Below are 461,373 nucleotides of genomic sequence, written 5' to 3' on the forward strand. Positions count from 1 at the left end.
GCCTGGCCGATTGGGACGAGGCGGTCGAATACGACCGGCTCGGGCTGGAAGACAAGTACTACACGATCCTGAATACCCCGATCCGGGAGCTGACCGTTCCTGTCCGCCCAGGGCGCGACATGGGCAGCATCCTCGAGATCGCGGCGCGCAACGAGCTTCTGCGCCGTGCGGGGACGAACTCCTCGCGCGAGTTCAAGGATCGCCTGGAGCAACAGCTCGTCACGCGCGCGGCGATCGACGAGCCCGACACGCTGTTGGAAAGCGCCCCCGACGCCTCGAGTCCCAGCTCACCGGAAACCGAGGAGGATACGGCCGAACGCCCCTCGTGGGCCGCGCTGGCCGAACGCGCCGCGGGGTTGAACGAAAGCTCGGCATGGATACCCATCCGCCCGAGCCGCAAGGGGGATGACGAATGAGCGCGGCTTCGCCGACGACCGTGGTCATCGTGACCGGGCTGTCCGGCGCGGGGAAAACCACGGCATTGCACACGCTGGAAGATCTGGGTTTCTTCTGCGTCGACAACCTGCCGACCGCCCTGGCACCGCGTGCGGTGGCCGTGTGCGAGGAAGGCGGCATGACGCGCGTCGCACTGGGGATGGACGTGCGCGTGCGGAGTTTCATCGCGAAAGTCGGCGAGGTTCTCTCCGAACTTCGCGCCGGCGCGCGCGACGTGCACGTGATCTTTCTCGATGCATCGGACGAATCGCTGCTGCATCGGTTCAGCGAATCGCGCAGACCGCACCCACTCACCACGGAAACCGCGCGTGAGGCCGGTCGGGAAGGTGCAATCGCGGTGCTCGATGGCGTGCGGCTCGAACGCGAGAGGCTTTCGCCGATGCGGGCGCAGGCCACGCACGTGTACGACACCACGCACCTGAGCGTTCATGATCTGCGGCGTGCAGTGATCACTCACTTCGGACCGGCGGCGGCGGGCGCTCCGCGCATGCTCACGCGCATCGTGTCCTTCGGCTTCAAATATGGGACGCCAGCGGACGCCGATCTGGTACTCGACGTTCGCTTTTTGGAGAACCCGTACTTCGTGAAGGAGCTCAAACGCCTTCCGGGCACCGATGTAAGGGTTCGCACCTTCGTCCTCGGCTTGTCGGAAGCGCAGGAATTCCTAAAAAAGACAGGGGAGCTTTTGAAGTTCATGCTCCCGAAGTACGAGCGAGAAGGGAAAAGTTATTTGACCATCGGGGTCGGATGTACCGGGGGGCGGCATCGTTCGGTCGTGCTCGCAGAAGCACTGGCGGAGATGCTGCGTCGTGACGGACACTTGTCCGTGGTGCATCGCGACGTGGCACGGGGGGAGACGAAGCAGCCAGCGGTACCTCCCGAGGACCCGGAGGAGGCGGCCATGGAGTCCCAACGCCACTCGAACACGGAGCTCAAAGGCGTCGTTTCCCCGGCGATCATGCCGCAGGGTGTGGGGCGGAGCAACGATGAGTAATCGCGCCAAAGGGAGATTCACCATCGTCAATGCGCTCGGGTTGCATGCGCGCGCGGCGACGAAGCTCGTGCAGCTCGCGTCGAAATATCCATGCGACGTGGAGGTCGCACGCGACGATCAGGCGGCCAACGGAAAAAGCGTCATGGGCGTTCTGCTTCTGTGCGGCTCCCGCGGCACGGTGGTGGAGGTGCGCGCAGCCGGCGACAAGGCCGATGAGTGCGTGCAGGCCATCGGGGAACTCATCGCGAGCAAATTCGGAGAGCCGAACTGATGAGCGATCGACCACCGCCGCGCAAGGATCGACAGAAAGGGCAAACGCCCCCGGGGGGGATCCGATCCGTGCGCACGCCGTCGTCGGGAGGCATTCCCGTCGCACGAGGTTCGTCGCCATCCCCTTCGTATCCGCCACCACCCTCCTCGGGCGATGCATCGCTCGAGACGCATCAGATCAAGGGCATCGCAGGCTCACCGGGCGTCGCCGTCGGGACGGCGCTGGTCATCGGCGAGATGCGTGCAGCTTACACGCGACGGCACATTCACACGGCATCGATGGACGCCGAGCTGGGACGCGTGCGCAACGCCGTCGAGTCGGCGAAGACGAGCTTGCGCGAGGTGAGCCAGCGGCTGCCCACGGACCAAGCGAAAACGCAGGCGCCCATTCTGGATGCCTACCTCCTCATGCTGGACGATCCGCTCTTGCACGAGCGGATCAACCGCAAGATCCGCAGCGAGAAGAAATGCGCCGAGTGGGCCGTCGCCGCGGCCAGCGAAGACATTTTGCGCCTCTTCGACGGCGGCCCCGGCGAGAAAGACGCGTACATCCAGGAGCGGCGGCACGACGTCGAGTTCGTGTGCGATCGCATTTTGCGCGCGCTGATGGGCGAGCCCGGGCACGTCATCCCGCGGCTCGATGCGCCGATGATCGTCGTCGCGCGCGACCTTTCGCCGGCCGACACGGCGGGCATGGTGCGCGAGCCGGCGCTGGCCTTCGTCACCGAGGTGGGAACGCGCACGAGCCACACGAGCATCATGGCGCGCGCGCTGGAGATCCCCGCCGTCGTGGGCGTGGCCGATGCGCTCAATTTGATCCGCACCGGCGACACGATCATCGTCGACGGCCTGCGCGGTGAGGTCACCGTGCATCCGGACGAGCGGCTCGTCGCGGATGCGCACGCGCGTTCGGCGCGGCACCTCGCCTTCGCGCGGGGACTGCTCTCCGCGCGCAACCAGCCGTGCGTCGCGGCCTCCGGTGAGGCGGTGGCCCTCAAGGCCAACGTGGAGCTGCCTGCAGAGGCGATTTTGGCGCTGGATCACGGCGCGCAGGGCATTGGCCTCTATCGGACGGAGTTTCTCTACATCGATCGATCGAGCTTGCCCACGGAAGACGAGCAATACGAGCTTTACCGCGCGGTGGTGGAAGCGGTCTCGCCGCACCCGGTGACGTTGCGCACGTTCGACATCGGTGGCGACAAGTTCGCGAGCACCTTCGCGCTGCCCGCCGAAATGAATCCGGCGTTGGGATTGCGCGCGGTGCGGCTGGCGCTGAGCCGGCCCGACGTCTTCATGACGCAGCTGCGCGCGATGGTGCGGGCCAGCGCGCACGGCGACGTGCGCATCATGGTGCCCATGGTGGCGAGCGTGCACGAGATGCGCGACGTGCGAAAGTTGCTCATGCGCGCGATGGCCGAGGTGAAGTCACGCGGACTGCCGCACGCGGCGCGCATTCCGCTGGGCATGATGATCGAGGTGCCCTCGGCGGCGGTGATGGCCGATGTGTTCGCGCGCGAGGCGGAGTTTTTCAGCATTGGCACGAACGACTTGATTCAATATGCGCTGGCCATCGACCGAACGAGCCGCAGCCTGGCGAGCCTCGCCTCGCCGTTCGATCCTTCGATTTTGCGACTCATCTACAGCGTTGCGCGGGTCGCGGCCGAGCGCCGCGTTCCCGTTTCCCTCTGCGGCGCGATGGCCTCCGACGTGCTCGCGGCGCCTCTTCTTCTCGGCCTCGGGCTGCGGGATCTGAGCATGGAGGCCGCGGCCATCCCCGAAATCAAAGAAGCCATCCGCCGCGTGGAGCTGGCGGAATGTAAAAATGCAGCCGAGGAAGCACTGGCCTGCGACTCCGCGGAGGCGGTGGAGTCTTTGGTGGCCCGTGTCTTCGCCCCGCGCTTCTTCGATTTGCTGGCGGGAAGCGCAGAGGAGCCCCAAGTCGACTGAGGCTGGACTGAAAAGTCGGGAATAAAGCGCGAAGTGCTTTGACGTAGGTGTGGACGAGTATGCTACGGTCCGCGCCGCATGGGCTTCGCGTTGTTTCGTCGTTGCGTTGCCTCCGTATCAGCGGCGGTGGTGGTGCTGTCTGCGTTTGCCGGGGGTACCGGCTGTAGCTCCGAGACCGAAGGGGCCTCGGATTCTCCGTGTCCGCCGGGGCAAACGTGCCAGGCCCGCCTGACGGTCCTGCACACCTCGGACATTCACTCGCGGATCTTTCCGTACGACCAGCTCATCACGCAGGTCGACTCGGATCTGGGGCTCGGCACCCTGGGGAAGATTCAAAACGTCGGCGGCGTCGCGCGCATGTCGTACGTGCTCAAGCGCGAGCGCGCACGCTCCGAGCGGGTCGTGCACCTCGACTCGGGCGACTGCTTCCAGGGCGCGCCCGTCTTCAACTTTTACGCGGGCGAGCCCGAGGTGCGCTCCCTCAGCGCCATGGGCCTCGATGCGGCGGTCATCGGCAACCACGAATTCGACCGCGGTGCCCTCAACGTCACGCAGCAATTCCAGCGCTGGGGCACGTTTTCGTCGCTCGTCGCCAATTACAAATTCGACGATCCGAGCAACCCGGATAGCCCGAAGCTCTCCACGGTTGCCCGGCCGTTCACGGTCATCAACCGCGAAGGCCTCAAAATCGGCGTCATCGGAATGGGCAACCTGTCGAGCCTCACCTCCGTGTTCGACCAGCCGAATCGCCTCGGCGTCACGCCGCTCAACACGGTGGAGACCGCGCAGGGCTACGTCGACCTTTTGCGGCCGTACGTCGACCTCGTGGTCATGGTCACGCACCTCGGGCTCGAAACCGATCAGCGCATGGTGCGCGAGACCACCGGCATCGACCTCGTGCTGGGCGGCCACAATCACGTGGTCATCAACCCGCCGCAGGAAATCCACGATTGCACTGCGGATTTGAGCTCGCCGGGCTTCATTTGGGCGGTCGATCCGGATCTCAAAATCGACCCCGACGCGCCCCCGCCCAACGACGAGAAGCATCCGGATCCCAAGTTCCATCCGTACATGATGAAGCGCTCCTGCAAGCCGCGGAACGTCATCATCACGCACTCGGGGGCTTTTGCGAAGTACGTCGGGCGGCTCGATTTGGTCATGTCCAACGATCCGGCCGAGGCGAGCCCCGATGGGGATCCGACGCACTACGAGCCGATCAACAAGTTCGAAATCGTCTCCAGCAAGTACACCGCCTTTCCCATCGATTCGTCGGTGCCCGAAGATCCCGTGGTGGTGGACATGCTCCAGCCGTACCAGCGGACTTTGGATCGCGTGGCCGATCTCGATCTCTTGATCGGGTATTCGCCGCAGGGCTCCAAGCGCAATGCGCCCAACGGCGGCGATTCACCGCTCGGCAACTTGGTTGCAACCGCCATGTGGCTGCGCTTGGGCATCCAAACGGACTTCTCGCTCACCAACTCGGGCGGAATTCGAACGGATTTGAATCCGGGGCCGGTGACCGTCGAGCAGATGTACAACATCTTTCCCTTCGACAACTCGATCACCAAAATGCAGCTTTCGGGGCTCGAGGTGCAGGATCTGTTCGACTTCGCGGCACGCCGGTCGTCCGCGCGCGGCTGCGTATCGCAGATACAAATTGCGGGGGCGCGCGTTCGTCTGAACTGCGCCGTGTGCACGCGTCCGGAGGCCGGGCCTAGCTGCGTCATCGACGACGATTGCCGCGTGGGCACCACGGGCAAGTGCGAAAAGACGGCGGGCGAGAACATCGGGCGCTGTCACCTCACGAGCTGCGCGGACGAGATCTACATCGGGCACACCAACACGGCGTGCGAGAGCGATCTCGATTGCCCGCGCAAGGACGATGGCACGCCGCACCCGGGTTCGTGCGATCTGCGCGGCATCAAACAGTGCCTCGCGCTGGTGAAGCCGACCAACCTCTACGAGCTCGCCACCAGCAATTACCTTGCGGGCGGCGGCTCCGGATTCCGCGTTCTTCAGCGGAATACGACGCAGTTCGATACCAAAGTTCAGCAGCGCGACGCGCTCATCGACTATCTGCGGCAGCAAAAGCCGTGCGGTTACATCGGCGAGGCCGCCGGCACGGCCGACGGGCTCAAGTCGTGCGGCATCGATGCCGATTGCCGCGACGTGGCCCCGGACGCCGTGTGCGCCTGCCCCGGCCAGGTCGAGGCGCAGACCTCGAGCGGAAACCTGGCGTGCGTGAGCAACGGAAGCTGCAATCCCTCCGTGGGGCGCTGCGTTCTCGGTGGATGCCGCGATTCGGTGGCCGATTTCCACAATCGCCGGTGCGCATCGTCACCGGACAAAGACAATTGCAAAATCGACCTCGATGCATGCTCGCTCGCGGGCGAGGAATGCAAAATTCTATCGTGCGTCGATGCGCGGGCGGGCAATTTTTCGGACGACCGGCAGGAGATGATCGGCCGATGAAATCGAAGTGGTATTTGGCATTCGTGCCCCTCGTACTCGGCATGGGGTGCAGCGATGGATTCGGCGAGCTGAAATCCAACGAGCGGCTCACGGTGACGTTGGTGAACGGTGAGCGCGGGACCAAATTGGCTCGCGTTCCCATCGCACTGGCCGACCCCGCGCGGCTCACCGTGAAGGTCGAGGCGTACCGCGCCGATGGAAGTCCGAATACGGACTTTACGGGTTACGTGCGGCTATCCATCAAACCGGGCACGGTGAAGGATCTCGCGGGTCCCAACGTCGTAGGGCGCAACGTGCGGCTGATCAACGGCGTGGCCGATGACGTGACGCTCGGTGTGGTGGGCTCGTACGGCGATACGCGAATTTGGGCGGAAGACATGGGCTATTTTCCGGTCGATCCGAATGTCGATCCGCCGCCGCAGTGTTCCGACGGCAAGGACAACGACGGCGATGGCGATATCGATTTTCCGGCCGATCCGGGCTGTGCCTTCGCCAACGATGATTCCGAGGACGGCGGGACACTGGCCACGGGTGTGAGCCCGATTCTGTATTTCGCTTACCCGCGGGTTCGCGATGTGCGCGGCGTTTCGCAGGGCGGCTCGGCCACGTCATTTCCGCACGAGCAGGTGCAGATCGACACGGGGTATCGGCCGGAGGACAACAGCTTCGAGTTCAGCCTGGTGGTGACGCGCATCGCCACGGACGGATTCTATGTCACGGATCTGAATCCCAAGGATTTCGGGCAGGGCTTCCATAGCTTGTTCGCGTTCAATTTCAGTGCGCCCGCCCGGCTGGGCGTGTGCGATCGGCTGACGGCGCTCGCGGGAACGGCATCCGACTTTTTCGGCTTCACCGAGCTCGGATTTCCGACGTGGGGCGTCGAAACGTGGGACCAGGACGCGTGGCTCAACAAGCTTCCCGGAGCGCGTCCGTGCATGGTGCCGGAACCCTTCGTCTTCAGTGCGAAGACCGCATCGCCGGATGACACGAATACCAAGTTCCAGCAGATCGCGGCGCTGGTTCGCGCGTGGACGGGCGACGTCCCCGCCCCCGAAGAGTCGACCGAGCCCAAAACGCACGCGCACACGCTGACGGTCGCCTCGCACTTCGGGTCGGGCTTTCCCAAGGCGCCCTCGTATGCGCCGAAGGACGATGCCAGCAATTGCGATTTGAACGGCGACGGCAGCGTCGATTTCAACACCAACCCCGAGAAGGCCTGCGCCGCGGCGTGCGACAAGGACGTGCAGTGCTCGGAGTGGTCGACGTACGCGGCACGCGGTGATTTTCGCCTGGTGCTGCACGACGGCGATACGCGCATTCCCGCGGGAACGACCCGCGACGCGAAGATCCAGGCGAATGCGTCGACGGTGTCGGCGTTCAACGCGGCGGAGATGCGCGGAAAGCCGATCAAATCGTTCACCGGCACCTTGCGCTACTTCTCCGGTGGCTCGCAATTCACCATCGAGGCGCGCTGCCCCGACGACATCGTGGTGGGCCTCGACAAGCGCGCGCTCCGCTCCGACGAGGCATGCCTCGCCCGAACCACTTCCGAAAACCCCGGCAACTGAGAACACGTCCGATGCGTATTACTTTCATCGCTCCTTTCGCGTTTTCCGCGCTGTGCATGCTCGTTACCACCAGCGTGCACGCGCAAACGACAGGGACACCTGACAGCACGCCGCCGCCGTTGCCGCCGGCCAACGGGACCAATGCTCCCAGCGGGACGAGTTCTCCACAACAGCAAACGCAGGCTCCCGCGCCTTCGACGCAGCCTACGCCAGGGCCCACGGCGCCTTCTTCCCCGCCCTCCGCGCCGACGCCGGGGGGAATCGACAACCAGGCGCCGAAGGATCCGCAGACGGATTTGCTGCTCGGAACGGCGGGCGCGCGTGCCGTGGGGTTGGCGCCACCGGGGAGCAATCCCAGTGACTTCATGGATACGCGTCTCACGTGGACGTTCGGCGACGACGACTTCACGCACAAGACGGGCGAGCTTCTGCCGCTCTCGCCGAATTTCTCCATCGGAGACCGCCCGCAATACCGGCTCTTCTTCGATAATTTGAATTCGCGTTATTCGGGCCGAGAGAACCTGACGCACTTGGTGCTGTACAAGAAGATGCCCGGCTTCATCGAGCGGCTGACCACCGAAGCCGCCGTGGTGTTGCGCTTCGACCTGGCCTCGCTCTCCGCGAATACCGGCAATTTGAACTCGGCTTTGTACGATGCGGGCTCGTACCTTCGCATCTTCTACCAGACCGGGAAGCACGAAAAAGAAGGCCTGAGCGCGGTCTTCTTTCCGCTCGACACCGACCGTTTCCGCCTCGGGTACCTTTACGACATAAGCTGGGGCGGTACCAACGCGGGTATCCGCGAATCGATTTTTCCGCGCATCCAAGGTTCGTCGCCGGGACTCAAGCTTCAATACGACCGCGAGAACATGTACGCCTTCGTCGGCTTCAAGACGGCGACCATCGTGCAGCCGCAGCAGGTGCTCAGCCCGGGTGGAGACAACGACGTCGAGACGGTGCGCGTCGGCGAGACGAATTACGGTTTGCTCTTCGGCGCCGGTGTGGATCCGCACAAGAATCTGCGCTTCGACCTGGGTGGCGGCTACTTCCAGCAGGGCAAGTTCGACCTCGACGACGTGCGCGGTCGCTCGATTTACACGTACGGCGGCGCCGGGCGCGTGGTGGTGCACCACAACATGCCCGTTCCGCAGTCGGTCGACTTCCGGCTTTATCGGAACGATCCCTCGGCCCCGCAGATCATGTTTGCGCCGGAGCGCTACAAGGAGGGCGAAGTCTCCTGGAGCGTGAGCGCCGAGGCCGACGTGCTCGGGCAGCATTTGAAGGATTTCGACAAGCCGGGCGCGGTGAAGGACCAGCTGGCCTACGGCACCGCGGTGCAAGCCGTGGTGAAGGCGAGTTACCTGCGCCTCAGCGTCTCGGGCATCATGCGCAATTTGAACTTCGTCGTGCGCAACGTACCGGGATTCATTCCGTTCGAAACGCTCCCGAGCAACGCCAAGGCCGAGCCCGAGATGTTCGGCGCCTTCGCCGCCGACTACTTCATTCAATCGCTGCACCTGACACCCGGCGTCGGCGGCGGTATTCAATTGCCCGCTACGTTCCGCAGCGAGTTCACCGAGGGCGGTGTGCCCGCCTCACGCACGACCGTGGTGCGCCAGAACGGCGATGAGTCGATTCTGCCGTACAACAAGGATCGCACGCCCATCTTCCAAGCGCGCGTGAGCCTGCGGTGGGATCTGTCGAAGATCCTCAGCGCGATGGTGTGGGGTCAATTCGTGCGCGACAACAACGGCACCTTGGTGGTGCGCGACCCCACCGAGGGAACGGCTTCGCTGCGCGTCTTTCAGAGCCCCAACCGCCTCGGCGCGGGCTTGAGTCTGCAAGCACGGTTCTAAAAAAAACCCCGTTTCCGTTGGAACCCCTGGCGACCCTGGCGTCCTGGCGGTTTCCTTCCTCTGCGGTTCTCCCTTCTCGAGCAAACCGGCCGCGTTTGACATGGTGAACGACCGTCATATAATGATGGCGTGCGCTATCCGGCAGGACATCGGGAGCACTCGCGGGAGCGGATCATCGAGGCGGCGGCGGGCCTCTTTCGTTCGCGGGGCATCACCAACACGGGCATCGACGCGGTCATGTCCGCGGTGGGCCTCACCGCGGGCGGGTTTTATGCGCACTTCAAATCGAAGCAGCACCTGATTGGCGAGGTGGTGAAGAAGGCATTTGCCGACGGGCAAGCGCGTCTTCACTGCACCGACGAGGATCGGCGCGCCTGGATGGAGACGGTGCTTCGCCGCTACGTGAGCCGCTCGCACCGCGACCATCCGGACCAAGGTTGTCCGATGGTGACGATGCTCAGCGAGCTACCGCACGCGCACGAAGTGGTGCAGCCGATCATCAAGGAAGAGCTGGAGAAGTACGCCGATCTGTTCGAGAAGCGGCTCGGCGAGGCGCCCGAAGGCGCGCCGACGGCGCGGCAGCGTGCACTCGGAACCATCGCGCTCATGGTGGGCGCGGTATCGGTCGCGCGCATGCTGCGTGGCAGCAAATTGTCCGACGAGGTGCTCACCGCGGCCCGCGCCGTGGGCGCTTCGCTCGTCCAGCCGGAGAAAGGCGAATCATGAGCCAATCGCTCCACCTGGTATCGGCGGGCTCCGGAGAGCCCGTACTTCTTTTGCACAGCGGCGGCATGTCGTCTCGCCAATGGCGAAGGACCATCGACGCGCTGTCGCCTTCGTTTCGGGTGATCGCGCCCGACTTTCTCGGCTGCGGGGAAAACCCGCTTTGGCCAGAGGACGAGCCTTTTCATTTCAAGTACGACATCCAGGCGGTGGAGCGCCTCATCGCCGATCTCGCAGGCCCCGTGCACCTCGTGGGGCACTCGTACGGCGGATTCATCGCGTTGCACGTCGCGCGGCGTACCCCCGCGAGGATTCGCTCCATCGCGGTGTACGATCCGGTGGCGTTCGGGGTTCTCTACGAGCCGGAGGATGCCGAGGCGCTGGAGGGCTTTCGCCGCATCGAGGAGAATCCCGCGTTGAGCGATCCCGCGAAGGGCGGTGGCCCGGAGTGGATGCAGGCGTTCATCGAATTTTGGAACGGCCCCGGGAGCTGGAAGACGCTGCCCGCCGCCACGCAGAATGCGTTCTTGCGGGTCGGCAAAAAGGTCTACGGCGAGGTGTTCACGCAGATGCGAGACCGCACACCGGCCGCGAGCTATTCGACGGTCACGGCGCCGGCGCTGCTGCTCCACGGTGAGATTTCGCCCCTGGCGTCGCGACGGGTGGTGGAGCGAATCGGCGCCGCGATGCCCAAAGCCACCGTGCGCACGGTGGCGGGTGCGGGTCATATGGGACCGATTACGCACAGCGGCGTGGTGAACGATTGGGTATTTCGGCATATCCAGGCTTCCGCGCAATCGTAAAGCGCCGGTGGTCCTTGCCCGGTCCACCGAACGGCCTCCAATGGATCGCAAGCGATCCTTGTCCCAATACAATGATGAATTAGGGTATCTCGTCGATGAGATACCGCTTTGCGTTCGTGGCGATGCTTGGCAGTACATTTCTGCTGGCTTGTGCGAATCGTTCGGACGATGCAACGGGGAGCGACGGCGCCGTGCAGGCCGAGGAGATGACGGCCATTGCCGAAACGGATCCGGAGCCCGACGAAAGCGAAGACGGAATCGATGGCGAGCCGCCGCTCAGCATCGACGAAAACGAAGGGGCGGACGAAGCGAGCGTCGACGATCCGGAGATGGCCAGCGACGGCAGCCAGACGGACGACGACGACACCACGGCGATATCGACCTTGGATCTCGGCGGAAAGCCGACTGGGGCTTCGTACATGGCCGTCGTCGAGCAAAAGACGAATCGCATCATGGTCTTTCCGGAATCCGACCCCACGTGGACGGGTCGAAAACCGAGTTGGTCGTGGGGGGCGAACAATTCGCCGCAAATCCCATCGAGCCAGAGGAGTCGCTTCGACAATCCGAGCGACGTCAAATTGAAGAAGAATGGCACCGTGCTGGTGGCGGCATCGGGCGGCGGCGTTGCCATCATCCGAAAGAGCGATCGCCGCGCGACGTTCGTCGCCTACCCCGGTGGGAATCCGCACGCCATCGAGACCTTACCGGGAGGCCACCTGGTGACCGCATCGAGCGAGGGCTTTCTTTGCGTGTACAGCACCCGAAAGGGAGAATCGCGCACGTGCCATCGCACGAACTTCGCCAAGGCGCACGGCGTCGTTTGGGACAGTGCGCGCAAGCGACTATGGGTCGTCGGCGGGAAGCAGCTCGGTTCCTATTCGCTGAGCGGCAGCACGTTGAAGCTGGACAAGGCCTGGAAGATACCGGGCAATGGACACGATCTGATGCCCGACGGCAAAGATACGCTCTTGTTTTCGTCGACCCACGACGTCTATTCGTTCGATCGCGTGGCGCACACGTATCGGGCCATCGCCAAAATCGACCCGAAGAATTACATCAAAGGCATCGATCGGCATCCGCGCACCAAAGAGTTGGTCATCTCGCGGGATCACGATCTCTCGGACAAGGTGTACGGCGATCCATGGGTGTACCGATACACCGCGTCGGGAGCGCGGACGGTATTCAGCCGCAAGGGGGCCGAGTTTTACAAGGTGCGCTGGTGGGTCGCGCGCTAGCGTTACTCACGCGGTAGGATCGTGCCGTCGGGGAAGCGGCGGTGGATGTCGTCTGTGACGATGCGGCTCGCAAGTTTCGACAGGCGTCGTCGGTCGGTGTCGCTCAAATTCTCGATGAGGACGGCGAGCTCCTGTTCGAGCTGTTTGACGAAGACCTGGGTGACCTCTCGCCCTTTCGGGGTCAGGGTGACGTTCACCGCACGCCGATCCTCCGGTGTCGTGAACCGCTGAACGAATCCGCGCGCCTCTGCGCGGGTCACGAGCCCCGTGATGCTCGACTTGTCGAGGTTGAGGTACGTCGCAAGCTCCTGCATGGCGGGCTTTCGATCGCGCAGGATGCCCAACAACCGCACCTGGGCAAGCGATAGGTCGTGCCGCTCGGCGACGCGCTCGAGCGCGGCATGCACCGTGAACGAGAGCTGCACCAATCCGTCCAACAAGCCCAAATTGCGCCGTCCACGCGCTAGCCCTGTTCCGTCCGCCGTCATATCCGCCCATGGTACTTGACTTTGTTTGCATCGCAAACCATCGTTTGTTTGTGACACAAACAGTACGTGAGACGTACCATTTGGAGGAATCACATGACGAAGGAATCGCGGGTGGACGTCGTAATCGTCGGGGCCGGTGCAGCAGGTTTGACACTGGCCATCGAGCTCGCGCGGCGCGGCGTCTCGTTTCGATTGATCGAAAAGCTCGATGGGCCGTTTCGAGGCGCACGCGGGAAAGGGCTTCAACCTCGCAGCCTCGAGGTATTCGACGACTTGGAAATCCTCGACCGGATCGCCGCGCGAGGCGGGCTGTACCCGCCGCAGCGCTCTTATCGTGACGATGGAAGTTACGTCGACACGGGCATCGGGGATGGTATGACGCCGACCCCTGCGGAGCCCTATCGACTGCCGCTCCTCGTTCCGCAGTTCGCGACGGAAGCGGTGATGCGTGAGCGATTGGCGGAACTGGGGAGCGCGCCCGAGTTCGCTCACGAGCTTCGCGCGCTCCAGCAGGACGCAACGGGTGTGGACGCCGTGGTGTCTCACCCCGGCGGAGAAGAGAAGATTCGATGCCGGTATCTCGTGGGTGCCGACGGTGGACGGAGTTTCGTTCGCCAGGCGCTCGCCATCGGATTCCCTGGGAAGACCCTCGGAATCCGCGCGCTCGTTGCCGATGTCCATCTCGAGGGATTGAGCCGCGACGCATGGCATCGATTCAACGACTCCCGTGTCGAGTCGCAGATTGCGATATGCCCGCTCGCGGGGACGGACATGTTCCAGATTCAGGCGCCCGTGGCCCTCGAGGGAGATGTCGACGTATCCGCAGATGGCCTTACAGCGATGTGCGTGGCACGTACGGGGCGGCAGGACGTCGTGGTCCGCTCGGTGAGTTGGGAATCCGTCTTCACCATGAACGCGCGGCTTGCCGATCGATACCAAGACGGGCGGGTGCTCCTGGTGGGCGACGCGGCGCACGTCCACCCGCCCACCGGAGGTCAAGGTCTCAATACGAGCCTTCAAGATGCATACAACCTCGGCTGGAAGCTGGCCGCGGTGCTCGGAGGTGCACCGGCGAATTTGCTTTCAACCTACGAGGAGGAGCGGCGGCCCATCGCAGCGCAGGTACTGGGGCTCTCGAGCGCACTTCTCGAGGCGGCGAAGCGAGGCTCGACGCATCGCGGCCGCGAGGTGCAACAGCTCGACCTCGGATACCGAGGGTCCTCCTTGGCTCTGGAAGAAGGCGCCCCCCCCGATGGCATCCATGCCGGAGAACGCGCCCCGGATGCTCCGATTCGCAGCGCGCTGGGCATTGGAAGGCGCCTCTTCGATCTTTTCCGAGGCCCCCATTGGACCTTGCTGGCCTACGGCACCGATCGAGAACCCCGCATTTCGCCCCGCCCCGGTCTCCGGATCCACCCCCTCGCCCCTCGCGGCGCCTCGGCCGAATTCATCGACGACGCCGACCACGTTCGCACCGCCTACCGTCTCCCCCCCGAACACTTCATCCTAATCCGCCCCGACGGCTACATCGGCGCCATCCTTCCCCAGCAAAATGTCACCTCCCTCGAAACCTACCTCCACCAATTCAGCCCCCCAAACTCCAAACTCACGTAAAACACAATCGCGATCGTGAAACGTAATCGTGATCGTGAAACGCAATCGTGATCGTGAAACGTAATCGTGATCGTGAAACGCAATCGTGATCGTGATCGTGATCGTGATCGTGATCGTCTTCGTGCACGTGCACGTGCACGTGCACGCGCACGCGCTCGTGCACGTCCTCTAGCCGTCCCCCCGCCGTCCCCCCGTCCCGCCGCCCCCTACTTCCTCAAAATCGCGTCATACCTCCGCTGCATCTCCTCCGGCGTCACCTTTTCAATCTCGTGCCCAATGTTCCATTCATGCCCATACGGATCCCGAACCACGCCGGCTCGCTCTCCGTAGAACTCGTCCTTCGGCTCGCGCAGCACCGTCGCCCCCGCGTCGACGGCTCGCCGTATCCAGGCATCGGCATTGTCGACGTGGAGGTGCACCGCGAAGGACGTCCCACCGATGGTCTGCGGTCCCTGGATTCCGCATTCGGGGTACTCGTCCGAGAGCATCAGCGTGGCGCAGCCAAAATCGAGCTCGGCGTGACCGATGCGTCCACTAGGCTCCGTGAGACGGAACTTTTCCGTCACCCCGAAGGCTCGCTTGTAAAACTCGATGGCCTTGGCGGCATTCTTCACGCGGATGTACGGAAACAGCTCGTGGACTCTCATGGACGGCTCTCCTTTGACAGATAGCGATGCCCCTAGTCTGGGGAGCCCCCTGCCCCGCGTATTGAAGAAAATTGACCTCAGCGCGAGGACGTCCGCGGAATCGGCACGTGCTGGCGCGAAACAGGGGCGAGCTCGCGGTAAATTCCGGGCGAGACGCCCGCGAACTCACGAAAATCCCGGTTGAAGTGCGCTTGGTCGGCGTAGCCGGCGCGCAAGGCAAGATCGGCCCACGAGGCGTTGTGCTCCGAAGCAACCCAGGCCAGTGCGCGCTGAAAACGCTGGATGCGGCAAAAGACCTTGGGCGTGAGGCCCACCGCCTCACGGAAGAGCGCAATGAATCGGCGATGGCTGTAGCCACTGGCATCGACGACGGCGCGCACGTCCGCGGTGTCGCCAAAAAGCTCGAGTGCGCCGGCAACGCAAGGGTGCAGCATTCGCCGCTGCGCGAGACGGGCCGTCAGCAACGACTCCATCAGATCGACCGCAGCCTCGGGTGAGCGCGCTTCGAGCAGGCGCTCGCGGTATTCCCCCGCCCCTCGCCCCCAGAGATCCTCGAGCCGCGTATGACGCTCCATGAGCGCGTCGGCCGGCACCCCGAGGAGGAGCTCGGCGGCGCCCGGCCGAAATTGTGCTCCGACGGAGCGCGTGGGGCGTGACACGTCCTTCACGTAGAACGTGGAACGCGCTCCGCCGATCACCGAATGACCAAGGATGTGCCCCGTGGGATCCTGCGGATCGTCGTACAAGTGCAGCGGCGCGTCGAGGCAGAACACCAGGTGCATCGCGCCCGTGGGGAGCATGTACTCGCGCTCTGCCATGGATTGGCTCTCGCCCGAAGCCCACAGGACTTGCACGAAGGGACGAAGGTGGGGCTTGGGAGCGCGGGCCAGCATGAAAACCGTACCCGCAGTTTACCGCGCGCGCCCCCGAACTGCGCGGGTCAGGGCGGCATTTCCCCCGAACCGCGGACGATGAGCCGGGTTGGAAGCTCGCGCCGCACGACTTCGCGGTGCTTGTTCTCCATGCGGCGGAAGAGCAGCTCCGCGGCGGCGCGCCCGATGCGCGCGGGATCTTGCGCGATGACCGTGACCGCCGGGGATAGCAGATCGGCCACCTCGAAGTCGTCGAAGCCCACCAGCGCCGGGCGGCGGTGCTTGCCGTGCTCGGGCGACTGCTCGGCGAGCTCGCGCAGCACGGCGACCGTAACGCGGCTGTTGCCCGTGAACAGTGCGGTCGCTGGCGTTGGGCCACCGAGCATGCGATCCAGCGCCGCGCGAACGGCCGCGCGGGTTGGTGAAGCCATCGAGATGAGCGATGGATCGACGAGGTGGCCCGCGGCGGTGATCGCCTCACGGTAACCTCGCACGCGCTCACCGGCGGTGAAAATGTCGGGCGCATCGCCGAGGAAACCGATGCGCCGATGCCCGTGCGCGAGCAAATGCTCGATGCCCTTGCGAACACCGCCCACGTTGTCGACGAGCACCGCGTCCGCATCGAGGTTCGCGGCGGGCCGGTCCACGAACACCGCCGCCACACCGGCCGCGATCTCGGGCTGGAGATACAGATGATCTTCGCCCACGGGAACGATGACGACGCCGTCCACGCGGCGTGCGCAGAAGGCGAGGGCCAATTCGCGCTGACGCGACGGGCTCTCGTCGGACGAGCCGGTGAAGACGAGGAAGCCGTGGGTCAGCGCCACCTCTTCGACGGCGCGGGTCAGCGTCGAATAAAACGGGTCGGCCAAGTCGCGCACCACCACGCCGATGCTGGCCGTGTGACCTCGACGAAGCGTGCGCGCGCCATCGTTGCGGCGAAAACCGAGCGCATCGATCGCGGCCTTCACCTTCTCCGCGGTGGCGGGATTCACCCCGGGTTCGTCATTGACGACACGCGATACCGTCTTGAGTGCGACCCCGGCGGCCGCAGCCACATCGTTCATCGTCGGCCGGTTCGTCGCTAATTTCGACATCCCTCTTGCAATAGGCGACGTCGCAACGAAAGACAACGTTGTCAGGCATTCTCGAGTACAATCTTTTGGATCAGGACGGCGAATACCCTGCGGAAGAGGTGGGTGAACCCTCGCAGAATACCCCTAGGATTCTCCATCCACGAGATAAGGTGCACGTCTGCCTCGAATCGACTAACTCCGGTCCCATGCTGTCGCACGGAGCCATGATAGCGCGAATCGTCTCCGGTGCCGTCCTCGGTGCGGTCATTGGATACGAGCGCGATCGGCACGGGCGTCCGGTGGGTTTGCGCACACACCTTCTCGTAGCCCTCACGTCGGCGACATTCATGGTCGTCTCTTCGCAATTTGCATATTACCAACACTTCGCCCAGGGCGAGGGCATCGAGGTCGACGCATCGCGCATTGCCGCGTCGGTGGTTTCGGGAATCGGCTTCTTGGCGGGAGGTGCCATCTTGCGCACCGGCCTCTCCGTGCAAGGCCTCACCACCGCGGCGGGACTCTGGCTCGTGACCGCCATCGGACTTTGCGCCGGCGCGGGCATGTACGTGGAGAGCGTCGCCGCGACGGCGGTGGGCATCACCGCACTCTGGCTATTGCGCCGCCTCGAGGACAAAGACGATCACGTGGCATCCCGCCGGGTGACCGTGGTGTTCGGAGACGAGGCCGAGGGGGATTCGATGGCCCGTATCATGGACGTCGTATCCAAGTTGGGTGCGACGGTGCGCGATGTGGAGTATTCGCGCCGCCTCGATACGAAGAAGCGCACGACGCTCACGTTCGACGTGAAGCTGCCGCTCCGCGTAACGATGGGCGAGTTGGTCGACACCATCGAGCGTCACCCTGGCGTGAAACGCGTAAGCGTGGTTTTTTCCAGGTAGATTGTTGCGGCATTTGTACGACAAATCGATTGTCGTGATCAGAAATTGAAGCCAATGCCAACACCGTATGGCTGTATGGTTTGACTCGAAGTCACTTAACCAGACCACACACCCCCGCAGTTCATCAGGGAGGATGTATGAAAAGAGCACCAAGTGCGCTGTTGCTCGCGCTATTTCTCGCGGGCTGTAACACGGGTAATGCGGATTCGGCGGAAAGTTCGGCAGGGCCCACCGCCGAAGACGTAAAGGATGCAACCAAGGAGATCGCACCCATCTTCGATCGCTCGAAGGTGACGGTCCAGGTCGTACCAGGTGGCACCGGTGGGAGCGCCGACATGAACGGCGGATTCCAAAGCGCCATGCTCGCGCGCATCAATCCCGACGGCACCGTCTCGCAAGCGTGCGTCGAATCCGAATCGCAGGCCGAGGCCTTCTTCTCTGCGAACATCGGAATCAAATTGAATTTGAAGAGGAAGGAGTAGTCATGCGCGCCCTTCCCATGCTCGGCGCCCTGGCGCTGCTTTCCATCGCAGGAACCGCGCAGGCGGTGACCATCACGATCGTCAACAAGGACGCGGCCAACGCGGGGCTCAACGACCCGACGGCGGTCGAACCCGTGGGCGGGAATCCGGCCACCACGGCGGGCGAACAAGCGCTGAACGTCTTCAAGAAGGCGGCGGAGATTTGGGGCGCCTCACTGGCCGGCAACGTCGAGGTGAAGGTCGAGGCTTCGTTCGTACCGCTGCAATGCAGCGAGACCTACGGCACCTTGGGGTCCGCCGGGCCGATGTCGAGCTATTGGGATGCGTCCTTTCCCAATTCGTCGGTGTGGTATCCCATTGCGCTGGCCAATCAATTGGCGGGGCGCGATCTTGCGACCACCAAGGCAGATATCCAAGCACGGTTCAATTCCGAGCTCGGCAAATCGGGTTGCCTTTCCAGCCGCGGCGGCTGGTACATGGGATTCGACGGCAACCACGGGAACCGCATCGATTTGCTCACCGTGATTTTGCACGAGTTCGGCCACGGGCTCGGGTTCCTGACCTTCGTCAACAGCAGCACCGGCGAGGAGATGAGCGGGCGCGCCGACATTTACGAGACGTTTTTGCGCGACCGCACGAAGAACAAGCTCTGGACGGAGCTCACGGACGACGAGCGCAAGGCTTCGGCGTTGAACAGCCGCAATGTGAGTTGGGACGGCGCCGCGGTCAGCGAAGCGGCTTCCTCCGTTCTTTCGACGTCCACACCCACGCCGCTGATGTACACGCCCGCGACCTTGGAGTCGGGATCGTCGGTTTGCCATTGGGACAAATCGCTCTCACCGAATCTCCTGATGGAGCCGGTCATCAACAACGATTTGACCCACGGGCTGGATCTCACGACGGCGCTGATGAAGGATATCGGCTGGACGCTCACCTCGCAGCAGTGAGCGAGCGCGCACGGGGCGGCTCGGCGGCGTTGACGCAGCCGCCGGTGCCGCCGTTGTCGTGGATGATCGAAGTGCCGTCGAAACCTAGAGCCTGAAGACGCGCTAGGAAGGCGTCCGCGCGACATGCCGGCAGCGATGCGTTGTTGATGATCCGCAACTCGGTACCGAGCCGGGTGAGCGAAGAGAAATGGTCGATGGTCGTAAGGCGCGCGTTCCCGTCCAATTGGAGTGACTGGGAGATGTTCTGCAGCGCCTCGAGGCCGCTCAGATTTCCGAGCGAGTTTTCGCCGAGCTCGAGCCATCGTGTCGTCGTCAGGGAATGGAGATCCTCGATGGACGTCAGCGCGTTGCCGGAGATCGAGAGAGCATCGGCGGTCCTGAGGTTACGCACCCCATTGAGCTGCGTCATTCGCCGGTTGTTGCCAATCGTCACCCCACCGCTTGCATCGGTGAGCGCATTCAGGGCACGACATGCTGGAGCGGAGTCAAATCCGCAATGTCGCGCCCCGACACGTGAAGATACCCGGTGATCTCGGCGCACGATGCCAGCGCGGCCAATTCCACGGTGTTGGCCATCGAGAAATCGCCCGCGCAGACCTCGGCGGCCGTCGGAGCAGATACCGTCTGAGTCTCCTCACGTGAAGCTACGTCGAGGCCGTGCAATTCACGACCGCGGCGGAGAAACTAACCCAACGCGATGACCAGCCCCTCGTCGGCGCGCAGGCGAAGGGTTCCCAATTCGCGGCGCTCGTCGTGCGTGTCGGCATGGGTCGACAAGAGCACTGTGCCGATATCCGCGGTCGGCAATGACAAGCTTCGCTCCGCATCGGCAAAGTTCAGCGCGATGAGGTACCGCTGCCCGTCGTCCGATTCACGCAGGTACGCGAAGCAATCGCCATCGCCATCGTGCACGGTGCGGTAGGTGCCGCCTTGCAGCGCGGGAGTCTGCGCCCTCAACGCAAGCAGTGTACGCGTGAGGTGCAGCATGCTGCGTGGATTCTCGCGTTGAGACGCAACATTGCGCTCCATATAGTCGATGCCCACGGGAAGCCAGGGGGTTACCCCTTCCCCGCAGAACCCGCTATTTGCACTCGCATCCCAATGCATCGGCGTGCGCCCCGGGTCTCTTCCAACCCCGATGCCTGGCACACGCAATTCCCATGGATCACGCGTTTGCTCGGGCAGGATCTGGCCATTGAACATCCCCAGCTCCTCCCCGAAGTAAATCGTCGGTGTGCCCCGCAAGGTCAGGAGCATCATCATCGCCACGCGGGCGCGAGCTTCGGTGCCCAGGCGGCTCGCGATGCGGGGTTCGTCGTGATTGCCGAATACGTAATTTGGCCAGGCGCCCTTTGGCAGGCTGCTCTCGATCTCGGTCACCAGCTGCGCGGCGGCGCGGGCGGTCCACGGTATTTTCAGCAGACCGAAGTTGAACGGCATGTGCAGCTCGTCCAAATCGACGCCGTAGTACGTAGCCCACGTCGGCCAATGGAACTCGTGGATTTCGCCGATGGCCACTTTGTCCGGATAAGCATCGAGCACCTTGCGGAAGCCGCGGAAGATCTCGTGGATATCCGGATGCCCCTGGCTGTACAGGGGTACCAAAGTATCGTAGTCGCCGAAGGGCCGGTGGTACGTTGGCTTTCCCGTGTTGGGCGGGTTGTCCCGCATTTGCGGGTCCTTCATCATGGGGAGCGGCGCATCGATGCGGAAGCCACTCACGCCGCGATCGAGCCAGAAACGCAGCACGTCGTGCATGGCCGAGACCACCGCGGGATTGCGCCAATTCAGATCGGGCTGCTCGGGTAAGAAGGTATGCATGTAGTATTGGCCGCTCGGGGCATCCCACTCCCAGGCCCGGCCGCCGAAAATGCTGAGCCAATTGTTGGGCGCGCCCCCGTCGGGCCGCGGATCGGCCCATATGTAGAAATCGCGCTTGGCGGAATTGCGCGAGGAACGGGATTCGATGAACCACGCATGTTCCTTCGACGTGTGGTTCGGGACGAAATCCAGAATGATGCGGATATTGTGCGACGTGGCAACGGCGACCAGCTCGTCGAAAGCGGCCAGATCGCCAAAGATGGGGTCGACGTCCGTATAGTCCCTAACGTCGTAACCGAAGTCGGCCATGGGCGACGGGTAGAACGGGGAGATCCACACCACGTCGATGCCGAGCCAGGCCAGGTAGGGCAAACGCAAGGTGATGCCGCGCAGATCGCCCACGCCGTCGCCATTGGAATCGAGAAAACTTCGCGGATAAATTTGATAGACGACGCCACGCTGCCACCAGCGGGCGCGATCACGAGAGGGGGAAGCTATTGGATCCATGAGCCTCGTTTCTTGGGTTGCCCCCGTCGAACGGGAAGTCTGATATCGTGTACCGCTTAATGAAAAGGTCTTTTGCTTGGCTAACGTTGTGCCTTGCCGCGTGTGGCGGCTCGGGAACTGGCCAGCCGTTCGCCAGCCCCGGAGAAGGTGGGTCGGCTTGGACGGAGGTCGCGAGCCCCCACTTCACCCTGCGGACGGACTTGGACGCCAAGACGGCGCAGGACGTTTCGGCGCAGCTCGAAACCATATTTTCGTCCCTCCTGGAGCTCGGTTTCGATTCGGCCCTCGGTCCTGCAACGGACATGCGAACGCACGTCGATGTCGTCTACTTCCGCAGCCGCGATGAATACCAGCGGGTGGCACCCAAGTTGAGCGCCGGTGAATTCCTTCGAGAGCTTCACGACTTCGAAAGGACCCCCCTCGCTCTCTTTTACGGTGACTTCGTCCAGCGAACCCGGGAGATCGTGCAGCACGAATTGACGCATTTTTTCGTGCATGCCTACTACCCGCAAGCCCCGATTTGGCTCGACGAGGGCCTGGCTGAATATCTCTCCACACTGGAACTCGAAGACGGATCCGCGGTGCTGGGCCGCCCGCCCAAGATGCTGCGCTTCTGGAAGGGTCCGTGGCACAACGAGAACGTCGACGGAGAAATCCGCACCAGCATCCCCATGAGCGAAGCCATCTCCGCGGGGGCGCTGCTTGGAATGGATGTTCAAGCCTTCGAAGGCATGGGCAATGCCGATCCGAATACCGCCCTCGGACAAAAGGCGGCCCAGGCCATGGCCACGAATTACGCGAGCGCGTGGAACCTGGTGCACGTTCTCATGGTGGATCCCAATCTCCGACCGCGGTTCGACGCGTACCGGCGGCGCCTTCTCGAGGGCAGTGCGAGCGACATGGCGTGGGCCGAGACCGTGGGACAAGTCCCTCTCGCGAGCCTGGAAAAGGCGCACGAGGATTCCCTGGTGCGCTTCGAGACGACGATTCAGCGCACGCAATATGCGCCGGCGCGCGTGGCCGCTCCACGGGTGCGAGCCCTTTCGAGCACCGATGTCCACGTGATGTGGGCGCGCCTTCGAAATTGGGAAACACCCGAAGGACGCGCCGCCGCCGAAGCGGACATGAACGAGGCGGCCTCGCGCGAGCCGCGTCATCCGGATCTGGCCGTGCTCCAAGCCTATTGGCGCGCGCAGCAGAACGACCTCGAGGGGGCAGGCAAAGCGCTCGAACCCGCGCTCGCGGCGAATCCGAACGCGGCGCGCCTGCTCAATGCCCTGGGTTGGGTCCAACTCCGTCGCATCGCGAAGAAAGAGCAGCCCCCCACCGTGCTCGATCCCGTGGCGGCAAAGCTCACGCCGGTCGCCACCACCGCGGCGGAACTGGATTTGCTCGCGCACGACCGCGCCGTTCACGACGATCTGAACGCGGCCCTCGCCTACGAGAAGCGGGCCACGGTCACCGATCCGAGTTGCTACACGTGCTTCTTCTACGCCTCGGTCCTACTCGATGCGAAAGGACGCGTTCGCGAAGCTTTGCAGGCGGCGACCCTCGCCGTGCACATGCTGCCCGATGGCGCTCACCCTTCCGAGGGCATGCTCGCGCAAATCGCCCAGTACCGGCGCCGCCTCAACGAGAAAGACGGGAATTCGCCTTCGGCTCCGAAGCCGCCCACACGATGACGGGACGATCCGTGCGCACGCCCGCCATGGCCTGCTCCACCTCGATGGGGAACTCGCTGTTGCGGGTCTCGAAATGCCCGCGCAAAAAGGTGCGCTTGATCGCGGGCGAGTCGGGCCTTTCGGCGGCGATGCGCTCCTCGGCCTCGTGCACGGCGCTCATGTCGAGCGCGCCCATCGTCGCGGCGGGATAGGCCGCGGGGGCGCCTTCGCCGGCCGTATTCCCCATGGAACTGCCAGGCGAACCGCACGCGCCGATGCCAAGAAGTGCCCCGATTGCAAACATGGCAAAGCCGATGCGCGTCTTCATGGGGGAGGAGCGTACCCCTCTCCCGGGGAGTTACAAGACACGGATGGCGTCGCCAACCCGAATGACGCCTTCGTGATCGGGCGTGATGTTCATGCCAAACGTGGCGCCCCCGTTCCACTTGTGGTGGCGGGCAAGGGTACGGAGCGGCTCTTTGCCCTTTGCGAGCGTATTCGGCTCGATGGTCGTCATGACGCAGCGTACGCAGGGTTTCACGACGCGAAACGCCACGTCGCCAATCCGAATGCGCTTCCAGTTGTCCTCGGCGAAGGGCTCGTCCAGGCCGTCGATGACGAGGTTCGGTCGAAACCGCTGCATGATCATGGGCGGCTCCTCGGGCGCGGACTCCGCGATCCACGCGTTCAATTGACGAAGGGACGCAAACGTCGTGATCAAAAGCGGAAAGCCGTCGGCCATGGCAACCCGATCCCCGGGATCGCTGTAGAGCGGATCGACGGGGCGGCGCGTCGCGGGGTCATCCATCCAGACGAGGTGAACATCGTTGCGGCCGAGCAAGGATCCGAACCACGCATCGGCCTGAGGGCCAACCAAGGTGGCCTCGAAGCGATCGCGATGAAGCCGCACCGTGATCCGTTCGTAAGGTGGTGACGGTGGAACGAGGCGGAGCGGCTCGGCATGCGGGCCTCGGACAATCAGGATGCCGTTCGGATCCATTGGCGCGTCGAGCGAATCCGACTCGGGCTCGGCCTTCACCACGAAAAGACGCGGCTCCTGCCGGGCACTGATGAGGACGCCGTCGGCATCGACGAGCATCCAGCGGCGATCACCGAAGGGGCCCCACTTTTCGACTTTGATGGCCGGCGGCGTGAGCCCGCCCGCGGACTTGATGGGATAAACGTGCAGCGAGGAGACGAGCAAAGGAAAGCCTCTTTTCCGTGGGTCCGAGGGTCGTGCCCTGCTTTAGCATGGCGCCCATGAGCAACGTCGAAATCGCTCCGGGCAAAACGCGGATTGGATGGATTGGCACAGGCGTGATGGGCGCCTCGATGGCGGGGCACCTTTTGGCACGCGGCTACGCGGTGACGGTGACGAGCCGCACGCGCAGCAAGGCCGAGTCGCTTCTCGCGAAAGGAGCGAGCTGGGCCGATACCGCCGGCGACGTGTCGAAGGCATCCGATGTGGTGTTCACCATGCTGGGATTCCCCAAGGAAGTTCGCTCCGTCGTGCTGGGAGATGGCGGCTTGGCGGCCACCGCACGCGCGGGCCAGATCTTCGTCGACATGAGCACGAGCGAACCCAGCCTCGCGCGCGAAATCGAAGCTGCATGCCGCGCGCGCGGGGCGCACGCCGTCGATGCACCGGTGTCGGGCGGCGACGTGGGCGCGCGCGAGGCGCGGCTGTCGATCATGATCGGCGGCGAGGCCGCCATCGTGGAGGCGCTCACGCCGCTCTGGGAAACGATGGGCAAGACGTTCGTGCGGCAGGGCGATGCGGGCGCGGGGCAGCACACCAAAATGGTGAATCAGATTCTGATCGCCACCGGCATGATTGGCGTATGCGAAGCGCTCCTGTACGCGCACCGCGCAGGCTTGGACGCCGAGCGCGTGCTGCAATCGGTGGCACCGGGTGCGGCGGGGAGCTGGTCGCTCTCGAACTACGGGCCGCGCATTCTCGCGGGGAATTTCGATCCGGGGTTTTACGTGGAGCACTTCATCAAGGACATGGGCATCGCCCTCGATGAAGCAAAGCGCCTCGGTTTGAGCTTGCCCGGCCTGGCGCTGGCCGAGCAGCTTTATCTGTCGGTGCAGGCCCTGGGCTGGGGAAAGAAAGGCACGCACGCGTTGCAACTGGCGCTGGCGCGACTTTCGGGCATCGACTGGGAGAAACGCTAAAGCGATCCATGCGCGCCACGCTCGACGCGATCGTTCCCGATATCGCCAAGGGGCTGCGTGCGGCCTTGGCGACGGTGGTGCCATTTTACCTGGTGGGCGCGCTGGATCGGCCGGAGCTCACGTGGGTGGCGCTCGGCGGCTGGCTCGGATCGCTCGCCGATCCGGGCGGGGCCCGTGGATCGCGCGCGGCGGGCATTTTCGTCTTCGCCACGGTGGGCGGCGTGCTGGTGGCGCTCGCCCAGGCGGTCTCGCCGTGGCCTTGGGCGGTGACCCTGGTGCTGGCGGCATCGGCGTTTGCAACGTCGATGCTGCGGGCCGTCGGCGGGTGGGGCGGCAGCATCGGGATGATGCTGCTCATCACCATGTGCGTCGCCGTAGCGCGCACCACGGGCACGCCGGTGCGCGATGGCCTCTTCTTCTTTTGCGGCGCAACGTGGGCGATGCTGCTCTCGTCCATCGTGTGGCCGGTGTGGACGCATCGGGCCGTGCGCCGGGCGATCGCGGAAATTTTCGGCGCGCTCGCGGCGTATGCGTCGGGACTTGCCACGAACTTGCGCGAGGTCGAAACGTCGAAGCCGCACCTCGACGAGGATCATTGGGGAACGCTGGCGCGCACGCACCAGCGCACCATCCGCGCGGCCATCGAGGGAGCGCGCGCGGTGTCGCTGGCCTCGCGCACGCGGCGATCGGGCGAGAGCTTGCTCGGGAGCAATTTGCGGCTTCTCATCGGCAATGCCGAAATCGAGTTTTTCGCGCTGATTGCCTTCGGCGAGGAGCTGGAAACGCTGACCAATCCGATGAGCCGCGATGCGGCGGCGCGCACGTTGGATGCCCTCGCGGCGCGCTACGAAGAGATCCGCGCTCGGCTGCAGATGCGCAATGTGCCCCCCGTCGATCTGCAGCAGCGGCCCGATGCGTCGCTCACGCCACAAAGCCCCGTCGCAAGGCTCGCCGAACGGCTGCTCGAGCGAAGCCGGCTAGCGCTCACGGTGGCGCGGGCGCCGGACCAGGTCACCGTGAACAACGACGAGCAAGATGTGCCGCACGCGCATCGCGCGGTGCTGCGCGATTTGCGCGACGAGTGGGAAAACTTCGTCGATGCGTTCTCGTTGAGCTCCTCCGTGTTTCGGCATGCGCTGCGGGTGACGATCATGATGGCGGTGGCGTACGTCATCGCACGCGAAGTGTCGCCGACGCACATCCCGTGGGTCACCATCACCGCGCTCGTGGTGCTGCAGCCCTACCCGGGGGCCGTGGTGCGACGGGCCATCGAGCGCGTGGTGGGCACGGTGCTGGGTAGCGTCGTCGCGGTGGCCATCATGGTGGCCGTCCACGATCCGCTGGCCCTGGCGCTGATCATGTTTCCGCTGTCGGCCGCCTCCGTGGTGACGAAGCCGCGAAGCTATCGGCTTTTCACCTTCTTTCTCACGCCGGTGTTCGTGCTGGTGGCGGCCCATTTCGAATCGAGTTGGTGGACGGCGGCCGCGCGCACGGGCGATGCGCTCATCGGCGGTATGATTGCGTTGGTCTTCGCGCTGGTGCTCTTTCCTTCACGCGAGCAAAAGCGGTTGGCGGACGCTCTGGGCGCCGTGGTCGGATCGCTCGAGCGCTACGCCGATACGATGTTCGACATTCTCGAGAAAGGCGACCGTGGCGAATCGGGCGCCCGCACGACGGAGGTACGTCGAAGCTTGGGCAGGGCGCTCGGTGAGGCGGAGACCTCGCTCGAACGGATGCTCGCCGAGCCGCGCAGCTTCCAATCGGGCGCAGACGACGCCGTGCAACTCGTGACGTACGCGCGCCGTTTCTCGGCCGCGCTGACGGCTCTCGATCTGCAGCTGGCGGCGCACAAAGTGGCCGATTCGCCCGATCGGGCGGAAATTCTCGGGCCTCTGCGCGCCTACGTGGACGGGGTGCTCGAAGCCACCGGGACGTTCGTGCGCGACGGCCAGCGTACACCTCTGCCTGCGGCACCGGCGCTTCCTGCATCGGCCGATGCCGCTCTGCGTCGCGTGCTCCGCCACACGGAACTGGTCGCGAGCGTCGCGTGGGGAAGCTCCCGGGGCTAAGGTGAATACGGGACGGGCGCGCCGACGAGATCGCGAAAGCGCACGGTGTCGAACACGATGACGTTCTCCGCCACGCGTCCTTCGCGCAGGCGAATGCGATCGATGCCGCTCAATGCGAAAGGTCCTTTGGCGCCCGTTCCCAAAGCGCGCCATCGTATGAAGAGCAAATCGTCGTTGGTGGCATGCTCGAGGACCTCGAGTCGCAAATCGGGAACGAGCGCCAACACCTGCGCAATGCGCTCCGCATAAGCGACGACCCCCTGCGCAGGTTCTTCGAGACCCGGCCAATGCCCCACGACGTCCTCCGTCACCGCATGCGGCACGAGCGCAGCGTCGGGCTTGGCCCAAAATCGTGCAAAGCTTTCCACGGTAAAGGCTTGCGTTGTCATGCCTCGAAAGGTTCCACCGCGAAGCCGCCGCGTCGATTACCTGCGAGGTAGCGTCGCCGAAATCTTCGTTTCGATGGCCATCGAAACGATGGCGTGGGGGCGGAGTGTACGATTTGGCCATGATCGAGCAGGACCTAATCTACATTCGTGCCAACTATGTCACCCTGGGCGCGTTGGCGGCGGGGCGGGCGGAGACGGAGGAGGAGCTGCGCGCGCACGTGGCGGCGAAGCGGCTGCCCGGGCCGGCCTACGTGCTGCCCGATGGGACGGAGATGTTTCCGCGCGATTGGCTCGCGTTGGCGGATCAATCGGGCGGCGTCGATCGGGCGCGGTCCGCGTTCGTGCGGCGATTCCTGGCGGCGTCGAAGGAGGCGGGCGAACCTGCGGGTGAGGAGACCGCGGCCGAGGAATGGACGAATTACCTCGGTGGGATGTACGCCGTGTGTCTGCGGGAGGTGACGCCGGAGAATGTGTTTCGCAAGGAGCGGCTCGTGCGACGATTGACCGAGCAACTCGCGTCCCCTGCCCCGAACGACCCGGCGTGGCGAGCGCGCCTTCGCACCGATGTCGACGCGCTCGATCAATTGGAGCGCCCTTTTGCGCCGTATGACCGAATCCGCTTTGGCGGTCCGGTCACACGGGATCGACTCATCACGGCCGCGAAGGCACGGTATCCCGCCTGTTTCGAATGACCCTCACGGTACCAGCAACGTTGGGCCGGTCGAGACCACCATGGCGCGATCGATGACGACGTAGCCGTCGCCTTTGACGCGCACTTTGAGGGTGTGATTGCCCTCGGGCAAGGTGGGGCTCGTCCACACGGCTACGTTGCCGCGACGCGGTCCCTTGAGGGAGACGTCGGTTTCGGCGCCGCCGTCGATCGATACGGCGGCGGTGCCGTGGATCGTATCGTAGACGCCGTAGAGCACGACCCGCTGGCCGCGGAAGGCCAAGGTCACCGTCTCGTTGGCCACGTTGTCCCACGAGTTGTCGCCGCTGAAACAGCCGCCCGCGCATCCCCCGTGGCGCCAGCCCGAGCCCACGTAATTGAACCGATTCGCCGCCGTGCCCTGCGCGGAATCGTTCACGTCGTTGACGAAGCCGAATCCATAGGCGCCGCCCGCAGGAACGATGTCCGCGACGAACGGGGTCGCATTCACGCTGACCGATGCCGCCGTAAGACCCGGCGCACTCGCGGTAAGTCCGATATTCCCGGTCTTGCCGAGCGCCGACTTGAGGTACACCGCCCCGCGCCCCGCCTCCAACGTCAGCGGGCTCTCCCCGATGAGCGCACCGGGGCCGGTCACGGCGAATGTCACCTTGGAGGCATCGTACGGAACGGCCTGGTCATGCGCATCCAGCGCGCGCACCACGACCCGGGTCATGTCCGCACCATCCGCTTGAATCAGTCCATCGTCGATGCTCAGGGCGAGCTTCGTCGCGGCCCCCGGCGTGTACTGCGTGGCCGTCTTGGCGATGCTCCCGCCAATCCAGCAATCGGCACGCAGGCTGCCCGCCGCGTACGTCACATTGTTGAATTGGAAGAAGGGGTGCGGCAGCGACGTGTACGCGTTCGGGCCAATTTTTCCCTTGGACGCGCCGTTGGCAAAAAGCTCCACCTGATCGCAATTGCCGGCCACGTAAACCAAATTGGCGGACGAGGACATCCAGTAATTGTCAATCGACACGTACGGGCCATACTTCGCGGGATCGCGCTGCGAGGAAAACGCCGACGCGGAGAACTTCGGCAGGCGGAAGATATCCGACACGCCGTGGTAGCACGTGGCATCGTGGCACGAGGCGCCCGTGTTGAAGGTCGTGTTGTAATCGAACGCCGCCCAGCCCATGGCCCCGGAGATATTCGCCTTCGCCGCCGCCGTGTTCTGCACGTTGAGGTGCGTCTGCATCGTGCCAATCAACGTGCTCTCGGGATCCCACGCCTGGTGCGGCTTCGTATGCCCGACCGACTCCGTGATGAGCCACGGGAGCACCGCGGGATCCTGCGCCGTGCCGGAGAAGTCGTTGTACGTGTACAGATCCTCCAGGAACTCGCTGTTGCGGAAGTTGCGCACGCCGCAGGTGGGGCGCGAAGGATCGAGGGCACGGGCCTTGGCGTTGGTCGCCACGTAAAAGTCGTGGTCGTCGCCCGATTCGTTGATGCGCACACCCCACGTGACGATGGACGGATGGTGCCGATCGCGCGTGACCATCTCCTCCACGTTTTGAATGGAGATGTTCTTCCAATTGGCATCGCCGATGTGCTGCCAGCCGGGGATCTCCTCCAGAACGAGAAGGCCGATTTCGTCCGTGCGGTCCAAAAACTCCGGATCTTGCGGATAGTGCGACGTTCGAACGATGTTGATGCCCAATTCGTACTTCAGAATATCGGCATCTTTGGCCTGCAACCGATTCGGCGCAGCGCGGCCGATGTACGGGTATTGCTCGTGCCGGTCGAGGCCGCGCAGCTTGAGCCATTGGCCATTGAGGTAAAATTTGCCGTCGCTTCGACGAAACTCGATGGACCGAATGCCCACCCGCACATTGCGCTCGTCCACGAGCGCGGCGCCATCGCCCACCTGGGTGCGTGCAGTATACAAATACGGATTGTCCGGGTGCCAGAGTTTGGGCGAAGAGACGGAGATGTCGTAGCTGAATTCCTTGGCTCCGTGCGGGGGCACGGCCAAGGTCGCCGAGCCGGTGCCCACGACCTGACCGCCGGCATCCACGAGCGACGTGCTCACCGTCGCGGTTTTCGCGGTGTCGCCGTCGTTGCGGACGTTGGTCCGTGCGCGCACCGTCGCACTTCCATTGGCGACGGAGACCGTGCTCACGAACGGCGTGTCGGCGTGGAGCGGATCGGTGACGACGAGGTTCACGTCGCGGACGATGCCGCCCCAGACGTAATAATCGACGGCCCCGCCCTCGGGCGGAATGTCGCCATGCTCCGTCGAGTCCACCTTGACGGCAATCACGTTGTCTTGGCCCCCGAGGTGCACGAGATCGGTGACGTCGAACGTGAACGACGTGTACGAGCCTTTGTGCTGACCGACCCACGTGCCATTCACGTACACGTCGGCGATTTTGGCGACCCCCTGGAATTCGACGGCGATGCGGCGGCCTGCGAACTCGCTCGGCAAGGTGAAATGCCGGCGATACCAGGACACCGGCACCTCGAAATCGATTTTGCCGAATCCCTTGTGGGGATGGAGCCGGAAATACGGCAATGTCACCGGAACGAACGACGCTTCGCTCGATTCTTGGGCGGATACGACCTGTCCATTTTGCCCGGGCACGTCGCCGGCAAAGAGCCAATGCGTATTGAAGTTCAGCGTACGCCGATGTGACTCAGCAGGTGCCGCGGACACCGATATGGAGCTCGAGGTTTCGCCTTGCTGGGGTACTTCGCCATTTCCTGCACACGCCGCCAAGACGGCGGGGCCGACGATCGTGACGAGTCGTTTCATGTCCGAAACCTCCGGACGCGCGACGGTACACGATTCATCATGTTCGGTGAACCGAAGTGGACGGAGTCCGGACAACCGGACGGAGTTCACGACCTGGAAGGACTACACCATTCAACGACACGGTTGAACCGAGTGGACGGAGTCCGGTTGTCTGGACGGAGTCCACGAAGGTCCACGAGCCCGGAGGGCGAGTGAACGAAATGCGGCGGGCGGGCACTCACCTACCGAAGGGACGCAAGACTCGCATGACCCATCGCAACGAATTACGCATCGCAGGATGCGCGGTGCTGGCCTTTGTCATTGGCTTTCTTGGCGCAGGATGCAGTAGCGAAACGTCGGACCAACCCATTATCGGGACACGCATGCAGCGCGATGCCGATGCACTGCGCGAGGCAGGCGCGCCCGGCGTGTTGGCGTTGGCGAACCTCGACGGAGACGTGGTGCGCACGCGAAGTGGTGTGGCGGATGTCAAAACGAATGCGCCCATCGCGGAGAATGCCACCTTCCGAGCGGCCAGCGTGACGAAGACCTTCGTCGCCACGGTCGTGCTTCAATTGGTCGCCGAAAAGAAGCTCGCCCTCGACGATACGTTGGAACGATGGCTCCCGGAGGTCCTCGTCCCGAAGAGTGGAAACGATGGCTCCAAGGTCACCCTGCGCAATCTGCTCCAGCAGACCAGCGGCCTTTACGATTACCGCCGCGCCCTTCCGGCGGACGAGACGGAGGCGAGCTATCTCCTGCACCGTTTCGACACGTACACCAAGTCCGAGCTGATCAAGAAAGCCATGGAGCATGCGCCGGACTTCATTCCCAATCCGGAGCATCCGCGCTGGCAATATTCGAATACCAATTATCTCTTGCTTTCACGCATCCTCGAGAAGGTCACTGGGCAGGATTGGGAGCGGGCCATCGAAGAACGCATTTTCGATCGCCTGCACCTCTCCGGTGCCAAGCTGCCGGGAAACGACGCCCAGCTGCCCTCTCCTTATCTTGCGGGCTACGAGCGATTCGCCTCCCAAGGAGAATGGGTGGACGTGACCGTCCGCAGCGGGAGTGCGGCCGGGGCGGCAGGGTCCCTCGTCGCCACGACGGACGATCTGGATCGATTTTTCCGCGCATTGGCGGATGGAACCCTTTTGCCGGCCGCCGAGTGGGCGGAAATGCAAAAGACCGTCGTGGCGGACGACTATGCGGCCCTCATGCCCGGAATCCGCTATGGGCTGGGCGTATTTTGGTATCCCCTGAGTTGCGGGGGCGGATATTGGAACGGCCTGGGCGACACCCTCGGCTACATGGTTCGTACCGCCGTCACCGCCGACGGGCGCCGCAGCGCAGTCGTCGCCGTGTCGACGGATCAGGGGCACGATACCAAGGATCTCGTGCGGCAGGATGCCCTGGTGCGCACGCTCATCGATCACGCGTTGTGCGCGCCCATGCAGTGGCCGCTTTGAAGTTGACTAACTCAGCTTCGAGCGCAACGCGGAGAGCCTTTTCAGCGCGTCCTCTACGGCCCTGCGCGTGGCATCGGTGAAGTCTTCGGCCTTGCGCTCGATATCCACGAGGCTTGGCTCCAGCTTGTCCCATTCCTCTTTCGCGTCCATGCCGGCGAGGTGCAACCGAACGCGAACTTCATCGCGAAGCGTCTGCATCCGCGAGATGCCCTTCTCGATTTCGGCCTTCAGCGTGTTTTCGCTCATGGATGATTCTCCTTTCTCGACGTTTCGACGCGCTGCGACGCGCCGTGCACGCCTACGCAAAACGCGTTCCGCTCATGCCATGCGCGATCGCGCAGCAAGGAGGTCAACGCTTGTGGCGCATTCCTCCCCGCTGAGGCGTTCTGCCAAGGTCACCGTGTCACCTGCTCGGGGTCATTGGCTCCGAGCGATCGAGGTACAAGAGCGCGCGGAATGCCTTGCCGGGAACGTCCATGTCGTCATTCAGCTCGTATTCCTTGCCGGGTTCGAGAAATCGCGATGACACGCGCTTGAGATCGACCAGCAAGTACGGCTCGCCAAAGGCGTGCAGCTTGCCCTCGACCGAATCGGCCGGGGGCGGCGGGAGCCACTCGGGCTCTTCGCCTGGCCAGCGGATGCCAACGTCGTATCCAACCATGGCGATGGCCGCGTAATCGTGACCGAGGTCCTCTTTGAGCTGGGCCCCCATCGGAATGGCGCCATGCGGATCGTGGCCCTGCGGGCCGTAGGGCGTGTATTGCAGATGGCCATTGTGCGCCCACGCGATGGTCTTCGGTCGTCCATCGATCCGCCATTGGTTCGTGAGGATGTAGGCCATGCCCGTATCCCGCGCTTGGTACGAGCCGAGGCTGCTTGGCTCATACGATCTGCGATGCTGCCATTGCCGAAATGCCACGAGGTCGATGCGCGCGAGCGCCAGCGCGCGGGCCGACGTGCGCTCGACGATATCGCACTCATGCTCCTGCCAATACGCCTCGAGAGCATCGAGCCCTCGATGGCATGCGTCCTGCGCCTCCTTCGGATAAGGGAGGTGGTCGTAATTTTCGTAATAGTCCGTGTTCGATACGGCCTTGATGCCATTGCAGGTCGAAAGCCGCGCGTATAGGGCGTCCGCATCCTCGGGCATGCCGTCGTGAAGGAATGCCTCCAGGGCCATATGCTGAGCCCAGGGCTCCTGCATGTCGAAGCCCGTGAAACGCACACGATCGTACGGGTGCTCTTGGTTCCATTGGCACATCCACGTCACGAGATTGCGCATGTTCGAGCTGCGAAAAACGCCGAACATGCCGAGGAGCACCTCATTGACATCTCCTTGGCACGTGGCCACGTAGTCGTTCACCTTTTCGGCCCGCCAGCGCGGCGTCTCGAGGGTGACGACGCGAAAGCCCATTTCCTGGATCATGAACCTCGCGACGCGTTCGTGGAGCTCGTGGTAGCCGCCCGAGGCGTGCGTCCCCTCGCCGAGACCGACGATCCGAGCCCCACCCACGATGGCGCGCAGCCGCTGCAGATCCGCCGTCGGCAACGAGGGATCGATCCCGTCGAAGCGGTGAATTCCCATGTCCACGGGGGCTTCGAGCGCGACCTGTGAGGAGGCGGCATTCTCCGCCGTGTTGGCGCTATCTGCGCATCCAACGAGCCCCACCGCTGCAACGAGACCGATGACCGAGCGAATGAACATGGATGCCTCCAAAGAATGATTCGAAATTCAGCCCTGTCGGTTTTTGTTCTAGATTGCTGAAACCGTCGCATGTCCTCCAATCGATTCACCCGCCGCGATTTCTCCCGCCTGGCCGCCGCCGTGGTTTTGACCGGTTGCGCAGGCAGCAATGCCAACGCGCAGCCGAGCACCTCGAGTGCGACCACACCCAAAAAGCCGCGCGGGCGCTTCGACGACGCGATCCTCATCGATGCCCTGGGCACGATAGGACGCGATGAATGGTCGCCCAGCAAGGGAGACCCACTCATTGCGCAAGACTTGAACGACGCCGCGCGTTCCGGGATCACGGCCATCAACATCACGGTGGACGATCCCACCGAGGATGCGAACGTCTTCGATGCAACGACGAAGACCATCGCCACGTTCCAGCGCGAAATCGCGGCTCACCCCGAGGTGCTGGCCGCCGTCCGCAATGGCGCGGAGCTCCGCGCGGCCAAGACCTCGCGCAAGCTGGGAATCATCTTCGGCTTTCAAGGCTCCGCGGTACTCGGGCCCAAATTGGAGCACTTCGATACGTTTCGCGGGCTCGGCGTGCGCATCATGCAGCTCACGTACAACGTGCGCACGCTCCTCGGCGATGGCTGTCTCGAGCCGGGCAACGCCGGATTGAGCATCTTGGGGCGGCAGGCCGTGGAGCGCATGAACGCGGCGCGCGTGCTCATCGATTTGAGCCACTGCGGCCAGCGCACCACGGCCGATGCCATCGAAGCGTCGAAGGGGCCCGTGGCCATCACGCACACCGGCTGCGCGGCCCTGGCGAATCGGCCGCGCAACAAGCGCGATGAAGAGATGAAGCGATGCGCCGACAAGGGCGGCTTCGTGGGCATTTATTTCATGCCGTTTTTGCGGATGCAGGGCCAGTCGACCTCGGCCGACGTCATGGCGCACCTCGAGCATGCCATCAAGGTGTGCGGCGAAGACCACGTGGGCATCGGCACCGACGGAACGACGTCGCCCATCGATTTGACGTCGGAGGCGTACCTCCGCGAGCACCGCAGGTGGGTGGAGGAGCGCATCAAGAAGGGCATCGCCGCGCCGGGTGAGGCTGCGGATATCCACTTTCTGTGCCCGGATCTGAATACGCCGCAGCGCTTTCAAACCCTTGGCGAGATGCTTTTGGCGCGCGGACATGGCGAGGCGCGCGTGCGCAAGCTCCTCGGGGGCAACTTCGCACGTATCTTTGGCGAGGTTTGCGGATGACCGTCCGGCGGCGGCTGGTCCGCACGGATACGTTTCGCGCGTTGTGCCGCGCGCGCGAGCTGATCCACGATGCCTACGGCGAGGCACTCACCCTCGGGCAGATGGCCAAGTGCACCGGGTTTTCGCAGTATCACTTTTTGCGCGAGTTCAACTTGGCCTTCGGGATGACGCCGCGGCAATACCTCACGCGGGTCCGCATCGATCGCGCCAAGGAGATGCTGGCGCGTTCGGGCGCGTCCGTCACCGACACGTGCTTCGAAATTGGCTTTTCCAGCGTGGGCTCGTTCAGCGCGCTGTTTTCCAAGCGCACGGGGCGGTCACCCATTCAGTACCACCGTGAAATCGCACCGCTGGTCCAGGTGCCGGCGGGGTTGGCACGCGTCTACATTCCGGGTTGTTTTCTCGCGCACCTCGGGCCGGTGGTTTAGCAATTTCCGAGAAGCGATGAGGGAGGTGGGGGTGGTACCTCAGAGCGCGGAGGGTTCATCATGATTCAACGATTGGGCATTGCGTCGGTCTACGTTCTCGACCAAGAGCGCGCGAAGGCGTTCTACACGGAGAAACTCGGCTTCGAGGTTCGCACCGACGTGACCATGGGCAATTTTCGCTGGATCGAAGTCGGCCCGAAAGGGCAGCCCGATCTGTCCATCACGCTGATGGCGATCGAGGCGGGCATGAAGTGGAGCAAGGAAACGGCGGACACCGTCCGGGAATTGGTGAAGAAAGGGACCTTTGGCTTCGGGGCCTTTCACACCGACGACTGTCGCAAGACGTATGCAGAGCTGAAGGCACGCGGTGTCGTATTCGAGGGAGAGCCGCAAGATCGACCCTACGGCGTCGAATCCGTGTTCCAGGACGACTCCGGCAACTGGTTCGCCCTCGTGCAGCCGCGCTAGGGCTGTGCTCTGCGGGGGCGTTTCGGGTTAGGGGGGTCTGGCGCATTCGCGATTCGCGAATCGCGAATCCATGGAGACCCCCCCACCCGCCGTCGGCGCTTTCCGTGCGCTCCGGGCGGCCCGCCCCTGCGGGCGCGGAATGCCATGCGGCGCGGGGACCTTGCGGTGGCGCGGGGAAGCATGGCATGAGCACCCGCTTTGGGGCGGGCAGCAGCGCGAAATGAGAGAGGGGGAGCACTGGAGAGCGCTGCCGGGTGGGGCAGCTTCTCTTCTTCTAAGGAAATGGAAGCGTGCGGGCGAAGACGGTCACGAGGATGAGCACGACGGGAAAGCATGCGAGGAACATCGCGAAGGTGTAGCCCATGATGTCGCGCGCACGCAGACCGAGAATGGCCAGGGTCGGCAGCATCCAGAACGGCTGGAGCAGGTTGGCGCTGGCCTCGCCCAGATCGTAGACGACGACCATCCAGCCTTGATTTACGTGCAGCTGGTTTGCGGCGTCGATGACGTAGGGCGCTTCGATGAGCCATTTGCTTCCGCCGCTGGGAACGAATATGCCCAATACGCACGAATAAATGGCAATGAGGGGCGGGAAGAACGTCTGATTCGAGGCCGATACGAGCCAGTGGGCAATGGTTTTCGACAATCCGGTGTACGCGATCATGCCGAAGATGCCGCCGTAAAACGGATATTGCAGCAGGACGCCCGAGGCCGCCGATGCCCCATTGCGAATAGCCGTTACCAGCGACAATGGCCGCCAGTGCAGGGCGAGGGCGAGCATCAGAAGAATGAGGTTGATGGTGTTGAAGTCCAGCGCATTCAACGCGCTACCGGTCGCGCGCCCGAAGTGCCGCACCAAGTACCAGAGGCCCAGCAGCGAGAGCAGAATGCCAAAGAGCGGGCTGTGCTCGAGCCAATCGCCGGGGCGCGTGCCCACGACCTTGGCATCCGCGCTTTCTTCGAGCAGCGGCTTGATGGTGATGCCCAGATCTTCCGCGGTTTTGGCCCGCGCAGGCGATGGCGTCAAAAGGAAGGCCATGCCCACGCCAACGAGGAAGATGATGGCGGTCGACGCCATGCCCTGCCACAGGAAGATGGTATCCGAGAGCGGCACCACGCCCGTTCCGCCGCGCGCGGAGGCGATGATCTTCTTCAGCGCGTCGGGTGTGGAGGCTGCGCTGGCCATCTGCAGGGCGGCCGAGCCGGACAATCCTTGTGCCCACACCGTGCCAAGGCCGAGAAAGGCCATGGCCCCGAGGGCGCGGTAATCCACTCCGCGAACCAGCCGCGCGATTTCGCGGGCGAGGATGGCCGTGAAAATCAGGCTGAAGGCCCAATTGAGGTAGCCGGAAATCATGGCCACCGCGGCGGTGAAGGCGATGGCGCCACGCGGTGTCTTGGGCACGCGCGCGAGCTTCGCAATCAAGCGTGCCACCGGCGGCGATACCGCGACGGCGTACCCGCCGAGGATGATCATGGTCATCTGCAAGGTGAAGGTGACCAGCGCCCAAAAGCCTTTGCCCCAAGCGTCGACGAGGCCGAAGCCGGTGGTGGCCGTGGCAACATTCTCGGGCACCTGCGTGACGGGTTCCCCCGTGACGAGGCCGGCGGCGAAAATGACGAACGTGCCCACCAGCACGAAGCCAAAGGCATCTGGCAGGTAGCGTTCGGTCCAGACGGTAAAGCGCTGGGCGAGCCGCGCGATGACGTTGTCTTCGTGCACATCGCGATTCGAAGCTTGGTCGAGGGCCATGGCAGCCCAGCACCATATCATCCCCTTTCGCAATGCGGGGCCCGAGCGTAGGATCGACGTGTGGAACGTCCGCACGATCTTGGAGGGCAGCAGGGGCTCGGGGCGATTGAACGCGAGACCGGCGAACCGGGCTTCCATCACGAATGGGAAGCGCGCGTGTTCGCGCTCAACCGGTTGCTCCTGATGCAGGGCGTCTACAACTTGGACGAGTTCCGCTATGCGGTGGAACGGATGGATCCCGAGCAATATCGTTCGACGGGCTATTACGAGCGGTGGTTTCTGGCCATCGAGCGGTTGCTCGTCGAGAAGAAGGTGCTGCCATGAGCGTCCAGCGCTTCACCGTCGGTCAACCCGTGAAGACGCGCCCCGTACGGGCAAGTGGGCACACACGGCTCCCGCGTTATCTGTCGGAGCGGCGCGGCACGGTCGAGCGTGTGCACGGCATCTATCCTTTGGCCGACGAGCGGGCGGAGGGGCGGACCCCGGCATCGCCGCAGGCGCTTTACACGGTGGTCTTCGAGGCGGGGGAGATTTGGGGCGAGGAGGCCTCCGGCTTCCGCGTCTCGGCGGAACTTTGGGACGCGTATTTGGAGAGTGCGTCATGAGCGAAGATCACGGGCACGGGCACGAGGGTAGCGCGACGATGGCGGAGCGTGTGCGCGGCTTGGTGGAGAAGCTCGAGAACAAGGGGCTCGTGACCGACGCGCAAATCGATCAGACGATCACGGCGTTCCTGGCGAAGGCGGGCCCCTCGAACGGCGCGGCCTTGGTGGCGCGAGCATGGGTCGACCCGGATTTCAAAGCGCGGCTGCTGGACGATGCCAACGCGGCGCTCGACGAGCTGGGGATCGACATGTCGCATTGGGCGCGGGTCACGTTGCGCGCGGCCGAGAACACGGAGCATGTGCACAACGTCATCGTGTGCACCCTGTGTTCGTGTTACCCCATCGCGCTGCTCGGGCCTTCGCCGGCCTGGTACAAGAGCGCGGCCTACCGCGCCCGCGTCGTGCGCGATCCACGCGGCGTCCTCGCCGAGTTCGGGGTTACCTTGGATCCGAACATCGAGATTCGCGTTTGGGACAGCACCGCGGAGCTGCGCTATGTCGTCATCCCACGCCGCCCCGCCGGGACGGAGGCCCTGAGCGAGTCCGAGCTCGCCGCCTTGGTCACGCGCGATGCCTTGATTGGGACTGCGCTGGTCTAAATCACGACTTGCCGGTGGCGATGGACACCATTTGGTCGACGACCATGTCGACGAAGTCGTCGTCCACGACGGACAATTTCTTCTCGAGCAAGCCGTCATTCCAGAGGGAAACGATGCCATGTCCCGCGCCCCAGGCGATGACCGCCCGGCGGTGGACGGTGCCGGGATCGGCCTTGGGGGTCGCGGACTGAATGGCCATGATCAGGCGGGCGAGCGAAGCATCGGCGGCGACGTGCACACCCAGCGCCGGATCGGTGGCTTTGACTTCGGGCAGGAACATGACGCGGTAGTGGGCCTGGCGCTCGCGCGCGAATTCCAGGTACGCGCGCGCAATCGCCGCAATGCGTGCGCGGCCCTTTTGCGGGCCAGACACGGCTTCGATGGCGCGGTCCATGCGCTCGCCGAGGGCAACGAAGCCTTCCTCGGCGACGGCCGCCAACAATTCCACCTTGTCGCGAAAATGATGGTACGGCGCCGCCGGCGTCACCCCCGCGCGCCGCGCCACCTCGCGCAGCGAGAGCGTCCCGAGCTCCCCTTCTTGAATCAGCGCGAGCGCCGCATCCACCAGCGCGCGCCGCAAATCGCCGTGGTGGTAGCTCGACTTGGCCATGCGTCCCAGCGGCGTAGCATAACCATCTGAACACTGTTTGGATTGTTCCTTGACACTGCCTAGGAGGGACCTTATCTGAACATCATTCAGATCGCGGGTACGCGAGACGGGAGAATCGACGATGAAGGCATTCGTGACGGGGGCGACCGGGCTCTTGGGAAACAACCTCGTGCGCGCGCTTCGTGCCGAGGGGCATGACGTGCGGGCGCTGGTGCGCTCGGCGGAGAAGGCTCGAACGTACCTGGGCGACACCGGCGCGGAGATCGTTCAGGGCGACATGGAAGACGTCGGGGCCTTCGTGCACGCGCTCGAAGGGTGCGATGTGGTGTTTCACACGGCCGCCTATTTTCGCGAGTACTACAGCGCCGGCGATCATTGGCCCAAACTCGAGGCCATCAATGTCCATGGCACCATGGCCCTCGCGCAGGCCGCGCGCACCCACGGCGTGCGGCGCTTCGTCGATGTGAGCTCCTCGGGCACCATCGGTTTGAAGCCCGACGGAAGCCCCGGCGACGAGAACACACCGCCTGCACCGCTTGCGCGCGACAACCTGTATCTCAAGAGCAAGGTCGTCGTGATGGAGAAGCTCGTGCCCTTCGCCGCGAGCACCGGCCTCGACGTCGTGCAAGTCCTCCCGGGGTGGATGTTCGGGCCGTGGGATGCCGCACCCACCGCGGCCGGCCAACTCGTGCGCGATTTCCTTTCCGGCGCGCTGCCGGCCATCCCTCCCGGCGGCACCAGCGTCGTCGACGCCCGCGACGTCGCCACGGGCATGATCCGCGCGGCCGAACGCGGCCGCTCGGGCGAGCGCTACATTCTCGCCGGCGGCTTCGCGACCCTGGCCGACATCATCGAGACCTTGGCCCGCACCACGGGAGTGCGCGGCCCGCGCATGCGCATCCCCTACCCCGTGGCGTGGACCTACGCCGCCGTGTCACAAACGTGGGCGAAGATGACCGGCGGCCAAACCTTGGTGACGCTCGCGGGGGTTCGCATGATGCAAGCGCGCTTGGCCGTCGATTCGAGCAAATCCGAGCGCGAACTCGGATTCCACGCGCGCCCCCTCGAAGAGACGCTGCGCGACGAGGTGGCCTGGTACCGCGCGCACACGCCACACGGCGCCGAGCCTCAATCGGCGCTGTTGGAGGCGTCGGCCACGCGCAGAAAGAGCACGTCCCATCCTTGATGAATGCCGTTGGGGATCTCGCGCCCGCCGGGAAACGTCGCATCGAGCAGAGACACGTCGGACATCTTGTCGACTTTGAGCCAACGCCACTCGGGCAATCCGCCCGACGCCGACTGCCCACCGATCTGGTACGCCAAGAGCTGCGCCTCGCCCTTGCGAAGCCCATAATCGTGCGGCTCCACGATGCGCACGAGGCCGTTCAATTTGAGCTGCATGAGCCGGCGCTCCGTGATTGCCTGAAGAATCAGTCCATCGACTTCGCCCGACGTAACCGGCATGTGAGATCCCGTCCTTTCCTCTGCCGCGGGCTATGCTACTTCCGACTTCCCAACGGGTCGAAGGGAAGCGCGGGCGTACTCGAACCGACGGCCGGCGCCGGGAGCTTCGCGGCGGCCGCGCGCGGCTTCGGCTTCATTGGCAGCGAAAGCGGCGGGGGCACCGGCTCGGTGGCGAGCGGGGGTGCCGGCGACGACGGAGCAGCCTGCGCGAGCGGCGCACCGGCATCCTCGGTGGGCTCTTGGTGCATCGCGGCAGCCGGCGCCGGGTCGATGTGCGAGGGATCACGCCTGAACGCTGCCAAAGCAACCAATGCCGCCGCCGCTACCAACGCGGCCAATGCGAGAAGAGCCGCGGCGAGCGCGGCAGGCCGTCGGCGCGCATTCGGCTCGGGGGCGGGCGCCGGGCTCGATGCGCGCTGGCGCGCCGCTCGTCCCTCGAGCTGCATCGTCCTCGCATCGGGCCAGCGGGCGTCTTTTTCGAAGGCCAGCGCGCGATCCAACCATTGCCCCATGGCCCCGGAAAGCGATGGAAGCAAGGTGCGCGCATCGGGCACGGGTTGCGTCATCGCCAGGAGCAACTCTTCGTTCAAACTTCGGCCCTTGTGGAGGCATTCGCCCGATAAAAGCGTGAACAAGGTCGCCCCCACGGCCCACAGATCCGTCTGCGCATCGACCAGATCCCACAGGCCGCGCGCCTGCTCGGGCGCCATGTAGCCGGGGGTTCCCATGAAAGCGCCGGTGAGCGTCACCTTTGGCGCCTGGGCCTCCTCCCGCAGACCAGCGATGCCGAAGTCGAGCACGCGCACCTGCCCATCGCGAAGGATGAAGACGTTGTCCGGCTTCAAATCGCGGTGGACGATGCCCTGGGCGTGTGCCGCTACGAGCACGTCGAGAACGGCGTCGACGATGTCGAGCGCCTCGTCGAGCGGCAGCACGCCGCCTCGGCTCAATCGCAGATCCTCGAGCGAGGTGCCATCGAGCAGCTCCATCACCATGTACACGGCGCCGTCTTCGGATACGTCGTCGTCGAGAACGGAGACGGCGCCCGGATGTCTGACGCGGTTGGCCAAATAGCCCTCGCGTCGAAAGCGCGTCAGTAGTGCCGGCCGATCGCGGAGCTCACCGTGGAGCATCTTGATGGCCGCGCGTTTTCCGTTGCGGTGCGTTGCCGCGTACACGACCGCCATGCCGCCGTACCCCAGGAGGGCATCCAGGTGCCATTTGCCGTTGAGCGTGGTGCCCAATCGAGCGCGAGCGCGCGATTCACCGGCCCACCCGCTGGGCAGGCTCGGTTCGGCCCGAGCTGCTTCGTCCGCGTTGGCTGCCATGGACGCCCCGTTTTTACGCGGCGTTGCGGAAACTTCCCCCCGGCAGGCGGAAAAAGATGCGCCCCGACTTCGCCGCATCGGGTCGCGTGTTCTGCTACATGGAGAGCCATGATGATGCCGCGCTACGTCGATCGCTCCTTCGCCAAAATGGTCGCCTACAAGCGGATCATCACAGGCACGCTGGGCATCATCAGTGGCGGGATCATCACGTTCGTGGGCTTCACGCAGGAGCGCGCCTTCTCGCCGCTGTTCGCGATCGCGATCGTGATCTTCGTCGGCGGGGGTGGGTGGGCGCTACGCGATGGCTTGCGATTGCGGCGCGAGCTTTCCTCGTAGCTCGAGAAAGTTTCACACTACACACAAATGCGCATGAACACACTGCGCACCATTGTGGTGTCGAATAGCGATCTGATACCTCTTTAGGGGAAACCCAACGACCCCGACTACGGAGGTTCAGAAGTATGAGCATTTTGGCCCGATCACGCTGGCCTGCAGCGTGGTTTGCCTGTTGTACGTGCAGTCTGATGGCATGTGGAGGCGATTCGAGCAGCGAGTCCGGATATTTCCCGATGGGAGAAACCGGAGAGCCTGCCAAAATCGAATATTCCGTCAAAGACGGCCTCGCCCTTTACGAGGGCGATATTCTGTTGGGCACTCCTGCAACGCAAGCCACACCGCGCATTGCAGGCTGGCTCGATGCCGACATCGTGCGCTCTCAACCCGCACCGGCAACGAAGTACCGCTGGCCCGACAAAACGGTGCCCTACGTCATCGACGCCGAGTTGTCCGATCGCTCCCGGATCACGCGAGCCATCACGCAATGGGAGACCAAGACACCACTGGTCTTCGTGGCCCGCACGCCGGCCAACGCCGCCGCATATCCCGATTACGTCGTATTTCGTAGTGGGAAAGGTTGCCATTCGAGCGTGGGCCGAATTGGCGGGCCACAATATGTAAGTTTGTCCAGCCACTGTACGACGAACAATACGATTCATGAAATCGGTCACGCCGTCGGGTTGTGGCATTCGCCACACGACGACGCCTCGATCATGCGCGACGGAGGCCAGCGCGAAACGTTGAGCGCGGGCGATATCGAAGTGGTCAAAAGGCTTTATCCCTGAAACGAGTGCTTCCGGCCTGCATGGCGCTGCTCGTGGCCGCAGCCTGCGGCTCATCGGGCGGTGCCGGGCGCCCGCCGGGTGGGGTTGCGCGACCAGACCTGGAGTCCGGCTGGTCGGCCGCCACACCGGCTGGCCAATGCCGACCAAGCCATCCCCGTGGGCGGCGCCCGAGGATATCGCGTCGTGCGTAGTTCCGTTCCCGCCCACGGCTCGACCGATCCCTGGACGATGTTGAGCGAAATCGACGTGCGCTGAACCGGCTAAGACCGAGGAATCGTTGGCAGATGAGGCCTATGAGGGCCGCAAGGCCCGAATGAACCGGCTAAGACCGTGACATCGACGCAGCTCATTCATCCTTTTCATCATTTGCATCGTTGGCGAATGATTCGTCTCCCCGCCCATTGACGCCGACCAAATGGCGAGAGACCCTAGCGCCGTTTTTTAGCTAAGCCGCACTGGGGGACCGTCACGTGGAGCCGAAGAATCGCGCAGCCTTTTCTCAGCGCTACAGCGCCACCGACGGCATCATCTTCGTGAGCTACCCGCCTGGCTTTCACCTCGCCACGCGCCGGGAAATCGCCACGATGTTCGATCAGGTCGTCGAATTCTGGCAATCCAAATGCCGCGGCCGCAAAGTTTACTACGTCGTCGATTATACGAATTACACCACCAACCTCGCGGAAAACGACTTCTACGTCACGCAAGTCAAGCGGGTAATCGATCAATGCGCCATCACCATCGTTCGCTTCGGCGGCGATCCGCTGACGCGCACCGGCTCCCGACTTCGCGGCATGAAGCTCCACGTCCCTACGAATCTCTACTCCACGAAGGACGAAGCCCTCGCCATCGTCCATGCTTTGCGCGAAGGCCGTCTCACGGTCGGGCAAAATACCTGAATCACTCCGGCAGCGGAATGAACTCGCCCTCGTCGCCCGGGACGAGCGGAAACGAGCGCGCGCGCCATTCGCGCTTGGCTCGCTCGATGCGCTCGTGGGAGCTCGATACGAAATTCCACTCGATGTAACGAGGGCCATCGACGCAGTCGCCCCCGAGAAGCATCACCCGGCTCCCCTCCTCGGCGCGCAAGACCGGCTTTTCGCCCGGAGTGAACACCACCATCGACTCGGCCTCCACGCGCACGTCCCCGACGGAAACGGCGCCCGAAACGACATAGGCGGCCGCTTCCTCGTACGCGAAGTCCATGGGAAGCGACGCGCCTTTCTTCAGCGTCGCGTCGCCGTAAAACAGGCGCGAGCGCGTCTTCACCGGCGACGACACGCCATAAAGATCTCCCACCAACACCCGAACCCCATCGACCTCCGCAAATTCCTCCGCGGCGTAGTGCTGAAAATCCGGTTCACACTCTTCGTCCTCGGTTCGCAACGCAATCCACACTTGCAAGCCGTGCAGACGCGCGCCGCCCTTTCGAAACTCCGCGGGCGTTCGCTCCGAATGCACGATGCCTCGGCCCGCCGTCATCCAGTTGATGGCCCCCGGCGTGATGACCTGGTCCGAGCCAATGCTGTCGCGATGGAGAATTTGCCCCTCGAGCAAATACGTCATGGTGGCGAGGCCAATGTGCGGGTGAGGGCGAACGTCCATTCCTCGGCCCGCTGCAAATTCCGCGGGGCCCATGTGATCCACGAAGACGAACGGCCCAATGTGCCGGCGCTGCACGTAGGGCAGGATGCGACGAACGTCGAAGCCACCAATGTCACGCGCCCGCCCGGTGATGATGCGCTCGACTTCCTTCGCCATGGGATCCATATTGCCGCACCGGTGCCATAAACCCGTGTGGATTTTCGCTTACGGATCGCTGATTTTTCGTCCCTCGTTCGATTACCTCGAACAACGTCGCGCATTCGTTGCGGGCTGGACGCGCCGATTTTGGCAAGGCTCGCCGGACCATCGCGGCACGCCCGAAACACCCGGCCGCGTCGTCACACTCGTCGCCGACGAGCACGCATGGTGCGGTGGTGCAGCGTTCCGCATCGATCCGGCGCAGGGCGAAGCCGTGCTCGCCATGCTCGATGCGCGGGAGCAAGCTGGCTTCGAACGCCACCGCCTTCCCCTGTGGGATTCGCCCGACTCCCCCGCTCCCTTTGCCGACGGGCTCACCTACGTCGCGTCCACCGACAATCCCCATTTTCTCGGCCCGCTCGACGAACCGTCGATTGCCGACTGGATCGCGCGTAGCCACGGGCCCAGCGGCCCCAATTCGGACTACGCGCGAAACCTCCACGACGCGCTGCATGCCCTCGGCATCGACGATCCGCACGTGCGAACCATTGCGCAGCTCCTCGGTCGCCTCGCCGCTCCCGGGTTTCCTACTTCCCCACATAGTGGCCCTTCCGGCCTTCCCGACCCCGCGCGCTAGCGATACAGTACGCTCCCATTATTTTCCCCAGGAGTACTTCGTCGATGCGAAACGCCATCTTCCTCGGTGCGGGTGCGGTTGCCGTTCCTCTCGTCATGTCGGCTTCAACCTTCGTATCGGGGTGCGCCTCCGGACCGGCGGACACGCATGTCGCCGCGCAGAACTCGCCGCCGCCGTCCAGCCCTCCGCCGGCCGCTCCCCCCGACGCCAACGCGAGCAATCCGCTGCTGGCCAAGTGGACCGGCCCTTACGGCGGCGTGCCGCCCTTCGACAAGGTGAAGGTCGAGCAGTTCAAGCCCGCGCTCGAGTCTGCGATGGATGAGGACCGCCGCGAGATCGCCGCCATCGTCAACGAGCCGGCGCCGGCAAATTTCGAGAACACCATCGCCGCCATGGAGGATGCCGGCCGCGCCCTCAACCGCGTGCAGTCGATCTTCGGCGTGTGGTCGTCCACCATGAATGGCGCCGAGTTCCAAAAGGTCGAGCTCGAAATGGCGCCCAAGCTGGCCGCGTTCACCGACGAGATCACCCAGAACGAGAAGCTCTGGAAGCGCATCGAGGCCGTTTACAACTCGCCCGACAAGGCCAAGCTCACGCCCGAGCAGCAGCGCCTCGTGTGGCGCACGTACAATAACTTCGCGCGCCAGGGTGCCAAGCTCGATCCGACGGCAAAGAAGCGCCTTTCGGAGATCAACCAGCGCCTCGCCTCGCTCTACACCACGTTCAGCCAGAACGTGCTCGCCGACGAAGAGAGCTACGCGGTCATTCTCGAGAGTGAGGCCGATCTCGCCGGCCTGCCCGATTCGCTCAAATCCGTCGCGGCCAAGGCGGCCGAGGGGCGCGGGCAAAAAGGCAAGTGGGCCATCACCAACACGCGCTCCTCGGTGGAGCCGTTCCTCACCTATTCGACGCGCGACGATCTGCGCGAAAAGGTGTGGAAGAACTTCGTCAACCGCGGCGACAACGGCGACACGCACGACAACAACAAGATCATCTCGGAGATCCTCAAGCTGCGCGCCGAACGGGCCAAGCTCCTCGGCTACGCGACGCACGCCCACTGGCGCGTGGAAGACCAAATGGCCAAAACCCCCGAGCGTGCCATCGCGCTCATGGAGGCCATGTGGACGCCCGCCGTCGCGCGCGTAAAGCAGGAAGTCGCCGATATGCAGGCCATCGCCGACAAGACGACGAAGGGCCCCAAGCGCAAAATCGCGCCCTGGGATTACCGCTTCTACGCCGAAAAGGTCCGCAAGGCGAAGTACGACCTCGACGAGAACGAGGTGAAGCCGTACCTGCAGCTCGAAAAGCTCCGCGAGGGCATGTTCTGGGTCGCCGGCGAGCTTTTCGGCTTCTCCTTCACCCAGGTGACCGACGTGGAGGTCTACCACCCCGACGTGCGCGTCTGGGAGGTGAAGGACAAGAAGAGCGGCAAGCGCGTGGGCCTCTGGTACTTCGATCCTTACGCGCGCGCGGGCAAACACTCCGGCGCATGGATGAACGAATACCGCCCGCAGGAGCGCTTCAAGGGCGAGGTCACCACCATCGTCAGCAACAACGCGAACTTCGTGAAGGGCAAAGACGGCGAGCCGATTCTCATCAGCTGGAGCGACGCGCGCACGCTGTTCCATGAGTTCGGCCATGCGCTGCATGGTCTGAGCTCCAATGTGACGTACCCGTCCCTCGCCGGCACCAACGTCGCGCGCGACTACGTGGAGTTTCCCTCGCAGCTTCTCGAGCACTGGGTCCACACGCCCGAGGTGCTGAACAAATTCGCGCTGCACTACAAGACGGGACAGCCCATCCCGCACGAGCTCGTGGCAAAAATCGAGAAGGCCTCCACGTTCAACCAAGGCTTCACCACGGTCGAGTACCTTTCGGCCGCGCTCATCGACATGAAGCTTCATTTGGCGGGCGCAAACGGCGGCAAAGACATCGACCCCGACGCCTTCGAGCGCGACACGCTGAAGTCCATGGGCATGCCCGAGCAAATCGTGATGCGCCACCGCACCCCGCAATTCAGCCACGTCTTCGCAGGCGACGGCTACTCCGCGGGCTACTACAGCTATCTCTGGTCCGACACGCTGACGGCCGACGCCTACGAAGCCTTCACCGAAGGCAAAGGCCCCTACGATCCCGCCGTCGCCGAGCGGCTGCGCAAAAACGTCTTCTCCGTGGGCGACACCATCGACCCCGCCGACGCCTACCGCGCCTTCCGCGGCCACGACGCCGAAATCGGCCCCCTCATGCGCAAACGCGGCTTCGCCAAACCCGCCGCCCCCGCGCAAAAGAAGAAGCCGAGCTAGCGGGCCGTTTGCACGATGAAGAGCGCTGGTGCGTGGGGAAGACCTTCGCGCCACCAGCGCTTGCGTGTCAGAACTCCGCGGTCAGCTCGCGGAATTACCCATCGAGCACGGGACGGAGGCATAGCAAGTCTCGCCCTATCGCCTTGAACTCGTCGAAAAGGGCATCTATTCCCTTCTCGACCTTTATCGTCCATTCTCGTGGTTCCAAAGGAACTAGCGAGAGAATTCGATTCGGCACACCCGCCAATAACGCATTATTTTTGTTCTCGAACGGCGTGAAGAGATCAGCACGAGCCACGAGAACGTTGCTGTACCCTCGCGAACGCAAGGCACTTGTCTCCTCGAGGAGAAAGGACGAATGGGCATCGAGAAGCCCGGCGATGTCATGATGCACACGGGCGTAGGCAACCATGACCGCGGCCTCGTCATACTTCTCGTCAAAAATACATATGAATTGATGCTCATGGTCCACAGCCTTCCCTACCTCTGCGAGCGAATCTCCGAGCGTGCCATAAAAGTGCATTGTAGAGCCGTCATCGGTCGGCAGAAGGATGTGCGCGACCTTGACCTCACGCGAAAACGACGTGAGCCCCATTTGGCCGTGCGTTCGCGCCTTATAGAGCTGGATATCGCCATTGCTGTCGCTAAACACGTCCAAGTAGAACTTGAGCACTTGACGCTGAAGCTGCGTCAGATCACTCAGCATGTTCGCCCCAAGTGCGGTCGTTCGGCTAGCACATTGGTATATCCAGATAGACGCATTGGGTTCGCTTCATCCCGCAGAAAGGGTGTATGAGCATTAAACATCCGAGCGACGTCACGACGCAAGGATCCCCACCTGCTGAATGCGAAACTCCGCGCGATCCAGGCAAAGCGCGCGCGAAAGGTCACGTCAAAATCGAGAGCGTTTCGCGAAGGATGGTCTCGATGGGAGGGGGAACGCTGGGCCAGCGCTTTTCGATGGTTTCGAGGGCGCGGCGGGCTTGCGGTTCTTTGAAGCCCAAAGCCGTGAGGGCTCGGAGGGCTATGTCGGATTCGTATCGGCGCTGGAGCGGGTGGGGAGTCTTTTCTGCTTTCCTTCGGTCGATGTAGTCGCGGCCGAAGTCGCGTTCGGCGGCCAGGCCATTGTGTGCGCGACAGCGGACTACCAGATTGGGCACCGTGTCGCGGCCGCCGAGGGCGCGAGCCTGAACGTGGTCGAGTTCCAGGAACGCGCGCGACTCGCAGCGTCGGCCGCACTCGTCGATGAAGGTGCATTGTGCACCGTCTCGGGCGAAGACTTCGCGGCGCACTGCCCTGGTGACGTAGCCTGGGCGTGTGCTTTCGCGGGTCGGTCCCGGTGCGGCGGGGCGCTTGGCTTTGCCGAGTCGGCGCTTTTCGAGTTCGTCGATGAGCAGGTCGAGGGCGCGTTCCACGACGACCGAGAGATCTCCGCGGGGGTTTGCGTGGCGCATCAAGTTCGTCGCGTGGTCGAGTTTCTCTTTGAGGTCCTTGGTGGCCGTGAACTGCACCTCGTAACGCTCTGGCGCGATGGGTTCGACGCGATGGGCTGTCGCGTTCGGCAATGGGCGAATCAGCGAGGGCGTGTCAGGCCGTGGGAAGCGTGCCGCCAAGAGCTCTTGAACCTGGGCTTTGGTCTTCCCGGCGGCTGCGCGCAAGAGCTCTTCGTGGTTGTCATCCGTCAGGCGCTCGCGGAGCAGCAGCAACGACGTCAGGTGAAGCTCGCCGCGTTCAATCATTGCGAGCGCAAGTGGATAGCGCCGCACGATGCGCGAAGCCGTTACGCGGCGACACGCCTCGTCGTCGCTCATCGCGAGCCGGCGGACGCAGTAATCGAAGAGCGAGGAGCATGCGGCTTGCAGGTCCAAACGGCGTTCCTCGACCTCGGCGAGATACGCCAGGAGGCGCGCAAGAAGAACACGTCCTTGGCCAACGAGTGCATGCAGCCCCGAAAGCACCTCGTCATTCGAGAGATCGGTGAGGTTCATGAACCACGTCTACCATCGAAAATTTTGCCCTCCGCATTGGCGCCCCATCGCGCGATCGACGGATTCGACGCCACGCTCGTCCTCGAGAACGCAAACGCGCCTCAGGGAGTCATCGGGCCGGCTTGGAGCGCAGTTTTCGGCCTGGGACGGCGGATACACGAAGGCTCGCAGACCAAACACGTCAATTCAAATCGATGCCTAAATCATCATTTGTTCCGCCCGCGGTGAGCGCGACGTGCGGTTCATTCGACTACCACCGTCGCGAGCGGATTCGCTACCATGGCATCAATGACCGCACCCATCTTAATCGATTTACCCGAGGCCATCGAAACCAAACGGCTCTACATTCGGGCGCCCATGCCAGGCGACGGCTCAACGACGTTGGCGTCGGTGCTCGAGACGTGGGATGCGCTGCACGAGACGATGCCTTGGGCGAGGGAGCGACCGACGCTGGAGGGGCAGGAAGCGGCGGCGCGTAGGCTTCATGCGGCCTTCGTTCGGCGGGAGGATTTGCCGATGTTTGCCTTTCTCAAGGATCGCAAAACCCATGTGGCGTGCTCCGGGCTTCATCGCATGGATTGGGATGTACCTCGGTTCGAAATTGGCTATTGGGTGAGGCGGTCGTTCGAAGGACAGGGGTACGTCACGGAAGTCGTGCGCGCGCTGGCGGGGTTCGCATTGGCGAAGCTGGGGGCGCAGCGCGTGGAAATTCGGTGTAGCCACCGCAATGTGCGCAGCCAGCGCGTGGCCGAGCGGTGCGGGTTCACCCTCGAGGCGCGCCTCCGAAATGAGGCGCGGGAGACCAATGGCGAATTGCGCGATACCTTGGTCTATTCGCTCTTGCCGGGCGATTCGGCTGCAGCGTCTCTCTAGCCCCCACGGTCGACCCGACGCCGTCACTCCGCAAGGCCGTCCGTTTGCGCGAATGCCAGGGCCGAAGGCGGCAGGTGCGTTCGTGCCTCTTCGAGCACGCGGCGGTTTACCGAGTTGTTCGTGAGGAAGCGCGTGCGAAGGTTGGTATCCGCCATACGCTCCGCGCGAGTCCGAATTCGTTCGACGGCAACCCCCAAAGCTCGCGTGGCCACCTGGTCGTTCGCGGCGGCATGCGCCTCGAACACCGCCAGCCAGAGCCGCACGTCGAGAAAGCAGGCCCCAACCTTCGCGTACCACGAGAGGGCCGCGTCGATGTGATGGCACGCTTCGACGAATCGGCCGCTGCACTGCAGAATCTTCGTCAGCACCACGTGGGCGTACACGCGATAAAGGGTATACCCATCGGTCATCTTGATGCTCAGTCGAGCGTGTTTTTCCGCCGATGCGAGCTCCCCGCGAATCAGAAAGATCTCCGCGAGAATGGCATTCGACAATCCCTGAAAGCTCCTGTCGCCCTGCTGGTCCAGGTGCACACGAAGGATGCGCTCGGCCTCGTCGATGGATGCGCCATCGCCTTTGTCGACGAGGAGCATGGCCAAGTTGGGCGTTACCACGGATAGGAGCCAGTCTCGGGAGCGGTCCGCCTCGGCAAACGCGGCACGGAGTTTTTGCTCGCCGGCGTCGAGGCTACCCAACGCTACGAGCGAGACGCCTCGATAAATCCGCGCGAACGCAATGAGGCGCGGATTGGCGCTGGCTTCGAACAGCGCCTCCGCCTCCGCGGCCATCGTGCACGCGGCCCAAGGGTCCGCTTGGACGTACCACTCGTACTGCGCGTGCGCGAGCTTCCACATGCCTTTTGCGTGGACGCTCCGAATGGCCGGGATGCGCTCGTCCATCCGCGCCAGATACTGTTCGGCCAGCGAACCTCGCTCCGCGCGAATCGAATAGAAGACGACGTACGACGCAGCTTCCACCTGGATCACGGCGGCATCCGGATCGCAAGGGGCCGCCCAAAACTCGTCCGCCCACCGCGGGAACTCGTCCGAGCGACCCACCAGGCCAACGATCGAGGTGATCATCCCCATGGCGATCCACCACTCGATGCTTCCACGGCGCAGGAGGGGCACCGCCCGAGCAAGGAGCGCATACGCCTTGTCGTGATCGCAATGCTTCAAGGCCTGGGCCCGTGCGCCACCGGCGAGCAACGCGCCCAAAAGCTCGCCCTCGGCACCGCATGCGATTCCACGCTCGGAAAGCTCGATGACCGCAGCGAGATCGCCCTGATTGAAGGCGTTCACCGCTGCCCGCGCGTAGCACACCGTGGCTCGGGTCATCTGTTCGCCGAGCACGAAATGCTCGGCCAGGACGCGCGGATCGCGTTCCCCCATCGACTCCAGAAAAGCCGCCGCCGCGCGATGTCCGGCCACGCGGTCCGCGTCGGTCAACATGCTGTGCGCCCCCTCGCGGACGAGCTCGTGGCGGAACGAGTACTGCACATCGCCGAGAAAGCGGCCGCCGGTGTCGTGCACGACGAGCTCCTGATTGACGAGGACGCCGAGCCACTCGTCCACCCGCGAAGCCGATTCCTGCGCTTCGAGGAGCGCGATGACGCCGCCACGCCAAAACGTCGCGCCGAAAACGCTGGCCGCTCGCAACAGCCGCCGCACGTCCGGCTCGAGGCGTTTGAGCCGCGCTTGCAACATGGCGAGCACCGTGGCGGGCATGCTCGAGTGCTCGAGGGATTCCTCGGCCACGGAACGAATCAATTCTTCCAGGAAGAGCGCATTGCCTGCTGCCTGATCGACGATTCGCTCCACGACCTCCAGTGCGACCTCGTCGCCGAGGATCCCCGTCGCGAGCTGCGTGCTGGCCTTCTTCGTGAGGCCATCGAGCAGGATGTCTTGGCGTTTGCGCCCGGGCCAGAGCCTCGGAAAAATCTCGTTCACCTCGGGGCGGCCAAAGGCCAGAACCATGATCCGTTGGTCGCTGCACTCACGCAACATCGCGTCCACGACCCGCACGGTGAGGGCGTCGCCCCACTGCAGATCTTCGAGGACGAGCAGCACCGGATGCGCGTTGCTTTCCGCGCGGAAGAACGAGACGAAGGCCCTGTTCACCAGACCCGCCATCATGTGCGGCTCGTTCCTCGCATCCCGAAGCTTCGGGCTCGCCTCCGATGGAAACGGAATCCCACAAAGCTCGCCGAGGAATTCGCTGACGAATTGCGCTTCGTTCGAGGGCACGTGACGGCGGACACGCTCGCGAAGTTTGCTTTGTTGCAAAGGCAGCTCTTCGCCGTCGTGCACATCGGCGAGCCTGCGGAGAGCATCCCAGAGAAGCCCGTACGGCGCCCCCGCGCGGGTCGGATCCGAGTGTCCGACCAGAGTTTCGACGGTGGCGTCGTCGCGAGCCACTTGCCGCAGAAACTCGCGGCGCACCCGGGATTTGCCCGTCCCGGGCGGTGCGATGATCAGCGCGAGCCGGGCCACCGATTCGTCGGAACACTCCGAGAGCAGCATTCGAAGCAAGGCAAGCTCCCGCTCGCGGCCGACACACGGCGTCGGTCTGCCGAGCAGCGGGCGTGCTTCGTCGGTGTGGTGCTCGGCCTCCAAAACGCAGTGCCCTGAGCTGGTTCGGCTGACGAGAAAGCGCGCATCGAGGAGCCGCGCGGTGACATCGTCGATCAACACGCCGCTCCGTGTCGACGCCGATTCCGTCTCCGTGAAGGCTTGCATCAACGAGCCCGCGCGATCGATGGCCTCTCCCGACGGATGATTCGCGCCGACGACACCTCGTCCCGTCGTGACCACGACCCGTCGCCAAGGCTGTTCCTGGCGCATGACGAGCGCGCACCGAGCGGCATGTACGGCCTGATCGGTCGCGGTCATCCGCTCCGTTTGGGCGAGGACCGCGACCACCGATCCGTCCACGAGAAGCTCGACCCGAGCCCCGAAACGCCCGCGCAACGCATCGGCGAACGCCGTGCGCGGGGATTCACGCCTGTTCTCACTCACGGACACGATGACGCTGACGAGCTGTTGCTCGTCGAGGAGGGGCACGGCAAGCTGAGGATGCGCGGAGCGCTGCACGCTCGGGGGAGGCTCGGGTGCCGCGGTATCCGGAAGCGATCCGAGCGCGTCGAGCGCCTGGAGGAGCGCGCTCGCATCCTTCGGACGATGCTGCGGGTCCTTTGCAAGCATCCGTGCAACCAGGTCCTCCACGCTTTGCGGCATCGCCGGCCTCCGGGTTCGGAGGCGCGGCGCTTCCTGAAGGAGAATGTTCGCCATGACGAATGCCGGGTGACCTCCCACGAAGGGCGACTCTCCGGTCAGGCACTGGAACATCACGCACCCGAGTGTGAACACGTCCGCGCTCGGACCGACGTCCGGCTCGCCACGCGCTTGTTCCGGTGCCATGTATCGCGGTGTTCCGATCGCGAGGCCGGGCGTCGTCAGGTGCGATGAAACCAGCCGCGCCACACCGAAGTCGACGAGGGACACCGCATCGGGACGTCCGCCGACGAGGAAGATATTTCCCGGCTTGAGGTCCCGATGCACGATTCCGTGACGGTGTGCTGCCGAAAGCGCATCGGCGATCTTTCGGAACAAGGTCAACGTTTCACCGAGGGTGAGACCTTCGCGCTCCAAGCGCGTCTCCAGGTCTTCCCCTTCGAGCCATTCCATGACGAGGTACGACTCGCCTTGGGGCGTGGTCCCATGGTCGACGTACGAGACGATGCCGGGATGATTCAACGTCGAGAGGACCTGGGCCTCGCGCTCGAATCTCTCCTGAAACTGCTGCACGTACGCGGTGGAATGGAGCACCTTGAGCGCCACCCTCGCGCCATCGCGCTGCTGATCGCGGGCGCGGTAGACGACGCCCATGCCACCGCTGCCTGCGGGCTCTTCGATGACGAACCGCCCGGCGACGACCTTGTTTTCCAACGGATCTCGTCTGCTCATGATGCGGCCTGGCCTCCAAGACGTGCAAACGCGAGGACCGAAGGGGGCAGCAGCCTTTCGGCTTCCGCCAGCACGCGTCGATTGGCCGGATTCTTCGTGAGGAAGCGCTCGCGAAGGCGCGCATCGGGGATGCCCTCGGCACGAATGCCGACCTGTTCGACGGCACCTTCCAAAATGCCTGCTGCGGCCGGGTTGGACGCGGCGACGTACGCTTCGAACGCCGCAAGCCGAAGTGGTACCTCGAGAAAGCCACAGCCCCCGATGGACGCGACCAAGGCGAGCGCACCATGCACGTGCTCGCACGCCTCGCCATGACGGCCCGCATGAAGGAGGACCTTCGTCAGCAGCGTGTCGGCCGACGGCCGGAGCACGAGGTGTTCGCCGATCATGTTCAGCGCCGCTCGCGCATGCCGTTCGGCAGGTTCGAGCTCGCCGCGTCCGAGATGAATCTCGCCCAGGATGGCATGCCCAAAGCCTTGCTGCTTGGGATCGGACGGAGTGTCCAAAAATCCGCGAAGGAGGCGCTCGGCTTCGTCGGTGGCGGCGGCGTCCCCCGTCTCGACGAGGGTCAGCGCGAGAAACGGCACCGCCAGCGACAAGGTGAACGGGTCTCGCGTACGCCGCGCAAGTTCGAGGCTGGTTCGCAGCTTCGCCTCCCCCGCGTCGAAATTGCCCAGGTGAACGAGCAGGTAACCCCGGAAGGCCTGCGTCGGCCCAAGAAGGCGCGAGTACTCGGCTTGCTCGAAAAACACTTCCGCGCGGGAGGCCGCCATCAAGGCTCGCCAAGGATCCGGCTGGGACCAGAAGGCAGCAGACATGTGTGCGAAGTCCCGCCAGGCTCGCCCCTCCACATCCTCGAGAGGGGAATCGATCATGCTGTCCAGTTGCGTCAGGAGTGGCGCGCTATGGGCGTGCCGCCCGGACCAAATCAACTTCGCGGCGAAAAGAGACAAGGCCCGTATGCGCATCGTGGCCGCCTGCGGATCGAAAGGCGCCGTTCGCAGCTGTTCCCCCCAGCGCAGAACCTCGTCCCAACGAAGGACGCTCGTCGATATGACGCTCATGGTTCCCGCGGCGTGCCACCAGCGGGCGCTGCCAGGGCGCAGGAGCGACAATGCCTCCTCGATGAGCGTGCGGGCGCTCGCATGATCGTGCTGGAAATAGCTCACGCCCCCTCGCGCGGAGAGGATCTGTCCGAGCACGTCGCCCTGCGCCCCGCATGCGATTCCTCGCTCGGCGAGGGGCGTCACGGCCTCGAGCTCATTGTAATGGACCGCCTCGATGGCCGCCCGCGCGTAATAGGCGGCCGCTCGCTCCTTCTCGCCACCGAGGGCGAAGTGTTCCGCGAGAACGCCTGGATCGCGTTCACCCATCGATTCGAGAAACGCGGCGGCGGCACGATGACCCGCCAAGCGGTCGTCGTCGGTCAGTGTGCCGTGTGCGGCCTCCCGCAGCAGCGCGTGCCGAAATGAATATTGCGTATCTCCGAGAAAGCGGCTCGTGGCATTGCGCACGATCAGTTCTTGATCGATCAGCGACTCGAGCCGCTGGTCGATGCTCCCGGCCGAATCGCCTTCTCCGAGCAGTGCCACGAGGCCGGCGCGCCAAAACGTCGCACCGTAAACACTGGCCGCACGAAGCGTCCGCCGCAATTCCGGCTCGAGGCGCTGAAGCCGCGCTTGCAACATGGCAATGACGGTATCCGGCAGGGCATCGGACGTGTTTTGCGCCACGAAACGAATCAGTTCCTCCAAGAAAAGCGCATTGCCCTCGGCTTGGTCGACGATGCGTTCCACGATCGCGGGCGCGATCTGGTTGCCAAGGACATGGGTCACCAGCTGCGCGCTCGCCTTTTTCGTCAATCCATCGAGGCTGAGATATTCGCGTTTGCGATCGGCCCAGAGATTCGGATGGCGTGTTTCGACCTCGGGCCGCGCGAGCGCGAGAACCATGATGGGCTTGTCGCTGCACCCCCGCAGCATCTCGTCGATCAAACGCACCGTGAGCCCGTCGCTCCAATGAAGGTCCTCGAGGACCAGCAGCACCGGGTGCGCGCTCGTTTCGGCACGTACGAAGGCAAGAAATGCGGCGCTCACCTGATCGGCCATGGTGCGCGCCTCGGAGCGCGCCATCCGGAGCTTCGGGCTGTTCTCCGATGGAAATGGGATCCGACAGAGCTCTCCGAGAAACTCGGTGACGAAGGGCGCCTGGCCCACGGGCACATAACGCCGCACCCTCTGGCGAAGTCGGCTCTGTTGCATCGTGAGCTCCTCGCCATCCTGGACGTCGATGAGCCTGCGCAAGGCATCCCAGAGCAGGCCGTACGACGCGTCCGCGCGCGTCGGATCGGTGCGCCCGAGCCACACGTCGACGGACCTCGACACCTCGCGCTGAACCTGTTGGACGAATTCGCGACGCAGGTGCGATTTGCCGACTCCGGGCGGGGCGACCACCACGGCGAGGCGAGCCACGGAGTTCTCGCAGCACTCCCCCAGCAGCATTTGCAGCTGGGCGAGCTCTCGACGGCGGCCGACGAGGGGGGTCGGTTGGCCGAGCAACCGCCGCGTCTCGTCGATTTGGAGCTCCGCGTGCAAGATGCAGTGGCCCGATTTGGTTCGACTCATTCGAAAGCGCACATCGAGCAGGCGCGACGTCACGTCGTCGATCCACACGCCACCGGACGCCTGCGACGTCTCGAGCAGCTTGCCCGCGCGGTCCATGACCTCTCCACCCGGCAGGTTCGCGCCGACGACGCCCCGTCCGGTTGCGACCACGACCCGTTCTTGGGAGGGCAACTCTTTGCGGACGAGGAGCGCACACCGCGCCGCCTGCACGGCTTGGTCGGTCGCGGTCATGCTCTCGGTCTGGGCGAGGGTCGCGATCATCGAGCCGTCCACGAGCTGTTCGACCCGCGCGCCGAACCGACGGCGCAACATGTCGAACAGCGGCGGGTGATCCGTGCGCTCGTCGCCGGTGCCGTGCGCAATCGACAAAATGACGCTCACGAGTTGTTGCTCGCCCGAGAGGGGGACGGCACGTGTGATCGCCTTGTCGGGGGCGGGTTCATCCGAGAGTGCACCAAGCCGATTCAGACCTTCGAGGAGCGCGCCCGCATCTCGGGGACGCCGCCGTGGATCCTTGTCGAGCATCGACGCGAGCAGCGTCTCCAGCTCCTTTGGCATCGAGGCTCGAACCGAGCGCAAAGACGGGGCCTCTTGCAGCAGGATGCCGGCCATGACGAGCGTCGGGTGCGACGCATCGAAGAGCACCCGTCCCGTCAGGCAGTGGAACATCACGCAACCGAGCGCGAACACGTCTGCGCTCGGTCCAATCGCTTCCCCACGCGCCTGCTCCGGCGCCATGTAGAGCGGCGTTCCGAGCGCGAGGCCGGTCGTCGTAAGGTCGGACGAAATCAGGCGGGCCACGCCAAAGTCGAGCACCGTCGGAGAATCCGGCCGGCCACCCAGAAGGAAGATGTTTTCAGGCTTGAGGTCGCGATGCACGATCCCATGCCGGTGTGCGACGGAAAGCGCCTCGGCCACCCGCCCGAGCAGGGTCACGGTTTCGAGCAGGGACAAGCCTTGCCGGCTCAAACGCTGGCCGAGGCTTTCTCCTTCGAGCCACTCCATGACGAGAAAAGCCTCGCCCTGCGGAGTCACGCCGTGATCGATGTACGACACGATTCCGGGGTGCCGCAGCGTCGACAAGACGAGCGCCTCGCGCGCGAATCGCTCGTGAAGGTGGGCGACCCGTCCGAGACGGCGAAGCACCTTGAGCGCCACGGGGGCGTTGCCACGCTCTTGGTCGCGCGCACGGTAAACGATGGCCATTCCGCCGGTTCCCGCCACGGCCTCCACGAGGAAGCGACCGGCGAAAAGGCTCTTGAGTTCGAGCTCGTCCACGCTCATGGCGGCCCCTCCCCTGATTGGCGCGTACGAACGGGATCCTAAGCGCCAGCGGGCCAAATCGCCAGGATGCCCGCGGCGCTGCGGTCGCTAGGGCGAGCAGGCGCTGGCTTGCAATTCGCAAACGACGCGAACGACGCAAACGACGCGAGCAACGGGATTCCACCGTCGCCCGCGTCGCCGTAAACCCGAATCAGCCGACCAACTTCGCCGACAGCGTGATCGGCGTGGCCGAGAGGGCCTTGGACACGGGGCAGTTCTTCTTTGCCGCGTCGGCCAATTGTTGGAACTTCGCCTGGTCGATGCCCGGGATGTTCGCCTCGAGCTCCAACGCGATGTTCGTGATGGCGAAGCCTTCGCCCACCTTGTTCAGATCCACGTTGGCGGCGACGCGGAGCTCTTTGGGGGCGTGGCCGGCGTCGCTCAATGCAAACGAGAGCGCCATGGCGTAGCAGCCGGCGTGGGCGGCGGCGATGAGCTCCTCTGGGTTGGTGCCGGCCTTGCCGTCTTCGCTTTGGAAGCGCGTTTTGAATGAGTACGGCTGATCGCGGAACACCCCGCTTTGCGTCGTGAGCGCGCCCTCGCCTTGTAGACCGTTGCCCTTCCAGACTGCCGTGCTCTTTCGAATCATGGTCGTCTCCTCTCGTGTGGGTCGATCAAACGCGCTCGAGAATCGTGGCGATGCCCTGCCCGCCGCCGACGCACATCGTAATGAGCGCCGTGGCCTTTCCACTTCGTTCGAGCTCGTCGAGCGCCGTGCCGAAGAGCATAGCGCCGGTCGCGCCCAAAGGATGCCCCAGTGCAATGGCTCCGCCGTTCACATTCACACGGTCGTGCTCGATGCCGAGCGCGCGCGTCACCTGAAGCACGACACCGGCAAAGGCTTCGTTGATCTCCCACAAATCGATGTCGCGTGCGGTCATGCCCGCGCGGCGCAGAGCCTTCTCGCTCGCCGGGGCCGGCGCCGTCAGCATCAACACGGGCTCGCTTCCAATCGTGGCCATCGCCCGGATGCGGGCACGCGGCTTGATGCCGTGCTCGCGCACATACCGCTCGGACGCGAGCGCCACCGCGGCGGCGCCATCGACGATGCCGCTCGAATTGCCTGCAGTATGCACATGATGAATCACCCCAGCCGCCGGGTACGCCGCGAGCGCAATCTGGTCCAACGTCTCGCCGTTCGGTCCCACGACGGCCTCGCCCATACCGACGAACGATGGCTTGAGCGCCGCCAGCCCCTCGGCCGTCGTGTCGGGCCGCGGAAATTCATCGCGCTCCAGCGCCACGGCGCCGGTTGCAGGATCGCGCACGGCCAACAGCGACCGGGCGAAGCGCTTTTCCTCGATGGCCCGTGCCGCATTCCTCTGCGAGCGCAGCGCCACGGCGTCCACCTCCTCGCGCGAGAAGCCCTCCAAGGTCGCGATGAGATCCGCACTGATGCCCTGCGGAACCTGAAAGAGGCGTTTGCGCAGTTCCAGATTGCCCCCGTCCTGCCCGCCTCCATCGGCGCCCATCGGCACGCGCGACATGCTCTCCACCCCGCCGGCGATGGCCAGGTCCATGGCGCCGGACGCGACCGCCATCGCTCCGAAGTGGATCGCTTGCAGGCCCGACGCACAGAACCGATTCAGCGACACCGCCGACACTTCGTTCGGCCAGGCCGCCGCCAACACAGCGTTGCGCGCAACGTTCGCACCTTGGTCGCCCACCTGGGAGACACACCCCGCGATGACGTCGTCCACCTCGCGTGCCTCGAAGGTGCCGCGCCGTTCGAGCTCCTTCAGGACTTGCGCGAGCAGCTCCTGTGGGTGAATCCCCGTGAGCGCTCCCTTGCCCAGTTTGCCTCGCCCGCGCGGGGTTCGGACGGCATCGATGATGTAGCTCGTGCTCATGACGGTCCTTTCGTACAGCAAATATTACAGTGATAATATTATGTCCGCACTTCGTGCCGTCAAGGCTCGCCGGTCTGTGGCATGTTCACGCCCGATGTCCCTTTCCGAAGAAGCATTTTCCGCCTTGGTCGAGGGTGGCTGCGACGCGTGCCCGAGTAAGAAACTGACCATCGAAGCGCTGGTGGCGCAGAAGCTTCCGCTGCTCGGTGGAGAGGTCTACGGCGCGCCCTCGTGGGGCTACAAAGGCGAAGACCTGGTGCGCGGCACCTTTCTCATCGCCTGCGCGGCCTGCAAGAAGGAGCTGTTCTCGGCCACCGCATGCCCGCGCTGCCAGGCCGACGGTGGCGTTGCGCGCGCGCTCGATCAAGAGAACGCGTTTCCTCTTCCCGCGAGCTGCGGCCGCTGCGGCAGCGAAAGGCTCAGCGCATTGGCCTTCGTGCCGGCCACTGTGGTCTACGAAGGCAAGCGCGCCAACAAGGCCCGCACGCACGTCGCTCCCGAGGACGCGGGCTTCCACGCGTACCGCGTCGAATGCCTCGATTGCCGCGCCCTCGAAGAGCGCCGCAATCCGTGCCCTCTCTGCGCGGGGCAGGCATGATCAACGCCAAACGCACCCCCTTCGAGGTGCTCGGAGGGCAAGACGCCGCCATGGCTTTGGCGAAGCGCTTTTACGATCACATGGACGAACACGAGCCGGAGCTCGTCGCCGTGCATCGCCGGGACGAATCGGGCCGCGTGGCTGCGGTGGTGCGCGAGCACTTCACCGCGTTCCTCGTGGAGTGGCTCGGCGGGCCGCCGATGTACTCGCCGGTCCATGGCCACCCGCGACTTCGCATGCGCCACATGCACGTCCCCATCGGTAACCAGCTTCGCGATGCGTGGCTTCGCTGCATGGGCGCCGCCCTCGAGCACCCCAGCGTCGACCCGGAGGTGCGCGAGTACCTCACGCGCCGCTTCGCCGACGTGGCGGACTTTCTTCGCAATCGGCCGGAGAGCTAAATCAAGTATCGCGGGACAACGGCCATGCGACGCCATCGCCGTTTTGCCCGCGGTGGCGAAGAAATGCGTCGGCGAGGACGATGGCCATCATCGCCTCGCCCACCGGCACCGCGCGGATGCCGACGCATGGATCGTGGCGGCCCTTGGTGCGAACTTCGACCTCGTCGTTGTAGCGATCCACAGAGCGTTGCAACGTCAGAATGGAGGACGTGGGCTTCACGGCGAAGCGCGCGACGATGCGTTGCCCGGTGGAGATCCCGCCAAGGATTCCGCCCGCGTGGTTCGAGAGGAATGTCGGAATCCCCTGCCCCGCGCGCATTTCGTCCGCATTGCTTTCACCTTCGAGCGCGGCGGCCGCCATGCCTTCGCCGATCTCCACGCCCTTGACCGCGTTGATGCTCATGAACGCGCTCGCGAGCTCTGCATCGAGCTTGCCGTAAATGGGCGCGCCCCATCCCGCGGGCACGCCATCGGCCGTGACCTCGACGATGGCACCGCACGACGAACCGCGCTTGCGCACGTCGTCGAGGTACGTCTCCCAAGCGATGGCGGCCTTGGGATCGGGGCAGAAAAACGGGTTCTCGTCGATGGCGGCATCGCTCCAGTTCGCGCGATCGATGCCGTTCGGCCCGAGTTGCACCAATGCACCGCGGATGGTCACGCCGGAAAGGACTTTGCGGGCGACGGCGCCGGCGGCCACGCGCATGGCGGTCTCGCGCGCGGACGAGCGACCGCCGCCGCGGTAGTCACGGATGCCGTACTTCGCGTCGTAGGTGAAGTCGGCGTGCCCTGGCCGGTAGCGGTCTTTGATCTCGCCGTAGTCCTTGGAGCGCTGATCGACGTTGTCGATGAGCAGCCCAATGGGCGCCCCGGTGGTCACGCCGTCCATGACGCCGGAGACGATGCGCACGGCGTCGGGCTCGCGCCGCTGCGTCGTGAAGCGGGACTGGCCGGGGCGCCGCTTGTCGAGAAAATGCTGAATCTCGGGCTCGGCAATGGGGATGCGCGGAGGGCATCCATCGACGACGCAGCCGATGGTGGGACCGTGGCTCTCGCCAAACGTGGTAACGCGGAAAAGGTGCCCGAAAGTGTTGTGCGACATCGATCGGGCGAAGCCTACCACGGCGCCAGCCTACGGCGCGGGCTCAGCGTTCGATGCGCGTACCGAACTCCTGCATGCGCTCGACGACGTAGCCCGGGTCGAGCAGCGACTCGGGGTGGTAGAGGCCCGCCGCGACCTCTGGCCCGCCGGCAAGTCCGAGCAGGCGCTCCACCGCGAAGGCCACGCCGCGCGCGCTCGTCTCGGAGTGGCTCACCGCATCGACGAGGGCGTACCGAAAGCGCCCCGTGCTGCCGTCCTTCTTCGTGCCCGCTATCTCCAGGATGCTCTCGTGCGAGAGCCCATCGCCCGCGCGGAGTGCGTAATCGATGCGCACCGATTTCGCGTCGGTCGCCGCGGCGAGGCTCGCCACGTCGAGCAAGGGTAAGGCGCGCCCCTGCCACTCGCGACCATCGGCACCTGTGAATCGGCGGTTCGCATCGTCCTCGCCCGCCCAGAGCCATTGACCATTCTTGAGAATCGGCGGCCGCGAAACGGCGCCGCCGAGGCGGTCCATGTCGACCTTTGCCGCGGGCCCGCCCGAATCGCGCTCATCGGCGACCACGCCGATGTCGATGGACTCGATGGTGCGAAACTCGCGCGCGAAGTGAAGCGTCGCCAAGGTGACGGTGCCGCCGTGGGCGTGGCCCAAGAAGAGAACGGGCGCCCGCTTCGGCGCGTGCACGTAAAGGGCCACCTCGGGGCCAATGTCGAAAAACCAATCCGAGAACGAGACGTAGGGCAGCCCGTTGGCCTGCGCATACTTCATCGTGTTCAGCGTATCGTCCTTCAAAAGCACGACGACGGCGCTATACTTTTTCCCCTCGGGAAGCCCGAGATCGCTCCGCGCCAAATCGACGCGCACCGCCTCGGCGAGATCGGACTCCTCGGCGGCGGCTTTGGCCTTGGCGAGATCGCGCCCGCCGATGGCAATGGGCTGTTTGGGCTGCAGTTTGCGAAATGCTTTGGCGAAATAGCGGCCGACTTTACCCGACCCACCAATGACCAATACGGGATCTTTCATATTCAAATGACTCCTTATTTCGAACTACGAAACTGCATGCCAAATTCCTTCAGGCGACGAACCATGTATTCCGGCTCGATGAGCACCTCGGGCAGGTAAAGGCCGGGGCCGACCGCCGCGCCTGCAAGGCCGATGAGGTGCTCTACGCCCACGGCCACCCCGAGGGCGGTGACCGGTGCTTGCCCCGCGGGGTGCACCAGATCGTGGCGAACGCGCCCCGCCGTACCGTCGGCGAGCTCACCGCTCATTTCGATGACGATCTCCGTGGAAAAAGGCTCCCCCCTGCGACGGCTCGCCGTCTTGCCCACCGCGAGATCGAACCGGATGGAGTGCGCCTGCGTGGCCGCCGCGAGGCTCAATACATCGAAGGGTGAATACGCAGAAGCCTCCAGCTCCACACCGTCCACATCCAAAAGGCGCCGCTTGGCGTTGTCTCCGCCAGCGGATATCCATTTACCTCGAGCGAGAATCAATGCATTCGCGCCCACGGTGGTCATCCGATCGAAATCGGCCGATGCGGCTGGACCGCCCATGTCCTCCTCGTCCAGGTGCGCCGCGAGTTCGATGGTGTCGAGCTTTCGAAACGCGCGGGCAAACAAAAGCGCGGGCAACACGACAGCGCCCACGAGCCATTGGCTGGCCATGAGAATGGGCGCGCGCGCAGGCTTTTGCGCGTAAAGCGCGACCTCGGGTGCCATTTCGAAGGTGCCCGTCGAGATACTCAGGTACGCGGCGCCCTGTTCTTGGGCGTAGCGAAGCGCATGGAACGTCTCGTCTTTGAGGAACATGGCCACCGCGGAGAACCTCTTTTCAGGCGGCAGCCCGAGATCGCGCCGCCCGAGATCGACGGCGACCCCCTCGACGGGCCCGCCGATTTCTCTGGCGAGGGCATCGGCCTTTCGAAGATCGCGCCCGCCGAGGGCGAGCGGCAGCTCCGGATGGAGGCGGCGAAGAATCTTGGCGGTTTGGGAGCCGACGACGCCGGTCCCTCCGAGGATGAGCACGGGGTTTTTCATGGGGCAGTCACCTTTGTTACCATCAGTAAGTTACCTTTAGTAATGTGGTCGGCGCCTGCTACTGTCAAGCGCGATGCAACAGCGACTGCCGAAGGCCCAGCGCCGTGAGCAACTTCTCGAGACCGCGATGACCATCGTCCGCGAGGAAGGGACGGATGCGTTGACCTTGGGCTACCTGGCCGAGCGCGCGGGCATCAGCAAGCCGATCGCATATACCCACTTCACCACGCGGTCGGGCCTGCTGATTGCGCTGGCCAAACAAATCGACGACCGCGCACTCGTCACCTTCCAGGAGGCCTGCCGCGCGCCGAAGAAGCTCAAAGAGCTCGCACGCGTGGCCGCCGCCTCGTACATGCATTGCTACACGACGCTCGGCCCCGAGTGGCACGCGATCTGGGCCGCATTGAAGGGCGATGCCGAAACGGACGGCTTTCAGCAGGAGCTGGTCGATCGCTATGCGAACGTCATTTTCGAGACGTTCGGGCCCTTTTCGGAGCTACCAAAGGACGAACTGCACCTTCGCTCCGTCGGTATCGTCGGTGCCGCCGAGGGCATCTCCCGCGAGATGCTTTCGCACCGCATCAGCGAAGCCACGGCCTCCGCGACCTTGGCATCGCTCTTCGTCAAATGGCTTGGCTAATCGGTGTGCACGCTCCTCGAGCAGAAGAAGAGATTGAACAGGGAGGCGGGGAGGCGGGGAGGCGGGGAGTTTTTTGTTTTCAATCGGCCCATTGAGCCAACTGGCAACCCACAAAACCAGCCTCGGTGCGCGGTGGGATTTGTGCCGTATCCCTCCCCGCCTCCCCCCCTCCCTGTTCAATCCTCTCTTCGGGTGCCGCGAGACTCGCTAGGGCGGATTCTCCGGGGCCTGGCCGGAACCGTTGTCGCCCCAGCAGGTGGCGCGGCCATCGGTGAGCACGCCGCAGGCATGAAGGTCGCCGCCCGCGATGTCGCGGTAGGTGCCGATGCGCGCGTTGGTTTGGCCGGAGCCGTTGTCGCCCCAGCAGCGCATCCCCTCCTGCAACGCGCCGCACGTGTGCGACTTGCCGACGCCGACCCTTGTGAACGTGTCCTCGGGCGCGCTTGCCTTGCCGGAGGCGTTGTCGCCCCAGCAGAGGATTTTCCCGTCCGTGCGCAACGCGCACGTGTGGTTGTACCCGGAGGAAATCTGCCGGAACGTGCCCGGCGGCGGGTTCGCCTGGTTCACGTCGTTGCGCCCCCAGCACATGAGGATGCCGGTGTCGCGGATGCCGCACGTGTGGTACTCGCCCGCGGCAACCTGCTTGAAAAGCTCGTAGGGCGGCGTCGATTGCCCGGCGCCGTCGGAGCCCCAGCATTTCACGTAGCCATCGGCGCGCACGCCGCACGTGTGGATCAAGCCCGAGGAGACTTGTTTGAACACGACGCCATCGGGCGGCGTCGATTGGCCGCTGCCATTGGTGCCCCAGCAGGCCACGGTGCCGTCGGTGCGGACTGCGCACGTGTGGTAACCGAACGCCGATATTTGCTTGTATTTTCCAGGTGCCGGCGTCGATTGCTTGAAGCTGTTGTCCCCCCAACAAACCGCCGTTCCGTCGCTCTTCAGACGGCAGCTGTGCGAGATGCCGGCGGTGATGATCTGCGGCGGCTCTTTGTCCTCGGGTGGCTGTGCGTCGGCATCGCGTTCGTCCCGTGCGTCCTGCACGTCGCCATCGGAGATGGGGCCGCCCTCGCGCGGGTCGCGACCATCGGGGCCCGCGTCCAGCGTGGGGCCTCCGTCCTCGCCGGGCGGAGTGTCTTCGCCGAGCGGGCGATCGGTGTCCACACCGAGGAGCATGCTGCATCCACCAAGGGCCGCCGCGGCCAGCACGAGCAGGAGTCTCACGATGTCAAAACTCCGCCGTGAGGTGCAGCGTAAGGCCCGCGCGGGCAGGCTGCGTCGTTACCAGGACGCGCTTGTCGAAGGGGCGTGCAATGAGGAAATACGTGCCGGCACCAATCCCCGCGAGCGCCGCGCCGAATCCGACGGTGCTCCAGAGGCTTGCCCGATCGAAGGAGCGCTCGGCGTCGTAGCCTTCAGCGTCGCATCGGGTGGCGTTGCAGTGCGAGTCGATGGTGCTCTTCTTGGAGATGGCCTGGAGGCCGAAAATGCTGCCGATCGCGAGGCCCGCGCCGCCAACGCCAAGGGCGATCCAGCCCAAGGTGCGGCTTGGTCCCGAGGCTTCGTGCTGAACGAAAACGGGCGGCGGTGGTGGCGGCGCCTCCACCTTCTTCTTCTCTTCGACGATGGGCGGCGAGTCAACCACGGGCGGAGCGTCGCTGGGCGCGACGGAAAGCTCTTTGGTCTCGCCTTGCGACAATCGAATCGTGTACGTGCGCTCGGCTTTGCCCGGGGCCGTCGCCATCACCGTGTGCTCGCCGGGATCGACGCGAAGCGGCTGACCGACGGCCTGGGGATCCAATTCGATGCCGTCGCGAAAGACGCGGGTCTGCGGCGGCGCGCTCTCCGCCACGCGAAGTGCCAGGCGCGCCATGTGACTTTCGGCTGTGGCCGCGCGTTCCTTCGCGTATGGCACGCGAGGATCACTCGGTCGAAAATGCGTGACGGCAAGCCGGAAATGCTGCGCGGCCAGTCCGAGTCGCCCGAGGTGCTCCTCGCAATCGGCGAGGTTCAACAGCGTGCCCGGCGCGGGCTCGAGTTGCTGACTCTGCTCGAACTTCGCGCACGCGGTTTTGAAGTCTCCGCGCTCCGCCGCCTGCTTGCCAGCCCGAAAAAGAGCTTCCGCCGTGGTGTCGTCCGCACGTGCAGCCGTCGTGATCGTGCACGCCGCGAGCGCAAAGATAAGCAGCCTCCCTGACATTTTCACCGTATACGCGATCGTGCGCAGAACCTCCCCTGGCGTGGAAGGATACACGACGATACCCGACGGCAGTGGACGCTGGTTCAGCTTTGATCCATCCTCCGCAAAAGATGCTTCATGACCCGCGAGTACCGGACCCTGCGGGCGCAGCGCACGTCGAGAGCTTCGCCCCAGGGGACATCGTTGCCGAACGATATCGGCTCGATCGCATCGTGGGTGAAGGCGGAATGGGCATCGTGTGGGCGGCGACGCACCTCATCACGGGCCGCGCGGTGGCCATCAAGGTGCTCAAACGCAACGGTCCCGAGGACGCCGCACGCCTTCTGCGCGAGGCGCGGGTGGCCGCATCGCTTCAACATCGAAACATCGTTCAAGTGTTCGATCTTTGGCAGCTGCCCAACACCGGCGTGCTGTTCATGGTCATGGATCTCTTGCGCGGTGAATCGCTGGCCGAGCGCCTTCATCGTGAGCGGGCGCTCAGCCTCGCGGCGTCGGCGGAGATCCTCTACGAGGTGGCATCGGCCTTGAAGAGTGCCCACGCGCAGGGCTTCGTGCATCGCGATCTGAAGCCGGACAACATCTTCCTCGCGCAGGAAAACGATGGGCTCACGGTGGTAAAGGTTCTCGACTTCGGTCTGGCGCGGCCGATGGATCCCGAGGTGAGCCCCCACGTGACGAGCAGCGGCGCCGTGACGGGTACGCCGCACTACATGGCGCCGGAGCAGGTGTTCGGCGAGAAGCAGCTCGATCGCGCCGTGGACATTTGGGCGCTCGCCATCGTTTGGGTGGAGTGCCTCACGGGGCACATGCTTTTCGACGGGGAGAACTTCGGCCAGATTTTCCGCAAAATCGCGCTCGGCGAGCATGCTCCGCTCGAAACGGTGCTCGAAGGCTTTCCGCCCGAGCTGGTGGCACTGATTGCGCGCATGCTGGCGCGCGAGCCGACGAAGCGCCCCTCGGACGACGAGGTTCTCGGCGGGTTGCGGCACCACCAGGCCGCCGGCTCGCGCGTGCGTTCGCGGAACGAGACGCCGATGGCACCGCGGGCGGTGGCGATGGAGACCGCCGTGGCGCGCTCGTTCTCACCGTCGCCGCTTCCGACGGTGCAGCATACGAACTTGGTCACCTCGGTGGACGCGCGAAAGACGACGTCGTCGAGCAAGCCGATTGCCCTGGCCGCGGCGGGGTTCACGTTGCTGTTGCTGGTGGGCGGCTCGTTGGCCGTTCGTTCGTGGTGGGCGGCGAGGGCGGATGTTGCACGCCCGCCCGCGGCGGTGTCGGCCTCGAGCCGTGCCGAAGCCACCGTGGTTGCGGAGCCACCGCCACCTCTGACGCCGCTCGTGGAGATCCCCACCACGACGCGCGATGCGGTCGATGCCGGTGCGCCGGCGCCGCACCCGGTGAAGGCGCGTCCGCCGAAAGGGGATTCGAAAGACTACCTCGACAAGCGCTTCTAACGCGGAACCCGTGCACGGCGGAGGGTCGCGCGGGCGAGGTTCGCGTAGGTGAAGTCGCTGCCCTCGAAGTTCGCCCCATCGAGGCGTGCCGCGCGCAGGTCCGAGCTGCCCAAGTCGCAGCGGAGCAGGCTCGCGTAGCCGAAGTCCGCGCCTTCGAAGTCGGCGGCCACGAGGCGGACCTCTTCACCGGTGCACCTCGACAAGATGGCGCGACGCGCGTTCGCCCCCATCCAGTTGCCGCGTGAGAGACGTGCGCCCTCGAGCACGGCGCGCTCGAGTTGGGCGCCCATCAAGTTGGCATCTTCGAGGTGGGCGCCGGTCAAATCGGCGCCGGCGAGACGCGCTCCCAGCAACGTGGCACCATTCAGCACGGCGCCTCGCAGGCGGCAGCCTCGAAGATCGGCACCGGTGAAGTCCGCCCCGGCGAGCACGGCGTTCGAGAGATCGCGTCCGCGAAGATCGACGCCGACGAAGGGCGGCTGCGGGATGGTCGCGGCCGGCGCTGGAAGGCCGAGCCTGCGAAGTTGCCCGGCGGCATCGAGCCGGGACGGTGGAAAATGCGACGAAGCCCGCTCGAGGCGTTCTTCGTCGGGGAGATCCTCGATGAGTGCGAGCATGGCGCCGCGAATGGCCGGCGCGACGACGTGCTCGCAAAGTTCGCGCGAGCTGGCGCGCGTTCGCGGGTCGTCGCTTCGGAGACCGCGATGCACGCGGTCGAAGTTCTCGTGCGGGTGCCAGAGGTCGAGCACGCGAAAGAGATGCGAGGTGGCCTCCGTCTCGCGCTCGCGCAAGGTCGTCAGGAGCTGCGCGTGACCGCCGTCGCGTGCATCGCGTGCATCGCGTGCGAGCACCACGCGCGCCTCGAGGCTTGCGAAGGCGTCCCGCAAGGCGCGGTCCGCCGCCAGCGAAAGCGCCACCTCCGGAATGCGCTGCGCGGGATCTTCCGCGTGCAGATGCACCAGCTCGCGCAAGCTTCGATGGCGGACCTCCTCCTCCGGCGCATCGAGCATCAGGTCGATCAGCGCCGGCGCCGCCGCCGAGGACTCGAGCCCGCGGGTCGCCTCCGGATCGAGGTGGCTCTCACGGAGCGTGGCTCGAAAGATATCCAAATAGTGGCGCCGCACGTCGAGGGTCACGGCCACCCACCCAGCGCCCAGCGCCACGACGGCCACGCCCAGAATCGCGCGCGGTGCCCCCAGCGCCGCAACGAGCAAAATCGCTGCCGACGCAACGGCCTGCCCACCCCGCTGCCCCACGAGATCGACGAGGGGCTTCACCCGCGCGCGGTGCTCGTCCGCCATGGGCAAGAAGAGCAGCTCCACGCTGGTGCGGTGAAGCGAATGTCGAAGGCTGCCGTCGGCGCCCTTCATGAGCAACGCCGCGGCCAAGGTGCCTGAAACGGCGAACGCGGAGCCGCCGAGAACGACCAGCACCGGCAAGACGAGCAGCGCACGATGCACGCCGATCACGCGAAGCAGCCAACCCGAGCCAAAGACCTGCACGACGAGGGCGAGCGCGCTCATCACGAACGACGTCGTCGCGAAAAATGCTACGAGCTCCCCTTGGTGAAACTGCGCTTGCGCGGCAGCCTTGAAGAGGTAATCGACCAAGGTCAGTGCGACGGTTCCCAGAAGAACCAGCGCCAGAATGCGCCTCGCATACGGGTCGGCGCGAAGCTCGTAACCCGCCGCCTGGGGCCGTTCACGCACCTTCTCTCGAATGGGGCCGTCGCAGCGCGCCAACGCCCGCGCCGGCCCGAGCGCCGTGATCAAGAAGAGCAACCCCGCCGCCAATACCAGCGCCCGCGCATCGATGACGAAGGCCAGGGCGCGTGCGCAGGCCGCCCCCGCGACGGCACCGAGGACGCTCCCCAGGCCGATGAAGCCGAAAAGGCGTTTGCCATCCGAGATGGTGAACCGCGCTCCGAGCGCGAGCCAAAATCGCAGCACGATCCAAGCCGTGGCCACGCCGGTCCAAAGGTAGAGCGCAATCACGATGCCGGGATGTACCGTGCGATGAAGCGCGATGCCGAAGGCCGTGGTCCCGGCGGCCACGAGAAGCAGCGGCCACGTCGAGAAGTGCTGCGCGCGACCGCGATCGAAGCGCGAGAGCAAAAGGCCGCACGCAGCAATGGAGAGGATCATCCACGCGAGGCGCGATGCCGGAAGCTGCGCGAGGAAAAGCGCATCGCGCGCCGTTTCGAGCAACGTGTGCGCCGCGGTGGTGCCCAGCAACGTGAGGAACGCCAGGAGCGCCGTGTTGCTGTCCCCTTTTCGGAAGTCCAGCAGGGGCCGCATGAAGACTACGGTTTGACGGCGACGATGCGCAGGCGACGGTAGTCGGCGAACCAGCAGCCATCCCGATGCAGTTGCGGCTCGAGACGTTGGCTCACATCCGCGAGAAGCGCGTCGGCGTCGGCATCGGCTACGCCGGCCAGAAAGGCGTGCCCGAACATGCGAACCCAGTTGGCCACGCCGTCGTCTCCTTCGAGCTTCGTCGGCCGATCGAAGAGCGACGCCTGGCGCACCTCGAGCCCTGCGTGTTCGAGCACGGCGGCGTACTGCGCCACCGATGGGAAATACCAGGGCGAAGGCGCCGGCGGCAGGCCGATGTGCGCGCGGGATGCCTGCACCCCCGCCACCAGGATGGCCACGTTGCCGGCGCCGCCGAGCTCCGCGACGAAGCGTCCGCCCGCCTTCAACGCGGCCGCGATGGATTGCGCCGCGGCATCGGCCTCGTGCACCCAGTGCAGGGCCGCATTGCTCACCACCGCGTCGAACTCGCCCTCGAAACCGAGCGAGCGCGCATCGGCGACCCGCAAGTCGGCATCGGTGTATTTTGCACGCGCCCGTGCGATCATGTCCGGGCTGGCGTCGACCCCCACCGCGTCGACGCCGCGCGCACGCAGCTCCGCCACGTGGTCGCCGGTGCCGCACCCGACATCGAGCACGCGCTCACCCGGTTTGGCGGCCAGCACCTCGAACAGATCGGCCCCATACTGCGCGACGAAGGCGTGCTTCGCGTCGTAGAGCTGCGCATTCCACACGAGTCCCATTGGCGCTCATCCTACGCCAATGACCTCCCGCTTCCACTCTTCATACGCGTGGCGGATGCCCGCGGGGACGTTGGGAAACCGCGGATGCCATCCGACGGAGGCGCCGCGCGTTTGCAGGACGGCGACATCGCGCTCGAGAACATCGCACGTGTGCTCGCGAAATTCGGCGGGGGCCCCGCTCGCGATGCCGCGGCAACCGACGGCGCCGGCGATGGCTTCGGCCAGGGCACGTGCCGTGAGGGGCTGGCCGTCGACGCCTTCGAAGATGCCGCGACCTTGGTGCCGCACGATGGCGTGGAAAAGGCTCGCGGCGTCATCGCGATGGATCGCCGACACGCGGGCACGTCCTTCGCCCATGTAAAACGAGGTGCCATGGGCTTCGGCGGCGGCGAAGAGGTCGGGCATCGTTCCTCCGAGCCCGCCGTAGACCATCCCCAGGCGCACCACGGAGGTGGCCAGGCGCTCGTGCCCCGCCGCCACCACCTCGCCCTCGAGGGCAAAACGCCATGGCGAGCGGTTGTAGGCGCTCGAGGCATAGACGAACGCGCGCGGAGCGGCCGCGAGAAGGGCGCGGGTTGCACGCACGTCGGTGTCTTCGCCGCGTGCGTCGTCGAAGGCGGTGTGCACGACGGCGTCCGCACGCCGCACGGTTTCGCCGTGGCGATGCAGTTCTTCCAACGTTCCGACGATGGGCACCATGCCGCGTTCGCGCACCGCGCGCGCTTTGTCTTCCGTGCGCACCAATGCCATCACCTCGACCCGAGCCGCCAAAAGCTCTTTTGCGACGGCCGCGCCCACGTAACCCGTGGCCCCCGTGAGAAATACGTTCATGCTCGCTACGGTGGCTCCGGCGGCGAGCCACCGCTGTCGAAATCTTGCTCGGGTCGGGCAGCGAAGATCAGCAGCCGTTCGCCGCGATGATTTTCTGCGCGATCTGGCGAAACATGGGCGCGGCCGTCTTCGGCCCGCTGTAGCCCGAATCTTCGCGGGCTACGACGCCGGCGAGGATGACGAAGCGCGGCTTCTCGGAGGGAAAGGTGCCGGCGAAGGTCACGTAGCTCCAGCCCTCCACGTCTTCGCCCGAGCCCGTTTTTCCGGCCACATGGCATCCGGGAATGCGCGCGGTCTTCGCATGCGCGTCGTCGCGATCGACCGTGGCTTCGAGGATGCGCATCTCGGCTTCGGCGGTCTCGTGACGAAGGATGCGCTGCGGCTCCGGCTTGCCCTCGTAAACGATGCGGCCCGAATCGTCCTTCACGCGCCGCACGAGCGTGGGCCGTTGGTAGACGCCGTCGTTGACCACGCTCGCAAACCCCATGACCACCTGCAACGGGCTCAATGCGAAGCCATGCCCGGCACCCAACGCCGCCGTTTGATACGGCGTCAGCGAGGAAAACGGCTTCAAATTGCCCGCGCGCGCGCCTTGGAGCTCGACGCGAGGGACGTCGAAGAAGTGAAAGCGCCGGAAGGCCTCACCGAGCCGCTCCTTGCCGAGGCCGAGCGCGATTTTGCCGGCGGCAATGTTCGAGGAGAATACCATCATGTCCGTCGTGGACATCTCCCCGTGGGGGGATCCGTCGGTCAGGATTTGGCCGTCGATGAGGGCTTTGCCGTTGTCCCCTTGGAATTTCTGATCGACACGCACGGAGCCCGCATCCAGTGCGGCCGCCAAGGTGAACGTCTTGGTCACGGAGGCCGGCGTGTACTCGCCCCGCACCGCGAGATCCCACGCGTCGTCCTGCTTCCCGTGCCGCCTTCCGCGGAGCGCGAGGATCTCGCCCGAGCGCGGATCGACGACCACCATGAGCGCCTCGCGCACCTGCGGATCCTCCGCCATGCGCGACACCGCCTCATCGGCCCACGCGGAAATCGTCGGGTCGATCGTGAGCTCGGTGACGTGCGGCCCTTTTACGAGGCCCGATGCTTCGAGGTAGGTATCGACCTGGCCGCGCAGCCCCTGAGGAATGCGCGAGTCTTCGGCCGGGCGCTGCGCGGACGATACGGAAAGCGACGGCGCCGTGCCTGCAGCGGGCGACCCGCCGCATGCTGCAACCGCGGAAAGCAAACAAAGCACGACCCCTTGCGCCAAATGGAATTTGCACATGAGGGCTACTTAGCCACATGCTAAAAATTTAGCAAGACATCGGTGCTATTTTCTTAGCATCACCAACACGGCGTCCACGAGGGCCCCAGAAAGCGGGATTCCCCGCTCCCGCAGCGACTGAGCGTGCAGTTCGGCCTGGGCACGGTGCGCGCGATCCGCGGACAGCTTTTCGTACAGCTCGGCGAGGCTGGTCGATCCATTGATCCAAGACGAAACGAAGCGGTGCACGGAGAAGGCCAGATCATTTTCCTCCGGCTCGATGTACCGCCCACCGCGGAACTCCTGCACGAGCGAGACGATGGCCTCGCGCGTTTCGGTGCGGTGAAACGATGGGGTGAGGCGCCACTCGTACGAGGTCGATGGCTCGATGGTCACGATGCCTGCGGCGTCGAACGTGGCCATCATTTCTGCAAAAGGCAAATCGCCGAACGACACGCGGTATCCCCCCGGAGCGGCGAGCGAAGCCGCCGGGCGTCCGACCACGCGGGCCGTGCCCTGCAACGAGAGCACCCTGCCCCGCTGGGCAAGACCGTCGCCGCTCCCACGGACACCGACTCGGTCCACGCAGAACGACAGATGCGCGCGGCCGCGCAACCAATTGAACACCGCCGCGACCGCAGCGACCACGCCGAAACTGCCCACGACGAGAAGGAGCAGGCCCAGTGCGGCGAACATCGCGAGCGTCCAAATACGCCTCTCGCCCTCGAAATAGGGCCCAATCGTGATGCCGGCGCCCAACCCCGCGATGCCGCCCGAAACGAGAAACCAGAGGATGCCGGCGAGGTTTCCGTCACGTTCGACGGAGAAAACAGTCTCACGCTCGCAGGGCGGCTCTCCACAACACGGACACGTCACGTTGCTGGGCGTGAGCTCTCCACACACGAGGCAATGCTCCAGAGCCTCGGCGGGCAGCTTGCGCGCCATGGGCTGCGCAAACAGCATTCGGACCCCCACCATGAAAAAACCCAACGCGAAACCGAGAGAAAGCAGCACCACCGCAACCTCGGCCACCTTGTTCCCGATGCTTCCCGCCGGGCCGCCATGAAGCATGGCCACGACGGGCGCGCCAAAGAAAACGGAGAAGCAAAGACAACCAAAGACGAAGAGGAATCGGTAGCGGCGATCGAGCACACCGTCCATGTGCTCATTCTATCCGCTTCAACGCGCGCGGGCGGAGAGCATCGGCTTGTAAGCATCGCGGTAAGCCCAAGCCAAAGCGATCTCCAAGGCCACCAGGACCGCTGCGAACGCCACACCCGAGGGTGCGAGAAAGGCGTGGAAGGCGAAGATGTTCACGACGATTGGCGCGAGCAGTGTCAGCGCGAGCGGGACGAAACGATTGGCCAGTAGCAGCGCGCCCACCAGCACTTCCGTTCCTTTGATGAGCTGAAACATGTAGCCCGAGCCGACGAGACCACCCGCGAAAGCGGCCGCTCCTTCCGACATGGGCTCGGTGGGCTGCGGGAAGAAGTGGAAGAAGAAGTCGAGCCCGCAGACGAAGAACACGAGGCCGAGGGACACGCGCCCTGCTGCCACGAGGTAGCGGCGAACGCGATCGCGTTTGACGTTGGTGGCCGTCACGTTGGTGCTGTCGATGACATCGAGGGTGTTCGTAACCGATTGCGTGGTGTTCATGATCATTTCTCCGTGCTGTTGTTGTTCGAGGTTTGAAGGGGAATTCGTCTAGGCGGACGCGGTCACCCGTAACGCCAGCCAAGGGCGGGCATTTCGTAGACGGGCCGTCCGCCGGAGGCCCAACGGTTCGGCAGTTCGTCCAAGTCGTCTTGCCGAATCTCGACAGAGCGCGATCGCGCTCCGGGGTTACGGCTGCTGTTTGCCGACCCCAGGGCAGAGGCCGGCGATTCGTGTTGCCACGACGTCGTCGCTTTCATGACGCGCTCCTCGTTTTCGACAGGGACCTTCGACCACCTCGGCCGAATCTCCATCCCTGCCTCTGTGAACTCGTCGTGCGAGCCGCCCCCGGATCGACACGACCCTCGATCTTTTTTTCGCGACCGCCGCCCCGGCGTTTTCGCGCCCTCTTTGACGCACCGCTCCGGCGCGTCAAATAAAGAGCATCTCAACCGCCAACGCGCCAAGGCCGCCAAGAATGAATTTCTTCAAATCCTTGGCGTCGTGGCGGTTCGCGCCTTCCACGGTCTCAACCGCAAGGCGCCAAGAACTGAATTTCTTTCAAATCCCTGGCGGTCTTGGCGTCCCGTTTCCCTATTGCGCCAATGGCTGAGTCCCTGCAGCAGCTTGCGGCTCAGGTCGCATCCCCGACGCGCTCCGTGGCGAAGGGGGAGCCTTCCGGGGTTCAGCCGCAAGGCGCCGAGAACTGAATTTCTCCTCAAGGCGAGCGATAACGTTTTCTTCGTTTTCGTTCCAGGTCGAGAAGGCTTGGTCGGGGTGCGTTTGGAAGTGGGCATGGACGTGTCCTTTGCGGCCGTGACGCGACGGCCGGTATGGGAATGGGCGCCTGGATGGCGAAGCTGCGAGCTACCTCTCGATTGACTCTTCGCGTTCATCGGACAGCCCTATGGGCTTTGCGAGGCCCGAGACGCAGTATGGGATTCGAAAAGCGGAGCGAGTCGTAATTTGCGGTGCGACGTTGAGCTTCCAACACGTCTCCAAGACGCGCGCGGTCATCGCTTCCAAATGGGGTGCTCTTGGCTGTCGCGCTCAAGGCGCATCGTTGAGGGGGACGTGATGACCTTGCGGGTTACATCGCGCCCTTCCTCGACGTCTTTTTGCGCGGCGTGGACGGTGCGGACGCGGAGAGCGTCTTACCCGCACGTTCGCGGCGCGAATCTTTTGGCTACGCGTGCCATCGCCTCGGCGCGCAGCTCGGCGCTCTGGGCGGCGACTCGCAGTCCTTTCGCGCTCTCACGAGCTCCGTAGGCTGGGTCGTACACTGTTCCGTCTCGCCACATGGCCCAGAGCACTCCAGCAAGCTTTCGCGCCAAGGCGACAGCGGCGATCTTTTTTCCTTTTTTGCTGCTCTTGGCCACGCCCAAGGCCCACCGCCGCAGTGGATCGTCCTTGTCGCCAGCTCATAGGATCTGCCACGCGGACTGCACGAGCATCTTGCGCGCATGCCTGTTGCCGCGTTTGGTGATGCTGCCAAGTCGTCGATTGTCGGGGCCTCCGGTCGTGTGTTTGCTCGGAGTCAGCCCCAAATACGCGCCTACCGCGCTTGCATTTGGAAAACGCTTGGCTTCGTCGATGACCGACACGAACGTGGCGGCGACGATCACTCCAACTCCGGGCGCCGTTGCGCACTGGCGGATGACGGGATCCTTCTCAGCGACGCGCGCGAGTTCGGCGTCCACCAACGCGAGCTGAGTTTCGGCGATTCGAAGCGTTGCGACCAAGGGCGCGATGAGAGTGCGCGTCATCTCATCGAGTTTGGGAGGCTTCGAGCTTTTCCAAAAAATTCTCCGTGCTCGACGACGGAAGCAAAACCCCTTCGGCTCGTGCCAGTCCACGAATGATCACCACCTGCCGTGCGCGCATGTCGACAAGCTCCCCGCGCACGCTCAGCTTGGCCCGCAGTACACGCCGCTCCGGCGAGAGCACGTGTGCGAGAGGAACCCGTCCCGCATCCAAGGCCAACCCGATGGCGTCGGCGTCGAGTGCATCATTCTTGCGGCCGTGCGCACCGACACCGATGCACCTGACGCGGGTGGTGTCGAGCATCACGGGTTCATTGCCCCACTGCTTCATGGTGTCGTGCACATGCCAGCCTTCCCGGCAGGCTTCGAAAGCCACCCGTGCCGGAGGCGTCCCTTCCCCCAGCAATGGCTCCAGCTCCGACAAGCGTCGGACCGACCCCCGCTTCGTGACGCCCCCGCTCGAAACCTCAGAAAAAGCAATATGGCGCGCGCCTAAATCCAAACCTACGATTCGCAAGACTGACCTCCCTTGAGCCCCAAGCCTTCGGGCAACCAATTGTGCCTTCGAGCACGCGGGGGTGTCGCTAGCTTCGGCTACCGACGGAAGGTCAGTCCCTTTCTTCTCCGCCAGGACGGGACGGGCTCTCGCCGGTTCATCCCATCTGCGGTTCGATTTCCCTATTGCGCCAACGGTTGAGTCCCTGTTGCAACGGCAGCTTACGGCTCAGGTCGCATCCCCGACGCGCTCAGTGGGGGAAGGGGCCTTCCAGGGTTCAACCGCAAAGCGCCAAAAGCTGAATTTTTCCAAATCCTTGGCGCTCTTGGCGTCTTGGCGGTTCGATTTCCCTATTGCGCCAACGACTGAGTCCCTGTTGCAACGGCAGCTTACGGCTCAGGTCGCATCCCCGACGCGCTCAGTGGGGGAAGGGGCCTTCCAGGGTTCAACCGCAAAGCGCCAAAAGCTGAATTTTTCCAAATCCTTGGCGCTCTTGGCGTCTTGGCGGTTCGATTTCCCTATTGCGCCAACGACTGAGTCCCTGTTGCAACGGCAGCTTACGGCTCAGGTCGCATCCCCGACGCGCTCAGTCGCCAAGGGGGCCTTCCAGGCATTCGCGATTCGCGATTCGCGAATCGCGAATCGCGAATCCATGAAGACCCCCCGCCCCCGGCGGGGGGTTTCAATGAGATCAAAATGCGGCCCGCCCCTCCCGACGCGGAATGCCATGTGGCGCGACGAGCGGGCGAGAGCCCCCCGACTCCGGCGGCGGGGTTTCAATGAGATCAAATGCGGCCCGCCCCTGCGGGCGCGGAATGCCATGCGGCGCGACGAGCGGGCGAGAGCCCCCGACTCCGGCGGCGGGGTTTCAATGAGATCAAATGCGGCCCGCCCCTGCGGGCGCGGAATGCCATGCGGCGCGACGAGCGAGCTGTAATGCGGGGAAGCATGGCATGAGCACCCGCTTTGGGGCGGGCAGCAGCGCGAAATGGGCTCAGTGAGAGCACGGGAGAGCGCTGCCGGGTGGGGCAGGCTCTCAGGCTCTAAACACCGAGGGCGCGGCGGACTTCGTTGAGATCCTTGAGGGGGCGCACTTCGATTCGGCCGGTGCGTGACCAGGGGAACTGTTTGGCGATCTCGACGGCTTCGTCCATGTTTTCGGCCTCGATGAGGTTGAAGCCGCCCAAGTACTCTTTGGCTTCGCTGAAGGGGCCGTCGACGATGGTCATCTTGTTGTTGCGGACGCGCAGCGACTTGCTGATGGACGGCGCCTCGAGTTGCTGCGAGTCGAGCAACTTGCCGTTCGAGCGCAGTTCGTCGGCGTGCTTGAAACAGCCGCGCATCAGCGTGTCGGCCTCCCCGGCGGGCAGCTCCTGGAGCAGAGAGTCGTCGTTGTAGATCATCACCAGGAATTTCATGGCGCTCCTCACTCTCTTTCACGAAGTTGCGGATACGATCACGCAGCAAGCCAAAGTAGCATGGCCTATAGCTCGGATGCGAGGAGGGTTTCCGCCACTTTTTTGGCGACTTTTGCCGCATCGAGCTCGCCGTTCATCATGGCTGTGACGAGTGAGCCCTCGAGCAGCATCATGATCTGACGCGCGAGCTCCGGCGGGTGCTTGGCCCCCGCCTCCTCGGCGAGGCGTTGTGCGTAATCGCGCACGGCATCTTTGTGTCGCCTCGCCGCGCGGTGCAGCGGGGAGTCGAGCGCACCATACTCGGAGGCCGCCTTGACGAAGATGCAGCCCGCGAAGTCTTTGGAGAGCCACTCGGTGTAGACGTCGAAAAGCGCGAGGAGTCGGCGGCGCGGCGACTTCGCGCGCTTTTCGGTTTCACTGATGATCCATGGCCGGTGCTGCTGGTCGCAATGCTCGATGACCGCGGCAATGAGGTCGTCTTTCGAGCCGAAATGCTTGTAAAGCGTCATCTTCGCCACGCCCGACTCCGCCAGGATTTTGTCGATGCCGGTCGCGTGGAAACCATCCCGTAGGAACAGGCGTATGGCTGTTTCGATGAGTGCCGCTCTTCGTTCGGACGACATGTCGGTCAAAATAAATAGACAGACAGGTCTTGTCTAGAGACAGACCTGTCTGTACATTCATTCTCGACAGCACAAACGTCCAATACGGACCTGAACCGAGGCCCATCAATGGGTGGGTCTGCGAAAGGAACATCGAATCATGAGCATCAAGCCCGTTTCTGCCATTGCTACCGTTCTCATGCTGGGCGCTGCCGCCATCGGGTGTGCGACGACCCCGCCTCCGGCCGCGCAGGCGGAGACCACCTCGCAGCGAACGGTCGATCCGTCGAAGCCCACCGTGGTCCTGGTGCACGGTGCGTTCGCGGATTCGTCGAGCTGGAATGGCGTGGTTTCGCGGCTGCAGCAGCGCGGCTATCCGGTCATTGCGCCGGCGAACCAGTTGCGCGGTGTGGAGACGGACGCGGCGTCGGTCAAGAGCGTACTCAAGAGCGTGACGGGCCCCATCGTGCTGGTCGGGCACTCCTACGGCGGCGTGGTCATCTCGCAGGCCGCGAAGGACGAGCCCTCGGTGAAGGCGCTGGTGTACATCGCGGCGTTCATTCCCGAGGCAGGCGAGAGCGCGGTCGACCTGGCGACGAAGTACCCCGGTGCGAAATTCAGCCCGGCGACGCTTCGCTCGGTGAAGTACACGATGGCGGACGGCAAAGAAGGAAGCGACACGTACATTCGGACCGAGGCCTTCCGCGACGTGTTTGCCGCGGACGTTCCCCAGGACACGGTGGCCTTGATGGCCGCAACGCAACGGCCGGTCGAGATCGCGGCGTTGAATACGAAGTTCACGGGCACCCCGGCGTGGAAGAGCGTTCCCTCGTGGGCGCTGGTGGCCAGCGGCGACAATGCCATTCCGGCCGCCTCCGAGCGATTCATGGCCGAACGGGCCAAGGCGCACATCGTCGAGATCAATGCGTCGCACGCAGTTTCGGTGTCGCAGCCCGAGGCGGTCGCGAACATCATCGACGAAGCTGGCCGCAGCGTGAAGTGAGCCTCAGTGGTGCCGGAGAAAGCGAAATCCGGCGAGGCCGAGCACCGCGAGGGAGAGGATGATCATGACTACGAACGGCAGGTGAGCCCGAAAGGTCGGCTTCGGCTTTGCCGGTTCCAATGCAGGTGCCGGCGCCGGCGCGGGATCCGGCGGGATCCATATTTGGGTCTTCATCTCCGCGGAATACGGCGCAGGCTCGGGCTCTCGTACCGTGGGCGGCGCCGCGCTCATTGCAGCCGACGCGAAGGACGCAAGCCAATGCGCCAACGTGGTCACATCCGCGACGCGACGCGAGAGATCGCGCTCGAGGCAATGCGCGAGCACCGCCTCCAACCCCGCGGGAACGTCGGGTCGCAATTGCCGTACGGGGTGCGGTGTCCTGTGCATCACGGCCATGATCGTGCCGCTCAGGGAGTTGTCGATGAAGGGCGTAACGCCGGTGAGCATTTCGTAGAGAATGACGCCGATGGACCAAATGTCCGTGCGATGGTCGACGCTCTTCGCATGAACCACTTGCTCCGGCGACATGTACTCCGGTGAACCGATCATGGTCTCCGTGGTCGTGAGACCCTCGACGCCGTAGACCTTCGATACGCCGAAATCGAGCACTTTGACCACCTCCGAGCCATCGGCCCGGCGGTGCAAAAAGACGTTCGCCGGCTTGAGATCGCGATGCACGATTCCGTGGCGGTGCGCTTCGGCGACGCCCTGGAGTGCCTGCAGCAGAATGTCGACCGCCTCGCCCACGGGAAGACGCCCGCGACGTTGCAGCAGTTCGGCGAGATCCATTCCCTCGAGCAGCTCGAGGACCATATAGGGGATGCCTTCCGGGGTGTGTCCGGCAGCATAGACGCGCGCCACGTGCTCCCCTTCCACACGGGCGGCGACGCGCCCTTCGTTCACGAAACGCGTCGCCGCCTGCGGTACATTGGCGATTTCCGGAAGAAGGACCTTGATGGCCACTCTTCGCGCGAGATCGATGTCCTTTGCGGCGTACACCGCCCCCATGCCGCCCGCGCCAATCATTCTTTCGATACGGTATTTCCCAAGAAAGAGATCGCCGACGGCCAACATTGCGCCGACTACTTTGCGCCTCGAACCGCGGCCTGACTACCCCTTGCGCAAAACCTCGATGGCGAGGGCGACCGAGAGGATGCGCTCGTCTTCACCGCTCGGAACCGAGAGGAGAAAGCTCGTCGGCAGCCCCGCGGCATCGAGTCCAGTGGGAAGGGCCACGCCCGGCATGTCGAGAAAGCTTCCCACCATGGTGAGTCGCAGCGTGGCGAAATTCGCCTTGAAGAAGAGGTCCATGTCGCGTTCCAACGGAGCCAATTCCGGCGCCACGTGGGCCACAGTCGGAAGGATGACGACGGCGCCGTCGAGTTCCTGGCGTACCCGCTCGATGAGCCGTTCGCGCGCCCACAGGAGCTTCACGTAATCCGACGCCGTGAAATTGCGTGCAACTTCCAGCCTTTTGCGAACCCGTGGATCGAGGCGCTCGACATCGGGCGAGGCCATCAATGCCTCGTGGACGACCAGGGCCTCGGGCGCCGCCAGCCAACCGAGATGCTCGATGAGGCCGAGCACCTCGTGCAGCGACTCCACGCGCCGGAGCTCGATCCGTGCGCCGCGGCGTCGCAGTTCATCGACCGCTGCCTCGAGGTTCGCGCGCACGCCGGGCTCGACGCGCGCATCGTGCAGAATGCCTTCGTCCACGACGAACCGCTGCTGGGCCAGATCCACGGGAGCCAAGGCTGCGGTGCGGCCCGAAAAGATCGCATCCAGCGCGATGCAGTCCTCGACGCTGCGTGCCAGCGGCCCAAGCGAATCGAGCGTGCGCGAAAGCGGAAAGACGCCGTCTTGCGCATACCGGCGGCTCGAGGACTTGAACCCCACGAGACCGTTGAACGCCGCCGGCACGCGGATCGATCCCGCCGTGTCGGTGCCGATGGCCACAGGCGCCGCGCCCGCGGCGACGGCCACCGCGGAACCCGACGACGAGCCTCCCGGCACGCGCGCCACCTTCGCATCGTGCGGATTGCGCGGGGTGCCGAAATGCGGATTGAGCCCGATTCCCGAGTACGCAAACTCGACCAAGTTCGTTTTTCCGAGGCAGACCAACCCCGCTTGGCTTGCCAGGTCGACGAGCTTCGCATCACGCTCCGCGGGTGCATGCGATGCAAACACCGCTGCCCCCGCGGTGGTCACCGTACCGCGAACGTCGAAGAGATCTTTCCACGCCACCGGCACACCATCGAGCGCGCTCCGCGGCGCTCCCTGCCGCCAGCGCTCGGCCGATGCCGCCGCCTCGGCCCGCGCCCGCTCCGCCGTGAGAGCAATGAAAACGTGCTCGGTCGTCTCCGCCTTGGCCAGGTAATGCTCGAGCGCCTCCACCGGGTTCGTCGTCCCCGCTCGGAACGCACGACCCAACTCGGATGCGGTGATCGCGGAATCCATTACCGGCATCCTCGCCCATCGGTGACCTTGGTGAGAAGGCCGTCCGCGCTCTCGATGGCGCGGCTGTAGCAAGTGCCCAGCAAATCGCGCTCGAAGAAGCTTTGCGAGCTCTTCTGCCCTTCCGGCCCGATGGCCTTGCCGGCCGCGTCGAAGAGCAAGGTGTTGGTCGTCGAAACCGCGTTCGTGCGCAAGTGCGGGCGGCGTAGCACGCCGTTTTCCGTCACCATCTCGCCCAGGCTCGATCGCTGATCCACCGTGGTGCGCTGCTCGCTGGTCCCGTCCGCGTGCGTCGTCGACACGTAGTCGAGATCGAGCGGCCACTCGGCGCCCGACCACGTTTGCGTCGCCCCGCTGCGCCCGTGCGTATTCGTGAGCGCGGTGATCTTCGTCTTCTGCACGATGTTCTGCGCATACTTCGACGAGGAAATCTCGAAGCGCTGCGCATTGGAGAAATCCACCGTCTGCACGATCTCCGTGTGGACGCGGCCGTGCGACGTATCGACCCATCCCGCGATGGTGAAGCGGCGCGAGGCATCCACGTTGACCGTCGCGGTGACGGCGCCGTCGGGTGCAGTCTGCACGTTCTTCGTCGTCACCGGCGAAGGATCGGCCGCCAGCGTGTCGACGATGACTTGACCTTTGGTGCGCTTCGAGCCGCGGTCGAGATGGAGGAACAAGGTCCCCGTCGTCGAGAAATAGTCGTTGGCGCCGTAGACGCCGATGGATACCTCGTGCGGCTTCCCATCGCTCAGCACACCGGCAAACGGCGTGAGATCGACCCGATAGGGGGTGAAGTTCAAGGTCTCCACACCGACGATGGGTCGCCACAAATACGGGTCGATGGCGCCGGTGTACAGCCACGGATAGACCGGCGCAACGCCCGCGGGCTTGCCGTCGATGGTGACGAGCGTCTCGCGAAAGGCCCCTCCCCCGCACGATTGCAGCGGACCGGTCACGTCGTCCGGGACGCACGTGTACCAAAATTCATCGTGCGATTGGCTCTGCGCGATGACATCGAGGTACGCGCGTTCGACGTTGGTCGGAAAGGTGAAGGTGCGCGCAAGCCGGCTCGTTCCATTGGCAAGGTTCACCACGCCACCGACAGCGCTGTCGGACAACGGTAGAACGACGTCCGGCGTCTCCGGGGCGCGCTCGCGCGCATCGAGCGGATAAAAGAGAATCCGCGCGCTGCCGGTGATGATTCCCGTATACGTATCATTGACGACATTACCGAGGATGGTCTGCCCGGGTTGCGCCGACGAAAGGAGCGCGCGATAATCCGTGAGATCGCGCTCGACGTGCCAGGTGCGGGCCACGTTGCGCGAAGGCTCCGACGTCGTGCCAAAATAGACATTGGCCCCGCCAATCCACACATTGGCGGTGCGATCGAATTGTCGACCCGCCGTTACTTGCCAATCCGACTCGAAAACGACTTTGGCCCAAGGCCCCGTGCAATCTGCCGGGGGTGCATAGGAAAATGGCTTCGGATCGAAGTTGGTAAAGGCCACATCGTTGAAAAGCGGCACCACGCACGGCTTCGTGCGGGGACGCGTCACCGGCGGATCGGCGGTCGCCGTATCGGCAGACCCGATGGGCGGCAAAGCCCCCGCTTTGGGGGCCGTATCTGCCAGCGCCGGAACGGTCCACAGCGCGAAGAGGCCAGGAACTGCGATGAGAAGCGTCGGCCATCGGCTCATGCTGGTCATGGGCGCGCGAGCCTAGTCGTTCGCGGGGGCTTTGGCGATGCGATCCGTGATCGGCTCGATCATGCTCACCCGATCAGGCCCACCATGATCGGGGTGATCATTCGTGCCGTAAAGGAGCGCGGATTCGCGCATAGACCCGCGGAATGCTCCTTGCGTGGAACGCGACGTTTCGACGACGCCGTGCGGCGTTGCTTTGCGCGTGAGGGGAGACCATGACCAAGATCCGATTGTACTTTTTCGCGCTGATCGTGGCCGTTGCCACACTGGCCGTCGCGAGCCCGGTGCCCGCCAGCGCCGCCAGTACCTTGGTGGCCGGGCTCACCGCGACCTTCACCAAAGGTCAAGATTGGGGGACGGGCTACGAGGGCAAGTACACCATCAACAACAACAGCAGCGGCGCCATCACCGCGTGGACCGTGGAGTTCGACCTTCCGGCTGGACACCGAATCAGCTCCTTGTGGGATGGCTCGTACACCGCGAGTGGCCAGCACATTACGGTGAAGAACACCTGGAATGGCAGCGTCGGGGTGGGCGGAAGTGCCAGCTTCGGATTCAATGTTGCCTATTCGGGTGGGTACACCGCCCCGGCGAACTGCCGCCTCAATGGCGATTCGTGCGACGGCGGCCCCTCGCAACCGGGTGCCCCGGGCACGCCGGGCGCGCCCAGCGTGAGCAGCACGACCAACTCGTCGATCTCGCTTTCATGGGGCGCGTCGAGCGGCACCGTCACGGGTTACCGCGTCTACGAAGGCACCACGGTGAAGGCGACCGTCACGGGCACGTCGGCGACGATTTCCGGGCTCGGCTCGTGTCAAACGCACTCGTACACCGTGGCGGCGTACAACAGCTTGGGCGAGTCCAACAAGAGCAGCACGGCGACCGGCACCACCACCGGATGCACCAACCCCACCGGCGGCCGCGGCGCGCCGTACCTGTACCTCGGCTGGGGCGATCCGCCCTCCGTCAGCACGGTGATGAACGCGACCGGCATCAAGTGGTTCACCATGGCGTTCGTCCTCTCGTCGGGCGGTTGCAATCCGGCGTGGGATGGCTCGCGTCCCCTCACGGGCGGCACCGATGCCAGCGTCATCTCGCAGATCAAGGCCGCGGGCGGGAACGTCGTTCCGTCGTTCGGCGGGTGGAGCGGCAACAAGCTGGGTCCGAATTGCTCGACCCCGCAGGCGCTGGCTGGTGCGTACCAGCAAGTGATCAACGCTTACGGTCTCACGGCCATCGACATCGACATCGAGAACACCGACGAGTTCGAGAACACCACGGTGCAGGATCGCATTCTGGACGCGCTCAAGATCGTCAAGCAGAACAACCCAGGCATCCAGACCATCGTCACCTTCGGCACGAGCACCACGGGTCCGAACTACTACGGCAATCGCCTCATCGAGCAGGCCGCGGCACGTGGTGCGAACATCGACATCTTCACGCTCATGCCGTTCGACTTCGGTAGCTCGAACATCTACAACGACACGGTGGGCGCGTCGGAAGGCCTCAAGAACAAGCTGAAGGCCACCTTCGGTTGGTCCGATGCCACGGCCTACGCGCACATGGGCATCTCCGGCATGAACGGTCTGTCCGATCAGCAGGAGCTCACCACCGTCCAGACGTGGACCCAAATCCGCGACTGGGCCAAGAGCCACGCTCTGGGTCGCCTCGCCTTCTGGTCCGTCAACCGCGATCGCGGCTGCGCAGGCGGCGGCGTCGTCTCCAACTGCAGCGGCATCGCCCAAGCCGACTGGGACTTCACGCGCATCACCGCAGGGTTCTAAGTCGCCAATCGCGAAACGTGCCATGTCCCCGTCGTCACGTACGGCGGGGACATCGCTTTTTGTTCAATCGCGCACTCACGGTGACCACGTTTTCCGCGCCACACGTGCATGCGATGCGCGCCCCTGGACACGCCTCCCGTGTCGATGGTGGCCCCGCCCGCCCTGCACGCCATCGAGCGGACCATGGCTAGGCCGACTCCGACTCGATGCGCTTCAGAATCGCCTCGTCGAGATCGAGCACGGCGCGGAGACGCGTGAGGAAGGACACTTCGTCGCCGGTGACCTTCCCGTCGAGACGCGAAATAGTGCGGGCAGCGCGGTAGATGCCCTCGCGCCAGTCGCTGCGAAGACGTTTCACCTCCGCGAGATCGAGCGACGGCGCCGTGCGAAGCAGTGCCATGGCCTCGCGTCGCCGTGCGGCATCCAACTCGGTGCTTGCCTCGATCAGACGGCGAAGCGCTGCGGCTTCGGCAGGATCCAAGCGACCGTCGGCCCATGCCGCGGCGGCCCAAACGCGTACGATGAGGAGACTATCGAGGCTATCCATCGCGTTTGTCATACCACGGCGCGGCGTTGCAAAAGCTTCACACTGGAAAGGACCTCGCACGTGCCTACACTTGACGTGGTCACGCCAGGTGCGAAATGGAAGTCTTCGTCGGACTCTTGGGCTTCGGGCTTCTCGTCGTGGGTGCGGTGGCCATTGTCGCGTTCTCCATGGCGTCCCGCGCGCAGGCGCAGGTGCGGCAGTTGGAGGCCCTCGTTCAACGGCTCACGGCCTCGGAGCTTCCGCCCACGGAGCCCGCCAACACGGAGAGCGTCGAGCCCGCACGCGATGACCTCGTGCCGGAGAAAAAGAAGAAGGTCGTCGATTGGGAAGGCCTCATCGGCGTGCGTCTCTTTGCGTGGCTCGGCGGGATTGCGCTCTTCGTGGGGCTCGCGTTCTTTCTTCGGTATTCCATTCAGGAGAACCTGATCGCGCCACCGCTTCGCGTGGGCCTCGGCGGGATCGTCGGCGCGGTCGCGCTTTTCGGCGGTGCATACCTGCGCTCCAAGGCCGATCGCGCAGGGCAGGCCATTTCGGGCTCCGGCGTCGCAATTTTGTATGCCTCGCTCTACGCGGCGCGCACCCTTTATGACTTGCTCCCGGTGAGCGTCACCTTCGCCGGTATGGCCTTGGTCACCGTGGCTGCGGGGCTCCTCGCCGTCCGAAAAGATGCACCCATGCTGGCCATTTTGGGCCTGCTGGGCGGCTTCATGACGCCGTTTCTCCTCTCCGCGGGCGACGATCGCCCCGTCGCGTTGTTCGTGTACGTGGCGTTGCTCGATGCCGGCATTCTGGCCGTGGCCATCCGGCGCCAGTGGCCCGGCCTGGCCTTGCTTGGATTGGGCTCGACGACGGCCGTTTACAGCGCATGGGCGTACCAGTTTCTCGACGCCGCACGCGTCCCATATGCCTTGATGGCAGCAGCGATCCTGGCCTCGGTCTTTGCCATTCCTCGATGGCGGGAAACCGAAAAGGGCACGCAGCGCGACCTCGTGCGGGCCACCGCGGTTCTTGCTTCGGCCATTCCGTTCGTCCTCGTCTTGATCCTCAGCGGCACGAACGTCTTGCGCGCCTCGCCGTTTCTGCTCGTGGGCTACCTCGCGGTGCTCGAGGCGGGCGCGTGGTTCACCACGACACGCGCGGCCTTCACGCCGATGCTTCCCATCGCCTCGGGCCTGACCGCCGTCATCCTCGCCGTGCGCGCCTCCGAGGATCTTTTCCCCTCGCAGCGCGGGCTCGTGCTCGCGGCTTTTGCGCTTCTTCCGCTGCTCGAGACCGGTGCGTGGTACCTCCGGCGCGACAAGGCGGATGGTCCGGCCCTCCGGCTTTCGGCGGCCATCGCACTCGCGGGCTCCATCCTCATCGTCGGCCGTGTGCTCTCCGTGGAGGTGCACGCCGGAGGCCCCGCGCCCATCCTCGAGCTGGCGCTCTACGCCTTTGCCCATGCCGCCGGGCTCGCGACCATCGGCGTCGTCCTCGGTTCCGGCGCGGGCTTGCTCGGCGCGCAGGCACTCGCCGTCGCCACGTTGCTCTTGCTCTTTGGCGTCGAATCACGCGAGGTCGCCCGCGGCCACTGGCCGCTCATCGTCGCATCCATGCTCGCGTTCTGGGCGATTCCCTTCACAATCCGCCCCGCCCAACGCGATCGGCTCGCGCGGCTTTCCGGCGGCGTGGCCCTGGTCCTTCACTTCCCCATTTTCTATGGCCTCCTCCACGGCGCATGGGGCGATGGCCCGCTCGGTGCCGCGGCGCTCGTTTGCGCGGGCCTTGCGCTCGCATCGGGAATGCACGGTTTCGCCTTGCTCTTCGTGACCGCCGCCATCCCCATTTGGTTCGACAACGAGTGGCTCACCGCGGTGTGGGCCTTCGAGGCGCTCGCTCTGGCAGGTTGGCATGCGCGGAAGAGTCACGCGGGCCTCCTCGCAGGGTCGGTGCTTTTGGCCGCCACCGTGATGGTTCGGCTTCTCGCCAATCCGGCGGTATGGGAATACCACGCGCGCAACGGCACCCCGATTTTCAATTGGGAGCTCTACACCTTCGGCCTACCGGCATTGGCGCTTCTGCTCGCGCCGCGATGGCTTCGCACGTCCGACGTGGCGCGTTCCCTGAAGCTCCCCGCGGTGTACGCCGGCGCCGGCATCGCGCTTCTCTTCGTCCTACTCAATGTGGAGATTGCCGATTTCCATTCCACTGGCACAACGGTGTCTTTTCACCTTTCTCAAGGCGGCTTTCGCCAGGACATGACCTATTCGCTCGGTTGGGGACTCTTTGCGCTCGGCCTTTTGGCCGTGGGCATCGCGCGCGATTCGCGTGCGTTGCGCATTGGCTCGTTGATTGTCTCGAGCCTCACGGCGGCGAAGGTCACCTTGCACGATCTCTGGGCGCTTGGATCGCTTTACCGCGTGGCCTCCTTCGTGGGCCTGGCGTTTGCCCTCCTCGCGGTGTCGTTCTTCATGCAGCGCTATGTGTTGCGCAGCGCAAAGTAGGAACCTTAACTCTCGTTCGGAAAAAGCTCGGTCGCGCCGCCGGGGTTGAGGCGGAACCTATCAAAGGGGGAGAAATGACCTTCTCCACCCCGAAGCTTGCCATCCTATCGCTCGCACTGGCGAGCGCCGCCTGTGTCGAGACGGCCGCGACACACGAGAATGAGGCGCCTGCCATCGCCGCGGCGTCCCTCACTGCCGCGACGGCGGAAATCCCGTGGTCCTACGACGGAGCCACGGGCCCCGCACATTGGGGCGACCTCGCCCATGATTTCGCGAGCTGCAAAAGCGGAACGCACCAGTCGCCCATCCCGCTCTTTCACAATGAGCATGCGCCGCGGCCGGGCCTCACGGCATTGCAATTCGAAGATCCGCCGTCCGCCATTCATCTGGTGAACGATGGACACACGGTCATTGCGACCCCCTCGCTTGCCGAGGGCCTGACGACGTCCCATGGCCATTACAAGCTGGTGCAATTCCATTTTCACGTGCCCAGCGAGCACACGTTGGATGGAAGGCATTTCGACGCGGAATTGCACCTGGTGCACCAGAACGAGCAGGGCGAACGCGCCGTGGTGGCCTTCTTCTTGTCCATCCATGATCGCAACAACGATGCGCTCGCAAGCTTCTGCGATCATCCGCCCGTCGATCCGAACCAGGAAGCCTCGCCCACGGCGCCCATCGATCTGATGCGCATCGTCAACGGCGACCACACGCCACACGCGCAGTCGTACCTCACGTACGGCGGCTCGCTCACCACACCGCCGTGCAGCGAGAGCATTACCTGGTTCGTCTTCACGTCCCCCCGATTCTTCGGCCGCACGCAATGGGAAAATCTCTACGGAGCCCTGCACGGCCACACGAACCGCCCGCTGCAACCGCGCCACGGCCGCACGGTTTCCCGATTCGACCTTTAGTCGTCGTCCTCGACGGTGCCCTTTTCCTTGAGGAAGCTCACCGCCGAGCGTGAGGCCTCGCCCGAGAGGACGATGCCTTCGACGAGCTTTTTGCTGTCATCCTTGAGGAGGGTCATGCGCGCGACGGAATGGCACTTATCGCAAAATTGGAATTCCAATTTGAGACTGAAATCGTCGGACCGATTTTGGTGCAGCCGATACCAGCTTTGCACGTCGCCGCTGTGCACGGCCTCGAGAACGCGCACCTCGCGGCCTTCGTCGCCCGAGAAGATGACGTGACCGTCCTCCAGGACTTTTCCGCACGCCGAGCATTGGAGAGCCTGAAAGGCTTTCTTGAGTAGGAACGCGCCGGTGGCCAACAAGAGGGCGCCGGCCGCGTACACGAGCCACTCGGGCAATTCGAGTCCGCGCCAGGCGAATCGCGTTCCGGTGGCCGTCGCTACCAGCGCCGCCGTCCCGCTGACGAACGTCGCCAATCCGCCCGCTGCCCCCGCAGGGTCGAATCCTTTCTTGATGGGTGATTGCATGGATGTCGCAGTGTTCATGGATGCGCCAACACTGTAGATGGCGAGCCCCGCGGCATCTTGAACGAAACGAAGATTGTCGGAACGCTTGACGGAACGGCGTGACGTTGTCAGTCTTCTCCCACGTGCGCATAGGGGCGCCGCCGGGTCCGCGGGAAGGGTCGAACCCACCTCAGTCGCTGGTCGTCCACCGACTTCTTGCTGCCCGAATTGCGGACCGCCGGGCCGAAAGGCAAGAGGTTCGACCTATGTCCAGCCCGCGCGAGCTCCCGTCCGAGCCCCATATCGATCATCTGAAGAAGCAAGCCAAAGATCTCCTCGAAGGCCATAAACGAGGCGATCTCGAAGCGATTGCCCGCCTCAAAACGGCGCTCCCGTCGCTGGCCTCGTGCAGCGACGCCGAGGCCGCGCAGGCACCGCTCGCGCTGCACGATGCGCAATCGGCCATCGCGCGCGAGTACGGGTTCAAAAGTTGGAAAGAGCTGAGCGACGAGGTCGAACGGCGCAGGAGCCTGGGGCTCTCCCCGGAGCTCGTGCAATCGCTCGTTTCCGGCCCTTTTCAAGCGCATGCCGGCGTTCCGCTGCCTTCGTCCGTGAGCGACGCCCTGCGGGAAGCTTGGACGAAGGGAGATGTGGCCGACGTGCTCGCGGCAAAAATGCCGGAGGAGCTGCCTTTGCTCGCAGCGCGCAACGCGCTCGTCGTCCCGGGGGCCGTCGTGCCGCTGCACATCGGGCGTCCCGCGTCGGTGGCCGCGATCGTCACGGCCCAGAGGCTCACGCCTCCGACCATCGCGGTCTTCGCCCAGCGCGATGCCGCCACGGAGGACGTGCGCGCCGAATCGCTTCATCCCGTGGGCTGCCAGGCCCTCGTGGTGCGCGTCGACGCGAATGCCGACGGGCGAACCTTCGTCGTTTTGCGCGGCCTGCGGTGGGTCTCGCTCACGTCGCTGGATCCGGCAGGCGACGATGCCACGTATGCCACGGCGCGCGTGGCCCGCGTGGAGGTGCAGGACGACGGCAAGCCCGGCGAGGTGGCCGCGCTGGCGCGCGATCTGCGCGAGCGGGCGCGCAACCTCGCGCGCACGATGACGGGCGGCGATCGCGCCGTGGCCATTCTCGATGCCATCGAGAACCCGGAGCATCTCTCGAACCTCGTCATGGCCAATCTGCCGGCCCCGGTATGCCCACTGGACGATCTCGCGCGCTACGCCGCGGAGCGTTCCCTCCCGGGCAAGCTGCGCATCGCCCTCGCGCTCACCGGCGGATAACGTAACGCCGCGTCGTGGCCGACATGGGGATTTGAACAGGGAGGTCGGGAGATCGGGAGGTTTTTGAGTGCGTCTCGCGCGTCAGAGCATCCCAAATCTCCCGATCTCCCGATCTCCCTGTAACCAATCAAGCGACGACTTGGAGAACGGGGTTCGCCAGCGCCTTCATCGCTTTTTGGCGCCGAAAAGGGCGGCGCGCACGAAGCACCGGAAAGTGCGCGCGGTCTCGGCGCGCGAGATGCCGAGATCGCGCCGCAGCAACTTCCACGCACACACGTCCGTGGCGGCATGCAACGCCGCGAGCACGCGGGCGCGTTCGTCGTCGCGCCGGGGAAGGTACTCGTCGCAGAGGCGCTCGAGCCATTGGCGATGGTTGGCCCTTCCCTCCGCGAGCAGCGACTTGGCCACGGGCAGGCTGCTCTCGAGAGCCAAAAGCCGCACGGTGCCATCGCCCATGTGCTCGTAGTCGTCGAGCAGCACCTCGATGCCGCCTTCGAGATCGCCCGGCTCTGCGCGATCGCGCGCCGAAGTCTTCCGCCGGGCGACCGCCTCGAGCAGCCCCTCCTTCGAGCCAAAATGATTCAGCAGCGTTTGCCGCGAGACCTGCGCCGCCTCGGCCAACGTATGCAACGTGACCTCCTCGTACGGCCGCTTGAGAAACTGCTCCGCACCCACCCGCAAAATACGCTCCCGCGTCTCCTCCGCCGTCTCCGCCCGCGCCGTCTGCTTGTACCCGCGCTTCATTTGACTCATGGTCTAGTCAATCTGGACCATCGGTCAAACGCGACTTTGCCTCCAGGCGCCGCCGAAGAGAGAATTCACATGAAGGCGGGAAGGCGGGAAGGTTTTTTGAGATTTCAATCAGCCCATTGAGCCAATTGAAACCCCAAAGAAAGTCGCCGCATGCGTTCCGCGCCGTCAGTCCTTCCCGCCTTCCCGCCTTCATGTGATCCCTCTCCCTGCGTTCCATGGGTGAAAGGGTTTTCAGCAGAAGGCGCCGAGGGGGTGGCGGGATTTTCTGTGTTGCTATACTTTAGCGATCGTCCCGGTTTACCGTTGAGCTCTGTTGCGGTGTGTCGCGGTTGACCTCGTATGAAGCCGATGGTATCGATGTCATGGGCTCATGGTATCGATACCACCGAACAGAGGTTCCACGGTTCACGAGGTTGCACGGCGCGCGGGTGTCGCGAGCATCACGGTCTCGCGCGTACTCAACGACCATGCGTCGGTGAGCGATGAGACGCGGCGCAGGGTCCAGGAGGCCATGCGTGAGCTCAATTACGTGCCGAACGCCTTGGCCCAAAGCCTCAAAGGCCGCTCCACCCGCACCTTGGGGCTCGTCGTCGGCGACGTCTCCAACCCCTTCTTCACCTTGCTCGCGCGCGGTCTCGAAGATGCCGCCACCGCGGCCGGCTACTCCGTCATCCTCTGCAACAGCGACGACGATCCCAAAAAGGAAAAGGCCTACCTCGAGATCCTCGCCCGCCGCCGCGTCGATGGCCTCGTGCTCACCCCTTCGCAAACGGATCCTCAGCCCGTCCTCGACTGGGCCCGCCAGAGCGGCCCCGTATGCCTCGTCGACCGGCCCGTCGCAGGCCTCGACTTCCACGCAGCCGGCATCGACGTCGTCCGCGGCGAAAGCCTTCTTGCCGCGGAAAAGCTCGTCGAGCACCTCATTTCGCACGGCCACAAACGCATCGCCATCGTCAACGGCCCCCCGACCCTGGCCACCGCCGTCGATCGCTTGAACGGCTACCGCCGCGCACTCACCGCCGCCGGCCTCAAGCCGGACAAGCGCCTCGAGCGCGAAGGCCAATTCTCCGTGGAGAGCGGACGCGAAACCACCTTGGAGCTGCTTTCCAAAAAGCCCGCGCCCACGGCCATCTTCGCCACGAACAACCAGCTCGCGCTCGGCGCCATGCTCGCCGTGCGCGATCGCGGGCTGCGCATTCCCACCGACCTGGCCCTGGTCACCTTCGAGGACATCCCGCACGTGGCGGACGTGTGGCCCTTCATCAGTGTGGCCGCGCAGGCGGCGGCCTCGATGGGGCAGGAGGCAGGGCGCTTCGTCCTCGAGCGCATCCAGCGCAACGGCGCCCACCACGCGCAGCAAAAGGGGGGCACGAAGACCGAGCCGCTGCAGGGGCGCGAGCTCGTTCTCGACACGGAGCTTCGCCTGCGTCGTTCGTGTGGCTGCCCGCCCATCGCGGAGGGAATCTTCGTATGAGCCAGGCTCCGCTGCTCGAGGCCAGGCGCGTCTCGAAATCGTTCGGCCCCAACCCGGTGCTGCGCGATGTCTCGTTCGACGTGCTCCCCGGCGAGGTGCACATCCTCGCGGGCGAAAATGGCGCGGGCAAGAGCACCTTGCTCAACATCCTTTCCGGCATTCACACGCAGTACGAAGGCGAGCTCCAGGTCGGTGGCGTCGTCCAAAAGTTCCAGGCCCCCAAAGACGCCGTGCGCGCGGGCGTGGCCACGGTGCATCAGGAGCTCTCGCTCATCGGGTCGCTCAGCCTGACGGACAACCTGTTCCTCGGCCGCGAGCACATCAACGCCTTCGGCATCATCGATGCGCGTCGCCAAGCGCGCGAGGCGCGGGCCCTTTTGCGCGAGCTCGATTTGGATCTCGGTGACTTGAACGAGGACGATCCCGTCGAGCGCCTGCCCATCTCCACGCAGCAGCTCGTGGAAATCGCCAAAGCCCTCGCCGCCAAGGCCAACGTGCTGCTCTTGGACGAGCCCACCAGCGCCCTGCGCGAGCCGGAAGCCGAGCGCCTCTTCGAGCGCATCGAAGCCCTGAAACGGCAGGGCAAAGGCATCGTCTACGTCTCGCACAAAATGGACGAGATCTACCGCCTCGCCGATCGCATCACCGTCCTGCGCGACGGTGCCTTGGTCGGCACGAAGCCGGCCGCCGAGCTTCCCGCGCACAAGCTCGTCGAGTGGATGATCGGCCGCGATCTTCCCTCCGGCGAGCATGCCAGCGCCTCCACGCACGAGATCGCGCTCAAGGTCGAACACCTCGTCGTCAATGGTATCGATACCAACGCCACCGGTCGGCCCGACGTCGACGACGTCTCGTTCGAGGTGCGCGCCGGCGAGATCCTCGGGCTTGCGGGCTTGCGCGGCTCCGGCGTGAGCGACGTGCTGCACGCCCTCTTCGGCGATCGCGCGGGCCGGGCCATCGGCACCATGCATCTGCGCTCCCGGGATGGACGCACCTCGCGCATCGAGCTCGCCCGGGATCTTCCCTCCCCCGCCGCAGCCATCGCCCGGCGCATCATGCTCCTGACCAACGACCGCAAAGGCAAGGGCCTGGTCCTCGACATGGACTCGAAAGAGAACGCGTCACTGGCCAGCCTGCCGCGCTATTCACCGCAGGGCATCGTACGCGAACGCCGCGAGAGCGCCGCCACCGAGCGCGTTTTCGGCCAGCTCGGCGTGCGCGGTGAGACGGCGGCACCCGTGCGGCTGCTCTCGGGCGGCAACCAGCAGAAGGTCGTTCTCGCGAAATGCCTTCTCACGGAGCCCGAGGTGCTGCTCCTCGACGAGCCCACGCGCGGCGTCGACGTCGGCGCCAAGGCCGAGATTTACGGCCTGCTCGCTGAGTGGGCGCGCCAGGGAATGGCCATCGTCCTGGTCACCTCCGAATTGCCCGAGTTGCTGCGCCTCTCGGACCGCATCGTCGTGCTGCACCGCGGCCAACGCACCGCAGAGTTTTCCCGCTCCGAAGCGACGCAGGAGAAGGTTCTCCACGCCGCCTTCGGCGCCTGAAATCCGTACACCGCCATGAAGTTACCTCGATTCGTTTCTTCCCTCATTTCGTCGCCCGTGGGCCGTGCGGTGCTCGCGCTGGTGGGCATGCTCGTGCTCGGCGCGATCTTCAATGCCGACGGCGCCTTCTTCCATTGGACCACGCACCGCGACATGCTGCGGCAGCTCTCGGTCTACGGAATGCTCGCCTGCGGGATGACCTTGGTCATCATCACCAGCGGCATCGATCTTTCCGTATCGAGCGTGCTTGCAGCCTGCGCCGTCGGCTTCTCGCTGATGACCATCCACATGCAGATGAATCCGTGGGTGGCCATCGTCGCGGTGCTCCTCGGCGGCACGGCGGTGGGCGCAGTCGCAGGTGTGCTCGTGGGGCGCTTCAAGATTCAGCCCTTCGTCGTGACCCTCGCGGCGATGGTGCTGCTCCGCGGCTTGGCCAAGCATCTTTCCGGCGGGCAAAAAATATCCACGTACATCGCCGACGCCGACAAAACCGTCACCCTGCCGCCCATTTTCGAGCAAATCGACGCGCGCGTTCTCGGCGACAACATCGCCATCGTCACATTGATCTTCCTCGCGTGCGTGGCCGTTTCGGCATTTCTGCTGCGCCATGCGCGCCTCGGTCGCTACTTCTACGCAACCGGCGGCAACGCCGAGGCCGCGCGGCTTTCCGGCGTCCCGGTCACGCGCACCTTGGTTCTCGCCTATGCGCTGTCCGGGCTCTTTTCGGCCATTGCCGGGGTATGCCAGGCCGCGCAAGAGCAGCAGGGCGACCCCGAAACGGGCATGGGCTACGAACTCCAGGCCATCGCCATCGTGGTCATCGGCGGCACCAACCTGGCCGGCGGCCGCGGGGGCATGGGCCTTACCTTGGTGGGAGCCCTCACCATTGGATATTTGCAAAAGATTCTCAGCATCAACGCCGTGGGCGAAGCCAGCCGGCTCATGCTCACCGGCGCCATCATCGTATGCGCGGTGCTCCTCCAGCGCCGCAAATAGCCATAGCCATAAAAGAGAGGTCCAAATGAAGATTCACACCCGACTTAACCTGTTTGGATTGGCGATGATGGCCTTTGCGGGGGGCTGTAGCAAAAATGAATCGCCCGCACCCGACAAGACCCAACCCGCCGCCTCGGCATCTTCTCAGACGACCGGCGCCAAGAAGCACAAAGGCACGCCCGACGATCCCTACGTGATCGGCATGAGCCAGTGCAACTTGGGCGAGCCCTGGCGCGCGCAGATGAACGACGATATCCGCAAGGCGGCGGAGAAGCACCCGAACCTCAAGGTCATCTTCAAGGACGCGCAAAACGACTCGCTGGTGCAGCGCTCGCAGCTCGAGGAGTTCGTCAATCAGGGCGTGGACGTGGTCCTCATCAGCCCCAAGGAAGCGGCCCCGCTCACCGAGCCGGTTGCCAAAGCCTTCCACGGCGGTATCCCCGTCATCGTGCTCGATCGCGCGCTTCTCAAGGAGGAGTACACGAGCTTCATCGGCGCCGACAACGTGAAGATCGGGCGCGAAGCCGGCAAATGGGTCGCGGAGACCTTGGGCGGAAAAGGGAATATCGTCGAGCTCAAAGGCCTGATGACCTCCGTGCCCGGGCAAGATCGCCACCGCGGCTTTCTCGAGGGCCTCGATTTGAAGGCGCACCCCGGCATCAAAATCGTCTTCGAGGCCGACATGCAATGGCTCGAGCCGAATGCGCGCAAGGAAATGGAGTCGGCCCTGGCGCGGCAGCCCAAGGTCGACGTCGTCTATGCGCACAACGATCCGGGCGCCCACGGCGCATACCTCGCGGCGAAGCAGGTCGGGCGCGAGAAGCAGATGAAGTTCGTGGGCATCGATGCCCTCCCGCAAGAGGGTGTTCAATACGTTAAGGAGGGCATCCTCAGCGTGACGTTCCAATACCCCACCGGCGGCGCCGAGGCCGTGGACATGGCCCTCAAGGTGCTCGCCGGCGAGACGGTGCCCAAGAAGGTCACCCTGGCGACCAAGGTTTTCACGCACGACAACGCCGCGGCCGGCGGCCAGGCGATTCCGTAGCGCCTAGCGGGTGCGGGCGGCGGTGCGCTTCGCACGGGCAACGGGCCGCGCGATGCTGCCGCCGCCGTTTTGTGCGCCCACGAGCACCATCTCGATGAGCCGTTCGAGCTTCGCGTCGTCGAAGCTCTGGTTCATGAAGAAGATGCTGTTCATCACGGCGCCGGCCATCGCATCGAGGAACATCGCCCCATCCACGCCCCGCGGGAGCTCGCCGCGGGCGATGGCGCGCTCGACGATCTTCCTCGAGTCCGCATCTTTGCGGTCGCCAATCGAATCGATGACCGCGGCCAGATCCGGATGGGCCCTCCCGCCGAACATCAGCCGCATGATGCCTTGCATCTCCGGTGAGAGGCAGAAATCGCGCACGCTGCGAAGGAACCCCATGAGGTCCGCGCGCAAGTTGCCATGATCGGGCACGATGATGCGCACATCGGTGACATCGTCCAGGGTGGCGCGCACCAGGTCGAGCTTCGTCGGCCACCGGCGGTAAAGCGTGCTCTTGTTGACCCCGGCCCGTTCCGCGACCGTCTCCATCGAGAGCGACTCGAAATCGACCCGCGCCAGCTCGGCCAAGGTGGCCTCGAAAATCTTCGAAACGAGCTGTTCTCCGCGGATTTGCTTCGGTCTTTCGCGAGGCGCAGGCATGGAGGCAGTATGCGGGTCCCGGGCCACATTGCAACGAAGTCGTTGCGATGCGCCGAAGGAGTGCTAGAAAGCTAACGCAACGAAGTCGTTGCGATGTGCGCCCCGCCCACGGGGTCTGCGCAGGGAGCTTTTTCCATGTTGCGTACGGTTTTCCTCACGCTTTCCGCGATTTCCTGGCGCTTCATGCTCGCGGCGTGCAGGCGACCGATCTCCACGTCCGTGCTGGTCGTGGGCTTCGTGGTGATCGGGCTCTTGATGGGCGAGCCGGTCCTCTGCCCGGACTACTGAAGGGGCGCTGCATGGTGTTCTTCATCCTGCATCGATGGGGCGCGAGCGAGCGCAGTCGCGATCCTCGGGTGGTGGAGGCCCTTCTATCGGAACTCGATGGGCAGGAGCCCACCGACGAACTCACCAGCGTGTCTCTTTGTTTGCCATCGGGATGGTGCCTGAGCGCTTTTCCGAATGGGCTGATGATCTTCGAGAACGTGGAGGAGACGAGCATCGAACCGCGCTACATGCGCGTTTCGTCCCGCAGCGCGGCGCGCGAGCTCATGGAATTGCTGGCTAGGCAGCAATTCCACGATCTCCACCAACGCGCGTGGCGCGCGTATTTCGATTAGCGGCTCAGGGGCCGGCGTCCTTCAAGGGGATATTCCATTTTTCGCTGAGGTACTTCTGCACGGCATCGTGTTGGGCCGTGGGGAGGCGGTGATCGTAGATGATCACCTCTCCGATGACACCATTGAACCAATTGGTGGGCTCGAGCCCGCCATCGCCAAATGCGGTGTTCGCCCCCAGGAGGGAACCTAGCGCGTTGAACCCCACCTCATGATCCAGAATTGCCCCATCCAACTGCTCGCCATTGTGAAAACGCGGCCACGCTTCGACCGTGGACACCGCACCAAATATCTGGGGTTTCCACACATCGTCGCGAGGGATCTCGCCGGAGAAGGCCTGGCCTGTAGACGCAAAGCCATCGCGAATCACGGGTTTGTTGTTGGGCAAATCGAACTCGGGATGCGACCCATTGTACGATCCGAATTGCCAAAGGCCATAACCGACGTGTTGTCCAGCATCGGTGAAGAGCCCGTTGTCGGCGGTTTGGAACACGATGAAGGCCTCGCCCCCCGAGAGCCCCTTCAACGAAGGGCCCAAGAGAACCTGCTGCGACGTTTGCACGAAGGAGAGCGCGCTCTTGCCGTTCAGTGCCGTAGCCGCAAATGTCGGCGCAGCTTTGCCTGGGGCGGGTGCGAAGTCTCTCGGGGGCACATTCCCTGATTTGTCCGACCACTTCGCCACCACGTTGTTCGCCAGCTGCACGAAGCTTGGATCCTGAGCGTCCAACCAAAGGGCCAGCCCAGCTATCGTTTTCGGCAGCGGCTGGTTACCTCCACCGCCCCCATCGGGCGGGGGAGTCTGCGCGTCCACGTTCCCCGCATCCCCAGCCGGCACCTCCGGCACCTCGGCGGGTTCCTCTCCGGTGCACATGATAGCGCCGAGCGAGGCGCCCGCCGCAGCAAGAAGCAAAAGTACGCGCTTCATTTCGCCTCCGCGGGGATCATGGTGGCGGGACCTTCTCCCACGATTTGCAAGGTGGCCTCCTCGTCTTTGGCGCCGTCGTAGTGAACGCCTTTTGCAAAATGCGTAACGAAACTTCCCGCGGGCATCGGTACCGTGCTTTCGGGCTCGTATTTATTGCCTGTGCCGACCCACCACGTTCCCGAAAGGACCGTGATGAATCGATCATTGGGATGAAAATGCGGACGGCTCATATGATGCGGCGCCCACTTCACCAGCATGATGTACGTGCCCGGCTTCGTCGGGTCGCCGCGCAACACGGCGGTCTTCAGGCCGCCGCCTTCTTCCTTCCAGGTCATTTGATTCGGCTTCTTGTAGACCAGCGCCGAAGGATTCAAATCGGCCTTGGCCGGTTGCAGAAACGCGACCAACGCCACCAACGCACCGACGATCGAGGCCATTCGTTTGGTTGCCATGAGCGTTCTCCGCGTCAGGTACCGCCGTCGTTCAATGCGATTCCCCATTTGGCGGCGAGGTACGCTTGAATCTTGTCGTGGTCGGCTGGAGGGAGCTGCTTCCCGTAGATGATCACCTCTGCGATATAGCCATTGAAAAATTGGTTGGGCTCGAGGGGGCTATCATTGTTGCTCGCGCCGAGCAGCGAGCCATTCGGGTTGAAGCCGGGCTTGTATGGATTGGGACGGTTCAAATTCACGAGTGCACCATTGAAGAAGCAGTCCCAACTGTGCTGCGTCGCAACCACACTGTAGATGTGCGGCGACGAAATGGAACCGTATTGCGCCGCAACGGCTCCGAAGAATGTTTGATCGCTCAGGCTTCCAAAGGAATCTTGGACATGCCCATTGGCATTGGGGTGAGCACTGGCCAATTTGCCGAACTGCCAAAGGCCGTACGCTACTTTGGCGTCAGGTGGGAGGCCAATGGTCCGTTTTGCCGGGTGGAGAACCACGAAGGCCTCGGCCTCGGCGGACGAAATCACTGGTCCTACGAGGTACGTGCCCCCTGCATTGCTGAACACCACGGAGCTCATGGTGTTCCCATTCATCGAGCCGGGCGCGAATTTCGGCGCCTTCTCGGGCGCGCGGGGCGCGTAATCGTTCTTCTTCGCCGATTTATCGACCCATTTGACCACCGTTTCGTCGGTGCCCGGCTTCTTTCGCTGCACACTGTTCGAATCGGCGCCGTCGAGCCACAAGAGCAACCCGTCGACCTCCTGCGGCACGGGAGGGCCCGCGTCGTGATTGTCGGGCGGGACGTACGTGTCGGAGTCCCCACCATCCTTTTGCGGGATGGGCGGGAGGGCGCCCGGTTCGTCGCCGATGCAGGCGGCAAGGACGGTGCTTCCAAACGCGGCGGCGGAGACGGCAATAAGTGCAAGAACACGTTTCATCGGTGGCTCCGTTCTCAGAATTGGAAGCTGGCGCTCGCGCCGGCCGTGTTCGGCGCGAGGATCGGGGTCACGCGCGCGGTGGACGCCGGGCGCTCTTTTCCGGTCACGACGAGGTAGACGCCCACGCCAAGGGCCGCCAGGCCCACACCTCCGGCCACGAGGGCGACGGTCTGGCTCGTCTTCGCTTTGTCGTGATCGTCGACCGCGGCGTCGTGTTGAATGCCGGCGTTCTGGTACTTCTCCTGGAAGTGGTAATCGAGGGCGCTATTCTGCTCGCGATCGGCTTTGTCGCCATACATCTTGGCGCGCACACCGAAGAAGATGCCGGTGCCCAGCGCCAGAATGCCGGCGCCGCCCACGATGTAACCGATATTGCGGCGCGGGTTGGAGTGCTCGGGCGGCGGTGTCGACTCCTCGCCTTTGGCAAATACCGGCGCGGGTTGGGGCGCGGCGTTTGGATCTTCCAGCGGCGGCACCGCAACGCGCGTGTTGCCGGGGCCAGGTTCGAACTTCACCTTTTGCGACCAGGGCTTTCTCTTCGGCGCGGTGACCGAGACCTCGTGCTCACCCGGATCGACGGGAATGGCCGTTCCCAACGCCACGGAGCCCAATGACTCGCCGTCGAGTTGCACCTCGGTGCCGGGCGGCGCCTGCGGGACTTCGACGACCATCTTGCGAAGTTGCTTTTCGAGCGCCACCGCGTGCGAGCGTGCGTAGGCCTCGCGATCTTTCTGGCCCGAGCGCACGGCGCCGGCGATGGCCTCGTTGAATTCGGCCCACGCGCTGGCGGTTTTGCCTTCCTTCTCGTGGCAGCTTGCCAGGTTGAGGAGTGTGCCCGTCGCGGGTTCGAGCTTTTGGCTCTGGCCGAACTTGATGCATGCATCATGCACGTTTCCGCTGGCCATCAGACGCTGGCCCTCTTGGTAGAGGGATTCGGCGGCCGCCGCGGAGCTTTGGGCATTCGCCGGCAGCGAGGTCAACGTGGCGCCGGTGAACACCAGTGTCGTGAGGCCTGCTATCGCAAGTCGCATATTTCCTCGTAATCAGAAACGGGTGGCTTTCGTGGGGTCGAACTCGGGGGCGGCCGTGACGCTGGGGGCCGCCGTGGTGGTGGGGGAGGCGCTTGCTGCAGAGTGGGATCGGCGGGGCGGCTTGGTGCCGGCGTCCGTGGTGGCCGATGCGGACGCCCCGGCTTCGTCGATCGCCCTCGCCGGCTCGGACGTGGGAGCCGGATGTGCGATTTCAGGCAATGGCGTCGGAGCGGGTGGCGGCGTTGGCGCCGGGGATGCGAGAACGGCCGGCGGCGTCTTGGGGCGCGCCACGAGAAAGACGGCCACGATGCTTCCCGCCACGGCGAAGGCCACGGGGATGATCAGCAGGTACGCCAGCATGGACCGGCGCTGGGCGGGCTGCGCGTTTCCCGTCGTGGAGGCGTTCGCCCGACTGTCGGCCCAGGCCTGCGCGGTCTGCCCGTGCGCAGCGTAGGGCGGCGGCGGAATCGAGGGCCCCTCGGCAAGGGGCGCGGTCGCCGCGGCGGGGACGTCGAAGAAGCCGCGAATGTGCTCCAATGAATCGCGCGAGCGCACGGCAAAGGGAGCCAGGGCGCAGGCGAGTTGGTACGCGTCGGGGATGCGGCGCTGCGGATCGCGCTGAAGACACGCCGCCACGGTGGCCTGCAACTCGGGCGGAACATCGGGCCGGTGCTGCCCGAGGGGAACGGGATCCTGCTCGAGAATGGCGGCGAAGAGCTCGCCCATCGACTCGCCGCGGAAGGGCAGAGAGCCCGTGAGCATCTCGTACAGCATGACGCCGAGCGACCAGATGTCCGAGCGACGGTCGACGCTCTTCGCGCTGCGCAGCTGCTCCGGCGACATGTACAGCGGAGAGCCGAGCATGGCCCGCGTCGACGTGAGCGCGTGATCCGCCGGATCCATCAGCGGATCGGTCACTTTGGAGATGCCGAAGTCGAGCACCTTCACGACCTCGGTCCCGTTGCTCCGGCGCGCGAGGAACAAGTTTCCCGGCTTCAGATCCCGGTGCACGATGCCATGGTGGTGGGCTTCCGCCACGGCCTCCAAGGCCTGCAGCAGGTAGTCCACCGCCTGCCCCACCGGCATGCGCGGGTGCTGCCGGAGGTACGAGGCGAGATCCGCCCCCTCGAGCAGCTCGAGTACCATGTACGCGAGGCCATCGGGCGTGCGCCCCGCGGCAAACACACGGGCCACGTGCTCGCCCTCGATGCGCGCGGCCGCCCGGCCCTCGTTGATGAAGCGGGTCACCGCTTGAGGCACGCTTGCCACGTGCGGGAGCAGCAGCTTGACCGCAACGCGACGCGACAAGTCCACATCCACCGCGGCATAGACGGCCCCCATGCCGCCCTTTCCGACGAGGCGCTCGATGCGGTACTTCTCGAGAAAAAGGTCGCCTGGCTGCAAAAATCCCGTCACTTTGCAAAGGGTACGCGATCCGTACCGCGAAGTGGATACCTAGTCTTTCGGCCGTCCGCAGCATCTGTTGCGAGCATCCTGCAGCTTGCTTCACCTTTTCCGCTCGGATGTCGGTCCGCCTCGTTCTCAGCAACGGACGACGCCGCTCTTGACAGAGAGCCCGAGGCCGGAGGCGCGATCGACCAAGCCTGCTAAGCTGCACTGCGCCAAAGATGCCCGACGGAAACGCACTTCCATCCATCCCCGTTCCACGCCACCTACACTCGATCCGCTACGAGATCCGCGGCCCCCTCGCCCGACGCGCTTGGGAGATGGAGCGGCAAGGGCTCGAGATCATCAAGCTGAACATCGGCAACCCGGCCTCGTTCGGCTTTCGCACGCCGGAAGCCATGCGGCGCGCCATCGTCGACAACTTGGGTGACGCCGAGCAGTACGTGCATCAAAAGGGCATTTTCTCCGCGCGCGAGGCCGTCGTGGCCGAGTCGCAATCGAAGGGCGTTCACGGCGTCACCGTGGATGACGTCTTCCTCGGCAACGGCGTCTCGGAGTTGATCCTGATGTGCCTCGAGGCGCTGCTCGAGCCAGGTGACGAGGTGCTGGTCCCCTCGCCCGACTATCCTCTATGGACGGCGGCCGTTTCCCTCACCGGCGCGCGCGCGGTCCATTACCCGTGCCGCTCCGAGCACGAGTTTTGTCCCGATCCCGAGGAAGTGGCCCGCCTCATCACACCGCGCACGAAGGCGCTGGTGCTCATCAACCCGAACAACCCCACCGGTGCGGTGTACCCCGCGCGCGTGGTGGAGGCGCTGGTGCGACTCGCCGAGAGGCACGGCATCGTGCTGTTCTCCGACGAGATTTACGACCGCATCCTGTACGACGGTGCGAAGCACGTGCCCGTGGCCACACTCTGCCGGGACACGCTGTGCGCCACGTTCGGCGGTCTTTCCAAGGTATACCGCGCTTGCGGCTACCGCGTGGGCTGGGCGACCTTCAGCGGGCGCAAGTCGCACGCATCGAGCTACCTGCAAACCGTGGAGCTCCTCGCCTCGCTGCGCCTTTGCAGCAACGTGCCCGGCCAGTGGGCCGTGCAGACCGCCCTCGGCGGGCATCAGAGCATTTACGATTTGACGGCGCCGGAGGGGCGGCTCGGTCGCCAGCGCACCGCCGTACTGGAGGGCGTCAAGCGCTCGAAGTACCTACAGCTGGTGCCGCCGGCGGGCTCGCTGTACGGGTTCATCCGCGTGAATCGCGAGCGGCTGCCCAAGTTCGACGACAACGCCTTTGCCATGGCGTTGCTCGAGGAGAAGAAGGTGCTCGTCGTCCCTGGTTCGAGCTTCAATGTCGACTACACGGATCACTTCCGAACCACGATTCTCCCGCACGAAGATACGTTGAAGGACGTCTTCGCCCGCATCGAGGATCTGCTCGACGGGTGGGCCGCAACCGCACCGTGAAAGAGCACGTCGGGTCGCGCTAAAATGGGCAGCGTCACGAAGAGAAGAAGAAGCCGCCAGGACGCCAAAAGAGAGGCGCCAGGATCGCCAGGTGAACCAACAATAAACTCTCGATTTTTAGGATTTATTGTTGGTTCAGTTGGCGCACTGGCGCTTTCCTCTTCCTGTTCGAGAATCGTGCTCGCCAATTTTAGCGCGGGTCACGCAGGGAAGGTGCCCTTGTTCATGAGAAGCGCGCGGCGCACGTGACGATTCGGGTGTGATGCGAGGCGCTTTGCGACAGCAACGTAGCGTGGATCGGCCGATGACGCGTTCGAAGAACCGGTGCACAGACGGTAGCCGGACAGCGTCAGGATCGCGCCAATCAAGTCTTCGGGGGAATCGGCGCGTGCGAGTACCTGCAAGAGATCCGACTCCGTGCGCACGGAAATGGCTGTCTCGATGAGCGCACGAATCTCCGCCACCGCGGACTCACTCGGGGCCGAGACGATGACGAATCGAGCCCCACAGTGATGATCGGCCACGTCGTTGATGCTCGTTTCGTTGTTCGCTTCCCAAAACCGTTGACGTGGAACGTAGTACCCACGCGGAACGTCCTCGACGTATTTCCAATCATGCCGCGCCGCAAGCTCGTCCAGGGAGTGCCCGCCGTTGATGGGCAACATGAGGGTGATGCTATGGACCGGTGAATCTTCGGTCATGATTCGGCCTCCGCTTCGTCCTCGGCTTCTTCTTCATCTTCGACGTCGTCGTCACCGTCCGGCCAAAACCCATCGTGGAGCTGTCCGTTGTCGCCGACGAACATGGGCTCATCGCCGAAGGTGTCGCGAAAAACGTTGGTCGCATCGGGACCTTGGCCATTTTGTTCGAGGGCGTTATCGATGGCGTGCCGCAATTCGGCAGACTCGTCACTGGACAACGCCACGCGGTGCAATAAAAATGTCATATTGTAATAACGCGCGATGCTGGCCACGGCGCGGCGCACCGTCGATTCGGGGTGGGCGGCATATTCACAGAGCCTCATCGTTTTGGCCAGATCCCCTTCCCAAAGCGCCGCACAGATGCGCAGGCCCGTGGCCAATTGGCCAGGGTGCTCGGGAGCGGTGATATTCTCGATGATGTCCCGCTCACCGTTGAACGGGATCCCGGTGAGCGATCCCAAAACATCGAGTGGAACATCGGCTGGAAGGTTGAAGCCCAGCTCCACATTGCACCGCGCGACGACGGCCTGATGACTCGCGGGTGCAGGGACGTAGGACAATCGCACGCAAACGATGTTCTGCATGTGAATCTCGAAGGAAACATACGAGCGCGAGTGCAGCGTGCGCCACGTCATGGACGGAACGCGTCCGAGACGCTGTTGCTTGTGCATCCCATTTCTACTTGCGGCCGACATGGCCATAGGGCTTACCGGCTTGACGATGGTATCTCGAAGAGGATCGTCCGAATGATGGCTTCCCCACGATTGCTTTTCGACGTAGTGCACCATCGTGTAATATCGGTCGAGGTCGTGCCCATTGAATTCCACCATTTTGCCCGAATAGACGTTGGGCAGAGATACCTCTTCCAGGAACCCCACGAACCCACGCTCGCGCCGCGTGAAATCCACCATGCGGAGGGCCGGTTTGGGGAACGTGCTGCTCAGGACCTCCGCCAGGCCCTCCGGGGTGGGCTCCGCGGCTACCCATAGCCAGGCTGGGTAGAAATCGGCCAAGGCGCACCAAATGCGGTCCGGATCGTGTGCATCGGCGTACCAGTGCACGTCGACTTCGACGCCCAGCGCACGCCACGTCGTCGACGGCCCGCGCGCAACGAGGACCTTTCCGGCGCGACCGGATGCATTCGCCGCAGTCAGATGATCGAACTCGAGTGTTCTCGCGTTGGCTTTGGACGATTCGGCAGGCGTCCACTCCGCCGAGGGCACGGCCACGATTCCAAGCTGCGCCCCGAGCGCGTCCGTTCCCAGGTGCTCGAGCCATGGGGGAGGGGTGGCGCGCAGAGCTTCCACTCCATGGAATGCGTTTTCCGTGCTGGACAAAGGAGGCCTCCTGCGATGCGAAACATGCCACCGCACTTGGCTTCTACGAGCTCGATCGGGATATCTTCCCTCGATGAACGACGCGTCGCATTGGGACCGTCGCTGGCGCGTCCAGCACTAGCCTTTCGATCCGTCGATGCAGTTACTTCGCGAACACGGATGACTCATCACGCGGGGGCGCCGCCGCTGATGAGGAGATGCTGCCCGCTCACGAAGCTCGCGAGATCGCTGGCGAGGTACTCGGCGGCATTGGCGATGTCGTCCATGGTGCCCATTCGCTGAATGGGCCGGAACGATTGGACGAATTGCCGAATTTCTTCTCGGACACCGCCGGTGAAGACGCCCGCGCCCTCGATGGCCGTTGGCAGAATGGAGTTGACCGTCACCCCGCGGGCGCCGATCTCCTTTGCCAAAACCTCGACGAGAAACTGCGCGCCGATTTTGCTGCCGCCATAGAGCGCGCGACCGGGGAGCGGATACGCGGTATTGCTGGTACCGATGTAGATGATGCGTCCCTGGTCCGCGACATGCTTCGCGGCACGCTGAAGGGTGAAAAATGCGCCCTTCGCATTGATGGAGAAGAGTCGGTCGAAGTCGGTTTCGGTGAAGTCGAGCACCGGTTGGCCGACCAATTCGATGCCGGCGCTGGCCACGACGATATCGAGGCGGCCGAAGGTCTCGATCGCGGTGGCGAAGAGTCGATCCAGATCGGCGACTTTGGAGATATCGGCCTGCACGGCCACCGCCTTCGCCCCGCCCCGCTCGATGGCCTCCACGGTCTCGCGCGCTTGGTGCGCGCCGTTCGAATAGTTGACGACGACGTTTGCGCCGAGGGAACCGTAGCGCTCCGCAATGGCGCGCCCGATCCCGCGGCTGGATCCGGTGACGAGAGCCACTTTGCCATGAAGCTTTTTCATCGCTTTCCCACCTCCTGCCCACATCACAGGTGAATCCCTCCCGAGACCTCGATGCGCTGTCCGGTGACGAATCGATTGCCCGACCCGAGCAATGCGACGATCGCACCAGCGATATCATCGGCGACGGCGTGACGGCCGAGCGGGGTCATGGACGCAATATGCTGCTGGACGTGCTCCGTATCGCGCAGTAGGCCGCCGCTGAAGTCCGTGGCGACCGCGCCGGGCGCAATGGCATTGACCGTGATCCCGCGACGTCCGAGATCGTGGGCTAGGTAGCGGGTCATCACCTCGACGGCTCCCTTCACGGCGCCGTAGACGGCACGATCCGGGTTGTAGAAGCGGGTACCGCCGGTGGAAATGTTGACGATGGATGCCATGTCCGAGAGAAGCGGCAACAGCTTCTGCGTGAGGAAGAAAACGCCCTTGAAGTGCACGTCGACGAGGCGATCGAAGGCCTCCTCGGTGACCTCGGTCAACGGCTGCGCAATCTGAAGGCCGGCATTGTTGATCAGAATGTCGAGCGTGGACCTTTTCCACGTGCGCCGGAGAGCATCGTCCAAGGCTTCGACGAAGGCTCCGAACGATGCAACCTTGCCGACGTCGAGTTGGAGAGCCACCGCGGAGCGACCAAGCTCGGTGATCGATCGCACGACGGCGTCGGCCTCCTCGCGATGGGAGTTGTACGTGAGGACGATATCGATGCCGTTGCGTGCGAGCTCGAGGGCAGTCGCGCGTCCGATACCACGGTTGGCGCCAGTGATGAGAGCGATACGAGAGGTCGTGTTCATGCCCGAGAACATGAAGGGCCCCGCGGCAATCATACAGGGACAGGCGATCCCTGGATCGCGCACTCTGGATTACGGGGCGCGCGCAGCGCATACTTCGCGCATGGACCGAGACGGTCTCGCGGAGTTTCTTCGGCGCCGGCGTGAGGCGCTGCAGCCGCGCGACGTCGGACTCGTCGGACTCGAGCAAGGGCGGCGTCGGCGCCGAACACTTGGCCTGCGGCGCGAAGAAGTCGCGGAGCTCGCCAGTATTTCGGCCGACTTCTACAAGCGGTTGGAACAGGGGCGGGGCCCCCGCCCTTCCGAGGAAACGGTCGAGGCCATAGCTCGCGCACTGCTGCTCACCCGCGACGAGCGCGATCACCTCTTCCGACTCGCGGGACGGCAACCGCCGCCTCGCCGTTACCGCAGCGAGCAGGCCAGTCCGGGTTTGCTCAGCGTGCTCGACTGCTGCGACACGCCGGCGCAGATCGTTTCGGACCTCGGGGTCACACTCAAGCAAAACCAGCTCGCCGAAGCGCTGCTCGGCATTCAAACCGGTTACACCGGGTTTGCACGCAGCACTATTTTCCGCTGGTTCACCGATCCCGACGAACGACGGCGCTTCCCCAGCGACGATCACGCGTGGCACTCCCAGAGCTACACGGCCCACCTGCGGGCCGTGCATAACCGCTGCGCCAACGATTTCGAGGCCAAGGACCTCGTCCACGAGCTTCGCCGTCGAAGCACCGAGTTCGCGGAGATCTGGGACCAGCACGACGTGGCGCTTCGCGCGGATACCCGCAAGCGCATCCTGCACCCGACCGTGGGGCTACTCACGTTGGACTGTCACATCCTGACGTCGCAGAACCAAATGGAGAACCTGATCGTCTTCACCGCCGTGCGTGGCTCGGAGGATGCCAAGCGCCTCGCTCTTGTGTTGGAGCACAGGAAAGACGAGGCGCCCGAGCCTTATTTGGAAGCGCACGCCGAGCCATAGCCGGCTCAGTTGCCGATCGATTGGAATCGGCTCGTGTCGTGCTCGTTGGTCAGCAGCACGCGCGGATCGTCCCAGGTCACACCGATGGCTACGTTGGGGCGGCGCGTGCGGCTGTTGATGTGAATGAGCTCGGCCGGATACTTCGCGCAAGGGCTCGCGCGACCTGGATCGCAATGGGTCGCGCCGGAACGGAACGAAGTGCCGGCCAAGCGGATGCCCTCGCCGCCATCCACGATGATCGGAATGGCCTGCGACAGCGTACCGTCGGCGCGGGCAGGAATGGCATCGCCATTGTCGACTTCACCCTTGAATAGCTGAAACGGCGCCGTGGGATTGACCACGAGCAGGCTGCCCTTCCACGCGGCATGATCGGTCACGATATGGTTGTAGAGGGCTTCCACGGTGGCCCCAGCATCGATGAAGATGCTGCCGTAGACGGCGCCTGGAGCATCGATGAAGAGGTCACTGAAGCGCTGGTTGGAACCGCCCGCGATGACCAAGGGAAGCCTCACGCGGCCCGTGTTTACGTGGTGGTACACGTTGCCGTCGCCGTGGGTGACCACGATGCCGGTGCGCGCCGTTCCGCGGCTGAGGATAATCTCGTCGAAGCTCGAGCCCGAGCTATCGCCGGCGAGGGTCACACCGAAGGCCGTCCCGTGCAGCGCCAACGAGGCATATTTGCCCTTGACGGCGTTCATCGCGAAGAGGCCCGCACCGAGATCGATGGAGAGCTCGCGCACCGACACGCCCTCGAGCCGCGGCTCGGTGCAACCATCGGTATCCGTGCCGCGCCGCACGGGGAACCACACCGGTTGAAGGTACGAGGCCACGTAACCGCGGATCGCGTAACCCCGGTTCGTGCCGCGGCTGACGTCGTCGTCGAGTTTGAACGCCGCCAACGTGTCCTCACCGTTCTGCGGCAAGGCCGATGGCGCGGCATAGGCGCCCGGCGCATACAATGCCGTCTTCGACAGACGAACCGCGTCGATGTCGCCCTTGATCCCGGGGGCATGCACCCGCGCGCCGAAGCCGTAGGTCCGCGCGCCCACCGTGACGTCTTCGTGCAATCCCTGCGAAATCGTCCCCGTCGCGGGAGTCGACGCCACCGGCTCGGGATTTCCACCCACGCGGCTCGCGAAGAGACGAACGTCGTGCCCGTCGTATCCGAGCGCCACGTGGTACGAAGTGCCCACGGCCAGCGTGGGCCCTTGGAGCTCGTAGGTCTTGCCGCCCGCCGTCAGCGATCCCGTGAGCACGCGACCGTTGACGCCCAAGGAGAACGCCGACGTGCACCCAGGCAATGCGCCGCCGCTTCCGAGGCAACCGTTGCTCTGCAGAATCCCGGCGTACCCTTGCGAGGGTTCACGCAAGGTGACGATGGCCTCCGCCGTGAGCGCTGCGAGTCCATCGATATCGCCGGCGGGCGAAGCATCGCGCAAATCGACCCACGCCGCCTCGTCGAACCCACGCGATCCCTGGGGCTCGAGCACCAGCGCGGGTCCGCCGCCGGATCTCGTCGCGAGCACGCTTCCCGCGCGCTGGGCACCTTCCAGGTTCAAGCCGTTGCAGGCGACCAGAACGGGCTTGTCCACGACGTACGGCTTGTCGCCGACGGGGAAGAACACCGTGCTCGTCTTCCCGCCGTGCTGCGCCGCGCATGCCGCGTCCACCGCGGCCTGAATGCCGTTGTACGAGTCGGTCACGCCATTGGCGACCGCGCCGAACTTCGTCACGTCGAATACCGTGCCCCGCGGCGCCAAGCCTTTGACCACCGCCGAAGCCGACGGGAAGCGAGGGATCGCGCTCGGATCGGGAACCGAGGTCGGATCCGTGCCGAGGGACACCAGCCCGGGATCGTTCGACCAAGGCACGTCCGAATCTTTGGTCCCGCCGAGAACCACCGCCGGCTTCAACTTGGGATTCCCCGCCACGTCGACCACGTTCACCACCGCAGGCCCCGAGGCCGTCCCCGTAAACGAGGTTCCCTGAATCACCGCAGCGGCCGACCCGCTCGAGTTTTGCAATCGATGCAGGAGAATTGGCGACGTCGGCCGATTGGGATTCGTCATATTCCCAATATGACCGCCCTGAATTTGCAAATTGCTCCACGGGAATACCGAGGCAATGGCCCCGCGCCAGGCGGAGCTGGTACCGCTCGCGTCGACGTTCACGCCGTTCAGCACCGCGCTGTCGTAATAGAGCACCATGCCGTACACCGTCGACGTGCGGTTCGGGGTCACGGTCACGTTGGTCAACATGACTTGCGCGCCGCCAGCGTTCAAAAATGGAATCGTCTGCCCATCGAGTTTGATATCGCGAAATTCGCTCCCGCCGGCGCTGGTGGACACCAGCCCAAACCGTCCGCGGCCTCCGCCCGCCGTGGCCTCGATGTCCTCGAAGGACGATATTCGATTGAGGCCCTGCATCGCGATGCCGTAGTCGCAGCCGAGGCATCGCAGGTGCGAGAACCGCGAGCCGATCACGCGGTAACCGAAGAGTCCCATGCCACCGTCTACGGTGAAATCATGAAGGCGCACGGCGTTCAGCACGAGGTCCGGAACCGTAGTCTCGTTGCGAACGGGCAGCCAGAACGGCTTGCCCCGCGAATGCGCCAAGGTGAGGCTCGTGGGATTGACCAATGCGGGCTTGCCCGCGGGTGCCGGCGGTGGGGCGGGCAGCTCCTCGAAGTTCACCAGGGCCATGGTCGCCGCGTCGTCGGCGAGTTTGACCGTGGGTCTATCGAAATCTTCCGTGTAGCGGGTCGTGTCGGAAAGGCGCACTGAATCGATGTTGCCTTTGATGGCCACCGCCCGGGCGAACATGTCGAACCCTTGCCAGTACGGCCCCACGCTCACGGTCTCGTCGATCTGTTGATCGATCGTACCGCTCGCCGCCTGGCAGGCGACCTTTTTGCCATCGAGAAAGAGCTTCACCATCGCGCCGTCGTAGGTGAGCGCCACGTGGTGCGCTTCGTTCAGCGAGACCGACCACGCCTCGGCGCCGCCCTCGCGCGGGCATTGATTCGACGACGCGCCAGCCGGTCCGCCGACGCTGACCAGGCGCCCGCCCACCATGACCGACGCGGATAGATAAGGCCTCGCCGCCCCCACCGACACCACACCGATGCCGTAGGCGCCACCGTTTTGGTTGCACGGAAAGACGGTGTCCGAGATGCAACCATAGCTCTGCGTGATGAACGACGAGCCGGGGATCTCTCCGGTGAGCTTGACCACCGCCTCCACCGTCAATGCGCTCTTCCCATTCAATTCGACGGCAGGGATCTCGCGCAAATCCAAATGCCAATTCAAGCCGTCCGTCACGGCGGAGCGGCCCGTGCCCACCAACGCCGGCTCCGTGGGAATGGCCTTCCAGTCCGGGGTTACCACCAATGCGGGCCCCTCGAACTTCGGTTGCAGCGTCACGCCGTCACGGCACGCGCCCACCAATTCGAAGCCGTCGCACTTGGCGGTGAGCGGACGCCCGAGCGCGTACCGCCCGGCGGGCAAGTACACCGCCGGCGGCGAGCCCGCGCCCACGGATTTGGCGCACGCCGCATCGATGGCCGACTGAATTCCGGCGAAGGCATCGCTCCCGTCGGGCTTGGCTCCAAAGTCGGCAACGTTGAGCACCCCGCCGGTGCCTTCCGGGGCAACCTGCTTGCAGGTGCCGGCTGGCTCGACCGACGGCCCGCTGTCCTTCTCGTCCACGGCCCCTCGGGAGGTGGCATCGCTCTGGCCGCAGCCGGCGGCAAGAAGACCAGCGGCACAAACTCGCAAAATAAACGCGGATGGCCGATCGCGCATGAACATGGGAGGGCGTCCTTTCTACGGTTCCTGACTTCAATTGGGGGCATCGGTCGTTTTCCGTCACCGTCCTCTTTGTCGTTGTCGGCACGAATATTGCTTTATTTCGTTTACACCGGGGGAGAGCCGAGGCCGACTATCCTCGTGCCGCATGGACGAGGAGATCCTTTTCGACGTGCGTGGCGATGGCATCGCATGGCTCACGTTCAATCGTCCCGCCGCGCGCAATGCGATGACCCTCGGCATGTATGCCCGCGTCGAAGAGCTCTGCAAGGGCGCGGCACGCCATCCGTCGGTCCGCGTTCTGCTCATGCGTGGCGCCGGGGACAAGGCGTTCGTCGCCGGAACCGATATTTCGGAGTTCCGCCATTTCACGAAGGAGGAAGATGGCATTGCCTACGAGGCGAACATGAGCCGTGTGCTCGACGTTCTCGAGGACTTGCCCATCCCCACCATCGCGGTCATCCAGGGTGCATGCACCGGCGGAGGCGCCGCGATTGCGGCCGCGTGCGATCTGCGTATCGGCGACCCTTCGGCACGATTCGGTTTTCCGATTGCGCGCACGCTCGGCAATACGCTTTCCACGCGCAACCTCGCGCGCCTGGCGGCGCTTTTGGGCGTGGCCAAGACGAAGGAATTGCTCTTTCTGGCGCGCCTCATGGACGCCGACGAGATGCGCGCCGTCGGTTTGCTCAGCGAGATCGTCCCGGCCGAGGGACTCCACGCGCGTGCGGAGGCGATGGCCAAGACGCTGCTCGAGCATGCGCCCATCACTTTGCGCACGTGCAAGAGCGAACTCGGACGCGTGCTGCGTGCGGCCGCACCGCCGGAAAGCGAAGCCCACGTCGTCGAGGCGTACACGAGCGACGACTTCAAAGAGGGCGTCGATTCGTTTCTCGTCAAACGCACACCACATTGGCGCGGTCGGTGATCACGCCACCATTGCGTGTGCACGTGTGCCATTCCAACCACGTATCCCGAATGGCACGTGCGGGGCATCTCGGTGCAGATACATGAATTTTTCCCATGGCGCGGGAGTTGCGATGACGTGACGTACAATCATGACTTCACTTACGTCTTTCTCATTTCGATTCTGGATTACCTTACTTGGCTTTAGCACCCTCGTTCCGTGGACCGCCGGCTGCGAATCGAACTCCGACGATCCGCCTCCGCAGACGCGGGCCACCGTGAAGGATGTCACCATGGATCGCCTGTCCGGCGTCGGCTTGCTGGCCGGTGACCAGGTCAGCCTGCAGATGAGCGGCGGCTCCATCCGCGGGACCATCGACCCTCCGCTGAGCGCCGACCAGTGCACCAGCCTGATCGGCATCGCCCTCACCGGCCATGCCAAAGGCCATGTGTCGAATGTTTCGCTGGCCGACCTGGGCACCGCAAGCATCGCGCTCCTCGAGGATGCCGTGGGCACGGTGACGGGGAGCGCGATGAGTCGCCCCTCCGTTTCCGACGCTTGCAGTTCGAGTCATGTCGCCGTGGGAGACCATGCCTCCGCCACCGTGGAGGACAGCGCGCTGGTCAACGAAAGCGGTGCCGGCGTCGCCGTTGGTTCGAGCACGGCCGGACTGACCTTCCGGCGGTCCACCATCAAAAAACCGTCATAGGGGCCATTTCGGCAGGCGGCCGTCTCGACATCGAGGACAGCGCCCTCGAGGGATGCCACGAGTACGGAATCGCGTTCATGAGCGGGGCCAAGGGACGCATTTCCGGTACGACGGTGTCGGCGAAGCGCGCTATCGACAGCCGCGAAGGCTCGACGGTCGCCCTACGCCAAAGCACCGTCACCGGGCAGGTCTACGCCGTGCTCGTGTGGAATGGTCAGGCCGATTTGGGAACGGCAAGCGATCCCGGGGTCAATCGCATCACCGGCAAAACGACGGGGCTCTTCGCCTACAGCACCGACGGGTACCCGACCCTCGTGCGCGCGGCCGGAAATACGTGGCGTCCGAACGTGCAAGGTGCCGATGCGCAGGGCTTCTACGCGCACGAGCGGGTGACGACGCCGCAAGGTGCGGAGGGAGGCAATTTCGTGCTGACCGAGGGTGCGACGATCGAGTTCTGACCGGCGCCTGCCGCATGGCCGGGTGGGGGTGGGGGTGTGCGAAAAAGCACGGTGCCGCTAGGAAATTCTCCTGCGCAAAAAAGCGATAGTCGCATTTGACAGCTCATGGAGGCGTCGTTAATTCGAATTAGAGAATGAGATCTTCGTGTGCGTGCGTATCACCCGTTCGCGACTCGAAAACTCCATGAGCATTGCCAAGAAACACCAGTTCGGTAGCGTTTCGCATTCGCCATCATCACCCACCTCACACGACTCGCACACCATGAGGGTTGGCCGCTCCCCCCAGCGGCCCCCTCTGGAAAGCGGGCCGTTGCCGATCGATCCGCATGACCCGCATGACGAGTGGTCCGAAGCGACGCTCGACATGCTCCCCGGAGAGAACGACGGCGATCGTCACACGCCGCTTCTCTTCGATTCGCTGATTACCCCTATTTTTCCCGAATCGGCCGTCCGCGAGGTGATGGCCCGCGCCGAAGCCGCGGAACGGGCCGCCACGGCCAAGGCCAGCGCGCCTGTCGCGTCGGTCGCGTCGGTCGCACCGGTCGCGTCGGTCGCGCCGGCGCCGGTGGTTTGGCCGAAGGCGGCGCCGGTGGTCGAGAGTTGGAAGGCCGACACACCGATGAATGGTGTGCGGGTGCGGCTGCCCGCGGCCACGCTCGTCCTTCCCGAAGACGATGATGACGTCGACCCGCCGACGGCGCTGCACGTGGTCGCGGCGCGTGGCCATCATATTTCGTGGATGTTCTGGGTCGCGATGGCGCTGTTGCTCGCGCTTTTGACGGCTACCGTGTGCAAAGCGGCAAAAAAGCTGTCGCTGCACGAGGTGAACTCGTCGACGTCCGGGCAGATTTCCGTTTAGATCGAAAGCCTATCCGCAACGGCTAAGTCGGCTAGGATGGGCTGCAATGCCCACGAGAAAAATCGTATCGCTCGGCCTTCTCGCCGCGTCGTTTGGTGCCTTCGACTGTGCGCCGTCGGATACGACGCTGCCGCACAACCAGCGCGAAATCGACGCCGCAGCCCCGAACGGTGACGGTGGTGCGGGCGCAAGCGACGCATTGCCGAGCGTTCGAACTGGCCATCACGATGTTTTCTATTTCGTCCTGCCGGACCGATTTGCCAATGGCAGCACGGCCAACGATACGGGCGGCATCCCTGGTCAGGCGCTCGACCATGGATATCTGCCCAGCGATAAGGGCTATTACCACGGCGGCGATCTCGCCGGCGTCATCTCCAAGCTCGACTACATCAAGGGGCTCGGCACCACCGCGATCTGGATGGGCCCCATCTTCAAGAACCGCGCGGTCCAGGGCAACGGCACCATCGCCGGCTCGTCGTCGGGCTACCACGGCTATTGGACCATCGACTACACGCAGGTCGACCCGCACTTCGGCACCAACGAGGACCTGAAGCGCCTCGTGCAGGGCGCGCGCGAGCGCGGCATCAAGGTCTACTTCGATATCATCGTGAACCACACCGCGGACGTCATCTCGTACCGCGAGAACAAGTACGGATATCGCAGCAAGACCGCCTACCCGTACCGCGATGCCCAGGGTCGCCCGTTCGACGATCGGGACTACGCCGGTGGAAGCACGTTCCCGCAGCTCTCTGCGGACAAGAGCTTTGCCTACGGCCCCGTGTTCGGCAAACCCGCGGATGCCACCGTCAAAGTTCCCGCGTGGCTCAACGACCCGACGATGTACCACAATCGGGGCGATAGTACCTTTACCGGCGAGGATTCGCTCTACGGCGACTTCTTCGGCTTGGACGATCTGTTCACCGAGCGCCCCGAGGTGGTGCGGGGCATGATCGACATTCACAAGAAGTGGATTCACGACGTCGGCATCGACGGCTTCCGCATCGATACGGCGCGGCACGTGAATGATGAGTTCTGGCAGCAGTTCCTGCCGGAAGTCCTGAATTACGCCCGAGCTGAAGGAAAGAAAGACTTCTTCATGTTCGGCGAGGTGAGCGAGCCGAAAACGGCGGAGGCGCTCTCGCACTTCACCAGCGTGGCGAAGTTCCAGGCCGTGCTCGATTTCGCCTTTCAAAAGGCTGCGCGCGAGTTTGCGTCCAACCCGAACGGCACCAGCGATGGCCTGGGCGAGTTCTTCGCGAGCGATGACTACTACATCGATGCGGACTCCAACGCGTACGCGGCGCCCACGTTCCTGGGCAACCACGATATGGGGCGCTTCGGGTACTTCCTGAAGACGGACAACCCCGCGGCGAAGGACGACGAGCTCGTACAGCGCGACAAGCTCGGGCATGCGCTCATGTTCTTCGCCCGCGGAATGCCCATCGTCTATTACGGCGACGAGCAAGGCTTCACCGGTGACGGCGGCGACAAAGATGCCCGCGAGACGATGTTCGCGAGCAAGGTCGCGTCGTACAACGACAACAAGCTGATTGGCACCACGTCGACGACGGCCAAGGACAATTACGAGCCGGCGCATCCGCTTTATCAAGGATTCCACACGCTCGCGGCGCTCCGGAATGCGCACCCTGCCCTTCATCGCGGTGCGCAGATTCACCGGGCGTCGAGCGCCGGGGCAGGGATTTATGCCTTTTCGCGCATCGATCGCACGGAGCAGATCGAATACGTGGTGGCGCTCAACAACGCGAAGGAAGCCAAGAGCGTGAGCTTCCCCGTGTACACGGCCAACGGCTTTTTCCGGAGCATCTACCCCACGGCGCTCGAGAGCGCCGCGTCCAACAAGGACAAGGTGTTGACGGTGAAGGTGCCCGCCTTCGGCGCTGTCGTTCTGCGTGCGGATGCCAAGCTGCCCGCGCGCACGGCGGCACCGGCCATCGTCTTCGTGACGCCGACGGCGGAGTCGAAGATCCGCGGGCGCAAGGAATTCCGCGTCGATTTGGATCAGGACACGTTCGCGGAGGTCACGTTCGCCGTGCGCAAGAGCGACACGGAAGCGTGGACGCCCATCGGCACGGACGATAACGCGCCGTACCGTGTCTTTTACGACACGTCATCATTGGCGGCGGGAACGCGGCTGCGAATCAAGGCGACGGTGCGGGATCACTCCGGGAACGTGGCTTCGACCGAGACGGTGGCGGTCGTCGGCGGATCCTGACGAACTCTGCGGGTAGATGGGCAGTGGATTCGTCTCTACCGATCGGGGTAAAGACATTGTATGTCCGCCTCGACGTCCTCTCCGTACAAGCCCCAACATCACGTCCGGCTGGTGAGTGCTGCATCGCTCTTCGATGGGCACGACGCGGCCATCAACGTGATGCGCCGACTGATGCAGGCCTCCGGGGCCGAGGTCATTCACCTCGGCCACAACCGGTCCGTCGCCGAGATTGTGCACACGGCCATTCAGGAGGACGTGCAGGGCATCGCCATCACGTCGTACCAGGGAGGCCACGTCGAGTACTTCAAGTACATGATCGATCTGCTGCGCCAGGCCGGGGCGAAGATCGAAGTGTTCGGCGGCGGCGGCGGGACCATCCTGCCCACGGAGATCGAGGAGCTGCACGCGTACGGCGTATCCCGGATTTATTCGCCGGACGATGGGCGGGCCATGGGCCTGCAGGGCATGATCAACGACCTTCTCCAGCGGTGTGACTTCGCCAAGCGCTCGCCCGAGTTCGAGCCGCTGCTCGCGCGCCTTCAACAGCGCGAGCCTGCAACGATTGCGGCGCTGATCACCATCGCGGAAAATTTCCCCGAGGCGGGGGACCGCCTGCGCGCGGCGCTGGCCACCGTTCCCAAGCCCGACAAAAAGATCCCCGTGCTGGGCATCACCGGCACGGGTGGCGCGGGCAAGTCGAGCCTCGTCGACGAGTTGGTGCGACGTTTCCTCGCGGACACGCCGGACAAGACGGTGGCCGTGCTCTCGGTGGATCCGTCGAAGCGCAAGTCGGGCGGTGCGCTTTTGGGCGACCGCATCCGCATGAACTCCATCGACGATTCGCGCGTGTACATGCGCTCCTTGGCCACGCGCCAGTCGAATTTGGCGCTCTCGAAGCACGTGGGCGAGTCCATCGAGGTGTGCCGCGCGGCGGGCTTCGACTTGGTCATCGTGGAAACGTCGGGCATCGGGCAGTCGGACACGGAAATCACCGAGCACGCCGACGTGTCACTCTATCTGATGACAGCGGAATACGGCGCGGCGACGCAACTTGAGAAGATCGACATGCTCGACTTCGCGGACATCATCGCCATCAACAAATTCGACAAGCGCGGCTCGCTCGATGCGCTGCGCGACGTGAAGAAGCAGTGGCGCCGCAACCACAACGCCTTCACCATTCCGGACGACGACGTTCCCGTTTACGGAACCATCGCCTCGCAATTCAACGATCCGGGCATGAACCGCCTTTATCGGACCATCATGTCCGTGCTGGCGAAAAAGACGAGCGCGCCGCTCGCGCCGAACGGCTCGCTCACCGAGGGCATGAGCGAAAAGCGCTGGATCATCCCGCCGGAGCGCACCCGCTACCTCGCCGAGATCGTGGAGACCTGCGAAGCGTACGACGCCTTCGTGCGCGCCCAGGCGGCCATCGCGCGAAGGATGTACCAGCTGCACGGCGCCATCGAGACGCTGCGCGCGAACATCGGCAAGAAGAGCCTCGAGATCGTGGAGCCCACCGGCGCCGACGACGTGGTGCAGGTCACGCAACGCACGACCGAGGAGCCGTCGTACCTCGGAGAGCTCGAGGGCCTCTACCGCGATTTGGAATCGCGCCTCGCACCGGAGTGCAAGAAGCTCCTCGACGAGTGGCCCGCCACCAAGCGGCGCTATGCGGCCGCGAAGTACCAATTCCAGGTGCGCAACAAGGTCATCGAGCTCGATCTCATTTCCGAGACGCTGTCGCATTTGCGCATTCCCAAGGTGGCCTTGCCCAAATACGAAGATTGGGGCGACATCCTCACGTGGCTTCTGCGCGAGGCCCCGCCCGGGCAATTCCCCTTCACCGCGGGCGTCTTTCCGCTGAAGCGCGAGAACGAAGACCCGGCGCGCATGTTCGCCGGCGAGGGTGGCCCCGAGCGCACCAACCGGCGCTTCCACTACGTCTCCCGCGGCCTGCCCGCAAAGCGGCTTTCGACGGCGTTCGACTCGGTCACGTTGTACGGCGAAGACCCCGATCCCCGGCCGGACATCTACGGCAAGGTCGGCAACTCGGGCGTGTCCATTGCCAACGTGGACGATGCGAAGAAGCTGTATTCCGGCTTCGATTTGGCCAATCCGGCGACCTCGGTGTCGATGACCATCAACGGGCCTGCGCCGATGCTGCTGGGCTTCTTCTTGAACGCGGCCGTCGACCAGGGTTGCGAGAAGTGGATCAAGAGCCAGGGCAAAGAGGCCGAGATCGAAAAGAAGATCGACGCACTTTACGCGGAACGCGGGCTGCCGCGTCCGCGCTACCAGGGTCCGCTCCCCGAGGGGAACGACGGGCTCGGGCTGATGCTGCTCGGCGTTTCGGGCGACGAGGTTTTGCCGCGTGAGGTCTACGAGAAGATCCGCGCGGCGACGTTGTCGCAGGTGCGCGGCACGGTGCAGGCCGACATTCTGAAAGAGGACCAGGCGCAGAATACCTGCATCTTCTCGACGGAATTCGCCCTGCGGATGATGGGGGACATTCAGCAGTACTTCATCGACAACCGGGTGCAGAATTTCTATTCGGTGTCGATTTCCGGCTACCACATCGCCGAGGCGGGCGCGAATCCCATATCGCAATTGGCCTTCACGTTGGCCAATGGGTTTACCTTCGTCGAATATTATCTATCGCGCGGAATGCACATCGACGATTTCGCGCCGAATCTGTCCTTCTTCTTCTCGAATGGGATGGATCCCGAGTACACCGTCATCGGGCGGGTGGCGCGGCGCATCTGGTCGCGGACCATTCGCGACAAGTACAATGGGAACGAGCGCTCGCAGAAGCTGAAGTACCACATTCAAACTTCGGGGCGGTCGTTGCACGCGCAAGAGATTGCGTTCAATGACATTCGGACGACGTTGCAGGCGCTGTTGGCGCTGATGGACAATTGCAATTCGCTGCATACGAATGCGTACGACGAAGCGATCACCACGCCGACCGAGGAGAGTGTGCGGCGGGCGCTGGCGATTCAGTTGGTCATCACGAAGGAGTTCGGGCTCGCGAAGAACGAGAATCCGACGCAGGGCTCGTTCATCGTCGAGGAGTTGACCGATCTGGTCGAGGCCGCAGTGCTGACGGAGTTTCGGTCGATTTCCGAGCGCGGCGGGGTGCTCGGGGCCATGGAGCGGATGTACCAGCGGTCCAAGATTCAAGAGGAGTCGCTGTATTACGAGACCCTGAAGCACAATGGGGAGCTGCCCATCGTCGGAGTGAATACGTTCCTGGATCCGAAGGGCTCGCCCACGGTGACGCCGCCGGAGGTCATCCGTGCGACCACCGACGAGAAAGAGTACGCCATCGAGGCCCGCAATGCCTTTTGGAAGCGCAACGAGAAGGCGGCGCCCCCGGCCTTGGCCGCCATCGAGCGGGCGGCGCTGGACGGTGGCAACGTCTTTGCAGCGCTGATGGAAGCCTGCAAGGTATGCACCTTGGGGCAGCTATCGGGATCACTGTACCGAGTCGGTGGCCAATACCGCAGAAACATGTGATGGGAAACGAGACATGCCGCTTTCACCTGCGAAGCCCGTGACCATCTCCGACTGGCGAAAACTCGTCGAAAAGGAGCTCGCCGGCAAGCCGTTCGACAAGGTGCTCGTGCACCAGGCCCTGGAAGGCCTTTCCGTTGCTCCGCTCTATACCGAGCGACCGGATCATCGGCTCCCACCCCCGCAAGGAAAACTGTGGGGTGGGGGAGCTTTTCGCATTTGCATGCGGCACCCCGCGGGCGTCGATGTTGCGACATTGGTCGCCGACGTGGCCCAAGGGGCCGATGCCCTGTGGATCGCAGGTGGGAAGATCCCCGACGGAGCGCTCGAGCGTGAAGAACTGAAGAATACGTCCTTCGTACTGGATGAAAACGTCCTCTCCACCTTGGCGTACCACGAGGCCGGCGCCGACGCGGCGGACGAGATAGCCATCGCGCTCTCACTCGCCGTACGGTCGCTCGAGGCCGATGGCACATCGAAGCCGATTGTGCAGATCGCCGTCGGACGCGACACCTTCGTCGAGCTTTGCAAAGTGCGCGCGCTGCGCGTGTGCTGGCAAAAGCTGCTCGCCGCGGCCGGTGTGCGCGAAATGCCGCTGGTCCATGCCGTGTGCTCGTCGCGCACGCTCACGGTGCGCGATCCCTGGGTGAACATGCTGCGCGTGACGACCCAGGTCTTCTCCGCCGTGCTCGGAGGGGCCGATCTCGTTACCCCGATAGCCTTCGATACGGCCTTCGGCGGTGTGCCCTCCGCATTGGGCCACCGCGTTGCGCGCAACACGGGGCTCGTGCTGCGCGAGGAGAGCTTTCTCGGCAAAGTCGCCGACGCGGCGGGCGGTTCGTATTACTTCGAGACGGTCACCGACACGCTCGCGCGCGAAGCGTGGAATCGGTTTCGCGCCATCGAGCGCGAGGGCGGCATCGCCGAGGCCGAGCGCAGCGGCCGGCTCGCGGCCAAGTTCGAGGCGAATTGGAAGGCGCAGCTCAAAGCGATCGCCACGCGCAAGATGCCCATTCTCGGCGTGTCCGAGTTTGCCAACTTGCGGGAGCGGCTCCCCCACCCCACTCCTCCCCCGGGAGACGCCGGAACACATCGGGACGCGGCGGTCTTCGAGGAGCTTCGCGCGCGGGCGGAGGCGGCGGGGCATCCGCCGGAGGCGCTGTTGCTGACGCTGGGTAGCTTCGCGGAGTCGCGTCCGCGCGCGGGCTTTGCGGCGGGGTTCTTCGCCGCCGGTGGCATTTCGTCCCGCGAAAGTGCGCAAGATGAGAAAGCGGCCATCGTCTGCCTCTGCGGCACCGACGACGCGTACGCGGCCGAAGCGGCGGAGCGCGCAAAGAAGCTCAAGGCCGCTGGATGCGCCCGCGTCCTTCTCGCCGGAAGACCCGGCGCCCTCGAAGCATCCCTCCGCGATGCGGGCATCGACGGCTTCATTTACGTCGGGTGCGATGCCGTCGCAATCCTCTCCGCTCTCCTGGACGGTGCATCATGAGGAGCCTTCCCAATTTCGCTGACATCGATTTCGACGCCGTAAAGGTCCCGGTCGCGCCGCCGGCAGCAGGCGACGGATGGGATACCCCCGAGGGTATTCCCCATCGGCGCATCTACACCGAGGCCGATCTCGGCGGCGTCGCCCACCTGGGTACCTTGCCCGGCTTCCCGCCGTTCCTGCGCGGCCCCTACCCCACGATGTACGTGCAGAAGCCCTGGACCGTGCGCCAGTATGCCGGCTTCTCCACCGCCGAAGAGTCCAACGCGTTCTACCGGCGCAACCTCGCCGCCGGCCAGATGGGCCTCTCCATCGCATTCGACCTGGCCACGCACCGCGGGTACGACAGCGATCATCCGCGCGTCTCCGGCGACGTCGGCATGGCCGGCGTGGCCATCGACTCCATTCTGGACATGCGCCTGCTCTTCGATGGCATCCCGCTCGACAAAATGAGCGTGTCGATGACCATGAACGGCGCGGTGTTGCCCATTCTCGCGCTCTACATCGTCGCCGCCGAGGAGCAGGGCGTGGCACCGGCCAAGCTATCCGGCACCATCCAGAACGACATCCTCAAAGAGTTCATGGTGCGGAATACGTACATCTATCCGCCCGCGCCCTCGATGAAGATCATCGCGGACATCTTCGCATTTACCTCGCAGAAGATGCCGAAGTTCAATTCGATATCCATTTCCGGCTACCACATGCAGGAGGCCGGGGCCACGGCCGATCTCGAGCTCGGGTACACGCTCGCCGATGGTATCGAATACGTGCGCACGGGCATCGCGGCCGGCATGGATGTCGACGCGTTCGCGCCGCGGCTGTCGTTCTTCTTCGCCGTCGGGATGAACTTCTTCATGGAGGTGGCCAAGCTGCGCGCCGCGCGTTTGCTCTGGGCCGAGCTCATGTCGCGCTTCTCGCCGAAGAGCCCCAAGAGCCTCGCCCTGCGCACCCACTGCCAGACCTCGGGTTGGTCGCTCACCGCGCAGGACGTCTACAACAACGTCGTCCGCACCGTCATCGAGGCCATGGCGGCCACGCAGGGGCACACGCAGAGCCTGCACACCAACTCGCTGGACGAGGCGTTGGCCCTGCCCACCGACTTTTCCGCGCGCATTGCTCGCAATACGCAGTTGCAATTGCAACTCGAGTCCGGAACGTGCCGGCCCGTCGATGCGTGGGGCGGCAGCTACTACGTCGAGCGCCTCACGCACGATCTGGCGGAGCGGGCGCGGGCCCACATTGCCGAGGTGGAAGGGCTCGGCGGCATGGTCAAGGCCATCGAGGCGGGCGTGCCCAAGCTGCGCATCGAGGAGGCGGCCGCCCGCGCGCAGGCGCGCATCGACTCGGGACGACAGGCCATCATCGGCGTCAATCGATATCGCCCCACCACGGACGAGGCCGTCCCGGTCCTCAAGGTGGACAACGCAGCGGTGCGGCGCACGCAGATCGAGCGGCTGGAGAAGCTGCGACGCGAGCGCGACGGCGCGGAAGTGCAACGCGCGCTCGATGCGCTGCTCGCATGCGCCGAGGGGCGTGGGGGCAATCTGCTCGAGCTCGCAGTGAACGCCGCGCGCGCACGCGCCACGGTGGGCGAGATTTCCATGTCGCTGGAGAAGGCGTGGGGCCGTCACCAGGCGGAGATCAAAGCCATTGCCGGGGTGTATGCTGGAGAGGTGGGAGAAAGCTCGGACGCCGTGAGCTCGGTGCGGACGCGCACGCAGGCCTTCCTCGAGCGCGAAGGCCGCAGGCCGCGCATCCTCGTGGCGAAGATGGGCCAGGACGGGCACGACCGCGGGCAGAAGGTCATCGCGACCGCGTTCGCCGATCTCGGCTTCGACGTGGACATTGGGCCTCTCTTTCAGACGCCCGAAGAGACGGCCCTCGCGGCCGTCGAGAACGACGTGCACGTCATCGGGGCAAGCTCGCTCGCGGCGGGCCATTTGACCTTGGTGCCGGCGTTGCGGGCGGCGCTGGCCAAGCTGGGAAGGCCGGACATCCTCGTCGTCGTGGGCGGTGTCGTTCCGCCGGACGACTACCCTGCGCTGCGCGCGGCCGGGGCCGCGGAGATTTTCGGCCCGGGCACGGTCATCGCCGAGGCCGCGGGCGCGTTGCTCGATCGGCTCGAGCAGGCGCACGGGGAAGACGCCCCGTGACGAGCCGGCGGCGCCTCTCCCTCGACGAGTACGAGCAGGGCGTCCGAGCGCGCGATCGCGCGGTGCTGGCCCGCGCCATCACCTTGGTGGAGAGCCGCGCAGCCTCCGACGTCGCCTTGGCGCAGGAGCTTCTCACGCGCCTCTTGCCGCATGTGGGCGGGGCCGTTCGCGTCGGCATCACCGGTGTGCCCGGCGTCGGAAAGAGCACCCTGGTGGACGAACTCGGGATGCGCCTGCTCGGCCGCGGAAAGACGATCGCGGTGCTCGCCGTCGATCCCTCGAGCAGCGTTTCCGGCGGATCCATCCTGGGCGACAAGACGCGCATGGGCCGCCTTTCGCTCGAGCGCAACGCGTACATTCGACCCACACCGAGCGGCCTCTCCCCCGGGGGCATCGCACGCCGCACGCGCGAGACGATGCTTCTGTGCGAGGCCGCGGGCTTCGACGTGATCCTCGTGGAGACGGTGGGCGTCGGCCAGGGCGAGGTCGCGGTGTCGGACATGGTGGACTTCTTCCTTGTGCTCATGCTGCCCGGCTCGGGCGACGAGCTTCAGGGCATCAAGAAGGGCATTTTGGAACTGGCCGATGCCATCGCCGTCAACAAAGCCGACGGCGACAACGTAGCCCGCGCGCGCATGGCATTGGGCGATCTCAAGGCAGCCCTCCGCTACGTGCCGCGCCGGCGGCCGACGTGGAAGCCCGAGGCATTGTCGATTTCCGGGCAAACCGGGGACGGCTTGGATGCACTCTGGGGCATCGTCGAAGAGCACCGGCGCATTTTGGAGGCCTCGGGAGAGCTTGCCGCCTTGCGTGCCGATCAACAGCGGGCATGGATGCAGTCGTTGATTCTCGAGCGCCTGGAGCGAACCTTCCTGGCGCACCCCGAGGTGAAAAGCCGGCTTCCGCAGCTCGAAGCCGACGTGCGCGCCGGCCGCACGACCCCGCCGCTCGCGGTCGACGCGCTGTTCGCGGCCTATTTGCAGCCGATGTCGGCCCCGGCAAGGTCGTAGTTCTTCACGGTCATCTCGGGGTCGATGATGAACTCCGGATCGCGCGGAGCGACGCGCGTGCGGCTGATGTCCTCGCCGGCATAGGCTTTGATGGCCTCACGCGATTCCCAATAGCTGATGACCGAGAAGTGCGTTTCGGCGCCGACGGTTTCGCGCATCATTTGGTAACCGAGGTTTCCTTTGATGGTGCGAAACTTCTTGATGGCGTCACTCAAGTACGCCGCATATTCATCGGCTTTGGCGTTTGTCGTCTTTCCGCGCCATTGCCGCGCGATCTTGGCCTGACAGATGAGCGGCGCCTGCGCCTGCGCTTGAGCAGCGGGCGGCGAAACGGCGGCCGAGGTCGACGTGGACGAGGACGTCGATGCGGGCGTACAGGCCGTCGCTACGAGTGATACGCCCAAGGCAACCAACGAAACGAGAGATTGCGTGCGGTTCATGAAGGCCTCCCACTGTGAGCCTACATGAAACGGCGCACGCGCAGAATGGCGAGCCACGTTGCCGTCGCCGCAACGACTGCGCCCAGGATGGATAGGACGATGATGACCGCGTACCAGAGGCGCGGGCGGGCAAGAAGGGATGGAAGGTCGAGGCTGTGAAAGCCATGATAGAGCCATCGGTACGTGCGGCTCGTTGCATCGTGGCGACGCAGAATGCGGCCGGTGGTCTCGTCGATGTAATGGACGACGGGCCCCGATTCGACCTTCAGCACGGGGAATGGCAAATCCGGATTGAAGTGCGTTGGGTAATAATAGGCATCGGGCACTTCGAGCTCGGTGACGCGGGTGGCGCCATCGAGGGTGATCGCCGCGATTTCGCGCTCGAGCCATGGGGCTGGGAGCCGCGTGAGCGGCGGATCTTCGCGCGATGCCGAAAGCGCCATGGCTCGGACAGGGCTCTCGCGGCACACGTAAAACGGCTCCCCGGCAATTTGGACGAGCTCGAGGCTGCGAACGACGAGGTGCGGGGAGCATGCATCCGCCGCATCGCGCACGGAGCGTACGAACGCGCGGGGCTCGAAGCGGCCGCCCCGAGCGCGCTCACGGTCCACCGCCCGCGGGGAGCCGTGTGCGTCGAGTGCAAAAGGGTCGAGCGAGAGGGCTCCACTGACGAGCCATGTAAAGACGAGGGCCCCCATGGTGAGACCGGCGCCGTGGTGCCATGCGAATGCGCTTTTGCGAAAAGGCCCGAATCGACCATGGCGAGCCCAATGTCGATATGCGCGCAGGACGCCCAGCGTGATACCGGAAAGGGCGGCGCACGCGCCCAATGTCGATAAGGCGATGACGAGCCATTTCCAAAGGGCCGCGTGACGCCGCAGCGGCACGAAGTACACCCAGTGCGGAATGGCACCGAGCCATGCCAGGAGGCGGGCGCGCGCGGTGCTGTGCTGCACCACGCGCCCTTTCGCGAGCGAGACGTAGACCTCCGAGCCGTCGGGGGCCGCGGCATGAAGCATGGGAAGCCAGCCCTGGGCTTCTGCACGCGGGGTCCATGTGTCGGGTGCGTGCACCATGGCCGCCACTTCGAGCTCGGTTCCGAGCCACTGGCGCGCCAGCGCCCGGGCGTCGGCGTAGGACGGCGCTGGGAGGCGAACCCCGGACGCGGCATCGTACTGCACGAGCCCGCGGGCAGATTCGATTTCCCAGGTGGGCTTTCCCAATCGCGGCACGATGCGGACGGCGCCCGCTACTTCGATATCGGCAGGAAACGCCAGGGCGGCATCGGGAAGAAAGGCCAACGGTCCTCCCCGCTCGAGGCGATCGCGCTCGGTCACCTCGGGGAAGCCGCCGCCGAGGGCCATGACGATTCCCGAGACGAACCACACGAGGACCAGAAGCGCCATGGGAACGCCGAGCCATCGATGCACCCTGGCGAGCCACCGGATCATCTCACGACTTGATCCTCAGGGTGAAGAGCACCGTGCGCGGTGCCCCCGGCGTAATCTGGGTGCCATTGATCGAGGATACGAAGTAGCGCTCCGCACCGAAGACATTGTCGACATTGAGCGCGAACTCGACATGACCAACCGTGTAATACGCGGCGCCGCTCACGAGCGCATACGCGGGCATGGGAACGGTATTTTCCACGTTCGCCCATTGATCGCCGACCACGCGAACGCCAGCCCCTGCCCCGAGCCCCCACGGAAAGCGCCAAGTTCCCCACGCGGTCAGCGAATGATCGGGCACATACGGCGGCGTCTTTCCCGCAAAATCGGCATCCGGCGAGGCATACCGATCGTAGCGGGCCAGCGTGTACGCGTACCCAATGCGGAGCGAGAGCGGCTCGATGGGCTCCGCGGTGACGCTGGCTTCGATACCGCGCGACGTCTGCGAGCCGGCCTGATCGTACACGCCCGCCCGCCGTGCCACGACCACGTTGGTCTTCTGCAGATTGTACGCGGCAAGATCGATGTGCACCCGCCGGTCGAATGCATCCACGCGGGCGCCCAATTCATATTGACGCCCTCGTTCGGGATCCAACGTGCTGCCATCGGCAGGAACGGTCCGCACCGGCGTGAACGCGGTCCCCGCAACGCCGTAAAAGGTGAGCCATGCGCTCGGCTGCAGGACGATCCCAGTCCGGAATGTCGCCGCAAACGCATCGCGATCGACCGACGTTTCCGAGGCGGGGCGTTCGGGTGTGGCGTAGATCCTCGTTTCCGTATCGTAGCCCCATCGATCGAGACGGCCGCTCACGGCGAGCTTCACCCCATCGACGATTTGCATCGTATCGTGGGCGAACACGCCGTGCGTCATTTGATGTTGCGTGCGGCGCCCGATTTTGTTCGTGGCGTAATCGCCTTGAGGGTCGATCGCATCTCCAAATGGGAGCGGCGCGAGGTTAGTATCATCGAGGGCAAAACGAGGATGGTGCGAAAGGGTATATCCAAAGTCGTACCCGACGAGGGCGCGATGCGGGACGAGGATTTTCCCGCGCCAATGCCCCTCGAGCTGGAGCGACACTTGGTTCCACTCGTGCCCGAGCGCGAACCATTGCCGATTCACCGTTCGATCGACACCGACGGAGAGAAATTCCGCCGATTTGTATTCATACGGATTGTGGCTAAACCCGAGACGCGCAACCCATTTGGCGCGATCGATTGGAGCATACGAATATTCGATTTGTGCGTCGTAGAAGGAGCCGTCGAGGTAGTCCCAGGGAGTGTTGAAACGGCGATCGAGTGGGATGCCGTCGGGAACCGATCCTTGCTCGGCCGGAAGTCCGGTATCCGTCGAAAAGTGGACCTTCTGGTAGCTCGCACGGAGAAGGATGCGTTGACGCTCGCTGGGACGCCATTCCAAGGCGCTCATGACGTTGGCATTCGACGAGCGAGCTCGGCGAAAGTTGTCGTCGTCGACGACGCCGGCGTCGGCCCGAAAAGCGAGGGTGTCGCCCAACGGACCGGTCACCCCGATGGTCGCGCGACGCAAGGCCGAGGGGCCGCCGAGCGAAAGCGAGCCTTCGTAACCGAAACGCCTCGAAGGCTGCTTGTGAATGAAGTTGACCAAGCCTCCGATACCGCCGTACCCGTAGAGTGCCGACGCGGGCCCCTTCAGCACCTCGATGCGATCGATGCCCGCCGTATTACCGGTCGGAGCGGAGCCCACGAGTTGGAATCGCGCATCACGAAAGCCGTCGACGAGGGTCGTATAGTCGCCGAACCCCCGGATGGTCATGGATGTGAAACCACCATATTCGAGCTGCGGCTGCACCCCAGGCACCCACGCCAGCGCCCCCACGACGTCGACCGTGCCGCGCTCTTCGATGTCACGATTCGTCACGACATTGACCGTGGCAGGGACATCGCGAAGCGGCTCCCGCATGCGCGAGCCCACCGACGGATTGCGCCGCCCCGTCACTTGCACGTCCGCGGCCTGCTCGGATTGTGTAGAAGATGGCGCGCTGGATTGCGCAAAAACCGGAGACATGGCTCCGATCGTCAAAACCCCACCGGCCACGAAACCGGCGCACGTCCGCCCACGAAGAGTCATCGATCGACCGCGAGTCCGTCGCCGTTGATACCCTTCGACGAACCAAACGTCCATCGGGCTTTTTGTCGCAGTAGCACGATTTTGCCATAACGTGCTCCCGCTCGCTAGCCTCGAATCATACGCCGCGCAGTGGTCCGCACTGGGGCTCGTCCCCGAAGCCGGCGGAAGGCACGCCCATGGCGTTCAGGATGGTGCACCCCACGCGCTGGAAGGTCTGCGCGCCCGCGTCGACCACACGGCCGCCCGTGGTCATGCCGCTCGCGGGGCCGCCTACGAACACGATCGGTACGTTGTTCAGACTATGGTCGCCGCGTCCGAATTCGTTGGCCCATACGATCAACGTATGATCGAGCATCGTGCCCTCTCCCTCGGGAACGGCGTTCAATTTCGCGGCAAGATATGCCACTTGCGAGGCATAATAGCGATTGACCGCAACGACGCGATCCGTGTTCGTCGGGCTGCTCCCGGCGTCGGAGGTGTCGCTGTGGGCGACGCGTCCGTGAAAGTCCCGATTGAGACCTTCCCACGCGTATCGCCATTTGCCTCCGCCGTAGCCGAATTGCATGGTCGCCACGCGCGTCACGTTGCAGGCGAGGGATGCCGCAATCAGATCGAGCATGGTCGTCGCCATCTCGGGAATCGCACTTTCGTCGTTCAGCAGGAGCGACGGCGTTTGGCTGTAGTCCTTCGACTGCGCGGGCCGGAGCGAACACTTGGCACCAGGGGGCGACTGCCCATCGCGCATGGCCTGCAGCCGGGTCTCGAGATCGCGCACCGACGATAGGTTCAAATCCAGCTTCGCCTGCTCCGCCTGACCAAGCTTGTCTCGAACCGTCTGCAATTGGTCATGAACGGCGCCGAGCGCGGCCATGCGAAGGGAAAGCTTGGTCCGCGCCACTGGGTCGTCGATCTTTGGAAAATCGGAGAACAACGAGACGTAGGCGTCGTACGGGTTCACGATCGGCAGCTTGTGCTGGCCCGGCCCGAGGTAACAGAACGAGCGCCGATGATCGAATCCCGGTTTCGGCTTCGGCTCGACGCTCGACGCGAGAATGGCCAGGTTCAACGACTTGACCTGCCAATGGCGGGCGACAATCTGATCGACCGAAGCGGCTCCTCCCCAGGGCTGTCCGCCGACGTTGAGGAGTTTGGCGCCGGTGAACATGCGGGCAAAGCCCATATCGTGCTCGTTGGCACTCGTTCCATTGGCGTCGCGGGGAATGAAGATCCCTTTGACGGCCATGGTCCGCTTGGCAATCGCGGGATCGCGCACCAGCGGCTCGAGGATCGGAGACGTGAAGGCGGAGCCCGCGGGCCAAAACCGAGACTGCTGCGTTCCATTGTTCTGCATGAGCAGAACGAGGCGTTTCACCGGTGCTGCCTGCGTTTGATCGCTCAAGAGGCGCCGCCCGACAGCCGATACGGAGAGGGCGCTGGCGAGTCCGAGCAGCAACGGTCTGCGATGGATGGTGCGTGCCATGGTCTATTCCTCCGCCTTCGTGCGCTCTCGAAACGCGCGGTCTTCGACGATGCGCAACGCGAGCTCCCCAATGGGGGTCTGCGCGGAAAAGCCTCGCGACAAGTTGCTCAGAGAACCCTGGTCGCGCGCATTCTCGCCGCGGCCCATGGCATATCGAAACATTTGCCGCACGAAGCACTTGTCCATCTGTGCACTTTGGGCAATGCGATCTTCGAGTTGCGCCACGCCGAGGAAGGGCCCATCCGCGTCGCCGCTGTCATGGAGAAATCCCGATGTATCCACGGGCACCCCATCTTCCGAGGTGCGAAGTACGCCGAGCCCATCGAATTGCTCGAAACCGAAACCCACGCCGTCGATCCCTTGGTGGCACGTTTGGCAAAAAGGATTGGCCGTGTGCTGCTCGAATCGCTGGCGCGTCGTCTTTGCGCCGTCGGCGGACGGATTGCGAGGAATGTTCGGCGGGGGCGGACGCGGTGGTATGCAGAGAACGGCGTTGCGAACGAAAATACCGCGTTCGATCGGGTTCGAGTAATCGTATCCCGAATTGACGGTGAGGAATCCGGCGCGCGTCATGATGCCGCTGCGCGTGGCAGGGTCGAGGCTTACCTTTTGAAACGCATTGGCATCGGGATTGGGTGCCGGTAGACCATAGAGTCGAGCCAACCGGCCATCCACGAATGAGACGTTCGACGTGAACAAGTCCTGGAGCGTACCGCCGTTCGCCATGACATCGGCGTAGTCGCGATCGAGCTCCTCACGCATCGATTGGAGAAGCTTGGCGTCGAAGGCAGGATATGCGGCGTGGTCCTTGGTCGTGCCCGAGAGGCGCGTCGTGACCAGCCATCCATCGAGAAAGTGTGCAAGCTGCTCGCGTCCGCGCGGCGTCGCCAGAAGACGCGCCCCTTCGCGTCGCAAGTCGGCGGGGGTCGAAAGAGTCCCATCGCGAGCGGCCTGCAGGAGCGTGTCGTCGGGCATCGAGCCCGTGAGGAAAAAGGAGAGCTCGGAGGCCATTTCGTACGGCGTGAGATGGACCGTCGAGCCGGCAGGCGCGCCGCCGAGTTCCTCTCTGTAAAGGAACCCAGGCGATTGCAGGAGTGCGGAAACGGTGGTCTCGAGTGCCGCGGAAAACCCGCCTCCGATGGTGCGGGCCTCGTCGAAAAGCCGTTCCATGCGTGCTCGCTCGTCGGGCTCGAGCGGCCGCCGAAAGGCACGCGTGGCGAAGCCCTCGAAGAAGGCTCGTTTGCAGGCGGCTTCGCCTTGGACCGTCACCACACATGGCCCCAGCACGCGATCCAAATGCTTCTGCACCGCGACGCCTCCGAGCTCGAAGGCCAGCGACTCGTAAACCTGCTCCTCGTCGGAAATGGTAAGGTTCGCCGGTCCGTTGTCGTAACCGGTGTCGAGCGATTCTCCCGTGAAACGTTTGGGATCGATGTCCTCGCCCAGGAGATCGGCCACGACGCGCGTGTATTCTCTCACACTGAGACGCCGCAGCCGCCGATACGTGCCGACCTCCGTGTCCGACGACGATGGTGGGCCATGGTCATCCTCCGCGCACGCGAGCGCGCTTCCCATGACGGCTACGACCAAGATAAGCCCAGCGCTGGACGGGATCTGCACGGTACCGCGCGCGAGCGCATAGGCCGTACCACAGCCAAATTCGGCCACGGCCGTGGTGATGATGCTGCCGCGTCTATGACAACATTGTCGCGGGCAAATGCCCGATACGTCACATGAGTGACCTTAACGCGAAGTCAGAGAAGGCAGTAGGAACTGCCTATTCGCCCTTCTTTTTCCACTGGCGGCGGTTCTCGTTGACGACGACGTGGGGAACGCCCTCGGGGCCGTCGCGGCGGCATTCGGCGCGGGCGGAGTAGGTGGCGACTTCTTGATCGGTCTCGACGCGGCCTTGAACGTCGACGGTGAACAAGAGGGAGCCTAAGCGAATGCGCTTGTCGCGAGGGGGTGCGGGCGCGTCCAGTGATTGGCTCTTTTCGGTTGCGAGTGCGTCGCTCCGGCCGGCCGATCCCGAATCGTGAGTAGCGGCGAGGCCCAGGCGTTGGACCAACCGCACCAGAGGGGCTGCCTTTTTCGTCTCTTCCGCCATGCCCTCAGGATAGCAGGCCGGCGCGACTAGTCCGCTGGGAAGCGCAGAATGGCGAGCACCGTCTGGGTGTACTGTTCCGCGAACTCGGGGCTGCTCGCCGAGCAACCGGAGAGGCGTCGCACCTGCTCGGGCACCAGGAATGGATAGCTCGCAAGCCCCTGCACGGCGTAGAAGAGCAACGGCACGTCCATCTTGGGAAAGGCCCCCGCGGCCATGGCCACCTCGAGCAGCGGGCGCAGGCGATCCGTCAGCGGGATGATGTGCTTCTCCATGATGTAGGTCGCGTGGCGCCCGCGCTTTGCGTTCTCGATGAGCCAGATGCGCGCCAGCTCGGGCCGCCTCGCCGTGAACAACGTGAACCGGCGTACCAGCGCGCTGGGCGCTTCGAGGTGGGCGCCGTCCGGCAACACGGCCGCGCGAAGCTCGCCGAAGAGCGAATCCAACACGGCGCGAAAGAGCTGCTCTTTGCTGCCAAAATGGTGATGCACCAGCGGCTGCGTCGACTTCGCGCGGCGTGCAATGCCCGCGGTGGTTGCCCCTTCGTAGCCCTTCTCCGAGAACTCGCGGATGGCGGCCTCCAACAGGGCAGGCCGTGCTTTGCCCGGGCGCCCGCGAGGGCGGCCAGGCGGCGCAGAGGACGCTTTCGGCACGGGCGGCACGTTACCACCGCGTCATCGGAGCGTCACCTTGCGTTAATTATTTATTGATCTATAAATAATACACGACGCGAAGGAGAGGCCATGAACGACAAGGTCGACGACATCAGCCGCCGCCAACTTCTCGAGGGCGCACTGCACCTTGGCGCGGTCACCATCGGGGCGTCGGCGCTGGTAGCCTGCGACGCATCGGCATCGGCATCGTCGGAGCCGGCCACCGCGGGCCGAACCACCGCCGTCCTCGAGGACGGAGCGCCGTACCGCGTGGACGTGCACTGTCATCACATCCCGGACTTCTATCGCCTCTCTCTCACACGAATTATTCCAAATTGTACTACGACACCGCCCTTTCGCCGGCGCCGTCGGCGATGAAATCCGTGCGTGAAGTCACCGACGTTTCGCACGTCTTGTTCGCCACCGATTGGCCTTTCAGCGCGGCGCTTTTCTCCTCGTCGGGAAATCCCGCGCCGCAGCTCGCCGAAGCCTTCGACCCGCAGGAGCTTCGGATGGTCGAGCGGACCAATGCCCTGGCGCAATTCCCCAACCTCGTCCCGCAGGAAAAACGATGAGCACTTCCCTCCAGCCAACGTCGCGCACCCTGGCCTTCGGCCGGCGCAAGATCCACGTCAGCGAACTTGGCAAAGGCTTTCCCGTGTTGCTGCTCCACGGCGGCGGCCCCGGCGCATCCGGCATGCCGACATACGTGCGCAACATCGAGACACTCGCGCGGCATTTTCGCGTCGTCGTGCCCGATCTGCAGGGCTACGGCCGCTCGACCAAGGGGGTCGATCGCATGGATCCCTTCGGCGACGAGGCCGACGCGATGCTCGGCTTGATGGACGCCCTCGAGATTCGAAAGGCTCATTTCGTGGGCAACTCGCTGGGTGGCGCCTGCGCGCTGCGGATCGCGCTCGACCATCCCTCGCGCACGGCATCGCTCGTGCTCATGGGACCGGGCGGCGTGAACACCACCCGCTCGCTGCCAACCCGCGGATTGAACGCGCTTCTCGATTTTTATTCCGGAGGGCCCCCCACCCTCGAAAAGGTGCGCTACTTCATCCACGAATACCTCGTATTCGACGCCACGCAGGTGCCGGATTCGCTCATCGAGGAACGATATCGTGCGAGCCTCGATCCGGAAATCATCGCATCGCCACCGCTCCGGCGGCCCAATGGCATTCCGCGTTTGCGCGATCTCGACTTCACCCGAGACCCGCGCCTTCAGGCCTGCGACATCCCGACCCTCGTCCTTTGGGGCACCGAAGACAAAGTGAATCGGCCGAGCGGCGGCAAGGCCCTGCAATCGCGGATGAAGCGATGCGATCTCCATCTTTTCGGGCGCGCGGGCCATTGGGTGCAGTGGGAACGCGCCGCCGAGTTCAATGCCATGACCACGGCCTTTTTCCTCGAGCACACGCCCGCAGGGTCCCCATCATGAGCCTCTTTGGAAAAACGAAAATGGGATATGCCGTCGTGGAATCGAGGCACCTCCCACAATGGCGCACGCTTCTCGAAGAAGGCATTGGCCTGCATGTGACCCACGCCGGTGAAGACGACATCGCCTTTCGCCTGGACGAGCATGCCCGGCGCATCATCGTCCGCCGCGGAGATGCGGAAGACGTCGTCGCCACGGGATGGCAACTCGAGGACGAAGCGGCTTTGGAGGCCGTCGTATCACGCTGTCGCGCGCGGGGCATCACGGTCGCATCCGGCTCGGCGGCCGCTGCCAAGGAGCGCGGTGTGGCATCCTTCGTCACCGTCCAAGGCCCCAAGGGCCTCGCCATCGAGCTTTTCACGAACGCCACCCGCGCAGATGCTCCGCTCGAAATGCTCGCGAGCGGCTTCGTCACGGGCCTGGGAGGAATGGGCCATATCGCGCTCACCACGCGGCTTCCGGACGACGTGGAGCGATTCTGGGGGGAGCTCTTCGACGCGCGCCTGAGCGACCGCGTTGCCCAGCGCATCGCCGGCGTCATGGTGGATATCGCCTTTCTGCGCCTCAACGAGCGCCATCATTCGATTGCCATCGCCGCCACCCGCGGCCTGCGCCTCGACCCGCTGCGCACCAAAGTGCAGCACGTTAACCTGGAGGCCGCATCGATGGACGACATCGAGCGCGCCTTCGCGCGTTGCCGGCAACTCGGCTTCGAGATGGCGCACGAAATCGGGCAGCACCCGAACGACCACCAGATTTCGTTTTACGTCCTCACCCCGTCCGGGTTCGAGCTCGAGCTCGGGTGGAATGCGCGAAAGGTCGACGAAGCCTCGTGGCGGACGGCGTCGTACGACGCGATCAGCTCCTGGGGCCACAAACCGGAGCGCTCCGGTGTGGCCCATCGGCTCGCGGAGAACGCGGGCAATTTCGCACGGGGGCTCCACTCGCTCCTGAATCCCGAATTCGCACCGCTCCGCAAGCCATGAATACCGATGTCGTGATATCCGGGCTCGGCCCCACGGGTCTGGCGCTCGCGCACCTCCTCGGACGGCGCGGGCATCGCGTGGTCGTGCTCGAGCGCGAGCCCGAGTTTTACGGGAACGCGCGCGCCGTTTACACCGACGATGAGTGCATGCGCATCTTTCAATCGGCGGACCTCGCGACCGAGCTCCAATCGAACATGCTGCTCGAGACGCCCTGCCAGTGGGTGGGCCCGCGCGGCGAGATCATGGGGCAATATTTCCCGACGAAGCGGCCCTTCGGCTGGCCGGTGTTGAATTTCTTTTACCAGCCTTATTTGGAAACATCGCTGGCGGAACACTTGGCGCGCTACCCGCAAGTCATCGTGCACCGCGGGCGTGAGCTCACCGGGTTCAGCCAAGATGATGAAGGCGTTACGGTCACCCACGAGGGCGCGGGCGGGGACGCGCATACGATTCGCGCGCGCTACCTGATTGGCGCCGACGGCGGCCGCAGCACAGTGCGAACGCTGCTCGGAATATGCATGACGGGAAAGAATTTCCCCGAGCCGTGGTTGGTCGTCGATATCCAATCGAAGGGAACCGGCAGCGAGGATGGACTCCGCCACCTGCCCTATTTCAATTTCCACTGTGATCCGGCCTGCCCGGCGGTGAGCTGTCCCCAGCCCGATGGCCACCATCGTTTCGAGTTCATGCTGAGGCCGGGCCAGACGAAGGAGGAAATGGAGAAGCCCGAAACGGTGCGCCGTTACCTCTCGCGGTTCGTCGATCCGGACCAATTCGAGGTCAAACGCCGCCTCGTGTATACCTTCAATGCGCTGGTCGCGAATCGGTGGCGGCAAGGTCGGGTGTTCCTGGCCGGCGACGCCGCACACATGACACCGCAATTCATGGGCCAGGGTATGAGCTCGGGCTTGCGCGACGCGTACAATCTCGCGTGGAAGCTCGACGCGGTGTTGCGCGGCAAGGCCGCGGACGCACTCTTGGATACGTACGAAGCCGAGCGACGGCATCACGCCAAGGCGATGATCGATATTTCCGTGCGCATGAAGCAAATGGTCTCTGCCTCCACGCCGTGGGGTTCCGCCATTCGCAATGCGGTGGCCGCCATCATTCGCAAAACGCCTCCCCTGCGCGATTGGGTGCGCCAAGGCGGATTCAAGCCGACCCCCACGTATGCACCGGGATACTTCGGTATCGCGCGCACGCGCCGCGGCGGCCCCGAAGGACGCCTCGTCCCGCAGCCCGAGGTCCGTAGGTTGGACGGCCGCCGTGTGCTGCTCGATCACGTGCTTGGCGAAGGCTTCGCGCTCGTAGGCCTCGGCGTCGATCCGCGGGCGGGGCTGTCCGGTGCATCCTGCGCATTCCTCGACGGCTTGGGTGCGTCGTTCGTCACACTCTTTGGATACGGCGAAAGGCCCCAGGGCCATTGCGGCGTGTCGCGCTCGACGCCCGCAGGATTGACCGAGGTGGAAGATCTCGAGGGGGACATGCTCCGCTGGTGCCGCAAGGCCAGCATGGCGCGTGGCGCAATACTCGTGATTCGCCCGGACAAGTTTCTTTTCGGTGTTGGACACGGCAAAAACGTCGATGACGTGATTGGCGAGTTGCGCACCCGTCTCGGCGCGACACCGGTCCCGAATGCCATCCCCGTACGCGCCGGCGAACGATATAGTCCGCAGCATGGGGAAACCGTTCGACAGCACTGACGAAAGAATACAGTCGTTCTTCATCCCGACGGTGGTGGCGTACGTGCGTGCGTTGGGTGGAAATGCCGAGGCGCTCGAACGGAAATTTGGCATTCCCGCAGGCCTTCCGATGCACGAGGGCATCCTCGCGCCATTCCATTTGATTCGCGATGTGAGCGAAGACGCCGCGGAGTTGCTCGGCGATCCATTTCTCGGGCTTCATTTGGCGCTCGCGCACAAACGAGGCAGCTATGGGCCTCCGAGCGCGCCCACGCGTTGTGCTTGGGTCGTCGAATTTGCCGCCCGCAGTGCACCCACGCTGGGTGCGGCCATCTTGCGGTTCGCGCGATACCAGCACCTGGTCAACAACTTGAGGCCGTTCGTCATCGAATCGGGAACCGACGATCTCGTCATTCACCATCGACATGGCATTGGTCGCCAACTGCACGAGTTTACGCTTGCACTCGTATTGAACATGATGCGGGAATTCTCCTCGCAAGACATTCATCCCCACCGCGTGGGCTTCATCCATTCACGCCCCACGGACATATCCGAATTGGTGCAATTCTTCGGGACCGAACGGATCGACTTCGGCCAAGAGGCGAACACGCTCGTCTTTGCCGCTCGTATCGCCGAATTGCCCATTCAGCCGATGGATGAAGACCTTTTGGCCCTTCTCGACAGCTTCGTGCAGCGTGATGCGTCGCCGACGAACGGCAAGGACGATCCCATCGCCCCCGTCCGGCGCTATGTGCACGAGGCGCTTCGGGATGGCACCCCGTCGGTGGAGCGAGCGGCCGCCGTCGTTCGGACGAGTGTGCGCACACTCCAGAGGCGCCTCGACGAAGCGGGAACCACGTTCAACAAGCTCGTCGACGAGGTGCGCCGCGCACTCGCACTTCAATATTTGCAAAACGCGGAATTGAGCGTCAGCGAAGTCGCCTTCCTCATCGGCTATTCCGATGTGCGCCCCTTTGCGCGCGCATTCCGCCGCTGGACAGGCAGCACCCCTGGCGAATATCGCGCTTCGTTCGACGCCACCGCATCGCGCTGAATCACACGGCCGTACATCACTGCGGCGATGTACGGCGTTGCGGGAACATCGTCGCGGACGACGGCCGAAGTCGGCCATCGAATACGCACCTCACGCGCCTTGACGTCCGCGAGAATACTGATTTAGGGTTCTTCGAATTTCAAACTTCACAAAGGGAAATTCGACGAATGCGCAGCCATGAACGGTCCCGCGACCGGGGCCTGGGGACCATCGCACGGCGGTCCTTCGTCCAAGGCGTGACAGCCGCCATCGTGATCGGTTTCGACCCGACGCGACGTACCTGGATTGCCGACGCAGAAGCCGCGCCATCCTCCCTCTCGCGCATACCCCCACTCGATGGCGTGCTGCGGATGGATCCGGCGTCGCTCGCAAAGGCGGCCGACGACTTTGGGCATACGATTCATCGCCAATCCGTGGCGCTGCTCGAGCCAGGATCGGTGGACGACATCGTCAAGATGGTGCGCTACGTGCGCCGCCACGGATTGACCATTGCAAACCGTGGCCGCGGACATGCCACCTACGGTCAGGCGCAAACCCAAGGCGGAATCGTCGTGGATTCGAGCAAACTCGCGGCCATTCATCGCGTGGATTCCGACCGCATGGTGGTCGATGCCGGTGCAAGCTGGCGCAATGTCATGCACGCGGCACTCGCCCGCGGATCGACACCGCCCGTATTCACGGACTATCTCGATCTCTCGGTGGGGGGCACGCTCTCCGGGGGCGGCGTCGGCGGTGCCTCGCATCGCCATGGCTGCCAGATCGACAACGTGCTCGAGCTGGAGGTCGTCACGGGCGAGGGCGAGCGCATCACATGCTCGGCATCGCGTCATGCGTCGCTCTTCAACTCCGTACTCGGTGGACTCGGCCAATTCGCCCTTATCGTGCGCGCCACGTTGCGGTTGGTGCCCGCGTGCGCCTTGGCCCGTGTCTACGAGCTCGAATATGCCGATCTCGCAAGCTTCACGAAGGACGCGACCGCGTTGGCGCTCGACGAGCGCTTCGATCACCTCGAGGGCCAGGCAAGCCCGAAGCCGGACGGCGGATGGACGTGGACGCTCACGGCCGCGAGCTACTTCACGCCCCCGCATCGTCCCAACGATGCCGCACTCCTCGCGGGGCTCTCGCACGACCCATCGTCGTCGTCGGTGCACGATCTCGCCTACCAGGAATTTCTCGAGCGGATCGATCCCCTCATCCAGCGTCAGAAAGACCTGGGCATCTGGGAATATCCCCACCCCTGGTATGACGTTTTCGTTCCGGCGTCAGTGACGAATCGCTACGTCGGAGGCATTCTCGATACGCTCACGGTGGACGATACCGGCAATGGTCCGGTTCTTCTCTATCCGTTGCGACGTAGCAAGCTACGGCGTCCTTTCTTCAGCGTGCCCGCCGAAGAAGTCTTTTTCCTCTTCGACGTCTTACGGACGACATCGCCCGATCCCGTGCGGGTGCGGGCTCACCTGCGGGCCAATCGTCGAATGTACGATGCCGGTCGCGCACTCGGCGCAACACGGTATTGCATTGGCTCACTCGACTTCTCGCAGGCGGATTGGCGGCAGCACTTCGGATTCTGGTGGCCCGCCTTCGCATTCGCCAAAAATGCGTTCGACCCGGATCGGGTGCTCACGCCGGGACAGGGCATTTTTCTCTGATCACGCGCTCATGGCGGCGGGCACGCTCTCGATGCGGGGCGGTTGCTGCACACCGTAAAGCTCGGCGGCGAAATACACCGTCAGGTGCAGTGGCTGTCGTCCCGTACGCAGGGACACGTAGGTGTGGAGCCCTCGGCCGCTGCCAAGTGGTCTTTGCGAAACGGCGGAAAGCGCGCGTTCGTACGCGGTCGTGGGGAGGCCGCGCGCGCGGAAGTATCTCAAAATACGATCGCGGGCGACCTCATCGTCTTGCACATAGGCCGCCATGGGCACCTGAATGGTCACATCCGACGGATTCGGATCCGTACCGGTGAAGGCGAAATAGACGCAGACGGCTCGGTCCACGTACGGGCCCGTGGAGCCGGTCATGGCCCGGCAAAACTCCGTGACCTCGCCCGGAACGTAGGATTTGCGCAGCGACGCAAGGCGCTCGAGATCCCACGCGGTCGCCCCCGCCGGATAGACATACACCTTGGTCCGCGCGCGCGCCGGCTCCACCAGGTCGAGCGAGAAGTAGCGAATTTCATCGCCTGAAAGCTCATGGTCCCAAAACGATGAACGCACGTTGGACCATGCCCCGCGAAGGCCAAGACGCTCCAACGCCGTCTGGACGACAACTTCGGCATGTTCGGGGCCTCGAATCTGCGGATTCAAGTATGCCTTCACGAACATTGGACCCGAGGAAATGGAGGCCGCATGCCATAGCGCAAAAGGTGCGTGGGGAACCTCCGGCAAGAAGAGATCCCGCACCCTTTCGAAGGCATGCCCATCGGCCCCGTACTCCATCGCCGCGCTCTGCACACCGAGGCACGCGTCTCGCACCGCTGGAAATCGGCCTGTCTCCGACTGCGCCTCCACCAAGAGGCGAATCCGTGGCCGTCCCGCAACGAACGATACGGAGAACTCGAAGGGCGCATGGTCCTGGCCAATGTGCGATAACCATTGAGGGCGCTGCGGTACTTCGATGTTCCCCCACGTTCTCATTAAGACATCCACGGGAGCACGAGCGCTGATGGGCAAATCTTCGTCGTTGACCGCGCGCCAAAGCGTGCCTAGTCGTTCCGATACGAGATCCACGAATTTCGGGGAAGTGCTCTGATTCGATACGTTCGCCATGGGTGAATGACTCCAGCCCCCAAAGACACGTTGTCCCCCGCACATTCATCTGCACAAAAATCCGGCATCGCGGAATGCGACCCCTCTTAAGCCAATAAGGTGTCAGCGGAATGCAAAAAGTATTCGAGCACCTCGACCGCCGCATCGATACATACGAAAAGCTTCCTCTTTATACTTACCTCTCGGACTCACGCATTGCGCCGGAGGAGCGGCTGGCATTTGCGCCGGCCATTGCGCATTTCGTCATGAGTTTCTCGGATCTGTACGCATTTGCGCTACGCGAAGAACCAGCGCGGGACCGGTTCCAGGAAATCGTGAATGCGCATACGTACGAGGACGGCGGACACTGGAAGTGGTTCTTGGCCGATCTCGGGCAGCTCGGGCTGGATCCGAGCGTGCGACTCAGCGAGGCCCTCCGATTCGTGTGGGACGACGCGACCATCCAGCAGCGCATGCTCACATATCACATGTTCCGCTTGAGTCTACGTGCGAGCTCCCTGGAGCGACTCATTCTGGTTCATTGCATTGAAGCAACGGGCAAAGTGTCGCTTGGCTCCGCATCGACGGCAGGCCGCGAGCTCGCCCAACGCACGCGACGAAAGCTCGTTTATCTGGGTCCGCACCATGTCGAAACGGAGAGCCAACACACGCTCGAGGAGGATGCGGTACGCCACTCTCTGAATGGAGTGGTCCTCGAGGACGCCGTACGCGCCAAATTGTGCGCGCTCGTCGACGAAACCTTCGATGCCTTTACGGCGTTTGCCGAGGAATTGTTCGCATGGATCCGTGCACGCGGCGCGGATCGAAAGGGGGGGGCCGATGCGGATGCGGATAAGGTCACAATCGACCAATCTGGTTAGCGCCGTCATTGCTAGCCTAAGGCAGTATCGGAGGCCTCCTCGGCGGTGGACTTTGTCCTATCTTCTGCCGGAGTGATCGAGGCCGTCATGGATCTTTCTTACGATCCCGAGGACAACATTCTGTTCGTCTCGCACACCAAGCCGGTGCACCTCGCGTCCGAACAGCAGATCCAAGCGTATTTCGATGAAGTCGTCGCCTTCTGGCGAGCGAAGTGCAAATCGAAAAGGGTCTATTTCGTCATCGAGTACGACGGACTGACCGTCGATGTAAACCTCAAGGAAACGTACGCCAAGCAAGTCGCCCGGGGTGTCCGCGACTGCGCCATCACCATCGTCCGATACGGCGGCGAACCTCTGCAGCGCACGGTTGCCCGACTCGTCGGAATTCAGCTTCACGTGCCCTCGAACGTGTACCGTTCGCGCCACGAAGCCATCGCCGTGGTGCGAGGCCTCCGCGCCAAAGAGTCGCGCTGACCGGCGGTTCCTTGTAGTCTGCGCCAAATGCGCCGCATCATGTACATCGAGAACAAAGAGGGCGGCCTCGATGGCCAAGGGCGCATTGGATGGGTCGAGTTCTCGCGCACGCGACGGACGCTCTACTACGGAGGGCGCCGTCTGACGAAGACGGGAAGCGGTTACAAATACAACTGCATCGACGAAGAAACGCGGGAGCGATTCTGGGTCTCCGGCCCGAGCCAGCATGGGGCGGACAAGCTCCATGGCGGGGTCGTCGAGATCGACGAAGACGCCCGTGTCGAATATTGGACCGCGATTCGCAACGAGCCATCCCGGGTGGCGGACACGGCATATCGCTCGACCCCGTCCACGCGAACCGGCAAGGTCACGCGGCAAACTGGGCGTCGCGAAGCATCGTGATGCATCAACGGATATCGACGAACACGGCGCTCGGAGCGCCCCAATTTCCTTGGGCGTCCTGGCCTTCGACCAGCACGATGTGCCGGCCGCTGGACCATCCGGTGGTGTCGAGGGTCGCTGTTACCTTTTCGAGCTTCGCATTGAATGCACCGTCGGCCGATTTCATCGCGATGGCGATCTCTCCCGACCACGATGGGCCATCCACGGTGAAACGTGCGGCCGCGATTCTCTGCGTGGGCTCTGGGCCCGTGTAGCGTGTGTCGTCCGCCGTGGCGGTCAGCGTTATGGAAGCTCCCGCAACCACCGAGTTGGGTGATGCGGTGACCTGAACGACGTCGGGTCCTGACGGCGTTTGATACGGCCGGCGCGCGACTTTGAAGGCATAGAGAAGCGCTTTCAGATTCCCGGGGGCGACGCTCTGCTCGTATGTCGCGCACTTCTCGAAGAAGTCGCTTCCCATTTCGAACGTGTACGACGCGATTCCAAGTTCTCCATACGACCAATCGTCCGTGCTGCCACTGTCGATGTATAGACAGCCACGGGCACCGGTTTGGCAGGCGCTATAGCCACTCAGGTATCCCAACTTGCGCCCCAAGGTCGCGAGCTGAACAGCGTTGGGCGGTGCCGACGAACTCCAGGCCCAGGGATATAGAATCTTCTGACCAAAGCTATGCAATGTGACGAGCACGCCGTTGGCCGTGCTCGGGGCGGCATCGCCGATCTTGGGGCCCCTTTGATCGGCAAAAATGGACGCGACGTATCGTTGGATGCCGTTCGTCTCCGGCTCCGAGGCTGCACTTGGCCCGCGGTAGAACTCGTCACAAGGATCGGCACTGGAGCCGCTGCCATTGAACTTGAAAGAGCCATTGCGATTCAAGTCGACGCCATACTGATTGTCATCGGCAGGCGGATCGGAACAGCGAACACCATTTCCGTCATTCGCGTTCTTTCGTTGGTAATACCCTTGTTCGGCGATCTTCCGCCCATCCGGGTTCGCCTGCGGCAGCACGTGCAATTCGTGATGATCGAGCAGCCACGTGACGTCGGGATCCACGCCGTAGCCTCTGGCCATCTGTTCGGCAAATCGCATGGCGGTTTCGGCGGTCGTGTACTCGCGCGGGTGAAGACCGCCCATCACGAAGAGCGCGGGTTTCGGCGTGGAAATGGCACGGTTCGTCAGCGTGAGGACCAAAAGGTCATATCCTCCGCGCCCGGCTTTCTTCTCCCAACTCGGACCGATGCTCGTCACCTTTCCAAGGTGCGGATACTCCGATGCGATCCGCTGCAGTGCCGAGTGCGTCTCCTCCACGGTGCGGTAACACGGATAGCCTGCAATGGCCGTCGATTCGGTGTTCGCGCGCAGCTGCATGCGTGCGGTTCGCGTTTCGCGTCGAACGATGTCCACTCGGTGGCCACTCGCTACGAGGGCCTCGTATTTCGAAGGCTCGTCGATGAGCACCGAGACCCATCCTGCTTCGCCGTCCACCTGCTCGAGCGCATCGTAGGATTGCACCAACTGCTGCAAATCGGCCTCGTCCTTGTAATGGACATGGGTGAACAGCTTTTCCCCCGATGCGGGAGGCTCCGCGTCGGAGGATGATACGGCGTCACTCGAACAGCCCGCCGCTCCGCCATACGCCAATAGGACGACCGCCGAGATCGAAACGAGGATTCGCCGGACAGACGGCGAAGTACACCATGCCGATTTCATCGATGCGCCCTCGGTTGCCCGCCTCTACAAGCCGCGTATTCCAGAAGGACGGGGTGAGTTTAGCACGGAGGGCCTATTCATTTGACGAATCCAAATAGCCATTTCGTCATTTCGCCCTGGCGTCGAGCTCAGCGCTCGTTCGACGGCTTGTCATGGCTGACCCGGCGGTGTACGGGGATAGGGATCTTCCGCTTCCCCGGGAGGACGAGGCGAGTGCTCACTGTGCCGTTGGTGTTCAAATCACGACATCGACGCGGTCGAGAAGCACTTGGTCCCAGCGCCGAACGCGATGGTGATATTTATGTGGAGAAAGCGAGGTCCTCGTGGCGACTAACATCGGCTGGTTTGCCGTACGTACTGGTGCAGATCTCGTCCCCGTGCTGAAGAAGTTGCGCCAGCGCGCAGCGAAGGATGACATCCCCGATGGGTTTCGCATTGCCGCGGGCGAGGAACCGGCCAAGCCGACGGGACTCGAAGCCTTCAAAGCGTTTTTCAAGAGGGCGTCGCCCACGCCTGTGTTCACCAGCGCAATGCTCATCGGCTGGACATTTGCCGCCGCACCGCAATGGGCCCAAGCCGTGTCCCAGGAGCTCGGATGCGTAGCCGTATCGTTCTTCGTATTCGAGGGGACTTGGAATTACGCCATCTTCGATTCGGGGGTCGAAGTTGCCGCCATGGAGGTGTACTCGCTGCCGAGGCCCGTCCTATATGGCGATATCGAACGCGCCGCTTCCTTGTTGGGCGTCGATACTGCTCTATTTCGCCGTTATGAAGACGCGCTCCAGTCGGCCGTCGTCGAAGGTGACGCCGACGATGGTGCCGAAGAGCCATCGCCTTTTCCCGGAGACGAGTACCCGCCCCACGACGAGTGGGCCCATGTCGACTTCGCACGACGTCTGGGCGACATTCCATATCCCGGAGAAGGACTCGAGTTTCATTGGGACGAAGGCGCCCCTCCCGTCAACAACGCCTCCTGGGTCGGGCTCCCCGCGCGCCTGCCGACGCCAGTGTGATATGCCTCATATCGAAGTACGCAGCGTCCGGATCGAGCCCGCAGATCCCGTGAGCGCCGCTCTTGCCGTGAGACGCGGGCGAAGGGCATGATGTCGCATGCCGAACCTCAGCGACTTGGTCCTTCTCGCCCGCGAGCACATCCCCCCGAGGCTCCTCGCGGAGGTCGTCGTTATGGGTAGCGCGGCCATCGCTTTGCACGGAGTCGACCTGGGCCGCGCGCCAGGGGATATCGATTTGTTCGTATCCGTATCGACCTTGGATGCCTGGCCCTCGGAGGGCTTCACCCGCGGCACGAAACACGGCATTCCAAGAATCACCGCGGACGCGACCGATCTCCTGGAGATCTTTGCGACATTCCCCGGTGTCGCTTTCGACGCGGTCAACAGCCGCGCCGGCGCAACACCGATCTCGCATGGCTTACGCGTCGCAGCCCTCGACGATTTGCTCACGTGGAAACGCGCCCAGGCTCGACTCCGCGCCGACGCTGCAGGCCGCACGAAAGACGAGAACGACATTCGAGCGATGGAGGCTTACCAAGGTGGAGTCTCGTTCCCGAGGCGCTCCTGACTTACCGTCTGCCAACCACGTCAGGACGGATCTTGGTAACCGCATGCCACGGCCAAAGCCGCGGCCTCGGGTGCATAGCGCGCGGGTCGGCCGCGAGCCCACTCGTAAACGCCACCAATCATGTAGCGCATGTCCTGGACATGCTTCGCCACCGCGGAGGTCTCGGCAGCATCGAGCCTCAGCTTTTCGCACATGGCAGGGATTTGCGATTCGAGCTCCAGGAAGCGCTCACTGGCCTGCCGGACCATCGTTCGGATATGTTCGATGGCTCGGGTCCGTGAGCATGCGTTCGCGCGTTCGAGAACGAGGAGCATATTGTTCACCTCCCCTCGCTGCTCTTCGCGTTCGACCGCGTGGACATCGTTCGGGAGATACATCAGCATTTCCGTTTGCGCGAGCAAGTCGCGAAGGACGGGCACCTGACGCACGCGATTTGGCAACTCGAAGTGCCCCACCCGCTCCCCGAATAGAAGCATCGGCTCGACGAACGCGGTAATTTTGCGCGTTTCCATGTACTGCGCAACACTGGGGACGCCGGCACTCCGGTCGATGCGTCTCAGATATGTCGCGAAAAATTCCCGAACGAGTCGGCGCACGTGTGCCTGCCATGCTTCCGACATATCCTTCGTAAGGCGCGACCATAGCTCGCGCCATGCGCGGCCGTACGAGGTAGCGGATGCAACCCCGCTTCCATCGTAGAAAGAAAGCAAGTCGTGACAGATCTCCGTCGCCGCTGCCGCGCGCGAGCACGCGGGACTATCAATCTGGTCATTGAGAAGCCCCACGATGCCCATAAGGTCCGCCATGGCGTCGAGATCGACACCGATCGCGTTGGGATAGAGTCGCGCCACCAACTCGGGCATGCGCATGGCCCTGAAATAACCGACTTCGGCCTCGGTGCCGAGCAGCCGGTAATGCCGTATCCATCCGAGCATATGAGTTTCGACGCGTTCCAGCGCTACGGGGCTAATCTCACTCACAAATGGTATATAGAAATTGAAATCGAATGGCATGAAGACTCCGTCCAATGCATCGCCAGAATGACGGTCGCAAGGTCACGCTGCGGTCAACGGTCGTACCGCAGCGTCGCTCGAACGAGCGCTTCCACCGCCGGCCCCATGTCGCCACCCACCGCACGCCGGAGAACGGCCACCGCGGTGTCGGTGCGCTCGTCGATGCATTTTTCGACGACTGCAACGGCTCCGGAGGTTCGAAACAGGACACGCAATTCCTCGGCCTCGTTATCGGTTATTTCCGGATTCCCGTACAGATGGCGAATACGTTGAATCTGGTCGGGGCGGGCCAGTCGAAGCGCATACGCAACGAGAACGGTCGGCGTGCCCTGGCGCACATCGTCGAGCATGGCCTTGCCGGTAACGTCCATCTTGCGAAAGATATCCAGAATATCATTTCGAAATTGGAAGGCCTCGCCGATGGCGACTCCGGCCTTGGCGTACGCACCTTGGAGCTCGACAGAAGCATCGGCCATGATGCCGCCAGCACGCAGCGCGGGGCTAAACATGTAGCGGCCGCATTTGTGATGGGCGATGGTGAAGGCTCGGGAAAGATCGTAGTCGCGGGCGGCTTGTGCGATGAGCTCGAGCACCGTGCCGTAGGCAGCGTGTCGGACGATCTCGTCAACGACCGCCCGCAGGGCACGTGCTCGAGCGGCATCGCGCGTGGATCGGTCGATGAGGGTGCCCGTCCAGGACAGACACAGATCAGAAAGAACGAGCGTACCCGAAATGCCAAAATCGTCCGGCGATCCCCCCCAGCATCGCTCGACATGATGCTCCGTGAGTTGACGAGGCATGGCGGCTTGCCCCCGACGCAGAGGTGAGCGATCCACGATATCATCTTGCAGGAGCGCGCACGCTTGCAGCATTTCCAGTCCAGCGGCGGCGGTTACCAGCCCCGGTGGGTGCGGCGCGCCGCTGGCTCCGCGAAAACCCCAGTAGCAGTAGGTCGCGAGTGCACGCTTTCCGCCCTCGAGAATGAACCTCCGAAGCCGTTTCAACAGCCAGGTCAACTCTGGTGTGTCGAACGCAAGGGGCAACTCGTCCAGGAACTTCGCGAGGACCGCGTTGACGGCGGCGAGGAATACGCCCTGGTTCGCGCGCTCGAACTCGTGACGCACCGATCCGTCTTGCGAATACGCGGTCATGTTGCCCTTCTCCTTCCACCACGGAGAAGCCCGCGGAGCCCTCGCAAGTGCTCCGCCAGGCCCAATTCTTCGAAACGCCGTCCGCCTTGGTGAGTCGTTGCTCGATGACTCCCCTCTTTTCGCGTCGAGCACGCTCAGCTTTCGCTCAGCTTCTTCAAGTTCTCCAGCGCACGACCCGTATTTGCTTCGTTGACAGTGAAAACGTTGGCCACGACCGCATTCAACGAATCGGCTACCCCACCGAGAAGCTTTCCCACTGTCCCCAACTTGCTACGAAACGTATCGGTTAGCATTTGGTAATTTGCTTCCACGGAGACGCGCGTACCGTTCCCCTCGGGATGCAGGGTCCAAGAAAGCGTTCCCTTGAAACCACCGTCCGCCGTAAACTTGATGCTTTTCGGTTTCTGCACACTCTCGGTGCGGAGCTTTACCTGGATTGGAAAGTCCGCGATACCGGCAAGCTTGACGGTATACGTCACTTGGTAAGAATCCCCTACGGGTGTCGACTTGCTCGCGCCCGGTATATACTTTTCCAAGTTCGAAAGATCTTCGAGAATCGCGAAGATCTTCTCCGGCGGGGCCTGAATTACCGTCTCTTTTTTGACAATTGACCTATCGGTCCATTCGCTAGTCATGATGCCCCCTTTCTCGTTACTGCGGAGTAACGAGGACTTCTTGTATCGAAATGATCATCGAAGGGTGATGAACACGACGCCCGATGGAATGCGAACGACGCGACGCGCGTGATATGGGTCTCGTCCGCCGCAACTCGGCGACATGTTCAAAGGGTTCGATGTCCTTGATCTCATGAAGGTTCGCGGGCTCTATCGATGATGTCACATGAACATCACGACGACCTTCCGTGTCGCTCGGGTCGGTATAGCAATCCTATATCGTCATCGCTACGATTCGACCGCGCGCCGTCGATTGCCCAAAGCCATGCGATTCCACGTATGCCGGCGCCCGCGAACCGCAACGGAGTACGCATAGAGCAACTCCGGATCGCCCATTCCAGGCAAGAAGCAGTCGCCGATGTGATGCGCATCGACGCCAATCTCCTTCGCATTGAGCGCAAGCTGCGGAACCACCGTGGTATGCGCCCCCTCTTGGCTCGTTCCAATGGCGCCCATCACAATCGCGCCGGCGTTCTGCACGGCCGCGACGGCCTCGGCAGCGAGCTCCTTCGTCACCCCCGGCAATGTCCCGGGCAGCGGAAGGATCACGCCATCGGCGCCCGCTTCCACCAGCCGCGTGAGCCGCTCCGTGGTGACCGGCTCACGGCGTCCCGCATGGTGCATCTTTCCCGCCCATAGCGCGGCATCGTCCCCGAGGCTTCGCCGCAATTCCGCGGTAACCCTTGCGAGCCCTTCATAGCTCCCATCGGTGCTGGGGTTCGCCGTCAGGCAGATCATCGCCGCGCCCGCATCGATAAGCCGTTTCGCGTGCTCCGGCTTCGCGCTGCGGCGCTCCGGCACGTCCCCCGGCTCCAGGTTCACCGCCACCGGCCGACCGATGCACAATGCAAGGTCTCCCAAGCTCGCAAAAGAACCGAGCCCGGGAAACCGGAACTGCGCGCCGTCCCAAACCCGGTCAATCATATTGAGGATGACAATGTCGGCACCAAATGCCGCCATCAGCTCCATATTGTGAACACCGGCCCCATCCGGCGAAAACGACAGCACCGAGCGCTCGGCGAAAACCTCCGCCACCATCGTGCGCCCCTCCCCCGCGGCCACCGCGTTCGTCAACGGCTTGCCCCGCAGTCGCGCCAGCGCATCACGGTCGAGATCGAGAATTCGTGTCACCATCGTGTGTGTCTCCGAGGGGGGAACGACGTTGGAGCGTGCCAGCTCTCGGCGAGAAGTCAACGGTCCCGTCGGGCCTTCATACTTTGGCGTTCTGGATACCCTCGAAACGACATGGCCAACTTGGAGTCGCGTCATTCGACGAAAACAGGGTCACGCCCAAGCTCTCGACCCGTTAACGAATCATGCCCATTCGTTCGAGGCCGCGTGTGGATTATTTAGTTAAATCCGTCACTTCGACCCAAACACTCTGACGTAGAGAGTTTATTTTCGAACGAAAGACGAATTTACGAAACTTTTGTCATCGTAAAATGCCCCATTGCATCCGGCGATGCGGATACCACATTGACGGGGCCGCGTTTCATGATGGGCACGTGATCATGAACATATGTATCGAAGAAACTCCGGCAGCATGTCGCGAGGCAATCTTTGCTTTGAAGGAAAGCCTGAAACATGAATCATCAACAAATTCGGGCAAATGGCTCGCCGTCCCGGTCGTGGCCCAGCCAAACCGTATCCGTCGATGACATTCCCAATCTCGACCCTCATCCAACCTACACGCCCATTTGCGGGCCCACCCCAACATCGCCCGCCCGGATACGACTTCCAAGCGGGCATGAGGTCGTTCATCTGACGCGATACGACGATGTCGTGGCGGTATTGGGCGACTCCTCATTTTCCAGAAGTGTCGCGAATGTCGAAGATGGGCCCAGTTTCTTCCCCATACCGATGCCGCCAGACATGCTGTTCAACCTGGACATGCCGAATCACTCGAGGGTGCGTCGGGTGGTCAATGGCCCCTACGGTTCGGGCGGAGTTCGCAGCCTGGAAAGGGTGCTGGATGAGGTTCTCGACGAGCGTTGCGCAGCATTGCGTGCCCAATCGTCACCGGATCTCTACGAAACGGTGCTCGATGAGGTAACCATCCGCGTCAACAGCACATTCCTCGGCTTGCGACTGAGCGATCGGGAACATTACCGTCGACTCGGCCAGACATTGCTGCGGATGCCGGCGGACGATATCCACGGCTTGCGTGGGGCCATCGGAGCCCTCTACGACTACGTTTTATGGCTGATTCATCATGAACGGGAGCTTGCTCCGGACGGTTTCGTTCATCGATTGGTGGCAGGACGCCATGACAGCGATCCGCCATTGACGGATGACGAGCTCGTGGCGATTCTGCTCCTCTCCGTGGTCGGCGGGGACCAAAACGTCCTCTCGGTGCTTACCAAATCGGTCTACACGCTGTTGGTCGCGCGGCCACTGTGGGAGCGGCTCGTCGCAAATCCGGAGATCGCGCCAGATCTGGTCGAGGAGCTAATCCGTCTTATCCCCGTGGGGCGGATTTCCACGTTCCCACGTGTCTCGACGCGCCCCATCGTCACCTCGCATGGCGAGCTCCCCGCGGGGACGGCGGTTTATGCGGATGCCTTCGCCGCAAATCGCGATCCATTGGCCTTTCCCGCACCGCGGACAATCGATCCAACGCGCCGCGGCGCACGTCACGTGCAATTCGGCTACGGGATGCATCACTGCATGGCTTCCGCCCTTGCGCGCCTCGAGATCACGGCGGTCATCGGCCGACTCGCGCGCGAGTTTCCGAGGCTCGAGCTCACCGTTCCACCCGAGAGTTTGCCCTGGGACACCGGCACTCTGCTGCGCCGCCCAACGACATTGCCCGTGCGCTGGTGAGGGGACCATGTCCAGTGAGCCGTGGCCGCTCTACTCTCCACCCTCGAGTGTGCAAAAGATGGACGCCGTCCGCGCTCTCCAGCAGTGGGTTCGTGAGTACCTTTGTCAGCCGCACGCGCAACTCGGTAGAGCCGGGCCGGTCTGCCCCTATGTGCCATTGGCGTTGAGTCGAGGTCACCTATTTGCCGTGTTGTGGGGGGAACGGCCAATGGACCTCGCCGGCATGATGGGCGGCATGCGCGCGTATCGCCGCTGGTTCGAACATCTCGGACCGGACATGGGCCAACGTGCCTTGATGGTGATTTTCCCCGACATTCACGGCCATGACGTGCATGGGTTGGTGGACAGCGTGCAGCGCCGGCTCAAGTCCGAATTCGTCGACCGTGGCCTGATGATCGGCGAATTTCACAGTGGGCCACCCGCCGCACCTGGACTCCATAATGCGGATTTTCGCCCGCTCCGCAGTCCGTTGCCCATGTTGGCCATACGCGCCATGGTTCCTTCCGACTTGCCGTTCTTGCGCGGCGATACTCGCCATTGTGCAGCCTATCGAGCACGCTTTGGAAAGGAACCAAGGTGACCACGGTGACGCCCCATCTCGTGATCATTGGCGGCGGAATGACAGGAACCGCCGCATTCATCGCCGCCGTTCGTCATCGGTTCGCGAAACGGATCGACATCGTCGATCCGCTGCCCATCATAGGAACCGGAACAGCCTTTTCGGCTTCGAGCCCCGTCCTTCTGTGCAACACGTCCGTGGCCATTACCTCCCTTTTGGCGGACCAACCCGACGATTTCTACGCCTATCTGCACAACACGGGCCGTCCCGTAACCCGCGATGACTTCGTGCCGCGTTCCTGGATGACCGAGTACGCGAGGGACCGTTACCTCGTGTATCGCTCCCTTCATGAGCGAAGGGGTGGAGAGCACCGGCATCTTACGGCCCGCGCCGTGGCCGTGGTTCGTGATGCCAGGCCGCGTGACGAAGGCTCACGCTATCGTGTGGAGCTGGACAATGGCGAGGTCGTCGAAGCTACATGCGTATTCGTCGGTCACGGTCACGGAGAACCACGAGTTCCCGAGGTGCTGCAGCCCCACCTGGGTCAAGAAGGGATCTTCCGCGGTCTCTTTCCGGAAGATCGCTTGCTGCAGGCGCTACCGCCACGAGCCCGCGTCCTCGTCCTTGGAACACGGCTCTCCGGAATCGATGCAGCGCTGCTCCTTTGCGGATCCGGGCACCACGTGACCATGGCCTCGCCGTCGGGTGGGCTTCCTGCGGTCCGTACGCGGACGGGCCGCAAGAAGCCCGGGCTGGTGCGCGCGTCGGACATCGCGGCGCTGGAGACGACGCCTGATGCGACTGGAGCGGCATTCGATGAGAAAGTGAAGACATTGGTTCGCTCCGTGATCGCCAGGATCAGCCCGCGGCCCCTCGAGGAGCAGATCTCGTCCCTCCCCGGCGTGGTCGACCGATTGCGCGCCGAGATTCGCCTCGCAGAACAGGGCCGCACGGACTGGCAAGATGCGTTATGCGCATTCGTAGACGCCGCAAACGACGCCTTGCCCCGGCGCCCCAGTTCCGTCCGCGACGCCGCGATGCGCCTGTGCCAAGGCCCGGTAGCGCGCTACCTCGCAGCATTCCCATTGGCGAACGCCAAGAGATTACTCCGTTATATCGAATCGGGCCGACTCGTGATCCGCTCCGGCGTGCCCTTGGATATCCGCCGCCATCGACACTGGCTCGTCACATGGCAAGACGCCTCGCAGACGCCATTCGACGCCATCGTTACAGCCGCCGGTTATCACATTCCCAAACTGCACGCACAACGCGACCGCATCGACCTGGTCAACGATCCATCCAAGTGCTGCACTCCCCCAACCGTGCATGCCGAGCTCGATATCACCCTCCCCGGCGCATCGACCCGCGAGAACATTTGGCTGCTCGGTATTAGCTCTTCGATCCGCATCCCGTCGATCAATGCCATCTACCCCATGGCCCAACAGGTTCACCGCGTCTGCCGCGAATCCCGCGCGACCACATGGTCATTTTCGACCACCGACGCCATCAAGGGCTGATCTTTTCGCGCAACGTACGCGCCGTTCGGCCGACAAACGGTGTAGGAACGCGCCCGGCAATCGGGGCAACTTTGGTCGGAGAGTGAAATGACGTGTGGCGGTGGGGTCGTTCGCAGATACGGCGCATGGCTTGGGTTGTTCGTGGGACTGTTCGTCGTTATTGGCACCACGGGCTGCAGCGGCAACTCCGCGGAGTATTCGTTCGAGCCGGACGGAGGTGCACCCGATGGGGCGCCCGCGCAGCAGGTGGCCGCGCCGGAGTTCGAGCCTGGGGGCGGATCCTACGCGTCCGCGCAAAAGGTGGTACTGCGCACCGCAACGGCCGGAGCCGTCATTCACTATACGCTGGACGGAACGACTCCGAGTGCCGATTCACCCGCCTATGCCGGGCCGCTGGCCATCGCGAAAACGACGACGGTCAAGGCATTCGCCCGAAAGAGCGGTGCGACCGATTCGGAGGTTCGAACGGCCACGTACACCATCGACGTTCCGCCTGGTACCGTGGAGCCGGTGCAGCTCGAGCCCAATTCGGGCGACTACTCCAATGACGTTGCGGTCCATCTTTCGAGTGGCACGGCAAACGCGACCCTCTGCTATGCACTCGATGGGACTCCGCCTGCATGCGATGCGACAGGTCGCTGCGCCGAGCATGCCACTGCGTACACGGAGCCGGTTGCCATCACTCGAACGGGCCGGCAGATTCGTGCCCTCGCCTGCAAGAAGGGGATGATCGCATCGTCCGAGGCGCAAGCGACGTACACGCTTACGGCCGCAAAGCCCACATTCACCCCGGCATCCGGCAGCAACGAACCTTCGAAGCTGACCATCGCAACCGAGACCCGGGCCGGCGCGATCCATTACACGGTGAACGGCGGAACCCCGGACTGCAAGACCCCGGATTCCTTCATTGACTCCGGGACATTTCCGTCGGTTTTCGCTGACGCCACCACCGTCAAGGCGCTCACGTGCAAAGAGGGGTATGCTCCGAGCGAGGTCGTCACCGCCAACTACTTGGGCGCTGTGTGCAATGGCGATTATTACGTCGGCGAGCGCCCGCAGCTCGAAGCCTTGGCGCACTGCCAGACCATCAATGGATCCCTCACGATTCGACGTCTCGACGCGCCCGACCTGGCACCGCTTGCAAATCTTGCGCAGGTGAACGGGCCGCTGACGATCGAAAGCACCTACACGTTGCGTTCCCTCCATGGATTGGAATCGCTGAGGAGCGCGCGGTTTCTCACGGTGCTCTGGAACCACGGACTGAACTCCTTGGAGGGTTTGCAAGGGCTAACGTCGGTCGAGAATGCTTTCGTTCTCGACTACAACGAGTCGTTGACGACGTTGCATGGCTTGGAGGCGCTTGTTCACGTTGGCGGCAATTTCTCGATAACCGGCAACGCGTCGCTGACGAACCTGGAGGGAATCGCCTCACTGCAGACGGTTGACGGCGCGCTCATCGTCGGATTCAACGCGCTCCCCGAATGGATAGGGCCAGCCTCGCTCGTGAAAGTCGGCGGACTTTACATATCCAACGAGCCCAAGTTGCTTCGTGTTGGCGGCTTCCCGGCGCTCGCCGAAGTTGGTGGACAGCTCCAGGTCGTGGCCAATGACGCGCTGACGACTTTCGCGGAGATGCCCGCCCTGACCGCGATTCGTGATGGCGCAATGTTCTCCCTGAATCCGAAGTTGCATGCGGTGTCCGGCTTCCCCAAGCTGCGCGATTTGGGTGGCCTTTCCCTTGTACTGAACGACAGCCTGACGCGTTTCGCGGCCTTTCCCGAGCTCACGGCCATTCATGGTGATGTGGTCATCGCCCGCAATCCCGTCCTGATGGTGCTTGATATCCAGAGCGTGCAAACCATCGGCGGCATCCTCAATTTGAGGGATCTGCCGGGACTGTCGTCCCTTCGCGGGCTTGGCGGGTTGACGGAGGTCCAGGGTTGGTTCATGGCGTTTTCGGGCGAGCTTGGATTCGTCGACCTGCACGGACTCGAACGATTGAAGTCGGTTCAAGGCCTCCTCCAGATCGGGCCCTCGACCGGACTCTCGGATCTTCAAGGGTTGAACGGACTGACGGCAGTCGGCTATCTCGACGTAGTCGAGAACAAGCATCTACAGACCCTACGCGGCCTCGAGAAACTGGAGAGCGTGCCCGGGACACCCGGCCAGTCGATTCGCATCTACGCCAACGAGGCCTTGACCGAGATCGGCGCGCTCAATTCCATCGTAAGCCTTCAACAGCCGCTGGAAATCAATGGCAATCGCAGCCTCACGCACTTCAATGGCCTGCACGGGCTGAAGTCGGCCGATTTCATTTACGTGACCATCAACCAAGCCATGTCGAAGCTCGACGGTCTCGATGCCCTCACGCATACCTCGAGAGATCTTCGAATCGTAGCCAACGGCCTCACCTCGCTCGACGACCTTCATTCGCTCACCGAAGTAGGGGGCTCGCTCATAATCTCCGAAGAGGCCCTTGCCAGCATGCGCGGCCTGGGGTCGCTCACGTCCATTGGCGGCGAGCTATCCATCTCGAGTTGCAAGACGCTTCCCACCTTGACTGGCCTGGGGTCGCTGCGCTCGATTGGCGGATTGCTCAGTATTGCCTACAACGACGCGCTGACGAGCATAGACGACCTCGGCCAGCTCACACAGCTCGGTGGGCCTTTCACCGTCTGGGACAACCGCGCCTTGCCGCCATGTCAACCGGAGAGCCTCGCCGCCAAGCTGCAGGCCCTTGGCTACACCGGGACGATCACCATCCAGAACAACGGCGGCACCGGCACCTGCGGCGTGGCTGGCTTACGCCCCAGATTACGGCCCCCTCCCCGACTCCAAGATGCTTTTTAGGTCACGCAATATTATTTGCAAGACCTCCTTGAGCGCATTCTCATACTCATCATCAGCCAACCAATCAACACTCGTTGCATTCATGATTTGCGCAGTAAAATCCGGCCGCCATGACGACATGGCTTCCTCGAGCTCCGACACGAGTGGCGCGAGCGACGGATTCTTTCGAAGATACCGACGTGCCAGATCGGTTGCGGCAACGTTTGCGGTAGCGAACAGCTCCGCCTTATTGTTCATATCGACTGAGTCCAGATTGAACCAGCTCGTAAGAACTGCGCAGAATGCCGGAGATAGCGATTTGGATGACACGAGGTCGGGATCCGGGTTGGCGTAGGATAATATCTCAAGGCGAGCCGTCGTGGAGAATGCCAGTCCGCGCGAGACGTTCCACGGACGGCGATGCAAAGCGAGCTTGCTTTTCTCTATGATGCGCGTGGGGGACAAAGCCTCCGTATCGCCTTACCGCGACTCCGCAACCGATACCCTAGAGGTGTCCGGGCGGACCGATGGCGCGCTAAGATCAACATGCCCCGTCACCCAAGTCTCTGTGTCAACAGCAGCTTTGCTTGTTCTCGCATCGAGCCGTTGGAGAAACTGCGATGAATCGTGGGAAACTTCCGTCATTCGTACAAATCGTTTTGGCGGCGCCATTGTCACGCTCGAAGCATCGCTGCTCTATCCAGATAACGTCGACCATTGCCGTTCAGCGAGCACTAATGTATCCAAGGCTTCCGAAATATGAACTCCTATTAGCTTCACGCAACCAAGGCCCGCGCCATAGATCTTCCCATCATCGCCGCACAACAAAATAACCTGTCGCCCAACCTCACCAATTGGAAATAACTTTACACAATAGTCCTGTTCCCACTGTTTGATTCGATCGACTTCACTGGACGCAGCATAGTACGGATCAAAATGGAATTCGGTTGGGTTAAAAAGATTCGTAGGCGACGTAGGTGGCGTGATTTTGAGTCCTCCAAGATTTTCCAATATCGTGCGTGCATCTGGCGACAGAAAGAAGCCCTTCTTGACGAAGTAGTCAGACCATTTGGAGATTGTAACAAACCGATCCGGCGACCAGCCTGCATGTTGAAGTACGAGTATAACCTTCGGCTGAACAGATAACATTGTTCTCACCCATTTCACGGCGCTTCCGTCCGCGCAGAATAAGACGGACGGCACTCAGATTTCTACTCGGAAAGATCTAGTCGCTGTATTAGTTTTAGCTTTATCTCGTCGCGAATGCTCTCGTTGGCAAAGCTTCCGTAAACGGAAGCAGACTGCCCCCAGGTTCTAGCCAGTAGCGCCGACCCAGCGTCGCTTTCCATACATGACTGAAAGTCGTCACTAAACCAATAAGGTCGAAAGCCCATCTCCATCGCAACGCGGCGAACTTCGGAGACGATTGTTCCGTCATTTTTCTGCAACAGCAACGCAGTACCGAGCTTAAGACGGCCGTTCGCAAAAGCTTTTCGATATATATAATTACGAAAGTCACGGGCGAGCGTGTAATCTACATCGCCCCACCAACTCACTACCACGCGAGCCTCATCAAGTCTCTTTTGACCCATCTGAATACAAAAATGCGCGCTCGCCAGAGCTCCCGTTGACGCCAAACACTACCCCGTTGTCGGGAACTTCCGACTCCTCGCTGTCGGCCTGCTCTAGATAGAACTCGACCAATGCGGAGGGCTTCGGGCTAGCGTCGTCCGCTGGCTTCAATACACCATCTCGCTCACCAAATTCGCGCAGAGATCCGAGATACATTTCTGGTAACGGAAACCCCACGAGCTGTACCAGCCGTTCGATATCCTTCGGGTCGGCGCCCATTCGATCGCTGGCGACATCTCGACCGACGATCTGCTCAAAGAACGCGATGAAGTCGCTAATATCGTCACTTCGCTCTGTTGCAATCATACAAACACCTCGAACGAGAAGAAGGAGTGCGGCGGTGAGGTACTTTCGCCCGCGGCTTTCGCTGCAGCCGGTTCAGAGCATTGACCTTTCTCGGACGCGCCGTCCTTTCACCAGGAGGCTTATGCTGCTTCTTCTGCTGATTGAGATGATATTCGACTTGCGTGGCTTGTTTCGTACGATCTGGATCTTTGCCGAGAAACCAAAAGATACCCTGCCCTGGGCGTGCTCAATTACGGTCACGTTTCGCTTTCGCTGTATTGCGGGTTGAACTTCGGCGATCGCTAGCATCGGCATCTTGTTGTCGGTCGCGGCCACGAAAACAATACGTATCACTTTGCCGGGAGAGCGCAGCTGGAACGATCGGTCAAGGTGGAGTATCCAAGTAATTGATGGCAAGCATAAGATTGGTTACTCCGTCAACCCAAGCCTCTGCATCAACAGCACCTTTGCTTGATCTCGTAGCGCGCCATCGGGAAAGCTGCCATATCTCCGGCGATAAAGCATATCAAGGCCACGGGAGATCATTCATCTACTGCGAGAGCCGCGGTCCGCTGGTGTAATTAGGCCGAGTTCGGCGCCAAACTTCGCAGCGATGGGCTCGAGTTCGTTCAGGTTGTTCCCATACAGACGAATCCCTATCGGGGCATCATCCGTTTGGAGTATTTGCACGGCGCCGACTTTATGCTCGCCGCAAAATGCAACTGAATCCGAAAAACGCTCGCGCTGAAAGCCGAGTCTTTCGGCAAGCTCGCTCGCGGATGCGAGTAGCCTTCTGCGTCCGAGGTCCTTCTCCGGCCCGATGTTCAACTCGTGAGAAAATTGCCGACCCCGAAATTTTTGGAACGCGGTACGGAACAACAGTTTCTCGAGAGAATCTGCCCACGGCTGATAGAGATGATCCTCCGTGAAGTACACCCGGGGCTCGTCGTCACCGACACAGTGCAAGCTGACGTCCATTACCTGAGAATAGGCGCCAATGACGATGCAGTTCGGCGGAATGGTTCGTTCTCCGGGAACGATATAATTTCGATAATAATCAATTATACCATCAACAGCCATGGTAGCGTCTTCGGCGGCGGAAAGGCCTACATCATCCTGCCCCATACGACTCAGAAATTCCTTGTAGTACGCAGGCAATGGCCGGCCAACCAAACGTTCGAGCTCCGCGAGCTGAAGTGGGGTAGCCCCCCGAATACTAGCAGCGAACACGGGATTGTAAGCGGATGCGTATGCGATAAATTCTTCGATCATCGGATTCTTCCGGCGGCTTTGGCAACTCGCGAACGGGAGATCTGTCCGTTCTGCTGCATTTCGTCGAGAAGGCTGGATGTCGCGTTCGGGCATGGTGCTGCCCAAGACAGGAAATCAACGGACACCCATGTTACCGAACAATTTCGTCGAAGTGCTTGCGAAACTTCGTTTCAAGCAATTCCAACTCGGCCCGATCTGTCCCATCGATGCGAATTCCAAGGCCGGGCTCCTGCTCATACTCCACCATACTGATGGCGGCGTTCGTCGTTTCGCCGCAGAACCTCACGGAATCCGAGAACCATTGGCGCTGAAATCCCATACGTTCGGCAAATTCGCCTGCGGGTTTCAGTAGCTTGGGAATGTCCTCTCCCATAGGAGCACCAAGTGAAACCGTGTGTGGGTACAATGGCATGCGGTATTTTCGAAAGGCGTACTGAAACAGCAGCTTTTCCAAGCTTTCTGCATACAGTTGATAGAGAGTATCCGCCTCCGTGTGATAGACGGTTGGTTCGCTCCCACCACCGCAGTAAAGACACACGTCGAACACGACTGGATTTGCAATAATGATGCAGTCGGGTGGCACTACAAGAGGGTCACTCGAGCTGGCGGAGTCCGTGTAATACCTGATCAGATTTTCAATCTTTATGGCCCCATCATCTACGGGTTTCAGGCCCGCATCGTCATGGCCCATGCGTATCAGATATCTCCGGTAGTATTCTGGCAAAGGACGGCCGACGAGAGTCTCCGCATGTTGAATCTCGGCAGGAGAAGCGCCCCTGATCGAATGCTCGAACGTAGGATTGTATGATGATGCGTACGCGATGAATTTTTCGATCATAACCAGACTCCTCACAATATTGGCTTATCTTGGCCCATAATTACCCGTCCGCGGTCGCCGCAGCTCTCACACGGGCACATCGCCTGCTGCGAGGGATCGCGCGAATCGGCGTACTCGGGCTTGAATTTCTTCTCGCCTGGTCGTGGAACAGAGACCGTACCCATCGATTCAGGGGGGGAATCAGGATGTCGCATTGCAGCGTCACCCGCCCGCGGCTCGGCGCAGCTAGGACGCGCGAGATCGCCGTTGTCGGCCCTCTTGCCAAGATCTGTTCGGAACTGCTCTTTTCCGATTCTCGCCCCCGTTATCGTCCCGTCTCGTTTCATATTTGCAAGCTCAGGCTCGATTGCGGCTCGAGCAGCTCGTTGGCCTGCTACGCTTCCGGACATTCCCACGCTGACGCTTCCATCCTTATGGCGTATGACGCAAACAGCACCGGGCGGGTGCGTTAGGTTGGCGTTTCGGAGCGCACCGGCGAGGCGGGACGCCATCGCGACCGTCGCGGGATCGTACGGTGGGTAGCCATCTAACTCTTGCCGCCTCGGACGCTTTGGCGCCTTTGCATCCGGAGCATTCTCCGTTTGGGAGCTCTCCTTAACGGGGGGCGTCTGCTGCTGATTTGGATCCTTTGGATCGGGACACGGATTGCTGCTTAGCCCCTGCACGTCGACGTGGCGGAGCGGGTTGCCCGATGCATAGGCGTGGAGGTTGAAGCCGCCGCGGATGCCCTGTGGGTCGGACTCGAGAAAGAGGCCGAGCTCGGGGCTGTAATAACGGAAACGGACGTAATGGAGCCCTGTAGGGGCGTCGAAGTAGTGGCCGGGCCAACGCAGGGGCTGGTGAAAGTCTTGGCCGATTTCGATGTGGGCGGTGCCGTAAGCTTCGTAGCGAGCGCGCCAGACGACGTTGCCGGTGTCGTCTTGGATGACCTCGGGGGTCCCCAGGTGATTGGCGAATATGAAGTAACGGGTGCCGCTCTTGGGGTCGGCGTCGACGCTTGCGTAGTCGACGAACATCATCGGGACCAAGGCCAGGTCGTCGATGTAGATGTAAATGCGTAGACGCTTGTCAGGCAGGATTTCGGCGGCGAGGCGGTCGGAGTCCCAATAGAAGCTCGTGGATTTGCCGTTGAATGTGCTCTCGATACGGCGACCGAGCATGTCGTATCGAGCGGACCATTGCCCAAAACCTGGTCCGGTCATGGAAACGAGCTGATCGCGCGCGTCGTGCGTCAGTCGAAATGTGCCGGAAGGAGTGTGACGGGCGCAAAGCGCGTCGCGATGATCGTATTCCAGGCGGCTGCCGTTGGCGTCGTAGAGCTTTTGGCCACTCACGGTGGCGCCGCGGAGGGTCGGCGATTCGAGGAGCGTGCCGCCGTGCGAGTACTTGAAAGCGTGCGTTTCGCCGCTTGGAAGGGTTTCACCGACGAGTCGATGCGCCGCATCGTATGAGAAACGATGGATGCCGCGGGCGCTATCGTGGATAGCGTGGACGTCCCCTTCGGAGGAGCGTTCGTAGAAGCGCGACCAGCGTTGCTCTTGCTGAGTATAAGCGATCTTGGCGAGACAGTAGCCATTGGGATGATACTGACTCACCTCCGTCATGCCGTTCGACATTCTGCGACGGAGGACACCACCGTGGCATGTTTGCACGGTATGCTGCGCGCCGGTGGGGTCGATGACCTGTACGGTGTTGCGCTGATTTCGTGAATAACGGGTTAGGAACTTTCCGAGTACCCGAATTTCTGCGAGCTGATCCGAGACGAAGCGTCGCTCGACGCCGACAGCGTTGCGGTGGTCGCGCGTGCGACGACCCCAAATGTCGTAGTCGAAACCGTAGGTATCTTTCTTCCCGTCCGGGCTCTCGGCAGTGCCCCGCGACAGACGGCGCGCGGTGTCGTAGACCAGCTCGTGCCGCTCGCCGGTCGCCGTCTGGAGCTTGACGAGCCGTCCCTCATCTTCACGTTGGAAGCGAAGGAGCCACTTTCCACGGCCGTCGACCTTCTCCACTAGTTCGTTGCTGGCGTCGTATGCGTAAGTTTCACGAACGACACCATTTCGACGGACACCCGTGAGCCGATTTTTCAGATCATACGCGTACTCGCTCGTCATGCCGCTCGGGTCGGCGACGCGGGAGATCAAGAGACGGGGTGAATGGGTCAACTCGGTCGTGATACCGAGTGGATTCGTTATCTGATGAATGCGATTCCAGGAGGTAAAAGTCCAACGCCATGACGAACCGTCGGCATCGGTGAATCGCGTTCGATTCGCGGACTCATCGTATGACCAAGAGCGACGTGTACCGTCGAGTCGTTCGGTCCTTAGTGGCAGTCCTTGCAAATCCTGGACGGGGGTTTCCTTCCATCGCTCTGCGAAGTCCACGGACATTTGTCCGGTTGGTGGGGGCGTCAACGCATTAACAACGTGCGCCGGAAGCCGATCGACTTCGAGGTAACGTCGAATTGGTAATCCGTGCTCCTCAGGCAGAAGGGCGCCATATTCCCACTCACGAGCATTGACCGCGATGTACGCGTCCGGCTCGCTGGGGGATTCTCCCATCGCCCAGATGTGCCCAACAGAATCGCGGCGGCCGACGCCCTTGCCGGTGTGATCGCGCACAATCTCGAAACGGCGGCCCGCTTCGTCGGTTTCGGCGCAAAGTTGGCCGGCGTCGTCGAGTTCGCGGCGGTGTTCGCCGCCGTAGGGGTCGATGATTCGGGAGAGATAGCCGTCGTGGTGCTCGTAGACCCATTCGCCGCCGTCGGCGAGGGTGACGATGGTGGCGCCTTCGAGGTATTCGAGTTTGACTTCTTCGACGCCGTCTTCGGCGGTGGAGTGGACGCAGCGGCCGCGGCTGTCGTAGGAATAATGGAAGGAGTAGCCGCGGCGGTCGACCAATTTGGTCATTCGCGAGTGTTGGTCGTAGGCGAATGAGAAGGTGTTTCGGTATCGGTCGGTGCCGCCTAGTAAATGGCCGTGGGCGTCGTAGTGGTAGGAGAGGAGGAATTCCTCGTTGGGGGTCGACGGCGACGGTAATAAGGTGAATTGGGCGATGTGCGGGCGGGGGCGGCCCGTTCGGGGGTCGGGGATGGAGACCCAGTCGATTCGGGTGGTGCGGCCTAGGGAATCGACGACCGAGGTGAGGAGGCCGGTGGTGCCGTCGTAGAAAAGGCGGGTGGTGCCCTTTTCGTGGGAGATGGCGGCGAGGCGGGCGGGCCAGTCGGGGCGCCATAGTTCGAATTCGAGGATGCCCTGGTCTTCGTCGGGAAGGTGGACTCGGTACCAGTTCGATTGGACGCGCTCGAGTTGGTAGCCGTAGCGCGCAACGCGGGTGCCGTCGCGCTCCAACATTGGGAAGGAGATGCGGCGGCCGTCGGCGGAGACGTAACCGACGGTGTTGTTGTACGTGAATCGGAGTTCGTGGTCGAAGTCGTGGCGGTGGCCCCAGCCGAGGCCGCGGTTTTCGTCGTGATTTGCGCTGCTGTAGTGGCGGACGAATTCGAATGCGAATGGCGCTTCGAGGCGGAAGTCGAATGTCGAGTCGGTGAGGGCTCCGGTGATGACGTCGACGGGGTCGCCGACGAAGCGCGCTGCGTCTTCACGCCGAGTACGATTCGCGCAGCCCATGTTTCGCCCCTCGCCTGCCGCGTAATGGTGTTACGTGCCCGCGCAGCCGTTGTGGCTGCGCGGGCGACGATTGCGCTATTGCGCCTGCAGGATCACCGCCGCTCGGGCGATGCCATCGGGGCCGTCGTTGCCGTCTTCGCCGGGTTTGCCGTTCGAGACGGCGTCGCCTTTCGTGCCCTTTACTCCGTGATTGTTGTTCGGGGCCGTGGTGGTCCAGCCGGGCTGGCTCGCGATTTCGGCCGTTACAGCCTTGCCGTCGATCTCGGGAGCAGCGCTTGGGTCGCCACCATACGCGAGTCCGATCGATGATCCACCGGCTCCGCCGTTGCCTCCGGCGCCGCCACCTCCGTGGCCACCAGGCCCACCGCCGCATCCGCCCCCGAGGGGACGACTGCCTCCACCACCCTCTTGCCCTTTTTGGCCTTTGCCTCCGTGACCGCCTTTTCCGGGCGCAGCTGCGGCCAATTTCGACTGAAACAAATGAACCTTCGTTTTGTAGACCAGCAACGCGATGGAGGAGCCGCCGGCCTGCGCCCCTGCTCCGCCTTGTCCACCGCACCCACCGGCGCCACCACCACCACCGCCCGACGTCCCGACCTGGCCGCCACCACCGCCGCCGCCTTGCGCGGTCTGACCGTCGCCGCCCTTGAGACCGTCCACCCCGTGGTAGCCGTCTTGCGCAACGGTGCCGAGAGGACCAGTGACGGGGGTCTTGGCCCCACCGACACCAAGCGATCCGTTGCGAGCGCCGGGAACGCTCGTGCAAACGTCGCCAGAGGCTAGACCTTGTCCCCCAACGCCATTGAAGTTGTCATTCGGATTCGGGGGTTGGATCTGTGGCAGACCAATCCCACCATCCCCACCGCGCGCAGCACCGGTCTCGCCTTTATCTCCACCAGGAGCACCGACACTCCGATTGTTCCCCGCCTTGAGCGCAGAACAATCATTCGGCTGCTCCCCGCCCGGCGCTCCGGCATCGGCGTCGATTCCGTCCTTTGCCGGCGCAGGATCCGTAATCTTCGGCTCATCCTTCGGATCGCCATCTTTGCCTGCGCCCGCGGTGAACGTGACCCGTTTGAATGTCACGTCCGAGGACTGTGTCACCCAGCCGGCGATGCTATTTCCGCCCGCGGCTGTCGCGTCTTTCGACGTGAACGACATATCCATCAGGGTGATCGCTTCCGATACGGCTTGTATGGTGAGTGCGGGGGTGCCCACGGCCGAGGGGGCGATGTTCGTTGCCAAGGGGGCGTTCTTGGGAACTGTCCAGTTGCCGCCGCTGCAATCGAATCCGCCGAAGATGCTCACGCGGTGGTTGATGGTGACGGCTTCTTCGTAATTGCCACCGCATACGTAGATGCGAGGACGGACACCCACTTTGTCCAAGGCGGCCCTGAGCGTGGAGATGGGGCTCGTTTTCGTGCCGGCGCCGCCTTCGCTGCCGCCTTTGTCTTTCGGGGCGACGAAGAGGGCTACGCTTTCGTCGACGCAGGGCAAGCTATCGCCCGGATCGGCCGCCGGAATGCAGCCGGCGGGCCACTGTTGAGGATTGCTGTCGAACCCCGCGTCCCGCCCGCCCCCGCAGCCATTCGCGCTGAAGGTGCAATCTTCCGAGGTGTCGCAGGCGATGAAGGAAGCAGCGGCGATGCCAGCGACTGCGATCAACGATGAAGCAACGTACCAAGCTCTCATGACTACCCTCTTGCAACGAAAAGCAAATTTGGAATTCCCGCTCGCGGTGGCCCCGCGTTCGCGCGTGGGGCCATTCCCATTAGAAGCGCCCGGTGAGGCCCATTCCCGCTGTGTTGGGAGAGATCAGCGGGGTGATGCGAGCCGATGGCTCTTTGTTCGACTTCGACGGCCAGACGAAGAAGAGAACGCCGGCTCCGACGAGCGACGCCGCACCAACGCCCAGCGAGATGCGCGATAGGGTGAGGCGGCTCGAATGGTCGTCCTTCAATGTCTGCAACCGGCCATTGCAATCGCCCAGGCCCGTGGTGCAGGAGCCGTTCGACCCGTGAAGGTCGTCGGCGTCTTTCTTCGCGCTGTCGGCGCTCGAATTGAAGATGACCGCGCCCACGCCGCCGGCGATGCCGATGGCAGCCAGTCCGATGGTGGTCGCGAGGCAGGCGCCCGATTTCGGGCAGGCAAGACCACCGGATTTTTCCGGGGGCGGCTCCGGCGGCGGCGGCGCGACAGGGGCGATGACCGGCGGGGGCGCTGCGACCGGTTCGGGGGCGCTTTCGGCGAAGGTGACGCGGGTGACCTCACCGACTTTGACGTTCACCGCGCGCTCTTTGCGCTGGGCGGCCGTCTCCATGGCCACGGTGTGGCCGCCTCCGTCCAATTCGACGACGTCGTCCACCGCATATGCGGTCGGGAACGGCTTGCCATCGATGAAAAGACGCGCACCTTGGGGCGCCTCGATTTTCACGGAGCCGAGCTTTTTGCGTGCATCTTCGAGCTTTTGCCGCGCCGCATCCTTCTTCTGCGCCGTCGCCGCAGGATCCGTGGAGACGAGGTAGACATGAATGTTGCGCGCAGCCTCGAGATTCCGGCCCAATTCCAACTCGGTCAGAATGAGATTCCAGAGGATCTTCGGGCTGGGATAAATGGCATATGCTTGCGTAAACGCGCTCAGGGCGCCGTTCATATCGCCGGCGTTGTAGCGCTTGATGCCCTCTTCCTGCCGGACCTGCGCATCGGCGCGCGGATCGGCGGCATGGGAGCTGGGAGCGTAACCAAGGAGTGCACAAGCCAGGGAGGCAGCGGTGAGCGAGTACCTGAATCGTTGCATGGGCGGCTAAGCGGCGAAGGGTGGCGTTGACGTTGGTTAGGTGGCGGGCACGAAGCCTGTCGTGTGGGCCGCAGACTAGCGCATTTCCGCCGCCTCGGGCGATGGGAAGAGGCGCCGCCCCGGAGCACCGCGAACCACGGAAACCCGCGGGAAAACCTGCGCAAGAGTGGCGTCCGGACATCCGGGTCCCGGGTGCCCCGCCTGCGCGAACGCCGCGACGCAGCCGATGTGCCGCATTGTGGCCACGGGCGGGCTCAAGCGCGGCGGGGGTTTGGGCGGGAGCCCGCCGGACGTCCTTTGCCGACGCATCGAAGAGACTCGGCACGCGGCGGATCCGAGAAGCCATACCGAGTCTCGGTCAGCTCTCATTATGTACCGTGAGCCCTCGCCGTAACAACGTCGCTCGCTGGCGCAATCAATTTACCTTCGGAAGACTTTCGTAGTGTTCGACTCTCCAACCGACATGACGATTTCGCCAGCAGGACCATGGATGCATTCCAAGGACGGCGTTCACCGCGTCAGAAGCAACAGTGCCTCGCGCAAGACGCCCTCGATCGAGGGTGGCCGCCCGTGTGGGCGTTTCTCGATGATGCCAAGTGCGTGGCGCACCTGGTGCACTTTGAATCCCATGCCGATCAGTGCGCGGAGCGCTATGTCGGATTCGTGAACGCGCTGGCGCGGGTGCTCAGCTTTTCTCTTGTCGATGAAGTTGCGACCGAAGTCGCGTTCGGCCGACCACCCGTTGTGACGTTTGCAACGAACTCGAATGTTGCTCGCCTCGTCGGAGCCGCCGCGGGCGCGGGGTTTTCGGTGGTCGAGCTCGAGGAATGTCCGCGATTCGCAACGTTGGCCGGTTTCGTCGACGAAGGTGCATTGCATGCCGTCGCGCTCGAATACCTTGCGGCGAACGGCTCTCCTTACGTAGCCTGGTCGCGTACTCTGACCAGGAGGTGCGGTAACGGGACGCTCCGTTTTACCGAGTCGTGACTTCTCGAGAGTGGCAATGAGCAAATCGAGCGCTCGTTCCACGAGGACCGAGAGTTCGCCGCTTGGGTTCGCGTGGCGCATCAGGTTCGTGGTATGTTCGATTTTCTCTTTCAGTTCGGCGGTGGCGGTGAATTGAACCTCGTACCGGTCCTGGGACAAAGGCCGGACCCGCGAAGGCGCGTCGGGCTTTGGAAAACGCGTGGCGAGGAGCTGCTGGACCTGGGCCTTGGTCTTCGTGGATATCGCATGCAAAAGCTCTTCGTGATTCTCGTCCGTCAGGTGCTCACGCAGAAGAAGAAGCGCGGTCAGGTGGACCTCGCCGCGTTCGAGCATGCCCAATATTCGCGGGAATCGTCGTACGAGACGTGAGGCGGTGACGCGGCGCCATGCTTCGTCTTCGCTCATGGCGAGTTTGCGAACGCAATAGTCGAATAGCGAGGAGTACGCTGCCTCTAGATCCAGGCGTCGCTCTTCGACCTCGCCGAGATAGGCCAGTAATCGCGCGAGCAGAACGCGTCCTTGACCGACCAATGCATGAAGACCCGATAGCACCTCGGCATTCGAGAGATCTGCGAGTTTCATGCTCCGTGTCTACCATGGCCATTTCGCTCTCTTTCGTAGCCGCGCTGCCGCGCGATCGTCTCCAGGAACACCTTCGCGGTCGTCCCGTCCGAGATCGCGCGTAGGCGCGGCGATGGCTGGCCCCGCCGGCCATTTCAAGTTGAAGACGGCCATCGGCTAGTTTTTGCTCACGAAATGACGTCAAGGCAAATCGACGCACGACTCGCGCGTATGCTATGGATACTTCCTCGCTTTGCCATGATGTACGCCGCCCGCAACACCGAGCAGATCCTGCAAACGCTGCGCTGTGGCGGCGAGGTCGAAGACGAGGACTTCGACGCCTATTTGCCGCCGGGGCCGCGCCTGGCGTCGCGGCAGTATTGGACGCCGGTGGCGGTGGCCAGCTTGGCGGCGCAGTGGCTCTCTCGAGCGGGCGCGCGGCACGTGCTCGATGTGGGGTCCGGCTGCGGGAAGCTTTGTGTCGTCGGGGCGATCGTGAGCGAGCTCGCGTTCGTGGGGCTCGAGCATCGGCTGAACTTGGTGCGCATTGCACGCAAGTTGGCGCATCGCTTTGGCGTCGATGACCGGGCGACGTTTCGGCATGGGGCGCTGGTGGATGTGCCCTTCGAAGAGTTCGACGCCCTTTATTTCTACAATCCATTTGGCGAGAACGTCTTTGCCGAGGCGGAGCATCTCGATACCAATGTGGCGCTGACGCCGGAGCGGTTTCAAGACGATATTCGGCTGATGGAAGCGGTGCTCGAAAGGATGCCCGTGGGTTCGCGCATCGTCAGCTACCACGGTTTTGGCGGGCGCATTCCCGATGCCTACGAGCTCACGTGCAGTGAGCGGGCTCGGACGGGAACGTTGCGGCTCTGGACCAAGATGCGGCGGCAGGCGCAAGGCTGCTATTGGGTCGAGCGAGAGAACACGGCCGCGTTCCGAGATGCGCAGGATCAAGAGGCGCTTTCGGCCGCGAGGCGACCAGTCGATGCCATCAAGGACAACGTCGGGGTGCTTGCGGAGAAGTACGTCTATCCATCGCAGTAACTCATAACTAGGCGCGGCTACTTTCCACCGTAATCGTCGACCGGTGTGGCCTTGTCTGCGTCGGCCAGCGGCTGGTGCCAAGTGGCATTGATGCGCGTGACCACGGGGTCCATTTCCCTTTTTCGCGTGGCGGGATAGTCGATTTGGACGATGTAGAGATTACCATCTTCGCCCATCTTTTCCTTGCGCCAGAAGATGCGGTCTTTGTCCCGGCCCGATTGCCAGCACCAGGTGTCGTATCGCTTGTAGACGGTGACGCCGCGGCCTTTGACGCACCAGCCTTTGTCAATCGGTTCGAAGTACGGATGGACGGCGACGAAAAGCTCGACGCCGGCGCCGCCGAAGAAGCGGAAGCCTCCTTCGTTCTGGTCTTCGTCGCTGCGTCGCAAGAACGTGGGGACGTCGAGGCCGAAGCCGCAGGTGTCGTCCTTTGGATCGTACCCCGCGGGGCCGCTTCCGCAACGCTTGCTCACGTAGGGCGCGAATGCGATGTTCTTCCAGTCGAAATCCGCGGGCGTCTCGTTCACCCAGGCGCGACGTCTCGTTTCGTAGGATTCGTTGGCGGCGATTCGTTCGGCGACGGGCGACGGCTCCTTCGCCTCACGCGGCACCGGCGCGGGTGCTCCCGCGTCCAACACTTCGGACGATGGCGAAGGAGAGCGCCGGCACGCGAGGAGTGTCGACAGCACGAGAACCGAGAGAATGACGGATTTGCCCATGTCCTTGTCTGCAGATCGGCCAGGGCGATGGCGAGGTTGCTCGAAACGTCACCACGCGGCTTCGAGGGCGCCGTTCGCTCCAGCTCGAAAAGGCACCCAGCCCAGAGCAATGCGCTCGACGGTGATATCGGCTTTGCGCGGGGTGATGCGAAGTTCCGCGGTGGCGCGGGCGGCCGCATCGACCTCGCGCTGGACCTTCTGAAACTCGCCCTCGGCCTCCGTTTGCAGGGCGGTGCGCTTTTCGTAGAGCACGCGCAATGCTTCCTCGACGCGGGCGACATCATCTTTCTCGCGTGAAGCACGCTGCGCTTGCCGGGCGACCGCCCCGGCGCGGTTCACGTTGGCAGCGGTCGCGACACCGCGACCTAGGAGCATGCCGAAAAAGCTCGAGCCGAGGGTGACGGCGGTGTTGGTTCTTTGGGCCGCCACGTCGGCCTGCTCCTTTTGCAGCTTGCCCTCGGCCGTGCGGATCTTCTCCTCCAACGCGGCCAGCTTGGGCCCGTACTTCTTCTCCAGCGCTGCCACGCGCTCGTCGCGCAGCTCGCGGATGCCGTGCGCCACGCGCGCGTGGAACTCGGCCGGGGCCTCGCCCGGACGCGAGAGAACGGACGCTTCGGCGCTCTCGAGAAGAACCAGAGGCCGCGCCTGATACGCATGCGCGACCAGTGACTTTTGCCAGGTCTTCGCTTTGGCCACCGTGATCGCCGGCGGCAGCTCGAAGCGCGCGTCTGCCGCGGGCTCGCGCCGGCACGTCGTGGCGAAGGTCGCGGTCATCGTCGTGGCATTCGGCCAATCGACATCGGCGCTCGCCGCCAAGAACGGCGCCATCAGCGCCAGCGATTCCCAATGATCGAGCTGCTTTTTCGCCTGCACGTAATGCAACTTCACCATGGCGAATACGCCGGGCCGGTAGACGATCCCCGGCCCCTCCACGCGGGCGGGAAAGAAGACCTCCTCGACATCCCCGTGCACCGCCGGCCTCGAATTCCCATTCGCATTCACGTTCCCATTCGAATTCGCGGTCGGTACCGGCTTTACCCCGGCACTCGGCTCGTCTTTGGACGGTTTCAACGCGGCAATCTGCTCACGTGTCAGCGGTCCCCGCAAATACGATAGCGTGTGCCGCGATTGAAACAACACCGGCCCGCCGGCGTGCACATTGTTGCACAAGAAAACCCGGTTTCCCAAACCCGATAACCACGTATCCATCGTGGCCCGATCGAATCCATGGCCCGCGGCGACATTGGCGCCCTCGAGGCCATCGAGCACGCGCATCTTGTCGCGCTCGGCCTGCAGCCGCCCGAGGAACCACGTACCGCAATTGGCCAATCCTTTGTAATCGAGATCGACCGGATTCTGCGTCGCCAGCACGATGCCCAATCCAAATGCGCGCGCTTGTTTCAACAATGTCAGCATGGGCCGCTTCGACGGCGGCGCAGCCGTGGGCGGGAAATACCCGAATATCTCGTCCATCATGAGCAGCGCCCGCAGACTCGACGTGCCCGATTGGCGCCGCATCCATGCGATGACGGCATCCAACAACCGCGTCGTGAAGAACATGCGCTGCGCATCGGACAAGTGCGCAATCGACAAAATGGCCACCCGCGGTTTGCCATTTGGCGCGCGCAGCAGCTTGGCCACATCGAGCGACTCGCCCCGCGCCCAGGCCGCGGCCGACGGCGATGCCAACAGCGCATTGACGGCCAAGGCCAGTGCCCCGCGATCCTTCGCCGGAAAGAACGTCTCCAGGTCGAGCGCGCCCACGCGATCGAATCCCGGCTTTTGAATGCTCTGCACCAAGGTCGCCAAGTCCAGGGCGCGCCCCTCACTCCACGCCGCAGCGAAAATCTGCGACAGAAGTACGTGCTCGCGCGAGCGCGGCTCCGCCTCGACACCGGCCAGTGCGAGCACGCCCGAAACGGCGCCCTCGATCATGCCGCCAAATGTCTCGGCGTCCTCGATCACGGTGCTGCCCGGCGCCTCGAAGGAACCTAGCAGCGAAAGCCCCACCCCCGCGCTGCTGCCCGGCGTGTACACCGTCACCTCGCAGGCATCGCGCAGCCGCTGAATGCGCGCACCATCTTGCCCCGACGCCGCAAGCCCATCGCGCCAGAACGTCGCGACGTCCGCGGCCAGGGCGTCCGGTGTTTTGCCCTTTTGCGCGGCCTCGTCGGCATCGATGAAGGGGCGAAATGCTTCGGGCGCCAGCGATGGAAAGGTGAGCAACAGGTTGGCCAGATCGCCCTTGGGATCGAGCACGATGGCCGGGATTCCATCGATGGCGGCCTCCTCGAGTAGGCCGATCAGAAGGCCCGTCTTGCCGCTGCCGGTCATGCCCACGCACAAGGCGTGGGTCAGCAGATGCTTCGACTCGTAGAGAAAGAGCGGCTCGGTGGGCGTGCGCGCTTCGAGGTCGTAACCGCGGCCGAGGTAGAAGATGCCGAGTTTCTCGAAATCGTCAGGGCGGGGAACGGGCAGGCTCATGCCCGACCATGTCTAAATCAAAGCTGCGCGCAAAGGTAGGCCGTGCGCACGCTCGTGCACGTTCATTCGATGAAGCCGAACTTGGCCAGCAGCTTGCGTAGGTACGTGCGATCCAGGCCGGAGATGCGGGCGGCTTCGCTCTGGTTGTTCTTCGCCGCGAGCATCAGGCGCTGCAGGTAGACGCGCGTGAAGCGCTCGAAAAGCGCGTCCTTCTGGTCCGCATAGGTCTGCGCGATGTCAGCGAACTCGGAGAGCGCCAGATCCAGTGCGTCGCCGCCCCAACGGGCGCGGTCGGGCGGAAGGCTGCCGAGCGCGGCGTAATATTGAATGGCATTGCGCAGCTCGCGCACGTTGCCCGGCCAGCTTCGCAACTGCAGCTGCGCAACCAGGCTATCGGGTACGCCGCCCAAGGCTGCGTCCGCCGCGAATTTTCGCGCGAGCAGCGGGATGTCCGGCAGGCGATCGCGCAAGGTGGGCACGAGCAGGCGCACCACCGCGAGGCGATAGAAGAGGTCCTCGCGGAAGCGGCCGGCCTTGATCTCGGAGAGCAAATCGCGGTTTGCGGCGGCGAGGATGCGCACGCGCACGCGCTTGGGTGCATCCGACGAGCCGACGGCGCGGATCTCCCCCGTTTCGAGGGCGCGCAGCAGGACGGGCTGCACGGCCATGGGCAGCTCCGACACGTCGTCGAGGAACAGCGTGCCGCCGTCGGCGGCTTCGAAGGCGCCGCGCTTCGATTCGCTCCCGTAGCCGAAAAGTTCGCTGGCCACGAGCTCGTGGACGATGGCTCCGCAATTGACGGTGACGAAGGGCCCCTTCGCCACGGCGGAATTGTCGTGCAGCGCACGGGCGATGAGCTCCTTGCCCACGCCCGATTCGCCTTCCACGAGCACGGGAACGAGCGAGCCCTCGAGCCGCGCAAGCATGGCGAAGAGCTGCTGCATGGGCAGGGTCTCGCCGAGAATGCCGGAGTAGCCTTCGCCGCCGTAGCTCAATCCTTGCCGCAGCGATTCGGTATCGGCCTCGATGGCCAAGGTGACGCGCCCCAAGGTGAGCTGGCCGCCGAGGCCCACGGTCATCTTTTCGACGCGCTGGCCGAGGTAGAAGGTGCCGTTGCGGCTTCCCAAATCGCGCACGCTGACGCCTTCGGCCGTCAAATCGAGCTCGACATGGTTGCGTGAGACGGTGGGGTCGTCGATGACGAGATCGCACGCGGACGACGAGCCGATGGAGCACGCTCCGATGGACAGCTTGTAGGCGGCGGGCGTGGCGCGCGCATTGAGGACGCGAAGCACGGCGCCGATGGGTTCGCGGCCACCCTCGGTTTGGCCGAGGTGGAGGGTCTCGGTTTTCACTTCGCGATCGCGGGGCACGCATGGAAGCGTAGCGCGAGATCCGCCGTTCAGTAAGGATTGCCGCGCGGACGGGGGACGTCGGAGCCCGCGGAAGGAGCCACGACCTTTCGCGGTTTCGGCTTCTCGGGCTTGACCGTGTTCGCGGCCGGCGCGGACGGCGCCGGCGCACTTTGCACCGGCGGCGGCGATGGTGGCAATCGTGCAGGCGGCGGCTCGGCAGATACCGCGGGCGGCTCCGAGGGAACCTCGGTCGGAGGCGGCGTCGAACTCGTTCGCGTGGCCACCAGCGCGATGGTGCCGAGCACCGCCACGACGAACGCCACGGCGGCCAGCGCAATGCGCGCAGCATGGCGCGACAACCGCGAGGAGACCACCGCCGATTCCTGACTTGCGGCAGGCTCGACGACCTGCACCACCTGCGTCGATGGCCCCGAGGCGGCCGACGATGACGAAGAGCGCAGCCCCTCTTTGATGCGCTGCTTTCGCTCGGCGAGGCGTTCGCCGACCTGCGCGCGAACGAAGCGACCGACCTCCTCGTGCGAGGCGCCAAAAGACGAATCGGCCAACACCGCATCCAGCGCCGCGCCGAGATCGCTCGCACGCGCGAACCGCTCCGCGGGATTGCGCGCCAGCGCGCGTGCAACCACCGCATCGAAGGCGTACCCCAACTCGGGCGCGAGCGCCGACACGGGAGGAATGGGCTCGTAGAGGACCTTGCGCACGATGTCGACCTGAGCGTCGCCGTCGAAGAGCCTCCGCTGCGCCAAAAGCTCCCAGAGCATCACGCCCACGGCGAAGATGTCCGCGCGCTGATCGAACCCGTCGCCCGACATGTACTCGGGCGCCATGTACGAGAATTTGCCCTTGAGCGTGCCCTCGCGCGTGGAAATGTCGTGCGCGTAGAGGCATTTGGCGATGCCGAAATCCGCAAGGCGCGCGACACCGTCCAAGCCCACCAAGACGTTCTGCGGCGAGACATCACGGTGCACGGCACCGAGTGGGCGGTCCTCGTCGTCGGTCAAATCGTGCACGGCTTGAAGGCCCGCGCAAAGGTCCCGAATCACGCGCAGCCCGGCGCGGATGGTCATCATGGGATTGCTCCCGCGCGCAGAACGCAGCAGCTCGTAGAAGGACGCGCCCTCCACGTAGTCCATCACGAGAAGAATGGAGTCGTCCTCGATCTCGACATCGCGAACGCCGACGGCGTTGGCGTGGCGAATGCGCGAGGCCAGGTGCGCCTCGGCCAGCAGCGAGCGGCGCAGATCGGGCTGTTGCATGAGGTGCGCGTGCGGGCGCTTGATGGCCACGAGCTGCTCGAAGCCCAACGCGCCGCGAAGGCGGCCCACGTAAACGGTGGCCATGCCGCCCGACGCGATCTTCACGAGTCGCTCGTAGCGCGACTCGCGCCGTTCGGAAGCGGCCGCGCCCCCTGCCATCAGAAGCTCCCGCTCACCACCGCGCGGGCACCGCCCGGCTCCACCGAGAACGAGGTCCGAACCGGAGCATCCGCGCGCGGCTTCCAATCGACCAAAAAGAGGCCGATGACCGCGGTGGCGACGGCGGACGCGGAGGCCACTCCGATGAGGACGTTCGTGCGCGTCACCGCGGCTTTGCCATCGTCGGCACGCGCCACACAGTCGTCGCTGCCGTGTTGCCCGCATTGGCGATCGACGAAGTCTTGGTGCGTCTTCGAAGCATCGACCCACGATAGAGCGGCGCCGCCGGCAACGAGCGCGGTGACGCCGGCGCCAACCCAGAACCACGTGGGGGCGAGGCCATGCCGTGAGGGCTCCTCCACGCGCGGTTGCGGCTCCGTCGTTTCGAGCTTCTTCTCGTTCTGGGCCGCGACGGGCGCGGGTGGTGGTGGCGCCTGGAAGGTCACCAGCGTGATCTCGGCGGGCACGACATTCACGCGGTGCTCGTCGCGGTAACCCGCATGCTCGGCTGTAGTCAAAACAAGGACGTGCGGGCCGGTTGCCAGCCATCCTTCGGCGGCGGGATCGAGCGCTTTTCCGTCGACCTCGGCATCGCACGCCGCCGGACAGCGAACATCGATACGCCCCGCACGCCCGCGGAATTTTTCTCTGGCCTTGTTCGCCGCGCGTTCCAGGACCGCGCTTCGTGGCCTTCGTGTGACACGCGCCACGAGCATGGATCCAAACGCCGCATCGTCGGCGGCCACGCTTTCATCGATGGCGTCGGCCAGCACCGAATCGCTGGGCACGAGTCGATCGGCCAAGGCGAATTGCCTGGCGGCGGCGGCGAATTCCTTGTGGTCGTGAAAGGCCACGCCTCGGTTGTACGCTTCTCGCGCAGCCGCTTGTTGGCTTTGCGCCAGGCCGGCCGACGTGAACGCCGCGGTGAACGCGACGACCGTTCCGAGAAGAAGACTTTGCCGCATGAGGCTCTTCGAGGGTAGCACAATGCCGCTCCAGAGATGAGTCGATGCCTCGAAGCATCGAGGTTTGACGTCTGCAGACAACAGCGATTCCATGGCCGAATTCGTGCTGGATCGAGCGTATGATACCGTTCGACATGAGGCCATTGCGATGCGCTGCCGCGGGTTACTTTGCAACGACCGCGCTCTGTTGCGCGCTGGCGTGCTCGCTCGATTATTCGGTGGGGCCGTTCGACGGTGGCGACTCGGGCAATCCCAGCCCCGACGGTGGTAAGCCCTCCGACGGCGGTGGCTCCGACGGCCCGGCGACGGCCGTACCTCCGAGCTGCGCAACGGCGCAAACGTGCACGGGCGGAAAGAGCTGTTGTGCATCCGACCTCGTCACCGGCGGCCCCTTCCATCGCGACAACGATGGAAATTACGCGGCGACCATCAGCGACTTCCAACTCGACGTGTTCGAGGTCACGGTGGGCCGCTTCCGCGCATTCGTGAACGCCGGCAAGGGCACGAGGAACAGCGCGCCGGCTGCAGGCGCAGGCGCACACCCGAAGGTGGCCAACAGCGGATGGGACCCGAGTTGGAATGGAAATCTCGCGGCCAGCACCGACGCATTGAAGACGGCCCTCGCGTGCGATCCGAGCATGGAGACGTGGACGGCTTCGCCGAGCGCGCAAGAGACGCGCCCTATCAACTGCGTCACCTGGTACGACGCCTTTGCATTCTGCATCTGGGACGGTGGACGGATCCCCACGACGTCGGAATGGAATTATGCCGCGGCCGGTGGCAGCAAGCAGCTCGCATATCCATGGGGAAACGCCTTCGAGTCCTCGCGCGTCACCTACGGGTGCGGCGGCTCGTGCAGCAAGGACAATTTGTTGCCCGTTGGATCGAAATCGCCGCAAGGCGACGGAACTTGGAATCAGGCCGACCTTGCGGGAAGCCTTTGGGAATGGACGCTCGACTCGTCACGCACCCTGCTGCCCCCGCCTTGCGCGGATTGCTCGAACTACTCGCCATCGGCCACGCCCCGGGTGCGGCGAGGCGGCAACGTCAGCAGCGAAAACACCGACGAACTGCGCACCGACTACTCGAGCGAGCGCCCCGGCACAGAGCGCCACTGGAGCAATGGCTTCCGCTGCGCTCGGCCGGCCAAGTAGCACAAGCATCAGCTATCACGCGATCACCAGACTAGGCGCGCCTCGCGTTTTCGGTAAGATCGGCGAATCCCGATTTGTACGAAACCTCATTACCGACGAGGTCCACCATGTACGGATATTGGATTAAGGCGGCGGTGGCATCCATACTCGCTTGCGTGGGCGTGTCATCGTTGGTGTTGAACGCCTGTTCGTCCGATGACGATACGCCCGCGCGCTACAAGGCGCACGCCGATATCCGCCCCACGAGCGAAGCGACGCAGCTGCAAGGAACGGCGACGTTCACCGAAGAAAATGGGGAGACCACGGTGGTGGTGAACATCGAACGCGCCCTTCCGCCCGGCAGCGCCGGCCCGCGTGGTTTGCATATCCATCAAAATGACAATTGCAATGCAAGCACGGGCGATGCGGGCGCCGTTCCTGCGGGTGGGGCCGGCGGCCATTGGAATCCCACGGATTCGGCGCACGGCTACCCGACGAGCACGGGCCACCACGTGGGGGATCTTGGCAACATCGAGATCAAGGCCGATGGCACGGGAACCCTGACCTACAAGAGCAAAGAGTTCCGCGTGAAAGAAGGCGGCATGTCCGTGGTGGGGCACGCCATCGTCTTTCATCAGCAGACGGACGACGGCGTCTCCCAACCCGTCGGAAACGCCGGCGCCCGCCCCGGCTGCGGTGTCATTGTAAAGGATTAGGCGCCGGCTGAAACCATAAGAAGGGAACCGCCAAAACGCCAAGGACGCCAAGATTGATTGAGGTGCCGAAGCACTGGCGAGGCCCCTTCTAACCCTTGGCGTTCTTGGCGCCTTGGCGGTTTTCCTCTCCCTTCCGCACTCCTGATCTACGGAATTTTGCCCTGCGTTACGCACGCGGTGGTGGCGTTCGGGGTGAGGGTGCCCGAAATGGTGGCCTTGCCCGATTTCGTATTGATGCGGATTCGTCCTGCCCCGCCCCCGCCGCCGGCCGCGACGGATTCGCCTTTGCCCACGCCGTCGGTGCCGTTGATCACGGCGGCGGCGCTGCCGTTGCCGCCGTTGTTGCCGGAGGAGGCTTTGCCGCCCGCCGCGACGTGCTCGTCGTGGGTGCCGTCGCCGCCGCTCTCCTGCGTGCTGCCGCTGCCACCGCCGCCACCGTTGGCCGCGAGTGTGCCGGAGATGGTCACCTCGGGGGACTCGATCAAAATGGAACCGCCGCTGCCGCCGCCGCTGCCGTTTTGGTGCGTGCCACCCGCGCCGCCGAAGCCGCCGCCGCCCCCGCCGACGTTCACGTAGCCACCGGATGCCACGGTGATCGACTTGGCGGCGACGAGCTGGATCGCACCACCTCCCGCGCCGTAGCCGCCGCCGGGGTATCCGGTGCCGCCCGACGAGCCGCCGATCAGCGGCACCAACGTGGGATTTCCATTCGCAGGGCCACCCGCGGCGCCGGCGCCCTTCTCGCCCTCGGCCGGGCCTTTTCCTCCGGGGCCGCAGTAGCCGCCTCCCCCGCCGCCATTGCTTTCGCTGCCCGCGCTACCACCGCCCGGGCCGACGCCCTTGGAGTTCGTCTCCTTTTGCACCAACCCGCCCGCACCGCCGGGCGTGGCCACGAGACCACCTTGGATGTCGATCTTGTCGAGCGCCACCAATGCAATGGGGTAATTGCCATGCACCGTGACCACGGCGTGCGGTCCGATGTGAATCGATTTGGCGACGTAGACGCCAATCTTCGAACCATCGCTCTGCGTCACCACGCCGTAGGCGGTATCGATCGAGCACGGGTTCTCGTCGGAGTCGCTCTTGATATTGCAGTTACGCTCCGCCTCGAGATCTCCCACTTTGTGAACGTCGATGCCCGCGAGCGAAATGTTCGACGGAGTGAATCCGAGGTTCGCGGCGACGGCTGCGCCACCAGAACCATTGCCACCGCCACCGCGTGATTCGCTTCCCGAGCCGCCAGAGCTGCTAGAGTTGCCGGATTCGGTCGTACTCGAGTTTTTCTTGCATCCCTGCGCCACGAGCGCGAGCGCAACGGAAGACACGAGCAGAACCGCACGAGACGATTTTTTCATGGCGCGAATGCTCACCCGACCGGGCGTGCAAACACAAGAGAGGATGTTCGGAGGCAGATATGCGGCGATTCGTGGGTACCCTTCTTCGTGGAGTGCGAGCGGGCGAGAAACATCTCGCCTACAACGATCCGGCCGCATCGAATGCGCCGCTCTCGCTTGTGCTCTCGAGCTCCTCGTTCGAATTCGGGGGGACGATTCCTCGCAAGCACGCCGGTCCCGGTGAGGGTGAAAATATATCGCCGGAGCTGTCTTGGTTGGGCGTGCCACCGGAGACGGCGGAGCTGGTGCTCATCGTCGAGGATCCGGACGCGCCCCTGCCCCGCCCCTTCGTCCACGCGATCGCCACCGGTATCCAGCCCACCGCGACGACCATTGCCGAAGGGCGCCTTTCCGACACGGCGGCGCCAGGCGATGGGCTCGCGATGGGGAAGAACACCTTCGGCAAGACGACGTATGGCGGGCCGCGGCCGGTGCCCGGTCATGGTCCGCACACGTACGTCTTTCAGCTTTTCGCGGTGGACAAACGCCTCACGTTCGAGGGCGTCCCGTCACGGGCGGACGTTCTGCGCCAGATGGAGGGCGCCGTGATTGCGCGCGGACGGATCGAGGGGACGTACGAGCGCTAAGCCTCGGTGTCGAGCAGGCGCTCGATCTCGCGAAGGGTCTCCACGTCGTCGCCGACCATCTCCTTCATCGATTGAAGGCGGCGCGCCACGATGCGGGCGATGCGATCCTCGATGGTGCCGTCGGCGTAGGCCCAGTAGACCTGGGCGAAGCGCCCATCGCGGTGGCAGCGGCCTTCGATTTGCGCCATTTGAATGCCGGACCATCGCAGATCGTGAATGACCTCCGAGCGCGCGATGTCGGCGTACTCGCCTTGATGAAGCGAGATGCCCTCCTCCACCGTGAAGAGAACCACCGGGGCCTTGCCGCGCTGAAAGCGCAGGCGCTCTTCCTCACGCTCGGCCGCGGGCATGCGGCCGTGGATGGCCGCGCACCCGATTTTCTCGGACTCGAGCGCCTCGCGGATGGACGTGAGGGTCTCCATGAAGGCCACCGAGATGGCCACTTGGTGGCCGTTGTCGAGCAGCTCGCGCACGAGTTCGACCGTGCCGGATGCGCGGATGAGCGAGCTCTTTTGGCGCAGGCGCAAGGTGGCCGCGAGGGCCGACTTGGGATCGCGACCGCGCGGGGCGAGATCCATCTCGCGGCGGAAGGCGCTCCAGGCTTGCGTGTACAGCTCGCGCGCTTGGCCATCGAGCTCGATGGGCGTGAGGATGCGGTTGATCTCCGGCCAGCCGGCGATGTCTTCCGGGCGGCGGCGGATGCCCGCCGAGGGCGAGCCTTTGCGAGCATCGAAGAGGAGCGCGCGAACTTTCGCGCAGTCCGAAACGTCCCCGCGCCATTCCCAGCGGCCGTACGCTCCGCGGGTGAGGCCGAGGCCTTGCTCCTGGCACCAGCCTTCGAAGTCTTTCAGATCGGCGGCGCGGCTTCCGGTGACGCTGGCGAGGAGCGGCGCGAGGTACGAGAGCTCGAGGGGATTCTGGCCCGCGGTGGCGGAGAGCCAGAGGCAGAAGCCCGCGCTGGCCACCAGCTTCGCGGCCAACTTGGAGCGGGCGGCTGCCGGGTTTTTGCAGCGATGGCTTTCGTCCCAGACGATGACGTCGAAGTCGATGGCGCTGCCCGAACGCGCGAGTCCTTTTTTGGAGCGGACCTTTTTGCGCGCCTCCGCGGAGAGCTCGAACAATTTGCCGAGGCGCTCGTAATTCAGGAGGACGATGTCCTTGCCGGCGTCGCCCATGGCCTCGATGGTGCGGCGCCAGTGCGCAATGACCGCGAGGGGGCACACGATGAGAACCGAGCGGGAGGCCTCCATGCGGCGGATGGCCTCCCAGGCGGTGATGGTCTTGCCGAGGCCGACGTCGTCGGCGAGGAGAAAGCCAGGGCGGCGTGCGGTGTGCGAGGCGAGGATCGCTCGCACGGCGTCGGTTTGATGCGGGCGCAGGGTGATGTCCGCGGTGGGCTTCGAGGGGCGGCGTGCGACGCCGTCGTCGGCGTCGAGTTCGCGTTGAACGCGGGCCTCCCAGGAATACGGCGCGGGAAGGAAGGGAGCGAGCGATGGCGGAAGGGACTCGCCGCGGTAGAGGAAGACGTTGCGCTCGGCGTCCCAGCGTGCGCCGCCGGCGGTGGCCACACCGCGCATGGCGAAGGGGACGTCGAGAACGTGGGCGCGCTCGACGGCTCCCGGTCGCTCGCCCTTCGCAAGCCCTCCCTTCGAAGATTTCCCTCCCTCCAACTTGGATGGAGAGAAAGGTTTCGAGATGGTGCGCTTCGCGCGCATCGTGGTCATGGCCGACGGATGTAGCATGGTAAGGTCCGCGCGATGCCTGAATCGCTCACGCTCGCCCCGACCTCCGATCCACGCGTTTTCGTCGCGCCCGATGGCACCCGATGCAGCCCGCCCGCAGGCTGGGCGTGCCTTCCGCCGGGCGATGCAGGCCTGACGCGAAGGGTGAAGCAAGCGGGCCCTTCGTGGGCGGTCATCGAGAAGCGTGGACGCAAGGCCTTCTCCAAAGGGCTGTGGGCACCGAGCGAGAACATCGAGGCCGCGCGCTCCGCGCTCGATGCCGAGCGATCCACCGAGGGGTACGCGAAAAAGCGCGCCGCCGCCACCGCCCGGCGCGAGCACGCGCAAGCGGTGTACGTCGTCTCGTTCGAGGAAGAGGTCCTCGGCTTTCTGCGGTTCGCCCCGCGATGGGAGGAGCTCGCACGCTCCGTGGCACGCAAGGTCACGGCGCACGCCACACCCGTGGGAAGCGGCACCGTCGCACGCACGCAGCGCATCTCCATCGACGAGCGCGCCGAGTCCGCGGTCATCGCGTGGATGCGCCACCAGACGACGGCCTACGACTCCATGGTGATCCCGCGCATCGCAGGAAAACGACGCGAGGTGCGACGCGAACTCGCCACGATCTCCCGCGCCGTGCTCGATTTGCACCGGCGGGACGCTCCCCACGCCCCGACATCCTGCCCGCTCTGCAAAGCGGTTTCGACGTGACGAAGGATTACGTCACCGATGTCCCCTACCAGCGGAGTTTCGTCGACCTCAGTCCGTCCCAACTGAGCTTGGTCGCGGCCCTCAATGGATTTCCGACGCCCATAACCGACGGAGACTTCGACTACTGCGAAATGGGCTCTGCCCAGGGCGACAGCATCGCCCCGCTCGCAGCAGCCAATCCAAATGGCAGGTTCGTGGGCGTGGACGTGAATCACGCGCACATCGAAGCAGCTCGGCGATTCGCAAGCGAAGGAAAGCTCGAAAACCTCCGCTTCGTCGAGCGGGACTTCGAGCACCTGGACGAGGACGCCACCCCGCCATTCGATTTCATGGCGGCCCATGGAGTTCTGAGTTGGGTCGGGCCGTCCAAACGCAAGGCCCTTCTCGACTTTGCGGCGGCCAAACTGAAGCCGGGCGGCCTCCTCCATGTCAGCTACAATGCGCTCCCGGGTTGGGCCGCCGTCGAGCCGCTGCGCCAATTGCTCCTCACCGGGGCGGCAGGTGCAAATCAAGACGATACGCGCGAGCGCGCGCGTTTGGGCTTTGCCTTGGCGAAACACATGCACGATGCCGGTGCACTGTACTTCGCGGGGAATTCGTCCGCAGGGGTGATGCTCCGGACGATGGAGGAGCTCGGGATCCCTTACATCGCCCACGAGTACCTCAATGCCCATTGGGTACCCATGTATTTTGCACAGGTTGCCCGCGAGATGGCCGAGCGAGATCTACATTTCGTCGGCCAGCTGCCGCTGTATATGAATTACCGCGATTTGGCATTACCTCCGAACATGTCGAAGCTTCTGGAAGGGGTCCACGATCGCGGCGCATTCGAGACGTTGAAAGACTTTGCCCTGAACGAGTTCTTTCGGCGTGACGTATTCATCAAAGGGAGTGTGGGGCGCGCGGCCGCGACCACGCAGGCCTATTTCGATGTTACGGCGTTCGGGTTGCAACGTACGCCGCCGATAACGGAGGTACGGCTTCCCCAGGGTACCGTGACCTTCGAGGGGCCTCTGTTCGAGGCGCTCTTCGATGCCTTGACGAAAGGTGCTGCCACGGGCACGGCCTTACTCGGGCGCCCCGAGCTCGCGACCTTTGGTGCGGAAAATATCCGTGCTGCGCTGTTGCGGGCCGTGGTCACCGGCTGCGTCCTTCCGGTGCAGCCAGCTCCACGTGCGTCCGCGCGGCGCGCTGGGAATGCGCCGCGCATTCCGTTGGAATACAATCGCATGGTGCTCCGGCATGCGTTGCGAAACGAGATGCCCTTGGCACTCGCCGCGCCGCGCATGGGGGCAGGAATGGCGATTTCAGCGCACGAGGCGTTGGTTCTCCGATTGCTGACGGAGGTCCCTAGTGCGAAATGGCAAACGCCCAAACAATGGACGCACGACCTCTTGGTCAAAGACTCGTACTCGCTCAAGGTGGCTGGCCGTCCCGTGAACGACGTGGAGGAAGCGACCCGTATTCTTCTCGCAGAAGTGGATAAATTTCGACAAAACCGCCTCCCTCGATTCCTCGAATGGGGCATCCTCGAATGAATGCTGCGCCCTAGCATCATGGGGTGATGCGCGAGATCATGGATGGATCTCATGCGCTCCGAACACGAGCATTCGCGCAGCCGCCGGACCGAGAAATGAACGCGTTTCCAGCGAGGCACGGCTCCTGCTCGATGCGCGGCCGACGGCTCGCCATGTCGGCGGCCCACTTCACGAAAAGAGAAGAGGCGCATCGATGAATACGATTCACGGAAAACTCATGGCACTCGCACTCGTGGCCCTTGCAGGAACGACCATCGACAGCATGGCGCTCGCGTCGGAGGAGTCCGCGCCCTCGGAACAATCGGACCAGAACGACGAGGGCGCGGAGGCATCCGATCAAGATGACGAGGGCATGGCCGTTCAAGCCGTGCGGGCCACCTGTCCGCGCACCGTCAACCTTTGCCGATCGGGCACGGTGAGCTTTCCCGGCGGTACGATGAGCATCGATGCGGACGTGAACGGAGGCGGAACGGGCTCCTGGATCATCTTCCACAATGGCGGCCCCACCAACTGCCGGGCCAATTTCCCCGCGGTCGATCCGCCGCGTTCATGGGTATGCCAGCTCCCGAAGGGCACGTATAGCCTCGGGGTTTACGCGGGCCAGAGCGGCCAATGGGCCCAAGGGGCCATTCGCTGGTAGCCGATTAGCCGATTAGGATGGCTTCGCCTCGAGCGAGACGGAGTCCTCTTTCAACGAGGTACCGGCGGCGTCGAGGATGCGAACGGAGATCGATTTCGCGCCCCCCACGGGGCGCGAACCCCACGTGCGCCAATGCGGGGCGTGCCCGACGTCGAGCGATTGGCGCTGCACCTCTTTGCCATCCACCGTCCACACGAGCGTGATCTGCGCGGGGTCGCCGGTGTTGGCGGCATCGATCCAATAGACGACCTTGCGCGCGCCGGCGACGGACTTGGCATCGCCCACGGGCTTTCCGCCCTCCACGCGATCGGTGAACTGCGAGCTCACGATGGAGACGCCTCCGTCCGCGTGGGCGGCGGCGGGAATCAAGGAAGGAACGAGGGCAGCGGCGGCAACGAGAACGACGTGCGAAAGCTTCATGGAAAGAACCTCGGGTTGTAAGTCGATCGCCTCTGCGGCGACCGTCGTACATCCCCGAGTGCAGCGCGTGTACCAATGTGGGACGCGGGCATTTCGCCCGCGTTTTTACCGTCGACGCGTTCAGGCAGACACAACGCCGTCGTTGCCGTCCCACACGGCGAACCCAGCTACGCAGCGATGCTCATTGCGGGGTGCCGCAGCGGATCCATTTGAGGATCGTGAGGCGCTCTTCCTTGGTGATCGGGACGCCCGCGTCCAGCGGTGGCATGGAGCAGCCGAGGATCTCGCCGCGGATGGTGTCGGACCAATCGACGACGTGTTCGTAGTCGCGCAGCGACCAGGGGCCACCCGGCATGCCGGAGTGGCAGGAAATGCATCGCCCTTCCAAGATGGGCTTCACCTCGGCATAGGTGGTCGCCGGGCTCGCGCACTCGGTGGGGGCTGCGAGCTCTTTGCACGACTCGGGAAGAGCTCCATCCGAGAGCGGATCGGATTTGCCGCCGGGGGAAGCCTCGTTGCTGCTGCAGGCAGCAGCCACGACCAGCGACGCCACGAACAACGCACCCGCCAAGGAACCCACGATCGTACGAAAAGCCATCGAACCACAACGCTACCACGTGAATTCCCATCGGCCGCGTGCTGCGACGAAATGCCGCATCGCTCGAGACCGCTCCCAGCGATACAGAGCATGCTCGGGAGAAAAACGAGGAACCCATGTCCAAAACGTCGAGCGCGGTCGTTGTCGGAGTGTTCACCCTTGTCACGCCGGCGCTGGCCGCCGCGCACATCTCGTTGGGGGCCGCACCAGCCTTCGCCGATACGACGCAGGAGATCACCTTCGGTGTCGGTCACGGTTGCGACAACCTGTGGGACACCTTCTCCGTGCAGGTGGACATTCCGGCATCCGTAACGACGGTGCGGGCCATCCCCAGCGACTTCGGCAAAGTGACCGTGATTCGCAATACCGCCAACATCATCACCGGCGTCAAGTGGGAGAAACTGAGCAACGCGGATCTCCAGGACGGAGATACGAATTACTACAAATTGGGATTGCGCATCAAAGTGCCCAATCAACCCTTTACGCGGCTGCTCTTCCCGACGCACCAAGTGTGCCGCTCCGCAGACGGCAAGGTCGAAAAGCCAGTCGACTGGGTGGCGGAGACCGATTCGCACGATGAGAACGGGCCGAAACCCGCCCCCTCGCTGAACATCCTTCCTCCGCGTGAGAAGGGCTGGAACAAGTACACGGTGCCGGTCGCCATCACGGATTTGAAGCAGTACTTCGGCGATGCGCTCATCGTGTGGAAGGGCAATGCCGCCTACAGCCCGGGCGCGAATACCGTGGGCCAAATCAAGTCCACGGCGGACGTGACCGAGCTCACCTCGCTCGCCGCCAACGACGTCGTTTGGGTGAAGTACTGATGCTGCGCACGACGCTCGCGATCGTCCTCGTCGCGTTGGGCCTCGTCGCCTGCAAGGACGACGACAGCGCAACACCGCTGAAACCATGCCTCGAGCGACCGACGGATCCTGCGAAGCCGCCGTCGAGCGCGCTACCGTGCGATCTTTTGCCGCCAGACTTCGGAAAGAAGTGATCGACTCGTGAGAGACTGGCCGTCATGTCGCATATCGAACTGACGGCCATCATCGTCGACGAGTACGATCCGGCCATTGCCTTTTTCGTCAATGTCTTGGGCTTCGAGTTGGTCGAAGACTCCCCGGCGGTAAGCTCGCACGATGGACACGCCAAGCGCTGGGTCGTCGTTCGCCCGCCGGGCGCGCAGACCGGCATCTTGCTGGCGCGTGCGGATGGAGAACGTCAACGCGCCGCGGTGGGCGATCAATTCGCCGGACGCGTGGGCATGTTCCTGCGGGTGGACGATTTCGAAGCCGCGTACGCCCGCCTCCGCGCGGCTGGGGTCACGTTCGTCCGCGAACCGCGCCACGAACCCTACGGAAGCGTCGTCGTCTTTCTGGATATCGCTGGCAACCGCTGGGATCTGCTGGGCCCGCGCCCGGCGTGACAAGGGTTACCGCAGCGATTTCATGGTGTTAGGCTCCTCCTGAAAAAAAGTGCTCATGGCATGTCGAGAACTCCTTTCGGGCTCCGACTCACCCATGAAAGGAGTCAACGACCATGAAATTCATTCTGATGATGCACGCACCGCGAGGCACTGGCGATTGGGGCGTTACGAACTGGAGCCAGGATGACCTGAAAGGGCACATCCAGTTCATGATGGACTTCAACGCCGAGCTTCGCAAAGCCGGGGAGCTCGTGGGCGCGGAAGGTCTGGCCCCGCCGGGACAGGCGCGCCTCGTGCGCGCGGGAAAAGCCGGAGCGCCCGAGGTAACGGACGGGCCGTTCGCCGAGTCGAAGGAATTCCTCGCAGGGTACTGGATCGTCGATGTGGAACGCCCCGAGCAGGCCTACGCGATCGCCGCCCGCGCCTCCGCCGCCCCCGGCCCCGGAGGCAAGCCCCTCAACATGGCCATCGAAGTGCGTGAGGTGATGTCCGCACCGCCCGTCGAAGTCTGAGCGAAAGGGAACGCACCATGAAATTCATTCTGATGATGCATGCACCGCGTGGCACCGGCGACTGGGACATCATGACGAAGTGGAGCCAGGGCGAGGTCGAAGCGCACATCCAATACTTGAACGACATCAATGCGGACCTTCGTAAAGCCGGCGAGCTGGTGAACATCGAAGGGCTGATGCCGCCGAAGCACGCCCGCATCGTCCGCGCGGGAAAGGGTGGCGCACCCGACGTGACGGATGGCCCCTTCGCGGAGTCGAAGGAGTTTCTCGCGGGATGGTGGATCGTCGACGTCGCGACGCCCGAGCGCGCGTACGCCATTGCGGGCCGCGCCTCGGCCGCTCCTGGCCCCGGCGGTAAGCCGCTCAACATGGCGATCGAGGTGCGCGAGGTGATGTCCGCACCGCCCGTCGAGGTCTGAAAGGGTACAACGTGGATTCGACCGGCACGCACCTGCTGCGCGATCTCGCGCCGCAGGTGCTCGGCGTGGTGGCGCGGCGCTTTGGCGACTTTGCGGCGGCGGAGGACGCCGTGCAAGAAGCGCTGGCCGCCGCCGCCATGCAATGGCCCGAGCGCGGTGTGCCGGACAATCCGCGCGCGTGGCTGGTGCAGGTCGCCATGCGCCGCATGACCGATCATCTGCGCTCCGAGCTGGCGCGGCGGCGGCGCGAGACCGTCCTCGTCGCAGAGGAGGCCGTCGAATACGAAGAGCCGCGCGAGCCGGGTGAGGCCGCGGAGCAAGAGCAGGACGATACGCTCCTCCTGCTCTTCATGTGCTGCCACCCCGCGCTGACGCGTCCCTCGGCGATCGCGCTCACGTTGCGGGCCGTCGGCGGCCTCACCACCGAGCAGATCGCCAACGCGTTCCTCGTGCCCGAGGCCACGATGGCGCAGCGAATCAGCCGGGCCAAGCAGAGCATCAAGAAGTCGGGCGTGCCGTTTCGCATGCCCACGGGTGAAGAACGCGAGGAGCGGCTCGACGCCGTGCTGCACGTGCTCTACCTCGTTTTCAACGAGGGCTACGCCACGAGCACGGGCTCCAGCCTGCAGCGGGCCGATCTTGCAACCGAGGCCATCCGCCTCGCGCGCGCGGTGCATCGGCTTTTGCCCGACGACGGTGAGGTCGCCGGGCTTCTCGCGCTGATGCTGCTCACCGATGCACGGCGCCTCGCGCGCACGGGCCCGAATGGCGAATTGATTCCGCTCGACGAGCAAGACCGCGCACGATGGGATCGCGAAGCCATCACCGAGGGCGTGGCGCTCATCAGCAAGACGCTGTCGCAAGGAGCGATTGGCGCCTACCAACTCCAGGCGGCCATCGCCGCGGTACACGATGAGGCGGCTCGCGCCGCGGACACGGATTGGCCGCAGATTCTCGCGTTGTATGGGCTCTTGAAGCGCATGACCGACAACCCGATGGTCACGTTGAATCACGCCATCGCGTCGGCCATGGTTCATGGCCCCGCCGCGGGGCTCGAGCTTTTGAAACCGCTCGATGCAGATCCGCGCATCGCGGGCCATTACCGACTCGATGCCGTGCGCGGGCACTTTTTCGAGATGGCCGGCGATGCCGAAATGGCACGTTCGCACTACCACGCGGCTGCCAATCGGACATCGAGCATCCCCGAGCGAAATTACCTATTAATCAAAGCTTCCCGGCTCCGAAACGCGGAATAGCCAAGGGTCGCGCACACATGGAGCACAGCTGCGTAGTATATTTCCTACATGCGCATACTTTTCTCTCTTGATTGCGCCAATTTTCCGACTTAAAGAGCGCCCCAGTCGCCCCGGCCCACATGTAGGCCGGAGGGAAATGGATTGCCCTGGCCTACGTCTAGGCCGGAGGGAAATTGGAGATTTTCAGAGATATGAAACTCATTGCGCTATCGCTTTCTGCTGCTCTTCTTGCCGTTCCCGCTTCGCTCATGCTGACTGGATGCGCCGCCGAGACGTCCGCCGACGAAAACGTTGGCGCCTCGCAGGACGCGCTGTCGGGCATCGCCGCGCAGCTCGTGGGAACGTACGAGTGGAACGCCGAGCTCTCGGGGGACTTCACGGACTTTTACTCGCTGACCCTGAAGAAGGACGGCACGTACACGGCCCAAGTCGAGGCCACGTTGGTTGCTCCGGGTGTCCGCTGCTTCACCTTCCCCTGCACCTTGCCGGAGTCGGGCAAGTGGCTCTCACGCAAGGTCCCGGGGGGCATGGGCATCAAGTTCACGCCCAGCAAGGGCGACGTCCGCGACACCAAGGCCGAATTCGAGAACGGCGTGCTCACGCTCACGCGCGCCTCGAAAACGACGAGCCTGTTCACGGCCGCGGCGCTGCAGCAGCAGCAGCAGGACCAGCGCTCGGTTTGCGCCGCGGTCTTCTGCCAGCCGCAGACGAAATGCGTCGAGCTCGTGTCGGGCGAGGCTGCCTGCGTCAAGCAAACCACGTCGGCCTGTGCGGCCGTGCTGTGCGCCGTGGGCACGACGTGCGCCGAGCTCGCGTCGGGCGAAGCATCCTGCCTCACGCTGAAGCACTGAGGCACTCGAAGTATTTTTTTGACGATCCGTTTTCGCCGTAGGGTCGTACTGGATTCGGGAGGCGAGAAGTCCCGATGAAAGCGCAGACCTTCTTTCTTGGCGCAGTTGCAGCCATGGCAGCATTGGCGAGCGGATGCAGCGATGACGATACGAAGCCGAGCGGCTCTACCCCTTCTGCCTACGAACGGCTTGGCGGGCACGCGGGGCTTCTCGCGTTCGTCAAAAATGAAGTCGAAAATAAGGTTCTCAAAGATTCGGATTTGAAGACCTACTTTTTCAATCAGGTCGCAAATCCAATTCCAGCAGGCCACCCAAGCGCAGCTCAGATCGAAGAGTGTTTCACGCGCTTGGTGGCCTCGGTCGTTCAAGCCGAACAATACCCCGGCGCGCCGGTGCGCGATGCCGCCAATACGAATACGCCGGATTTCACCTGCCGCGATATGAAGTCGTCGCACGTGGGCTTGAACATCGGCGACAAGACGTTCGACAAGTTCGTGGGGGTTCTGGCCGGCGATCTGATGGGCCTCGTGGTCGCCGATGGGACGATGCTCACGGCGGGGCACATCAGCCAGAGCGAATACAATGTGCTGGCCAAAGCTCTGACGGACACCAAATCGAGTGTCACGACACCGGGTGCGCCGGCGGGGCCGGGACCGTTCGTTCCGCCCACGCCGTCGGCCTACGAGCGCCTCGGCCGTCACCAAGGGCTTCTTGCTTTGGTGAAAACCGAGGTGGAGCAGAAGATTCTCAAGGATACGAACCTCAAGACGTATTTCTTCAATCAAGTTGCCAATCCCATTCCCGCAGGGCACCCCAGTGCGGCCCAAATCGAGGAATGCTTCACGCGGCTGGTGGGCTTGGTGCTTCAGGCGGAAGCCTATCCGGGCACGGCGGTGAACGATCCGGCCAATACGAACACGCCGAATTTCACCTGCCGCGATATGGCTTCGGCGCACACGGGGCTGAAGATTGGGGACAAGACGTTCGATGCGTTCGTGACCATTCTTGCGACCGATTTGATGCCCTTGGTGGTCGCGGATGGGACGACGCCAAAGAACGGGCAGATCACGCAATCCGAGTTCAATGCGCTGGCCAAGGCGTTGACCGATACGAAGTCGGAGATCGTGGACCCCAACGCGGCACCTGGTCCGGCGCCGTTTCCAGGGTAGCCGCCATGTTGAAATGGCTGGCCGCGGTGGCCGCATTCGCAGCTTTTGCGGTGCTGGCGATTGGCGCGTTGCACATGCCCTTCGCGCGGCCTCTTTTGGCCAAGCTCGGCGTCGGTTGTCCAGTGACCAAGGGAACGCCGCGGGCGGTGGACGATGCCCGCGCAATTCCCGCGGCGATGTACATCGGAAAGCCGGGGGCTCCAGCGCGGCCTGCCGCGGGGTTCGAGCTCGAGAAGACGACGTTGGCGGATCTGGAAGCGTGGGCGAAGCGGCAGGGCATTTCGTGCGCGCCGCTGCGCGGAAACGAGACGCTGCGGGCGTGCCAAGACGTGGATGCGAGGGCCCTCGGCGAGCCGCCTACGTTTCCACCGGCCGAGGAGGTGACCTTCGAATTTCGCGCGAGCGGTACGCTGGCCGTGGTGACGGTGTTGCGCCGAAAGCTGCCGCTGGCAGAGGCCAACGCGATGGTGGCCGAGTCGTCGAAACGGCTGCGCGAGGTGCTGGGCGCCCCCGCCAAGAGCACCGGCGAAAATACGGCGGCCCATTTCGCCAAGGGGCCGCTCCAAGCTTTCCAGGAAGAGTACGAATTCGGCAACTACGCCGCCACGCTGACCGAAACGCGCATCGGCGACCTGGGGATGCTCGTGCGCGAGCAGTATTTCTCGCCGGTTCCGTAAACGAAAGCAACGCGCGAGCGGCACGAAGAGAAGAAGAAACCGCCAGGACGCCAAAAGAGAGGCGCCAGGATCGCCAGGTGAATCAACAATAAAATTTTTAGGGATTTATTGTTGGTTCCGTTAGCGATCCTGCCGTCCTGGCGGTTTCCTTCTTCCTGTTCGAGAATCGTGCTCGCCCGTTAAGCGGGGTAAGCTCGGGGGATGTTCGTCATCGAGCTCACGTACAAGGTGCCGCTGGAGAAGATCGATGCCGTGATGAAGGAGCACATGGCCTTCGTCCGGAAGCACTACGCCTCAGGGCATTTTCTCGTATCGGGGCGGCAGGTGCCGCGCACGGGAGGCATCATCCTCGCCGTGGCCGACGATCGGGCAGAGCTCGAGGCGATCATGCGGCAAGACCCGTTTTGCGTGCACGGGCTTGCCGAGTTTCGCATCATCGAGTTTCTGCCCAATCAGCGGGCGAAAAACATCGAGGAGCTGATTCGGTGATTACGGCTTGATGTTCCCAAGCTGGTGGCGAACTTGGTGGCGTGCGCGCCGGTTGGCGGTGAGATCGCTCACGAAGGGCATCACCGTGATGTAGCCGGCGCGGAAGTTGACCACTTCGCCGTTCTCGTCGCCCGTGACAGGCTCGAACGGAGCCTTGGCGGAGGAGAAGACGCCCGGCGAGGTCTCTTTGTACACGAGGTGGAAGAGGCCCGTCTTGCCCTGGTTGACCATCGTGACACCGGCGATCTTGTCGATCGGCAAGGCGGGGTAGCCGAGTTTGAGCCCCACGCCTTGGGGCAAGAGCGCGCCGTCCTTGCTCTTCGTCTCGAGCCGCTCGATGAGGCGCGCGGTGAACGCGGCCACGCGCTCGACGTGCGCGATGAACGCCGGATCGGTTTTGTCGCGCACGATGGGATCGGCCATCACCGCAATGGAGGGCACCCCGCGAATGAGGCCCGCCGTGGCGGCGCCCATCGTGCCCGAATATGGCGTCGACGGGCCGCCGTCGAATCCAAAGTTCGGACCGGAGACGATGAGATCCGGCTTCTCGCCGCGCGCCTCCAAAACCGCGATGCCAACGAGCACGGACGTCGCCGGCGATCCTTCGACGGCCATGTCGCCATCGGCCTGCGTGGTCGCATTCACGGGCGCGGGGCCGGTCACCGAGACGCTGCTGCCACTGCGATCTTGCGCCGGCGCCACCAGGGTCACCGCATGCCCCGCCGCACGCAACCCGCGCTTCATCGCCTGGATCCCAGGGTCGCTGTAGCCGTCGTCGTTCGACAAAAGGATCTTCAGAGGTCGCGGCGCCGCACTGGGCGTTGTCACGCGTACATCGATATCGAGACGAATGGGCGCGTCGTCATTCGTGTCGCCCAATGCCAAAGACTCCTCACCTTGTCGCACCTGCTCGGGCGCGGCCTTCTCTTCACCGGGCTCCTGACCGGAGCTGCAGCTCACGACGAACAATATTTGGGCGAAAAGTGAGGGCCACAACCAGCGTCGACGCGTCATCGAAGTTGCCTCCTGCGTTGGCGAAAGAGGGCGAGCATACGGGTCAGCTGCGATGAAGGCGAGCCTTCTCCCGTCATTCGTCCCAACTGGAAATATCTTCCCGAGCAACGAATGCCGCCCATTGGCCGACATAGAGTCGACATGAGCTGGCGCACAATCATCCTCGGCCTCCTCGCCGTCGCAGCAACCACGGGCTGCGGCGACAATGCCGCGCATATCGGGATCGGCCAGCCCGATGGTGGTCCCGACTGGGGCCCCGCACCCGAGGTCGCAGCCACTCCGTATTTCGATCCGCCAGAGGGCACGTTCACCACCGCCCCGCGCGTGACCATCCGGACGGACACACCTGGGGCCACGATTCACTATACGATGAACGGCAGCACGCCCGATTCCACGTCGCCGGTCTACACGCTGCCTCTCGCCATCGCCAGAACGACGACGCTCAAGGCCATCGCGCGCCGTCCGGGCTCGCGCGATTCCGATGTACGAACTGCGACGTTCGACATGGATATTCCCCAAGGCAACGCCGCGCCCGTCCAATTCGAACCCAATACGGGGCGCTATTCGAACGACGTGCACGTCACCCTTTCGAGCACCACCGCCGGCGCCACCATTTGCTACACCACCGATGGCACGAAGCCCGCGTGCGCCAAAGGCCCCGCCTGCACCGACGGCTCGATGGCTTACGACGGAGCGGTGCCCATCATCAAAACGCGCAGCGAGCTTCGCGCCGTTGCCTGCAAACATCGGACGTGGAACTCTCCGGAAACAAGTGCAGTCTACACACTTCAAGCGGCCGCGCCCACGACCGACCCGCCGGCGGCACGTTACGATCCACTGCATCCCGTCCCCATCACCGTCTCGTCGACGACGGAAGCGGGCATCATCCATTACACGCTCGACGAGACCACCCCAAGCTGCGACAGCCCCAACACGCTACCCAACGGGGGCACGTTCCCTTCGTTCACGGCCGACACGACCGTCAAGGCCGTCACCTGCAAAGATGGCTACCTAGCCAGCGAAGTATTCACGGCCAAGTACCTCGGTACGAAGTGCATCGGAGACTTCACCGTCAGCACCCAGGCGGAACTCGATGCGCTTGCGCGTTGCCAGGAAATCTCGTCGTCGCTCACCATCCAGGGCGAGATGATCACGGATTTGACTCCCCTGGCCCGCCTGCAGCGGGTGGGGCGCACGCTGACGTTCTCGGCGACTCGTATCGAGGAGTGGATCGGAGCCAGCGCGTTGACGAGTCTCGGAGAGCTCCAGATTACGAACGCTTCGAGCCTACGGCACCTAGGTGGCTTCTCGGGCCTCACCGAAGTCGGGAATGTCTTCGTGAGGTACAATCCAGTGCTCACGGCATTCGATGGCTTGCCGAGGGTGGCGACCATTCCTGGTTCGCTGGAATTCGTATCGAATGAAAAGCTGAGTCGCGTCGAATTACCAAATATGAAAGCGGTACTCCAACTTGTTTTGGGCAACGTACCGGCGTTGGCCTCCCTCGAGGGGCTGCGTGGGATCACCCGACTCGAGTTTCTGACCTTCTCAGGCTTACTCGGGTTCTCGAATGCAAAGGGTTTGGAGCACGTCACATCGCTGGACGAAGGCCTACGCGTCCGGAACACGAAAGGCCTCGTCTCATTCACCGGTTTGGACAATGTACTGACCATCGGCAACGTGGAAATCGGCCGCAATACGGATCTCGAAAGTCTGCGTGGACTCGACAAAGTCGCGACACTCATCGGCGCGGACCCACGGATTCTCATCGAGCAAAACGGCGGGTTGACGGAAATTGGCAGTTTGAATGCGCTGGAATCGGTGGGAACCTTGGTCATTCGGAAGAATCCCAAGCTCCAGCATCTAAACGGCTTCCGCGGTGTCAAGTCAGCCGACTACGTCGCCTTGCTCCAAAACGAAGCGCTGACCAAACTCGATGGTTTCGATGCGCTAGCGCACGTCACTCAGGACGTGGAAATTGGTCGCAACGCCCTCGCTTCCTTGGCCGACCTTCATGCGTTGACCCGGATCGATGGCAACCTCACGATTCTCGAGGAGCCGTCGCTGGCGAGTCTTTCGGGACTGGGCTCGCTCCAGGCCATTGGCCAACGGCTCCAGATCTCCAAGAATCCCGCCCTCGTGCACGTCGACGACTTCGCCCAATTGACGAAACTCGGACGGAGTTTGTACGTCACCGACAATCTCCAGCTTCCGGCGTGCCAGGCGGAGGGTCTCGCCAAGAAGCTGCGGGATCTGGGCTACGCGGGCGAGGTCATCCTTCGCGGAAACAACGGAACGGGTACCTGCAACTGAGAAAAGGTCCTACAAGGAAGTGCCGTGACGTCCCCCACCCTGCGACCCTATCAACGTGAGGCAATCGAAGCCGTGCTCACGGCAAGGCGGGGCGGCGTTCGTCGCATGGTGGTGAACCTTCCCACGGGTGCGGGCAAGACGGTGATTTTCTCGCACCTGGCGCGGCTGGCCAAGCGCCAGGTGCTCGTGCTTGCGCACCGCGAGGAGCTTCTAGGGCAGGCGCGCGACAAGATCGAACGCGCGATGGAAGGGCAAGGCGTGGTGTCCATCGAGCGCGGGGCGGAGAGGGCGTCGGAGGACGCGAAGGTGCTCGTGTGCTCGGTGCGCTCGCTGCACGAGGAGCGGCTCGCACGCGTCATCCGCGGACGCGACGTGGGGCTCGTCATTTACGACGAGTGCCACCACGCGGCGGCGGAGGACAACCTGCGCGTGCTTCGCCAGCTCGGTGTCTTCGATGCGATGTGGACCGGGACGCTGCTCGGATTCACGGCGACGACGGCGCGCGGGGATGGCAAAGGGCTCGAGGAGGTGTTCGAGCAAATCGTCTACTCGCGCACCTTGCCGCAGATGATCGAAGACGGATACTTGTCGCCTCTTCGCGGATTTCGCATCGCCACCACCGCCGACCTTCGCCAGCTGTCGCCCACCGGTCTCGATTTTCGCGAGGAGGAGCTCGCAGAGGCCGTCGATATCGAAGAACGCAATGCCATCGTCGCGCGCTCCATCCAAGAGCTGGCACGCGATCGTCGCACGATTGCCTTTTGCGTTACCGTGGGTCACGCCATGAACTTGGCGCGATCGCTCAATGTGCTCGGGGTGCGCGCCGGTATCGTCCATGGGGCCATGCAGAAAGACGATCGCGCCAGAGCCTTGGCGGACTTTCGCGAGGGCCGGACCCAAGTGCTCACCAACGTCGCCGTTCTGACGGAGGGATTCGACGATCCGGGTGTCTCGTGCATTGCCATGGCCCGTCCCACCCGGTCCGATGGACTTTACGCGCAATGCGTGGGGCGCGGTACGCGGTTGCACCCGGATAAGAAGGATTGCCTCATTCTGGATTTCGTCGATCTGTCGGACTTGAGCCTTACATCGCTGCCCTCACTCTTCGGTGTCCCGCGCGACTTGGATCTGCGCGGCGGCGACGTCAACGAGGCGCGGCGCATCTGGGCGGCGATTCAGTTCGACCGACCCGGTTTCGAACTGGAAGCCGGTGCAGTCACCCTCCCGGAAATTCAAGAGCGCGCGAAAATGTTCGACCCACTCTCGCTGCGCATTCATGAGGATGTACGAGCTATTTCCGCCAATGCGTGGTTCTCACTCGGTAGGCACGGGGTCGGGTTGCACTTCGAGAAGAAGCCGGGCGCCCCCAGCGAGGCGGTGATCCTCAAACGCGGAGAACGCGGCAAAAAGTGGGAAGTAAGCCTCGACGGCAAGGTCGTGGATCGATTTTCGCGTATGGAAGATGCCGTTCAAGCCGTCGATTACGAAGTCGAACGAAGGGGGCGCGCGGCGGCGGCATCGGCCCGCGAAGGCGCAACATGGCGCCGGGCGGCGGCGCCCATGGCAATGCGCGAGGCGCTCAAAGCAAAGAATCCTCCCAGCGAGTGGGCGGAGGTCCTGCAACTGGCTGTCTGGGAGCGTGTCGTCCGACGTTAGTTCGACGCGTAGTTGTCCTTCTCCGGATATGAGCGTAGGCTCGCCGAAGAATCGGATGTACATCGCAAGGTGGGACTGGCAGATCGGAATTGCGGTCTGGTGGTTCGAGGGGATCTCGACCGACGCGGAGTGGGAAGAGACCTTCGGCCATCGACGGGATCTGTGCGTGCATAGTCCATCCATGCCCTTCCGCCCCGCAGTGTTGCTCTATCTGGATTGCGATCGGCCCAATGCCCTGCGCCGCAAGCAACTCGCCGATTTGTCGGATCATCCGAACTACAACCCGTACATCGCCTGCGTGGCCAAAACGGAGGAACTGCGCGGTGCGCAGCTGGCCTTGCGCTGGGCGGGATCGCATCCGAATTACGACAAAGAAATATTCCGCGACGTGGAACCGGCGCTGGCGTGGTTGGAAATGAAGCGAGGCACGCACCTCGCCCCTCTGCGCCTCATGGTGCGCGACGTGCGGCGGCTTGCTCTGCGGGCGAATGTGCCGCGACCGACTCGCGACTAGGCGGATAGCCGAACATGCGTGAATACTCCCGGCTGAATTGCGACGGGCTCGCATATCCGACCTGATAGGCCGCCTCGGACGCGTTGGCTTCACTCGTCACGAGCAAATGGCGCGCACGCAAAAGCCGCAAGTGCTTTTGATACTGCAACGGTGACATCGTCGTCAGCGCTTTGAAATGGACATGAAACGAGGATTCGCTCATGCCGGCCACCGCCGCGAGTCGCTCGATGGGAATCGGCTGGCGAAGCTCCTCGCGGATGACCCGAATGGCCCTGGAGATACGCTCCGCATAGCCATTGCGCGACACCAACTGGCGAAACGGCGCACCGTGCGTGCTGGTGACCAGCCAGTAATACAGCTCGCGCGCCATCGACGGGTAGAGCACCGGGATGGCTTTCGGCGCGTCGAGCAGCCGCACCATCCGCGCGGCACATTCCGCAGCCTCGGGTGGGACGTCGCCCACGAAATAGCCCGCGCCGTCGGGCTCGGGCGGCGCCCCATCGTCGCCAATGGCCTCGATGACCTCGCGCATGATTACCGGATCGATGCCCAAGACCACGGCCAAGTAAGGCTCCTCCTGCGACGCTTCGGTCACGTCGACGGACACCGGCAAGTCGACACCGATGACCGCGAACTTCCCGGCGCGGTACCTGAGAACGTCGGCGCCGAGCACGACCTGCTTGGCGCCCTGCGCGATCAAGCACACCCCCGCCGATGTGTACAGGGTCCGATGCGATTGAGCCACCTCCGTATAACGGGCGAGGAGGAGCGACGGGATCGCAGTGGGGTAGCCCCCCTCGGGACTTTCAGTATGGGTAGCCGTATAGCGTGCGATGGCATCGCGGAGTGAGTCGAAGGGCATAGGCACCGAAGACTCTAATTTGGGCTACTTGGAGGATTAGGCAAGGAAGCTGGAGGATCCGTTATTTCCGAGGAAGGGCTGGGGCCTCTAGATGCTCGGGCATGAAGCTCGACATCAACGGTGCCGTTCGCGAGATCGAGGCACCGCCGGACATGCCGTTGCTCTGGGTGCTGCGCGATCTGGCGGGCCTGACCGGCACGAAGTTCGGCTGTGGCATGGCGCAGTGTGGAGCCTGCACGGTGCACCTGGATGGGCACCCCGTGCGGGCGTGCGTGACGCCGGTTTCGGCGGTCGGCACGCGAAAAATCAGGACCATCGAGGGGTTATCGAGCGATGGTTTGCACCCGGTGCAACGCGCATGGGCGGAGGCGGATGTGGTCCAGTGCGGCTACTGCCAATCGGGCCAGATCATGACCGCGGTGGCGCTGCTGGAGAAGAAGCCCCAGCCGACGGACGCGGACATCGACGCGGCCATGTCGGGCAACGTCTGCCGCTGCGGAACTTACGTGCGCGTGCGCGAGGCCATCCACCTGGCCTCGCGCCTGAATAGAGGTGCGCGGTGAACGTCTCGCGGCGAGGTTTGCTGCAAGCCGCGGGTTCCGTCGCCGCGGGGCTCGTGATTCCCTTTTACGCGGCGCCCGCGCGGATTGCGCGCGCTGCGGCGGCTGCAGCGTCAGGGCCTCCGCCGGTGAACGCGTTCTTGCGCATCGGCACCGACGATACGGTGAGCATCGTGCTTTCGCACGTCGAGATGGGGCAAGGCATCTGGACCGGGATGTCCATGCTCGTCGCCGAGGAGCTCGATTGCGATTGGTCGAAGGTGCGCCCGGAGCATTCCGGGGTGGCGCCCGTGTACAACCACACGCGCTTCGGGATGCAGATCACCGGCGGCTCGTCGAGTACCAACAGCGAATTCGAGCGGTACCGCACCGTCGGCGCCACCGCGAAGGACATGCTCGTGCGCGCCGCCGCCGCGCGCTGGAAGGTTTCGCCGTCGAGCTGCACGGTGTCGAAGGGCGTCATCGCGCACGGCGCGAAGACGCTCACCTTCGGGCAGGTGGCCGAGGACGCGATGAAGCTGAAACCGCCCGCGTCGGTGAGGCTCAAGCCGCCCGAGGAGTGGAAGCTTCTCGGCACCGTGGTGAAGCGGCTCGATACGCCGGAAAAGATCACCGGGAAAGCCGTCTTTGGAATGGATATCTCCTTTCCCGGATTGCGCACCGCCGTGCTGGCCCGCCCGCCGGCGTTCGGCTCGAAGCTGGTGCACTACGATGCCGCGGCGGCATTGGCGATTCCCGGCGTGGAGAAAGTCGTGTCCACGACCCACGGCGTGGCTGTCGTGGCGAAGCATTTTTGGGCGGCCAAGCTGGGGCGCGATGCCTTGTCGCTCACGTGGAGCAAGCCGGAAGGAGGAGGCGTCACCGATGCGACCTTGCTCGCCGACTTCGCCGCCCGAGCGCGAAAGCCGGGCGCCGTTGCGCTCGACACGGGAAAGGTGGAAGCGGCCATGGGCGCGGCGGCCACGCGCTACGACGTGCAGTACGATGTGCCGTACCTCGCCCACGCTCCGATGGAGCCGCTCAATTGCACCGTCAAAATCGAGGGCAATCGATGCGACGTCTGGTCGGGTACCCAAAGCCTGACGCTCGATCGCATGAGCGTGGCCCGCGCTCTGGGCATTCCGCCGGAGAACGTCGAGCTTCACGTGCCGTTCCTGGGCGGTGCATTCGGGCGGCGCGGAGTGCAAACGTCGGACTTCGTCACCGAGGCGGCCCTCGTGGCCAAGGCGGCGGGTGTGCCGGTCAAAGTCGTTTGGACGCGCGAGGACGATATCCGCGGAGGCTATTACCGGTCGGCATTTTTGCACCGCGTGCAGGTGGGCGTCGACAAGAGTGGCATGCCCGTGGCGTGGGACCACGTCGTGGTGGGCCAATCGATCCTGAGCCAAACGCCGATGTTCGAGAAGCTGGTGAAGAACGGCGTCGACGACTCGTCGGTCGAAGGGGTTCACGATTCGCCGTACCTCGAAATGGTGCCGGCCAAACGCGTGTCGTTGCACTCGCCCAAAACGGCGGTGCCCGTGTCCTGGCTGCGTGCCGTCGGACATACGCACACCGCGTTCGCGATGGAGAGCATGCTGGACGAGTTGGCGCATGCGGCGGGAAAGGATCCTCTGGCCTATCGTCTCGCGCTGCTCGAGAAGAGACCGCGGCACGCCGCGGCGCTGAAGCTGGCCGCGGAGAAGGGCGGCTGGGGAAAGCCACTGCCCGCGGGGCGTGCGCACGGGCTTGCCGTGCACGAGGCGTTCGGCAGCATCACGGCCCAATTGGCGGAGGTCTCCGTCGAGCGGGGGAAAATTCGCGTGCACCGCGTGACGTGCGCGGTGGATTGCGGGACCGCGGTCAATCCGCTCGCGCTCGAGGCGCAGATTCAGGGAGCCATCGCGTATGCGCTCACCTCGACGCTTTACGGCAAGCTGACCTTGATCGACGGTCAGGTCCAGGAGAGCAATTTCCACGACTACAAGCCGCTTCGCATGTTCGAGATGCCCGTCGTGGCGGTGCACGTCATTTCGAGCGGCGCACCGATGGGCGGCATCGGCGAACCGGCATGTGCCCCCGTCGCACCGGCGGTGGCCAATGCGGTCTTCGCGTTGACCAAACAGCGGCTGCGCACGCTGCCGCTTCGCCTCGCCTAAGGGAACGACATGATGAAGCGACTTTTTCTCGTGGTGGCCGGCTTGGCGCTCGCTGCGTGCGGCAACGGTTCGAGCCGCGCACCCGCGTCCGGTGGAGAACGCGACACGGGACTCGTGGCCTTCGAGACGGTGCGCTCGGTGCTGCAGCATCCGCGCTGCCAGAATTGTCACCCTGCGGGCGATGCGCCATTGCAAGGCGACGATAGCCATGTGCACCTGCAGAACGTGCAGCGCGGACCGGAGGGACGCGGTGTGGTCGGCGCGGAATGCACGACGTGCCACGGGCCGGCGAATCCGCCGAGCGCGTACGGCGCACACATTCCGCCGGGCAATGTGAAGGGCTGGCACATGCCATCGCCCGACATGAAGCTGGTGTTCGTGGGGGTGCCACCGCGCGCGTTGTGCGAGCAGATCAAGGATCCGGCGCGCAACGGCGGCAAGGACATGGCGGCATTGCGCACGCACCTGGACGATCCGCTGGTGGTGTGGGGCTGGGAGCCCGGCTTCGGCCGCGCGCCCGTTCCCGTGCCGCGCGAGCAATTTCTCAGCGCGTGGGAAACGTGGGCACGCGCTGGAGCACCCTGCCCGAGCGACGGTTAGCCGCCATGCGGGAGACCTATGCCATCGTGGCGGCGGCCGCGCGATTGCGCGAACGCCGCATTCCGTACCTCGTCGCGACCGTGGTGAGCGTACAGGGATCGTCGTACCGGCGACCCGGTGCGCGGTTGCTGATCACGGAAGAAGGACGCGTCGCCGGCAACGTCAGCGGCGGGTGCCTGGAGCGCGATTTGATCCGCACCGGATTTTGGCGCACGCGCTCGGGGCCCGTGGTGATTCGTTACGACTCCACCGACTCCGAGGGAACGCAGGCGGCGCTGGGGTGCGGCGGCATCGTCGAGATCTTGCTCGAAGCCTGGAACGGAGAGGACGACAGCGATCCGCTGGGGCTCGCCGCGGAGGCCGTCGCATCGGGTCGGCGCGCGCTCGTGGCCACCGTGTTTCGCAGCACCGATCCCAACGTGCCCGTGGGCGCCCGTTGGCCGTTGGCGCCCGCGGAAATCGTTCCGGAACACGCGGCATCGCGCGAGATGCATACCGCGGACGGCACCGTCGAGGTGCTGGTGGAGCCCATCGTACCGCCACCGCGGCTCTTCCTGCTCGGCTCGGGGTTCGACGCGGAGCCGGTGGCTGCCGCGGCACGGCAGCTCGGGTGGGGCATCACGGTGTGGGATCCATCGCCGTCGTTCACGAGCCGGGCGCGTTTCGATGACGTCGAGACGGACTTGGAAAAACTGCGCACCCGCATCGATGCGAGCGATCGCGCCCTGGTCGTCATCATGGGCCATCACGTGGAGAACGACCGCGCGGCATTGCGCATGGCTCTCGCTTCGCGTGCAGAATACATTGGCATTTTGGGGCCGCGGCATCGCTCCGAGAAGCTCGGGCCGCTCGAGGACCCGCGCATTCACGCGCCCGTGGGGCTCGATCTCGGCGCGGAGACGCCGGAGGAGATCGCGCTGGCCATTGCCGCGGAGATGCTGGCGAGCCTTCGGCGGCGGAATGCAGGATCGCTCGGGTCAGGTTTTGCGATTACCGGCCCGACGGCGCTACCTCCTCGGCCGGATACCCTACGGTGTGCTGAGCCCAGTCATTCCACTGGTCGAAGGCCTTCATCTGCTCCACCAATTTGGTTTGGACGAGGAGCTTTTCGACCTCGGCGCGATTCTGTTGCTTTGGCAACTTGTCGTTCGTATTGGCGAGCCACCAGATAATCGTGGCGGCGAGCGCGGCGTTGCGCTTGGCTTCCTTCGCGTTCACCCGCTCGACGACGTCGGATTGCGCGTGGTAATCGGGCAGATAGGGCGCAGGATCCTGCATCGCCACGAGGTTGGGCACGCCGCTGAGCAGGAACGCCCAATTGTCGGTCCCGTCGAGCGCGTCGGCGGGGTGCGCGTCGGCGGCGATCTCCGGGAAGATCGACAGCGCTTTGGTCACCGGAGCGCGCAGCTCCTCCCGCCCATTCAGGAAAAAGCCCGTCGTGTGGCCCGAGCCGATATCGAAGACGAGAGCGGCAGTGTGGTTCGGCATCTCGGTCCGGTGGCGTTCGACGTAGCCCGTCGAGCCCCTCATGCCTTGCTCTTCGCCCATGAACAGCGCGAATCGGACGGTGCGCCGGGGTTTGAGCCCGAGCTGATGGAAGGCGCGCGCGACGTCGAGCACCAGGGCGGAGTTGATGCCATTGTCCTCGGCGCCGGTGCCGAGCCCCCAACTATCGAGGTGCGCGCCGAGCAGCACGACTTCGTCGGGTTTCTCCGAACCGCGGATTTCCCCGATCACATTTTGCGATTCGTAGCTCGGGCCGACGCGGTTGATCACTTTGACGCGCAATCGAACGCGCGCACGGCTCGCCAGCCGTCCGAGCCGCTCCGCGTGCTCGCGCGCAATCATGACCGACGTCAGCGCGAGGGGCGTGCGGCCGATGCTCAACGGGTGCTCGTACAGAAGACCGCGCGGTCGCGTCGACTGAAGGACCAGGCCAGCGACGCGAGCCTTGGTGGCCTCGGCGACGATCCCGGGCGAGCGCATGTATTCGGCGAAGAGCGCTTCGAAGGTCTTCGTCTCGTCCGAGTGAATCAGCACGAACGCGCCCTTCGCGCTCGCGCCGAGCTTCGCGAAATCCTCCGCGGTCCCGTGCCCGCCGTCCAGCAGCGGGGCCTCCACCGCCGCCGGCATCGACGCCGTCCCCGGCGAGGCGACGGTCGGAATCGCGAACGACTCGGGCGCCGTCGCCGTGGCCTCCGCCCGATCGGGCAACCAGAGGTACGGCATGCGGAAGCTCTCCGTGCGCACCTCGTCGACACCGATGCTGCGAAACTTTTCGGCTGCCCATTTTACCGCGCGCGCGGCCGCCGGGCTTCCCGTGACACGCCCGCCGATGCCGTCGCATAGCTCGCTCAGATCCGCCATCATCGGCGTCTCTCTCTCGAAATGCCGCTTCAAGACGACACGGGGATCGTTCTCGTCGACGGGGGGAGCCGCGGGCTTCGCGTCCGCTTTGACGCTGGCCGCCAAGCTCTCGGTGGGCGCCGTCTTCGGCGGCGTGGTGGATGCGCAGGCGGCGAGCGCCAGGATGGAGATGATGGCAAGGGTTCGCATGAGACCTTCCGACGAGGGTTGAACGGACGCGCGCTCGGAGACGAAGCCCGACGCCGAATCCAGCCGTAGGATCTTCTGCACGCGACGATAGTTGTAGTGAATCTTCACTCGAAGAACACCGATCGCGTTGCTCGAATCGTCTCGAAATGCGCGTCGTCGCGCTCGGGCTCGCTGGAGGGTGTCCCCGACTCGTCGATAGAGCGTCTCGTTCTCGACCATGCTCGCCACGCTGCGGCGACTAGGTGTCGTCGCTTCCGTTCTCTTCGTCCAAGCGCTCGGCCAGGATCGGTGCGAGCCCCTCCGAGAGTAAGGCGCGCGGGGCGGGAGAGCCATCGACCGGCAACAGTGTTCGCGATTTGACCCACCACTGTCCGGCCCTCTTCACCAGGTGCCAGCGATTCACGACCACGCGATGAATGCGATAGCCCCGAGATGCTCCGTGATTGGGCAATGTTCGCAATTCCCCTTGGTCGTCCAGCTGGAGGATCTGAAGATAGGAGGTGACGAAAGCCTCTTCGGCGCGCAAATCGATCAGCGGTAGACCCGTAAAGTGGGCGAGGCCGCCGCGAATGGCCTCTTCATGCTCCGGTTTGAGCGTGAACGACGCAATCGCGTCCACGCCGCGGGCCCCCTCCAGCGAGGGCCCGCGATCGAAGACACCGTCCTCGGTGTAGACTGCACGCGTGTAATCGGCATATGCAGTATCGGCGCTCGGCGGGTGAGATGCGATGAGCGTGTAAATGGCCAGGCGGTCCTCGATTTCCGCAATACGCGCTTCGAGGTCGTGTTCGATGAATTTCATGATTGCTTTCTTTCTGTGGCTGGCCGGGAGCGTCACGACGAGAAGAAGAAACCGCCAGGATGCCATCGATTCAACGAATCATCATTGATTCTCGTCACGCTCAACCGGGCAAAGCCGCCGTATGCGGACGGACCTTCTTGAAGGTCAGCCAAAGCGCCGACACCAAGAAGTAGAAGGCGCCGAAGGCCGCGTAGGGTGCGATGGCCACAATCGAAGGCGGCGTTGCTGCTGCCGCCATCTTGAAGAACGACGCCCCCGCGAGGGCGGATTGGGCGCCGCTCAGAACCATGGGCCACTGCGCGCCGGCCGACTTCCGGCGGCGGATGCCCGTCGCCAGTTGGAACAGGCCTGAGAGGATCGCCCAGCCTCCGAACACGGTGATGACGGCGTTCATGCTGACGCCGAGCGCCACAGCGACGCAGATGGCGGTGATGACGCTGATCACGAGATTGAGCGTCTGACTAACGTTGGCCCTCAGTCCTCCAGATTTGTGAGCGTCGAGGAAATTGGCAATGGCATCCCAGGCCGGATAGGCCACGAGGAGAATGGCCGAAAGCGTCGGTACGTTCTTTCCGATTGCCAGAGCCGTAGCGATCCAGCCGATCGAAACAGCGGCGCGGATGAAATAGTACGTTTTGAGCCAAGGGCTCGAAGAGGAAGTGGAATCTCGGCGGACAGGAGCATTTTTCATCGCGTTCTCCGGGTAATTGCGCGCAGCGGTCAAGCGAGGTCGATCGAGACCGCGATGTTTCCGTTCGTGGCTTTCGAATAGGGGGAAGCAGCATGCGCTGCGTTGACCAGGGCGCGCGCGGTCTCCAGGTCGATGCCTGGCAACGTCACACGAAGCCGCGCTTGGACGACGAATCCACCCGTTGCGGCACAGAGGTCGACCTCGGCGTCAATGGCGGCGTCCTCGGGGAGCGCGAGATCGCGCAACTTGGCAAAGTGTCCAAGGGCTCCCAGAAAGCAGGCCGACCAACCCGCCCCCAACAGCTGCCAGGGGTTCGTGCCGATGCCGGGTACTTCCGGCGGGGACAGTTGCAGCAGCAGGCGGCCATCGTCGCTGCGTACGTTGCCGTCGGAGCCCCCCGTCGTATGCGTGCGTGCGGTGTAGATGACCTTGTCGATGGTGTTCATTGGCTTGTCCTCTCGGTTCGAGGACCAAGCTGGCCGCCGGCACGGCTCGAGGCACGTTATGCCTCGTTAGACGCTATGAGACGCTGCGAGCGATCTATGTAAGCATTTGATTTCATTCACGAATATCGACCGTCGCGGAGCCGTTCGCCAAGGTCAGCGAGATGATCGGATTCCCGTGCGACGTTCGTCGATTCCCAAGCCACGCGGTGCGTCGCGTTCCGAATCGCGAGCGCGCGGACCAGCTCCGTCATGCGACGGTCGTCCTCGTAGCGGCGCTGCCGCGAGAGGAGCGATTCGCGCACGAGCCAGATGACCAGCGGATACAGGACGAAGTCGACCCCGCGTCCAATGCCCACGAGGTGCGCGAGGCGTCGTGCAATCTCGGGGAACACGATGAGGGTGCCCCCCAGGGCGAAGACGGCGATTTCGACGACGAGAAGCCGCTTATTCTTCCCGCGCGCGGTCGCATCGTGCACGAGCAACGCGGCGAGAAGGAGAAGCAACGCGATGGCGGCGGGCGTCATTTCGGCTTTCATCGGGCCTCCCTCTGGTCTCCAAAGAAGAATGCACGAACGAGATCGGCGAGGATGGCGAGTGCCCCCGTGGCGCGCTGGCCTTTGGCGAGCGACGCTTCCGTGTAACGAATCGAGACGGGCACCTCGACGACGGTGAGCTTCGGCGCGGTGCCCCGGCTCGACAGATGCCGCGCGACCCAATGCGTGATTTCCGTCGCGTGGGCCATGCGATTTTGCCGCAAGCGCATCTGCTCCATGGCGCGCCGGCTGAAACCTCGAAGGCCATTGTGCGCATCGGAGAGGCGAAGTCCGGTGGTCCATCGCTCGAATGCGCGCGCAAGATGGAGCAATAGGCGGCGCGAGGCTGGCGTGTTCGAGGCTCCGCCGAACCGGTCGCCCAAGGCGATATCGGCACCTTGAAAGATGGAGTCCGCGAGCGCGAGCACGTCCGCGGGGGCGTGCTGGCCGTCGGCATCCATGGTGACGAAGGCGTCGAACGACGGGTCGAGCGAAAGGGCGAGCCGGCGGGCCGTTTCCAACGCCGCCCCCTGCCCCAAGTTGAGCACGTGGCGTGCGAACACGAGGTGGACGTCGTGCAACGTTTTCGCTGCAAGCGCGAAGTCGACCGGGGTATCACTCGCATCATCGACCAAGATGACGGTAATGCTGACGGAAATGCCGCATGATTTGGAGACGCCCGCGAGTTCGGCCAGCGTGCGCGTGAGCCGTTCGCCTTCGTCGAATGCGGGCATCAAGATCGCCAATCGCTTCACGGCGGGGCGAAGATAGCACGCCATGGCACTGAAGATCGCACTCGCGGTGCTGGCCATCGCACTTGCCATCGGGCTCGGCTTGGGAGCGGCGCTCGATGTGTCGCAAGCATGGGACGTCTGGGCGTATCACCTGCCCTTCGCGGCACGAATCGTGGGGATCGCCGACCCGACCGCGTATACCTTCAGCGCGGAAAACGCGGCGCGCTTCGCGGGATTTCCGCTGGCGGCGGAGGCGCTTCAAGGGCTGTTTTGGCGGCTGACCGGCCGGCCCGAGTCGTCGAACTTCGTGGCGCTGTTTTCGTTGTTTGCACTGCTGACGTACCTGTTTCGCATGCACCGGGTGCCCCTGGCGGTGGCGCTTTTGGCTTTTTTGGGCATTCCACTCGTGCAGACGCACGCGACGGGGTGTTACATCGACCTGCCGTCCAATGTTTGTGCGACGCTGCTGTTGCTAACGGTGTATCGGGGCGTGGTCCGGCGGGAACGGGTCGCGCTGCAGGCGGTGGTGCTGGCAGCGTTGGCGGCGAATATGAAGTTTCAATTGCTGCCCATCGTGGTGGTGGCATTGGGGGTGTTGTTCGTATTTACGCCGAAACGATGGCTGATTGTGCTGGCCATCCCGGTGGTATTGGCAACGCCGGTCAAGAATTTGGCCATGCATGGCAATCCGGTTTGGCCGGTGGAGGTGCATGCGCTCGGGATCCATTTTCCATTTGCGGAAACGGCATATGCCTCGAGCCCGGTGTACTTGGAAAAGGCGTCGCGGCCGCGGCGGTTCGTGTGGTCGGTGTTCGAGGTGGGGCTCGCGCCGATTGCGAGCCAGCGACGATGGTCGGTGGATCAATACACGCCGCCCAGTGAACCGGGGTATCGCATGGGAGGCTTCTTTGGCGCGTACGTCGCGGTGAATGGGATCGCGTTGATCGCCTATGCGTGGTGGAGACGATCGCGTGAATCATGGATGGCGCTCGCCTTCGTCGCCGGCGCCACGGCGGTTACCTGCATGCTGCCGCAGTCGCACGAGCTTCGTTATTATCTCTATTGGATGCTGCTCCTCGTCAGCATGAACCTCGTGCTATGGGCGCCCGCATTTCCACGCGCCACGGGCCTGGTGGCCGCCGGCGCGTGCGCGGTCGTTCTCTGGGGCACGGCCGCGCGCTACGTGTATCCATCGGGCGATTCGTTCGCCAAGCTGGTGCACGACAAAGTGGACCGCGCCATTCTGGATCGCGCCGGCCCTGAGCAGCGCCTCTGCGTCGCCCGCGAACCGTGGACCTTTCTGTACGCGCCGATGTTCCACCCCGAGCACCCGGGCTACACCGTGCAAGAGGCTACGACCGAGTCGGACTGCACGCGCTGATCATGCGTGGGCGCCGCTACTCGGTTTTGTCGCCGAGGGATTCGAGCATGGTGCGGAGGGTGTCGGCGAGGGCGGTGCGCTGGGACTTGGTGAGGCCCACGAGCAGCCGATTTTCGGTTTCGATGTGGTGGGGCAAGGTTTCGTCGATGAGCGCGCGCCCCTTTTCGGTCAGGGTCACGTAGACGCCGCGGCCGTCGGATTCGTTGGGGGTGCGCTTCACCAAGCGGCGCTCCTCGAGACGATCGAGGCGCTGGGTGACGGCCCCCGAGGTCACCATCGAGGCACGCATCAACTCGGCCGGCGTGAGTCGAAAGGGCGCTCCGCTGCGGCGCAACGTCGCCAGCACGTCGAACGAGGAACGGTCGAGCCCGTGCGCCTCGAAGGTGCGGCGCAGCTCGGTATCGACCCGCAACGCCAACCGCGTGAGGCGGCCGATGATGGCCATGGGGGACGCGTCGAGGTCCGGGCGCTCCTTTTTCCACTGCTTCAGAATGAAATCGACATGGTCGGCCATGCACCACCCCTAGCAAATGTCTTAGCGGTGAGATAGATTACCTTAGTGCTAAGCAATCGCCTCGGAACGGTGCTGGTCACCGCCCTCGCCCCGATGATCTGGGGCACCACGTATTTCGTCACCACGCAGCTTCTGCCGCCGGGCCGGCCGCTCTTGGCCGGGGTCCTTCGCGCCCTTCCTGCCGGCATCCTTCTCGTCGCGCTCACGCGCCGCCTGCCCCAGGGATCGTGGTGGTGGCGCGCCTTCGTTCTCGGCGCGCTGAACATTGGCGTCTTCTTCGCCCTCCTCTTCGTCGCGGCGTATCGCCTGCCCGGCGGCGTCGCAGCCACACTGGGTTCGCTGCAGCCGCTCGTGGTCATGGGGCTTTCGGCCGCGTGGCTCGGTGAGCGCATGTCGCTGCGCAAAGTCGGGGCGGCCGCCGCGGGTGTGGTCGGCGTGGCGTTGCTCGTCCTTCGCGCGAATGCGCAGCTCGATGCCATCGGCATCGCGGCCGCCCTCGGAGGCACCATCGTCATGGGCACCGGCGTCGTCTTGAGCAAGCGATGGACCTCGCCGGCCCCGTTGCTCGCCACCACCGGCTGGCAACTCATCGCGGGCGGTCTGCTGCTGCTGCCCGTGGCGCTCCTCGTCGAAGGGCTTCCGTCGAAGGCGCTGACTGCCTCCAACGTCGCGGGCTACGCGTACCTTTCCACCGTGGGCGCGGCCCTTGCGTATGCCCTTTGGTTCCGCGGCATCCGCGCCCTCTCGCCCACGCAGGTCACCTTCCTCGGGTTGCTCAGCCCGACGGTCGCCACCGCCGTGGGCTGGCTGGCCCTCGGCCAAAGCCTCACGGCGGCGCAAGTGCTGGGCGCTGTGATCGTCCTCGCCTCCCTCGTGGTCGCGCAGTTACGGCAGCGCGAACGCGACGAGGTAGTCGCCCGGCGGACGGTCGAGGAAGATGCTTCCCCCCGCCGCGATGAGCACGAATTGCTTTCCGCTCGGTGAGCGGTACGTCATGGGCGTGGCCTGTCCGCCCGCGGGAAGCGGTGCGCGCCATAGCTCGCGCCCCGTGCTGCTGTCGAACGCGCGCACGGCATCGTCCGACGACGCGCCCACGAACACCAGTCCGCCGTCCGTCACGATGGGACCGCCCATGGTGCGCGAGCCCCATCGCTCCGATCCCGGAATGGACTCCAAACCGGGCATTCGCCCGAGGGGTGACTCCCAGCGGATCCCCCCCGTCTTCAAGTCCACCGCCACCAATTTGCCCCACGGCGGCTTGGTGCAGGGCAGCCCCATATCGGGCCCGGTGAGCAGCCGCCGGCCCATGCGGTAGGGCGTACCCGGTTGCTCGCCGATTTCCTCACCCGGGAACGGTGTGTACGGCTCGTCGTGCGGCAGCAGGCGAACGACCTGCGGGAAGCGATTGATGGCCGTGACCAAGACGCCGCGGTTCTCGTCGACGGCAACGCCGCCCCAGTTGGTGCCGCCGAAGGCGCTCGGGAAGTGAATCGACCCTCGCTTGCTCGGCGGCGTGAAAACGCCTTCGGAGCGCAGTCCGGCAATTGCCTTGACGCAAAAGGCATAATCGCGCGGCGTAAGCCCCCAGGCATCCGCCACCGTCACCTGGGTGTCGCCGACCAAATTCGGCGTCGCCACCGGGAACGGCTGCGTGGGCCACGCCTCCTCGCCGGGAATGTCGCTGGGCGGCACCGGCCGCTCCTCGACGGGGAAAATCGGTTTCCCCGTCTCGCGATCCAAAAAGAAGACGTGCGCCTGTTTCGTGGCCACGGCCACCGCGTCCACCGACCTACCGTGACGACGAATTGTGGTCAGTGCTGGGGGTGCGGCAATGTCGTAATCCCAAATATCGTGATGGCTCGTCTGAAATGCCCAGACGAACTTACCGGTCGAAGCTCGCAATGCGACCATCGAATTGGCGTGCGGATTCGCACCCTTGCGCAGGCCCCCGTAATAATCCGGTGCGGGGGCGCTGGTGGGCAAAAACACCAAATCGCGTTCGGCGTCGACGGCAATGACGCTCCATACGTTGGCCGCTTGGGTGCGCGCGGCATCTTCGGGGGACCATGCGTCATAACCCGGATCGGATGCATTTCGCGGAATGGGGTCCCATGCCCAGCGGCGCTCACCGGTGCGTACGTCGTAGGCGCGGACCATGCCGCTCGGCACGTCGACCCGAGAATCGTCGGCCACGAGCGAGCCCACCACGACGACCCCATTCACGATCGACGGAAGCGAGGTGACGCCGTAATGGCCGGGTGTAATGTTGGAAATCCCCTCGGCAAGGTTCACCGTGCCGCCTTGTCCGAAATCCGTACATAGTGTCCCGTTTTCCGCATCAATCGATAGGAGCCGCGCGTCGAGCGTGGCGAGGAAGATGCGCTTTTGGCAGGGGCTGCCCTCCACCGCCTCGGGATCCGCCCATGCGGCCACGCCGCGGGACGTCAGACCGATGAAATACTTCGTATCGAGGTTCAATTTCGGATCGAAGGTCCATCTGACCTCACCGTTCTCCGGATTCAACGCGAACACGCGATTGTATCCGGTGCTCACGTAAATCGTATTGAAGACGTAGAGAGGCGTGGATTGAAACGTACTTTTGCTCGGATGCTGCGAGCCATCCGACAAATCACCGGTTCGCAATGTCCACGCTTGCTTGAGTCGTGAAACATTGCGCCGCGTAATCTGCGTCAGCGGCGAATGACGCGCGCCACCGGGATCGCGCCCGTACGCGGGCCATTCTCCGTCGGCTGCGCTGTCTATTCTGCTTTCGGCGAAGTCGTGCTCGTCGTCGTCATCACGAGACGAGCTATCGCAGTTCCATCCGCCGACCGATAGCCAAACCAATGTAAGCGCGTATGCGGTATTTCGTCGAACGTTCACGACTTCCCCTTTGGATTAGGAGCAGCCCTGCCGAATCTGCCGAGCCAGTCAAACCTGTCACACTTGTCAAAGCTGGCAGGTAAGCGGTGGCACCTGTCGCGATAAGAACTACACCTTCCGTCGGTCCACGTGCAGGTGCTTCAACGCGTTTCCAAGCATAGCACCTTTTTTTGATATGCACTTCCGAAATGAAGCTGCTCGATGTGCAATGGCCACCTACGACCGACTTCACTCGCGCAGAGTGAGTTTCCACTCGGTCACTCGCGAGCTTATCGACTATCTTAAGCATGTACGATGCAGCCGAAGGACGAACCGCGGTCGAGCGGAGGGGGTGAACGCCGAATTCTGGTGGTGGACGACAACGTCGCGATTCACGATGTCTTTCGCACGTTGCTTTGCCCAAAACCGACCAATCCGGAGCTCGACGAGCTCGAGGCCACACTTTTCAAGCGGAGCGATGCGGCGCCGGTGTCCACTCCATCACCGCGGGCGCGCTTCCAGGTCGATGCGGTGTCCCAAGGCCGTGATGGCTACGAGGCGGTCGTCCGTGCGCGGCGTCTCGGTAAGCCCTACGCGCTCGCATTCATCGATATGAGGATGCCACCTGGCTGGGACGGCGTCGAGACGGCGGCCCACATGTGGAAGGAGGATCCCGATCTCGAGATCGTGATCTGCAGTGCCTACTCCGATTATTCATGGCACGACGCGATCCGACGCCTACGCCGCCCCGAGTTGCGCCTTCTGATGAAGCCCTTCGAGAGCAAGGACGTGCTCGACCTCGCCTGGACCCTCACCGGCAAATGGCTCCGCCGCCGCTCCATGACTCCATAGCCCCCCAGAAGATTGAACAGGGAGGGGGGGAGGCGGGGAGGGATACGGCACAAATCCCACCGCGTGCCAAGGCTTTTTTTGGTTTTCAGTTGGCTTCGTGAGCCAACTGAAAACCCAAACCAGCCTCGGTGCGCGGTGGGATTTGTGCCGTATCCCTCCCCGCCTCCCCCCCTCCCTGTTCAATCTCTCTGGGAGGAAACGGGGGCGCAGGGGAGTTCGAGGGTGAAGGTGGCGCCCTTGCCCGGGCCGTCACTTTGGACGGAGAGGCTGCCGCCCATTTCTTGGGCGGCGATGGCGCTGCTGTGAAGGCCGAAGCCGTGGCCGCTGATGCGGGTGGTGAATCCGTATTGGAAGATACGGCCCATGTTGTCTTCGGAAATACCGACGCCGTTGTCGGCTACCACGATGCGTACTTTTTCGCTGTCGGGCTGGTCGAGACGAATGGTCACCAATTTGGGAAAGGCCGTCGATTCCGATAGTGCGTATTTGGCGTTGCTCACCAAATTGACCAGAATCTGCAACACCTTGTGGCGCTCCACGGTCACTTTGTGGACCTCGGTGAATTCGCGGACGAGGCGCACCTCGTGGCGCTCGAGCCCTGCGGAATTGATGCGCACCGCATCGTCGATCAATTCGACGAGCGAAACGGCTTCGGCGAGCTTCGTCCCGCGCGCGTAATTCTGCTGCATCGCAATGATGTGCCGAATATGGTCGATATTCTTGTCCAGGGTCGCAAGCCCGCTCTGAATCGAGCTTTGCTCGACGCCGAATTGCGCGGCGAGCTTCTCGATGTACGCGGGCACCAGTTTGCCCCGCTCGTCGTGCGTGAAGAAGGTCGCCAGGTCCCCGGAGTGCGATTGCAGAAGGTCCGATAGCTTCCTCAGCGCCGCAAGCCGCGATGTCTTCACCTGATCGCTCACCGTGGCCGCCGCCACGGTGACGCTGGTGAGCACATTGCCGACGTTGTGGAGCACACTGGTCGCGACCTCGGCCATGCCCGCCTTGTGGGCGGCGTCGATCAAGCGACGCTGGGCCTCGCGAAGCTCGGACGTTCGCTCCTCCACGCGCTCCTCGAGGGTCTCGACCAGCTCTTTGATGTGCGTGGCCATGGCATTGAACATCGTGCCCAATGCGCCGATTTCGTCGGTGGAGGTGACGCTCACCCGCTGATCGAAATGCCCGCCGACGATGCGCTCCGTGGCCAAGGTCATCTCGCGCAGCGGCTTCACCAGGCGATGCGTGAGCAATGCCCCCACGGTGAGGGCCACCGCCAAGAGAAGCGCCGTGGTCATCAAGGTGCGAAACAGCGCACGCCCCGAGGCTCCTTCCACCGCCGAGGCAAGCTGCCCCGACGCACCGGTCACCATGGAGACGCTGACCACACTGCCCATGCGCCAATCGATGCTATCCAGTGGATAGTACGCCAGGTATTTCCGATCGCCCTTCACCGACACGGACCGGACCGACGAACCTCCGAGGGCCATGTGCTGGAGTGCCGCATTGAGCTCGGGATCCCCCGTTTGCGTCAAGGAGATGACGCCGCGCGGCTTGTATTCCACCGGCGAGGCCAGGTCGACCCGCCCGTGCGGGGGCGCGGCCAGCAGATGCTGCTCGCCGTCCATCAAAAAGGAATAACTGCTCGGCACCGGCGGGTGCTGATTGAACTGCGCAATCAAATGCGTCAGCGACACGGACACACCGACGAAGCCCCACGGCTTGCCACCCTTGTAAATGGGCGACATCGCATCCACCGCCAAGTCGTACGTGCTCGACAGCGGACTTGCGTGCACCGGTCCCCAGACCGTCTCACCGGAGCGCTGGTCGAAGAGCGACACTGCGCCGAGCTGCTCACTCACCACGGCAACGGCGCGCATTTTGTCGATGCGCTCTTCGCGGTCGAGCCGAAACCAGATATCGCCGCTGTTGGAGATGACGTAAATCGAGATTCCGCGGCCCACGCCGCGTTGCAGGGTCAAAAGGAAACCCTCGATGAAGGGTGCCTCCATCGGGCCGCGATCGATGTGGTCGCTCAAGAAGGATCCCGCGTAACCCGCCGTCGATTTCACCTGCGACAGATGCTCGTCGAGGGTCTGCACGTTCTGCCGAACCACCGATTCGAGAAACTGCTCGGTGAGGCGCGAGAGGATGGTCTTGCCCTCGTCCTCGACTTGCGACGCCGTGCGATCGAGCGTGCGCCATGTGGTCAGCATGGTGCCGACGGTCAGCGCGATGATCGAGCCGGCCACCAGAATGAGGATTTTGTGCCGCAACAAGAGGCGTATTCTCATGGTGTGGCGTCCGGCGGTGGCGCGAGAGCCTGCGTCCATTGCGTCTGCACCGCATCCAGCGCTTGCCGGGCGGTCATGTGGTGCTCCATCGCTTTGACGAGCTTCTCGCTGAGGGCATCCATCATGGTGCGCGTCTGCGGAAGGCTGGGCCATGCGACCATCGGCTGCGTGAGCGAGATTTGCTCGATGGCGCTCACCTCGGGTGCGAACTTCTTGAACTCGGGCGAGCGCAATACGGAGAGGCGCGCGGGGTCGAGGCCGCCCTGCATCAAGTTCAGCGTGAGCAGCGTATCCGGCCGCGTGATGAACCGCACGAAGGCGCGCGCGATGTCCGGCTCCTTGCTCTTGCTGGATACGGCGACGCTGAAGCCACCGTTGAGGGCGGAGGCGCGGCGCGCTTTCGGACCGCGGCCCTTGGGCATGGGCACCACGCCCCAATCCCCCTGAATCGTGGATTGGCTCGCGTCCTCCGCCATGACGCCGATGTCGGTCCACTGCTCGACCATGGCCACGCGGCCCGAGAGAAACGCCGAGCGCGAAACGTCGAAGTCGGTCTCCAGCGGCGTGGGCAGCGCGTAACGCGCATGCTCCATCATCGCCTCCAAGGCGGCAATGGCCTCGGGGCTGTTCACGGTGGGATGACCATCGCGGTCGAGCAGCTCACCGCCGAAAGCGGCAAGGCGGTTCATGAAGCTCGAGACGATGAGAATGGGCGCCGGGTGGGCCATGATGGCCGCGCCGTAAATACCTTTGGAGCTTTCCCGCTCGGTGATGGTGCGCGCGACATTCAAATAGTCGTCCCACGTGTCCGGCGGATTGAGGCGGTACTTGGTCAGCAGCGATTTTCGATAGAAGAGGACGTGGGTATCGGCGTCGATGGGCAAGGCCCAGCGCCGACCTTTGTACGAGCCGTAAACGTCGTAGAGGCCGGGGATGAAATCCTCGGGCTTGATGATGGCCTTGTTCTGCTCGATGAAATCGGTCAGATCCATGGCCGCGCCCTGCGTCACCAGGGGCACGAGGTCATTGTAGAAGAGGGCGAAGACGTCGATCTGCGGGGCGTTCGACGCGTGGTCCTTTTGAATGGTCGCGCCGACCTCCTCGTAGTTGACGACTTTGACCTGGAAGACGTTGCCCGTTTCCTTTTCGAAGGCTTTGACCGCCGCCTCCGCGGAACGCGCATGCGGCGTGATGGTGAGGAACACGAGGCGCTTTCCAGTCCCCTCGGGCGCGGCACCGGCCCCGGAACGAGCCGCACCGCCCGGATCGCGGTCGGCCTTGTCCTGAGGCTCGCGGAACGCCATGACGACGCCGACGCAGAGCGCGGCAAACGCGACAGCAACGAGTGCTCGGATCCAAAACGACTTTTTTTGCGAATCGCTCACGGACGTCGTCCCTCTCCCTCAGGTCCTGCAAGGCTCTGCAGCCTCCCTGGTTAGGCCAGAGCCCGTGGCGTTTGCCAAGGAAATGCAGCGGGCAAACGCTTTCATGAGGACGGAAAATTGAAACGATTCGGTCCGCCGGCGCCAAGCCGACATCGAGGCGGTCCTTCGCACGCCCGCACATCAATCCATCTTGGCGTTCTTGGTGCGGTTCGATCATGCCGCGTGAATCGAAATGACGATAAGCGAACAAGCGAACCGGTCGTGCGATCGTCCAGATCGCTCGTGGGATCATCCATTGACTTCCGTGCAATAAAACGACAATGATGACGATCATCCGCGTAGTCCGCGTTTCGTCCAGACTTCCTGGGCCCCTGTAGGAGGACACATCGTCATGTCGAGCCAATGGAGATCATCGAAGCGGAGAGCAACGGGTGCCCTTCTGGCTGCGTCGGCTGCCGTATTGGCGGTGGCCTGTAGTGTCGATGAAGGAGCGCGGACAGCCGAAGGGGCGCTGACGGAACAGGCCGAGCAGGAGGCCAAGAAGCCGCCGCAAGTGAACATGACGCAGGCCATCAATGATTTGGCGAAAACGCCTTATCAGGGTTGGAATACGTACTTTGGTTTGAGCTCGCAATTCAACGAGCAAACCATCAAAGAGGCGGCGGATGCCATCGTACGGCGTGGGTTGAAGGACGTTGGATACGAGTACATCTGGATCGATGGCGGCTGGTGGAATGGCGATCGCGACACGGCGGGCAACATCGTCATCAATCCGACCCAATGGCCCAACGGGATGAAGGCGGTGGCGGACTACATCCATTCGCTCGGGCTCAAGGCCGGTATTTATACCGATGTCGGCATCAACGGCTGTGGGGGCAAAAATCAGGGTAGCTACGGACATTACCAGCAGGACTTCGACCAGTTTGCCGCGTGGGGATACGATGCGGTCAAGGTCGACTTCTGCGGCGGCAAGCTGATGGACCTGGATCCGCCGGTGGCGTTCGGACAAGTTCGTGATGCCATATTGAACAACAGCAGCCATCGGCCGATGCTTTTCAATATTTGCAATCCGTTCGTGCCGGAGACCGGTGCAACGCCGGGGCGGGCGGCGTACGACTCGTGGAAATTCGGGCCCACGACGGGCAACTCGTGGCGAACGGACACGGACATTGGCTTTCCGCGTGATGTGAAGTTCAGCGAGCTGCTGCGCAATTTCGATCACAATGCGGCGCATCCGGAGGCGGCCGGGCCGGGGCATTGGAACGATCCCGATTACCTCTGCCCCGAAATCGGGATGAATGCGGCCGAGTCGCAAGCCCAATTCTCCATGTGGGCCGTCGTCGCGGCGCCGCTCATCATCGGCAGCGACATTCGCAACATCTCGGATGCCTCGGTGGAGATGCTGAAAAACCGCGAGGTCATCGCCATCGACCAGGATCCGATGGGCGTGCAGGGCACGGCCATTTCCACGGTGGGCGATGCGCAAGTTTATACCAAGCCTCTGTCCAATGGCGACTACGCGGTGGCGTTGTTCAACCGCGGGCCGAAGGCGCAGGTCATCTCCACCACGGCGCGGCAGGTCGGTCTGCCCAATGCGCGAGGCTATGCGCTGCGCGATGTGTGGAAGCACGCATACACCGAGTCGGCTGGGAAAATCTCGGCCAACGTCCCGGGGCACAGCGCGGTTTTGTTCCGCGTGTCCAAGGCCAGTGGCGCGGAGAATCCCCCGTCGGTGGTGATGTCGCCGCTGGCCATCACGACGCCGTCGCAGGCCGTGCTGCCGTTGGTGGTGCCGGGAAGCACCTTCACGGTGTCGACGTCGTTCACGAACAACGGGCGCCACACGGTGAGCGATGCGAAACTCACCGTGAGCGTGCCCACGGGTTGGAAGGCTTCGCCCGTGGGCTCCACCAGCGCGCGCCGGCTGCGCACAGGCGACACGTTGAACGGCAAGTGGAACATCACCGTTCCCGCGGGCACGGTGCCCGGACCCAACGACGTGAAAACGGCGGCGGCGTACGCATGGGACGCGGACGACTGCGATGACGAGACCGTGACCATTACGGACACGAGCGTCGTGCAGGTTCCCCCCACGCCGCCGGCGAATACGACGGCACTGAGCCATCACCCCTGGCTCGATGGAACGAGCGCATACCTGGTGCCCCGCGTGGATCGCGAGGTGGCGGGAGGCGGGCCGCTGGTCATGCTCGGAACGAGGTACCCCGAGGGCATCGGCACCAATGGCCCGTCGGTGATCGACTTCTACGTCGGCGGCGCGTGCTCGAAGCTCACCGGTGTGGTGGGCATCGACGACTCCGTCAAATTCGATCCGCAGGGAGGCACGTCGATCTTCCAGGTCTTCGGCGATGGCACGAAGCTCTATGACAGCGGCTTGATCACGCGCACCACGCCCAAGCCCATGTCCGTCGATTTGGGCTCGGCCAAGGTTCTCTCCTTGGTGGTGACCGACGGTGGCGACCATAGCTACAACGACCGCGCGAACTGGGCGAACCTGCAGATCACCTGCGCGGGGCCGCAGCCGACGGTGCCGGCCGGGCCCTGGCCGCACTACGTTTCCCTCGCCGATGCATCGGCGACGGCGACCAGCGCGAACGATGGCAATCCCGCCGGCGATGCCATCGACGGCAACGTCAATACGATTTGGCACTCGCGGTGGAGTCCTGCGCAAGATCCGTTGCCGATTTCGTTCACGCTCGATCTGAAGTCGCCTCGCACGATCAGCGGGCTGACGTACCTGCCGCGCGTGGATGGGACCATCAATGGCACCATCACGTCGTACCAGGTCGAGGTGAGCACGGATGGGTCGACGTTCGCGGCGGCAGCGCCCGCGGGGACGTGGGCGCAGGATGCGCTTCTCAAATCGGTACAGATTGCACCGATTTCCGGGCGGTACATTCGGCTCACCGCCAAGGCAGGAGCGTACGGCTTTGCCTCGGCGTCCGAAATCGGCGTGGCGACGATTCCGTAAAACCAGAGGAACTTCCGCGCGGGGGCGGTGTCAGTACGGGATAATGCTCTCGTACGATCGCCCCGCGCTCCCCCTCCCCGGCTCCTCCGAGGGTGCCCTGGTGCATCCGGTCCATCCGGTGCTCGTTCCGGATTTGCTTCACGCCTCGCCGCTCACGCGCATCGATGTCGAGCACACGAAGCTGGCCATCGCACTTGCGTTCGCCAGCGGTGTCTCGGGAGGGCTCTTCAGCGATGCGCTGGATCGAGCCACCATCACCCCCTCGAGTTGGGAGCCCGAGGTGTATGCGGGCGATCTCTTTTTGGAGCAGTTCGTTTCGCTCTGCTTCAAGATTCGCATCGGTGCGCAACAGCCCACGATGGCCACGCGCCACCTGGCCAACGTGCTCGCGCGGCCGCCGGACGACGTGAACACCATCCATTACCGCCGCGCCATCGTGGCCGAGCTCGCGGGCTCCCCGCCCCTGCGCCACGCACTCGAGCAATTGTATTTGGCATTGTGCCAATTTCGGACATTGCTCGAGGGTGCCACGACGGGGCGAAAGTGGGATTCGAACCGGCGCCAGCTCGATGTGCTGACCGCCATCAAGGCCATCTTCGATGCGATGGCCGACGGCTTCGTTTCGGCGCAATCCGGGCTCTCCCGGCTCCGCGCCTTCGGTCAGCGCGTGCGCGCCGGCGAGCCGTACAAGGCCCTTTCCGATTTGCTCGAATACGATGAAAAGCTCGCCTCGGTGAACCTCGAGGTGCGGGTGGGTGCCGACGGCAAGATTCGTGATTTCGAAATAAGATCCGTCCAGGAAAACCGCACCAATCCGTTCAGCAGCCCGGCCTGGCGCCGGTGGCTCGCGAAAATCGAATTGTTCCTGCGCGGGTATCACTTCGGCGAGGGCGAGGTGATGGCGCGGCTGATCGATGCGGTATTCGACGGCGTGCAGGACGAGGTCGTCCACTTCGTGCAGCTGCTCGGCGATATCGAGTTTTACCTGGGCGCACTCGGATTCCAGGATTTGGCGCGCTCCGCAAACCTCCCCGTGTGCCTCCCCACGTTCGTGAAGCCGGACCAGCCGCGCGCCCTCCACGGGCTATTCAATCCGTTGCTCCTCGCGCACGCGGTCACGCCGGTTCCGTGCGATGTGACGACGGACCGGCACACGACGACGGTGTTGGTGACCGGGCCCAACTCGGGCGGGAAAACGCGGCTCCTGCAGTCCGTCGGCCTGGTGCAGCTTTTGGCGCAGTCGGGGGTCTTCGTTCCCGCGCGCTCGGGCACCGTGGCACTGGCGCGCGGGCTCGTGGTGTCGCTCCTTCAGGAGACGCGGGCCGATCAATCCGAGGGACGGCTGGGCATGGAGCTCGTGCGCATCCGCGCGCTGTTCGAGCGGCTGCCCCCGGGTGCCATGGTCCTTTTGGACGAGCTTTGCTCGGGAACGAATCCGTCCGAGGGCGAGGAGATCTTCGAGCTGGTGGTCCGCATGCTGACCCGCCTCGGGCCCTACGCGTTCATCACGACGCACTTTTTGGCCTTCGCTGCCCGCCTGGAGAGGCAAAAGACCATTCCCGATTTGCGCTTCCTGCGCGTCGTGCTCGGGCCCGCGCACGAGCCGACGTACCAGTTCGCGGCCGGTGTGGCGGAAACGTCGCTGGCGGCGCATGCGGCCAAGCGGCTCGGTGTTACGGGCGAGCAATTGGCCGCGCTCATCGAGCAGAACATCCAACGCACGAGGAGCTGATATGGGCACATTCCTGGTGACCGCGAAAATGTCGCCCGAGCTGGCCGCGCGCATCGAGGCCAGTGTGACCGGCCGCGCGAGCACCCCGATGCGAAGGCGGCTCGCATCGATGGCACGTGCCGCGGTGGCGCTGGTGCTCGTATGGGCCATCACCTCGGTGGTGGCGAGCGAGCGGCGCACCAAGCGGGATTTCGAGAATGCGCGCAATGCCCTGCTGAATACCGTGCGCGCCGAAGCCGCCTCGATCACGGACGAGGATCGGCAGGCCCCCGTGCGCATGGAAACGTGGCTGGTGCGCCTCGCCGGGCCGTACGAAGGCGATTTCGTGGCCACCAACGTAACCCGTTCGATCCTCGAACGCCCCGCGGTGTACGTGCGCGGTGTTCGCGAGGCCTTCGGCTCGGGGGAACGCGCGGCCGCGGCGGCGCACGAGTCGGTGAAAGATTCGTTTCTCGTGTGCCTGCTCGATCCACCGAGCGCGCGCACGGAAAAGGAGCTGCTCGCCAAGGGACGCATCGCGCTCGGGGGCGGTGCGCGCGTGGAAGAAGCGACGCCCAACGCGCGCCGCACGGACGATGCGCGCGCCGCCCTGCCCTTTCTCGAGCCGGCGTTTGCCCAGAGCATCGAGACCGCCGTGGATGCCCCGCAGGTGGCTACCTTGCGCACACGCTTCGAAAAAGCGCCCGTGGCCCAGGCGAAGCAGGCCATGCGCGCCGAGTTGCTCATCGCGGTCCTGGACGAAGCGGATTCCAGCACGGGGCCGACGGAAATCGACGGCGAACGCGCCCACGACGTGCGCATCACCATCACGGATCTGCGCACATCGCAGGTGCTCGTTCGCATGAAGCGCCACGTGGATCCGGCGTGGATCTCGGCCGAGCACCGCACGCAATACTCCGCCGTGCTCGATTCGTGCGCCTTGGCCTTCGACGTGCGCGAAGCGCTACGGAAGTGAGAACTTCTGCCGATACCGACTCGGCGAGAGGTGGTGGTGCTTCTTGAAGAAGCGCGAAAAATAGAACGAGTCCTCGAAGCCGCACGCGGCCGCCACCTCCTCGATGCTCAAATTGGTGGTCTTCAAAAGCTCGCACGCGCGCGTCGTCTTCAGTCGCCCGAAAAACTCCATGGGGGCGATGTTCACCTGCCGCTTGAAGGCCATGCTGAAATGCGAAGGCGACCAACCCGTGCGCCGCGCACAATCCTCCAGGAGGAGCGGACGGCCCACGTTCTCGTGCATGTAGCGAATGGCGGCGAGCACGCGTTCCTCCGACTCCCGCCCGCGCGCACCGAGGACGCGCTGATGGTAGCGGCACAAGCCGAACAACCGCGCCAGCGACGTCGAGAGCCCCAGCAGATCGGCGTCGGTGTAGCCGCCGAGCACGTAGCTGTACACCTCCTCGAACGCGGCGGTGATGCGGGGCATGTCGCCGATCCAGAAGCGCGGCTGCTCCCGCGTCACGTTCAGCGCCCGGCAATGCTCGGCGGCACTGCGCCCGCTGAAGTGTATCCAGAGGATGGTCCAGGGATCGGCCTCGTCGGCCTGGTAGCGGTGGTGCACACCGGGGGGCAGCACGATGGCGTGCCCCTCCTCCAGCGTCCACGGGCGCTTTTGAATCCAACAGCGCCCCGCTCCGCCCAAGCACGCGATGAAGATGTAGTCGCGGGTGCCGTGGCTTCGCACGATGAAATGGTGCTTTGCCGCATCGAAGCGGCCAATGCGCGTCGCGTAGAGCGAGCGACACACCGGAAGGTCGGCCGCTTTCTGGACGATGCTCGGGGGCAGAACCACGAGGCGCTGGCCGGGAAATCCTTCTCGAACGCGGGGACCTTCGACCAGCATGCCCGAATCATAAGATAGTCCAGATCGTTCTGTCGATCCTCCATTCCGCGCCCCACGAGGCTCCGCTACCACTTCCAAGTGGAGGAGCATCCCGTGGTCCAAGCCGATATCACCGAAGCCTTTCTTCCTACGTATCCGGTGGGGGCGCCGGAGCGAAACCCGATGTTCTTCGAGCGTCGTGTGTACCAGGGGTCGTCGGGGAAGGTTTACCCCGTTCCCTTCATCGACAAGATTTCCGATCGGTCGCGGCTGCACGCGTTCAAGTACGCGCGCCTGGAGAACGAGTTCGTCCGCATGGAGTTTTTGCCGGAAATCGGCGGACGCATCCACGTAGCCCAGGACAAGACGAAGAACGATTACGATATTTTCTACCGGCAGGACACCATCAAGCCGGCGTTGGTCGGGCTCGCGGGGCCGTGGTGTTCGGGCGGGGTGGAGTTCAATTGGCCGCAGCACCACCGCCCGGGCACCTTCATGCCCACGGACACGTGGGTGGAGCGCGAGCCGTCGGGGGCCTGTACGATTTGGTTCTCGGAGCACGATCCGCTCAACCGGCTCAAGGGTATGCATGGCATTCGCCTGCGGCCGGGCTCGGCGTTGATCGAGCTGCGCGCGCGGGTGTTCAACCGCACGCCGCTCCGGCAGACGTTCCTCTGGTGGGCCAATGCGGCCGTCAAAGTGCACGACCAGTACCAGAGCTTTTTCCCGCCCGACGTGCGCTACGTCGCCGACCATGCGCGGCGTGCCATTTCCACCTTCCCGCTCGCGACCGACGTTTACTACGGCGTCGACTATGGCGCGCGGCCTGGGGCGAACGATCTCACGTGGTACCGGAACATCCCCGTGCCCACGAGCTACATGATCATCGGTAGCAAGTACGACTTTTACGGCGGATACGATCACGCACGCCAAGCGGGCTTCGTGCACGTGGCCGACCGGCGCATCGCCCCGGGCAAAAAGCAATGGACGTGGGGCAATCACGAATTCGGGCGCGCATGGGACCGCGAGCTGGCCGACGACGCGGCGCCGTACATCGAATTGATGACCGGGGTGTACACGGACAATCAACCCGACTTTTCGTATTTGGCACCGTACGAGACGCGAACGTTTTCGCACTATTGGTGGCCCATTCAGGACATTGGCCCGGTGCAAAATGCCAATGAGCGCGCCGCGCTGCGCATGGTCATCGCGGACAATGGCGGTGTGGATCTCGGCGTGGCCGCCCCCGAGGCCCTGGAGCACGCGCGCCTCGAACTGCACCGCGGGGAGACATTGCTCCTGCAGCGCATCCTGAGCGTGGCCCCAGGCCGGTCGTGGCGCGAGGAAGGCGCAGCGGTGCACAGGGGCGATCCCGCGGAGCTCGAGCTGCGTTTGCTCGATGCAAAGGGGCAACCGATCCTCGCGTACCGCCCGGAGTCCGCATCGGCGAAGGTGGAGGCCCCCACATCCGCCGTCGAGCCTCCCGCGCCGGGCGCGGCGGGGTCGGCGGACGAGCTGTTCATGGTGGGCGAGCACCTCGAGCAATATCGGCATCCGACACGCAGCCCCGAGGCCTATTGGCAGGAAGCCATCGCGCGCGATCCCTTCGATGCGCGCTCGCACCTTGCGCTGGCGCAGCGCTTCTTGGCGCGCGCCATGTTCGCGGAGGCGCGTGAACACGCCGAGGCGGCCACGCGGCGTTTGACCCAATGGCATCCCAATCCGTACACGGGCGAGGCGCACTATTGCCTTGGCCTCGCGCAACGCTTTCTGGACCAATTCGATACGGCGTACGATGCCTTTTACCGCGCCACGTGGGATTATGCGTGCCGCGCGGCTGCATTCTACGAGCTGGCACGGCTCGACTGCCGCGCGGGGCGTTGGAATGAAGCGCTGGGCCACCTGGATCGGGCCCTGGAGACGAACAGCGAAAACGGCCAGGCCGTGGTGCTGCGGGCCATGATCCTGCGCAAACTTGGCCGGCAAGACGATGCGCGCATTGCCCTGCAGGTATGGCTCGCACGCGATCCGCTGGATCATTGGGCGCGCCTCGAGCTCGGACGGTGCACCAACGACTATGAACGGTTCCTCGAGCTGTGCCGAAACGACGCGCAGACCATCCTGGACTTGGCCTTCGACTATGCCGACGCGGGCGCCTACGAGGATGCGCTCGTTCTTCTCGAGGTGCATCACCGCGCCCCGACGGCGCCCTGCGCGACACCGAATCCGCTGGCGCGCACCGCCATGACCCATTTCGTGGAGGCCTGGATCGCCCACCGCGGTGGACAGCGCTCGCGCTCACTTCTCGCACTCGCCTACGCCCGCGATGCGGCCCCGTCGTACCTTTTCCCTTCGCGCCCCCACGAGGCCATCGTACTCGGCTGGGCACTGGAACAAGTGGGCTCCGAGCGCAATGCCGCCTACGCCTTGGGGAACCTTTTTTACCATTGGGAGCGCCACGAAGAGGCCATTCGCTGCTGGGAACGCGCGCGGGACGCCGATGATTCGTTTGCCACGGCGTACCGCAACCTCGGAATCGCATATTGGAATACCTGGCGCGACGGCCGGCGTGCCCGCGAGATGTACGAGAAGGCCTTCGCCGCAGATGCGACCGACGCACGCATCCTCTTCGAGTGGGACCAGCTGCGCAAAAAACTGAACGACACGCCGGAAAACCGCCTCGAGCTGCTCCTTGCGCATCCGGACCTCTGCGTCCAGCGCGACGATCTGAACATCGAGCTTGCCGCGCTGTACAACGTCACCGGGCAGGCCGCCAAGGCGCTTTCATTGCTCGAGCAACGACGATTCCACCCTTGGGAGGGCGGTGAAGGTCAAGTCGTGCTGCAGTACAAGGCCGCCCGGCTCGCGCTGGGGATCGCCGCGCTGAAGGTTGGCCAGCCCGCGGAGGCGACGGCGCATTTCGAAAAGGCGCTCACGCCGCCGCAGAACCTGGGGGAGACGTACCATCCGCTCCAGGCCAAAGGCGATATCCACTATTGGCTCGGCCGCGCGCATCGAGCACGGGGTGACGCCGAGCTCGCGCGCCTTTGCTTCGAGCGAAGTGCCTCCGAGCGCGGCGACTTCCAGCAAATGGCGGTGACCGAACATTCGGAGCTCTCCTATTACCGAGGAGCATCGCTGCTCGAATTGGAGCGAGCCGACGAAGCCCGCGCCGTGTTTCTGGAATTGGACGAATTTGCCCGGAAAAAGAAAACGACGCGCGCACAAATCGACTACTTTGCCACGTCGCTGCCGCTCCTGTTGGTCTTCGACGATGATTTGCAATCGCGCAATACGTGGGAGGCGGATTATCTCTCGGCGCTGGCGCAGCTTGGATTGGGGAACCAAGAAGGTGGAGCGGCCCTGCTCGAAAGCGTAATCGGCGCACACCGCGCACATGCCGGGGCTCGTCAGTTCCTATCCGGCCTCGGCCGGTCGTCGTAGGAAAAATACAATCGCATAGCTTCGTGTTCGCGAGGCGAAGAAACGCGGTATCGTTGCCTCCGAGCGCGAGGCGGGGGACGTGACCAACGACACGGGCAAGCGGGTTTCCATACGAACCATCGTCACCATCGCGCTGGTGGCCCTCGTCGCGTTGATCGCGGGAACGCTTTTCGGCTCGCGCCATCCCGATGGAATCGTGGCCCCCGACTCCTCGGCCATGAGCGCGCGGGCTGGGTCCGGGCAGCGGCTCGTGCTTCTGACCCTGACCCCGCACGTGCGCGCGGCGGAGACCGCCGCCAAGCTGTTCGAAAAGGAAACGGGTGCGGTATTCCAGGTAAAGGTGGTCAACTACGAAGCCGTGGGGGACACCATCCTGAAGGACCACGCGTCCAACTCCCCGCAGATCGACGTCTTCGAGATGCACTATGCCGATCTCGCGATGCTCGTGGCCAAGGGCGCGGTGATGGATCTCACCCGCTTCATCGAAGAGAACGCGGACGCCATCCGCCCGGACGACTTCATCCCCGGGCTGTACGATCATTACACGCTGTACCAGGGGAAACGCTGGGCGCTGCCCAACGATGCGGATACGCACGTACTCTTTTATCGAAAATCGTTATTGGCCAAATACGGATTGCGGCCTCCGGAAACGTGGGACGACTACACGCACGTCGCCAAGATCATCACCGAGCGGGAACGCAGCAATGGCATTTACGGCAGCGCCATCATGGCGCGCGACGTTCCCATGATGATTGTGTCGAGCTTCATGAACCGCCTGGCCGCCTATGGCGGGGAGCTCATGGATGAGCAGCGCCACCCCGAGGTGAACAGCCCCGAGGCGGTGACGGCCCTGGAAGCGATGATCGAGCACGCGAAGTATGCGCTGCCCACGCCGCTGGAGACGGATTTCGACGTTTCGCGCTTGGCCTTTCTCTCCGGGCGGGTGGCCATGGTCGAACAATGGACGGACATCGGCGTGATGGCCGAAGACCCGACGCAGTCGACCATCCGCGGTGACTGGGGCGTGGTTCCCATGCCCAAAGGGAAAGGGCCCAAGGCGAAGCACGCGTCGTCGCTCAATGGCGGCTATGCGGTGGCCATCGCCTCGTCGACGAAGGAGCCGGAGATCGCGAAGGCGTACGTTCGCTTCGTGTCACGACGGGATACGATGTTGACCTTGAACCGCGTCAATGGCGGCTTCGATCCGGCGCGTCCGTCGATCCTTTCGTCCCCGGAGTTCGAGCGCTTCGCCCCGCAGGTGAGCGCCATCGAACGGATGGCGTTCTCCAATCCGATGATCGCCTGGCCCAAGGTTCCGCAAACGCCCGCGCTGATGAATGCCCTCACCGACCATCTGGTGCACGCCTTGGAGCATCAAGAGACACCGCGCCAAGCGCTGAACGCGGCCCAAGCCGAGTGGCAAAAGATCCTATCGCACGACGAGTAAGGGTTCCTCGCTCCAGCACATCAATCGATCATGAGGTTCTTGGCGCCTTAGCGGTTCGATCAGTCCGGTTGCCTCGGCCGGACAGCGTTTGTACGCTGAGGAAACGGGGATGGCTAGAGCACGTGTCATAGGATGTGAAGCTCTCGCGGCCAGTACCGTCTTCGCCGATCGCTTTCTGTTGGATGGGGTTGCCGGCAAAGGTGGAATGGGCGTCGTTTACCGCGCCCGCGATCGGAAGCGAGGCAATGCGAAGGTCGCGCTCAAAGTGCTCCACATGTTCGAAGGGCGCCGCTACTTCGAGGAGCGATTCGCACGCGAAGCGTACATGCTCTCGGAGCTCCGCCATCCGGGCATCGTCGCGTACATCGATCACGGAATCAGCGCGGAGGGACAGCCTTTCCTCGTCATGGAGTGGCTCGAGGGGGAGGACCTTGCCCATCACATCCGGCACCACAGCCTCACGCTGAGCGAAACCGTCACACTCTTTTGCGGGGTCGCGGACGCACTTTCGGCGGCGCATCGCCGTGGATTCGTTCATCGCGATCTCAAGCCGGAGAACATCTTCCTGCGTGACGGATGCCCCGAGTCGCCGACGTTGCTCGACTTCGGTGTCGCGCGGCTCGCGACATCCGAGCTGACCGGTGCAGGCATCACCGTCGGCACGCCTCTTTACATGGCGCCCGAGCAAGCCCGCGGCGAACTGAACGTCGGCCCGTGCGTCGACGTGTTCGCCCTCGGATGCGTCATGTACAAATGCTTGACCGGACGGACGCCCGTGGCCAATGGCCATCCCACGGTCGTCCTCGCCAGCATTCTGCTCAACGACTTTCCACGTCTTCGAACGGTCCGTCCAGCCGTGCCGGAAAAGCTGGCCAACTTGGTCGACCGCATGCTCTCCAAAGAGCCATCGCAGCGGCCCCAAAATGCGCAAGCCCTGCTCGAGGAATTGCTCGCACTGGGCTCGCTCTCCGACGAGCCGGCGCTGGGAGACGTGCTGCAGGAGCCGGAACGAATACCTCTTTCCGATGAACTGCAGCTCGTCAGCGTCATCTTGGTGGTCGAAGAACATGATGCGGACCCCGGGAGTGGCGAGGAGCCGTTTCCTTGGTTGGAAGCGGCCGGCCCCTACGCGCCACGGCAGGGCCTCGGAGACACCGTCCGAGGTCTATTCGGCGCCCGCGTCGAAATACTGGGCGATGGATCCATGGTCGTGACGCTCGCCCAGACCGAACACATGACCGCGACCGATCAAGCCGTCCAAGCGGCTCGCTGCGCGCTCTTTCTCCGCGAGCGCCTCGGCGCGTCCTCTTCCCGACTGAGCATCGTCATCACCACCGGCCGAAGCATGCTCGAGGGCGAGCAGGTGCCCAGCGGTGAATTGCTCGACGGCGCCAGCACGATGCTCAATCGGTCAGCGCTACGAACGACCTCGGGCGAGAGTTTTGCCGATATCCGACTCGACGAGATGACCGCGCGCCTCCTCGACGCGCGATTCGAAATGCGAAATACGGATTCCGGGTTTTTCGTTTTGAACTCGGAAGTCACCTCCGACGAGGCGCGCCCTCTGCTCGGCAAGCCGACTCCTTGCGTCGGTCGCGCGCGGGAGCTCGCCCAGCTCCAGATGCTTCTCGAGGAATGTTGCGAAGAGTCGGCGGCGTGCGCGGCCATCGTGATTGCACCGCCGGGCGTCGGCAAGTCGCGCCTTCGTCACGAGTTCATTCGGTGCGCGCGGCGGGACACCATCCAAGCCGACGGCATCTGGCTCGGAAGGACCGACCCAACGCGCGCGGGAACGCCGTACGGCCTGCTCGCCGATGCCCTGCGGCGCCTCATCGATGTGCGCGAAGGCGAAGAGCTGGCGGTGCAGCAAGACAAGCTGCGCGAGCGCGTTCGGCGCCACGTGCCCGCCGACGAAGCGCCATTCGTGACCGAGTTCATGGGCGAGCTTTGTGGCATTCTCTTCCCGTCGGACGACAGCCCGGCGCTCAAGCTCGCGCGAAGCGATCCACGCACCATGGTCGCGCAGGTGACGGCCGCGTTCATCGCCTTTCTCGAGGCGGAGAGCACCGACCATCCCGTGCTCATCGTCCTCGAAGACTTGCACTGGGGCGACGGTCTCACCGCGCGGGTCATCGATTCTGCCCTGCGCGACTGCCGCGACAAGCCCGTGATGGTTCTCGCGCTGGCGAGGCCGGAGGTCGAGGAGCGATATCCGAAATTGTGGGCCCAGCGCAAACGACACGGTCTCTACCTCGACGGGTTGAGCAAGCGAGCGAGCGTGGAGCTCATCACCCGAGTCCTGGGGGCCGACGTTTCACCGCAGCTGCTCGAACGCATCGTCGAACAGGCCGCGGGCAATGCCCTCTTTCTCGAGGAGCTGATTCGATTCGTCGCCGAAAATCGATCCGACGTCATGCCGGACACCGTGCTGGCGATGCTCCACGCTCGACTCCAACGTTTGACACCGGAATTGCGAAGGGTGCTCCGCGCCGCGAGCGTTTACGGTGCGACGTTTTGGCGCGGCGGCGTTCTTGCGCTGCTCGGCGATCCGGCGTCCACGGCCAAGGTCGACGCATGGCTGGAGGATCTGCTCCACCGCGAGCTCATCACCCAGAGCAACACGAGCCGCCTGTTGGGCGATACCGAATATGCCTTTCGCCACGCCTTGGTCCGCGAGGCGGCGCACGCCATGCTGACCAATGAGGACCGCGAGGCAGGACACCGCGGTGCGGCCGCATTTCTCGAATCGATGGGCGAACGCGAACCGCATGTTCTGGCCGAACACTACGCGCTCGCCCACGAGATGGATAAAGCCGCCGAGCTTTACGCAGCCGCCGCGAGGAAGGCCGTCGATTACGTGAATCTCCGGGATAGCATCCAGCTCGCCGAGCGCGGAATCGCGTGCAATCCCCAAGGTGAGCTTTTGGGCGTGCTCCTCGGAACCAAGGCGCGAGCGCTCATGTGGGAGTGCGACCGGATCAACGCCTATGCATGCGTCTCCGAAGCGCTCACCTTGCTCCGCTGCGGCAGCGCCCAATGGTGCTACGCCGTGGGAACCATGATTTCGGCGGCGGGAGCCCCGATCAATCGATACGACGAGATCCTCCGCTGGGGCGACGCATTGCGCGCGATGGCTCCCGAGCCCGACGCCATCGGACCTTATATGGAGTCGTTGCGGCTCGTGGCCTCCATCGTCACCTTGGTCGGGCAAACGGATCGGGCCCAGGCCTATTTGGCCCGAATGGACGAGGTCATCGCCAGCACCGACAACGTCGTCGCGCGAGGAATGCGCGGGTACTCGTGCCTTCTCTACCATTTGTACCTTTCGCGCGATCCCTGGGCGGGGGCCGTCGCAGCCGCGCGCGCCGAGGAATATCTCGAAATCGCGAATTCGCGGAACACGCTCATGCTCACGCAGATCTACCGAGGTACCTTGCTTGCGCATTTGGCGAGTCTGGATCCCCGAGAAGGCGAGTTCCGAGCGGCTCTCAAGAATGCCCAATTGGAAGACGATCGGTGGACGACCGCCATCGCCTCGACGGCATTGGCCATGTCCCTGGTGGACAAAGAAACCGCCGACGCGGCCGAAGAGGCCGAGCAAATGGTTCGAAAAATCGTGGACGACGAGCACCCGGGCGATCAAGACCTGAGGGGATTCGCGCACGCCACCCTTGCGCAAATACTCCTCGATCGCGGGGAGCTCGATGCGGCGGAGGAGCACGTTCTGAACGCGCTTCGCCTGATCACGTACCGCATCGTCATTCGTCCTTACGCCGAGGCCGTGCGGGTGAAGGTCTTGCTGGCCGCCGGCAAGGTGGCCGAGGCCTGCGAGTTTGCCGATGGGGCGCTCGCTCGGTTCGAGGAGCGCGGCGGCGGTGGCTTTCCCGAGGTGCGTCTTCGGTTCGCGGCCTTCGAGGCGCACGATGCCGCGGGCGATCCATCGGCGACGCAGCACCTGGAGCGCACCGTCGAGCAAATCTTGATCCGTGCCAGCGGCATTGCCGATCCCGACGCGCGAGCCCGCTTTCTCACGCGGAACGCGATCAATCGACGCGCCCTCGAGCAAGCGCGCAAACGCCTGCCCTGAATCAGCGAGCGCGATCCTCGAACAGCGTCACGACGAGAAGAAGAAACCGCCAGGACGCCAAAAGAGAGGCGCCAGGATCGCTAGGTGAACCAACAATAAACCCTTCTTTGGGTTTATTGCCGTTTCCGCTGGCGATCCTGGCGACTCTCTTTTGGCGTTCTTGGCGGTTTCCTTCTTCATGGTCGAGAATCGTGCTCGCCCATTAGAGCGGGGCGAAGCTGTTCATCGTGGACTAAGTACGACAGGGACTTCGGCGCCGTCGCGAAGGAAGACAGGAATGTGATCCAACGGGGCGTCCGCGTGAACCTCCGTGCCCCCGAGGTGACGCGCACCTGTCCAGGGATCCACCCATGTTGCGCCGGCCGGAAGGTACACGGAGCGGCTGCGCGCACCGGGGTGGAGGATGGGCGCGACGAGCACGTCGGGGCCGAGCAAAAACGCGTCGTCGACGTCCCATGCCCTCGCATCCGCGGGAAAGTCGATGAACAGGGGCCGCATCGGCGGGATCCCGCGCTCGTGGGCCATGCGCATTTGCTTTAGGATGTACGGGCGCAGACGCTCGCGCATGCGCAGCGAGGCCTCGATATGGACGAGCGCCTCCTCACCGAAGGACCACGCCTCGTTGGGGCCACCCGTCATTTCCGGACCGAAGGGCGCGCAGGGCTGTCGGAAGCCGTGCAGCCGAAACAAGGGGCAAAAGACGCCGTACTGGAACCACCGGACCATGAGCTCGCGGTACTCGGGCGATTCGGGATCGCCGCCGTGGAAACCGCCAATGTCCGTCGTCCACCAGGGTATGCCCGAGATGGCGATGTTCAGCCCCGCGCGCACTTGGGCCTGCAGCGACACCCACGTCGAGGCGATGTCGCCGGACCACACCGCCGCCCCGTAACGCTGGCTCCCGGCCCATGCCGAGCGGCACAGAAGCACCACCTCGCCGTCGCCGTCGGCGTCGGCGTTCATGCCCTCGTGAAACGCCTGCGCATGGGCGAGCGGGTACATGTTGAAGACTTCCGCGCCGGGCCCGGCGAAGAAGCGCAGGTTGTGCGGGTGCCCGGGTTGAATCTCCGGCTCGCACCCATCGAGCCAAAAGACGCGCGCCCCCATGTCGTAGTAATTTCGTTTGACCTTGGACCAAATGAAATGGCGCGCCCGCGGGTTGGTGGGATCGTAGAAGGCCACGGGCATCTCCACGTTGAATCCCTTGTCCCGCCAGGGCGCGTGGTGGGGTACGCCCTGTTCGGTGGCCACGAGCATGCCCTCATCGAGCATGGTTCGGTAATTCTCCGACATTGGATTGACCGATGGCCAAACGGAAATCATGAGCTTGACCCCCATGCGGTCGAGCTCGGCCATCATTCGCGCGGGATCGGGCCACTCCTTCGGATCGAAGCGCCAGTCGCCCAAGTGCGTCCAATGGAAGAAGTCGGTGACGATGACCGAAAGCGGTAGCCCGCGCCGCTGGTATTCACGGGCAACGGCGAGCAGCTCCTCTTGCGAGCGGTAGCGGAGCTTCGACTGCCAGAAGCCGCTGGCCCATTCCGGCAGCATCGGCGCATGGCCGGTCGCATCGGCGTAGTGCGCGAGAATTTCCGTCGGCGTGTCCGCAGCCGTGATCCAGTAGTCCATCTGCCGCGCGCTATCGGCCACCCAGCGCGTGCCGTTTTCTGCGAGCTCCACCCGGCCGACGGCGGGCATGTTCCAGAGGAAACCGTAGCCGCGGTTGGAGAGCAAAAATGGAATCGACACCTCTCCGTTGCGCTGCACCAGATCGAGGACGAGGCCCTTTTGATCGAGCCGGCCATGCGTATGCTGCCCCAGGCCATAGAGCCGCTCGCCGGCGTAGGCGGAAAAACGCTGCTCCAGCCGATAATGGCCATTTCCTTCGGACATGAAGAGGCGCGCGCCCGGCCACCAAAAATGGGCGCGCTGCTCGGCAAGCAGCTCTTTGCCGTCGCGCGTGCGCACGAAGCGCACGCGCACGTCGCCGCCCGTATCGGTGACACTTCGCTCGACGATGGCCGTCAGCGCACCATTGACGATGCTCCCTCCCTGCTCGCCCATGGCGAAGGTGGCGGTGCTCGCCTTCGCGGGCAGGAGCGCGCCGGGGATGCCGTCCACGATGGATTGCCGGCCCACGCGCACGCGAAAGCTGTCGGGCCCCCAAGGCTCGATCCGAAGAAACTCGTGGCGAACGATCGCCTCGAGGGCAAGGCCGTCAGAACGAATGGCAATCATGGAATGAACTCCGGAAGGTCGAGTCAATCTTTGATGGCGCCGCTGGTCATCCCAGCGACGACGTAACGTTGGGCGACGACCAACAAAATGGCCGCCGGAATCGACGCCAAAACGGCCGTGGCCATGATTCCGTTCCAATCGGCGGATTGATTGCCGAGAAACCGGTAAATGCCGACCGTGATCGGCTCGAAGGTCTGGCCCGTGGTGAGCGTGATGGCAAAAAGGAAATCCGCCCAGGCAAACAAGAAAGAGAACAACCCCGCGGTGACCATCGCGTTGCGGCTCACCGGTACGATGATGGAGATGAACGTGCGCCAATGGCTGGCGCCATCGACGAGGGCTGCCTCGGACAGCTCCTTGGGAATCGCCATCATGAAGGAATGAAGGAGAAGAATGGCAAACGGTATCGTGGCCGTCGAATCGGCCAGGATGAGGGCCAAGTAGCTGTCGATGAGCCCGAGATGTCCAAACACCGTGTACAGGGAATTGGCCATCACGATGCCGGGAATCATCTGCACGATGAGCATTGCGAAGAGAACCACGGGACCACCGCGCACCTCGAGCTGCGCCAGTGCATAACTCGCCGGCATGGCCACGGCGAGCGACACGGCCACCGTCCCCAACGACACGATGATGCTGGCAACCAGGTGCCCCTGCTGCGTACCAAGTGCCGCGCGGTAGCCGTCGAGCGTGCCCGCCACCGGAAAAAGATCGGGCGAGGGCTTGAGCAGCGCGCCGCTGGGCTGCAGCGACGCGTTGAACATCCAGTACAGTGGAAAGAGCAGCACGCCGACGATGACGAGGCCGAGCGCGGTGCGTCCATAGGCCCTCATGCGGCGTCCATGGATTGCCGCGCGAGCCGGGCGTAGAGCACGCCGAAGCCCGTGGCGGCGAGGATCAAGATATTGCCCACCGCGGCCCCCTGACCAAAGGCGAAGTCGCGAAACGACAGGCCGTAGGACCAGGTGGTCAAGGTTTGCGTGGCATTGGCCGGGCCACCGCCGGTGACGACCATGATCACGTCGAACACCTTGATGGTGTACACGAGGCCGAGCATCAGCACGATGCCGGTGACCGGTCGCAAAAGCGGCCATGTGACGTGCCGAAATCGCTGCCACGCATTGGCGCCGTCCAGCGCGGCCGCCTCGTACAGCGAATCCGGAATGGCGCGCAAACCACCGTGCAAAATGACGAGGTTGAACGGAATCCCGACCCAAATATTGGTGAGGATGACCGCGGGCATGGACCACGTGGTGCTGGTCAGCCACGGTACGGGCCCGCCTGACGGATGCAACAGGTGCGACAGATGCAGCGCACGAAGCGCGGCGTTCACGATGCCGTGATCTTGATCGAGCATCCACCGCCACACCGCGCCGCTCACCACCAGGGGCAAAAGCCAGGGCAGGAGCAAGAGAGAACGCAATGTGTCGCTGCCCGGGAATCGGTCATTGAAGAACAAGGCCAGCGCCAGGCCGATGGTGAACTGAAACGCGATGGATCCAACGGTGAACGAAACGGTATTCACCACGGCTCGGACGAACATCGGATTGTGGACGACCGCGGCATAATTCGCGAATCCGACGAAGGGCGCATCGCCCGTGTAAAACGACTTCACCGTGTAATCCTGGGCACTCATGACCAGGTTGTTGAACAGCGGGTACCCGAAGAAGACGACGATGTAGAGCAGCGCCGGAAACAGGAAGGCCAAGCCCGCCGCGCGCTGCGACGTCATGAGCCGCCGGCCTGCTGCGCGCGCTGGAGCGCCTGCTCGGCCGATTGCTGGCCCGTGAGCGCGGATTGCACGGCCGTCGCCATTTCCTTGGCGAGCTTCGGATACTTCGCCCCCAGCTCCGCGGAACGCGATTTGGCGCTGGCCACCTCTTCGATGAAGGCTTTCATCGCGGGAACCTGCTCACCGAGTTTGGCGGCGACGTCCGCCTTGGCCGGAACGTAGGCGTGCGACTTGCTCCACTCCAGCATGATGGGCTCGGACAAGATGCACGAAAGCACTTTTGCCGCGGCCTGCTGCGTTTCCTTGTTGCTCAACGGGATGGCACCGACCTCGCCGCCCAGAGCGACGACCGATTTCGCCCCCGTGCGGGGTGCGGGGATGGGGGCAACACCGTAGTGCAGCGCCTTCTCACCATCGAGCCGCGCCAGGTTCCACGAGCCATTGATCATCATGGCGGCATTTCCGGCCACGAACTGATCGGCCACGTCGTTTTGGCTCCAATTCAAAACGGATTTCGATGCGCCGCCGCCGTTCACCAACTCGGTGACGTATTTCAAAGCTTCGATGGCCTGTGGCGAGTCCACCTTGGCCAGATCGGCGCCGTTGCTCCAGAAAAACGGTAGGAATTGCCACGTCCCCTCCTCCGAGGGAATGGCCGAAAAGGCCAAGCCGTATTTTCCATCTTTGCTCAATTTCGCAGCGGCCGACTTCAGCTCGTCCCATGTCGAGGGGACGGGAATGCCGGCGCCGGAAAGGACGTCCTTGTTGTAAATCAAGGCAAGTCCATTGACGCCCGGCGCCAGCCCGTAGACCACGTTCTGGTACGTGCCCGCGCTGACGATGCTCGGGTAATAACCCTCGGTGGAAATTCCGTAGTCCGCGAGCGGCGCGAGTGCACCCGTGCTGGCGATTTGTTGAAGCGTCGGATTGTCCGTAAAGAGCAGATTCGGCAGGCTCTTCGAACTCGCGCCCTGCAGAATCTTGGGCAGCATTTGAGGCGGCGGGACGGTTTGCCGCTGGATGCGCACCCCTGTTTGCTGCGCGCACGTATCCAGGATTTTCTGCCACGCGGCACTGCCCTGCGCGTCGGTGTAATAATCGAGCTCGACGATCGCGCTGGAGCCGCCTCCATCCGAGGGGGTGCTGCGCGAACAGGCCGCGCTTGCTGCGAAGATCGCAAGGGCGACGATGGACGTGCGGGCGCAGTGCGTTTCGACCATGGCCATGGCCTCCTCCTTCTCGTTCAGGGCTTGCGCGGTGCCGTGCTGTGGCGTTGGGTCAACCGCGGGGACAAGAGCCGCGTTTCCGGCGCGGATGGCGTCTTCTGTTTGAGCTGCCGAATGGTCATTTCGACGGCCATTTCACCGAGCTCCGTCGCGGGAATGGCCACCGTCGTCAGGGATACGGGTTGATTGTCGGCCATGGCATCCGGGCACACCGCAATGAGCGAGATGTCCTCCGGCACGCGGCGCCCCCGGCGATGCAATTCCGCGAGAACGGCGGGAAGCACGGCCTCGTTGTGCACGATCAATCCGGTGATCTGCGGATCCTCGGCAAAGAGCTCGTCCAAGCAAGCGCGCGTGGCGTCGTACCCCGGCGCGCACGGGTGGGACGTGGCGCGCACGCCCCGGGCACCCGCGGCATCGGTGAAGCCGCGCAGAAAACGGCCCGCGAAGCTGGTGCCGCGCTTGTAGACCGCCGGTGAGGGGCCCACCAAGGCGATGGATCGATGCCCCAGATCGGCGAGGTGCCCGACGCAGCAAGCGCCCGCCGCGGTGAAGTCCAAATCGACGCAGGTGAGCCCCATCGGCGTGATCGAATCGGGCGCGCCGATGAGCACCACCGGTCGCTCCAAGGCACGCAGAACGGGCACCCTCGGATCCGCCGCCTCCACGTCCATGACGATGAGCGCATCGGCAATGGCCGACGAGGTGACGCGCCGCAGGCCTTGGGGCCCCTCGTCCTTGGTCAACAAGAGCAAGTCGTGATCGTGGGCACGCGCGGCCGTCACCACGGACGATACGAATTGCATCATGACGGCCATGTTGAGGTCTGCCCGGAGCGGCACGACCAAGGCAAGCACTTTGGTGCGGCTGCTGGCCAGGGCGCGGGCGCCGGCATGCGGGTGGTAGCCGAGCTTGCGGACGCTCTGCTCGACTTGCCTGCGCGTCTCCTCCGAGATCGATCTCTTGCCACTGAGCACGTACGAGACGGTGCTGGGCGCGACACCGGCCGCCCTGGCCACGTCCACGATCGTTACCGCCGGCGTATCTCGATTATCGAATCGCATCGACTGAAATGACGATACGGGACGGCCCACGGGAAGACAAGAACAGATCGCGCTGCAAACGTATCGCACCTAATTTCGTGCCGCATAGCGTCGTTAATCAACTTCTACTTGACCCTCCTGCGCGCGCCTCGCATGACTAGGGCCAAATTCATTAATCGAAACGATTCGACTGGAGGCAATCGATGTTTCGAAAGTTGGGCACGCGGTGTTCCGGTGTGATCCTGCTCGCGGCGGTCTTCCTGCCGGTCGCACAAGGCTGTTCCGATGAACCGTTCCGCGATCCGCGCGTTCCGATGGACGCGCGCGTCGAGGACCTGATCAGCCGGTTGACGTTGGACGAGAAGATTTCGCTGCTCCATCAATACCAACCGGCCATTCCACGGTTGGGCATTGCCCTCTTCAAGACGGGCACGGAGGCCCTGCACGGCGTCGCCTGGTCGAACGATTATGCGAACAAGGGTGCCGTCGTGTATGCGAAGGGCACGGTGTTTCCCCAGGCCATCGGCCTGGCAAGTACGTGGGATCTCGATTTGATGAAGCAAGTCGGCCATGCCGTCGGCCGCGAAGCGCGTGGATTCCATGCCATGAATCCGACCGTTTGGGGCCTGAACGTGTGGGCGCCCGTCGTCAACCTGCTACGCGATCCGCGTTGGGGCCGCAACGAAGAAGGGTACTCCGAAGATCCCTACCTCACGGGGCAAATGGCCATTGCGTACGGGCGAGGTATTCAGGGGGACGATCCCAATTATTTGCAGGCCGCCCCCACGCTGAAGCACTACCTTGCCTACAACAACGAGATCGACCGCACGACCAGCAATGCCTCGGTGCGGCCGAGGATCCTGCACGAGTACGATCAGCAGGCCTTCGAGATTCCGCTTCGAGCGGGCGCCGCGAACGCGGTCATGCCTGCCTACAACCTGGTCAATGGCAGGCCGAACACGGTCAGCCCCGAGCTGGAAAAGCTCGTTCGATCATGGTCCCAGCAGGAGATTGCCATCGTCAGCGACGCCGGTGCCCCCACGAACCTGGTGAGCTCCGAGGCGTATTACGCAACGCGGCCGGAGGCCTATGCCGCGGCCATCAAGGCGGGACTCGACAGCTTCACGGACAACGATACGGATGGCTCCATCGTCACCGGCGCGATCGCGTCGGCGCTCGAGCAAAAGCTGCTGAGCGAGGCGGATATCGACAAGGCCGTGCGGCATTTGCTTTCCCTGCGCTTTCGCCTCGGTGAGTTCGACTCGCGAAGCCCGTACGGGAACATCACGCCGGCGGTCATCGATTCGCCCGAACATCGGGCGCTGGCACGCAAAGCGGCGGACGAACAAGTGGTACTCCTGCGCAACGAGGGGAATGCGCTGCCCTTGAACGATGCGCAAAACCAGAAGATGGCCGTCGTTGGGCCGCTGGCCAATGTTCTGTACCAAGATTGGTACGGCGGCACGATGCCCTATGGGATCACGCCGCTCCAGGGCATCACCGAGCGGCTCGGATCCAAAGGCGCGGTGGTCTCGAGCGAGGGCGTCGACCGGATTGCGTTGAAGAACGTGGCCACGGGAAAATACCTCACCGCGGCCACGGATGCAGCCGGAGGAAAGCTGCGCGAGGGTGGCAGCGTCGCCGGTGCGAACGAAGGGCTGGACGTTTTCGATTGGGGTGCGGGCATCTGCACCCTGCGCACGGTGGCCAATGGTCAGTACCTGTCGCTCGGCGATGGGAAGACGCTGGTCAACAATGCGCGGCAGCCGAATGGCTGGTTCGTCCAGCAGCAATTCAAGTTGCAGGCGCAACCCGATGGCAATTACATCCTCGAGTACGCAGGCAACGATGCTCGGCAGTCGTGGTTCGGGCCCAACAAATATGCCGTCGTCGGCGCCGACGGTACGCTGAGCATCGCGTCGCCAACCCCCCAGGGGGCCACCAAGTTCGCGCGGGAGGTCGTTCGCAACGGTGTGGAGGAGGCCGTGGCCGCGGCCACCGGGGCCGACACGGCGGTCGTCGTGGTGGGGAGCATGCCATTCATCAATGGGCGCGAGGACAATGATCGCACCAGCACCGCCCTGGCGCCGGCACAGGCGGCGCTGATCGAGGCCGTGCATGCGGCCAACCCGCACACCATCGTCGTGGTGGAAAACAGCTACCCCACGACGGGATGGAATGCGCAGAAGGCACCAGGCATCGTGTGGACCACGCACGCGGGGCAGGAAACGGGGCACGCGCTTGCTGACGTGTTGTTCGGCGACACGGATCCGAGCGGGCGCCTGACGCAAACGTGGTACGCGTCCGACGCGGAGCTGCCGAGCATTCTCGATTACGACATTTCGAAAACGGGGATGACGTACCAGTATTACAAGGGCACACCGCTCTACGCCTTTGGCTACGGGCGCAGTTATACGAGCTTCGGCTATGGCCGGGCGCGGGTCGATCGCGATGGGGTCCTCGCGAACGACGAGGTGCACGTGACCATCGACGTCACCAACACCGGCGCACGGCCAGGCGTGGACATCGTCCAATTGTACTCGCGTCCGCGTGCATCACGTGTCGCCCAGCCGCAGCAGCGTTTGCGCACCTTCCAGCGCGTGCAGCTCGCACCCGGTGAGACGAAATCGGTGACGCTCTCGCTGTCCGTGCGCGATCTCGCCTTCTGGGACGTGAGCCGGAGCAAGGCCGTCGTCGAGTCGGGGGATTACGATCTGCTCGTGGGCGCGTCGGCCACGGATATCCGCTCCACCGTCTCGATCGCGGTCCAAGGCGAGTCCATCCCGCCCCGCAATTTGGGCGCGCCGACCCTGGCCGAAAACTTCGACGACGAGCGGGCCGTCACCCTGGTCGATTGGAGCAAGGCGAGCGGCACCTCCGTCTCCGCCTCCGCGGGAAGTTGGCTCGCCTACCATCGTGCGCGGCTTTCGCCGGTTGCACACAGCTTTACCGCTTCGGTGGCCAAGCCCACCGCCGGAGATGCGCACATCACGGTGCGGCTCGACGATCCGGTGAGCGGCCGGGTGCTGACCACCGTCACGGTGCCAAGCACTGGGGACAAATACCGCTACACGGACGTCTCGGCCGCGAGCACCAGTGGTGTCGACGGCACCCACGACGTGTACCTGGTCTTCGACGGCGCGGTCCTATTGCATTCGTTCCAATTGAATTGACCGTCGGTCAAAGAGGAGGGAAGCCATGAAAAAGCTGGTTCAATGTACGATCTTGTCGTTGGCCTTTGCGGCGGCGGTGGTGCCCACCGTCACCACCGCGCATGCCGCCAGTTGGTCTTCGTCGGACAAATGGGCAGCCTGGTCCAACGGTGGATACACCGTTCGAAATGACGTATGGGGCAGCGGCGCAGGGCCGCAGACCATATGGGCCAATTCGTACAGCAATTGGGGCGTATGGGCGGATCATCCCAACACGGGCGGGGTGAAGGCCTACCCGCACTCGGCCAAGAACATCGGCAAGAGGCTCAGCGCGATCGGCTCGCTGAGCAGCAGCTTCAACGTGACGGTGCCCGGCGGAGGAGCGTACGCGTCGACGTACGACATTTGGGCCAACAACAACGCATACGAGATCATGCTCTGGATGAATTGGAACGGCGCCGTCGGCCCCATCGGGTCCAAGCAAGCGACGGTGACGGTCGGCGGGCACACGTGGGACGTCTACCGGGGCTCGAACGGCTCCAACGAGGTTTTTTCATTCCTCCGGCACGGCGACGTCAACTCGGGAACGGTGGACGTCGATGCGGTGCTGAATTGGATTCGCAATAGAGGCTGGTTCGGGGACGTGACCGTCGGCGAGGTACAATTCGGTTTCGAAATTACCTCGTCGAGCGGCGGGATGGATTTCCGCTCGAACAGCTACTCCGTCACGTCGTCATGATGTGATGGCGTGCTTCAGCGGCGCGCCGGCGAGGAATCGTGCGACCTCCTCGCCGGCGATGCGGGCCGCCGTATGCGCCGTTTCGCGGCTCGCGCCGGCGATGTGCGGGGTCATGACCAAATTGGGGGCCGCGAGAAGTCGGTCGCCGGGGGCGATCGGCTCGGGGTCGAACACGTCCAATCCGGCGCCGAAGAGGTGGCCGCTTTCCAATGCATCGCAGAGCGCGCCTTGGTCCAGAAGGCTGCCACGCGCGCAATTGATGACGATGGCTCCGCGCGGCATGCGGGCGATGGCGCGCGCGTCGATGATATGGTGCGTTTCGGCGCTGGCACGCGCGTGCAGCGAGATGACGTTCGCGGTCGAGAGCAATTCGTCCAATCCGACCGGCGACACGTGTGCGGGAAGGGTCCGCGGGTCGACGTAGGGATCGAATACGCTGACCTTGGCGCCGAAGCCCGCGACGATGGAGGCGACGCGGCTTCCAATCTGCCCATATCCCACGAGGCCGACGTGGGCGGCGCCGAGCTCGCGGCCGCATTTTCCGAATTCGTAAAGGTCGCCCCGCCAGGTCGCCGTGTGCAATTCGGCATTGGCCTCGGGGATCCGGCGCATCACGGCCATCATCAATGCGACGGCGTGCTCCGCGGTCGCGGCGGCGTTGCGGCCGGGTGCATTGCTGATGACGACACCGGCTTTTCGCGCGGCCGCGAGGTTCGCGTTGGTGACACCACCGCGGGCGATCACGGCGAATTTGAGCGAGGAAGCGCGTATGACGCGCTCGGTGAGCGGGGCATGATTGGCCACCATGATGTCTGCGCCTTCGAGCGCGGCCATCAGCGCTTCCTCGGTTCCCGATCCTTCGGCCACCTCGGCCACGGGACCGAACGGAACCGCCGGCCACGGCGTCCGGTAATGACGAAAACGCAAACCATCGGCATTCGACACCGCCGCGCGAATGCCTTGTTCGAAAATCTCCGGAAGGATGAAATGATCGCCTGCGGCGAGGATCGTCGTCATGGTACCTCAGATGGCTTGATTGAGACTCAGGAGCGCCGTGTCGTTGCCGCGAATGTCGATTTCGCTGATCGCGGCGTTGCGCAGTGCCGGGAAGGTTCGGCGGTAATGGCGAAGGGGCAATCCGAGTAGCTCGCACAACGCCAGGCGAAGCGCCGTGTTGTGCGATACGACCAACGTGGGCCCGGCGGTCGCGGCGGCGATCTCGCGCAGCGCGGCGACCATGCGGTGTGCCACCGCGTGCGGCTCCTCGCCATCTGGCCACGGGCGCGCGGCGGGATCGCGCCGGAAGGCCTCGGCCGCCTCCGGTTGCTCGCGTTCCATTTCCGCCAAGGTCCGGCCCTCGGCGATGCCGAATTGGCATTCGACGAGGCGCGCATCCGTGACCGCGAGCACCCCCGTTGCCCGAGCAACGGAATCCGCGGTGGCCACCGCCCGCGCCAACGGCGAGCAGCGAAGGGCGGAAAGACCGGCCGCCCGCGCCCACGCCGCCAGTCGCTCCGCTTGGGCGCGGCCCGTCTCGTCGAGGGGAATGTCGCTGCTCCCGGCATACCGGTTTTCGGCGTGCCAAATCGTCTGCCCGTGCCGCGCGAGGTAAAGCCGGCTCATTCCGCCCTCCTCCGCGCATGCGCGATCAGTACGGGGCTCACCCAGCCGCGTCGCTCGATGGCGTCGAGGAAGGTGCCGTAGGTGCGGAGCAGCGCGCGATGCCGCTGGGACGCCGGGGAGTTGACCACGCCTTCGTCCACCGCCCGGGATGACGAGCCGGCGGCCAGCATGGCCATGCCGACCGCGGGCTCGGCGTGCCGGGGCCGGTGGACCGGACGGCCCAGGACGTCGGCGCGCAATTGTGTCCAGTAGTCGCTGCGCGCCCCGCCACCGGTGAAGCTGATACGGCCATCGGTGCGAGCCCCAAGCAAGGCGAGATGGTCGAAGCAAAGTCGCTCGACGAAGGCGAGGCCCAGCGCCATCGCCGCATAGGCCTCCACGTCGTCCGCCGGCTCGCCCGTCGAAAACGATTCCGCGTCCGGTGCGACGAACGGAAATCGTTCGCCCCTTCCGGCCAACGGATACGTGAAAAACGTCGGATCCGGCCGCATCGCCGCCGCATTCCCAAGCGCCGCCAAATCGGCATTGGGAAGCCGCGCCGACAAGATGCCCGCACCGCTGCTCGAGGCGCCGCCGGGCAGCCACAATCCATTTGGCCCGCGGTGCGAGTACATGGCACCACCCGGATCGCGAATCAGTGTCTCCGATACACCTTTGAGCGCGAGGGTCGTGCCGAGAACACAATTCCAACTTCCAGGGATCAGCGCGCCGGCTCCGATCTGCGCGGCGCAGCTATCCGTCATGCCGGCCACCACGCGCACGCCGGCGCGCAACCCGAGAAGTGTCGCCACGCGGGCGCCCAATCGTCCGAGCGGCTTTCCCGGTTCCACCAGCGGCGGGAGCATGCGGCTCGGCAGCTCCAAAGTCTCGAGGAGGGGCAGTGGCCATCGAACATTCACCAAGTCGCAACCGGTCTTCAGCGCGGTGCTGCAGTCGGTGGCCACGCGCCCTCCCACGAGGGCTTCGTTGATGAAGTCGGTCTGGTGGAGCAATCGCGCTTGGTCGAAGTCCGCGGCCGGGCCATGGTGTCGTAGCCAAAGCCATTTGGGCAGTGCCCAAGCCGGCTGCATGCGGCCATAGCCATTCGCGAGCCATGCCTCGGCGCCCGCGCGATTGACCACGTCCGCTTCGGCGGTCGCGCGAACGTCGTCGTACATCAGGGCCGGTGTCATGGGCGCGCCGTCGGCGTTGGCCAGTAGGATCGTCCCCGAGGTGCCATCGACGGCCACGGCTTCGATCCGAGAAGCATCGAGGTCTGCGCGCGCCGCATGGACGGCGGCCACCACGGCGGTCCACCATGCCTTGGGATCCTGCTCGTGACGGCCGTCGGTTCGCACACTTTCGAGCGGCGCCGTGCCCTCGCCCACGATGACGCCGTCGTCCGTCAGGACGATGGCCCGTACGCTCTGTGTGCCCAGATCGATTCCCAGAGTGCTCATGCTTCGATACCTGCTGCGCGGCGGAGCTCACGAAAGTGCCGCAGGACATCCGTGTAGAACGTCGTATTTCTCGTGTCGGGTGAAAATCGCATTTCGATGGTTCCCAATCGCGCAGCTTCTTCTCGGAGGCTCCGCCCGTGCAATACGACGTTGGCGGCGACCAGCGCTCCACGCGCGCCAATCTCGCGGGCTTCGGCGCGGAGCACGTCGACGCCGGTCACGTCGGCCACGATTTGGCACCAGGCGTCGCTGCGCGCGCCGCCGCCGCACACCCGTATTTCGTTTGGCATGGCGGGCGCCGCCTCGAAACAGTCGCGCACGACGAAGGCGAGCGCTTCGAGCGTCGCGCGCGCGAGATCGCGACGATCGTGCCGAAAACTCAGGCCGAACAGGCTCCCTCGGGCGCGGGGGTCGAAGAACGGCGCGCGCTCGCCGGCGGGTGACATGTACGGAAGGAACACGAGCCCGTTCGCACCGGGCGGCGCTTCCAGCGCGAGAATATCGAGCTCCGCGGCCGAGGGAATGCCCATGATGCCGCTCATCCAATCCATGACTTCACAGCCCACGAGCGAAGGAAACGCGCGCAGCGTTTTGCCAAAGACGTCGATGTTGATGCCGATCCCCTGCCGTGCCACGTCCGGCCGATCGAGCATGATCTGCGAGCACACCGTGGTGCCGAGGATCGCCGAAGCCTGCCCGTGCGCCACCGCACCTGTGCCCAGGGCCATGCACGCAATGTCGTACGGCGCGAGCACCACCGGCAGCCCGGGGCGAAGCGCGAGGTGCTCCGCGGCTTCGTCGCGCAGCGTTCCCGCGCGATCCGAATCGGCCAAGATGGGCGGCCGCAGGCGATGCGCCGATTCGATGCCGAACAGCGCGAACATGTTCTCGGCGACGGCGCCGGTTCGAATGTCGAGAAAGGGCAGCGAGGCGTCGGAGCGATCCATGCCGAGGCGGCCGGTCATGCGCAGAAAGGCGAAGCCCGTACAGGAAAGCGCGGCATGGGCGCGCTCGAGGCGCTCGGGCTCGTGGGCGGCGAGCCAGGCCAGGATGGCGTTCGGCGCGCCGGCGAAGGTGCGGCTGCCGTTGAGCGCGAAGCCCTCGGCAATGCGTCCCTCGCCCGTCCAGCGCTCGACGATGCTCGCGGCGCGCGCGTCGTTCCAGAGGATGGCATTTCCGACGGGGGTGCCCTGCGCATCGACGAGCCACACGCCGTCGCCCTGCCCGGTGAGCGTGATGGCATCGATGGAGTCCGCAATGCCTGCGCAGGCCTTTCGAACGGCAACGGCGATGGCCTCCCAGAGCGCGGCCATGTTCTGCTCCGAGTGGCCTGGCACGGGGCGCAGGACCGCGCTGGGCTCCCGCGATGTCGCGCGCTCGGTGCCGTCGTCGTCGAACACGACGGCCTTGATGACTGTGGTCCCGATGTCGATGCCGAGTATCGTCATGGTTCGGCCGTGCGCAAGGTCATCGTCAATGCGGCGCTGATGAGATGCAGCGCTGCGAAAACCCATATAACCACTTTGGCACCGAAAGGCCCCATGAACAGGGCCACCACGGCGGGGCCGAGCCAAACGCTGACACCGGCTCCCAAGTTGAGCAGGGACATGGCAGCGCCGCGCCGATCGGGCGCAAGCCACGGCGTGAGCGCGGTAAGAGGAACGTAGCCTGCGAGGGTGGCGCCGTAGAGCCCGGCCACGAGCATGACCGGCCCTGTCTGCGCGGGCCCGGCATGAACCGGCGCATAATACATCAGCAAGGTGGTGATGGCCGTGCCGACGCCGCCGAACCAGGCCACGGTGTTGCGCCAGCCAAAGCGGTCGCCGATGAGCCCGAAGGCGAGGTTGCAAAAGATGTTGCTCGTGAACATGACGGTGACGATGCGCAGCCAAACGGACAATTCGAAGTGCAGCGTTTCGGTGAAGAAGACCGGCATGAAGACGAGAAAGCCCCATTGCGACGCGGTGTTGATGGCGCGCACGATGGCCGCATTGACGACCTTGGGGTGCGAATACGCGAGCGTCAGGCTGGTGAGCAAGGTGGCAATCGGGCTTTCCTCGTGCACGTGCGGGCCCGGGCCTCCCTCCGGCGTACGCGCCAATCCTAGGAGCGCAATGATGCCGCCCAAGAGGACGATGGCGAGGGCAAGCCAGAGCGTGGGCAATTGGCCCATGGCGGGGATGGCGAAGCTCGCGACCATGGCGCCGAGGGTCGGCAAGCCGCCGGTGAAGGCGAACCAAAACCAGCCTGCGGCGCTGCTCAATCGCTCGCGCGGGGCCACGCGGGTGACCCAGACGAGAAAGCCATAGGCGAAGAGCGGATAGCCGAATCCGCGGATGCCGTAAAACAGCATCATGAAGGAGTAATTGTCAGGGTGGACGCCGAGCCCGAGAAATCCAATTTGCGCGAGCACCCAAATGGCCAGGCCATACATGATGACGCGCCGCGGCCCGATGAGATCGGACAGCGCACCGGAAAACCAGGCGGCCACGGAGGCGGTGAGGCCATAGACCGTGAAGAGGAAGGCCACGGATTCCATGCTTCGCCCGCGGCCGACGAGGTACGCGGAGAGGTATCCGGACTCGACACCGTCTCCAATCATGAAGAGCAGGAGTCCGATGTATCCGACGAAGAGCACCCGTGGGATGCCAATGCGATCGAGCCAGGAGGTGGCCTCTTGGCGATCCTCGCCATCCCGAAATGAAATCGGACCATTGTCGGCCTGGAACTGCGTCATGATCCTGCGTCCCTTTCAGGTGCGGCCGCAAGCGGCCTTGGGCTGCCCGGGTGGTCGCCCGAAAAGGCGACGGCGTGGGTACAGTTTGCAATTTTTTTTGTCGATCGAAAGAAATTTCATTCGGTCGATGAAAATAATTTCTTTCATCAAATGAAAATACTTACAGTACCCTGCATGGCGTGAGCAAAGACGATTTCGCCTTGGAAGCGCGCGCGGCGTGGCTCTACTACAAGGGTGGCCTGACGCAGGGGGAGGTCGCGGAGAAGCTGGGCGTGAGCTCCGTGAGGGTGCACCGACTCATTGCACGGGCCGCCACGGCGGGCATCGTGAAGATCACTGTGCAAGGCTCGATCACGGAGTGCGTGGCGCTGGAGGAGGAGATCAAACGCCTCTATGGCGTGCCCGATTGCCGCGTCGTGCCGGAACTTCCCGACGCGGCCGATCCCTTTCGCGCCATTGGCGCCGAGGCCGCGGAGATGCTCTCCACGGCCATCGAAAGCGGGGTGCATGCCATCATCGGGCTGGGGCATGGTCGTTCGATTGCGAGCGCCATCGATCAGCTTCCGCAGCTCACACCGGGCGGGCGTCTTTCCATCGTGTCGCTGCTGGGCGGGGTGCCGCATCAACGCCGCGCGTCCACGTTCGACGTGATTTATCGCCTTGCAGGCAAGACAGGCGCCGAAGCGTGGGTCATGCCCGTGCCACTCTTTGCCGACACGTCCTCGGCGGCCCACACCATCGCCGCGCAGCGCAGCATCGCCGAAACCTTGCGACTGGGCGCCGAGAGCAGCTTGTCACTGGTCGGCATCGGCGAGGTGACCGGCACGGCCTCGCTCATCGCCGCACACGCCATCGAGGAAGACGACGCCCGCACCCTGCGCTCGGCCGGCGCCGTCGGCGAAATCCTGGGCCACTACTACGACGCCGAAGGCCACCCCGTGGAGGGCCCCATCGCCAAACGCGTGATCGCGGTAGCTCCAAAATCGTTGAGCCGAGGCCTCGTCGCCATGGCCAGCGGCGCCCAAAAGGTCGCCGCCATCGCATCGATTCTAGCAACGGGTCATTTGAAGGGATTAATTACCGACGAACCGACGGCAACCGCGTTGGTGGCATTTGCCAATCGGGTAAAGCCGGCCAAACGAAAGAGTGCTTCGACCAGGGGATCGTGACATTCGAAAAAGCGCACCGTGTGCTTGGGGGAACGGAGTGCTCTGTATAATCACCGGTAAAAATCGCAGTGCATCTGAAAATGCCGAGCCGCGGCCTCGTCGCCATGGCACAAAAAGTCGCCGCGATCGCATCGATTCTAGGAGCGATTTTGCTTGACGCGATTCTTATCGCATCTCGGAGGGATACCGCACTTCGATCCTGAAATTCCTCGGCAGGACCGCCTGTGGGCGCACCCGTCCGCGTTCGAGCGCGGCGAGGTGTTCTCGGGGGCGGGCGTCCGTTGGTGCGATGAAGGGCCGATGCGAGAGGCGAAAATTCGGGTGGTAAGGTTGGCACCATGAAGCTCGCGGATTTATCGAATGATGACTTGCTCACGGGGATTCATGCACTCGTCGGACAAGAGTGCATTCTCGAGCATCTGACCGAGGACAATCACGAGGACCTGCTGCGGCAAGCATCGGGCAAGACCAAGTTCCAGGTACTCGAGCTTCTCGCGGCGCACTTTCCACGGAAGGATGCACCTTCGTCGATCCATGAGCTTCCGGAAACCAAGGTGCCACCGCCCTCGACGGACACCATGCCGTCGAAGCCAGCCCCTGTCGAACCACTCGCGCCAGCGCGGTACAAGGTGCAGTTCACCGCCTCCGCGGAGTTGTTCGAGAAGATCGAACTGGTTACGAACTTGATGCGGCATGCGAATCCGAGCGGCGATCTCTCGATCATCGTGGAGCGCGCCATCGACTTGCTCCTTGCCCAACTCGAAAAGCGTAAGCTCGGCAGAACGCCACGGCCGATCGTCCCGCGAAAAATCACGCGTCCGGGATACGTGACGAGGGCCGTGCGCCGCGAAGTGTTCCAGCGCGACGGTTTGCAATGCACATTCATCGACGAAACCGGCAGACGATGCGAAACACGGACGTTTCTCGAGCTGGACCATGGCACGCCACGGGCCCACGGAGGCTCCGATGACGCGAGCAATCTTAGGACCCGATGCCGAAGCCATAACGGGCTCTCGGCGGAGCGCGCCCCAACGCGCCGCGCCCTCGCCACATTGGCGGATCGATGGGGCCCGGCACCGCCCCCGCTGGAAAGTGTGCTTCGCGAGGCGCTCTCGATTTTGACCTAATCGTCGACGAATCTCTCTTCCGAAAACATCGCACGCCAGCCACTAGTTCCGTGCGCTCGAGCATTCGGTGCGGCAGCACATCAATCCACCTTCGCGTCCTTGGTGTCTTGGCGGTTTCCCTCTTCTGTTCGAGGATCGAGCTCGCTGGTTTACGAGTCGGAGAATCAAATCCCCATGGGGCCGGGCTCGTGCTTCAAGGTGACCTCTTCGCCCACGGGTGGCAGTGACAATGGGCGGAGGGCGCCTTCGTGCCAGATGATGAAGGCGAGGGACGGATCGTCCAAGGGGCGATCGAAGGTGACGGAAAAGCGCGTGGGGCGGCCGTCGGTGTCCTCGAGGATAAGCACGGCCCATGGGCCGAGTGGCAGCCTATCGCCTGCGAGCAGGGGATGATCCGGTGGGCGCACCACGAACTCCAAAGCGTTGTCGAGCAAGGTGCCGCCCAAGATGGAGATCTCGAGTGTTCGTGCGTCGATGCGCTTTAGGCGATGATCGCGCGGGGACATGGTCAATAGATGGGTAGTGCGCGGCAGCGGCTTTGGGCGCGCGATGACCAGGTTGGGCAAGAGGTACATGCCCACCAGGGGATCGGCTAGGCCGATGCCCACGACGCTCACGCCCTCGCGTGCCGGGAGCTCGGCGCCCACGGCCGCGGTTCGCGCGGCGTGCGATGAAGTGGCAAGTTGCTGCGCGCCGAACGCGAAGAGCACCGGTGCGAGGACGACGTGCAACAGCCCGAACACCGCCACGCCCGCCCGCGCCGGCAGCCCCGCCCCCGCACGAAGCAGCACGACGGAAAGCACCGAGACGATTCCCAGGTTCGGCAAGAACAAGATGCGATCGCCCGGTATTCCCGCGGCACCAGGAAGCACCGCGAGAACGGCGCCCGTGAGCAGCCAGGCCAGCGTGCGGCGCACCTCGGGCTCGAGGGCTCGCACCGCGCGACGAAGCAAGAGCGCGAGCGCCATCGCGGCAACCGCGCCAAGGAGTGCCAGCACGGGCGTGGCCTGCGGTGCGAGGCCGCTGATCTCCGAAGGGACGCCCACGAGCGCGGCCTCGGCAAATACGGCCAGCCTCGTCGGGAGATGCGTCAGGTATTCCCAGGGGTGCCCTGCTGGATCGAAGTACGCGCCGGAGCCCTTCGCGCCAAAGCCCAAACCTTTGTACAAAGCCACATAGCCCGCGAGGAGCGCGCCCCACGGCGCCAGCGCACGCATCCGGTCCCCAAAGGTCACGCGCCGGCCCATGAACTCGTATGCCGCTACGTACGCAAATGCCCCCAGCGCCGTCTCGCCCGCGGCAAGCCCGAGCGCCGCGCACGCAATCGCAGCCAACGTGCGCCCGCGGAGGTGCAGTGCCACCGCGGCCATGGCCAACACGCCGGAAATCGCCACGTGACGCGCCGATGGCCATGCGGCCAGCATCCAGTGGGCCGGGGCCATCGCAAAAAGGATGGCCGCCAACGCAGCCTCTCGTTCAGGCAGGAGCCGGCGCAGCAGCGTGCCGGCAGCCAACACCGCGACCACGTACCAGGCCATCGAGTGAAGGTGATACGAAAGTGGGTTTCGTCCTGCGATCGCATGATCGAGCGCAAACAGCGCGCTGCTGAGCGGCCGAAAGAACGAAAGCCGCAATCCGTCGAAGGTCCACCAAGGCAGCCCCGCATTTTCGACCAGCAGATGCCGCTGCCCGGCCTCGCCCGTTGCAAACGTGTACAGGTAAAACGGGCCCGGCACGGGCGCCGGGGCGGTGCCGTCGAGGCGCAACACCATGACCTGGTCGTCGCAATAGAAGTCGGCAAAGAGCGCAGGCAACGACAGAACGATCGCCAAGAATGCGGCTATCCAAAGTGCACGCGGAAAGCGAAGCATGCATGACAGATAGAGCCAAATTACCTCACGGGAAAGCGCCTTTTGAACGCAATCTCAGTCCGCCGGCGGCCGATGCCCCTGACGGCGAATCAGCGAAACCCTAGAAACGAATCAATCGCACGTGCCGCGGATCCATCGCCGTGGACGGATTGACACCGAAGAAGTCGGTGAAGGCATGATCGAGATGGGCCAAGTCGTAATAACCGACTTCGTGCGCCACCTCGGTGAGGGAGCGGCCCTGCGTCCACAATGCAACACCACGCCACAAGGCCACCCAGCGCATGAAGTAGCTCAACGTGCTGCCCGTTTGCTCCTTGAACAAATGCCCCAAGCGCGACGTCGACAAATGCAGCCGGCGCGCGACGCTGGCCGGGGTAGCCTCTTCGCGCGGAAGGTCGTTGATCAATTGCATCGCCTTTTCGACGCGCGGATCCAATCCCTGCTCCTCCGGGGCCTTTCCGGAAATGGCCATGACCAGCTCGCGGATGAGCGCCTTTACTTCGGCGCCGCCCAAGTTCCCGGCAAAGCCGCGCGCAAGCGTAGGAACCAGCGGCGCGAACCGCCCGAAGTCGAGCGCCACCACGTCCTCGCCGCCCAGCGCGGGCTGCACGGCGGCGTATTCGCCCGAATGAATGGGGAAGTCGATGGCCACGAGGCCCTCGGCCGCCAGCCGTTTGCGCGCCACCTTCGGTGCAATCAACGCGGCCTGCGTGGAAAGGGCGACCCCTTCCCCCACTTCGAGAAGCATTGGCGCCTTGTAGGCCAGAAGCAACGTGGCGGCCGGACGCCGGTACGGCGCGTGGCTGCGATCCAGAACGAGGCTCTCGGCCAGCAGCACGAAGCGCTGCGCTCCCACATAGACGATGAAACGCAGCGGCGGACTCGGGTCGTACGCTTTCATGGAAGAACAGCGGTCTCGTACAATCGCTTCGCGCAGGAAAAACCTAGATTCAATCGCGGCCACCCAAGCACGATGGAGGGAAATGCCGTGAAGACGACCCAACTCTGTACTGCGCTCATGACCATGCTGCTCGCCTCTCTCACGTCTCTCGCGATGACCGAGCGGCACGCCGCCGCAGCCACGCCCCCCAGCCAAGATGCATTCTACACCGCGCCCGCCGCGATGCCGTCGGTACCGTCAGGGACCATCCTCGCATCGCGGCCGGTCACCCTGGCGCTGCCGCTGGCCGTCAAAGCGTGGCAGTTGAAATATGCCACCACCGATGAACATGACCGTCCAGTCGTCGCCATCGCGACATTGGTCGTCCCCATTTTGCCGTACCTCGGCACGCGCCCGCTCTTGTCGTACAACGTGGCCATCGATTCGCTGTCGATCGATTGCAATCCCTCCTATGTGATGCAGGGCGGCGTCGTCACGCCGTCCACCTCGGCCAATTTCGGCACCGCGTTGGAAATGGCCAATGTGGTCCTGGCGCTGAAAACCGGCTGGGCCGTCGTGGTGCCCGATCACGAGGGCCTGGCCATGAACTTCACCGTCGGTCCCATGAGCGGCCACGCGGTGCTCGATGGCATTCGCGCCGCCCGAAGCTACACGGAGGCCCATCTCCATGACGCGCCTCTGACGATGTGGGGCTATTCGGGCGGTGCGCAAGCCACCATGTGGGCCGCCGAGCTGGCGCCCTCCTATGCGCCCGAGCTGCGCTTCAAAGGCATCGCCGCCGGCGGGGTTCCCGTCGATTTGGTGAGCATTCTCCGTTATGTCGGGGGCACGTACATGTCGGGCATTGCCGCGGGCGGCGTCATGGGCCAGGCCGATGCCTACCCCGAGTACAATGCGCACCGCTTCCTCAATGCTGCGGGCCGGAAGCTGCGCGCCGACGTGCGCAAGCAGTGCATCGGCGATCTGCTTACGAATTACGCGTTCAAGAACCTATCGGACTATTCGATCGTGCCCGATCTGGCCGGCGAGCCCGATGTTCAGGCGATTGCGGCCAACAGCCGCTTGGGCGGGCGAAAGCCTGCGGGGCCGCTCTACATTTACCACGGCTATTGGGACCAAGCGATTCCGTACCGCGACGTGGAGGGACTCGTCGATGGGTATTGCCAGCGAGGTGTACCCGTCACCTTCAACGTCGATCAATTGAATCACGTGACGGATCATTTTGCGTACGCCGCCCTCGGCATTCCCGGTGCGTTCGCCTACCTGCAGGCCGCAGTCGCAGGCTTCGTGGCGCCAAGCACCTGCCGCTAAATACGCCGGAGCCACTCGGCCAGGGTCCTTCCAATCAGGTGGGGATTGTCCTCCTGCAGGTAGTGAATGCCCTGGCCCACGGGCACCACCTCCAAGTTGGGCAGGTTGTCTTTGCACCAAGCCACGAGCGGCGGCTGCATGAGGGCGCCCGGCTCCGCGGTGAAAAGCAGCTTCGGCAGCTTGGACCGACGAAGCGCATCGCGCGAACGGCTCACGATGTCCACGATTTCGGGCGGCTCGCCCGCGATGGGGATCTGGCGCGGCCAGGCCAGGGTGGGCTTGCGCGATGCGCGGTCGGGAAATGGCGCGCGGTAATGATCCATTTCCACCGCGGTGAGTTTTCGCACGATGGCGCCGGGAAGGAGGTGCTCGATGAAGAAATTCTCGTCGAGCACCATGGCCTCGCCCACGCCGGGGGTGCGCATCTTCTGGAAGATATCGCGCACGGCCTCGGGGAATTGCTCCCAGCTCGGAACAGGGGCCAAAATCGGCTCCATGAAGGCAATGCCACGCACGCGCGACTCGTGGCGCATGGCCCAATCGAAGCCAAGCGCCGAACCCCAGTCGTGGATCACCAGGGTGATGCGCTCCAGACCGAGCTTCTCGATGAAGCCCTCCAGGTAGCGCGCATGATCGGCAAATTGGTAGCCGATGTCCGGCTTGTCCGAGCGGCCCATGCCGATGAGATCCGGCGCGATGGCCCGCCCCAGACCGCGGACATGCGGAATGATGTTGCGCCAGAGATACGACGAGGCGGGGTTGCCGTGCAGAAAGAGCACGGGATCCCCCTGCCCTTCATCGACATAGGCCATACGCGAGCCGTGCACGTCGATGTAACGATGTTGAAAGGGGAAGTCGGAAGAAATCGATTCATGGGTCATGAGGGTGGCTCCTTGTATTGGTGAATCATCGTTCGAAGCGTCACGACGAAGTCGCGTTTGCTCATCGGATCGGGATCGCTCCGGTAATAGGCAGTGAGTCGATGCATTTCGGAGAGGGTCGAAAGGTGCGCCTGCAAGCCGGGTAGGTTCCTCCCCTCCTCTGGACGAACCTCGAGGTCGTCGCGCTTGACGCGGCCGAGGGTGATGGCCCGGTCGAGCCGGCGGTGGCACGCGCACGGGGCCTTGGCGTCGAAAACGCCGCACGTCCGCGAGAGAAACTCGACGAGCGCGGTGCGCGCCCGACTGAGTCGCTTGCGAAACGCCGCCGCCTCGATTTCGAGCACCTCGGCGGCCTCGTCCGAGGAAAAACCCAGGATTTCGCCCAGGATGAAGGCGATCCGATGGTCGCCATCGAGGCATTGCAGCATCGCGCGGCTGCACACCACCTTGAGCTGCCGGTGCAGGAGCTCGTCCTCGGGCCGCGGCACGGCCTCATCATCGCGGCCTTGGGCCAGATCGTTGGCGAACGCATCGAAGGTGCGCTGCGCGGCCGCGGTGCGCTCTTCGCGGAAGTCGAGAATGCGCCGCACGGCGATGCGCCACGCCCACGTCGAAAATTTCGCCTCACCGCGGTATTGCGCGAGGCGCGTGATGATACGGATGAGGGCCTCCTGGGTGGCATCCTCCGCGTCCACCCGATCGAGGAGCATCCGCACGGCCACGCCGTAAATGGGCTTTTGCAGCGTGCGAACGATCTTCTCGACCGCGCGCCGATCGCCATCGACGGCGAGGGCGATGAGCTCGCTCGTAATCTCGGAAAACGTGTCGCTCGTGGTCATCGTCGTATTGGACCGCCCCCGACGAGAAGCTGTGACCGAAAATCGTATCCCGCGGATCGACCGAACGGTTTGCGCCAGATCCCCACCGGGTTTGGGCTGGTCTCCAATGGGTGCCTGTGATGCGTCGGATCTCACCGTGAGAATCATTCGATCATGCAGTGCGTGACGTAATTCGCATTACGAAATCTCGATTTTTCCCATTGCCCGAGACGATATTTGGACTATCTCACGGGCATCCAATTCGCGATTCGAACTCGAAAATGATTTCGAGATTTCGCGGAAGGAAAATCGAAGAAGTTCGTACCAGGGGATGCCTGCTCGATGCAGCGAGACCCTCGGTCATCACAAATAAGAATACGGAGCTTGACTCTCTATGAAACTGTCGTTGAAGCACCCGTTGTGCGGTGGAATCATCCTGTCGATCGTGGGCGTATTGGCTGCGGGTTGCGCGGCCGAAGGCGTGAACGGCGAGGAGAACGTGGCGGAGGCTTCCAGCGAGCTTCGCCCCGAGTGGAGCACGACCCCGGTGACGGTTCGACATGACATCGATGCGCCCGACTTCAAGACGTTGAAGGTTGCGAAGCAGTCGGGATTCGATCGCAGCACGTTTCAATTCGACACCGGCATTCCTGGTTACGACGTGCGCTACGTGACCAATCCCGCTCAGTGCGCCAGCGGTGATCCCATCCGGGTCGCAGGTGCGGCCTACATTCAAGTACAGATTCAGCCGGCAAACGCCTACGACCTCGAGACGGAGAAGCCGACGTACTCGCCCGCGTCGATCGTGGACGTGAAGCCGAACCTCGCCTCGGTGAAGCAGCTCAAAATGTCCTGCCCGGGCATCGAGGCCGAGACGTCGTACATCATCGGCGTGGGCGCGAAGAAGAACTTCCGCGTCACCGAGTTGAAGAATCCGCCGCGCATCGTGGTGGACGTGCAGCAGTAAATCGAAGCTGTCTCCTCAGTTGATATTGCAAATACGAGATATGGGGTTCGAATCCATGAAACTGTCTTTGAAGCATCAGTTGTTCGGCGCAGTCGTCCTGTCGGTCGTTGGCGTGTTGGCCGCGGGTTGCGCCGCCGGTGACGTGAACGGCAGCGAGGAAAACGTGTCGGAGACCTCCAGCGAGCTGCGTCCCGAGTGGGCCACCTCGGCGGTGACGGTCCGTCATGACATCGGATCGACGGATTTCAAGACGCTCAAGGTCGCGAAGAACGACGGTTTCGATCGCAGCGTATTCCAGTTCAGCAATGACGGCGTTCCCGGTTACGACGTTCGTTACGTCCCGAACCCGCAGATCTGCGCGGGCGAGGGCGAGGTCGAAGTCCAGGGCACGGCCTTCATTCAAGTGCAGATGATCCCGGCGAACTCCTACGACCCCGAGACGCAGAAGCCGACGTACTCGCCGGCGACGATCGTCGACGTGAAGCCGAACCTCGCCTCGGTGAAGGAGCTCAAGATGACCTGCCCGGGCTTCGAGGCCGAGACGACGTACACCATCGGTCTTTCCAAGAAGAAGAACTTCCGCGTTCTCGAATTGAAGAATCCGCCGCGCCTCGTGGTCGACGTTCAGCAGTAATCGCGAGCCAGAAGTAAACGAGCCGCCAAGACGCCAAGGCCGCCAAGGATTTGGGTTGTTCCAACCCACGGATCTTGGCGTTCTCGGCGTCTTGGCGGTTCATCTTTTCGCCGCGCCTTGACCAGAGTCAAACGATCGTTTAAATCTTACGATTGAAACGATCGACTAACTTCTGCGAGAGGACGCGTCATGGAGACTCATCGATACGTCATCGGGATAGCTTTGTCCTTTTTGGCGGCTGCCGCGGGTTGCTCGTCATCCTCGGATTCCAATTCCAGTGGGGAGCCACTCACGTATTGGCAGAATGTCGCGCCGCTCGTGAATGCCAAGTGCGTTGGGTGCCATCAAACAGGGGGCATTGCACCCTTTGCATTGGACACGTACGACGCGGTGAAAACGCGTGCGGCCAGCATCGATGCGGCCACGCAGGGCGGGCACATGCCGCCCTTTTTGATGACCCACGACGGGAGCTGCGGTGACATCGAGCGCGATGAAGCGCTCACCCCGAGCGAGCTCGAGACGCTCCATCGCTGGGCGACGGGCGACAAGAGCGAGGGCACCCTCGTCGAAATTCCGCGCAATCCCCCGCCCTCGCTCGACCATGCCACGGAATACCGCACACCGAGTTTCGTTCCGCGGGCCGATCCGTCCAATCCCCTGGCCAGCCACGATGAATACCGCTGCTTCGGTTTCCGCGCCGGTGGCGCAGCCACGCGTTATATCACCGGCTACCACGCCATTCCGGGCAACGCGACCATCGTGCACCACGCGGCGCTCTACGTCGTCGACCCGAACGGAGCTTCGTACGTCCCGGGAAAAACGAACGGCCAAGTCGTTCGAGCGCTCGACGATGCCGCCACCGATCGCGATGGATGGCCCTGTTTCGGTGCAGCAGGCGAAGGCGTTCGCTTCGAGTCCAGCCCCGCGGTCTGGGTGCCCGGCCAAGGTGTGGTCGACTACCCGGCAGGGTTTGGCGCCCCGGTTCGACCGGACGATCTTCTCGTGCTTCAAATCCATTACAACCTGCCCACGAGCGGACAATCGCCCCCGCCCGATTCGACCAATCTCCGTTTGCGCTACCAGGACACGGTCGATCGCGAGGTGCTCTTTCGGTCGCCGGATCCCTTGTTGGACACGCTCTTCCGACCGCAAGGGGGGCCCGACACCCTGCCGCCAGGCAAGCGCGAGGTCCCTTACTCGAGCGACATCACGCGCTCGGAGCTGGATTTCACCGACGATCAGCCGCCGGTGGAGATTCTCGGCATCATGCCGCACATGCACGAATTGGGTCGCAAGTTCGAATTGCGGCTGCAACGAGGGGGCAGCGACGAGTGCATTGCCCGCATCGACCAGTGGAATTTCCACTGGCAGCGATTCTACTGGTACAAGACGCGGCCGAAGATCACGGCCGACACCATTGCGAAGCTAACGTGTACCTTCGACACGTCCGGCAAACGCGAGCCCGTATCACCCGGTTGGGGAACCGACAATGAGATGTGCCTGGGCATGCTGATGATCGCCAAACCGTAGCGACGGCGATGAAGTCGTTCTAAACAGCATGGGATGCTCCACCATGCGCTGCCGTTCGGCTTGCTTTTGGTCTCCATGGGCCTTCTCGCGTGCTCCTCCACCGCGAAGCCGGCGGTGGTGTACGCCAGCTCGGGAAAGGTTTTGCGTGTGTACGACCTGGATGCCGCACGCGGGGAGCTCACCCTGAAGCAAACATTGCCCGAGTTGGAGAACGACGTTCACTACGTCGCCGTGCATCCGAGCAGGAAGTACCTTTATGTATCGTGCAGCGAAATCCCGCCGCCGAAGGATCGGCCCTTCGTCAATGCGATTCATGCCTTCGCCATCGACGGAAAGACGGGGACGCTGGCCTCGCTGGGTCCGACGTATGCGTCGCCCCTGTCGCGGGCGATCCACGTGTCCGTCGATCGAAGCGGGCACTATTTGCTCATGGCGCACAATTTCGCGGAGAGCGCCTCGGTGCTGCGGCTGAACGACGACGGCAGCTTGGGCAGCCCGGTGCAGCAGCCGGAGGAGCGGCAACATCTGGGGTTCTTGGCACACCAGATTCGAGTCGACCCGTCGAATCGATGGGCCTTCGTCCCGGTGCGCGGGAACGAGACGAGCCTTGGTCATATGGCCATTTTCGATTTTCGCGACGGTGTGCTGCAAAAGCGCACGCTGCTCGATTATCCGAGCGGGCTGGGCCCGCGGCATTTGGATTTTCACCCGACCAAGCCGTGGGTGTACGTGGCCATGGAAAATGGGAACCGGTTGATCACGTACGAGCACCACGAGGGCGTTCTCACACAGCGCTTCGATACGACGACCCTCGCGAACCCGGATGCCGCATCTCCGGGGCAAGGCGCAGCCGCCATCCATGTGCATCCCAGCGGCCAATGGGTTTACGTGTCGAATCGCGATACGACACCGGCCGACCCCGGTGAAAACAGTGTGGCGGTTTTCGCCATCGACGCGGCGACGGGAGAGCCCAAACTCGTTCAGAGCATCGATTCGCACGGCATCTCGCCGCGGACCATGACCCTCGATCCGAGCGGGCACGTTCTCATCGTGGCCAATCAGTCCAAAGGCCCGGGCGGTATCGAACCGAACTTGTCCGTCTTTCGCATTGGCGCCGACGGAAAACTGACGTACGTCCGCACATACCCACAATCCAGCGGCGACACCTGGTGGATCGGCGCCGTATCCCTCCCCTAAACGGAAGGAAACCGCCAGGACGCTAGGGGCGCCAGGGGCGCCAACTGAACCAACAATAATTCCTCAAAAATGAGAGTTTATTGTTGGTTCACCTGGCGATCCTGGCGCCTCTCTTTTGGCGTCCTGGCGGTTCCTTCTTCTCTTCGTGACGCTGCTCGGTGCCTAGCGGCGGATCAGCGCGCGCAGGTTGCGGAGATCGTGAACTTGCGGCTTCCGCCGTCTTCCGTGCCACTCAACTTGAAGGCGCGATTGTCGCCGGACGAGTCCTCGACCCAGCCACCGAAGTTCACCGACGGACCCTCGATGGCGACGAAATCGCTCGGCCCGCTGACGGTGAGCTTGGTGCCGTCGCGGAGGGTGGCCTTGAGCTGCGGGCCACGGCCGGTGAAGTCGCACACGCTCGCCGTGAAATCGTACTGCTTGGTGCCCACGGTGACGTGGGCTTTGCCGGCGGCCGCGGCGTCGATTTCCTCGACCTCTTGTGCCGAAGCGCTCGCACCGATCACGGTGGAGAGCGAAAGCATGGCGAGGGCGGGAATTGCGTATTTGATTTTCATGATGGTCAATTTCCTATTCGTTGTAAAAATCCAAGCAAGACACTTGGCAATTCGACGTGATTCGTATTCGTCGTCATCGAAACACGCCCGGATCACGAGCTCGCCGAAGCGGCATTTCGTGAATGGCCATCAATTGCCATCTTCGACTTCCAATTTCAACGCGAAATACGATTTAAAATCGTTCGACGCGATTCACGTCATTCTGACGCAAACGTCGTACGGGGGATCGCCGTCGGGTCTTCCCTCTTCGAGGGAGATCGCTTCGCCGAGATCGCTTGATGCGGACGCTACTTCGTTGGCGTCGCGGGCGGGAACCCTGGGAAGGAACGCAGCACAGCTTGCGCGATCTGCGCACGCGTGACCGAGCCCTGTACCTGGAAGGGCACGTCGACGGAGAGCTTCTCGCCACCGACGGCGGCAGTGCCCGTGACCGTGAAGGGAATCGTTTCGGCGCCCGTGACGAGGGCGGTCATCGAGCCGGCGTTCTGCCATTTCATGGCCAGCGGCACGGTGGCCGGGGTGCGCACGCCGGCGGGCAGGCTCACGGGCGTGGTTACGGTGACTTGACCGAGATCGTACTTGCCCTCGAGCTTCACGTTCCCGGTAACGCTCTGAAGGGTCATGGGGAACTTGTTCGGGTTGTACAGCTCCGCGTTGACGGCCACCGTGAGGCCGCCCACGTTCACCTCGGTCACCCGGGCATCCTTCACCGTGATTTCGGGAGGCTGAGGCTTACTGCACGCCAGAGACTGCAGGGCAACGGCAGCGACGACCACGGCGGCGAAGGGACGCATCGCCTTGGCAGCGTAGCCCTTTTCCTCGCGGACGCGAGCAAGTACTGTCCAAGCATGCCCGATGCCGAAATCGATGCCGTAGCGCTCTTCCGTCCGAAGTCGATCGAGAAGCTGAGGCCGTTCCTCGATCTCGACGGCGAGGATGAGGACGAGGAAAGCGAGGGGCTCTACGCCGAGGCCCTCGACGATGGCTCCTTTTTGGTCTTCACCTTCCAGCCGTACGAGGCCTTCGCATCGAACGAAGATGCGGCGCTCGAATGGCTGGAACAATTCGGCATCGAGCTGCCCGAGGTGCACGCGGACAGCCGCGGGCTGCTCTTCTTCCCCGATAGCCTCGAGCCCGAGGGGCGCACGTACGAGGCCGTCGTCGCCGAGGTGGAAGGTCAGGGCATCTGGGTGCCGGTCCTCGCGCCGGCCATGCCCACGTCGTTCGAGATCGGGCAGATGTTCGAGGGCATGCAGCGCGATCTTCTGGATACCATCGCCGCGTACATGGATGACGACGGGAAAAAGCCTACGAAATGACGATGTCCGCCCTCGAAGCTTTCGACCTCATCGTTCACTCGGAACAACTCGAGCAGCGGTTGGCCGCCACCGCGGTCAAGCTGGCGAAGCGCGCGGAGCTGAAAGACGAGACCGCATGGCTCGAGCATGCGCGCCGCCGCATTGGAGCGGCGCGGGGCGACTTGGGCGATCTTCTCACGCGCGTGCTGCGCCTGCCCGAGCTGGAGGCGGTGCGGGGTGAACGCGGGCGCGCCCTGCAGGACGACGCGCTCGATGCCGTCGATCGGCTGGACGCGGCCATTCGCAAGGCGGCGGGTGCGCGTTCGCCGGTGTTGGATGTACTTTACATGAACTTGAAGCTGCTGCCATTGCGCAAGGCGCCGCGCGATGCCTTCGAGGCATTCGTGGTGGAGTTCGAGCGGCGCCTGGCGTCGAGCTATCTGACGCGCATGTTCGCGGACGAGACGTATCTGCCGGCGGGGCCTGCGTTGGCCGAGCTGCACCGCGCATTCGGTACGTGGCGCACCGTTTTTGCGTCCCCCGCCCTTTCCGACGAGGAGACGCAATCGCTCACCGGCGAGCTCACCACCATTGCGCAGCGGCTCGAGCTGCCGTGCCGGCAGGCCTTGCTGCTCGCGGATGCCGCCCTTCTTCCTGCGGAGGATCTGCGGGAGCCGTCCGGGATCTTCGAGAAACCGCGCAAACGCCGCACCTAGCTCACGGCGCGCACACGATGCGCATGCCGGCCCAATCGGCATGATCGGCGAAATTGCCGTCGCCGGCGCTATGGTTGATCAGCTTCAGCTCCTGCACACCACGCAAGTCGATGTCCGCGCTCGAAGGTGCACCGCCCGCGGTGCGCACGCCGCTGTCATGGACGGCGCGCCCGTCGGCGTAAATCCAGAAGCGCGCGGTGCCGACGTGATTGTGCGGGCGCGGCCAGGTGATGCCGAGCACCTCGTCGTCCACCCCCATGATCACATGAAACGAGCGACACTTTCCGCCGAGGTAATAGCTCACTTGGCTCGAGGCATAGGTGCCCAATCCAGTGTCGAACGACTTTCCGGCCAAGGTGAGGGTCCCCCCTTGGCAATTGCCGCAGAAGTCGTCCGGGCCAAAAGAATGATTCTCCTTCATGGGCAAATACCAACCATTGTCCGTTTCCAATCGCGGATGGTTCGATAGCGCGATACGTCCTGCAGGCGCCGCCGGTGGGACCAATACGGTCTGCACCGCATGGCTCTCGCCGGAATCGTCGCGCGCGGACAAGGAGAGCCGAGCGGTACCCGGCGCAGCATTCGCAGGCGCCGTCACCAGGAAACGCGCACTCGCAGGCCAGCCGGGAAGGCTCACGGGAATGGCGGGTCCGAGCGGCCGCACCACCCAGCCCGGCGGAGCATTCACCTCGATGCGAACGCGGTGCAGAAGCCGCTGCTCGGTGCGCAAGGTGGCGATGACCTGTGTCGTCTCACCCGGCGCGAAAAACCGTGCATCGGAGGCCAAGGTCACGAGCGGCGGGGCCGACGTTTCAGCGGCGGAGACGCGATACAACGCGACGCCGTGCGGCTCGACCAGCGCGGAAATACCGCCATTGCTGCGAAAATCGCGTTTGCCCCATACGTCGCGTACCTGGTAGCCCGTGCCCGCGGGGAGCCCGATTTCCTGCGCGTCGGTGCGGATTTCCGTCGCCACCACGCCGCGATTGAAGAGCGCGACGGCAACGTCCCCGCCGGCCAGGTGCCGCGTCCACACCTCCCGATCGCCATCCGTGCGAAGACGATCGCCCGGCCTGCCGAGCGGGTCTTGATCGATGGCGATGACCTCGCGCTCGCCGACGATGCGCAAGGTCTCCGCGTCGATGGCGCGAATGTCATTTCCCAGAAGGAGCGGCGCAGCCAATATGGACCATAGGCTGAAATGCGCGCGGTACTCCGCGGGGCTCATGGCTCCATTGCCCACTTGAAGCATGTCCGGATCGTTCCAACCGATGCCGGCGCCCGCACGTTGGGAGAGGCCAGCCTCCTCTTCGGCATTGCGCAGCATGCTATGCCATTGATCGTCGATGTCCGCCGAAGTGCGCCACAGATCGGCCGGGTGTTCGGCCCAGAGCCACGGAGAACCGTGCCGGGAGACACCGAGGACGATGGCTCGCCCCGTCGCATCCAACGCCGCGCGAAACTGCTTGGTCAATTCGAGAGGAATGCCCTTTGCTCCGCACCAATCCAATTTGACGTAATCCACGTCCCACGCGGCGAAGGTTGCCGCGTCCTCGGCATAGTGGCCGCCACTGCCCGGGCGGCCTTCGCAGGTCTTGTCGCCCGCGGCGGTGTAAATTCCGAATTTCAATCCGCGCGCATGCACATAATCCGCCAAAGCGGCGATGCCGCTGGGGAAGGTATGCGCATTGGCCTGCAGATGCCCATGGGCATCGCGTACCGGTTCCTCCCAGCAATCATCCACATTGACGTAGCGATATCCTGCATCGCGGAGTCCGGTGTGGACGATGGCGTCGGCAATGCCTTTGATGATGCCCTCGTCGATACCACACCGAAAGTGATTCCAATGATTCCACCCCATCGGGGGCGCGCTGGGTTTGGCGGCATGCGCCCTTGGAATGGGTGAGAGCGCGGCCGCTGCGAGGCCAAGAAAGGCAGCAATCGTCGTTCGCGTCGACACGCGAGGAAGCTTACGCCATCAAGGCGGGGGCGTCCGCTCGAAGACGACCATTGGCGCGCCGCGGTACGGGACGCGATGCAGTTCACGATAGCCGCATTTTTCGGCAATGCGCATCGATACCGTGTTGGCCGGGCGGATCATGCAGACTGTGCGCCTCGGGCCGAATTCCCCATCGAACCACCGATGGATGGCCGCCGTTGCTTCCTTCGCGAAACCTTGGCCGTGCGACCACGGTGCGAGACCCCAGCCGGCTTCCGGGGCCTCGCCGAATGGCGGAGCGATGTCGCGTTCGAGGCGGGAGAAGCCGACCTCGCCGGCGAATCGGCCAGTGGCCTTTTCCTCGAGGGCCCAAACGCCAAAGCCGAATACCGCCCAATGGCCGATATGGCGCAAAATGCGAGCCCATACGTCCTCGCGTGGGATGGCCTGGCTTGCCACGTGGCGGATGAATTGGGGATCGGAGAGCATGGCCGAGTAAGCCTCGAGGTCGTCGGGGCGAAAACCGCGCAGGTGCAAGCGCTCCGTGTCGAGGGTGGGGACGATGACGTTGGTGGGCATGGATTGCTCATCCTATCCGTATGACGGCCGCGGTGCCTATGCCACGAAGCTCCACGTCGCCGGGTGCGAGCTGGACGGCATCCCACGGAGCCAGCAGCTGCCCCACGACGGAGAGCGAATCGCGCAAGGCGATGACGAGCGTAACACCACCGCGATGACGCAGGATTGCACCGGGACCGAGGACTTCCACGGCCCCTGCGGGGGAACCCCGGCGCGTCATGACGTTGAGCGCCGTGACGGGGCCGTCGTGAAGCTGGCAGACGAATGCGGTCTCCCCCGGAAAGCCAATGGGCGCGTCGGGCATCGCTTGCAGCGTCTGGCCCGACGTCGCCGTCAACGTCATCCCGCGACCTTCGACCACCGTCAAAATGCGCTCCGCTCCCGGAAAGAGCGAGAACGGTACGTCGCCGTGAATCCCCGCGAGGCTGACCCGCCAATCGAAATCCGCCAGCGACGCCCCCGGTGGGCCACTCGCCACCTCGACGGTGCTCCCCATCCCATTCTTCCACGGCACCGGCATGCGATCTCGAGCGCTCAGGAGCAACATGAATCCTCTGTCTTCGTTCGTGCCATGACGGGCGCATCGGTCCAAGCGCGCACGAATGCCACGACGTACCATCGTGCCGCGCGTGGGGCGGTGCACGGGCCCTCGACCGCGTTTTTACGCCGCATCTCGGACGTGGCCCGCCCGTTGCGAGGGGGATATGCGGAGGTCGGAATCATGAAATATGGCATTGCATGGTTACTCGGAGTTCCCCCCGTGCTCATCGGTCTTTGGTTCTTGCTGAATCATTGTTGATCACCACCGCGGGTGCGCCGGGTCCATGAAGGCAATGGGTGCCGCCAGGCACGCGTCGGGGATTGCGAAGGCATCGACCAGCCCGACGGCGCCCTGTCGAAGTTCGCCGAGCAACGCGGTCGTTTCCTTGCGCAAAGCGCGTTCTTTTTGTGCATCGAAATAGCCTTCCGATAGGAAAAATGCGGCCTCCTCGCGCAAACGCGTCAGCGCGTGCAAGGCCCCGAGTCGATCCAGCCAAGGGACCAACTGGGGGTCGGGGCAGACCGCAACGGCTTCGTCGAACCACTGCAGCGCAAGGCGATCGGCGTGCGCGCGCGCCAGGGCGACCAAGTGCTCCTGAACTTCGAGCATGGCCGCGTGCGCATCGCGCTTGGCCTCGAGCCGCTTGCGCAGTCTGCCGGCGGCGGTCTCCAAGAGCCGCTCCTCGCGGTACTTCAAGGCTGCCAAATGAAAGGCGCGATCGCGCAGATGCTCCGGATCGGTTCGACGCACGGCGAGGAGATTCTTCTCCGCCACCGCAATGCGCGCCTTGCCGAGAAGATGCCGCGCGATGCCGGCCACCCCCGTGCTTTCGAAGCGCTTCTTGAATCCCGTCAAAAGGCTTTTGGCCACGAGCTGCAGCAACACCGTGTTGTCGCCTTCGAAGGTGGTGAACACCTCGACGTCGGCGCACAAATCCGGAAGCCGATTCACCAGAAGGTATCCCTGGCCACCGCAAGCCTGGCGGCACTCACGCAATGTCTCCACGGCATGCCAACTGGCCAATGCTTTCAGCGCCGCCGCGGAAGCCTCCAATTCGCGCGTATCGCCTGCGTCTTCCTCGCGCATGCGTTGCCCAAAACCGCTGCGCAGGCGCGCGACCGCCAAAGAGAGCACGTACGTCGTGGCCAGGCGCGGAAGCAGTCGGCGCTGGTGTGTCGGATAATCGAGAAGCGGCATTTCGACACCGTCTTCCGGCCCGAATTGCCGCCGTGCCGAGGCATAGCGAATGGCAATGGCCAATCCCACTTTGGCGGCGGTCACCGATGCGGTGGCCACGGAAATGCGCCCGCCCACCAAGGTCCCGAGCATCGTGAAGAATCGCTTCTTTGGATTGGCAATGGCGCTCTCGTAATGGCCGTCGGCGTTCATCCAGGCAAATCGCCCGAGCATGGCATGCTCCGGAACGCGCACGTGGTCGAACCAGAGACGCCCATTGTCGACGCCGTTGAGGCCCATTTTGTGCCCCGAATCACCGGCGCGCACGCCCTCGAGCAGGTTTCCCTCGGTATCCCGGATGGGCACGAGAAACGCGTGAATCCCGTGCCCCTCGCCGTCCACCTCCAACTGCGCGAAGACCGTGGCCATGCGGGCATGCTGCGCGGCACCGCCAACCCAGTCTTTGCGCGCCGATTCCGCCGGGGTGTGCAGCACGAAGGTGCGCGAGGCCACGTCCCAGGTGGCCCGCGTTTCGAGGCTCTGCACGTCGGAACCGTGGCCCACCTCGCTCATGGCGAAACAGCCGGGAAGCTCCAGATTGACGACCTGAGGCAGCCATTTGCGCCGCTGCGCTTCGGTGCCGAGAAAAAAGATGCTTCCGCCGAAAAGACCGAATTGCACGCCAAAGCGAACCACCAGCGACAGATCGCCCATCGCCAGCGTCTCGAAGGTCGCGATGAACGCATTCAGATCTTTCTCGTCGGTGGTGATTCCCGGGTACGCACGCTGGCCAAAGCCGCGCGCGGCGAGATCCGCGAGCCAGCTGGCCACTTTGGCGCGGTAGTCCGGCATCGAAAGACCGTACGCGCGGTGCTCGGGATCGGCCAAAAACGCGCGCGCCCGATCCCGAACCGGCTTCACATCGCCATCGAGCCATGCCCCGAGGGCACCCACGTCGAAGGGTGGCGCTTGCTCCTGCGGCTCCGCCTTTTCGGGTCTTTCGCGAGCCGCCTCGGCATGGACGAAAAGCTCCGAGGCCGCGCCGCCACCCAGCGCATCCTCCAACTCCGTGAGGGCGCGGAGGGTGCCTTCATCGGCCAACTCGGCCCCCAACCCGGCCAAGTCGCGCCGGCGCTCGGGCGACAATGTGGCCGACACCTTGTGGATCGTATCGAGCAGCGTGCGCATCTCGCGCTGCGACGGCGGCGCATCGGGCGCGAGCCATGTCTCCAGCGCATGGCGCGCCGCGGGACGAAGCCAAGGCATCGCCTCGACGCGCGATCGAAGCGCCGCCAGATCGTCCTCTTCGAGATCGCCATCGGACCAGGCAACCCAGAGCAGCGGCAAGAACGGACGCAACTCCGGATCATCGAGCAGCTTGGTGCGTTGTGTGGTCATCGTGGACGACATCGTGACAGGTAGGTCGTGCGGCGGCTCGAGAAAAAAAAGTGACGAGCTCTGTCGAATCGACCCGCGCGAGGAGACGGTGGCCTTTCCTCAAGTTGCCATACCAAGCTGTCTATCGATGACTTCGCGAATGGCTGACGTCACATAAAATGATGTGCGACATCATTAATCGGTTCCCCTATCGATGCCCTGGACTTTATACGTGGTTTGGGCCGTGCGCTCGGACGCGGGCGCCCAAAAAAGGGGAATGCTTATGCTCAGTGGCGAACGACTGATTCGATGGACCTGTGTGTGCGCTATCGTGTCTGCGGCGGGTTGCTCGACGGGCCCGGACGCGGTGGAGTCGAACTCCGGCACGGAAAGCGCTGCCCAAACCAATGCGGTTCGGGACGTACTCCTCGTCGGAAACAGCGTGGCCGGCACGGTGAGTTTTCTCGACGGCACCACGTTTCAGAACCTCGGCTCCTTCAGTGTGATTCCAGATCTGCAGCAGCGCCTCGATGCCATGACGCCGGTGGAGAAGATTGCCTACGAAATCGTGCGCGGGCAAACCGGCGGAGATCGCTTCGTGGACGATATTTTCGTGTCGCCAGACGGACGGAAACTTTACGTCTCGCGCGGAAATCTCTGCGATGCAGTCGCCTACGACATTGCGACCAAACAGCAGCTATGGCGTTTCAAGGTGGACGGATTCAAAGCCGACCACGCGGCGCTTTCGCCCGATGGTAAGTACTTCATCGTCTCGGCGACCACCGCCGATGTCGCCCAAGTGCTCGACACGCAGACCGGGAAGCTCGTGAAGAACGTCCCGACGGGGACGTATCCCCATTCGAACGATTATTCACCGAATGGCCAACGCATTTACAATTCGAGCATCGGGAATATCAGTTTGCCGTACGGGATGGACGGGCTGAAAGGCAAAAAGCAGCTCACCGTGTTCGATGCGACGACCTGGCAGGTCATTCGCACGTACACCTTCCCCAAGGGCGTGCGCCCGTCGGTCATTACGGCCGACGAGACGAAGTTGTATGCCCAATTGTCGTACCTCAATGGGTTCATCGAATACGATTTGGTGAACGGCGCGACCACGCGCACCGTCGAAATGCCGTTCAGCGCCCACGGCGCAAGCTTGGCAAAAGACGATTACCCGCGCAATTCGGCCCACCACGGGATGGCCATGAATGGCAGCGGCACCAAGCTTTGCATGGCGGGCACCATCGACGATTACGTGGCCATCGTGAGCCTCCCCGGTCTGACCACCGACGGATTCGTGCACTATGCAACCGACGCGCTTCCCTATTGGGCAACCACCAGCGTGGACGGCAATTTCTGCTTCATCCCCCTGAGCCACGCCAACAGCGTCTCCGTCGTCGATTATCGCACCGCCAAGGAAGTGGCCCGCATCCCCGTAGGCCTCTATCCGCAACGCGAGCGCCTCGGCAAGGTCCCCGAAGACATCCTGGGCACCCTCTCTCCAACGGGCGGTTGACGGAGTCGGAGAACAAGATGGATTGAACCGCCAAGACGCCAAGAGCGCCAATAAAGAAAGACCCAATATATTTTTCTTGGCGTCTTGGCGGTTTTCTTCTTAGGCAATCCTCAATTTTTCGATTCCATCGGACGCGCGCGAAGCGTCCAATACCAAATTGGACGTTTCGCGCCAAAACGAACTACGTCTTTGAGAGACGGCATTCCAAGTGCTACTCACTTTGGAATGAAATCCTTTTCGTATCGTTTCACATTTCCACGCTATGTGGCATTCGCAGCGCTCGTGGGCAGTTTGGGTGCGTGCAGCACATCGACGACGCCCGAGCGGAATGAGCCAGGTTCGAGAAACGATGCGTCATCGAATCCCCCGCCGGCCGACAAACCGGGCCCCGGCAACGAGAACGCGCAGGCAAGCGCGAACTCGCTGGGGCAGCTTTACTTCGATTGGGACGAGGTTTCGCTCATCACGCAACACACCGGTGCGTATGGGTGGGAGGTCATTCAAAGTTACATGCGCGACCACGTGGACATCGCGCAACTGAAGTCGAACAATCCCGATTTGCGCCTGTTCATGTATTGGGAGACGGCAGGCGCTTACGCGGAAACGACGGATGCGAAATGGCCATCCGGGATGCCGTACCAGTGGGTTCGGGCCAATCACCCCGACTGGATCGTCAAGGATGGTTCCGGCCGCGATGTCACCTTTTGGGACGGCGCACTGCATTTGTACGACGTGGGCAATCGCGACTACCAGGACGAGTGGGCGCGGCGGGCCATCGACTACGCACGAAGCGGCGGTTTTTACGGCATTTTTGGCGACGACGTCAACGTGGGCGAAAGCTTTCGCTCCTCGTGGTCGGCGGTGCCGGCGAAGTACTCGACCGATGCCAAGTGGACCCAGGCGGTGGAATCGTTTCTCCAGAACGTTTCACCCAAGTTGAAGGATGCGGGTCTCGCCTTCGTTCCCAATGTGGCCTCGGCGTGGAACTCCGACCGAGCCACGCAGGTGCGCTGGGCCAAGCTCGCCGGCGGATACGGGCGCGAGCATTATCAATCATGGCAGGGCGATGACCAGCTCCTGGGCGGAGCCGATTGGGCGTGGATGTCCGCACTTCATCGCGACGTCGAAGCCGCGGGAATCCCCTTCTTCGCGTACCCGCACGGCGGGGGCTCGCAGGCCACGGACAAGATGCGCTACACACGCGCATCGTTCCTCCTCTGGCACGATCCCGCGCTGGGCGGAAGCTTCGCATATTCGACGGGCGGCGGCCCCGAGACCGGCAAAGATCCGTACAACGCGGCATGGACCTTCGATCTCGGGGCGCCGTCCGGCCCTGCGGTGGAGCAGCCATCGGGGGTGTGGACGCGCACCTTCGCCAAGGGAAAAATCGTGGTGAACTCCAACACGAAGACCGCCACCGTGCAGCAATAAGCCGTCAGGTCGCGCGCGTCGCCTCGATTTCGATACCAATCTCGACTTTTTCGCCCAGGCCCAAGCCTCCGGTGTCGAGCACTTGATTGAAGCTCACGCCGAACTCTTTTCGATTGATGGTCGTCTTGCCCGAAAATCCGATGCGTTCGCCCATCTGCGGGTGTGTGACGCGGCCTCCGAGCTCCACGTCGAGGGTCACCGGACGCGTGACGCCTCGAAGCGTGAGATCACCCGCAACCTTGTACTGACCATTCGAGGCCGGCTCGACGTGCGTGCTCTTGAAGAGAATGCGCGGGTGTTTCTCCACCTCGAAGAAATCTCCCGAGCGCAGGTGGGCATCGCGTTGGGGCTGGCGTGTGTCGACGCTCGCCGCATCGATGCTCACTTCGACTTGGGATTGCGCGGGATTCTGCTCGTCGAATTCGAACGAGCCGGTCCACTGGGTGAACACCCCGTGGACCTTGCTGACCATCAGATGCCGTACCGAAAAGCCGACCGTCGAATGCACGACGTCGATGTTCCATTTCTCGAGTGCCATGCGGGCAACGGTGGGGCCGGTGCCCATTTTGGAACAAGGCAGTTGCCAACGAACCAAACGTTCGCAAATTTGCAACGAATGGATCTGAATCGCGTGGCCATGTTCGTCAAAATCGTCGAGTCCGGCGGGGTGACGGCGGCGGCCGCCAAGCTGAAATTGCCGAAATCCTCGGTGAGCCGGAGCCTCACGCAACTCGAGCAGGAGCTCGGTATGGAGCTGCTCGTGCGCGGGCACCGGCAATTGAATCTGTCGGACGCGGGGCGCTCGTTCTTCGAGGCGGCCTCCAAAGGCCTCGCGGCGGTGGAGGAAGCGAAGGATGGCATTTTGGATCAACACCGCACACCGAGCGGGATGCTTCGCGTGGCGATCCCCAACTATGGGGCGCACCTCTTTGGCGGCATGATCGCGTCGTTCGTCGGCCAATACCCGGCCGTGGAGGTGGAGGTGACCACCACGACGCACCAGGCCGATCCCATTCGCGAGGGCTTCGATTTGGCCATCGTCATGGGAAAGCTCTCCGATTCTTCGCTCATCGTGCGGCCACTGGGGCGGGGCGATTTGGGCATTTTTGCAAGTGCGAAATACCTGAAGAGGCGCGGCGTTCCGCACTCCCCGGCGGACCTCGCGCAGCACGACTGCGTGCTCTATCGAACGACCTCGCGAAAGACCAAATGGGCTCTCGTGCGCGGCAAGGAGACGCAGACGGTGAACGTCTCGGGCTCCCTCCGCGTCGACACGCTCACGCTGCTCGTGGCCATGATGCTCGAAGATGCGGGCCTCGGGCTCTTGCCGGTGCACCTGTCGCGGGATCCGTCGATGCAAGGTTTGACGCGCGTGCTTCCCGATTGCGTGGTGGCGGGCGACCCATTGCAATTGGTGTATCCGGCCTCGCGCCACACGCCCCAGCGTGTGAGGCTCTTCTGCGAGCACATCGTGACGGCGTCGTCGAGCTGCCCGAACGACAAAGCTTAGCGGGCGAACAACGTCGGGCTGCGGGCCACGAGGTGCTCGACCAAGGCGCGAACGCCTGCGGGTAGAACGCGGCTCGAGGGATGAACGAGCCAGACGGGCACGCGGCCGGCATCGATGTTCGGGAGCACGCGAACGAGCTTCCGGCGCGACGCTCCTTCGCCGGCAACGAAGCTCGTAGGCAATTGCACGATGCCGTGGCCGTCGAGCGCGGCGAGGTAGGCCAAGCTCAATTCGCTCACGCTGACCCGTCCACGCACGGAGATGCGCACGGTTTTCTTGCCCTCGGTCAACGACCAGGTCACGCGCTCGTTGCCGCGCTTGGGCACGATGATGCACGCGTGCTCGGCGAGATCCTGCGCGCGGCGCGGCGTGCCCCGGCGCGCGAGGTAGGTGCGGCTTGCGAAGAGGCCGTAGGCGCCCTCGTAGAGTTTGCGCGCGACGAGGGACGAGTCGACCAGAGGACCGGTGCGTATCGCCAGATCGAAGCCGCCCTCGACCAAGTCGACCATGCGATCGTTGGCCTCGACGTCGACGGCCATGTCCGGATAGGTCGCCAGGAACTCCGCCAAGGCTGGCCACACCCGCCGCACGATGCCCAGCGGTGCGGTGATGCGCACGCGGCCCTTGGGGCTGCTGCCCAGATCGTGAACGAGGCGCTGCGCGGTTTCGAGTTCGTCGATCGCGCGGGCTGCGTGCTCGTGGTACATGCGCCCCGCGTCGGTAAGCGAAACGCGGCGCGTGGTGCGGGCAAGCAGCACGACACCGAGGCGCCCTTCGAGCCGGGCGACGTGCCGGCTGACGGTCGACACGGGGAGATTGGCGGCGCGCGCCACGGCGGAGAAGCTTCCGCGCCGGACCACCTCGGTGAAGAAGTGCGCGTCGTTCAGGTCCAAATCCGCAAAGGTCGACTTTTGCATGACGAGCAAAAGTAATTAGCTATCGCGGTGACTAATGCAATCCGAGAATGTGCCCCATCCTTCGCGCATGTCCAACGCGAAACTGATTGCAGTCATCGGAGCAACGGGCGGCCAAGGTGGGGGGCTCGCACGTGCGATTCTCGACGATCCCGAGCAGCGCTTCCGCCTGCGCGCCATCACACGCAATCCCGATTCGGAGGCGGCCCGGGAACTCGCTCGGCGCGGCGCGGAGGTCGTGGCGGCCAACACCGACGATCGCGCAAGCTTGGAACGGGCATTTTCCGGCGCACACGGCGCGTTCTGCGTGACGAACTTCTGGGAGCACGTCTCGCCGGAACGGGAAACGGCGCAGGGTGCCAACATGGCGTTCGCGGCACGCTCTGCGGGCGTCGCGCATGCGATCTGGTCGACCTTGGAGGACGTGCGACGCTGGGTTCCGCTAAGCGATGAGCGCCTGCCTACATTGATGAAGAAGTACAAGGTGCCGCACACCGACGCGAAGGGCGAGGCCGACGCAGCCTTTCGCGAGGCCGGTGTGCCGACGACGTTTCTTTTGACGTCGTTCTATTGGGAGAATTTCCTGCAGCCGGGTCGAGCGCTGCGCCGCGATGCGCGCGGGCTGTCCGTGCAGCTTCCGCTCGGCGAGCAGGTGCTGCCGGGGATCGCGCTCGAAGACATCGGCCGCTCGGCACTCGGTGTGTTCGCCCGGGGCGACGCCCTCGTCGGTAAGACGGTGGGCGTGGCGGGCGAACATACGTCGGGGCACGCCATGGCTGCAGCGCTCACGCGGAGCCTGGGCGAACCTGTTCGCTACGATGCCGTGCCGGATGCCGTGTACCGTCGAGAGACGCGGCCCTTCTGGGCGGACCTCGAGGCAAAAACCGGTTTTCCGGGTGGCGAGGATCTCGCGAGTTCGTTCGCGTTCAGCGCGATGTTCAACGACGAGTTCCGACGCGCACGCGACGTGGAGGTCACACGAGGGCTCAATCCTGCCCTTCAAAGCCTCGACCTATGGCTCGCGCGCCACCGAGACGCGTTTCGCGCGAAGGGGATCAGTGCAGGTGCTTGAAGCCGGCGCCCTGGGCGCGGCGCCCGCGGCCGATGGGCCCGAGCGACATGTACAGGTCCGGCGGGTAGTTCCGGGTTCCGAGCTGGGCGAGCTTGGCGCGAAGCGAGCGCAAGAGCTGAGAAAGGGTGCCCGGATGAGCGTGGAAGGCTTCGGTTAAGCCTGGTTCGATAGCGATTCGGTTCATAACGCGCGTCATCATGCATCGTGACGCGGAAAGTGCAAGCCCGTTTGTTCCGAAACATGCAATAACGCGCATACGCATGGGTCGTGACACGATGCGTCGATATGCGCGTCCGCAAGACCGCGGCCCGTGGATGGGCGGACGCACCACTGCAGCGGAAACGGCGGAATTTCCGCAGGTTTGGGTGCGGCATGTGCGGTGCTCTGCGACTTCGCATGCGCCAGACATTCGCGATGGTTTCTCTCTCCCTGATGGGACTTCTGGGCTGCTCCTCGACGACGGAGAGCTCGTCGGAGCCCTCATCGTTTCCACGCGCCGAGGATGCCAGGGCTTCCGCAAAGCCGTCGCCCGCGGAGCCTCCGAACGCCGCGTTGGAAAGCGACGCCGAGGTCGACCCCATCGATGCACCGTCCCGCGCGGGGCTCGCGCGCGCGACGTACCTCGTTTGGGGTCGCGGCCGCGGAAGTGCCCCGAGGACGTACGCGATCACGACGGACGGCTCGGTGGTGGCGGACGTCCCTGCGACCGTGGTTGCAGCCAATGGGCATTTGCATCGCTGGGCGGTTCGTCGGGTGGAGGTTGCGCGGCGTGCGTGCCGGGTGAAATTCGATGATGCCGATGGCGTCCCCGCCGAGCAGGTGAAGGCTTCGCAAGAAGCCTGGCAGGCGGAGCAAGAGGACATTGCGCGGAATCCGACGCGCACGGTGGATCAAGCGGAGCTCGTGGATTTGTCCTCGGGCACGCGAAAAGTGGTATCGCAATTGCGCCTGGACGACGCCGCCGAGGGCGATCTCGTGGCGGGCGCGAACGATTTCAGCTTCGAGGTGACCCTCACGGGTTCCGTGGATTCGTACCTCTTCGTGCGTGAAAGCACGTGGGTCGATAGCTGCGGTGCCCACGGGCATGCCTTCAGCGCGGCCGGTGTTCTCGATATTGCCAATGATGCCAAGCCGATGGACCTTGGAAGCGTTCCCGTGGCGGCATTACGCAAGGCCCGCGCACGCGCCGAAAAGCAATTCGACGAGCTTCGTAAAGAATGGAACGGCGAGGCCGAGGACGATACCGAGCTCGTGGAGCTTCTGCCGCAATACGACGCCCGCGGCACATTGTCCTTCGCCGGCCGATTTGCGACGTTCGCCCCTTATGCTTTTTCGCGCGGCGACTGGGCCTCGTACACGCTGGCCACCACCACCCCACTCCGCGCCTTCCCCAATCGCCTCCCCCGCCCCGCCGCGCCCCCATCGGCCATCCGCGTGTTCCTCCAATCGAAACCGGATTTCACCATGGGCGGGTTTTCCAAGGTGGAGAGGACTTAACCCACGCTGCAATGTTGGCAACCGCCTCGTCGATGGGCGTCGGCTCGAAGCGAAACGTCGAACGAAAGCGCGAGTCGTCGATTTCGAAGGGGACCTCCCATTGGTAGGTCATCTCGACGAGCTCGCGCACGAACGGGTTCCACGTTCCCATCGCGCGCAGCGCCATTCTTGGAATACCGACCATGTCGGCGTCGAGGCCGAGTGCGCGGCCCATGCGGCGTGTGAGCAGACGCGAGCTTTCCGCAGGATTCGTGGGGATGTGCCAAACCTGGCCCATGGCTTCGTCGTGTTCGCCGAGCAGGACCAGCGCCCGCGCTACGTCGTTCGCATAGGTGTACGAGTGCGGCATCTCGGGATCGCCCATGCACTCGCCCGGGGTGCCGGCCAAGATCCTGTCGAAGAATCGCTCGTTGAATGTCGAATAGGGCAGATTTTCCCCGAAGAAGTCGCTCGCGCGTGCGATGGCCACCCTCACGTCGCCGCGTCCGTGCGCTCCGAGCCGCAGCTCGGACAGCTCGACGCGCAGCGTGCCTTTCTTGCTGCACGGCGCGTAGGGGGAGAGCTCGCTCATGGGCCCCGACGGACGCCCGTACATGTAGAGGCAATCGAGCGCGACCAGCTTCGCACCGGCCTTCGCTGCGCCATGAAGTGCGCCACGCCCCATCGCAACCAGGTGCTCCGGCCACTGGTGATACGGCGGATTCATGCAGTCGTACACGACGGCGGCGCCTCGGGTAGCCCTTTCGGCGAAGTCGAGATCGGCCATATCACCCTCGAGCCATTCGTGGTTCGCCGTCACCGGGGCAGCGTCTCCGCGTCCCCCCTTCCGAACCGTGCGCACACGATGACCACGGGCCAGCAGCAGCCGCGGTAATCGCGACCCAATCTGCCCCGCCCCCAAAACGACATGTAGAGAAGGTCGCTCGTGTTCCATGGCAGGAATCTACATTTTGCTCCGACGCAACGAAGATTGAATTTTCGCAAATCCTGACGGCAAAAAAGCAATACCTCTCGTCTGGGGATGCGCGTATTCGCATAACACCGACTGCGCTCAACGCGCCAAGCGGGAGGCGCGTGACATCCGGTGAACGCTAGGTCGGCGATCCAAGCTGCGCGGCGAGGCGGCCGTGTTACGATGGCATTTTTCGGGCGAGCAGCAGGATGCTTTTGGGCAATCGGACGGCGGCCTTGCGTGCTGGCGATGTGTTCGCCGGGCGATATGCGATTGAGCTCGAGGCAGGGCAAGGTGCGGCGGGGATCGTCTATCGTGCGATCGATCGCAAAGGGGGTCGCTTGGTGGCCCTCAAGGTTTTGCGTGGGGTCGATGCCGATCCGGATGCCGTCCGAAGATTCGTCGCGGAAGCGGGTGCGTTGGAACGGCTCGATCATCCGGCCATCGTGCGCTACGTGGGGCACGGATTTTCCGAGCGGGGCGAGCCCTTCCTGGCCATGGAGTGGATCGAGGGGGAGAGTCTGGGTGCGCGCCTCGTTGGCAATCCACCGGGAATGGATATCCGGGAGGTCGTCGTTCTTGGACATCGTCTCGCCGGTGCACTGACCGCCGTTCACGCCAGCGGCATCGTCCATCGCGATGTGAAGCCAAGCAATATTTTGCTCGCCTTCGGTCGTGCCGGCGAAGCCAAACTCACCGATTTCGGGGTCGCACGCGACGAACGCGCGACCCACTCGACGACGTCGGGAACCATCCTCGGCACGATTGGATATCTCTCGCCGGAGCAGGCAAGCGGAGACCGCAAACTCGATGGTCGTGCGGATCTTTTTTCACTCGGCTGCGTTCTCTTTCGGTGCCTTACGAATCGAGAGCCCTTCGAAGGCGATGACGCGCTGACCGTCATCGCCAAGGTCCTCCTGGGTCGGGCCCCGCGCGTTTCTGAGTTGCGCGCGGACGTGCCGAAGGCGCTCGATGCACTGATTGCGCGCATGCTGGCCAAAGATCCCGACGCGCGCCCCGCATCGGCGCACGAGGTCCAACGCGAACTCGCGCGAATCGGTGCACGCATCGGTCTAGGGCTTTCGACGGGGACGGCGCCGGCCCGATGGCGTCGACCGTTCGCCATCGGGATTGCGCTCGCGGCGGGGCTTGCGATCATCGCTCCCTTTCAGCTTGCCGCGAAACCGCCACGACCACCACCCTCCTCTTTGGAAGCGCCCAATCCTGCATGCACGCTGGAAGCCGCCGAGCTGTACGAACAGGGCGTGCAAGAGGTCCACGATAGCCGTGAGGGGCACGGGCGCCGCCTCTTCGAGCGAGCCACCGAACTGGATCCATCGTGCGCGCCCGCGCACCTTCAACTGGTCGTCACGGGCGAGACGAGCGCCTCTCCGGTGCATCCGCGCGAGCGCCTCCGGCGTACGCTCGCCCTTCGCGACCGCCTCGGCGAGCGCGATCGGCTCGTCCTCGATGCATGGACCGCACTCGTGGGGCCGAGCGCGCCCAATCACGAGGAGGCGCTTCGGATCCTCGACGACGCCGTACGCGGTTATCCGCACGATGCGGAGCTACTCATGCGCGCGGGGCTTCGAAAAAGCTACGCGGCCACGGATCGCGCGGCCTACGAGGCTGCGCTCGAATTGGAGCGCCGCGCGACATTCATCGACCCGACGTTCGCCGCAGCATGGCAGGTCCAAGGGATCATTCTTGGTTATATGGGGCGGACGGAAGAGAAACTTCGTGCGCTCGACCGATGCCTCGAAGCTTCTCCCCAATCCACGGATTGCATCGACGGCCGCATGCTCGTGCTCAAGCGGCTGGGACGATGCGAGGAGTCGGTGGCCGAATCGCGCCGCGAGCTCGGCTTGGGCGTGCAAGAATCGAATCTATATTGGCACTTTGCCACCAATCTCGCCTCCGTCGGGGCAAGTCGCCCGGAGATCGAAGAGGCATTGACCCAGCGATGGAATCGACTCCCCGCCGAGAAGCGCGAATGGATGATCCTATCCGAACGGGTCAGGGTCGCGGCATGGATGGGCGAATTCGAAACCGCGCTGCATGCGGTCGATCAGCTCGCGCATATTGCCGCGACAACCTCCGACATCGATGCCCATTTGCGGCTGGCCGTCGTATCGTCGGGCCTCCTCCTCGAGCTCGGTCGCAGCACCGACGCATCCCTTGCTGCGCGGCGCTTTCTTCAGCGCCGGAATGTATGGGTCAAGGGATTGGGAAGGGTCGTCGGGACGAGCTATTACGACCCATTGCTGATTGCCACGCAGCTCGAGGACGGCTCGCTCACGCCCTCGGGTTGGCACAAAACGATGGACGAATGGGAAGAGGCCAATCGGACCCGATTGAATGATTTCCAACGTTGGGTCATGCGATGGGGCACCGCCATCGGGCCGCGAATCGGAGCCACGGAGGCCATCGCTCGCGAACCCCACGGCGACCCGGCGGTCCGCTCCTCGTCCGAGTTCGCAAGGTTGATTGGCGTGATGGATGGCTATGAAGGGCGTATCCGTCTCCTCGCCGGCGACGCCAGGGCTGCCGCACCACTTCTCGAGTCTTCCGCGCGCTCCTGCAATAGCCTCGATTTTCCATTTCTCAATGTGCAAGCACACCTGTGGCTGGGCATGGCCCGAGAGCAGCTCGGCGAGATCTCCGCCGCATGCGAGGCCTATCGTTTCGTGATCGATCGCTGGGGCAACGGCAAACTTCGCTCCAAGAGCGCGGAGGAAGCCAAACAGCGCCGGCACCGGCTTGGATGCTGATTCTCGGATGGCGATTAAGTCATCTCGACGACGACCTTGCCGACGGCGCGCCCGGATTCGACGTAGGCGAGTGCCTCCTTCGTTTGCGCGAATGGGAAGGTCCGGTCCACGACGGGGCGGATGACACCATCGTCGAGCAAGGCGGCAATCCGCGCGAGCTGTTCGGCGTCGGGGCGCATGAAGAGGTACTCGAACGTAGCCCGCCTCTCTCGGGCGAGACGCGTCACCTTTCGCATCAGGAATCCGAGTGCGAGCACGATCACGGGATTCAGGCCCCACGCCTTCGCGAACTTCGCGTCGGGCTTACCGCCGACGGTGACGACGGCACCGCCTTCTTTCACGATGCGGAAGCTCCGCTCGAGCGTCTCACCGCCTTGCGTGTCGAAGACGACATCGCATGGGGCCACGACCTCCTCGAACCGTTGCGTCTTGTAGTCGACGACCTCGGAAGCGCCGAGCCCCTCGACGAGGGCACGGTTTCTCGAGCTCGCCGTCGTCGCGACGGTGGCCCCGAGATGGCGCGCGAGCTGGATGGCGAACGTGCCGACGCCGCCGGAGCCGGCATGAATCAGCACCCGTTGGCCCTTCTCGAGCTTGGCGATCTCGATGAGCGCTTGATACGCCGTCAGGCCGACCAGCGGGATCGACGCGGCCTCCGCGTGTGTGAGCTTCGCGGGCTTCCTCACCGCGAACGCCTCGTCGACGAGCACGCGCTCGGCGAAGCCGCCAATGCGATCTTTGCGAAGCCGGGCGAAGACTTCGTCGCCAGGCGCAAAGCGCGTAACCCCCGGGCCGACGCGCATTACAACGCCACTCACGTCACTGCCGAGGACGAGAGGAAAGCGATCCTTGACGAGCACTTTGACGCCGCCGCTGCGGATCTTGAAGTCGACCGGGTTCACGCTCGCCGCTCGGATCTCGACGAGGAGGTCCCCCGGGCCGGGCTCCGGCTCCGGCAGATCGCGCAAGGAGAGCATCTCTGGACCGCCGTATCGATCGATCGCGAACGCCTTCATGGCGATCCATCCTACGTGCAGAACACACCGGCCTCAATGCGGCTTCACGTCGTCCGCAGGTAGGTCGAAGAACGCCTTCGTCGTGGCCACCGTAGCGCGCTCGAACTCCGTTTCCGATTCGTTTCGTGCTTTCGCCACGGCCTCGAGAACCCAGCGCAGGAAGCACGGCTCATTTCTCCCCGTGCGCGGTCTTTCCGCACGTGGCATCGAGCGCGGAAGGATGTAGGGTGCATCCGTTTCGATCATGATGCGATCCCGCGGAATGCGGCGGACGAGATCGACCAAGTGGGTGCCGCGTCGCTCGTCGCAGATCCAGCCTGTGATTCCAATGTGCAAATCGAGATCGAGGTATCGCGCCAGCGTCTCGGCCGATCCCGTGAAACAATGAACGACGGCCCGGGTCAAGCGTGGACGAAAGCGCGCAAGGACGGCGCTGAAGTCGTCCTCCGCGGCGCGTTCGTGCAGAAACACCGGCATGCCGAGATCCGCAGCCAACTCGAGTTGGGCCTCGAAGCAACGAAGCTGCGCATCGCGCGGTGAGAAATTGCGATCGAAATCGAGTCCGCATTCACCGATGGCGCGCACCTCGGGGCTGCCTGCCAAGGTGCGCAGCGTATCCAGCGAGCCTCGCGAGAAATCCTTCGCGTGGTGCGGATGTATCCCCGCCGTCGCGAAGACCCGCGGTCCGTCTGCCGACGCCCCATTGTCTCGAGCGATCTCCAACGCAGCACGACTGACAGATTCGCTCGTCCCGGTCGCCACGATCGTCGTGACACCGGCCAGCCGTGCACGACGGAGGACGGCCTCGAGGTCACCGCGAAAAGCTTTGTTGGCGAGATTCGCACCGATGTCGATCATGGGGCCTGCTCAGCCTACATGAATTGGCATCAGCGAGCGCGATCCTCGAACAGCGTCACGAAGAGAAGAAGAAACCGCCAGGACGCCAAAAGAGAGGCGCCAGGATCGCCAGGTGAACCAACAATAGACTCTTATTTGGGGATTTATCGTTGGTTCAGTTGGCGATCCTGGCGTCCTGGCGGTTTCCTTCTTTCTGTGAGGGCCCCCCCTCCCCGCGCGGCGCGTGCTCAGTATTTCAAACCGAAGCCATACGGGAACAGCGGATCGTAGCCGGCGTCGCCGCGGTGGCTCGGCAATTGGCTAGCGGATTTGGGCCATGAGATGGGCAATTTGCCCGAGAAGTTCGCGCGCCCGAAGAGGACGTCGGTGACGCCTTGGCCCTCGGTGCCGGGGAGCCAGGCGGCGACCAAGGCCGCCATTTTCGGGAGGCGATCGGTGACGATCAGCGGGCGGCCGGAAACGACGACGACGACGCACTTCGTGGCGGCGCAGACCGTGTCGACGGCGCTTTGATCCGCGGCGCTCAATGGCAGATCGCGGCGGTCGCCGACGCCCTCGGCGTAGGGGGTCTCGCCGACGACGACGATGCCGACGTCGTAGCCGGCATTGGCCTGTTCGGCCGTGGGAACGGCGGCGTAGTCGACGGTGCTATCGGCATCCACGCTCGCGCGTACGCCCTCGAGGATGGTCGTCCCGATGGTCTTGCGGCCGCTGCCCCCTTGCCAGGTCAGCGTCCATCCACCGGTTTGATTGCCGAGATCGTCGGCGTTGCTGCCCGCCACGAGAATCTTCGTTACCCGGCGCCGCAGCGGCAGTACGCGCTGGTCGTTCTTCAAGAGCACCAGCGACTCACGCACCGCCTTGCGGGCCAGCGCGCGGTGCGCTTTGCCGCCGAAGCTGCGCTCGAAGCGGGTGTCGGAGAAGGGATGCTCGAAAAGCCCGAAACGGAGCTTTTCGCGCAGAACGCGCGACACGGCGTCGTCGATGCGCGATTCCGGAACATTGCCGGCAGTGACTTCGGCCTCCAATGTCGAGATGAATCGTTTGTAATCGAATGGGACCATGACCATGTCCACGCCGGCATTGATGGACGTGCGAACCGCCGTCGGATAGTCCGGCGAGATTTGGTCGATGCCTGCATAATCGGAAATGACGAATCCCTTGAAGCCGAGCTCCTTCTTCAAAACGTCCGTCACCAAGTATTTGTGGCCGTGCAGCTTCACGCCATTCCAGCTCGAAAACGACGTCATCACCGTGGAGACACCGCGCGCGATGGCCGCCTTGAATGGCTCCAAATGAACGGCGCGCAATTCGGCCTCGCTCGAGCGCGTGTCGCCTTGATCCAAGAGATATGTTCCATGGGTGCTGCTGCCGAATGCCGTACCGCCGTCGCCCACGTAATGCTTTGCCGTGGCGAGAATGCTGCCGGGCCATCCGGGGATCGTTTGGTATCCGTCGATGATGCTCGAAAGGGACGTGGCGATCTCCGGCTCCTCGCCAAAGCTTTCGTACGTGCGGCCCCAGCGCTCGTCGCGTGCCACGCAGAGACACGGGCTGAAGGTCCAATGCACGCCGGTGGCGGCCACTTCTTCGGCGGTCGCGCGCCCGATCAGGCGGGCCAACAGCGGATTGCGCGTGGCGCCGAGACCGATGTTGTGCGGAAAGACGGTTGCACCATACAACTTGTTGTGGCCATGCACGGCGTCGATGCCGAAGACCATGGGAATGCCCAAACGCGTGCTCGTGGCGAGCTTCTGGAAGTCGTCGATCATCGTTCGCCAGCCGAGCGGCGTGTTGCTGGCAGGTGTGCTCGAGCCGCCGGCGAAGATGCTGCCCAATCCGTAATCGCGAATATCGGTCACTGCCCCGCCGCGCGATGGCTCGAAGGCCAATCGTTCGGCCTGGGTCATTTGGCCGATTTTTTCCTTTAGCGTCATACGCGCCAAAAGGTCGCGCACGCGCGCGTCCACGTTGCCGACATGAACGCCAATCGAGAGCTTGGCGACCTGATCCTCCAGCGCACTCTCGTCGCCCGAGTCCTCCGCGAGGAGCGCGTCCTCGTTCACGCCAAGGTCGGACGAATCCGATTGGGACGGCGATTCCGAATCACACGATACGAGCGATGCCAGCGTGGCCGCGGCCACGATGATGCTGCGGGTGACATTGCGCATGGGACAATCCTCCGGAGGACGGTTGGGCGATCCCCATTGAATGACACCGGTTACCGTTCCGTGTCAAACGGAATGGATTTGGTAGGGTACCCCCATGCTCCGATCCCTAAGGCCGCTCGCTGCCGCCGCGCTCCTCCTCCCCGCCACATTCGCAACCAATGCCGCCGCGGAATCCGCACAAGCCGATGCCGACGACGAGGCTGCAGGAAGTGCCGCAGCGCAGTGCGAATTCACACCGACACCGGAAAACCCGGCGGCAAAGCCCGTTTCGGTGCCCTCGGCGTCAGCCCGCGCGAAGGGCACCGTCGATATCGGCTTTTGGACCAATTATGGCTGGTTCGTGGTCCGAATGGATCGCTCCAATGCGCCGTGTGGCGTGCACAACTTCGTGCACCTCACGCGCAGCTGGTTCTACAACGACACGCAGTGCTTTCGGCTCACCAACTCGCCGCGGCTCGGGGTGCTGCAGTGCGGGGATATTTATCGACAGGAAGAAGGCGGCCCTGGGTACAAATTTCCCGACGAGGTGACCGGCAAAGAGACTTATCCGCGCGGCACCGTCGCGATGGGCAACCAAGGGCCGGGCACGAATGGGAGTGAATTCTTCATCGTGCATTCCCACGCCAACATCGCGCCAAATTACACCGTGCTCGGTCAAGTCATCATCGGCATGGATACGCTCGACCGGATCGTCGCTGCGGGGATCCAGGATCCGGATTTGGATGGGCCGCCGAAGTACCCCGTGCGCATTCATTTCGTCGCCACGCTCGGACAGCATCCCTAGAGCTGGTTCCCGCCCATTTCCGCATCGGACCGTCGGATAGCCGCTGCCGCGGAAGCCCGGTTCGATGATCCATGGATCAGGGCAATGAACGCGGCGGAAAGCGGTTTCAATAAGCGCGGGATCGGCGCAGAGCACATACACGGCGCCACACGTGAGCCCTTGAAGCGATGGCGTGGGACTGGCTCGATCGCTGCATTGAAGCGTTTGCGTGAGTCCGACAGCGATCCCTGAAGACCCTCTCGAGGTCACCCAGACAACCGCACCCGCCTTTCTCGAGTTGGGCGGAAAGGCGGTTCCCATCGCGAGACCACCCCGGCCGCGGCAGGCTCCGAACTCGGTGCCCGCCGCCGCGCCGACGACGCCGGATTCGCAGGACGGCCGCGGCGATCCCACGTCGTCGGGCAAGATGCTCGTGCAAGGCAAAGGCGTTCCGCCGCTGCCGGCCCGCAAAGGGCTCATGCCCCTTCCGCGTGTTTCGGCGCCGCCAGCCCCACGCACGCCGTCCCCCCTGCCGCCCTCGATTGTCATCGACGATTCGAGCGAGGACCTGCTCGACCCCGGCGACGACGAAAACGCGACCATTCCGCTGCCGATGGAGGCGGTGCGGCAGCAGCTCGGCGAGCGGCCCTCGTGGCCGCCGCTTCCGCCGCTGCCTGCGCTGACGTCGCCGGACATGGCTCGAAACGCCATTCCGCTTCCGCCACCGGCCCCCGGAAGCCCTAGGCCGCCGTCGTTCGGAGGAAGCATCACCTTGGTGGGCCCGCCGCGGCCCGCGCGACGTCCGCCGCCCGCGCAAGCGGGTTATACGACCCCGCTCCCGCACCCGTATCTGCCGCCGCCACCGCCGTCGTCACTGCCCGCGCCTCCGATGGGGCCCGCTTTGCCTCCCCATCCCATGGCGGCGCAGATGCCCATGCCCCCGCCGTTGGTGCATCCCATCGACCTCGAGTCGATGACGGCGCCGGCGCGCTACCGCATGCAAATGCCCACCGTGCGGCGCGAGCCGGGGCCCCTTGGCGCGCGCGCCGGTGCGCCGACGTTGGGGCGCATTTGGCGAGGCATCACCGACGCGCTGTCGCATCCGGTGCTGCGCTCGCGCGGGGCGTGCGCGGCGCTCGGTGTGCTCGCGGGTATTTCGATTGCGGTGCTCTACAGCGAAATGACCCAGCCCGATCTCACGAACCTGCGCCCCGAAGCGCTCCAAGGGTACGTGCAGGCCGCAGCATCACCGCCCCCCGTTCCCAAGGCGGCGCCCAAGCCCGCTCCCATTCCGAAGGTACCGCAACACATCGGCGTGGTGATGCCCGAAGAAGAGGCGCCCGCGGCATCGGCTTCCGGGGCGCCGCGCAACGCTCAATGAATGATGACTTCGCCCTTGGTGGCGCATCCGAATTGAACATCGATGTGTGCGCCCGCGGTGCTCTTCAGTGCGCCGCACGTGGACGGGCATAATTCGATGATCTTGGGATTCGACGTATTGTCGTAGTGCCACCCCTCCCCGCCGTTGCACGTATCGTTGTACGTGAGTGTCTGCGCCCCTGCGTTCGACGTGATGACGACGTTGACGGCCTTCAGGTCGAACGTCTTTCCCGGCGGCGGAGGCGGAATTGCGACGCTGCAGGAGATGCTCTGTCCACGGATTTTCGCGAGAGCCGCTCCGAACGAGCGTTTCGTATTCTCGGGGTTGTCGACGTCGACCATGATGGCCTTTCCAGTACCGCCGCTGTTGGCGATTTGGTTGAGGCTATCCAGGCTGGGAGTGTCGGTGCTTTGCACCCCGATGACGTAGGTCTTGATGCCGGCACGTCGGGCCTCTTGCGCCACGGCCGCGGTATTCTCGACGGTGCTCTGCGGGGTACAGGCATCGGAAGGGATCCCGTCGGTCACCAGCACGATGAGCGTGGTTTCGTTCGCATGCCCCGAATCCGACGCAATAGCTTTGGCTTGCTCGATGGCTCCCAAAAGGGCCGCGTGCGTTGGTGTCGACCCGTCAGGGCTCGTGGCATCGAGTGCGCCCGCAAAATCGGTGGCGTTGGGCAGCTTGCGCAAGGAGACCGCCGGGGTCGAATACGTCTCGGTCGCGCAGCATTCCTCTGCGGAGGCGATAACCTCACCGGTCTGAGGATCCCATATGGTGCCGCAAAGACCGCGGTCGCCGCTTTTTTCGGAAAAGAACGCGAGCGACGCGTTCATGCCGCTCGAGGCCGCGTCACCGAAGAACGATCGGGTGGCGGCGACGACTGGACGCCATTTGATGTCACGAATGTCTCTCTGGGGCTCGGTTTGCGTCCATCCCATGCTTGCGGACCGGTCGAACATGAAAACGAGATTGACGCCGGTGAGCTTGCCCTCGGCGCCGGCGGCGGCGCAGTGAGGATCGGGCTGCCCGCCGCCGCCACCACCGCCACCGTCGCCCGACGTGGGTCCGCCGTGACCGAAGCCGCCACCACTGCTTCCATGTTCCTCGGTACCGCCACCACCACCTCCGTTGCCACCGTTACCACCATTACCGCTACCGTCGCCAAAGCCCGAATCATTGCTGCCGCCACAGCCAGCTGCGATGAGGGCGATGAGGGATGCCGCGGCGCCAAAAGACGCGAGTCGACGTTGGTTCATCCCCGTTCATGTCCGCAGCCTGGCACCTTCGTGGGTCAAACGACCCTGTGGCCGCAGTTTGTATTTTCGTCAGTTAGCGCTGATGAAGTTCTGAATCCAAGGGCTCACCTTGGAGACGACCCCGCTCGTCGACGTGTTGTTGCAGTCGTAGGTGTCCACCGTGGAGTGCACGCCATAGACGTACGTCTTGCCGCCGACGGTAACGAGATCCGGTCCTCCGCTGTCGCCCTCGCACGTACCACCCTGCCTCGAGTCGAAATCCGTCTCGAGGCCGCTCGTTCCAATGCCCTTTACCTTGTAGGTCACGTGGAGACGTTTCAGTGCCAAGTTCGACGAACCGTGCGGTTCGTTTTCGGTGCGGCCGTAGCCGACGGCGTCGAGTGTGTCGCCCACTTTGACGTTGTTCAACTCCGGCGGGAGCGCAGGAATCACCTGCATGTTCCCATCGCCATCGTTGAACGAGACCATGCAAAAGTCGTAAGAACTGCCCGGATTTCCGGTGTATGACGCGTGCGCGAGGTAGCTCTTGACCGTGTAAGCTTTGGCCGCACGGAAATCGGCGCCGATGCGTACTTGCTTTGGCGGAGAGTCCGATTCACAACAATGCGCCGCGGTGAGAACATAACCGGTGGTGCCCTTGGTGGAGACGATTGTCCCGGTGCACAAAGAGCTGCCGGTGTACGTTCCCACGATGGCATCGTGCCCATCGGGCGATCCATTGATGATCGGCGATTGCACATTTTCCGTGGGACCTTCTTCGGGAGCCGTGAGATCCGTCCCACTGCAGCCAAGGGCCAAAAGGCCCATGACACCGATGGACATGGCGCGAACGACCTGACGATATGCGATCATGAGTACCTCGCTTCCGAGCGGGTGATTGAGGAGGAGAAAACCGCCAATCCGCAAGGACGCTCGCAGCTCACTCACATGGTGGCCGCAACCATCGCTCATCCGGATGCGATTCAATTGCCAATAGCACGGCGTGGAAATGCGCTCACGAAGAAAACATATCAATGACACATCTACATTGGCTTTATGGCCCGTAACGTATCGTCGATTGATGAATCGTCGTGTCCGAGCGTTGGCCACGGCCCCACGGCCGGTCGGACCGCGTACATGGCATGACGCATTGGGCAAACGCCTCGCCCAGCAATGTCACCCATTCGTTTCCGAACGCTCGTACAGTCGTCATCGAGTTTCTGCACCGTCCGCGGCCCGGAGGCTCTTCGATGATGCCAATCTTTCGAACGACGGTCGGTCTGTTGACCGGTTCGTTTCTCGTGCTTGCATTTGGGTGCTCGGGCGATGACGGTGCCAATGGTGCATCGGGTGGGAATGGAAACAATGGAAAGGACGGAGCCAATGGCAATGACGCGCCCCAGGCTCCGCCCGCGAACGCGGCGCGTTGGCTTTCTTTCGGCGACGTGGGTTTTCCGCGCACGAACCTCGAGAAAAATCAGGTGCGAGCGTCGGGCAAGGCCAATGTCGATGGGAAGGAAGTCCCGATTGGCTATCAGCCCATTCTGCGTTCGGGCCAAGATCCGTCGCGCCCCGACAAGAAGTGCGACCTCGTAGCGAGCCCTTCGACATGCGCCGGCGCGCAACTCGCCAAGGACGGCACGCTCCTGAAGGACGATGGCGGCGAGCCGATGATCAGCAATCAAAACGACTTTTCTTCGCTTCTGGACGTCGGGGGCAACAAGTTCCTGGTGCACTCCTTCGAGTCCTACCCCGCCGCGCTGTACGTCACCAAGTTGACGCAGGCCGACACGGGCGCCCTGAGTGCGACGGCGACCAAAGCCATCGATCTGTCGTCGATCGATGGGCTCTATCGCTCGTGCGCCGGCTCCATCACGCCGTGGGGCACGCATCTTTCGGGCGAGGAAGCCCAGGTCGATGCGCGGCCGGTGGATGCGGCCGCCACGTGGGAGGCGCTGGGAAAGACCGGGCGCTGGGGCGAAATCAAGCTGATGGGCCGTTACCTGGGCCTCGACTTCACGGACGCCAATGGCGATGGCGCCCCCGATGCGAACGTGAGCGCCTTTCAATCGGCATATTCGGCGTACTTCCACGGATACGCGGTCGAAGTGGCCCTCGATGCGAACGGCACGCCGGCCGTGAAAAAGCATTATGCGATGGGCCGGCTCGGGATGGAGCTTGCCTACGTGATGCCGGACAAGAAAACGGTGTTTCTCACCGACGACGTCACCAATGGCACGTTGCTGATGTTCGTCGCCGACGCGGCGGGCGATCTGGGTGCGGGAAATCTGTATGCGATGCGCGTGTACCAGACGGCGCCGGCCGGCGGCACTTTCCAGGCGGACATCGAATGGGTTCCTTTGGGGCATGCGACGGATGCGGAGATCAGCGCGTTGATTCACCCGGCGGGCGGGCCGCGTATCAAGTTTCAAGATATCTTCGACGCGGCCGACGTCCAAACGGGCAACACGTGCGCCGATGGCTATACGCTGGTACGCGCCAATGGGGACAACGAGAACCTGGAGTGCTTGAAGCTCAAACCCGGTAAAGAGCTGGCGGCTTCACGGCTCGAAACGCGGCGTTACGCCGTGATCAAGGGTGCGACCGCGGAGCTCACCAAGGAAGAAGGGCTCACGTACGATCCGGATACGAATCGCCTCTACATTGGATTGAGCGACATCACGGCATCGATGGGCACGCAGTCGGGCGGTGACAATCATATCAACGTGGCAGCGAACCGCTGCGGCGGGGTGTTCGCCCTCGACGTGGGGCCTTGGGTCGATTCCAACGGAGCCAAGGTAACCGATTATGCGGCGCTGAATTGGTATCCGCTGATTGCGGGCTCGGAAACGGCGTATCCTGCGAGCAGCGCCTACGCGGGCAATACGTGCGCGGTGAGCGGGCTTGCCAGCCCGGACAATGTGACGTACCTGCCCGGCTACAAGGTGCTGATGATTGGCGAGGACACGGGGCGCCATCAGAACGACGCACTCTGGGCCTACCACGTGCCTTCGGGGAAGCTGACCCGCGTGCTCACCACACCGTACGGCTCCGAGGTAACCTCGCCGTATTGGGTGCCGAAACTTGGCAATCACGGATACCTGATTACGTCGGTTCAGCACCCCTATGGTGAAAGCGACTCGTCCCACGCCAAGGACACCGAGGCGACGGGAACGGCAAGCTGGATCGGCGTCGTCGGCCCCTTCCCGGTGCTGCAGTAATCATGGTTCGCACGGCTTGCGCGCTGAGTTTCGCCGTCGTCGTGGGTGCGATCGCGGGTTGCCGCGAGTCGCCACGCGCGCAAGCCGTCGCGGAAACGGCTCCGAATGGTACGCCGTACGTGCCGCCGCAGTGCTACACGAAAACCAAAGACGAAAGCGGGCGCGTTCACAATCCGTGTTTCACCTGCCATGCGGATTCGGCGCCCCCGAATTACGTGGCCGATGGGTCGTTGCAGCTCGCTTACGAGTTCGGCCCCGCGTCGCGGGCGAATCCGTGGACGAATCTCTTCGTCGATCGCACGGCGGCCGTTGCTGCGATATCCGACGAATCGATCACGGATTACGTGCGCGAGAACAACTACCGCAACAAGGTGTACGACCTTGCGTTCCATTTCGACGACGAAGGGTTCGATCGCGCGGCCGACGGTCGATACACGGGTTGGCGCGCCTATGCGTATTACCCATTACCGGGTAGCTTTTGGCCCACGAATGGCTCCTTTGGCGATGCCTTGATCCGGTTGCCCGAGGCATTTCGCCAGAATCGCGAAGGGCGCTTCGATCGAGGAATTTATGCGCTCAATCTCGCGATCTTGGAGGCTTTGATCGCGCGGCGTGACGTGCCTATTTCGCCAGCGGACGAGCGTGTCCTCGAGCGCGATTTGGACGGAGATGGCGTCCTCGGCGAGGCGCGGGTAGTGCGTTATCGCTGGAGGCCGGGTGGCGGAGGAATGAGCTGGGTTGGGCGCGCGGCGGTGTTGCAGGTCGAAGGCAAGGCGCGCCTCGCGGCCGGCTTGTTCCCCGAGGGGACGGAGATAGCGCATTCGCTGCGCTACCTCGATGTCGACAATGGCCGCGTGCGCATGGCTCCGCGCATGAAAGAGCTGCGCTACATGGTGAAACGCCGCTGGGTGACCTACGGCGAATTCGAGCAGCAAGCCGCCGCCGAGGCGGCGGAAAAGACGCAATCACCGAACAAGACGCGCGCGATGGTGGCGGATGGCGAGCACGGAATCGGCAACGGCGCCGGGTGGCGCATGCAAGGCTTCATCGAAGATGCCAGCGGTGCGCTTCGCCCGCAGACCCTCGAGGAACACGCCTTCTGCATCGGCTGCCATTCGGGGCTCGGTGTGACCGACGACAGCGTCATCTCGTTCGGACGCAAACTCCCCGCGTCGAGCTTTCAGGGCGGTTGGTTCCACCCCACGCAGCGCGGACTCGATGGGCTGCCCGAGCCCACGCGCGCCGATGGCCGCGGCGAATACACCACGTACCTGGAGTGGAATGGCGCCGGCGACGAGCTTCGCGCCAACGATGAAGTGCTCTCACGCTTTTTCGACGCCAAGGGCCAGCTCGAACCGACCATGGCCGCGCGGGCGAGCGCCGACGTGAGCGTGCTCCTTCTCCCGAGCCCCGAGCGCGCGCTGCGCCTCGACAAGGCCTACCGCATCATCGTGCGCGAACAGAGCTTCGCCCGCGGACGCGACGCCACCGTCACCCCCGCGATCCACGTGCACCGCGAGCTGCCCGAGGGCGATCCGCCCACGGGCATCGTCGAAGCGCGCCTCGACCGGCGCCGCACCGCCAAGTAATCATCCTCCTCAGACTCGGGTTTCGAGCTTTAGGCATTCTGATTCCGAATCCGAATCTGATTCCGATTCCGATTCCGATTCCGATTCCGATTCCGATTCCGAATCAGAATCCGATTCCGAATCTGATCTCAGATTAAGGGTCCCTCTCCAAAAGCGGAGGTTCCCCACTTCAAAATAGTCACTGCGCAGGAGAAGCTTCCGCCAGGCGCTCCAGGCGGGTGCCCATCGATTCGTACGCGGGGTTCGTTTTTGGCGCCTCGAAGAGCCCCGAGGCCAGCGGCAAGTCCATCCGGATCGGGTCGCACATCATCACGCGGATCTCGCGGCGGCCGCGCCCGGGCATGCCCGCGTGCAACAATTGCAAATTGTCGAAGATGAGGACATCGTCCTTCTTCCACGTAAAAACCGAGGTGTGCCGCCAAATCGCGGCGGCAAGCGTCTCGACGTCCTCCGGCGTGAGGCGCTCGGCAATGCGCCCCGACGAAGGGGCGAGACCGTTCGCGGTCGCTCGCTTGCCGAACATGCGCGAGGCCACCGCGGCCACACCGCCCACGAGCACCTGGAGCGCCAAGCGCCACGAATCGAGCGCCGGCAACAGCGCGGCCACCGCAGGGTAACGCCAGCCGAGCCGAGGCAGCGCCCATTGAAGTCCGCGGTAGCTCGGTGCAATCAACCGGCGAAGCGCCGCGTCGAGGCCTTTGATCTCCGAGGAAAAATTGATCTGCAGGGCCAGCCGCCCGGTGTGCGAATGCTTGTAGACCGCAGGCTTGTGAACGAGCACCGAGTCGCCCGTCATCTCCAGGCCGGCCTCGAGGCAAAACGCTTTCACGGTGTCCACGGGCAATTGATAGCGGCCCGCAATGATCGACAGCGGCAGGGTTCCCGCAAGGACCCTCTCCCCTTCCAGTTTCCTTTTCAGCGCGTCCGGCAGCTCAGCATACATATGTGTACTCTGCACGAGGGCCGTTTCCCCGCCGAGGGAGGGCGGCTCTTTGCACCAAAAGCTCTGAACGGCAGGAACATCGGTCGAATAGAAATTCTCACTATGGAACCCACCGAGGTGGAGCCCGCCCCCGGTCTTGTAAAATGAATTCGTATTGAAGACCGCGCGGGTGCCCGCAATCTTGTCGCGGCCTGCCTCGCTCATGAAGTATCCGCACATCGGCTGTGCGGCATCGAAGCTCGTCACGATGCCCTCGAAATCCTCGTCGCGTTGCACATCGAATCCGCGCAGGAGGATCGCGCCGTGCTCGTACATCGTTTCCTTGAGCGCGCGCGAATGGGTCACGAGGAATTCGCGCAAGGTTCGGACATCCCGAAAGCGCTTGGCCTCGATGACCACCGGCAAGAAAGTCTCGCCGCTGGGGTACGGCCTCTCCCCTGCCTCCACCGCGCGTGTCGTCACGCCTTGCCATTCGGACAAGGTGGAAGAACCTGCATTCATCGTAAGGTCACCTCTTTCGGCCGCAATGCCGATTCGTGCCGGGTCCGGTATTCGAACAATTGCCCGCCATCCGCCTTGAGAACACGATCGGCCAAGTGGAAATAGTGCTCGTCGTGGGTAATGGCAAATACGGTTTTACCCGCAGCTTTGAAGACCGGTAGCAACTCCGTGTAGAAGATGCGCCGGAAAACAGGGTCCTGATCGGCCGCCCACTCGTCCAACACGAGAATGGGGCGATCTTCCATGACGGCCAGCAGCAGCGCGAGGCGTTTGCGCTGCCCGAAGGAAAAGCGCGTATCGGACAGGGCGCCGCGTTCGAGGCTCACTTTGTGGGTCATGTCCAAAGTATCGAGCCACTCGAGAATTTCCGATTCGTCCGCGTTCGCACCGCCCGGCCCGAGCACCTGGCGAAATAGATGAAAGTCGGAAAAGACGCTGGCGAAGAGCCCGCGGAACGAAGGCATTTCGGTATCGCGGATGACCTTCCCGTCGATGCGAATTCGCCCGCTGCGCGGCCGGTACAAGCCGGTGAGAAGGCGCGCGATGGTCGACTTGCCGCTGCCGTTCCCGCCCACGAGAAACACGACTTCGCCCCGCCGCAAGGTCAAGTCGATGGGGCCCACGTGGAAGCCTTCGCCGGCACCCGGGTAGCGGAAGGTGAGCGCCTCCAAAGACAGCGCGGTCCAATCCCGTGGGAGCGCCACACCGGCGGGCTCGAACGCCGGTTGGTACTCGGCGAGCTCCAGGGCATTCACCTTGTCGAGCGAGACGCCGGCATTCACCAGGACGGGAATCGTATGGGCGACATCCGTGAGGGGGCCGCGCAAAAACAGAATGGTGAGCGCATACGTGGCCGCGACACCGGTGCTCGCCCAGGCAAAACCGTGTGCCAAGAAGAACGATAGGCCAATGGCGCCGAGAACCATGGCATTGATCCACGCGTCGTTGAAGCCATTGAGGATGCTCGCGCGCGTGGTTTGCTCGCGGTTGCGCAGGGCATTCGGCTCGAACTCGTGCTCGTAAACGAAGCGGGCGCGCTCCCGGTTCAGGGCGAGCTCCTTGCGGCCCTCGATGACCGCTTGGTAATCGGCATAGAGCCCGTCCTCCGATTCGCGCATGGCCCGCGCGTGCCGGTAGGTGCGGGTCAGGACGGCGACGCTCACCGCCGCCACCAACGCGATCCATGCGGCGGTGGCGAGAAACAGCCGCGGCGAGAGCCAAGCCAAATAGCCGAAACCGCAAATGCTGAGCGTTGCGCCGTACGCGGCCGCGGGAAATGCAATCAGGGCGGTGGTGATATGCCCCGTGTCGCTGCTCAAACTGGCCAATATGCGCGCCGAACCCAGGGCTTCCAGGCGCTCGATGTCGGTGTCGAGCACGCGTTTCACCAGCGTGCGTCGCAGTTCGTACATGGATCGCTGGGCGAGGCGCACCATGGTGGCGTGGGCCGCCACGGTGAAGGCGAACAACGCGAGCAGCAGCCCCGCATAGTGCAAGAGCGCGGGCCCGAGGGAGGGCGGCGTCCTCAGAAGCCGCTCGTTGATGAAAGCGATGGTCAGAACGCTGAGCCCGGAGCTCGCGATGCTGAACGCCAGAACCAACACGATGGTACGGCGGCTTTGGCGAAACATCGAACGGAGCAGGTTCACGGAAGGTCTCCTGGGTGAGTTCAGCGCGGACGAAGGCGCAAATGGCCGATGCTCCCCGCGTCGGCCGACGCGCGCCCCGTGCTCAGCGGCACGTAATCGCCGCGCGACCAGAGGGCGTTGAGATCGCGATAGTGGGATGACAGCGGGTGGCCCGACTGCCCCGTGCTGAGCACGAATACGGATTTCTCGAGGTCGGCCAGATCGTAGACGGCACGGAAGCCCGGCCCGACCCCGCTCGAGAACGGCTGCTCGGTGGCATCCACGGCATAGCCACCGACGTTCACCGTTTCATTGTCCCCCACCCCGGGCACGTCGACGTTGAACCACCGGCCGAGCAGCGGAACCTGCCCGAGCACGATATGGGCGGAGTGCGAAGGATGCGCGGCGCCCCACGTCCAATGCTCGTAGCCTGCACCGAATTCCGTCTTCAAGTAGGCAATGGCCTTGCGATAGGCGGTTTCGACGGCATCCTGGCACGACTCCGGAGAAGGGGTGCGAACGTCGTCGCACCATCGCCCCTGACCGTCGGCATTGGTAAGTACGTGGTCGAGAAAATCGATACGCTCCGCCCAGACCATGGGAAAAAGATCGCCCACCTCGTCCTCGTAGATCGCGCGATCGAGCTCTCGAACCCACGCGGCAAAGACCAAAGGTTCGAACGAGTGGCCGACCATGTCACCGTTCCAGCCGCGCAGGCGCTCGAAAATGGCTTTTTCATCGCCATCGCGTCCCGCCGTGCGTCCGAGCTCGAGCAGGTGCGGGAGCAACGCCACCGCCGCACCGCTGTGAAGATCGAGCTGAATCTTTTCGAAGCTCGCCGGCGCGTGCTTCGGCGTGGCGTCCAGCAATGCGGAAATGCGCTCCGAGCGATACGGCCGGATCCAATCCGTGGAAACGGAATACGGATATCCCGGGGGCGTGATCTTTTGATTGGCCGTGACAATCTTTCCCGATTCGGGATTTCGAACTTGGGGCAATTCCTCCCAAGGAATGAAACCGTTCCAATCGTAGCGGTCCACCCAACCGGGCACGGGAATGCGACCCTTGACGTCGTCCTCGAGGCCACGCCGGGGAACGCGCCCGGCGGCGATGAATGCAATGGCACCGTCGGTGTCGGCGTAGACGATGTTCTGTTGGGGCGAATGAAAGCTTTTCGTGGCCGCGAGGAATTCGTCGGCGTTCTTCGCGTGGGCAGCCCGAAGCGGAAACTCGAGGCTGCGATCGTCGTGCTCCAGGATCACGGAGCGAAGTGCCATCAGGTAGCCCTGCGGCATATCGGGAACGGGCCGCGTCATTCCCTTGAGTTCGGACACGATGGGCCCGTGGCGGGTGGAGCGGACGTGCAGCGTTTCGTCCGGTGCATCCTTGATGCGAATCACCTCGTCGCGAACTTCGAATTGCGCCCGGCCGGAGGGCGTCAGGTACGATCCGGGGTCGTCGGGCGCGGGCTTCTCCACGAAGAAGTCCTGGGTGTCCGAGATGGTGTTGGTGAAGGCCCACGCCACGCGATCGTTTCGCCCCAGAATGACCCCGGGAACGCCCGGAAATGTGGCGCCAATCACGTTCAGGCCGGGCGCGCTCAAATGGGCAAAGTACCAAACGGCGGGCGCCGTCAGCTGGAGGTGCGGGTCGTTGGCCAGCAGCGGTTTGCCCGTCTCGGTTCGGCGTCCGTCCACGACCCAGTTGTTCGACCCCACGGATCCCGCGGCCTTGCGCGGCATTTTGGCCAATACGTCGCGCGCCTGCGTGTCGATTTGGCCGTAAAGCGCGCGCGAGTCGGGCAAGGGCGGCAGGGCATCGTCCGGGGACGGGGCGAAGAGTTCGGTGATCTGTTTCGGTGACAATTTCGCGCGCAATGCGAGGCGCTGCATCTCTTGATCGAGATTGCCAGCGAGGGTCGTGGCCATCACACGGAGCCAGACGAGCGAATCCACCGCCGTCCACGGGCTTGGCTCGGCGCGCAGAAGGAGGAACTCGGGGGGCAGCGGCCGCTTTTCCTCGAGGAGGGCATTCACCCCCGCGACGTAGCCGTCCAGAAGCCCCCGCGCGTCGGCGTCGAGCACACGCAGGTTCTCCTCGGCCACGTGCCGCAGGCCCATGGTCCGAACGGCGCGGTCTTGCTCGACGGCCGCGGCCCCGAGGATCTCGGACAGCGTTCCCGAACCGAGGCGGCGACCGAGCTCCATTTGCCAGAGTCGGTCCTGGGCGTGCGCGTACCCGAGTCCGAAATAGGCGTCGCGCTCGGTGGCGGCGTAAATGTGCGGGACGGCGCTCGCATCGCGCACGATCTCGACGGGCGCCGAAATGCCCGCGAGGGTCACCTCGCCGTCGATGCGCGGGAGCGAGCGCGCCACGTACCAGGTGCCACCCGAGACCGAGAGAACGCCGACGGTCGCAATCCCGGCGAGCGCCTTCAGCCACCACTTCATGGGCGGCCTCCCGCGAGGATCTTCCGCAGTCGCTCGGCCAGCGCGGCAACTTGCGGCTCCTGCACCATGCCCAGGTGATCTCCGGGCATGAGCGCGATGTCGAGCCCACCGCCCGCGACCTCGTGCCAGCCCAGCGAAGCGTCGCCCCCATCGTCCACCTCCGCGTGCGGCACGCGGACGAGGGAGAGAAGCCCTGCATAAGGGCGCATCACGTAGTCGTCCTGGATGGCCAGATGGGCCGAGGCGACCCGCACCAGCCGCCGCACGTACGACTCCGCCACGGCGGCGGGCATGGCCCCCGACGCCACGACGCGATCGACGACGAGCGCGATGCGTTCGTCGGGGGAGAGCCCCACCAGCTCTTCGACGGGGAATGGCAGGTCGTGCTCGAAGACGAAGAGAACGTCGGTGGGATCCTTCTGCGGCGGTCCGCTCGCGTGAGCGGCAGCAAACGACGGGGTCGTCGCATCGAGCAGGCACACGGCCCCCACCTCGTCACCGGCGGCGCGAAGCTGCTGCGCCATCTCGAAGGCCACGAGCCCGCCGAAGGACCAGCCCGCGAGATGGTACGGACCCTTGGGCACCACCGCACGAATGGCCTCGACGTAACGGCGGGCCAGCGCTTCGAGGCTCTCGGCCGGTGCCTCGTCGGAGTCGACCGCGGGCGCGTGCAACCCGTAAACCGGCTGATCGTCGCCGAGGTGCTCGGCCAGGGCACGGTACACGAGCGCGGAGCCACCCAGCGGGTGCACGCAAAAGAGCGGCGGCTTCGAGCCGTAGGTGCGGAACGGAAGAAGCGGTGATGCCCCCGTTGCGCGAGCCCCTGCATCGGCGGCGGCGGTGAGCTTGGCGATGGTCGGATGCTCGAAGAGGAGCTTCAACGTGAGGGCAACCCCGGCCTGGTGGGCACGCGACACCGCCTGAATGGCGAGAATGGAGTCGCCACCCAGCTCGAAAAAGTCGTCGTGAATCCCCACGCGCGGTGCGCGCAGAACCCGCTGCCAGCTTTCCGCGAGAAGATGCTCGGTGGCCGTGCGCGGGGCCTCGTAGGGCGCCTGCTGGTAGGCATGCGCGACGTCCGGCGCGGGCAAGGCCTTGCGGTCCACTTTGCCGTTCGAGGTCAACGGCAACGCGGGAAGTTCGACGAAGGCCGAGGGAACCATGTACGCCGGCAACTTGGTGTGCAGGTGCTCGCGAAGGTCGGCCACGGAAAGCTCGGCACCGTCTTCGCCGACGACGTAGGCCACGAGCCGCTTGTCGTGCGAGGCGGTGACCACGACGTCGCGAACCGCCTCGTGCTGCTCCAGCACCGTCTCGATTTCGCCGAGCTCGATGCGAAAGCCGCGAACCTTCACCTGATGGTCCACGCGTCCGAGGAACTCGAGCTCGCCCGTCGGCCTCCACCGCGCCACGTCGCCGGTTCGGTACAGACGCGTGGGGCCGTTCTCGGTGAACGGATCCGGAAGGAAGGTCTCCGCCGTACGCGTGGCGTCGTTCAGATAGCCTCGCCCGACGCCGACGCCACCCACGTACAACTCGCCGCTCACGCCCACGGGTGCGGGCTGGTGGTTCGCGTCGAGCACGTACAGGCGCGTATTCTGGATGGGGCGCCCGATGGGCGTGTGAACGACCTCCACACCGAAGGGCTCGTCGATCGGGTGATGCGTTACGTCGTCCGAGCACTCCGTGGGGCCGTAGGCATTCATCAGCGGGATGTCGGGGTAGAGCGCCAACCATTTGCGGCATAGTTCGGGCGAGAGCGCTTCGCCCGTCACCAAGAGCCACCGCAAGCTCCCGAGCTTCGGCGCGTCCCCGCGCGCCTCCATGTCGTCCAAGGCCGCCCGCAGGAGCGAGGGAACGATCTCCAGGATGGTGATGCCAGCAGCCGAGACCTCGTCGAAAAGGCGCCGCGGATCCTGGGCGATCTCGTTGGAGAAGACCTGGACGCGCCCGCCGACGACCAGTGCCGACAAGTACTGCCACACGGAGATGTCGAAGCACTGCGATGCGGTCTGGGCGATGACGTCGCCGGGCGTGAGCCGCAGGTCGGCCACCTTGGCGTCCAAGTGATTCAGCATCCCGCGGTGCTCGACCATGGCGCCCTTGGGCACGCCGGTCGAACCCGAGGTGTAGATGACATAGGCCATGTGCCGGGCGCTGGTCGGCCGCACCGCGGGAACGGGCACGGTCACCCCGAGCGCGTCCTCGATGGCCAGGACCTGCACGCGCGCCGACAGCGGCCCCCGCAACAGCGCATCGGCGATCTTCGGTGCCTGGGCGCGCGAGGTCACCACCCAGCGTGCGCCGCTGCGTTCCAGGATTTCCGCCTGACGCTCCCAAGGGTGCTCGGGATCGAGCGGGAGGTACGCGCCGCCCGCCTTCCATGCCGCGAGCATGCCGATGAGGAACTCCACGCCGCGGTCCATCGAGAGCGCCACGACGCCTTCGGCCAGCGAGCTTCGCGCGGCGAGTGCGTGCGCGAGCTCGTCGGCGCGTTCACCCAGTTGCCGGTACGTGAGCTGCTGCTCTCCGCAGACCACCGCCGTCGCATCCGGTGTGCGCGCAACCTGTGCGTCGAACAAGCCGGGGAACGTCTCCTCGGGTCGCTCGTCCGCGTGCGTCGCGTTCCACTCTTCGACGACCTGGCGACGTTCCGCCTCCGACAGCAGCGAAAGCTCGCCGATGCGCCGCCCCGGTGCATGCGCGATCGCCTCGAGCAAGGTCGCCCAATGGCGGGCCAAGCCTTCGGCCGCGCCCCGTTCGAAGCGCGTGGTGTCGTACACGAGCCGCAGACCCAGCTCGTGCCCAGGCGACACGAAGGCGGTGATTCCGTAGTTCGTTTGCTCGACGCCCTGCACATCGCGGATGCTCAGCGCGCTCGCCGGGGCCACGGCTGCATCGATGGGGTAATTTTCGAAGACGACCACCGTATCGAACAGCGATTGCCCGCGCGCATCGCTCGCGGCCTGCACGTCGACCAGCCGCGTGTACTCGTACTGCCTCATCTCGAGAAGCTTCGCCTGCACGTCCTCCAGCCAGGGAAAAATCGAGCTCTCGGCGTCGACGAAAAGGCGCAAGGGCAGCGTGTTGATGAACAGGCCGACCATCGATTCGACGCCCGCGAGCTCGGCGGGCCTTCCCGAGGTGAGCACGCCGAAAACGACGTCGCGCTCACCGCTGTAGCGACTCAGAAGGATGGCCCAGGCGCCCTGCACCAGCGTGTTCAAGGTCAGGCGATGCTTCTTCGCGAGGGTCTCCAGCACGCGCATCGCAGGTGCGGGCAGCTGCGCATGGACTTCGTGCACCTCGTCGTCGCGCTCGACGCGCCGAGGCTCGGGAAGGCGCAGCGAGGTCGGCTCCGAGAAGCCGCGAAGGCGCTCGGACCAGAACGCCCGCGCCTTGGCGACGTCCTGACGGCCCAGCCACGCGATGTAATCGCGGTACGGGTGGCTCGGCCGTCGGGCGACCTCCTGGCCCGAGCGGAGGCCTTGGTACACGGTGAACACGTCCCCGAAGAGCAGCGGCAGGCTCCAGCCATCCATGAGCACGTGGTGGGAGCTGATCACGAACTCGTGCGCCGTGTCGGTTCGCCGCACCAGGAGAAGGCTCATGAGCGGCGCGCGGGTCAGGTCGAATCCGCGGGCGCGCTCGTTGGCGAGGTACGACAGGATCCAGGTGCGCTGCTCCGGCTCGGAGAGGGCACGGAGGTCCTCGTGCACGAAAGGAACGTCGACGCGGCGGCGCACGATCTGCACCGGCTCCTCGAGTCCCTCCCAATGCAGCGACGCGCGCAAGGCCGGATGCCACTCCACGGCGCGGCGCCAGGCGCGCTCGAACGCCGCGATGTCCAGCTCACCGTCGAGCACGCAGCGCACTTGCTCGAGGTAGACGCCGGAGTGCGGATCGCGCAGCGTGTGAAAGAGCATGCCCTGCTGCATCGGCGACAAGCGGTAGACGTCCTCCACATCGCGGCCATCGCCCACGAGTCGGTCGAGCGCCGCTTGCTCGAGGTTGGCCAGGGGGAAGTCGGACGGCGTGTAGCCACCGGCATCGGGCAAGAGGCAATGGGCGATGAGGGCGCGCAGCCTGGTCATGAAGGCCGCGGCCACGGCCTCGATCGTGCTGCGATCGTGGACGGCCGTGCCGTAGATCCAATCGAGGCGCAGGCGCCCCTCGGTGACCATGCCGACCACGTCGACGAGGTAAACGCGGCGTCCCTTTGGATCCAGTTCTGGGCCGCGACCCTCGGGCGCGACACGGAAGGCCGGCGAGTCGGCGAGGGATCCGTCCATCTGTCCGAGGTAATTGAAGCTCACCTCCGCCGCGGGGAGCGCCTCGAGCGACGTGCGCGCATCGCCCAGATAGCGCAGGATGCCGTAGCCGATTCCGCGGTTCGGGATGCGGCGCAGCTGCTCCTTCACCGACTTGAGCGCCTCACCGGGCGCGCGATGCCGGGACGTCTCCAGCACGACGGGGAAGAGCGAGGTGAACCAACCCACGGTGCGCGAGGGGTCGATGCGCTCGTTCTCGTCGTCGAACAGCTCCTCGCGGCCGTGGCCTTCGAGGTCCACGAGGACGGCGTCCCCGCCGGTCCATGCGCCGAGCGCCTCGGACAAAGCCGTGAGCAGCACGTCGTTGATCTGCGTGCGGTACACCTGCGGAACGCGCTTCAACAGCGCCTCGGTCTCGTCGGCGCGCAACGCCACGTGCACCGTGCCGGCTGCGGCATGGGTGTTGTCGCCCGCGAGATCGCGCGGAAGCCCGCGCACGCGGTTCCAGGGTCGGTCTGTCCAATAGGGGAGCTCGGTCGCGAGCGCGGAGGAATCCGCATGCGCGCGAAGGCGCTCGGCCCATCGCTTGAACGACGTGGTCTTCGGCGGAAGGCGAACCTCCTGCCCGGCCGCGATCTGGGTAACCGCTCGATGGATGTCCTCGAGCAGAATCCGCCACGAGACACCGTCGATCACCAGGTGATGCGCGACCAGCAGAAGCCGTCCGGAGCGCCCCGCTCCAAGCTCGAACCACGTGGCGCGAAAAAGGGGCCCTTGCGCCAGATCGAGGCTCGCCTGCACCTGGGCTGCGTGCGCTTCGAGGGTGCGAGGGATCGCCGCATCGGGGACATTCGTGAGATCGACGCGTTCCAAGGAGGCAGGGCCGGCGGCTTCGTGGTGCTGGGACACACCATGTGCATCCTGCACGTAACGAAGGCGCAGGGCATCGTGATGCCGCACGACGGCATCGAGGGCGCGCTGGGCAACGCCTGCGTCGAGCGCCACCTCGAACATCAGCGACTGATTGTAGTGGTGCGGCGACGGCAACCCCGGCGCGTACCGCTCGAAGAACCACCGCTGAATGGGCGTGAGCGGCAGATCGCCGGTGACGTCGCCCTGCTCGGCGGAGGCTGCGAGTCCAGGCTGCGCGACGGCGGCAAGCTCCGCGATGGTGGGATGCTGGAACAGGAGCTTCGGCGATAGCCGCAGTCCCAATTGGTTGGCGCGGGCCACGACCTGGATCGACAGGATCGAGTCGCCGCCGATTTCGAAGAAGTTCTCGTGCACCCCCACGCGTGGCATTCGCAGCACGTCGCTCCAGATGGCCGCAAGCTCGGTCTCGACGGCCGTTCGCGGTGCTTCGTAGGCCGTGCCGCTCTCCATGTGCACCGCTTCGGGCGCGGGCAGCGCCTTTCGGTCCACCTTTCCGTTGGTGCTGAGTGGCAGAGCCTCGAGCTGCACGAATGCCCCCGGCACCATGTACTCGGGCAATTTTGCCCGCAGGTGCTCCCGCAGGGAGGCCAGCGAGAAGGCGGGCGCCGCGACCAGGTAGGCCACGAGCCGCGCGTCGCGTGCGATCACGACGGATGCGCGCACCTCGGGGTGTTCGGCGAGTGCAGCCTCGATTTCGCCGAGCTCGATGCGGTATCCGTGGATCTTCACCTGGTGATCCGCGCGGCCGAGGTACTCGAGCTCCTCCGACGGCAGCCAGCGAACGCGGTCGCCCGTGCGGTACAAGCGTTGGCCCGGCGTCGCGCCAAAGGGATCGGGGATGAATTTCTCCGCCGTGCGTGCCGGCTGCTTCGCGTAGCCCCTCGCGAGCCCCGCGCCGCCGATGCACAGCTCACCGATGGCACCCCGAGGCACGAGCTCCCCGCCCGCGTCCACGACGTAGAGGCGCGTGTTCGCGATCGGCTTACCGATGGGCACCGCCCCGGGCGCCACCGGGCCGGGAGGCACCTCGTAGACGCAGCACCCCACGGTGGTCTCGGTGGGACCGTACTCGTTCACCAGGCGCGTGTCCGGAGCATGCTCGCGGAAGAACGCGATCTGCTCGCCCGAGAGGGCCTCGCCACCGATGACGAAGAGGCGCGTTTGGCCAGCGACCTCGTTCGGCGGGAGCTGCCCGGCGAGAACCTCGAGGTGCGCGGGCGTGAGCTTCACCAGGCTGAAATCCGCACCGCCGCGCAGCGATCTCCCGAGCTCTTCGACGTCTTGCTCGTCGGGCAAAAGGTGCACGGCGCGACCTGCCACCAGCGGGACGAGGAGGCTGCTAATGGTCAGATCGAAACCGAGCGGCGACTGCACGGGCGCACCGCGTCCCTCGGCGGGCCGGTACGCGCGCACCGCCCAATCGAGGTAATTCATCAGCGCATCGTGCGGGATCATGACGCCCTTGGGGGCGCCGGTCGAGCCCGAGGTGTAGATCACGTAGGCCAAGTGCCCCGGCCCAACGCCACTGACGGGGTTGTCGTCGCGGGCATTCGCGCCGAGGTCGAGCGGCGTGTCGAGCAACACGACGCCCGCGGTCGACGCAGGCAAACGGTCGACGAGGCGCGATTGCGTGAGCACCACCGGCGCCCCCACTTCTTCGAGGATGGGCGCAATGCGCGCTGCCGGATGCCTTGGGTCGAGGGGCACGTAGGCGCCGCCCGCTTTGGAGATGGCCAGGATGCCCACGAGCATTTCGAGCGAGCGCTCGACGCAGATGCACACGGCGACGCCGGGCCCCACGCCACGTGAGCGCAGGTGGTGAGCCAGGCGATTGGCGCGTTGGTTCAAGGCGCCAAAGGTGAGTTGCTGATCACCGAAATGCGCCGCCACCGCGTCGGGAGCGTGCTTCGCGTGTGCCTCGATGAGCTGGTGCACGCACGTATCGCGCGGGAAGGCAGCGGCCGTGTCGTTCCAGGCGACGGCGACCGTCTGCTGCTCCGACTCGGTCAGCAGGGGGAGAGCATCGATGCGCTGCTCGGGGGCGTCCACGATGCCGTGCAACAGCACACCGAAGTTCGCGATCATCCGCCCGATGGTCGCGTCGTCGAAGAGGTCCCGGTTGTACTCCACCCCACCGCGCAACTCGCCGTCTTCTTCCGTGAGCGAGAGGGTGATGTCGAACTTGGCGATGTCCACCTCGACGTCGAGCGGCTCGAGCTGCACGCCGCGCAGCGAGAGCCCGCGGGCACCGGTGCTCGAGTGCGCGTTCTGCAGGACGAACATCGCTTGAAAGAGCGGCGTTCGGCTGAGATCGCGCGGGACGTCCAGGGCCTCCACCACTTTTTCGAACGGTGTATCCTGGTGCGCGTAGGCCTCCAGCGCGCGCTCCCGAACGGCGCGGAGCAGGTCCAAGAAACGCGGCTGCCCGGATAGGTCACCGCGGAGGACCAGGGTGTTGACGAAAAAGCCGATGAGCGGCTCGACCTCGTGCCGATTGCGATTCGCCACCGGCGTGCCCACGCTGATGTCGGTCTGGCCGCTGTAGCGCGAAAGGAGCACTTGAAACGCCGCCAGGAGCGTCATGAAGAGCGTCGCGCCCTGCTGGCGGCTCAAATGGCGGAGGGCCTCGGTCAACGGCGCAGGCAGGAGCACGGGTTGGGTGCGCCCGCGGAAGGTCTGCACGGCGGGCCGGGGGCGATCCGTAGGCAATTCCAACGCAGATGCATTCGCAAGCTGCAAGCGCCAGTAATCGAGATGCTTTTGCATCACGGAGCCCGAAAGCCATTGGCGCTGCCACGTTGCGAAGTCGGCGTATTGGATCGTCAGATCGGGCAAAGGAGATGGGGCGCCCTCGAGAAAGGCGGCGTAAAGAGCGGCAATCTCCTGGACGAGCACCCCGGTGGACCATCCATCGGAGGCGATGTGGTGCATCGTCAGGAGCAAGACATGCTCCTCGGGCGCGAGGCGCAGCAGCGTGGTGCGCAGGAGCGGCCCCGTGGCCAGATCGAACGGACGCATGGCCTCGTTCTGGGCACGGCGGCGCACCTCGGCCTCGGCATCGGGCAGGCCGGTGAGATCCCCGACGGGGAGATCCCATGCGTCGGGGGCCGGGTGGACCACCTGCGTGGCCGATCCGGAGTTGGATGCGAAGGTCGTGCGAAGGGCTTCGTGCCTTCGGACCACCTCGCCGAAGACGCGGGCCAAGACCGCCGCGTCGAGATCGCCGCGCAGGCGGAAGGCCGCGGGAACGTTGTACGAGGCGCCGCCCGGCTCCAATTGGTCCAGGAACCAGAGTCGCTGCTGCGCGAAGGACAGCGGGAGCTCCGCCGTCCGCGGCACCGCGCGCAGTGGGATGTCGGCCGGGCCATCCCCGGCGCGAAGCGCGGCCTCGATCCGACCGGCGAGGGCGGCCACCGTGGAGGCCTCGAAAATGTCGCGAAGGGGAAGCTCCACGCGGCATAGCGCGCGAAGCCGCGCGATGACGCGGGTGGCGGTGAGCGAGTGGCCGCCCAGTGCAAAGAAGTCGTCGTGCAGACCGGCCCGCTCCAGCCCGAGCACTTCGGCGACGACCCCCGCCACCAGCGTCTCTACGTCGGTGCGTGGCGCTTCGTAAGCCGCTCCCGCCGCGCGCTCGGGAGCCGGCAGGGCCTTGCGATCGACCTTGCCGTTCGCGTTGAGCGGCCATGCATCGAGCTGCACGAATGCAGCTGGAACCATGTACCCGGGCAATTTTGCACGCAGGTATTCCTGCAGCGCCGCCACCGACAGGGCTTCGTCGGATACCACGTAGGCCACGAGGCGCTTTTCCCCGCTGTCTTCGCGCGCAACCACGACGCTCGAGCGCACCGACCCGTGCGCCTCCAGCACCGTCTCGATCTCCGTCAGCTCGATCCGGAATCCGCGGATCTTCACCTGGTGGTCGACCCGCCCCAGGAACTCGATCCGACCGTCCTCCAGGTGCCGGGCCAAGTCCCCTACCCGATACAGACGGCCCTCGCTATACGGATTCGCGATGAACCGCTCGGCCGTCAGCTCCGGCCGGCCCAGGTAACCACGGGCGAGACCATCACCCGCCGCGTACACTTCGCCTGCGACGCCCGCCGGTACCGGCTCCAGATCTGCGTCCAGCAGGTACACGCGCGTGTTGTCGATCGGGCGGCCGATGGGAACCGAAGCTCCCAGGACCTCTTCGTCGATGGGCCAGCAGCACGTGAACGTCGTATTCTCGGTCGGGCCGTACCCGTTGATGATCTGGCAGCCCGGCAAGGCCGCACGCGCTCGACGCACATGCGCGACCGACAGCGCGTCTCCGCCAGCCAACAGCGCACGCACCCCGCGCAGCCGTTCCACGCCGTCGTCCACCATTTGATGAAACAGCGGCGCCGTCAGCCACATCACCGTCACGCCATGGCGCGACACCGTCGCACCAAGCTCGTCGAGCGACAGCGCACCGGGCGGCGCCATCGCCACCCGTGCACCTTGCAGCAGCGCGCTCCACACCTCGAACGTCGACGCGTCGAACGACACGGGCGCGTACTGCAAGAGCACGTCGCCGGACACAATCTGCACGTAATTGCGCGCCATCGCCAAGCGAGCCACGGCGCGGTGCGGAATCGTCACCCCTTTGGGACGCCCCGTCGAACCCGACGTGAACATCACGTACGCCGCGTTCTCGGCCCCCACCGAGGCCGGCAGATTCGTCTCTGGCTGCCCGGTGAGATCCGCCTTGGGATCCACCATCGCCCCCAGCGGCGCCTCCTCCAGCATCAACCGAATCCGCTCCGCCGGATACTCCGGGTCCAGCGGCACGTACGCGCCACCAGCCTTCAGGATGCCCAGCAACCCGACGATCATCTCCGGCGAGCGCTCCACCGACAGGCCCACCAGAGTCTCCGGCCCCACGCCCTGAGCTCGAAGGTGGTGCGCCAGCCGATTTGCCCGTCGATTCAATTCTCCGAACGTGATCTGCGCATCGTCGAACACGACCGCCACCGCGTCCGGCGTCCGTGCGGCCTGCGCCTCGAACAACCCGTGCACCGTCGCGAGACGCGCATACTCGGTCGTCGTGGCGTTCCACGTCTCGAGCACCTGGCGGCGCTCGGCGACGCGCATCGTGGGAAGCTCTCCGATGCGCACGTCCGGTGTGGCGGCCATGCCCTCGAGCAAGGTGCTCCAGTGCTGGAGCACACGTTCGATGGCGCGGCGCTCGAAGCGCTGACCGTCGTACGAAAGCTTCAACCCGAGCTCGTTCGGCCCCGGCGCAACGACCGCGGTCACACCGTAGTTCGTGCGCTCGAGTCCCTCCACCTCGCGAACACGCAATGCGCTGTCCGTGCCGGTGGCCGCGTCGATGGGGTAGTTCTCGAACACCACCAAGGTGTCGAACAGCGCTTGCCCACGCACCTCGCTCGCAGCCTGCACCTCGATGAGCGGCGTGTGCTCGTACTGCCGCATCTCCGCTTGCAGGGTCTGCAACTCCTCCAGCCACGGCAGGAGCGCGCGATCGGCCTCCACGCGAACGCGCACGGGCAGCGTGTTGATGAACAGGCCCACCATGGATTCGACACCATCGAGATCCGCCGGCCGCCCGGCCACCGTCGCGCCGAAAACCACGTCGGTGCTACCGCTGTATCGGCTGAGAAGAATGGCCCACGCGCCCTGCACCAGCGTGTTCAACGTCACGCGCCGTTGACGCGCCACGGTGTGGAGCGCCCGGGCCGTCTCCTCCGGCAGCCGCACCTCGACCTCGTACGGAGCCCCTGCAACCTCGGTGGGGGAGCTCCCCAAACGCAACGACGTCGGCTCGGAAAAGCCGCGCAGGCGCTCGGCCCAGAACGCGCGCGCCTCGCGCGGATCCTGCCGCTCGAGCCATGCGATGTAGTCGCGGTACGGGCGACCTGGCGCGCGCGGTGAGCCCTGGTAGCTCTCGAAGACGTCCCCGAAGAGCAACGGCAGGCTCCATCCATCCAAGAGCGCGTGGTGCGAGCTGACGACGAGCTCGTACGAGTTATCGCCCGTTCGCGCCAAGAGCACGCGCATCAGCGGCGCCTGGGTCAGCTCGAAGCCGCGCATGCGATCGCGCTCGAGGTATTCGCGCAGCCACGTGCGGCGCTCCGAGTCGGACAGCAGACGAAGGTCCTCGTGCACGAACGGCAGCGCGGCGTGCGCGTGCACGATCTGCACGGGCTCCTCGAGATTTTCCCAATGGAACGAGGTACGCAACACCGGGTTCCGCTCGACCGTCCGCTGCCACGCTCGCTCGAAGGCGGCCGTGTCGAGCGTCCCCTCGAGGGTGCATCGGAGTTGCTCGAAGTACACACCGGATGCCGGCTCACGCAGGGTATGAAAGATCATCCCCTGCTGCATCGGCGAAAGGCGGTACACGTCCTCGATGCCGCGCCCGCTCCCGATCAACCGATCGAGGCCGGCCTGCTCGATCCGCGCGAGGGGGAAATCCGACGGCGTGTAGCCACCCGCCTCGGGTGACAGGCAATGGGCCATCAGCGTGCGCAGATGCCCGACGAACCGCTCCGCCAAATGGGCAACGGTCTTCCGCGCATGGAGGCCCGTGCAGAATGTCCACTCCGCATGAAGGCGCCCGCCATCCACGATGACGCTCACCTCCAGTGCGTGCGTTCGCGCCTGCTCGGGCGCCTGCTCGGGGCCACGCCCCTCGCGCGCGGGCCGAAAGGACGATAGCGCTTCGACGGCCTCGTCGACCTGCCCGAAATAATTGAAGCTCACCTCGGCGGAGGGCATGGCGCGAAGCTTCGCCTGCACCTCGTCGTCGCCGAGGTAGCGCAGCAGCCCGTAGCCGATGCCATGGTTCGGGATCTGGCGCAGTTGCTCTTTGATGGACTTGAGTGCCTCCCCCGGCCCCGTGCCCGCAGGCATGGCGAGGCTGACGGGAAAGAGCGTCGTGAACCAGCCCACCGTGCGCGAGAGGTCGATGCCGTTCCACAGCTCCTCGCGCCCGTGGCCTTCGAGGTCGACCCGAACCGCATCGCCGCCCATCCACTCGAGCAAGGTGTGCGAAAGCGCGGTGAGCAGCACATCGTTGATCTGCGTGCGGTACGCGGAGGGAACGCGCTTCAGGAGCGACTCGGTTTCCTCGGCGCTCAACGAGGCTTGCACGCTGTCCGTGTGGGCGCGCGTGTTTTCGCCACCCGCGAAGTCTCGCGGCAGCGGACGCACGTCGGCAGCGGCCTCCGTCCAATAGCTGGACTCTCGGCCGAGCTCGGGGCTCCGAGCATACTCCGCGAGCCGCCCCGCCCATCGCTTGAACGAGGTGCTCTTCGGCCCCAGGCGAGGCTCCTGCCCCGCCGCGATTGCGTCCACGGCGAGCTGCAGATCGTGAAGGAGGATGCGCCACGAAACGCCGTCGATCACCAAGTGATGGGCCACGAGCAGGAGGCGGCCGGGGCGCCCGTCGCCGAGCTCGAACCACACCGCTCGAAGCAAAGGTCCACGCGAAAGGTCGATGCGCGACTGCTCCTCGACAGAGCGCGATTCGATGGCCGCCGCCTGCTCGTGCTCCGGCACACGGGCGAGATCCACCACCGAGAGGGCGATCTCGGCGTCGCCGTGATGCTGACGGACGGCGCCCGGTGCGAGCTCGTACCGAAAACGCAAGGCATCGTGGTGCACCGTCAAGGCGTGGAGCGCGCGCTCGAGAAGCTCCTTCGGCGAGCCGCCCAAGGGCGTCTTCACCTCGAACATCACGGATTGATTGAAATGGTGTTGCGATTGCAACCCTAATTCGAAAAACCAGCGCTGGATGGGCGTGAGCGGCGCCTCGCCCTCGATCGGCCCCTCCTCTTCCACCGCGGGCTGCGCCCCGGAGGCGATGGCACCGGCCAATTCGGCCACGGTGGGGTGCTGGAACAACAGCCGCGGCGTCACCTGCAAGCCCGCGCGGGTGGCGCGGGCCACGACTTGGATCGTCAGGATCGAATCGCCCCCGGCCTCGAAGAAGTTGTCATGGATGCCCACCCGCGCTTGGCGCAGCACCTTGGCCCAAATATCGGCGAGCGTGGCCTCCGTGGGGTTCCGCGGCGGCTCGTACGCGGCACCCGAGGCAAGGCGCGACGTCTCGTCGGGGGCCGGCAGGGCCTTGCGATCGACCTTGCCCGCCGGGTTGAGCGGCAGCGCGGGAAGCTGCACGAAGATGGCCGGCACCATGTACGCAGGCAGCTTCGCCTGCAGGTACTCGCGAAGCTCGGCCACCGAGAGCTGCTCCTCGGATGCGAGGTACGCCACCAGGCTCCGCTCGCCCGGTCCGTCTTGCCGGGCGAGGACCACGCACGCGGTCACGTTCGGGTACGCGGACAAGGCGGCTTCGATTTCTCCGAGCTCGATGCGGAAACCGCGAATCTTCACCTGGTGGTCCGCACGCCCCAAGAACTCGAGCGTGCCGTCGCCACGCCAGCGCGCGACATCGCCCGTGCGATAGAGGCGCGCGCCGGAGCGCCCGCCGAATGGGTCGGCGAGGAAACGCTCCGCGGTCAACTCGGGGCGGCCGACGTAGCCGCGACCCACCGTGATGCCGCCGATGTACAGCTCCCCGGGCACGCCCACCGGCACCGGCTCCAGCTCGGGACCGAGCACGTAGGTGCGCGTGTTGAGGATCGGCCGCCCAATGGAGGGCGCGCCCACGTTGCTCGTGCGGCACCGGTGCGCCGATGCCCAGATGGTCGTCTCCGTCGGGCCGTACGCGTTGACCAGCGATCGCCCCGCGGCCCACGTGCGAACGATGGACTCCGTGCATCGATCGCCCGCGGTGACGATCAGCCGGAGCGCGGGCAGATGCGCATCGAGCACGGCCAGCATCGAGGGCGGCAAGGTGACCAGGGTGATGGCCTGCTCGCGGAGCGAGGCCGCGAGATCCACGGGCGAGCCCACGGTCGCCGCGTCGGCGAGCACCAAGGTCGCGCCCTGGAGAAGGGCCATGCATATCTCGAAAACGGACGCGTCGAAGCTCATCGACGCGAACTGCAGAACGCGATCGTGCGGCACGACACCGAACGCCGCGGCTTGCGCGCGGTACAAGTTGCTCAACCCACGGTGCGGCAACGCCGTGCCTTTGGGCCGCCCGGTGGAGCCCGAGGTGTAAATCACGTAGGCGACGTTGTCCGGGTGCGCGGGCCTGGTCGGCACGTTCGCCGGGGCTCCGTCGTCCTGGTCCATCGACAAGGTCGGTACGCGATGCTGGGGAAGCCGCACGGCGATTCGCTCACGGGTCAGCAGAACCCGCAACCCGGCGTCCTCCAACATGTACGCAAGGCGCTCCTCGGGGTACGTCGGATCGAGCGGGACGTACGCCGCACCGGCCTTGAGGATGCCCAAAAGCCCCACGACCATCTCGGGCGATCGATCCATGCAGAGGCCGACGAAATCGTCGGGACCCACGCCGAGTGCGGCCAAACGACGAGCAAGTCGATCGGCGCGCTCGTTCAGCGCGCGGTAGGAGAGCTGCGCGTCGCCGAAGACCAAGGCCACCGCGTCCGGAGCCTCCGCCACGCGCGCCTCGAAGAGGTGATGCGCGCACGCATCGTGCGGGTAATCGGCGTCGGTCGCATTCCATGCGCGCACGACCTGGTGGCGCTCTCCCTCCGCAAGCAGCGGAAGCTCGGCAACCCGGGTGGCCGGTGCGGCGGCGATACCTCGGAGCAGCACGCCGAAGTGCTCGATCATCGCGGCGATGCTCTCTGCCTCGAAGAGGTCGCGGTCGTACTCCAATGTTCCGCGCAGCTCACCGTCCTTCGATTCGGCCAAGAGCAAGGTCAGATCGAATTTTGCAACGGGCGCGTCGGCGGCGACGGGAGAGAGCTCCACGCCGGGCAGCGAAAGGGTGCCAACGGGGGCGTTTTGCAGCGCGAACATCGTCTGAAACAGCGGCGTGCGGCTCGCATCCCGCTCCACGTCCAGCGCGTCGACCAGCTTCTCGAAGGGAACATCTTGGTGCGCGTAGGCCCCGAGCGCCGCCTCGCGCACCTGCGCGAGAAGATCCACGAAACGCGGATTCGCGGAGAGATCGCTCCGCATCACCAGGGTGTTCACGAAGAAGCCGATGAGCGGCTCGATCTCCGCGCGATTCCGGTTGGCCAGCGGCGTGCCCACCGCAATGTCGGAGGCGCCGCTGTAGCGCGCAAGGAGCACTTGGAACGCCGCGAGAAGCGTCATGAACAGCGTGGCCCCGTGCTGGCGACCGATACTGCGCAAGGACACGGTGACCGCCTCGGGCACCACGATGTCCAAGCTCGCACCGCGATGGCTACGCAGGGCGGGGCGCGGCCGATCCGTCGGGAGCTCGAGGGGGCGCACGCCGGCGAGCCGCTCCTTCCAGTACGCGAGCTCGGCGGCGAGCACGTCGCCCGAGAGCCGTTGACGCTGCCACGCGGCAAAGTCGGCATATTGAATCCCGAGCTCGGGCAGCGGCGACGGTCTTCCTTCGACGAAGGCGGGGTAGAGCGTCCCCACCTCTCGAACGAGCACGCCCATCGACCAGCCGTCCGAGACGATGTGGTGCATGGTCACGAGCAGCACGTGCTCCTCGGCCCCGAGCCGCAGCAGCGAGGCTCGAAGGAGGGGGCCGCGGGCGAGATCGAACGGGAGGCTCCCCTCGTCCGCCACGTGGCGCTCCATCTCGATGGCGCGCTGGTGCTCGGGCAGCGGCGAAAGATCGATCACCGGGATGGTGTAGCCCTCGGGTGCCGGGTGAATCGTCCGCGCGGCATGGCCATCGCGCGCGGTGAACACGGTTCGCAGCACCTCGTGCCGGCGCACCACCTCGCCGAAGACCTGCGCCAGCGCGGGCACGTCCAGGCGCCCGCGCACACGAAGCGCGATGGGGACGTTGTAGACGGCGCTGCGGCCATCGAGCTGGTCCAAGAACCAAAGGCGCTGCTCGGCGAACGAGAGCGGCAGCTCGCCGTCGCGCGGCACCGGCACGATGGGCGTCTCCTTCCCTGCGTCGTCGGCGCCTTCCGCATTCTGCCGGAGAAAGCGGAGGATCTCTTCCTTGCGTGCCCGCAGCTCGTCGCGAAGCTCGGGACCGAGCGCCCCGCGCGCGGCGCGGTAGCGCAAGGTGTCCCCATCGAGCCACAAGGCCACACCGGCCGCCTCGAGGCGGCGCATCAAATCGAGATCCATTAGAGATCGCCCTCCTCGACATCGTCGATGTCGGCCAGCTCTGCGTATCGAATGCGGGTCCGCGCGGCGAGGAGCCCTTCGATGGCCTCGGCGCACCCGGCGACGGTCGGCCTCTCGAAGAGACTTCGCAACGGCACGTCGACGCCGAAGGTCTCGCGCACCCGCGAGATGACCTGCGTCGCAAGAAGTGAATGCCCGCCGAGGGCGAAGAAGTCGTCGTGCAACCCGACGCGTGACACCTTCAGCACCTCGCCCATCATCGCGGCAACGAGCCGCTCCGTTTCCGTTCGCGGAGGCTCGTACGAGCCTCCGTTCGACGCGTGCGCCTCGAGCGCCGGCAGCGCCGCGCGATCCACCTTGCCGTTCGGGCTCAGGGGCAATGCTTCGAGCTGGACGAACGCGGCTGGCACCATGTAGCCGGGCAGCTTGCCCGCGAGGTGCTCGCGCAGTTCGCTCACCTCCGCCGTCGAGACGACGTACGCCACGAGGCGCTTGTTGCCTCCCTCGTCGCGCACCACCACGACGGCCTGCGACACCGACGCGTGCTCGCCGAGCACGGCCTCGATCTCCGCGAGCTCGATGCGGAAGCCGCGCAGCTTCACCTGCCGGTCGACGCGCCCGAGGAATTCGATGCGGCCATCGGCGAGGTACCGCCCGAGATCGCCGACGCGATAGAGCCGCGCTCCCGGTTCGCCGTGGGGGTCGGCGATGAAGCGCTCCGCCGTCAGATCTGCACGCCCCAGATAACCCCGCGCGAGACCATCACCACCCGTGTAGACCTCGCCGGCGGCGCCCACCGGCACCGGCTCGAGGTTCGCGTCCAGCAGGTACACGCGCGTGTTGTCGATCGGCCGCCCGATCGGAACCGGCGTGCGGTCCTCATCGACGGGCCCGCAGCACGTGAACGTGGTGTTCTCCGTGGGGCCATACCCGTTGATGATCTGGCACCCCGGCAACGCCGCGCGCGCACGGCGCACGTGGTCCGGCGACAGGGCATCACCACCGGCGAGCAGCGCACGCACGCCGCGCAGCCGCTGCACGTCGTCGTCGACCATTTGGTGAAACAGCGGCGCCGTCAGCCAGGCGACCGTCACGCCGTGATGCGCCAAGGTCGCACCGAGCTCCTCGAGCGACAGCGCCCCCGGCGGTGCCACGGCCACCCGAGCCCCTTGCAGCAGCGCACTCCACACCTCGAAGGTCGATGCGTCGAACGACACCGGCGCGTACTGCAGGAGCACGTCCTCCGGCGCGATGCGAACGTAGTTGCGTGCGAGCGCCAGACGAACCACCGCGCGGTGCGGAATGGTCACGCCCTTGGGCCGGCCCGTCGAACCCGACGTGAACATGACGTACGCCGCGTTCTCCGCCCGCACGGTGACGGGCAGATTCGTTTCCGGCAGCCCCGTGAGATCCGCCTTCGGGTCCACCATCGCCCCGAGAGGAGCTTCGTCCAGCATGAGCCGGATGCGCTCGGCCGGGTACTCCGGATCCAGCGGCACGTAGGCACCGCCCGCCTTCAGGATGCCCAAGAGCCCGATGATTGTCCCCGGCGAGCGCTCCACCGAGAGGCCGACCCGCGTCTCCGGCCCCACCCCCTTCGACCGGAGGTGGTGCGCCAGCCGATTCGCGCGCCGATTCAGCTCGCCGTACGTCAGCTGCGCATCGTCGAAGACAACCGCCACCGCGTCCGGCGTTCGCTCAGCCTGCGCTTCGAAGAGCTCGTGCACCGTCGCGTGCCGCGCGTAGTCCGTCGCCGTCGCGTTCCACGTTGCGAGCACGTTTTGGCGCTCGGCCTCCACCATCAGGGGGAGCTGCTCGATGCGCTGCTGCGGCGTTGCGGCGATGCCATCCAGCAGCACGCCGAAGTTCGCCACCATCCGGGCGATGGTTCGAGCATCGAAGAGATCCGCATTGTACTCCAGGGCGCCGCGCACTTCGCCGTTCGCCTCCTCGAGCGACAAGGTCAGGTCGAACTTCGCGACGTCCGCCTCCGGGTCCATCGGGGTGAGCTCGAGCCCGGGCAGCGCCAGGGGCTCGATGGGCGCATTTTGAAGCACGAACATCGCTTGGAAGAGCGGTGTGCGGCTTGGATCGCGTTCCGAGACGAGCGCCTCCACGAGCTTCTCGAAGGGCACGTCCTGGTGGGCATAGGCGCCCAGCGCGTTCTCGCGCACCTGCTTCAAGGCGTCCACGAAGCGCGGATTGCCCGAGAGATCGCTGCGCATCACCAGCGTGTTCACGAAGAAGCCGATGAGCGGCTCCATTTCCACGTGGCTCCGATTGGCCACCGGCGTGCCCACGCTGATGTCGCCCGCGCCGCTGTAGCGCGCCAAGAGCACCTCGAAGGCGAGGAGCAGGGTCATGAACAAGGTCGCGCCATGCTCACGCCCGAGCCGCTGCAACCCTTGCGTGAGCTCCGCGGAGAGCACGACGTCGTGCCGCGCACCGCGGTAGGTTTGAACCGCGGGGCGTGGGCGATCCGTGGGCAACTGCAGCGGCTGCGCGCTGGCGAGCCGCGTCCGCCAATAGGCGAGCTGGGTCGCGAGCACGTCGTCCGCGAGCCAATTGCGCTGCCACGCGGCGATATCGGCATATTGCACCGCGAGCTCCGGAAGCGGCGACACGGCACCCGAGGCGAAGGCGGCATAGAGCGCGGCCACCTCGCGAACGAGCACGCCCATCGACCAGCCGTCCGACACGATGTGGTGCATCGTCACGAGCAGCACGTGGTCATCCGGCCCGAGCCGCAAAAGGGTCGTACGCAGCAGCGGCCCCCGGGCCAAGTCGAAGGGAATGCTCGCCTCGATCTGCGCCCGGCGCTGGCACTCGCCCTCGCGGTCCGCGTGCGAGGAGAGATCGACCCGTGGAATGATCCAGTTCGCAGGCGCAGGGTGAATCGTTCGCGAGGGTGCGCCCTGCTTCGACGGGAACGTGGTGCGCAGCGTTTCGTGCCGTCGTACGAGCTCCGCGAAGGCACGCTCGAGTGCGCCCGTGTCGAGCGCACCGTGCAGCCGCAGCCCCGCCGGCACGTTGTACGAGCTCTCGCCGGGCGCCAATTGATCCAGGAACCAGAGTCGCTGCTCGGCAAACGACAAGGGCATCCCGGGCTCTCGCGCCACCGGCAAAATCGGCGGCGCCGCCGTCCCCGCACGGGATGTCGCGATGCGCTCGGCCAGTGCAGCGACCGTCGGTTCCTCGAAGAGAGCACCCAGCGGCAGCTCCACGTGAAACGCCGCACGAAGGCGCGAGACCACCTGCGTCGCGAGCAATGAATGCCCGCCCAGGGCGAAGAAGTCGTCGCGGATGCCAACGCGGCTGCGTCCGAGCACGCCAGCGACGATGCCCGCGGCGATTTCCTCGATGGCGTTGCGAGGCGCTTCGTAGCTCCCATCGGGGCTCGCGGGAAGCGCGCTCGCGTCGGGCGCCGGCAAGGCCTTGCGATCGACCTTGCCGTTGGTGTTCAGGGGCAACGCATCCAGCTCGACGAAGGCCGACGGCACCATGTACGCGGGCAGCTTCGACTCCAGGTGCGCACGAAGCACCGTCCACGGTGTCGCCCCGGGACGAAGCACCACGTAGGCGACGAGGCGCTTCTGCCCGGGCACGTCCTCCCGCGCGATCACCGTGCATGCGCGCACGGCAGCATGCTCCGCGAGGGCGGCTTCGATCTCGCCGAGCTCGATGCGGAAGCCGCGGATTTTCACCTGGTGGTCTGCGCGATCGAGGAACTCGAGCTTGCCCTGCCCGAGCCATCGCACGACGTCACCCGTTCGATAGAGCCGCGCACCGGGGCCGCCGAACGGATCGGGCACGAACTTCTCCGCAGCGAGCTCCGGCCGCCCTGCGTAGCCTCGCACCACGCCCGCACCGCCGATGAAGAGCTCCCCGGCGACGCCGATGGGCGCGGGCCCGTTCTCCGAGTCCAGCACGTACAGAGTCGTGTTGTCGATGCCGCGCCCGATGGGGACGAGCCCGGAGACGGCTTCGATGTGCTCCACGGCCGACCAAATCGTGGTCTCCGTGGGGCCGTACATGTTCCACAGCGATGCACTGCGCCCGATCAGATCGCCGGCAAGCGCCGCGGGCAGTGCCTCACCCCCGCAGAGAACCTTGAGGCCGGGCGATCCCGTCCACCCCCCATCGCGCAGCATGCGCCAGGTCGCGGGTGTCGCTTGCATGACGGTGGGTGCGGTCTCGCGCATGCGCGTCTCGAGAAGCTCGCCATCGACGACGACCTCGCGCCCGAGAACCTCGACGCACGCCCCCGTGACCAAGGGCAACCAAAGCTCGAGGCCGGCGATGTCGAAGGAGAGCGTGGTCACGGCCAGGAGGCGATCCTGCGCACCGAGGCCGGGACGTTTGGCCATGGCGCCCAGGAAATTCGTGAGCGCGCGGTGCGGAACCTCGACGCCCTTCGGCCGGCCCGTCGAGCCGGACGTGTAGAGCACATAGGCGAGATCTTCGCCCGAGGTTCGCACCCGCGGCGACGAGCCGGGCATGCGCGCGAGCTCCGTGTCCGCATCGAGGCACAACACCGTCTCCGGCGCGTACGACAGGTTCGCCAGCAGCCTTTGCTCGGCCACGAGCACGGACAAGGATGCATCGCGAAGCATGAATTCGGTGCGCGCCGCCGGGTGGCTCGGATCCAAGGGCAGATAGGCCGCGCCCGACTTGGCGATGCCCAAGAGGCCCACCACCATGTCGATCGAGCGCTCCACGAGCAGCCCGACGAGCGAGCCCGGTCCCACTCCGAGCCCGCGAAGGCGATGGGCCATTTGGTTGGACCGACGGTCCAACTCGGAATACGTGAGCTGGGAGTCTTCGAAGATCAGCGCGATGCGGTCCGGCGTTCGCGCGGCCTGGGCCTCGAACAGCTCGTGGACGCGCGCATCGGGGTACGCCACCGCGGTGTCGTTCCACTCGGCCAGCACGCGCGTGCGCTCCGCCTCGGTGAGCAGCGGCAGCTCGGAGATGCGCCGCTCGGGCGTTGCGGCAATGCCCTCGAGCAGCGCGCGGAAGTTCGCGGCCATCCGCGACACGGTCTCGCGGTCGAAGAGATCGCGGTTGTACTCCAGGTCACCGCGGATCTCGCCGTCGGCTTCGTCGAGCCAGAGCGTCAGATCGAACTTGGCAACCTCCGACGGCGTGGGCAGCGGCGAGAGCTCCACCCCCGGCAGGGAGAGCGACGACACCGGCGCATTCTGCAGCGCGATCATCACTTGGAAGAGCGGTGAACGGCTGGCGTCGCGCTCCACGCCGAGGACCTCCACCAGCTTTTCGAAGGGCACGTCCTGGTGCGCGTACGCGCCCAGTGCGTTCTCGCGAACCTGCTTCAACAGGTCGGCGAAGCGCGGGTTCTGCGACAGATCGCTGCGCATGACCAGCGTGTTCACGAAGAAGCCGATGAGCGGCTCGAGCTCGGCGCGACCGCGGTTGGCCACCGGCGTGCCGACGCCGACGTCGGTGGAGCCGCTGTAGCGTCCCAGAAGCACCTGGAAGGCCGCCATCAAGGTCATGAACAAGGTCGCACCGTGGGCGCGACTCACCCGGTGAAGCGCGGTCGTGAGCTCCCTCGGGAGCAGCACCTGCTCCGTTGCCCCGCGGTAGGTCTGAACCGGCGGGCGCGGGTGATCCGTCGGAAGATCGAGCACCGGAAGCCCGGCGAGCCGCTCGCGCCAGTACGCGAGCTGGGCGTCGAGCACGTCGCCGGAAAGCCATTGGCGTTGCCACGATGCGAAGTCGGCGTATTGGACGCCCAGCTCGGGCAACGGGGTCGCGGCATACAGCGCCGCGACCTCTTTGACCAGCACGCCCATCGACCAGCCGTCCGACACGATGTGGTGCATCGTGACGAGCAGCACGTGCTCTTGCGCGCCAAGGCGCAGCAAGGTGGTGCGCAGGAGCGGACCGTTCGCGAGATCGAACGGCTCGTTGGCCTCCTCGCGTGCGCGTTCTTGGACCTCGTCGGGCGCGGCCCCGATCAGGTCGATCACCGGGATCCACCACGGCGCCGGTGGCGCGATGTTCCGTCGCGGCCGCCCATCCTCCGACACGAAGGTCGTGCGCAGCGTTTCGTGCCGCCGGACCACGTCGCCGAAGGCGCGCGCCAGTGCCTTCTCGTCGAGCGCCCCCACGAGCCGCAGCGCCGCGGCAATGTTGTACGCGCTTCCACCCGGCTCGAGTTGGTCCAAGAACCAGAGGCGCTGCTCGGCGAACGAGAGGGCGAGCTCTTGATCGCGCGCCACGGCCTCGATCGGCGGCACGGTCAGGGCCATACCGGCACGCTGCGCCGCCTCGATCCGAGCGGCCATCCCCGCCACGGTGGGAGCCTCGAAGAGCGCGCGAAGCGGGACCTCCACCGCGAAGGTCGCGGCCAGCCGCGCCACGACCTGCGTCGCCAGGAGCGAGTGCCCGCCCAGTGCGAAGAAGTCATCGTGCACGCCAACCTGGGCGACACCCAGCACGTCCGCGACGATGCCGGCCACGAGCGCCTCGATGTCGTTGCGCGGGGCATCGCCCGCGTCGGATGCAGGGGCGGCGTCGGGCTCGGGGAGCGCTTTGCGATCGACTTTGCCGTTCGCCGTGAGCGGCAGCGCCGGTAGCTCCACGAAGGCCGACGGGACCATGTACGGCGGAAGCTTCGCTTGGAGGTACGCGCGGAGATCTGCAGGCTCGCCCTGCAGGACGACGTAGGCCACGAGCCGCTGCTGCCGCGCCACCACGACCACGTCGCGGACGGACTCGTGCTGCTCCAGCGCCGTCTCGATCTCACCGAGCTCGATGCGGTAGCCGCGCACCTTCACTTGGTGGTCGATGCGTCCGAGGAACTCCAGCTCGCCGCTGGGAAGCCAGCGCGCGAGATCGCCCGTCTTGTAGAGACGTGCCCCACCGAAGGGATCGGGGACGAAGCTCTCTGCGGTGCGCGTCGTGTCGTTCAAGTACCCGCGCCCGACGCCGGAGCCTCCCACGTAGAGCTCTCCCATCACCCCCGCCGGCGCAGGCCGATGGTGCGCATCGAGCACGTACAGTTGCGTGTTTCGAATCGGACGGCCGATGGGCGTGTTCACGATGTCCGTGTCCAGCGGCGTCGCGATCACGCGGTGCGTGACGTCGTCCGAGCATTCCGTCGGACCGTACGCGTTCATCAGCGGGATCTCCGGATAGACGCGCAGCCACTTGCGGCACAATTCGGGCGACAGTGCCTCGCCCGTCACCAAGAGCCACCGCAACGCGGCAAGGTTCGGAGCCTCGCCGCGCGCCTCGATGCCGTCCAGCGCCGCGCGGAGCAACGATGGGACCACCTCCAGGATGGTCACCCCGGACGACGCCACCTCGTCGAACAGCCTTCGCGGATCGTGCGCCACTTCGTTGGGGAGCACGTGCACGCTCCCGCCGACCAGCAGCGCCGACAGGTACTGCCATACCGAGATGTCGAAGCATTGCGACGCGGTTTGTGCCACCACGTCGGACGCGGTGAGCGCGAGGTCCTCGACCTTGGCATCGAGGTGGTTCAGCATGCCCCGCTGTTCGACCATGGCGCCCTTCGGCACGCCCGTCGAGCCCGAGGTGTAGATGACGTACGCCATCTGACGATTCCCGGCCACGCTGGAAGAAGGCCGTGCATCACCGGCCGCGAGCTCGATGTTCAGGCCCGCCGTGACCACGCAGCGCGCACCACTTCGGGCGACGACGTCCGCGCGACGCTCGGAAGGATGCTCGGGATCCAGCGGCAGGTACGCCGCGCCGGCCTTCCATGTGCCCAGCATGGCCGTTAGGAATTCCACGTTGCGGTCCATCGAGAGGGCCACCACCGACTCCGGACCAACCCCCGCGGCTCGCAGGTGCTGCGCGAATACGCCGGCGCGACGATTCAGTTCGGCGTAGGTGACTTGCTCGGCCTCGAAGACCACCGCCACGGCGTTCGGCGTCCTCGAAGCCTGCTCGTCGAACGACTCCGCAAAGCTCGCGTGCGGGCGCTCCGTTGCCGCGGTTGTGTTCCAGCCGCGCAGCAGCATTTGCTCCTCGGGAAGCGTCAAGAGCGACAGCTCGCCGATGCACGCCTCGGGGGCCGCAGCCATCTGCTCCAGCAATGTGGACCAGTGGCGGGCGAGGCCCTCCACGGCGCTCTTTTCATAGCGCGCGGTATCGTAAGCGATGCGCAGCGCGAGCTCCTGCTCGGGCACGGCCACCGCCGTCAGACCGAAGTTCGTCTGCTCCAATCCCCGAACGTCGCGAACACGCAACTCGCTTGCAGAAACGCTGGCGCCGTCGATGGGGTAGTTCTCGAACACGACGATGGTGTCGAACATCGGCTGCCCGCGCGGTACGTCGCTCCAGCCGTGCACCTCGACCAGCGGGCTGTATTCGAACTGACGCATCTCGACCAGCCGCTCTTGGAGCTGCTCCAACCACGCCGCCAGCGGTGCGTCGTCGGGCACGGTCACCCGCAGGGGCAGCGTGTTGATGAACAAGCCCACCATCGAGGCGATGCCGTCGATTTCGGCCGGGCGCCCCGATACCGTGGTGCCGAACACCACCTCGCGCTCGCCGCTGTAGCGGCTCACCAAGATGGCCCACGCGCCCTGCACCAAGGTGTTCAAGGTGGTGCGCCGCGCACGGGCCAGGGCGTTGAGCGCGCGCGTCGTCTCCTTCGAGAGGCGCATCGCGATCTCGCGCCCCGGCTCCGCGGCGCGTTCGGCGGGCGGGCTCTCGAGACGCAGCGACGTGGGCTCGGAGAAGCCGCGCAAGTGCTCTCGCCAAAAGGCCTGCGCCTTGCTCAGGTCCTGTCGCTCGAGCCATGCGATGTACTCGCGGTACGGACGACCCGGCTCGCGGTTTGGCTCACGGCCCGAACGCAGTGCCTCGTACGTCTCGAACACGTCCCCGACGAGCAGCGGCAGGCTCCATCCGTCGGCCAAAAGGTGGTGAAAGCTGACGACCACTTCGTACGACGGCTCCGACGTCAGGTGCGCGAGTCGAACGCGAAGCAGCGGTGGCCGCGTCAATTCGAAGCCGCGCGCGCGGTCCTCCTCGAGGTAACGCTCGCAGCGTTCCCGCCGCTCGGCCTCCGGCATGTCGCGCAGATCCTCGCTCGCCACGTCCACGGTCACCTGGCGATGCACCACCTGCACCGGCTCGCCGAGCTCCCAGTGGAACGAGGAACGCAGAATGGCGTGCCGCGCCACGACGTGCTGCCACGCTCTTTCGAAGGCGGCTGCGTCCAGGTGGCCGTCCAGCACGAAGCGGTGCTGCTCGACGTAGACGCCCGAGTGCGGCTCCCGCACCGTGTGGAACAGCATGCCATGCTGCACGGGCGAGAGTCGGTAGACGTCTTCGACGTGGTGGCCGTTGCCCAAGAGCGCATCGAGCTCCGGCTGCGTAAGCTTCGTCAGCGGGAAATCCGAGGGGGTGAAACCGCCCACGTCCGGCTGCGCACAATGGGCGATCAGCGCGCGCACGTGCTCCAAGAAGCGCCCCGCCAGCCGGGCGATGGTCTCGCGCAGGTGCACGTTGGTGCTGAAGGACCAATCGAGGTGCAGCCGCCCTTCGGTGACGATGCCGTTGATCTCGACGAGGTGCGCGCGTTCGTCGCGCGGGTCGCGATCGTGGCCGCGCGATTCGAAGGCCGGGCGGAACGCGGAAGGTGCCCCCACCTGCCCCAGGTAATTGAAGATCACCTCCGCCGCCGGAAGACGCGCCAACGCCGCGGCGGTTTCGCCTCCGCGCACGTAGCGCAGCAGGCCGTAGCCCACACCCCGCTGCGGAATCGCGCGAAGCTGCTCCTTCACCGCTTTGAGCACGCCGCCCGGAGTGCCCCCGCGCCCGATCTCGAGCACCACCGGGTAGAGGGCGGTAAACCAGCCTACGGTGCGCGAGAGGTCGAGGCCCTCGATCAGCTCCTCGCGGCCGTGGCCTTCCAGATCGACGAGCGCGGCCTGGGCGCCGGTCCATTCGGTCAAGGTTCGAGACAACGCGGTCAGCAGCGCATCGTTGATTTGCGTCCGATAGACCTGCGGCACGCGCTTGAGAAGCGCGTTCGTCTCGTCCTCGGTCAAGGCCACGCTCACCGTCTCGACCGAGCCGGCGACATTCTCGCCCCGCGCATGGTCCCGCGGAATGGGGCGGACATCCTGCCACGGGCGCGAGGTCCAGTACGCGAGCTCGGGCTCTTGGGACCGAGCGTACTCGGCGAGCCGCTCGGACCATTGTTTGAACGACGTCGTCTTCGGTGGAAGCGGCGCCCCGCTCGTCAGGTCCTCGAGCAGGATGCGCCAGGAGACGCCGTCGATGACGAGGTGGTGGGCCACGAGCAGGAGGCGCCCCGCATCAGGACCGGCATCGAACCACACCGCGCGCAGAAGCGGACCGTGTGCAAGGTCCATCGCCGCCTGCTCCTCGGCCGCGCGGGTCTCGATGGCGTGCCGGCGCTCTTGGTCCGAAAGGCCCGCGAGATCGACACGCGCCCATGCGACGAGTTCGCCCGACTCGGCGTGACGCTGCGTCCAGACTTCGCCCTCGCGCACGAACCGCAAACGAAGCGCATCGTGATGCTGGGCCACGCGCTTCAGGATCGTCTCGAAGCCCGCGCCGTCGAAACCTGCGGGCACCTCGAGGAGCACCGATTGGTTCCAATGCTGGGGCGCCGCAAGGCGTTGCTCGAAGAACCATTGCTGGATCGCGGTCAGCGGCGCCTCGCCCGTGACCACGCCCTGCTCCGCCACCGTCCGCGCATCGCGAAGGGTCGAAGCCACCCCTGCGAGCTGCGCGATGGTCGGATGCTGGAACAGCAGACGCGGGGAGAGGGAAATGCCCATTTGCTGGGCCCGCGAGACGACTTGAATCGTCAGAATGGAGTCGCCACCAATTTCGAAGAAGTTCTCGTGAATGCCCACCCGCGGCAGGCGGAGTACCTGGCTCCAGATCTCCGCGAGCCCTTCCTCCAGCGTCGTTCGCGGTGCCTCGTAGATGGCATTCGCCTCGCCATACGCAGCATCCGGTTCCGGCAAGGCCTTGCGATCCACCTTTCCATTCGCGGTGAGCGGCAACGCGTCCAACGGGACGAAAACCGACGGAACCATGTACGCCGGCAAGGTCGTGCCCACGTGCTCCCGCAGCGCGCTCGCAGAAAGGGTTACGCCTTCCTCCAGGACGATGTAGGCCACGATGCGCTGCTCGTGGCCCAAGGCCAGGCTGGCGCGCCCCGGGTTTCCTCGGGCAACGACGACGCATGCCCGCACGTCGGCGTGTTCGCGAAGCGCCGCCTCGATTTCACCCAGCTCGATGCGGAAACCGCGGATCTTCACCTGATGGTCGATGCGCCCGAGGAAGTCCAAGTGCCCGTTCGAGAGCCATCGCGCCACGTCGCCGGTGCGGTACAAGCGCGAACCTGCCTCGAAGGGCACGAAGCGCTCCGCGGTGAGCGACGGTCGCGCGAGGTAGCCGCGCGAAAGCCCCACGCCGCCGATGTACAACTCGCCCGGCACACCCATGGGGGCCGCCGTGCCTTCTGCGTCGAGCACGTAGACCTGCGTATTGCCGACCGGCCCGCCGATGCTCGGCTTTCCTTGCGGCGCCACGGCCGCGTAGGTGGAGTACGTCGTGCTCTCGCTCGGACCGTACAGGTTCAAGAGTCGCTCGACGTGGGGCCTCGCCAGAACGCGCGCTGCCAGATCTTCCGAGAGCGGCTCGCCGGCGAGGTTGACGGTCATCACCGACTCGGGCACGCCGCCCATCTCGAGCAGGGCGGCCATCGCCGAGGGCACGGTGTTGATCAAGGTGACCTGCGTCGCATGCGAAAGCTGCGGGAGATGCAGCGCATCGTTCGCCAGGATGACCCGCCCGCCCCAGCACAAGGGAACCACCAGCTCGAACACGGACAAGTCGAAGCAGATGGACGTCGCGCCCAAAACGCCGCGGAGCTCCTCGGGGCCGAAAACCTGTTTCGACCACGTTGCAAACGCAACGGCGCTGCGATGGCTGATCATCACGCCCTTGGGGCGGCCCGTCGATCCCGAGGTGTAGATCACGTAGGCAACGTGATCGGGGCTCGCGCCGGGCTCGAGTCGCCCGGCATCGCCCGCATCCAGGCAGACGAGATTCGCGCCGTGCCCGGACAAGCGCTGCACGAGCGCTGGTTCGGTGACCACCACGGGTGCGCCGGTGTCCTCGAGCATGAACGCGATACGCTCGCTCGGGTACGCCGGGTCGAGCGGCACGTACGCGCCGCCCGCTTTCAAGATGCCGAACAGGCCAATCACGAGCTCGAGCGAGCGTGACATGCACAACCCGACCAAGGTCTCCGGACCGACCCCGAGCTCGCGCAGGCGATGGGCCAGCCGATTGGCGCGGCGATCGAGTTCCCGATACGTGAGCGTTCGGTCTTCGTAGACCACCGCGACTGTGTCGGGGGTGCGCGTCGCTTGCGCCTCGAACATCGCGCCGATGGTGGCATCGGGGTAGCGCACCTCGGTGTCGTTCCACGAGGCCAGCAAGGTGGTTCGCTCCGCGTCCGTCAGGAGCGGCAGCTGGCCGATGCGCTGCTGGGGCGCCTTCGCGATGCCCTCGAGCAGCACGCCGAAGTTGGCGACCATGCGATCGATGGTCTCCGCATCGAACAGATCGCGGTTGTATTCGAGGCCTCCGCGAAGCTCCCCGTTCGACTCACCCAACGACAGGGTCATATCGAACTTCGCAACGTCCGTTTCGATCGCCATCGGCGAGATCCGGAGCGCGATGGGGCGATGGCGCCGATCCTTCCGGAGTGGGTCGTTCGCGGATTCGGGCGGACGGGACACGGGTAGCGCCGCGACCGTGGCCCAAGCCAGCTCACGCGCATCTTTTCCACGCCCGCGCACGAACGTCATGTCGAGCTGGCCGTTGCCTCCATGCCGCGCCACGCTCATGGCCACCGAATACCCCGCCGCCTCGGCCAGGGCCGCCACCGAGTCCGGCTCCAGCGCGCCGGCACTCGCAGACAGGTCGCGCAGAAGAGCGCGCAGTGTCTCCACCGGCTCCCGTGGGTCGGATTCCGCCGACCACGCGAGCGCCGCCTGCGCGCCGACCAAGCGCCGGTTTCGAACCGCCTCGAGCGTCCACGTCTCCGGCCGCTCTCGTTCCAACCTTGCGCGGATCGCCGCCTCGTCGAGCTCCTTGCGCCAGGTCTCGACCGCGCACGGCGAAGCCTTTTTCTGCACGCCATCACCGATCCGCAGCCACACTTGGTAGCGGAATGCGGTCATCTCGTTGCCCGCGTGCCCGATTCGCGGTGCCACGTCCACGCGTGCAATGCTCGGCACCTTTTCCGCGAGCTCGTGGAAGAACGCCGGGTCGAGAACGAGCTCGGACTCCGCGGCCATCACGTCGCGAATCTTGCCTGCGAAGTCGCAGCGCAACGATCCGGGAGACGTCTGATGATAGGCCATCGCCGTCGCGTGGAGTGGAAGCAAAGCAAGGCTTCGCACGTCCCCCACGAACACGGTGCCGCCCGGCCGCGTGAGGGCCGCGGCCCGCTCGATCACTTGCGCGAGGTACTCCGCGCTCGGGAAATACTGGACGACGGAGTTCAGGATGACGGTATCGAACGACCCGGACGGGAGGTCGTCCAACTCGTGCGCCGCGCGCTCCAACAAGCTGACGTGGTCGAGCCCTCTGCCTTCGAGCCGGCCGCGCACACGCTCGAGGGCGGCGTTCGAAAAGTCGGAGGCAACGTACGTCTCGCAGTGCGGCGCGACCTGAAAGAGCACGAGGCCCGCGCCACAACCGATCTCGAGGACACGCCGCGGCTCGTCTCGGAGAATGTCCGCTGCCGTGCCCTCCACCCACTCGCGCATGTCTTCGGGCGGAACGGGCGCGCCGGTGAGGCTCGACTTCCACCCTGCAAGGTCGAAGTCGGATTCCGCAGGGGCGGGCGCCGAGCGGTACGTCTCGTCCCACACGTCGTGCCATTGCGAGCCGCGCCGGGAGCTCAGGGCTGCTTGCTCCTCCTCGTGCGGCTCGAGTGCCTGCACCGGCGTGTTCTGCAATGCGAACATCACTTGGAAGAGCGGCGTTCGGCTGGCATCGCGCGGTACACCCAGCGCCTCCACCAGCTTCTCGAATGGCACGTCCTGGTGCGCGTACGCGCCCAGCGCGCGTTCCCGCACTTGCTTCAGCACGTCGACGAAGCGCGGATTGTCGGACAGATCGCTGCGCATCACCAACGTGTTCACGAAGAAGCCGATGAGCGGTTCGATCTCCGCTCGGTTGCGATTGGCCACGGGCGTTCCCACGCTGACGTCGCGCGTGCCAGCGTAGCGGGAGAGCAGCACCTGGAAGGCTGCCAGCAGCGTCATGAACAACGTGGCCCCGTGCTCGTGACCGAGGCGGCGAATGGCAGCGGTCAGCTCCGCGGGGACGACGACGTCGTGGTGGGCACCGCGGTACGTTTGCACGGCAGGACGCGGACGGTCCGTCGGCAGCGCGAGGGCCGGCGCGCCGGCGAGCCGCTCGCGCCAGTACGCGAGCTGCGCTTCGAGGACGTCCCCCGACAGCCACTCCCGTTGCCACGCCGCGAAATCGGCATATTGAACCGAAAGGTTCGGCAGGGGCGAAGGCGCGCCCTCGGCGAACGCGGTGTACAGCGCCGTGACTTCTTGGACCAGCACGCCCATGGACCAGCCGTCGGAGATCACATGGTGCATCGTCGCGAGGAGCACGTGATGGTCCGCCCCGAGACGGAGCAACGCCGTGCGAAACAGTGGCCCGTGGGCCAAGTCGAAGGGCCGCCCCGCTTCCTCTTGCGCCAGGCGCTGAACTTCGGCATCGCGCGTCGCATCCGGGAGTGACGACACGTCCGTGAGCGGGATGCTCCAGTCCACCGGCGGCGCATGAACGACGCGCCGTGCTGCGCCCTCTTTCGATGCGAACGTGGTGCGCAAGGCCTCGTGCCGGCGCACGATCTCGCCGAACGCACGGGCGAGCGCATCGATATCCAGCGCACCGCGCAGACGGAGGGCGGCAGGCAAATTGTACGAACTGCTCCCTGGCTCGAGGTGGTCCAAGAACCACAGTCGCTGCTCGGCAAACGAAAGGGGCAGCTCGGCATCGCGCGGCACCGGCCGGATCGGAGGCGCCGACACACCGGCCCCCGCGCGCTGCGCCGCCTCGATGCGCACGGCCATCCCGGCCACCGTCGGATCCGCGAACAGCGCGTGCAGCGGCAGCTCCACACCAAAGGTCGCACGAAGACGGGACACCAACTGCGTCGCCAGGAGCGAGTGTCCACCCATGGCGAAGAAGTTGTCGCGTACACCGATGCCTGTTCGCTGCAGCACGTCGCCAACGATGTCGGCCAGCAGGACTTCGACGTCGCTCCGCGGTGCCTCGTACGCGGACCCCGTTGCCAAGGCTCCGGCATCCGGATCGGGCAAGGCTTTGCGGTCCACCTTGCCGTTGGCATTCAGCGGCAAAGCATCGAGCTGCACGAATGCAGCTGGAATCATGTACGCGGGCAATTTTGCATGCAGGTGTTCCCGCAGGTCCCGGACCGAGAGAACCATTTCGCTTTCGGCGACCACGTAGGCGACGAGGCGCTCGTCGCGCGCCACGATGACGCTCGTTCGGACCGCCGGATGCTCTCCGAGCGAAGCTTCGATTTCACCGAGCTCGATGCGGAATCCGCGGATCTTCACCTGGTGGTCCACGCGTCCCAGAAACTCGAGCTTCCCGTCCGCCCGCCAGCGGACCACGTCGCCCGTTCGATACAACCGCCCGCGGCCGAACGGATGGGGGACGAACTTTTCCGCCGCCAGCTCGGGACGGCCGAGGTAACCGCGCGCCAGACCCGCACCGCCGATCAAGAGTTCACCGGCCACGCCAATGGCAGCGGCCTCGTGGTCCGCGTCGAGCACGTACAGCGTCGTGTCATCGATGGGGCGCCCGATCGAAATGGGGGCAAGCACCTCGTCGATTCGCGTGGTGGCCGACCAGATCGTCGTCTCCGTCGGGCCATACATGTTCCACAAGGCTCCGCAACGCGGCACGAGCTCCGTGGCGAGCGCAGGCGGCAAGGCTTCACCACCGCAGAGGATCACGAGCTCTTTCGTGCCCGCCCACCCCGCCTCGAGCAGCATTCGCCAGGTTGCCGGCGTGGCCTGCATGATGGTCGGTGCGCTCTGCTCGATTCGGGCGCGCAGGGCGGCGCCATCGGCCGACACTTCGCGGTCCACGATTTCCACGCACGCGCCGTTCACCAGCGGCAACCAGATCTCGAGCCCCGCGATGTCGAACGACAGCGTCGTCACGGCGAGCAGCCGATCGCGCGCGCTGATTCCGGGCCTCTTCCCCATGGATGCGAGGAAGTTCGTCAGCGCGCGGTGGGGAACGCCGACGCCTTTGGGCCGGCCCGTCGATCCCGACGTGTAAATCACGTACGCGAGATCTTCCCCCAAGGTGCGGCGCGGGTGACCGTCCGCGCTTCGGCCCTCGTGCCAATCCGTGTCGAGGCATACGATCGTGCGGGGTGGGTTCGGAAGCGCTGCGGCAAGCGCTCGCTCCGTCACCAGCACCGACAACGCCGAGTCCGTGAGCATCCATTCCAGCCGCGAGGGCGGCTGGGTCGGATCCAAGGGCACGTACGCCGCCCCGGTCTTCAAGATGCCAAGCAGTCCGACCACCATTTCGGCCGACCGCTCCACCATGAGGCCGACGAGCATCCGAGGGCCGACATCCAGCGATGCGAGATGGTGGGCCAATCGGTTCGCGCGCTCGTTCAGCTCGCGGTAGGTGAGCTGCCGCTCCCCGAAGATGACGGCCACGGTATCCGGGGTCCGCTCGGCCTGCGCCTCGACCCATTCGTGCACGGGCATCCCGGGTTGCGTGACGGTCTCGTGGTCGGGCGGGAGAGCCCACACACCGAGGACCTTCTGCCGCTCGGCGCCGGTGAGGAGCGGAAGCTCGGCGACACGCGCCTCCGGCGACGCGGCAATCCCTTCCAGCAGCACACCGAAGTTCGCCATCATGCGATCCACGGTTTCGGGGTCGAACAGGTCGCTGTTGTACTCCAGCGCGCCGCTCAGATGCCCGTCCACCTCCTCCAGCGCCAACGTGAGGTCGAACTTGGCGATCTCCGACGCCACGGGCATGGGAGAAAGCTCCACGCCCGGCAGCGACAGCGCTCGAACCTGTGCATTTTGCAAGGTGAACATCACCTGGAAGAGCGGCGTGCGGCTCGCATCCCGATCCACGACCAGGGTCTCCACCAGCTTTTCGAACGGCACGTCCTGGTGCGCGTAAGCGCCCAGCGCATGGTCGCGCACCTGCTTCAATGCGTCGGCGAACCGCGGATTTTCGGAGAAGTCGGTCCGCATCACCAGCGTGTTCACGAAGAAGCCAATCAGCGGCTCGGTCTCGCCGCGATTCCGGTTTGCCACCGGCGTGCCGACGCTGATGTCGGTCGAGCCGCTGTAACGCGACAGAAGCACCTGGAACGCCGTCATCAACGTCATGAACAAGGTGGCACTCTGCTCGCGGCTCACCCGGCGCAGTGCGCTGGTGAGCCACTCCGAGAGCTCGATCTCCTTGGTCGCGCCGCGGTAGGTCTGAACGGGCGGGCGCGGACGGTCCGTCGGCAAGTCGAGCACCGTCGAACCCGAGAGCCGCTCGCGCCAGTATCCGAGCTGCGCGTCCAGAACGTCGCCCGAGAGCCACCTTCGCTGCCAGGCCGCGAAGTCGGCGTATTGAATGGCGAGCTCCGGCAGCGGCGATGGCTTTCCCTCGACGAACGCCGCATAGAGCGCGGCAATCTCCTGGACCACCACCCCCATCGACCAGCCGTCCGACACGATGTGGTGCATCGTGACCAGCAGCACGTGTTCGCCTTCTCCCTGCCGTAGAAGCTTCGCCCGCAGCAGCGGACCGGTGGCGAGGTCGAAAGGTCGGCGCGCTTCCTCGTGCGCGCGGCTCGAAACCTCGTCGGCTCGAACCTCCTCGATCGAGAGCCTCCAGGTGGGCAGTGCTTCGGCGATCACGCGCTTGGCACGTCCCTCGTCCGCAGTGAACGTCGTGCGCAGCGACTCGTGTCGCCGCAGCACCTCGAGGAACGCCCGCTCGAGCGCATCGACGTCGAGCGCGCCGCGCAAGTGCAGCGCCACGGGCATGTTGTAGGAATGGCTGCCCGGCTCCAATTGGTCCAAGAACCAAAGCCGCTGCTCTGCGAACGACAGCGAGAGCTCCCCGCGCGCACCCGCCACGATGGGCGGCGCCGCAACGAGTGCATCGCCTGCACGCTGGGCGGCAGCGATACGGGCCGCCATTCCCGACACGGTCGGCGCCTCGAACAAGCTGCGCAGTGGAATGTCCACGCCGAACGCGGCCCGCAGTCGTGAGACGGCCTGCGTCGCCAGGAGGGAATGGCCGCCCATCGCGAAGAAGTCGTCGTGCAGCCCCACGCGCGGTTGCTCCAGGACGCGGGCCACGATCCCGGCCACGAGCTCCTCCACGTCGGTCCGAGGCGCCGCATAGTCGTCGACCTCGGGCTGGAGATCGACCGCGGGCAGCGCTTTGCGGTCGACCTTCCCGTTCGGCGTGAGCGGCAGCGCGGGGAGCGGCACGAAGGCCCACGGCACCATGTATGCGGGAAGCTTCGACTTCAGGTGCTCGCGAAGCTCCGGCACCGAGAGCTCGATCCCCTCCTCCGGCACCACGTACGCCACGAGGCGCTTGTCGCCGTGTCCGTTGGTGCCCTCGTGCCGAGCCGTCACCACCACGTCGCGAACGGCATCGTGCTGCTCGAGGGCCGCCTCGATCTCGCCCAGCTCGATGCGGAAGCCGCGCACCTTCACCTGGTGGTCGACGCGCCCCAGGAATTCCAGGTCGCCGCTCACCAGCCAGCGCGCGACGTCGCCGGTCTTGTACAGACGTGCACCGCCCTGCGCGAAGGGATCGGGCACGAAGCTTTCGGCCGTGCGCCGTGCATCGTTCAAGTACCCGCGGCCGACGCCGGCGCCGCCGACGTAGAGCTCACCGTTGATGCCGATGGGGGCAGGCTGATGATGCCCATCGAGGACGTAGAGGCCCGTGTTCTGAATCGGCCGCCCGATTGGCGTATGCACCACCGCGGTATCCAGCGGCGCCTCGATCGTGTAGTGCGTGACGTCGTCCGAGCACTCCGTGGGCCCGTACGCGTTCATCAAGGGGATCTCGGGATAGACGCGCAGCCACTTGCGGCACAACTCCGGTGACAACGCCTCGCCGGTCACCAGGAGCCATCGAAGCGACGGCAGCGCAGGCACGTCGCCACGCGCTTCGATGTCGTCGAGGGCCGCACGCAACAGCGACGGCACCACCTCCAGAATGGTCACCCCGCAGGCGGAAACCTCTTCGAACAGCTTGCGCGGATCGTGCGCGATCTCGTCCGGCACGACGTGCACGCGGCCGCCCACCACGAGGGCCGACAGGTACTGCCACACGGAAATGTCGAAGCATTGGGAGGCCGTCTGCGCCACCACGTCACCCGGCGTGAGCCGCAGATCGGCCACCTTCGCGTCGAGGTGGTTCAGCATGCCGCGCTGCTCGACCATGGCACCCTTCGGGACACCGGTGGAGCCCGAGGTGTAGATCACGTAGGCCATCTGGCCGGGACCACGCGGACGGATCGCGTGCGCCGGGCCCATCGCCGAGCCGGCCCGCTGCAGCGCCTCGAGGGCAACGACCTTCACCTCGGGCGGGAGCTTCTCCGCGGGAACCGAGTGATCGATGCCCGCGGTTACGATCCACCGGGCTCCGCTTCGTGCCACGACGTCGGCGATGCGCTCGGCGGGGTGCTCGGGATCCAGCGGAAGGTACGCACCGCCCGCCTTCCACACGGCGAGCACCGCGGTCAGAAACTCCGGACCGCGGGCCATGGAAAGGGCCACCACCGATTCGGCGTCGACCCCATCGGCCTGGAGCGCACGCGCCACTTCACTGGCGCGGCCATGGAGCTCGCGGTACGTGAGCTGCTGCTCTCCGAGCACCACGGCCAGGGTGTCCGGCGTCCGGGCGACCTGCTCTTCGAAGGTCTCCACGAAGCTCGCGTGAGGCCGCGGCTCGATGTCCGTTTCGTTCCACTCCCGCACGACCCGTTGGTGTTCCCAATCGGGCATGAGGGAAAGCTCACCGATGGATCGCGCCGGCTGGGCAACGACGGCCTGCAAAAGCACGTCGAAGTGCCCGACCATGCGCGCGACCGTTGCCGAGTCGAATAGGTCGGCGTTGTATTCGAGAATGCCGTGAAGGCCAGCAGGGCCCTCGTTCAAGGCCAGGGTCAAATCGAACTTCGCCACCTCCGACTCCGTCGGCACCGGGGTGAGCTCGAGGCCGGGCAGTTCGAGGGCGCGAACCGGTGTGTTCTGCAACACGAACATCACTTGGAACAGCGGCGTGCGGCTCAGATCGCGCTCCGAGCCCACGGCCTCCACCACGCGCTCGAATGGCACGTCTTGGTGGGCATAGGCCTCGAGCGCGCCATCACGGACCCGCGCGAGCAGCGCCTCGAAGGTCGGATCCCCGGAGAGATCGCCCCGCATCACCAAGGTGTTGACGAAGAATCCAATGAGCGGCTCCACCTCGGCGCGCGTGCGGTTCGCCACCGGCGTTCCGACGCTGATGTCGTTTTGGCCGCTGTAGCGCGCGAGCAGCACCTGGAAGGCCGCCAACAACGTCATGAACAAGGTGGCGCCGTTGTGCCGGCTCAGACGCTCGAGCGATGCGGTCAGCTCCGCAGGAATATTCACCGGGAGCGCGCCGCCTCGGTACGTCTGCTCCGCCGGGCGCGGGCGATCGGTAGGCAATTCCAATGTCGATGCATTCGACATGCGATTGCGCCAGTACTCGAGCTGCATTTCCAACACGCTGCCCGAAAGCCATTGGCGCTGCCAAACGGCGAAGTCGGCGTATTGGAGCTCGAGCTCGGCCAGCGGTGAGGGCTTGCCTTGGATGAACGCTGCGTAGAGCGCGGCAACCTCGTTGACGAGAACGCCCATCGACCAGCCGTCGGAGACGATGTGATGCATCGTCACCAGGAGCACGTGGTCCTCGGCGGAAAGGCGAAGTAGCTTGGCCCGCAGAAGCGGGCCCGCGCCCAGATCGAAGGGGCGACGGGCTTCGTCTCGAACCGCGCTCTCCCAATCCGGCCCGGCGGCGCTCACGTCGATCGGGAAGGTGGGTGCGGCCGGGTGAATTCGCCGCACGGCGTTGCCGTCTTCCGTCTCGAACGTGGTGCGCAACGTTTCGTGGCGTCGCACCAGCTCGGAGAAGACGCGCTCGAGCACCGCGGGATCCAGCTCCCCGCGCAGGCGCAGGGCCGAGGGCAGGTTGTAAGATGCGTTGCCCGGCTCCAGTTGGTCCAAGAACCAAAGGCGCTGCTCGGCGAACGACAGCGGAAGCCGTTCGTCGCGCGAGACGGTGCCCATGGGCGGGGCACTGCTCGTGCCCCGAGCGGCGGCAACGCATTTGGCGAGGGCCGAGACGGTGGGCCCCTCGAACAACGTGCGCAGAGCAACATCGACGCCGAATGCGGCGCGCAGGCGCGTGATCACTTGCGTGGCGAGCAACGAGTGCCCGCCCAGCGCGAAAAAGTCGTCGTGGACACCGACGCGCGGAAGGCGCAGCACCTCGGCCAGGATCCCGGCCACCAGCTCCTCCACATCGGTTCGCGGAGCCTCGTACGCGCTCTGCGATACCGTGTGCTCCGCCTCGGGCGCGGGCAATGCTTTGCGATCGACCTTGCCGTTCGAGTTCAGCGGCAAGGCATCGAGCCGCACGAAGGCCGCGGGCACCATGTACACGGGCAATCGAGACTGCGCGTGCTCGCGCAAGGCGGACGCCGAGAATTCCGCGTCCGCGACCACGTACGCAATGAGCCGTTTGTGGCCCAAGGCCAGGCTACCGCGCTCGCCTGCGTCGTCGCGAACGACGACGACGCTTGTCTGCACGGAGGGGTGCTCGCCGAGCACCGCTTCGATCTCGCCCAGCTCGATCCGGAAGCCGCGAATCTTTACCTGCTGGTCGATGCGACCCAGGTAATCCAGACCGCCGCCTGGCAGCCTGCGTACGAGATCGCCCGTCTTGTACAGACGCGCCCCCGGCCGCGCCCCCGCGCCGAACGGATCGGGGACGAAGCGCTCCACGGTCAGCTCGGGCCGGTGCAAGTAACCGCGCGCGAGGCCGGCGCCGCCGACGTAAAGCTCGCCGGGTACGCCTGCCGGAACGAGCTGCCCATCGCTGGCGAGCACGTACGCTTGCAGGTCGGGAATGGGAATGCCAATCGCGCTCGAGCCCTGCCCGTCCAGATCCGCCCGCGACAACGGCCGATAGGTGACGTGCACCGTGGTCTCGGTGATGCCGTACATGTTGACCAGCTGCGGTTGCTCGTCGCCGTGCCGCTCGAACCAGGGCCGCAAGCCCGGAATGTCCAGGGCTTCCCCGCCGAAAATGACCGAGCGAAGCGCGAAGGTTCCCTCCGTCGCCGCTGTGTCGGCGGCCATGAGCTGCTGAAACGCGGACGGCGTCTGATTGAGCACCGTCACGCGCTCACGGCAGAGGAGGCGGTGGAACGCCTCCGGCGATCGGCTCACGTCGAATGGCACGATCACCAGGCGTCCGCCATAGAGCAGCGCACCCCAGATTTCCCAAACGGAGAAGTCGAACGCGTACGAGTGGAACATGGTCCAAACGTCGCGCGCGTCGAAGTGGAACCACGCATCCGTGGCGCCGAACAAGCGGGTGACGTTGCCATGCGTGACCGGGGAGCCCTTTGGCGTGCCGGTCGAACCCGACGTGTAGATCACGTACGTCAGGCTCTCCGGCGTGGTCCCGCTGGCCGGGTTGACGTCGCTCTCGCCCGCGATGGAAGACCAATCTGCATCGATTCGAAGGATCTGCGCCGTGCCCTCGGGGAGTGAACCACGGTCGGCCTCCCGTGTGACGATCACCGGTGGGCGCGCGTCGCTGGCCATGCGCTCGAGGCGCTCCTTCGGGTACGACGGGTCGAGCGGCACGTAGGCTCCGCCCGCCTTGGAGATGCCCAACAGGCCGACCACCAGCTCCAGCGATCGCTCGATGCTCAAGCCAACGAGGACGTCGGGCCCCACGCCCATCGCGCGAAGGCGGTGTGCGAGCCGGTTGGCGCGTCGATTCAGTTCGCCGTACGTGATTTGCTCGTCGTCGAAGACGGCGGCCACGGCATCGGGGTTCGCGCGAACCTGCGCTTCGAACAGCTCGTGCAGGGACTCGGGTCGGGCATGATCCTCGACCTGGTCCCTCCCCTTCGACAGCGCGTGTCGCTCCGCGGCGGTGAGCATCGACACCTCGCCCACGAGACGCCGCGGCTCGGCGGCGATGCCATCGAGCAAGGTGCTCAGATGATGCAGAAGCCGCTCGATGGCGTCGTGCTCGAACCGCGCTGTGTCGAAGGCGATCTTCAACGAGAGGCAACGCCCGGGGGCGACGACCACGGTCAGCGGATAATTGGTCCGATCGGCACCGCGAACGTCGGTGATGCGCAGGTCCGCGTCGGTGCGGAACGTCTCGTCGAGCGGATAATTTTCGAACACGACGATGGTGTCGAACAGCGACTGCCCGCGCGGCACCTCGCTCCAGCCCTGCACGTCGACGAGCGAGCTGTATTCGTACTGCGACGTCTCGATCTGTGCATCTTGCAATGATCGCAAGAAGTCGAGTAGCGGCGCGCGCTCGGATACCTGGGCTCGCACCGGGAGCGTGTTGATGAAGAGGCCCACCATGGTGGGTGCCCCTTCGAGCTCCGTCGGGCGGCCGGAAAGCGTGGCGCCGAACACGATGTCCTTTTCGCCGCTGTAGCGGCTCACGAGGATGGCCCACGCGCCCTGCACCAGCGTGTTCAACGTGAGTCCGTGCTCGCGTGCGCGGTCGGCGAGGAGCCGGGTCTGCTCCGCGGACACGTTCAGCACGAGCTCGTGGCTCCCGCGCTCGCGCGAGGCCGCCGGTCGCTCGATGCGCAGCGCCGTGGGCGCCGAGAAGCCGCGAAGTCGTTCGCGCCAAAATGCCTCCGCGCGCCGCGCATCCTGACGCGCGAGCCACGCCACGTAGTCCCGATACGGGACGAGGCGCTCCCCGGAGGGCTGCTCGCCCGCGCGGAGACGCGCATAGGCGTCGAAGACGTCCTTGAACACGAGCGGCAGGCTCCAGCCGTCGGCAAGGATGTGATGCAACGTGACGGTGAGCTCGTGACGTGTGTCGGCCGTTTGCACCAAGCGAATACGCAACGCGGGCGCGGCGGTCAGGTCGAAGCCTCGCGACGTTTCGTCCTGTTCGAACGGGATTCGAACCTCGCGATGGACGATCTGCACTGGCTCTTCGAGGCCGTCCCAATGGAACGACGACCGCAGGATGGTATGCTTCTCCACCGCGTGCTGCCAGGCGCGCTCGAAAGCCATGCGATCCAGGCTGCCCTCGATGGTGCAACGGAGTTGCACGAGGTACACGCCGGAATCCGGCTCCCGCAGCGTATGGAAGAGCATTCCTTGCTGCACGGGCGTGAGTCGGTAAATGTCCTCCACGGAGCGCCATCCGCCGGATTGCGCGAGCAGCCGCTCCAGCGCCGCGGGCTCGAGCCGGGCGAGTGGGAAATCCGATGGCGTGAAGCCGCCCGCCTCGGGCGAAAGGCAATGCGCGATGACCGCGCGCAGTCTCTCCGCGAACGCAGCAGCCCGCGCCGCCACGGTTTTACGCGCGTGGGCGCCGGGGCTGAAGGTCCAATCGAAACCGAGCCGCCCCTCCGACACGATGCCGGTGATGTCCAGCAGGTGCGCGCGACGGCCGTTCGGAGCGTGCGCGGGCGCGGCATCGGGCACGAGTCGGAACGATGCGCCTTGGCCACCGTCGACCTGTCCCAGGTAATTGAAGCTCACCTCGGCGGCCGCCAGCCCCGCGAGACGTGCCTCACCGCGCAGATACCGGAGCAAGCCGTACGCAACGCCGCGCTTCGGGATGGCTCGAAGCTGCTCTTTGATGGCCGTGAGGGCCATGCCCGGGTCCAACTTCAAGACCACCGGATAGAGTGCGGTGAACCATCCCACCGTGCGGGAAAGGTCCACGTTCTCGAGCAAATCCTCGCGGCCGTGGCCCTCGAGATCGACCAGCACCGCGGGCGCGGAGGTCCACTCGCCCAGCGTCTGCGCGAGCGCCGTGAGAAGCACATCGTTGATCTGGGTGCGGTAGGCCTGCGGCACGCGCTTGAGCAGCGCCTCGGTCTCCTCGGCGGTCAGCCCCACGTGCACGGTCTCCGCGTGGGCCACCGTGTTCTCGATGCCCGAGCCATCGCGTAGCAAAGGCCGAACCTTTTCCCAGGGTTGGGCGAGCCAATACGCGAGATCGCCTTCCAGCGGGGCGGATTGCGCATAGGCCGAGAGCTGCTCGGCCCAATGCTTGAACGACGTCGTCTTGGGCGGCAAGGTCACGGCCTGGCTGGCAAGGAGCTGCCGCACGGCGGTCTGCAAATCCTCGAGCAGGATGCGCCACGAGACGCCGTCGACCACCAGATGATGCACCACCAGGAGCAACCGCGCGGGCTGCCCATCGAACCACGCGGCCCGCAGCAACGGCCCGTGCTCCAAATCGAGGCTCGCGTGCGCCGAGCGCGGGTCGAGCCGTTCGAGGCTCACCGCGTGCTCCGACTCGGCATGACGCTGCCGCCACTGCCCTTCCTCCCGCGTGAACCGCAGTCGCAAGGCGTCGTGGTGCTGCACGACCGCGCGCAACGCACCCTCCACGGTCACGGGATCGAGGGAGGGGTCGACCTCGAGCATCACCGATTGATTGAAGTGATGCGGCGACGGCAACTCCTGCTCGAAGAACCACCGCTGGATGGGGGTGAGCGGCGCCTCGCCCATGATCCGCCCCTGCTCCGCGCGCACCGAGGTGGTATCGCTGGAGGCCACGGCCGCGAGCCCGGCGATGGTCGGATTTTGGAACAGGAGCTTCGGCGAAAGGTGCAACCCCGCCTGCTTCGCCTTGGCGACGATCTGGATGGTGAGGATCGAGTCGCCGCCCACCTCGAAGAAGTCGTCGTGGATGCCGAGTTTCGATACGCCGAGCACCTGCGCCCAAATCTCGGCGAGGACGGTTTCGGCCTTGGTCCGCGGCGCTTCGAAGACCGCGCCGCTGGTCATCCGTGCCGCATCCGGCACCGGCAACGCCTTGCGGGCGACCTTGCCGTTGGGACTGAGGGGCAATGCCTCGAGCTCGACGAAGACCGCCGGCACCATGTACGACGGCAACCGTGCTTCCAGGTGTTCGCGAAGCGCGCCCACCGAAAGCGATAGCCCCGGCTGCGCGACGACGTAGGCGACGAGCTGCTTTCGCCCCGGGCTATCCTCGCGCGCGATCACCACGCTGGCCTGCAGCGACGGATGCTCGCCGAGCACCGCTTCGATCTCGCCCAACTCGATCCGGAAGCCACGGATCTTCACCTGATGGTCGACGCGCCCGAGGAACTCGATGCGCCCATCGGCCAAGTACCGCGCGAGATCGCCCACGCGGTACAAGCGCGTTCCACCCTTCTCGGTGTGCGGATCGGGCACGAAACGCTCCGCGGTGAGCTCGGGTCGATTCAGGTACCCTCGCGCCAAGCCATCGCCCCCCGCATGGACCTCACCGGCCGCACGGATCGGCACCGGCTCGAGGTTTTCGTCGAGCAGGTACGTCTGCGTATCGTCGATGGGCCGCCCAATCGGCACACGCGGACGTTCCGTGTCGGCGTGGTCCAGATCCGTCGACGTCGTGAACGTCGTGTTTTCCGTCGGGCCGTAGACGTGGAGCAAGCGCACCGAGGGGAGCTTCTCCTTGACCGTCCGCATGGCCCCCGGCGATGCGCTTTCACCGCCGGTGAGCAGCTTGGTGAGCCCGCCCAGATCGGCCGGACGCTGCTCCACGAGCTGATTGAACAGCGCCGTGGTGAGGAACGTCGTCGTCACGCCGTAGCGGCGGAAGACGTCCCCGAGCTCGTCGATCGACAGGAGGCCGGGCGGGGCCACGACGACGCGTGCACCCTGCAAGAGCGCGCTCCAGATCTCGAAGGTCGAGGCGTCGAACGCCAGGGGCGCCGCGTGGAGCAGCACATCCTCGGGCTCGATGCGGACGTAGTTCTGCGCCATCGCCAAGCGCACGATCGCGCGGTGCGGAATGCACACGCCCTTCGGCCGGCCCGTCGAACCCGACGTGAACATGACGTAGGCCGCGTTGTCCGCAACGACGTCGATGGGCAGATTGGTATCGGGCTGCCCCTCGAGATCCGCCTTCGGATCCAGCATGGCCCCGAGCGGCGCTTCCTCGAGCATCAAGCGGATTCGCTCGGCCGGGTACTCGGGATCCAGCGGAACGTACACGCCGCCCGCCTTCAAGATGGCGAGCACGCCGACGACCATGTCGAGCGAGCGCTCCACGGAAAGACCGACCAACGTTTCCGGCCCCACGCCCTGCGCGCGAAGATGGTGCGCCAGGCGATTGGCGCGTCGATTCAGGTCTGCATAACTCAGTTGCGCATCGCCAAACACGACCGCGGTGGCGTCCGGCGTTCGCGCGGCCTGCGCCTCGAACAATTGGTGCACGATGGCATCGCGCGGGTACGCGGTTGCCGTTGCGTTCCAGGTATCGAGCACCGTGGTGCGCTCGGCCGCGGTGAGAAGTGCGAGCTCGGAAACGGGGCGCTCGGGCGAGCGCGCGACGCTTTCCAAGAGCGTGCCGAGGTTGGCCACCATGCGCGCGATGGTTTCGGCATCGAACAGATCGCGGTTGTATTCCAGGCCGCCGCGAAGCTCGCCGCCTTCTTCCGCGAGCATCAAGGTGAGGTCGAACTTGGCCATGTCCGATTCCACGGCCATCGGTGAAAGCTCGAGGCCGGGCAGCGGGAGCTCGCGCATGGGCGCGTTCTGCAGGGCGAACATCACTTGGAAGAGCGGCGTGCGGCTGGGATCGCGCTCCACGCCAAGGGCCTCCACCAGCTTCTCGAAGGGCACGTCCTGGTGGGCATAGGCGGCGAGCGCGGTATCTCGCACGCGCTTCAAAGCGTCGACGAAACGCGGGTCGTCGGAGAGATCGCTCCGCATCACCAGCGTGTTCACGAAGAAGCCGATCAGCGGCTCGATTTCCGAGCGATTCCGATTCGCCACCGGCGTGCCCACGCAAACGTCGCCCGACCCGGCATAGCGCGACAGGAGCACCTGGAAGGCGGCCATCAACGTCATGAACAAGGTCGCACCTTGCTCGCGCGCGACGCGGCGAAGGGATGCGGTCAGCTCCGCGGAGAGCACAATGCGCTGGGTGGCGCCGCGGTATGTCTGCACCGGAGGACGCGGGCGGTCCGTCGGGAGCTCGAGCGGGGTTGCACCGGCGAGCTGGGTGCGCCAGTAGCCGAGCTGCCCTTCGAGGGTGTCGCCCGAGAGCCAGGCCCGTTGCCACGCCGCGAAGTCGGCGTATTGGATCGGGGGCTCCGGGAGCGGCGACGGCCGGCCGTGCGCGAAGGCCGTGTAGAGTGCACCGACTTCGTCGACGAGCACGCCCATCGACCAGCCGTCCGATACGATGTGGTGCATCGTCACGAGGAGGACGTGCTCGCGCGCGCCTTGCTGCAGCAATGTCATGCGCAAGAGCGGACCGGTGGCGAGGTCGAACGGACGGCGTGCCTCGTCGCGAGCCTGTTGCTCCACGTCGTGCGCGGGGATCACCGGGATGGGCCACCGCTCCGCCGGCGGATGCACGGCGCGCGAAGCCTTCCCTTCGAGGGTGACGAAGGTGGTGCGCAAGGTCTCGTGGCGGCGTGCGACCTCGGCCAGGGCGCGCTCCAGCGCGATGTGATCGAGCTCGCCGACGAGGCGCAGCGCCGCTGCGATGTTGTACGCGCTTCCGCCCGGCTCCAGGCTGTCGAGGAACCAGAGTCGCTGCTCGGCAAACGAGAGCGCTCGGCTTTCGGAGCGCGGGACGATTGGCTCCGCGTGCGCGTGTTGCGCGAATGCGATGCGGGCCGCGAGCCCGAGAACGGTCGGCTCCTCGAAGAGGCTTCGAATGGGTAGCTCGACACGGAAGGTCGTGCGAAGCCGCGAAATGATCTGCGTGGCCAAAAGGGAGTGCGCCCCCAAGGCGAAGAAATCGTCGCGCAACCCGACGCGGGGAACCTTGAGCACATCGGCCACGATGGCGGCCACCAGCACCTCGACGTCCGTCCGCGGAGCCTCGTAAGCGGTGGTGATGGCGGGTGCCTCCGGAGCCGGCAGGGCCTTGCGATCGACTTTGCCGTTCGCGTTGAGCGGCCACGCATCGAGCTGCACGAATGCAGCTGGAACCATGTACCCGGGCAATTTTGCACGCAGGTATTCCTGCAGCGCCGCCACCGACAGGGCTTCGTCGGATACCACGTAGGCCACGAGGCGCTTTTCCCCACCGTCTTCGCGCGCAACCACGACGCTCGAGCGCACCGACCCGTGCGCCTCCAGCACCGTCTCGATCTCCGTCAGCTCGATCCGGAATCCGCGGATCTTCACCTGGTGGTCGACTCGCCCCAGGAACTCGATCCGCCCGTCCTCCAGGTGCCGCGCCAGGTCCCCCACCCGATACAGACGGCCCTCGCCGTACGGGTTCGCGATGAACCGCTCCGCCGTCAGCTCCGGCCGGCCCAGGTAACCGCGGGCAAGACCATCGCCCGCCGCGTACACTTCACCTGCGACGCCCGCCGGTACCGGCTCCAAGTTTGCATCGAGCAGGTACACGCGCGTGTTGTCGATGGGCCGCCCGATGGGGACCGAGGCTCCCAGGACGTCTTCGTCGATGGGCCAGCAGCAGGTGAACGTCGTGTTCTCCGTCGGGCCGTACCCGTTGACGATCTGGCAGTCCGGCAGCGCCGCACGCGCTCGGCGCACATGCGCGACCGAAAGCGCGTCTCCGCCAGCCAACAGCGCACGCACCCCGCGCAGCCGTTCCACCCCGTCGTCCACCATTTGATGAAACAGCGGCGCCGTCAGCCACATCACCGTCACGCCGTGGCGCGACACCGTCGCACCAAGCTCGTCGAGCGACAGCGCCCCCGGCGGCGCCATCGCCACCCGTGCACCTTGCAGCAACGCGCTCCACACCTCGAATGTCGACGCGTCGAACGACACCGGCGCGTACTGCAAGAGCACGTCGCCGGACGCAATCTGCACGTAATTGCGCGCCATCGCCAAGCGAGCCACGGCACGGTGCGGAATCGTCACACCTTTGGGACGCCCCGTCGAACCCGACGTAAACATCACGTACGCCGCATTCTCGGCCCCCACCATGGCCGGCGGGTTCGTCTCGGGCTGCCCGGTGAGATCCGCCTTGGGATCCACCATCGCCCCCAGCGGCGCCTCCTCCAACATCAACCGAATCCGCTCCGCCGGATACTCGGGATCCAGCGGCACGTACGCGCCCCCCGCCTTCAGGATACCCAGCAGCCCGACGACCATCTCCGGCGAGCGCTCCACCGAGAGGCCCACCAGAGTCTCCGGGCCCACGCCCTGAGCTCGAAGATGGTGCGCCAGTCGATTCGCCCGTCGATTCAGTTCTCCGAACGTGATCTGCGTGTCCTCGAACACGATCGCCACCGCGTCGGGCGTCCGCGCGGCTTGCGCCTCGAACAGCCCGTGCACCGTCGCGTGACGCGCATACTCGGTCGTCGTGGCGTTCCACGTCTGGAGCACCCGATGCCGCTCCGCATCGTCCAGCAGCGAAAGCTCACCGATGGCCGCGTCGGGCTTCGAGGCCATCTGCTCGAGCAAGTTGCACCAATGGCGTGCGAGCGCTTCGGCGGCGCGACGCTCGTAGCGACCTGCGTCGTAAGCAATGCGCAAGGCCAGGTGCTGGCCAGGGAGGACCACGGCGGTCAGCCCGTAGTTGGTTTGCTCGTATCCGCGGATGTCGCGAATGCGCCGCGGGCTACCGGCGAGCGCTTCCTCGATGGGGTAATTCTCGAACACGAGCAACGTGTCGAACAGCGACTGCCCACGCGGCACGTCGCTCACACGTTGAATCTCCGCCAACGACGCGTACGCGTAGTGCTGCGCCTCCGCCTGACGCGTTTGCAGCTCCTCGAGCCATCCCACGAGCGGGCGCTCGTCGTCGACCCGCAGCCGCGCGGGCAGCGTGTTGATGAAGAGGCCTACCATGGCCGCGGCGTCGTCCAGATCCGCAGGCCGCCCCGCCACGGTGGTCCCGAAGACCACGTCGCCTTCGCCACTGTAATGCCGCAGCAGGATCGCCCACGCGCCCTGCACCAGCGTATTCAGTGTGAGCCGGTGCTTGCGCGCCATCGCATCGAGCGCGACCTTCGTCGCACGCGGCAGCGCAAGCTCGATTTCCGCCGTACCGCGCGCCGCCGTGGCTTGCGCGATGCGGAGCGACGTCGGCTCCGTGAAGCCGTGCAACGCCTCGCGCCAGAACGAGCTCGCGGCTTCCGCATCCTGCCGCGCGAGCCAGTCGATGTAATCGCGGTAAGGACGGCTTGGCTCGCGGTGCGTTTCCCGCCCCTCGCGCAGGGCTTCGTATTCTTCGAAGACATGCTGAACGAGAATGGGCATGCTCCACCCATCCGCCAAAAGGTGGTGGAAGCTCAGCACCACCTCGTGCTCCGCCTCGAAGCGCGCCACGCGCACGCGCAGCAGCGGCGCCTGCGTGAGCACGAACCCGGCCGCCCGATCCTCGGCGAGGTATTGCGCGAGCCGCTCGGCGGCATCGTCGATGCCGCGCAGGTCTTCCGTCACGAAGGGCAGCACCACCTGCCGATGCACCACTTGCAGCGGCTCCTCGAGGCCCTCCCAATGGAACGAAGTGCGCAGCGTCGCATGCTGCGCGAGCACGCGCTGCCAGGCTCGTTCGAAGAGGGAAACCTCCAGCGGCCCGTCCACGAGGAAGCGCAGCTGCTCGAAGTACACACCGGAGTGGGGCTCGCGCAGCGTGTGGTACAGCATGCCCTGCTGCATGGGCGAGAGCCGGTAGACGTCCTCGACGTCGCGGCCCACGCCGAGAAGCTTGTCGAGCGCGTCCTGGCCGATGCGCGCGAGCGGAAAGTCCGACGGCGTGAAGCCGCCCGCATCGGGGAGCAAGCAATGCGCAATCAGCGCGCGCAAATGCTCCATGAAACGCGACGCCAGCGCCTCCACCGATTCGCGCCGGTGCGCATTCGCGCCAAAGCTCCACTCGACGCGGAGCTCCCCGCCGGAGACCATCCCGTCGATCTCCAGGAGGTAAGCACGCGTCCCGCCGGGATCGCGCCCTCCCTGATGCGACTCGGCAGCAAGCCGCCACGAGGCGCCAAACGCCGCGTCCACCTGCCCGAGGTAATTGAAGCTCACCTCGGAGGCGGGCAGCTGCGCCAAGGCCCTGGCGGTCTCGCCGCCGTCTTCACGCAGGTAGCGCAAAAGGCCATAGCCGATTCCACGATTCGGAATCGTGCGAAGCTGCTCTTTGACCGATTTGAGCTCCGCACCGAGATCCGCCGAGCGGCTCGTTTCCAGCACGACGGGATGAAGCGCGGTGAACCATCCGACCGTGCGCGAAAGGTCCACGCCCTCGAAGAGGTCCTCGCGGCCATGGGCCTCCAGATCGATGCGCACGGCGTCGCCGCCGGTCCACTCGGACAATGTCCGCGCCAACGCCGCGAGCAGCACGTCGTTGATCTGCGTGCGGTACGCCTGCGGCACGCGTTGGAGCAGTGCCTCGGTCTCCGAGGCCGAAAGCGCAACCCGCACCACCTCGGCCGACGCGCCCGTGTTCTCGCCTTGCTGGTGGTCCAGCGGAAGCCGCGGCGCCTTCTCCCAAGGCCGGCCGAGCCAATACGCGAGCTCGCCCGCGAGGCCCGGCGACTGCGCCAGGCCGGCGATTTTCTCCGACCATTGCTTGAACGATGTCGATTTCGCGGGCAGCGACTCGCCCGCGAGCGTGCGCTCGATGTCCTCGAGCACGATGCGCCATGAAACGCCGTCGATGACCAGGTGGTGCGCCGCGATGAACAGCCTTCCGGTGTCGCTCCCGCGATCGAACCACACGGCGCGCAGGAGCGGCCCGTGGCCCAGATCCATGGCAGCGTGTTCCTCCGCGATGCGCGCCTCGATGGCTGCAGGCGATGCGCCCTCCACGCGATGAAACGCAACGAGGGCACCGTCTTCCGCATGCCGCTGGGTCCATGCGCCTCCCGGCTCGCGCACGAAACGCAGCCTCAACGCATCGTGGTGCCGCGCGACGATGTCGAGCGCGCGCTCCAGCGCGGCCGCGTCGATCCCGCCGGGGGTCTCCAGGAGCACCGCTTGGTTCCAATGGTGGGGCGCCGGCAATCGCTGCTCGAAGAACCAATGCTGAATCGCGGTGAGCGGCGCATCGCCGGAGACGGTGCCCTGCTCCGCCAGCGTTGCCTCGGCGCGCGCACGCGCCACCTTGGCAAGCTGCGCGATCGTCGGATTCTGGAACAGCGAACGCGGCGAGATGGCCAGCCCTGCACGACTTGCCCGCGAAACGACCTGAATGGTCAGAATCGAATCGCCGCCGGCCTCGAAGAAGTTGTCATGCACGCCCACGCGCGGAAGCCGGAGCACCTGGCTCCATATCTCCGCGAGCTGGGCTTCCACCGCGGTTCGCGGCGCCACGTAGGCGCCCTCCGCGGTGAATCGGCTCGCATCCGGTGCCGGCAAGGCCTTGCGGTCCACCTTCCCGTTCGCGGTCAGCGGCAGCGCATCGAGCTGCACGAAGGCAGACGGCACCATGTACGCGGGCAAGGTCACGCCGATGTGCTCGCGCAGGGCGGCGGGCGAGAAGTCGGCACCGCCCTCGGTCACCACGTAAGCCACCACGCGCTGCTCGTCGGGCGTGTCCTTGCGCGCCACGACCACGCATGCACGCACGGAGGCGTGTTCGCGCAGACGGGACTCGATCTCGCCCAGCTCGATGCGGAAGCCGCGGATCTTGACCTGGTGATCCGCGCGACCGAGAAAGTCGAGCTCTCCACCCGGCAACCATCGAACCACGTCGCCGGTGCGGTACACACGCGCGCCGTGTGAAAACGGAGACGGAACGAAACGCTCCGCCGAGAGCTCGGGACGCGCGAGGTAGCCGCGCGAAAGCCCGACGCCTCCAATGTACAGTTCCCCCGGCACTCCGGCGGGCACCGGTGCACCGTCCGCGTTCAGTACGTAAACCTGCGTATTGCCCACCGGCACACCGATGGTCGGCTTGCCGTACCCCACCGTCGCAAACGTGGAGTACGTGGTGCTCTCGCTGGGTCCGTACAGATTCAAGAGGCGCCGCACGTGCGGCCTGCCGAGAATCTTCGTCGCGAGATCCTCGGAGAGCGGTTCGCCGGCCAAGTTTACCGTGGTCACCGACGCGGGGAGCGCGCCCATCTCGAGCAACGCGGCCATCGCCGAAGGAACCGTGTTCACCAGCGTCACGTCCGCGGCATGCGGAAGCTCGGGCAATGCGAGTGCATCATTGGCCAGGATGACGCGACCGCCCCAGCACAATGGAACGATCAACTCGAACACGGACAGGTCGAAGCAGATCGACGTAGCCCCCAGAACGCCGGCAAATTCGGCGGGGCCAAAAACCTGTCGCGACCAAGATGCAAATGCGACCGCACTGCGATGCGGGATCATGACCCCCTTGGGGCGGCCGGTGGATCCCGACGTGTAGATCACGTACGCCACGTGATCGGGCTTCGCTGCCAGCGCAACGTTCGATTCGAGCGCTTCGTAGGCATCCAGGCAGACGAGCTGGGTTCCGTGCTCCGAAAGCCTCGGCGACAGCGCCGTCTCCGTCACCACGATGGGTGCGCGGGTATCCTGGAGCATGAAGCCGATTCGTTCGGCGGGGTAGTTCGGATCGAGCGGCACGTATGCGCTGCCCGCCTTCAAGATACCGAAAAGGCCGACCATCAGCTCGAGCGAACGCGAAACGCAAAGCCCCACCAACGTCTCAGGCCCAGCGCCAAGTGCGCGCAAGTGGCGGGCAAGCCGATTGGCGCGGACATCGAGCTCACGGTACGTGAGGTGCTGCTCGCCGAAAGTCACCGCAATGGCATCGGGCGTACGCGCGGCCTGTGCGGCGAACAAATCGTGAAGGCACGCGTCGGGCGGGAAATCGAGCGCCGTGCGATTGCGCTCCACGAGCAACTCGTGCGCTTCGGCGTCGGTCAGCAACGGCAAAGCCGAGACCGTGCGCTCGGGATCGGCCACGACGCCGTGGAGCAGGCGCTGGAAACGCGCCGCGAGGCGTTCCATGCTGCCCGCCTCGAACAAGTCGGTGTTGTACTGAAGCGAGGCGCGCAGCACGCCATCCGCCTCCGCCATGGTCAAGGTGACGTCGAACTGCGCGACCCGCTCCGGCAGCGCGACGGAGGTCACCTCCAAGTCACCGAGGCGGGCACGCGCCGGGGTATCCGGCAGGGCGAACGCGGCCAGGCTCTCGGCGCGGTGCGACTTCTGGAACACGAACATCGCCTGAAAGAGCGGGGATCGCGCCGGATCGCGCACCGGCTGAAGGCGAGAGGCCAGAAGCGGAAATGGGTAATCCTGATGATCGAGGGCCCCCAGCACCGCGCGCACCACGCGTTCCAGCGCCTTCGCGAACGATGGATCGTCGGCGAAGTTCGCGCGCACCACCACGGGGTTCACGAAATAACCAACCACCGACTCGAACTCGCCGCGCGTGCGCCCCGCCACCGGGGAGCCCACGAGGATGTCGTCCTGCCCGCTCATGCGGTGGAGCAGCACCTCGAACGCCGTCAAAAGCAGGGCATAGAGCGTCACGCCGCGCGCACGGGCGAGCGCATCGAGCTCCTGGGTCAGCGTTTCGCTCAACGCGAATGCGTGCGACGAACCGCGGAAGGTCTGCACCGCGGGCCGCGGCCGATCCAGGGGAAGATCCAGCGACGGCAGCTCGCCTGCGAGCTCGTCGCGCCAGTACGCCCAGTGCCGGTCTCCCGCCTCGGAGAGCACCTTGGTTTGCCAACCGACGAAATCGGCATAGTCGAACTCGGGTCGCGGAAGCGCGGAAAGCGCGGAAACATCGCCCCGGGCGAGCTTCCCGTACATCGCGCCGAGGTCTTCGGCCAGCAGGACGTACGACGCCAGGTCCACGGCAATGTGGTGCACGACCAAGAGCAGCGTGTGCTGCCCGTCCGGGCGCGAAACGAGAACGGCCCGCGCCACGGGACCGCGCTCCAGGTCGAAGGGGCGGTGCACTTCGTCGGCCAGGCGCGCTGCCAGGGCCGCGTCGTCGAGGGTGCGCCCATCGACGAGCTCCATCGCTGCATCGACCGCCGCATGCACGCGCTGAAAGGGTTCGCCATCGCGCTCGCCATAGGTCGTGCACAGCGCGGCGTGGCGCTCGAGGAGCTTGCGCCATGCCTCGCCCAGCGCGTCGACGTCGAGCGGCGAGACGATGTGCACCGCCGCAGCCACGTTGTAGGCAGTGCTCTCTGGGGCGAGCCGATTCAAGAACCACAACGCGCGCTGCCCGTAGGAAAGCGGCATTTCGGCATTCGCGTTGTCCGCGTTTCGCTCCCGCAGAACGCGCGGTCCAGGCGTGACGCCGGTACGGAGCGACTCCGAAACGTGCTCGCCCAGATCGCGAAGGCTCGTATCCCCGAAAAATTGGCGCAAAGGAAGAGCGACCCCGAGATCGCGCTCCACGCGATTGCGAAGCTCGACGGCCATCAGCGAATCGAGACCGAGCGCGCCAATGTGCTCGTCGATGCGAAGCTCGGAGTTGGGCTCGCGCAAGATCTCGGCGACTTGCCGCAGCAGGTACGACTCGAGATCATGCTCGGCTGCCTCGAAGCGCACGACGCGCGCGGCCGAAAGGCGCTCCTCGAGGAAGGCAGCGCGGCACGCCCGGCGCTGAATCTTGCCGCTCGTGGTCTTGTAAATCGAACCCTGTTGGATGAGCGCCACCGCGAAGGCATCCACCTCGTGGGCCTGGGCTACCTCGCGCCGGACGATGGCCGCCACCTCGTCGAGGTCGGCCCCCTGACGCGTGTCCACCTCTTGGACGATGACCAGGCGCTCCTGCCCTTCCACGGTCACGGAGAACGCCGCGGTGCACCCGGGCCGGAGGGCACGATGGCAACGGCCCACTGTGGCCTCGATGTCCTGCGGATAGTGATTGCGCCCGCGGATGATGATGAGATCCTTCAGCCGCCCCGTGACGAACAATTCCCCGTCGCGCACGAAGCCGAAGTCGCCCGTCCGCAAGAAAGGCCCCGTGCCGTCCGCGAGGTGCGCATCGAAGATCTCCGCGGTGATATCCGGCTTGTTCCAATAGCCGCCGGTCACGCTGGGGCCGCGCGCCCAAATCTCGCCGACCGCGCCCTCCGCGCGCACCGTCTTCGATTCCGGCTCGACGATGAGGAATTCGTGCTCGGGCAGCATTCTGCCGCAGCCCACCAAGGTGCGCGCCCCGGGCGCCTTGGGATCCTTGGAAACGGCTCGATTTTGCTCGAGCTCCGCCGCGTCGACGCCGCACACGATGGGGTCGACCTCGGGGTGGCAGCCGGAGACGATGAGCGTCCCTTCGGCAAGTCCATAGCAGGGGGTGAAGCACTGCCAGCGAAACCCGGCGGGCCCGAACGCCTCGACGAAGCGCTCCAAGGTCTCCGCCCGCACCGGTTCTGCGCCGGAAAAGGCCACGTCCCACCGGCGAAGATCGAGCGATTCCCGCTCCTCCGCCGTGCTCTTGCGCACGCACAGGTCGTACGCGAAGTTCGGCGCGCCGCTCAGGGTAACTTGGTATTCCGAAATAGCCTGCAGCCAGCGCATGGGGCGCTGCAAAAACGCAAATGGCGACATCAGCACCGCGGGATAGCCATCCGCGACGGGGTGCAAAATGCCGCCGATGAGGCCCATATCGTGATACGGCGGCAACCAGATGACGGTGGATGTCTCCGAGCCCGTTTTGAAGGCATGCGAGATCGCGCGGAAATTGTGCAGCAGGTTCTCGTGGCGCACCATGACGCCCTTGGGCTGCCCCGTCGATCCCGACGTGTACTGCAAAAACGCGAGCGAAGGGCCTTCGATGGCCGGCCTGCGCCACGCGTCCTCGGCCCCCGCCTCGAGGGCATCGGTGGCCACCCATCGAAGGCGCTCGAGGCCCGGCGTCTGCGCGAAAAACGCACCCGCCATGTCACGGATCATCGCCGTCGTGAGCACCACGGTGGCGCCCGCGTCCTCGATGATGCCCATGAGTGGCCCCAAGGTTCGCTCGAGGCGTGCCGGATTGGGCGGATACGCGGGAACCGCAATGATTCCCGCGTAGAGCGCCCCGAAGAAACCCGCGATGTAATCGAGTCCTGGCGGGTAGAGCAAAACCGCCCGCTCACCCGCGCGCGCAATGTCCTGCAGGGAGGCCGCAATGCGCCTCGCCTGCGCGTCCAATTGCGCGTACGTCATCGTATGCGCGGCGCCTTCGTCCAAGAATCGGTAAAGGAGCCGATCGGGCCCCTCCGAAGCGCGAAATTCCAGCAAATCGATGAGCGTCACAATCCGCGAGGGAATCGTCATGCGCGAATCTCTTTTATGAGGTAGCAATATCGGGGATGTTATCGAACCGCCAAGACGCCAAGAGCGCCAAGAATTGAAGATTCATGAATCTGGACGTTACTTGGCACTACAGGGCATCAACTCATCTTGGCGTCCTTGGCGTCTTGGCGGTTCTAATCAGCTCATGTCGCAGCCACGAACTCGAGACGCCCCGTACCTTTCAGCGTCTCCAAATCAAGCTCGCCCCAATAGCGAACCTTATTGTAATTGAGCACCAAATCGCCCACTAATTTGATGACACCCTTGCCCGATCCCAAATCGGCGCCATCGAAGTTGCACGCCGCTCGGTCGAGGCGGACGCCCAGGCCCGTGCCGGTGCGTTCGAACTTCATGAACACGTAGCCGCGATCGAGGCCCTCGCGGAGTACTTCCACGGTGCGGGCCGGGCGGAGCTCGGCCTCCACCGGTTGCGACTCCTCCAGACGCGCCACCAGCGGGTCTTTGCCGGACGGATCGCGCGGCTCCTGTTGGACCGGCGGAGGTGCCGGCGGAGGATTCTTGGCCAACTCCTCCATGGCTTTACGAAGGCTCAGTGGACGCATATCCGTCCAGACATCTTTGATGTACGACAGACATTCTTCCTTGAGCCCAGACTTACCGACTTCGCGCCATCCCGATGGGAGTTCCTTGTGCGCCAGCCAGATCGAATATTGCTCTTCGTGGTTCACGACGACTTTGTACGTCCTAGTGTCTTCTTCTTGGTCGCGCATGGCCCCGTCCGTGTCAAAAGAGCACCGCGGTCCTCCACGATGCTCCGATGAATTAAAATCGGTTCTCGCCGATCTTTTACGGATTCTGGCATCCGCGACGATGGCGGCAATGTGCGCTTGGTGCCAAAAGAGATGAGCCCAGAGTGCCACGTGATGGCGTACTTCGCTGGCACACGGAGCGCATGATTTTGGCACTCTCTGCACTTGCTCGCATCGAGCGCGGAGTCAGTTAAATGCGATTATAGATTGGGCCGATTACCACCTGGCACCGATCCTCGCAGTGAACATAGTTGGCCATTCGACGACGGAGCTCTAGGTCATGGTGAACTCGCATATTCTTGATATGGTCGGTCGCACCCCCATGGTTCGTCTCGAGGCGCGCGGCCTCGAACAGGTGGAGCTTTATTCCAAGCTCGAGTTCACCAATCCGACGGGAAGCGTAAAGGATCGCGCCGCCCGATACATGATCGAGCACGGGCTCGCGAGCGGTAAAATCAACGAGAAAACCCTGCTCGTCGAGTCGTCGTCGGGGAACTTCGGCATCGCACTGGCGGCCCTTTCCGCACGGCGCAAATTGCGATTTTGCTGCGTCATCGACCCGCGCATCAACGCCATCAACGAGATGCTGATCCGCTCGCTCGGCGCCGAGGTAGTCTGCGTCACCGAACGCGACCCGACGGGCGGATACCTGCAGACGCGTTTGCGCAAAGTACGGTCGATATTGGCCACCACCCCGAATTCGTATTGGTTGAATCAGTACGCCAATCCCATCAATGCCGAGGCCTACTACAAGACACTGGGCGCGGAGCTATGCGAGGCCCTCCCCCGCCTCGATTACGTCTTCATCGGTGTGAGCTCCGGCGGTACGATTTCGGGAATATCTCGCCGCCTCAAGGAGCACTTTCCCAAGGTGCGGGTCATCGCCGTCGATGTCCTCGGCTCGGTCATCTTCGGCGGCGCGCCCCGACCGCGATGGATCCCGGGCATCGGTGCCAGCATCGTTCCGGATATCTTGAGCACCGCCAAGATCGACGAGGTCGTTCAAGTGGACGAAGCATCGGCCGTTCGTGCTTGCCACGAATTGTTGGAACAACACTCCATCTTCGTGGGCGGCTCCTCGGGTGCAGCATTGGCCGCCATACGAAGCTACTTCCATGGAAAGAGGTTCGACACCGCCCCCGTCGTCGCCACCATCTTCCCCGACCGCGGCGATCGCTATGCGGGAACCATCTACAACCCCGATTGGTGCGATCAGCTTTTCGGCGGCACCATGCAAAGCGGGCATCATCGCGCAGCCGAGGTCGTCGCCGATCTCCAATGAAGATTTGGCACGCCGTGCGAACCTCTTTTGGCACCCCGCACACGTTGCCCCTTCCCACTCCGGGTGCCAGAGGAAGTACCGATGCGCTATCTCAATGAACGCTCACTTCGAGCGCTGGATTCGAACTACCGTCAACTCGTCAGCGTCATTCGCGACGCCTCGGTGTGCCTCGGGCGCAATGAATTTGCGCAACCCATCAAACCGTATTTGCGCTACGGCGACAGGACCAATCGCATCATTGCCATGCCCGCTTACGTAGGAAAGCCCTTCGAGGCGGCGGGCATCAAGTGGATTGCCAGTTTCCCTGGAAATCTCCAGCGCGGCATTCCCCGGGCGCACAGTGTCGTGGTTCTCAACGATGCGGCCACGGGTGTACCCACGGCGATCATCAATACGCCGATGCTGAGCGTCTTGCGAACGGCCGCGGTCAGCGGGCTCGTTCTGGATTCGTACCTCGCCGCGCGCGATCGCCGCGAGATCACGCTGGGCATTACCGGTTGGGGGCCCATCGGGCGCGCCCATTACGAAATGGCCCGTGAACTCTGCGGCGATCGGCTGGTTCGAACGGTGGTGCACGATCTGCGTGCGGAAGCCTTCACCGGCGAGGGCGCGCTCCCGCCCGGCGTCGAGGTCGGCGCGACGTGGCAAGATGCTTACCGCCAGGCCGATGTGTTCATGACGTGCACCGTGTCCAAGGCGCCCTACATCGACGAGCGCCCCAAGAGCGGTTCTCTCCAATTGAACGTCTCGCTTCGCGACTACACGACAGCCGTATTCCCGTTCGTCAAAGATGCCATGATCGTCGATGATTGGGACGAGGTTTGCCGCGAAGCCACGGACATCGAAACATTCCACAAAGAATGCGGGCTGACCCGGGAGGGCACCATCTCGCTGGCGGAGTTGGTCGAGTCCAACGCGATCGCCAAGTATGCGCCCGACACACCGGTGATGTTCAATCCGATGGGCATGGCCGTTTTCGACGTCGCGCTGGCCAGCTTTTTCGCCGATCGCGCCCGCGCAACCGACCAAGGTCAGGAACTGGAGTGAAAGGGATTAGGGGTTAGGGATTGGGGGCAGAAAAGCCTCTCGAACCTAACCCCCAACCCCTACCCCCTCTTCGGGGGATGCCACCGGGGGGACCGAGCGCAGTCGAAATTGGCGAGGTGATGTTTGCGTCCAGCGCCGGAACGCCCGAAAAAAGGAGCCGATATCCACGAACCCGAGACGGACGGCGATCTCTCGAAAGGGTCGGTCCGGTTCGAGCACGTATTGGCAAGCCAGCTCTCGGCGAGCCGCATCGACCTCCTGACTGAAGGTGGTCCCCGCTTGGTTCAGGCGACGTTGCAAGGTGCGGCTGCCAATCCCCATTTGGCGGGCCGCCGCTCTCATTTCTGGCGTCCCACTTTGAAATGCGCCGCGCAGGTACTGCCGGAGCAGCTTGGTGAGATCATAAGGTGGTTCGGAGGAATTCGGTCCCACGCTGCTTGGCGGCCCCTGCCGGGAGAGCGGCTCGCTGTCCGGAGAGCACTCCTTCACGCCATCGTCGGTGGCCAGCGCGATGGGCCACCAATGCTCCAAGATTCTTCCGTCACGAAAACGCAATATGTGGACTTGCTCCACCTCCAGCCGACGTGCCGACGGAGCGACGCCGAAAAAGATGCCGTCGACCTTCCCGCGGTGGATGCAACGGACGGCCGCTCGATCTCCGTCGTGAATTTCGTCCCCGACCTGGACATGCAGCGCCGAGGAGTCGGCGTGCAGCAACGCGACGATCCGCTTCAACCCGGCGATCCCTTTCGGGTGTCCGGCCATGGCGGGAATGTGGTTTACGTAGTCAGGATGCAACAGGTCGTCGAGTACTGCGACGCGGCCTTGGTTCCAGACCTCTTCGAAGTATCGACCGATGAGACCGCTATGAAGCTCTCGCGACAATGGCACCTCCGGTGGAGTGGCGCCGCTCCGAATCGGCGCACGCACTTCAAGGCATCCCCCCAACGAAGCTTGATGGGTAGTTTCTTAAATTGTATTTAGTTTGACGTTAAAGTGGCGAGTTTGTCTCGTAGCGACTTCATCGCCTCGCTTCGGTGCCTCGACTCAAGCCCGGACACGAGCTCCTGAGACGAGCCTCTGACACAAGCCCGTCATGCGACGCTCGCGAGACATACTGCGAAATACATGCCTCGGCGAATTTTGGATGGCGCTCCGTGCCCCGGCGCACACGAAGTGTACCGAAGCGCCTGTGGATATTGGCAAAAAGACTTGGATTTTCGAAATGTGAGCATTGCTGCTTCTCACATAATTGATCCACCAATGAACCCGTTGGCGTGCACGGATTACATGGCACCTTCTCTTACCATGGCGGCAGGCACCTCGCCGCGTCGATGGTGGGACGCACATCGCATGGTCGGACTCGGAGACGGCCATACTCCCGATTCGGCCATGTTCGGCCGACGTCATGCAAATGTCACAATTCATTGCCATTGCGATGTCGAATTCGAACAAATCCAATTGAGGTCCCATCGCCATCGATACCGTACGTCAGCCGGTCTCCAAATCTTCGAAACGGACGTGATTTCGACATACCGCCTTTGATTCGAACATGCATGCCTCCTCGGCGGCCAATCCGCGAGTCTTGCCGAGCGCGACGCAAAGTTGTCTTTTGAACAACAGCTACACACGCCAGTGAACGACGAGATTCGTAGCAGTGTAAATCCAAACTGAGTAGTGTGATTTCGAACTTCACGTGCCGCATCTCCGTACAAGACGCACTTCGAGATTGGTTGTTGCGCAAAGATATTCGTTGCGAACGAATTTCTTCGCGAGCCGGCTTCACCAAAGGGTTTCTTCACGAAGTATTTCTTCACGAAGATCCCTTCACCAAGGACGTTCGCAATAGCGATGCCATTCCGCAGACACGGATTCATCGCGACTGCTTGAACTTCGCGGTACACATGCGTGTCAACGTGACGTTGATCCGTGCCAGAACCGGACAACGACTCGGATCCGATAGTTCCCGGACTTCGCTCGGTCCGGACGGGTTATCGCGAATATCGAACACCTTGCACATGCATGAACCGAACGGCTGCACTCGCTACGCCAGGCTTTCTCGGTAACGAGGCGCGCCCGCTCATTCGAACATGGCGTGCGCTGGTGCGATTTCCGCAATCGTACTCGGGAGTCGGACCAGCGCGGGCTCGCGGGTTCCGGCGCGACTTGCAAAACGGTGTCGAACGGCGTCGAACGACGTCGAATGTGCAACACACATCTCGACGCCATGCGCCTTTTCCGATTAGGCTCGCGTCATACTCGGCTGTTTCTCGCTCATTGCACGACATCGACGCCCATGACCATCAAGCCACGGTTCGCCGCAGCGAAGCACGCACTTTGGATTTGCGCCTTCTCGACGGGCTTTGCGCCCATCGGCTGCGCGCCCACCGCACCGGCCGGCCCCGCAGCGCCAACGGGTGCACCGCCGGAACTCGCAAATCGAAGTACGGATTTCGGGACGGGATGGAAGTTCGCCCTCGTCAACGCGTCGGACGTTCGGGATACGACGGGCGCCTATCAACGCGCGCAGGAACCCGATTACGACAGCCGCTCGTGGCGAAACGTCGACGTGCCCCACGATTGGAGCATCGAGCTCGATCCCTCGGCGGGCCCGGGAACGGACAGCGGCACTGGGTTTTTACAAGGTGGATTGGGCTGGTACCGCAAGTCGTTTACGCTGCCGCGATCGCTGGCCGGAAAGAAGATCTCCGTCGAATTCGACGGCGTCTACATGGAGGCCAGCGTCTACGTCAATGGCCGGCTCGCTGCGAGCCACCCGTACGGATACACCGGGTTTCGCGTGGACTTGAGCCCGATGGTTCATACCGACGGCGTGACGCCCAACGTTCTCGCGGTCAAAGTCCAGAACCGACTGCCGAGCAGCCGCTGGTACTCGGGCAGCGGAATCTATCGCCGCGTGCACCTGGTGGTGACGGATCCCATCCACGTAGCCCGCCACGGCGTCTTCGTGACCACGCCCGATCTCGAGCGCAATCTCGCATCGGGCTTCGCCACGGTGCACGTTCGAACGAGTGCGGTGAACGAGCGCGGCAGCAACGAGCCGGTGAGCATCGTCTCGACGGTGGAAGACGCTGCGGGCAAGGCCATCGCCTCGCATCGCTCGGAGCCCGCGGCGCTCGGCGCGGAAGGTCGAACGGACAGCGTCGATTTGAAGCTCGAACGGCCGACGCTGTGGTCGCTCGAGAAGCCATATCTTTATACGCTGCGCACGCAGCTCGTCGTCGGGGGCAAGGTCGTCGACACGGAGGTGACGCGCTTCGGGGTTCGCTGGGCTACGTTCTCCCCGACCGCGGGCTTCTCGCTCAACGGTGTGTACACCAAGCTACGGGGCGTCAACTTGCACCACGACCTCGGCGCCCTCGGCGCGGCGGTGCACCGGGACGCCATCGTTCGGCAAATGCGCATCATGAAGAGCATGGGCGTCAATGCCTTGCGCACCTCGCACAACCCACCGTCCCCGGAGATGCTTTCGGTCTGCGAGGAGATGGGCATCGTCATGATGGTCGAGGCCTTCGATACGTGGCGCACGCCCAAGGTGGACTATGACTATGGACGTTTTTTCGACGCCCACAGCGATGCGGATATCGCCGAAATGGTCCACGCGGCGAAGAATTCGCCGGCCGTCGTGTTGTGGTCCATTGGAAACGAAATACCGGATTCGAACTCGAACGAGATTGGCGTCCCCATCGCAAAGCGCTTGATCGCGGACGTCAAAGCCATCGACACGAGCCGGCCAGTGGTCATCGGCTCGGACAAATACCATCGCGTGCCCGAGCCAGGGTCGGGCGCCGACCACATTGCCCTCCTGCTCGACGGCGTGGGAGTGAACTACGACACCGCCGCGGCCGTCGACGGCCTGCACGCGCGGTATCCGAATACGTTCTTCTTCGAGTCGGAATCCTCGTCGGAGACCTCGACCCGGGGCGTTTACGAAAGCCCCGACGAGCTCAATACCGGTGAGAATTACACGCCAGGAAAGCGGGGAACGTCGTCGTACGACAACAATTTGGCACGCTGGACGATGAGCGCCGAGTACGGCTTGAAGAAAGACCGCGATCGCAAGTTCTTCGGCGGGCAATTCCTTTGGTCCGGGATCGATTACATCGGGGAGCCGACGCCGTACGATGTATTTCCGGTGAAGGCCTCGTTCTTCGGCGCCGTCGACACGGCCGGTTTTCCGAAGGATGCCTATTACATATTCAAAAGCCAATGGACGCGCGAGCCCATGGTGCATATCGTGCCCATGAATTGGACGGATCACCAGCCTGGCGAGCGGGTCCAGGTATGGGCGTATTCCAACGTCGACACGGTGGAGCTCTTTCTGAATGACGAATCTCTGGGCGTGCGAAAATTCGACCGCAAAACGACGCTGGACGGAAGACCCTATTTGGAAACGACGGAGCCCACGGGCGATGACAAGATGGTGACCTCGGGTCGCTATCCCGGCAGCTACACGAGTCCAAATGGCAGCGCGGGCAAGCTGCACCTCACGTGGGAAGTGCCCTTTGCGCCGGGCAAGCTGACCGCCGTGGCAAAACGCGATGGCGCCGAGGTGGCACGCGACACGGTCGCCACGGCGGGGCCGGCCGACGCGATCGCATTGACGTCGAGCGAGATTGGCGAGCTATCGTTCATCACGGCCGACGTGGTGGATGCTCGCGGCGTCACCGTTCCCAGTGCCGATTCTCGGATCGCGTTCCGCGTGCAGGGTGGAAAGCTCTTGGGCACCGACAATGGCCGCCAGGAGAGCGCGGAGAATTACCAATCGCCCCAGCGGCGCGCATTCCAGGGCAAGGCATTGGCCATCGTTCGTGCGGACGCCGGCGCGCCTTGCGTGGTCGCCACGGCAACGTCGCCCGGTTTGCTATCGGGCGCCACATCGGTGTTCTCGCATTGCGCGACGCCGTCTCCAACCCGCGCGCCGGCGGAAGAGACGGCGCCCCCGGCGGTGGACGCAAGCTATTCCGGTGCGCCCACCACCCTTCCGGCCGCCATGATCGACGGAGACCCGAATACCGCCTGGTCCAATGCTTACTACAAAGAAGCGACGCCGCTTTTACCGAGCACGCGCAAAGCGCGCCCGCAGGACTGGGTCGCACTCGGCTGGCCGGCTCCGCGCAAAGTCTCCGCGCTCGAGGCTCGATTCACCACGGACGCATCCCACGCCCTGCCGGCCTCCGTGGAGATCACGTATTGGAACGGCAGCCGCTTCGTCCCCGTCGCGCACCCGCGGATCACTTGGGCGCGCCAATCGAATCAGGCGACGACCATCACCTTCGATCCCATCGAGACGACGCAGCTCAAATTGAACATGACCAGCCGCCATCCCGGCACCGACAAGGGCTTTTTGCGCCTCACGGAGCTTCGCAGCGCTCCCTGATCGCATTTCACTGCATGGCGCGCACACACCTTCCCTGGTGCGCAGCAGTTTTTCACATTTGCGTACTGCCATCGGGCGAATCGCGCCACTGCTCGAAGGGGCGATCCAATTGCCAACCATCGCGCTCGTCGGATACGCGGCGCAATACGCGGTATTCGCACGGCTTCAAGTTGGTGAGCGATTCGAACAGCTCCACACTCCACGAAAACAGCCGCCGGCACAGGAGGCGAATGGTGAGTCCGTGCGACACGATGAGCACCGTGCGCGGGTGGCGCGAATCGGCACGTGCAAGCCACAATTCGCTCAAGAAGGCGGCGACGCGATCGTCGACGTCGGCCCCCGATTCACCCAGCGGCAGCCGGAAGAAGAAATGGCCGTAGGCCTGACGTTGCTTCTTCAGCGCCTGTTGCTCGGCCACGTCCTGAAGGTTGCCCCAATCCTGCTCGCGCAGCCGCGGCTCGATCAGCGTGCGCTCGAGCAGACCGCCCAGTCCGAGCAACGTCAGGGTTTGCCGCGTGCGCAGGTAGGGGCTCACGTACGCCGCCACGGGACCGGGCTCGAGCAAGCCGCGCACCTCGGCCCCCACCGCCCGCGCGCACTCTTCTCCGTGAGGCGTCAACGGCAGCGCATGATCGGGAATTCGGCAGTAGGCCGACTCGTCGACGTTGCCCAGGCATTCGGCGTGACGCAAAAGGAGGATTTTCACGGTGCCGAAGGCTACCACAGCGGTTCTCGACGACACCGAAAGGGTGCGGCTCGATCATTCGCTCGCAGTTCGATATCTAGGTGGGATGGCCCTTCCCGTTCCGACGTCCCTCGAGTCCGTCGTTCTCACCCATGCCGATGCGTGTGCCTACGTCGCACCCGGGCGCGGCGGTATGGTCACCCGTTTCTTCGTGGGCGAGCGAGCGATTCTCTACCTGGACGAGGCGACGCTCGTCGATCCGACGAAGAACGTGCGCGGCGGTATTCCGGTGCTCTTCCCCTCCCCGGGCAAGCTCGCCGATGATCGCTTTTCGCGCGACGGTCGCACCGGGAAGATGGGGCAACACGGTTTTGCACGCAACGCGGTTTGGGAGGTGACGGCGCGCGCGGAGGACGAAGTCACCTTGCGCCTCGCGTCGAGCGACGAAACGCGGGCGGTGTATCCGTGGGACTTCGCGCTCACGTACCGCTACGTACTCGGACCGTGTGCGCTGCGAATCGAGCAGCGACTCGAGACCACGGGCGATGGTCCCATGCCGTTCGGCGCGGGCTTCCATCCGTATTTTCAAGTTGCGCAATCGGCAAAAGCGATCACCGGCATCCCCACCAAGGCGACCCGCGCATGGGACAACGCGAAGAAAGAGTTGCTCGAGCTACGAAAGCCGATTGACCTCACGGGCGCCGAGGTCGATCTGCACCTCGTGGATCACGATTCGAGCACCTGCGCGCTCGATCTTGGCGACGGCCACACGGTCGTCGTGCACGCGCCAGAGCCCTTCCGGCGGTGGATCGTGTGGACCTTGGGCGGGCGCGACTTCGTCTGCGTCGAGCCATGGACGTCTCCTGCCAATGCGCTCAACAGCGGCCAAGACCTGCTGACCACCACGCGGGGCGCCCCCGTTACGCTCGTTACGGAAATTACGTATCGATGAGGCGCTCGGATGTCTCCAGATCATCGGGGCGATTCACGGATACAATCATGTTCATCGAATGAATGAACGACTCCCCCCGCGCACCGCTTCATCGCGAAAGGAGGTGACGCATCTTCTCGCGCGTTCCGGTGCCCGGGACCGGACTGTCCACCACGAGCCGCAGATTCGGGGATTCCATCATATCGAGCACGTGTTGATCGAATAGCAGCGATCCCAGTACGTCGTGACGAATCTCCTTTCGCGACGTTCTGGGCGGCAATACGGATTTGTGGGTCCAGAGTTCCCCAAATTCCGGACTCCGCGTCTTGAGTTCCTCGATCAAGGACCGAAACCTCGCCTCGCCCAAGAATGGGCCGGCACTCATGCGGAACCGAGCGACCGCACGCCGCGCAATACCCTCCCAATCCGCATAGAGCGTGCGAGACCGCGAGACGCAGAACAAGAAGGTGACCACATTTCGATCCGCCGGGTCCAAAGAGCCAAAGTCGTAGACCAGCGAACTTGCCTCGTTCCACGCCAGAATGTCCCACCGTGCGCCGCTGACGTAGGCGGGCGTGAGTTCGAGATTGTCCAATAAGGCGCGGGTCGACTGGTCCATCGCCTCGGGCTTCGCGGAAATGGGTATTCCCTGACCCGCCAACTCGAATACGTGGGCGCGCTCTTCGTCATTCATCTGCAACGCCTTCGTGACGCGTTCCAGCACGCTCGACGAAACAGCGATATCGCGCCCTTGTTCGAGCCACGTGTACCAGGATAGGCTCACACCCGCCAACGTGGCGACTTCGGCTCTGCGCAGGCCCGTCGAGCGCCTCAAATTGGACACGGCCAAGCCAAGGCTTTCCGGCAATATGCGTCCTCGGCGACCGCGCAAGAACTCTCCCAATTCACGCAATCGTGCTTCCTTTTCGTCAGGCTCGTACGCCATATCACTCCCAGACGCGACGAATCCAGCTCTCGCCGTGGCGCCAGCACGTTCCAAACGCGGGGCTCGTACTCGACGTTATCCATCGATTCGAGCCGACGCGCGCTATCCGCACGGCAGGTTCGTCCGCAAACGGTGCCCGCAGAACGCCGAAAGCGCCCTGCAGGTCCATTCATCCGAACGAACACGAGTGTACCCCGTATCGGCCATCTACTACAAGCGTAATAATTCACACCTGGGTGTGGACTACATATTACTGACAATGACAGTCAAGACTTCGAATTAGCTCTACTTTTCTTGGCAATCTTCGACGCATCCGGCCATTCGTAGAAGGGGCGCCGTAAGGGATATTCCTTCGCGTCGAGATTCATCATGCTCCGATTCGGCAAGATCGTCTTTTCTCGAACGACATGATCTGGGAGCTGGGAAGGGCGCAGGGGTGGGTGGAAGCTCGGAGCTACGACATCCTCTGTGTTCTGGAAACGCGGGGCATCCCGATTCCGCCCGAGGTGCGGCAACGGGTCCTCGAATGCAAAGAATTGCGCCGCCTGGAGATCTGGCTCAAACGCGCGGTGACCGCGAACTCGGCGGCCGACGTCGTCGATCGCTGGACCGATCTTACCGACAGCCTGCGCGCGTTGCTCGCGCGTTAGGCGCGTGCGACCGCGGGGCGGACGACGCGTGCGAGCTTGCCCAACGTGAGGACGGCGAGGCCGGCGAAAACGAGGGTGCCGCTCGCGGCGAACAAGGAGGCGTGGAAGCTGCCGGTGAGATCTTTGAGCCAGCCGGTGACGTAGGGACCGAGAAAGCCACCAAGGTTGCCGAACGAATTGATGAGCCCAATCCCGGCGGCCAGGGCGCTGCCCACGAACATCGTGGGCGGCAGGGCCCAGAAAGGCGGAAGCGCCGCAAAGGTGCCGATGGAAAGGATCACCACGCCGCTGAGCACCGCCAATGTCGACGACGGCATCGCGGCAATGGGAACGAAGGCGAGAACGCCCAGGAATGCCGGGGTCGCCACGTGCCAAATCCTCTCCGCGGCGCGGTCGGACCGGCGAGACCACCACCACATGGAGACCGCCGCCACGGCGTACACGACGGCCACCCGAGCAGCGATTTCGAGCGGCGACAAGGTGGTTCCTCGTTCCTTGGCCAAGTCACGGATGAGTTGGGGCAGAAAGAAGGAGACGGTATACAATGCGTATACAACACCCAAATAGGCCAGGCTCAAAATGAGAACCCGCGGATCCAACATCGCGCGCCAAAGCGATGGATGTCCCCCGACCGCGTCATGCTCCATGTCCAAACGGCGCACGAGCCAGTCGCGTTCGGCAGGCGGCAGCCACATGGCACGCGCCGGGCGATCCGGGAGAAATGCAAACACCAGCACGCCCACGAGGACGGCGGGGATCCCCTCCAGGAGAAACATCCACCGCCAAGGCTGCCAACCGTACCAGCCGTTCGTATGAAGGATGAGGGCCGAGAGTGGCGCGCCGAGAACTTGGGCGAGCGGAATGGCAAACAGGAACAGTGCGGTAATCCGGGCGCGGTCTTTGGCGGGGAACCAATAGCTCAGATACAAAATGACACCCGGGAACAACCCGGCCTCGGCCACGCCGAGCAGGACCCGCACGATGTAAAAGCCCGTGGTATCGTGGACAAAGGCCGTGGACGCCGAAATGAGGCCCCAGGTCACCATGATGCGGCTGATCCAGAACTTGGCGCCCACACGGTGTAAAATCAGATTGCTAGGAACTTCGAAAAGCGCGTAGCCCACGAAGAAAATGCCAGCCCCCAGACCGAACGCCGTGGCCGACATTCCAAGATCGGCGTTCATCGTGAGGGCGGCGTACCCAACGTTGACCCGGTCGAGGAAGTTCAACACGTAGCTCAATACGAGGAATGGCACGATGCGCGCAGTCGCACGGCGCACCGCCCGCGCACCGTCGTTCGCATCGTTTGAATCGTTTGCATCCCCGTGATTCGAATGGAACGGCTCAACCCCCATGACGAACTCCCCACCATGCTTGCAAAGACACCGAGTCCATAACATCATGCCAGGCATTGGGGGAACCTTGAGCGCCGTGGCCGTGAATGAGGGGGAGTCGCGCCGGGAGACAAGGCAGTAGCATGTCAGACGCAGACGCCCGTCCATCCAACGGCCCCTCGAGTTTTGCCTCCAGTTCTGCCCGCGCGCTCGCGCGCATCGGCAGTACCGTGCAGCAAAAATACCGGGTCACCGAGCTGCTCGGCATGGGCGGCATGTCCACGGTCTACGCCGCGACGCACCGCAATGGACATCGGGTGGCCATCAAGTTTTTGCTCGAGGATGCAAGCGCGGACCTGCGCCAGCTCTTCAGTCGCGAAGCGTACGTCGCCAATCAAGTTGGCCATGCGGGCGCCGTCCCCGTGCTGGACGACGATGTGGACGAAGAGGGCTGCGCGTTTTTGATCATGCCGCTGCTCGAGGGCGAAACGCTGGGGTCGCGCTGGGCGCGGGCCGGACGGCGATTGCCCTTCACCGAGGTGGCGGTGTTGATGCTCGACGCGCTCGATGTCCTTGCGAGTGCCCACGCGAAGGGCATCGTGCATCGCGACATCAAGCCGGACAATCTGTTCGTCACCACCGACGGCAGTGTCCGCATTCTGGATTTCGGCGTCGCGCGAAGCGTGGGCACCGGGAGCGGTACGGAACGGGTGTTCGGCACGCCGGTGTACATGCCACCGGAGCAAGCCGCCGGAGACCGGGACGCCATCGGTCCACATAGCGATTGCTGGGCGCTCGGCGCCACGATGTTCGCGCTTCTCTCGGGCGAATTCGTTCATCCCAACGCCAGCTCGGACGAGTTCCTCACGACGGCGGCCACCCAGCGCGCTCGCTCGCTGAAATCGGCCATGCCGGATCTACCGGAGGCCATCGTCAAGTTCGTCGACAAGGCGCTGTCGTTCGACGTGGCGGATCGCTGGCCGTCCGCGCGCGAGATGCACACGGCATTGGCCGAAACGGCAGAGCATATCTTGCGCCAGCCGCTTTCGGGTGTCATCGCGTGTGTACGGGCCGTGCTCGGTGCGGAGGTGGCCGCGGCGTCGCAGGTGCCCGTGTCGATGGAGATCCCATCGGAGAAGCACTCTGCCGCGTCGATTCTGGCCATTCAGGCCGCGAAAAATCTGGTGACCCAACCGGCTCAGGTCACCAGGCCTTCCGCCACGTTCGAAGATCGATTGAACGAGCGCCCGTGGGACACGTCCCCGGAGCGGCGGCGGGACCTGCTCACCACCTTGGACGGGCTGCTCGAGGGATTGCCCCGCCCAGGAACGGGACCGAGCTTCCTCTTCCAGCTGGATCACATCGAAAATGCGATTACCAACTTGTGCAAACAGCGCCTCCTGGCGTCCTTGGGGCGCGAGCAAGGGGGAATGGTTCGCACGCTGGAAAACGTGATTCGTATGGGCGAGCGCACGCTCATTTTGAAGTTCCGCCCCGATCTGGAGCGCGACCGGCTACTGCATATTCTCCTGCAGGATTCGACGGCCCCCAAGGTACATTCTGGGCCGGCGTATACGCATACGGAAATCAATATTGCCAATTCGATTGGCCGATATGAAACGTTGCAGGTGACCACCCCCGCCTCGCTGGGGAAGGACATCACGGACAAGATTCACTCGCATATTTTCGATGCCTTCACCACCGGCTATTTCTGGCTCGCGGAGCAGGTGCAGCGCGCGCTGACGTCCCTGGGAAGCCCGTTCGAATCCGAGGCGCTGCAGCTCTTTCGGCGGCAATTTTTCATTTACGACCGCGCGTCCGCCGCCGACAAGGTCTGGCTGGTCATGGTGAGTCAAGACCGCGTCTATTATGCGGTGGATCACCAAGTGGTCGCGCAGGCGCTGCTCTCCGGGCAGGCGTCGAAGGCACTGCAGCAGGCGCCCGCGTCGATTGCCACGGTGCTATTGGCCAATTCGATTTCGCTGGGGCGAAGTTTCTCGCGCCAGGCGATTGCCGATCAGCAGACGGTGGGCATGAGCATGCAAAAGACGCCGTACGAGGAGGTGGCGCAAGACTTCCTCGTCGGGCAATCGGCCATTTACGAGAGCGAGATGCTCCTCACGCCGCTGGTCGGCGATCACCGCGGCTGGCTCCTGGCCGCCCATCCGCCGAGCGCGGACGTGGCGCGGGTTCTTCACGCGGCCACACCGGTTCTCGGGAATCATTTACGCACCACGCGGACTGAATTTCGGCGCCCGGTGATTCGGAAAGCCTAGGGAGATATTTCAACGTGAGCGATCTGGAACGTATTCGCAATCTTGCACGCGATGTCGATGTCACCGCCATTTGCGATGCCGACAAGACCACCCGGGTGGTGCACGGCATTCGCCCGCGTTCGCACAATCGGTGGGCGTGCGGCCCGGCCTACACCGTCCGCTGTCGCGACGATTTCTTCGGGGTGGTGGAGGCCATCGAATCGGCCAACCCCGGCGATGTCGTGGTGGTCGACGGCGGCGGCCGCGAAATCGCCTATGCGGGGGAATTGTTTGCTCGCGCCGCGCAAACGCGGGGCCTCGCCGCCATCGTGGTCGACGGCGGCTATCGCGATATGACCTACGTCTCGACGTGCAACTTGCCCGTGTACAGCCGCCACGTCACCCCGATGGCCGGCGGCACCAACAAATTGGGCGAATTGCAAGTTCCCATTACGTGCGGCGGCGTGACCGTGTCGCCGGGGGATATCTTCATCGCCGACACCGAGGGCATCGTGGTATTGGCGCCCGGCCGCGCGATGGAGGTGCTGCGCGCAGCGCGGGACATCAAGACCGCGGAGGCCGCGGCCATCGCCAAAATCGAGCAGGGCAAAAGCCTGGTGCACTGCCTCAACGTGACCGCGCATCGCGAGAATCTCGCCAGCGGAAAGCCGAGCAGGCTGGCGTTCACCGATTAGCGGTGGGTTGTCACGCGCTGGTGCGCCGGACGATCTGCCAATGCTCCCAGGCGAGCTCGGGATCGATATCGGCGTACCCGCGTGCGCGCTCGAGCTCGCGCGCATCGCGTCGAGGCAGAGCCATGGCGGGGGCGGATTGGACGAAGTGTTCGACTTCGGCCCGCGTCAGGGGGCGGCGGAGTTTACCTTCCTGCGACATGAGCATCGCCGCAAGCGACGGCATGATGGTCGGCACGACGTCGGAGACTTGGCGGGCCTTTGCCGCCTCGTCGAGGAATCGAAAGATCCCAAACGGATTGTGACGTCCATCGTTCGACGCATGCCGCGCGTCGGGCCATCGCTCGAGCACGCGCCGGCGTGCGTGAACGTCGGGCTGGAAGGTATGCCCCGATGCAAGCACGGGATCTTCCATGAGCTGGTACATGTGAAATGTGTCGAGCCACGCAATCGCGGCACGCGGATCGTCCATCGCGATTTCGGCATCGGGTCGATCGAAGTGGTGCATGCCGCACGTGAAGAACGTCTTCTCGTCTCCCACGATCACCACGGCGCATTCGTAGAGAGCGCCCGCGGCTCCCGCATCGAACCGCGCCAGCCAAGGTTCCCATGCCCACGCGCCACCCGAGCGCTCCATCCGAACCGCGACACCGCCAGCCGCCCGCAGCGCGCGCCCAAGCGCCGCAATGGCCGCGTGATCGCGTTGCAGTTCCAGGGCAACCTCGATGACCGCGGCTCGACGACAACGCTCGACTTCGCGCCGCACGTCCTCCGGCACCGGCCCTCGCCCAAAGCGAAACGCCGCACCGAGCGCATCGTCGTCAACGAGCTCGATTTCGACATCACCGGGTTGGAGCGCGGCAGCCGTTCGGGTGCGCGCGCGAATCCCCGCCGCCGCCAATGCGCCGACGAGCTGCGAGGCCTCACGGAAGGGCCCCGGCACGAGCAGTGTGAAGGAAGGAACTCGAGCTGTCACAGCCGCCGGATTGTACCGCGTGCGGGATCCAAAACGCGAGCGAAGCAAATGCGAGCCGCGCTGCTTTTGGGAACACTGCTCTAGGCAACGAAGTTTGGCCCTAGAATTGGCGCCAGCTGACGTTTTCCGTGATGGATTCGTGCCGCACCTCCCGATGGGAGTTCGGCATCCGGATTGGAAACCGTCACTTGCTCGAACGGCTCGATGACGTGCACCTCGACCTATGCGGCGACCTTTACCAGGCAACGAGAAGCGTCAGGTCAAGATGGCGAGTGCTTCGCGCAGAACGTGCTCTATCGATGGATCGAGGCCAGTTCGGCTTTTCTCGACGACTCCAAGGGCATGCATCGCCTGCTGACGCTTGAACCCCATGGCGGTGAGCGCTAGCAGGGCCATCTCCGCCTCCCCGCTCTGGCGCGGGTGATTCCGGTTTTCGGTTTTCTTCTTCTCGATGTACTCACGCCCGAATGCATGTTCGGCGGCAAGCGCATTATGCCGTTTGCATCGAACTCGCAAATTTGTCGCATCGTCCGAACCTCCGCGTGCGCGGGGCTCGATATGATCGAGCTCCAGGAAGGCGCGGCATTCGCAGCGCCGGCCGGCTTCGTCGAAGAATGTGCATTGTTCCCCGTCGCGCTCGAACACCTCGCGGCGCACGGACCTCGTCACATACCCCGGTCGCGTGTTCGAGCGTGGGGCTCTCGCGACCGGCCGCTTCGTCTTACCAAGTCGCTGCTCTTCGAGCTCGGCAAGCAGCAGATCCATCGCACGCTCGACGAGCACCGGGAGTTCGCCGCTCGGGTTTGCGTGGCGCATCAGATCCGCAGCGCGGTCGATCTTTTCCTTCAGCTCCGCGGATGCGGTGAACTGCACCTGGTAGCGTTCCGCCGAGAGGGGTTCGCACCGACCTCGAATCATCGAAGGTGCGTCGGGTCGGGGAAAGCGTGCGGCGAGGAGCTCTTGTACCTGTGCTTTGGTCTTTCCCGATGCTGCGTGCAAAAGATCCTCGTGATTGTCCTCGGTGAGGTGCTCGCGCAACATGAGAAAGGCAGTAAGATGAATTTCGCCTTTTTCGATGAGATGAAGCGCCAAAGGGAACCGACGCGCCAGGCGTGCGGCCATGACGCGGCGGCATGCTTCGTCTTCGCTCAGGCCCAATCTGCGTATACAAAAATCGTAGAGGGATGAACACGCAACTAGCAAATCGAGCCGCCGCTCCTCGACCTCGGCAAGGTAGGCCAGCAATCTTGCAAGCAGCACGCGACCCTGGCCGACCAATGCGTGAATGCCCGAGAGCAACTCGTCGTTCGAGAGATCGGTGATATGCATGATTCGCTTTTACCATCGTCTTTTTTGTCTCTCGTATCGCCGCACCAACACGCGATAGCCGGCATCAAGCCTTTCGCAGTGTCTCGCCGCGTGAACACGCGTCCGAGCGGCGATAAGCCGGGCTGCTCGCCATTCTGGACTCCGGCCTCCTTCGGCATTTTTTTTCCCACAAATGCCGTCAAGCACAATCGACGACCTACGAAGCGCGAATGCTCACTAGAAACCATCGAAGAGGGCGCTCCTGCGAGGGTGGCCGGGGGCGGGCGGCCATCGAGCCGAACCGTTCCACATGGGACTCCGCTTCAGCGGCTCCTTCGGCACGGAGACACGCCCCGAACGCCTACATCCTTGCGAACGGCTTGGACGGCGCCTCCGGAGCGGGCTTGGCGAGGGCGGAATAGATGTGGCCCCATGCTGTGGCGGCACGCATCTCTTCACGTCTTCGTGGCTCCAGCTATGCTCGAACCATGTCGATTCTAGGCCAACTTGTCGATGGGCTGGCGCAGGGGTCCATCGATGTCATCGATTTGACTGCACCGCTCGAGGCAAAGACGCCGATTTTGAGGCTGCCGGCTCCCTTTGGGAATACGGCGGCGTTCGAGCTCGAGGAGATAAGTCGGTACGACGAGCGCGGGCCGGCTTGGTATTGGAACAACATTCGGACGGGGGAGCACACGGGCACGCACTTCGATGCGCCGGTGCATTGGGTGACGGGGCGCGATGGGCACGATGTGTCGGCCGTGCCGGTGAAACGGCTCATTGCACCGGCGGTGGTGCTCGATTTTACGCGACAGGCGGCGGCGGATCCGAATTTCCTCCTGCAGATCGAGCACGTTCGCGCTTGGGAAAGCGTGCACGGGCCGCTCCCGAAAAACGGGTGGCTCTTGTACCGCACGGGGTGGGACGCACGCGGGGATCGCGAAAGCGATTTTCTCAATGAAGGGCGCACGCCGGGAATTGCCGGCGAGTGTGCCAAATGGCTCGCCGAGGAAACCGCCATTCTCGGTGTGGGCGTCGAAACCGTGGGCACCGATGCGGGGGCGGCCCATTCCTTCGCGCCGCCGTTTCCCTGCCATGCGCACCTGCTGGGCAATGACAAATACGGACTCACCCAGCTGCGGCGGCTCGCGGAGCTGCCTGCGCGCGGCGCGGTGGTCATCGCGGGGCCGCTGCCCATCGTGCGCGGCTCGGGGAGTCCGTGCCGAGTGTTGGCGCTGGTGGAGCGCTGATGCGCACCGCGGCCCCAGACCAGACGGGCGCGCTGGATGCCGTGGCGCGATGGCTGTCGGCGCACACCGACCGCGTCTTTGGCCTGGTGGGAAGTGGCAATTTCCATTTGGTCAATGCATTGACCAAAGCCGGTATCGACTTCGTCGCGGCACGGCACGAGGGGGGCGCCGCCACCATGGCCGATGCGTATGCACGCATTTCGCAGCGCACGGGCGTTTTGACCGTGCACCAAGGGCCTGGGTTCACCAACGCCTTGACCGGGCTCGCCGAGGCGGCGAAGAGCCGCACACCGCTCCTCGCGCTCGTGCCCGAGGCGACCATGCGGCGGTCGAATTTCTACCTCGACACCGAGGCGCTCGCCCGCGGCATTGGCGCGCACTATGTGCAGATCGCAAGCATGGCCGATCTGCCCTCCCCTGCGGCGGTGCAATCCGCGGGGACGATGGTGCTCGGATTTCCGCTGCACCTGCTCGCGGGCGATGCGCCGCTCGAAAAAGCGCCAGCCCCCAAAGACGATCCCGCCGCGCCCTCTGCCGAAGCCGAAGCCGAAGCCGACGCCGACCCCGACGCCGAACGGCTGGCCAGTCTGCTGACGACCGCGCGTCGTCCCCTGTTCATCGCAGGGCACGGTGCGGTGCGGGCGCGAGCGCGTGAGGCTCTCATCCGCCTCGCGGACCGATGCGGGGCGCTGCTCGCCGTGTCGGCGCGCGCAAAAGGCCTCTTCACGGGACATCCCTTTTACCTCGACGTCTCCGGTGGATTCGCCTCACCGCTCACCGCGGAGTTGGTCCAAGGCGCCGACCTCGTCGTCGCGTGGGGCGCATCGCTGAGCATGTGGACCACGCGGCATGGGAAGCTCGTGGATCCCTCGGCCAAGGTGGCGCAAGTCCTGCTGCACGCCGGCGATCTCGGTACGCACCACCGTCTGGACTGCGGCGTTGCAGGCGACGTGCGCCTCGTTGCAGAACGCATCGATGCAACGTTGCAGGAACGAAACATCACCCGCCCGGGATATCGCTCCGAGGAACTTCGCACCCGCATCGCCACCCAGGCACGCTGGCGCGACGTCCCTTACGACGACGACTCCAGCGCGGATCGCATCGACCCGCGCACCCTCACGGTGCTCCTCGATGACATTTTGCCCACCGAGCGCACCGTGGCCGTCGACTCGGGCAACTTCATGGGATACCCCGCGATGTACCTGCAGGTCCCCGACGAACAGGGATTCTGCTTCTCCCAGGCCTTTCAATCGATCGGCCTCGGCCTGGCCACGGCCATTGGCGCCGCACTCGCCCGCCCGGATCGACTCCCCGTTGCCGCCCTCGGCGATGGTGGATTTCTCATGGGCGTATCCGAATTGGAAACCGTCGTTCGCCTGAAAATCCCGATGCTCGTCGTCGTCTACGACGATGCGGCCTACGGCGCGGAGGTCCACCATTTCGGGCCGGATGGCCACCCGCTTGCGCATGTCACCTTTCCCGAGCGCGATCTCGCCTCCATCGCGCGCGGGTTCGGCTTCCAGGCCGCCACCGTGCGCACGCGAGCCGATCTCGCGCCACTCCAGGCTTGGCTCGCCGGCCCGCGAGATGAGCCGTTCCTGCTCGATGCGAAAATTACCTCACGGGGCGGGGCATGGTGGCTGCGAGAGGCATTTGGCCACTGAGAACGAAATGACCCATCGGAACGAGCACATACCAGCGCGGACGTAGGCGTGACCAGCGCGGAGCACCACGCAAACTAGGCCGCTCAGCGCCTGCGGGCACTCGGGATGCCGAGCCATTCGCGGAGCAGCTCGATCGCCGAGAGCGTGCCAATGGCCCTGCCGTCGTCATCCACGATGACGAGGTGGTGGCGCTCGATGCGGGCGAGCTGGCGGCTGGCCTCTTCGATGGTCGTATCGGCAGGAACCGTGGCCACGGCACGCGCCCTGGGGATGCGGGCAGCCCGGGTGGTGACGTCCCGAAAGGAGAACATGCCAATGGGGCGCGAATCCCGGTCGAGCACCGGCACGGCCGTAATGCCACTCAGGAGCATGGTCGTTCGAATGGTCTCGCTGGTGGCTCCCTCGGGGACCGATACGAGATCGCGATTCATGATTTCCGCAACGGTGCGTGCCGTGCGCGTGAACTGGATCATTGCTACTCGACTCCTCCTGGAACGCGCGTGCCGTACGTCACCACGAAGTCGACGAGATCGCGCAGCGGCGCTCGTGCTTTACTTTCCAGCGTCGAAACGCGGTGGGCGCGCGGTCCATCCTCGACGAAAATCGTGTGCTTCCGTGCACCGGCCGCGCTGCGCATTTGCACGCCGATGGCACTGGGAAGGTGGAAGAAGCCCGATGCCGATACCAAGGCTCGCAACCGATCCGCCATATGGGGGGCGAGCCCCTCCGTATCGACGACAACCGGTTTCGCCGGAAGCGGAAAATCCGTTTTCCCTTCTTCCGTCTTCACTGTCACTCGCATGCGCGGCTCCTCCGTGCGAATTCGGATTACGTCACGAGGACTTCCACTATTCGTGCCGCGGCGTAGGCCATCCGCGAAGCGCCAGCTCGGCCACCCGCCGCAACTGTTCCCGGGAGGCGCCGGATGCGGCTTGCACGGCAATACCTTGTGCGACGGTGATCATGTAGAAGGCCAAATCGGCCGGGTTGGCATCGGCCGGTAGATCGCCGCTGGCCTTGGCCTTCTCGAAACGCTGGCGCAGAAGCTCCTGGTTTTGCGCGCGCCGCGCGATCAGGTCCCGGCGAATGGGCTCGGCCGCGGACGAGCACGCGAGCGCCCCGACGGTCCCCAGGCAGCCATGCGGCGTCGACACGCCCGTGTTCAAGAGAACGACCTCGAAGAGCATGCGCTCGACCACCGCGCGCGCCGTCGGTTCGCCGAGGATCGCATCGATCGGAGCGTACCGCTCGAAATAGAGATCGAGCGCCTTTCGAAACAAGGCTTCCTTCGATCCGAACGTCGCATACAGGCTGGGACGGTTGATGCCCATGGCCTCCGTCAAATCGGAGAGCGACGTGCCCTCGTAGCCGTGGCGCCAAAAGAGCTCGAGCGCACGGACCAGCGCGGTATCCACATCGAACTCACGAGGCCGGCCCATTTTGTATCGATCGGAACATAACCACCTTGCCAGGGGGCGTCCAGCACCTATGGTCTGCGGCACCAGTAATGTACCTATCGGTACATTTTAAGGAGGTCCCCATGACGAAGAAGCTCGAAGGGAAGGTTGCACTCGTGACCGGAGGCTCGCGCGGCCTCGGGGTGGAAATTGCCCGCGCTCTCGCCGACGAAGGTGCCAACGTGGCCATCAGTTACGTGGCTTCGGAGGAAAAGGCCGCCGCCGTGGTTCGCGAGATCGAACGCAAAGGGGTTCGCGCCGCCGCCTTTCAAGCGGATCAAGGCCAACAGGACGCTCCGCAACGGCTCGTGGACGCGGTGGTCAAGCGCTTCGGGAAGCTCGACATCCTGGTCAACAACGCCGCCATCTCGCTTCCGAGCCGTGTCGATGATCCCAACGCGGACATCGACACGATGGAGCGTCAGTGGCAGGTCAACGCCCTCGGCGTGGTGCGCACGATTCGGGCTGCGGCCAAAGTGCTCGGCCAAGGTGGAAGGATCGTGACCATCGGCTCCGGCGTCTGGCATCGTGTCGCGTTTCCCGGAGTCGCCGATTATGCCGGCACGAAGGGCGCCGTGGTCTCCTACTCCAAAGGCGCTGCACGCGATCTGGCCGCACGCGAGATCACCGTCAACGTCGTCGATGCAGGCGTCATGGACACCGACATGGCCGCGCCTTACCTCGACGTGCGCCCGATCCTCACGAGCAACCTCACCATCCAGCGAGTTGGCCGCCTCGAAGAAATCGCCGCCGCCGTCGTCTTCCTCGCCTCCCCGGCGGCTTCCTACATCACGGGCGTCGTGCTGGCCGCCGACGGCGGTTACGGGTGAGGATCAAGCAGCTTTGATCCGTTCGTAAAGGCGCGGAAGCTCCGCGAGCAGGTGCTCCACGAGCGCGCGCAGGCCGGCGGAGAGCGGGCCGCTCGATGGGTAGATGATCCACGCGGGGATCGGGCCGCTGTCGGCGTTGGGAAGCACGCGCTCGAGGCGACCTTCGCGCACGTCAGCGGAGGCCATGGCCACGGGGAGCTTGCCGATGCCTTGGCCATCGAGGGTGGCGCGGTGCGCGAGCCCTATTTCATTGACGCGAATGCGACCGCGGACGCGGATGCGCACGGTGCGCCTTCGCTGCCGAATGGGCCAGCGTGTGCGCTGCGCGCGCTCGCCGACCAAGATGCAATCGTGTTGCTCGAGATCGCGCACGGTGCGCGGGCGCCCGCGGCGCGCGAGGTAATCTGGGCTGGCGAAAAGGCCGTACACGCCCTCGAGAACCTTGCGCGCGATCAGGCTCGAGTCGTCGAGCCGCCCCGTGTACACGGCGAGATCGTAGCGCTCCTCGACGAGGTTGACCCGACGCTCGTGGGCATCGAGCTCGATGGTCACCTCGGGAAAGCGCTGGAGAAAGGCGGCAATCGCCGGCCAAATGAGAATCGCTACACCGCGGGATGCCGTCATGCGAATGCGCCCTTTGGGCTTCGCCTCGAGGTCCCGCACGAGCCGGGCAGCGCGATCGAGCTCCGCCACGGCACGCTCCGCGTGGGCCAGGTAGATACGGCCGGCCTCCGTGAGCGCAAGCTGCCGCGTGGTGCGCGTGAGCAAGGTCACTCCCAGGCCTGCCTCCAGGCGCGCGATGCGCCGGCTTACCGTCGACACGGGCACGCCGGCGGCACGCGCTGCCGCCGAGAAGCTGCCATGTCCAATGACATCGAGAAAGAAGCGTGCATCGTTCAAGTCCATTTGCGTTGGTGGCAATAGTCTTTCCTTTTTTGTGCGACTGGCGCAATCCCGTGCAGCGCCTATCTCTAGGGCGAACATGAGCCACGACCCTTACGTCGCGCACGACATTCATCTTCGCCGCGTGCACCAGGCGCTGCTCGCCAGGATTCGCGAACTCGGCGAATCCGGTGCCCCGCCCGGATCCGCCGCCCCAACCGACCTTCCGGACCGCGTCATCTTCGCCTGCAAGGCGCTGCTCTTTCACCACCACGCGGAGAGCACCGGGCTCTTTCCGCGCCTGCGTCGCGCAGGGCGGCTTCGAAGCGCCGACATCGCCTTTCTCGATGCCTGCGACCGCGATCACGTGACAATCCACGTTGTTACGCAGCGCCTTCTGGCCGAGGGCGAGGCCCCGCACCCGCGCCCCAGCGAAATCGCAACCCTCGCCAGGGAGATCGCGGCGCACTTCGATCCGCACGCGGCCGACGAAGAAGCGGGGCTCGCCCCAGAGCGGCTGCGCGCCATGATCCCCGCCGAGGAACTCGAGGCCATGGCGCGCGAGGCCTCGCGGCCGCGGTAGAAGTCCAGCGCATCTCGACGGTCGCGGCGATTCATGGGAGAAAAAGCCATGGCCGCGCGCACGTTGCAAGAGCTCGTGGATGAAACCGAACCCGGGATGGACCTCGTTCGCAGCTGGACGGCCTCCGCGCGAAACTCCATCGAATGCCTCCCATGCGATCCTGCGGAGGGTGAGCGCACACTGCTCGCACTCCAAGTCACCACGCGATCGCCCATGGGTGCGATTGCCTACGAGACGGGCGGCATTTTGATCGACGGAGGCTGGCTGCGCATTCTCGGTGCGGGCTGCCCCGAATTGCCGCGAAGCATTGCCGATTGGAATGGCGTCACCGCACAAGCCACACCGCACCGGCTCCCCGGTGCATGCTTGGTCGGCGACGACGTGGTGGGCGGCTTCTTCGCCGTCAACGGCGGTGGCCTCAAGGGCAAACGCGGCAATGTCTTTTATCTGGCGCCGGACACCCTGCGCTGGGAAGACATGGACCTAAGCTATTCCGATTGGGTCTACTGGGCATTCACAGGCGACCTGTCGAAATTCTACGAAAATGCCCGATGGCCGGGCTGGGAGCGGGAAATCGCTACCGTCGACGGCCTATCGGGCATTTTGATTTTTCCATTTCTCTGGGCGGAAGGTCCGCCAGTCGCTCAACGGACCCGCAATGCCGTCCCCATCGAGGAACTCTGGGACTTTCACGCGAGCCAGAATCGCTGAAGGCTAACCCCAGTCGGCGTGGAAGCTACCCTTCTCGTCGATGCGCTCGAAGGTGTGCGCGCCGAAGAAGTCGCGTTGCGCCTGGATCAAATTGGCGGGCAGCGTCTCCGCGCGGTAGCTATCGTAATAGGCAATCGCAGAGGAGAAGCCCGGCGTCGGCACACCGAACTTGATGGCGGTGGCCACGACGTCGCGCAAGGCCTCCTGGTAATTGAGCGCGATCTCGCGGAACTTCGGGGCCAAGAGCAAATTGGCCAGCTTCGGATCGTGCTTGTACGCATCCGTGATGTCCTGCAGGAAGCGCGCGCGGATGATGCACCCGCCGCGGAAGATCTTGGCGATGTTGCCGTAGTCGAGGTTCCAGTTGAACTCGTCCGAGGCGGCGCGCAATTGCGCGAAGCCTTGGGCGTAGGAAACGATCTTGCTCAAGTACAGCGCGCGCCGCACCGACTCGACGAAGGCTTTGCGGTCGCCCTCGAACGGCTTGACCTTCGGCCCCGCGAGGACCTTGCTCGCGGCAACGCGCTCTTCTTTCAGCGAGGAGAGCACGCGGGCGAAGACGGACTCGGTGATGAGCTGCAAAGGTACACCAAGGTCCAACGCACTCTGGCTGGTCCACTTGCCCGTGCCCTTTTGTGCGGCGCGGTCGAGGATGACGTCGACCAGCTCTTTGCCGGTCTTCTCGTCTTTCTTGCCGAAGATCTTCGCGGTGATCTCGATGAGGTAGCTATCGAGCTCGCCCTGGTTCCACTCGGTGTAGACCTTCCCCAGCTCGGCGTTCGAAAGGCCGACGACGTGCTTGAGCACCGCGTAGCTCTCGGAAATGAGCTGCATGTCGCCGTACTCGATGCCGTTGTGAACCATTTTGACGTAGTGGCCGGCGCCGCCGGGGCCAATGTACGTCACGCACGGCTCGCCGTCGGGCGCACGGGCGGCGATCTCGTTCAAGATGGGCGCGACGAGATCGTAGGCCTGCTTCTGGCCACCCGGCATGATCGAGGGACCGCGCAATGCGCCTTCTTCGCCGCCGGAGACGCCGGTGCCGATGAAATTCAGTCCCGCCTTGGCCAGCTCCTCGTTGCGGCGGACGGTGTCCGTGAAGAGGGTGTTGCCGCCGTCGATGAGGATGTCGCCCTTGTCGAGGAGCGGTTGCAGCTCGGCGATCGTCTTGTCGGTGGCCTCACCGGCCTTGACCATCAGGAGGATCCGGCGCGGTTTCTCCAGCGAATCGACGAACTCCTTCATCGTGTACGTTGGGACGAGCTTGGCCTTCGGGCTCTCGGCGATCACCTCGTCCGTCTTCTCGCGGCTGCGGTTGTAGATGGAGACCGCGTGACCCCGGCTCTCGATGTTCAGTGCCAGATTGCGGCCCATGACGGCCATGCCAATTACGCCTATTGCCTGCTTGCTCACGGTTTCTCTCCTGGAAAATGGGGCCGGGCATCAGCCGTGGGCGTGAGTATAGGGAGTCAACCGACACGCTCAAGGGGACGTGTGACGAGCGCAACCGATTCAGCCGATCGGCCGTTCGCCGCGTGCGCCGGTCGCTGGCCGCACGAGCCCCGGCGCTTCATGCACCATGCGCATACGACATCCGCATGGTGCCCGGGCATTTACGCCGACCAGAGCGCTCGCGCATGATGCGAACGAGCCTCGCCTCCTCGCCCGCCGTGGGAAGGCCCGCGCGCTTCACCAGCCTTCGACGGCGTTCTCCAGGGCGATGGCCTCGAGGGAACGCACCGGGCGAGCTCGCATGCGGGGCGAAGTACAGGGCGTGGTACCTCCCCAGCTCGCAGTCGAATAGGGAACGTCGACTAAGACGTATTGGACCGCTTGCGCGCTGGCTCATCTTGGACGGCCCCTAGCGCGAGTCGGAAGCCGCTGGCCGGGCACTCGTCGTCGTCTTCATGGCTGTCCCATCCCTGCCTCCACGCATTGGCCGTGACGGCGTTCCACGTGACGATATCCTCACCGAGAAGGCACCAATCCACGGGCGCATGTTGCCGGCGCGTTCGGATCAAAATCGTGCGCAGCAAGCGGACGAACGTGCCACGTTCCGGGACTTTTTGCGTCACGAGCACGTCGAGGTACCTCTCGGCGCGCGGCGCGTGCCGGTGGACGTGCCGGCCAAAGTTGAAGGTTCCATCCGTGCGATGGCGCGCATATGGATACAACAGGACGACAATCCCGAGCCGCCACCAGGCGACGAGATCTTCCGGCGAGACACCTGCGGCTTGGGCGATGGCACCGTGAGGTGACTCGATCGCATGAAGCGCCGGTACGAGCTCGAGGGAGCTGGCTGCATGGCGAATGATGGTTTCGATTCGCGTGCCCTCGTAAAGCGATTCGTACGCGGCGCGCGCGGCCTGCATATTCGGTCGTGACATTCTTTCCCCCTATCGAAGCGCGTCGATAATACGCCGACGCACTCGTCGAATGCCACTTTCAATGCACGGAAATGAACATTTAACGCTCGGCAAGATTGGCAATCCGACACGGTGACCGTTTGGTTTGGACCTACGATGATGAGACATCCACGCACGGCATCAGCCCCCGTCGCTGTCCTCGCTTGCACGCTGACCGGCTGCGCTTCTCGATGCGACGAACGCCTCCCGATTGCCAAACGCGTATTGTGTGAGATCAAGACGGGTGATGCCATTTGGACGCCGTAAGTGGATGGCCGACGATCCCTACCGGGCCGAGACGAAGATGTAGACGCCGAGGGCCATCAACACCCACGGGAGAAGCACCTGTCCGTAACGGCGAATGGGCGCCCCGAGTGTTCGGTGATTCACCAGGAAGGATCCCGCCATGCACCACACGGCGGTCATGACGGCGAAGCACGCGACGATGACTGCGAGCTCGTGGGGCTTTCGCGTGGCAAACACGGGAACGTAGGCGGCGATGTTGTCCCCGCCGTTCGCGAGCGTGACCAAGGCGACAGACGCGACAGACGCGACAGACGCGACGTGCGACGCGGATGGCGCGGTCGCGGGCTCGCTTCGTGCGGGATGGCTTCGGAGGGACGAGACGAGATTCTTGACGCCGAGGCCAAAGGGAAAGACGCCCAGCAGCCCGATGTACCTGGCCGGGATCGCTACGGCGGCGAAAGCACCTCCTAGGCTCAGGGCCACGATGGCGCCCACGCCGAGGTATTGCCCGAGAACGATTTGCCACCGTCGATAGCGGCGATCGGCGAAAAATCCGAGCAAAAGGAAGATGTCATCGAGGTTGGTCGCGACGAAGAGCGCGAGAGCAAGGCCTACCAACGCGACCAGTTTCGACATCCTCGGGGCTCAAGCTACGACACTTCGCCGTGCATCGAACGTACAATGGCTCACGTTAGCATGCGTAGCGTTCTCATCGGGTTTGTCTGCATGGGGCTCGGAGGAGCCATCGGTTATTTCCTCGGTCGCGCGAGTTTGGCCCGTGAATGGGAGCGAGCCTACGCCGGCGTCACGGCTGCTCAATACGATCGCTCGGCACGCGATCAGGCCGACCCGACGCCTGCCGTCGGGGAGAACGTGCTCGGGCCGATGCCGCTCACGCGCACACGGCTTTCGGTTCGTGGATTGAGCGAGGCCGATCCCGTCGTTGTCACGGTCGGGTCCATCGGCAGCGATGACGACGAGGGTCGCACGCTGCACCTGACGATGGAGAACCGAGGGGCGTGCACCGTTTCTTCGGTAGCCGGCGTGGCCTACGGTTTCGATGCGTGGGGCCGTCCCGCCGAGATGAACCGCGCCGGGGAACACTATGTGTCCTTCGAGGGTAACCCGACGATCGCCCCCGGCGCGAAAGCCGTGGTGAAGGTTCCTCTGCGCTACGCGCGCTCGGCGTCGCTGGCGACGGCGCATGTCGATCGCGTTACATGCGCGGAGGGCGGCGATTGGAAACGCGGGAGCATCGGTGGATAGGATTTACACGGCAGTCCATTGCTCGGCGCTCAAATAGGGAACATACGCATCTTGCGACGTGGCGCTGTCGGTGAAGAGTCGCGTGAAGTCGGCCAATTTTGCGAATTGATATGGGGCAATGCGCGAGAATTTGGAATGGTCCGCGAGAAGGACCTTTTTGCGCGCCACCGATAGCGCCGCGCGTTTGACCAGGACCGAGTCCTGATCGGGGTGGTAGCACGCGCCATCGTGCACGGCGGGGGTCGACATGAAGGAGACATCGAACCGCATGCGGCTGATGGCATCGTGGGCCAAGAGTCCCACGTTGGCGTCGAACTCGGGGCGGTGCGTGCCGCCGATCATCACCACGGCGAGGCCGGCGCGCGTGAGGAGCGGCACCAGGGAAAGCGAGTTGGTCACCACGGTGATGGCGCTTCGTTTGGCGAGGTGGGGCACGAGGGGCACGCACGAGGTGCTGTCGTCCATGAAGACGGTCATGCCGTCGCGGACTTCTTCGGCGGCGGCGTGCGCGATGAGAAGCTTCGCCGACCGCGCCGTGGTCAGGCGCGACTGCCACGTTTGCTCGTGGTCCAGGGCGACGGGCGCCTGCTCCACCGGCTTGATGGCGCCGCCGCGGACCTTTTGCAGCCGCCCACGCTCCTCCAGCAGATCCAGATCGCGGTGGATGGTCATGGCGCTGACGCCGAAGACCTGCGCGAGATCGTCGATGCTGACTTCCCCGCGTTGCTCGAGGAGCTCGAGCAAGCGCGAGTGGCGTTCCATTTGAGCAGGGGTGAAATAGCGTCGATTCACGGGGCGCGGCTGTTCGGGTGCACGATAGCCTTGAGCGAGGTCGGATCGTTGCGAAATGCTTCGAGCGCCGCGGTGACCTCGTCGAGGCCGAAATGGCCGGTGACGAGCCCCTCGAGGTGCACCGAGCCGGAGCCGGCCAGCGCGATGGAGGCCGGGTACGCATGCGCGTAGCGGAAGGTGCCCGTGACCCAGAGCTCCTTGGCCTGGAAGGCGTCGATGCTGAGCGCGACGTCGCCCATGCCGACCAAGACGACGGTGCCGCCGGGCATCATGCATCGAAGTGCCGATTCGACCGCCGCCTGGTTGCCCGAGCACTCCAGGAGCACGTTGGCCTCGATGTCGCGCGTCGAGAGGGGCCGCTCGCGCACGTTGACCACGTCGTCGGCGCCCATGCGCTTCGCGGCCTGGAGGCGGTGGTCGCTCACGTCGGTCACCACGATGCGCGAGGCGGCCCGGGCACGGGCAACCTGCACGCAAAGCAAGCCGATGGGCCCTGCCCCGGTGACCAAGACGGCGGTACCAGGCTCGATGCGCGCTTTGCCTGCCGCCCACACGGCCACGGAGAGCGGCTCGACGAGCGCCGCCGCTTCGTCGGAGAGCGAGGCCGGAATGGGGTGCGCAAAGGCTTCGTCGATCACGACGTATTCGGCAAAGGCCCCGTCGACCGGCGGTGTGGCGAAGAATTGCACGTCGGGGCACAGGTTGTAGCGCCCGAGGCGGCATTCGCGGCAGGTGCCACACGGCACACCGGGCTCCAGGGCGACCCGTTGCCCGACGGTGAGGGTGCGAACCTGTTCGCCGACGGCAACGATGGTGCCCGAGGCTTCATGCCCCAGGACCAGCGGCTTTCGGACGACGAAATCGGCAATGCGACCGTGTTCGTAATAGTGCACGTCGGAGCCGCAAACCCCGACGGCCGCAACCTCGACGAGCACCTGCCGTGGCCCCGGCTCGGGGACGAGGCGCTCCTCGATGCGGATGTCTCGGATGCCGTGCAGCACGGCGAGGCGTTGGTTCTCGTTCATTCTCCTGTCACAGCTCCCATGGTGAGGCCGGTGACGAGCCACCGGCGGACGGCGAGACCAGCGAAAATCATGGGCAGCACGATGATGGTGCCCAGGGCGGTGAGCTGGCCCCAATCGACCCCGCCTTGTGTGATGAGCCTTCCCGCGGCCATCGGCAGCGTCTGCGAGCCCGGCCCCGAAAAGCTGGACGCAAACGCGTAATCGTTCCACGAGAAGACGAGACAAAGCACGCCGGTGGTGACGAGCCCCGGCGTGGTGGTCGGCAATACGACGTACCAAAAGGCCTGCCATCGCGAGCACCCATCGACGCGGGCCGCCTCCTCGAGCGAGGGCGGCACGTCCGCGAAAAATGCGCTCATGAGCCAAATGGCGAATGGCAAGTTGAAAGACAGGTACGCCAAGGTCAAACCGGCAATGGAGTCGATGAGCCCCAATTGCCGGAACAGGATGAACAGCGGAAGTATGACCGCCGCAATGGGGGCCATGCGGGTCGAGATGATCCAGAAGGCCAAGTGCTTTTTGCTCTTGTGATGCCAATGGGCCAGGCCATACCCGCCGAGCGCGCCCAGGCCGACGGCGAGCGCGGTCGAGAGCCCTGCGGCGAGCAGGCTATTCTTCGCGAAGGGGCGCACGTCGTTTCCGGCGCCGATCAAATCGCGGTAGTGCTCCAGGGTGGGCTCGAAAAGCCAGGTCGGCGATGCTGTTTTGATGGCCGGAGTCGGCTTGAACGAGGACACGACCATCCACGCGACGGGCGCGAGCGTCCACACGAGCACGAGCAGCGCCAGGATCCCGACGAGGAGCGCGGGTGCGGTGGAGCGCCTCATCGCGTGAGCCCTTTCTCGCCGAGAACGCGCACGAAGGCATGGGCCATCAGGATGGAGAAGGCCAGCATCAAAATGCCAATGACCGAGGCATATCCGAGTTCGCGAAATCGAAAGGCCGTTTCGTAAAGTCGAACCGGAATGATCTTCGTCGCGTCTGCCGGACCGCCGTTGGTGGTAATGGTAATGATGTCGAAAAAGCGAATGGCATCCATGGCGCGCACCAACAGCGCGACCAGGAGCACCCTGCGGATTTGCGGAAAAACGATGTAGCGCAAGGTCTGGAAGTAGCCCGCGCCATCCACCGCGGCCGCCTCGACCAGCGGCGCCGGCACCGCGGAGAGGCCGGCAAAGGTGACCAAAGCCACCAGCGGCGTCCATTCCCAGACGTCCATGGCAATGACGGTGAGAAGCGCCGACGTCTTTCCCGCGAGAAGATCGCCCTCGAATCCGAGGATGCGCAATGCCCAGGCATAAAGGCCGAGGGTCGAATCGGTGAGAAACCGCCCGAGGAGCCCCACCACGATGGGCGCCATGAACATCGGCACGATGGCCAGGGCCAAGAGCAAATTGCGGCCTCGGACGACCCGGTGCAGGATGAGCGCGAAGACGATGCCCAGGGCCATTTCGATGCCCAGGGTGAGCCCGAAGTAGAGAAGACTCGTCCCCCACGAGGAACGGACGTCGGCGTCCTCGAGGAGGTGGTGCCAATTTTCCAGCGCGGCATTCTCGAAGCGAATGCCTCCCATGAGCTTCACGTGGCTGAAGCTCATGACGATCAACGTGACGAATGGAATGAGCGACAGCGATGCGAGCACGAGCAGCGCGGGCAACATCATGCGCATTTCGAAGCTCGGAATCGCGCGTTTCATACCTTGTTCACCACGTCGAACTTTTCGGCCGACGATCGCATGGCGTCATCGGGTTTGATCTCACCGGCGAGCATGCGCGACACCTGGGTAAAGAGAATCGTGTCGAGCTGGTTCCAGGTGGCTACTTTGGGGCGCAGGCCGATGTTCTCGGGCTTCCACGCTTCGTTCACCGCCTCGGCGGCGAGGATGTTGGGCAATGGCGACGGGCGCTTTTTGGCCGCTTCGACCTCGGGCCGCGCATACACCGAGCGGCGTGTGGGCGTGCCGCCGCCCTTTTCGCTGGCCAAGGTCATGAACTGCGTGGCCGGAGACGTGGCCCAATTGATGAATAGCCACGCCGCTGCCTGCTCTTTGTCCGATGCGTTGGCATTGATGCCCACACCGGTGCCGCCCCATATATTGGCCGATCGCTTCGGCCCGCGCGGGAGGGGCGCATATCCGACCTTGCCTGGAAGCGCTTTCTCGTTGGAGGCCGCGAACTCGTGCCAATTGGGGCACATGGCGATTTGCCCCGCCTGAAAGGCACTGGCCACCCCGTCCCAATCCCACGTGCGCGATCCGGGGTGCGCGAGCTTGAGCAGCTTGTTGTAAAACTCGGCCGCCGCGATGGCCTCGTTCCCGGAAAGAATCGACTTGCCGGGCTTTTTCGTGCCGACGAGCCCGAGCTCGGGCCCGGCCTGGAAATAGTCGCCACCGTAGGCCCAGAGCACGTTGGAGAAGTCGCACATCAAGGCATCGTGCTGTTTGGCCTGGTGCCCTGTCCCGTAAGGTATTTCGGACTTGGCGTTCTTATCGAACCAGCGCGCAATGGCATAATACTGTTCCCAGGTGAGCTGGATGGACGGCGTCGGGTCGAACCCGAGGTCGTGCGACATTTTATCTTTGTGCTTCTGGAAAAGATCCGCACGATAATGCCAAATCATGGTGGGCGTGTCGTACGGCAGCGCATAAAGCTTTTGCCGATCGAGAAAGCGCCCACCCGCATCGAGTTGGGTGGTGATGAAGTCGGAAAGGCCGTTCTCGAGCGGCGGAAACGAGTCGCTTTTCTCGAGAAATTTCGTCAAATCGACCAACCCTTCCGAGAAGGGCGCGAGCACTTGGTACGGGTCGGCGTAGATGACGTGAAATCCAGCCTGGCCGCTGGAGAAGTCGAGCGACACTTTTTCGACGAGCTTGGTCAGCTCCATCTGCGAAATGTTGACTTTGATGCCGGTCAAATCCTCGAACGGCTTCAAATTCGCCGCAATCGCCGCCGAGGGCGGGGTGTTCTCGGAGATGAAGTTGATGGTGGTCCCTCTGTACCGGGCCCACACATCCGCCACCGGTTCAGCGGCCGCCCCCGCACCGCTTTCTTTGGAGCCGCCCTTGCAGCCTAAGTAAGCCAACGCACCGAGCGCGCCCATGCCATGCAGCCACGAGCGACGGGACACAGGGGTGGAGCCGTCCATCGCATCCTCCTTCAAGTCTTCACATGATGATCACGTGATGTAACGTGATCTACGGGTTGGATGTGCGATCGACAAGGTTAAAATGCCGATAAATTTGCACCGCAACGCGTCAAGTATCACACCAGGTCACAAGTGCACCTCGAAGGGTACGGCACGAGGAAAGCCGGTGAGCTACGTCGACGTCGCGGCTGCGCTCCAGTGAATCGAGTGGTTCTCGGGGGCCAGCGGTCTGGGGCGAGATGAGCCGCCGGAGTTTACGAGTGTTGAGCGTACTTGCGTGAGGGTGCCCTCGGTGAGGGGTCGGGCTGGAGCTCCGCATATGGTGAACTGAGAATTCTGAAACCGATTGCACTTGACAGCATTTCACCGAATGCGCGTGATGGCGCGGAGACTACCGCTTTAAATGAGCGAGCACGGCGACCCGTTGACACATCGACGCGCATTCGCGCACGCAGCGCTTGCGAAAGGATTCCTATGGTTCATCGCGCGACGATGAGGCGATACGAGGGCTTGAAAAGGCCGTGGTAAAAAAGGCATATGAATATCACCGATCTCTCGGACGGCGAGTTGCTCTCGGGCATTCATGGGTTGATCGGGCAAGGGCGCGCACTTCTGGCCCGCTTGCTTGTGTACCTCGCCGAGGTCGAGGAGCGAAGACTCGATTTGCAATCGGCATGTTCATCACTTTTCGATTTTTGCGTGCGCAGGCTTGGCATGAGTGAGGACGAAGCCTGTCGACGGGTCATGGCTGCGCGCCTTGCACGGAGGTTTCCGTTCGCGCTTCCGCTCATTGAAAATGGGGATATTCATCTCACTGCATTTCTCATGCTGCGAGAACACCTGACCGAGGAGAATCACGCAGAGCTTTTGCGGGCGGCTTCTGGGAAGACCAAGGCACAGGTGCAGGAGCTCCTCGCAGCGCGTTTTCCGCGGCCGGATGCGCCTTCGATGATTCGAGGCCGATGCGAGCCCCTTTCGCCAGAGCGCTACCAGGTGCAGTTCACGGCTTCTGCCGAATTGAAGGCGAAGATCGACCGAGCCGCGGATCTGATGCGCCATGCCAATCCGAGCGGAGAGTTATCCGTGATCCTGGAGCGCGCAATCGACCTATTGCTCGCGGAACTCGAGAAGCAGCGGCTTGGTAAGACGAAACGCCCGGTCGCGAAAGCACCTCGCTCGAACACGCGGCGCGGATATGTGACGAGGTCCATCCGGCGCGAGGTATTCCAGCGGGACGGCGAGCAATGCACCTTCGTCGACGACGCCGGCCGGCGTTGCGAATGCCGCACCTTTCTCGAGCTCGATCACATCGAGCCACGTGCGCGTGGAGGCTCGGATGGCGCGACGAATCTCAGGGTTCGATGCAAATCGCACAATGCTTATGCAGCCGAACGCGATTTCGGTCGCGACTACATCGAGAAGAAAAAGGCCGAACAGAAGAGTCGCCCGCGCCAGCGCGGGTACGAGTTCGACGCCGCCTTGAACGCGCTGACTTCGATGGGATTCAACCACCGCCGCGCACGCGATGCTCTGCAGAAGCTCGAAGCTCGCTGGAGCGGCACGGCCATAACCTTGGAGACCGTCCTTCGCGAGACGCTCTCGGTCCTGACGTGACGAGCGCCATTCACGCACGACGTTCAGCCCGGGTCACACTGCTCGGGGGGCACTTGGGAATGGTGCATCACCCCACGTTGTGTAGGAATGGGGCGTTCATCCACTTGCAGTCGTCAAGACACGCTTAGTAAATCACGCGACGCCGGCCCTGCTGCTTTGATGTGATATTCTGACAGCGACGACCTGGTGCCTTATGGGTGGCAGAAGAAAAGCGCTGGACTGAACGCGCCGACGGAGTCGATGTGCGCGACGCTCGAGTCGGCGCGCATCCAGATGCAATCGCCGTGGACTTTTTTGTCCTGAGCTCACGGGTTGTAGGGTGTGCAATTCCGAGCACGAGTCCACCTTCAACGACGATAGCGCCCCCAAAACCGCCGGTGGACACGACGGCAAGCCTATCAACCTTGCCTGCGGCAAGTTTGTCAAAGCCACCGACAGAAGAACTCTTCGCACATGGGGAAATTAAGCCGGCAGTGGCGGTCCAACCCGTTCAGGCACCAACGACATCACGACATCCGCAGGCTGGCCTCGCAACAGCGAGATCTCTGCGTTGCGTTTTCCTCAAACATGCGACTATCGATTGGGGAACTGAACCACTTTCGGTAGAAATCGGAGACGAGAGTTTCATATTTACCTTCGACAGCATCGACCACAAGAAGCATGAGGCGCGCATGCTCGGGAACATTGGCGCAGCAACGGTCCCTACGAAGATATCCGTAGCTGGCCTGACCTTCTTCGAACGCACCAAGATAGGTGTCTACAACATGACGACCATATTCCATTGGGGAAGCGAAAACGGCGATTATGCCGCCGTGACATCGAGGCATCACGTCACACTATCCGGCGAGCCCATGCCTTCACAACACCATGGATACTGCAACGCATTGATTCAATAGACGTGGCCCGCGGGCTCAGGATGCACCCGGCCCCCCTGGACGGGTCTCGCCATGCCCCCCTTATCGATCGCGGCGCAAAATAGCGCTGCTCTGGCCGCCGATGAAGATGTGGTTCGCGTCGGTGCCCCAGACGGAATACAACGGGAGCGTGGTGCCGCTTTCTAGGAGCGACCATTGGGTGCCGTCGTAGTACAGGATGGTGCCACCTTCGCCGACGGCGTAAACCTCGTTCGGGCTGCCGGCCCATACGGCGTAGAGGGGGCCTTTCGTGCCCTCGGGGAGGCGCATGGCGGTCCAGGCGTGGCCGTCCCAATGCTCGATGCGCGGCTTGTTTGCGATGGGCGCGTTGGGTTTCTCCGGAACGACGCCGACGGCGAAAACGTCGGTCGACGAGGAGCCACCAAAGGATTTAACGGCGATGGTGGAGTTGGAAAGAGGATTCCACTTCGTGCCATCCCAATGGCGGATGTCTTGGTCCGTGGTGCAGGGCGGGCCGCCGGGATCGTAATAACATTGCAATCCGCCGTAGGTCCAAACGTCGTTGGACGATAGGCCCCACACCGCGTGGAAGATGTCGCGTGCGTAGTGGTTGAAGTGGGTCGCGAAGTTCTTGAACTCCGTACCGTTCCAGTGGCTCAATCGGTACTCGCCCGCAATCCAAACATCGTTGCCGGCGGCGCCCCACACGTCGTGGAGGTAGACATCGGTGGTCGTCGTGGTGGAAATGGGTGCCCAATTTTGGCCGTCGTACCGATAGAGCGCTGGCCCTCGGGGTTTCGGCGATGCCACCGCCCAGATATCGTTGGAGCCGGCACCCCAAATGCGCCAGAGGCCATTCACGGTGTCGGCTGGCTGCTGGGTCCAGGTGCCCGCCGCCGTGCCGTGCAGGAGCTTTGCGTCGGAACAGTAAATCGTATCATTTCCCAGGTGGCCGACGGCCCATACGTCATCCGGGCTCGTGCCCCAAAAGCCGCGAACGCCGACGTCGAACCCGGGGTCGTTTTCCCATTTCGTGCCGTTCCAATGCCAGGGCACCCCCGGTTCGCCGACGAGCCAAGCGTCCTTGGCGCCGATGGACCAGCCGTCGCTCGGGGTGGCACTCGCGGGGATGGCGGCTTCGGTCGCCGCAGCGGTCCATGCGGTGCCGTCCCAGTGGAGCGTGCCATAGCGACCGGAAGCCAAATAGCCCGCCACCCACACGTCCGTGCGGCTCGTGCCCCAAACGGTGCGGGGACCTCGCATGTTCCGGTTGTCGGTGAAGACGATGGACCAGGCGGCGCCGTCGTAATGCCAAATGATGCCCTCATCGCGGTTGCTGCCCACCACCCAAACATCGTTCGGGGCGGTGCCCCATATTTTGGAGAAGGTATGGGCAACGCTGCCGCGCTCGGGGAGGAGCTGCCTTTCGGCGCGGGTGCCGTTCCAATGGTAAACGTCGCCGCTCACGAAATAGAGGTCGTTCGAGCTGGTCCCCCACATCGATGTGATTCCGTAATAGTATTCGAGTGAAATACCCGTGTTCACCTTGGTCCACGAGGTTCCGTCGAAGTGGGCGAGTACGCCTTTGCGCCCGTACGGAGCACCACTGAAGGTCTGCCCCGCCACCCAGACGTCTGCCGGGCCCAGGGCAAGCACCTCGCCGAGGATGGCATCCTCGAGCGTGGTCGCAATTTTCCATCCATTGCCATCGTAGTGGGCAATCGCACCGTCGCTTGCGACGGCCCACATATCCTTTGCGCCGGCGCCGTGGATCGAACGCAAATCGGCCTTCGTTCCGGAGGGCGCCGAGGACCATTGCGTCCCGTCGAAATGGACGATGGTCCCCCCGTCCCCCACGGCCCATACGTCGTTGGAGGCGGCAGCCCACACATCCTTCAACAGGTTCCCTTGGGGGAGCGGATGATCCCAGCACCATGCGTCCTTCGAGCAAATGCCGCGCGTCGTCCACGGGCCGGGGGGCTTGGCGCCATCGGCCAGCGAGCCATCCGGCCAAGCACCATCGGGCCCGGCGTCGGCACCGGGACCATCACCACCACCACCCGGATTCGCGGAGTCCGACCCGCATGCGCCGAGCACGAACGAGAGTGCCCCCGCCGATGCGAGGCACGCCAACAGCAAACCACGAGCCACACGCGAGCCAGGTGCAACGCCAGGAACGGTGATCATCATCGCTTGGACGGCGAGCCTACCCGACTTGTTCAGCCCACCTTGGCTCGATTTCGACGGGCGTCATCGATTGGCGTGATTCGCTATGCAAGGCGCCGTCCGCTCAGCGCTTGCGGATCGGGAGGAAAGATCGGCCTGCCCGTTGCCACCTTTCCGCAATTGGATTCCTCGATGATGCGCGCCACCTTGTAGCGTTCCTTCCACCCGGCGAAGAGGTTGGGCATTCCTCGAAAAGAGAGCCAAGAACGTAACGCGTTGGCGATGCATCGTGTGTGCGCGGCGAGATCGTCCCTGGATCCGGTGTTCGCCGCAACCATCGTCAGGCACCGGTGACGAGCCACGCGGTGCCGCGGGCGCGCAGGCCGAGGGTGAGCAGGCGGACGGCCATCCAGAGTGCCATCGCTCCCCAAAGTGCGGTGAGGCTGCCCATGAACCATGCGACGGGAAGAAATGCGATCATGGCGAGGGTCTGCGCCAATGCCAAATAGCGTTGGTCGCCTGCACCAATGAGGACGCCGTCGAGGACGAACACGGCGCCGGCGATGGGCTGCATGCATGCAATGGCCACGAGGGACGAGACGAGCAGCTCGCGTACCCGCGGATCGTGCGTAAAAAGCTCGGGGAGGAGCCCGCGAACGACCAGCACCACGAGCCCGAAGACGATGCCGCTGGCCACGCCCCACTCGACCATGCGCCGGGTGGCGGCGCGCGTTCCGGCCACGTCGGAGGCGCCGAGGTAACGCCCGGTGATGGCTTGTGCCGCAATGGCAATGGCGTCGAGCGCGAAGGCGAGGAACATCCAGATGCGCGCCCCCACGGTGTAGGCCGCCGCTTCGGCGTTGCCGAGATGCGCCGCCACCCCGGTCGCCACGACCAGCACGATCTGCAGTGAAATCGTGCGCACGATCAACGCGGCCCCCGCCGTCGCGCTGGCCCGCAGCCCGGCGAGATCCGGCCGCAGCGAGGCCCCGTGTGCGCGGGCACCTCGAATCACGACGGCCGCATAAATGGCCGCGCCTGCGGTTTGTGCGATGGCCGTGCCCCATGCGGAGCCGGCAATGCCCCAGCCGAGGATCAAGACGAACAGCACGTTCAGCAGCAGATTCAGCGCGAAGCAACCCACCGAAACGAAAAGAGGTGTTCGCGTGTCTTGCAGGCCGCGCAGCACACCGGTGCCGGCCAGCATCACCAACATGCCCGGGACGCCGAAGAGGCTCGTTCGCAAATACGTCTCGGCATGCGGAGCCACCGCAGGCGACGCGCCAAAGGCATTCACGATGGCAGGCGAGAGCGGCCATCCGACGACGATGAGCGCCGCTCCGATCGCGAGCGCGAGCCACACGCCATCGACGCCTTGGCGGAGGGCCTGCACCGTATTGCCGGCCCCAACCTGGCGCGCCACCGACGACGTGGTGCCGTAGGCGAGAAAAATGCAGATCCCGACGATGGTCGTCAGCGCCTGCCCCGCGATGCCCAGTCCCGCCTGCTGCGCCGTGCCCAAGTGCCCGACGATGGCCGAATCCGCGAGCAGAAAGAGCGGCTCGGCCACCAGTGCCCCAAATGCGGGGACCGCGAGGCGTACGATTTCGCGATCGTGAGGGTGGCGAAGCGTGGGCACGAGGGACATGGGCGGCCGGCATCATAGTGCATGGCTCTTCCGAAGAGTCGTTGCGCCTACAGAACGTACGGTATGCTTCGGGCTCTCATGAATCTCTCGAACCGCGCCGTGAACGCGGCGCCATTTTACGCGTTGGTATTCGGTGAACAGGCCGCAGCCCTGGAGCGCCAGGGGCACCGCGTCATCAAGCTCAGCATCGGCGAACCCGACTTCGGCGCACCGCCCGTCGTGTTGGACGCGATGCGCGAGATCATGGATGGACGCCCGTTGCCCTACACGGCCGCGCTCGGATTGCCCGCACTCCGGCATGCGATCGCCCAATTCTATCGGGACCAGCACGACGTGGAGGTCGACCCCTCGCGGGTGGTCATCACGTCGGGGGCCTCCGCCGCGTTGCTGCTGGTGACGGCCGCCACCACCGATCCGGGTGACGAGGTGATGATGGCCGATCCCTGCTACCCCTGTAACCGGCAGCTCGTGGAGAGCTTCGGTGCGAACGCCCGCCTCGTGCCCGCGAGCGCCGAGACCCGCTTCCAGCTCGACGCGGCGTCCGTGCGAGCGCACTGGACGGATCGCACCCGCTCCGTGTTGATCGCCAGTCCTTCCAATCCAACCGGCACCTCGATTCCGCACCACGAGCTGGCTGCGATCTGCAACGTTGCGCGAGAACGCGGCAAATGGCGTGTCGTCGACGAGATCTACCTCAATCTCAGCGATCACGACGACCGGGGAAAACCGCCGCAGAGCGCATTGGCGATCGACCCCGACGCCATCGTCATCAACAGCTTTTCCAAGTACTTCGGCATGACCGGGTGGCGTCTCGGCTGGTGCGTCGTCCCCGATACGCTCGTATCGGCCATGGAGCGCCTCGCGATGAACTACTTCCTGTGCGCATCCGCCCCCGCGCAGCTGGCCGCCTTGGCCTGCTTCACACCCGAGGCGCTCGCCGTCTGCGAGAAGCGCCGGCTCGAACTCCTTCAGCGGCGCCGCTTCGTCCTCGAGGGCCTCACGCGCCTCGGATTGTCCGTTCCCGCGGTCCCCGATGGTGCATTCTATGTTTACTTCGACGTGCGCCGCACCGGCCTGAGCTCGTGGGAATTTTGCGAGCGGGTACTCCGGGAAGCCCACGTCGCCCTCACGCCCGGCAAAGACTTCGGACATCACACGGCGGACACGCACGTCCGGCTCTCCTACGCCGCATCGATGGACGAACTGCGCGAGGGCATGGCACGGCTCGATGCCTTTTTAGCCACCTTGGGCACGCCCGGTGATCGGCATGCATGAACGAATCCGCGCGAGCTTCGAACGCCAAGGTCTGATGCGTCACTTGGGCGCCGAGCTGGCGGACATCTCCCCGGGACGGGTCACGATCGTCCTTCGCAGCCGCCCGGAGGTCACCCAGCAGCACGGCTATATCCACGCGGGAGCCACCAGTGCGATCGCCGACAGCGCAGGCGGCTATGCAGCCCTCTCCGTCTTTCCCGACGACGCCGAAGTGTTGACGGTGGAATACAAGATCAACCTGCTCGCGCCCGCAACGGGCGACTACCTGGAGGCGATCGGCACCGTCGTCAAGTCCGGGCGCACGCTCACCGTTTGCCATCTCGAGGTCTTCGGCGTGCAAGGCTCCGAGCGAAAGCTCGTAGCAATGGGGCAGCAGACGCTGATCTGCCTCCGCCAAGACTCCAAATGATGCCTCCCCAAATGGCGTGATTTGGAATTAGCCCGCCGTCATTCCCTCGAATGGATGACATCCGTGTCATCCAAATGAGGGACATTTGTCATCCAAATGGATGGCACGAAGAAGCGCGCGGCGCATTGTCGATTTACCGCATGGTTGTATGAATACAGCATACAGCCTCTTTGCCTCGACCCTCGTGGTCGCAAGCTTACCCCTCGCGTGTGCAGATTCGGCGAACAGCAATGACTATCGCTCGGATTTGAACAATATCGTCATTGCCGATCCGGCAGATTGCCTGGACCCGCGCGATCATGGGGCCATTCTCAATGATGGATTGGACGATCGGGCCGCGTTGCAGGCGACCATCGATGCGGCCAAATCGTCGGGAAAGCCGGTTTGCCTGGCGCCAGGCCGATTCGATATCGAGATCAACCCGAAAAAAGCAGGTGAACGGACCACCGAGGAGTCCCTTCGGATCTGGAACACCGATGGCTTCACCATGGTGGGTGCGGGCGCGCGGTCCGTGCTGGCCTTCAAGGGCAAAGGCATCCGGCCCGATCCGTCAACGCCGAGCTCCTTGATACCCAGCGCCTGGTGGCTTTTGGGGGTGCGCGGCACTCGAAATACCTACCTTGGCCATTTCAAGATTGACGGTGCCTCCCGCTCCGAAACGCACGAGCAAACCCACTCCATCCAAATTGCAGACCTACCCGCCGGCTTCGACGGCAACACGAAGCGGATCGCCATCTCGGGGACGAAGATTGATCATGTCGACTTCTTCGACCCGCACCTGGTGCGCCCCGCCAACTTCCTGGATTGCAGTCTCAAAGCACCGGAAGGACAAATGTGCCAGCTTCCCAATCATGGGGGCACGTCGATGCTCTGCAAAGCCCTGCCCCGCTATGCCCATTGCACGGTGCAAAGCGATCCCGCGGGCGGCCAGATATGGACCGTCGTCGGCTTTTTCGGCGGAGGTGATTGCGTCAAGATCTTCGCCGAAGAAAGCGAGGGAATGCTTGCTTCGGATACCACCGTCGAGGGCAGCCATGCGGTCTGCGATCGCTCGTTCGTCGCTTTGCAGCGCGGGGTCGACGGATACCGCGTGGTGAACAACACGGTCGATTTGGTCGACGACACGGCCGTGGACCAGGAGCCATCTGGCGAAGGTACCGTGCGCGGTGCCTACATCGCTGGAAACACGTTCCGCCGCGGCGGCCGCAAAGTGGGATTCATGATCGCGATGGTGGGCGGCCCGAGCGACAGCACGAACAATGTCATCACCGGAAATATCCTCGACGGCGCCATCGTGGTGAACAATGCATCCAACACGGTCATCTCCTCCAACACGATCGAGGTGGCCGAGGGCAACGCTCCGAACATCTCCCTGATTCGGTTTGGTAGCGGAACGCGCATCGTCGGCAACACCCTACTTCGTGCTGCCGCGGCCGACGCCGCCAGCGCCATTTTGGCGCGAATCCACAACGACGGATTTCCGAGCGACGCGATCATCACGGAAAATGTCATTCGCATGCGCTCCGCCGGCCATGCCATCGAGGCGTTGCCCGGGGTGGGGATGGTCATCGACAACAACATCGTCGAGGGCTTCGCCCCGATGCCCAACGACTTCAGCGCGCTCGCCACCCGAGGCAACAAGACGGATCTCGCCGGCACGGGTTCGGAGCGCATCACGTTCACGGGCAACCAAGTGCGGGGCAATTTTCGATGGATGGTCATCGAAGACCAGCAGGCCGCATTGGTGAACCACTCGACGGTCATCCAGGGAAACATCTTCGAACCGTCGACGACCGCCAGCCCCACCGCCGGAGTGCTCTTCAAGACAGCGTGCCCAACCCCACCCCCGGTCGTCGACGGCAACGTCTTCCGTGGATTGCCCGCCGCGCGCCACGTGGATGGCGCCTGCGGCACGGGATGGATCGGGCAAAATAGCGGCCCTTAGCCCGCCGCTCACTTCGTAACGCGGTACAATACGGCCGGTACGAGCAGGCCCAGGAGCCATGCGATATCCGCACCTCCCATCCACGGAGCCAGCCAGCCGGTGAACACACCGGGCACGTTGGCAAAGGGGATCTGCACGAGCACGCCCACGGCGTAAATGACCAGGGCGCGCACGTTCCAGCGGCCATACGGGCCGGCCGCATCGTAGAGCGCGGGCACGTCGTAGTGCTCGCGGTGCACGACGTAGAAGTCCATCAGGTTGATGGCCGACCACGGCGTCAAAAAGTAGAGCAAGAACTCCAGGAACAAGATGAAGTTCCGCAAGAAGTCGCCGCGGCCGAGCACGGCCAAGGTCGCCCCGACGACGGCCACGGCGAGCACGTAGCCAATGCGGCCGCGCTGCGACAAGACGGCGCGGCCCGAAAACGCGGTGAGCGTGGTGGCGACGGACATGTAGCCGCCATAGACATTGAGCACGTTGACGGTGAACTTGCCCAGCGCCACGGAGATGAGCAGCGGCACGGCCAGCGCCGGTCCGCCGAGGCCCACCACGTACGCGACCTCGTGGCCTTTGAAGGCCTTGCCCGCCAGCGCGAACGCGAGCGCCCCAAAGGACATGGCCCACGCCGCCCCGAGCACGGTGCCGCCATAGGTCCACCAGAAGGTGGCACGCACGGAGGTGTTCTCCGGCAGGTAGCGCGAAGTATCGGCGACGTACGGTCCGAAGGTGAGCTGCCACGACGCCGTGAGCGAGAGCGCGAGCAGGAACGGCGGCAGCTCGAAATGCGCGCCCGAGAGCAGCGACCCCACATCGTGCCCGGTGACGAGCCGGACCGAGAGGTACACGAAAACGACGACCGAGAGCCCGGAGGCCAGCCATCCGAAGCGATGAATGAGGCGATAGCCCACAATGGCGACGACCGCGGTGAGCGCGGCATAAAGGACGATGGCGGCATCGATGGGCAGATGCGTGAGCCCCGCCACGGCCTGGCCACCGAGCACGTTGCCGCTGGCGAAAAAGCCGAGGTACATCATCACCACGAGCACCAGCGGCAAGACGGCGCCGTACACACCGAATTGGGCGCGGCTCTGGATCATTTGCGGGACGCCGAGCTTCGGACCTTGCGCGGCGTGCAGTGCCATGGGGACGCCGCCGAGGGCATTGCCCAGAACGATGGCCACGACGGCCCACGCGGGGTGCAGCCCCACGAGCACGGTGAGCGCCCCGGTGATGGCCGAGGTGATCTGCATGTTGGCGGCGAACCACAAGGCAAAAAGGCTGCGCGGGTGGCCATGCCGCTCGAGCGCCGGGATGGGGTCGATGGACCGTGTCTCGATCTCGGGCACGGGGCCATCGTACGATGGGCGATCGTGAAAACGATCGACGAAGTTTCGACGCCGCGCCTTCGCCTGCGTCGGTTGCGTGAAAGCGATCTCGAACCGTTCTCGGCGATGAATGCCGATCCGCGCGTGGTGGAGTACCTTTCCACCGCCCTGTCGCGCACCGATAGCGACGCACTCGTGGCGCGAATTGGCCAGCATTGGGACGAGCACGGGTTCGGGCTGTGGGCCATCGAAGTCCCCGGCGAAGCGCCCTTCATTGGATTTACGGGCCTCGCCCGGCCGCGGTTCCATGCGCACTTCACGCCCTGCGTGGAGATCGGCTGGCGCCTCGCCGCCGAACATTGGGGCCGCGGCTACGCCACGGAGGCCGCACGCGCCGCGTTGCGTGTGGGCTTCGAGGTGCTCGGCCTTCCCGAAATCGTGTCCTTCACCGCCGTGGGCAATGCGCGCTCGCGCCGCGTGATGGAGAAACTCGGCATGCGCCACGAGCCCCGCGACGACTTCGATCATCCGAGTCTGCCCGAAGGCCATCGCCTTCGCCGTCATGTGTTGTATCGGCTCAGCGCGACGGCCGCAGGCGCTTCACCGTCTCGATGAGGGCGCGCATTTTCGGCTGCTCCTGGGTGCGCTCGGGAAAATAGAGGCAGAGACCTGGGCCCTTGGTGACGAAGGACTCGAGAACGCGTTCGAGGCGGCCGGCGGCAAGATCGGCTTCGACTTCCTCGTCGGGGACGTACGCAAGGCCGCTGCCCTCGCGAACCAGCGCCACCATGAGGCGGATGTCATTGACGACGATGCCACCGGGCACGTCGATGGTGATCTCCTTCCCCCGCCGTTCGAGCTCCCAGCGGTAGACGACGCCGGTCGCGATCATGCGCTGGCGAACCGCGTGGTGTCGGAGCAAATCCTCCGGCTTGGAAGGGCGCCCCATTTTCGCGAGGTACGCGGGCGAGCCCACGATGGACCAGGACGAGTGCTTCGAGATGGGAACGCGCACCATGTCCTTTTCGACGGAATCGCCGAGGCGAATGCCCGCGTCGAATCCCGAGGCGACGATGTCGACGAAGGCGTCATCGAGCGAGACTTCGACGGTGAGCTCGGGGTAAGCCTCCCGCATGCGCGCCACGAGGGGTGCCACGGGCCAGGTGCAGCTGGTGCGCGGTGCGGTGAGGCGCAGCTTGCCCGATGGGCGCCCGCGGTAGTCGCTCAAGGCGGTGAGCGCGTCCTCCACATCGCGCAAGGCGGGGCGAAGCCGCTCGAAAAGCGTTTGCCCCGCGTCGGTGAGGGCCACGTGCCGCGTGGTGCGCTGGAAGAGCACCACGCCGAGCCGGCGCTCGAGCAGCTTGATCTTCTGGCTCATCGCCGTGGGCGTCACGCCGACCTCGGAGGCCGCGGCCGTGAAGCTTTTGTGCTGCGCCACGGCGAGGAAGGAAGAAAGGCCGTCGAGGGAGTCGGTCATCGCCGGCCGATTATGAACCATTGGTTCAAAAGGCATACACTATTCGCTGCATTCTCTTCGCAATGAGAAAGGCGCATGTTCCGTCGTGTGAAGGAGAAAGCCATGACGACGAACGACACGAAGCGGGTTTGGTTCATTACGGGGGCATCGCGCGGCATTGGTGCGGAGATCACGAAGGCCGCGCTCGCTGCGGGCGACGCGGTGATTGCCACGGCGCGGGATCCGAAGAAGATGGTCGAGCGTTTCGGCGCCTCGGATGCACTCTTGCCGCTGGCGCTGGATGTGACGAACGAGGCATCGGTGGCGGCGGCGGTGGAGACGGCCATCGCGCGGTTTGGTCGGATCGACGTGCTCGTCAACAATGCCGGCTACGGCATCATCGGCGCCGTGGAGGAGACGCCGGGCGACGACGTGCGGCGCATTTACGAGACCAACGTGTTCGGCCTTCTCGCCGTCACGCGCGCCGTGCTTCCGCATCTGCGCCGGCAGCGCTCAGGGCTCATTTTGAATCTGTCGTCGGTGGGCGGTTACCGTTCGGGGCCGGGATTCGGCATCTACTGCTCGACGAAGTTCGCCGTGGAGGGCATCTCCGAGGCGCTGCACGGCGAGCTCGCGCCGCTGGGCATCGGCGTGACCATCCTCGAGCCCGGGTACTTCCGCACCGAGTTCCTCGAGTCGAACTCCGTCGTCGAAACGGCAGCCACCATTTCGGATTACGCGGAGACGTCGGGCATGGTCCGAAGCCGCGCCAAGAGCGTAAGCCTGCAGCAGCCCGGCGATCCCGTGCGCCTCGCGCAAGTCGTCGTCGAGTTGGCGGGCTCCAAGGCCCCTCCCCTCCGCCTGGCGCTGGGCAGCGACACCGTCGCGGTCATCGAGGAGAAGAACGCCTTCGTGGCGCGCGAATTGGATGCATGGCGCACCGTCTCGGTTTCCACGGACTTTCCCGCGTGAGGCTAGATGGTTCGCTTCCGAACGATGTCCAGGAAGGCCCGCGCGGTTTCCGGCAGACCATCGCGCGGGTAGACGACGAGCAGGCGCGTGTTCGGCACCGGCGAGGCCACGGGCCGCGTGACCACGCCGGGGCGGCGGGCAGCACCGCTCAGGCTTTCCGGCACCAACGTGACCCCCAGGCCGGCCGCGACGAAGCTCACCGCCACCGTCGTCTCACTCGCCGATTGCGAGATGCGCGGCTCGAATCCGGCATTGCGGCACACGGCATACATGAACTCGGTCCACCCGCTCGCGGGGGTCGGATGCAAAATGAATCGCTCGTTCGAGAGCGCGGTCAGAGGCACCGTGCGTTTGCGCGCCAGCGGATGATCTTCCGGCAGCACCAAGGCCATGGACTCTTCGGTCAAGGTCATCGTTTCGAAGTCCTTGATCTCGACCGGGGTGCGAATAAAGGCGATGTCGACCTCGCCCCGCTCGAGTGCCGCGAGCTGCACGCCCGAGGACATCTCGCGCACGGCCAGATCGACCTCCGGATAGCGGCGCGCGTATTCGCGAAGCAAGCTCGGTAGGATGGCGTACGTCGCCGACTCGGCGGCGCCCAGCGAAAGCCGGCCCACCTCGCCCCGCCCCGCACGCCGCGCAAGATCCACCGCGCGCTCGAGTTGCACCATGCCGCGTCGGCCCTCCTCGAAGAAGGTGCGCCCCGCGGCGGTGAGCTGCACGCGACGCCGGCTGCGATCCACGAGCTCCACACCGATCTCGCGCTCGAGGGCCTGAATCTGCTGGCTCAAACCCGGCTGCGCGATGTGGAGGCGGCGCGCGGCGCGCCCGAAATGAAGTTCCTCGGCAAGGACCAGGAAGTACCGCAGGTGACGAAGTTCGACCATTTGATAAGCGCCGCTTCTCGAACGGTCCGATCTATCTATTGGACCCGAAGCGCCGCGTTCCCATCATATGCCCGAACGACTCATGTCCGCGCTTGGTTTGAAGTTGCTTCTGGTGCCGCTGCTGCTCGTCTTGGTTTCATGGACTGCGCGCCGCTATGGTCCGCGCGTGTCGGGCATCGTGACGGGCTTGCCGGTGGTCTCCGGTCCCATTTCGCTCTTTCTTGCCGTCGGCAACGGCGCGCGCTTCGCCTCGGGGGCTGCGCCCGGTGCGCTCGCCGGCTTGGGCGGCGTGGGTGCGTTCTGCGGCGCCTACGCGTGGGCATCGCGCCGGGCCACATGGCCGCGCGCACTCGCGTGCGGGCTCGGCGGGTTTCTGGTGGCGGCCGTTCTTCTTCAACATGTGTCCGCGACCTTGGGTGCCTTGTCGCTGGCGGCGTTGGGCATGTTGATCGCGGTGCGCTGGATGCTCGCGTTTCGCTCCGAGGAAGATGCGGAGGTCGCGATCGTACCGCCGGCCGCGCATTGGGAGCTTCCCGCGCGCATCGCACTTGCGACGGGCATCGTCGTTGGGCTGACCTCGGCGGCCGAGCGGCTCGGGCCAAGCAGCAGCGGCGTCTTTTCGACGTTGCCGGTTCTCTCGGCGGTGGTCGCCGTCTTCACGCATGCGCGCGGCGGTGGTCAGGCCGTGCGTACCTTTCTCACGGGCGTCGTCGGCTCCTCCATTGGGACCGTGGGGTTCTTCGCCATCGTCGGCGCGATGCTCACGCCGGGTGCGTTGCTCACGACGTATGCCATGGCCGTGTTGGCCACGGCGCTCATCAATGTGATTTCGCGCTAACGACCGCTGCGCCGTCGAGCAAGAGGCCGGAGAACGCTGCCTCTTCCGAAGCACGCGACAGCGAAGAGGCGCGACGAGGCCCGTCATCGGATGGGCCGCTGGAACGCGCTGCGAGACCGCCGGCGTACGCGGTCGTCAGCGCAAGACTCAAAATTCCGGTGTAAACCGCCAAGGAACGCAACATCTCGTCCCTGCGTGCCCGGACACCCCCGGGTGCGTTCAAACAAAACGGCGCCGAATGATTCGAACCGCCCGGACCGGCAGCGCCAGAGCGGTGGCGGTATCCGTCAGAAACCGTCCATCTTCGACGACGGCGCGCGGGATTCGGCGAGGGCGGACGGAAAGCCAGAGCGATCGCGACCTCGGAACGTGCGTTGCACTGCCTCGCGCCACGCATGGTCTGGTTCGATCAAAAACTACAAAAGATCCTCGTCCGACTCGTGTACGACGGGCCCGCACACGCTGGCAAAACCACCAACGTGACCCAGCTCGCGGCCGCGTTCACGACGTTGCGCCGCGGAGAGCTGTTGGTGCCAGAGGAGAAGGACGGCCGCACGCTCTACTTCGATTGGTTGCACCTCGACGGCGGCGTCATTGCAGGCCATGGTCTGCGCTGTCAGCTTCTCACCGTTCCGGGTCAGTCACTGTTGGCCCAGCGTCGCTGGCACCTGGTCGAAACGGCGGACGTGCTCGTGTTCGTGTGCGACAGCGGGCCCGCAGGCGTGCGTGAGGCGAAGCGCTCGTTCGAAATCCTCCGCGCGCGGTACTGCGATGAGACCCCGCGCGCGATCGTGGTGCAAGCGAACAAGCAGGATGCCCCCGACGCCCTCACGCCCGAGCAGATTGCCGCGGAGCTGGAGCTCGATAGTGGCATTCCCGTGGTCGCAGCGCGTGCAATCGCCGGTGTCGGGGTGCGAGAGACGGCGGTCGTGGCCATCCGCGCGGCCGCCGACATCGCGCAACGATTGGTGCTCACGAAGGGCATCGATGCGTTGAAGCAACCCGACGATGGTCCCGAAGCGTTGCTGGCGACCTTGAAACCGCTCGCGCAAACGCGAGGGCGGCGGCGGTCCAGGGCGGGACGCACGTGGATGCCGGTGGCATTGCATCCCGAGATTGGTTTGCCGCTGCCGCACGCGGGTATCCCCACGGGCTACGTGTGGCCTGCAGCGCGCGGCCGCGACACGCTGGAGGCGATCGAATCGGCGTGCGCCAGTGCGCAAATCGCGCAGGTGGAATCGCGAATGCGTTCGGGGGATCGTCGCTCTTTTCGAATTGCCAAGTTCGAAATCGAAACCGCAAGCGCGCCGTTCTCGACCCCGGAGCAGGCTCTCTCGGCGCTGCTCGCGCTGGCGCAGAAGAAGGTGCGACTCGGTCAGCTATGCCCCGAGGAGACGACCCTGGCCATCGTCGCAAGCGAAGAGCGTTTCTGGCTCTGGTCGATCGGGCCGGCGCTGCCGACGTTCGAAGAGAGATTGGCGACGACACCGCGCGAACGAACCGTCGAAGCGTTGGGCAAAGCCCTGGCCGAGTCGCTGCGAATCGCGTTTACGCACTCGATATCGCTCACCGCGGACCCAGCGCTGCTGGCGGCGGCGGACGTGGGATTCGTTTATTACGGCGACGTCGAGCTCGGTGTGGCGTCGTTGGAGACGACGGTCGAATCGATGCTGGACGGGCTCGTTGGCATTCAGCCGACATCGGCAGAACACCTCCGTCTGTCGGGCGCATTGTGGCTCGCATTGCAAGACGATGCCGCGCTCATGGCCGCGGTGCGCCGCGAAATCGAACGCTGCGCAAAGGCGGATGCTACGGACCGGTCGCGAATGGCGAATCGGTTGCTCGAGCATTCGACCATCTCGCCATTGGATTGACGAAGGGAGAAACGGAGTATGTCCGAGGAGGATGCAGCGACGTTGGAGAGCGTGGAGTCCCTCGAGAAGGAGCTCGGGTGGACGGGACGGATGATGGTGGACACGCTCCGCAAGCAAGGCTGGCTCGCGGCCGTCGAAAAGCGGGCCGCCGACGCCATCGAGCGGGAACGTGAAACGCGGGAACGAGAGGATCTCCTTCGGAAGGCCGTGGCAAAGCTGGAACGCGAGCTTGCGCACGAGGAGGCCAAGGTTCGCGAATCCACGGCGAACGTGGCCGCCGTGCGCGAGAGCGCCGAGCGAGACCGGCGGCACCTGCGCGATCAACTCGAGCGCGCGATGGAGGAGCTGGAGGGGCGCGCGCGCGCCCTCGCCAGCGCGGCCGATGCACGGATTCAATTGGAGGAACGCCTCCGCGCCAGCGAAGCCGCCACGGAGAGGCTCGAGGCCGAGATCGTCGAACACGCCGGGTCGTCGATGGCGTTGCAGGCGACGTTGACATCGCGGGAGCAGCAGCTCGAGAGGATGCGCCTCGAGCTCACGAACGCGAAGAAGGCGCTGCACGAGCTCGAGAAGGCGCGGGAGGAGCGCGAGAAGACGGCGGCCAAAGACGCGCAAGAAAAGGCGATACTGCAGCGCGAACTCGACGAAGCTACGTCGCGCTCGATGCAGCACGTGCAACAGAAGAACGAGCTGCAGCGGCGTCTCGAAGAGATGGCGGCGAGAATGCAGGAGGAACAGGCCGTGCTGCGACGCGAACTCGATCAGGCCACCGCGGGACTCGCGGACAAGGACGAACAGCTGGGCAAGCTATCGGACATGATGAGCGTGCGCGAGACGCGCATTTTGCAACTCGAGAGAGAAGTGGTGCGCGCGCTCGCGGCGAAGGTGCCCGAAGGGCCTGTGCTCGACGAAGACGAGCGTGTCGCGCAGCTCGTGGCCGAGCTCGAAGAGCGGGATGCGCTGGTGGCGGAGCTGGAGAGCGCGCTCACGACCCAGCGCGCGGCCATCGCCAAGCGGGACACGCTGCTCGCCGAGCTGCGCGCGCACCCCGACGAGATGCGCTAGCCTAGGATGCTGGCGGCGCGTGGAAGAGCTTGGTGGCCGTGAGGGTGTCACGGACAGGCGGAAATCTGTCCGGGACAGGCGCGCGGGGGGGCGAATGGCCGTATTTTTCACGGGTGCTGATTGGCACCGCATTGGCAACGCGTCGGATCAGACCTTCGTGCGCGGTGCTCCGGACCCCGCGCCCGCAAGGTCGCAGATTGAGATGATGGGTTACCGCAAGGTACGAGCGGGAGGTAACAGCCCTCCACGTGCCCGTTGATAGCGAGGAGCCACTCCTACGGGAGCCTCGCCAGCGGGAACAACACGCGGAGTGGTGACTCTGTACCGGCGGTTTATGCAAGGCGATTTTCTTCTTCTTCGGATTTTTCTTCGTCGTCCGGGAGGAGGTGTTTTGGCGAAGCATGGAGCTCTCCTGTGGCTCGAGACGAGCCCGCTGCGTTTTGAAAAAGATGGGCCGCCAGACGTGCGTTTCGAGTTTGCCGTCAATTGACTCTTCGCGTTCACCGGGCAGCGATGGTCGCGGGTAGCCCCGGGACGCAGTATGGGATTCGTAGGGCGGAGCGAGACGCAATTTACGGGGCGAGCTCTCGACCTTGGCGTTACCTCGGTCGTGCTCACACCGCTCTCCCCGCGTTCATCGTCCTCCAATGGGTTCTCAAAACGTCGCGCGCTCTGCGGCGCATCGGGTGGGTCACGTCATGGTGACCTCCGAAGTCTTACGGCGAGTGTATCGCCGCTGAAGTTTCTTGGTCGCGCGCCGGAGCGCAACGGTGCGATGAGTTTCATCGCTTCCACGCATGCTCTTTTTCTGGAAAGTCCCCTTTGTGGCCGTATTCGGGTCGTAGAAAGCCCCATCACGACACATCGCCCAGAGCACACCAGCAAGACGTCGGGCCACGGCGACAGCCGCGATCGATCTTCCTTTTTTCTTGGCGATGTTCATTCCCCAAAGACGAATGGGGTCCCCGGCATGCTTGCGCGTGCGCAGTAGGCTGTGGGCTGCTTGCACGAGCATGGCTCGCGCGTGAGGGTTTCCTTGTTTGGTGATGCCTCCGAGACGACGCTTGCTCGGTCCTCCCGTGGTCGATTCGGACGGAACGAGTCCGAGATAGGCGCTCACCGCATGGGCATTCTTGAAACGGTGGGCATCGTCCATGACGGACATGAACGTGGCCCCGACGATGAGCCCTACACCGGGGGCTGTGGCGCAAAGACGTATCCGAGGATCTCGCCCTGCCAAGTTCTGCAACTTCTCTTCCACTCTCACGAGCTGCTCGTCGAGTACTTTCAGCATGGCGGCTAACGGCGCAACAAGCTTCTGCAAGCCAGGATTCATCTCGGTTGCTTCCAAGTGCGTCACGAAGTTGCTGATATCGCACGTAGCAACACTTTTCCCATGTGCACGCGCGAGGCCGCGGATCGTGGTCACGTAACCCGCGCGGGTCTCAACCAGCGCTTGTCGGACACTCAACTGCTCGCGAAGCTCTCGACCTTCCACCGATAGGACGTGGGCTTCGGGAATGCGCCCCTGTTCGACCGCGATGGCGAGGTGCTCGGCATCGAGCGCATCGTTCTTGCGTTTGTGGTGTCCTATCCCGATCGTCTTGAGTCGCGTGGTGTCGACGATCTTCGGCTCGTGTCCCCAGGTTCGGAGGAGATCATGGACGAACCAAGCCTCTCGCGCTGCCTCGAAGGCGACAATGGCCGGAAGCGTCCCGGGCCCCAATCGACCCTTGAGCTGTTCGATCTGTTGCACGCTCGTCCGCTCCACGACTTTCCCATCGCACACCTCGCAATAAGCGATGTGGCGCGCTCCTAAATCCAGGCCTACGCTACGCATGATCGACCTCCCTTGGGCCCCCACTTCTCTTTGTGGCTCTGACCACGCGGGGGTGCCGATAGCTTCGGCGATCGGCGGGAGGTCGATCGTTTTTCTTCGCGAGGAAAGCCGGACGGCGCGCCCGCTGCGGCTGAGACCTTCCATCGATCTCGGCGTTGCAGTGGGCGTGACGTCCGGCGGCGGCGACGCGTCAGGTTTTACTGCCGCCGGTTCATCCAATCTACGGGACACGCAGCGGGCGTGGACCGGTGGCCAAAGTCCTCGTTGGGGAAGCTGCAAAAACTGCTCGCATCCACCGGATTTTCTTTACCCTCATTTTTATCTGGCAGAGCGAAGGCCAGAAGAAGAACGTGTGCGATTGCGCGGAAGCGCGCGATCTCGCACCCGTCTGTCCGCCGCCGCCGCCGCCGCCCCCGCGGCCGACGCCGCCGCCGCGCACCGCCGTGGAGAAGCCGTGGTCGCTTCCCGCGGGGCGCCATGTTCGGCAGTCAGCGGAACAACCGCTAGCCGTTGCTGTCGCACGAGCGCGGCGCTTCTTCCGGGGAGCGCCGTAGCTCGGCGGCCTCCTCGCGCATTCGCCGCGCGAGGACGCCCGCACTGGCGAGGACCCAGCCGAGGGTCACCGCGCAGGCCACGAGGAACACGGACCGGTAGCCCGTGACGGCATCGGTGCGGCGGCCCACCACCGCCGAGACGATGCCCGCCACCGCGGGGCCGAGCAGCATCCCCACGCACCCCGCACCGTGCACCAAGGCCATGACGGTCGCGCGCTCGGTCGCTTGACCGACGTGGGCTCCGTAGAAGATCACCGGCACGAAAATCATCGACGACCCGATGCCGAAGAGCAGCATGCTCACGCCGATGGCATTGCGCGGCACCCATCCCAGCCCCGCGAGCGCCGCCGCGCACAACAGCGCTCCGCCCACGAGCATCGCCGCCCGCGGAATGCGATCGAGCAAGCGCCCCGCAGGGTACGACGCGAGTGCGAACGGCACGGTGACGAGTGAAAACAAAAAGCCAATCGTCTTATCCGAATAGCCATGCGCGCGATGCGCGAAAAGCGCGAACGTCACCACCAGACAACCGATCACGAAGCGTCCTACGAACGCCGCACCGAGCGGCACCCAGAGCTCCGGCTCGCGCGATAGCAGCGACGTGAGCCTCCCCGCACTCGGGCGCCGTGCACGCTGCGCCGCGGGCCGCTCGCGCGTACTCAGGGCGACGAACAACGCGAGCAGACTGGCCGCGATGAAGGGCATGCGCGCGTCGATGGTCAAGAGCAGACCACCGAAGAAGCTTCCGCACGCAATCGCTAGAACCACCGCCAGGGCAGCCATGCCCATGACCTTACCGCCGTGGCTCTTCGAGTAGACTGCAGCGTCACCCATGAGAATGGACGCTGCGCCTACGTGTGCGGCGCCTTCGACCGTTCTGAGCACCAACAACGCGGGCGTCGGCACGTGCAACGCAAAAGCGCCGAGCAGCACCGCATCCACCAGCGTGAGAAAAACCAGCAAGGCGCGTCGGTTTCCTAACGCGTCGTCCGCGCGACCCAGTAGCGGCGCACCGATTGCGCCTCCGAGCATATTCATCGCCATGAACGCATGCATTGCGCCTTCGTTGCCAGCATGGTGACTGACAAACAATGGACGGATCGCTGGAGTGACCAGGGTGGCCGGTAGCATTTGCGCGAACAGTCTGAAATAGAGCGTTGCGAGCTGGGTGTGGATCAAGATGAATTCCTCACGAGCAACCGGTATACCCTTCGTCGAAACTCCACCGGATCATAGCCGATGACGTGTCGATTTTCGTGAGGCACGACGAGGAAACGCATTTCGACATGGCGAAAGCCGCGCGCGGAGTTACATCGAATACGGGCCTCGTGATAGGCTTCCCAGCGCTTCGTAAAAGCGCGTTCGCTTGGGGGTGTAATGTCCAACGATAGCCAACGCGATTTGCGTGAAGATGCGCATATTTCCCATCGGAACCGTGTCGGACTGATCTCGACGTCGACCGACCTCATCGAGCGCATCGAAACCGCAGTCGCACAGTGTGGAAGCGACCTCAATGTCGCCTCGGATGCTACGTGTGCCAAGGAGATCCTTCTATCGCCAGGATACGCCCTCAAAATCGTCGATCATGCCGCAGGCGTGTGCTCGACCCCGCACGCGCCGTGCGACGGCTGTTCGATGATGGCTGCGATGTTCCACCAGGGTGCCATCTCGCTTCTCGTGCGAAACGGTGAGTCCCGGAAGACCATCCAGCGCTACGCGACGGGCGACCTCGAGCCGCTCGTCCACGACGTCAAAGCCATTCTTCTGCGCGAGGACACGGCCGCCGTGCTCGATACGGAGATCATCGGGGCGTCTGCTGCGCTGCAATCGGTGCGCGAGCAGATCCAGCGCATCGGGCCCTATCGCGACATCTCGGTGATGGTCCTCGGCGAAACCGGCACCGGAAAAGAGCTCGTGGCGGAAGCGATCCACCGCATCGGTGCGCCACCCGGAGCTCCGTTCGTTGCCATCAATTGCGCGGCCGTGCCGGAAAACCTTTTCGAGAGTGAGCTCTTCGGCCATGAAGCGGGCGCCTACACCGGTGCGCGAGGCCCTCGGGCGGGCCTTTTGGAAGCGGGCGGTCAAGGTGTCGTATTTCTCGACGAGGTCGGCGATATGCCGCTCCCTCTGCAGAGCAAATTGCTGCGTGTTCTCGAGACTCGGACCTTTCGACGCGTCGGCGGAACACGCGACTTGCCCTTGCAGGCGCGGATCGTATCCGCCACGAATGGCAACTTGGAGCTCATGCTCCGCCCCGATCTTCTCTATCGATTGGCGGGCTTCACCATCGTGCTGCCGGCGCTGCGCGAACGTGCGGAAGACATTCCCCTCCTCGCCCGCGCGTTTCTGCGTCGGTTCTCGCATCGGCATCGGATTCCCGTCACGCGGTTTTCCGAAACCGCCCTCGCGCGGCTTCGACTCCACGATTGGCCAGGCAACGTGCGCGAGCTTCGCGGCACCGTCGAGCGCGCGGCGATCCTCTCGCGCAGCTCCGTCGTCGAGGAGGCGGACGTGCTCGCCGCCATCGCCCCATTGCGACAAGCCTCGAGCAGCGGCGCATACCCCTGCATCGCGGCCGGCGCGCCCATCGCGGCTCTCACGCCTCTCACGCCTCTCGCGTATTCAGCCAAGTCCGCACAGGCCAGTGTATCCCGAATTGCCACCGACAGCGCTGAACGGCCCCGACTGCGCGACATGGAGCGCGAAATGATCCTCCAAGCTTTCGAGGAGTCCGATCGCAAATTGAGCGGCGCCGCGCGCGCACTCGGGCTCCCGCGCTCCACCCTCCGGGACAAACTTCGTCGCTACGGCGTGCTGACGTAATCCGCTAACGAGTTCCGTCACCCGCCGGCGCCGCGAGGCCCGCCGCACGCCATCGCCGCGTGGTCCGCATCGTGCAAAACGCATCGCATCGCCGCGATGCGCACGAACCTCGAATCGACGGATTGGCTCGAAGAGCCGGCGTGGACCGGAACCCACCTCGCGCTCAAGCACGCAGGTGCCGCTCTGGCGGTGTGCACCCGTGAGGGGCTCCTCGTCGGCGCGACCCCGAGCGCGTATTCGCTCCTGGCACGGGTGGGGATCGCCACCAGCACCATACCCTGCAAGTTGCCCCTCTTGTGGGAGCGGCTCGAGGCCAGCGCGCAAGGTGAGGCCATCGATTGGCGGCCGCCGAACTCCGACGTCGACGGCATCCGCCTCGGGTGCACCCGGCACGCCTTGGGTGGCGCGTACTTCCTCATCGTCATGCGCGAGATCTCCGACAAGCACGTCACGCTCGTCCAGCAACTGCACCGGCAGCGCCTCGAGGCCACCGGCCGCCTGGTTGCGCAGATCGTGCACGACTTGCGGGCCCCGCTCGCGAGCATCGTCTTCGACGCCGAGGTCCTCGTCGACCGCGGGGCGGAGCTCGCCCCCGCCGCGTTGCGCGCAACCGGCCTGGCCGTACGCCGCGCCGCCGATCGCCTGCGCAAGACCGTCGACGGCCTGCTCGGCTTCGCGAAGCTCGGCCCGCAGTCCGAGTCGGAAGCCGATCTCGCCGAGTGCATCGAGCGCACGTGCAGCCTCCTTCGCCCATCGCTCCGCAACGGAGGACATCGCATCGACGTCGCACTCGCCCCCAGCGCGCGATCCGTGCAAGTCCCGCCGCTCGTCGTCGAGCAAATCCTGGTCAACCTCGTCATGAACGCACTCGAAGCCGCCCGCGCCCCCGTCACCGTCAAGATCACGACCTCGCGCACGGCCGACACCATCCGCATCGTCGTCCAGGACGACGGCCCCGGAATGAGCGCCGAAAGCCGCGCCCGCGCCTTCGAACCCTTCTTCACCACGAAGCAGAAAAACAGTGGTCTCGGCCTGACCGCCTCGCGCGACGCCGCCCTCGACGTGGGAGGCGATCTTCGGATCGAGCCCTCGGAGCAGGGCGCTCGCTTCGTCATCACACTTGGAGCCAAGCCCCTGTGACCTCCGTGCTCGTCGTCGACGACGATGTTCAGTTTCGGGAGACCCTGGTGCGGCACCTCGCGGGACATGGGTTCGACGTCGCCGAGGCACGGTCCGTGGACGAGGCCATCTCACTCCTCGAGCAGCGCCGAGTCGACGTCCTCCTCACCGACCTGCGGCTGGGGATTCGCGACGGTATCGACCTCATCGCGACCCTACGCTCGCGCGGCACGGCCACGCGAGCCATCCTCATGAGCGCATTCGCCACCGCGCGCGATTACCAAACCGCCACGGAGCTCGGCGCCGTGCGCGTCCTGTGCAAACCGTTCACGCCGGAGGACTTGCTCGATGCCATTCGGCAAGCCATCGACTGCAGCACGGGCTTTCGCGGAAGCGTCCACGGATTGTCGCTGGTCGACATGTTGCAGATGTTCCACCTGGCCCGCCGCTCCATCGTCCTCACCATCGGCGACGCGGTGACCGGCCACGTCTACCTCCAAGAGGGCGAGATCGTTCACGCCGAGAAGGGCGCCCTCTCGGGCGAACCCGCACTTCGCGCGATCTTGTCGGCGCAATCGGGTTCCGTGTCCACATCGGCCCTCGGGCCAACGCCGCGGACCATCACGCGAGGCTTCTCCTCTCTGCTGCTCGACCTGCTCCGGCAGATCGACGAATCCAGCCTTCCATTCGAAGGCGGTTTACTCGAGCTAGAGGACGAAGGCATTCGCGACTGGCAGTCAGAAGAAGGAGAACGAACGATGGGTAAGATCGATGATGCGTGCAAAGAAGTCGTAGGCAAAGTGGACGGCGCCGTCGCGTGCGGCGTCGTCGATCTCGATACGGGCATGCTGCTCGGCATTTACAACGGCGCGGCATATACCCAAACGCTGAACGAGATCGTCGCCGCCGCAACCATGGACCTCTTTCGAGGCCCGAACGTGGGACGCGTCGAGCAAATGGTGCGCGCGCATCGAGGCTTGCCCGAAAACGGCGCACACTATTTCCAGGAAATACACATTACATCCGAGCACAACTTTCACTTTGCAAAGACATTGAAGCAAAGCCGGGCCGTCATCATGCTCGTGACCAAGAAGACCACGAACATCGGCATGGGCTGGGCGCAATTGAAGGCTGCGATTCCAATCGTCGAGCCCTTAGTTCCTTGAGTTCGACCTCATTCACGACCGCGTAACGATGCGCCCGAAAAAGTAAGGGCAAAGAAAGGTAGTTCCATGAATCTCGATAATGCTCTCGCGAATGTGCAACGATCCGTCCCCGAGTGTGTCGCCGCCGGCTTCGTCGACATGAAGACGGGAATGCTCTTGGGTGTGAAGACCGTCGACAGCCACCCTCAAGAGGTATTGGACCTCGTCGCCGCCGCCACCGGAGATCTCTTCCAGGGTTCGAACGTGTCGGTCATCGAGGCCACGTTCAAGCGCTTGCGAGGCGTCAAGGACGACGGGCATCACTATTTTCAGGAGATCATCGTCCTCTCCGACAACCTGCTCCACGTTTTTCAGCGCGGAAAGCGCAACGAGGACATGGTGCTCGTCACGGTCTGCCGGGTCTCTGCCAACTTGGGCATGGTGCTCGCCAAGGCGCGAGCCGCATTGGGCTCCGTCGAATCGGCGGCGTAGTCAACGGCGCCGCGAGCATCGTGCCGAGGATCCCGAAATGACGGCAAGCTGCGTTCCTCCTCCCGATGTGCAAAGCGAGATCGTCGGCGCACTCGATGTGAACGCAGCCGTGCGTCTCCTGGAGGAAATCGAACAATTGCCCGCCGGTGCGACGGGAGCGCTGCTCGTCGCCTCGTCGACCGGGCCGGCCGGCAGCGTCTTCGTGGAGAACGGCCGCGTGTGTTGGGCGGTCGCCAATGGAATGCGGCACCGCCTGACCGACCTTCTCCGTCATCAAACCGATCCACCGTTGGCGCCCGCGCTCGTCGAAGACGTTTACCGCGCGTGCATCCAAGGCGGTGGATTGCTCGGAGAGGAGCTGGTGAATCGCGGGATCGTCTCCGGCGATGGACTCCGGCGGGCCCTTCGCCAGCACACGAGCGAGGCGATGATGCTCCTCAGCCGGACACGCGACGAGCAACGGCCCGGCGCGTGGGTCACGCACCGGCGGCGACGATACAATGCGAAATACACCTTTCTTCCGAGCGAGATCCTCGTGGGCATCGCACGGCAGCGCGTCGGATCGAGCGCGCTCGATGCCCACGCTCACCTCGAGGGCATCTTGAACGAAAGCGGCGGCGGCGCGGCCTTCATGCGCGCGGCCGGCCTTGCGCTGCCGCTTCCCATCGCAACGTACAACGAGCCCGTACTCGGCGTCCGCTTGGTCGTCGAGCTGGGGCGGTGGGCCATGAGCTCGCTCGACCTCGCCGGTGTGTTCAGCTCCCAGCGCCAGCTGGTGACCGCGAGCGCGCCCAACGGCGCGAGCTTCATGGCCTGGGAGCACGGTGGTTTGGTGTTCGTCGCGCTTTGCCCGGAGCGAACGACGTTCGCACGCGCGCTCATGAAGAGCTTCGCGCAATCACCCGGGCCGTAGGAAGGATTGCCGTGGCCATTTTCGATCGAGATGTCGGACGCGTCGTCGTACGGGTCGTCTACACGGGACCGCCGGGGGTAGGCAAATCGACGAACGTGCGCACGCTCGCCAATTCGTTGCGCGCGCGGAGGCACGGCGAGATGCTCTCCCCCGGCTCGAGCGGAGGAGCGAGCACCGAGTTCTTCGACTGGTTGGAAATCGACGGCGGGCTGGTTCTCGGCCATCCCATTCACTGCCAACTCCTCACGACGCCGGGCGCGTACGCGTTCGGCAAACGCCGGCGGCTCCTCATCGAGAGCGCCGACGCCATCGTCCTCGTGCTCGAAGCGAGTTTGCAAGGGATGATCGATGGCCGCGCCTTTCTCGAGGCGCATTCCCTGCGCGGCTCGACCAAGCCGCTGGTCGTGCAGTTGAACAAACAAGACACGGCCGACGCGATGGATCAGGGCGAGGTGCGCCTTCGGCTGGAGCTCGACGAATCGGTGCCCATCATCGCAGCGCGCGCCGCAGACGGCACGGGTGTGCGCGAGACGGTGGTGCTGGCCATGCGCAACGCGGCCGTGGTCGCGCAGACCGCCATGCTCGCGAAAGGGGGCATCGAGGCGATTTCCGCCCCCGCGGAAACGGCGGATGCACTGCACGAGCGATTGAAGCCGTTGGGCGAGAGTATCCCTGCGCCGCGCCTGCCCGATGTTCCGCTCCCCTCGCCCGAAATTCCCGCCGGCGGGATCTGGCCATCGACCACCGGGCGCGACATCGTACGACGCGCGCTCGCCGGCGGCGTGTGCGTGCAGCGGCACGATCTCGCGGGCCAGCACGGGCTCGCCGACGGCAGCGGTGCAAGCGACACGATCATCCTCCAGGCAGGAAGCTATTGCCTCAAGACATCGCAGCGGCGCCACTTTTCGACCTTCGAAGCGGCCCGCGATGCGCTCGTGCGCACGGCCCGACTGAAACGGATGCTCGGGGAGCTCTTGCCCGGCGACACGGTACTTTGCCTCGCCTCCGATGGCGACAACGGCACTTGGTTGTGGACCATCTCGCCGTGGTTGTCGACGCTGCGCTCGCGCATGCTCCAGGCCGATGACGACGAAGACGCGGCCATCGACGCCTTACGGCACTTCGCCGCGGCCGCCGTGGACGCCATGCTCCTCGCCAGCCGGCAAAGCTTGATTCTCGACCTCCACCCCAGCAATTTCGCATTGGACGGCAAACGTGTCGTCTACGTCGACGACGACGTCGGCATCGGCGCGAATCATCCCGCCTTGGGGTATGCCCTCATCCAGCGCATCGAAGAGTGCGCCCACGCGCCACGCAGGGTCGAGGCTTATTTGGATGCGCTCGAACGCGGAATCACCTCGCGGCTCCACCGCGAGGACATCGAGAAACTGGGACTCCCGCGCGCGCTCGAAGACGTCGTGATTCGGGTGCCATCCGCGCGCGAATCGGTCGATCGCCTTCGAACCATCGTCGGCGCGAAGACGTGAGGACGAGCATGGACCAGCAACCGTTGTACGAATTGAAGGACGCAGGACTTTGCACGGGCGATCGTACCCTCTTGCGCGGCGCGAATCTTCGCCTGCGCGATCGCGCCATCACCGTCATCGTCGGCCCCGCGGGCGTGGGGAAAAGTTCGCTGGCCAGCATGCTCGCCGGCCGCCCACCCGCGGGGATCGCCCCGACGGGCATGTGGCGCCTCCGCGGAGCGGATCTGTGCGATAGCCTCGTCCGCGCAGAGCTCGACGTGCTTTGGTCGCCGCAGCGCGGGCGCTCGAGCGAGCCGCCTTTGCAACCGGCCGCGCTCGGACGCGATGCCATCGAGGCGGCCCACGGGCGCTTGCTGGTGCTCGACGAGCCGGTGGTGCGCGCCGAGGACCGCGATGCTTTCGCGAAAGCGCTGCGGCGCCACACGGAATCGGGGGCCGCCATCGTGGTCACGCACGACTTGCACTTCGCGCGGACCATCGCGGACGATGTTTGCCTCGTCTGCGCGGGGCGCATCGAGGCCGTGTGCTCGGCGGCCGAGTTCTTCGAAACGCCGCCCACCGTTCTGTGCGCCCGCTTCGTACGAATGGGCAATTGTTGGCCAGCCCATCCCGCCCCGCCGCTGCCGAATCATTTCCGTTGGGTGCTTCCGGGAAAACTGTCCGGCATGGGACGCCCCGGCTTGCTCGGCGAGGAGGACGACGATCTCGCGGCCATCGCGAATGCCGGCATCGGCTACCTGGTCTCGCTCACCGAGGAACCGTACTCGCCCCTGAAGCTTCGCTCGGTCGGCATCACCGCGCGGCATTTCCCCATTGCCGACATGGGCATTCCCGCGCTCGGGCCCACGGCCCATCTCTGTCGCTCGATCCAGCGCTGGATGGCCGACGGCGAGCGGGTCACCGTGCACTGCCATGCCGGCCTCGGACGCACCGGCACCATTTTGGCCGCCACCCTCGTTTGGCTTGGAGAATCCGCCGACGATGCTTTGGCCAACGTTCGCACCGCGCAACCCATGTACGTGCAAACCATCGCGCAACGCGACTTCGTGCGACGGTTCGCCGAGGCCATCCGCTAACCCCTTCACCGGGCCAGGTAAACGGCCGTCGATTTCATCCCGTAGAAATTCTGCGCCGGGCGCGAGTCGTTGGTGTTCGACGAGCACTGGACCGACATCGTGATCGACTTCTTGGGCGCCATCGTCGCCCCGGTGATGCGCGTGCGTACGTAGCCTGCAACGGTTTGAACGTTGGACAAATTGCCCGCCGGGCAGATTGGAACGTCGAACACCGGCAAGTCCACGTCGATCCCGCTCGGGGCCAGCGCCAAAGCCGACAAGATGAGTTGAACCATCGTACCCGACAGGTTGTTGCCGTTGGAAATGGCAATTTGCGTTTTCGCCGACGTGGGCGTGCACCCATTGTTCGAACAGCTGCACGAATAGAGGGGCAGCTGCACGTGCAAAAGCGAATTTAAGGTACAGAACAGCGCACACTCCAAGTCGGGGGTATTCGGCACGGTCAATGACAACAGTGTAAACGCCGCGTTGTTGCCATTGGAATTGAAGGTCAGCGACGCGCCGCAATTCAGGTTACCGAGCGAATCGAAAATGCTGCAGCTCGGAAGCGCCACCACAAAGCCGCAGGTCGCACTGGGGCCGCCGCCGACGGCGATGGCCTCGGCCGTCACATTCTGTGCGCCGATGCCCAGGAGCTGCGCAAAGTACATGTCGACGGCGTTGCCACTGGCCGCCGTCCGCCGCGCCGTCACCCGCACCGCGTTCACGGCGTAAGACGGCAGCAGCGCCGGCGTGAATGTCCTATTGGTCATATCCCAACGCCCCAGCACGACGTCGGCGGGGTCGATGTTCGCGTACGTGCCATTGGCATCGTTGGCGTTGCCATACGTCCTCGCGGCACTCAGAGCAAAGGGGTATTGCGTGGCGATCCCATTGAGATCGCGCACGCCCGCGAGCGCTGCGGAATCCGCGGCATTCTGAAGCTCACTGCGCACGAGCCACAAATGCCCCACATCGATGGCCAGCGCGATGAAGGCGCCGAGAACGGCGACCAGCACCAGGGCGGTCAATACGGAAATGGTCCCTCGCTGCCGAGCCCGGGACCGGCGGCTCATCGAGGCGGCTCCTGCGCCGGAGTGCCTGTCGCTTGCGGCGGCGTAACCACGAGGACCGGATCGCGGTTGCCGGCGCCCGCGGCCGAGGGCGGCGCGAGCGATTTCGAGAGGCTGCGGGCAATGGTCGCGGCCTCCTCCGGATCGAGCGGGGGGTTCGGCTTCACCTGGTTACCGGCGTCAAGGTCGATGACCTGCGCCTGAAAGGCCTCGCGGTTGGCCTCACCGAAGTGAGGACTCATGTGCGTTCGATCGCATCCACCAAGGGCCAATGCCAGGGCGGCCCAAATCCAGCTGCGCATCATGGTGACTTCGACGTCCCTTCCTCTGGACACGCGCGCCGGACGTTCTCCGTGGCCGCCCTGAGCAGAGGATTCTCCGTGGCCGCCTCGCGGTAGTGCGCGCATGCGGCGCGCGCGTTCCCCGACTGCTCCAAGACGAATCCCAAATTGTTTTCCGCTTCGTCGGAGCTACCCCCATGCTCGAATTCGCGCTTCGCGCGGTCGAATTGCCGAAGCTTCCCATAGACGAAACCGAGATTGTTCCGCATGCGCCGCGAAAATGGATCGTGCCGCAGGCCCTCCTGGAGCGCAGCCTCCGCCTCCTCGTAGCGTCCGCGCACGTAAAAGGCGACCCCCAGATTGTTCGAATAGGCGCCTTCATCGGGTCGCAAACCAATGGCCACTTTGAAATCGCGGATGGCCTCGTCGCTGGCATCGCCCCGCACCTCGCGCAGGATGCCGCGCCCCGCGTAGGCGCCCGCATTCTTCGGGTCGAGGCGAATCGCCGTGGCGTACGAGCGCTCCGCCTGCTCGAACAAACCTTGCTCGCGGTACACGGTTCCAATCAGCGCGTGAAGCTCCGGATCGTCCGGGTGCTGCGCGATCAATTCGAGCAACTGACGGGCCGCCGCCGACCACTCGCGGTGACCGGCCAGCGCGAAGGCCAGCTCTTTGCGCAAGGCTTGCCGGTTGACCGCCATCTTGTCCGCGGGCGGCGCGCTCGTCGTGCTTCGTGAGCAGCCCATGGCCGCGAACAGAACCACGGCCATCCATCGACCATCGAATCGCCATTTCATCGGATGTACCCCACCTGTCCGGCCGGCCCGCCCAAATGGTGCCCAGGCACCGAAATGGCCTCACCGCGCGAAGGAGGATGGCTCGGACTCTGCGACGTGCGCCCGAGCACGAAGAGCGAAAAGTCGTCGGGGTCGTTGACCTCCGTCCCGCCCGGAAGCACCGGCGCCATGCGCGCACCGAGGGGCTGCACCAATCGCGCCGTGATGACCACGAGCAGCTCCGTCTCGTCGCGCCGGAATTGCGACGAGCGAAAGAGCGTCCCCAGCACGGGAAGATCCCCGAGCCAAGGCACCTTGGCCATGGAGTTGCGCGACCTGTCCGAGAGGAGCCCGGCGATGGCGAAGCTTTGACCATCGCGCATGCGCACGGTGGTATCGCTCTGGCGGGAGCTCAGCCCCGGCACGGTGAAGCCACCGATTTGCACACCCACGGAGGGATCGATCTCGGAGACCTCGGTGGCGAGCTTTAGATTGATGAGCCCGTCGGAAAGAACCGTGGGGGTGAAGACCAGTTGAATACCGAATTTCTTGTACGTGACCTGCACGGTCCCAAATCCCGTTGCCAGCGGAATGGGGAATTCGCCGCCCGCGAGAAAACGAGCTTCCTGCCCGGTCATCGAAACGAGAGTCGGTTCGGCGAGGGTTTTGGCCAGGGAGTTCTGCTCGAGCAGCGACAGCACCGCGGAAAACGGGAATTGCGACAATCCCGAGAAGAAGAGCGAAAACGCATCGGCCCGCATGCCGGGATACACGGCGGGAACACCAGGAACGTCGGCGCCGGGCACGCGGTTCGGCGCGGCGTTCGCGAAGCCCCCGAGCGGCTGCGAGGGCCCGGTCATGCCGCCCACGCGATCGCCGTTGTTGTGGAAAAAGCTGAATCCCATTTCGCGCAGGCCCGTGCGTGACACCTCGGAGAACTTCACCTCGAGCTGCACCTGGTGGTTGCCGCGAACCTTGATCTGATTGGCAATCTTCTGCGCGTGCAGACGCCCCACCGCGAGCGCCCGCTCCGGAATGCGAATGTCCGAAACCTCGCCCGAGAGCACCACGAGGTCTCCGGCCGACGATGCGGTGATGTCCTCGGTGGGAAAAAGCTCCTTGAGCTGCTTTTGCAGCGCATCGAGGTTGCGCGACACATGGAGCGAGAGCACCAACGGCACGTCCGCTTTGTCCCAGACGGTGAGGTAGGTATCGCCCACGCTCTTCGCGGTGAGCAATAGCTGCGTGTTGGTGATGACCTTGAGATCGGCCACATCGGGATTGGCGACGGAGACACGCCCCAGCGCCGACGACGTTTCCAAGAGGCGATTCTGTCCAACCTCCAAGGAGAGCTCGCGCGACGAGGTCATCTCGCGGCTGATGCGGAGTACCGGCGAGTCGCCCTTCGCCGGGTGCGACCAGAGCAGGGCCGCACATACGGCGGCGAAGATGCGCGACTTCAAAGTGCCCATCGCGCTTCGTAGAGGAGAACCCACATGGCCGCCACGGTAAGTGCGAATCCGAACGGGATGACCCGCGCATCGTCTCCCGCTGGCGGAAGGATGAACGATCCGGTGCGTGCGAAGGTAGCGATGTTTCTACGCACCTCGGCGCGGTGCTCGCGAGGGAGACGCAGCAGGACGGCGCATGCCATGAGTCCACCGAGGATGGAGCTCATGACGAGAATGCGCACGGCGCCGGCGACGCCGACCCACATGCCGATGGCCGAGAGAAGCTTGACGTCCCGCATGCTGACGAGGCCGCGATCGCAGGGCCAAATCAGCAGAACGATACCGGCCGCGGCACCGAACAGCGACGCCACGGCTCCGCGGTGGCCACCGGCAAGCACCGCATGCGCGAGTCCGGCGCCCATGATGACGAACAGGAGGCCGTTAGGAATTTTGCGATATCGAAAGTCCCAAAAAGCGACGGCGATAATTCCGCAACAGAGGGTGGCAATGAGAATCCCGTTTGGAGCTGGGGTATGCATGCTTTTTCCGAGTGGAGACATCGCAATTCGAGTGCCACTCCGCGGCGCGGAAAAAGGCCCGGCACGAGCGTGTCTGCATCGAGAGATTCGATGGACGTGGCGGGCGCGGTGGTACCGCTCACATCCGTGCTGGTCACTGGATATTCCGACACGGAGAGCGATCATCGAGAGCATCGCGCGCCATCTGCGGGAGTGGGGTGGTGGCGAGCTTTTTGTAAATGCCTCCCCATCGTGATGGAAGTGACATGGCGCTACGGCGAATCACAGTTTCCAGGCTTCGAAGCCGATGCGCGTGCATTGGCCAAAATGCACGCGAGCGTGGGGCAAGCGAGCGGGTTCGGAGCCCGTGCGTTCGAACCCTTCGAAGAGCGGCTGGCGCAGGCGCGAACGTACTTCGAGGGCAAGCCCTCCCGCGGTACGGAGAAAACCGCAGAGTGCTTTCTGCGCCATTACGATTTGATCCGCGGAGCCGCCCGACAGGTGGCTGCGGAGCTGCCACGCGAACTCGCCGCGCGGCTCCCGCGATTGACGTACGACGGTGAGCCGGGCTGGGTGCGCGTCGAGGTGCTGGCCACCGCGTTCGTGGTCGCCGCCCAGGTGGAGGTGGAGCCGGGCCCGCTGCAGCGCTTCGTGCGGGCATACCAAGAGGTCACGCCGCTCACGAACGCCGAGCTGTGGGCGTTGCCGACGATGCTGCGGCACTCGGTGCTTCGGGCACTGGTGAGCTTTCTTCGTCAAATGCGGGCCATCGAAACGGACGAAAACGGCGAGCCGGCCGTCGGTATGGTGTCGTTGCTGCCCGCACGGGGTGTGGAGTACTCCATACGCGCGCTGCAGCGCCTCGCCGAGATCGACTGGCGCTCCGTGTTCGAGGCGACGAGCCTCGTGGAATCGGTCCTCCGGAAAGACACGGCGTACGCGCAATTGGATTTCGCCGCACGCCATGCCTGCCGGCAAGCCGTGGAGGAGCTTGCCTGGGATACGGGGTGGAGCGAGGAGCATGTTTCGGAGCGGGCCATTCTGCTCGGGGTGAGTGCGCGCTTGGGCGGCGACGGTCGCGCCGCATTGGAACGGGGCATCGATTATCGGCCACCGGCCAGCGAACGGGTTCGGCGCGAGCTTTCCGCGCGCCCGCGGCTGACCGACCTTGGGTCGTTCAGCGTGCTCACGGCCATTCCGCTCCTTGCCGTGGCGAGCCTCATCGTGCACGCCGGCGGCCAGCCTTTCGCGATCGCCATGGGAACCTTGCTCGCGCTTCTGCCAACGTCCCTATTAGGAGCGTGCGGGGCGACTCGAATCGTGGATAAGATGGGGGCATGCCCCCCTCGCGTGACTACGCCATCGCCCGCTTTGCGAGCATGACCGACGAGGAGCTCCGTCGCGTCGTCACCGACGAACGCGAGGATTGGCTCCCTTACGCACTGGAACTCGCCGAGGAGGAATTAACGCGCCGCCAAGAGGCGGCGCTGTCCACTCCCTATCGCGAGGCCGCCGCCATCGACCTGCCCCAAGGCATGGGCGGACTCGCCGCACCCGTTTGGGGCAGCGGCAAAGTCGTTTGGGCCGACACTTGGAGCGCATTGCTCGGAATGTCGGCTATTGGAAATGTCGTCGCCGCCATGGTTCTGGACGGAGGAAGGCAGGCCATTGGAAGGGCCATCTTCCTTGGAGCTTTCGTCCTGGCCTTGGCGATAGGCCTTCGCCGGCGCAGCACCCTCGCCTGGTACGCCAACTGGCTCCCCATCGCCGCGCCCCTCATCATGGGACTGGCCCGTGCCGACGCCTTTGCATTCTTGGTCGGCCTAGCTCTAACCATCCCTAATGGGCACTACTTCCTAAAACATCGCGCACTATTCGGCCTGGCGCCGTGAGGGCGAGGAAGACGCCGTCGGGGAGTTGTTCGACGGTGGGTTCGGGGGAGACGGTGCCGGGGGAGCCGACCCACATGGCGTCGGCGTCGTTGGAGAACGCGAGGGCGCGGCCGGAGGCGTAGGCGTAGAGGCTCGAGCCATTGGAGCAGAGGAATGACAAGGTGCCCAGCGAGCGCACGCGGTGGAGATCTTCCGTAATGCAGGCCATGGCCGCGCCGCGCATGCTCGGTGTTTCGATGGCGGGCAAATACGCCATGATATGCCGAAAAATGAGCTCGCTGGGCGCGCGGAGGCTACTCCGCCGCACGAACCACATGACATCGAGCGCCCCGCAGAGCGCCTCGGTATCGGTGATGGATCCTTCGTAGACGAAGAGCCAAGGCGACGAGCGCATCATGCGAATTTCGCCGTCGGGCGCATTCGTGGCCGCGATGACGACGTGGCCGGTCACCGCACTTGCCGGAAAGGACGAATGGCGCACGTCGTCGCTGGAGACGGTCCACTCGCCGCCTCCGCGGCCCACGGCGAGAACGCCGCCGGCGCAAGCGCCAGAAACGGCCCATCGGTCCCGAGCCTCCTCCTGGACGGCGAAGTTCCATCCATTTTTCGAGCCGGAAGCGCGGGCGAATACACTGGTTTTGCTCACGAGGCCGATGAGGGACATTTCTCAATAGACTCCCGGAATCAATCGGTGCCGCACGCGAGCGCGGTACCTTGCGTAACCTTCGTCGAGCCCGAGCAGGCGCTCTTCGGATGCGAGTCTCGGGATCTGAAGGAGGGTGCAAACCATATAAAGCGCAGCATTCCACGCACTGAAATTCATCGACAAGAAAGCGAGATGGCTCAGCATGTACCCCGCGTACATCGGGTGCCGAACGACCCGATAGGGGCCCGCTTCTTTCAAGCCGCGGTGGGCCGGGACGCATCCGAAGCTGCGGCCCAAAACCCATTTCGCGTGCAATTGAACGAGCGTACCCATCATGAGGAAGAAGGCGGCGAGGAGCTCCGGAACGAGCGCGCGCTCGGGGCATGCGCGCACGAGCATGGGTGCCGCGGTGGCGGCCAGCGCGAGCGCCCAGTCGCCCGGACGCGCGGACACCTGCTGCGTCCTCCGGCGCAGGAGAATGAAGAGGAAAACGAGTCCTTCGGAGGGTAAAAGGAGCAGGTTGCCGAGCCCGAAACCGTCGGCCCGAATGGAGTCGACGATGCACACGACGAGGGCGCCGTAGAGGCCGAGCACCAAGATCCGCTCGGAGAGGTCGAGAAGGCCATGTTTCATTTCGCCGCGTTGGCTCATTGGAGGGGGCTTCAGTGCTTCAGGGCTGGACCGAGCAAGGTGACGATGCGAACGATGGCCGGGCCGAGGATGATCGCGAAGAGCGACGGCAAAATGCAGGCGATGAGGGGCAGCATCATCTTGACGCTGGCGGTGGCCGCCTTTTCCTCGGCCCGGTGCGAGCGGCGCGTGCGCATCGACGAAGCGTGCGTGCGCAGTGCGCGGCCGATGGGCGTGCCGAACATTTCCGTCTGAATGACGATGGCCGATAGCGCACGCAGCTCGTCCACACCGGTGCGCTCGGCGAGCCTGCGGAAAGCGCTGCTGCGAGCGACGCCGGCCTGGATTTCCATGGTCGTTTGCCGCAACTCGAAGGAGAGCTCCGGCGCGGAGAGCTCGACCTCTTTCGCAATGCGCGAAAGCGCAGCATCCAGGCCGAGGCCCGCCTCGACGCACGTGACCAGCAGATCGATCGTATCGGCGAGCGAGCGGACCAATGCCGTCTGCCGCGCCTGAACGCGCCCGCGGAGCCACGTATTGGGCGCGTAAAAGCCGACGGACAGCAGCACCACGGCCAGCGCACGCACGCCGGGCACCGGCGCGGGCAGCATGGAGCTCGTCACGAGCAGCCCTCCGCCGAGCGTCAAGGCCAGCGCGACCTTGGCCCCGAGAAATGTCTCCAGCGCGTGCGCGCCGCGAAACCCCGCGTGCAGCAGCACCTTGCGCATCCGCGAGGACTCTTCTTCCTCCTTCGAACGCGCGATTCCACCCAGAGGTGCCAGCAGAGAGGCCCACAGGGATTTTCCCCTCGTCGTAGTGACGGTGGCGTCGGGATCGGGAACACTCGTCATGCGCTGCGCGCGCTCGAGCACCGCGTCCCGCGGCGCGGTCATCGCCACACGCACACCGACCGCTGCCGCAATGGAGGCAACACATGCGAGTCCTGCACCGACGACGACAATGGGATCCATCAGTAGGCCACCTTCGTCAATTGGCGGATCCAAAGGATGCCACTCACCCAGAGCACGAAGCCGCAGGCCAAAATGGCGCGACCGAGCCCCTGCCCCAATTCCGTGAGATAGCCTGGATTCGTGATCGACAGAAGAAACGCCACCACCACGGGAAGGGCTCCCAGAATGACACCGGAAATACGGCCTTCGGCCGTGAGGGCGCGCAGCTTCGATTGGAATTTGAACCGATCGCGCATCGTATCGGCGATACGCTCCAGCACCTCCACCAGATTTCCACCTGTCTCGTTCTGAATGCGAATCGCCACCGCGAGCAGCTTCAGATCCAGACAACCGGGAACCCGCTCGGTCATGCTGTGCGCGGCGGCATCCAACGAGAGTCCGAGGTTCTGCTGCTCGTAAGCTTTCGCGAATTCACTCGCAATCGGCGGAGGGCACTCCTGGGCCACGAACTTGAACGAAACGGGAAGCGCATGTCCCGCCTTGACGGCGCGGGCCATCATTTCCAGGGCGTCGGGAAGTTGCTCGGAGATCTTCTTCGCCCGCTCCGCACGCGCACGCAGCCCGAGCAAGAGCGGCGATGCCCCGAACAGGGGCACGAACACCACGGCTGCAAAGGAGCGATGCATCACCACCGCGAGAACACCGCCGAAAAGCGCCAGAAAGGTCATTCGTGCGAGGACACCCGCGACGTTCGTTTTCGCATCGCTCTGATCGAGCAAGCGTTCGATCCTTTCGGCGAAGTCGAAGCCCGCAAGGGCCTCGTTGAGCCAGTCGGACGAGGCAAAACGGCGCCTGCGGAGGATCTGCGGCCCGGCGTTGGGTGCGCCCACGGTCTGCAGGCGCCGTCGCAACTCTTCGGCCGAGCTCTCACTCAAATAGCGGACGAAGTAATGAATGGCCTCGAGGCCGGCAACGATGCCCAAAAGCACGGCAACGAACAACACGCCGGTCATCGCCGCACCTGCCGGCTGTCCATGGGCGTAAAGGTCTCGGGCGGAAGGTTGAAGCCAGCGCGCTCGAGCCGCTCGGCACAGCGCGGGCGGATCCCCGTCGAGAGAAAGTCGCCCACCACCCGACCTTCGGCATCGACGCCTCGCTGACGAAAAACGAAGATGTCCTGCATCTGAATGGTCGTGCCCTCGGTGCCGGTAACCTCGGAAATGGCCACGATGCGCCGTTTTCCATCGCCTCCGCGGTGGAGCTGCACGATCAGGTCCAAGGCGCGGGCAATCATTTGCGAGACGACCTGCTCGGTCACGTTGAGGCCCGACATGCCAATCATGGCCATCATGCGGGTGAGTGCATCGCGCGAGGAGTTCGCGTGGAGCGTGGCCATCGACCCCTCGTGGCCGGTGTTCATCGCCTGGAGCATGTCCAGGATTTCCACGGACCGAATTTCACCCACGATGATGCGGTCGGGCCGCATACGCAGGCTATTTCGAACGAGATCCCGAGTGAGCACCTCTCCTTTTCCTTCGACGTTGGACGGGCGCGTCTCCAGGCGCACGACGTGCGATTGCTGCAGCTGCAGCTCCGCGGCATCCTCGATGGTGACGATGCGCTCGTAGTTTGGAATGAACGACGACAATGCGTTCAGCATCGTCGTTTTCCCGGTTCCGGTACCGCCGGCGACGAGGATATTGAACTTCGACTTGACGCATGCTTCCAGAAAGGTGCGCATCGCGGCGGTCATGGCGCCGGTGCGCACGAGGTCGTCGGTGCGCAGCGGGGCGCCGCCGAAGCGGCGAATGCTCAGAATGGGACCATCCACCGCCAGCGGCGGAATGATGGCGTTCACGCGCGACCCATCGGGAAGGCGCGCGTCCACCATGGGCGAGGTCTCGTCCACGCGCCGGCCCACGCGGGAGACGATGCGGTTGATCGTCTGCTGCAGGTGTTCGTTGTCGCGAAAGCGGAGCGGGGTCAGCTCGAGCCGTCCACCACGTTCCACGTAAATGGTGTTGAATGTATTGACCAGAATATCCGATATCGCCGTATCCCGCATCACGGTCTCGAGCGGCCCCAGACCGAGAATGTCGTCGATCAGCTCGTGAACCATCTTTTCGCGTTCGCGGCGATTCAACGGCAGATTCGTATCGGTGACCATCCGGGCCAAAATGCCCGTGAGCTCCTGGGTGAGCTGCTCGGGGGTCAGGCGGCTCAAGGTCTCCAGATCGAGCCGGTCGACGACGCGCGTGTGCAACTGGGCTTTGAGCCCGTAATAGATGTCCGGCGCAAGCGCCGGGGCCGCATCGGGTTGTGAAGCTCGCGCTTGTGTTCCGTTAGGTGGCTTCAGGCGTGCGTCGAGCGACATGGGCGGGGCTTTCCTTCGTGGCGAGAGTGGAGACGATCATCCGAAACAGATTGCGCGGCTTTTCCGGCGGGGTCCCAGTGAGCCTTCGGGCAAGTTCCCCCAGATCGCGAACGGCGGGCGAACGCGGGGCAACCGATTCGATGGGAAGCCCGCGGTTCAAGGCCGCCACGGCCGCCGGATAATCATTGGCAACGGTGCAGCGCACCTCGAGACCGAGGTTGTCGCTGGCTGCAGCCACGTCGATGGGCGCTTTGGATTGATAGCGATTGATGAGGATTTCGACTTTGTCCTTGTCGTAGCCAAGCCGCTGGAACACGGACAAACAGCGTTTGGCATTCTTGAGTGCAATGACGTCTTGCGTGAGCACCAGCTCGACCCGGCTCGAAGCGTCCAGCACCGCGACCGAAAGCTCGTCGAATCCGCGCAGGCCGTCGCAAATCACGTAATCGAAGTGCCGCGCGGCGAATTGCAAAACCTCCGTCGCTTGCGCCGCCGTCACGGCATCTCCGTCCTCCAGCGAATCCGGCTGGGCCACGACGTACGGGCCCGACGCGTGGTGCGCGAGCGACGAGAGCAGAAGCTCCCGGTCGAGGCGGTGCAGGTTCTTGGCCACGTCGCCGATGGATTCGCGCGGCGCGAGGTCGAGAAAGGCCAGAACGGCGCCGAGCTGACGCTCGAAGTCGACGAGAAGAACGCGCGCCTCGAGGCGACTGAGCGCGCAGGCCAGATTCACGGCGGCGGTGGTCGCCCCGACGCCGCCTTTCGACGGAAAGACGGAGAGGATCGTGCCCGTGCGGCTCTCGCGCGCGCCGCGCTGCAGAAGCAACTTCACCACCGCCGCGAGCTCGCGGCCATCGGCGAGGACCACGAATTCGCAGGCGCCCGCTCGCATAGCCCGCAAAATGACTTCGGGATCTTTGGCGTCGGCCACCGCGACAATTTGCACTTGGGCGATCACACGGCGCACCTCCTCCACGGCGCGAAGTCCGCGCTCGAGATCGTACGTGAGATCGACGAGGACGATGCGGCTCTTGGACAGGGCCAGGGAGTTGACCTCTTTGCTGAGGAACGCAATGGGCTCCAGTGCGGCGGTCACGCTTGCGTGCCGCTCGCGCGTTGCCCCGAGGAGAACCACCGTCGGACGCTCGCTCATTGGCCCACCTTCTTCTGCTCCACACGGTCTCCACGCAGGACTTCCACGACCTCGGTATGTGTCGTCGGTGCGGCCGTCAGCGCGAGGGGCTTCGGCGCGTGGTGAGGACGGTGGAGGCGGGCAGCAACGGGTTCCGCGGACGCCGACGCCGAAGGTGCCGGAGCCAGTCTCGCCGCGGACCCGAGAAGCTCGCGCGGGGAGACGCCCGATGTCTCCGCGTCGTCGCCATCGGAGGGCGAACGCATGGTGAGCTGCAGCTTGCCCTGGGTGGAGGCCAACGCGAGGCGCTCCGCCTCCTCCGGCGATACGAGCAAGGTCACCACGGGCACCTGTTCGGGTTTTTCACTCTCCGACGCGAGCCGCTGCCCGACGGCCAACACGCGAATGCTCTGCAATACGATTTTGGAACGAAACTCGGGCTGACCCGCACTGGCCCATACGCCCATCGGCTCCTGCATGGTGGTGATGACGTCGACGAGATCGCCCGGATGGATGAAGCCACCGACGCCCACGACCTCGTTCACGGGGACGGTCATCGCGCGCATGTTGGCTGGAATGAGCGATGCCATTCCGGCGCCGGATCCTTTGGCCGAGAGGCGCGCCTCCACGATGGGTTCGCCCGCGACAATCGCGGCCCCGGACACGCGCCCGGCAAGCGCATCGAGCTGTTCGAAACTTCCGCGCGGCTGCGAGCCCTCCGGCCAATCGACTGTCTTGAGCAGGTCTGGAGTCAACTTCGCCGCCGCGGGGATATCGGCCGCGGCGACGACGACACGGGTCATCGGAATGGACGGACCTGCGGCGGCATGGCGTCCAACGTAACGGACGACCATCCACGCGGAGGCCGATCCGGCCAATAGTGCAATCGTCATGAAGGCGATGGCCCTGCCGCGCGCGCCGCGGGAACTACGAGGTGGCGCTTTGGCGAGACTTCCCTCCGAAGAATAAATGGCCATGAGCTTTCTCTTGATCGTTTCAAGGGGAACCACGCATCGTGGCGGAGGTGGCCACGCGGGCCGTGCCTCCGCCGCTGCCCGGCATGGGGACGAGCGAAAAGCCAGTGAGCTGCGGAAAGACGAGGGTCAGCTGCGCTTGAAAACGCGGGCTCCCGGACACCGTCGTGCACGTGACGTCGATGTCCGGGGCGTAGCCCGTCGGAAGAAGCCCCGAGAGCGCCTGGACCGCCGCCGCCTCGCCCGCGTTGGTGGCAGCCGAATTGGGGCAAGCACCGGGCACGGTGGTGGCCGTGCGCGCGCCTTCGCGCACGGCATTGGTGCAGGCGAGATCGACGAAGAAGTACCAGCCGTAATCGATGGTTCCCAATAAGAGGAGAGCAAACGGCAGAAGCACGAGCGCAAACTCGATGGCCGCAGCGCCGCGCTCCGAGTGGATGCGTTTCATTTACCGGGCTCCAGAAAGGAGAACCCAAGCGGCCGCGCCGGCGAGCGCAAGGCCATAGGGCACGGCGCGGGCTCGGTCGAGATGCTCCACCGAAGGCACCGTGAAGGACGCAACGTTGCGGCGCACACCCGCGCGCTGGCTGCGTGTGAGGCTCAGAAGGAATCCCAGCGCGAGCACGCCGCCCAGAACGGCGCCGAGAAGAAGAACGCGCACGGTTTCGGCGGCGCCGATCCATGCGCCCACGGCGCCGAGCAACTTCACGTCGCCACCGCCGAGAACACCTCGAACGAAAGGCCATGCCAGCAGAGCCACACCCGCCCCCGCGCCGAGCAGCGACGCCGCCGCGCCGCGAGGCCCCAGAGCTGCCGCCGCGTGGACGATGCCCGCAGCGGCAATGCTCGACACGAGCGTATTTGGAATCTTTCGATATCGCAAATCGGAGATCGCAGCGGCAGCGATTCCGACGCACAGAATCATCAAAACGGTTCCATTCGGCACGGGGGCGTTCATGTCTGCCTACGAGCCCTCGATCAGAGGTGACCGGCGACGTTGGTGAACGTCGAGGCGACGCCCGTACCGACGGCGGTCGCGCCGGCGATGATGACGACTGCGATGAGCGAAGCAATCAAACCGTACTCGATGGCCGTTGCACCTTGCTCGCGTTGACGGAGGGCATTGAGGAAATTCACGATGTTGTACATTGCAGTACTTCTCCAGGGAGGGGTCCGACGCCAGCGTTCCTGCTTCGGCGCCGTCGCATCGAAGTAATCGCAACTCGGATGCCAGGGCACCGCCCGCTTCCCTGCGTGCCCCCGCCATGAAAAAGCCGCATCGGCGGCCGGCGGGAAGCACTCTACGCGTGGTACCGCGCACATCCGCGGTGGTACGTTTTTATTCCGTATTTCGAATTACCAGTCAATAAATTGTAATCGGTATATGTAGCCCGTAAAAGGATTTACGGGCCCATTGGCAGCGCCGCCGCGGCGAGTACACTCGGGCCATGAAACGAACCGCCCTTGAGCTACTTCGCAACGTCGAACGACAACTCGAACCGAAAAGCGATGAAAATCGCTTGGTTCCTGCCATTGCAGCCGGGAAAGCGCCCCGCTCGGTGTTGGCCGCGCTGGCCTGCGAGCAGCACCGCATCATCACCAGCGATTGGCGCAGTTTCTTGTTTTTGGCCGCGCGCTCACCGCACCCTTCCGCCGGGGGGTTTTTCACCACGCTCGCCCAAGGCGAAGTACTCGCACTGGACGCCCTTACCGGCTTCGCCGAAGCGTGCGGTGTGACTGGACGCGCATTGGAAGATTATGCGCCTCGAGCGGGTTGCCAGGCCTATCCCGCCTATTTGGCCTGGCTCGCCCTCAATGCCGACCCGAGCGACGTGGTGCTGGCGGTGGTGGCGAACTTCAGCGCCTGGGGAAATTACTGCCGCACGGTATCCACCGCATTGCGCGAGCATTACGGATTTGGCGATGCGGACCGGGCATTTTTCGACTTTTTCGCGGCCCCGGCACCCGATCTCGAGCGGCAAGCGCTGCAGGTAATCCAATCGGCCATCGATGCCGGCCGCAGCACGGCACCGGCGCTGGAGTACGGGCGGCTGCTGCAGCGTTACGAATTGATGTTCTGGAATACCCTGGCTGAGCCGTCGTGAGCAGCCTCGAATTTGGCGACCAATGCCGGGTCGCCAAATACGGCAATTCGAGCAATGCCGGAGGGACGAAAGGTGAGAACCGCAATGCCAAACGGGTGATGCGCACCGTCCTCGCCGCGTCGATAGGCCATGACCGAAGGCTGGCCATTGGCGGCGGTGGGGACCATGCGCCATTCGCCCGCGGTGCCGAGTGCCTGGTGAACGATGAATGGGGCGCACGTCTTTTTGCCGGAAAACCACGTTCGGGCGGGCGCCATTTCCAGTGTTGCGTCCGCGCACAAGAGCTGCTCGATGGCCGCCGGATCGGAGTTTTCGAAGGCGGCCATGTACCGCTCGAGCAACGCGCGGACTTCGGGATGGGCCGGCTCCTGGACCTCGTCCGCCGCGGGCGTAAGCTCGTCGATGCGGCCACGCGCACGTTGCAGCGTGCTTTTCACTGCCGCGGTCGACATCTCGAGCATTTCGCCGACCTCCTCCGCGGAAAAGGAGAGAACGTCGCGCAGGAGCAGAATCGCGCGCTGCCGCGGAGGCAGGTGTTGCCAAGTTGCTATTAAGGCGAGGCGCAATCCCTGGCGGGACGATGCAATCGTCGCCGGATCGTCGGAATCGGAGCTCACCAATGCATCGGGAATGGGTTCCACCCAATCGACGTCCGTTCCGGCCATGATCGGAGTTGCCATGGGATCGTCGCTCGGCGCCCCCAACCCCGACGGCAGCGCACGGCGCCGGCGCTGCCTCGTGGCGGTGATGCACCCATTCGTTGCAATTTTGTAAAGCCATGCGCGAAAGGACGATCGCTCCTCGAATCCACTGTAGGCGCGCCACGCGCGCAGGTACGTCTCCTGGACGACGTCCTCCGCGTCGTCGACCGAGCCGAGCATGCGGTAGCAATGCGCGAGGAGCTCGCCCCGGAAAGGCTTGATGCGCTGAACGAAGTCCCTGTCGCTATGCGGTAGAGATTGCTTGCTGGGCATGGGTCCTTTCTCGAGAAGACTTTCGCACGCTCGAAAAGGAATCGGACACGGCGGTTTATTTTGCTGCGCCACCCGGATTCGCGGGGCGTCTCTTCGGCAGGAGACGCATCTACATGACACTTTTCTTTCGATCCGTTGCCATTCTCGGCGCCGTGACCCTTGCGATGCCTTTGATTCTCACCACGGAGGGCTGCAATTCCTCCAAAAAGACCAAAGGCGGCGTCACCAAGCCGCCGAAACCCGATGCCGGCGTGAAAGCGGACGCAGGGACGAAGCCCGACGCCGGGCCCAAACCCGACGCCGGCCCGAAGCCCGATGCAGGTCCGAAACCGGACGGAGGAACCGCTCGAACACGCTCCGGTAGCCTTTCGCGGGAATACGTCAGCCTGGCCGAGGACCAGGGGACGGAGTTCGAGGGCGTGCCGTGCGCCGATCTCGAAGTCCAGGCGTGGTGCGACGGCAATCGTCATGTCGTCCATTGCTCCGAGGGGCGCCTTCTCCGACTCGATTGCTCGAAGTGGAACAACAAGGTGTGCGCGGAGGATACGGACGAGCAAATCGTCGACTGCTACGACGAGGACGAAACGGAATAGCTCCTTCAGCCCGAACCGGGGGTCGGCGTCTCCGTGAGCACGCGATGAATGCTCACGTCGAATTGATTCACGAGATTGCGCATCAAGCTCTCGAACTCGGATTCCTCGAGGCGCAATCGCTCGGTGAGCTTGCGGCGCATGCCGCGAAAGAGCGCATCGCGTGTGGCGTGGAGTTTCCGCACGACGGTGGCGCGGTGAATGCCGAATACACGCGCAATGGCCTCGCCGGTGAGGCGCTCGTTCACCGACAGACGGAGTAAGTTCCGCTCCTCGGGGGCCAACGCCACGAGTGCATCGTGGAAGGCCGCACGGAAAGCATCCGCGTAGGTCGCCCGCAGATGTTCGAGCTCGGGATTGTCCGCGGCTGCGAATTCGAGCAATGCCTCGGCGTCGGTCTCGCCCTTCGCCGTGGCACGGCGCCGCATGCTGAGCGCGATGCGCGTGGCCGCCACACGCACCCACGCCGCGAGCGGACCGCGCCCGGCGTAGGTGGCAATCTTGGGAATGGACTGCGCATCGGATACCAGGAGCTTTTCACGCAGGCGCTGCTCGAGCTCGGCCTCGTCCACATGGCTCATTTTCGAGCAGCGCACGTGCGTGACGGCCGCCTTCAAGTGCGTACGGTCGAAATGCGCCAACGCGCGGGGATGCCCCTGGGCGCATGCCAGCGCGAGATACAGATCTTCGGCAAAAAGCTGCGCCAGCACCGAACCGACCGTTTCGCGCGGGAGCGACTCGAGGAGCGCTGCGAGGTGTCGAAGGTACGCATCCCGGCCCACGTCCAGGTCGGGCCACGCGCGCTGCACACGGGCCATGTGGGCAGCGAGGATCTCCTCGACGTCCGCGGTACGGCGGAGCGCAGCGGCAAGCTCGGCGCTCGCATATTGGAGCAGACATTCCACGGGGCGAGAACGCATCTTCGAAGTAGACTATTCCCGGATATGACCATGGGGCGCTCGGTATACCTCTTTTGCATCGCATGGCTCGGGCTCTCGGGTTGCGCCGAGCGGCAGCCCGAGGGGCACATCATCTTCCACATCGATACGGACGCACCGCTCCCCACGGCCGAGGATGAAGTGGGAACGATGTCCGACCCGCTGCGAGCGCCCTATTTGTTCGATACGCTCTACATCGAGTTTTTCTCTCCGAATAGCGATACGGCCTGCAGGACGTGCAAGCGGTTCTTCGGCGTGGACCGGGACCTTTTCGCGCAAGGCGTGACCATGACCGTGCGGGGCAACGTCAATCGGGCAAGGGTATCGCTGTACCGCTCGGAGAGCCTCTCGGATGACACGGCACTCGAGATGGTGGTCCAACTGCCGCCGCTTCCGGCCGAGGGAGCCGTTCATGCGAGCATCGTATTGGAAACCAAGACCGTGGGATCGCTGGTGGGGGCCATGGACAAACCGTGGCCAGCCACATTGGGGGCGCCTTCCTCCTCGCGCGTAGGAACATGGACCTCCCCGCGTCGCACCGAGTGCAAAGAAGCACCGCGCCCCGGCGAAGCGTGTATCCCCGGGGGCGCCTTCTTCCTTGGGAGCAACCGACTGCTCGACGCGGAACGGGAGTACCGTCCTTTGAGCGAGCGCTTGGTGACGCTCCAACCGTTCTATTTGGATGACCGCGAGGTCACGCAAGGAGCGATTGCCGATTGGCTCAGGGACACCAACAAGGACCCCGACAGCGTGCTCGTTCGCTGGGATGGGACCTTCTCGGGCGAACCTCGCTCCTATTGCACCTACGGCAGGCCGGAACCGACGCTTCCGATCAATTGCATCTCCAAAGAGGCTGCGCTCGAATACTGCCGCTCGCGAGGGGGCACGCTACCGACGGATGCGGAATTCGAGTACGCCGCCGGCAACCTGCGATGGCAACCTTACATCTGGGGCACGGATCCGCCGTCTTGCGGGGATGCGGTATGGGGTCTCCTGCCCGGCCAACGCTGCGAAACGTCATTGGTCACCGGACCGCTGGCCTGGTCCGCGGAGCGAGTCGGGCGCGATGTTCTCAAGTTGCCCACCGGCGAGGTCTATGACCTTGCGGGAAACTTGTCCGAGTGGGTATTCGACGATGGGAACGTCGACGGCGATGCATGCTGGCCGTCACAGACTCGGGTCTACGACAATCCCAGGTGCATTCAACCAAAGGTGCCACAACTCAGCATGCTGCGCGGCGGAAATTGGGCAGACGACGCGGGCTTGGAACTGCAGGCGCCGTATCGACGCGAGGTGGACGTGCAGGCCCACTCCAGCCCGAAGGGGCTGTTCATCGGCTTTCGCTGCGCACGGCATTAGCGCCTCTCAGGGGCGAGTTTCGGGTACCATGCGGTCATGCGCATCACTTGGTCGAGCACGTCCCCCTTCGTCCGCAAGGTCATCGTCTTCGCCGTCGAAACGGGGCTCGACGCGCGCATCGAGCGGATGCCCATCAAGACGTCCCCCACGACGCCGAGTTCCGAGTTATCGAAGTACAACCCGCTGACGAAGCTGCCCGCGCTTCAAACCGACGAGGGTACGTGGTTGTACGACTCGCCGGTGATCTGCGAATACCTGGATACGCTGCACGCGGGGCCGCCGATGGTTCCGCGGGAGGGGGCGGAGCGCTTCGAGGTTCTTCGCCTGCAGGCTTTGAGCGATGGGCTCGTGGAGGCGGGCCTTCTCTGCCGCTACGAGTCATTGCGACCGCCCGCACACGCGTGGCACGTGTGGACCGAGTCGCAACTCGGCAAGGTGCAGCGCGCCCTGGACAGCCTCGAAATCGAGGCGCGCGACGGACGCCATTTCTCCTTGGCGCGCCTCCACCTGGGACAAATCGCAGTCGCGTGCGCACTCGGCTGGCTCGACTTCCGCGGGGTCGCCGGCAACTTCCGCGAAAACCGCCCCAACTTGGCCAAGTGGTATATGCAGTTTTCCGCCCGCCCCTCGATGACCAGCACCGTGCCCCACGACGAGTGACCCAGCCGCGAAACTCGTGACGTCGCGAAAGGGCCTGCGCGAGTTGCTTCGGGATTCTCGAGAGCGGTATGCCTGGGCGCATGACGATGTGCGAGCAGCGATGGGGCGCGCGCGCCAGGAGCACGGTCCGCATCGCGATGGTGATCGCATTCGCGACGGCGGGGGCTCATTGCGGCGGCGGGGACGGCGAAAGCGGTGGTGACGGGCACCTTCCTGGTGCATCGGTCATCCCGGTCCAGAACTTTAGAACATCGGGCCGGGTCATCGTCGATTCGAATGGGAATCCCACGTTGCTTTGGGGCGCGAGTGGGAACGGCGAAGGACTTCACCTTTGGTGGCTTCATCGCGACAGGGAACGCGGTTGGCAAGAACCCCACATGGTTCCGACACGAGAGTTGGATGGGGTCAGCTTCGACCAAGGCCTGTATCCTGACGGCGATGGCAACGCGACGGCGGTGCTGGCAGCGCCCATCCAACGAAGCTCCGAGGTGACGCTGATGCCGTGGCGATACCGCGGCACCGAAGGTTGGGCCGAGCTACCTTCCGTGCCCGCGGACCGGACCTCCGAGTATCCGCCGCTCATGCTCGGCGGCGCGGGTGGACGGGCCGTTCATGTGAAGATTCTCAAGGAGGAAAGGGGCGCGGAGCCGCCGATTCATCGCATCGTGGTGAGCCGGTACGAGCCTGCCGCGGGGTGGAGCTCGCCCGAGGTTCTCGATGAAACGACCTACGCGTACGGCATCACGCAGCCGCGTGCGGCCCTGGGGGGCGATGGTTCGGTGCTGGTGGTGTGGAACCATCACGAATCGTCGTCCGACGTGGGCGCGATTGTGTTTCGTCACTTCGACGCGGCGGCCGGATGGACCGCGCGAGCGCCGATGCCAATGGCCTTGCCTGATCGGCTGCTCGCCGATGGCCACGGTGGAATGCTTGCACTCACGTATCTTCACGATCGCAAGACGCTGCTCTTGCAACCCTTCGGGGCCAACGGCTGGGGCGAGGCGAAGACGATTGCCACGGAGATCACCTCGCTGTCCAACGGCGGCGCGGATCATCATTGCAATGCAGCCATGTCCAAGGGCGGAGCGGCCATGGTCACCTGGTCGGAGTGGGGAAGGGTCCGCGCCGCGTATTTCTCCCAGGCCGACGGGCTGAAATTGCTCGACGTCCCCGCACCCGAAGGGCAATCGTCCAGCGGTGGTTACGCGCCGCTCGTGGGCCTCGATGCACAGGGCACGGCGACCGTCGTGTGGAACGCCAATCCGCCCGATTCTCGAATGCCCAATTGGCGTGACACCGTCTATGCACGATACAACCCTGCCAAAGGCTGGACGGCCGTCGCCCGCATCGAGAGCCAGCGCAACCTCGATTCGGCGCCGCTCGACCTTGCCGTGAGCGATGCGGGCCCCGGCGCCGTGATGTGGACGGAGGGAGCCAAGGACGTACCTATCTCCTATTGGGTCGCGACCCTGCCTTGAGCAGAATGCGCGGTCACCCGTCCTGGGGAGGTTCGGCGCAGTTCGCCAGTCGATCCAGTTCCGCCGAGAGGGCCATCCACTCTTTGCGCCCAAATCGGTCGATGACCTGGTGATGCATCTTTTCCCAGGCGGTGTTGGCCTTGGCCACGACCTGGTGGCCTTTGCGCGTGAGGGTGGCCGTTCGTGAGCGTGCGTCGGGCCCGGCCGTGATGGTGAGCCACCCATCGCGCTCCATGGGCGAGACGGCGCGGTAGAGGGATGACCTCTCCATCTCCAACTCGTCGGCGATGTGCGAGAGCGGATCCCCTTCCCTGCGCGCGATGCATTTCAAGACGGCCAGTTGCGTGTTGTTGACCCCCGAGCCGGCCAGCGCCGCGTCGTACGCGCGCCCCAGAACGCGCGAGAGCTTTTTCACGGTGGTGCACGCACAAGGAACGGAGCCGGGCTTGTTCGTGGAATACACGTGCCCTTCTTAATCGCGCATTCGTCGCCGCGCAAGGTTGACACGTACGGGGCCGAACCTAAATGATGCATACACATCAATCACGACACGGAGAATTGACGATGGCGATTCCGAGCGAGCCCGTCCCCCGGCGCACTCTTCTCAAAGCGGCCGCCGCACTGAGCGGATTATCGACCTTGGGTGTGCAAGCATGCGCGCCCGCGGCCGCGGTACCTGCGCTTCAACCCTTGACCATGGCGGATGCACCACTGGCCTCCGGCTCGAAGGTCACGGTGGAGCGACGCGGCCAGATCGTGCTCATCGGCTTGAATCGGCCCGAGATCCACAATCGCCTCGATCCGGAGGCGTTCACGCTTTTGGCCGAGGCCTATTATCAATACGATCACGATCCGTCGCTGCGCGCGGCGGTGCTCTTCGGTCATGGGCCCAATTTCTCGCGGGGCATCGACGTGAACGCCTTTCGGGCACGCGTAACCAAGGGCGGAGGGTCCCTGCTGGACAAGCCGGGGACGCTGGATCCATTGGCCAAATCGAAGATCCGGCGCACCAAGCCGCTGGTGGCCGTCGTTCATGGCGATACCTGGAATATGGGGCACGAGATCCATCTTGCCGCCGATATCCGAATTGCCGCGGCGAATACGCGATACGGCCAAGACGAGAATACGCATGGTCGCTTTCCCGGCGGCGGTTCCACCGTGCGTTTCGTTCGCGAAGCGGGTTGGGGAAATGCGATGCGGTACATCCTGACGGGCGACCATTGGAGCGCGGAGGAAGCGTTGCGCATCGGGGTCGTGCAATCGGTCTGCCCGACGCCCGAAGCCGCGTTGCAAGTCGGGATCGAAATGGCCACCAAGATCGCGGCGTGCGGTCCGCTCGGGATCCGGGCGAGCCTCGATTCGGCACACCTGGCCATCGATGAGTCGGAGCAGAAAGCTTTGTCGCAGTTGGACGCGCAGTACGGCGCCCTGTACAAGACGCAAGACTTCGTCGAAGGGCGAAACGCGGAAGCCGAAGGCCGCCCGCCGGTCTACTTGGGCAGGTAACCTATTGAGCGCGGTTCCGACCGCGACCACCGCCGCCGCCACCACCACCACCGCGACTTGCGCGGCGCGCATCCATTTCGTCGAGGATGCTCTGGCGCGTGGCCTCTTCGAGCGCCTCGATGCGCGGAAACACGTCGCGCTCTTCCTCGGCGAGGTGCTCGCTCATGGTCGGCCCCAGCGCGTCCGCGGCATCGCGAATGGCATCGCGGAGCTCGGCCCACCGGTCCGGCGACGACGCGAGCCGCTCGCATGGCTCGATGAGTGCGCGCAGAAGCTGCTCGTGCTCATGGTGCTCGTCCCGCATGCGACCAAGCGCCGCCCGCGCATCGGGATCCGTGAGCCGAGGCAGAATGGACTCCTCCTCATCCCGCGTGTGCATCGGGAGAGCCCGCGTGAAGTACCGCGCAATCCGCTCGGCCACCTCCCGCACGCCATCCTCCGTCTCGGGCGGCGTGCGGGCAAGGCTCGACGCCAGCGCCAGCATCTCGCGAATTCGTGCATGACAATCGAGCAGACGTCCGATTAGTGACCGATCATCGTCGCGCGCCATGGTTCCGATGAGGAGCTTAGCGCAGGCGAGCGGCCACCGGCAGAGTTTCGGACGCGGCTCACCTGGCCGAGCACGTCACGCTTTGATGGCGCGGGTGACGAGGAAGTCCTGACGAACCCAATTGTCCTGAAAATAGATACTTGCCAATTCATCCAACTCACGACGAAAGGCCGCGAGCTTCGGCGGGTCCGACGTTTGCAGCATTTCTACCAGCTTGATCACAGGCCCCGCAATCCGCTCCATGAACTGACGCACATGCTGCGGGCTCAAGATCGGGACTCGCATCGCATCGCGATCGAAGCAGAGATCCGTGACGGCGGTCCCGAGGCGCTCCCGAACGATGTTCGAGTCGCCCCATTCCCAAGACGGAGAGACGCCGGGCGGCGGGGGCGGCAGGTACCTTGCGGTGAGCGCAAACATTTTGCCCACGAACACATCTGGAGGCCAGGTGGAAAAGGCAATGGTGCCTCCCCGCCGGAGCACCCTGAGCATCTCCTGGATGGCAACCTTTGGTCGCGGAGCAAACATGTGGCCGAATTGACTCAGCACCACGTCGAACGATGCATCTTCGAAGGGGAGCGCTTCGACGTCCCCTTGGTGCCACTCGATTTCGAGCCCCATGATGGAGGCATTCTCTTTGGCTCGCTCGAGGAGTGGCGGCGATAGATCGAGCCCCGTTACCTTGGCCCCGAGCCGCGCTGCGGTGAGCCCCACCACGCCCGTTCCACAGGCCACGTCGAGCACGCGAGCGCCCGGCGTAACCTGCGCGAACTTGACCAGCCGAGGCGCCGTAGAGCCGGAAAACATCTCGGTGGGAGCAAAGCTCGCCCACGCTTGCTTGGCCGTTTCCTTTAGCTGAGCAATCGGATCCATCGTTCCCCTCCTGTGGACTCGACAGCATGCCCCAATCCGTTCGGGGGCGCACGCCAAGCTTTCAGGCGCTGGCGCGGGCGGCGCGGCGTCGAGCCATTTCGAGTACTTCGAACTCGGAGATGGCTTTGCCCTGATCGCCGAGGCGCTTTGCAGCGCGGATCACATGCGCGAGCTCCGCTTCGCTCAAGGGGTGGTTCGCATCGGCAAGGACGTGCGCGATGGCGGCTCGCCCCGAGTGCTTGCCGAACATGAATCGCCGGCGCGACCCCACGAGGGCCGGATCGAATGGCTCGTACGTCGACGGGTCGCGGATGATGCCGCCCGTGTGAAGCCCGATCTCGTGGCGGAAGGCATTCGAACCGATGATGGCTTTGTTGGGCGCCATGGCGAAGGGGAGGAAACTCCGCAGCACATTGGCGGCCGGCTTCATCTCGTCCAAGGCGAGCGCCGTGGAGTAACCGAGTTGCATTTCCAACGCGCAGGCTACTTCCTCGAGCGGAGCACCTCCGGCGCGTTCGCCGATGCCGCCCAGCGAGCACATGACCGTGGACGCCCCGGCCTCCACGGCGGCCAGCGAGTTCGCCGTGGCGAGACCAAAGTCGTCATGGCACTGCACGGCCAACTGGGCGGGGAGCTCGGACGTCAGGTCGCCGATGAGATCGCGCATGGCCCAGGGGGTCATGATGCCCACGGTGTCCGGGATGGCGATGACCTCCGCGCCGGCGTCGAGCGCAATCCGGCACACTTTCAGGAGGAAATCGCGGTCCGTGCGGGTCGCGTCCTCGGGTGCGAAGACCACTCGGACATGGTGGCGCCGGGCGCGGCGCACGCCGCCGTCGATCGTTCGACAGAGCTCGTCGCGCGAAATCCGGAGCTCCGTCTCGAGATGGACGTTGGACGTGCCGATGAAGAGCGCCATCGAGTCGCAGCCACATTGGGCGGCCCGATCGATCTCTACGGGGACGAGCCGGCTGATGACCTGGATCGATGCGCGCGTACGCGCTGCGACGATGCGCCGTATCGCTTCGCGATCCATTTCGGAAACGGCCGGATACCCCACTTCGAGCAGGGGCACGCCAACGCGCTCGAGGGCTTCGACGAGCGCCACCTTTTGCTCGAGCGTGAAGGTCACTCCGGGCATTTGCTCGCCAGCGCGGAGCGTGGTGTCCGCCACCAGGATGCGCCGTTGGACCGGGCGCTCACCGCTCGCAGCCAGCGGGTTTGCACGGGCCCGCTTACGCGGAACGTCGTTGGGCACGACACGCACCAAGGTCGCCGCCGGGCCCGGCGCAGGGGCACGTACGAGATGGAACAGCCGGCTCAATCGCAAGATGTCGAGCGCCGAGCCATCGAGTCGAACCGCATCCTGGCCATAGGCCCGAAGGAGCGAGATGTGGCCCGTGAAGATCCGTTCGATGATCCCCGCGGTGGTGCGAAGACGGACCCGCGTGGCAGGGCTCGCATCGAACGCCTCGGGCTCGAGGCGCACAATCATCCCGTCGCGCGTCTCGAAACACATACGAAACTCGCGATCCGTGATCACGATTTCGCATTTGCGATCCCAGCGACGCACGATGGGAACAATGCGCGGATCGCTCGCGAGACGCGCGATGGCCGCCTCGATGAAGCCCCCGATGTCGATCGTCGAGGCCATGCTGGTGTCGGCGGCGGTCGTGCCGGACTCACGTCGCTCGAGCTGCTTCCTTCGCGCCCAATACGTCACCGCCATGAGCGGCAGCGTGATCAAGAGCGCGGTCGCGATACCCGCACCGCCGGCGATGAACGCCCCCGCCAGCAGCATCCGTTCGAGGAAGAAGCACTCGTAGGCCCGCGACGCCATGCGGCGATCTTCCGAAGCGCGGCAGGCCATCGCGAGCCCTACCAGGGCCACGACCAGCGACGGTACGTAGAGAGCGTAATAGTCGTGCGCGCGCATGGGCAGCCACAGGGGCAACGTTGCCGCGAGGGGTTCCCAGATCACGAGCACAGCCACGGCGGTGCGCGCGGTCATGGTGCGATCGCGTTCGACGTTGCGGCTGGCCCTCACGAGGCTCGCGGTCACGTCGTGAAAGAAGACCACGGCCATCAGCGCGCACAGTCCTTCGATGGGCCAACCACCCGCGAATGGGAACGCGCCGATGGCCGCCGCGCCGAAGAGCACCGTGAATGCGGCGGGAACGCCGCGCATGATGGTGCCCGCGAAGCCCCGGCCCTTGGCAATGGCCGCATCGAAAACGGACACGGCGACGCATCCGCCGGAGAGTGCCACGTTCGCGAGGCCGAGGTACGCACTCCCAAGCAGGCCGGCGTACATGCACGCTGACATGCAAGCAAATACCTCTTTCTCGGAGATGCGCCCGCTTGGAATGGGCTTGTACGGTTTCCGGAGCTTGTCGAGATCCCGGTCCAAGTAATCGGAGCCGTAAACCCCCGCCAGCCAACCCAACGTGGGGACCACGAAGACGAGCAGCGCCCGAGGCAGCGACGGCATGGCGCCATGGGTGATGACCGCCCCCGCGAGCGCCAGGATACCCGCGTAAAACGACCTGTATGGCCGCCACGTTTCCACGTGTGCCAAGACCTTGCGCGCAATCATAGGTTCCTGTAGGTCGCGATATGGCACTACCGATTGTCACCAAAATCGGACTGCGAAAGCAAAAGAGCTCCGATAGCGAACGAATTCATTTCTTCGTATTTACCCCGGTTGCGAACAATGGGCTTCGCCCGCGACACTGACAAGTGAACTCCCGTAAATTCGCACATTTACGAGGCAACCGGCCGGTTGACGGATTGGCTATTTCGGTTGTCCAATTGGCCATTAGCAACCAAAACAGCTCGAGCACGACACATTGAACACGGCGCCGTGCCCAACCGGCCTAGACGATGCCCACGAGCAATGCCGCCCCCAAAACGGCAAAGACGGCGGAGGCGACCCGCTTCGTGAGGGAGGCGTCGAGGAACTTGCCGGCGCGGTTGCCAACGAAGACGGCGAGGCCTGCGACGGACCACAAGGCCAACGTCGCCGCGCCGAAGACGAGAAGAGGCTCGTGGTAGCGTGCGGCCAAGGCGGCGGTGCCGAGTTGGGTGAGATCGCCCCATTCGGCGATGAAGACCACGCCGAAGGTGGTGCCGAGGGCGCGGCCGAAGGTCGGGGCGGCGGCGAGCTTCGTGGCGTGTGCATCGTCGGGCGCTTCCTCTTTCCGGCGCCACATGAAAACGGCCGACACCACGAAAAGCAGCCCCGCACCGATGTGCACGGGACGCGCGGGGAGTAGCGAGAGAAGGCCTCCCGCGAGCACGGCCACGATGCTTTGCACGGTGAGCGCGAGCGCGGTGCCGAGGAAGACCGGCAAGGGCTTGTGCCGCGTGGCGAGCACGAGCGCGGCAAGGGCGGTTTTGTCGGGGAGCTCGGCGACGAAGATCACGCCGAAGACGGACAGGAAGATGTGAAGCGCGGACATTCTCGGGGCCTTTCGTTCGGCCAACCGAGGGGGACGCGCACACCTTTGCAGAAGGAGAGCGCAGCGAGACCTCGGCCAGCCTTGTTGCTGGTCCGAAGGTCTCGTTCGCCTCGTACTTCGAGGTGGGGGACCGGGCTCTCTCTCCAGTCGAAGAGAAATGCCAGTGTGTCGATCGCCCCGCGCCGCTTCGCGGCGGAACTACTCCCCTTGCGTGAGCGTGACCTTAGGTGGCGAACCCGCGACTGGCAAGCCCTGGCGGACGAAATTATGCTCGTCGCGGATGGAGAACGCCGCCGATCTCGCCGCGCACTTCGAAGGAGCCCGCAGCCATTTGCGCGCCGTCGCATTTCGCATGCTCGGGTCGGCGGACGAAGCGGACGATGCCGTGCAGGAAGCATGGCTCCACGCCTCGAGCGCCGAGCTGCACGCGATCGCCAATGTCTCCGGATGGCTCACCACCATCGTGAGCCGCGTCTGCCTCGACATGCTCCGCGCACGCCGCCGCCGCCGCGAGTCGAGCGACGGCGAAGCCGAGCTTTTGGCTGCGCCTACGCGCGATGGGCGCGATCCGGAGGACGAGGCTGCGCTCGCGGATTCCGTCGGGCTCGCGCTCTTGGTGGTGCTCGATGCACTCGGCCCCGCGGAGCGCGTAGCCTTCGTGCTTCACGATTCGTTCGGTATCCCATTCGATGCCATTGCCACCATCGTCGACCGCACGCCGGATGCGGCGAAAAAGCTGGCAAGCCGCGCCCGCCGCCGCGTTCACGCCGCGCCCATCGTGCCCGCGCCCGACGCGCTCCGGCATCAACGCATCGTGGAAGCCTTTCTCGCTGCATCGCGCGCCGGCGATGTCGATGCCCTCGTCGCCCTGCTGGCCCCCGACGCCGTTCGCCGGGCCGACCGCGCCGCCTTGCGCGAAGATGCGGAGCTCGAAGTGCGTGGCGCGCGGCGCATCGCCGAGGAGACCCGCGGCAATGCCGATCGCGCCCGATTCGCCCGGGTCGTCCTGGTCAACGGCAAGGCCGGCGCGATCGTCGCGCCCCACGGACGTCTGCGGATCGTGATCGCGTTCACCATCGAGGGCGATCGCATCACGGCGTTCGACGTCTTTGGCGATCCGTCGAGCTTTCCTCGATTTCAGCTTTCGCTGCCAATATCGATTTAGCGCCTGGACATCGACGGTGTCACCTTGCGATGGTCGCCTATTTGGGTGACGCTCATCGTGTTGAAGATCACCGATGAGTCCCAATATTGATTTGGAACTCATGATGACGGATGACGATCGAACACTGGGCGATATCCTGCAGTCGAGGGCGCGCCAGCAGCCCGACGAGACGGCCTATATTTACCTCAAAGGCGGAGAGCACGACGAAATCAGCGTGACGTACGGCGAGCTGGATCGCCAAGCGCGCACCATCGCCGCCACCATCCAGGGCGCATGCCGCCCCGGCGACCGCGCCATCCTGCTCTACCCGCCGGGGCTCGAGTTCATCGCGGCGTTCTTCGGCTGCTTGTACGCCGGGGTCATCGCGGTGCCGGCGTATCCGCCGAAGGCCAATCGCAATTTATCGCGTCTGCGCGACATCGTCGACGACTGCCGGGCCGTACTGGCCTTGAGCACGCAGCAGATTGGCAACTCCATTCAGGGCCATTGGCCGGAGTTGCGCTGGATCGCCACCGATTCCCTCGATGGGTCGCTCGCGAACGGCTGGCAGGCACGCGCCATCGACCCGCGCGCGCTCGCCTTTCTGCAGTACACCTCCGGGTCCACGGGCACGCCTCGCGGGGTGATGGTTTCCCATCGCAACCTCGTGCACAATTCCGAGTGCATCCGCGACCGCTGGGGCCATTCGGCTTCGAGCGTGGGCGTCTGCTGGGTCCCGCAGTTTCATGATTTGGGGCTCATCATCGGCATTTTGCAGCCCGTGTACGTCGGATACAAAGCCGTGCTCATGTCGCCGACGGCCTTCGTGCAAAAGCCATTTCGATGGCTGCAGGCCATATCGCGGTATCGCGGAACGACGACCTGTGGACCCAATTTTTCCTTCGACCTTTGCGTCTCGAAGGTCACCCCCGAGCAGCGCGCAACCCTCGACTTGAGCAGCCTGGAGACGGTGATGAACGGGGCCGAGCCCGTGCTGCTCTCCACCTTGCAGAACTTCGCGGAGGCGTTCGGGCCGTGCGGTTTCGACCGACGGGCCTTTCGCGGCGGATACGGGCTCGCCGAGGGAACCGTCTTCGTGACCACGAGCCACCGGCTGCCGAAGGGCCCCAACGCGAGGTCCCTTTCCAGGGCCGCCCTCGAGCAGCACCTCGTCGCCGGCTCGACGGAGCGCGATGCGCAAGACATCGTGGCGTGCGGCCCCACGGCCGGCGATCAGGAGCTCGTGATCGTCCACCCGGACCTTCACACGCGCTGCAAGGCCGATCAGATCGGCGAGATCTGGTTGAAGGGCGAAAGCGTGGCGCAAGGCTACTGGGAGCGCCCCGAGGAAACGGCGCGAACGTTCCACGCCTTTTTGGACGACACCAAGGAGGGCCCCTTCCTGCGCACCGGAGATCTCGGTTTCTTGCACGAGAACGAGTTGTACGTCACCGGCAGGACGAAAGATCTCATCATCGTGCGCGGGCGAAATCATTATCCGCAAGATATCGAGCGAACCGTCGAAAACGTGCACCCTACCCTGCGCCTCCATTGCACCGCCGCTTTTTCCGTGCGCGAGCAGGGCGAGGAACGCGTCGTCGTCGTCCAAGAACTCAAACGCGACCACGGCAACGTGGACCTCGAGCAACTCACCGCGGACATCTTTCGAGCCGTCGCCGAGGAGCACGAGCTTTCACTCCATGCGATTGTTTTGATTGCCGATGGAAACATCAGCAAAACCTCGAGCGGAAAGATTCAGCGAAGCACGTGCCGGCGGCGTTACGAAGACGGCGCGTTCCAAGTGCTGCTGCAAACGACCTTCGCCGTTTCGACGAAACGGGCACCGATGGACAGGGCGGCCTTTCTGCAGCGATTTCAACGACTCGACGCAGAAGAATGCCGTGCGCAGGTGGAGCTGTATCTGATTCAGATGCTGCGCAGCATTCGGCAGGGCTTGTTCTACATCGATGTGCATCAGGCGCTGGTCAAAATTGGCTTGGACTCCCTGGGCGTGGCCGAGGTGCGAAGTGCCCTGGAGGACGACTTGGGCATGGCGTTCCCCATTCCAACGTTGATGGATATGTCGTTGCGCGATCTTGCGGAGGAGATCCTTCGCGGTGCGGCCACCGCGAGCCTCGAGGGCGTACGAAAGGGTGCCGATGGATTGTCCGACGCCGAGGTGACGACGTTGCTCGAAGACATGCTCTCGCTCGAAGGCAGCAACCGTGCGTAAACCTCTTGCGTATGCGCAGATGCGTCTGTGGTTGATCGACCAATTGGAGCCGGCCAACCCGATGTACACGATTTCCGCGGTCTTCGACCTTACGGGGGTGCTGCGGATCGATGCGCTGGAAGCGGCCTTGAACGAGATCGTGCGCCGGCACGAGGCGCTTCGCACGGTCTTTCTGCACGAAAAGGGTGTTCCCTATCAGGTCGTGCAGCCGTTTCAGCCGCTGCGCCTGCCCGTGGTCGATTCCGAAACACCGCCGGCGCCGTTCGATCTGGCCACGGGCCCGCTCTTTCGGGTCGAGTTGGTCCGCAAAGGAGAGCGAGAACACCTTCTGGCGCTGCAGATTCACCACATCGTTTCGGATGCCTGGTCGTTCAAGCTGTTCACGCAGGAGCTCGCGGCGCTGTATGCGGATTTCGTCCGAGGCTCGGCGCCGTCGTTGCCGCCGCTGCCGCTGCAGTTCTCCGATTATTGCGTTTGGGAACGGCAATGGCTGCGTCCCGAGCGGCTCGAGCCCCAATTGGCCTATTGGAAATCGCATTTGGCGGGTCCGCTGCCGGTGATTCAGCTTCCCACGGACCGCGTGCGCCAACCCAAGCAGACGCACCGAGGCGCCCTGCACCGATTCTACCTGCCCAAGCCGTTGATGGACGCGGTGAAGGCGTTCAGCCAGGGCGCGAGCGTCACGCCGTTCATGACGCTTTTCGCGGCCTTTCAGACGCTGATTTACCGCTATACGGGGCAGGAAGACATTCTCGTGGGCTCCGCCTTCGCGGGGCGCGGCAAGCGCGAGGTGCACGGGCTGATCGGCTTTTTCGTGAACACGCTGCCCTTGCGGGTGCAGCTTGGCGGGGAGCCTTCCTTCGCGGAGCTCTTGAAGCGCGTACGCGAGACGGCCCTCGGGGCCTATGCCCATCAGGACGTGCCATTCATCAAACTGGTGCAGGAGCTGCAACCCGACCGCGATACGAGCTATGCGCCCTTGGTGCAGCTCATGTTCGTGCTCCGGCAAAAGGCGCCCGTCCCCGTGTACCCGCTGCCCGAGCTCACCATGAGCCGCCCCAAGGAGGTGGACAGCGGCGTCGCCAAATTCGAATTGAGTTGGTCCATGGAGGAAGAGGAGGAAAATTTCCTCGCCCTCATCGAATACAATGCCGACCTGTTCGACCAGGCGCGCATCGAGCGCTTCGCCGAGCACTTCGTTACCCTTTTGCGCGCCGCCATCGGGCAGCCGGACCGCTCGATTGCAACGTTGCCGCTGCTCACCGAGCGCGAACGGCACCTTCTGGGCACGGGGAACGAGCCGGCGGCACCGCAGGTGTGCTTCCACCGTATTTTCGAGGCGCGGGCCGCGGAAAGCCCCGAGGCCGTGGCCGTGGTCTATGGAGATGCGCGGCTCACGTATGCCGAGCTGGATGCGCGGGCCAGCCGGCTCGCACGGCATTTGAGGCAATGCGGCGTGCGCCGGGACGAGTTGGTGGGCATTCGCATGCATCGCTCGCTGGATCTCGTGGTGGCGATTTTGGGCATCTTCAAAGCGGGCGGCGCGTACGTGCCCATCGACCCGACCTTGCCCGAGGAGCGCATCGGGTTTCTCCTGGAGGATGCTCGGCCCCGCCTGGTGCTCACGCAGGTCGATGTCGACGACGTGAATGGTGCGCTCGACCATGATGAACATACTCACGATTTGGCCTATGTCATTTACACGTCGGGATCGACGGGAAAGCCAAAGGGGGTACAGGTCGAGCATGCCGGGCTTTTGAATCTGCTGCAGGCGCAGATCGCGACGTTTGGCGTGACGAAACGTAGCCGCGTATTGCAATTTGCGTCGATGAGCTTCGACGCCTCGATCTTCGAGATCATCATGGCGCTGGGCACCGGGGCGACGCTCGTGGTGGCCGAGCACCTCACAGTGGGCGCGCGGCTGCTCGAATTGCTCGAGCGCCAGGCGATCACGCACGCCACCTTGCCGCCATCGATCCTCGCGCACCTGCCGGAGGCGGAGCTACCGGCGCTGGAGACGATCATCACGGCCGGCGAGGCTTGCCCGCAAGGGCTGGTCGATCGTTGGGCGGGCACGCATCGATTCTTCAATGCCTATGGCCCCACCGAGGCCACCGTGTGGAGCACCGTCGCGCCATGCCATCCGGGCGAGCGTGTGACCATTGGCCGGCCCATCGGGCATACACAGATTCTTATCTTGGATTCGCATTTGCAACCAGTGCCCATTGGCGTACCGGGAGAAATCTACATTGGCGGGATCGGATTGGCGCGAGGGTATCTCGGGCGACCGGAGCTGACGAAAGAGCGATTCATCGACAGCCCATTCGGGCGCGTGTATCGAACGGGGGATCTGGCGCGGTATCTGGACGATGGGAGCATCGATTTTCTTGGCCGCACGGACGACCAAGTCAAACTTCGCGGGTTCCGCATCGAGCTGGAGGAGGTGGAAAGCACGTTGCTGCAGCATCCCAGCGTGCGCGAGGCGGTCGTTCTCGTCAAAGACGATAAGCTGGTCGCATTTTTCTCCGGGAGTGCGGCGGCCGCCGAGGTTCGCGCGTTCGTGAAGGAGAAGTTGCCTTCGTACATGGTGCCAGCCGTGTGTGTGGCGATGGAGTCGCTTCCGCTCACGACGAACAACAAGGTCGACAAAGCGGCGCTGGCGCGGGTCGATGTTGGGCAGCGGGAGCTCGATGGATATGGTGCACCGGCAACGGTCACCGAGGAGATCCTCGCGGGGATCTGGGCCGATGTGCTGAAGGTTGACCGGGTTGGGGTAGGTGACGACTTCTTTGCACTCGGCGGGCACTCGCTGCAGGCGGTGCAGGTGGTCTCGCGCATCGGGGAGGCTTTTGGGCGGACTGTGCCATTGTCGGCGATCTTCGAGCGGCCGACCGTCGCAGAATTGGCCGAGTGGATCGAGCTGGCGGAGCGCACCGCATCCCCTGCCCTTTCCCTGCAAGCGACAACGCAATTGCAGCTATCGTTTGCACAGCAGCGGCTTTGGTTTCTTCATTCTTTGAATCCAGGGCGGGCCGAATACAATATTCCCGCGGCGATCGCGTTGCGGGGGGCGCTGGATGTGGAGAGATTGCGCGCGGCGCTCGGCCACTTGGTGGAGCGCCATGAGGCACTGCGGACCCGGGTGGCCAATGTGGATGGCGTGCCGCAGGCGGTTTTGGGTACGCCGCGTCTCGAATGTGCGCTTCTCGAAGATGACATGGAGGCCGCGGCACTTCGGGAGGCCCAGCGGCCGTTCGATTTGGCCAACGATCTTCCGATTCGGGCCACGCTGTTGCGTAAGGATCCTGCGCGTCACGTGCTGCTTTTGACGATTCATCACATTGCCGCGGACGACCGCTCGTTGCGGATTCTTCTCGAGGACTTGCACGCGCTGTATTCCGGGCAAGGGCTAGCCGAGCTGCCGGTCCAGTACAAAGACTTTGCGGCCTGGCAGCGAGCGTCGCTCGCGGGAGACGTTCACGCGCGCCAACTGGCCTATTGGCGCAGGCAGCTCGCGAACGCGCCGCCTCCGTTGAACCTTCCCACCGAGGGGCCGCGCCCGACGGAGCGCACCGGCGCAGGGGATAGTGCATCGTACCTTCTTCCGGCAACGCTGGTCGAGGCGCTGCAGCGCCTGGCGCGTCGCGAGAACGCAACGCTGTTCATGACCCTTCTGGCGGCGTTCAATGCAGTTCTACATCGGTATACAGGCGAAACCGATCTTCTCGTGGGGACGCCGGTGGCCAACCGCGGGCAGCGCGAAATCGAGCATGTGGTCGGCTATTTTGGAAACACGTTGGTCCTGCGAACGGATGCCTCGGGCAAGCCCTCGTTCCGCGAGCTCCTCGCGCGCGTGCGCACCATGGCGCTGGACGCGTACGAGCACGCGGACATCCCCTTCGAACACGTGGTCGACAAGCTGGGCCTCGCCCGCGACCGCGGCCACGCTCCGCTTTTGCAAATCATGTTTGCGCTGCAGGACACCGCCCCCATGCCCTCGCGCATCGGGGACCTCGAGGCGCACGTTTCGGAGACCGACAACAAAACGGCGAAGTTCGATTTGGTCCTTCTCCTGCGCCTGCAGAAAGAAGGTGGCCTCGTCGTGCGCGTACAATACGGCACCGACGCATTCGGCGCGGGCATCATCCAGCGCATGCTGGCGCATTACCACGCGTTGCTCGCGGGCATCGTCGCGAATCCCGATCAACCGATCCATGCTTTGCCCCTTCTCACCGAAGAAGAACGGGAGCAGCGGCTCGCGTGGAATGCGACGGAAACCGATTACCCGCAGCATGCCCGCGTGCACGAGCTCTTCGAGGCCCAGGTGGAACGGACCCCCGATTCCATCGCCGTGGTGTGGCACGAAGAGCGCCGGACGTACCGTCGATTGAACGAGGAGGCCAATCGGCTCGCGCACCATTTGATGCGAAGGGGCGTTGGCCCCGAAACGCCGGTGGGGCTCTACATGGATCGCTCCCTGGACATGGTCATAGGCCTGCTCGCCATCCTCAAGGCCGGCGGTGTCCATGTGCCACTCGACCCGGGTTATCCGCAGGAGCGAATCGGTTTCATGCTCTCCGACGCGCGCGTGCACGTGCTGCTCACCCATCGGCAGCTTGCTCAAGCATTGCCATCGCACGAGGCCGCGGTGGTGAACGTGGACACGCAGCGCGACGTGCTCCGCACGGAGAGCACGGAGAATCCGCGGCAGGGCGGCCATGTGGACCATCTCGCCTATGCCATTTACACCTCGGGCTCGACCGGGCGGCCCAAAGGCGTCGCCATTCCGCACCGCGCGATCAACCGGCTCGTGCTCCGGACCAATTACATCGATATTCGCCCCGAGGATAAGATAGCCCAGGCCTCGAATGCATCGTTCGACGCCGCCATTTTCGAGATATGGGGAGCGCTCCTCCACGGTGCCTGCCTCGTTGGCATCGACAAGGAGGTGGCCATCTCGCCCCAAGACTTCACCGAGCAGGTTCGGCAACAGGGCATTACCGTCTTGTTTCTCACCACCGCGTTGTTCCATCTCATTGCCCACGCGGCGCCTGCGGGCCTTCGCTCGGTGCGCGATGTGCTCATCGGCGGCGATGCGCTCGATGGTGGCTGCGTCAAGGCGGTGCTCGAACACGGGCCGCCCGGGCGCCTGCTCAATGTTTATGGCCCCACCGAGAGCACGACGTTTGCGACGTACCACCACGTCCGGCGTCCCCCGAGCGAAGGAACCATCGTTCCCATTGGTATTCCCCTTTCCAACACGGAGATCCATGTCCTCGACCCGCACCTGCAGCCGGTGCCGGTCGGCGTGCCCGGGGAAATCTACATCGGCGGCGCGGGCCTGGCTCGCGGCTATCTGCATCGTCCGGAGCTCACCGCCGAGCGCTTCATCACCCTCGCCGGGGAAACGCCCGCGATCGATGGCGTGCGGCTCTACAAAACGGGCGACCGCGGGCGCTACTTGCCCGATGGCACCCTCGAATTTCTCGAACGCCTCGATCACCAAGTCAAACTGCGCGGCTATCGCATCGAGCTTGGCGAGATCGAAGCCACCCTACGCGCCCATCCTTCCATCGCCGATGCGGCCGTCCTGGTGCGCGAGGACATTCCCGGGCACAAGCAATTGGTCGCCTACGTGGGACGCGCCGCCGAGCACGAAGTCAAAGCCAGCGATCTGCGCCAGCACGTCAGCCAACAGCTCCCCAGCTTCATGGTGCCGGCCCATTTCATCGTGCTCGATGCATTGCCGCTCTCCCCCAACGGCAAGATCGACCGGAAATGCCTCGCCCAAATGGGAAGTCCCACGCCACCGCGCGAAAACGACTACGTTGCGCCGCGCTCCGAGCTGGAGAAGAAGATCTCGGCGGTCTGGGAAGATGTCCTCCATCGCGAGAACGTGGGGGTCCACGACAATTTCTTCGATCTGGGTGGCTCCTCACTGCTCATGCCGCGCACGTTGAGTAAGCTAAACGGAGTACTCGATAAAAAGCTCGCACTGATTACCTTGTTCCAGTACCCGAGCATCTCGTCGCTGGCGAAATTCCTCAGCGAAGATTTCACGCCCGCATCGACCTTCGCGCAGACGAAGGAAAAGGCCAATACGATGCGCTCTTCCCGCTCCCGTCAAGCCGAACGGCGACGGAAGATCGCGCAATAGTTCACAATCATCCTCAAACGAGAAACCCGCGCGCGGCGACCGCCGAGTCGACCGAGGTTTGGACAGGAACATCGATGGGAAACGTGGTTCAGCAGCAGGAGCAGCACGATTTGATCGCGGTCGTGGCCATGAATGGCCGCTTCCCCGGTGCCGACGGCATCGAGCCCTTTTGGAAGAATATCCGCGAAGGTCGAGAATCCATCTCGTTTTTCTCGGACGAGGAGCTCGCCGACGCCGGAGTGGATCAAGCTACCCTGCGCCATCCGAAGTACGTCAAAGCGCGCGGGGTGGTCCGCGGCATCAAAATGTTCGACCCGCTGTTCTTCGGCTTTTCGCATCGAGAGGCGGCCTACACCGATCCGCAGCAACGCCTTTTTCTGGAGTGCGCATGGGAGTTGTTCGAGCGGGCAGGCTACGATCTGGATGCCTACGCCGGCTCGGTGGGGGTATTTGCAGGGTCGGCGATTTCCAGTTACCTACTGAATAACTTGTGGCCCAATCGCGAATTGGTTCACTCCGTGGATCCGTACCACTTGGTGCTGGCGAATGACAAAGATCACCTGACCACGCGCCTGGCGTACAAGCTGAATCTCAAAGGACCGTGCGTGACCGTGCAAACGGGCTGCTCGACCTCCCTCGTGGCCATTCATATGGCTTGCCAGGCGCTCTTGAACCGAGAGTGCGATATGGCCCTGGCTGGTGGCGTGGCGCTGAGCATTCCGCAGGTGACGGGATATCTTTATCAGGAGAACAACAAGAATTCGCCCGATGGGCACACGCGGACGTTCGACGCACGCGCCCAAGGCACCGTGCAGAGCGAGGGCGCGGCGCTGGTGCTTTTGAAGCGCCTGGACGATGCGCTGCTGGACGGCGATACGATTCATGCGGTGGTTCGCGGGTCGGCCATCAACAACGATGGCGCGGCCAAGGTCAGTTACACCGCGCCGAGCATCGATGGGCAGGCGGACGTCATCCGCACGGCGCAACTTCTGGCCGATGTGCCCGTGGATTCGATTCAGTACGTCGAGTGCCATGGCACCGCCACCGCGATGGGCGATCCCATCGAGGTGGCGGCGCTGACGAAGGCGTTTCGCGCGGCCACGGAGCGGGAGGGCTTCTGCGCCCTCGGCTCCCTCAAGAGCAACGTAGGTCACATGGACACCGCGGCGGGGGCGGCCGGCTTCATCAAGACGGCCTTGGCGCTGCACCACGCGTGCATTCCGCCGAGTTTGCACTTCGAGGCGCCCAATGAGCAAATCGACTTTGCTCGCAGCCCCTTCTTCGTCAATACGCAGCCCCGCGCGTGGGAAAGAGGAGACCATCCGCGGCGCGCTGCCGTGAGCGCCTTTGGCGTGGGCGGGACCAATGCGCACGTGATTCTCGAAGAACCGTGTTTGCGTGCGCCGTCCGATCCGGCGACGGACTGGCAGCTCTTGCTCCTATCGGCAAAGAGCGAGGCGGCATTGCAACGAAGCACGAGCAACCTGCTCGCGTACTTGGAGTCGCACCCCGACGCGAACCTGGCAGACGTCGCCTATACCCTCCAGGTCGGGCGAAAGGCCTTCGAGCATCGCCGTGCACTCGTTTGCCGCGACACCCACGACGCCGTGGCGACGTTGAGGGAGCTGCCGCCCCAACGCGTGTTCACCAAGCGCCCGCACGCCGAGACGCCCGTGGTGTTCATGTTTCCCGGTCAGGTGCCCCTGTACGAACAGATGGGGCGCGAGCTGTACGAGCGTGAACCCGCATTTCGCGCCGCCATGGCCCGCTGCGCGGAGCACATGGATTCGTCGCTCCCAGGAGCGGCCCCCAAAGCGGGGCTTGGTGCCCAACCGGCGCTCTTCGCATTCGAGTATGCGCTGGCGCAGCTCTGGCTTTCCTGGGGCGTCGAGCCTCACGCGTACATGGGCCATAGCATGGGCGAATACGTCGCCGCCACCTTGGCCGGGGTCCTCGATCTGCCCGATGCCCTTCGCCTGGTGGCTGCACGCGAGCGGCTTCTTCAGGGCCTTCCGCGCGGCGCCATCCTCACCGTCTTGGCCGACGAGTCGGTGTTGCGCGGCTTGGTCGAGCATGCGGGCGAGCATGTGGCCATCACCGCCTTCAATGCGCCCGGCGTTCATTCGATATCGGGTCCCCTCGAGGCCATCGACGCGCTGCAAACGGAATTGCAGCGCCGCGGCATCGTCCACAACCGTCTTCCGGTGTCCCTCGTTTCACACGGCAGCATGGTCGACCCCATCGTGGGCGCATTCCGGCGCGTCCTCGAGCAGGTGACGTTGCGCCAGCCCGAGACGCCCTACCTCTCCGGCGTCACCGGCCAATGGATCACCGCCGACGAGGCCATGGATCCCGAATACTGGGTTCGTCATTTGCGCGAGCCGGTGCGTTTCTCCCAGGGCATGTCCACGCTCCTCGCCCAATCGAAAT

Annotated in this window: 347 protein-coding genes and 3 pseudogenes (2 of these 350 cut by a window edge); 169 read left to right on the forward strand and 181 right to left on the reverse strand. The window is 64.4% G+C overall.

Annotation, left to right across the window (positions count from 1 at the left end):
* From hprK to LZC95_31900, 10 genes are all read left to right on the forward strand, one after another.
* Positions 1 to 416, forward strand: partial view of an HPr(Ser) kinase/phosphatase gene (gene hprK, locus LZC95_31855; protein WXA91036.1) — the end only. 766 nt of this gene lie to the left of the window's left edge; 416 of the gene's 1,182 nt are visible here — the last part of the coding sequence; the start codon falls outside the window, past its left edge; it ends in the stop codon at positions 414 to 416.
* Positions 413 to 1,450, forward strand: coding sequence for an RNase adapter RapZ (gene rapZ / locus LZC95_31860; protein ID WXA91037.1), 1,038 nt, complete (start codon positions 413 to 415; stop codon positions 1,448 to 1,450). Before hprK ends, rapZ begins: the two co-directional genes overlap by 4 nt.
* Positions 1,443 to 1,721 (forward strand): HPr family phosphocarrier protein, encoded by a 279-nt coding sequence (locus LZC95_31865; GenBank protein ID WXA91038.1) that lies wholly within the window; start codon positions 1,443 to 1,445, stop codon positions 1,719 to 1,721. The genes rapZ and LZC95_31865 overlap by 8 nt, the downstream gene beginning before the upstream one ends.
* Entirely contained in the window at positions 1,721 to 3,667 is a 1,947-nt protein-coding gene (gene ptsP, locus LZC95_31870) for a phosphoenolpyruvate--protein phosphotransferase (protein ID WXA91039.1), read from the forward strand. Before LZC95_31865 ends, ptsP begins: the two co-directional genes overlap by 1 nt.
* Before the next feature lie 78 nt (positions 3,668 to 3,745).
* Entirely contained in the window at positions 3,746 to 6,139 is a 2,394-nt protein-coding gene (locus tag LZC95_31875; protein WXA91040.1) for a 5'-nucleotidase C-terminal domain-containing protein, read from the forward strand.
* Positions 6,136 to 7,707, forward strand: coding sequence for a hypothetical protein (locus tag LZC95_31880; GenBank protein WXA91041.1), 1,572 nt, complete (start codon positions 6,136 to 6,138; stop codon positions 7,705 to 7,707). The genes LZC95_31875 and LZC95_31880 overlap by 4 nt, the downstream gene beginning before the upstream one ends.
* Before the next feature lie 11 nt (positions 7,708 to 7,718).
* Positions 7,719 to 9,563, forward strand: coding sequence for a hypothetical protein (locus LZC95_31885; GenBank protein WXA91042.1), 1,845 nt, complete (start codon positions 7,719 to 7,721; stop codon positions 9,561 to 9,563).
* 129 nt (positions 9,564 to 9,692) lie between these two features.
* On the forward strand, positions 9,693 to 10,289 hold the full coding sequence (locus LZC95_31890) for a TetR/AcrR family transcriptional regulator (protein ID WXA91043.1): 597 nt from the start codon (positions 9,693 to 9,695) through the stop codon (positions 10,287 to 10,289).
* Positions 10,286 to 11,089 (forward strand): alpha/beta hydrolase, encoded by an 804-nt coding sequence (locus LZC95_31895; GenBank protein WXA91044.1) that lies wholly within the window; start codon positions 10,286 to 10,288, stop codon positions 11,087 to 11,089. Before LZC95_31890 ends, LZC95_31895 begins: the two co-directional genes overlap by 4 nt.
* Positions 11,090 to 11,184: 95 nt before the next feature.
* Positions 11,185 to 12,324 carry a DUF6528 family protein gene (locus LZC95_31900; protein ID WXA91045.1) on the forward strand — a complete coding sequence of 380 codons (1,140 nt, stop codon included), beginning with the start codon at positions 11,185 to 11,187 and terminating at the stop codon, positions 12,322 to 12,324.
* A gap of 2 nt (positions 12,325 to 12,326) precedes the next feature.
* Here the strand turns inward: LZC95_31900 and LZC95_31905 are convergent, their stop codons facing one another.
* Positions 12,327 to 12,812 (reverse strand): MarR family transcriptional regulator, encoded by a 486-nt coding sequence (locus LZC95_31905; GenBank protein WXA91046.1) that lies wholly within the window; start codon positions 12,810 to 12,812, stop codon positions 12,327 to 12,329.
* 93 nt (positions 12,813 to 12,905) lie between these two features.
* On the opposite strand from LZC95_31905, the gene LZC95_31910 reads away from it, so the two are divergent.
* Positions 12,906 to 14,426: an FAD-dependent oxidoreductase gene (locus tag LZC95_31910; GenBank protein ID WXA91047.1), complete on the forward strand. Its 1,521-nt coding sequence runs from the start codon at positions 12,906 to 12,908 to the stop codon at positions 14,424 to 14,426.
* Positions 14,427 to 14,632: 206 nt separating this feature from the next.
* Here LZC95_31910 and LZC95_31915 read toward each other — a convergent pair whose 3' ends face one another.
* The 3 genes from LZC95_31915 to LZC95_31925 form a co-directional block, all read right to left on the reverse strand.
* The gene (locus LZC95_31915; protein WXA91048.1) at positions 14,633 to 15,073 is read right to left on the reverse strand and encodes a VOC family protein; all 441 of its coding nucleotides are present in this window, start codon (positions 15,071 to 15,073) and stop codon (positions 14,633 to 14,635) included.
* 77 nt (positions 15,074 to 15,150) lie between these two features.
* Positions 15,151 to 15,891 (reverse strand): helix-turn-helix domain-containing protein, encoded by a 741-nt coding sequence (locus LZC95_31920; protein ID WXA91049.1) that lies wholly within the window; start codon positions 15,889 to 15,891, stop codon positions 15,151 to 15,153.
* A gap of 122 nt (positions 15,892 to 16,013) precedes the next feature.
* A complete protein-coding gene (locus LZC95_31925) occupies positions 16,014 to 17,042 on the reverse strand; it encodes a LacI family transcriptional regulator (GenBank protein WXA91050.1) in 1,029 nt (342 codons plus the stop codon).
* A gap of 203 nt (positions 17,043 to 17,245) precedes the next feature.
* Between LZC95_31925 and LZC95_31930 the strand changes: the two genes are divergently transcribed.
* The 3 genes from LZC95_31930 to LZC95_31940 all read left to right on the forward strand — a co-directional run bounded on the left by LZC95_31930 (position 17,246) and on the right by LZC95_31940 (position 19,349).
* Positions 17,246 to 17,920 carry an MgtC/SapB family protein gene (locus tag LZC95_31930; GenBank protein ID WXA91051.1) on the forward strand — a complete coding sequence of 225 codons (675 nt, stop codon included), beginning with the start codon at positions 17,246 to 17,248 and terminating at the stop codon, positions 17,918 to 17,920.
* A 137-nt stretch (positions 17,921 to 18,057) separates the two neighbouring features.
* Complete coding sequence (locus LZC95_31935) at positions 18,058 to 18,402, forward strand: hypothetical protein (GenBank protein WXA91052.1); 345 nt, start codon at positions 18,058 to 18,060, stop codon at positions 18,400 to 18,402.
* A gap of 2 nt (positions 18,403 to 18,404) precedes the next feature.
* Positions 18,405 to 19,349 (forward strand): hypothetical protein, encoded by a 945-nt coding sequence (locus LZC95_31940; protein WXA91053.1) that lies wholly within the window; start codon positions 18,405 to 18,407, stop codon positions 19,347 to 19,349.
* On the opposite strand, the gene LZC95_31945 is transcribed toward LZC95_31940, so the two are convergent.
* Entirely contained in the window at positions 19,333 to 19,758 is a 426-nt protein-coding gene (locus tag LZC95_31945; GenBank protein ID WXA91054.1) for a hypothetical protein, read from the reverse strand. The two genes, LZC95_31940 and LZC95_31945, sit on opposite strands and share 17 nt — an antisense overlap.
* 275 nt (positions 19,759 to 20,033) lie before the next feature.
* A complete protein-coding gene (locus LZC95_31950) occupies positions 20,034 to 21,677 on the reverse strand; it encodes a DUF3459 domain-containing protein (GenBank protein WXA91055.1) in 1,644 nt (547 codons plus the stop codon).
* A gap of 59 nt (positions 21,678 to 21,736) precedes the next feature.
* Between LZC95_31950 and LZC95_31955 the strand changes: the two genes are divergently transcribed.
* Positions 21,737 to 23,359, forward strand: coding sequence for a hypothetical protein (locus LZC95_31955; GenBank protein WXA91056.1), 1,623 nt, complete (start codon positions 21,737 to 21,739; stop codon positions 23,357 to 23,359).
* Here the strand turns inward: LZC95_31955 and LZC95_31960 are convergent.
* Together LZC95_31960 and LZC95_31965 are read right to left on the reverse strand one after the other, a co-directional pair.
* The gene (locus tag LZC95_31960) at positions 23,307 to 23,666 is read right to left on the reverse strand and encodes a hypothetical protein (protein WXA91057.1); all 360 of its coding nucleotides are present in this window, start codon (positions 23,664 to 23,666) and stop codon (positions 23,307 to 23,309) included. The genes LZC95_31955 and LZC95_31960 overlap by 53 nt on opposite strands.
* A gap of 30 nt (positions 23,667 to 23,696) precedes the next feature.
* Positions 23,697 to 24,542: an MOSC domain-containing protein gene (locus LZC95_31965; protein WXA91058.1), complete on the reverse strand. Its 846-nt coding sequence runs from the start codon at positions 24,540 to 24,542 to the stop codon at positions 23,697 to 23,699.
* Between the two features lie 56 nt (positions 24,543 to 24,598).
* Between LZC95_31965 and LZC95_31970 the strand changes: the two genes are divergently transcribed.
* Together LZC95_31970 and LZC95_31975 are read left to right on the forward strand one after the other, a co-directional pair.
* The gene (locus LZC95_31970; protein WXA91059.1) at positions 24,599 to 25,516 is read left to right on the forward strand and encodes an NAD(P)-dependent oxidoreductase; all 918 of its coding nucleotides are present in this window, start codon (positions 24,599 to 24,601) and stop codon (positions 25,514 to 25,516) included.
* Between the two features lie 8 nt (positions 25,517 to 25,524).
* Entirely contained in the window at positions 25,525 to 27,585 is a 2,061-nt protein-coding gene (locus tag LZC95_31975; GenBank protein WXA91060.1) for an FUSC family protein, read from the forward strand.
* On the opposite strand, the gene LZC95_31980 is transcribed toward LZC95_31975, so the two are convergent.
* Positions 27,582 to 27,974, reverse strand: coding sequence for an ester cyclase (locus LZC95_31980; protein WXA91061.1), 393 nt, complete (start codon positions 27,972 to 27,974; stop codon positions 27,582 to 27,584). The two genes, LZC95_31975 and LZC95_31980, sit on opposite strands and share 4 nt — an antisense overlap.
* A gap of 119 nt (positions 27,975 to 28,093) precedes the next feature.
* On the opposite strand from LZC95_31980, the gene LZC95_31985 reads away from it, so the two are divergent.
* Positions 28,094 to 28,666 carry a DUF6058 family natural product biosynthesis protein gene (locus LZC95_31985; GenBank protein ID WXA91062.1) on the forward strand — a complete coding sequence of 191 codons (573 nt, stop codon included), beginning with the start codon at positions 28,094 to 28,096 and terminating at the stop codon, positions 28,664 to 28,666.
* A 3-nt stretch (positions 28,667 to 28,669) separates the two neighbouring features.
* Here LZC95_31985 and LZC95_31990 read toward each other — a convergent pair whose 3' ends face one another.
* Entirely contained in the window at positions 28,670 to 31,438 is a 2,769-nt protein-coding gene (locus LZC95_31990) for a DUF4982 domain-containing protein (protein ID WXA91063.1), read from the reverse strand.
* A 362-nt stretch (positions 31,439 to 31,800) separates the two neighbouring features.
* Here LZC95_31990 and LZC95_31995 point away from each other — a divergent pair, with 362 nt between their 5' ends.
* Complete coding sequence (locus tag LZC95_31995) at positions 31,801 to 32,889, forward strand: beta-lactamase family protein (protein ID WXA91064.1); 1,089 nt, start codon at positions 31,801 to 31,803, stop codon at positions 32,887 to 32,889.
* 6 nt (positions 32,890 to 32,895) lie between these two features.
* Here LZC95_31995 and LZC95_32000 read toward each other — a convergent pair whose 3' ends face one another.
* Positions 32,896 to 33,135, reverse strand: a complete 240-nt coding sequence (locus LZC95_32000) for a hypothetical protein (GenBank protein WXA91065.1) — start codon at positions 33,133 to 33,135, stop codon at positions 32,896 to 32,898.
* Between the two features lie 157 nt (positions 33,136 to 33,292).
* A complete protein-coding gene (locus tag LZC95_32005) occupies positions 33,293 to 34,594 on the reverse strand; it encodes an erythromycin esterase family protein (GenBank protein WXA91066.1) in 1,302 nt (433 codons plus the stop codon).
* Positions 34,595 to 34,663: 69 nt separating this feature from the next.
* On the opposite strand from LZC95_32005, the gene LZC95_32010 reads away from it, so the two are divergent.
* From LZC95_32010 to LZC95_32020, 3 genes are read left to right on the forward strand one after another with little or no spacing between them, the layout of a single operon-like run.
* On the forward strand, positions 34,664 to 35,833 hold the full coding sequence (locus LZC95_32010) for a dipeptidase (GenBank protein ID WXA91067.1): 1,170 nt from the start codon (positions 34,664 to 34,666) through the stop codon (positions 35,831 to 35,833).
* A complete protein-coding gene (locus LZC95_32015) occupies positions 35,830 to 36,261 on the forward strand; it encodes an AraC family transcriptional regulator (GenBank protein WXA91068.1) in 432 nt (143 codons plus the stop codon). Before LZC95_32010 ends, LZC95_32015 begins: the two co-directional genes overlap by 4 nt.
* 60 nt (positions 36,262 to 36,321) lie before the next feature.
* Positions 36,322 to 36,729 (forward strand): VOC family protein, encoded by a 408-nt coding sequence (locus LZC95_32020; GenBank protein WXA91069.1) that lies wholly within the window; start codon positions 36,322 to 36,324, stop codon positions 36,727 to 36,729.
* A gap of 274 nt (positions 36,730 to 37,003) precedes the next feature.
* Here LZC95_32020 and LZC95_32025 read toward each other — a convergent pair whose 3' ends face one another.
* Entirely contained in the window at positions 37,004 to 38,482 is a 1,479-nt protein-coding gene (locus tag LZC95_32025; GenBank protein ID WXA91070.1) for a TIGR00366 family protein, read from the reverse strand.
* 60 nt (positions 38,483 to 38,542) lie between these two features.
* Here LZC95_32025 and LZC95_32030 point away from each other — a divergent pair.
* A pseudogene (locus tag LZC95_32030) lies at positions 38,543 to 39,087 on the forward strand (nitrile hydratase subunit beta).
* Positions 39,084 to 39,686 (forward strand): nitrile hydratase subunit alpha, encoded by a 603-nt coding sequence (nthA, locus tag LZC95_32035; GenBank protein ID WXA91071.1) that lies wholly within the window; start codon positions 39,084 to 39,086, stop codon positions 39,684 to 39,686. Before LZC95_32030 ends, nthA begins: the two are co-directional and overlap by 4 nt.
* A gap of 1 nt (position 39,687) precedes the next feature.
* Here the strand turns inward: nthA and LZC95_32040 are convergent, their stop codons facing one another.
* Complete coding sequence (locus LZC95_32040) at positions 39,688 to 40,296, reverse strand: WHG domain-containing protein (protein WXA91072.1); 609 nt, start codon at positions 40,294 to 40,296, stop codon at positions 39,688 to 39,690.
* Positions 40,297 to 40,417: 121 nt separating this feature from the next.
* Between LZC95_32040 and LZC95_32045 the strand changes: the two genes are divergently transcribed.
* On the forward strand, positions 40,418 to 41,482 hold the full coding sequence (locus LZC95_32045; GenBank protein WXA91073.1) for an SDR family oxidoreductase: 1,065 nt from the start codon (positions 40,418 to 40,420) through the stop codon (positions 41,480 to 41,482).
* Here LZC95_32045 and LZC95_32050 read toward each other — a convergent pair.
* Positions 41,425 to 41,760 (reverse strand): hypothetical protein, encoded by a 336-nt coding sequence (locus LZC95_32050; GenBank protein WXA91074.1) that lies wholly within the window; start codon positions 41,758 to 41,760, stop codon positions 41,425 to 41,427. The two genes, LZC95_32045 and LZC95_32050, sit on opposite strands and share 58 nt — an antisense overlap.
* Positions 41,761 to 41,795: 35 nt before the next feature.
* Positions 41,796 to 43,088 (reverse strand): protein kinase, encoded by a 1,293-nt coding sequence (locus LZC95_32055; protein WXA91075.1) that lies wholly within the window; start codon positions 43,086 to 43,088, stop codon positions 41,796 to 41,798.
* Between the two features lie 108 nt (positions 43,089 to 43,196).
* Here LZC95_32055 and LZC95_32060 point away from each other — a divergent pair, with 108 nt between their 5' ends.
* From LZC95_32060 to LZC95_32070, 3 genes are all read left to right on the forward strand, one after another.
* Positions 43,197 to 43,424 (forward strand): hypothetical protein, encoded by a 228-nt coding sequence (locus tag LZC95_32060; protein ID WXA91076.1) that lies wholly within the window; start codon positions 43,197 to 43,199, stop codon positions 43,422 to 43,424.
* 233 nt (positions 43,425 to 43,657) lie between these two features.
* Positions 43,658 to 44,209 carry a M12 family metallopeptidase gene (locus tag LZC95_32065; protein WXA91077.1) on the forward strand — a complete coding sequence of 184 codons (552 nt, stop codon included), beginning with the start codon at positions 43,658 to 43,660 and terminating at the stop codon, positions 44,207 to 44,209.
* Between the two features lie 470 nt (positions 44,210 to 44,679).
* Positions 44,680 to 45,105 carry a hypothetical protein gene (locus tag LZC95_32070; protein WXA91078.1) on the forward strand — a complete coding sequence of 142 codons (426 nt, stop codon included), beginning with the start codon at positions 44,680 to 44,682 and terminating at the stop codon, positions 45,103 to 45,105.
* 1 nt (position 45,106) lies between these two features.
* Here LZC95_32070 and LZC95_32075 read toward each other — a convergent pair whose 3' ends face one another.
* Positions 45,107 to 45,967 carry a pirin family protein gene (locus LZC95_32075; protein ID WXA91079.1) on the reverse strand — a complete coding sequence of 287 codons (861 nt, stop codon included), beginning with the start codon at positions 45,965 to 45,967 and terminating at the stop codon, positions 45,107 to 45,109.
* 34 nt (positions 45,968 to 46,001) lie between these two features.
* On the opposite strand from LZC95_32075, the gene LZC95_32080 reads away from it, so the two are divergent.
* Both LZC95_32080 and LZC95_32085 read left to right on the forward strand, forming a co-directional pair.
* Positions 46,002 to 46,586 (forward strand): gamma-glutamylcyclotransferase, encoded by a 585-nt coding sequence (locus LZC95_32080; protein ID WXA91080.1) that lies wholly within the window; start codon positions 46,002 to 46,004, stop codon positions 46,584 to 46,586.
* Between the two features lie 44 nt (positions 46,587 to 46,630).
* Positions 46,631 to 48,889, forward strand: coding sequence for a M3 family metallopeptidase (locus LZC95_32085; GenBank protein ID WXA91081.1), 2,259 nt, complete (start codon positions 46,631 to 46,633; stop codon positions 48,887 to 48,889).
* Between the two features lie 94 nt (positions 48,890 to 48,983).
* Here the strand turns inward: LZC95_32085 and LZC95_32090 are convergent, their stop codons facing one another.
* Together LZC95_32090 and LZC95_32095 are read right to left on the reverse strand one after the other, a co-directional pair.
* Positions 48,984 to 49,595: a hypothetical protein gene (locus tag LZC95_32090; protein ID WXA91082.1), complete on the reverse strand. Its 612-nt coding sequence runs from the start codon at positions 49,593 to 49,595 to the stop codon at positions 48,984 to 48,986.
* 181 nt (positions 49,596 to 49,776) lie between these two features.
* Positions 49,777 to 50,877: a hypothetical protein gene (locus LZC95_32095; protein ID WXA91083.1), complete on the reverse strand. Its 1,101-nt coding sequence runs from the start codon at positions 50,875 to 50,877 to the stop codon at positions 49,777 to 49,779.
* Positions 50,878 to 51,165: 288 nt separating this feature from the next.
* On the opposite strand from LZC95_32095, the gene LZC95_32100 reads away from it, so the two are divergent.
* A complete protein-coding gene (locus LZC95_32100) occupies positions 51,166 to 51,750 on the forward strand; it encodes a GNAT family N-acetyltransferase (protein ID WXA91084.1) in 585 nt (194 codons plus the stop codon).
* Positions 51,751 to 51,773: 23 nt separating this feature from the next.
* On the opposite strand, the gene LZC95_32105 is transcribed toward LZC95_32100, so the two are convergent.
* The 4 genes from LZC95_32105 to LZC95_32120 all read right to left on the reverse strand — a co-directional run bounded on the left by LZC95_32105 (position 51,774) and on the right by LZC95_32120 (position 61,512).
* Positions 51,774 to 55,715: a protein kinase gene (locus LZC95_32105; GenBank protein ID WXA91085.1), complete on the reverse strand. Its 3,942-nt coding sequence runs from the start codon at positions 55,713 to 55,715 to the stop codon at positions 51,774 to 51,776.
* Positions 55,712 to 59,623: a protein kinase gene (locus LZC95_32110; protein ID WXA91086.1), complete on the reverse strand. Its 3,912-nt coding sequence runs from the start codon at positions 59,621 to 59,623 to the stop codon at positions 55,712 to 55,714. Before LZC95_32110 ends, LZC95_32105 begins: the two co-directional genes overlap by 4 nt.
* A 190-nt stretch (positions 59,624 to 59,813) precedes the next feature.
* Positions 59,814 to 60,251, reverse strand: a complete 438-nt coding sequence (locus tag LZC95_32115) for an OsmC family protein (GenBank protein WXA91087.1) — start codon at positions 60,249 to 60,251, stop codon at positions 59,814 to 59,816.
* A 25-nt stretch (positions 60,252 to 60,276) separates the two neighbouring features.
* Positions 60,277 to 61,512, reverse strand: coding sequence for an acetyl-CoA C-acetyltransferase (locus LZC95_32120; protein WXA91088.1), 1,236 nt, complete (start codon positions 61,510 to 61,512; stop codon positions 60,277 to 60,279).
* 94 nt (positions 61,513 to 61,606) lie between these two features.
* Between LZC95_32120 and LZC95_32125 the strand changes: the two genes are divergently transcribed.
* The gene (locus tag LZC95_32125; protein ID WXA91089.1) at positions 61,607 to 62,110 is read left to right on the forward strand and encodes a hypothetical protein; all 504 of its coding nucleotides are present in this window, start codon (positions 61,607 to 61,609) and stop codon (positions 62,108 to 62,110) included.
* Positions 62,107 to 62,511 carry a cyanoglobin gene (locus tag LZC95_32130; protein ID WXA91090.1) on the forward strand — a complete coding sequence of 135 codons (405 nt, stop codon included), beginning with the start codon at positions 62,107 to 62,109 and terminating at the stop codon, positions 62,509 to 62,511. Before LZC95_32125 ends, LZC95_32130 begins: the two co-directional genes overlap by 4 nt.
* 1 nt (position 62,512) lies before the next feature.
* Here LZC95_32130 and aroC read toward each other — a convergent pair whose 3' ends face one another.
* Genes aroC through LZC95_32145 form a run of 3 tightly spaced genes read right to left on the reverse strand, consistent with a single transcriptional unit; the run spans position 62,513 to position 65,650 of the window.
* Positions 62,513 to 63,613 carry a chorismate synthase gene (aroC, locus tag LZC95_32135; protein WXA91091.1) on the reverse strand — a complete coding sequence of 367 codons (1,101 nt, stop codon included), beginning with the start codon at positions 63,611 to 63,613 and terminating at the stop codon, positions 62,513 to 62,515.
* A gap of 43 nt (positions 63,614 to 63,656) precedes the next feature.
* Entirely contained in the window at positions 63,657 to 64,634 is a 978-nt protein-coding gene (locus tag LZC95_32140; protein WXA91092.1) for an NAD(P)-dependent oxidoreductase, read from the reverse strand.
* A 14-nt stretch (positions 64,635 to 64,648) separates the two neighbouring features.
* A complete protein-coding gene (locus LZC95_32145) occupies positions 64,649 to 65,650 on the reverse strand; it encodes an NAD(P)-dependent oxidoreductase (GenBank protein ID WXA91093.1) in 1,002 nt (333 codons plus the stop codon).
* 73 nt (positions 65,651 to 65,723) lie between these two features.
* Here LZC95_32145 and LZC95_32150 point away from each other — a divergent pair, with 73 nt between their 5' ends.
* Positions 65,724 to 66,290: a TetR/AcrR family transcriptional regulator gene (locus LZC95_32150; protein WXA91094.1), complete on the forward strand. Its 567-nt coding sequence runs from the start codon at positions 65,724 to 65,726 to the stop codon at positions 66,288 to 66,290.
* A 207-nt stretch (positions 66,291 to 66,497) separates the two neighbouring features.
* Here LZC95_32150 and LZC95_32155 read toward each other — a convergent pair whose 3' ends face one another.
* A complete protein-coding gene (locus tag LZC95_32155) occupies positions 66,498 to 67,514 on the reverse strand; it encodes a hypothetical protein (protein ID WXA91095.1) in 1,017 nt (338 codons plus the stop codon).
* Between the two features lie 4 nt (positions 67,515 to 67,518).
* Positions 67,519 to 68,490, reverse strand: a complete 972-nt coding sequence (locus LZC95_32160) for a hypothetical protein (protein ID WXA91096.1) — start codon at positions 68,488 to 68,490, stop codon at positions 67,519 to 67,521.
* 110 nt (positions 68,491 to 68,600) lie between these two features.
* Between LZC95_32160 and LZC95_32165 the strand changes: the two genes are divergently transcribed.
* Positions 68,601 to 69,947 (forward strand): protein kinase, encoded by a 1,347-nt coding sequence (locus LZC95_32165; protein WXA91097.1) that lies wholly within the window; start codon positions 68,601 to 68,603, stop codon positions 69,945 to 69,947.
* On the opposite strand, the gene LZC95_32170 is transcribed toward LZC95_32165, so the two are convergent.
* The 10 genes from LZC95_32170 to LZC95_32215 all read right to left on the reverse strand — a co-directional run bounded on the left by LZC95_32170 (position 69,944) and on the right by LZC95_32215 (position 81,038).
* The gene (locus LZC95_32170; protein WXA91098.1) at positions 69,944 to 72,244 is read right to left on the reverse strand and encodes a pentapeptide repeat-containing protein; all 2,301 of its coding nucleotides are present in this window, start codon (positions 72,242 to 72,244) and stop codon (positions 69,944 to 69,946) included. The two genes, LZC95_32165 and LZC95_32170, sit on opposite strands and share 4 nt — an antisense overlap.
* A gap of 5 nt (positions 72,245 to 72,249) precedes the next feature.
* Entirely contained in the window at positions 72,250 to 73,002 is a 753-nt protein-coding gene (locus tag LZC95_32175; GenBank protein ID WXA91099.1) for a methyltransferase domain-containing protein, read from the reverse strand.
* Positions 73,003 to 73,008: 6 nt separating this feature from the next.
* The gene (locus LZC95_32180; GenBank protein WXA91100.1) at positions 73,009 to 73,833 is read right to left on the reverse strand and encodes an NAD(P)H-binding protein; all 825 of its coding nucleotides are present in this window, start codon (positions 73,831 to 73,833) and stop codon (positions 73,009 to 73,011) included.
* A gap of 67 nt (positions 73,834 to 73,900) precedes the next feature.
* Positions 73,901 to 75,106, reverse strand: coding sequence for a hypothetical protein (locus LZC95_32185; protein WXA91101.1), 1,206 nt, complete (start codon positions 75,104 to 75,106; stop codon positions 73,901 to 73,903).
* A gap of 45 nt (positions 75,107 to 75,151) precedes the next feature.
* Positions 75,152 to 76,246: a hypothetical protein gene (locus tag LZC95_32190; GenBank protein WXA91102.1), complete on the reverse strand. Its 1,095-nt coding sequence runs from the start codon at positions 76,244 to 76,246 to the stop codon at positions 75,152 to 75,154.
* 18 nt (positions 76,247 to 76,264) lie between these two features.
* Positions 76,265 to 76,741, reverse strand: coding sequence for a DoxX family protein (locus LZC95_32195; protein WXA91103.1), 477 nt, complete (start codon positions 76,739 to 76,741; stop codon positions 76,265 to 76,267).
* A gap of 1,418 nt (positions 76,742 to 78,159) precedes the next feature.
* Positions 78,160 to 78,504, reverse strand: a complete 345-nt coding sequence (locus LZC95_32200; protein WXA91104.1) for a transposase — start codon at positions 78,502 to 78,504, stop codon at positions 78,160 to 78,162.
* A 1-nt stretch (position 78,505) separates the two neighbouring features.
* Complete coding sequence (locus LZC95_32205; protein WXA91105.1) at positions 78,506 to 78,844, reverse strand: hypothetical protein; 339 nt, start codon at positions 78,842 to 78,844, stop codon at positions 78,506 to 78,508.
* Positions 78,845 to 80,040: 1,196 nt separating this feature from the next.
* The gene (locus tag LZC95_32210) at positions 80,041 to 80,415 is read right to left on the reverse strand and encodes a YciI family protein (GenBank protein ID WXA91106.1); all 375 of its coding nucleotides are present in this window, start codon (positions 80,413 to 80,415) and stop codon (positions 80,041 to 80,043) included.
* 65 nt (positions 80,416 to 80,480) lie between these two features.
* Positions 80,481 to 81,038, reverse strand: a complete 558-nt coding sequence (locus LZC95_32215) for a TetR/AcrR family transcriptional regulator (protein WXA91107.1) — start codon at positions 81,036 to 81,038, stop codon at positions 80,481 to 80,483.
* Between the two features lie 139 nt (positions 81,039 to 81,177).
* On the opposite strand from LZC95_32215, the gene LZC95_32220 reads away from it, so the two are divergent.
* Entirely contained in the window at positions 81,178 to 82,020 is an 843-nt protein-coding gene (locus LZC95_32220; protein ID WXA91108.1) for an alpha/beta hydrolase, read from the forward strand.
* Positions 82,021 to 82,023: 3 nt separating this feature from the next.
* Here LZC95_32220 and LZC95_32225 read toward each other — a convergent pair whose 3' ends face one another.
* The 3 genes from LZC95_32225 to LZC95_32235 are packed head-to-tail and all read right to left on the reverse strand — an operon-like array spanning position 82,024 to position 86,183.
* The gene (locus tag LZC95_32225; GenBank protein ID WXA91109.1) at positions 82,024 to 83,094 is read right to left on the reverse strand and encodes a serine/threonine protein kinase; all 1,071 of its coding nucleotides are present in this window, start codon (positions 83,092 to 83,094) and stop codon (positions 82,024 to 82,026) included.
* Positions 83,095 to 83,130: 36 nt separating this feature from the next.
* On the reverse strand, positions 83,131 to 84,477 hold the full coding sequence (locus LZC95_32230; protein WXA91110.1) for an amidase: 1,347 nt from the start codon (positions 84,475 to 84,477) through the stop codon (positions 83,131 to 83,133).
* A complete protein-coding gene (locus LZC95_32235) occupies positions 84,477 to 86,183 on the reverse strand; it encodes a hypothetical protein (protein WXA91111.1) in 1,707 nt (568 codons plus the stop codon). Before LZC95_32235 ends, LZC95_32230 begins: the two co-directional genes overlap by 1 nt.
* A 212-nt stretch (positions 86,184 to 86,395) precedes the next feature.
* Here LZC95_32235 and LZC95_32240 point away from each other — a divergent pair, with 212 nt between their 5' ends.
* A complete protein-coding gene (locus tag LZC95_32240) occupies positions 86,396 to 87,964 on the forward strand; it encodes a cellulose binding domain-containing protein (GenBank protein ID WXA91112.1) in 1,569 nt (522 codons plus the stop codon).
* Positions 87,965 to 88,151: 187 nt separating this feature from the next.
* Here the strand turns inward: LZC95_32240 and LZC95_32245 are convergent, their stop codons facing one another.
* Complete coding sequence (locus tag LZC95_32245) at positions 88,152 to 88,511, reverse strand: TerB family tellurite resistance protein (protein WXA91113.1); 360 nt, start codon at positions 88,509 to 88,511, stop codon at positions 88,152 to 88,154.
* Between the two features lie 95 nt (positions 88,512 to 88,606).
* On the opposite strand from LZC95_32245, the gene LZC95_32250 reads away from it, so the two are divergent.
* Together LZC95_32250 and LZC95_32255 are read left to right on the forward strand one after the other, a co-directional pair.
* Positions 88,607 to 90,994, forward strand: a complete 2,388-nt coding sequence (locus LZC95_32250) for a DUF2339 domain-containing protein (protein WXA91114.1) — start codon at positions 88,607 to 88,609, stop codon at positions 90,992 to 90,994.
* A gap of 74 nt (positions 90,995 to 91,068) precedes the next feature.
* On the forward strand, positions 91,069 to 91,908 hold the full coding sequence (locus LZC95_32255; GenBank protein ID WXA91115.1) for a carbonic anhydrase family protein: 840 nt from the start codon (positions 91,069 to 91,071) through the stop codon (positions 91,906 to 91,908).
* Here the strand turns inward: LZC95_32255 and LZC95_32260 are convergent.
* Positions 91,905 to 92,435, reverse strand: coding sequence for a hypothetical protein (locus tag LZC95_32260; GenBank protein ID WXA91116.1), 531 nt, complete (start codon positions 92,433 to 92,435; stop codon positions 91,905 to 91,907). The two genes, LZC95_32255 and LZC95_32260, sit on opposite strands and share 4 nt — an antisense overlap.
* Positions 92,436 to 92,680: 245 nt before the next feature.
* Between LZC95_32260 and LZC95_32265 the strand changes: the two genes are divergently transcribed.
* Complete coding sequence (locus LZC95_32265) at positions 92,681 to 93,700, forward strand: LON peptidase substrate-binding domain-containing protein (GenBank protein ID WXA91117.1); 1,020 nt, start codon at positions 92,681 to 92,683, stop codon at positions 93,698 to 93,700.
* Between the two features lie 165 nt (positions 93,701 to 93,865).
* Here the strand turns inward: LZC95_32265 and LZC95_32270 are convergent, their stop codons facing one another.
* A complete protein-coding gene (locus tag LZC95_32270) occupies positions 93,866 to 94,453 on the reverse strand; it encodes a TetR/AcrR family transcriptional regulator (GenBank protein ID WXA91118.1) in 588 nt (195 codons plus the stop codon).
* A gap of 511 nt (positions 94,454 to 94,964) precedes the next feature.
* Between LZC95_32270 and LZC95_32275 the strand changes: the two genes are divergently transcribed.
* Genes LZC95_32275 through LZC95_32290 form a run of 4 tightly spaced genes read left to right on the forward strand, consistent with a single transcriptional unit; the run spans position 94,965 to position 99,515 of the window.
* Positions 94,965 to 95,927, forward strand: a complete 963-nt coding sequence (locus LZC95_32275; GenBank protein ID WXA91119.1) for a substrate-binding domain-containing protein — start codon at positions 94,965 to 94,967, stop codon at positions 95,925 to 95,927.
* On the forward strand, positions 95,924 to 97,474 hold the full coding sequence (locus LZC95_32280; GenBank protein WXA91120.1) for a sugar ABC transporter ATP-binding protein: 1,551 nt from the start codon (positions 95,924 to 95,926) through the stop codon (positions 97,472 to 97,474). Before LZC95_32275 ends, LZC95_32280 begins: the two co-directional genes overlap by 4 nt.
* 15 nt (positions 97,475 to 97,489) lie before the next feature.
* Complete coding sequence (locus LZC95_32285; GenBank protein WXA91121.1) at positions 97,490 to 98,470, forward strand: ABC transporter permease; 981 nt, start codon at positions 97,490 to 97,492, stop codon at positions 98,468 to 98,470.
* Positions 98,471 to 98,495: 25 nt separating this feature from the next.
* Positions 98,496 to 99,515 (forward strand): substrate-binding domain-containing protein, encoded by a 1,020-nt coding sequence (locus LZC95_32290; GenBank protein ID WXA91122.1) that lies wholly within the window; start codon positions 98,496 to 98,498, stop codon positions 99,513 to 99,515.
* Positions 99,516 to 99,518: 3 nt separating this feature from the next.
* On the opposite strand, the gene LZC95_32295 is transcribed toward LZC95_32290, so the two are convergent.
* The gene (locus LZC95_32295) at positions 99,519 to 100,160 is read right to left on the reverse strand and encodes a TetR/AcrR family transcriptional regulator (protein WXA91123.1); all 642 of its coding nucleotides are present in this window, start codon (positions 100,158 to 100,160) and stop codon (positions 99,519 to 99,521) included.
* A gap of 135 nt (positions 100,161 to 100,295) precedes the next feature.
* On the opposite strand from LZC95_32295, the gene LZC95_32300 reads away from it, so the two are divergent.
* Positions 100,296 to 100,448, forward strand: a complete 153-nt coding sequence (locus tag LZC95_32300) for a hypothetical protein (protein WXA91124.1) — start codon at positions 100,296 to 100,298, stop codon at positions 100,446 to 100,448.
* An 11-nt stretch (positions 100,449 to 100,459) separates the two neighbouring features.
* Complete coding sequence (locus LZC95_32305; GenBank protein ID WXA91125.1) at positions 100,460 to 100,780, forward strand: hypothetical protein; 321 nt, start codon at positions 100,460 to 100,462, stop codon at positions 100,778 to 100,780.
* Between the two features lie 4 nt (positions 100,781 to 100,784).
* Here the strand turns inward: LZC95_32305 and LZC95_32310 are convergent, their stop codons facing one another.
* Genes LZC95_32310 through LZC95_32330 form a run of 5 tightly spaced genes read right to left on the reverse strand, consistent with a single transcriptional unit; the run spans position 100,785 to position 105,536 of the window.
* Positions 100,785 to 101,702 (reverse strand): hypothetical protein, encoded by a 918-nt coding sequence (locus LZC95_32310; GenBank protein ID WXA91126.1) that lies wholly within the window; start codon positions 101,700 to 101,702, stop codon positions 100,785 to 100,787.
* Complete coding sequence (locus LZC95_32315; GenBank protein ID WXA91127.1) at positions 101,699 to 102,154, reverse strand: cupin domain-containing protein; 456 nt, start codon at positions 102,152 to 102,154, stop codon at positions 101,699 to 101,701. Before LZC95_32315 ends, LZC95_32310 begins: the two co-directional genes overlap by 4 nt.
* A 14-nt stretch (positions 102,155 to 102,168) precedes the next feature.
* The gene (locus LZC95_32320) at positions 102,169 to 103,089 is read right to left on the reverse strand and encodes a hypothetical protein (GenBank protein WXA91128.1); all 921 of its coding nucleotides are present in this window, start codon (positions 103,087 to 103,089) and stop codon (positions 102,169 to 102,171) included.
* Between the two features lie 14 nt (positions 103,090 to 103,103).
* The gene (locus LZC95_32325) at positions 103,104 to 104,120 is read right to left on the reverse strand and encodes a hypothetical protein (protein WXA91129.1); all 1,017 of its coding nucleotides are present in this window, start codon (positions 104,118 to 104,120) and stop codon (positions 103,104 to 103,106) included.
* 12 nt (positions 104,121 to 104,132) lie between these two features.
* Positions 104,133 to 105,536, reverse strand: a complete 1,404-nt coding sequence (locus LZC95_32330) for a protein kinase (GenBank protein ID WXA91130.1) — start codon at positions 105,534 to 105,536, stop codon at positions 104,133 to 104,135.
* A gap of 212 nt (positions 105,537 to 105,748) precedes the next feature.
* Between LZC95_32330 and LZC95_32335 the strand changes: the two genes are divergently transcribed.
* Positions 105,749 to 106,990, forward strand: coding sequence for an aminotransferase class I/II-fold pyridoxal phosphate-dependent enzyme (locus tag LZC95_32335; protein ID WXA91131.1), 1,242 nt, complete (start codon positions 105,749 to 105,751; stop codon positions 106,988 to 106,990).
* A 200-nt stretch (positions 106,991 to 107,190) separates the two neighbouring features.
* On the opposite strand, the gene LZC95_32340 is transcribed toward LZC95_32335, so the two are convergent.
* The 4 genes from LZC95_32340 to LZC95_32355 form a co-directional block, all read right to left on the reverse strand.
* On the reverse strand, positions 107,191 to 107,691 hold the full coding sequence (locus LZC95_32340; protein WXA91132.1) for a hypothetical protein: 501 nt from the start codon (positions 107,689 to 107,691) through the stop codon (positions 107,191 to 107,193).
* On the reverse strand, positions 107,688 to 109,028 hold the full coding sequence (locus tag LZC95_32345; GenBank protein WXA91133.1) for a hypothetical protein: 1,341 nt from the start codon (positions 109,026 to 109,028) through the stop codon (positions 107,688 to 107,690). The genes LZC95_32340 and LZC95_32345 overlap by 4 nt, the downstream gene beginning before the upstream one ends.
* Positions 109,029 to 109,195: 167 nt before the next feature.
* Entirely contained in the window at positions 109,196 to 109,945 is a 750-nt protein-coding gene (locus LZC95_32350; protein ID WXA91134.1) for an SDR family oxidoreductase, read from the reverse strand.
* A 23-nt stretch (positions 109,946 to 109,968) separates the two neighbouring features.
* Positions 109,969 to 110,733, reverse strand: a complete 765-nt coding sequence (locus LZC95_32355; GenBank protein WXA91135.1) for an SDR family oxidoreductase — start codon at positions 110,731 to 110,733, stop codon at positions 109,969 to 109,971.
* A 100-nt stretch (positions 110,734 to 110,833) separates the two neighbouring features.
* Here LZC95_32355 and LZC95_32360 point away from each other — a divergent pair, with 100 nt between their 5' ends.
* The gene (locus LZC95_32360; GenBank protein WXA91136.1) at positions 110,834 to 111,709 is read left to right on the forward strand and encodes a helix-turn-helix transcriptional regulator; all 876 of its coding nucleotides are present in this window, start codon (positions 110,834 to 110,836) and stop codon (positions 111,707 to 111,709) included.
* Positions 111,710 to 111,714: 5 nt separating this feature from the next.
* Here LZC95_32360 and LZC95_32365 read toward each other — a convergent pair whose 3' ends face one another.
* Positions 111,715 to 115,518 (reverse strand): hypothetical protein, encoded by a 3,804-nt coding sequence (locus tag LZC95_32365; GenBank protein ID WXA91137.1) that lies wholly within the window; start codon positions 115,516 to 115,518, stop codon positions 111,715 to 111,717.
* A 145-nt stretch (positions 115,519 to 115,663) separates the two neighbouring features.
* On the opposite strand from LZC95_32365, the gene LZC95_32370 reads away from it, so the two are divergent.
* The 9 genes from LZC95_32370 to meaB all read left to right on the forward strand — a co-directional run bounded on the left by LZC95_32370 (position 115,664) and on the right by meaB (position 128,843).
* On the forward strand, positions 115,664 to 116,443 hold the full coding sequence (locus LZC95_32370) for an enoyl-CoA hydratase (protein WXA91138.1): 780 nt from the start codon (positions 115,664 to 115,666) through the stop codon (positions 116,441 to 116,443).
* Positions 116,444 to 116,573: 130 nt separating this feature from the next.
* Positions 116,574 to 117,131, forward strand: coding sequence for a hypothetical protein (locus tag LZC95_32375; protein ID WXA91139.1), 558 nt, complete (start codon positions 116,574 to 116,576; stop codon positions 117,129 to 117,131).
* 77 nt (positions 117,132 to 117,208) lie between these two features.
* Positions 117,209 to 117,589, forward strand: a complete 381-nt coding sequence (locus tag LZC95_32380) for a hypothetical protein (protein WXA91140.1) — start codon at positions 117,209 to 117,211, stop codon at positions 117,587 to 117,589.
* 262 nt (positions 117,590 to 117,851) lie between these two features.
* Positions 117,852 to 118,448 (forward strand): hypothetical protein, encoded by a 597-nt coding sequence (locus LZC95_32385; GenBank protein WXA91141.1) that lies wholly within the window; start codon positions 117,852 to 117,854, stop codon positions 118,446 to 118,448.
* A gap of 46 nt (positions 118,449 to 118,494) precedes the next feature.
* Entirely contained in the window at positions 118,495 to 120,681 is a 2,187-nt protein-coding gene (locus LZC95_32390; GenBank protein ID WXA91142.1) for a hypothetical protein, read from the forward strand.
* Positions 120,682 to 120,741: 60 nt separating this feature from the next.
* The gene (locus LZC95_32395) at positions 120,742 to 124,197 is read left to right on the forward strand and encodes a methylmalonyl-CoA mutase family protein (protein WXA91143.1); all 3,456 of its coding nucleotides are present in this window, start codon (positions 120,742 to 120,744) and stop codon (positions 124,195 to 124,197) included.
* 13 nt (positions 124,198 to 124,210) lie between these two features.
* On the forward strand, positions 124,211 to 125,683 hold the full coding sequence (locus tag LZC95_32400; GenBank protein WXA91144.1) for a methylmalonyl-CoA mutase family protein: 1,473 nt from the start codon (positions 124,211 to 124,213) through the stop codon (positions 125,681 to 125,683).
* On the forward strand, positions 125,680 to 127,833 hold the full coding sequence (gene scpA, locus LZC95_32405; GenBank protein ID WXA91145.1) for a methylmalonyl-CoA mutase: 2,154 nt from the start codon (positions 125,680 to 125,682) through the stop codon (positions 127,831 to 127,833). Before LZC95_32400 ends, scpA begins: the two co-directional genes overlap by 4 nt.
* Positions 127,830 to 128,843 (forward strand): methylmalonyl Co-A mutase-associated GTPase MeaB, encoded by a 1,014-nt coding sequence (gene meaB, locus LZC95_32410; GenBank protein ID WXA91146.1) that lies wholly within the window; start codon positions 127,830 to 127,832, stop codon positions 128,841 to 128,843. The genes scpA and meaB overlap by 4 nt, the downstream gene beginning before the upstream one ends.
* Here the strand turns inward: meaB and LZC95_32415 are convergent.
* The 7 genes from LZC95_32415 to LZC95_32445 all read right to left on the reverse strand — a co-directional run bounded on the left by LZC95_32415 (position 128,807) and on the right by LZC95_32445 (position 137,075).
* Positions 128,807 to 129,283, reverse strand: coding sequence for an antibiotic biosynthesis monooxygenase (locus tag LZC95_32415; GenBank protein WXA91147.1), 477 nt, complete (start codon positions 129,281 to 129,283; stop codon positions 128,807 to 128,809). The two genes, meaB and LZC95_32415, sit on opposite strands and share 37 nt — an antisense overlap.
* A 20-nt stretch (positions 129,284 to 129,303) precedes the next feature.
* Positions 129,304 to 130,734, reverse strand: a complete 1,431-nt coding sequence (locus tag LZC95_32420; GenBank protein ID WXA91148.1) for a hypothetical protein — start codon at positions 130,732 to 130,734, stop codon at positions 129,304 to 129,306.
* A 1-nt stretch (position 130,735) separates the two neighbouring features.
* Positions 130,736 to 132,775, reverse strand: a complete 2,040-nt coding sequence (locus LZC95_32425) for a TonB-dependent receptor (protein ID WXA91149.1) — start codon at positions 132,773 to 132,775, stop codon at positions 130,736 to 130,738.
* Between the two features lie 178 nt (positions 132,776 to 132,953).
* The gene (locus LZC95_32430) at positions 132,954 to 134,318 is read right to left on the reverse strand and encodes a DUF1552 domain-containing protein (GenBank protein WXA91150.1); all 1,365 of its coding nucleotides are present in this window, start codon (positions 134,316 to 134,318) and stop codon (positions 132,954 to 132,956) included.
* Positions 134,319 to 134,321: 3 nt separating this feature from the next.
* Positions 134,322 to 135,986, reverse strand: a complete 1,665-nt coding sequence (locus LZC95_32435) for a DUF1592 domain-containing protein (GenBank protein WXA91151.1) — start codon at positions 135,984 to 135,986, stop codon at positions 134,322 to 134,324.
* 109 nt (positions 135,987 to 136,095) lie between these two features.
* Positions 136,096 to 136,425, reverse strand: coding sequence for a hypothetical protein (locus LZC95_32440; GenBank protein ID WXA91152.1), 330 nt, complete (start codon positions 136,423 to 136,425; stop codon positions 136,096 to 136,098).
* 26 nt (positions 136,426 to 136,451) lie between these two features.
* Positions 136,452 to 137,075 carry a TetR family transcriptional regulator gene (locus LZC95_32445; protein WXA91153.1) on the reverse strand — a complete coding sequence of 208 codons (624 nt, stop codon included), beginning with the start codon at positions 137,073 to 137,075 and terminating at the stop codon, positions 136,452 to 136,454.
* Positions 137,076 to 137,165: 90 nt separating this feature from the next.
* On the opposite strand from LZC95_32445, the gene LZC95_32450 reads away from it, so the two are divergent.
* The 7 genes from LZC95_32450 (at position 137,166) to LZC95_32480 (ending at position 143,890) form a co-directional block, all read left to right on the forward strand.
* Positions 137,166 to 137,453: a hypothetical protein gene (locus tag LZC95_32450; GenBank protein WXA91154.1), complete on the forward strand. Its 288-nt coding sequence runs from the start codon at positions 137,166 to 137,168 to the stop codon at positions 137,451 to 137,453.
* Positions 137,411 to 137,650: an amidohydrolase gene (locus LZC95_32455; protein WXA91155.1), complete on the forward strand. Its 240-nt coding sequence runs from the start codon at positions 137,411 to 137,413 to the stop codon at positions 137,648 to 137,650. The genes LZC95_32450 and LZC95_32455 overlap by 43 nt, the downstream gene beginning before the upstream one ends.
* Entirely contained in the window at positions 137,647 to 138,519 is an 873-nt protein-coding gene (locus LZC95_32460) for an alpha/beta fold hydrolase (protein ID WXA91156.1), read from the forward strand. Before LZC95_32455 ends, LZC95_32460 begins: the two co-directional genes overlap by 4 nt.
* Entirely contained in the window at positions 138,516 to 139,502 is a 987-nt protein-coding gene (locus LZC95_32465) for a VOC family protein (GenBank protein WXA91157.1), read from the forward strand. The genes LZC95_32460 and LZC95_32465 overlap by 4 nt, the downstream gene beginning before the upstream one ends.
* Positions 139,499 to 141,205, forward strand: coding sequence for a bifunctional 3-(3-hydroxy-phenyl)propionate/3-hydroxycinnamic acid hydroxylase (locus LZC95_32470; GenBank protein ID WXA91158.1), 1,707 nt, complete (start codon positions 139,499 to 139,501; stop codon positions 141,203 to 141,205). Before LZC95_32465 ends, LZC95_32470 begins: the two co-directional genes overlap by 4 nt.
* Positions 141,180 to 142,238 (forward strand): AraC family transcriptional regulator, encoded by a 1,059-nt coding sequence (locus tag LZC95_32475; GenBank protein ID WXA91159.1) that lies wholly within the window; start codon positions 141,180 to 141,182, stop codon positions 142,236 to 142,238. Before LZC95_32470 ends, LZC95_32475 begins: the two co-directional genes overlap by 26 nt.
* A gap of 167 nt (positions 142,239 to 142,405) precedes the next feature.
* Positions 142,406 to 143,890 carry an FAD-binding protein gene (locus LZC95_32480; GenBank protein ID WXA91160.1) on the forward strand — a complete coding sequence of 495 codons (1,485 nt, stop codon included), beginning with the start codon at positions 142,406 to 142,408 and terminating at the stop codon, positions 143,888 to 143,890.
* Here the strand turns inward: LZC95_32480 and LZC95_32485 are convergent, their stop codons facing one another.
* The gene (locus tag LZC95_32485) at positions 143,891 to 144,874 is read right to left on the reverse strand and encodes a hypothetical protein (GenBank protein ID WXA91161.1); all 984 of its coding nucleotides are present in this window, start codon (positions 144,872 to 144,874) and stop codon (positions 143,891 to 143,893) included.
* Positions 144,875 to 145,116: 242 nt separating this feature from the next.
* Between LZC95_32485 and LZC95_32490 the strand changes: the two genes are divergently transcribed.
* The 3 genes from LZC95_32490 to LZC95_32500 all read left to right on the forward strand — a co-directional run bounded on the left by LZC95_32490 (position 145,117) and on the right by LZC95_32500 (position 146,742).
* Positions 145,117 to 145,866 (forward strand): hypothetical protein, encoded by a 750-nt coding sequence (locus LZC95_32490; GenBank protein ID WXA91162.1) that lies wholly within the window; start codon positions 145,117 to 145,119, stop codon positions 145,864 to 145,866.
* Positions 145,867 to 145,953: 87 nt separating this feature from the next.
* Positions 145,954 to 146,340: a hypothetical protein gene (locus LZC95_32495; GenBank protein WXA91163.1), complete on the forward strand. Its 387-nt coding sequence runs from the start codon at positions 145,954 to 145,956 to the stop codon at positions 146,338 to 146,340.
* 27 nt (positions 146,341 to 146,367) lie between these two features.
* On the forward strand, positions 146,368 to 146,742 hold the full coding sequence (locus LZC95_32500; GenBank protein WXA91164.1) for a hypothetical protein: 375 nt from the start codon (positions 146,368 to 146,370) through the stop codon (positions 146,740 to 146,742).
* A gap of 4 nt (positions 146,743 to 146,746) precedes the next feature.
* Here the strand turns inward: LZC95_32500 and LZC95_32505 are convergent, their stop codons facing one another.
* Positions 146,747 to 148,453, reverse strand: a complete 1,707-nt coding sequence (locus LZC95_32505; protein WXA91165.1) for a peptidase M14 — start codon at positions 148,451 to 148,453, stop codon at positions 146,747 to 146,749.
* A gap of 323 nt (positions 148,454 to 148,776) precedes the next feature.
* Between LZC95_32505 and LZC95_32510 the strand changes: the two genes are divergently transcribed.
* Together LZC95_32510 and LZC95_32515 are read left to right on the forward strand one after the other, a co-directional pair.
* Complete coding sequence (locus LZC95_32510) at positions 148,777 to 149,466, forward strand: hypothetical protein (GenBank protein ID WXA91166.1); 690 nt, start codon at positions 148,777 to 148,779, stop codon at positions 149,464 to 149,466.
* Positions 149,467 to 149,563: 97 nt separating this feature from the next.
* Complete coding sequence (locus LZC95_32515) at positions 149,564 to 150,034, forward strand: hypothetical protein (GenBank protein WXA91167.1); 471 nt, start codon at positions 149,564 to 149,566, stop codon at positions 150,032 to 150,034.
* A 20-nt stretch (positions 150,035 to 150,054) separates the two neighbouring features.
* Here the strand turns inward: LZC95_32515 and LZC95_32520 are convergent, their stop codons facing one another.
* The 4 genes from LZC95_32520 to LZC95_32535 form a co-directional block, all read right to left on the reverse strand.
* On the reverse strand, positions 150,055 to 150,969 hold the full coding sequence (locus LZC95_32520; GenBank protein ID WXA91168.1) for a hypothetical protein: 915 nt from the start codon (positions 150,967 to 150,969) through the stop codon (positions 150,055 to 150,057).
* A 131-nt stretch (positions 150,970 to 151,100) separates the two neighbouring features.
* Positions 151,101 to 152,198 carry a polyprenyl synthetase family protein gene (locus LZC95_32525; GenBank protein ID WXA91169.1) on the reverse strand — a complete coding sequence of 366 codons (1,098 nt, stop codon included), beginning with the start codon at positions 152,196 to 152,198 and terminating at the stop codon, positions 151,101 to 151,103.
* A gap of 134 nt (positions 152,199 to 152,332) precedes the next feature.
* Entirely contained in the window at positions 152,333 to 152,833 is a 501-nt protein-coding gene (locus tag LZC95_32530; protein WXA91170.1) for an SRPBCC family protein, read from the reverse strand.
* Between the two features lie 267 nt (positions 152,834 to 153,100).
* Complete coding sequence (locus tag LZC95_32535) at positions 153,101 to 154,006, reverse strand: hypothetical protein (GenBank protein ID WXA91171.1); 906 nt, start codon at positions 154,004 to 154,006, stop codon at positions 153,101 to 153,103.
* 738 nt (positions 154,007 to 154,744) lie between these two features.
* Here LZC95_32535 and LZC95_32540 point away from each other — a divergent pair.
* The 4 genes from LZC95_32540 (at position 154,745) to LZC95_32555 (ending at position 160,621) form a co-directional block, all read left to right on the forward strand.
* Complete coding sequence (locus tag LZC95_32540) at positions 154,745 to 155,695, forward strand: cytochrome P450 (GenBank protein ID WXA91172.1); 951 nt, start codon at positions 154,745 to 154,747, stop codon at positions 155,693 to 155,695.
* A 208-nt stretch (positions 155,696 to 155,903) separates the two neighbouring features.
* Positions 155,904 to 156,275: a hypothetical protein gene (locus tag LZC95_32545; protein ID WXA91173.1), complete on the forward strand. Its 372-nt coding sequence runs from the start codon at positions 155,904 to 155,906 to the stop codon at positions 156,273 to 156,275.
* Complete coding sequence (locus tag LZC95_32550) at positions 156,272 to 157,771, forward strand: FAD/NAD(P)-binding protein (GenBank protein ID WXA91174.1); 1,500 nt, start codon at positions 156,272 to 156,274, stop codon at positions 157,769 to 157,771. Before LZC95_32545 ends, LZC95_32550 begins: the two co-directional genes overlap by 4 nt.
* Positions 157,772 to 157,858: 87 nt before the next feature.
* Positions 157,859 to 160,621 (forward strand): chitobiase/beta-hexosaminidase C-terminal domain-containing protein, encoded by a 2,763-nt coding sequence (locus LZC95_32555; GenBank protein ID WXA91175.1) that lies wholly within the window; start codon positions 157,859 to 157,861, stop codon positions 160,619 to 160,621.
* Positions 160,622 to 161,296: 675 nt separating this feature from the next.
* Here the strand turns inward: LZC95_32555 and LZC95_32560 are convergent.
* From LZC95_32560 to LZC95_32595, 8 genes are all read right to left on the reverse strand, one after another.
* Positions 161,297 to 161,767, reverse strand: a complete 471-nt coding sequence (locus LZC95_32560) for an SUKH-3 domain-containing protein (protein ID WXA91176.1) — start codon at positions 161,765 to 161,767, stop codon at positions 161,297 to 161,299.
* A gap of 405 nt (positions 161,768 to 162,172) precedes the next feature.
* The gene (locus tag LZC95_32565) at positions 162,173 to 162,538 is read right to left on the reverse strand and encodes a hypothetical protein (protein WXA91177.1); all 366 of its coding nucleotides are present in this window, start codon (positions 162,536 to 162,538) and stop codon (positions 162,173 to 162,175) included.
* Between the two features lie 525 nt (positions 162,539 to 163,063).
* Positions 163,064 to 163,789 carry an SMI1/KNR4 family protein gene (locus LZC95_32570; protein ID WXA91178.1) on the reverse strand — a complete coding sequence of 242 codons (726 nt, stop codon included), beginning with the start codon at positions 163,787 to 163,789 and terminating at the stop codon, positions 163,064 to 163,066.
* A 130-nt stretch (positions 163,790 to 163,919) separates the two neighbouring features.
* Positions 163,920 to 164,627 carry an SMI1/KNR4 family protein gene (locus LZC95_32575; GenBank protein WXA91179.1) on the reverse strand — a complete coding sequence of 236 codons (708 nt, stop codon included), beginning with the start codon at positions 164,625 to 164,627 and terminating at the stop codon, positions 163,920 to 163,922.
* A gap of 11 nt (positions 164,628 to 164,638) precedes the next feature.
* Positions 164,639 to 167,533: an RHS domain-containing protein gene (locus LZC95_32580; GenBank protein WXA91180.1), complete on the reverse strand. Its 2,895-nt coding sequence runs from the start codon at positions 167,531 to 167,533 to the stop codon at positions 164,639 to 164,641.
* A 795-nt stretch (positions 167,534 to 168,328) separates the two neighbouring features.
* Entirely contained in the window at positions 168,329 to 169,945 is a 1,617-nt protein-coding gene (locus LZC95_32585; GenBank protein WXA91181.1) for a hypothetical protein, read from the reverse strand.
* Positions 169,946 to 170,024: 79 nt separating this feature from the next.
* The gene (locus LZC95_32590) at positions 170,025 to 171,050 is read right to left on the reverse strand and encodes a hypothetical protein (GenBank protein WXA91182.1); all 1,026 of its coding nucleotides are present in this window, start codon (positions 171,048 to 171,050) and stop codon (positions 170,025 to 170,027) included.
* Positions 171,051 to 171,560: 510 nt separating this feature from the next.
* Positions 171,561 to 172,619, reverse strand: coding sequence for an HNH endonuclease (locus tag LZC95_32595; GenBank protein ID WXA91183.1), 1,059 nt, complete (start codon positions 172,617 to 172,619; stop codon positions 171,561 to 171,563).
* Between the two features lie 237 nt (positions 172,620 to 172,856).
* Between LZC95_32595 and LZC95_32600 the strand changes: the two genes are divergently transcribed.
* Positions 172,857 to 173,648, forward strand: coding sequence for a class I SAM-dependent methyltransferase (locus LZC95_32600; GenBank protein WXA91184.1), 792 nt, complete (start codon positions 172,857 to 172,859; stop codon positions 173,646 to 173,648).
* A 17-nt stretch (positions 173,649 to 173,665) separates the two neighbouring features.
* On the opposite strand, the gene LZC95_32605 is transcribed toward LZC95_32600, so the two are convergent.
* The 5 genes from LZC95_32605 to LZC95_32625 form a co-directional block, all read right to left on the reverse strand.
* The gene (locus LZC95_32605; protein WXA91185.1) at positions 173,666 to 174,367 is read right to left on the reverse strand and encodes a hypothetical protein; all 702 of its coding nucleotides are present in this window, start codon (positions 174,365 to 174,367) and stop codon (positions 173,666 to 173,668) included.
* 48 nt (positions 174,368 to 174,415) lie between these two features.
* On the reverse strand, positions 174,416 to 176,851 hold the full coding sequence (locus tag LZC95_32610) for a hypothetical protein (GenBank protein WXA91186.1): 2,436 nt from the start codon (positions 176,849 to 176,851) through the stop codon (positions 174,416 to 174,418).
* 62 nt (positions 176,852 to 176,913) lie between these two features.
* On the reverse strand, positions 176,914 to 178,206 hold the full coding sequence (locus tag LZC95_32615) for a sigma 54-interacting transcriptional regulator (protein ID WXA91187.1): 1,293 nt from the start codon (positions 178,204 to 178,206) through the stop codon (positions 176,914 to 176,916).
* Between the two features lie 47 nt (positions 178,207 to 178,253).
* The gene (locus tag LZC95_32620; GenBank protein ID WXA91188.1) at positions 178,254 to 179,642 is read right to left on the reverse strand and encodes a serine/threonine protein kinase; all 1,389 of its coding nucleotides are present in this window, start codon (positions 179,640 to 179,642) and stop codon (positions 178,254 to 178,256) included.
* The gene (locus LZC95_32625) at positions 179,642 to 180,607 is read right to left on the reverse strand and encodes a hypothetical protein (protein WXA91189.1); all 966 of its coding nucleotides are present in this window, start codon (positions 180,605 to 180,607) and stop codon (positions 179,642 to 179,644) included. Before LZC95_32625 ends, LZC95_32620 begins: the two co-directional genes overlap by 1 nt.
* A gap of 134 nt (positions 180,608 to 180,741) precedes the next feature.
* Between LZC95_32625 and LZC95_32630 the strand changes: the two genes are divergently transcribed.
* Both LZC95_32630 and LZC95_32635 read left to right on the forward strand, forming a co-directional pair.
* The gene (locus LZC95_32630; protein WXA91190.1) at positions 180,742 to 181,761 is read left to right on the forward strand and encodes a formylglycine-generating enzyme family protein; all 1,020 of its coding nucleotides are present in this window, start codon (positions 180,742 to 180,744) and stop codon (positions 181,759 to 181,761) included.
* Positions 181,762 to 181,868: 107 nt separating this feature from the next.
* On the forward strand, positions 181,869 to 182,456 hold the full coding sequence (locus tag LZC95_32635; protein WXA91191.1) for a superoxide dismutase family protein: 588 nt from the start codon (positions 181,869 to 181,871) through the stop codon (positions 182,454 to 182,456).
* A gap of 146 nt (positions 182,457 to 182,602) precedes the next feature.
* Here the strand turns inward: LZC95_32635 and LZC95_32640 are convergent, their stop codons facing one another.
* Positions 182,603 to 183,811 carry a hypothetical protein gene (locus LZC95_32640; GenBank protein ID WXA91192.1) on the reverse strand — a complete coding sequence of 403 codons (1,209 nt, stop codon included), beginning with the start codon at positions 183,809 to 183,811 and terminating at the stop codon, positions 182,603 to 182,605.
* A gap of 71 nt (positions 183,812 to 183,882) precedes the next feature.
* Between LZC95_32640 and LZC95_32645 the strand changes: the two genes are divergently transcribed.
* On the forward strand, positions 183,883 to 184,437 hold the full coding sequence (locus LZC95_32645; GenBank protein WXA91193.1) for a YbhB/YbcL family Raf kinase inhibitor-like protein: 555 nt from the start codon (positions 183,883 to 183,885) through the stop codon (positions 184,435 to 184,437).
* Here the strand turns inward: LZC95_32645 and LZC95_32650 are convergent.
* Positions 184,434 to 186,161, reverse strand: coding sequence for a DEAD/DEAH box helicase (locus LZC95_32650; protein WXA91194.1), 1,728 nt, complete (start codon positions 186,159 to 186,161; stop codon positions 184,434 to 184,436). The genes LZC95_32645 and LZC95_32650 overlap by 4 nt on opposite strands.
* Before the next feature lie 33 nt (positions 186,162 to 186,194).
* Here LZC95_32650 and LZC95_32655 point away from each other — a divergent pair, with 33 nt between their 5' ends.
* From LZC95_32655 to LZC95_32665, 3 genes are all read left to right on the forward strand, one after another.
* Entirely contained in the window at positions 186,195 to 186,869 is a 675-nt protein-coding gene (locus tag LZC95_32655) for a DUF2293 domain-containing protein (protein WXA91195.1), read from the forward strand.
* Positions 186,866 to 188,407 (forward strand): class I SAM-dependent methyltransferase, encoded by a 1,542-nt coding sequence (locus tag LZC95_32660; protein WXA91196.1) that lies wholly within the window; start codon positions 186,866 to 186,868, stop codon positions 188,405 to 188,407. The genes LZC95_32655 and LZC95_32660 overlap by 4 nt, the downstream gene beginning before the upstream one ends.
* A 193-nt stretch (positions 188,408 to 188,600) precedes the next feature.
* Positions 188,601 to 189,047 (forward strand): hypothetical protein, encoded by a 447-nt coding sequence (locus LZC95_32665; GenBank protein ID WXA91197.1) that lies wholly within the window; start codon positions 188,601 to 188,603, stop codon positions 189,045 to 189,047.
* Positions 189,048 to 189,059: 12 nt separating this feature from the next.
* On the opposite strand, the gene LZC95_32670 is transcribed toward LZC95_32665, so the two are convergent.
* Together LZC95_32670 and LZC95_32675 are read right to left on the reverse strand one after the other, a co-directional pair.
* On the reverse strand, positions 189,060 to 189,467 hold the full coding sequence (locus tag LZC95_32670) for a DUF2914 domain-containing protein (protein WXA91198.1): 408 nt from the start codon (positions 189,465 to 189,467) through the stop codon (positions 189,060 to 189,062).
* A gap of 181 nt (positions 189,468 to 189,648) precedes the next feature.
* Complete coding sequence (locus LZC95_32675; protein ID WXA91199.1) at positions 189,649 to 190,065, reverse strand: hypothetical protein; 417 nt, start codon at positions 190,063 to 190,065, stop codon at positions 189,649 to 189,651.
* A gap of 116 nt (positions 190,066 to 190,181) precedes the next feature.
* Between LZC95_32675 and LZC95_32680 the strand changes: the two genes are divergently transcribed.
* From LZC95_32680 to LZC95_32725, 10 genes are all read left to right on the forward strand, one after another.
* Positions 190,182 to 190,889 carry a DUF1775 domain-containing protein gene (locus tag LZC95_32680; protein ID WXA91200.1) on the forward strand — a complete coding sequence of 236 codons (708 nt, stop codon included), beginning with the start codon at positions 190,182 to 190,184 and terminating at the stop codon, positions 190,887 to 190,889.
* Positions 190,889 to 191,062: a hypothetical protein gene (locus tag LZC95_32685; GenBank protein WXA91201.1), complete on the forward strand. Its 174-nt coding sequence runs from the start codon at positions 190,889 to 190,891 to the stop codon at positions 191,060 to 191,062. Before LZC95_32680 ends, LZC95_32685 begins: the two co-directional genes overlap by 1 nt.
* 24 nt (positions 191,063 to 191,086) lie before the next feature.
* Positions 191,087 to 191,491 carry a VOC family protein gene (locus LZC95_32690; GenBank protein ID WXA91202.1) on the forward strand — a complete coding sequence of 135 codons (405 nt, stop codon included), beginning with the start codon at positions 191,087 to 191,089 and terminating at the stop codon, positions 191,489 to 191,491.
* A gap of 113 nt (positions 191,492 to 191,604) precedes the next feature.
* Complete coding sequence (locus LZC95_32695; protein WXA91203.1) at positions 191,605 to 192,003, forward strand: YciI family protein; 399 nt, start codon at positions 191,605 to 191,607, stop codon at positions 192,001 to 192,003.
* Positions 192,004 to 192,020: 17 nt separating this feature from the next.
* Entirely contained in the window at positions 192,021 to 192,422 is a 402-nt protein-coding gene (locus tag LZC95_32700) for a YciI family protein (GenBank protein WXA91204.1), read from the forward strand.
* An 11-nt stretch (positions 192,423 to 192,433) separates the two neighbouring features.
* Positions 192,434 to 193,678 (forward strand): sigma-70 family RNA polymerase sigma factor, encoded by a 1,245-nt coding sequence (locus LZC95_32705; protein ID WXA91205.1) that lies wholly within the window; start codon positions 192,434 to 192,436, stop codon positions 193,676 to 193,678.
* A 191-nt stretch (positions 193,679 to 193,869) separates the two neighbouring features.
* A complete protein-coding gene (locus LZC95_32710; protein ID WXA91206.1) occupies positions 193,870 to 194,529 on the forward strand; it encodes a hypothetical protein in 660 nt (219 codons plus the stop codon).
* Between the two features lie 74 nt (positions 194,530 to 194,603).
* Complete coding sequence (locus LZC95_32715; GenBank protein WXA91207.1) at positions 194,604 to 195,698, forward strand: hypothetical protein; 1,095 nt, start codon at positions 194,604 to 194,606, stop codon at positions 195,696 to 195,698.
* 5 nt (positions 195,699 to 195,703) lie between these two features.
* Positions 195,704 to 196,375, forward strand: a complete 672-nt coding sequence (locus LZC95_32720; GenBank protein WXA91208.1) for a hypothetical protein — start codon at positions 195,704 to 195,706, stop codon at positions 196,373 to 196,375.
* Between the two features lie 201 nt (positions 196,376 to 196,576).
* Positions 196,577 to 196,864, forward strand: a complete 288-nt coding sequence (locus LZC95_32725) for a YciI family protein (GenBank protein WXA91209.1) — start codon at positions 196,577 to 196,579, stop codon at positions 196,862 to 196,864.
* Here the strand turns inward: LZC95_32725 and LZC95_32730 are convergent, their stop codons facing one another.
* Positions 196,865 to 197,878, reverse strand: a complete 1,014-nt coding sequence (locus LZC95_32730) for a 5'/3'-nucleotidase SurE (protein ID WXA91210.1) — start codon at positions 197,876 to 197,878, stop codon at positions 196,865 to 196,867.
* Positions 197,879 to 198,019: 141 nt separating this feature from the next.
* Here LZC95_32730 and LZC95_32735 point away from each other — a divergent pair, with 141 nt between their 5' ends.
* The 3 genes from LZC95_32735 to LZC95_32745 are packed head-to-tail and all read left to right on the forward strand — an operon-like array spanning position 198,020 to position 202,361.
* Complete coding sequence (locus LZC95_32735) at positions 198,020 to 200,191, forward strand: chitobiase/beta-hexosaminidase C-terminal domain-containing protein (protein WXA91211.1); 2,172 nt, start codon at positions 198,020 to 198,022, stop codon at positions 200,189 to 200,191.
* A 24-nt stretch (positions 200,192 to 200,215) separates the two neighbouring features.
* Positions 200,216 to 201,847: a DEAD/DEAH box helicase gene (locus LZC95_32740; protein ID WXA91212.1), complete on the forward strand. Its 1,632-nt coding sequence runs from the start codon at positions 200,216 to 200,218 to the stop codon at positions 201,845 to 201,847.
* A 55-nt stretch (positions 201,848 to 201,902) separates the two neighbouring features.
* Positions 201,903 to 202,361: a hypothetical protein gene (locus LZC95_32745; protein WXA91213.1), complete on the forward strand. Its 459-nt coding sequence runs from the start codon at positions 201,903 to 201,905 to the stop codon at positions 202,359 to 202,361.
* Here LZC95_32745 and LZC95_32750 read toward each other — a convergent pair.
* Entirely contained in the window at positions 202,297 to 203,223 is a 927-nt protein-coding gene (locus LZC95_32750) for an AraC family transcriptional regulator (protein ID WXB00241.1), read from the reverse strand. The two genes, LZC95_32745 and LZC95_32750, sit on opposite strands and share 65 nt — an antisense overlap.
* 101 nt (positions 203,224 to 203,324) lie before the next feature.
* Between LZC95_32750 and LZC95_32755 the strand changes: the two genes are divergently transcribed.
* Genes LZC95_32755 through LZC95_32770 form a run of 4 tightly spaced genes read left to right on the forward strand, consistent with a single transcriptional unit; the run spans position 203,325 to position 207,693 of the window.
* Positions 203,325 to 203,786 (forward strand): (2Fe-2S)-binding protein, encoded by a 462-nt coding sequence (locus tag LZC95_32755; GenBank protein ID WXA91214.1) that lies wholly within the window; start codon positions 203,325 to 203,327, stop codon positions 203,784 to 203,786.
* Positions 203,783 to 205,921 (forward strand): xanthine dehydrogenase family protein molybdopterin-binding subunit, encoded by a 2,139-nt coding sequence (locus LZC95_32760; GenBank protein ID WXA91215.1) that lies wholly within the window; start codon positions 203,783 to 203,785, stop codon positions 205,919 to 205,921. The genes LZC95_32755 and LZC95_32760 overlap by 4 nt, the downstream gene beginning before the upstream one ends.
* Before the next feature lie 9 nt (positions 205,922 to 205,930).
* Positions 205,931 to 206,521 (forward strand): hypothetical protein, encoded by a 591-nt coding sequence (locus LZC95_32765; protein ID WXA91216.1) that lies wholly within the window; start codon positions 205,931 to 205,933, stop codon positions 206,519 to 206,521.
* Positions 206,522 to 206,526: 5 nt separating this feature from the next.
* On the forward strand, positions 206,527 to 207,693 hold the full coding sequence (locus tag LZC95_32770) for an XdhC family protein (protein ID WXA91217.1): 1,167 nt from the start codon (positions 206,527 to 206,529) through the stop codon (positions 207,691 to 207,693).
* 61 nt (positions 207,694 to 207,754) lie between these two features.
* Here LZC95_32770 and LZC95_32775 read toward each other — a convergent pair.
* From LZC95_32775 to LZC95_32800, 6 genes and pseudogenes are all read right to left on the reverse strand, one after another.
* Positions 207,755 to 208,369 (reverse strand): annotated as a pseudogene (locus LZC95_32775) (M20/M25/M40 family metallo-hydrolase).
* A gap of 946 nt (positions 208,370 to 209,315) precedes the next feature.
* Complete coding sequence (locus tag LZC95_32780) at positions 209,316 to 209,879, reverse strand: nuclear transport factor 2 family protein (protein ID WXA91218.1); 564 nt, start codon at positions 209,877 to 209,879, stop codon at positions 209,316 to 209,318.
* Between the two features lie 100 nt (positions 209,880 to 209,979).
* Positions 209,980 to 210,603, reverse strand: a complete 624-nt coding sequence (locus tag LZC95_32785) for a DUF308 domain-containing protein (GenBank protein WXA91219.1) — start codon at positions 210,601 to 210,603, stop codon at positions 209,980 to 209,982.
* Complete coding sequence (locus LZC95_32790; protein WXA91220.1) at positions 210,600 to 211,016, reverse strand: Ohr family peroxiredoxin; 417 nt, start codon at positions 211,014 to 211,016, stop codon at positions 210,600 to 210,602. Before LZC95_32790 ends, LZC95_32785 begins: the two co-directional genes overlap by 4 nt.
* 116 nt (positions 211,017 to 211,132) lie before the next feature.
* Positions 211,133 to 211,552, reverse strand: coding sequence for a DUF2304 domain-containing protein (locus LZC95_32795; GenBank protein ID WXA91221.1), 420 nt, complete (start codon positions 211,550 to 211,552; stop codon positions 211,133 to 211,135).
* Complete coding sequence (locus LZC95_32800) at positions 211,549 to 212,304, reverse strand: glycosyltransferase family 2 protein (protein WXA91222.1); 756 nt, start codon at positions 212,302 to 212,304, stop codon at positions 211,549 to 211,551. The genes LZC95_32795 and LZC95_32800 overlap by 4 nt, the downstream gene beginning before the upstream one ends.
* 22 nt (positions 212,305 to 212,326) lie before the next feature.
* Between LZC95_32800 and LZC95_32805 the strand changes: the two genes are divergently transcribed.
* Positions 212,327 to 213,664, forward strand: a complete 1,338-nt coding sequence (locus LZC95_32805; GenBank protein WXA91223.1) for a hypothetical protein — start codon at positions 212,327 to 212,329, stop codon at positions 213,662 to 213,664.
* A 16-nt stretch (positions 213,665 to 213,680) separates the two neighbouring features.
* Here the strand turns inward: LZC95_32805 and LZC95_32810 are convergent, their stop codons facing one another.
* Positions 213,681 to 214,178, reverse strand: a complete 498-nt coding sequence (locus LZC95_32810) for a MarR family transcriptional regulator (protein WXA91224.1) — start codon at positions 214,176 to 214,178, stop codon at positions 213,681 to 213,683.
* Positions 214,179 to 214,223: 45 nt separating this feature from the next.
* Here LZC95_32810 and LZC95_32815 point away from each other — a divergent pair, with 45 nt between their 5' ends.
* Positions 214,224 to 215,162, forward strand: a complete 939-nt coding sequence (locus tag LZC95_32815) for an EamA family transporter (GenBank protein ID WXA91225.1) — start codon at positions 214,224 to 214,226, stop codon at positions 215,160 to 215,162.
* On the opposite strand, the gene LZC95_32820 is transcribed toward LZC95_32815, so the two are convergent.
* Positions 215,064 to 217,061, reverse strand: coding sequence for a pyrroloquinoline quinone-dependent dehydrogenase (locus LZC95_32820; GenBank protein WXA91226.1), 1,998 nt, complete (start codon positions 217,059 to 217,061; stop codon positions 215,064 to 215,066). The two genes, LZC95_32815 and LZC95_32820, sit on opposite strands and share 99 nt — an antisense overlap.
* A 294-nt stretch (positions 217,062 to 217,355) precedes the next feature.
* Here LZC95_32820 and LZC95_32825 point away from each other — a divergent pair, with 294 nt between their 5' ends.
* Positions 217,356 to 217,892 (forward strand): hypothetical protein, encoded by a 537-nt coding sequence (locus LZC95_32825; protein WXA91227.1) that lies wholly within the window; start codon positions 217,356 to 217,358, stop codon positions 217,890 to 217,892.
* 179 nt (positions 217,893 to 218,071) lie between these two features.
* Here LZC95_32825 and LZC95_32830 read toward each other — a convergent pair whose 3' ends face one another.
* Both LZC95_32830 and LZC95_32835 read right to left on the reverse strand, forming a co-directional pair.
* Positions 218,072 to 220,180: an ATP-binding protein gene (locus LZC95_32830; protein WXA91228.1), complete on the reverse strand. Its 2,109-nt coding sequence runs from the start codon at positions 220,178 to 220,180 to the stop codon at positions 218,072 to 218,074.
* A complete protein-coding gene (locus tag LZC95_32835; GenBank protein WXA91229.1) occupies positions 220,177 to 221,565 on the reverse strand; it encodes a sugar ABC transporter substrate-binding protein in 1,389 nt (462 codons plus the stop codon). Before LZC95_32835 ends, LZC95_32830 begins: the two co-directional genes overlap by 4 nt.
* Positions 221,566 to 221,956: 391 nt before the next feature.
* Between LZC95_32835 and LZC95_32840 the strand changes: the two genes are divergently transcribed.
* From LZC95_32840 to LZC95_32850, 3 genes are read left to right on the forward strand one after another with little or no spacing between them, the layout of a single operon-like run.
* Positions 221,957 to 224,554, forward strand: coding sequence for an NPCBM/NEW2 domain-containing protein (locus tag LZC95_32840; GenBank protein WXA91230.1), 2,598 nt, complete (start codon positions 221,957 to 221,959; stop codon positions 224,552 to 224,554).
* Between the two features lie 43 nt (positions 224,555 to 224,597).
* Positions 224,598 to 226,286, forward strand: coding sequence for a DNA mismatch repair protein (locus tag LZC95_32845; GenBank protein WXA91231.1), 1,689 nt, complete (start codon positions 224,598 to 224,600; stop codon positions 226,284 to 226,286).
* Between the two features lies 1 nt (position 226,287).
* On the forward strand, positions 226,288 to 227,241 hold the full coding sequence (locus tag LZC95_32850; GenBank protein WXA91232.1) for a hypothetical protein: 954 nt from the start codon (positions 226,288 to 226,290) through the stop codon (positions 227,239 to 227,241).
* Here LZC95_32850 and LZC95_32855 read toward each other — a convergent pair.
* Positions 227,230 to 228,126 (reverse strand): AraC family transcriptional regulator, encoded by an 897-nt coding sequence (locus LZC95_32855; protein ID WXA91233.1) that lies wholly within the window; start codon positions 228,124 to 228,126, stop codon positions 227,230 to 227,232. The two genes, LZC95_32850 and LZC95_32855, sit on opposite strands and share 12 nt — an antisense overlap.
* A gap of 93 nt (positions 228,127 to 228,219) precedes the next feature.
* Here LZC95_32855 and LZC95_32860 point away from each other — a divergent pair, with 93 nt between their 5' ends.
* From LZC95_32860 to LZC95_32870, 3 genes are all read left to right on the forward strand, one after another.
* On the forward strand, positions 228,220 to 231,549 hold the full coding sequence (locus LZC95_32860) for a DUF5107 domain-containing protein (GenBank protein ID WXA91234.1): 3,330 nt from the start codon (positions 228,220 to 228,222) through the stop codon (positions 231,547 to 231,549).
* 79 nt (positions 231,550 to 231,628) lie between these two features.
* The gene (locus LZC95_32865) at positions 231,629 to 232,996 is read left to right on the forward strand and encodes a sugar ABC transporter substrate-binding protein (GenBank protein WXA91235.1); all 1,368 of its coding nucleotides are present in this window, start codon (positions 231,629 to 231,631) and stop codon (positions 232,994 to 232,996) included.
* 109 nt (positions 232,997 to 233,105) lie between these two features.
* Positions 233,106 to 237,083: a protein kinase gene (locus LZC95_32870; GenBank protein ID WXA91236.1), complete on the forward strand. Its 3,978-nt coding sequence runs from the start codon at positions 233,106 to 233,108 to the stop codon at positions 237,081 to 237,083.
* A gap of 222 nt (positions 237,084 to 237,305) precedes the next feature.
* On the opposite strand, the gene LZC95_32875 is transcribed toward LZC95_32870, so the two are convergent.
* Genes LZC95_32875 through LZC95_32895 form a run of 5 tightly spaced genes read right to left on the reverse strand, consistent with a single transcriptional unit; the run spans position 237,306 to position 243,343 of the window.
* On the reverse strand, positions 237,306 to 239,321 hold the full coding sequence (locus LZC95_32875) for a hypothetical protein (GenBank protein WXA91237.1): 2,016 nt from the start codon (positions 239,319 to 239,321) through the stop codon (positions 237,306 to 237,308).
* A gap of 23 nt (positions 239,322 to 239,344) precedes the next feature.
* Positions 239,345 to 240,154: a carbohydrate ABC transporter permease gene (locus LZC95_32880; GenBank protein ID WXA91238.1), complete on the reverse strand. Its 810-nt coding sequence runs from the start codon at positions 240,152 to 240,154 to the stop codon at positions 239,345 to 239,347.
* Complete coding sequence (locus LZC95_32885; GenBank protein WXA91239.1) at positions 240,151 to 241,053, reverse strand: sugar ABC transporter permease; 903 nt, start codon at positions 241,051 to 241,053, stop codon at positions 240,151 to 240,153. The genes LZC95_32880 and LZC95_32885 overlap by 4 nt, the downstream gene beginning before the upstream one ends.
* Entirely contained in the window at positions 241,050 to 242,279 is a 1,230-nt protein-coding gene (locus tag LZC95_32890; protein ID WXA91240.1) for an extracellular solute-binding protein, read from the reverse strand. The genes LZC95_32885 and LZC95_32890 overlap by 4 nt, the downstream gene beginning before the upstream one ends.
* A 17-nt stretch (positions 242,280 to 242,296) precedes the next feature.
* Positions 242,297 to 243,343, reverse strand: a complete 1,047-nt coding sequence (locus LZC95_32895) for a LacI family transcriptional regulator (GenBank protein WXA91241.1) — start codon at positions 243,341 to 243,343, stop codon at positions 242,297 to 242,299.
* A 182-nt stretch (positions 243,344 to 243,525) separates the two neighbouring features.
* On the opposite strand from LZC95_32895, the gene LZC95_32900 reads away from it, so the two are divergent.
* Positions 243,526 to 246,495 carry a glycoside hydrolase family 3 C-terminal domain-containing protein gene (locus tag LZC95_32900; protein ID WXA91242.1) on the forward strand — a complete coding sequence of 990 codons (2,970 nt, stop codon included), beginning with the start codon at positions 243,526 to 243,528 and terminating at the stop codon, positions 246,493 to 246,495.
* Between the two features lie 25 nt (positions 246,496 to 246,520).
* Positions 246,521 to 247,213 (forward strand): hypothetical protein, encoded by a 693-nt coding sequence (locus LZC95_32905; GenBank protein WXA91243.1) that lies wholly within the window; start codon positions 246,521 to 246,523, stop codon positions 247,211 to 247,213.
* Here the strand turns inward: LZC95_32905 and LZC95_32910 are convergent.
* The 5 genes from LZC95_32910 to LZC95_32930 are packed head-to-tail and all read right to left on the reverse strand — an operon-like array spanning position 247,208 to position 253,012.
* Complete coding sequence (locus LZC95_32910) at positions 247,208 to 248,230, reverse strand: hypothetical protein (protein WXA91244.1); 1,023 nt, start codon at positions 248,228 to 248,230, stop codon at positions 247,208 to 247,210. The genes LZC95_32905 and LZC95_32910 overlap by 6 nt on opposite strands.
* Before the next feature lie 6 nt (positions 248,231 to 248,236).
* On the reverse strand, positions 248,237 to 248,836 hold the full coding sequence (locus LZC95_32915) for a histidine phosphatase family protein (GenBank protein WXA91245.1): 600 nt from the start codon (positions 248,834 to 248,836) through the stop codon (positions 248,237 to 248,239).
* Complete coding sequence (locus tag LZC95_32920) at positions 248,833 to 250,275, reverse strand: hypothetical protein (protein WXA91246.1); 1,443 nt, start codon at positions 250,273 to 250,275, stop codon at positions 248,833 to 248,835. Before LZC95_32920 ends, LZC95_32915 begins: the two co-directional genes overlap by 4 nt.
* Complete coding sequence (locus LZC95_32925; GenBank protein WXA91247.1) at positions 250,272 to 251,723, reverse strand: carbohydrate kinase; 1,452 nt, start codon at positions 251,721 to 251,723, stop codon at positions 250,272 to 250,274. The genes LZC95_32920 and LZC95_32925 overlap by 4 nt, the downstream gene beginning before the upstream one ends.
* Positions 251,720 to 253,012, reverse strand: coding sequence for an MFS transporter (locus LZC95_32930; protein WXA91248.1), 1,293 nt, complete (start codon positions 253,010 to 253,012; stop codon positions 251,720 to 251,722). Before LZC95_32930 ends, LZC95_32925 begins: the two co-directional genes overlap by 4 nt.
* A 179-nt stretch (positions 253,013 to 253,191) precedes the next feature.
* Between LZC95_32930 and LZC95_32935 the strand changes: the two genes are divergently transcribed.
* Both LZC95_32935 and LZC95_32940 read left to right on the forward strand, forming a co-directional pair.
* Positions 253,192 to 254,181, forward strand: coding sequence for a hypothetical protein (locus tag LZC95_32935; GenBank protein WXA91249.1), 990 nt, complete (start codon positions 253,192 to 253,194; stop codon positions 254,179 to 254,181).
* A 338-nt stretch (positions 254,182 to 254,519) separates the two neighbouring features.
* Positions 254,520 to 255,308, forward strand: a complete 789-nt coding sequence (locus LZC95_32940) for an HNH endonuclease (GenBank protein ID WXA91250.1) — start codon at positions 254,520 to 254,522, stop codon at positions 255,306 to 255,308.
* Between the two features lie 164 nt (positions 255,309 to 255,472).
* Here the strand turns inward: LZC95_32940 and LZC95_32945 are convergent, their stop codons facing one another.
* Both LZC95_32945 and LZC95_32950 read right to left on the reverse strand, forming a co-directional pair.
* Positions 255,473 to 257,179, reverse strand: coding sequence for a hypothetical protein (locus tag LZC95_32945; GenBank protein ID WXA91251.1), 1,707 nt, complete (start codon positions 257,177 to 257,179; stop codon positions 255,473 to 255,475).
* Between the two features lie 100 nt (positions 257,180 to 257,279).
* Positions 257,280 to 258,080, reverse strand: coding sequence for an AraC family transcriptional regulator (locus LZC95_32950; protein WXA91252.1), 801 nt, complete (start codon positions 258,078 to 258,080; stop codon positions 257,280 to 257,282).
* A gap of 87 nt (positions 258,081 to 258,167) precedes the next feature.
* Here LZC95_32950 and LZC95_32955 point away from each other — a divergent pair, with 87 nt between their 5' ends.
* Positions 258,168 to 259,391, forward strand: a complete 1,224-nt coding sequence (locus LZC95_32955) for a lipase family protein (GenBank protein ID WXA91253.1) — start codon at positions 258,168 to 258,170, stop codon at positions 259,389 to 259,391.
* Here the strand turns inward: LZC95_32955 and LZC95_32960 are convergent.
* Positions 259,388 to 260,272 (reverse strand): haloalkane dehalogenase, encoded by an 885-nt coding sequence (locus LZC95_32960; GenBank protein WXA91254.1) that lies wholly within the window; start codon positions 260,270 to 260,272, stop codon positions 259,388 to 259,390. The genes LZC95_32955 and LZC95_32960 overlap by 4 nt on opposite strands.
* Positions 260,269 to 261,111, reverse strand: coding sequence for an RNA polymerase sigma factor (locus tag LZC95_32965; GenBank protein WXA91255.1), 843 nt, complete (start codon positions 261,109 to 261,111; stop codon positions 260,269 to 260,271). The genes LZC95_32960 and LZC95_32965 overlap by 4 nt, the downstream gene beginning before the upstream one ends.
* A 373-nt stretch (positions 261,112 to 261,484) precedes the next feature.
* On the opposite strand from LZC95_32965, the gene LZC95_32970 reads away from it, so the two are divergent.
* The 4 genes from LZC95_32970 (at position 261,485) to LZC95_32985 (ending at position 265,418) form a co-directional block, all read left to right on the forward strand.
* A complete protein-coding gene (locus LZC95_32970) occupies positions 261,485 to 262,057 on the forward strand; it encodes a hypothetical protein (GenBank protein ID WXA91256.1) in 573 nt (190 codons plus the stop codon).
* A 55-nt stretch (positions 262,058 to 262,112) separates the two neighbouring features.
* Complete coding sequence (locus LZC95_32975) at positions 262,113 to 262,691, forward strand: hypothetical protein (GenBank protein WXA91257.1); 579 nt, start codon at positions 262,113 to 262,115, stop codon at positions 262,689 to 262,691.
* A 189-nt stretch (positions 262,692 to 262,880) separates the two neighbouring features.
* Entirely contained in the window at positions 262,881 to 264,221 is a 1,341-nt protein-coding gene (locus LZC95_32980) for a hypothetical protein (GenBank protein ID WXA91258.1), read from the forward strand.
* 33 nt (positions 264,222 to 264,254) lie between these two features.
* A complete protein-coding gene (locus tag LZC95_32985) occupies positions 264,255 to 265,418 on the forward strand; it encodes a lactonase family protein (protein ID WXA91259.1) in 1,164 nt (387 codons plus the stop codon).
* Between the two features lie 173 nt (positions 265,419 to 265,591).
* Here LZC95_32985 and LZC95_32990 read toward each other — a convergent pair whose 3' ends face one another.
* Positions 265,592 to 265,975, reverse strand: coding sequence for a hypothetical protein (locus LZC95_32990; protein ID WXA91260.1), 384 nt, complete (start codon positions 265,973 to 265,975; stop codon positions 265,592 to 265,594).
* A gap of 287 nt (positions 265,976 to 266,262) precedes the next feature.
* Positions 266,263 to 266,769, reverse strand: a complete 507-nt coding sequence (locus tag LZC95_32995; protein WXA91261.1) for an LEA type 2 family protein — start codon at positions 266,767 to 266,769, stop codon at positions 266,263 to 266,265.
* A 54-nt stretch (positions 266,770 to 266,823) separates the two neighbouring features.
* On the opposite strand from LZC95_32995, the gene LZC95_33000 reads away from it, so the two are divergent.
* Both LZC95_33000 and LZC95_33005 read left to right on the forward strand, forming a co-directional pair.
* Positions 266,824 to 267,294 carry a hypothetical protein gene (locus tag LZC95_33000; protein WXA91262.1) on the forward strand — a complete coding sequence of 157 codons (471 nt, stop codon included), beginning with the start codon at positions 266,824 to 266,826 and terminating at the stop codon, positions 267,292 to 267,294.
* A gap of 2 nt (positions 267,295 to 267,296) precedes the next feature.
* Positions 267,297 to 267,989 (forward strand): hypothetical protein, encoded by a 693-nt coding sequence (locus LZC95_33005; protein ID WXA91263.1) that lies wholly within the window; start codon positions 267,297 to 267,299, stop codon positions 267,987 to 267,989.
* Between the two features lies 1 nt (position 267,990).
* Here the strand turns inward: LZC95_33005 and LZC95_33010 are convergent, their stop codons facing one another.
* The 4 genes from LZC95_33010 to LZC95_33025 form a co-directional block, all read right to left on the reverse strand.
* Complete coding sequence (locus LZC95_33010) at positions 267,991 to 269,949, reverse strand: NPCBM/NEW2 domain-containing protein (protein ID WXA91264.1); 1,959 nt, start codon at positions 269,947 to 269,949, stop codon at positions 267,991 to 267,993.
* Between the two features lie 18 nt (positions 269,950 to 269,967).
* On the reverse strand, positions 269,968 to 270,507 hold the full coding sequence (locus LZC95_33015; GenBank protein ID WXA91265.1) for a GNAT family N-acetyltransferase: 540 nt from the start codon (positions 270,505 to 270,507) through the stop codon (positions 269,968 to 269,970).
* A 7-nt stretch (positions 270,508 to 270,514) separates the two neighbouring features.
* Complete coding sequence (locus LZC95_33020; GenBank protein WXA91266.1) at positions 270,515 to 271,054, reverse strand: HutD family protein; 540 nt, start codon at positions 271,052 to 271,054, stop codon at positions 270,515 to 270,517.
* A gap of 252 nt (positions 271,055 to 271,306) precedes the next feature.
* A complete protein-coding gene (locus LZC95_33025; GenBank protein ID WXA91267.1) occupies positions 271,307 to 273,622 on the reverse strand; it encodes an acyl-CoA dehydrogenase family protein in 2,316 nt (771 codons plus the stop codon).
* A gap of 310 nt (positions 273,623 to 273,932) precedes the next feature.
* Here LZC95_33025 and LZC95_33030 point away from each other — a divergent pair, with 310 nt between their 5' ends.
* Both LZC95_33030 and LZC95_33035 read left to right on the forward strand, forming a co-directional pair.
* Complete coding sequence (locus LZC95_33030; GenBank protein WXA91268.1) at positions 273,933 to 275,120, forward strand: serine/threonine protein kinase; 1,188 nt, start codon at positions 273,933 to 273,935, stop codon at positions 275,118 to 275,120.
* Between the two features lie 225 nt (positions 275,121 to 275,345).
* On the forward strand, positions 275,346 to 276,551 hold the full coding sequence (locus tag LZC95_33035) for a putative glycoside hydrolase family 15 protein (GenBank protein ID WXA91269.1): 1,206 nt from the start codon (positions 275,346 to 275,348) through the stop codon (positions 276,549 to 276,551).
* A 4-nt stretch (positions 276,552 to 276,555) separates the two neighbouring features.
* On the opposite strand, the gene LZC95_33040 is transcribed toward LZC95_33035, so the two are convergent.
* Entirely contained in the window at positions 276,556 to 277,089 is a 534-nt protein-coding gene (locus LZC95_33040) for a YceI family protein (protein ID WXA91270.1), read from the reverse strand.
* 78 nt (positions 277,090 to 277,167) lie between these two features.
* Between LZC95_33040 and LZC95_33045 the strand changes: the two genes are divergently transcribed.
* On the forward strand, positions 277,168 to 278,061 hold the full coding sequence (locus LZC95_33045) for a LysR family transcriptional regulator (protein WXA91271.1): 894 nt from the start codon (positions 277,168 to 277,170) through the stop codon (positions 278,059 to 278,061).
* Here the strand turns inward: LZC95_33045 and LZC95_33050 are convergent.
* Positions 278,058 to 278,978 carry a LysR family transcriptional regulator gene (locus tag LZC95_33050; GenBank protein WXA91272.1) on the reverse strand — a complete coding sequence of 307 codons (921 nt, stop codon included), beginning with the start codon at positions 278,976 to 278,978 and terminating at the stop codon, positions 278,058 to 278,060. The two genes, LZC95_33045 and LZC95_33050, sit on opposite strands and share 4 nt — an antisense overlap.
* 34 nt (positions 278,979 to 279,012) lie before the next feature.
* Between LZC95_33050 and LZC95_33055 the strand changes: the two genes are divergently transcribed.
* The gene (locus LZC95_33055) at positions 279,013 to 280,047 is read left to right on the forward strand and encodes an NmrA/HSCARG family protein (protein WXA91273.1); all 1,035 of its coding nucleotides are present in this window, start codon (positions 279,013 to 279,015) and stop codon (positions 280,045 to 280,047) included.
* Here the strand turns inward: LZC95_33055 and LZC95_33060 are convergent.
* Entirely contained in the window at positions 280,031 to 280,231 is a 201-nt protein-coding gene (locus LZC95_33060; protein WXA91274.1) for a hypothetical protein, read from the reverse strand. The two genes, LZC95_33055 and LZC95_33060, sit on opposite strands and share 17 nt — an antisense overlap.
* A 212-nt stretch (positions 280,232 to 280,443) precedes the next feature.
* On the opposite strand from LZC95_33060, the gene LZC95_33065 reads away from it, so the two are divergent.
* Positions 280,444 to 281,544 (forward strand): hypothetical protein, encoded by a 1,101-nt coding sequence (locus LZC95_33065; GenBank protein WXA91275.1) that lies wholly within the window; start codon positions 280,444 to 280,446, stop codon positions 281,542 to 281,544.
* Here LZC95_33065 and LZC95_33070 read toward each other — a convergent pair.
* Positions 281,507 to 282,478: an NAD-dependent epimerase/dehydratase family protein gene (locus tag LZC95_33070; GenBank protein WXA91276.1), complete on the reverse strand. Its 972-nt coding sequence runs from the start codon at positions 282,476 to 282,478 to the stop codon at positions 281,507 to 281,509. The two genes, LZC95_33065 and LZC95_33070, sit on opposite strands and share 38 nt — an antisense overlap.
* Positions 282,479 to 282,732: 254 nt before the next feature.
* Here LZC95_33070 and LZC95_33075 point away from each other — a divergent pair, with 254 nt between their 5' ends.
* On the forward strand, positions 282,733 to 285,267 hold the full coding sequence (locus tag LZC95_33075) for a serine/threonine-protein kinase (protein ID WXA91277.1): 2,535 nt from the start codon (positions 282,733 to 282,735) through the stop codon (positions 285,265 to 285,267).
* A 14-nt stretch (positions 285,268 to 285,281) separates the two neighbouring features.
* On the opposite strand, the gene LZC95_33080 is transcribed toward LZC95_33075, so the two are convergent.
* From LZC95_33080 to LZC95_33090, 3 genes are all read right to left on the reverse strand, one after another.
* Complete coding sequence (locus tag LZC95_33080; protein ID WXA91278.1) at positions 285,282 to 286,283, reverse strand: NADP-dependent oxidoreductase; 1,002 nt, start codon at positions 286,281 to 286,283, stop codon at positions 285,282 to 285,284.
* Positions 286,284 to 286,316: 33 nt separating this feature from the next.
* A complete protein-coding gene (locus tag LZC95_33085; protein ID WXA91279.1) occupies positions 286,317 to 287,141 on the reverse strand; it encodes a TatD family hydrolase in 825 nt (274 codons plus the stop codon).
* A 227-nt stretch (positions 287,142 to 287,368) separates the two neighbouring features.
* The gene (locus tag LZC95_33090) at positions 287,369 to 289,312 is read right to left on the reverse strand and encodes a glycoside hydrolase family 3 protein (GenBank protein ID WXA91280.1); all 1,944 of its coding nucleotides are present in this window, start codon (positions 289,310 to 289,312) and stop codon (positions 287,369 to 287,371) included.
* A gap of 94 nt (positions 289,313 to 289,406) precedes the next feature.
* Here LZC95_33090 and LZC95_33095 point away from each other — a divergent pair, with 94 nt between their 5' ends.
* Positions 289,407 to 290,096 carry a peptidylprolyl isomerase gene (locus tag LZC95_33095; GenBank protein ID WXA91281.1) on the forward strand — a complete coding sequence of 230 codons (690 nt, stop codon included), beginning with the start codon at positions 289,407 to 289,409 and terminating at the stop codon, positions 290,094 to 290,096.
* Positions 290,097 to 290,304: 208 nt separating this feature from the next.
* Entirely contained in the window at positions 290,305 to 291,456 is a 1,152-nt protein-coding gene (locus tag LZC95_33100) for a hypothetical protein (GenBank protein WXA91282.1), read from the forward strand.
* Here LZC95_33100 and LZC95_33105 read toward each other — a convergent pair.
* Both LZC95_33105 and LZC95_33110 read right to left on the reverse strand, forming a co-directional pair.
* Positions 291,450 to 292,712: a VWA domain-containing protein gene (locus LZC95_33105; protein ID WXA91283.1), complete on the reverse strand. Its 1,263-nt coding sequence runs from the start codon at positions 292,710 to 292,712 to the stop codon at positions 291,450 to 291,452. The two genes, LZC95_33100 and LZC95_33105, sit on opposite strands and share 7 nt — an antisense overlap.
* A 69-nt stretch (positions 292,713 to 292,781) precedes the next feature.
* Complete coding sequence (locus tag LZC95_33110; protein WXA91284.1) at positions 292,782 to 293,564, reverse strand: trypsin-like serine protease; 783 nt, start codon at positions 293,562 to 293,564, stop codon at positions 292,782 to 292,784.
* 377 nt (positions 293,565 to 293,941) lie between these two features.
* Between LZC95_33110 and LZC95_33115 the strand changes: the two genes are divergently transcribed.
* Together LZC95_33115 and LZC95_33120 are read left to right on the forward strand one after the other, a co-directional pair.
* Positions 293,942 to 295,912: a DUF839 domain-containing protein gene (locus LZC95_33115; GenBank protein WXA91285.1), complete on the forward strand. Its 1,971-nt coding sequence runs from the start codon at positions 293,942 to 293,944 to the stop codon at positions 295,910 to 295,912.
* A gap of 2 nt (positions 295,913 to 295,914) precedes the next feature.
* Positions 295,915 to 297,501 (forward strand): hypothetical protein, encoded by a 1,587-nt coding sequence (locus LZC95_33120; GenBank protein ID WXA91286.1) that lies wholly within the window; start codon positions 295,915 to 295,917, stop codon positions 297,499 to 297,501.
* Positions 297,502 to 297,679: 178 nt separating this feature from the next.
* Here LZC95_33120 and LZC95_33125 read toward each other — a convergent pair whose 3' ends face one another.
* The 6 genes and pseudogenes from LZC95_33125 to LZC95_33150 all read right to left on the reverse strand — a co-directional run bounded on the left by LZC95_33125 (position 297,680) and on the right by LZC95_33150 (position 358,679).
* Positions 297,680 to 298,945 carry a TauD/TfdA family dioxygenase gene (locus LZC95_33125; protein WXA91287.1) on the reverse strand — a complete coding sequence of 422 codons (1,266 nt, stop codon included), beginning with the start codon at positions 298,943 to 298,945 and terminating at the stop codon, positions 297,680 to 297,682.
* Positions 298,942 to 300,594, reverse strand: a complete 1,653-nt coding sequence (locus LZC95_33130; protein ID WXA91288.1) for a multidrug ABC transporter permease/ATP-binding protein — start codon at positions 300,592 to 300,594, stop codon at positions 298,942 to 298,944. Before LZC95_33130 ends, LZC95_33125 begins: the two co-directional genes overlap by 4 nt.
* Positions 300,595 to 300,614: 20 nt before the next feature.
* Positions 300,615 to 303,023, reverse strand: a complete 2,409-nt coding sequence (locus LZC95_33135; GenBank protein ID WXA91289.1) for a penicillin acylase family protein — start codon at positions 303,021 to 303,023, stop codon at positions 300,615 to 300,617.
* On the reverse strand, positions 303,020 to 319,378 hold the full coding sequence (locus LZC95_33140; protein ID WXA91290.1) for a non-ribosomal peptide synthase/polyketide synthase: 16,359 nt from the start codon (positions 319,376 to 319,378) through the stop codon (positions 303,020 to 303,022). Before LZC95_33140 ends, LZC95_33135 begins: the two co-directional genes overlap by 4 nt.
* Positions 319,378 to 357,930 (reverse strand): non-ribosomal peptide synthase/polyketide synthase, encoded by a 38,553-nt coding sequence (locus LZC95_33145; protein WXA91291.1) that lies wholly within the window; start codon positions 357,928 to 357,930, stop codon positions 319,378 to 319,380. Before LZC95_33145 ends, LZC95_33140 begins: the two co-directional genes overlap by 1 nt.
* Before the next feature lie 539 nt (positions 357,931 to 358,469).
* Positions 358,470 to 358,679: pseudogene (locus LZC95_33150) on the reverse strand (MbtH family NRPS accessory protein).
* A gap of 361 nt (positions 358,680 to 359,040) precedes the next feature.
* Here LZC95_33150 and sbnA point away from each other — a divergent pair.
* Together sbnA and LZC95_33160 are read left to right on the forward strand one after the other, a co-directional pair.
* The gene (gene sbnA / locus LZC95_33155) at positions 359,041 to 360,000 is read left to right on the forward strand and encodes a 2,3-diaminopropionate biosynthesis protein SbnA (protein ID WXA91292.1); all 960 of its coding nucleotides are present in this window, start codon (positions 359,041 to 359,043) and stop codon (positions 359,998 to 360,000) included.
* Between the two features lie 81 nt (positions 360,001 to 360,081).
* A complete protein-coding gene (locus tag LZC95_33160; GenBank protein ID WXA91293.1) occupies positions 360,082 to 361,047 on the forward strand; it encodes a hypothetical protein in 966 nt (321 codons plus the stop codon).
* A gap of 45 nt (positions 361,048 to 361,092) precedes the next feature.
* On the opposite strand, the gene LZC95_33165 is transcribed toward LZC95_33160, so the two are convergent.
* A complete protein-coding gene (locus LZC95_33165) occupies positions 361,093 to 361,932 on the reverse strand; it encodes an ester cyclase (protein ID WXA91294.1) in 840 nt (279 codons plus the stop codon).
* Positions 361,933 to 363,343: 1,411 nt separating this feature from the next.
* On the opposite strand from LZC95_33165, the gene LZC95_33170 reads away from it, so the two are divergent.
* Positions 363,344 to 366,448: a DUF4982 domain-containing protein gene (locus LZC95_33170; protein ID WXA91295.1), complete on the forward strand. Its 3,105-nt coding sequence runs from the start codon at positions 363,344 to 363,346 to the stop codon at positions 366,446 to 366,448.
* A 52-nt stretch (positions 366,449 to 366,500) separates the two neighbouring features.
* Here the strand turns inward: LZC95_33170 and LZC95_33175 are convergent, their stop codons facing one another.
* Positions 366,501 to 367,154 (reverse strand): histidine phosphatase family protein, encoded by a 654-nt coding sequence (locus LZC95_33175; protein WXA91296.1) that lies wholly within the window; start codon positions 367,152 to 367,154, stop codon positions 366,501 to 366,503.
* 1 nt (position 367,155) lies between these two features.
* Here LZC95_33175 and LZC95_33180 point away from each other — a divergent pair, with 1 nt between their 5' ends.
* Positions 367,156 to 368,085, forward strand: coding sequence for a galactose mutarotase (locus tag LZC95_33180; protein ID WXA91297.1), 930 nt, complete (start codon positions 367,156 to 367,158; stop codon positions 368,083 to 368,085).
* An 88-nt stretch (positions 368,086 to 368,173) separates the two neighbouring features.
* Here the strand turns inward: LZC95_33180 and LZC95_33185 are convergent, their stop codons facing one another.
* Positions 368,174 to 369,010, reverse strand: coding sequence for a helix-turn-helix transcriptional regulator (locus tag LZC95_33185; GenBank protein WXA91298.1), 837 nt, complete (start codon positions 369,008 to 369,010; stop codon positions 368,174 to 368,176).
* A 407-nt stretch (positions 369,011 to 369,417) separates the two neighbouring features.
* On the opposite strand from LZC95_33185, the gene LZC95_33190 reads away from it, so the two are divergent.
* Positions 369,418 to 369,660, forward strand: coding sequence for a hypothetical protein (locus tag LZC95_33190; GenBank protein WXA91299.1), 243 nt, complete (start codon positions 369,418 to 369,420; stop codon positions 369,658 to 369,660).
* Here the strand turns inward: LZC95_33190 and LZC95_33195 are convergent.
* Positions 369,657 to 371,015 carry an MFS transporter gene (locus LZC95_33195; protein ID WXA91300.1) on the reverse strand — a complete coding sequence of 453 codons (1,359 nt, stop codon included), beginning with the start codon at positions 371,013 to 371,015 and terminating at the stop codon, positions 369,657 to 369,659. The two genes, LZC95_33190 and LZC95_33195, sit on opposite strands and share 4 nt — an antisense overlap.
* 122 nt (positions 371,016 to 371,137) lie before the next feature.
* Here LZC95_33195 and LZC95_33200 point away from each other — a divergent pair, with 122 nt between their 5' ends.
* Both LZC95_33200 and LZC95_33205 read left to right on the forward strand, forming a co-directional pair.
* Positions 371,138 to 373,270: a serine/threonine protein kinase gene (locus LZC95_33200; protein WXA91301.1), complete on the forward strand. Its 2,133-nt coding sequence runs from the start codon at positions 371,138 to 371,140 to the stop codon at positions 373,268 to 373,270.
* Positions 373,271 to 373,284: 14 nt separating this feature from the next.
* Entirely contained in the window at positions 373,285 to 373,944 is a 660-nt protein-coding gene (locus tag LZC95_33205) for an RraA family protein (protein ID WXA91302.1), read from the forward strand.
* Positions 373,945 to 373,954: 10 nt separating this feature from the next.
* On the opposite strand, the gene LZC95_33210 is transcribed toward LZC95_33205, so the two are convergent.
* Both LZC95_33210 and LZC95_33215 read right to left on the reverse strand, forming a co-directional pair.
* Positions 373,955 to 374,917 (reverse strand): hypothetical protein, encoded by a 963-nt coding sequence (locus LZC95_33210; protein WXA91303.1) that lies wholly within the window; start codon positions 374,915 to 374,917, stop codon positions 373,955 to 373,957.
* A 255-nt stretch (positions 374,918 to 375,172) separates the two neighbouring features.
* Entirely contained in the window at positions 375,173 to 376,246 is a 1,074-nt protein-coding gene (locus LZC95_33215) for a hypothetical protein (protein WXA91304.1), read from the reverse strand.
* A 467-nt stretch (positions 376,247 to 376,713) separates the two neighbouring features.
* On the opposite strand from LZC95_33215, the gene LZC95_33220 reads away from it, so the two are divergent.
* Both LZC95_33220 and LZC95_33225 read left to right on the forward strand, forming a co-directional pair.
* Positions 376,714 to 377,475 (forward strand): cyclase family protein, encoded by a 762-nt coding sequence (locus LZC95_33220; GenBank protein ID WXA91305.1) that lies wholly within the window; start codon positions 376,714 to 376,716, stop codon positions 377,473 to 377,475.
* Entirely contained in the window at positions 377,475 to 379,139 is a 1,665-nt protein-coding gene (locus tag LZC95_33225; protein WXA91306.1) for a thiamine pyrophosphate-binding protein, read from the forward strand. The genes LZC95_33220 and LZC95_33225 overlap by 1 nt, the downstream gene beginning before the upstream one ends.
* An 83-nt stretch (positions 379,140 to 379,222) precedes the next feature.
* On the opposite strand, the gene LZC95_33230 is transcribed toward LZC95_33225, so the two are convergent.
* Genes LZC95_33230 through LZC95_33240 form a run of 3 tightly spaced genes read right to left on the reverse strand, consistent with a single transcriptional unit; the run spans position 379,223 to position 380,578 of the window.
* Positions 379,223 to 379,612, reverse strand: a complete 390-nt coding sequence (locus tag LZC95_33230; GenBank protein WXA91307.1) for a CBS domain-containing protein — start codon at positions 379,610 to 379,612, stop codon at positions 379,223 to 379,225.
* A gap of 2 nt (positions 379,613 to 379,614) precedes the next feature.
* The gene (locus LZC95_33235) at positions 379,615 to 379,941 is read right to left on the reverse strand and encodes a hypothetical protein (GenBank protein ID WXA91308.1); all 327 of its coding nucleotides are present in this window, start codon (positions 379,939 to 379,941) and stop codon (positions 379,615 to 379,617) included.
* Positions 379,942 to 379,987: 46 nt separating this feature from the next.
* On the reverse strand, positions 379,988 to 380,578 hold the full coding sequence (locus LZC95_33240) for a TetR/AcrR family transcriptional regulator (protein ID WXA91309.1): 591 nt from the start codon (positions 380,576 to 380,578) through the stop codon (positions 379,988 to 379,990).
* 101 nt (positions 380,579 to 380,679) lie between these two features.
* On the opposite strand from LZC95_33240, the gene LZC95_33245 reads away from it, so the two are divergent.
* Positions 380,680 to 381,426 carry an SDR family oxidoreductase gene (locus LZC95_33245; GenBank protein WXA91310.1) on the forward strand — a complete coding sequence of 249 codons (747 nt, stop codon included), beginning with the start codon at positions 380,680 to 380,682 and terminating at the stop codon, positions 381,424 to 381,426.
* A gap of 3 nt (positions 381,427 to 381,429) precedes the next feature.
* Here the strand turns inward: LZC95_33245 and LZC95_33250 are convergent, their stop codons facing one another.
* Complete coding sequence (locus LZC95_33250) at positions 381,430 to 382,332, reverse strand: LysR family transcriptional regulator (protein WXA91311.1); 903 nt, start codon at positions 382,330 to 382,332, stop codon at positions 381,430 to 381,432.
* A gap of 76 nt (positions 382,333 to 382,408) precedes the next feature.
* Between LZC95_33250 and LZC95_33255 the strand changes: the two genes are divergently transcribed.
* Together LZC95_33255 and LZC95_33260 are read left to right on the forward strand one after the other, a co-directional pair.
* Positions 382,409 to 382,891 carry a hemerythrin domain-containing protein gene (locus LZC95_33255; GenBank protein WXA91312.1) on the forward strand — a complete coding sequence of 161 codons (483 nt, stop codon included), beginning with the start codon at positions 382,409 to 382,411 and terminating at the stop codon, positions 382,889 to 382,891.
* Positions 382,892 to 382,939: 48 nt separating this feature from the next.
* Entirely contained in the window at positions 382,940 to 383,602 is a 663-nt protein-coding gene (locus LZC95_33260) for a DUF2625 domain-containing protein (GenBank protein ID WXA91313.1), read from the forward strand.
* A 3-nt stretch (positions 383,603 to 383,605) separates the two neighbouring features.
* Here LZC95_33260 and gndA read toward each other — a convergent pair whose 3' ends face one another.
* From gndA to LZC95_33275, 3 genes are all read right to left on the reverse strand, one after another.
* Positions 383,606 to 384,985, reverse strand: a complete 1,380-nt coding sequence (gene gndA / locus LZC95_33265; GenBank protein WXB00242.1) for an NADP-dependent phosphogluconate dehydrogenase — start codon at positions 384,983 to 384,985, stop codon at positions 383,606 to 383,608.
* Between the two features lie 431 nt (positions 384,986 to 385,416).
* Positions 385,417 to 385,989: a hypothetical protein gene (locus tag LZC95_33270; protein WXA91314.1), complete on the reverse strand. Its 573-nt coding sequence runs from the start codon at positions 385,987 to 385,989 to the stop codon at positions 385,417 to 385,419.
* 303 nt (positions 385,990 to 386,292) lie between these two features.
* A complete protein-coding gene (locus tag LZC95_33275) occupies positions 386,293 to 386,889 on the reverse strand; it encodes a cadmium resistance transporter (protein WXA91315.1) in 597 nt (198 codons plus the stop codon).
* 60 nt (positions 386,890 to 386,949) lie between these two features.
* Here LZC95_33275 and LZC95_33280 point away from each other — a divergent pair, with 60 nt between their 5' ends.
* Entirely contained in the window at positions 386,950 to 387,519 is a 570-nt protein-coding gene (locus LZC95_33280; protein WXA91316.1) for a hypothetical protein, read from the forward strand.
* Between the two features lie 3 nt (positions 387,520 to 387,522).
* On the opposite strand, the gene LZC95_33285 is transcribed toward LZC95_33280, so the two are convergent.
* Genes LZC95_33285 through LZC95_33305 form a run of 5 tightly spaced genes read right to left on the reverse strand, consistent with a single transcriptional unit; the run spans position 387,523 to position 392,480 of the window.
* Complete coding sequence (locus tag LZC95_33285; protein ID WXA91317.1) at positions 387,523 to 388,311, reverse strand: DeoR/GlpR family DNA-binding transcription regulator; 789 nt, start codon at positions 388,309 to 388,311, stop codon at positions 387,523 to 387,525.
* Positions 388,308 to 389,336 (reverse strand): NAD(P)-dependent alcohol dehydrogenase, encoded by a 1,029-nt coding sequence (locus LZC95_33290; GenBank protein WXA91318.1) that lies wholly within the window; start codon positions 389,334 to 389,336, stop codon positions 388,308 to 388,310. Before LZC95_33290 ends, LZC95_33285 begins: the two co-directional genes overlap by 4 nt.
* Complete coding sequence (locus tag LZC95_33295) at positions 389,333 to 390,163, reverse strand: carbohydrate ABC transporter permease (GenBank protein WXA91319.1); 831 nt, start codon at positions 390,161 to 390,163, stop codon at positions 389,333 to 389,335. Before LZC95_33295 ends, LZC95_33290 begins: the two co-directional genes overlap by 4 nt.
* Complete coding sequence (locus tag LZC95_33300; GenBank protein ID WXA91320.1) at positions 390,160 to 391,032, reverse strand: sugar ABC transporter permease; 873 nt, start codon at positions 391,030 to 391,032, stop codon at positions 390,160 to 390,162. The genes LZC95_33295 and LZC95_33300 overlap by 4 nt, the downstream gene beginning before the upstream one ends.
* On the reverse strand, positions 391,029 to 392,480 hold the full coding sequence (locus LZC95_33305) for an extracellular solute-binding protein (GenBank protein ID WXA91321.1): 1,452 nt from the start codon (positions 392,478 to 392,480) through the stop codon (positions 391,029 to 391,031). The genes LZC95_33300 and LZC95_33305 overlap by 4 nt, the downstream gene beginning before the upstream one ends.
* A 537-nt stretch (positions 392,481 to 393,017) precedes the next feature.
* On the opposite strand from LZC95_33305, the gene LZC95_33310 reads away from it, so the two are divergent.
* Positions 393,018 to 394,094 carry a hypothetical protein gene (locus LZC95_33310; protein WXA91322.1) on the forward strand — a complete coding sequence of 359 codons (1,077 nt, stop codon included), beginning with the start codon at positions 393,018 to 393,020 and terminating at the stop codon, positions 394,092 to 394,094.
* Between the two features lie 197 nt (positions 394,095 to 394,291).
* Positions 394,292 to 394,990, forward strand: a complete 699-nt coding sequence (locus tag LZC95_33315) for a hypothetical protein (protein WXA91323.1) — start codon at positions 394,292 to 394,294, stop codon at positions 394,988 to 394,990.
* Between the two features lie 60 nt (positions 394,991 to 395,050).
* On the opposite strand, the gene LZC95_33320 is transcribed toward LZC95_33315, so the two are convergent.
* From LZC95_33320 to LZC95_33330, 3 genes are all read right to left on the reverse strand, one after another.
* A complete protein-coding gene (locus LZC95_33320) occupies positions 395,051 to 397,120 on the reverse strand; it encodes a hypothetical protein (GenBank protein ID WXA91324.1) in 2,070 nt (689 codons plus the stop codon).
* A 119-nt stretch (positions 397,121 to 397,239) separates the two neighbouring features.
* Complete coding sequence (locus LZC95_33325) at positions 397,240 to 397,380, reverse strand: hypothetical protein (GenBank protein ID WXA91325.1); 141 nt, start codon at positions 397,378 to 397,380, stop codon at positions 397,240 to 397,242.
* A gap of 95 nt (positions 397,381 to 397,475) precedes the next feature.
* Positions 397,476 to 398,783, reverse strand: coding sequence for an MATE family efflux transporter (locus LZC95_33330; GenBank protein ID WXA91326.1), 1,308 nt, complete (start codon positions 398,781 to 398,783; stop codon positions 397,476 to 397,478).
* 78 nt (positions 398,784 to 398,861) lie between these two features.
* Here LZC95_33330 and LZC95_33335 point away from each other — a divergent pair, with 78 nt between their 5' ends.
* The 3 genes from LZC95_33335 to LZC95_33345 all read left to right on the forward strand — a co-directional run bounded on the left by LZC95_33335 (position 398,862) and on the right by LZC95_33345 (position 402,412).
* Positions 398,862 to 400,058 (forward strand): pyridoxal phosphate-dependent aminotransferase, encoded by a 1,197-nt coding sequence (locus LZC95_33335; GenBank protein ID WXA91327.1) that lies wholly within the window; start codon positions 398,862 to 398,864, stop codon positions 400,056 to 400,058.
* Complete coding sequence (locus tag LZC95_33340; protein ID WXA91328.1) at positions 400,051 to 400,467, forward strand: PaaI family thioesterase; 417 nt, start codon at positions 400,051 to 400,053, stop codon at positions 400,465 to 400,467. Before LZC95_33335 ends, LZC95_33340 begins: the two co-directional genes overlap by 8 nt.
* Before the next feature lie 148 nt (positions 400,468 to 400,615).
* Positions 400,616 to 402,412 (forward strand): hypothetical protein, encoded by a 1,797-nt coding sequence (locus LZC95_33345; GenBank protein ID WXA91329.1) that lies wholly within the window; start codon positions 400,616 to 400,618, stop codon positions 402,410 to 402,412.
* An 8-nt stretch (positions 402,413 to 402,420) separates the two neighbouring features.
* Here the strand turns inward: LZC95_33345 and LZC95_33350 are convergent, their stop codons facing one another.
* Positions 402,421 to 403,758, reverse strand: coding sequence for a cytosine permease (locus LZC95_33350; GenBank protein WXA91330.1), 1,338 nt, complete (start codon positions 403,756 to 403,758; stop codon positions 402,421 to 402,423).
* 24 nt (positions 403,759 to 403,782) lie between these two features.
* On the opposite strand from LZC95_33350, the gene LZC95_33355 reads away from it, so the two are divergent.
* A complete protein-coding gene (locus tag LZC95_33355; GenBank protein ID WXA91331.1) occupies positions 403,783 to 404,352 on the forward strand; it encodes a GNAT family N-acetyltransferase in 570 nt (189 codons plus the stop codon).
* On the opposite strand, the gene LZC95_33360 is transcribed toward LZC95_33355, so the two are convergent.
* On the reverse strand, positions 404,315 to 405,214 hold the full coding sequence (locus LZC95_33360; protein WXA91332.1) for a LysR family transcriptional regulator: 900 nt from the start codon (positions 405,212 to 405,214) through the stop codon (positions 404,315 to 404,317). The two genes, LZC95_33355 and LZC95_33360, sit on opposite strands and share 38 nt — an antisense overlap.
* Positions 405,215 to 405,316: 102 nt before the next feature.
* Between LZC95_33360 and LZC95_33365 the strand changes: the two genes are divergently transcribed.
* Positions 405,317 to 406,165, forward strand: coding sequence for an oxidoreductase (locus LZC95_33365; protein WXA91333.1), 849 nt, complete (start codon positions 405,317 to 405,319; stop codon positions 406,163 to 406,165).
* 2 nt (positions 406,166 to 406,167) lie between these two features.
* On the opposite strand, the gene LZC95_33370 is transcribed toward LZC95_33365, so the two are convergent.
* On the reverse strand, positions 406,168 to 407,052 hold the full coding sequence (locus LZC95_33370) for a LysR substrate-binding domain-containing protein (GenBank protein ID WXA91334.1): 885 nt from the start codon (positions 407,050 to 407,052) through the stop codon (positions 406,168 to 406,170).
* An 82-nt stretch (positions 407,053 to 407,134) separates the two neighbouring features.
* Here LZC95_33370 and LZC95_33375 point away from each other — a divergent pair, with 82 nt between their 5' ends.
* The 3 genes from LZC95_33375 to LZC95_33385 all read left to right on the forward strand — a co-directional run bounded on the left by LZC95_33375 (position 407,135) and on the right by LZC95_33385 (position 410,829).
* A complete protein-coding gene (locus LZC95_33375) occupies positions 407,135 to 407,890 on the forward strand; it encodes a hypothetical protein (protein WXA91335.1) in 756 nt (251 codons plus the stop codon).
* A 395-nt stretch (positions 407,891 to 408,285) separates the two neighbouring features.
* A complete protein-coding gene (locus tag LZC95_33380; GenBank protein ID WXA91336.1) occupies positions 408,286 to 409,764 on the forward strand; it encodes a hypothetical protein in 1,479 nt (492 codons plus the stop codon).
* Positions 409,765 to 409,782: 18 nt separating this feature from the next.
* Entirely contained in the window at positions 409,783 to 410,829 is a 1,047-nt protein-coding gene (locus tag LZC95_33385) for a hypothetical protein (GenBank protein WXA91337.1), read from the forward strand.
* A gap of 691 nt (positions 410,830 to 411,520) precedes the next feature.
* Here LZC95_33385 and LZC95_33390 read toward each other — a convergent pair.
* Positions 411,521 to 412,669 carry an IS110 family transposase gene (locus LZC95_33390; GenBank protein ID WXA91338.1) on the reverse strand — a complete coding sequence of 383 codons (1,149 nt, stop codon included), beginning with the start codon at positions 412,667 to 412,669 and terminating at the stop codon, positions 411,521 to 411,523.
* A gap of 503 nt (positions 412,670 to 413,172) precedes the next feature.
* Positions 413,173 to 414,354 carry an MFS transporter gene (locus tag LZC95_33395; protein WXB00243.1) on the reverse strand — a complete coding sequence of 394 codons (1,182 nt, stop codon included), beginning with the start codon at positions 414,352 to 414,354 and terminating at the stop codon, positions 413,173 to 413,175.
* A gap of 246 nt (positions 414,355 to 414,600) precedes the next feature.
* Here LZC95_33395 and LZC95_33400 point away from each other — a divergent pair, with 246 nt between their 5' ends.
* The 7 genes from LZC95_33400 (at position 414,601) to LZC95_33430 (ending at position 422,278) form a co-directional block, all read left to right on the forward strand.
* Positions 414,601 to 416,046, forward strand: coding sequence for a sigma-54 dependent transcriptional regulator (locus tag LZC95_33400; protein WXA91339.1), 1,446 nt, complete (start codon positions 414,601 to 414,603; stop codon positions 416,044 to 416,046).
* A 96-nt stretch (positions 416,047 to 416,142) separates the two neighbouring features.
* A complete protein-coding gene (locus LZC95_33405) occupies positions 416,143 to 417,186 on the forward strand; it encodes a HAMP domain-containing histidine kinase (GenBank protein ID WXA91340.1) in 1,044 nt (347 codons plus the stop codon).
* Positions 417,183 to 418,331, forward strand: a complete 1,149-nt coding sequence (locus tag LZC95_33410) for a response regulator (protein ID WXA91341.1) — start codon at positions 417,183 to 417,185, stop codon at positions 418,329 to 418,331. Before LZC95_33405 ends, LZC95_33410 begins: the two co-directional genes overlap by 4 nt.
* Positions 418,332 to 418,397: 66 nt before the next feature.
* Entirely contained in the window at positions 418,398 to 418,802 is a 405-nt protein-coding gene (locus LZC95_33415; GenBank protein ID WXA91342.1) for a hypothetical protein, read from the forward strand.
* A gap of 37 nt (positions 418,803 to 418,839) precedes the next feature.
* A complete protein-coding gene (locus tag LZC95_33420; protein ID WXA91343.1) occupies positions 418,840 to 419,715 on the forward strand; it encodes a hypothetical protein in 876 nt (291 codons plus the stop codon).
* An 11-nt stretch (positions 419,716 to 419,726) separates the two neighbouring features.
* Positions 419,727 to 421,202 (forward strand): GTPase domain-containing protein, encoded by a 1,476-nt coding sequence (locus LZC95_33425; protein ID WXA91344.1) that lies wholly within the window; start codon positions 419,727 to 419,729, stop codon positions 421,200 to 421,202.
* Positions 421,203 to 421,210: 8 nt separating this feature from the next.
* Entirely contained in the window at positions 421,211 to 422,278 is a 1,068-nt protein-coding gene (locus tag LZC95_33430) for a hypothetical protein (GenBank protein WXA91345.1), read from the forward strand.
* Between the two features lie 5 nt (positions 422,279 to 422,283).
* Here LZC95_33430 and LZC95_33435 read toward each other — a convergent pair whose 3' ends face one another.
* Genes LZC95_33435 through LZC95_33455 form a run of 5 tightly spaced genes read right to left on the reverse strand, consistent with a single transcriptional unit; the run spans position 422,284 to position 426,377 of the window.
* Positions 422,284 to 423,288, reverse strand: coding sequence for a pilus assembly protein TadG-related protein (locus tag LZC95_33435; GenBank protein ID WXA91346.1), 1,005 nt, complete (start codon positions 423,286 to 423,288; stop codon positions 422,284 to 422,286).
* A gap of 41 nt (positions 423,289 to 423,329) precedes the next feature.
* Positions 423,330 to 423,635: a hypothetical protein gene (locus LZC95_33440; GenBank protein WXA91347.1), complete on the reverse strand. Its 306-nt coding sequence runs from the start codon at positions 423,633 to 423,635 to the stop codon at positions 423,330 to 423,332.
* Positions 423,632 to 424,408 carry a tetratricopeptide repeat protein gene (locus LZC95_33445; GenBank protein ID WXA91348.1) on the reverse strand — a complete coding sequence of 259 codons (777 nt, stop codon included), beginning with the start codon at positions 424,406 to 424,408 and terminating at the stop codon, positions 423,632 to 423,634. The genes LZC95_33440 and LZC95_33445 overlap by 4 nt, the downstream gene beginning before the upstream one ends.
* Positions 424,405 to 425,859 carry a type II and III secretion system protein family protein gene (locus tag LZC95_33450; GenBank protein ID WXA91349.1) on the reverse strand — a complete coding sequence of 485 codons (1,455 nt, stop codon included), beginning with the start codon at positions 425,857 to 425,859 and terminating at the stop codon, positions 424,405 to 424,407. Before LZC95_33450 ends, LZC95_33445 begins: the two co-directional genes overlap by 4 nt.
* Positions 425,847 to 426,377 carry an A24 family peptidase gene (locus LZC95_33455; GenBank protein ID WXA91350.1) on the reverse strand — a complete coding sequence of 177 codons (531 nt, stop codon included), beginning with the start codon at positions 426,375 to 426,377 and terminating at the stop codon, positions 425,847 to 425,849. Before LZC95_33455 ends, LZC95_33450 begins: the two co-directional genes overlap by 13 nt.
* 231 nt (positions 426,378 to 426,608) lie before the next feature.
* On the opposite strand from LZC95_33455, the gene LZC95_33460 reads away from it, so the two are divergent.
* Complete coding sequence (locus LZC95_33460) at positions 426,609 to 427,739, forward strand: hypothetical protein (protein WXA91351.1); 1,131 nt, start codon at positions 426,609 to 426,611, stop codon at positions 427,737 to 427,739.
* Entirely contained in the window at positions 427,694 to 428,248 is a 555-nt protein-coding gene (locus LZC95_33465; protein ID WXA91352.1) for a hypothetical protein, read from the forward strand. The genes LZC95_33460 and LZC95_33465 overlap by 46 nt, the downstream gene beginning before the upstream one ends.
* Here the strand turns inward: LZC95_33465 and LZC95_33470 are convergent.
* From LZC95_33470 to LZC95_33515, 10 genes are read right to left on the reverse strand one after another with little or no spacing between them, the layout of a single operon-like run.
* Positions 428,196 to 428,912, reverse strand: a complete 717-nt coding sequence (locus tag LZC95_33470) for a class II glutamine amidotransferase (GenBank protein WXA91353.1) — start codon at positions 428,910 to 428,912, stop codon at positions 428,196 to 428,198. The genes LZC95_33465 and LZC95_33470 overlap by 53 nt on opposite strands.
* Before the next feature lie 3 nt (positions 428,913 to 428,915).
* A complete protein-coding gene (locus tag LZC95_33475; protein WXA91354.1) occupies positions 428,916 to 429,527 on the reverse strand; it encodes a hypothetical protein in 612 nt (203 codons plus the stop codon).
* Between the two features lie 29 nt (positions 429,528 to 429,556).
* Positions 429,557 to 430,495 (reverse strand): type II secretion system F family protein, encoded by a 939-nt coding sequence (locus LZC95_33480; protein ID WXA91355.1) that lies wholly within the window; start codon positions 430,493 to 430,495, stop codon positions 429,557 to 429,559.
* On the reverse strand, positions 430,495 to 431,448 hold the full coding sequence (locus LZC95_33485) for a type II secretion system F family protein (protein WXA91356.1): 954 nt from the start codon (positions 431,446 to 431,448) through the stop codon (positions 430,495 to 430,497). Before LZC95_33485 ends, LZC95_33480 begins: the two co-directional genes overlap by 1 nt.
* A complete protein-coding gene (locus LZC95_33490; GenBank protein WXA91357.1) occupies positions 431,445 to 432,809 on the reverse strand; it encodes a CpaF family protein in 1,365 nt (454 codons plus the stop codon). Before LZC95_33490 ends, LZC95_33485 begins: the two co-directional genes overlap by 4 nt.
* Positions 432,778 to 433,962: an AAA family ATPase gene (locus tag LZC95_33495; GenBank protein WXA91358.1), complete on the reverse strand. Its 1,185-nt coding sequence runs from the start codon at positions 433,960 to 433,962 to the stop codon at positions 432,778 to 432,780. The genes LZC95_33490 and LZC95_33495 overlap by 32 nt, the downstream gene beginning before the upstream one ends.
* Entirely contained in the window at positions 433,959 to 434,918 is a 960-nt protein-coding gene (gene cpaB / locus LZC95_33500; protein ID WXA91359.1) for a Flp pilus assembly protein CpaB, read from the reverse strand. Before cpaB ends, LZC95_33495 begins: the two co-directional genes overlap by 4 nt.
* 19 nt (positions 434,919 to 434,937) lie before the next feature.
* Positions 434,938 to 435,363 (reverse strand): pilus assembly protein, encoded by a 426-nt coding sequence (locus tag LZC95_33505; protein WXA91360.1) that lies wholly within the window; start codon positions 435,361 to 435,363, stop codon positions 434,938 to 434,940.
* Entirely contained in the window at positions 435,364 to 435,873 is a 510-nt protein-coding gene (locus LZC95_33510) for an A24 family peptidase (GenBank protein ID WXA91361.1), read from the reverse strand.
* A gap of 20 nt (positions 435,874 to 435,893) precedes the next feature.
* Positions 435,894 to 436,064 carry a Flp family type IVb pilin gene (locus LZC95_33515; protein ID WXA91362.1) on the reverse strand — a complete coding sequence of 57 codons (171 nt, stop codon included), beginning with the start codon at positions 436,062 to 436,064 and terminating at the stop codon, positions 435,894 to 435,896.
* 299 nt (positions 436,065 to 436,363) lie between these two features.
* On the opposite strand from LZC95_33515, the gene LZC95_33520 reads away from it, so the two are divergent.
* A complete protein-coding gene (locus tag LZC95_33520) occupies positions 436,364 to 437,020 on the forward strand; it encodes a hypothetical protein (protein ID WXA91363.1) in 657 nt (218 codons plus the stop codon).
* Here LZC95_33520 and LZC95_33525 read toward each other — a convergent pair.
* Positions 436,978 to 437,994: a sigma-70 family RNA polymerase sigma factor gene (locus LZC95_33525; GenBank protein WXA91364.1), complete on the reverse strand. Its 1,017-nt coding sequence runs from the start codon at positions 437,992 to 437,994 to the stop codon at positions 436,978 to 436,980. The genes LZC95_33520 and LZC95_33525 overlap by 43 nt on opposite strands.
* 113 nt (positions 437,995 to 438,107) lie before the next feature.
* Between LZC95_33525 and LZC95_33530 the strand changes: the two genes are divergently transcribed.
* On the forward strand, positions 438,108 to 438,587 hold the full coding sequence (locus LZC95_33530) for a hypothetical protein (protein ID WXA91365.1): 480 nt from the start codon (positions 438,108 to 438,110) through the stop codon (positions 438,585 to 438,587).
* Between the two features lie 5 nt (positions 438,588 to 438,592).
* On the opposite strand, the gene LZC95_33535 is transcribed toward LZC95_33530, so the two are convergent.
* On the reverse strand, positions 438,593 to 439,489 hold the full coding sequence (locus LZC95_33535) for a hypothetical protein (GenBank protein ID WXA91366.1): 897 nt from the start codon (positions 439,487 to 439,489) through the stop codon (positions 438,593 to 438,595).
* A 45-nt stretch (positions 439,490 to 439,534) separates the two neighbouring features.
* Between LZC95_33535 and LZC95_33540 the strand changes: the two genes are divergently transcribed.
* The 3 genes from LZC95_33540 (at position 439,535) to LZC95_33550 (ending at position 443,019) form a co-directional block, all read left to right on the forward strand.
* Positions 439,535 to 440,881, forward strand: coding sequence for a formylglycine-generating enzyme family protein (locus LZC95_33540; GenBank protein ID WXA91367.1), 1,347 nt, complete (start codon positions 439,535 to 439,537; stop codon positions 440,879 to 440,881).
* Between the two features lie 36 nt (positions 440,882 to 440,917).
* Positions 440,918 to 441,541, forward strand: a complete 624-nt coding sequence (locus LZC95_33545) for a glutathione S-transferase N-terminal domain-containing protein (GenBank protein ID WXA91368.1) — start codon at positions 440,918 to 440,920, stop codon at positions 441,539 to 441,541.
* 377 nt (positions 441,542 to 441,918) lie between these two features.
* Positions 441,919 to 443,019, forward strand: coding sequence for a hypothetical protein (locus LZC95_33550; protein ID WXA91369.1), 1,101 nt, complete (start codon positions 441,919 to 441,921; stop codon positions 443,017 to 443,019).
* Positions 443,020 to 443,032: 13 nt separating this feature from the next.
* Here the strand turns inward: LZC95_33550 and LZC95_33555 are convergent, their stop codons facing one another.
* Positions 443,033 to 443,482, reverse strand: a complete 450-nt coding sequence (locus LZC95_33555) for a MarR family winged helix-turn-helix transcriptional regulator (protein WXA91370.1) — start codon at positions 443,480 to 443,482, stop codon at positions 443,033 to 443,035.
* A 101-nt stretch (positions 443,483 to 443,583) separates the two neighbouring features.
* Here LZC95_33555 and LZC95_33560 point away from each other — a divergent pair, with 101 nt between their 5' ends.
* Positions 443,584 to 444,525, forward strand: coding sequence for an enoyl-CoA hydratase-related protein (locus LZC95_33560; GenBank protein WXA91371.1), 942 nt, complete (start codon positions 443,584 to 443,586; stop codon positions 444,523 to 444,525).
* 1 nt (position 444,526) lies between these two features.
* On the opposite strand, the gene LZC95_33565 is transcribed toward LZC95_33560, so the two are convergent.
* The 4 genes from LZC95_33565 to LZC95_33580 form a co-directional block, all read right to left on the reverse strand.
* Positions 444,527 to 445,009, reverse strand: coding sequence for a hemerythrin domain-containing protein (locus tag LZC95_33565; protein WXA91372.1), 483 nt, complete (start codon positions 445,007 to 445,009; stop codon positions 444,527 to 444,529).
* Positions 445,010 to 445,150: 141 nt separating this feature from the next.
* Positions 445,151 to 445,948 (reverse strand): class I SAM-dependent methyltransferase, encoded by a 798-nt coding sequence (locus LZC95_33570; protein WXA91373.1) that lies wholly within the window; start codon positions 445,946 to 445,948, stop codon positions 445,151 to 445,153.
* Between the two features lie 61 nt (positions 445,949 to 446,009).
* Positions 446,010 to 448,544: a UbiA family prenyltransferase gene (locus tag LZC95_33575; GenBank protein ID WXA91374.1), complete on the reverse strand. Its 2,535-nt coding sequence runs from the start codon at positions 448,542 to 448,544 to the stop codon at positions 446,010 to 446,012.
* A gap of 280 nt (positions 448,545 to 448,824) precedes the next feature.
* Positions 448,825 to 449,409, reverse strand: coding sequence for a TMEM165/GDT1 family protein (locus LZC95_33580; GenBank protein WXA91375.1), 585 nt, complete (start codon positions 449,407 to 449,409; stop codon positions 448,825 to 448,827).
* Between the two features lie 280 nt (positions 449,410 to 449,689).
* Between LZC95_33580 and LZC95_33585 the strand changes: the two genes are divergently transcribed.
* The 4 genes from LZC95_33585 to LZC95_33600 form a co-directional block, all read left to right on the forward strand.
* Entirely contained in the window at positions 449,690 to 450,574 is an 885-nt protein-coding gene (locus LZC95_33585; GenBank protein ID WXA91376.1) for a sigma-70 family RNA polymerase sigma factor, read from the forward strand.
* A gap of 73 nt (positions 450,575 to 450,647) precedes the next feature.
* Entirely contained in the window at positions 450,648 to 452,786 is a 2,139-nt protein-coding gene (locus LZC95_33590) for an AMP-binding protein (protein WXA91377.1), read from the forward strand.
* The gene (locus LZC95_33595) at positions 452,779 to 458,943 is read left to right on the forward strand and encodes an amino acid adenylation domain-containing protein (GenBank protein ID WXA91378.1); all 6,165 of its coding nucleotides are present in this window, start codon (positions 452,779 to 452,781) and stop codon (positions 458,941 to 458,943) included. The genes LZC95_33590 and LZC95_33595 overlap by 8 nt, the downstream gene beginning before the upstream one ends.
* A gap of 74 nt (positions 458,944 to 459,017) precedes the next feature.
* Positions 459,018 to 461,373: the 5' portion of an acyltransferase domain-containing protein gene (locus tag LZC95_33600; protein WXA91379.1), read on the forward strand. 584 nt of this gene lie beyond the right edge of the window; only the first 2,356 of its 2,940 coding nucleotides appear in the window; it begins with the start codon at positions 459,018 to 459,020; the stop codon falls past the right edge of the window.

This window comes from Sorangiineae bacterium MSr12523 (genome assembly GCA_037157775.1).
Taxonomy (GTDB): Bacteria; Myxococcota_A; Polyangia; order Polyangiales; family Polyangiaceae; genus Pendulispora; species Pendulispora brunnea.

What these genes read in the sequence shown, in the direction of transcription:
- rapZ (WXA91037.1), top strand. Translation starts at nt 413, where the DNA reads ATGAGCGCGGCTTCGCCGACGACCGTGGTCATCGTGACCGGGCTGTCC.
- LZC95_31865 (WXA91038.1), top strand. Translation starts at nt 1,443, where the DNA reads ATGAGTAATCGCGCCAAAGGGAGATTCACCATCGTCAATGCGCTCGGG.
- ptsP (WXA91039.1), top strand. Translation starts at nt 1,721, where the DNA reads ATGAGCGATCGACCACCGCCGCGCAAGGATCGACAGAAAGGGCAAACG.
- LZC95_31875 (WXA91040.1), top strand. Translation starts at nt 3,746, where the DNA reads ATGGGCTTCGCGTTGTTTCGTCGTTGCGTTGCCTCCGTATCAGCGGCG.
- LZC95_31880 (WXA91041.1), top strand. Translation starts at nt 6,136, where the DNA reads ATGAAATCGAAGTGGTATTTGGCATTCGTGCCCCTCGTACTCGGCATG.
- LZC95_31885 (WXA91042.1), top strand. Translation starts at nt 7,719, where the DNA reads ATGCGTATTACTTTCATCGCTCCTTTCGCGTTTTCCGCGCTGTGCATG.
- LZC95_31895 (WXA91044.1), top strand. Translation starts at nt 10,286, where the DNA reads ATGAGCCAATCGCTCCACCTGGTATCGGCGGGCTCCGGAGAGCCCGTA.
- LZC95_31900 (WXA91045.1), top strand. Translation starts at nt 11,185, where the DNA reads ATGAGATACCGCTTTGCGTTCGTGGCGATGCTTGGCAGTACATTTCTG.
- LZC95_31905 (WXA91046.1), bottom strand. Translation starts at nt 12,812, where the DNA reads ATGACGGCGGACGGAACAGGGCTAGCGCGTGGACGGCGCAATTTGGGC.
- LZC95_31910 (WXA91047.1), top strand. Translation starts at nt 12,906, where the DNA reads ATGACGAAGGAATCGCGGGTGGACGTCGTAATCGTCGGGGCCGGTGCA.
- LZC95_31915 (WXA91048.1), bottom strand. Translation starts at nt 15,073, where the DNA reads ATGAGAGTCCACGAGCTGTTTCCGTACATCCGCGTGAAGAATGCCGCC.
- LZC95_31920 (WXA91049.1), bottom strand. Translation starts at nt 15,891, where the DNA reads ATGGCAGAGCGCGAGTACATGCTCCCCACGGGCGCGATGCACCTGGTG.
- LZC95_31925 (WXA91050.1), bottom strand. Translation starts at nt 17,042, where the DNA reads ATGTCGAAATTAGCGACGAACCGGCCGACGATGAACGATGTGGCTGCG.
- LZC95_31930 (WXA91051.1), top strand. Translation starts at nt 17,246, where the DNA reads ATGATAGCGCGAATCGTCTCCGGTGCCGTCCTCGGTGCGGTCATTGGA.
- LZC95_31935 (WXA91052.1), top strand. Translation starts at nt 18,058, where the DNA reads ATGAAAAGAGCACCAAGTGCGCTGTTGCTCGCGCTATTTCTCGCGGGC.
- LZC95_31940 (WXA91053.1), top strand. Translation starts at nt 18,405, where the DNA reads ATGCGCGCCCTTCCCATGCTCGGCGCCCTGGCGCTGCTTTCCATCGCA.
- LZC95_31945 (WXA91054.1), bottom strand. Translation starts at nt 19,758, where the DNA reads ATGACGCAGCTCAATGGGGTGCGTAACCTCAGGACCGCCGATGCTCTC.
- LZC95_31950 (WXA91055.1), bottom strand. Translation starts at nt 21,677, where the DNA reads ATGGATCCAATAGCTTCCCCCTCTCGTGATCGCGCCCGCTGGTGGCAG.
- LZC95_31955 (WXA91056.1), top strand. Translation starts at nt 21,737, where the DNA reads ATGAAAAGGTCTTTTGCTTGGCTAACGTTGTGCCTTGCCGCGTGTGGC.
- LZC95_31960 (WXA91057.1), bottom strand. Translation starts at nt 23,666, where the DNA reads ATGAAGACGCGCATCGGCTTTGCCATGTTTGCAATCGGGGCACTTCTT.
- LZC95_31970 (WXA91059.1), top strand. Translation starts at nt 24,599, where the DNA reads ATGAGCAACGTCGAAATCGCTCCGGGCAAAACGCGGATTGGATGGATT.
- LZC95_31975 (WXA91060.1), top strand. Translation starts at nt 25,525, where the DNA reads ATGCGCGCCACGCTCGACGCGATCGTTCCCGATATCGCCAAGGGGCTG.
- LZC95_31980 (WXA91061.1), bottom strand. Translation starts at nt 27,974, where the DNA reads ATGACAACGCAAGCCTTTACCGTGGAAAGCTTTGCACGATTTTGGGCC.
- LZC95_31985 (WXA91062.1), top strand. Translation starts at nt 28,094, where the DNA reads ATGATCGAGCAGGACCTAATCTACATTCGTGCCAACTATGTCACCCTG.
- LZC95_31990 (WXA91063.1), bottom strand. Translation starts at nt 31,438, where the DNA reads ATGAAACGACTCGTCACGATCGTCGGCCCCGCCGTCTTGGCGGCGTGT.
- LZC95_31995 (WXA91064.1), top strand. Translation starts at nt 31,801, where the DNA reads ATGCAGCGCGATGCCGATGCACTGCGCGAGGCAGGCGCGCCCGGCGTG.
- LZC95_32000 (WXA91065.1), bottom strand. Translation starts at nt 33,135, where the DNA reads ATGAGCGAAAACACGCTGAAGGCCGAAATCGAGAAGGGCATCTCGCGG.
- LZC95_32005 (WXA91066.1), bottom strand. Translation starts at nt 34,594, where the DNA reads ATGTTCATTCGCTCGGTCATCGGTCTCGTTGCAGCGGTGGGGCTCGTT.
- LZC95_32010 (WXA91067.1), top strand. Translation starts at nt 34,664, where the DNA reads ATGTCCTCCAATCGATTCACCCGCCGCGATTTCTCCCGCCTGGCCGCC.
- LZC95_32015 (WXA91068.1), top strand. Translation starts at nt 35,830, where the DNA reads ATGACCGTCCGGCGGCGGCTGGTCCGCACGGATACGTTTCGCGCGTTG.
- LZC95_32020 (WXA91069.1), top strand. Translation starts at nt 36,322, where the DNA reads ATGATTCAACGATTGGGCATTGCGTCGGTCTACGTTCTCGACCAAGAG.
- LZC95_32025 (WXA91070.1), bottom strand. Translation starts at nt 38,482, where the DNA reads ATGGCCCTCGACCAAGCTTCGAATCGCGATGTGCACGAAGACAACGTC.
- nthA (WXA91071.1), top strand. Translation starts at nt 39,084, where the DNA reads ATGAGCGAAGATCACGGGCACGGGCACGAGGGTAGCGCGACGATGGCG.
- LZC95_32040 (WXA91072.1), bottom strand. Translation starts at nt 40,296, where the DNA reads ATGGCCAAGTCGAGCTACCACCACGGCGATTTGCGGCGCGCGCTGGTG.
- LZC95_32045 (WXA91073.1), top strand. Translation starts at nt 40,418, where the DNA reads ATGAAGGCATTCGTGACGGGGGCGACCGGGCTCTTGGGAAACAACCTC.
- LZC95_32050 (WXA91074.1), bottom strand. Translation starts at nt 41,760, where the DNA reads ATGCCGGTTACGTCGGGCGAAGTCGATGGACTGATTCTTCAGGCAATC.
- LZC95_32055 (WXA91075.1), bottom strand. Translation starts at nt 43,088, where the DNA reads ATGGCAGCCAACGCGGACGAAGCAGCTCGGGCCGAACCGAGCCTGCCC.
- LZC95_32060 (WXA91076.1), top strand. Translation starts at nt 43,197, where the DNA reads ATGATGATGCCGCGCTACGTCGATCGCTCCTTCGCCAAAATGGTCGCC.
- LZC95_32065 (WXA91077.1), top strand. Translation starts at nt 43,658, where the DNA reads ATGGGAGAAACCGGAGAGCCTGCCAAAATCGAATATTCCGTCAAAGAC.
- LZC95_32075 (WXA91079.1), bottom strand. Translation starts at nt 45,967, where the DNA reads ATGGCGAAGGAAGTCGAGCGCATCATCACCGGGCGGGCGCGTGACATT.
- LZC95_32085 (WXA91081.1), top strand. Translation starts at nt 46,631, where the DNA reads ATGCGAAACGCCATCTTCCTCGGTGCGGGTGCGGTTGCCGTTCCTCTC.
- LZC95_32090 (WXA91082.1), bottom strand. Translation starts at nt 49,595, where the DNA reads ATGCTGAGTGATCTGACGCAGCTTCAGCGTCAAGTGCTCAAGTTCTAC.
- LZC95_32095 (WXA91083.1), bottom strand. Translation starts at nt 50,877, where the DNA reads ATGAACCTCACCGATCTCTCGAATGACGAGGTGCTTTCGGGGCTGCAT.
- LZC95_32100 (WXA91084.1), top strand. Translation starts at nt 51,166, where the DNA reads ATGACCGCACCCATCTTAATCGATTTACCCGAGGCCATCGAAACCAAA.
- LZC95_32105 (WXA91085.1), bottom strand. Translation starts at nt 55,715, where the DNA reads ATGAGCAGACGAGATCCGTTGGAAAACAAGGTCGTCGCCGGGCGGTTC.
- LZC95_32110 (WXA91086.1), bottom strand. Translation starts at nt 59,623, where the DNA reads ATGAGCGTGGACGAGCTCGAACTCAAGAGCCTTTTCGCCGGTCGCTTC.
- LZC95_32115 (WXA91087.1), bottom strand. Translation starts at nt 60,251, where the DNA reads ATGATTCGAAAGAGCACGGCAGTCTGGAAGGGCAACGGTCTACAAGGC.
- LZC95_32120 (WXA91088.1), bottom strand. Translation starts at nt 61,512, where the DNA reads ATGAGCACGAGCTACATCATCGATGCCGTCCGAACCCCGCGCGGGCGA.
- LZC95_32125 (WXA91089.1), top strand. Translation starts at nt 61,607, where the DNA reads ATGTCCCTTTCCGAAGAAGCATTTTCCGCCTTGGTCGAGGGTGGCTGC.
- LZC95_32130 (WXA91090.1), top strand. Translation starts at nt 62,107, where the DNA reads ATGATCAACGCCAAACGCACCCCCTTCGAGGTGCTCGGAGGGCAAGAC.
- aroC (WXA91091.1), bottom strand. Translation starts at nt 63,613, where the DNA reads ATGTCGCACAACACTTTCGGGCACCTTTTCCGCGTTACCACGTTTGGC.
- LZC95_32140 (WXA91092.1), bottom strand. Translation starts at nt 64,634, where the DNA reads ATGAAAGATCCCGTATTGGTCATTGGTGGGTCGGGTAAAGTCGGCCGC.
- LZC95_32145 (WXA91093.1), bottom strand. Translation starts at nt 65,650, where the DNA reads ATGAAAAACCCCGTGCTCATCCTCGGAGGGACCGGCGTCGTCGGCTCC.
- LZC95_32150 (WXA91094.1), top strand. Translation starts at nt 65,724, where the DNA reads ATGCAACAGCGACTGCCGAAGGCCCAGCGCCGTGAGCAACTTCTCGAG.
- LZC95_32160 (WXA91096.1), bottom strand. Translation starts at nt 68,490, where the DNA reads ATGTCAGGGAGGCTGCTTATCTTTGCGCTCGCGGCGTGCACGATCACG.
- LZC95_32165 (WXA91097.1), top strand. Translation starts at nt 68,601, where the DNA reads ATGCTTCATGACCCGCGAGTACCGGACCCTGCGGGCGCAGCGCACGTC.
- LZC95_32170 (WXA91098.1), bottom strand. Translation starts at nt 72,244, where the DNA reads ATGCGGCCCCTGCTGGACTTCCGAAAAGGGGACAGCAACACGGCGCTC.
- LZC95_32175 (WXA91099.1), bottom strand. Translation starts at nt 73,002, where the DNA reads ATGGGACTCGTGTGGAATGCGCAGCTCTACGACGCGAAGCACGCCTTC.
- LZC95_32180 (WXA91100.1), bottom strand. Translation starts at nt 73,833, where the DNA reads ATGAACGTATTTCTCACGGGGGCCACGGGTTACGTGGGCGCGGCCGTC.
- LZC95_32185 (WXA91101.1), bottom strand. Translation starts at nt 75,106, where the DNA reads ATGTGCAAATTCCATTTGGCGCAAGGGGTCGTGCTTTGTTTGCTTTCC.
- LZC95_32190 (WXA91102.1), bottom strand. Translation starts at nt 76,246, where the DNA reads ATGGACGGTGTGCTCGATCGCCGCTACCGATTCCTCTTCGTCTTTGGT.
- LZC95_32195 (WXA91103.1), bottom strand. Translation starts at nt 76,741, where the DNA reads ATGAACACCACGCAATCGGTTACGAACACCCTCGATGTCATCGACAGC.
- LZC95_32200 (WXA91104.1), bottom strand. Translation starts at nt 78,504, where the DNA reads ATGACGCGCACTCTCATCGCGCCCTTGGTCGCAACGCTTCGAATCGCC.
- LZC95_32210 (WXA91106.1), bottom strand. Translation starts at nt 80,415, where the DNA reads ATGAAATTCCTGGTGATGATCTACAACGACGACTCTCTGCTCCAGGAG.
- LZC95_32215 (WXA91107.1), bottom strand. Translation starts at nt 81,038, where the DNA reads ATGTCGTCCGAACGAAGAGCGGCACTCATCGAAACAGCCATACGCCTG.
- LZC95_32220 (WXA91108.1), top strand. Translation starts at nt 81,178, where the DNA reads ATGAGCATCAAGCCCGTTTCTGCCATTGCTACCGTTCTCATGCTGGGC.
- LZC95_32225 (WXA91109.1), bottom strand. Translation starts at nt 83,094, where the DNA reads ATGTTGGCCGTCGGCGATCTCTTTCTTGGGAAATACCGTATCGAAAGA.
- LZC95_32230 (WXA91110.1), bottom strand. Translation starts at nt 84,477, where the DNA reads ATGGATTCCGCGATCACCGCATCCGAGTTGGGTCGTGCGTTCCGAGCG.
- LZC95_32235 (WXA91111.1), bottom strand. Translation starts at nt 86,183, where the DNA reads ATGACCAGCATGAGCCGATGGCCGACGCTTCTCATCGCAGTTCCTGGC.
- LZC95_32240 (WXA91112.1), top strand. Translation starts at nt 86,396, where the DNA reads ATGACCAAGATCCGATTGTACTTTTTCGCGCTGATCGTGGCCGTTGCC.
- LZC95_32245 (WXA91113.1), bottom strand. Translation starts at nt 88,511, where the DNA reads ATGGATAGCCTCGATAGTCTCCTCATCGTACGCGTTTGGGCCGCCGCG.
- LZC95_32250 (WXA91114.1), top strand. Translation starts at nt 88,607, where the DNA reads ATGGAAGTCTTCGTCGGACTCTTGGGCTTCGGGCTTCTCGTCGTGGGT.
- LZC95_32255 (WXA91115.1), top strand. Translation starts at nt 91,069, where the DNA reads ATGACCTTCTCCACCCCGAAGCTTGCCATCCTATCGCTCGCACTGGCG.
- LZC95_32260 (WXA91116.1), bottom strand. Translation starts at nt 92,435, where the DNA reads ATGCAATCACCCATCAAGAAAGGATTCGACCCTGCGGGGGCAGCGGGC.
- LZC95_32265 (WXA91117.1), top strand. Translation starts at nt 92,681, where the DNA reads ATGTCCAGCCCGCGCGAGCTCCCGTCCGAGCCCCATATCGATCATCTG.
- LZC95_32270 (WXA91118.1), bottom strand. Translation starts at nt 94,453, where the DNA reads ATGAGTCAAATGAAGCGCGGGTACAAGCAGACGGCGCGGGCGGAGACG.
- LZC95_32275 (WXA91119.1), top strand. Translation starts at nt 94,965, where the DNA reads ATGCGTGAGCTCAATTACGTGCCGAACGCCTTGGCCCAAAGCCTCAAA.
- LZC95_32280 (WXA91120.1), top strand. Translation starts at nt 95,924, where the DNA reads ATGAGCCAGGCTCCGCTGCTCGAGGCCAGGCGCGTCTCGAAATCGTTC.
- LZC95_32285 (WXA91121.1), top strand. Translation starts at nt 97,490, where the DNA reads ATGAAGTTACCTCGATTCGTTTCTTCCCTCATTTCGTCGCCCGTGGGC.
- LZC95_32290 (WXA91122.1), top strand. Translation starts at nt 98,496, where the DNA reads ATGAAGATTCACACCCGACTTAACCTGTTTGGATTGGCGATGATGGCC.
- LZC95_32295 (WXA91123.1), bottom strand. Translation starts at nt 100,160, where the DNA reads ATGCCTGCGCCTCGCGAAAGACCGAAGCAAATCCGCGGAGAACAGCTC.
- LZC95_32300 (WXA91124.1), top strand. Translation starts at nt 100,296, where the DNA reads ATGTTGCGTACGGTTTTCCTCACGCTTTCCGCGATTTCCTGGCGCTTC.
- LZC95_32305 (WXA91125.1), top strand. Translation starts at nt 100,460, where the DNA reads ATGGTGTTCTTCATCCTGCATCGATGGGGCGCGAGCGAGCGCAGTCGC.
- LZC95_32310 (WXA91126.1), bottom strand. Translation starts at nt 101,702, where the DNA reads ATGAAGCGCGTACTTTTGCTTCTTGCTGCGGCGGGCGCCTCGCTCGGC.
- LZC95_32315 (WXA91127.1), bottom strand. Translation starts at nt 102,154, where the DNA reads ATGGCAACCAAACGAATGGCCTCGATCGTCGGTGCGTTGGTGGCGTTG.
- LZC95_32320 (WXA91128.1), bottom strand. Translation starts at nt 103,089, where the DNA reads ATGAAACGTGTTCTTGCACTTATTGCCGTCTCCGCCGCCGCGTTTGGA.
- LZC95_32325 (WXA91129.1), bottom strand. Translation starts at nt 104,120, where the DNA reads ATGCGACTTGCGATAGCAGGCCTCACGACACTGGTGTTCACCGGCGCC.
- LZC95_32335 (WXA91131.1), top strand. Translation starts at nt 105,749, where the DNA reads ATGCCCGACGGAAACGCACTTCCATCCATCCCCGTTCCACGCCACCTA.
- LZC95_32340 (WXA91132.1), bottom strand. Translation starts at nt 107,691, where the DNA reads ATGACCGAAGATTCACCGGTCCATAGCATCACCCTCATGTTGCCCATC.
- LZC95_32350 (WXA91134.1), bottom strand. Translation starts at nt 109,945, where the DNA reads ATGAAAAAGCTTCATGGCAAAGTGGCTCTCGTCACCGGATCCAGCCGC.
- LZC95_32355 (WXA91135.1), bottom strand. Translation starts at nt 110,733, where the DNA reads ATGAACACGACCTCTCGTATCGCTCTCATCACTGGCGCCAACCGTGGT.
- LZC95_32360 (WXA91136.1), top strand. Translation starts at nt 110,834, where the DNA reads ATGGACCGAGACGGTCTCGCGGAGTTTCTTCGGCGCCGGCGTGAGGCG.
- LZC95_32365 (WXA91137.1), bottom strand. Translation starts at nt 115,518, where the DNA reads ATGTTCATGCGCGATCGGCCATCCGCGTTTATTTTGCGAGTTTGTGCC.
- LZC95_32370 (WXA91138.1), top strand. Translation starts at nt 115,664, where the DNA reads ATGGACGAGGAGATCCTTTTCGACGTGCGTGGCGATGGCATCGCATGG.
- LZC95_32375 (WXA91139.1), top strand. Translation starts at nt 116,574, where the DNA reads ATGACTTCACTTACGTCTTTCTCATTTCGATTCTGGATTACCTTACTT.
- LZC95_32380 (WXA91140.1), top strand. Translation starts at nt 117,209, where the DNA reads ATGAGCGGGGCCAAGGGACGCATTTCCGGTACGACGGTGTCGGCGAAG.
- LZC95_32385 (WXA91141.1), top strand. Translation starts at nt 117,852, where the DNA reads ATGAGGGTTGGCCGCTCCCCCCAGCGGCCCCCTCTGGAAAGCGGGCCG.
- LZC95_32390 (WXA91142.1), top strand. Translation starts at nt 118,495, where the DNA reads ATGCCCACGAGAAAAATCGTATCGCTCGGCCTTCTCGCCGCGTCGTTT.
- LZC95_32395 (WXA91143.1), top strand. Translation starts at nt 120,742, where the DNA reads ATGTCCGCCTCGACGTCCTCTCCGTACAAGCCCCAACATCACGTCCGG.
- LZC95_32400 (WXA91144.1), top strand. Translation starts at nt 124,211, where the DNA reads ATGCCGCTTTCACCTGCGAAGCCCGTGACCATCTCCGACTGGCGAAAA.
- scpA (WXA91145.1), top strand. Translation starts at nt 125,680, where the DNA reads ATGAGGAGCCTTCCCAATTTCGCTGACATCGATTTCGACGCCGTAAAG.
- LZC95_32415 (WXA91147.1), bottom strand. Translation starts at nt 129,283, where the DNA reads ATGAACCGCACGCAATCTCTCGTTTCGTTGGTTGCCTTGGGCGTATCA.
- LZC95_32420 (WXA91148.1), bottom strand. Translation starts at nt 130,734, where the DNA reads ATGATCCGGTGGCTCGCCAGGGTGCATCGATGGCTCGGCGTTCCCATG.
- LZC95_32425 (WXA91149.1), bottom strand. Translation starts at nt 132,775, where the DNA reads ATGTCTCCGGTTTTTGCGCAATCCAGCGCGCCATCTTCTACACAATCC.
- LZC95_32430 (WXA91150.1), bottom strand. Translation starts at nt 134,318, where the DNA reads ATGGCACGCACCATCCATCGCAGACCGTTGCTGCTCGGACTCGCCAGC.
- LZC95_32440 (WXA91152.1), bottom strand. Translation starts at nt 136,425, where the DNA reads ATGGCGGAAGAGACGAAAAAGGCAGCCCCTCTGGTGCGGTTGGTCCAA.
- LZC95_32450 (WXA91154.1), top strand. Translation starts at nt 137,166, where the DNA reads ATGAACGACAAGGTCGACGACATCAGCCGCCGCCAACTTCTCGAGGGC.
- LZC95_32460 (WXA91156.1), top strand. Translation starts at nt 137,647, where the DNA reads ATGAGCACTTCCCTCCAGCCAACGTCGCGCACCCTGGCCTTCGGCCGG.
- LZC95_32465 (WXA91157.1), top strand. Translation starts at nt 138,516, where the DNA reads ATGAGCCTCTTTGGAAAAACGAAAATGGGATATGCCGTCGTGGAATCG.
- LZC95_32470 (WXA91158.1), top strand. Translation starts at nt 139,499, where the DNA reads ATGAATACCGATGTCGTGATATCCGGGCTCGGCCCCACGGGTCTGGCG.
- LZC95_32475 (WXA91159.1), top strand. Translation starts at nt 141,180, where the DNA reads ATGGGGAAACCGTTCGACAGCACTGACGAAAGAATACAGTCGTTCTTC.
- LZC95_32480 (WXA91160.1), top strand. Translation starts at nt 142,406, where the DNA reads ATGCGCAGCCATGAACGGTCCCGCGACCGGGGCCTGGGGACCATCGCA.
- LZC95_32485 (WXA91161.1), bottom strand. Translation starts at nt 144,874, where the DNA reads ATGAGAACGTGGGGGAACATCGAAGTACCGCAGCGCCCTCAATGGTTA.
- LZC95_32490 (WXA91162.1), top strand. Translation starts at nt 145,117, where the DNA reads ATGCAAAAAGTATTCGAGCACCTCGACCGCCGCATCGATACATACGAA.
- LZC95_32495 (WXA91163.1), top strand. Translation starts at nt 145,954, where the DNA reads ATGGATCTTTCTTACGATCCCGAGGACAACATTCTGTTCGTCTCGCAC.
- LZC95_32500 (WXA91164.1), top strand. Translation starts at nt 146,368, where the DNA reads ATGCGCCGCATCATGTACATCGAGAACAAAGAGGGCGGCCTCGATGGC.
- LZC95_32505 (WXA91165.1), bottom strand. Translation starts at nt 148,453, where the DNA reads ATGAAATCGGCATGGTGTACTTCGCCGTCTGTCCGGCGAATCCTCGTT.
- LZC95_32515 (WXA91167.1), top strand. Translation starts at nt 149,564, where the DNA reads ATGCCGAACCTCAGCGACTTGGTCCTTCTCGCCCGCGAGCACATCCCC.
- LZC95_32520 (WXA91168.1), bottom strand. Translation starts at nt 150,969, where the DNA reads ATGCTCGGATGGATACGGCATTACCGGCTGCTCGGCACCGAGGCCGAA.
- LZC95_32525 (WXA91169.1), bottom strand. Translation starts at nt 152,198, where the DNA reads ATGACCGCGTATTCGCAAGACGGATCGGTGCGTCACGAGTTCGAGCGC.
- LZC95_32530 (WXA91170.1), bottom strand. Translation starts at nt 152,833, where the DNA reads ATGACTAGCGAATGGACCGATAGGTCAATTGTCAAAAAAGAGACGGTA.
- LZC95_32535 (WXA91171.1), bottom strand. Translation starts at nt 154,006, where the DNA reads ATGGTGACACGAATTCTCGATCTCGACCGTGATGCGCTGGCGCGACTG.
- LZC95_32540 (WXA91172.1), top strand. Translation starts at nt 154,745, where the DNA reads ATGCTGTTCAACCTGGACATGCCGAATCACTCGAGGGTGCGTCGGGTG.
- LZC95_32545 (WXA91173.1), top strand. Translation starts at nt 155,904, where the DNA reads ATGGACCTCGCCGGCATGATGGGCGGCATGCGCGCGTATCGCCGCTGG.
- LZC95_32555 (WXA91175.1), top strand. Translation starts at nt 157,859, where the DNA reads ATGACGTGTGGCGGTGGGGTCGTTCGCAGATACGGCGCATGGCTTGGG.
- LZC95_32565 (WXA91177.1), bottom strand. Translation starts at nt 162,538, where the DNA reads ATGATTGCAACAGAGCGAAGTGACGATATTAGCGACTTCATCGCGTTC.
- LZC95_32570 (WXA91178.1), bottom strand. Translation starts at nt 163,789, where the DNA reads ATGATCGAAGAATTTATCGCATACGCATCCGCTTACAATCCCGTGTTC.
- LZC95_32575 (WXA91179.1), bottom strand. Translation starts at nt 164,627, where the DNA reads ATGATCGAAAAATTCATCGCGTACGCATCATCATACAATCCTACGTTC.
- LZC95_32580 (WXA91180.1), bottom strand. Translation starts at nt 167,533, where the DNA reads ATGACCAAATTGGTCGACCGCCGCGGCTACTCCTTCCATTATTCCTAC.
- LZC95_32585 (WXA91181.1), bottom strand. Translation starts at nt 169,945, where the DNA reads ATGAGAGCTTGGTACGTTGCTTCATCGTTGATCGCAGTCGCTGGCATC.
- LZC95_32590 (WXA91182.1), bottom strand. Translation starts at nt 171,050, where the DNA reads ATGCAACGATTCAGGTACTCGCTCACCGCTGCCTCCCTGGCTTGTGCA.
- LZC95_32595 (WXA91183.1), bottom strand. Translation starts at nt 172,619, where the DNA reads ATGAAACTCGCAGATCTCTCGAATGCCGAGGTGCTATCGGGTCTTCAT.
- LZC95_32600 (WXA91184.1), top strand. Translation starts at nt 172,857, where the DNA reads ATGATGTACGCCGCCCGCAACACCGAGCAGATCCTGCAAACGCTGCGC.
- LZC95_32605 (WXA91185.1), bottom strand. Translation starts at nt 174,367, where the DNA reads ATGGGCAAATCCGTCATTCTCTCGGTTCTCGTGCTGTCGACACTCCTC.
- LZC95_32610 (WXA91186.1), bottom strand. Translation starts at nt 176,851, where the DNA reads ATGAGCCTGCCCGTTCCCCGCCCTGACGATTTCGAGAAACTCGGCATC.
- LZC95_32620 (WXA91188.1), bottom strand. Translation starts at nt 179,642, where the DNA reads ATGGCAGGGGGCGCGGCCGCTTCCGAACGGCGCGAGTCGCGCTACGAG.
- LZC95_32625 (WXA91189.1), bottom strand. Translation starts at nt 180,607, where the DNA reads ATGCGGCAAAGTCTTCTTCTCGGAACGGTCGTCGCGTTCACCGCGGCG.
- LZC95_32630 (WXA91190.1), top strand. Translation starts at nt 180,742, where the DNA reads ATGAGGCCATTGCGATGCGCTGCCGCGGGTTACTTTGCAACGACCGCG.
- LZC95_32635 (WXA91191.1), top strand. Translation starts at nt 181,869, where the DNA reads ATGTACGGATATTGGATTAAGGCGGCGGTGGCATCCATACTCGCTTGC.
- LZC95_32640 (WXA91192.1), bottom strand. Translation starts at nt 183,811, where the DNA reads ATGAAAAAATCGTCTCGTGCGGTTCTGCTCGTGTCTTCCGTTGCGCTC.
- LZC95_32650 (WXA91194.1), bottom strand. Translation starts at nt 186,161, where the DNA reads ATGACCACGATGCGCGCGAAGCGCACCATCTCGAAACCTTTCTCTCCA.
- LZC95_32655 (WXA91195.1), top strand. Translation starts at nt 186,195, where the DNA reads ATGCCTGAATCGCTCACGCTCGCCCCGACCTCCGATCCACGCGTTTTC.
- LZC95_32665 (WXA91197.1), top strand. Translation starts at nt 188,601, where the DNA reads ATGAATACGATTCACGGAAAACTCATGGCACTCGCACTCGTGGCCCTT.
- LZC95_32670 (WXA91198.1), bottom strand. Translation starts at nt 189,467, where the DNA reads ATGAAGCTTTCGCACGTCGTTCTCGTTGCCGCCGCTGCCCTCGTTCCT.
- LZC95_32675 (WXA91199.1), bottom strand. Translation starts at nt 190,065, where the DNA reads ATGGCTTTTCGTACGATCGTGGGTTCCTTGGCGGGTGCGTTGTTCGTG.
- LZC95_32680 (WXA91200.1), top strand. Translation starts at nt 190,182, where the DNA reads ATGTCCAAAACGTCGAGCGCGGTCGTTGTCGGAGTGTTCACCCTTGTC.
- LZC95_32685 (WXA91201.1), top strand. Translation starts at nt 190,889, where the DNA reads ATGCTGCGCACGACGCTCGCGATCGTCCTCGTCGCGTTGGGCCTCGTC.
- LZC95_32690 (WXA91202.1), top strand. Translation starts at nt 191,087, where the DNA reads ATGTCGCATATCGAACTGACGGCCATCATCGTCGACGAGTACGATCCG.
- LZC95_32695 (WXA91203.1), top strand. Translation starts at nt 191,605, where the DNA reads ATGAAATTCATTCTGATGATGCACGCACCGCGAGGCACTGGCGATTGG.
- LZC95_32700 (WXA91204.1), top strand. Translation starts at nt 192,021, where the DNA reads ATGAAATTCATTCTGATGATGCATGCACCGCGTGGCACCGGCGACTGG.
- LZC95_32710 (WXA91206.1), top strand. Translation starts at nt 193,870, where the DNA reads ATGAAACTCATTGCGCTATCGCTTTCTGCTGCTCTTCTTGCCGTTCCC.
- LZC95_32715 (WXA91207.1), top strand. Translation starts at nt 194,604, where the DNA reads ATGAAAGCGCAGACCTTCTTTCTTGGCGCAGTTGCAGCCATGGCAGCA.
- LZC95_32720 (WXA91208.1), top strand. Translation starts at nt 195,704, where the DNA reads ATGTTGAAATGGCTGGCCGCGGTGGCCGCATTCGCAGCTTTTGCGGTG.
- LZC95_32725 (WXA91209.1), top strand. Translation starts at nt 196,577, where the DNA reads ATGTTCGTCATCGAGCTCACGTACAAGGTGCCGCTGGAGAAGATCGAT.
- LZC95_32730 (WXA91210.1), bottom strand. Translation starts at nt 197,878, where the DNA reads ATGACGCGTCGACGCTGGTTGTGGCCCTCACTTTTCGCCCAAATATTG.
- LZC95_32735 (WXA91211.1), top strand. Translation starts at nt 198,020, where the DNA reads ATGAGCTGGCGCACAATCATCCTCGGCCTCCTCGCCGTCGCAGCAACC.
- LZC95_32745 (WXA91213.1), top strand. Translation starts at nt 201,903, where the DNA reads ATGTACATCGCAAGGTGGGACTGGCAGATCGGAATTGCGGTCTGGTGG.
- LZC95_32750 (WXB00241.1), bottom strand. Translation starts at nt 203,223, where the DNA reads ATGCCCTTCGACTCACTCCGCGATGCCATCGCACGCTATACGGCTACC.
- LZC95_32755 (WXA91214.1), top strand. Translation starts at nt 203,325, where the DNA reads ATGAAGCTCGACATCAACGGTGCCGTTCGCGAGATCGAGGCACCGCCG.
- LZC95_32765 (WXA91216.1), top strand. Translation starts at nt 205,931, where the DNA reads ATGATGAAGCGACTTTTTCTCGTGGTGGCCGGCTTGGCGCTCGCTGCG.
- LZC95_32770 (WXA91217.1), top strand. Translation starts at nt 206,527, where the DNA reads ATGCGGGAGACCTATGCCATCGTGGCGGCGGCCGCGCGATTGCGCGAA.
- LZC95_32780 (WXA91218.1), bottom strand. Translation starts at nt 209,879, where the DNA reads ATGAAATTCATCGAACACGACCTCGAAGCGCGTATTGCGGAAATCGAG.
- LZC95_32790 (WXA91220.1), bottom strand. Translation starts at nt 211,016, where the DNA reads ATGAACACCATCGACAAGGTCATCTACACCGCACGCACGCATACGACG.
- LZC95_32795 (WXA91221.1), bottom strand. Translation starts at nt 211,552, where the DNA reads ATGAAAGCCGAAATGACGCCCGCCGCCATCGCGTTGCTTCTCCTTCTC.
- LZC95_32805 (WXA91223.1), top strand. Translation starts at nt 212,327, where the DNA reads ATGGCACTGAAGATCGCACTCGCGGTGCTGGCCATCGCACTTGCCATC.
- LZC95_32810 (WXA91224.1), bottom strand. Translation starts at nt 214,178, where the DNA reads ATGGCCGACCATGTCGATTTCATTCTGAAGCAGTGGAAAAAGGAGCGC.
- LZC95_32825 (WXA91227.1), top strand. Translation starts at nt 217,356, where the DNA reads ATGCAGCCGAAGGACGAACCGCGGTCGAGCGGAGGGGGTGAACGCCGA.
- LZC95_32830 (WXA91228.1), bottom strand. Translation starts at nt 220,180, where the DNA reads ATGAGAATACGCCTCTTGTTGCGGCACAAAATCCTCATTCTGGTGGCC.
- LZC95_32840 (WXA91230.1), top strand. Translation starts at nt 221,957, where the DNA reads ATGTCGAGCCAATGGAGATCATCGAAGCGGAGAGCAACGGGTGCCCTT.
- LZC95_32845 (WXA91231.1), top strand. Translation starts at nt 224,598, where the DNA reads ATGCTCTCGTACGATCGCCCCGCGCTCCCCCTCCCCGGCTCCTCCGAG.
- LZC95_32850 (WXA91232.1), top strand. Translation starts at nt 226,288, where the DNA reads ATGGGCACATTCCTGGTGACCGCGAAAATGTCGCCCGAGCTGGCCGCG.
- LZC95_32855 (WXA91233.1), bottom strand. Translation starts at nt 228,126, where the DNA reads ATGCTGGTCGAAGGTCCCCGCGTTCGAGAAGGATTTCCCGGCCAGCGC.
- LZC95_32870 (WXA91236.1), top strand. Translation starts at nt 233,106, where the DNA reads ATGGCTAGAGCACGTGTCATAGGATGTGAAGCTCTCGCGGCCAGTACC.
- LZC95_32875 (WXA91237.1), bottom strand. Translation starts at nt 239,321, where the DNA reads ATGATTGCCATTCGTTCTGACGGCCTTGCCCTCGAGGCGATCGTTCGC.
- LZC95_32880 (WXA91238.1), bottom strand. Translation starts at nt 240,154, where the DNA reads ATGAGGGCCTATGGACGCACCGCGCTCGGCCTCGTCATCGTCGGCGTG.
- LZC95_32885 (WXA91239.1), bottom strand. Translation starts at nt 241,053, where the DNA reads ATGACGTCGCAGCGCGCGGCGGGCTTGGCCTTCCTGTTTCCGGCGCTG.
- LZC95_32890 (WXA91240.1), bottom strand. Translation starts at nt 242,279, where the DNA reads ATGGCCATGGTCGAAACGCACTGCGCCCGCACGTCCATCGTCGCCCTT.
- LZC95_32895 (WXA91241.1), bottom strand. Translation starts at nt 243,343, where the DNA reads ATGCGATTCGATAATCGAGATACGCCGGCGGTAACGATCGTGGACGTG.
- LZC95_32900 (WXA91242.1), top strand. Translation starts at nt 243,526, where the DNA reads ATGTTTCGAAAGTTGGGCACGCGGTGTTCCGGTGTGATCCTGCTCGCG.
- LZC95_32905 (WXA91243.1), top strand. Translation starts at nt 246,521, where the DNA reads ATGAAAAAGCTGGTTCAATGTACGATCTTGTCGTTGGCCTTTGCGGCG.
- LZC95_32910 (WXA91244.1), bottom strand. Translation starts at nt 248,230, where the DNA reads ATGACGACGATCCTCGCCGCAGGCGATCATTTCATCCTTCCGGAGATT.
- LZC95_32915 (WXA91245.1), bottom strand. Translation starts at nt 248,836, where the DNA reads ATGAGCCGGCTTTACCTCGCGCGGCACGGGCAGACGATTTGGCACGCC.
- LZC95_32920 (WXA91246.1), bottom strand. Translation starts at nt 250,275, where the DNA reads ATGAGCACTCTGGGAATCGATCTGGGCACACAGAGCGTACGGGCCATC.
- LZC95_32925 (WXA91247.1), bottom strand. Translation starts at nt 251,723, where the DNA reads ATGACGATACTCGGCATCGACATCGGGACCACAGTCATCAAGGCCGTC.
- LZC95_32930 (WXA91248.1), bottom strand. Translation starts at nt 253,012, where the DNA reads ATGACGCAGTTCCAGGCCGACAATGGTCCGATTTCATTTCGGGATGGC.
- LZC95_32940 (WXA91250.1), top strand. Translation starts at nt 254,520, where the DNA reads ATGAAGCTCGCGGATTTATCGAATGATGACTTGCTCACGGGGATTCAT.
- LZC95_32945 (WXA91251.1), bottom strand. Translation starts at nt 257,179, where the DNA reads ATGCTTCGCTTTCCGCGTGCACTTTGGATAGCCGCATTCTTGGCGATC.
- LZC95_32950 (WXA91252.1), bottom strand. Translation starts at nt 258,080, where the DNA reads ATGAAAGCGTACGACCCGAGTCCGCCGCTGCGTTTCATCGTCTATGTG.
- LZC95_32960 (WXA91254.1), bottom strand. Translation starts at nt 260,272, where the DNA reads ATGACCCATGAATCGATTTCTTCCGACTTCCCCTTTCAACATCGTTAC.
- LZC95_32965 (WXA91255.1), bottom strand. Translation starts at nt 261,111, where the DNA reads ATGACCACGAGCGACACGTTTTCCGAGATTACGAGCGAGCTCATCGCC.
- LZC95_32970 (WXA91256.1), top strand. Translation starts at nt 261,485, where the DNA reads ATGAAACTGTCGTTGAAGCACCCGTTGTGCGGTGGAATCATCCTGTCG.
- LZC95_32975 (WXA91257.1), top strand. Translation starts at nt 262,113, where the DNA reads ATGAAACTGTCTTTGAAGCATCAGTTGTTCGGCGCAGTCGTCCTGTCG.
- LZC95_32980 (WXA91258.1), top strand. Translation starts at nt 262,881, where the DNA reads ATGGAGACTCATCGATACGTCATCGGGATAGCTTTGTCCTTTTTGGCG.
- LZC95_32985 (WXA91259.1), top strand. Translation starts at nt 264,255, where the DNA reads ATGCTCCACCATGCGCTGCCGTTCGGCTTGCTTTTGGTCTCCATGGGC.
- LZC95_32990 (WXA91260.1), bottom strand. Translation starts at nt 265,975, where the DNA reads ATGAAAATCAAATACGCAATTCCCGCCCTCGCCATGCTTTCGCTCTCC.
- LZC95_32995 (WXA91261.1), bottom strand. Translation starts at nt 266,769, where the DNA reads ATGCGTCCCTTCGCCGCCGTGGTCGTCGCTGCCGTTGCCCTGCAGTCT.
- LZC95_33000 (WXA91262.1), top strand. Translation starts at nt 266,824, where the DNA reads ATGCCCGATGCCGAAATCGATGCCGTAGCGCTCTTCCGTCCGAAGTCG.
- LZC95_33005 (WXA91263.1), top strand. Translation starts at nt 267,297, where the DNA reads ATGTCCGCCCTCGAAGCTTTCGACCTCATCGTTCACTCGGAACAACTC.
- LZC95_33015 (WXA91265.1), bottom strand. Translation starts at nt 270,507, where the DNA reads ATGCCCACCAACGTCATCGTCCCCACCCTCGACACGGAGCGCTTGCAC.
- LZC95_33020 (WXA91266.1), bottom strand. Translation starts at nt 271,054, where the DNA reads ATGTTGCTCCTGAGCGCTCGAGATCGCATGCCGGTGCCGTGGAAGAAT.
- LZC95_33025 (WXA91267.1), bottom strand. Translation starts at nt 273,622, where the DNA reads ATGACCACACAACGCACCAAGCTGCTCGATGATCCGGAGTTGCGTCCG.
- LZC95_33035 (WXA91269.1), top strand. Translation starts at nt 275,346, where the DNA reads ATGAAATCCTTTTCGTATCGTTTCACATTTCCACGCTATGTGGCATTC.
- LZC95_33040 (WXA91270.1), bottom strand. Translation starts at nt 277,089, where the DNA reads ATGGCACTCGAGAAATGGAACATCGACGTCGTGCATTCGACGGTCGGC.
- LZC95_33045 (WXA91271.1), top strand. Translation starts at nt 277,168, where the DNA reads ATGGATCTGAATCGCGTGGCCATGTTCGTCAAAATCGTCGAGTCCGGC.
- LZC95_33050 (WXA91272.1), bottom strand. Translation starts at nt 278,978, where the DNA reads ATGCAAAAGTCGACCTTTGCGGATTTGGACCTGAACGACGCGCACTTC.
- LZC95_33055 (WXA91273.1), top strand. Translation starts at nt 279,013, where the DNA reads ATGCAATCCGAGAATGTGCCCCATCCTTCGCGCATGTCCAACGCGAAA.
- LZC95_33060 (WXA91274.1), bottom strand. Translation starts at nt 280,231, where the DNA reads ATGAACCGAATCGCTATCGAACCAGGCTTAACCGAAGCCTTCCACGCT.
- LZC95_33065 (WXA91275.1), top strand. Translation starts at nt 280,444, where the DNA reads ATGCGCCAGACATTCGCGATGGTTTCTCTCTCCCTGATGGGACTTCTG.
- LZC95_33070 (WXA91276.1), bottom strand. Translation starts at nt 282,478, where the DNA reads ATGGAACACGAGCGACCTTCTCTACATGTCGTTTTGGGGGCGGGGCAG.
- LZC95_33080 (WXA91278.1), bottom strand. Translation starts at nt 286,283, where the DNA reads ATGAAGGCGTTCGCGATCGATCGATACGGCGGTCCAGAGATGCTCTCC.
- LZC95_33085 (WXA91279.1), bottom strand. Translation starts at nt 287,141, where the DNA reads ATGATCGACATCGGTGCGAATCTCGCCAACAAAGCTTTTCGCGGTGAC.
- LZC95_33090 (WXA91280.1), bottom strand. Translation starts at nt 289,312, where the DNA reads ATGCGCAATGTCACCCGCAGCATCATCGTGGCCGCGGCCACGCTGGCA.
- LZC95_33095 (WXA91281.1), top strand. Translation starts at nt 289,407, where the DNA reads ATGCTCCGATCCCTAAGGCCGCTCGCTGCCGCCGCGCTCCTCCTCCCC.
- LZC95_33105 (WXA91283.1), bottom strand. Translation starts at nt 292,712, where the DNA reads ATGAACCAACGTCGACTCGCGTCTTTTGGCGCCGCGGCATCCCTCATC.
- LZC95_33110 (WXA91284.1), bottom strand. Translation starts at nt 293,564, where the DNA reads ATGATCGCATATCGTCAGGTCGTTCGCGCCATGTCCATCGGTGTCATG.
- LZC95_33115 (WXA91285.1), top strand. Translation starts at nt 293,942, where the DNA reads ATGATGCCAATCTTTCGAACGACGGTCGGTCTGTTGACCGGTTCGTTT.
- LZC95_33120 (WXA91286.1), top strand. Translation starts at nt 295,915, where the DNA reads ATGGTTCGCACGGCTTGCGCGCTGAGTTTCGCCGTCGTCGTGGGTGCG.
- LZC95_33125 (WXA91287.1), bottom strand. Translation starts at nt 298,945, where the DNA reads ATGAATGCAGGTTCTTCCACCTTGTCCGAATGGCAAGGCGTGACGACA.
- LZC95_33135 (WXA91289.1), bottom strand. Translation starts at nt 303,023, where the DNA reads ATGAAGTGGTGGCTGAAGGCGCTCGCCGGGATTGCGACCGTCGGCGTT.
- LZC95_33140 (WXA91290.1), bottom strand. Translation starts at nt 319,378, where the DNA reads ATGGATCTCGATTTGATGCGCCGCCTCGAGGCGGCCGGTGTGGCCTTG.
- LZC95_33145 (WXA91291.1), bottom strand. Translation starts at nt 357,930, where the DNA reads ATGACGATTCCCTCGCGGATTGTGACGCTCATCGATTTGCTGGAATTT.
- sbnA (WXA91292.1), top strand. Translation starts at nt 359,041, where the DNA reads ATGGTTCGTCTCGAGGCGCGCGGCCTCGAACAGGTGGAGCTTTATTCC.
- LZC95_33160 (WXA91293.1), top strand. Translation starts at nt 360,082, where the DNA reads ATGCGCTATCTCAATGAACGCTCACTTCGAGCGCTGGATTCGAACTAC.
- LZC95_33170 (WXA91295.1), top strand. Translation starts at nt 363,344, where the DNA reads ATGACCATCAAGCCACGGTTCGCCGCAGCGAAGCACGCACTTTGGATT.
- LZC95_33185 (WXA91298.1), bottom strand. Translation starts at nt 369,010, where the DNA reads ATGGCGTACGAGCCTGACGAAAAGGAAGCACGATTGCGTGAATTGGGA.
- LZC95_33190 (WXA91299.1), top strand. Translation starts at nt 369,418, where the DNA reads ATGATCTGGGAGCTGGGAAGGGCGCAGGGGTGGGTGGAAGCTCGGAGC.
- LZC95_33195 (WXA91300.1), bottom strand. Translation starts at nt 371,015, where the DNA reads ATGGGGGTTGAGCCGTTCCATTCGAATCACGGGGATGCAAACGATTCA.
- LZC95_33200 (WXA91301.1), top strand. Translation starts at nt 371,138, where the DNA reads ATGTCAGACGCAGACGCCCGTCCATCCAACGGCCCCTCGAGTTTTGCC.
- LZC95_33215 (WXA91304.1), bottom strand. Translation starts at nt 376,246, where the DNA reads ATGCATATCACCGATCTCTCGAACGACGAGTTGCTCTCGGGCATTCAC.
- LZC95_33220 (WXA91305.1), top strand. Translation starts at nt 376,714, where the DNA reads ATGTCGATTCTAGGCCAACTTGTCGATGGGCTGGCGCAGGGGTCCATC.
- LZC95_33225 (WXA91306.1), top strand. Translation starts at nt 377,475, where the DNA reads ATGCGCACCGCGGCCCCAGACCAGACGGGCGCGCTGGATGCCGTGGCG.
- LZC95_33230 (WXA91307.1), bottom strand. Translation starts at nt 379,612, where the DNA reads ATGATCCAGTTCACGCGCACGGCACGCACCGTTGCGGAAATCATGAAT.
- LZC95_33235 (WXA91308.1), bottom strand. Translation starts at nt 379,941, where the DNA reads ATGCGAGTGACAGTGAAGACGGAAGAAGGGAAAACGGATTTTCCGCTT.
- LZC95_33240 (WXA91309.1), bottom strand. Translation starts at nt 380,578, where the DNA reads ATGGGCCGGCCTCGTGAGTTCGATGTGGATACCGCGCTGGTCCGTGCG.
- LZC95_33245 (WXA91310.1), top strand. Translation starts at nt 380,680, where the DNA reads ATGACGAAGAAGCTCGAAGGGAAGGTTGCACTCGTGACCGGAGGCTCG.
- LZC95_33250 (WXA91311.1), bottom strand. Translation starts at nt 382,332, where the DNA reads ATGGACTTGAACGATGCACGCTTCTTTCTCGATGTCATTGGACATGGC.
- LZC95_33255 (WXA91312.1), top strand. Translation starts at nt 382,409, where the DNA reads ATGAGCCACGACCCTTACGTCGCGCACGACATTCATCTTCGCCGCGTG.
- LZC95_33260 (WXA91313.1), top strand. Translation starts at nt 382,940, where the DNA reads ATGGCCGCGCGCACGTTGCAAGAGCTCGTGGATGAAACCGAACCCGGG.
- gndA (WXB00242.1), bottom strand. Translation starts at nt 384,985, where the DNA reads ATGGCCGTCATGGGCCGCAATCTGGCACTGAACATCGAGAGCCGGGGT.
- LZC95_33270 (WXA91314.1), bottom strand. Translation starts at nt 385,989, where the DNA reads ATGTCACGACCGAATATGCAGGCCGCGCGCGCCGCGTACGAATCGCTT.
- LZC95_33275 (WXA91315.1), bottom strand. Translation starts at nt 386,889, where the DNA reads ATGTCGAAACTGGTCGCGTTGGTAGGCCTTGCTCTCGCGCTCTTCGTC.
- LZC95_33280 (WXA91316.1), top strand. Translation starts at nt 386,950, where the DNA reads ATGCGTAGCGTTCTCATCGGGTTTGTCTGCATGGGGCTCGGAGGAGCC.
- LZC95_33290 (WXA91318.1), bottom strand. Translation starts at nt 389,336, where the DNA reads ATGAACGAGAACCAACGCCTCGCCGTGCTGCACGGCATCCGAGACATC.
- LZC95_33295 (WXA91319.1), bottom strand. Translation starts at nt 390,163, where the DNA reads ATGAGGCGCTCCACCGCACCCGCGCTCCTCGTCGGGATCCTGGCGCTG.
- LZC95_33300 (WXA91320.1), bottom strand. Translation starts at nt 391,032, where the DNA reads ATGAAACGCGCGATTCCGAGCTTCGAAATGCGCATGATGTTGCCCGCG.
- LZC95_33305 (WXA91321.1), bottom strand. Translation starts at nt 392,480, where the DNA reads ATGGACGGCTCCACCCCTGTGTCCCGTCGCTCGTGGCTGCATGGCATG.
- LZC95_33310 (WXA91322.1), top strand. Translation starts at nt 393,018, where the DNA reads ATGAATATCACCGATCTCTCGGACGGCGAGTTGCTCTCGGGCATTCAT.
- LZC95_33325 (WXA91325.1), bottom strand. Translation starts at nt 397,380, where the DNA reads ATGCCCAACCTCTTCGCCGGGTGGAAGGAACGCTACAAGGTGGCGCGC.
- LZC95_33330 (WXA91326.1), bottom strand. Translation starts at nt 398,783, where the DNA reads ATGTCCCTCGTGCCCACGCTTCGCCACCCTCACGATCGCGAAATCGTA.
- LZC95_33335 (WXA91327.1), top strand. Translation starts at nt 398,862, where the DNA reads ATGAATCTCTCGAACCGCGCCGTGAACGCGGCGCCATTTTACGCGTTG.
- LZC95_33340 (WXA91328.1), top strand. Translation starts at nt 400,051, where the DNA reads ATGCATGAACGAATCCGCGCGAGCTTCGAACGCCAAGGTCTGATGCGT.
- LZC95_33345 (WXA91329.1), top strand. Translation starts at nt 400,616, where the DNA reads ATGAATACAGCATACAGCCTCTTTGCCTCGACCCTCGTGGTCGCAAGC.
- LZC95_33360 (WXA91332.1), bottom strand. Translation starts at nt 405,214, where the DNA reads ATGACCGACTCCCTCGACGGCCTTTCTTCCTTCCTCGCCGTGGCGCAG.
- LZC95_33365 (WXA91333.1), top strand. Translation starts at nt 405,317, where the DNA reads ATGACGACGAACGACACGAAGCGGGTTTGGTTCATTACGGGGGCATCG.
- LZC95_33370 (WXA91334.1), bottom strand. Translation starts at nt 407,052, where the DNA reads ATGGTCGAACTTCGTCACCTGCGGTACTTCCTGGTCCTTGCCGAGGAA.
- LZC95_33375 (WXA91335.1), top strand. Translation starts at nt 407,135, where the DNA reads ATGTCCGCGCTTGGTTTGAAGTTGCTTCTGGTGCCGCTGCTGCTCGTC.
- LZC95_33380 (WXA91336.1), top strand. Translation starts at nt 408,286, where the DNA reads ATGGTCTGGTTCGATCAAAAACTACAAAAGATCCTCGTCCGACTCGTG.
- LZC95_33385 (WXA91337.1), top strand. Translation starts at nt 409,783, where the DNA reads ATGTCCGAGGAGGATGCAGCGACGTTGGAGAGCGTGGAGTCCCTCGAG.
- LZC95_33390 (WXA91338.1), bottom strand. Translation starts at nt 412,669, where the DNA reads ATGCGTAGCGTAGGCCTGGATTTAGGAGCGCGCCACATCGCTTATTGC.
- LZC95_33395 (WXB00243.1), bottom strand. Translation starts at nt 414,354, where the DNA reads ATGCTACCGGCCACCCTGGTCACTCCAGCGATCCGTCCATTGTTTGTC.
- LZC95_33400 (WXA91339.1), top strand. Translation starts at nt 414,601, where the DNA reads ATGTCCAACGATAGCCAACGCGATTTGCGTGAAGATGCGCATATTTCC.
- LZC95_33405 (WXA91340.1), top strand. Translation starts at nt 416,143, where the DNA reads ATGCGCACGAACCTCGAATCGACGGATTGGCTCGAAGAGCCGGCGTGG.
- LZC95_33415 (WXA91342.1), top strand. Translation starts at nt 418,398, where the DNA reads ATGAATCTCGATAATGCTCTCGCGAATGTGCAACGATCCGTCCCCGAG.
- LZC95_33420 (WXA91343.1), top strand. Translation starts at nt 418,840, where the DNA reads ATGACGGCAAGCTGCGTTCCTCCTCCCGATGTGCAAAGCGAGATCGTC.
- LZC95_33430 (WXA91345.1), top strand. Translation starts at nt 421,211, where the DNA reads ATGGACCAGCAACCGTTGTACGAATTGAAGGACGCAGGACTTTGCACG.
- LZC95_33440 (WXA91347.1), bottom strand. Translation starts at nt 423,635, where the DNA reads ATGATGCGCAGCTGGATTTGGGCCGCCCTGGCATTGGCCCTTGGTGGA.
- LZC95_33445 (WXA91348.1), bottom strand. Translation starts at nt 424,408, where the DNA reads ATGAAATGGCGATTCGATGGTCGATGGATGGCCGTGGTTCTGTTCGCG.
- LZC95_33450 (WXA91349.1), bottom strand. Translation starts at nt 425,859, where the DNA reads ATGGGCACTTTGAAGTCGCGCATCTTCGCCGCCGTATGTGCGGCCCTG.
- LZC95_33455 (WXA91350.1), bottom strand. Translation starts at nt 426,377, where the DNA reads ATGCATACCCCAGCTCCAAACGGGATTCTCATTGCCACCCTCTGTTGC.
- LZC95_33465 (WXA91352.1), top strand. Translation starts at nt 427,694, where the DNA reads ATGCCCCCCTCGCGTGACTACGCCATCGCCCGCTTTGCGAGCATGACC.
- LZC95_33470 (WXA91353.1), bottom strand. Translation starts at nt 428,912, where the DNA reads ATGTCCCTCATCGGCCTCGTGAGCAAAACCAGTGTATTCGCCCGCGCT.
- LZC95_33475 (WXA91354.1), bottom strand. Translation starts at nt 429,527, where the DNA reads ATGAAACATGGCCTTCTCGACCTCTCCGAGCGGATCTTGGTGCTCGGC.
- LZC95_33480 (WXA91355.1), bottom strand. Translation starts at nt 430,495, where the DNA reads ATGGATCCCATTGTCGTCGTCGGTGCAGGACTCGCATGTGTTGCCTCC.
- LZC95_33485 (WXA91356.1), bottom strand. Translation starts at nt 431,448, where the DNA reads ATGACCGGCGTGTTGTTCGTTGCCGTGCTTTTGGGCATCGTTGCCGGC.
- LZC95_33490 (WXA91357.1), bottom strand. Translation starts at nt 432,809, where the DNA reads ATGTCGCTCGACGCACGCCTGAAGCCACCTAACGGAACACAAGCGCGA.
- LZC95_33495 (WXA91358.1), bottom strand. Translation starts at nt 433,962, where the DNA reads ATGAGCGAGCGTCCGACGGTGGTTCTCCTCGGGGCAACGCGCGAGCGG.
- cpaB (WXA91359.1), bottom strand. Translation starts at nt 434,918, where the DNA reads ATGGCCATTTATTCTTCGGAGGGAAGTCTCGCCAAAGCGCCACCTCGT.
- LZC95_33505 (WXA91360.1), bottom strand. Translation starts at nt 435,363, where the DNA reads ATGAAACGCATCCACTCGGAGCGCGGCGCTGCGGCCATCGAGTTTGCG.
- LZC95_33510 (WXA91361.1), bottom strand. Translation starts at nt 435,873, where the DNA reads ATGAACGCCCCCGTGCCGAATGGAACCGTTTTGATGATTCTGTGCGTC.
- LZC95_33515 (WXA91362.1), bottom strand. Translation starts at nt 436,064, where the DNA reads ATGTACAACATCGTGAATTTCCTCAATGCCCTCCGTCAACGCGAGCAA.
- LZC95_33520 (WXA91363.1), top strand. Translation starts at nt 436,364, where the DNA reads ATGAAACGAACCGCCCTTGAGCTACTTCGCAACGTCGAACGACAACTC.
- LZC95_33525 (WXA91364.1), bottom strand. Translation starts at nt 437,994, where the DNA reads ATGCCCAGCAAGCAATCTCTACCGCATAGCGACAGGGACTTCGTTCAG.
- LZC95_33530 (WXA91365.1), top strand. Translation starts at nt 438,108, where the DNA reads ATGACACTTTTCTTTCGATCCGTTGCCATTCTCGGCGCCGTGACCCTT.
- LZC95_33540 (WXA91367.1), top strand. Translation starts at nt 439,535, where the DNA reads ATGGGGCGCTCGGTATACCTCTTTTGCATCGCATGGCTCGGGCTCTCG.
- LZC95_33545 (WXA91368.1), top strand. Translation starts at nt 440,918, where the DNA reads ATGCGCATCACTTGGTCGAGCACGTCCCCCTTCGTCCGCAAGGTCATC.
- LZC95_33550 (WXA91369.1), top strand. Translation starts at nt 441,919, where the DNA reads ATGGTTCCGACACGAGAGTTGGATGGGGTCAGCTTCGACCAAGGCCTG.
- LZC95_33560 (WXA91371.1), top strand. Translation starts at nt 443,584, where the DNA reads ATGGCGATTCCGAGCGAGCCCGTCCCCCGGCGCACTCTTCTCAAAGCG.
- LZC95_33565 (WXA91372.1), bottom strand. Translation starts at nt 445,009, where the DNA reads ATGCTGGCGCTGGCGTCGAGCCTTGCCCGCACGCCGCCCGAGACGGAG.
- LZC95_33570 (WXA91373.1), bottom strand. Translation starts at nt 445,948, where the DNA reads ATGGATCCGATTGCTCAGCTAAAGGAAACGGCCAAGCAAGCGTGGGCG.
- LZC95_33575 (WXA91374.1), bottom strand. Translation starts at nt 448,544, where the DNA reads ATGATTGCGCGCAAGGTCTTGGCACACGTGGAAACGTGGCGGCCATAC.
- LZC95_33580 (WXA91375.1), bottom strand. Translation starts at nt 449,409, where the DNA reads ATGTCCGCGCTTCACATCTTCCTGTCCGTCTTCGGCGTGATCTTCGTC.
- LZC95_33585 (WXA91376.1), top strand. Translation starts at nt 449,690, where the DNA reads ATGGAGAACGCCGCCGATCTCGCCGCGCACTTCGAAGGAGCCCGCAGC.
- LZC95_33590 (WXA91377.1), top strand. Translation starts at nt 450,648, where the DNA reads ATGAGTCCCAATATTGATTTGGAACTCATGATGACGGATGACGATCGA.